Here is a 461373-nt window from a genome sequence, read left to right as displayed (position 1 = left end):
GGGGAAGACCACAGCTTGCTGTATGAAAAAAATATCGAACTTGAAACAGGCGGCGTTGATTTTTATGAAGGAAACGGGGAGACGCCAGAAATTTTAGAAGCACAATCGTGGATCCATGCGATCATCAACGATACCGAACCAGTGGTCAAACCTGAAGAAGCAATGGTCGTGACGGAGATTCTAGAAGCGATCTACAAATCATCGCAAACCGGTGAGCCAGTCTACCTATAAGAACTGCTGGAAGAAAAGGAGCGAGCACAAATGACAAAACCGAAAATCGCTTTACAGCTTTGGAGTATTCAAGAGGACTGCAAGACAAATCTTTTTGATGCGTTGAAAACAGTAAAACAAAACGGCTATGACGGTGTTGAATTTGCCGGTTATCATGGACACAGCGCTGTTCAGATCAAAGAAATGCTGGAGCAGTTGGATTTGGCGGTCGCGGCTTCCCATATCCCGTTTGAAGCATTGCAAGATCGTTTTGAAGAAACCGTCGCTTTTGAAAAAACGATTGGCAATCAACGGATCGTGATTCCGTATGCCAGGTTTGATTCTTTGGAAAAATGGCAAGCCTTTGCTGCGGAGCTGACCCAGATCACCCAAAAATTGCAGGCAGAAGGGCTGACTTGCTACTACCACAACCATGCCCATGAATTTACTGAAGTTGCTGGAAAATCCATGATCGATGAACTGATCAAAGACAATCCGCAACTGCGTTTGGAAGCCGACCTTTACTGGTTAGCCTTTGCAAACGTGGCTATTTTACCTTGGCTAAAGGAACGCGAAACGAAGGTCGGCTTGGTTCATATCAAAGATATGCAAGAGCAGCCGCAGGAAAGCACCGAGATCGGCAATGGGATTTTACCAATTAAGTCGTATGTAGAAGCAGCTAAAGCATTAGAACTACCATGGCTGATCGTCGAGCAGGAAGCGTTTCAAAAATTCGCTCCTTTAGAAGCCAGCGGGATTGATTATCTGCAATTAAAAGACATCGTAGAGGAGGTCTACCAATGATCCATGTTACGGTATGGAACGAGTTTCGTCATGAAAAAACGAATGAGACCGTCCAAAAAATGTATCCAGAAGGAATCCATGGTCAAATTGCCAAGTTTTTAGCAGAGGATGATTTTCAAGTACGAACGGCGACCCTTGATGAACCAGAACATGGGTTGACGGAGCAAGTATTGGCTGACACGGATGTGTTGGTTTGGTGGGGCCATATGGCGCATGAAGAAGTCGATGATGCTATCGTTGCTCGTGTGCAGCAGCGTGTATGGGAAGGAATGGGACTGATCGTCTTGCATTCTGGCCACTTTTCGAAAATCTTTAAAACGTTGATGGGAACGTCGTGCGATTTGAAATGGCGGGTAGACGATCAGCATGCGCGGATCTGGAATGTTAATCCAAGCCACCCAATCGCTGAAGGAGTCGGCGAATGGATCGAACTAGAGCAAGAGGAAATGTATGGCGAGCACTTTGATATTCCAGCGCCGGATGAATTGATCTTTGTCAGCTGGTTCCCTGGTGGTGAAGTTTTCCGCAGCGGCTGTACATTCCGCCGTGGGAATGGCAAAATCTTCTATTTCCAGCCTGGTCATGAGACATTCCCAAGCTATTACAATCCCAAAGTGCAAAAAGTGATCCAAAATGCGGCTCGCTGGTGTGCACCAACAGAAAATCGTTACCCAACATATGGGCATTTTCAAGCAATTGAGGAGGAAAGAAAATGAAATTAGGTGTTTTTACCCCGTTATTCAATCAACTTAGCTTTGAAGAAATGATCGATGAAGTAGCGAAAAAAGGGCTCCAAACCGTTGAGATCGGTACCGGTGGTTCTCCCGGCAATGCCCACTTAGACATTGACCGTTTACTAGCAAGTGAAGCAGAGCGAAAAGAATACTTAGCGAAATTAGCTGATAAAGGATTGGAAATCTCAGCTTTGAGCTGTCACAACAACCCAATCTCTCCATTAAAAGCAGAAGCGCAAGAATCTGATGAACTTTTGCGCAAAACCATCAAATTAGCCAGCTTAATGAATGTACCTGTTGTGAACGGATTTTCAGGCGTTTCAGGCGGAAATGCAACAGATACACAAGTCAACTGGCCAGTATTGCCATGGCCGACGGAATACGATGACAATTATAATTATCAATGGGAACAAAAACTGATTCCTTATTGGAAAGGCATCAACACGGAAGCGGAAGCGGCTGGTGTTAAAATTGGGATCGAACTTCATGGCGGCTTTTTGGCACATACCCCTTATACGATGTTGAAACTGCGGGATGCTGCGGGTAAAGCTATCGGCTGTAACTTGGATCCAAGTCATTTATGGTGGCAAGGGATCGACCCAGTGGCAGCGGTCAAAATCTTAGGGGAAGCCGATGCGATCCATCACTTCCATGCCAAAGATACGTATTTGGACCAAGACAATATCAACATGCATGGCTTGACGGACATGCAGCCATATAGCAATGTCAAAACCCGAGCTTGGACCTTCCGTTCAGTCGGTTGCGGCCACAGCTTACAAGTCTGGTCAGATATTATTTCTGCACTTAGAATTTATGGGTATGATTATGTCTTGAGTATTGAGCATGAAGATCCAATCATGTCCATTGATGAAGGATTGAATCGTGCCATCAGCAACTTGAAGACGATTATGATCCGTGAAGAAGCTTCATCCATGTGGTGGGCATAAGAAGAAAACCGAGGAGTGTCAGACATGAGTGCAATCAATTTTGCAGTAATCGGATATGGCGGCATGGGTGCGTACCATGTCCACAATATCTTACCAAATGAAAACGAACGAATCCACATCGTAGGAACTTACGATATCAATGAAGAACGTCAAGCGATCTCCCAAGAAAAAGGCCATAAGATCTTTAAAAGCTATGATGAAGTCTTAGCCGATGAGACGATCGAAGCAGTATTGATCGCCACACCTAATGACTTGCACAAAGAGTTATCGATCGCTGCGTTGAAAGCCGGCAAACATGTTGTTTGCGAGAAGCCAGTTGCGCTGAATACTGCGGAACTAGATGAGATCGTGGCGGTTGCCCAAGAAACCGGCAATACCTTTATGGTTCACCAAAACCGCCGTTGGGATCCTGATTTTTTACTTGTACGCGAACTGTACCGTAATGGACAGATCGGCGATTTGTTCCAATTAGAATCACGGGTCCAAGGGGCAAACGGCATCCCAGGAGACTGGCGTCATGTGAAAAAACAAGGCGGGGGAATGCTCTTAGACTGGGGCGTTCACTTGCTGGATCAAATGCTATGGCTGATCGACAGCCCAGTGAAAGACGTCAAAGCGGATCTTAGCTTTGTGTTGGGGGAAGAAGTCGATGATGGGTTCTTCGCTTTGATTACCTTTGAAAATGGGGTCAAAGCAATCGTGGAAGTTGGAACCTCCAATTACACGCAATTGCCTCGCTGGTACATCAAAGGAACGGAAGGAACAGCCACCATCACCGATTGGGATCTAAATGGTGAAATGGTTCAGGCAACAGGTCGCGAAGACGTGGCCGCACCAAAACCAGTTCAAGCAGGCGTTGGCTTGACGAAAACGATGGCACCGCCATCGGAATTGGCAGCCAAAGAGATTCCTTTCCCGAAAGCCGAAGCGGATTTTGAACCTTTCTACAAGAATTTTTACAACGTTGTACGCAACGGTGCCGAACCTATCGTTAAAAACGAAGAAGTCCGAGCAGTGATGCAGTTGATCGAACGCATTTTTGCCACAGCGTAAGAGAATAGAAAAAAGCACTAGCTGAGGGAGTGGTCTCTCTTCGCTACGTGCTTTTTTTGTGTAATGGAACGACAACAGTCATTCCGATACGTAAAAATTGAACAATAAATCTTGAGGATAATTTCCCCATCGATCGCCGAAAATGGTCAAACCACCAGCGTTTTCGGCAGTTGCAGGTGCAGCAATTTTAAAGGTGAAAAAGTCACTGTGGTCTAAGTCGATTTCATTCAGGTTGTGATCTGTTAATTTTTCTCCATCGAGGGAAGTATCATAGCGATTGATGCGTAAATGCTTAAGCAATCCATATTGACTGAACTCATCGATCCACCATTGCGGAGTCAGAGAACCTCTGACATCCGAAAAGTTTCCTGGTACGGTGTAACTACCGATGCAGTGATTGTTTAAGTAAAAGTAAAGATCACTGGGCCAATAGTTATTCGAAATTGGGAACTCTGAAGCGATCTCCATACTGATTTCCAGTAATTCGATTTTTTCACCATTTTTCAAAGGATTTGGGATTTTGTATTCTAAAAAACCGTTATTTAGCCAGATGATACTTGCATCAACACGTTCTTGATCCAGAAAAGATTTTGGATCATCTAAGGCGCCAATCAAGCGGTCTTTGGTCGCCATTCCACAAGAAGGCTCAGCTTTAAAATCGGTGAAGTGGCCGATTTTCACAGATTGGGAGGTTAGATTCATTTCTGGAAACACTTTTGCTGGGAAATTGATATTGATGAAATCAGTTTTTAGAGACAAATATTTTTTCTTCCAGTCTTGCCCCGATCCTTTTTCGGTTTTGATCAACTGAGCTTCTTCGAGTTTACGGATATGTTTGGTCATTAAAGCATTGCTGATTGCTAATTTTTGTCCAATTTCACTGATGCTTTTCTTCTTATCGCCTAATTCTCTTAAAATCGCTAAGCGAGTTTCATTTGCCAGTGCTTCGTAGATCGGTAAAGATGCGTTTGTTAAATCCAATTCCATAGCGATCACCTCGTTATACTAAAATGTTTAATGAAAAGATAGTTTAATTATAACATAACCTTGTGGATTTACAAAATAGTAAAATGATATAATTTTTGGTTATACCTTGTTAAAATAATGTTGACAGCGTTTTATATTTATAGTAACTTTACGGTGTAAACATTATTTGACGATAGTCTAACGATTATGTTTATTGATAATTGGATGTCATTTTACTTTTTAGTTAAATTAAAAGGAGTGTAAAAAATGAAAGTAAGTAAATCTATTGTTTTAGTAGGGACAAGCTTATTATGTACAGTGTTGTTAGCTGCTTGTGGCGGGAGTGGTAGCTCAAGTAATAATTCAGAAATTTTGCTTTGGTCGTCGACGACAGGACCAGACGGTGAAAAAATCAAAAAAACGATTGATCAATACAATGAAACAGACCCAGACTTTAAAGTGAAGTTAGTAAGCATGCAAGGTGACACCTTTACTTCAAAGTTGACGACTGCGGGGAAATCGGGGAAAGGTGTTCCTGATTTGGCTTTGATTGCCTCAGAAGCTTTGCCTACGTACAAACACCAAGAGATGCTTGAAACTTGGGATGACATGATCGATGGGACAGAATTGGCACGGGAAAACTACGTTGAAGCTGCTTGGGACACTGGTGTAGTGGATGATAGTCAATATGGGATTCCGGCAACCATGGGTTCGTGGGTGATGTATTACAACCAAGATTTGGTGGATAAATATGTTCCAGGAGCGTTGGATGATGGCGTAGTGACGTATGAAGAAATCAGACAAGCTGGGGAAAAAGCAAAAGCAGATGGTATCTATAGTTTTGGCTATACATGGGGCATGCAGAATTATTCGAATCTCTACCAACAAATGGGTGGGGAATGGCAAGATGCACAAGGAAACATCAATATCGATAATGAGTTTTCTTACAATGCCGTTCAAGAGTTTAAGGATCTGTACGATGCCGGCTACATGGTCCCAGATGGTGAAGATGCAAATAAACTTTTTGCAAACCAGCAACTGATTTTTCTTCCAGAAGGAACATGGATGCTAAGTAATATGGAAGAAATCAGTGACTTCACTTGGGGCCAAACATTTACTCCTCAATGGGATGCGGAACATATCATTCAAGGTTCAGGCGTCGATCAGTTTGCAATGTTCAAAACGAACGAGGAACGTTCCGATGAAAAGAAAAGTGGCATGGTCGACTTTCTGACTTGGTTACAAGCAAACCAATTAGAGTGGGTCAAATCAGGTGCAAATCCTACTTCCTTAGCTATGCTAGACAATGAAGAATATGTTGAGATGCCACAATCCTTCTTATTGAAGACAGAAAAAGGACAAGCGGCAATTTCTGTTAACGCAGTTGATGGCTTATCGTATATCTTTGGTGAATATGATAATCGCTCATGGGACATGATCACAGGAAAAGCAGATATTCAAACGACGTTTGGTGAGATCCAAAAAGTTGTAGAAGAAAAGATGAAATAATCTTCTCACATAGAGGCTGTGGCAGAAGGAAGAGCGACCATAAAAAGAATTCAGTCCATTTTTTGATAGGGGAGGAATTCTGATAGGCTTAAAGGGCTGTCACAGTTGTTTCTTGTTGAGAGCTGCACTAGAAATACAAGGAAGGATGGGTATTGATGAAAAAAAGGTTAAATGGCTGGCCAATCGTTTTTATTGGTCCGCATATGCTCCTTTTTCTTTTATTCTTTTTAGTTCCTGCAGTGATTGGGATCTATGTTTCTTTTACTGAATGGGATCTGTTCAGTACACCGATTTTTGTCGGGTTTGATAATTTTCAAACGATTTTGTTTGATCAAGACTCGTTGTATCATACGCAATTTTTTAATGGAATGAAAAATACGCTGTTTTTTGCGGCAATCTCCGTTCCGTTATGTATTGTAATTCCCTTGTTGATAGCGGTTGCATTGTCTGCTAAACCAAAAATGATGCGTTTTTTTCAATCGATTCTCTATCTGCCAACACTGTTTGCAATCTCTGCCGTCATGATTATTTGGGGGTTCCTTTTGAGCAAATCTTTTGGGCCAATCAAAGAAGTATTCGGTATCGACATCAATTTTGTAGGCACGCAACCATGGGCATGGATCGCTATTTTGATCGTGACGATTTGGTGGACATTAGGTGGGAATCTAATTATTTATGTTGCTGCATTAAATGGCGTCTCTAAAGAGCAGTTAGAAGCAGCAGAATTAGATGGTGCAAATAGTATAACGAAATTTTTCCGTATTTCTTTGCCGAGTATTCGCAACCAGCTTGTTTTTACCACGGTCATGACGACCATCGCTCAGTTTAATATTTATGGTCAGCCACTAATGTTGACGGGTGGCGGACCCAACAATTCTACTCGCGTGTTGATGATGTACATCCAAGAAAATGCTTTTGGTAGTAGTACCTCGGTTGCAGGAATTTCTTCAGCGATGGCTATTTTACTAGGTTTTGTAATCATGGCAGTTTCGATTGTGCAATTTATGGTCATCAAAAAAATGGAAAGATAGGAGGGAAGAAGATGCGAGAAAACAAACTAGGGAAAAGAATTGCCTTTATTTTGCTAGCGATCGTCTGTGTGATTTGGCTCTTTCCTTTGATATGGGCAATTTTTACCTCGTTTAAATCGGAGGCAGAGATTCAAAAGGTTGGGTTCAGTTTGATTCCACAAGATTGGACGCTGGCTAACTTTTTGGGCTTGTTACAAGGCAATGATTCTTCTCCTGTGTTCCGCTGGTTTGTGAATTCAATGATTATTTCAACTTCACATACGCTGTTGGTTATGGTGATCGTCTCGTTTGCAGCCTATGGCTATACACGACTCACCTTTAAGGGGAGAGATTTGATTTTTGCCCTATTGTTAGGAACGATGATGTTTCCCGGGGTGGTCAATTTGATCCCGAATTTTAAAATCGTTGATACGTTAGGTTGGACTAATACATTTCTGGCAGTCATCGTTCCTGGGGCTGCAGGTGTTTATAACATTTTCCTCGTTCGGCAGTTCATTTTAGGGATTCCTAAAGAATTGGATGAATCGGCTGTGATCGATGGGGCCAACGAGTTTCAAATCTTTTATCATATTATCTTACCACTGATCAAACCTGTATTGACGGTGGTTGCGTTATTTAGTTTTACTGGCTCATGGAATGACTTCTTGTGGCCATCGATCGTGATAAACGATATTGATAAATTACCGATTACACCGGGGCTGCAGTTGCTACAAGGGCAATACATGACCTATCCGGGAATTGGAACTGCCGGAGCAATCTTGGCTTTGATCCCTACCTTTTTATTGTATTTGGTGGCGCAAAAAAGCTTTATGGCGTCAATGTCGTTGCAAAGTGGCATAAAATAATTTGTTTTTGGAGGAAATATGAGTAGAGAAGAATACCCGAGACCGCAATTTGAGAGAGAGAATTGGTTAAGCTTAAATGGTGAATGGCAATTTACCTTTGATGACCAAAATCTTGGTTTAAAAGAAAAGTGGTACACAAATGAAGCAAACTATCCGTACAAGATCAATGTTCCCTTTGTCTATCAAAGTGCATTGAGCGGCATTGATCATCGAGAAGTGCACGACGTTGTATGGTATTATCGGACCTTCAATGTGCAAGTCCCTGAAAAAAGTCGTGTCCTTTTGCATTTTGGGGCGGTGGACTATGAAGCAGATGTGTTTGTCAATGGCAATCATGTGAAAAATCATTGCGGAGGGCATACCTCGTTTGCTATAGACATCACGGATGCTCTAGTATCTGGACAAGAGCAAATACTAAGTGTGCGAGCATTTGACCCGCATTTTGATGAAAGCATTCCACGGGGGAAACAATTTTGGGAAGAAGAATCAGCAGGAATCTGGTACACAAACTCAACAGGGATCTGGCAGCCAGTCTGGCTTGAAGTAGTTGCTGAAACCCATCTGCAACAGGTGAAATTTACGAGTGATTTTGATGCTGGCGCCGTGAAGATCGATGTAGAACTGAACCAGTTACAGCCGCAAGTAGTCTTAGAATATCAAATCTATTTTAAGGATGCTTTAGTTACCAGCGGAAAGGCAGACTTTATCACTTCTAAGTTGAGTTTTGCAGTTGATATTTTCCAGCAAGAAATTTTTCGGACGAATTTTCACCACGAAGGCTGGTCTTGGACACCTGAAAAGCCGCAATTATTTGATGTTGAATTGACACTTAGAGAAGCAGGGAATGCCATCGATCAGCTAAAAAGTTATTTTGGTATGCGTAAAATACATACAGAAAACGGTATGATTTACTTAAATAACAAGCCTTACTACCAGAAGCTGGTGCTCGATCAAGGATATTGGCCGAGCGGTTTGTTAACTGCACCAACAGATGAGGACTTTAAACAAGACATCTTATTGGCCAAAGAAATGGGATTTAATGGTTGCCGAAAACATCAAAAAACAGAAGACCCACGCTTTTTATACTGGGCAGATAAATTAGGATTTCTTGTTTGGGGAGAGTGTGCGGCGCCGGCAATCTATACCGATCGTTCTGTGATGCGTTTGATGCAAGAGTGGGCAGAGATCATCACTCGGGACTATAGTCACCCTTCGATCGTTACTTGGGTACCAATCAATGAGAGCTGGGGTGTACCAAAAATATCATTTGATCGTCAGCAACAGCATTTTTCTCAAGCAATGTATCACTTTATCCATTCGCTAGACCAGCAACGGTTGGTTATTTCAAATGATGGTTGGGCGATGACGGAGACCGATATTTGTGCGATTCATAATTATGCGCATGGGCAAGAATCTGAGCGGCAAAAATATCTATACTTCAAAGACAGTCTCAGCACGAGAGAAAAATTGGTGAATCGAGTATCGACCCCCTGGCCGATTTTCGCTGGAGGATTTTCTTATCAGGATCAGCCTATTTTATTGACTGAGTTTGGCGGTATTGGCTTCGATGTTTCGGGGCAACCCGGTTGGGGCTATACCTCAGTGGAAAATCAACAAGATTTCTTGAAGGATTATCAGCGAATCATGACAGCTGTTTATGATTCTGTCGGACTCTGGGGCTATTGCTACACTCAGTTGACAGATGTTGAACAAGAAATCAATGGATTACTGACCTATGACCGCCAACCAAAAGTTGATTTGGCAGCGATTAAAGAGATCAATGAGCAGTTTCATCCACCACAGATAGAATAAAATGATTGGTAAGGAAAGGAGCGATGTCCGATGGGGAAATCAGCAGCTTGGCTCAGTGGAGTAAGTATCTTGATTGCTGCGCTTATGATAACCGGTTGTAGCGCTGGAACTGATCCAGGGGAAGAAGTGTCCGATTTTACATCAATTATCGATAATGATGGGGCAGATCCTTGGATCTTGCAAACGGAAGCGTTCTTTTATTATACCAAAACGACTGGGAATAATTTAACGCTTTGGCGTGCTGAAAACCTCTCTCACGTTGCTGCTGGTGAAAAAAAGATCATCTGGGAAATGCCAGCAGAATTTGAAAGTATCTGGGCACCTGAGCTTCATTACTTAGATGATCGCTGGGTGATGTATTTCGCGGCTAATCGTCCTTCAGAAACGCATCGTATGTACGCATTAGTCAATCATCAAAAAGATCCTTACATGGGTGAGTGGCAATTGGAAGAGATCAAAGGGATGGATGATAAATTTGCGATTGATGGAACAGTCTTAGAGATCAATGACAAACGCTATTTCCTTTGGTCGGGCTGGGAAGGGTATGAAAATGTCGCGCAAAATCTTTATTTAGCGGAAATGGCCTCCCCTACGGAAGTGATTGGGGAGAAACGACTTATCTCAGAACCAGAATATGAATGGGAAATGCGGCAAACACCATTGATCAATGAAGCCCCTCAAGTGATGATCAAAGACGAAACAGTCAATTTGGTATACTCTGCCAGTGGAAGCTGGGACAATGATTACGCTCTTGGTCTTATGACCCTAGATGTGGCTGATGATCCGCTAGAAAGAGCGAACTGGCAAAAGGAACCAGCGCCGATTTTCCAACAGACAAACACTGTCTATGGACCTGGTCATAATGGATTTGCCAAATCAAAAGATGGTTCTGAAGACTGGCTGATTTATCATGCTGCTCGGTGGGATCATTCGGGCTGGAACCGTTCGATCCGCTTACAAAAGTTTGGTTGGGATCAAGAGGATAAAATTCTAATGGAAGCTCCTTTGGATGAATGGCATGTTCAAGCGTTGCCAAAAGCTGAGCCCAATCGACTGCGATTAACTGCTAGCCGTGCTTTGCTGGAGGGCGATTTAGTGCTTGTCGAAGATGAGGCAGCACTCTCTAAGAAAGTCGTCCAAGGCTTTGAATCAACGACTGACAAAATTATCTTTGCTCCGCAGATTGAAGAAGCAGACGAATTTCTGGTGATTGCCTATGTCAAAACCACTGATTATCTCTCCTTGAATGACCCAATTCAGGTCAGGATTGAAACGAAACAAGCAAACCACATGGTGGATGTCTATCCTTCCGAATATTATCAACCGCTACAAGTCCGCATGAAGTTACCGAAAGGGGCGCAGGAAATCACCCTTTCGTCTGAGATTGGGGTGGATACGCTAAGTATTGATCGTTTAGAAATCGTCAAATTCAAATAAAAAATAGTGAGGAAGTTTTCCAATCCAAGCGATGGGTAATGATCGTTTGACTCCTGCTACTTTGTCTCTAGACAATGTGGCAGGAGTTTTTTTATCCTCGCAAATTCCCAACTCCTACCGCCATAGCCTAAAATTCCATGTATAATAAAGAAAACGACCGTTTTATTTGGCGGAGGGAAAAGAAAAAGCAAAAGAGGTGCAAACTATGAGGATGAATCAAGAAAAGCTGACTTCATCAAATGGGAAGGATCAGCTTTTTGTCAAAACGTGGCTGCCAGAAGAACAGCCAAAAGCAGTCGTGCAAATCGTCCACGGAATGATTGAGCACATTGAACGTTACCATGAGTTTGCGGAATGTTTAACTGCACAAGGCTATGCGGTGGTCGGTCATGATCACTTAGGGCATGGGCAATCCGTGAAGGACACACAGGCTTATGGGCATTTTGGTGAAAAAGAGGGCGCCAACTATTTAGTGGCAGATGCGGGAGTGGTCCATAAGTACGCAGCTGCTTGCTACCCAGACCGACCATATTTTATCTTAGGGCACAGTATGGGGTCGCTGGTTTTGCGGAATTATTTGTTTAGTCAGCCACATCCATTGACAGGAGCGATCATCATGGGCACCACGATGGAAAAAGCCGTGCTGATGCAAGGAGGCAAACTCGTTACGAACTTGTTGCGGCCGTTTGCCGCTCAGCAATGGCCTTATCACGTAATGGAACAGCTAGTTTTTGGCCAGCACAACCGGCGTTTTCGTCCCAATCGGACCGCCAAAGATTGGTTGACCAGTGATCCGCAGCAAGTGGATCGCTATTTGAAGGACCCTTACACCCAATTTCATTTTTCTTTAGCAGCTTACAAGGATCTCTTTACATTGACACAAGCTGCCAGTGATCCGGATCAACTGCGCAAGATTGATTCAGAATTGCCGCTGCTGCTGATTTCAGGTGGAGACGATCCTGTTGGGCACTATGGCAAAAGCGTCCGCCAATTGGCTCAGCAACTGAAGCAAAATGCTGACGTGACGATGTATTTGCTCGAACATGGCCGTCATGAGATTTTGAATGAGCGCAACCGCGAGATCGTTTACAATGAAATTTCTCGCTGGCTATTTGAAAAAATGCCGAAATGACGAACGTTAAGAAATTGGTAGTCTTTTCTGAAAATTCAAAATTATTTTCCCTTTTAAGGCTTTTTTCATTTTCGGCTATCTGTTATAATGATTTTCACATCTAACATAAAGGAGAGATTTTTTGTATGACAGTTTATAACTTTTCAGCTGGTCCTGCCGTATTGCCCCGTCCCGTATTGGAGAAAGCACAATCCGAACTTTTGAATTACCGCGGAAGTGGGATGTCCGTTATGGAGCTGAGTCATCGGTCCTCCTTGTTTGAAGCAATCATTAAAGATGCAGAAGCACTTTTACGAAAATTAATGGGAATTCCTGAAAACTATCAGGTACTGTTTTTACAAGGCGGCGCGAGTCTCCAATTCAGTATGATCCCTTTGAATCTTGCACAAAACAAAAAAGCCTTATACGTAAATACCGGTTCTTGGTCGAAGAAAGCTATTGAAGCAGCAAAAGCGCTTGGAAACGTGACGGTGGAAGTCATTGCCTCTAGTGAGGATCAAAACTTTACTTATATTCCAGAAATTTCAGAAGATGCGATCGATCAAGAAGCGGCTTATTTGCATATCACCACGAACAATACCATTGAAGGGACGGCCTTTCAAACGATTCCGCAGGCTGGCAATGTGCCGATCGTAGCAGACATGTCCTCAAATATTTTAGCCAATGACTATCGCGTAGAAGACTTCGGTGTGATTTATGCTGGGGCCCAAAAGAATATTGGTCCTGCAGGGTTGACGGTAGTGATCATCCGAGAAGATTTACTCAATGATGATGCTGTTTTCGCTCCAATGCTGGATTATCGTCTACAGGCTAAAAATGACTCATTGTACAATACACCACCAACGTATGCTATCTATATTGCTAAATTGGTGTTTGAATGGTTGGAAGAATTAGGCGGCATTCCTGCAATTTTAGAACAAGACCGCCAAAAAGCGGCGCTTTTATACGAAACGATCGAAGCCTCTGCTCTTTACAGTAGTCCTGTGGCTGTTGATAGCCGTTCACTAACGAATATTCCTTTTGTAACAGGGGATAAAGCATTAGATCAGCGCTTCAATGAAGAAGCTGTCAAAGCTGGTTTTGAGAACTTGAAAGGGCATCGTTCCGTTGGAGGAATGCGAGCAAGCTTGTACAATGCCTTTCCATTAGCTGGCGTTCAAGCGTTAGTCGACTTTATGAAATCATTTGAAGCGGAGGTCAAATAAATGTTCCAAATCAAAACATTCAATGCGATCGCACCAGAAGGATTACAGCGTTTAGAAAAAGAAAAGTATGCCATCAACGAGAGCGACCAACCGCAAGGGATTTTGCTGCGCAGCCAGAAATTGCACGATTACGCTTTTCCTGAAAGTGTCTTAGGTATTGCTCGTGCAGGGGCTGGGACCAACAACATTCCCGTCAAAGCATGTACTGAAAAAGGGATCGTCGTCTTTAATACACCCGGTGCCAATGCCAATGCGGTCAAAGAATTAGTGATTGCTAGTCTGCTCTTAAGTGTCCGCCCGATTTTACGAGGTGCCCAATGGGTCCAAACCTTGAGTGGTGATAATGTGGAAGAACAAGCAGAAGCGCAAAAAAGTCAATTTGCTGGAACAGAGTTAGAAGGCAAAAAGTTAGGAATCATCGGCCTTGGTTCTATTGGAGCGATGGTCGCCAACGATGCTTATCGTCTAGGGATGGAAGTAGTCGGTTATGATCCTTACGTGTCAGTGGATACTGCTTGGACGATCTCTCGTCGGGTCAAGCGTGCCAATGATATTGCGGAAGTCTTTTCAACCTGTGATTTTATTACGGTTCATGTACCGCTAATGGAAAACACCCATCATCTCGTCGGGGAAGCCGAACTTGCGAAAATGAAACCAACAACGAAACTATTCAACTTTTCCCGTAAAGAAATCGTCGATACAGATGCCGTTTTACGTGCATTAAAAGCCGACCGTTTAGCGGGCTATACGACTGATTTTGCAGATGAACAATTGCTGCACAATGAAAAAGTACTCGTCTTGCCGCATTTAGGTGCATCAACAGAAGAAGCTGAAGTCAACTGTGCCAAGATGGCAGCCCGAACATTGAAAAAATTCTTGGAATTCGGGACCATCAAGCGCTCGGTGAATTTTCCAACCGTTGAGATGGCTTTTCATTCGCCTTATCGTCTGACGATCATCAATCGCAATGTACCGAATATGTTAGGTCAGATTTCGTCGATCATTGCGGAATCTGGGATCAATATCGACAATATGCTGAATCGTGGACGGGAAGACTTTGCTTACACCCTAGCCGATGTCGCTTCTGAAGATGAGGCATTGTTGAATCAATTAGCCGATAAACTGCGGGAGAACGAAAATATCGTTCGTGTACGGGTCATCAAAAATCAGGAGGTTGGGTATTAATGGTTCAAGTATTTCCGTTTAAAGCCATTCGTCCAGAAGCCTCATTGGCAGAAAAAGTGGCCGAGCTGCCTTATGACGTGGTCAATTCACAAGAAGCCGCAGCGTTTGCGCAAGGCAATCCTTACAGCTATTTCCACATCGACCGTTCGGAGATCGACTTGCCAGGAATCGATCCTTATGATCCACAGGTGTATCAAAAAGCGGCTGAAAATCTTGCATCTTTTCAAGAAGAAGGCTGGTTGATTCAAGAAACGGCGCCCGCATATTATTTGTATGAATTGACGATGGCTGGCAGAAGTCAAACTGGGCTTGTCGCCTGTACCTCGATCGATGATTATGTCGCTGGGAAAATCAAGAAACACGAGTTTACCCGTCCAGAAAAAGAAATCGATCGGATCAATCACATTCTGGCATGTGATGCCAATACAAGTCCGATTTTCTTGAGCTATCGCCAACCAGCAGCAGTCAAAGAAGCAATCGATGCGTGGCAAGCAGAGCATGCGCCGATCTATGATTTTGTCAGCTATCATGAGGTGCAGCATCGTGTTTGGCTGATCGATGATCCAGCGCTAGTCGCCTCTTTTGCCCAGCAGTTTCAGGCTGTAGATGCCCTCTATATTGCGGATGGACATCACCGTACAGAGTCAGCAGTTAAAGTTGGCTTGCAAAAGCGAGCCGATGGCCAAAGCAGCCAAGAAAGCGACCGCTTTTTAGCAATCTTATTCCCAGAAAATGAATTAGCGATTTGGGAATACAATCGGGTCTTGCGGGTACCAGTGCCAGAAACCTTTTTTGAGCAGGCAGCCCAGCATTTTACGATTCAAGAAACTACAACGAAGAAACCAGCGCAACGTGGTTCGATTCATCTGTACCTAAACCATGCGTGGTGGGAGTTGACCATCAAACCGGAATCTGTGCCGCAAGATGCGGTAGGACAGCTGGATGTGTCGCTTTTACAACAATACGTGCTGGCTGATATTTTCGCGATCCAAGATGTGCGGACAGACAAACGCATTGATTTTGTCGGCGGAATTCGTGGTCCAGAAGAATTGGAACGTTTGGTAGATAGCGGAGAATGGACATTGGCCTTTTCCATGTATCCAACGCAAATGGCCGATCTTTTGGCAGTCGCCGATGCGGGAGAAATTATGCCGCCAAAATCAACTTGGTTTGAACCAAAACTGTTGAGCGGTCTGTTTTTACATGATTTAGAAACGAATTAACCAAAAAAAGCTTACGAGGCTAGCTCGTAAGCTTTTTTCGATATTAGAAGTTGCCGAGTGTTTCGATGATCAAGCGGACATTCAAGACCGTCAGTGCAATGGCACAGATCCAGCCTAAGGTAGAGACCCATAGCGGATTCTTGAAGCGTTCCCCCATGATTTTTTTTGAGCTGGTAAAAAGAACCAACGGAATCATCGAAACGGGTAAGGCGATGCTTAAAAAGACTTGCGAATAAATCAGCAGATCGTCCAAGGCTTGTTCGTTGCCGCCAAAGTAAATCGTACAAAGCAAGACGGGGATCACCGATAAGCCACGGGTGATCAGACGTCGCGCCCAAGTAGGGATCTTCATATGGATAAATCCTTCCATCACGACTTGCCCCGTCAGTGTCCCAGTGATCGTTGAATTTTGACCAGATGCCAAGAGCGCCACGGCAAACAGAACGCTCAAGACTGGACTGGCGACAGCACCAGCAATGGAGGAATCTTGCAAAGCATCGAACAGCGCGGAGAAGGTGCCGACTTCTTCGCTATGACCAAAGAACAAGGCGCTTCCTAAGATCAAAAGCAGGCAATTGACCAAAAAGGCAGCGGATAATTGGATATTGGAATCCCAAGTAGCGAACCGCACGGCCGTTGCCACTTCTTGGGTATCGCTGCGATCGATTTTTCGTGATTGGGAGATCGAAGAATGCAGATAGAGATTATGCGGCATCACAGTCGCACCAACGATCCCCAACGCCATTGTCAGCTGTCCATGGTTCAAGACTTGCTTTTGGGGAATAAAGCCTTGCAAGACAGCAGGCAAATTTGGTTGAGCAATAATGACTTCGTAACAAAAGACCAGCATAATGACCAAAATCAGTGTCATGACGATCGCTTCGATTTTTCGGAAACCCAATTTCATTAAAAAGAGCAGAAGCAATACATCGAAAATCGTTAAGATGACCCCAACTAATAAAGGTAAGCCGAATAGTAGATTGAGAGCGATCGCTCCTCCGATCACTTCCGCGATATCCGTTGCCATGATAGCCAATTCGGTGACGATCCACAAGACAAAGCCTAAACCTTTGCTGGTGTGTTTACGAGTTGCTTGCGCAAGGTCCATCTGGGTCACGATCCCTAGCTTGGCTGCCATGTATTGCAGCAGCATAGCGATCAAACTGGAAATCAAGATCACAGAAAGTAAGAGATAGCCATATTCAGCACCGCCACCGATCGAGGTGATCCAGTTTCCTGGGTCCATATAGCCCACGGCTACCAATGCCCCAGGACCAGAGAACGCTAAGAGATTGCGCCAAAAGCTGCCGTTTTTTGGAATGGCAACTGTATTATTTATTTCTTCCAAGCTAGGACCGTTGGCCGCTTGGATCAATTTTTTTTCATCATTCATCGTTTCACGTCCTATCTTTTTAGGTATACCTAAAAACAAATCTATTGTATTCCTCATTTATGAATTTTTCAAGAGAAACCTTTTGGAAGTCAGAAGGAAGGACAAAAAAACAGCAGCCAAAGGAATGGCTGCTGTCTGCTGGGTTTTCTTATAAAATTAGTCGGCGCGTAAAGCGATCGCTGCATCTTTTTTCGCTGCCATTCGAGCTGGAATGTGGCCGCCGATCATGGTTAGGACGGTGCTGACAGCAATCAAGATCAGGCCGTGGACCGGATTTAATTGAGCAACATTTTCGAGATCAGTCATACTATATAAGATTGCGTTGATCGGGAATGTGGCTAACCAAGCAATGAGGACACCTAAAGCTCCTGAAGCGATCCCTAAAATACAGGTTTCGGCATCGAAGACGCGGGTGATGTCTTTTTTACGAGCACCTAATGCTTTTAAGACCCCAATTTCTTTCGTGCGTTCTAGTACAGAGGTATAAGTGATGATACCGATCATGATCATGCTGGTTACCAAGGAGATTCCTGCAAAAGCGATCAAGACATAGGTGATCGCATCCATCAAGCCGCCAGTCAATTGAGTCATCGTACCGGCTAAATCGGAATAAACGATTTGGTCTTCTTTGTCTTTGCCTTTGTTGAAGTCATCCAAGTAATCAAGGATTTTTTCTTTGGCACTGAAATCATTTGGATAGATCATAATGCTGTTTGGTAAATCACTGCCGCCAAGATAAGCGATCAATGAATCTTTAGCACTTTCGTCAACGGGTTCATTCGTCATCACGTTGGTGTCGCTGTCTTTTTGGGCTTGGACGATCGCTGAGTCTTGGTTTTCTTTGATGACTTCTTGCGCGAGGGCATCACTGTAGGCAATGCCGGTTGACAGCAAGTTCATCGTAGAGTTTTGCTTGATACGTAAGATTCCGCTGATCGTTAATTCTTTGTTGTTGCTGTTATCGAAAACTTCATTTAAATCTTGGTTTGGAATGAAGTTTCCAGTCGGCAATTCGGTGTAAAAGGCATCATTAGACGCCAATGTGATTTTTGTTCCCACGATATCGTCGAAGGAAACCGTGTCACCATCTTCAATATCAAAACCGAGATTGATCAATGCATTGACATTCGTTACGTTGTTTTCATCGACGATCAAAACGACATCTGTGCTGGCACTTGGGTAGCTACCTTCTAAAAGGTCATAGTTGTCTTTTAAGAAATTGCCGTTATCCTCTGATAACTGCTCAGGGAAAGTCGAAACCCCAATACCGGTTGAGGCACTCATGGCAGACATCATGGCATTGGTCTGTTCATTGTCAGGCGACGCGTTGGAGAAGCTGACTTGTTCCACATTGTCATCGATCTTGCGGAAAAGATTCAATGAAGTTGAACGAGTGTAGCCGATATTGTTACTTAACTCAGGATCAATGTCGTTGATGTAATCGAGAAACTCTTGATCGATTTTGTTGATATGAGTTGCACGATCCGTATCACTTAATTTGGCAGTGACCTCTTTATCTGAAGGGAAATCTTCAGATTTATCCCGCGTACCCATCGCTGATGGATCTTGTTCAGTGGCCACTTGTGAGATCGTGATCGGAAAACGAGCTAATGTTTCTGACTGGGTATTGTCGATTTGTTTTTGGAATCCCGTTGATAGTGACAAAACAATGGCGATTCCGATGATTCCGATACTAGAAGCAAAGGCTGTCAAGAAGGTGCGCCCTTTTTTGGTTCGGATATTGTTAAACGACAAACGTAAGGCCGTCATAAAACTCATTTTTGTGTGCTTTAATTCGAATTGGTCTTTCTTTTGGCCTTCGACATGGGGGTTCGAATCTTTAATGATTCGTCCGTCTTTGAATTCAATGATCCGTCCAGCGTATTTGTGGGCCAATTCAGGATTATGAGTAACCATGATGACCAATTTTTCTTTTGATAGTTCTTGGATCAGTTCCATGATTTGGACACTTGTCTCTGAATCTAAGGCACCTGTAGGTTCATCACAAAGGAGGATATCAGGATCATTTGCTAAGGCACGAGCGATCGCTACCCGCTGCATTTGACCACCAGAAAGCTGATTTGGTTTTTTGTGCATATGCTCAGCTAAGCCCACACGCGTCAAAGCATCGGTTGCTTTGGCGCGTTTTTCTTCTTTTGACACACCGCTCAAGGTCATTCCAAGCTCGACGTTGTCGATGATGCCTAAATGACTGATCAAATTGTAGCTTTGGAAGACAAAGCCGATCGAATTGTTCCGATAGGCATCCCAGTCGCGGTCTTTAAAGGACTTGGTTGATTTGCCATTGATGATCATATCACCAGAGTCGTAATTATCTAAGCCGCCGATCACGTTCAACATGGTTGTTTTCCCAGAGCCGCTTGGCCCTAAAATGGCAACAAACTCTTGTTTACGAAAGGCGACGGTGACGCCGTCGAGGGCTTTCGTAGTACTGGCGCCAACTGTATAATACTTCTTGATATCTTTTAATTCTAACATGGGGTCACTCTTTTCTTGCCGTTTTCACGATTATTTTCATTATGTAACCACGCTATCATAATGGTTAACAAAAATCAACGATTATCATTGTTTAAACAAATAATTTATACTAAACTAAAGACAGAAAAGAGGGAGAGTATGGAAAAAGCGTTAGGAACATTCAATATGGCGGTGTTTGCGGAGATCTTTTCGCTGATGGGAAACATATTGTTTGAAGAAATCGGTCTGGAAGATTTAAAATTGACCAAAATGGAAATCTTGGAACTCGTGGTGATCTCTAGTAATGAAGGAATTACGATGTCCGAGTTAGCCCAGCAAATCGGTACATCAAAAGTCCAAATCAGTCGTTCGATCTCGGGGTTGGAAAAGGCTGGCTTTGTGGTACGCAAAACCAACGGCGTCAATCGTCGCAACGTCAATGTTTATTTGGAAGAAGCTGGGAAGCAGTTGTTTGTCCAAAAGAAAAAACAAGTGGAAGACCGCTTGAATGCCAAAACCGCTCAAATGGCTGTGGAAGATATCCAGCAGTTGAGTCAGTCGTTGACGGAGGCAGTGGGGATCTTGCGTAAATATGACATTTTACGGACTGGCAATCAATGTGAGAAGAAGACACCGTTTGATTAAAAAAGGGTGAAGCAATCGTTTGCTTTTCAATCACTGAATTAATTTCATATTGACTTATATTATCGATTTTTTAGATAAAGCAACCGATTGCGTTTTTCTCTTGTTTTGACTTCTGATTTGTGCGACAATGGGTGTATCAAACAAGTCAAAGGAGTCTGCTATGAATACTACTGCCATCTATCATCGTCCCGAAAGTGAATTTGCGTATTTGTACGAGAAGGATAAAATGCATATCCGTTTGCGTACCGCCCGTCAAGACGTCCGCCATGTCCAGCTGCTTTGCGGTGATCCTTACACACTGTATAAAGAAGCTTGGTACCAACAAAGAATTGAAATGCAAAAAATTCTTTCCACGGACTTGCATGATTATTGGCAAGTATCGGTCGGAGCAGAATTCCGCCGTTTGTCTTACGGCTTTTCCATCGAAAGTTACGATGGGTTGCATGTCTTCTATGGGGATCACGGGGTCTACCCCTTTGAACAGCAATATTTAGAAATGAACAACAATTATTTTCGGATGCCTTACTTCCAAGAAGCCGATCGTTTCAAAATTCCCGAATGGGCGAAAGAAACGGTTTGGTATCAAATTTTCCCTGAGCGCTTTGCAAATGGGGACCCATCAAATGATCCTGAAGGTGTGTTGCCATGGAGCTCAAAAAATCCCGATCGCCAAGACTTTTTCGGTGGGGATCTACAAGGAGTCATCGATCATTTGGATTACCTTGTCGATCTAGGAATCAATGGGATCTATTTCTGTCCGATTTTTGAGGCATATTCGAATCACAAGTATGATACCATCGATTATTTGGCCATCGATCCTGCTTTTGGTGATAACGATACCTTTAAACGATTAGTGGAGGAATGCCACAAACGCGGCATCAAAGTTATGCTGGATGCTGTTTTCAACCATATGGGGGATACTTCGCATCAATGGCTAGATGTCATCAAAAACGGCAAAGATTCGCCGTTTGCTGATTGGTTCCACATCAATGAGTTTCCTGTCAACTACAAAGAAGGGGAAAACTTTGAAGATGCTTATGACATCACCTATGATGTTTTTGCCTTTACGCCGCATATGCCGAAACTCAATACGGAAAATCCCGATGTGCAAGATTATTTGTTGAAGATCGCTCGTTATTGGATCGAAGAATTTGATATCGATGCTTGGCGCTTGGACGTGGCTAATGAAGTTAGTCACTTCTTCTGGAAAAAATTCCGCCAAGTGTGTGATGAGGCCAAAGATGATTTTTATATCCTTGGGGAAATTTGGCATTCTTCTCAACGCTGGTTACAAGGCGACGAGTTTCATGCAGTGATGAACTACGCCTTTACAGATGCAATCATTGAATATTTTGTCAAAGACGAGATCTCCATGACGAAAATGGTCTCGGAATTAAATAACCAGCTGATGTTGTATCGGGAGCAAACCAACCAAGTGCAGTTCAATATTTTGGATTCTCATGATACCCCGCGTTTGTTAACTTTGGCTCGGGGAGACAAAGACTTGATGCGCCAAGTGATGGCCTTTACGTATCTGCAACAAGGAGTTCCTTGCCTGTATTACGGCGATGAGATTGGTTTGACCGGTGATATGGATCCGGATTGTCGTAAATGTATGATTTGGGATGAGGAAAAGCAAGATCGTGATTTGCTGCATTTCACCCAGTCATTGATCAAACTACGCAAAGACAACCAAAAAGTCTTATCTGAAGGTTCCTTGAGTTGGAACTGGGTTTCGGAAGAAGATGGCCTGATCATTTTCGAACGAGAGTTGGGGGCACAGCGGATCATCGGTATTTTCAACACTGGCGAGGACCAACTTACACTCTCTCGTCCTGATTCAATTTTGATGGAACAGTTTGTCCAACTGGAAGATGAGACGATGATCATCGATAACAAAGGCTTTGCTATCGTGAAAGTAAATAACGAAGAATCGAATGAAGCATAAAAATGAGGCAAGAATTGCATATGCAATTCTTGCCTCATTCAATGTTTTGGGTATTTTTAATTTCCCCATGCACGTTGGAAAGAATCTTCCCCAAAATTCCTTCTGTCGGTATTATATCCTATAACACCTAAATGTGACAAATGATAACCCTTAAATATAGGTAGTTTTTTCCTGAAACGGGGAAAACGATTGAAAATTTAGATAGTTCTGCCTTCTTTTTGCGCTTCTTTCCACGAAAGGCCTTTTCTTTTTTACAAGATATGATAAACTAGTAAAAATGTATTTTTATTCGAGGAGTGATTTGATGAGTACAGGGTATCACATAGCAGTTGTCGGAGCTACCGGCGCAGTAGGAACAAAAATGATTGAGATGTTGGAGAAGACCACGTTACCGATCAAAAAAATAACGTTGTTGGCATCCAAACGTTCTGCTGGGAAGACCCTTGTGTTCAAAAATGAACCACTCGTTATTCAAGAGCTGACCGCAGATTCCTTTGCGGGAGTCGATATTGCATTGTTCAGTGCCGGTGGTGGCATTTCAAAACAATTTGCTCCAGAAGCAGTCAAACACGGTGCAGTCGTAATCGACAATACCAGTCATTTTCGGATGGATCCGAATGTTCCTCTAGTCGTTCCTGAGGTGAATCCTCATGCATTAGCGCAACATAAAGGAATCATTGCCAATCCGAATTGTTCAACGATTCAAATGATGGTGGCATTAGAACCGATTCGTCAAAAAGTCGGTTTATCGAGGGTCTTGGTTTCAACGTATCAAGCAGTTTCAGGTGCTGGCGCACAAGCCTTGGCTGAATTGACTCGTGAATCTCAAGAACTATTAGCCGGCAAAGCCGCTGATGAACTAAATCCTGAGATTTTACCAGCAGGCAGCGATAAAAAGCACTACCCAATCGCGTTTAACGCCTTGCCACAAATCGATGTCTTTGCTGAAGACGACTATACTTACGAAGAGTGGAAAATGATCAATGAAACGAAGAAGATCATGGAAGATGCGCAGATCAAAGTAGCAGCTACGTGTGTGAGAATCCCTGTGTTTAGCGGTCATTCGGAGTCGATTTATATCGAGACCAAAGACCATGCCAGTGTTGAGGAAGTTAGGCAGTGGATCAGCGAAGCCCCAGGAGCTGTCTTGCAAGATGATCCGAGTCAACAAGTGTACCCGCAAGCTTTGACCAGTGTGGACAAAACGGCAACCTTTGTTGGTCGGATTCGCAAAGATTTGGATGTCGAAAACGGCTTGCATTTATGGGTCGTTTCTGATAATTTGCTGAAAGGTGCGGCATGGAACTCTGTTCAAATCGCCGAAAGCCTGCATCAGCAAGGATTAGTTCATGTGTAAACCATAAGTTTTTCAGAAAAGTGTGGTGAATGCCACGCTTTTCTTTTTTTTGTTGTATAATAATAGGGACGGCTTATGCTTGGGAAATAATACAGTAGAAAAAAATTAAGAGGTGAATAAAAGTGGAAACGATAAAAATCATTCCTCTTGGCGGTGTACGCGAAAACGGAAAGAACATGTACATTGCTGAAGTTGGCGAGGATATATTTGTGCTGGATTGCGGTGTCCGTTATCCAGAAAATGAATTATTAGGGATCGATACAGTGATTCCAGACTTCACATATTTAGAAGAAAATGCCGACCGTGTGGCTGGTGTCTTCTTGACCCACGGGCATGCAGATGCGATTGGTGCATTGCCTTATTTCTTGGAGAATATCCAAGTACCGGTCTTTGGGACCGAGTTAACGATCGAACTAGCAAAATTGACCGTGAATAAAAATGAAGCTACCAAGCGCTTCAAAGATTTTCATGTGATCGATGAACATTCGGAGATCGACTTTGGCCATGCGACCATCAGCTTTTTCCGTACGACCCACTCTATCCCTGATTCTGTTGGAATCAGCGTAAAAACAGAAGCTGGCAATATCGTTTATACAGGAGATTTCAAGTTTGACCAAACAGCGATCCCTATGTATCAAACCGATTTTGGCCGCTTAGCGGAAATTGGAAAAGAAGGAGTCTTAGCATTGCTAAGTACGTCCTCAAATGCCGAAAATCCAACGCCGATTGCTTCTGAATTGACGATCCAAGATGAAGTTTATGACAATATCCGTTACTGGGAAGGTCGGATCATCGTCGCTAGTGTTGCTAGCAATTTGCAACGGGTGCAACAAGTACTAGATGCGGCGTTTCGTTCTGATCGCAAAGTCGTTTTGACCGGGCAAGATTTTGGTCGGATCATTAAAACGGCTATGAAGTTAGGGAAATTAAAATTACCAGCTGAAGACTTGCTGATCACCCAAAAAGAAATGAAAAAATACTCAGACGAACAGTTGTTGATTTTAGAAACAGGTCGTATGGGCGAACCAATCAAAGCGTTGCAAAAAATGGCCAACGGCTCTCACCGGACGCTGCGCATCAAAGAAGGAGATCTTGTTTACATCACAACGACGCCGACAACGGCAATGGAAACGGTGGTTGCGAAAACGGAAGATATCATCTATCGCGCTGGCGGTACCGTGAAACAGATCTCGGATAATTTCCGTGTTTCTGGTCATGCCAACCCGAATGATCTGCAGCTGATGTTGAATATGATGAAACCGAAGTACTTTATCCCTATTCAAGGCGAGTACCGCCAATTAGCCGCCCATGTGGACTTGGCGCAAGAAGTCGGGATTCCGATGAAAAATATCTTCATTACTGCGCGTGGGGATGTTTTAGAATACAAAAAAGGCGAAATGATCGCCGCAGGTGCGGTCGCAGCTGAAAACGTCATGATCGATGGGATCGGTGTCGGTGATATTGGGAATATCGTCCTGCGAGACCGCAAAGTCTTATCTGAAGACGGAATCTTCGTTGCGGTAGTGACGATCAATCGTCGTGAAAAGAAAATTATTTCTGCGCCTCAAATCACTTCTCGCGGGTTTGTATACGTGAAAGCCAGCCGTGACCTGATTCGTGAAAGTGGCGAGATCGTGGAAGAAATCGTAGAAAAACACCTTCATGATGAAGAGTTTGAATGGAGCAAATTGAAACAAGATATCCGTGATCGTTTGAGTCGTTTCTTGTTTGAACAAACCAAACGCCGTCCAGTCATCTTGCCGGTCATCATGGAATCAAGCCAAAGAAATCGCAACCGTAAATAATTCGTTTTGACCTACTGACAAAAGCAGGTGAAAGAATAGCCGTTTGACGGCCGATTTCTTTTCACCGAAGCTTTTGTCTTTTTTTGTGCAAGAAACAGGCGACGTTTTTTCAATAAATGCCCCTTATTTTGATCGTGAATGGGCAGATAAGGATTGACGGCGAATGGATTTCGATCAATAATACAAAGTTGTCCCCCTAAGACTAGAGGAACAAAATAAGCAAAGAGAGGATGGTCGATTTGTGAATAGTTATCAAGAAAACCCCGTAGTACAACAGAGAAAGTGGTGGATTCTCATTGCTGTTTCGATGTTTACCTTTATGTCAACACTGGATGGGAGTATCGTAAATATCGCATTGCCGACGATCTCGGCAGATATGGGTGTCCCTATGAATCAAGCGGAATGGGTCGTGTCCGTTTACTTGATGATCGTTTGTGCCTGCCTTTTATTATTCGGTAAGGTAGGGGACAGTTGGGGCAAAATCAAAGTTTTCCGCTTGGGAATGCTAATTTTTATTATCGGTTCGCTGTTATGCGGGTTTAATCACTCCTTAGCATTTCTTTTATTTGCCCGAGTGGTGCAAGCGATCGGTGCTAGCATGACGATGGCGACGAATACCGGAATCATTACTGAAGTTTTTCCTATGAGTGAACGAGGACGCGCCTTAGGGATGATTGGTGCCTTTGTTTCGTTAGGCTCCATCGCCGGTCCTGGATTAGGCGGAGTGATTTTGGCGCATTTTTCTTGGCCGTTTATTTTTTGGATCAATGTTCCTGTCGGTATTCTGACGATGATTGCTGGAGAAAAGGTGTTACCAAAAGATATTACCATGAGTCATGATTCCATCGATAAAACCGGGTTTGTGCTGTTTTCAATTGCAATTATCAGCTTCTTCGGCGGCATTTTTCTTGGACAAGAGCGTGGCTTTCTAACGTGGCTGCCGCTGCTGTTGGGTGGGATCGCTTTAGTGGCATTCATCGTCTTTTTGCGAGTAGAAGCGCGTGTGAGCAAACCGCTGATTACCTTTGGGATCTTTCGTAATAAAATTTTCACCATGAGCCTGATCACGGCGTTGCTGATCTTTTCTGCAAACTTTTTTGTCAATGTCGTGATTCCCTTTTATTTGCAAAGTGCCCGAGGCTTAACGCCGAGCGTGGCAGGAATGCTGATGATGGTCTTTCCTTTGATGATGGTCATTGGTTCACCACTTAGCGGGTATTTGACGGACCGTGTAGGACCGGAGATTTTGGTCTTAGCTGGCTTAGCGTTGCTGTCCATCACTCAGCTGATGTATATGTTTATGAATCAGGATACGCCGATTTGGTATTATATCGTTGCCACTGCCATCATGGGACTTGGCAATTCGTTGTTCCAATCCCCAAACAATACGATGGTAATGAGCAGTGTCACCAAAGAAAATCTTGGGGTGGCAGGTAGTCTAAATTCCTTTGCCCGCAATTTGGGCATGGTGTTAGGGATATCCTTAGCAACGACGATTCTCTATGCAGCAATGAGTCAAGCGTATGGAAAGCATGTGACGACCTATATCGCAGGTCGGGCAGATATTTTTGCCTATGGCATGAAAATCACCTTCTTTGGGGCGTTCCTTCTTTGTATCACGGCGTTATTCTTAACCATCTGGCGCATCTATAAACAAGGCGGACGTAAGAAAACGCTATGATCGCTTGAAGTCATCAGGTCGAACTGTTCTATTCCTTATTCAGAAAGGGTAGAACAGTTTCTTTATTTTTCTTGACAAGAACCAGAAAAAGGACGGATGTAATAAAGCTGCCAGAATTTGTGCTTTTGGATTTCTGGCGTTATCTGTTATAATGAAAAATATTAGACTGTATTACTTAAATGGAAAGGGGAATGTTGTATGAAACTCACGTATCACGGACACTCAGTGCTTGCTATCCAATTAGCGGATGGCCAAAAATTGTTGTTTGACCCTTTTATTACTGGAAATGCTCTGACTGATTTAGATGCAGAGACAGTGGAAACCGATTGGCTTTTGATCACGCATGGTCATAGTGATCATATTGGGGATATGGTGCCGATCGCCAAAAGAAATGAAGCGCCAGTGATCAGTGTCGTTGAAATTTGCCGCTATGCAGCCCGCAAAGGCGTTGCTGAGACGCATGGCATGAATATGGGAGGTTCTTTTGAGTTTCCGTTTGGCAAAATCTCAATGGTGGAAGCGAAACACAGCTCTGGCCTTGAAGAAGACGGAACGATGATCTATATGGGCAATCCTGTTGGAATCATTTTAGAAGCAGAAGGCAAAACCATCTACCACGCTGGAGATACTGCACTCTTTAGCGATATGGCGATGATCGGTGAACGTTTCGACATCGATGTGGCATTTTTACCGATCGGGGATAATTTTACGATGGGCGTTCAAGATGCCGCAACAGCAGCGGCCCTTTTAAACGCGAGCAAAGTAGTACCGATCCATTACAATACGTTTCCAATGATCAAGCAAGATCCGCAAACCTTCGTGAATTTATTGCCGGCATGTGTGGGCCAGATCCTTGCAGTCGGTGAGACATTAGAAGTTTAAGCAACAGGAAGATTCGTAGTAGGAATAGGGGATAATTATGGCGACAAAACACGACTTGATTTTAGCGCATATCGAGAATCTGCCTGTAGGCGATCGCATCTCGGTGCGGGGAATCGCAAAAGACTTGAATGTCAGTGAAGGAACAGCCTATCGGGCGATCAAAGATGCGGAAAATATCGGCTTGGTTTCAACGATCCAACGTGTCGGAACCATCCGTATCGAACGAAAACTAAAAAAACACATTGAAAAACTAACTTTCGGCGAAGTCGTCCAAATCATTGAAGGTGATGTTTTGGGCGGCGCTGCCGGTTTGGACAAAGACTTGAACAAATTTGTTATCGGCGCCATGAAAGAATCAGCAATGGAACGCTACATCACGCCTGGCTCCTTAGTGATCGTCGGAAACCGCAACGAAGTCCACAAGTTGGCACTGGAGGATGGCGCAGCCGTCTTGATCACGGGAGGCTTTGAAACAACAGAGGAAATCTGTCGTTTAGCAGACGAATTGGAGTTGCCGATTTTACAAACGACCTATGACACCTTTACCGTGGCAACGATGATCAACCGTGCCTTAAGCGACCAGCTGATCAAAAAGGACATTATGCTGGTGAGTGACATTTATATGCCATTGGAAAAAACCAAGTATCTGCACACCTTTGATACGGTCAAGGATTACAAACTGCTTTCGGAGTCTACCAATCACTCCCGCTATCCAGTCGTCAACAAGAATATGCGGGTCGTTGGGATCATCACAGCCAAAGATGTCTTAGAAAAGCCTGATACGCAGATCATCGAACGAATCATGACCCGGGAACCACGGGTCGTAAAAAAAGAGATGAGTGTGGCCTCTGCCAGCCATCAGATGATTTGGGATGGCTTAGAAGTGATGCCCGTCGTAGCTGATGACCTTTCTTTGATTGGGATTGTCACACGCCAAGACATTATGAAAGCGATGCAGATGGTCCAACGACAAACGCAAATTTCAGATACGATTTCTGACCAAATCTCGGGACAGATGCAAGTTATCGAACAAGATTTTGAAGGGAACAAATTGCCGCAGCCGTATTTCAGCTTTGCGGTGACGCCCCAAATGGTTAATGAAGTCGGAACGATCTCTTTTGGTGTCTTGAGTGAAGTAATCGCTAATACGGCGAAACGTACGATGCAGTTGAATCAACGACGCAATAGCTGGATCGAGCAAGTCAATCTGCATTACTTCCGTTTGATCCAATTAGAAAGCGAGATCATCATTCAACCGAAGATTCTAGAACTGGGGCGACGTTCGGCGAAAATCGATATCGAAGTATCGATCGAAAATTCCTTAGTGGCAAAAGCGATCGTGGTATGCCAAGTAATGGAACGCCCATAAATCATCGAAAACGGCACTTATGGAAAAATTTTAGAGAGAAAGTTGAGACCATTCATGAAGGTACAAGAAGAAATACTTGCAACAATCAAAGCATTCGATCGGATCATTATCCATCGGCACCAGCGCCCTGATCCAGATGCATTAGGATCACAAGTGGGGTTGGCAGAAATTTTACGAGCTAGTTTTCCCAAAAAAGAAATCTATCAAGTTGGCGGACCCGTTGAAGGATTGGATTACTTGGCGCTGATGCAGACGATCCCTGATGATTTGTATAAAGGGGCGCTGGTGATCGTTACAGATACGGCCAATGCACCACGGATCAGTGACCAACGCTATGATCAAGGGGCGAAATTGATCAAAATCGATCATCACCCTAATGATGAACCTTACGGAGAGCTGGTTTGGGTCAATACGAAAGCCAGCAGCTGTAGTGAGATGATCGTTTCGTTTTGGCAAATGTTTCAAAACGAGCTGACGATGACGCAAGAAGCGGCTCGTCTGTTATATGCGGGCATTGTTGGTGATACTGGACGGTTTTTATATCCGGCAACGACAGCGACAACCCTGCGCTTAGCGGCTGAACTATTGGATTACGGCTTTGATGCTCCGAAGATCAATCGTCAATTGGATCAAGTCTCTCGCAGTGTTGCTCGCCTTTCAGGGTATGTCTACGAAAACATCGAGATTGATGAGATTGGTGCTGGCAAAGTGATCCTATCACAAGAATTGCAGCAGCGTTTTGGCGTAGTAGATTCGGAAACCTCAGCAGTCGTTTCCTTACCAGGGAAAATCGACGAAGTGATGGCTTGGGCGATCTTTGTCGAACAACCAGAAGGCTATTACCGGGTGCGGATGCGTTCGAAAGGTCCAGTGATCAATGAGATCGCCAAACGCCATCATGGTGGTGGACATCCGCTTGCCAGTGGAGCAAATGCAAAAGACCTTGAAGAAGTTGCAGTGATCTATCAAGAGATCCAAGCAGCGATCAAAGAATTTCAAGCAGAATAAACACTTTTACAAGCACATTTGCCAATAGAAAAAGGGCGTGCCAAAAGCTTTCGGCACGCCCTTTTTTAGACAAAACGCAGCGCAGGCTCATCACTGAACCGGCACTGCGTTTTTTTGTTGCGTATTTACGAGAAAATAAGAAGTTTACCCCCGTAGATCGTCTAAAAATTCGGTTTTGCTTTTCGTTTTCTCGTCTTTCATTTTGATGACTTTAGCTGGTGAGCCAGCAACGACTGCTCCAGCAGGGACATCTTCCGTCACCACAGAACCGGCAGCAACGACTGCACCTTCGCCGACACGGACGCCTTCAAGGACGACGGCATTTGCGCCGATCAAAACATTGTCTTCAATGATGACTGGGCTTGCTGAAGGTGGCTCAAGAACGCCAGCCAAGACAGCACCAGCGCCAATATGGGCTTTTTTCCCAACGGTTGCCCGGGCACCTAAAATCGCCCCCATATCGATCATGGTTTCTTCACCAACCACAGCACCAATGTTGATCACTGCCCCCATCATGATAACGGCATTTTTTTCAATGATGGCTTGGTCCCGGATAAAGGCACCTGGTTCGATACGGGCATCGACTTTCGTCAAGTCCAACAAAGGAATCGCTGAGTTGCGGCGATCATTTTCCAGATAGTGATCGGTGATTTTGTCTTGGTGCGCGGTTAAAAACTCAGCTACTTTTTGACTGTCACCAACCACGAAATAGAAGGTGCCGTTCCCAAACAATTGGATGCCATCTGCTTGGACGTCGCCAAGATCTCCATTGATATAGACTTTTACAGGTGTTTGTTTATTTGCTTCTTTGATATATTTTGCTAATTGATAAGGATCGGAAAATTGTAATTCTGTCATGAGAGACCACCTTTACTTGTCGATTAGATTTTGCATGGAATAAAAACCGGCTGGTTGATCGGCTAAAAATTCCGCTGCTTTTAGTGCACCATTGGCGAAGATTTCGCGGGAGAGCGCAGTGTGTTTTAATTCAATGATTTCATCCTGCCCAGCATAGATGACAATGTGTTCCCCAGGGATCGTTCCGCCGCGAACGGCATGGATGCCCATCTGCTTGCGGTCATTTACTAGATCACTGCCTTCACGCCCGTAGAGATACTCTTTTTTTGTTTCGCAGCTGTCATTGATACTATCTGCCAACAGCAAAGCTGTACCGCTTGGTGCATCAAGTTTTTGATTATGATGCTTTTCGATGATCTCAATGTCAAAGTCAGCTTCTAATGCGGGGGTGATACTTTGTAGTGCTTTGATCAGTACATTGATCCCCAACGACATATTGGCAGAATAGAAAACCGGAATCACTTTAGCAGCCAACGGCAGCATCATCTGCGTGTCTTCCGTCAAACCAGTTGTAGCAACCACGATTGGCAGCTGCTGTTCGACACAATAGTTCAACAAGGCAGGCACATTGCTATAATGAGAAAAATCAATCACCAAATCGATCGGCTGCGTGATTTTTTCTGGACGATCATAGATTGGAAAAGGACCATCTAATTGCTCGGTACGATCCAAGCCGGCGGCCACTTCTAACTGAGGGTGCTTTGCGATCAGGCTTTGCAACACTTTGCCCATGCGACCGTTTGCACCGCTTAATAAAATTTGTTTCACCAAAAACTCCTCCTTACAGCAATCCGTAATTGGTCATTTCTTCTTCTAAATGAACGAGGGTCGCATCTTCCGGGACACCCAAAGGCAAACGATAATGCAATTCGCATTTGCCCAGTAAGGAGACCGCTGCTTTGATCGGCACAGGATTTACTTCACTGAAAATCGCATCGATCAACGGTTTTTGTCGCAACTGCTCTTTGATGGCTGCTTTTACATCACCATTTAAGAAATCAGCAACGAGTTGTGCCGTTTGTTTCGGAGCGATATTGCCGATCGTTGAAATCACGCCAGAGCCACCTAAAGCTAAAATTGGGGTTACTTGATCGTCATTTCCTGAATAGATCGCAAAGTCATCATCCGCAAGACGAGCGATTTCTGCGATTTGCGAAATATCACCGCTGGCCTCTTTGATGCCTTTGATATTAGGGATTTTTTTTAGTTCTGCCACGGCTTCAGGTGTTAAATTTAAGCCGGTTCTTGAGCTGACGGAGTATAAGATCACTGGCAGCTCAACGCTTTGACAGATTGCTTCATAGTGAGCGACTAAACTTTTCTTGGTCGCTTTGTTGTAGTAAGGTGTTACAACCAATAATGCGTCAGCACCAACGCGCTGTGCTTCTTTTGAAAGATGGATCCCATGTTGGGTATTGTTGGAGCCTGTTCCTCCGATAACGGGGATTCGACCAGCAACTTGTTTTACCACCGCTTCGATCACCGCGATATGTTCTTCATCGTCTAACGTGGATGCTTCACCGGTCGTACCGCATGCAATGATTGCATTCGTTCCTTGCTGCACATGCCACTCCGCTAACTCCTTCAGCTTATCGAAATCCACCGAACCATCTTGAAGCATAGGGGTGATCAACGCAACGCCAGAACCTTTGAATATTGTCAAACTACGACACATCCTTTCAACCAATTTATTTTTCGTTACTCTACGTATAAGTGTACCAAAACGAGGGGTAAAATTTTCAATAAAAATCGAAACATTTCGACAATTTATACTATAGATTATTCGAATTATATACTATAATATTAAACAATATCAATGAAAAACTGAATATTCGCTGGTTTTTATGGATATTTTTAAAAGGAATGTATAGAAAGGTGTTTTAACATGCAAGTATCGCAAACAGTCACAGAATTAACCGAAGACGTGGTTCGTTTTCGTCGTGAATTACATACAATCCCTGAATTAGGGTTAACTGAGTTCAAAACAAAGGAATACTTGCTGCGTCAGTTGCAATCCTTTGGGATCAAAGAAATCTATCCAGTGATTGAAACCGGCTTGATTGCTGTCTTTCGCAGTGAGCGCCCAGGAAAGACGCTGGCCTTTCGAACGGATATTGATGCACTACCGATCAAAGAAGAGACCGGTGTTTCTTTTGCTTCCAAACATGAAGGAAAAATGCACGCCTGCGGGCATGATGGCCATATGGCAACGATGCTAGGGTTTGCCAAATACTTAGCGACGCATCCTGAAGTGATTCGTGGAACGATCGTTTTGATTTTCCAACCAGCCGAGGAAAGCCCCGGTGGTGCTCAATTGATGATCGATGAAGGCATCTTACGAGATTTTGGCGTGGAAAAAATCGTGGGGCTGCATGTCTTCCCAGATTTTCCCGAAGGAGTCATTGCGAGTCGGAAAGGTCCGATGATGGCCCGTAACGGCGAGATCAATCTAACGATCAACGGCACGAGTGCCCATGGTGCCCAGCCTCATCAAGGGCATGATGCCATTTTAGCTGCGGCTGCGATCATTCAAGGATTGCATTCGATCATTTCACGCAATATCAGCCCGCTTTCTGCTGGGGTCATCACTTTTGGGAAGATCCATGGGGGAGATGCGGAAAATATCATTCCCGGCAAGGTCGTTTTAAAAGGAACGATGCGGGCGTTTGAAGATGAAGTCTATGAAACGATGACGCGCAGAATCACCACTGTCGCACAAGAAATCGCCAAAGGATATGATTGCACGGCGGATGTTGAATTCGAACATCTTTATCGTGTCGTGGACAATGATCCTGAGATGGTGGAAGTATTGGAAAAAGTGGTCGGGGAGAGCTACCGAGAAACACCGCCATATATGTTGGCAGAGGATTTTTCGATGTACCAAAAGGAAATCCCCGGCGTCTTTTTCTTTGTCGGTACCCGAAATGAAGAAAAAGGTTATGTCCACCCTTTACACAGCAGCAAAATGAATTTTGACGAAAAAAATCTATTGCAAGGCATCGAATGCTACGTTCGTTTGATCGAGGCGTTGAACGAGCCGACAGACAAGGAGTAAAGCGATGGCAAAAGAAATCAAGAACAATCACTTATACATTGACGGTTGCGATACCGTTGAGCTGGCAAAAACCTTTGGAACCCCCCTTTACGTGTATTCCGTTTCGGAGATTCGCGAAGAATGCCAAAAGATTCAGGCGCAGTTTTTGACGCGCTACAGCAAGACACGAGCAGCCTATGCCGCTAAAGCTTTCTGTACTACAGCGATGCTGCAAGTGATCAAGTCAGAAGGACTTTCATTAGACGTGGTTAGCGGTGGGGAGCTGTATACAGCGATCCAAGCTGATTTTCCAGCAGAACACATCGAGTTTAACGGCAATAACAAATCCATTGAAGAATTAGCAGACGCCCTTGATTATGGCGTGGGACGGATCATCGTTGATGGCATTCAAGAAGTCGGCTTGATCCGCGCGTTATGTCAAGAAAAGCAAGTCGTTGCTAAAATCTTGTTGCGCATCACACCCGAGGTTTCGGTCAGCACCCATCAATTTATCTCGACCGGACAAAAAGATTCAAAATTCGGGATTCCTTTAGATGAAGAAATCTTATTTCCGTTAGTGGAAGAAGTGATTCAAGCACCTGAATTGGATTTCTATGGCCTGCATTTTCATGTCGGCAGTCAATTGTCGGACAATCGCTCACATCTAGCGGCAGTTGATGCGGCTTTGGCCCTTGTCCAAACCATTCATGAACGTTTTGATTATTGGATCAAAGAACTAAATGTTGGCGGCGGCTTTGGCGTTCGATACACAGATGCAGATATTCGCCAACCCTACAGCTATTTTTTAGATCCTGTGATGGAAAAAATCGACGCCTTTTATGCGCAGCACCAGAGCGAACGTCCGACCATCGTTATTGAACCCGGTCGCAGTATCGTCGCAGAAGCAGGTATCAGTTTGCACACCATCGGCAGTATCAAGACATTGCCGGGAATCAGAACATACGCCAGCATTGACGGTGGCATGACAGACAATATTCGTCCTGGTCTTTATCAGGCAACTTACACTGGGATCTTAGCCAACCGCGCTTCCGAAGCAGCGACACAGAAGATCACCATTTCTGGTAAAGCTTGTGAGAGCACAGACATCTTAGTAAAAGATCTTGCATTACCGCCCGTTGAAACTGGGGATCTGTTTGCTACGTTCGCAACAGGAGCTTACGGCTATTCGATGGCCAGCAGCTACAATAATTTACAGATACCCGCAGTCGTCTTTGTGGAAAATGGCCAAGCGGAATTAGCCGTTAAACGCCAGTCCTACGAGCAAATGCTGCAAAATGAAGTGGTTCCTTCGTTTCTAAAAGAAGAAGCTTCCAGCAAGTAAAATTTTGAAAAGCAGGTGACAACATGACGATTCCTTATACAAAAATGCAAGGTGCGGGGAATGATTTTATCGTAATCGATAACCGCACATTGAAATTCTCCCATGAACAACTGTCGCAATTTGCTGCTCAAGTTTGCCATCGGAAATTTTCTGTCGGCGCGGATGCAGTCATGGCAGTGGATTTTCCCACAGGAACCGCTGATTTTCGGATGCGGTTTTACAATGCTGATGGGACCGAAGCAGAAATGTGCGGCAACGGCGCTCGCTGTATTGCCCGTTATGCCTTTGAGAAGGGAATTGCTGGCGAGCAGATGACCATCGAAACAGTTGCTGGCGATGTCCCCGCATGGCGCTTGTCGGCAAAACACTACAAAGTAACCTTGAATCCACCGACCGTGACTACATTTGATCAAGCGTACCCGAATCCAATGGTTTCTTTCGTGGACTATGTGGAATTGGGTGATCCAGGAATCCCTCATGCGGTGGTTCACTATCCTGGTCTGGCAGAAACTGAGTTGGAACAGCTGGCTGAACTTGCCAAAGAGATACGCTATTGGGAGGTTTTCCCCAAAGGGGCGAATGTCAATTTCTATGAAGAAGATGACAAGGGTGAGCTGATCGTTCGCACGTATGAACGAGGGGTGGAAGGTTTTACCTATGCGTGCGGCACAGGTTCTGGTGCCACTGCGTATGTCGTGACCAAACGTCACCAGCAAGCGGCAGCGAATGTCTTGCTGCACGTGTTAGGTGGCGAGTTAACGGTAGAAGTTGATGTTGATCAGGGCGCATTAGAATTGATCGGTGATGCGGTTATGGTATCTGAAGGCTTGATTTTAGATGAGAATTTGACTGTGTAAACGCTGTGAAAATCATTGTAAAAAGATGGTTTTTTCGTGAAAAAAAGAATTGACATTCATTTGAGGCTATCGTATAGTTAAACACAAATTAAAAAACACGCGATGATAAGAAGAGTAAGTCAGTTTCGATTGGATCAGAGAGCTCGGATTGGTGAGAAAGAGCACAGCCGTTTGACTGAAGATGGCCTTGGAGCGTTTGGACGTGAGCAAAAGCAAGCGTGCAGCGGGATTGCCCGTTATAGCAAAGCAGTTGATAAACTGATAAGGTTGGCTGATTGTGCCAATGAATTAAAGGTGGTACCACGAACATGGTTGTTTCGTCCTTTCTCTATGATGGAGAAAGGACGTTTTTTTATTATAAAAAGGGGGAACTAAAAAATGAAACAGTTGAAAAAGGGAGTCGTTGGGTTAGTTGCTGCTGCTGTCTTAATTACATTGGCAGCTTGTGGCAATACTAGCAGCACAGAGGATACACAGTCTGGTGAAAACAGTGTAGATGCAGTGGAAGAAAAAGTCGTTGGAGTGGCGCCGGGACCATACGGGGACATGGTGACAGAGGTGATTTCTCCATTACTGGAAGAAAAAGGGTATCAACTTACGACTAAAGTGTTTAATGATTATATTCAGCCGAACAATGCCTTGGCGAATGACCAAATCGATGCCAATTTGTTTCAACATACGGCCTATCTAGAAAAATTTTCGGCAGATAACCAGTTATCCCTTACGGCATTACAAAAAGTGCCCACACTGGGAATGGGCATCTATTCGAAGCAACTGTCCAGCTTGGATGAGTTAGCAGACGGGGCGACTGTTTCGATTGCCAATGATGCCTCAAATTTAGCTCGGACCTTGCAACTGTTAGCTGCCAATGAGTTGATCACCATCGCAGACAATATCGACGAAACGAAAGCAACAGTGAATGACATCGAAGGAAATCCGAAGAATCTGACATTTAAAGAATTAGACGCAGCTCAATTGGCTCGTTCGTTAGATACAGTCGATTTAGCTTTAGTACCAGGAAACTTCGCTTGGGCGGCTTCTCTTGATCCTGCAGATGCTTTGGCGTTGGAGTCGTTGAAAGAAGAATATAAAAATGTCTTTGTGGTGTCCTCCGAAGAAGAAGACAGTGATTTTGCTAAGGCAGTTACGGAAGTATTAGAAAGTGATGCATTTAAAGAAGCGATTGCCGAATCACCGTTCAGCAACTTTGATCAACCGAAATTTTGGACTGAGTAAGAAGGGCATATCTTATGGCAAAAATAGAAGTAAAACAAGTATCAGTGACATTCACTCATAAAAAACAAATCAAAAAAGCAGTGGATTCCGTTGATTTTTCCGTTCAAGCTGGAGAAGTATACGGGATCGTCGGATTGAGCGGGGCTGGGAAAAGTACCTTGGTTCGTACGTTGAATCTACTGCAGGTGCCCTCTAGCGGTCAAATTCTGATTGATGGTCAAGACATCACGCAAGCCAAAGGCAAACACTTGCGTGAAGTACGACAAAAAATCGGGATGATCTTTCAGCATTTCAATCTGATCCATAATCGAACCATCAAGGAAAATTTAGCCTTTGCTTTGCGCGCTGGGCATTATCCGAAAGATCAGCAAGAAGCGAGGATCAAGGAACTGTTGGAAATGGTGGATCTGCCTCACAAAATTCACGAGTATCCGAATAATTTGTCTGGGGGAGAAAAGCAACGGATCGGCATTGCACGAGCGATTGCCAACGAACCTGAGATTTTGTTATGTGACGAAGCTACCAGTGCGTTAGATGTTGAAACGACTGAAGAAATTTTGAAATTATTGATCCGAATCAAGGAACAGACAGGCATCACCATCGTCTTTATCACCCATGAATTGGATGTTGCTCGCAAGTTTTTTGATCGGGTAGCAGTGATGGAAAAGGGTCGCATCGTTGAAGAACAAACGACCTACGGCTTGTTCAGTCAGCCTAAACAGCCTATTACAAAAAAACTGGTAGGTCGCTACTTGGATCTGACGCTTCCCGAGGAGATTCTAGCATCCTTCACTGAAGGCGACTTGCTGGAATTGCGCTATCAAGGTGAGTATACGTTAGAACCGCTGATTTCGACTGTAGCTAAAGCCTACGATGTGTCGGTCAATATTATCCACGGAAAAATTGAGTATATCAAAAAAGATGTGATCGGTATTTTATATATCTATTTGACCGGACCCGCCGAAGAAGCAGCAAAAGCCCGAGCACACTTGGCTGCGAACGTCTTTTCTTTAAGAAAGATAGGTGAAGAAAATGGCTGATACGCTTGAGATTTTAAAAACAAACCTGCCCCAAGCACTATGGGAAACATTCTTCATGGTGGGAACTTCAGCAATTATAGGAGTAGTTTTCGGCTTATTGATTGGATTAGTCCTGTTTTTAGTCGGCAGTAACCTTTTTCATAAAAATGTTTTCTTGCATCATCTGGCCGATTTTGTCGTCAATGCAATCCGTTCGCTACCATTTTTGATCTTATTGATTACGTTGATTCCGTTATCAGCGGTGCTGATCGGTGATCCTTATACCCCGGCGGGCGGAGCGATTGCTTTATCGATTGCCGCGATTCCTTTTTACGCCCGAATCGCTGAATCCGCATTTGCCGAAATCGACTATGGCGTCCTTGAAGCTAGTGTCGCTTCCGGAGCATCGACGGGGCAAGTTATTCGCGAAGTGATTTTACCAGAAAGTCTGCCAGCTTTGATTCGCGGATTTGTGTTAACTTTGATCAGTCTTTTAGGCTACTCGGCGATGGTGGGAACGATTGGCGCAGGCGGCATTGGCGATTTAGCGATTCAGTATGGTTATTATCGCTATGAAACGGCGATTTTGATTGTGGTGATTCTCTTGTTGATCCTTTTGGTACAACTCATCCAATGGATCGGCGATGCTTGTGCAAATTATTTCTCGAAATAAAAATGAATTCTGTGTAGTTCCTTTTCGGATACACTTGAATTATCGCTTCTGTTATTACTCTACAGAAGCGATTTTTTTGCTTATCGGTCACTGATTTTTGGTTGCGCCACTAGTGGTTTTTCGGTATGCTGATGGTGAGTTGTTTTTTACAGCGAAAATTATATTTTAAAGGAGCAACACTATGACTCAAATTCCTAATTGTCCAAATTGCCAATCTGAATACGCTTATGAAGATCGCGGGCTGTTTGTTTGTCCTGAATGCGGAAACGAATGGCAAGAGCAACAAGCGGCGGAAGAAGCACCCGTATACAAAGATGCCAATGGCAATATTTTAGTAGATGGTGATACAGTAACGGTCATCAAAGACTTGAAAGTCAAAGGCGCATCTGGCGCCATCAAACAAGGAACGAAAGTGAAAAACATCAAATTAGTCGAAGGCGACCATAACATTGATTGCAAGATCGATGGCTTCGGCCCAATGAAACTAAAATCAGAATTTGTAAAAAAAGGTTAAAAACAAAATCTTCCAGTCATCTTCATAATTTTTTCACCACTTTAATGGTAAAATAAGGTCAAAGATTAAAAGGGGGAATTTTATCGTGTATGGTATGGGCGGATACGGGTTCGGCTTTTTTTATGACCCGACTTTCATTCTCGTAATTATCGGTATGGTGATTTCGCTAGCAGCGTCAGCGTATGTCAAAAGTACCTTTAACAAATATGACAAAGTCAGAAGTAAAAATAATATTACCGGCACAAAAGCGGCGCAGTACATCTTGCAGAGCCAAGGAATCAATAATGTTGGTGTGCAAGCGATCGCTGGTGATTTGACGGATAATTACAATTCTGGCAACAAAATGTTGAGTTTATCGCAATCCACCGCACAATCAACTTCGGTAGCAGCAATCGGTGTTGCGGCCCATGAGTGTGGTCACGCAGTCCAAGATGCCAAAGGCTATTTTCCTTTGCGCTTGCGTCATGCGATCGTACCGATCGCCAATATCGGAACCAGCATCTCGATCCCGTTGATTTTGATCGGGGTACTATTACGAGGCTCGTTTCTGATCAACTTAGGTTTGTTGGCTTTCTCATTGGCGTTTATTTTCCAATTAGTGACCTTGCCAGTCGAGTTCGATGCCTCAAAACGGGCGATCCGTATTTTGGCAGATGGTGGCTTGTTAACAGAAGAGGAAGTACCACAAGCGAGAAGAGTGCTCTTTGCCGCAGCGTTGACCTATGTCGCAGCTGCCGTAGCAACCTTATTGCAACTCTTACGTTTGATTATTTTATTTGGTAATAACAACCGTCGGAATTAATCGACAGTGTGACAGAAAAAAGACCAGCTCAGCATCCTGAACTGGTCTTTTTTCGTTATTCTACTATTAAGTAAACGTAATAGACATTTTCAACGCTTTTTAAATTTTCTTCAGATAGATTGTTTTCCATTTCAGCATATAGTTTGACGTCACCGCCCTTGGCAATATAAAGCAATGGAATTTCTTGTTTTTTCTCAATGTTAAGCTCGTTATTGGGAATACTAGTGCTAGCTCCAGTGGGAGATAAACTATCTTCTCCAAGGGACGTATAGTGGAATTTAGATAAGTCGGTCATTGTATTTGATGAGGAACCATTTGAAAATAAATCAACGAAGAGGAGAGAATCGCTCTTAGTAATTCCTATGTTCAAATAGCCATTATAGTCACTTCTTGGCTCTGTTATCAGGGAAGCGACTATTTTGTGTTCTTTTATCTCCCCTTTTTGATAATAATCAAAGTAAACCGTCATGGACTCAGCCACTGTGTTAAATTTCAGTTGTGAGCCAAAATCCAACAATAAACTAGAAAGGTCCATAGGGTTCTCTAGCTGAACAAGGTGATTATTGGGGACGCCAGCTACTTTTTTACTAGGGAAAGGACTGTAATTATAGTAATAACAATAAAGCATGGTAGGTAGCCCTATCACGAGCAAGAATGCGAAAAAAATCTGTAAAGGATTTCGAGACCGGATTAGTGTCTTGACAGTATCTGGTGCTTTTTGGTTTTTAGCAGTCATTGTCTTCTTCCTCCAAAATTGTGGCTTCTATAGAATCTCTTTTGGGAGACAATAGAATCTGATTGTTTCCTTATCGGAAAATGATTACCGGAAGGTGTCATAAAAAAATAATTTAAATATATATCTATAATCTCAAAGATAACCAAAAAGCGCAATCAAATTTTGATATTTATTGAGGGCACTCCTTATTGGGGAATAATCATTCAGAGCACATTACTTGGCAGACAAAAATAGCAGAATAGTTAGCTCTATCCTGCAAAAGAAAAATTATCTTAGCGTAGAAGGCAGGAATCGAACCTGCACCTCGTCTTTGCCAAAAATAACCAGAAATACGTTCCGATCATTTTTACCAAAACGAGTAAAGCGCCAGACTTCATCTACACTTTGTATTATGCCAAAGAGAGTTCAACGATTTCGTAAGAAGCAATGAAAAAATTGCAAAAAGTTGTGCAGAAAACATGAAGGTTGTTTAAGAAAGAGTAACCTTAGAATGCCAGCGTGAAAAAGGAGGAATCAGCTGCATCGAAGCGTAAAGCGCTTCGTTTGGAAACCTCCGTTTTTTCTGAAAAAATCAGATAAAGTTTTCTTGACATTTGTGAGGTGAGAATGTATCATTCTGTTTGGGCACTCTTTACAAGAGTCAGAAAGTGATTTAGAATTTTCGCTCCCTATTCATTTATGGATAGGGAGCTTTTATTATTTTCTAAATGCTTTTCCTGTAAAATAGATTAAAGGAGTTTTTCAGTTTATGACAAAATATATTTTTGTAACCGGCGGTGTGGTTTCTTCTATTGGTAAAGGGATCGTAGCAGCATCATTAGGACGTTTGTTGAAAAATCGCGGCTTGAAAGTAACCATTCAAAAATTCGATCCGTACATCAACGTCGATCCAGGAACGATGAGCCCATATCAACATGGTGAAGTATTCGTAACCGATGATGGAGCAGAGACCGACTTAGACTTAGGTCACTATGAACGCTTTATCGATATCAATTTGAACAAATACTCAAATGTAACAACTGGAAAAATCTATTCAGAAGTTTTGCGGAAAGAGCGTAAAGGAGAATACTTAGGCGCGACTGTTCAAGTGATCCCGCACATCACCAACGAGATCAAAGAAAAAATCATGCGGGCAGCCAAAATGACTGATTCAGATGTGATCATCACAGAAGTCGGCGGAACAGTAGGGGATATTGAATCATTGCCGTTTCTAGAAGCTTTGCGTCAAATGAAGGCAGACGTAGGTGCGGACAACGTGATGTACATCCATACGACGCTGATTCCTTATTTGAAAGCAGCAGGCGAAATGAAAACAAAGCCGACACAACATAGTGTGAAGGAACTGCGCGGCTTAGGGATTCAACCAAATATCTTGGTCGTTCGGACAGAACAACCTGTAGGACAATCAACAAAAAACAAATTGGCACAATTCTGTGACGTGGCACCAGAAGCCGTGATCGAATCTCGTGACGTTGAGACCCTGTATTCGATCCCATTGGCACTGCAAGCGCAAGGCATGGATCAAATCGTGTGTGATCATTTGAAACTGACTGCACCAGTTGCTGACATGACTGAATGGCAAGCATTGGAAGAAAAGGTACTGAATTTGAAGAAAAAAGTACGCATCGCATTAGTCGGAAAATACGTGGAATTGCCAGATGCTTATCTATCAGTTGTCGAAGCCTTGAAACATTCTGGTTTTGCCTTTGATGCAGACATCGAGATCGATTGGATCAAAGCCCAAGAAATCACACGAGAAAACGTGGATTCTTACTTAGGTGAAGTAGACGGTATTCTTGTTCCTGGTGGATTCGGTGATCGCGGGATTGAAGGAAAAATCGAAGCGATCCGATATGCTCGGGAAAACGATGTGCCATTCTTAGGGATTTGTCTAGGGATGCAAATGGCTTGTGTGGAATATGCCCGCAATGTCGTTGGCTTGGAAAATGCCAATTCCGCAGAAACAGATCCTGAAACAGCCAACAACATCATTGATTTGATGGCTGACCAAGAAAACATCGAAAACTTAGGTGGGACATTGCGCTTAGGCTTGTACCCATGTAAAGTGAAGAAAGGCACCAAAACAGCTGCAGCTTATGACGGAGAAGAAGTTGTTCAGGAACGTCACCGTCACCGTTATGAATTCAACAACAAATACCGTGAAATCTTTGAAGCAAACGGGATGGTTTTCTCAGGTGTGTCACCAGACAATCGTTTGGTTGAGATCGTTGAGATCCCAGAAAACAAATTCTTCGTGGGTTGCCAATTCCACCCAGAATTGATTTCTCGTCCAACTCGCCCACAACGCTTGATCAAAGCATTTGTTGGAGCTTCATTAGACAACCGCCAAGCATAATAATCGCTAGCGGCAAACCAAGGAATGAATGTGCGAAACTCCTCATCTCAAGATGGGGAGTTTTTTTGAGTTACGCCATCCCAGTAATCCGTAAAAGGTTGAAACTTGTTTGAGCATTGGTAGAAGGTATCTGTTTCTGCACACAAAAAACTTCCGTCAAAACGACCGGAAGTTTCTGGCTGATGCATTATTTTTTTCGCTAGCAGTTTGAATGAAATCCGCCAGCGGTAACGCATGTTGATTTGCTGGTGCCTAGAGAGGATTATTCTTTTAGCTTATACCCTTGATCCAAGAGCATTTCCTCTGTACGTTCCATGCTGATCCCATTTTCGGTGTTTCCTTCGAAACTAACCCCAGGCAATTGTTTCGCTGAATCATAATCCAACTCATCATAATTGATGGTCAAGGATTCAGTCGCTTCACTATCTGTATAGTCGAGGGAATAGTCCAATCCTTTGACTTGCTGATACTGCTCTGCGATCGGATCAAGTACCGTCTGTGCTTCTTCTTTGGTCGTTACCCCAATCGCTGAATACGGCATGACATTGTTCGCAGTCTGGGTTTTTACTTTATCGCCTTCATAAGTGAAGACCAGTTCCATCGAAACCCCATTTTGATCCATTGTGAATGTTTTGGTTTCTTCTTTGGCCCCCGAGCTGCAACTTGCCAAGAAAAGAACCCCGATGACTGCCAAAAATCCAATAAGCGCTTTTTTCATTTTATCCCTCCTTTTTTACATGATAATATAGCCGCTTTCACAAGGCTATTCTTATGCTCAGAGGAGAAGAAGGAAGGATTTACTGGAAGATTATGATAAAATGACGAAAAAATATGTGAAATTTTTCTCGAATTTTCACATGCCGATTTGTTATCTAACGACCGCAGACAGAAGAGAAAAACCTTACAGAATCGTAGACTTTCAGAAAAGATGATGAAAATGCTGGATTTTTATATTTGTGCAATCTTTTTTTGAAAAGAGAAATTCCTCTTTTTAGTAGCAAATACCGCAAATCTTTGCTAAAATAGCATTGTCGGTTAAGCATTGCTTAACAAATAAAGTTTTTCAAAACTTAGGAGGAATTTTTTATGCCAGTAGTATCAGGAGCTGAATTCTTAAAAGCTGCTCGTCAAGGCGGATATGCAGTCGGCGGATTCAACACAAACAACTTAGAATGGACACAAGCGATTTTAAAAGCTGCTGAAGCGAAAAAAGCGCCAGTTCTAATCCAAACTTCAATGGGTGCTGCCAAATATATGGGCGGATACAAAGTTGCTAAAGACATCGTTACAAACTTGGTTGATTCAATGAACATCACTGTTCCAGTTGCAATCCACTTAGACCATGGTGATTACGATGCAGCAATGGAATGTATCGAAGTTGGTTACACTTCTGTTATGTTTGATGGCTCTCACTTACCATTTGAAGAAAACTTGAAATTGGCTAAAGAAGTTGTCGAAAAAGCACACGCAAAAGGCGTTTCTGTTGAGTGTGAAGTTGGTTCAATCGGCGGAGAAGAAGATGGAATCATCGGTTCTGGCGAATTAGCTGACATCGAAGAATGTAAACAAATGGTTGCAACTGGTATTGATTACCTAGCTTGCGGAATTGGTAACATTCACGGTCAATACCCTGAAAACTGGAAAGGCCTTGCTTTTGACCACTTACAAGCAATCGCTGATGCAGTAGGTTCTGATGTACCATTAGTATTACACGGTGGTTCTGGTATTCCTCAAGACCAAATCGAAAAAGCAATCTCAATGGGTGTTTCTAAAGTAAACGTAAATACTGAATTCCAATTATCATTTGCTAAAGCAACTCGTGAATACATCGAAGCTGGCAAAGATAAAGAAGGCAAAGGATTCGACCCTCGTAAATTATTAGCACCAGGTGTTGCTGCAATCGTTAAAGATGCAGAAGAACACATCGACTGGTTCGGTTCAGCTGGTAAAGCTTAATCTTAATCAAAGATCAAAACTCTTAGAATCAGTGATTCTAAGAGTTTTTTTGTTTTCTAAGAAAATATTCTTGATGCGGGGATCAAAAATATACTGCATCTTTTTTCTTTGTGTAATTTGTGCTAAAATTGGAATGATACACATAAATTAAAAAAGAGTATAGGTGGAATTCAATGAAAAAAATTGTCATCAACGGCAATCGTCCCTTAAAAGGTGAAGTCACCATTAGCGGCGCAAAAAACAGTGCAGTCGCATTGATCCCGGCAGCGATCTTAGCTGATTCACCGGTCATTTTAGAAGGAGTGCCCGACATCCAAGATGTGCACTCATTAATTGAGATTATCGAAATTATGGGCGTGAAGACCCATTTTGAAAACAATACGCTAGAGATCGATCCAACCAATATCGTTTCGATCCCGATGCCTAACGGAAAAATCAATAGTCTACGGGCTTCGTATTATTTCATGGGGGCATTATTGGCGAAGTTTGGTGAAGGCGTCGTTGGGTTGCCTGGCGGCTGTTTCTTAGGCCCGCGACCAATCGATTTGCATATCAAAGGCTTCGAAGCACTTGGCGCAAAAGTCACCAACGAGCATGGCGCCATGTATTTGCGTACCGAAGAAGAAGGCTTGACTGGCGAACGGATTTTCTTAGATATGGTCTCCATCGGAGCAACAATCAATGTAATGCTGGCAGCAGTAAGAGCCAAAGGTAAAACGATCATTGAAAATGCTGCACGGGAACCTGAGATCATTGATGTCGCGACCCTTTTAAATAATATGGGAGCGAAAATCAGAGGTGCAGGTACCAATGAAATTCGTATCGAAGGTGTGGAAGAACTGCACGGTTGTCGTCATTCTATTATTCCAGACCGAATCGAAGCAGGAACCTATCTTTCTTTAGCCGCAGCAGCGGGTGAAGGCATTACAGTCAAAAATGTGATTTATGAGCATCTAGAAAGCTACATTGCGAAATTGGAAGAAATCGGTGTGCGAATGGATATCAGCGAAGATGAAATCTATGTGCATCCCTCAAAAGAGTTGAAACCAGCGACTGTGAAAACTTATCCTTATCCGGGATTTGCCACAGACCTGCAACAGCCGATCACACCATTATTGCTAAAAGCAAAGGGAACATCGGAGATTATGGACACGATTTACGCCAAACGGGTCAACCATATTCCTGAATTAGCACGGATGGGCGCACAAGCAACGACAGAAGGCAACATGATTTTTGTCAGCGGACCGAGCCAATTGCACGGAGCAGAAGTTGTCGCTTCTGATTTGCGAGCAGGGGCTTGTCTAGTTATTGCCGGATTGATGGCGACTGGCACGACTAGCGTCTTTAATGTCGAGTACATTTTGCGCGGCTATGATCATATCATCGAAAAACTAACGGCTCTTGGAGCTGATATTCAAATGATAGAGGAGTAATTATGAGCGATTATCTTACGATGGCAGAGTTGGAAAACAAAACCTTAAAAGAGATCTACACCTTTGCCAAAGAGTTTCGAATTCCTTATTACAGCCAAATGAATAAAAAAGAATTGTCATTGGCTGTGATACGGGCGCAGGCGGAAAAACAAGGCTTCTTTTATATGGAAGGAATCTTGGATATCGTAGGCCAAGAAGGCTATGGTTTTTTACGTCCAATCAACTATGGACCGAGTGCAGAAGATATCTATATTTCTTCTTCACAGATTCGTCGGTTTAGTTTGCGTAATGGCGATAAAGTCGCCGGTAAGGCGCGCCCGCCTAAGGAATCTGAACGCTATTATGGATTGATGCACGTTGAGTCTGTTAACGGCAAAGATCCAGAAGATGCCAAAGAGCGTCCGCATTTTCCAGCGCTGACGCCCCTTTATCCGAACCGTCATTTAAAATTAGAAACAACGTCAGGACGTCTTTCGACTCGGATGATCGATATGCTGGCGCCAGTGGGTTTTGGTCAACGGGGACTGATCGTTGCCCCGCCTAAAGCTGGGAAAACCAGTATATTGAAAGAAATTGCCAATGGGATTACGGACAACTATCCTGAGGTGGAATTGATCGTACTTTTGATCGACGAGCGTCCAGAAGAAGTAACTGATCTAGAACGTAGTGTCAAGGGTGACGTGGTTTCTTCAACCTTTGACCTACAGCCTAGCAATCATACCCGTGTTTCAGAATTGGTACTAGAACGGGCGATGCGCTTGGTGGAAGACAAGCGTGATGTCGTGATTTTGATGGATAGTATCACTCGTTTGGCGAGAGCTTATAACTTAGTCGTTCCTCCAAGCGGACGTACACTAAGCGGCGGGATCGATCCAGCTGCTTTGTACAAACCGAAGAAATTCTTTGGCGCTGCCCGCAATATTGAAGAAGGCGGTAGTTTGACGATCCTTGCCACAGCTTTGGTAGATACCGGCAGCCGCATGGATGATGTCATCTATGAAGAGTTTAAAGGAACCGGCAATATGGAGCTGCAGCTTTCTCGCAGCCTCGCAGAACGCCGGGTCTTCCCAGCGATCGACATCAAGAAATCTGGTACCCGTAAAGAAGAATTGCTGATGAGCAGTGAACAATTGGAAGAAACTTGGCGCTTACGCAACAACATGTTGGGGGATTCCTTGGAGTTCACAGAACAATTCATTCAATTCTTGCGCAAAACGAAAAAGAATGAAGAGTTTTTAGCGGCTTTTCATGATGTCCATTTCGGAGACAAGCGGCCAAAAAGAAATATAAAAAGATAATTGCATCTAAAATCCAAACATGGTAAGATAGTCATGTTGTAAAATCGACAAATCAACTCTGGTGAAGCAAATGAGCCAGGGCAAAGGAGAGAAGAAGAAATGAAACAAGATATCCATCCAGATTATCATCCAGTTGTATTCATGGACTCAACTACTGGTTTCAAATTCTTATCAGGTTCTACAAAGAATTCTCAAGAAACTGTTGAGTGGGAAGACGGCAACACGTATCCATTGATCCGTGTCGAAGTAACTTCTGATTCACATCCATTCTACACTGGACGTCAAAAATTCACACAAGCAGACGGACGTGTGGACCGTTTCAACAAAAAATACGGTCTCAAAGACAACAACGCTGCAGAATAAGACAAATAAATGTAAATGTTGTTTCGATAACATTTCTGAGGTTTCCCTTTTACGAGGGAAACCTTTTTTTGTTTTTATAGGTAATAGACACTCAACTGCTAAACCGAAAGAAACCATTCAGAATCTGTTACAAACAAAGTAAAAGGAATCAATAAATCTGTAGGCAAGAATGTGGAAATTAGCACTGTAACGAATCCTATCTAGTAATTTTCGAAATGGAGCAATGATCAAGAGTGGTTTGATTTAATCATCGATTATTATTGAATATTCAAACTTCAATTGACATTTATCTTGAATAAAATTATCATTAAATTAATAATACTCCGTTATAAGTTTCTTATTTTTGACTTATTTTATCGAGTTCACACGATTTTTATTGAGAAAAGTAGATAGTTCTCTCTTTAAGAACCAGTTTCTATTCTACATAATTAAAGACCACTCACTAGCTATGCTTTAACGAATCACATCCAAAACAATCAAGAAAGGAAGAGACATGTTTTCATTTAAGAAAAAGAAGGAAGTCATTAATTTCCCAGAACTAAGCAACCATAATGAACGTACATACCCGAAAAAATTGAAAAAGATTGTGGCTCAATTAGAAACCTGTAAATCAGAGGATTTGAATTATATTGCTGAATGTATTTTACAAAAGATGGGATATACCGTCCAAAACATCGATGGTTACAAAGATGGTGGTATTGATGTGTATGCTTTTTCTAATAATAAAAAGGCAATAGCGGTCCAATGTAAAGCCTGGAATCCGCAAAAGACAACGGAGCGGATCAGTAAGCCACTCGTTGCCGCATTTAAAGGGATTTTTCCAGACAAAGGGTTTCCCAATGGGCTTTTCATCACTACACATTTTTTTACAGATCAAGCATTAGAAATAGCCGGTGATAATCTACTGTTGGTTGATAGAAAAAAACTGATTGAGCTGCTTGCGCATTTTTATCCAGAGATGATCAGTGAGTTGTTTTATTATAAAACCTTGACGGAATTAGAAGAATGCAAGAGTTGTAAAAATGGGAAGAAGTTGAAACTCTACAATAAGAAGAAGCGCAATTATTACTATATCTGCGAAACGTGCGGTGAGTATAGCTCTTTTAATTATTCGTCATGAGAAAAAAGAACAAGAGAATAAGCAATAAAAAACAGACATTCTATTAATGAATGTCTGTTTTTTATTAAGTGAAAACGCCAAAAAAGGCGGGAACATAGTTTTATTCCTATTTTCTAAAGCTTTGTTTTTCACCCACCCAGTCACTCAATAAACGATCTGTTTCGGATTTGCATGGGCCAAAATAAATTCTTTGAAATTGCTGACTACAGGTGGTAAGTAAGTCTCTTTATTGTAGGCTAAATAAAAGTATCGCTCCCAACTGATGCCATTAAGTTTGATTCGCTTAAGGGGCAAAGAGTCAAGCATCGTCATATTGGGAATGATAGCAATCCCCAATCCTTGACTGACTAGTCCAGCGATCACTTGATCGATCTTGACTTCGTAGGCTACTTGATAGCTGACGTTGTTACGCTGATAAAGGTCATCGATGATTTCACGTAAGGCACTTTTTTTGCTGAAAATAATCTGGGGATATTCTGCTAAGTCGTCCAAAGAGACTTCATCAAATTGTGCGAGAGGATGATCCAACGCGGTGATCACGACAAGTTCTTGACTTGCAATCGGGACGAATTCAATGGTTGGTTCATTGGTGATGTAGGAACAAATACCGAGATCATAGCGCAAGGTTTTTAGTCCTTGGACTGTTTCGGTACTGACGCTATCTGAGTGAAATTCAAATTGAATCTTTTTTTCAGGATTTGCTTCAAGAAATTGTTTAGTGATTTTTGGTACGTAAGATGTACCGAGGACTTGCAAAAAAGCAAAGCTGATATGCCCAAAGCCTTTGCTGATTTTTGTTACTGTATCGATACCCGAATCTAAGTTTTCTAACGTTCGTATAACATGTTCATGGAAAATTTTTCCAGGCTTGGTTAGGATCACATTTCGTCCGTTTTTTTCAAAGAGTTGTACACCTAGCTCATCTTCTAAAAGTGAAATGGCATTACTGAGACTTGGTTGTGTGATGTTGAGCAATTTACTCGAACGTGTATAGTGTTCTTCTCTAGCAAGGATATCAAAATATTTTAAATGCTGAAGATTCATTGAAACCTCCTCTAAAATCCTTCTTTTTTTATCAGTATATCACAAGACTTATATCTTTTATCTATAGATCCATAAAGAAAAAACAATTAGAAGTACGGAGAGGGAAAAGCTATAATAACGGTAATAAACATTGTGAATAAAAACACAATTACTGCGGCCGCTTTTTAGTTCGTGTTTTTATTTCCAGCTGTAAACCAAGTAGTAGTTGTTTACAGACTTTTAAAGGGGGAAATAACATGAGAAACATTCCATTGACGATTAGCTCTTACACATTAGGGACAGAGATTAATTTTGAAGACAGAGTGAAGATCGCGAAAGAGGCAGGATACGACGGGATCGGTTTACGTGCGGAGACCTATATGCTTGCTGTGAAGCAAGGCTATTCTGATGAGCGGATGCTTGAAATTCTTGCAGAACATGACATGAAAGTAACCGAGGTCGAATATATCACCTTGTGGGCTGATCCAAATAAAACGATGGAAACACCGGAAACACTGCTGCAACAATTTAAAGAGCAAACGATCTATCATATGGCACGTTTGTTTGGTGTTGGGCACATCAATTGTGGCTTAATGGAAAAATACCCAGCAGAGGTTCATATCCAAGCCTTTAAAGAACTATGTACACGAGCAAAAGAATTAGTCATTGGGTTAGAATTCATGCCTTATAGCGGTGTTCCTGATCTAGCTAGTGCATGGAATATTGTCAAAGAGGCAGATTGTGAAAATGGGATGCTGATCCTAGATACATGGCACTGGGCGAGAGCCAACATGACAGCAGCTGACTTGGAAGGGGTCCCAGCGGAGAAAGTTGTTTCGATCCAAATTTGTGATGTTTTAGAAAGACGATATCCTGATACGATCTTACGGGATGAGTCGATGCACGATCGCTTATGTCCAGGAACAGGATGGGGTGATACCGAAGGCTTCTTACGGGCACTAAAAGCACACGGCATCAAGCCTCGTGTTGTAGGCACGGAAGTGATTTCTGATCCGATTTTAAGTCAAGGCTATCAAAAAGCAGCAGAGCAAAATTACAAAACGAGTATTGAAGTGATCCAAAACGCATGGCCAGAATTGCTTGCGTAAAAAAAATCAAATAGAAAAGAGGAAATACGATGAGCGAAAAAATTTCGGGAAAAACGAAGCTCTTAGGATTGATCGGTACACCTGTTGGGCATTCTGGTTCGCCAGCCATGTATAATTATGGCTTTGACCAGCTTGATATCGATGCAGTTTATTTAGCTTTTGACATTAAAGAAGACCAAGTCGCCCAGGCGATCGAGGCATTTCGAACCTTCAAAATGAGTGGAAATGTCACGATGCCTTGCAAGACGGCAGCGGCAGAATACATGGATGAATTGACCCCCGCTGCAAAAATGGTTGGTGCCATCAATACTATCGTCAATGATGAAGGCAAGCTCGTCGGCCATATTACCGATGGTGTCGGCTTTGTTGATAATCTGCAAGCACACGATGTAAAAATGAAAGATCAAAAATTTGTTGTGATCGGAGCTGGTGGAGCTGCCACCGCGATCCAAGTCCAATTGGCGATCGAAGGCGCAGCCTCCATTGCAATTTTCAACATCAAAGATGCATTTTATGAAAAAGGCAAAGAGACCGTTGCTCGCATTAAAGAATATTACCCTGATCTAGTAATTGATATTTATGATCTGACGGATCAAGCGTTACTTGCTGAAAAAATAAAAGGAGCCGATTGTTTAGTGAATGCAACGACTGTTGGAATGGGTGAAGGAAATACAGCGACACCAATTGCAGACACAGAGGTACTGCATGCAGATTTGACGGTGGCTGATGCGATCTATAACCCACCAATGACCCAGTTATTGAAAGATGCCAGCGCAAAAGGTTGTAAGACCGTGGGTGGAAAAGGAATGCTGGTGGGACAAGGAAAAGCCGCCTTTAAACTGTTTACTGGCAAGGAACTGCCTGTCAGAGCAAACTAACTAGGGACCGAGTATCCCTTTCCTACGAAATACCAACAGGGAAATTTTCGTAGGAAAGCTGGATGTTCTTTTATAAGGAGCGTACAAATGAGAGCAAAAAAGTATATTTTGTCACTGGCAACTGTCTATATGTGTTATTTCACTCATGGGATCCAAGCTATTATTTTAAGCCAAAATGCGACTTATTTTTCGGATAAATGGGGCTATACCGATGCTTCTGCAGGAGCCGCTGCGGTATCGTTGGCCATCACTGCGACCGGATTAGGGAAATTCTTGACCGTCTGGATTGGTGGAGAAATTTCGGATAAAGTGGGACGCAAAAAAATGGCGGTCATGGGGGCTGTTTTGTATACGCTATGCTTTTTAGGTCTGTTACTGACGACGAATATGGTGATCGCGTCTGTCTGTGCCTTTATCGCAGGGGTGGCGACTTCTGGTTTCTGGGATGCTGCATTGTATCCCGCTTCTCAAGAAGCAGCACCGAAATATGCGGCTTCAGCAATGATTGGGATCAAGTTTTTTGTTTCTTTGTCAGGGGTTATCTATCCCTTACTTGTGGTAAATTTCATCCGGTCTGGGAATCAGTCGATGGGGATTATTATTCCATTAGTCCTATCGATCGTCTGCACGATTTTAGCAGCTATCGCGCCATTCGCCTATGATGACATGATGAAAGAAAAAGCGGCAACCGTTGATGGAAAAGAAACGAATGCGGTTCAAGAAGAAATTGCGGCGATGAAGGCCAAAATGCTTGTTAAGCCGAATATAATCGTTAACTTCTTCACAATGTTCTTTGGTTTTATCTGTATGTTCATCATGTACGGCGCCCAACAGTATACCAAAGCGTTTGGTTTGACGAATGCTGGTTTGACTGAGATGCAGTCAGCGGGGCTAACATCGATCTATACTTTTGGCTCAATGGTGGCTGTTTTGTTTTGGGCAGTAATGATGGGGAAATTGCGTTGGAATCCCTTAAAAGTCTTATTTATTGATACGGTATTCATCGCTCTTGCGTTAGGGATGGTATTAGTGATCCAACATGTCGTAGTGATTTATATCAGTATCGCCTTCTTGGGTTTCTTTGCTGCCGGAGGGGCGTTGCAAACTGGGCTAGGGGTACGACAAATGTTTTGCCCTGGACCAAAAGGTCGAAATACCGGGATCTACTATACTTGGATGGGCTTAGCAAGTACCTTTTTACCTTACATCGTTGCTTCCATGACTCGGTCAGTAGGAGAAACGCAAGCGATTTTTATTATGATGGGCTTATTACTCGCAGCTGCGGTTTTAGCGATCGTCATGATGGTTTATTTGTTACTGCAACACAAAAGAGTATTTGGCTACAGCGCATTTGATAAATTAAAGGACTAAACGTCCTGGAGGATAGTGGCCAACCACTTCCTCCTTTTTCGCTTTTGTTAAACGGCGGCATTCGCGTATCTGGCTGCAGGTTCAAACGGCGTAATTTGTATGGAGGAGAAGAAGAATGGATAGCTTGATTGGCTTATTACTAGTAGTGTCATTTGGTGGCATGGTTTTTTATTGTATCAAAGGATATAACCTGATGATTGGTTTTATCGTTATGGCAACATTATGGGTGTTGTTGCCGCTTATAGGGAATGTCATTTCACCCAATCCGGCATTTGAAAACCTCCCTTTTACCGAGATGCTGGCACAGGTCTATCAACAGGCGCCAGAACGCTGGGGGGCTTCACAAATGAATATTTTTGTAGGAGCATTCTTTGGTAGGATCTTGTTGGAAACGGGCATTGCGGCAACTATCATTCGTAAGAGTGTGGAACTAGGTGGGGATAGCCCAGCGATTATTCTAGTAATTGTCAATTTGATTACCGGCTTTATCTTTTCATCCATGTCAGGTGCCGGATCTGTCATCGCGATCGCCGTGATCGTATTGCCAATTTTATTTTCGATTGGTATTCCTAAAGTCGTGGCATTCTTTAGTTTTTCGGCTTCCGTTGCAGCAGGTGTTTTCTTAAATCCAATCAATTTCACACAGTATCAAGCCTTTTTTGGCAATGTGAATGGTGGGGTTGATTACACCTATAATGATTATTTTTCGTTTGGATTATTGGCTTTCTTTGTGATGATTCTGGTTTCTTCGATTTTTGCTATTGGGTATTTGAGAGTAGAAAGTTTGACCTATGCTTGGGCGGTTGGAGAAGAACCGAAAGTTCAAGACGTTCCTAGTTTGGCGTTACTTACCCCTTTTATACCGGTCGTAGGAGTCATCATCTTTCAATTTCCAGTGATCTTTTGTTTTATTGGTGCGAGTCTTTATGCCTTGTGGATTTGTGGTGTTTTAAAGGATGGGTTTAGAAAAGATTCTCAGATTTTGACACGTATTTTTGCAGATGGGGTCAAAGATACTGCGACCTTAGTTGCCTTTTGGATGACCCTTGCGATGTTCAATGCAGCTGCAACCTTCGCTGCACCTTATTTTGAATCATTGCTAGGAGGAATCATTCCGACGCATCCCTTAGCGCTTTGTTTGCTTTTTGGTTTTTTAGCTCCCTTGACCTGGTTTCGCGGGCCACTTTCTTTGATTGGTTGTGGGGCAGCGTTATTAGCAGTAATCAGCAATCAAACCAATTATCCTGTGACGTTTTTATATCCGTTGTTCATTTCTAATATGATCGGTATGGGTCATTTTGATTTGACCATTTCTTGGAATGCTTGGGGATTAGGCTTCAATAATATCAATACGAAAGATTACATGAAGGTTGCTTTTTTACCAGGAGTCGTCATTTCGCTGGTTCTTGAAATTGCGACGTTCCTGTTATATAGCCCGATTTAAAAAAGTAGGTGAAAAAAATGAGAAGAAGTGTCCGAATTGGCATTGATGTGGGTGGAACCCATACAAAAGCTGTCGCAATCAACAATGACACGCAAGAGGTGATTGGAAAGTCATCTGTAAAAACGACCCACAAAAGTGAGCAAGGGGTTGCAGAAGGTGTAGTGGCCTCTTTTATTAAGTGTTTAGCCGAAAATCAGATCCAGCCAGATGAAGTGGTCTTTGTCGCTCACAGCACAACCCAAGCCACCAATGCACTCTTAGAAGGAGATGTAGCGAAGGTCGGCATTATCAGTACAGCAAAGGGCGGCGTCGAAGGTTGGCTGGCAAAGTGGCAAACGGCATTAAAAGACATTGATTTAGGTACGGGAAGAAGTATTGAAGTCGTTGCTCGCTTTATTCCTAAAAAAGAGCTTTCAGAAGCAACAATCGAAGCGGCATTAGCAGAACTACAACAGGCACAAGCTCAGGTCATCGTGACTTCAGCAGCTTTTGGTGTAGATGATTTACAAACAGAAGAAAGAATCGCTGAAGTAGCCAAACGAAAGGGCATCGAGGTAACCTTGGCGTCGGAGATGACCAAACTATATGGGTTATCCCGGAGAACCCGTACCGCAGCAATCAATGCATCGATTTTGCCAACGATGCTGGAAACGGCAAATTCAACAGAAAATAGTGTTCGCCAAGCAGGTGTGGATGTACCACTGATGATCATGCGGGGCGATGGCGGGTTGATGGACATTGTTGAAATGAAAAAACGACCGGTGCTAACGATGCTTTCTGGTCCAGCAGCCAGCGTGATGGGAGCATTGATGTATCTGCGAACGTCGAACGGTATTTATTTTGAAGTAGGGGGAACTTCGACGAATCTTGGCGTTATCAAAAATGGTCGGCCAGTCATCGATTACTCAGAGATTGCAGGCCATAAGACGTATGTCAATTCATTAGATGTTCGCGTCCTAGGTGTGGCTGGCGGCAGTATGGTTCGAGTGAACAAAAAAGGCGTGATAGACGTCGGCCCAAGAAGTGCCCATATCGCTGGGTTAGAATATAGTACGTATCTGCCAGAAGAAGAGATCGTTGCACCAGAACTGGAGCTTTATGCGCCAAAAGAAGGTGACCCAGCAGATTATGTTGCAATCAAACTTGCTAACGGGAAACGAATTACGATCACGAATTCTTGTGCAGCGAATGTCTTAGGATATGTCACAAAGGATGATTTTTCCTATGGCAATGCCCATTCGGCCAGAAAAGCCATGCAGCCTTTAGCGAAGTACTTAGAAACGACGGTGGAGGATGTCGCACAGCAAATATTGGATCAAGCAGTCCAAAAAATAGCACCTGTGATTCAATCTTTTGCCCGCAAGTATCAATTAGAGCCTAACCAAATGACTTTAGTAGGTGTAGGAGGAGGCGTCTCTTCACTGATCAAACATGCAGCGAAACAATTGTCGTTGAATTATAAAATACCTGAAAATGCTGAAGTGATTTCATCGATCGGTGTGGCGTTATCCGTCGTTCAAGACGTGGTGGAACGAATTGTCCCGAATCCAACAAAAGCGGATATTGCAGCAATCAAGCAAGAAGCAGCTACTTTGGCGATCGAGAGTGGGGCAACGCCTGATAGTATTGAAGTCTATATTGAAATCGATCCTCAGACGCAAAAAATTACTGCGCGAGCCTCCGGTGCCACAGCTGCTCAAGCCGCTGAGCGTCAAAACCAAATTAACCGTGAAGAAGCGCAAGACATTGCCTATGCTGAGCTGCAAGTTGCTAAAGAAAACGTGGTTTCTTGTGCTACGAGTGAACATTTTTATATTTATGGCGCAGCGACAAAAAAAGGCGATCGTGTTTGTGTCATTGATCATCGAGGCTTTATTCGCGTGCAAAGAGACCATGCAGATGTCGTGAAAACGACGATCCAAAGTTATAGTGAACAAATCGCTCGTCTTTGGGAAAGTATGGCGAACTACCAAAGTGATCTAGTCATCCGGCCAGATTTTTATATTTGTGCTGGACCGCGTCTCTTTGATTTTAGTTCGACAGATTATACCCAATTGATGATGTTGATCGATATTGAATTAAGTCAGTTGATTGGTACAGAAGAGATTATTATTATTGCTGCGAACAGCTTGCAGTAGGCCAAGGAAGGAATGAGATCCGTGAAAGTAGAAGAATTTTGCCAACAATTTTTACACCTATGGTCTCGAGCAACCAATCCTCACCTGCAGCTGTTCAAACAAGACCCCCTTCACGCCAAAGTTGATCCTGCGCAGGCAGAGTCCTTTATTGAAACTGCTGAAAGCATAGGTAAGCAAGAAGCCCGCTGGTATCGAGAGCATCCTCAAGAATTGCAAGGAATCATTGATTCATTAAAGATCAATGAACTGCCTGAAGCGCAAGCGCAACAGGAGCGCTATACCTTTGCTGTCTATAAAAAAACAGATCATATTATGATTGATCGCAATTTCTTGGCGCAAGCGCAGCATTTTATCGAAGCACAGCAATTAAGCCGATTACTTCCTGCGACGACACTTACGGAATTGGTTTTCATGCATGAAGTGTTTCATGTATTGGAATATCGTAAAAATCTCTGGACCATTCAAAGACAACTGCACTATCAGATAGGTTTTTTGAAAAAACAGGCACGTCTCTATTCCTTGAGTGAGATCGCTGCTGCATCTTTTGTACAGACGTTTTATCAGCTGGAAAATTCCCCTACATTGCTTGCTAGCTGCATAATCTATTGTAAAAATCCTGAGCTCGCTCAAGCGCTCGTTACGACTGCGTTAAAGGAACAAACCATTCACAGAAGCTATTGATCAATGGAAAAAAAGAATTAGTTTCTCTGCTCATATCAAGGTATATTGTTAGTGAAGAATATAACAATATTAGAGGTGGTATAAATGATGGAGCAATCTTGGTTGAATCTTAAGAATGAGGTCGTAGTCATTACCGGCGCTTTAGGCGGTATGGGGAAAAAAATTGCACAGGACTTTGCTGATCAAGGCGCACAACTTGCATTAGTTGATTTGCATGAGGAAAACCTTGCCAACTATGCAGTACAGCTAGCAGATCAATTTGGTGTGAAAGTAAACAGCTATGTTTGCAATTCGACGATCGAAGCGCAGGTAGATGCATTGGCAGAAAAGGTCAAAGAAGATTTTGGCCGCATTGATGTTTTGGTAAACACAGCGGCTATTTTGAAATTTTCATTGCTTGAAGATCTACCATTTGAAGAATGGAAACAAGTGATCGACGTCAACTTAAACGGCTACTTCTTGGTTTCTCAAAGAATCGGGCGAGTGATGATCGCACAAAAATCAGGGCGGATGGTGCATGTCTCAACGATCGCCTCAATCAGCCCTGAAACATATTCTGGTGCGTATAGCCCAAGTAAGGCTGGAGTTAATATGATGTCGAAACAAATGGCTGCAGAGTGGGGGCAGTACGGCCTTCGCAGCAATTGTGTCTTGCCATGCTTTGTGAAGACACCTTTATCCGCAAGCTTTTATGCAGACCCAGAAGTTGAAGAGGGGCGGAAACGTTTAACTGCCAATAAGCGAATCGGCGATGTGCAAGACATTGCTAATGCAGTCCTTTACTTAGCCAGCGAACGTTCCGATTATACGAACGGGCACGAATTACGTGTTGAAGGTGGTTTTGGGATCATGATGGGGGATCAAGTACCAAAACCTGGCGGGCGTAAACAGTATGCCATCAATTCTCGGCCGGAAAATCAAAAATAAATGGGGAAATGAAGTAAGTAATAACTGAACAGGGGAGACACTCATCTTTTCGACTTGTCCGAAAAAGATGGGTGTATTTCGTGATGCCTTAATACATGCGGTCTGACGAAGCAAGCTATTTGAAAGGAACTGATTTTTATGAAAAAAGAATTATTTGAACCGATCAAACTATCTTCTAGCGTTGAACTTAAAAATCGACTCGTTATGGCACCTATGACAACTCAATCTGCTTTTTACGATGGTGAAATAACGGAAGAGATCATTGAATACTATCGCTGTCGTGCCGGTGCAGCTGCGGCAGTGATCGTAGAAAGCTGCTTTATCGAAGAACATGGGCGTGGGTTTCCGGGAGCACTCGGGGTAGATACAGACAAGAAAATTGCTGGGCTCACTAGATTAGCAAAAGCCATCAAAGAAAAAGGCTCGAAAGCGATCCTGCAAATTTATCATGCTGGACGAATGGCATGGCCTGAGTACAATGGTGGAGTACAACCGATTTGCGCAAGTCCCGTCGCAGCGTTACGACCAAACGCACCTGTTCCGAAAGAAATGAGTAATGATGAGATCCTAACGATGATTCAACGATTTGGAGACGCGACTAGGCGTGCGATCAAAGCTGGTTACGATGGTGTGGAGATACATGGTGCGAATACCTTTTTGATCCAACAATTTTTCTCGCCCCATTCAAATCACAGAAACGACCATTGGGGAGGCAGTCTGGAAAAAAGAGCGCACTTTCCATTAGCCGTATTAAAAGAAGTACAGCGGGTCCGTCAAGAAGAATCGGTTGAAGACTTTGTTATCGGTTATCGTTTTTCGCCAGAAGAAATGGAAAAGCCTGGGATTTGTTTTGAAGAAACGATGTACTTGTTGAATCAACTAGCGAAAAGCAAGCCAGAGTACCTTCATTTTTCAATGGGAACCTATCATCGCAGTTCTATTATTGATAACGAGAGCAGCGAGCCATTGATTGTGAAGTTTTTAACAATTCGTTCGCCTGAACTTTCGACTATTCCGATTATAGGAGTGGGCTCTATCTTGCAACGAGAAGACGCAGAAGCAGCACTGAAAATTGGCTACGATTTGCTTGCCATCGGGAAAGGATTTTTAGTCGAACCTAATTGGGTTCAGATGATCGCCGAGAAGAAAGTTGTTCGTCATTTTGCTCTTAGTCATGCGCAAAGTGAGTTGAAAATCCCAACACCATTGTGGCAGTTTATGGAAGATATGGTCATTGATCCAGAAGAGGAGAAACAAAAGCATGAACGCTTGAAAGAACTCCAAAAGCGGAAAGTCGCTTACCAACCAGGGACATATCTTGTACAAGCCCAAGGACACAATAGTCCGATTGAAATGCAAGTGACTTTTTCAAAGGAAACGATTGAAAAGATTACGATTGATAAAGGCAATGAATCTGAAGGTTTATCTGATTTAGTCTTTACGAGAATTCCGGCACAGATCATTGAAGGACAAACGCTGAATGTCGATGCTGTTTCTGGTGCTTCTGCTTCCAGTCAAGGGGTGATCGCAGGGGTGGAAGAAGCGGTAAAACTTGCAGGCGCCGATGTAGAGGTCCTCAAAGCACGGCCAAAGCCAGTCGTGGCTTGGTCAGAAGAAGTGGTTGAAGAAGCAGTTGATGTAGTGATCATTGGCTCAGGCGCCGCTGGGCTTGCTGCTGCATTGCGAGCGGATCAGTTAGAACGAAAGGTCATCTTACTGGAAAAATTAAGTTTTGTGGGTGGAGCGATCTCTATTAGTGGTGGAAACCAAATCGTGACTGGTTCGAAACTACAACAGATTGCTGGTGTAAAAGATGATACACCGACAGCAAAGGTGGCTGATTTTCTGGAAAACGGGAATGGGCTGAACGATCGAAACCTTTTGACCCTTTTCGCTGAGAACGTAGGAGAAACCACAGATTGGGTCCATGAATACTTAGGTGTAGCCTACGATATGAAGCAAGGGCTGCACGTCCTACCAGAATATCAAAAAAATCGCGAACTTGCTTATCAAGGGGGCGGCGCTGGATTTGCCCAGACCGTCCGTAAAACACTACAGAATAGTGCGGTTCGGGTCTTGCTCCAAACGAAAGCCCAACAGCTACTAGTAGATGATCAAAATAATGTCATAGGCGTCAAAGCCCTTGAAGAATCAGGGAAAACACATATGATCTATGCCTCAACAGTCATTATGACAACCGGTGGCTATGGGAATAATGCCTCTTTACTCAAGGAAAGATTCAAGCAAATTTTGTATTATGGACTAAAATCTGCCACCGGCGATGGTCTGTTGATGGCAACCATCCCTGCTTTAAAGGCACAAATACGAGCGATGGATCAAGGAAAAATCTATCCCAATGGATTGGAAGTTTCTCAAGGTGTGGCGAAATCAACGATTGGCGGCAATCTGATCGTGCTGAAAGAAAACGGTATTCTAGTGAATCAACTTGGAAAGCGGGTAGTCAACGAACGAGCTAGCAATAAGTTAGTATTAGAAGCATTATTAAGACAACGCTCGCCAATGCTTTATTTATTGCTAGACGGCAAACATTTTGAGCATTTCAGCCAAGGCGTAGCAGAAGGGGGAATCACCAGTGAAGAGCTGGCTTGTTGGATTGCGCAAGAAGGAAAGGCCACGCCTCGCATCCTTAAAGCAGCCACATTAGAACAGTTAGCCATCAAAGCGCAGATGCCTGTAGAACAATTGATCGAAACAGTGGATAATTTTAACTACTGGGTAGCGCAAGGAAGCGACGAAGAGTTTCACCGTGCACCTGAATACTTGCAAGAACCGATTGGTGTAGGTCCCTATTATCTTATCGAACAAAAGCCTCGATTTGCGACTACGCTAGGTGGGTTAGCGGTCAATCGTTCGTTACAAGTTTTGAATCAGCAAAACCAGCCCATTAAAGGGCTCTATGCTGCAGGTGAAGTAGTTGGAGGCGTCATGGGATCAGACTCTCCATCTGGTGCCAATAATGCCTGGGCATTGACTTCTGGGAAATTAGCAGCAGAAGCTGTTTGGGAAGTGACGAAAGGACCGAAAAAAGCGTAGAATCCGCTTTTTCGCTTTATTGTTAAATTGAGAAAACAGCGTCGATGACGGATCAGCTAGGAGAATCCTTCTATAATTATCTTTCAGAAATTTGGCTAGAATCAGAGTGATTTAGGTCGTTTCTCTAGATAATCAAATCAGCAAAAAAACCAGAACGATCCTTTCGGAGGTCCTGGTTTTTTCGTGTGATTTTAACAAACTTGTCGGTTACGACTGATTGGTCGCCTGTAGCCACTGTCAATCTACTTTGCAAAAAAACATAAGTGGTACATCGTTCTACATCGGACTTGGAAGAGTGATCGGCGAACGCACGGCATCCACAAAGGTTGCTGCGAAGATGGGGACGATATCACCGACATCAAAGGTGCATATGTTGCTTTCGCTAGACTTGATAAAGAGCAAAAGAACAGCGATTTGTTTGAAGGTGGACACAAATTGTGTGTGTCCAATAGCTTCTAAATCGGGTGTAATGACTAAAACAGCCTCGTTTGTTTCGGTAGGTTCGTAGCCATCTCCCCGTGTTTTTGACAACTTAAAGTGTATTTGAATAGAAGAAAACGTAAGAAATGGCAATCAAGCAAACCAACAATAAACCAGAGAGTGACAGAAAAAGCAGCATGATTCGTTTCTTCTTCAATCCAAGTACAAGTATCACTACATTCAATAGAAAGAAAACAAGTAAAATCGCTAAATATTCCATAACTGGTCCTCTTTTACGTTTTTATTTATCTTACCAGAGATTGCTTGCTTTTCCTAGCCAGTTTTTGTCTTTAAGGGGATAAATATTTACAGTATATCGGTGACGTGATTGCTCGAATAAAAAAGCGACTGAGCAATTTTACAATTATCGAAAAGAAAAAGAGCACCAATCATTAGAGGATGCGTCTTCAATGATTGATGTCTATAAGGGATTCTTGCTTGTTCTACGAACCCGTTGAAATATAATTCTTCAAACCTACTCGCCAAAAGAAGAAGGCGGGAAAGGCAAAGAGCAGACAAACCAACGGTGATAAGATCCACCAAGGATTAGTTACCCGACCAATGACATACAAGAATGGATAATACTGAAACCAAGCCATCGGCACGACGTAGGTCAACAAACGCAAGACGTGTTTTCCGTAGATACTAAATGGGTAGCGACCAAATTCTCGGGCACCATCGGTAAAAATATTCATAAATTCAAGTCCTTGGATCGTAAAGAAGGAAATGGCGGCATACACTAAGAACAATAGGGCGAAAAAGAGGGCGCCGCAGACGATCATTAGAAAAAGAGTCAGGACATTTCCAAAATGCCAAGCAATTCCACTATTGGGAATCGCATACGCAAACAACAGCAAGGCTTGAATAAAACGACCGAGACGAGAGAACTCCATTTTGGAAGCTAAGACTTGAAAGATCAAGGATCGAGGACGCACGAGTGCCCGATCGAACTCGCCATTACTGATCATTTGTGGAAAAAGATCGAACCCGCGAAAGAAGCATTCCGCAATCGAAAAGGCAAACAAAACCGTCGCAAAGGAAAGCAGGACTTCCTCAAAGGTAAAGCCATCCACTTGATGAAACCGGGTAAACATAAACCAAATGCCTAAAAAAGCGGTAAAGGAACCTAGAAATTGTCCCAAAGCAGTTAACACAAAGGAAACCTTATACTGCATCTGACTTTTGAGATGAATACAAAAATAATGCCAATAAACCATATTCCTTAACCTCCTTGCACAACGACACGTTTGAGTGCCTGCTGCAGCCAAATTTTTCCGATCGCGATCAAAAGTACGAGCCAAAACGCTTGTAAGAGCAATGCTGAAACAAGCGCAAAGCCAGTCAGATCCCCGTTGTAAATTCGCAGCGGGACGTTTTGCATGGAAGCAAAAGGCAATAGTTCCACGAATTGGCGAAAAGGCTGTGGAAAGAAAGGCAGAGGAATGACCCCGCCAGCTAAAAATTCACCGATGGAGCTGATGACGATCCGCACCCCGATGGAGGATAATGTATAAAAAGTCGAGATATAGACCAGCTGCGACATAGCGATCACTACACCTAAACTCAGCGCCATAGACAAAAGAAACAAGAACAGGGCAACGATGTTTGCTGGCAGAATCAAGCGATAAGGTGCTGGCAGTAAAAAGGCAATCACAAAAATCGGTCCGCAACGCAAGACGGCTTTTGCTAAGCGATTGGCAGCCGATTGGCAAAACCAGCGATTGTATAGATCCATCGGCCGCACAAGTTCGTAGGCGATCGTCCCTGTGGTGATGGTATTGAAAATTTCTGCCTCAAAGAACCACAACATAAATAAAGACAAGAAGGCTTGCTGGAGCCAAACATAGGAGACGGTTTGTTGAAAGGTCATGGGAAAGGCACTAGGATCTGCTTGGTAAAAGGCGTGGAATGCCAGAATTTCCATCAAGCCCCAAGCTAGTTGCGTAGCCATCCCGGCAATTGCCGCCGAGCGGTATTGCAAGGTATTGATAAAGCGAATGCGGAAAAATGCCTGATACTTCCTCATATTTGATACTCCTGATACAGCTTAGCGACCATTTCTTCGGCGGTGATACTGGCAACGGCCAAATCGGTGATCTCGACTTGATTGCTGAGCAGACTGAGCAGCTGAGCGACCGACACTTCTTTGGGATCAAGTTTCAGAACAAGGCGACCAACGTCTTTTTGAAGCAGCTGGACGTTTTCTGGCAGATGAGGTTCATTCCCTTGATAGTCGATCTCCAGCGTTTTGACATCAGAAAAACGATGCTTTAGTTCATCGAGGCGACCATCCAGCAAAATTTGCCCTTTGCCGATCAACAGAATTCGCTGTGTCAGCGCCTCGATATCTTGCATATCGTGGGTCGTCAGGATGACTGTGGTGCCTTTTTCTTGGTTTCTTTTTTTAATAAACTGACGCACGGCAATCTTTGATACAGCATCTAAACCGATGGTGGGTTCATCAAGAAATAAGATTTTGGGGTCATGGAGTAAGGAGGCGGCGATCTCACAGCGCATACGCTGACCGAGACTCAAGGACCGAGCAGGGGTTTTTAAGATCTCACCTAAATCTAGTAAGGTGACTAATTCTTCTAGGTTGCGCTGATAACTAGCAGCGTCGACTTTGTAGATATCACGGATCAAATCAAAGCTGTCATTGACGGGGACATCCCACCAGAGTTGACTGCGCTGTCCGAAGACGACGCCGATGTCTTTGACATGTTGAATACGTTCTTGCCAAGGCGTACGACCATTGATGTGACAAATGCCTTGATCAGGGGTCAAAATCCCGCACATGATTTTTATGGTGGTACTTTTTCCAGCACCATTAGGCCCGATGTAGCCAACCATTTCGCCTTCATTGATGGTAAAGCTGATGTCTTGCAACGCATGGACGGTGGTGGTTTCACGAGAAAGAAATGCTTTGGCTGCTTGGCGAAAGCCGCTTTTTCGCTTGGACACTTGGAAGGTCTTGCTGAGGTGTTCTACTTGGATCATTTGGATTCACTCACTTTCTTTTGACAAACGCGACAAAAAGAGCATTCGAAATCGAATACTCGCAACGAGTTGGTCCAAACGAACATGGTTGGGGCAGCGGTTCGTCAGCCAAACAAAAGTAGGAACAGTGTAGCATAAGAGAGCGCTTTTTTCAAACACTACTTATATTTTTTTGAGGGCAGCGAAAGAAAAAACGTGGTTTGTTGGATAAAATACGCAAAATAACTGTTTTTATTTTTTATTTGTTGTAAATACTGAGGAAACTCAGTATCATTAGAAACAAGCCGATAGTGGCTAAGTAGTTTCTGGATATATGGGGAACCAAGTGATGGACTGTGTCATGATTTGTCGTAACCCAATCCTGCAAAATGCAATGAGCAAACGATGGAGGAGAGCATGAAAGCAGTAAAGAACTTATTTATTTTGATTGGCTTATTCTTACTAAGTCAAGTAGGGATGACCGTATTCAGTGTGGTAAAAATCTATTATTTGGAAGCAGGAGAGCCGAGGATTCCTGCGATGATGAGCTACGGGTTGATTGCCTTGCTTTTGGCAAACATTGGCCTACTGATGTATTTGGCTCGGAAGCTAGGACTTGCCACCTTTGACTTTGGCTGGTCAACGAAGCGCAACTGGCTATGGATCATCGGTGGTTTTGTTTTAGGTCGAGTCGTTGCTGTTGGTGGTACCATGTATCTGCAGCATATATCCGATCAAGAGGCGACCGCGAATGATGCATTGTTAGGGGAACTGTTTACAGGCGAAAATCCGCTTTTGATCTTCCTATTGATCGCTGTGGCGGCGCCAATCATGGAAGAAATCGTTTTCCGTGGTGGGTTTATCGGCCTTTTATTCAAGAAATACCCGATAGTCGGGATCATTTCAAGTGTAGCCGTTTTTAGTATCATCCATTCCGTCACCAACCTGATCGAGTTTTTGATCTACGGTGCTATGGGTCTGATCATGGCGTTGATTTATGTAAAAACTAAGCGTCTAGAAACAGCCATCGCCATGCATTTTCTCAATAACGCCTTGGCGGCGATCGCAATGATCTTGCTAGGATAAGAAGTCAGCAAAAAACCACCGATCAAAACGATTCGGTGGTTTTTGTTTACTCTGGCAGTTGTCCTTGTTCAAAGGGTAATTGTTCCAGTTCTTCTGCAGTAAAGAGGAGATCGCCTTCGTCTTCGATAGAAAATGCGTCACCTGCTGCAGATTTTTGATAGGCGCGCGCTTTATTCATATTACGAAGATAAAGATCCTTGTTTGCATTTAATTCTGGTGCAGCTAAATTGTCTTCGCGATTGCTGCGAATGACGATTTTGCTTGTTTGCGTGCCAAAATGAAAACCGTGATAACCCGAAACCATTAATTGGCTGGCATTTTCGCTGCTGTATTCTTTATAACCCGATAGACGGCCCGTTTTTACCATTGGCCGATCGATCGTATAAGTGATCAAGTATTCCGTATCTTCAGGCAGCTGAATCACTTGTCCGGTTTCCTGATTCGTTATCTCAGTGGCAGGCAAGTGGTACTTTTTAATAGAAGTGATCGTTAGGTCTTCTTTTGTGAAAAAGACTGGATCGATCCAAAATCCTGCCAGCAAAATCGTACTTAAGCTAATACTGAGAACAGTCAAAAGGGCGATCAATACGAGGCCAATTCGTTTTCGGTGGGTGGTCAGATTGAGTTCTTGGACCATCTGTTTGTCTTCTTTTAATAAATAGTCCAAGGTCAATTCAAAATAGTTGCTCAGTTTGACTACTTGGTCTAGATCAGGATAGCTCTTGCCGTTTTCCCATTTTGAAATCAGTTGCCGAGTGACAAAAAATTCCTGCGCCAATTGTTCTTGCGTGAGATTTCGTTTGGTGCGTTCTTCTTTAATAATTTTCCCAATATCCATGTGTCTGTTTTGCCTCCATCATTCTTCTTATATATTATAGCAAACTCTTTTCTATGCGAACGAGGATCTATGAAATTAACGATGCAACAAAGGGTAACATCCTTTATTTATCAATGTTTCTACTTGTTGCACTGTCTTTCTATTCTGGAAGCTTTCAGTGCTGGTCAGAAAAAGAAAGGTCCAGTAGAGTGAAGTATGTTTGATCAAATTTGACGGAGAAAGGAGAAACGATCGAATGAAGACAAAACACCTTATGGTTCCAATTGGCTATACCCAATTCTTCGCTTCCTTACTGGTGATTCTCGTTCACTGTGGTCGACTGGCAGAAAACAACGGGCTTCATTTTTTGTTAAAGAGTCTCTTATGTCGTTTGGCGGTTCCTTTTTTTCTGCTGCTGAATGGCTATTTTTTTCAAAAGAGCACCTGTTCATGGCAGCAATGGTGCAAACGACAACTCAAGCTTTATTTGCGTTGGTCGATCGTGTATCTTCCCTTAGGTTGGTTTTATTTAGGACAGCAAAATCTTGCCGATCCATTACGGGTCATCGGTTTGGCTGCTGGCTTTTTAACAGTAGGGGTCTGGTACCATCTTTGGTATTTTCCAGCGTTGCTCTTTGGCATGTGGTTAGTAAGGAAAACCCGTTTTCTTGGCTATCGGTGGCAGTTTTTACTGGCGATCAGTTTGTATTTGATTGGCTGTCTTGAAACGTACAGCAGTTATTTAAGTGGACCTTTATTGGTATTTTATCAAAATTATCGGACCCTATTTTTTACAACGAGAAACGGTCTTTTTTATGGGTTTCTTTTTTTGCTGTGCGGGTTTTGTTTAGGTGAACACCAGAAACGTCCTTTTTTCACGAAGCATCTTGGCAGAAAATTCGCGGTCTCTCTTTGCTTATTAGGCATTGAAGGTCGACTGGTGTATCTCAATCAGGGGGACGATAAGAATTTCATGCTGTTCTTTGTGCCGACGACTCTTTTTTTCCTTGCTTGGCTGATCAAGCAGCAACCACAAAAGCGGACTTGGCAAGCAAAACAAGCAGCTGAGGCTAGTCGATTGATCTTTCTGAGTCACCCGCTGTTTCTGGAATCCGGGAAAGTCTTTTTTTCACTAGGAGGGTTTCCGTTGTTCTTTTATACGATAGTTTTAACGGGAGCCTTTCTCGGCTTGAGGAAAGTGGGCAGCCGTTTAAAATCCTATGCTGTTGGGTTTGCTAAAAAAACAGTTGATGAAAAGAAAAGCGCCTAAAGTATTACTGTACCAAGGATAATACCAAATTGCGCCTTTTTTAAATAGCAGCAGAGTTCTAAGTTTTTCTTCATTTCAGACCCTAGACGTAGGCTTTGCAAGAAAACCTATAGTACAATAACAGCAGTAAGAGGGGAAAATCCCTGAAAAAGAGATCAACACTTGGAGGATATAGTGATGAAAAAACAGACTCGAAAACCAGCGATGATTTTAGCGACTCTCTTGGTATCTAGCCAAGTTTTATTAGCAGCACCACAAGTTTTTGCTGACGAAACCAATTCAACGACGAGCAGTTCCACTGCAACAAGCAGTTCTACCGCAACGACAGCCACTACCGACAGTCAAACAAGTACCTCTGACAGCAGTTCAGATCGTTTGCAAGTCAATGCTGTGGCGATCGGAAATGCCTTGACGAAAGCACAAGAAGACTACACACTTGAGCGCTTAGGCATCCAAGGCGAAACACCGATTTATACGACAAACGGTAATGACTTGATGAAATACATTCCCGATGGCGGCTTTACTGCAGATTGGGCGGTCTATAGCTCGGTCAGAATGCAGACTTTAGAAAGCGGGGCAGGAATCACTGTCGATATCGCGACACCAGATAACATTACCCGCATCACTGCAGCCCAGTACCAAAATGCAGCGCTGACGGCAGGAATCACTGATGCGAAGCTAACGGTCGCTTCTGCCGTACCGATCGACGGTTCCGGAGCTTTAGCTGGGGTATACAAAATCGTTGAAGAATCAGGCGGCGTCATCAATCAGAATCGAGTAGCTGTAGCTCAAGATGAGATGGATGTGCTTTCTACGATCACCGAAGAGAACAAAGACAAAGAAGGCTATTCCGATGAAGCTTTGAATGCTGCGCAAGAACAAGCGAAAACCGATTTGGCTGCTCAAACCGCAGATGGTACGGAATTGACTCAAGCAGATATTCAAGAGACAGTAGAAAAAGCCTTGAAGGACAACGGACTGGAAGGAATCGTTACGGAAAATCAAATTTCTGAATTGACCTCTTTAATGAGCGACATGCGAGACAACAATATCTTCGATGACTTCATCAAAGAATTGGATCTGTCAGAAGCTCGCAAGCAAATCGAAGAAACCTCTAAGGGCCTTTGGGAAAATATCAAGAGCTTCTTTAGCGGCATCTGGTCTTCGATCACCGGTGTCTTCGGCAATGACTCAAATGAATCAAATAACAGCAGCGAATCAACGGTTGATTCTGGACAATAAGCATTTTACAAAATAACGTATTTCGCTTGTATTAAGAAAAAAGAGAAGAGCGCAGGGGAAGGAGCAGGGACGCTAGTGCACATCTGAGTGCTAACGATGTCCTCTGCTTTCTTTGCTAAAACAGGAGCAGTCTTTATTAAAAAAGAAGGAGGGCAATCAGATGAATTTTTTAGGCAACGTGATTTGGTTTGTCTTTGGCGGCTTGATCGGTGCGATCTCATGGTTTTTGGCTGGGTGTTTATGGTGTATTACCATCATCGGCATTCCCATTGGTCTGCAATGTTTTAAGTTTGCGACTTTGTCATTAGCACCATTTGGGAAAGACATCGTTTACCGTGGCGGTGGCGTGTCCGTGATTCTCAATATTTTATGGTTGATTTTTTCTGGTATACCACTGGCTTTAGGACATTTAGCTAGCGCAGTCCTTCTAGCCATCACGATCATCGGCATTCCATTTGCGGCGCAATCATTGAAAATGGCGCGCTTAGCGTTGATGCCCTTTGGAGCAGAGATTGTGTCTAGTCGTTATTGATTTACCCCAAAAAATAGTCTTAAAAAACCACATTACAGAGCGGATAGCTTTGTGATGTGGTTTTTTTGCGAATATCAGCAAGAGTAAGGAACAAGATTTTTGGCAGGCTCACCGCAGTTGAATTTCAGAACTGAAAAAGTTGTTAAGAAACCAAAGAAGAGGACAGGAAAAAACACACAAGTTTTTTTGCATATCAACCGTGATTCACAAAAGATTTAGCGAAACACAGAAAAATGTTAAGTTTTTTTCTTCCCTTCTCAGGGTTCTTTGATTTTTGAAATGGAGCGCCGAATTTTGGCAATCGATTGTTGTGCTTTGTCTCGATTAATAAACATTAAGATGACATAGAGGGAATCCATGATGCTCAGTTGAGCGATTCTGGATGCCAATGCCTCTGAGCGAAACTCAGTTTCTTCGGAAATAGAGATGAAAACCACGTCGCCGAGTTTGGCTAAAGGAGAAGCAGCATGGCTAGTAATGACGATAATTTTGGCACCATTGTTTTTGGCAACTTGAGCTAGTTCAATGGTTTCTCTTGATTTTCCAGTATGAGAGATAAAAATGCCGCAATCATCTGGCGTCAACAATGAAGCCTCCATCAGTTGGATGTGATAATCACTGCTGTGGAAAACAGTGATCGGCGAGCGCAAAAATTTGTGATAGGCATCGGTTGCCACGATTTCTGAACCACCAACGCCGAAGAAAAAAAGTCGTTTAGATTTATTGATCATTGCAGCAGCAATCTTTAAATCTTCTTCTTTTAAAAGATTTTTGGTATCAGTCAGTGTGGTCATATTGGAATCAAATACTTTTTGAGCCATAGTCAATTCATTATCAGACTTCTGGATATTTTCATGGATCGAAATGGCAGAAAAATCATTTTCCTGCATCAGCATTGCCATTTTGAAGTCTTTAAATCCGTTGTAACCGAGTTTTTTTGTGAATTGAAAAAAGGTCGAATCAGCGATGCCTAATTCATTGGATAAATCACTGATTGAACTGTGGCTGACTTTACTAGGATTTTCCAAAATGTAGTCGGCAATCGCTTGTTCTTTGAGACTTAAGTCTTTATAAAGCGTTTTTATTTGCAGTCGAATCGAAACAGTCAAAGACGGTTACCTCCTTTATATGAACATTATCATCTTTGTATTGTTACGTTACCTCTTTTAAAGAAAAAAAGCAAATAAAAATTATTTTTATTTTTATTGTTTACAAAAAAATATTTTTTTGTATAATGGAAGTATGAAATGGAGGCGCTATCATGGAGGTAGGAATTATCGGACTTGGAAAAATGGGATTGAACTTAGCCCTCAATTTAAAAGATCAAGGTTATCAAGTAAAAGGGCTGGATCTTTCGGTACATGCGCAGAAAACAGCGCAAGAAGCTGGAATCACACTCTATCAAACGCTAGCTGATTTGACGAATTCCTTTAGCGGCCGACGGATTTTATGGTTGATGCTTCCTGCGGGAACGGTGACTGAGGGGGTTCTTGAAGAACTATGGACCCTTGTATCAGCGAAAGATATCGTGATTGAAGGCGGAAATTCTAATTACAAAGATTCGATTCGCCGAGCAGCCTGGTTTAAAGAAAAAGAGGTGCATTACTTTGATTGTGGGACTTCTGGTGGGGTTTCCGGAGCTAGAAAAGATGCATGTTTGATGATTGGCGGGAATGAGATCGCTTTTTTAGAGGTGGAATCTTTGTTTGCAGATGTGGCTGTTTTAGGAGGCTACCTTTACGCAGGGGAATCAGGAAGCGGTCATTTTCTAAAGATGGTCCATAACGGTATCGAATATGGAATGATGCAAGCGATCGGTGAAGGCTTTCAATTGATTGAACAAAGTGCCTATAACTTTGATTTGGCTTCCGTCGCGGAGGTATGGAATCATGGATCGGTTATTCGCAGCTGGCTGATGGAAATCGCAGCGGCCCAATTTAATGAGAGCCCTAAGTTGGAGGAATATCGCGGGGTTGTTGCAGCTTCTGGTGAAGCTAGGTGGACAGTGGAAACGGCTTTGGAGATGAATGTTGCTGTACCGACGATCGCTATGAGTTTGTTTATGAGAAATTTGTCCCAAGAAGAAGACAGTTTCTCAGCAAAAGTCGTCTCTGCGCTAAGGAATGGTTTTGGTGGTCATGAGATTGTTGCAAAAGAGTAAGGAGGAAGAATATGGAACAGTTTAAGATCGCTATAGTGAATTCCAGCAGCTTTGGAAAAATCTTTCCGCAACATATCGAGCGGTTGAAAGCAATCGGAACTGTCAGTCCTTTCACGTTCGATAGCGAAATCAACGGGAAAGAATTGGCAGAAAAGCTTAAGGGATACAACATCATTATAGCAAGTGTTACCCCATTTTTTACCAAAGAATTTTTTGAGTACAAAGATGAATTGCTACTGATCACACGCCACGGGATCGGCTATAACAATATTGATTTAGAAGCAGCGAAGGACCACCAAACGATTGTTTCGATCATTCCAGCTTTGGTCGAGCGTGATGCAGTAGCAGAAAATAATGTGACCAATCTATTGGCGCTTCTGCGCTGTACAGTTGAATCGAATACAAAAGTCCGCGAAGATCAATGGGAAAAACGAGCGAACTTTGTCGGACGCGCACTATTTAACAAGACAGTAGGCGTGATTGGTGTCGGCAATACTGGAAGTTGTGTAGTAGAAATATTGAGAAATGGTTTCCGCTGCGAGATTTTGGCATACGATCCATATAAGTCCGCTTTGCATATTCAAAGCTATGGCGGAAAAAAAGTCGAGCTAGACGAGCTGCTAGCAAAATCAGATATTATTTGTCTATGTGCTAACTTGACGGAGGAAAATTATCATATGATTTCCTTTGAAGAAATTTCAAAAATGAAAGATCAAGTGTATCTCTCCAATAGTGCCCGTGGCGCACTTTTGAATGAAGAGGCAATTGTAAGCGGATTAAAAAGTGGGAAAATCGCTGGTCTTGCCACCGATGTCTTAGAGGAAGAGCCTGGTCATAAAGATCATCCGTATTTAGCTTTTGAAAATATAGTTATGACACCGCATACATCAGCTTATACTATGGAATGCTTAGAAGAGATGGGAAACAAATGTGTAACGGATATTGAACGAATCGTTAAGGGACTGCTGCCAGACCGTGCTGTTCAAGCGGAAAGTCGGTTTTTGGCTGTATAAAGGAGAGTGAAGCTCGTGCTAACGGATTTAAAAGTAAAGGTTGGACCGCAAGTTTATCGTTACCATGAAGGCGCGATCGACTATGTGCCGGAAGTATTAAAAGAGTACAAAGTAAAACGACTGCTGCTCGTACATGGAACGGTTTCATGGGAAAAAGCGAAACCAAAATTACCCTTTTTAGAAGATGGGCATTTGGAAATTTTTTATCATCGCTACACAGGAGAATGTAGCTATTATGGCGCTGGACTGATTGCTGATCTTGTTGAAGAACTGGCGATCGATTTTATTCTGGGGGTTGGTGGCGGGAAGTTAGCCGACTTAGTGGGATATGCAGCACATGTAGTCAATCGACCCTTTGGACTGATCCCAACATTGGCCAGTAATTGTGCACCATGGACACCCTTGTCTGTCATGTATAAAGAGTCGGGAGAATCTGAAGGGAAGTCGGAACACTATTTAAGACAGGCTGCTTTTTTGATTACCGATCCGACGTTAGTGATCGATGCACCAGTCTCCTACTTTATCGCCGGTTTAGCAGATACGTTGGCAAAGTGGATTGAATCGGAAGCAATCTTAGCCCAACCACATTTGAAAAATGAGCCTTTCTTGCAACTGGCAGGCTATACAGCAAAATTATGCGAAACAGCTATTTTGACACAATCGAAACAAGCGATTGAAGATATGAAGCGGCAGGAAGTGACAGACGCCTTTTGTCATTTGTCGGAGATCGTTATTGCAGTTGCTGGAATGGTAGGCGGGCTAGGCGATAAATATGCCCGCAATGCAGCGGCGCATGCGATGCATGATGCCATCAGTAAATATCTGCCTGAGAGTCATCGTTTTCTTCACGGGGAAAAGGTTGCCTATGGGATGTTTTATCAATTAGCGCTTGAAGAAAAATGGACGGTCATCGATCAGTTGATCCCCTTTTATCAAGAATTGCACTTACCAATGAGTTTACATCAAATGGGTATTTTTCCTGAAGATGCACAAGTCATTGATCAGTTGGTGCAGTTCATAGATTCAAAAGAAAAAGTACACTTGATTCCAGTCTTAATCACCAAAGAACGCTTGAAAGAAGCTGTTCTTGATTTAGAAAACTATTTGAAAGAAGTTTAGGAGGAGGAAAAATGGATACATTAAGTGTTACACAAAGTTTACTGATTGCGCTATGGGTTGCAGCAGTCATGTCTCGTTGGCTCGGCGGAGGCGCCACACTGACTTTACGTTTTTCACCGTTGATGACGGGATTAGTTGTCGGACTGGTGATGGGAAATGTGCCTCAAGCCATGATCGTCACTGCCGCTTTACAAATGATTTACATGGGGGTATTTTCTCCCGGCGGATCCATGCCGGCGGAACCTTCGATTGCAGCGGCGATTGCCGTACCGGTAGCTTTGCTAGGAAATCTGCAACCAGAAGCAGCGATTGCTGTTGCCGTACCTGTTGGTTTGCTAGGGAGTTATTTGTATCAGTTCCGTTTCTTTATCAATACCTTCTTAGGAAAATATACGGATAAAGCAGTGGAAGATCTTAATGACAAAGCAATGACTCGTTCAATTATTTTATACCCAACGCTGGCTTCATTTATTTTATTTGTTCCGCTGGTATTTATTGCACTTTATTTAGGCGCTCCACTGATTGCTGATGTCATCAATGCTCTTGAGGGGACAGTCGTTATCCATATTTTAGAAGTAGTCGGCGGCGGATTGGCAGCGATCGGGATTGCAACTACCGTCTATGTGATCGGTCGAAAAGATTATATGGTCTTTTTCTTCTTGGCCTATTTCATGAGTGTAGTTTTCAGTTCGCTAGAAATTACCATGGTCACCTATGCGATTTTTGGTATTTTGATCGCGTTGATTTTTGTTCAGTCACAAAAAGGAAAATTGGCCCCAGCCCCAGAAACGAATACAGCATCACCATCCTTTGATGATGACGATGACTATGATGACGGGTTCTAATCGATAAGGAGGAGCAGTAATGACCGAAATAATTCAAAAAGCGCAAGGCGCACCGGAAGAAATCACGAAGAAAGATGTCACAAAAGCATACCTAAGATGGCATTTCGCCAATGAGATCCCGCATTCGTTTGAACGGTATTTATCACCATCGCTTTTATACGCCATGATGCCGATTTTGCGCAAACTTTACAAAGACGATGAGGCACTGAAAGCTGCCTACAAACGCCAACTGTTGTTTTTCAATACCCAGCTAAGTTGGGGTGGCGGTGTTATTACTGGGCTGATGTCATCAATGGAACAACAGCGGGCCGAGGAAGAGCATGAGAAAAAAGAGATCTTGATGCAGGATGATCTAATGTACAACACGAAAGCTGGTTTGATGGGTGCTTTAGCAGGAATCGGGGATGCCATCGACTCAGGAACCGTTCAATATATCTTTATTGCGATTGCCGTCCCTTGGGCACAGCAAGGAAGTCCGCTAGGTGCGTTGTTTCCGTTCATTTGCTTTGCACTGTATCAAGTTTCTCTAGGAATGTTTTTTGCCCGCCAAGCGTTCTCAATGGGACGCAACGCAACTGGCTTGATGCAGAGTACAGGTGTTCAAACTGCCATTGAAACACTGTCGGTTCTCGGTTTGTTTATGATGGGGGTTCTGGCTGGAAACTATGTCAAAGTCAGTTCTTCGCTGCAGTTTGATATTTCTGGACGAGAATTTATTATCCAAGATATCCTTGATCAGATTGTACCAGGGATCTTGCCGTTAGCAGTTGTAATGGGCGTCTACTGGTTCTATACAAAGAAAGGATTAAAAGTCACGCAAGCATTGCTATGGCTGACTTTGATTCTGATTATTTTAGCCGGTGTCGGTATTTTATAAGAAAAGGAGTGTCAAAAATGGGTGTAGTAAATTTAGCACGAGTAGACGAGCGATTGATCCATGGGCAGGTCATGATGACCTTGTCGCAAAAAAGCGGAGTCAATTCGATCTTTGTAGTGGATGAAGTAGTAGCTAAGGATAAGTTCATGCGGGAACTATACAAAAATGCCGGTAGCCGAACAGGGCAAAAAACGATCGTCGTTACACCAGAAAAAGCCAAATTTTACTGGGATGAATACAACTTCAAAGATTACAACTGTATCTTGATCGCCAAAACCGTCAGCGTGATGTACGACTTAGTCAAACACGGCGTGCCGATGAAAGAATTGAACATAGGCGGTATTGCCCAAAAAGATCCCGAGAAGGATCTCTTGGTAACAAAATCTGTTTATTTAAATCAAGCTGATGCGCAAAAACTCAAAGAAATGAATGAAGAATATGGTGTGGAATCAATCTATTTTCAGGCAACGCCTTCTGCACCGAAATCAACACTGAAGGATGTTTTGAAACAGTTCAAGTTATAAGTAGCATACTAATTCATTTATATCTAAGGAATATTGTGAGGGAAGCTGGGGGATCTCGCAAGGAAAAGAGGTCCTCCAGTGTCAGTAATTTGTGAATAGGAGAATCTGCCATGAATCAAACAGAAGCATTTCGTGATTGGCTTTTTCGTTATCGGTATGTCTATCGGTCGCGATCAACGGATAAAAGCAAACAAAGATTTTTGAAGGCACTCATCGCGGATATCATTCCATTTCGCAAAGACCTTCAGGTGATCGAGTATGATCACACGAAAAAAAACGCCTCACGCAATTTGTATGTTGGTGATCTGACCAAAGCAAAACGGATCATCTGCACATATTATGATACACCGCCAGAGCATTTCGGCGATTACCATTTTTTTGATCGGCAGGAGCAAGGCCGTAAAACAAATCAATTTATTCTGACTGCTTCAGCAGTGATGATTCTTTTAGGGTTGTTGGGGACTTGGCTTTATATCCACTTTGCCTCAGGGAGATTTCCCTTATTGTCTTGGCAAACAGCGCTTTTTGCTTCAGGGGTTGGTATTTATTTTCTGCTATTAAATCGCGTAAGCCGCGGGGCAGGATTTCAGCAAAATCTAACCCGCAATACCTCCTCTATCTTAGCGCTGCTGTCCTTGATCAGTCAAAACAGTCAAACAGCGACGGCCTTCGCATTTCTTGATGACGGAAGTTACGGAGAACGCGGGTTGGAAGTGTTACGTGATTCAGTAAGGCCGAATGCGAAGATTTATTATTTAGATTCTATTGGTGCCGATGCTCCGATTCGAGCTATCGGCAAGCAATTCAATGAAGGGCAACTGCAGCAGTTGGCGATCGAACACAGTAGTGAAGCAATGGGCAGCATCAACTATCTGTTTTGTGCAGAAAAGCAGCAGGATCAGACGTATGTGCTGCCTAGAAAACAATTAAAGCAAAAAGAGCTGAATCTGAGGAATATGCAAAAAGTTCTTGCGTTATTTGGTTAGGAAGCGAAAAAGGAGGAATAACATTTGTTAGGAATCGTATTGGCAACTCACGGACAGCTGAGTACTGGTTTTAAAGATGCTGCAGAGGTGATCATGGGCAGTGTCGAAAATATTGCGGTCGTTAATTTGAACCACGGAGAGGATATTCAACTTCTGGGAAACAAAATCCATGAAGCGATTCATGAAACAGATCAAGGGGACGGTGTCTTGGTGTTTGCTGATCTATTGAGTGCCAGTCCCTACAATCAGTCGGTTGTTACGATCAATCAATTAGATGAACCACTTCAGGAAAAGACGTATGTGATCGGCGGAGTGAATCTACCGATGGTATTAGAAGCAATCAATCACCAATTTTTGGCGACACCGATTGAACAGGCGGTGGCAGCAGTGATCCAGCAAGGAGAAAACAGTGTAGCGCTTTGGCACAATTCTTCAGCAGGTGATAGTAGCGAAGAAACTGATGAGGACGATGATTTTTAAAAACGAAAGGATGACAGCAAATGCAATGGGGGTTTCGATGGTACGGGGAAGGGGATACGATCCCGTTAACGAATATTCGACAAATTCCAGGAATGCACGGCATTGTAGGAACACTTCTAAATAAAATGCCTGGAGATGTCTGGGAGATTTCCGAAATCAACGCACTAAAAGCATCAATTGAAAAAGAGCATCTTTCACTATTAGGGATTGAGAGTGTGGCGATCCACGATGCGATCAAAGCCGGAACAGAGGAACGGGATCACTACATCGATCAATATATTCAAACAATTCGGAATTTAGCAGCTTGTGATGTACATATGATCTGCTATAGCTTCAAACCGATCTTCGGCTGGGCAAAAACAAATCTATTTTATCAAAACGAGGATGGCAGCTTCTCTTTGCTCTATGATCAAGCCGTTGTGGATGATATGGAACCTAGTGAGATGTATACGCTGATCCATAGCCAATCAAAAGGCTTTAAATTGCCAGGCTGGGAAGAAGAACGACTGAAAAAGTTCCAGCGTTTGATGGCAACTTATGAAGGGGTCACTCAAGAGATCCTCTTTGATAACTTAAGCTATTTCTTAAAGCGGATCATTCCTGTGTGTGAAGAAGTAGATGTGAAAATGGCGATCCATCCGGACGATCCACCTTGGGAAATTTTTGGTTTGCCACGGATCACCAAAAATTTAGAGGACTTGAAAAAAATCATGGCCATCGTGGATACGCCTTATAATGGGGTAACGTTGTGCACCGGTTCGTTAGGTGCCGATCCAGAAAACGACATGGTGGAGATCGTTCATGGCTTAAAAGGCCGCATCAACTTTGTTCATTTTCGCAATGTGTTGTTTATGGGGGAACGCAAATTTAAAGAATCTGCCCATCTTTCCACTGAAGGATCGTTAGATATGTATGCCATTATGAAAGCCTTGGTTGAGGTCGGTTTTGATGGTGTCATCCGTCCTGATCACGGGCGGACGATCTGGGGGGAAGTGGCGATGCCAGGCTATGGTCTGTATGATCGCGCGATTGGTATCAGTTATCTTCAAGGGCTTCATGAAGCCGTCTTGAAAGAGCAAATGCAATCGAGGGGAACGAAGGGAGGAGAGAGCGTATGACACTCTATGAACAATTGGCAAAAACAAGGGTGTTGCCTCTTTACACTGCAACAGACCTTACCTATTTGCCAGTAGTAGAATCACTGCTGATTGAGCATGAACTGTATTTTATTGAAGTGACCTTCCGCAGTGACCTTGCTTTAGAAGCGATTGAAAAACTCTCTCAATCGGGCAAATTGATCGTAGGCGCAGGCACGGTCCGCACCTTAGAACAAGCGAAAGCAGCGGTTGAGAAAGGGGCGCGCTTTATTGTTTCCCCTGCTCTTGTACCTGATGTGGTGGAATTTTGTCTTGTCGAAAACATTCCAGTGTTTCCAGGGACAGCTACCCCCAATGACATTCAACGGGCAACGGATTATGGCTTATCAGTTGTGAAATTTTTCCCTGCGGATATCTACGGGGGCTTGTCGGCAATCAAAGCCCTCAGTGGTCCGTTTTACGATATTCGATTTGTCCCAACTGGCGGAATCACTCTCGAAAATGTTCAAGACTATTTATCTGATCCGCAAGTATTAGCGGTTGGCGGCTCCTTCATTCTGTCAGAAGCGCTAGTAAAAGAAGGGCGGGAAAAGGCTGACAGCCATTTGGCGCATGTAAAATCATTGCTAAGTTGAGCAGTCAGCTGTATATAAACAAGATGAAGCAATGGGTGCCAAAGGATTTTGGTACCATTGCTTTTTTATTCGCAGAAAAGCAAAGGAGGCCATAGGATGGAGAAGATAAAACTGGTGATTTTTGATATGGACGGTTTGATGTTTGAAACTGGTCGGTTAGCTTACCGCGCCTATTTAAGAGCCGCGGAGGAGTATGATTTTGAAGTTTGCCAAGATGTTTATTATTACCTGACTGGCAGAACGGAAGCAGATATTCGTAAAGGGATGCAGGAACTCTATGGCAGTACGGTACCAACGGATCGGTGGCGAGAAGCGATGAATCGTCAGAAAGAAGTGATTTTAGCTGAAGAAAAACGGGTGTTCAAAAAGCCCGGCCTTCTTGAACTATTGGAAGCATTAAAAAAACAAGATTGCTTGATAGCCGTGGCGTCCTCTTCGTCGAAAGAAAAAATCAAGGCGTATTTTGAAATGGAACAGATGCCAGATTGGTTTGATACGGTGGTTTCTGGGGATCAAGTGCGAAAGGGCAAACCTGATCCAGAAATCTTTCTGACAGCATGCCAACAATTAGGCGTAAAGCCTGAAGCAGCCTTGGTATTAGAAGATTCTCTAGCCGGCATAAGAGCCGCAAAACAAGCCAAGATCCCAGCTTTTCTGATTGCGGATGATTTGAGTATTTTGCCAGTCAAGAAAAATGGGAAGTATCCTTTGCTTAAACAGCCAAAACTTGAGCAAGAAGTAGCTGCACAGGTGAAAAATTTTTCTGATCTGACGGAAGTCAGAGACTGGCTAGTCGTGAATCATTTTTCTTGGGCTTGATCGTTATTCCAAGAAGCTTCGATAAAGCAAACGGCATTAAGCAAGAACATACGGTGCTATAAATCAGGCATAGCGTTGCGGAATCGGTAAAACAACAAAGGTTGATTTTGGCAATTGGTTTTTTCCTGCTCATGTCTCTATGAAGAAGGGGAGAGTTAGAACGTTTTTCACTACTTTCTGGGAACGTGGCAAAAGGCTGACTAGAAAAACGAGTAAGATTGTAGCAGCTCACTTTATAAGTAAGTGAAGCTGCTTTTTTGCGCTATTCCTTCAGCAACGAAAAATGAGCATTGTGTGTTAAGCGGTATTCTTTCGGAGTCAGTGAGGTCAAAGCTTTGAAATTTCGATTGAAGGTTCGCACATTTTGAAAGCCAGCCTGTTCTGCTACTTCCGTAATCGGCAAGAGACTATGAGTCAGCAAAAAAGAGGCATGGCGAATTCTTGCTTGATTCAAAAGCCGAGGAAAGGTGCTTTTCAATTTCTCAGTGATCATTCTGGAAACGTAGACGCTACTATAACCGATACTGCTGCTTAGTTTTTCGAGCGTCAGCTCTTCTTTGAAGTGTGACTCGATATAGGCAAGCAGCTGGATCAGGATATCCTCTTGGTTTTTGGCTGGTAGTAAAGTCGTTTGGTGCTCAAAAAGGTAAAGGACTTGATACAGTGCCGATTTTCGTAAATAGAGGGAATCCGTTTCAAATAAAGGATAATACAGCTGATTTGCGACAGACGGATCAATGGTGATAACGGGATCTGACAAAGCGAAATCTTTGGTTTTGGCATAAAAATCTGGAATAAACTCCGGCGAAAAAACCAGAATATGCAGTTGTGATTCCTTAGGGGTTTCGATGGCATGGGTCTGGTAAGGCATGACTAATAACACTTGGCCAGTTGTAAGGACATAGGGACTTTCTTCGATTTTGACAACCGCTTCGCCGTCACTACAAAAAAGCAATTCAAAGGAACGATGAAAATGTTCCATGTAATTAAGCGAGTAGGGATGGTAACTGGAAACGCCTAGGTATTCGCCAAAATGATATTCTTCTAAAATGGTCACGCAATCTTTCCTCCATTTTTTGTCTATCGATGTGTGGAAATCGTCCTGTGAATGATAGCGATTTCATTTTATAATTATGACAGTTCAGCTGAAGAAAGTAAATAGAACAATGATTAGTGAATATTTTTAAAATGGACTGCAGTAACAAGTTTCTTTTTTTAGTTAGGTATATTAGTAAAGAAAACTTACTAACTGAAAGAAGTTCATTCCTACTGACTCTCAGTTGAATCACAAAATGCCAAAAAGGGAAAGAGGAGGAAATTTTTTTGATTACCAATCCGATACTAACAGGCTTTCATCCAGACCCGAGTATTTGTCGTGCAGGAGAAGATTATTACATTGCTACGTCGACCTTTGAATGGTTTCCAGGTGTGCGCATCTTCCATTCAAAGGATTTGAAGAACTGGCGCTTGATCAGTACACCAGTCAATCGTGTCAGTCAGTTGAATATGCTGGGAAATCTTGATTCTGGGGGCGTTTGGGCGCCAAACTTAAGTTACAGTGATGGTCGTTTTTGGTTGATTTATTCAGATGTCAAAACACAATCCAATAGCTGGAAAGATGTGAACAATTATTTGATCACCTGTGAAACCATTGATGGGGATTGGTCAGAACCAATCTATATGAACTCTTCTGGTTTCGATCCCTCGTTATTTCATGACGACGACGGCAAAAAATATTTTCTGAACATGGTCTGGGATTATCGCCCGACAAACCATTCCTTTTATGGGATCGCTCTCCAAGAGTTTGATTGGCAAGCCAAGAAATTGGTGGGGCAGCCCAAAATTATCTTCAAAGGAACAGAGCGCAAATTGACTGAAGCACCCGTTATGTATAAAGTAAACGGCTATTATTATTTATTGACGGCAGAAGGTGGCACCCAGTTTGAACATGCAAGTACCATCGCTCGTGGGACACACATTGAAGGCCCCTATGAAGTTCATCCTCAAAACCCTCTGATTAGTTCATGGGGACAGCCAGAGATCCCGCTACAAAAAGCCGGTCATGGTTCATTTGTGAAAACGCAGACCGATGAATGGTATTTTGTTCACTTAACAGGACGAGCGCTGAAGTATCCAGAAACGCCCCTCTTAGAAAATCGCGGCTATTGCCCGCTCGGACGAGAAACAGCGATCCAGTCTGTTTACTGGGAAAATGATTGGCCGTATATCACAGGCGGAAACTTTCCAAAAGCGGAGGTCCCACAGCCACAGCTGCCCGAACATCCGTGGGAAACAGAATCAGGCTTTGATGATTTTGAAGAGGTGTCGTTGGCACCAGTGTTTCAAACCTTGCGGATTCCTTTTTCTGAGGAGATCGGTAGTTTGACCGCACGACCAGGGTACTTGCGCTTGTATGGGCGAGAGTCGTTAAATTCCTTGTTCCATCAAGCACTGGTGGCAAGAAGATGGAGCGATTTTCGTTTCGAAGCAACGACTGCCGTCGAATTTTCACCGACCTCGTTTCTACAGTTAGCAGGCATGACGAATTACTACAATACACAAAACTGGTCGGCGATCTACATCACTCATGATGAGATGAAAGGCAGAATCATCACTGTATTGACAAGCGAAAAGGGCCAACTGAAGAGCCAAAAAGTATCAAAAGTTGTGATACCAGCCGATGTACAAACGGTCTACTTCAAAACGATCGTTAATTATGCCCACTATCAATACGCGTACTCCTTTGATCAAAAAGAGTGGCAGGTCATCGATCAGCTATTTGACAGCTTGCAATTGTCTGACGACTATGTGGCAGAACATTACGGTGGGTTCTTTACGGGGGCTTTTGTGGGGATGTTTGCGATCGATACGACTGGCAATCGTTTGGCGGCTGATTTTGATTCATTTGACTATCAAAAAATCGAGGAGGAAGAAAGATGAAAAATTGGAAACGGGTCTTACAAGCAGCGTCAGTGGCGGGCTTAGCGGCTTTTATGCTTAGTGGCTGCGGGAATGGTTCAGGAAACAGTGGCTCGGATAACAGCGCAACGGGAAGCAGTGGCAAGGATGAACTCGTGGTTTGGACCTTTACTTCAGAATTATCAACGATGATCAATGATTACTATTTGCCGGCGCATGACGATTTGGCCTATGACATTCGGATCGTGGAGATTCCTTCTGACCAATTCGAGACCAAGCTCGATCCGATTCTCGGTTCCAAAGATGCACCAGATGTGATTGCTTTAGAATCTGCCTTTGTCAAAAAATATGTGGAATCAGGGATGATGGCAGACCTTGGTTCACTGGGACTTGATGAAGCCGCGGCAGATACGTATCAATATGTCAAAGACGTAGGAACTTCAAAAGACGGGGTTCTTCATGCCTTGGCTTGGCAAGCTGCTCCTGGCGGGTTTTATTACCGGGCGTCGATGGCAGAAGAGCTGCTAGGGATCGATGATCCAGCGGCTGCGCAAGCGGCCTTGTCAGACTACGACAAGTTCTATGAGGAAGCCAAAGCAGTCAAAGAAAAAAGTGGTGGAACCACCTATATGATCTCTAGTGTCCAAGATTTGGCGAAGCCTTTTTATGGTCAACGCGAACATGGCTGGGTTGAAGACGGTAAATTAGTGATCGACGACAGTTTGTATGATTTGTTGGATATATCACGAAAATTTGTAGAAGAAGGCCTGACACAAGATACAGAAGGACAATCAGAAGCTTGGTTTGCTGGAATGAATAGCGACAATGTATTCGGTTATAGTTTGCCGACATGGGGGCTGCACTATTGGTTAAAACCAAATGCGACAGCTGCCGATAACTCCAGCTCAACAGAAGGGGACTGGCGCATGATCCAAGGACCGTCGTCGTGGTTCTGGGGCGGCACATGGATCGGTGCTACGGCAAATTCTGAGATGCAAGAAGAAGCGGCGCAATTGGTGGCTTACTTGACCACAGATCAAGCATTTTTAAAACAATGGGCCGAAGATACCGGTGATTTTGTATCGAATGAGCGAGTCGTTGAAGAAATTAAAAGCGAATACCAAGAGGAATTTTTAGGCGGTCAAAACCACTATGCAGAATTTGCCGATATGGTTCAAGACATCAACGCGAAAATTCTGACCGAGTATGACCAGACGATTGAAACCCTCTTTACGGATAGTTGTTTGACACCATATTCAAAAGGTGAAGTGGATCAGGAAACGGCGATCCAAAACTTTAAAGATGCGGTCGTCAATGCTTATCCAGATGTTCAAGTAGATTAGGTGTTGTTGAAACCGGCACCGAAGACGGGGTCGGTTTCAACCTTTTCTAGGTACTACGCGCTGCTTAAAGGGCTTGTCTTTACAGGCAGAAGTTGACAGTGGAAGAAAAAAATATCAGGGGGATTACGATGCAGAATAAGAGAAGATTTGAACAGTATCATCGCTATGGGCTATTATTTATCGCACCATTTTTTCTAGCATTCTTGGTTTTTCAGCTTTATCCAATTCTCTATACGATTTACCTGAGCTTTACAGATCTAAAAGGGTGGAATCCAGCTGCCAATCTTGTCGGACTGGATAACTATTTTGCGATTTTTCGCAACCCGTTATTTTTAAAATCGATCAGCAATACCTTTATTTTGTGGGGCGTAAACTTTGTCCCTCAAATTGGCTTGGCTTTGTTGTTGGCGGCATGGTTTACCAATATCAAGCTGCGCTTGCGAGGGAAAGGCTTCTTCAAAGTCGCTTTTTACTTACCCAACATCATTACTGCGGCTTCAGTAGCAATCTTATTTTTTGTTTTGTTCAGTTTTCCGTTAGGTCCGATCAACCTAGTCTTGCAGCATTTCGGTGTTTTGGACCAGCCCTATGACTTTTTCCGTAGTGAAACGGGCACTCGGCTGATCGTTTCCTTTATCCAATTTTGGATGTGGTATGGTCAGACAACGATCGTTTTGGTTTCGGGCATTTTGAGCATTGATGATGCTCTTTTTGAATCAGCAATGGTCGATGGAGCCAATGATGGTCAAATTTTCCGCAAGATCACGCTGCCTTTGTTAAAACCAATCTTGCTTTATACATTGGTGACGTCCTTGATAGGCGGCTTGCAAATGTTCGACATTCCTTTTTTGCTGACAAACGGTAATCCCAACAATAGTGTCTTAACAATCACGATGTTCATCTACAACCAGGCCTTTACCGGGAGTCGGAATTTCAACGTTGCCGCAACCGCGTCGGTACTATTATTGGTACTTTCAATCGTATTAAGCACGTTATTGTTTCAATTTTTCAAAGAAAACAGCAAAGTGGGGCGAAAATAAATGGAAAATAGCTATCGAGCAAAACGATTGTTGATCTATGTCTTTTTGGTGTTGCTGACCATCCTAAGTATTCTGCCCTTTTGGGTCGTCTTAGTCAATGCAACCCGTTCAGCGGAACAGATCCAGCAAGGGCTGTCCTTGTGGCCCGGCGGTAATCTCCAATACAACTGGTCCGTCTTAATGGGCAGAGGCTTCAATGTTTTCAATGGGTTTAAAAATAGTTTCCTGATTGCTGCTGGTGCTACCGTTCTCAATGTGTATTTTTCGGCGCTGACGGCTTATGGCGTGATCGCCTATGAATTTCGTGGCAAGAAAGTCCTGTTTGCTGTCATTCTTGGGCTGATCATGATTCCTCAGCAAATCAGCATGATCGGTTTTTATCAATTTATGAATCGCTTAGGGCTCTTAAATAATTTTCTGCCATTGATTTTACCAGCGATCGCATCACCCGCGACCGTTTTTTTCTTAAAGCAATACTTAGAAACGATCTATCATCCTGATTTGGCAGATTCTGCTCGTCTAGACGGAGCCGGCGAAATCAAAATTTTCCATCTCATCATGTTGCCTTTGATGAAACCGGGCTTAGCTACCATGGCGATTTTCTCGTTCGTGACCTCGTGGAATAATTTCTTGATGCCCTTGATCTTGATCAACGATACGGAAAAGTATACGTTGCCGATGCTGGTCCAATTGTTGAAAACTGATGTTTACCGTACTGAATTTGGCAGTATGTATCTAGGGATCTCATTAAGTATTATTCCTTTACTGCTGATTTACCTGTTTCTATCGAAATACATCGTGGGCGGTGTGACGGCTGGCGGAATCAAAGGATAGCGAGACCCTTTTACCAAAAGAAAACACTGGACTGAGTTTTCAGTCCAGCATTCATTTACATTTAACGGATCGCACGGGAGAGATCAAGTGCCGCAAAGCGCAAATCGTTGATATTCAAGAAATGTTTTGCCACTAGAACGTTGCCGCCAAACAGCGGGGCTTGATCGCCTAATCGGCTGTTTTTGATCTTCGTGTTTTTGGTGAACTGGCTGGTCAATTTTTGTTGCAGCGCCAGTAATAAATCAGGAATTTTGCGATAGACCGAGCTGTTGATATAGACTTCTTCGGGATCAGAAAAAGTGATGACATTGTTTAGCCCAATACTAAGAAACTCAACATTTTGTTGCGCCAATTCGACTGCTGATTTTTCTCCGGCATGATAGGCTTGTGCAAAGGTATCCGAATTAACGAACGCAGTTTTTGTATAGTGACTGTAGGTGTCAAACAAAACTTTGTTCGACGCGTATTGCTCTAAGCAGCCTCGATTGCCGCAAGGGCACAAGTTGCCGTGAGGAAAGAGCGTAGAATGGCCAACTTCCCCCGCCATGCCGTGAGTACCGGTTTGCAGCTGCCCATCAACGATGATTCCGACACCGATCCCACTATGGACGCTGACGCTCAGTAAATTCGTGGAATCAGAAGAAAAACAGTACTCGCCTAAAGCCGTCAGATTGGCTTCGTTTTCTATATAGACCGCCGTATTGTATTTTTGGCTCAAAGGGGCGATCAAATCAAAGTGTTCCAAGTCGTAGTAGGGGGCAAAGGTGACCGTCTGATTGTGAACGATGCCGTGGATCGCCAAACAGATTCCTACTAATCCATGAGTGGTTTGCGGCATTTGCGGCCAAAATTCTTTCATCATGGAATCGATCGTCGCTAGTACATTTTCTTTGGTGATCAATTCATGGGAATGGTCGGCGGAGGCGATCATCTCGCCATTGATATAAGAAAGCATTCCACGAACATAGTTATAGCCGATGTCAAAGGTAACAGCTAAGCTGCTGCGGTGATTGAATTGCAATTGAATCGGTTTGCGACCACCGATCGAAGTGGAATCCCCAATGCCGACTTCGCGAACGAAGTCCGTGTCAATCAGTTTTTTGGTTATTTGAGAAACAGACGCTTTATTGAGATGGGTCAAATTTGATACTTCCGCTCGTGACACATTTTCATTGTCAATGATCGTCTTCAATACAGCCGCTTCATTTTGTTCGCGTATGCCCATTTTATTGATAATCATGTGTTCTCCTCTTCATAGATGTGATTAGTGTTAGTTTACCGTGCAAATTAATATTGTGCAAGCTGAAGAATAAAGAAAAGAGGAAGAATGTAGGAGCAGCAGTTTGAGAACGAAAATCAAAGAAAGAATCGTTGAAAGCGCTTGACAGAAATACGAGAATCGTTTACTATCCAATTAGTTAGTTTTGAATGCTAATTAACCGATTGAGAGGCAATGGTTAACTGCTTCAAACAGAGGAAGGAGAGAAGAGATGGCTTATTTTTTAGGGTTGGATCTAGGAACAAGTGCGTTAAAAGGCTTAGTTTTTGATCAAACCGGGGAACTCCAAGGAACAGCAAGTGTTGACTATCCATTGTCATCCCCTAGACCGGGGTTCAGTGAGCAAGAGCCTGTGCATTGGCAAGAGGCGGCAGATAAGGTAATCAAAACCTTGATCCAGCAGCTTCCAACGTTGCAGAAAGAATTGATCGGCATCAGCTTTTCCGGGCAAATGCATAGTCTTGTTTTATTGGATGAAGAAAACCGAGTCATTCGTCCGGCAATATTATGGAATGACGTTCGAACCACCAAACAATGTCAAGCGATCATGGCATCCTTTGGAGAGGAAATAAAAGCAATCACCAAGAATATTGCTTTGGAAGGGTTCACCTTACCAAAAATTTTATGGGTCCAAGAATATGAGCCTGAACATTGGCAACAAGTTCGTCACATGATGTTGCCAAAAGACTACTTGGCTTTTTGGCTGACTGGTAACTATTCGATGGATTATTCTGATGCGGCGGGTACGTTACTGCTGGATATCGAAAAGAAGTGCTGGTCTGAAGCCATTCTAGAAAAATTCGCAATCGCATCGGATTTACTGCCGCCGCTTTTTGAATCAGCAGCGCCTGTAGGGAAAATGCGAAAAGAACTGCAAGAAGCCTTTGGCTTTGAACAAGAGGTGACGATCTATGCAGGTGGTGCAGACAATGCCTGTGCTGCATTAGGTTCAGGGATCATCGCCGAAGGTGTCGGCATGGTGTCGATTGGCACTAGCGGTGTGTTCTTATCCTTTGAAGAAGCGCAAGAGGTTGATTATCAAGGCGATCTACACCTTTTCCGTCATGCGATCAAAGACAAGTTGTATTCAATGGGGGTCACGTTAGCCGCTGGAAATTCCTTAAGCTGGTATCGTGATACGTTTGCCCCAAACCAATCGTTTCAGGAATTGCTTTCAGCGATCAGTGAGGTAAAACCGGGGGCAGAAGGCCTGCTGTTTACGCCTTATATCGTGGGCGAACGCACACCACATACCGACAGCCAAATCAGGGGAAGTTTTATTGGCATTGACACACGGCATCGCGAAAAGCATTTCAGTCGTGCCGTCTTAGAAGGGATCACCTTCTCTCTGAAAGATTCCCAAATGATCATGGAAGAACGAGCACAGCGGAAATTCACCCAGATCGTTTCTGTGGGGGGCGGTGCGAAAAATGCCGAATGGCTGCAAATGCAAGCCGATATTTTTAATGCAGAAATGCTGACTTTATCTACTGAACAAGGTCCAGGTATGGGCGCAGCAATGCTGGCAGCAATCGGCAGCGGCATTTATCCAGATGCGGCCGCTTGTGTTAACGCCTTTGTCAAATACAGCAAGGCCATTGCACCGATTCCTGAAAATGTCGCCAAATACCAAGAAATCTATGCGATCTACCGGACCGTCTACCAGCAAACCGCGCCTATCTGCCATGCGTTGGCGCAAATCGAATAGCATAATGGCAGCAGAAAATCTGCTTGATTAAAGCGAGGAATCGTTTTTGGTTCTAAATGATTGGAACCAAGTAAGTTAGTTTATTACACTAAAAAACATAAAATGGAGGCAACAACAATGACTTATTTCCCAGAAATCGAAAAAATCCGCTACGAAGGTCCTATAACAGACAATATGTTTGCATTTCGCCACTACGATGCCGAAGAAGTTGTTTTAGGCAAGAAAATGAAAGATCATCTACGTTTTGCAATCGCCTATTGGCATACGATGACGCAAGACGGCTCTGATCCTTTCGGCGCACCCGTCAACAAACGGACGTGGATCGGTGACACCGAAATGGAAACAGCGAAAAATCGAGTAGAAGCTTTCTTTGAGATTTGCGAAAAATTAGGAGCAGAGTTCTTCTGTTTCCATGATGTTGACGTGGCACCTGCGGGAGAAACGTTAGAAGAATTTTTCCAAAACTTAGACGAAATCACCGATTTGATCAAAGAAAAAATGGAACAAACGGGAATCAAACTATTATGGAATACAGCAAATATGTTCTCACACCCTCGTTTCAACAACGGCGCTGCTTCCACCAATAATGCGGAAGTTTACGCGTATGCAGCAGCCCAAGTTAAAAAAGGCTTAGATATCTCGAAAAAATTAGGCGGTGAGAACTATGTCTTCTGGGGCGGCCGTGAAGGCTATGAAACCTTGTTGAATACAGACATGAAATTTGAACAAGACAACATCGCCCGTCTATTCAAAATGGCGATCGCTTATGGAGAAAAAATCGGTCATAAACCGCAGTTCTTATTAGAGCCGAAACCAAAAGAACCATCAAAACACCAATATGATTTTGATGCAGCGACAACGATGGCCTTCATTCAGCACTACGGCTTAGAAGGAGATTTCAAATTAAATCTAGAAGCCAATCATGCAACATTAGCTGGGCATACCTTTGAACATGAAATCGCCGTCGCTCGCAGCTATAACGCATTAGGCTCACTGGATGCCAACCAAGGAGATATGCTGTTAGGATGGGATACGGATGAATTTCCAACCAACGTTTTTGACTCGACACTCGCTTTATACGAAGTCTTAGAAAACGGCGGCATCGCACCGGGAGGAATCAACTTCGATTCTAAAGTCCGTCGTTCGTCATTTGAAATGGAAGATCTGTTGTTAGCCCACATCGCTGGTATGGATACGTATGCCCGAGCGTTAAAAGCAGCAGCGAAACTGAAAGAAGACCGCTTCTTAGACGAGTTGAAGGAAAAACGGTACGCCTCGTTCCAAGAAGGCATCGGAGCGAAGATCGTTGCTGATGAGGAAAACTTAGAAACACTGACAGATTACGCATTGGCGCATGATCAAATCGAATTAGAATCCAGCCACATTGAATATGTGAAATCTCGTTTGAATGATTACCTGTTTTAATAAGAAACGACTGTCGTTCTGAGGAGCGACAGTTTTTTCACCTAAAAAATATCTTTTGGCAATTGTTACGAATCAACCAAATTATGATACGATAAAATGTAACCGATTTAACTCGGTTTAGGAATTGAAGGAGGCAACTTGATGTTTCACACAAACTTAGATCCTTTCCCAGAAAACTTCTTATGGGGGGCGGCTTCGGCGGCCTATCAAATTGAAGGTGCATGGGCAGAAGACGGCAAAGGTCCGTCGATTTGGGATACCTATGCCCAAATTCCCGGCAATACCTTTGAGGAAACCAACGGCAAAGTGGCGATCGATCACTACCATCGATACAAAGAAGATGTTGCCTTGATGAAGCAAATGGGCTTGAAAGCCTATCGCTTCAGCGTGGCGTGGTCGCGAATCGTGCCTGATGGCGAAGGTGCGGTCAATGAAGCTGGTGTGGCGTTTTACGAAAAGCTGGTGGACGAATTGCTTCGGCAAGGAGTAGAACCGATTTTGACGCTGTATCATTGGGATCTTCCTCAGGCTTTGCAAGACAAATACCAAGGATGGGAGGGACGAGAAACAGCAGCGGCATTTGAACGGTATTGCCGAATCCTTTTTGAACGCTTAGGAAAGAAAGTCACCTATTGGGTCACCATGAATGAACAAAATGTCTTCACTTCTCTTGGGTACCGTTGGGCGGCACATCCACCGGGCTTGAAGGACTTAAAACGGATGTATGCAGCCAATCATATCATCAACCTTGCCAATGCAAAGGCAATTAATTTGTTCCATGAGCTGGTTCCACAGGGCAAGATTGGTCCAAGTTTTGGCTATGGTCCGATGTATCCGTTTAGCTGTGACCCAGAAGATGTGCTGGCTGCAGAAAATGGCGAAGCCTTCAACAACGCGTGGTTTTTAGATGTCTATTGCAAAGGCGAATACCCGAAATTTGTCTACAAGCAATTAGCCAAAGTCGGTCTGGCTCCTGAAGTCACTCCAGAAGATCAAGCACTATTAAAACAGGCAAAACCTGATTTCTTAGGGATCAATTACTATCACGGTGGGACGGCCCAACAAAACAATTTGCAAAAGCAGTCAGCTGAAAAGAAAGAATTTTCTAAAGTCGATCCGTATTTGATGCAAGCGGCAGCTGGCGAGTTCTCACCAGAAGAAACCATGTTTGCGACGGCGGAAAATCCCCACTTGAAAAAAACAGATTGGGGCTGGGAGATCGATCCCGTTGGTTTCCGTGTAGCCTTGCGACGTATCCAAGCCAATTATGACTTGCCGATTTTTATTACTGAAAATGGGTTAGGCGCCATCGATCAATTGACAGAAGACAAACAGATCCATGATCCATACCGCATTACCTATTTGCAAGAACATCTGGTGGAACTGCAAAAGGCCATCACGGATGGGGTTGAGCTGATCGGCTATTGTGCTTGGTCCTTTACAGATCTACTAAGTTGGTTGAATGGATACCAAAAACGCTATGGGTTTGTTTATGTCGATCGCGACAATCAAAACGAACGTCAGTTGGCGCGCATCCCGAAAGATAGTTTTTATTGGTATCAAGAGGTGATTCGCACCAACGGGGCAAGTTTGACAAGGGAAACATGATGTAACGAAGGAGTAGCTGAAAATGGAGGTTGGAAAATGCGTAAAGTGTTGATCGTTGATGATGAAGCATCGATCCGAAATGGACTGCCTCTGATCATCGATTGGGAACGTCTGGGGTATCAAATCGTCGGGTCGGCGGAAAACGGCGAAGCTGGCTTGGCAATGATCCGCGAATTGAAGCCAGACGTTGTGATCGCTGATATCCGTATGCCGGGAAAAAATGGTCTTGAGATGGTGCAAGCAGCATCGGAGGAAGGTCTTTTGTTTTTTGCCATTATTTTGTCCGGCTACTCAGATTTTGACTATGCCAAGCAAGCGTTGCAACTGGGCGCTGTGACCTATTTGCTGAAACCAGTTGATGAAGAAGAGCTGATCGGTATTTTGACGAAAATCGATCAAAAAGCCAAGACCGATCAGCAGAAAAATCAGAAGAGTCAGTTGATGGAGAAATTGTTTGGCGGGGATCAAACGGGGATCAAAGACGCACAAGCCATCAAGCTATTGCGACTTCCCGAGGAGGCAGATGCCCAAAAGCTGGTTGAGAAATTGCAGGAGCAAGTGGCGCAAGTCATCACCTTGATCCATCGGCATCATCGGTATTTGGTTTTGTTAAACGAGGAACGCTTTCCCGACGAGGCGATCGATACGTGGTGCCGCAAAAAAATGGCTCATCAAGAAATCTTGATCTCCCGCTGGTTTGCGGCGCAAGAGAACTTGAAGCCATTGATGATCGACATCCAGACATTGAGTAAATTGATTTTCTTATTTCCCAATCAAGTCATTTCTCACCATGTTTTGGATACGACCCAAGAAGCAGAAGAACGAAGCGATTTGCGTGAAGAATTAGTAAAAGCGATTTTGGCAAACGATCCATTGGAACAGCCGTTATCCCGCTATTATCAAACCTTTTATCATTCATTGGCATTGGAAGAAGAGATCAAATGGCAAATCAATGGCGACATCGAATGGCTGCAGCATCAAATCAGTGAAAAAGTAGCATTAGCGATCGAATGGTCGACAGACGAAGTGCATCAGCAGATTTTTCTCGCCCAAACGTTTCCGATGCTACAAGAGGTGATCACCGCAAAACTAGCAGACTTGCAAGCAACAGTCGCCAGCAGTTTGAACCAAATCGATATCATTGCGGAATTGATCCAATACACGAAAAAGCATTATCAAGAAGATTTGACCTTGAAAAAAATCGGGGAACGTTTCAATTACAATAGTGCCTATCTAGGCAAGAAGTTTCGCAAAGAAACCGGTAAAAATTATTTGGCGTTCTTGGATGAAGTGCGAATGGAAAAGGCGGTGGAAATCTTACGTCATTCCAATCTAATGGTCTACGAAGTCGCTGAATTGGTAGGCTACAGCAATGTTGATTATTTCTACAAAAAGTTCAAACAATACCATCAGGTTTCGCCGAATGAGTTTCGGAAAAATGAATAACCACAAAGATGTCCGTGATTTTCTACGGACATCTATTTTTTAGGGTAACGATGACTAAATTGCTTGGTAGGCTTTCTTTTTTTTCTTTTATATAATTTAGATGAAACTGTAAGCGCTTTTTGAACGGAGGAGGAGAAATGACAGATGTACGCCTGTGCTTTGATGTAGGCGGGACCTATATCAAATTCGGGGTTTTTACCGAGAAGAATCAATGGCTGGACCGAGGCAAAATCAAAACCCCGAGTAATACGCGGGATGAATTTTTTGCTGCCTTAGCTGCCAAAATACAAGAAGTCGAGCAAGCGCATGTTATCGAAGGGATCGGGCTGAGTTTTCCTGGTTTCATTGATTCAGTCAATGGCCGAGCGATCATGGCGGGGGCGTTGGCTCCTTTACACGGCTGTGCTGTCGTACAAGAGCTACAGCAGCGTTTAACCAAGTCCTATCCGATCTGGATCGAAAATGATGCGAAATGTGCTGCTTTAGCAGAACTTTCTACCGGCAATGCTGCTGACGTACAAGATTTTGTCATAATCACATTAGGCACCGGTATTGGTGGCGCGCTTGTTCATCAGCGCCAGTTGATTCACGGAAATGGGTTTCGGGCAGGAGAATTCGGAATGATGATCACTGATTTTCAAGCATCTTCTTTTGCGACCCTCCATGATCTAGCTTCAACGAGAGGGCTGATTGCTGCCTATCGACGAGCAAAAGCGATTCCTGAATCAGAGGAGATTTTAGGAGAAACCATCATGCAGCAGCGGTCGAGTGATCCTGAAACGCAGGAGATTCTGAAACAGTGGGCACGTTATGTCGCACTTGCGATTTACAACCTAGCTGTCACGATGAATCCCGAAAAAATACTGATCGGCGGCGGCATCAGCCAACACCCTGATCTATTAGCTATAATCAAACAAGCAATCAATGAGAACCCCCATTGGCCAGATTTCCAAGTGCCGATCGAGACTTGTCGTTACTATAATGATTCTGGTCTGTTAGGGGCGTTGACATTGATCCAACAAGGAGGAAAAAAATGAAATTTTCAGATGGCGGTTGGTTATTTCGTGAAGGATTTGATGTGAAATTTGCGGTGCATGTCTACGATGCCCGTAAAGAAGAAAACAAATTGGTTTTATATCTGCCTTATGGCTATGTCGGACATAAAGGGGCAACGCTGGATGGCGGATTGTTAACGATGGAAGTCACTACCCCTAGAACCAATATCATTGGGATCACCCTTTACAATTATAAAGGGGTCCAAGCCAAAGCACCCAACTTTGAATTGATGACAGAAGAGATCACTCCTGATATTTCAGAAGATGAGCAATCGTATGTTTTTCGCTCGGGAGACTTGCAAGTCGTGATCAGCAAAGAGGAAAATGTGACAGCTTCGTTTTATTACAAAGAACAGCTGATTACCCAAAGCAACCCTCGCAGCAAAGCCTTAGTGATTGATCCGCAAGCAAATACCCATATCAGCGAACAGTTGACCCTGGATGTGGGAGAAACGATCTATGGTTTAGGGGAACGCTTTACTAATTTCGTGAAAAATGGCCAAAGTGTTGATATTTGGAATGCCGACGGGGGCACTGGTACGGAGCAAGCTTACAAAAATATTCCGTTTTATGTAAGTAATAAAGGGTATGGCGTCTTCGTCAATTCACCCGACCGGGTGCAATTTGAAGTGGGGAGTGAAAAAGTTTCTCGTGTTCAATTCAGCAATCCAGGACAAACGCTGCAGTACTTTGTGATCGCCGGTGATGAGTTAAAGCAAGTGATCCAGCGCTACACTGATTTGACGGGGAAACCGTCGCTGCCACCTGCGTGGTCCTTTGGGTTGTGGCTAAGTACCTCGTTCTTGACGGATTATGATGAACAAACCGTAACATCTTTTGTAGACGGTATGGCAGAACGTGAGATTCCCCTTGAGGTCTTTCATTTTGACTGCTTATGGATGAAGGAATACGAGTGGTGCAACTTCACGTGGGACGAACGAACTTTCCCAGAACCGGAAAAAATGCTGCAGCGCTTGAAAGCCAAAGGATTGAAAATCTGTGTCTGGATCAATCCGTACATTGGGCAAAAATCACCCTTGTTTGACGAAGGGATGGCCAATGGCTACTTTTTGAAACGCGCCAATGGAGATGTCTGGCAATGGGACAAATGGCAAGCAGGTTTGGCGATCGTCGACTTCACCAACCCTGAAGCGGTCGCTTGGTACAATAGCAAGCTGCGTGCCTTATTAGATATGGGTGTGGATTGCTTCAAAACGGATTTTGGTGAACGGATTCCCACCGATGCGGTATACTATGACGGCTCTGATCCAGAAAAAATGCACAATTATTACGCCTACCTATACAATAAAGTCGTCTTTGACTTGCTGAAAGAAGTCAAGGGAGCAGAAGAAGCCATCGTTTTTGCGCGGGCAGCTTCGGTTGGTTCGCAACGCTTGCCTGTACACTGGGGTGGCGACAGTACGTCAGATTATCCATCAATGGCAGAGTCACTGCGGGCAGGTCTGTCCTTTGGGTTAGGCGGCTTTGGATATTGGAGCCACGATATCTCAGGGTTTGAAGCTGGCTCAACCCCAGACCTTTACAAGCGCTGGACACAATTTGGTCTGCTGTCTTCCCATAGCCGTTACCATGGCAGCTGGGAATACAAAGTGCCTTGGGTTTATGACGACGAAGCCGTGGCGGTAGCCAAAGCCTTTACCAAGTTAAAATTGTCCTTGATGCCTTACTTGCAAGCTCAATCGGTGCTAACCGCCCAAACGGGGATTCCGATGATGCGGGCGATGGTCTTAGAGTTTCCTGAAGACGAGATGACCCATCATTTGGATCGCCAATACATGCTGGGGGAACACCTTTTAGTTGCGCCCATTTTTAATGATCAAGGAACGGTCTCCTTTTACGTACCGAAGACGAAGGGGCATTGGATCGACTATTTATCTGGCAAAGCTTACGAGGGCGGACGTTGGTACCAAGAAACCTATGATTATTTCCACTTGCCACTGTTAGTCCGACCAAATCAACTGATTATCGAAGGCCATGAACAAACCAAAGCAGTCTATGACTATGCCGAACATCCAACGATCCATCTCTTTGATCCGCAAGACAAGACCGCTGCGGCTATCTATGATCACCACGGTGAGTGGATTGGCGAGGTGGCTGTTGAAAGAGTCGATCAAGAACTGATCGTCAAGCTGACAGGGATCCAGCAAGCATCCTTGCAGATTCACACGACTGCTGGAAAAACGATCCATAAGCTGACGGCTGACCAAACCACGATAAAGGAGTTCTAGATGCCGATGCGAACCATCACGAATCCAATTTTACCTGGATTTCATCCAGATCCCAGTATTTGCCGTGTCGGTGAAGACTTTTATCTGGTGACGAGTACTTTTGAATATTTTCCTGGATTACCAATTTATCACAGTAAAAACTTGGCAGACTGGCAGCTGATTGGTCATGGACTTTCGCGACCTGAGCAGCTGCAGTTATCGACGAAAAATCCCAATGCTTTTGGTCTGTATGCCCCAACCTTGCGTTTTATCAAGGACCGCTTTTACCTCGTTTGTACCAACGTTGGGGCAAACGAAGGAAGAGAAGGCAACTTTCTGATCTGGACAGATGACATCGCCGGTGAATGGTCTGACCCGATTTGGCTGGACACCCCTGGGATCGACCCGACGATTTTCGCAGATGACGATGGGCAGACCTATTACTTAGGCACCCATAAGGAGATCTATCTGCGGACGATCAATTTGGCTTCTGGAGAATTAGGTCCGCGCCAAAACATTTGGACAGGCAGCGGATCGGCTGATCCAGAAGGCCCCCACTTGTATAAAAAAGACGGCTATTACTACCTGTTGATCTCCGAAGGTGGAACGTCCTATGGTCATATGCTGACCATGGCCCGCAGTCGTTCCTTGACGGGCCCCTATGAAGCATGCCCCAACAATCCAGTGATGACCAATCGCAGCACGAATCTGCCGCTGCAAGCTACAGGGCATGCGGACCTCGTGCAAGATACCCAAGGCAACTGGTGGGCAGTTTGTCTGGCAGTACGCCCCATCAGCTATCCTTTGAGGCATTTGCTAGGTCGGGAAACATGCCTGCTACCGGTGGACTGGTCAAACCCATGGCCGGTGTTTGGCGAGGAAGGTCACTTGCCAGAAATCATTCAGGTAGACACAGCGGCGGCACCAAAGGAAACACAAAAGAAGAGCAGCAAGCCTGATTACGTGACTTTATTCGAATGGGACCCGACGTTGATTGAAGAAGAGCCATATGGTTTCTTGCTGCATCCTAATCAGACGGGTCTGTCCGATCAAGGCAAACTCGCCGCAGTGTTCCAACGGCAAACCGCCTTTGAGCAACAATTTCAGGCAACCTTTGATTGTCGGCAACTAACGGATGGGCAAGCAGGATTGACGGTTTTCTTAAATGCCACCCATCACTATGAGGGATACCTAGAAAAAACGGCGTCCAGTCAGCAGCTAGTTTTCCGCCGACAAATCGGTTCCTTATGGAAAGTGGAAAAGAAACTGCCTTATGCAGCAGATATGGTCACCTTGCAGCTGAGCGCCGATAAAGAAACCTATCGTTTTTCTGTTTTTGATGAACAAGGACAAGCACAGCTTTTAGGCAGTGGAGAAACAAAATATCTGACCACTGAAGTCGGTGGTGTCTTTACTGGGATCATGGTGGGCTGTTACGCCAGTGCTTCTTCACCACAACAAACCGTTCGTGTGCGGGATTTCTAATCAATCAAAAGCCCCCTTTCGATTTCTGAAACAGGAATCGAAGGGGGGCTTTACTGTTTTAGTGAAGAGAAAATGAATCTTGGCTTAGATCATGGATGCGCAAGATGACTTGTGTGCCGCTGCCCAGCACACTCTCGATCGTCAAGCCGTATTCAGGTCCATAAAACATTTTGACCCGATGATTGACGTTGGCTAGCCCAATGTTCTTTTTGGCATGGGTGGAGGGCGTCTTGATTTTTTGCTGCAAGCCTTCGAGTTTTTCTGGCGGTATCCCGCTGCCGTTGTCTTGTACCACGATCACCAGATCATGGCCGTCTTTGGTGATCGTCAAACGGACAAACCCTGGATAGGTGATGCCTTCCAAGCCATGGGAGATGGCGTTTTCCACCAATGGTTGAATCAGGAGGGGCAATATTTGGACTTCTTTTTGGTCGATCTCATTGGAGACTGAATAGGAAAAGTTGACTCGATCGCCAAAGCGCATCCGCTGGATCTTGACATATACGTGAACGGCATCTAAGGACTCTTCTAAACTCGTTCGCTTGGTTCCGTGGGCTTCTAGCGTATAGCGCATCGATTTTGCCAGTAATTTGATGGCGTAAACGACGTCAGAATTGCCGGAAGTCAGCGCCATCATGCGAATCGTTTCTAACGTGTTGAACAAAAAGTGGGGATTGATCTGCCCCGCTAAGATATTAAATTCCATTTGCTGTTGTTGAGTCAACAGCTCTTGCTGCGCCAGACGCGAGCGGTAGATCTCTTCTTCTTTTTTCTTGATTCGTTGAATGATCTTATGGAAATCAAGAGAGATCTGAGAAATTTCGTCTTCGCCGCTAATATTTTGAAAGAAATCATAATCCTCGATCGAGGCAAAGTAGACCGCCTGCTGCAGTTGAGAAATTCGTTTGGTAAAGAATCGAGCAAACAGAAAGACGATGATGAAAGTAGTGATCAAAATCACCAAAACGATCGTGCTCCAACGGATCAGATTGGCGCGTAGATTGCTATAGGCATTTGTATCCGCACTATAAATTGTGATGATGTCTTCTTTGTTACTCATGGGTAAGGTGCTTTTGGTGAGCATCACCTTGGTACCATCATCTTTTAAAAAGGCAGCACTCGTTTGCGGCTCAGAAAGAGTCGTAAGCTGTCCCGGTTCACCGACTTGATTGATTTTGTCGCTATAAAAGATGACATCATCATTTAACTGTAATTCCAATTCATAGGATGAATTACGAAGTCGGTTGCTGAGATAATTATAATCGACTTGGATCTCCAAAACGGCAGTTTCTTTTGATAAAGGCAAAGGCAACGTTTTATAAAGACTCAAACGATTTGCTTTGTAATCCTCTGGCATCGTCATCAAAAAAGCATCAGGCTGTTTGAGGGCTCGTTGATACCAGGCGGTCGCTTGAATTGTGTCATCTGCCTGTTGAAAATATTTATAGTTCGGAATGGTTTGATTCGTCGTATAGATAGTTAATTTCGCAATCGAGGTTTGAAGATTTCTGATCTCATCTAGCTGATCATAGCTATTGATGTCCACGATCGCTTCTTGGTCGTCAAGGTAATTGGCAGTTAAAAGCTGACGTAGATGAGTATCGTTTGATAAGGAACTCGCCGTGTTGGTCAGCGTGTTTGTTGTATCAAAAAGAACAGATTTGACACGCTGAGCATTTAACTCAGCCAAATGTTGGTAATTGCCTGTCAGCTGCTTGGTTGAATCGTAGACCAATAAGAGACCAATAGTCACTGTCGATAAAAAAACAACAGGCAGATAAAGAATGAATAATTGTCGCCGAATGGAAAACTGACTCAGACGACGAAAAAGTGAGAGATGACTGATTCTTTTCATGCTTGCTGATTACGAAAGATGGAAAGCAACAGGAACGAACTACAATAAATAACGAAAGAAAAGCCAAAAATCAACAAGAGGAATTTAAACAACGGAAATAAAACAACAAAACAAAACGCAGCGATAGGAATAAGCGCGAGGGCTAACGAACGGATAGGGTCCGCGATCGGTAACAGAAACGCGTTTTTTAATGTTTGCCTAAAGCTGTTTTCATAACGTCCAATTAACGCAAGGCAATAGACTAATACAATAAACAGATAAATAGCTGTAACAATTAGAACGAAAGCAAAAATACTGGCAAGAATGGTTTTTGAGGAAAACCAAAACAAGCTACTATACAGTAGTGCTACCATGGGGAGCCCAAGAAGGAGAAAACTACCGGTGGCTTTCATAAAGTTTGCTCGTAGCGCTCGCACATAGCCTACAATCAATTCACCACGCTCCTCATCCGCATAACGAATCGTCACTTCATAAAGGGCAGCTGTCGCAGCTCCAATCGTAATAATTGGCAAACAGCTAATGATATATAGTAAATTTAACAATGTGAATTGTGAAAAAACGGTGGTTATTTTGTACAGTTGACCATCAGGATTGTACTTCATTTTTATCCCTCCAAAATTGATATATTCCTATAGTACTCGCAAAAAACAAATTTTGAAAGCCTTACCATTTAGGTGTCTTTTATCTGAAACCTTGATATATCAGCATTCTTTATAAATAAAAGAAAAATAAAGTCTAAAATGTACGGATTGACCTCTATTTTTAACAGGTGGCAAATGAGATTTCAGGTGCTAGTATTAAAAATGTAAAAGCGGTTACAAAAAAGGGGGAGGAAAATGGAAAGTAAATTAAGCAGTGTCCCAAGAAAAAATAAGCGGGTGACACGAGAAGGGAAGATTTTGTTTTTATGTATCGTTCCCTTCCTGATTCTCGTGTTTTTGTTCTCTTATTTTCCTTTGCACGGATGGATTTATTCACTTTATGATTACAAACCAGCATTAGGTTTAGCGCGCAGCGAGTTTGTAGGCTTCAAATGGTTTCGACTTCTTGTCTCTAGTCCAACACAAGTGGATCAGATCGTACAAGTAATGAAAAACACCTTTGCCATGAGTTTTTTAGGGATCGCCACTTCGATCCTACCAGTAGGCTTCGCCATTTTATTGAACGAAATCAAGTGCAAATGGTTTAAAAACTTGGTCCAAACGCTGACCACGCTGCCGAATTTTATCAGTTGGGTTTTGGTGTATACGATCGCCTTTAGCTTGTTTTCTTCAACAGGGCTGGTAAACACGTTGCTGCAAGAATGGGGCTTCGTTACAGATCCAGTCAAATTTTTGGATAGCGGCAATCATACGTGGCTAATGATGTGTCTTTGGAATATTTGGAAAGGCTTGGGCTGGGGTGCCATCATGTATCTTGCAGGCATTTCAGGAATTGACCCCGAATTGTATGAATCGGCGCGAATCGATGGGGCGAATCGTTTCCACCTGATGCGTCATATCACACTACCTGCCTTGATGCCGACGTTTCTTGTGATGCTGATGCTGTCTATCGCCAACTTGTTGAACAACGGGATGGATCAGTACTTTGTTTTCCAAAATGCATTCAATCGAAATACGATCCAAGTCCTCGATTTGTATGTCTACAATTTAGGGATGGGTGGAAATAGTCTATCTCTGGCTACCGCGATCAGTATGCTAAAAAGTGTCATTTCTGTTGCCTTGTTAGCCATCGTCAATATTGCTTCGAAAAAAATTCGGGGGACATCCATTATTTAGGAGAGGAGGATATCTATGGAACTATCGATTAGTGAAAAGAAAAAGGCGAAAAAAGTACCCAAACGTGAAAACCTGACGTTTAGTATCCTCAATTATACCTTTTTCTTTCTGATTACGTTGATTTGTGCGTATCCTTTTTATTACTTGATTATTAATTCAATCAGTAATAATGAGTTGAGTGCGTTAGGACAAATTCGCTTTTTTCCACAAGAGATCCATTTTGAAAACTACAGTCAAGTGTTACAACTAAAAGGGTTGCCATTAGCCGCAACCGTTTCGGTGGCTAGAACGGTGATCGGAACAGCAGCAACCGTCTTAGCTTCAGCCTTCTTAGGCTTTATGTTTACCCAAGAAAAAATGTGGAAACGAAAATTTTGGTATCGCTTTGTCGTGATTACAATGTATTTCAATGCAGGGCTGATTCCATTATTCATCACGATGAAGACATTAGGTTTAACGAATAATTTTTGGGTCTATATTTTGCCGGCTGTCGTTCAGCCTTTTAACATCATCTTAGTGAAAACCTATATTGAGTCAATCCCCAAATCGTTGCAAGAAGCAGCTGAAATGGATGGAGCTGGCATCATTCAAGTATTCTTTCGGGTAATTTTACCCAACTGTACGCCGATTTTAGCAACAGTCGCGATCTTCTCGGCAGTTGGTCAATGGAATTCTTTCCAAGATACACTGATTTACATTACGGATCAAAGTCTCTACTCCTTGCAATACCTTCTTTATACGTATATCAATCAAGCCAATTCGTTGGCACAAATGGTCAAAAATACATCGGGATCACTTTCCAGTATCGCTTCAGCTGCAACAACGCAGACACCGACTTCGATTCGCATGACCGTTTCAGTCATTGTTGTTTTACCAATCATGTTTATTTATCCGCTTTTCCAGAAATATTTTGTCAAAGGAATTATGTTGGGTGCGGTGAAAGGTTAATAAAAAGAAAGAGGGAAGAAAATGAAAAAAATGTCGAAATATGTAACAACAGGTTTGTTAGGCATGACATTGCTAGGTAGTTTAGCCGGCTGTGGAGGAGCGGCTGACTCTGACACAGACGCTGCTTCCAGCGAAAGTGGCTACGATGAAACGATCACGATCGATGTCTATAATGGGCTAGCCAACTATATGGGGATGCAAGAAGGTTGGTTTGCCAAAATCGTGCGGGATAAATTCAATATGGAATTGAACATCATCGCACCAAACGTTGCTGGCAACGGAGACACTCTTTATCAAACGAGGACGGCAGCAGGTGATTTGGGCGATTTGATCATTGTTGATAATGGCCAACAATACAACGAATTGGTTGAAGCTGGTTTGTTGACCGATGCGAGCGAGTATTATGAAACTATGGAAAATGTTCAGCGCTTCGATGCGGCTGTTCAAAATCTAAACAAAGATGCCGATGGTCTATATGGCTTTCCAACTTCCGTTTCTACATTAAAAGCCACCGATCCTTCAGAAGGATTAGATCCTACATTTGGTGCTTATGTGCGTTGGGATCTTTATGGGGAGCAAGGATATCCAGAAATCGGTACATTGGAAGACCTGCTTCCTGTGATTCAAAAAATGCAAGAAGACAATCCAACAACAGATTCTGGGAAAAAAGTTTATGGGTTTTCTCTATTCAGCGATTGGGACGGCAACATGATGAATGCAGGCAAACAGCTGGTCACCTACTATGGGTACGATGAATCAGGTTTTGTCTTGGCAAAAGCGGATGGTTCTGATTATCAAAGCATTCTCGATAGTGATTCTGAATATATTCGCGCACTTAAGTTTTATTTCCAAGCCAATCAAATGGGCTTAGTGGATCCAGAATCAACGACGCAAAATTACGATACACTTTTTGCCAAATTCCAAGAAGGACAAGTCTTATTCTCATGGTGGCCTTGGTTAGGTCAAGCGGCTTTTAATACGACTACGAACTTGAATGAAGGAAAAGGCTTTATGTTGGCACCGATTCAAGACCAAAAAATCTTCTCTTATGGTGCGGAAGTTTACGGTGGCAAACAATTTATCGGGATCGGTTCAAATGCCGAAGACCCAGAGCGAATCGCAGCCTTTATTGACTGGCTCTACTCTTCAGAAGGCGTGTTAGCAAATTCTTCTCAAACAAGCGGTAGTAGTGGCCCTGAAGGCTTAACTTGGGAAATGAAAGATGGCGAGCCTGTCTTAACTGAGTTTGGGAAACAAGCTTTGCTAGATGGCGATGGGGATGTGCCAGAAGAATATGGTGGCGGAAGTTACAAAGATGGTGTATCCGCGCTAAACGTCAATACGGTATTACCGATCGATATCAATCCTGATACCGGCTTCCCATATGCTTATACGATGTGGGAAAGCTATCAAAATGAAACAACCGATCCTGTAAAAGAAGATTGGTCAAAAAATATGGGTGGTGCAGAATCGACCATTGGCTATTTAGAGGAGAACGACCAATTGTTAGTTGCCCCTGGTGCCAGCTATGTAGCGCCAGAAGATAGTTCAGAGATCTCTACGTTGCGGAACCAAGCCAAAGCGACAATCATCGAGTACTCTTGGCGAATGGTTTTTGCCAAAGATGAAGCAGAATTTGACCAATTGCTAAAAGAAATGCAAGAAACAGCAGACGGATTAGGCTATCAAACAGTGCTAGAATTTGACATGAATAATGCGAAAGATCAAAACGAAAAACGGGTAGAAGTAGCGAAAGAATTTGGGGACTAATCAAAAACAAAGAATAATAAAAATGGTTGGTCAACGGTTCCTTGACAAAAGTGAGCAAACAGCGTTTGGTTAAGCAATCACTTAAGAAGATTGATCCAGCACCAGCGGATCAGTCTTCTTTCTTTAAGGAGGAAAACAATGATAGTGGATAAAAAAGATCGTCTGCTTTTTATGGGGGATTCGATCACAGATAGTAATCGAAATTATCAAGCGATACCTGCGGGATGGTCGTCATGGGGGGACGGCTATGTTCATCTGATCAACGCCTATACCACAGCATTACTCCCACAAATGGAATTAATGATCGTTAACCGAGGCATCAGTGGAGATACAGTCGTCGATTTGAAGAAGCGTTGGAAGGATGATGTATTGGCATTTCAACCAGATTGGGTAACGATCATGATCGGTGTAAATGATGTGTGGCGGCATTTTGATGGCACATTTGCTCAAACGGAACTGGTGGGGATTGAAAGATTTGAATCAGAGTTGCGTGATTTGATCGCTCAGACATTACCGAGTGTCAAAGGAATGATTCTCTTGACCCCGTTTATGGTTGAAGCCAACAAAGAAGATCCACTAAGAGAAATGCTTACCAACTACCAACACGTGCTTGCTAAAGTAGCGCAAGAGTATGGTATCCTTTTAGGAGATACGCAGGAAAAGTTTGATGATTTTTTGCTTTATCAGTCATCCTATGTCTTAAGCAGTGATCGTGTGCATCCGTCGACTGCAGGACATGTGTTGATTGCAAAAACATGGCTGGAAACAGTCGGTATTTTGGAGGAAAGACCATGATCACAGTAGAAACGATCCACCAAGTCGCGCATCAAGGCCCCTTTTTCCCAAATTGGCAGTCATTGGGCGCTTTTGTTCTACCAGAATGGTTCCCCAAAGCAAAATTCGGGGTCTTCATTCATTGGGGATTGTATAGTGTTCCTGCATTTAATAACGAGTGGTACTCCAGAAATATGTACATCAAAGACCATCCGGAATACGATCACCATATCAACACCTACGGTCCGCAAAAAAACTTCGGCTACAAAGACTTTATTCCCATATTTACTGCAGAAAAATTCGATGCAAATGAGTGGATTCGACTGATCAAACAAGCCGGTGCCAATTATCTTTTTCCCGTTGCAGAACATCACGATGGGTTTCAGATGTACAAAAGCGAGCTTTCTGAATGGAATGCGGCAGTTATGGGACCGAAAAAAGATATTCTTGCGGAATTAAAAGAAGCAGCTGAGGAACAAGGCCTGCATTTTTGCACCTCATCTCATCGTGCCGAACATTGGTTTTTCATGGGACATGGTAAGGAATTGGACAGCGACATCAAGGAACCGTTAGCAAAAGGCGACTTTTATTGGCCTGCTATGCCAGAACCTGATAATCAAGATTTGTATAGCGAGCCATATCCCTCAAAAGAGTTTTTAGATGATTGGCTACTGCGAACCTGTGAACTCGTCGACAACTATCAACCAGAGCTGCTGTATTTTGATTGGTGGATCCAACACGAAGCCTTCAAGGAGCACCTGCAAGTTTTCGCTGCTTACTATTACAATCGTGGGGCTGAATGGGGCAAAAAAGTTGGTATCTGCTACAAACACGATGCCATGATGTTTGGTAGTGGTATTGTGGAGATCGAACGGGGAAAATTTGCCGAACCACAACCTTTTTACTGGCAAACAGATACAGCGATCGCTCGCAATTCATGGTGTTATACCACAACGTTGGATTACAAAACAACGCGTGAGATTTTACAGGATTTGATCGAAGTCGTCAGTAAAAATGGCAATCTTCTTTTGAATATCGGGCCGAAAGGGAATGGTTCGATCCCAGAAAAAGATCAAACGATCTTAAAAGAAATCGGTGCGTGGCTGGATGTAAACGGTGAAGCCATTTATGAAGCGAAACCATGGCGCAAAGCCGGGGAAGGTCCCACGACCGTTGTCTCAGGCCAATTTCAAGAGGCACAGGCGACGACATACACGAGCCAGGATTTCCGCTTTACGGTTCAGGGGGATTCGTTGTATGCTATTGGCATGGCAAGTCCTGAGAATGGACACGCAAGGATCCAAGCACTGGCCCAGTCTAAAGATCAAAATTTGCCAGAATTTCACGGCATCATCCAAACCGTGACGATTCTAGGACACGAAGAACAGCCTATTGATTGGCAAGTGACCGATGAAGGCTTGCAACTAACTTTTGAACCAATTGAAACCGACCAACCAATCGTCTATAAAATTACAATGAAATGAGGCGCAATCCGTGATACATGAAAAAAGAACCGCACTTTTTCCAGAAAGCCAAGCCAGTTTAACCACGTATGTCATGGAAAATTCTCCTGAAATGGAACCAGATCGTGTTCGACCAGCGGTCATCATCTGTCCTGGCGGCGGCTATGAAATGTTGTCTGATCGCGAAGCGGAACCCATCGCCATCAAAATGATGAGCTTTGGTTTCCAAGCCTTTGTGTTGCATTATAGTATCAAACCGGCTGTCTATCCGTTAGCCTTAAAGGAATTGGCGGCTGCCGTTCGTCTTGTGCGCACCAATCATGAGGTCTGGCACGTCGATCCTGAAAAAATCATTGTTGCCGGTTTTTCAGCTGGTGGTCACTTAGCTGCTAATCTGGGTGTGTCTTGGCAGCAACCTTTTCTAGCAGAGGCTTTACAAGGAGCCAATGAAGAATGGCGACCTAACGGGTTACTGTTGAGTTATCCGGTCTTATCTAGTGGTGAACTTGGGCACCAAGATTCCTTCCGTTCATTATTAGCAGATCGCTATGAAACAGAAAAAGCGGCTTTGTCTTTAGAGACTTTAGTCAATGAACAGACACCGCCGACGTTTCTTTGGCATACGTTAGAAGATGGATTAGTCTTGGCGGAAAACAGCCTCCTTTTTGCCGAACAGCTGCGCAAATTTAATATACCTTATGAGCTGCACATTTTCCCTCGCGGTGGTCATGGACTAAGTTTAGGAACACCGGAAACCGCCAACGGCAATCAACACGGGATCGAAGCATCGGTTGTCCGTTGGCCAGAATTGTTTGCTGATTGGGTGAGGTGGAACATCTAAGAGGAATTCAAAAAAACAGTATAATCTTTAATCAATCATCTTTGTCTAATTCTCAAATCCGTTTTTTCAGCAGTATAAAAAGGATTTACTGAAAACATAAGATTGAGTGCTTGGTTCATTTACAAAATTAGGAAAGCGAAAGGGGTATTCAGTGAAAGTCAGATTAAAAGACATTGCAAAAGAAGTAGGTGTATCGATCGCAGCCGTTTCTCAAGTGTTAAATGACAAACCGATTCGGATCACGGAAGAAAAAAAACAGCAAATCAAGCGCTTGGCGGCAGAAAACAATTATACGCCGAATGCTGCGGCTAAAAGCCTGGTTTTGAAAAAAACCAATACGATCGGACTGATCATCCCAGATATCAACAATCCTTTTTTTGCCAACTTGGCCAAGGTCTTAGAAGATTTGCTGCGAAAACAGGGGTATCTGCTGATTTTGGTCAACTCAGATGATAAAGTTGACGTTGAGAAGGAATTGATTCAGCTCCTGATTGACCGCAACGTTGATGCGTTGATCATCGCCCTTTCAACCGAATCCTACGCGGATGAGGTACAAACCAAAGAACGATTGAAGAATCTTTCGGTTCCAATCGTTTTGGTTGATAGAGGAATAGATAACTTTGAGGTCGATCAAGTCTTTTATAATAATCGGCATGGGGGATATATTGCTACCAGTGAGCTAATAAAAAAAGGACACAAAAAGATCGGCACGATGATGAACCCTGATAAAAATATCAATTGTGTGTATCGATACCAAGGCTATTTAGATGCGCTGAAGGAATTCAATCTCCAACGAAAAGACAGTTGGCATGTGGTAACAAAGTTCCAATTTGAAGACGCCTATGAAAAAGCAGACATTCTCCTAAAAAACCGAGATGTAACCGGCATTGTTGCTGGCAACGACTTGATTGCATTGGGAATTATGAAGCGTGCCAAAGAACTAGGAATCAAGGTTCCAGAGGATGTTTCGATCGTAGGATACGACAATCTTGTTTTGAATGATCTTTTAGAAGTATCTCTAACGTCTGTGGAACAAGATGTAAATGATTTAGGTGAAAAAACGGTTCTTGCCTTGATGAATGCAATCAGCGGACAGAAGCCACGTTACGTCCAATTGACACCTAGATTGATAAAAAAGAACAGTGTGACTGAAAGAGTTTCCTAGCGAAACTCTTTTTTACTATTGACAGCGCTTTAAAACGATGCTATTCTTTGTGTGAACATTAGATAAAACGCTTTATCAGATGTTCGCTTTTTTTTTTAGAAAAATGATAAAACGTTTTATCAAAGGTGAGAGGAGAATACGTATGTCAAAAAAAGAAGTCATTATTGATACGGATCCGGGGATCGATGATGCAGTTGCGTTGGGAATTGCTCTATTTAGTGAAGTCTTGGAGGTCAAGTTGATCACGACAGTGGCCGGAAATGTCGGTATTGAACATGTCACCAATAATTTACTGAAACTGCTTTCCTTTTGGGATTTGTCGATTCCAGCAGCACAAGGTGCATCTCAGCCACTAACGCGAGCAGTCAAAGATGCCAGCGATGTTCATGGGGTCACAGGAATGGCCGGCTATTCATTTCCAGAACCAGATCGTTCATTGCTGCTGGAAACTTCAGCTGTGGAAGCGATGTATCAAACGATCAAAAAGAATAAAGAAAAAATCACAATTGTCGCATTAGGTCCTCTAACGAATATTGCTCTTTTACTTAAGATTTATCCAGAAGTCAAAGAAAAAATCGATGAGATCGTTTTAATGGGCGGAGCCTTAGGCAGAGGAAACTTTGGTGTATTGTCAGAGTTCAATATTGCGATTGACCCCGAGGCTGCAACGATTGTTTTTGAGAGCGGCTTACCACTTTCTGTAGCACCATTAGATGTGGGCGCCAAAGCGCTTGTTTACCCAGAAGACAGTGCAAAAATCAAAGAAATGAGTCAAACCGGAGATATGATGGTTCAATTATTCAAAAAATACCGTGGTGGCAGTTTTGGCACGGGGCTGAAAATGTATGACAGTTGCGCGATCGCTTATCTTTTGTGTCCAGAGATGTTCACTGTTCAAGAGACTTTTGTTGCGATCGAAACACAAGGAGCCTACACAGCAGGTGCGACAATTGTCGATCTCAACAATCGTCTGAAGCAGAAAAACAATTGCCGTGTTTGTGTCGATATCGATGAAGCGCTCTTTAAAGAATGGTTTTTACAGGCAATCAGCAAGTGTAAATAGGAGGGGAAAGAAATGATAGAAGCGATTTTAGTACTCGTTGTTTTGGGGATCGTCGGATATTTTATTATTAAGAGTTATAATCCAGCATTGATTTTGATTATTGGGGCACTTGTCTTGCTTTGTGCATCCGTTGCTTTAGGAAATCCACTTTACCCAGAAGGCGAAGGGACTGGCTTGGCCTTATTCGATATTTTTTTAAAGCTTAAAGATACGATCATCTCTCAAGTAAGTTCTGCTGGTCTAGTGATCATGATCTTATTCGGATATTCAGGTTATATGAATCTCATTGGTGCCAATCAAAAAGCTGTCAATATCCTGGTTCAGCCAATGACCAAAATCAAGTCTAAGGCATTATTTATTCCGATCGTTTTCTTATTAGGGAATTTGATGTCGTTAGTCGTCCCAAGTGCATCTAGTTTGGCAATAATTTTGATGGCAATCCTTTATCCACTGCTTCAAGGGATTGGTATCTCTTCCTTAACAGCAGCCGGAGTTATCGCAATGACTGCCACGATCATGCCGACGCCATTAGGTGCGGATAATGTGATTGCGGCTCAGACATTGAATTACAACATCTTAACTTATGTTCTGTACCATGCGAAAATTTCCATCCCAACATTGCTGATCATGGCCATTGTTCATTACTTTTGGCAAACGTATTGTGATAAAAAAGAAGGCAAAGATGCCTTTGTAGAACTAAAAGAAATTGAAAGTAAGTCAGAAGAAACGGCTGTTCCTGGATTTTATGCAATTTTACCACTACTTCCTTTGGTGTTGATCATTATCGTTGGTATAATCGGTATATTCAAAGAAGGTGTAACAATGGATATTTTCGTCCTAACGATGATTTCCTTTTTTGTCGCATTACTAATTGAATGTTTGAGAAAGAAATCTTTCAAAATCGCGCAAGAAAGTGCAGTGGAACTATTCAAAGGAATGGGACAAGGGTTTAGTCAAGTAGTCATGTTGGTTGTGGGTGGATCATTATTTACCACAGCTATCCAAAGCTTAGGAGTGATTGATTCACTAATGAGTGCGGTAGAAAATTCTCAATCTGCTGGCGTGTTAACGGCATTGATATTCAGCGGCGCAACCGCATTGTTCGGTATTTTGAGTGGCGGAGGATTGGCGATGTTTTACGCTGTGATTGAACTGATTCCCGATATTGCCGCTAAAGCGGGAATTGACGGGATTTTGATCGCCTTGCCAATGCAGATGATCGCCAATCTTGGCAGAACGATCTCACCAGTTGCCGCTGTAATTATGATTGTGTCTTCTTCAATCGACGTCAGCCCTGTTCGGTTACTGAAACGAACCAGCGTTCCAACGATCGTTGGGATTATAGCAGTGGTCATTTTGTCGTTGGTATTGCTCCCTTACTAGAGTCATGAATGAACTTCAAAGGGCGTCACGACAAGAATTAGCAGAGATTTTTCAACTGTTCATCGAAGCAAAGCAGCAGATGAATAGAAGGAAAATCTACCAGTGGACTGATACTTATCCCTCCCTAGAAATCTTAGCGAAGGATATCGAGAAAAAGGAACTGTTTGTGTTGAAGGATGAAAATAAAAACATTGTAAGTGCCGGTGTTTTGTCAGTTGACTCATTGTCAAATTGTAGCAAAGAATATCATGGGATAAGAACGATTCAGCGACTCGTTGCGAGACCATCTCAAGCGGGGCAAGGCTTTGGCCGCCAGTGGATCAGAAGCTGTTTGGAACAACAGTGTGATGAAGGGGAAACACTTCTTTCAATCACAAATCATACCAATCTGCCCATGCAGCGATTATTTGTAAAAACAGGGTTTTTAAAGGTTGGTGAAACGACCATTGAGGGTCGGGAAGCCTTTGGCCCTTTTTATATATTCAAGAGAAATAGGTGATTTTTTGAGTAAGATAACGATTTTAGGTAGTGTGAACATGGATATCGTGATCACGACAACACGAATGCCGAGGATCGGCGAAACGATCATTGGGGAGCAAATTGATTATTTTGTCGGGGGCAAAGGAGCAAATCAAGCAGTGGCAGCTTCTCGTTACGGTGCATCAACAAAATTTTTAGGGAAAATCGGGGAAGATACTTTTGGGGAAAAGGTTCTTCAGCACCTCAGCAGAGAAGCTCTCGATTTATCGGCTGTTTCCCGTGAAAAAAATATGTTCACAGGAATTGCGAGTATTTTTAAATTAGCAGAGGATAATTGTATCACTGTCGTCCCCGGTGCGAATGGACTGATCGATGAAGCCTACGTTCAGCAAACAATCAGTGAACTTTCACAAGGGGATATCTTACTTACTCAACTGGAAATTCCTGTGGAAACAATCAAACAAGCATTGATTCTTGCCAAGAAAAAAGGAGTTCTAACGATTTTGAATCCTGCTCCTTACAATGAAATCGTACCGGAACTCCTGCCGTATATTGATATTTTGACACCAAATGAAACGGAATTTGCCGCTTTGATCGGTAAAGAGGCCATTTTGGAAGACGAAATTGAGCAGGTCATTGCTGATTGGCAAAAAAAATATGCCACGCGAATCGTTGTCACACGAGGAAGCAAAGGGGTAACATTTGTAGAAAAGTCACAAGTTGTGACGATTCCATCGAACAAAGTTTCAGTTGTAGACACTACCGGTGCAGGGGATACCTTTAATGGCATCTTGGCAGCAGCTTTAGGGGAAGGAGCCGATTTTTATGAAGCCGTTTCTATGGCGAATAATGGAGCCAGTCTGTCCGTTCAAAAGCTGGGGGCTCAAACAGGAATGCCACTAAGAAGTGAAATAGAAGAGTTTATGAAGCAGCAGGTTGATTCATTTACCTGAAAGGCTATGTACAATTAGCAAACGACTATTCCTGAAAAAAGGCATCTGCGCCTCTAAAAAGAAGCGCAGATGCCTTTTATATAGGTAAGATTTATGCGGTGAAAACAACTGTTCCTTGATAAAAGCTTTTGCTGACGAAGCCTTTACGGGCAACGAATTCTGCCGTACAAGTAGCTGGTGTCAGTAAGAAATCAGCCGAATCACCAACCTTAGGCCATTGCTGCGCACCGTTTTTATCCAATGGGACTTTGCCATCCGTGACTAAACCTAATGCTTGCGTCAAGTCTTCCTGACTTTTGACGGCAAAAATCTCTAAATAGCGGGCCAGTTTTTCTTGTAAAGAACCATCTCCTAGAGAAGACCAAGAATCATAGACGTTGTCGCAACCAATATGAACAGCAACGCCATAGCTTTGCAATTCCTTAAGCGGTGGAATCGTGCCAGGGCTGATGGGAATACTTGAAATGATGTGGATCTCTAAATCTGCTAAGGCTTGAAAGACTTCTTTGCGTTCTGTGCCTTCAAAGTCATTTAGACCAAAGGCGTGACTGATCGCCACATTTCCTTGCATATTGAATTCCTTCGTCAAACGAATCATTTCTTTGACGGTCGCTCTGCCAGCTTCTTGCCGATCGTGAAGATGGAGGTCAATCCCGACATGTCCTTTTTGAGCAAGTTCAAAAGTTGTCCGTAAGGAAGCCTGGTAATCTTGATCGAGTGTATAAGGATCAACACCGCCAATAAAAGATGCTTTGCCCGTTGCTAAGGCTTCTTCAATCAAAGAAGCAGCATTTGAGCGCAATAAGCCATGTTGTGGGAATAAGACCAACTCCGAGCCAAAAGGTTGTTCGGCAACTAATTCGGTAATCGCATCAAAATAACGCAGCTGAGTCATTGGTTCAATATCAATATGTGAGCGGAACATCACCGCACCATGAGGCAGTTCTAAATCGATCAGCGCTTGTCCGCGTTCTTTGATCGATAACGGCAAGGCATCTAATTGGGGAATCTCAGTTTCAAATCGTTCCACCAAGCTAGCTGCCGGCGTTACTGGACGCCAAGGAGTACCTAATTTACTTTTGTCCAAATGACAATGTTTTTCGATCAATCCTGGCAACAATAACTGATTTCCCCCATCAATGATCGTCGCTTCGCTTGATGCCTGCCATTCGGTCATCGGCACGATCTTCGCTATTTTTCCATCATTGATCCCGATTGCTGTATTTTCTGTTTTGGTTCCATAAGACCAATCGCCTTCTTTTAAATAACTCGTCTCAAGTTGTACATTTGTAAGCCATAAATCCAAGAAATCGCCTTCTTTCGTATTTGCTTCATGGTATCACAAGTAAAGCTGGTTCCCAACCAAATCGCTTGCAAAAAAACAGACAATCTAAAACGTTTTAGTATTTACGCGATTTTCCATTAGGAAATCGGAAAAAATAAAAATTATTTTTTATGAAAACGCTTGAATAGAGAAAAGATGTCTGGTAATATGTGGATGTAACGAAAAGGTTTTCGAAAAAAGGGGGACAAATATGCTGTTACTAAGATTGCTAGCATTTTTGATTGATTGCATGATCATTTTTTTACCAAGTACCATGCTTAGCTATCTCCTAATGGTACCTGCTGGAGTAACGATTGTCTTGCCACAACTTCTCTTTGTGGTCTACAACATGATTTGTTTGAGTAGTTTTGAGGGGAAAACGATTGGCAAACATTTTGCGAAACTCGTTGTTTTTACGAATCAACGTAATTTATTAACTGTAGGAATGAGGGAAGTAGCAAAATTGCTCTACTTTTTACCAATGATCGGTTGGTTGTTTTTCACTGGTTCTTTCTTCCTCTATCTAGGTACGAAAAAAACGTTACACGACATTTTAGGACAAAGTGTAGTGGGGTTCAATAAGAAACAGGGGAATGATCAGTATGAACGAAACCTCCTTCGATGAGTTGTTAACAGGGAATCCTTTATTGGAGATCAATACACAAGCGCTACTTTTGTTAGTTATTTTTGCTTGGGCTAGTGCGAGTCTTATTGCTTGGAAGTGGCGAAACGAATACCAAGCCGCAAAAATAATTAGAGATTATGCTTACTATGCGCCACTCCACTTGATCGTAGGATGGGTGTTTCTTAACGCAGCAATTGTCCTAGTAATTGGTAGTTATTTCATGGGCTTGATTGTACTTTTGTTTCGGTCCAATAACTATTTTTATAAATAAAAAATTTTTGAAAGAAACTAAAACGTTTTCTGAAGAAGTAGGAGGAAAAAATGGAGACAGCGATGCAGTATTTAAAAGAAGACCCTTGGAAAATTACGGAAAAGACCTTTGATACAAAATGGTTAGGCAAAGCAGAAGCCATCATGTGTTTGGGCAACGGGTATCTGGGGATGCGCTCTGTGACAGAAGAGAAATATGTTGGCGAAACGCGTAATCTTTTTGTTGCAGGAACCTTTAATAAATTCGACGAAAATGAAGTGACTGAGCTTCCTAATGTGCCGGATATGATTGGAATGGAGCTCCTTTTTGATGGCGAACGATTAGATTTATCAAAAGGCAAATATTCAAACTATTCACGTGTCTTAAATTTGAGAACTGGGGAACTCACGCGCTCCTTTCAATGGAAACATGGTCAGATTAATGTCGAACTGACTTTTAAGCGATGTGTTTCCTTTGCCCAAAAGCATGTGTTTGCGCAACAAGTGCTGGTTGAAAATTTAGGAAAAGAAGTCACGTTGGAAATTATTTCTGGTATTGACGGACAAAAGACAAATAGCGGCTCGCAGCATTTTACTGAAGGTGACAAATCATTAACAGAAAATCGTTTCTTACAAATGATGCCAAAGACCACTCAATCTAAGATCGACTTTGTTCTTTCGACAGCACATAATCTAGAAAAAACAGAAGATTGCTATGATGGAACCAAGAAGCGGATCGAGATGGGAAGACGGAAAATCTACAATCGTTACTGGCAAACCTTGGCACCTAATGAGACGTTGAAGCTTGAGAAGTTTTCTTCTGTTTATACCACGATCGATAAAGAGCATTTAGGAAAGACACCACAAGATTTGAAGAAGATTGCCCTTGAAGAGCTGAAAGAGATTCGCAAAAACGGCTATCAGGAATTAGCAAAAGCTTCAGCAACGGCATGGGACAAAGAAGTCTGGTCCGTCTTTCCAATCAAAATCAAGACAGAGAACACACTAGATCAATTAGCGATTCATTTTGCAAAATATCATCTACATGTGATGACACCAGCCCATGACGAACGCATGAACATAGGTGCCAAAGGCTTATCTGGGGAAGGGTACAAAGGACATACCTTTTGGGATACAGAGATTTTTATGCTGCCATATTTTACCTTCACACACCCAGAAATCGCCAAAAAATTAGTGACTTATCGCTATTTAGGTTTGGCTGGTGCCCATAAAAAAGCTACTGATAACGGCTATCAAGGCGCCCAATTTCCGTGGGAAGCTGCTTGGCCTGAAGATGGTGAGACTACGCCAGTTTGGGGCGCTGCGGATATCCTTACGGGCTTACCAACGAAAATTTGGTCAGGATTTATTGAACAGCATATTACCAGCGATGTCACCTACGGCATCAAACAATTTATTGATGTAACGAATGATCAACAATTTGCATGGGAAAAAGGCTATGAAGTGATTTTTGATACGGCGATCTTCTGGGCGAGTCGTTTAGAGTGGTCCGAAGAAAACCAGCGCTTTGAAATTTTAGACGTAGTCGGACCAGATGAATATAAGGAGCATGTCGATAATAATGCTTTCACGAATCATACTGCGCACTGGAACATTCAATTAGCTATTTCATTGTATGAAGAGTTGAAAAAGAACCAGCCAGAACAATTTACGAAACTAGCTGAAAAATTACCATTAAATGAAGCTTATCAAGAATGGCAAGCAAAAGTAGCTGCTATTTATTTACCGCAACCGAATGAAGCGGGAATCATCCCGCAAGATGATACCTATTTGACGAAAAAAGAGATCGATCTCACGAAATATAAAAATGATTCGCAAGTAGGCACACTGTTCCATGAGTATAACTTAGAACAGGTCAACGAGATGCAAGTTTCGAAACAAGCGGATGTTCTTTTGCTCTTGTTCTTATTTGAGAACCTTTTTCCAAAAGAAGAGAAACGGTTGAATTGGGATTACTATGAGCCGAAAACGTTGCATGATTCTTCCTTATCCTTATCGACACATGCCATCCTCGCTGCTGATATAGGGGAAGTAGCACTTTCTTATGATTTGTTTCAACAAGCAATCAACATTGATATGGGAGAAAATATGCTGTCTTCCAATGAAGGGATTCATGCAGCATCACTCGGCGGTATTTGGCAAATGACGGTCTTCGGCTATGGTGGTGTCCGTTGTTTAGACGGCCAGTTAAGAATCGAACCACATTTACCAAAGGCTTGGGAAGCACTTGAATTTGGTATTATGTGGCACCAACAGCCATTAAAGATTGAGGTCACACAGGAAGGTTTTACGGTCACCAACCATGGGGAGCAAGCGATTGAGTTTATCGCTTTTGATAAGGTTTATCTGCTTGAAGAACAAATCAAAATCACTTTTTAGGGGGAAATAAAATGACTGGATGGAAAAAAGTAGTAGGAACAGGGCTTCTATTGTCTGGAGCAGTGGTGCTGGCAGCTTGTGGTGGAAACGAAGACACCAGTAGTTCGACAGATCAGACGGATTTCACGGGGGATTCGTTAACGATCGGTGTTTGGGGTGGCAACGAGGCAGAAGAAAAATCGTTGGATGAAATGATCCAATCTTTTGAAGAAGCAACGGGTGCTACAGTTGAAAAGAAAGTATATACCGATTATAATACCCAAATTCAAGCTGACATGGCTGGTAGAACGGCACCAGATGTCTTTTACGTGGATGCCTATATGTTCCCATGGTTCTCAGAGAATGGCACACTTGCAGAGCTGGATCCGGCTAATTTTGAAAGTGAGCAGTTTTATGATAGCTTGATCGATGCTTTTACGACTTCGGATGGACAACTGCAGGCTGTTCCCAAAGATATGTCAACTTTAGCACTCTATTTCAATACAGCGATTTTTGAAGAAGCGGGTGTGTCGATCGATGAAGTGCCAGACACACTTGAAGCGTATGTTGAGTGGCTGCCGTCGTTCCAAGAAAAAATCAATGAGGCGTATGGTGACGGAAATGTTTTTGCCATGAGCTATAACCAAGATATGGCTCGCAACTATCATCTTGCAACGCGTGAAAATGCTCAACCAATCAATGAAGATGGGACGGCTAATTTGGCTGATCCAGCAGTAGTTGATAATCTTTCTATTTTAAAAGAGTTGGTCGATACGAAAGCAGCTGTTACACCGCAAGATATCGGAACAGGTTGGAACGGCGAAGCTTTTGGTTCTGGAAAAATTGCGATCATGGATGAAGGAAACTGGGTGTATGAGACACTTAAGACAGAATTTCCTGATATTCCTTTTGTTGTAAAAGAAATGCCAACGTATAAAGGAACGGAAGGGTCAATGATGTTTTCTGTCGGTTGGGGAAAATATGTTGGGACTGAAAAAAGTGCCTTGGCAGATAAATGGATTCAACACGCTACTGGTCAAAGCGGTATGCAAGCATGGGTTGAAGGAACCGGGACATTACCTAGTCGTCAAGATGTAGCAGATGCGGCCAAAATCACAGAAAACAGTGACTTGAATGTTCACCTAGAGGCTTGGGATTATGCAACGATTTGGCAAAAGGGCACCACTTTAGATACGATCAACAAAGCCTATCAAAACTTTTTACCGAATGCTTTAAATGGAAACATGACCTTTGAAGAAGCAATGGAAGCTGCTGATGAACAAGCGAACGCAGATATTACAGCAAACTAGTCTGAATTTGAACGAGGGAGAGGAACTCCTCTCTCTTTTCTTTTGGGAAAGGTGACAACATGATGGAACGAAAAAAAACTAACTATACAAAAAGCCAATGGCAAGAAATCCGACAAGCGTGGCTCTTTCTGGCTCCAGCAATCATTGTCGTAGGAATCTTTTTCGTCTTAGCTGTTCTCTTTGCTTTTTATCTATCTTTCAACGACGTCAATTTGTTTACCAATACATTTTCTTTTAAAGGGATAGAAAACTATTTACGTATCTTCACCGATCAAAAAGCGCGAATCGCTCTTAGAAATACGGCCACGTTTGCCTTGGTCGTCGTTCCGTTACAAACGATTTTTGCTTTGATTATCGCGTATATTTTAAGCAGCAAAGGAATCAAGGGGAAGAAACTGTTTCGGATGGTTTATTTTTTGCCAACTTTAACTTCTAGTTCAGCATTGACGATCATCTTTATGTTTATTTTTAATATTTACGGTCCAGTCAATGACTTATTTATGAATTTAGGATTTTACTCAGAACCAATCAATTTTTTACAAGAACCGGCCTATGCGTTGAAAGTGATTATGGTAATGAATATCTGGTCGACCGTGCCTTATTATATGACGATCTATTTGGCTTCTTTAGTTGATCTGCCTCATTCTTTGTACGAAGCAGCAGAGATCGATGGTGCGACAACCGTGGATAAATTACGGTATATCACGATTCCTTATCTACGCCCAATCACTACCTATGTACTGCTGACGGGGATCATTGGTACCTTTCAGATGTTTGACCAGGCGTATATCTTCTCGAACGGATCAGGGGGACCCAACAATTCGACTCTGACCTTGTCACTAATGATTTACCAATACGCCTTTGGACAAATGAACACGATGGGGTATGCGGCAGCATTAGCGATCGTTTTAGCAATTATTATCTTTATCACGTCACTTTTAGCAGAAAAATTGAACAAAGAAAGAGGGTAACGTCCGTGAGAGGAAAAGAGAAAACAAAAATTTTAAAGATCTTGCTCTATACGATCTTGATTCTTTATGCAGTACTGACCTTTTATCCTTTTGTCTGGGCAATTGCTGCATCTTTCAAACCCTATAGAGAAATTGTTTCTGGGGATATGAGTTTGATCCCCAATGAGTTTACTTTAGACAATTTTCGATATGTCTTGGGGCGCTCTTCTTTGTTTATGCGCTGGTTTCTAAACTCCGTGATTATATCCGTTATTGGAACGACCATCAATATTTTATTAAATACGATGGCAGGTTATGCCTTAGCAAGATTAAATTTTCCGGGGCGTGAACGAATTTACTATGGGTTTTTGGCATTGATGATGGTGCCAGCTCAGGTTTTGTTGATTCCAAATTACTTAATCTTGATGAATCTAGGAATGTTAGATAGTTTTTCAGCGTTGATTTTACCAGCTGCGATCAACATCGGGAATATCTTTATGATGCGTCAATTCTTTTTATCTTTTCCAAAAGATGTGGAAGAAGCTGCGGCAATCGATGGTCTCGGCAGATTTCAAACATTCTTTCGTATCGTGATGCCATTAGCAAAACCATCCATCGCAACACAAGCTGTCTTTATTTTTATGGGCTTTTGGAACGAATTCATGAAACCAATGCTCTATTTGACCACGCCAAGTAAATATACTTTGACTCTAGGGTTGCAGACTTTCCAAAGTCGAAATGGTGGTGTACGATGGGATCAGACGATGGCGGCAAGTGTGATCACGATCATTCCCATTGTGATCATTTACTTGCTGTTCAACAAATATTTCTTACAAGGAGTGCGAATGGATGGCGAAAAATGATTCATTTAAAGTAAGAGCACAGGAACTTTCTCATCAAACCCCTGAATACTTAGAAACATTGTTTGCAGTTGGCAATGGTCAAATTGGCGTGCGTGCAGGTCACCCCTTAAAAGTCAATGAGCTTTACGAGGGAAACCCAGGCTCCTTTGTTAATGGTTTTTTTGATAGTGAGACGATCCAATATGGTGAATGGGCATACGGCTATGCCAAAGAGCATCAGACGATCATCAAGCTGCCGAATCTAAGAGGCGTACGTTTACAGATTGGTGACGAGGACTCTAGTGCTTCAGAATGGCAAGTAAAGCCTATACAAATGACTTTGGATTTGGAAAAAGGCGTGTTGGATGAATCCTATAAAGTAGTAACGCCACTAGGTAAAACTTTTGAATTGGTGATGCAGTCGTTTGCCTCTGTGACACGAAGTGAACTTTACGTCTGTCAGTATCAAATTAAGAACACCAATTTCTCAGAGCCAATTTCCATAACACATCCGTTAGAACAAAAAGCAGCAATTGTTCAAACAGATGATCCTCGGGTTGCCAGTAAAGCACATCACTTACGAAAAGCTGATTATCAGGATTATGCGATTTGGACTGCTGAAAATAGTCAACGAAGTATAGCAATTCGAGTGATCAATGGCGAAAAGCAAGTACAAGCAGAGGAAACGCTTACGACGGTTTTCCAAATGAAACTACTTGAAGATAATCAAAATCACGAAACACCTTTTAACCAAGAGTTAGCCGATTTTGAAGTTCTCTTGCAAGAGCAGCAACAAAGTTATCAGCAATTTTGGGCGGCAAGTGATATCCAAATCGAAGGAGATCCAGTTCTTCAAAAAGGCATTCGGTTCAATTTGTTTCATTTGAATCAAGGTGCGGGGCGAGACGGCAGAACAAATTTCGCAGCCAAAGGATTGACTGGCGAGGGATATGAAGGGCATTACTTCTGGGATACGGAAATGTATCTGTTGCCATTTTTTATTTTCACGAACCCTGAAATAGCCAAGGCATTGCTTTCCTATCGCGGGAAGATCTTGCCGCAAGCCAAACAACGGGCGCAGGAGCTAAGCCAAGAGGGTGCTTTGTTTGCTTGGCGAACAATTGATGGAAATGAGACGAGTGCTTATTATCCAGCGGGAACTGCCCAAGTCCATATCAATGCGGATATCGTTTATGCATTCCAATTGTATGAACGAGTGACTGGCGACCAGGCATTCATCGAAACGGTTGGCAGTGAAGTTGTTTTTGAAACGGCGAAATTCTGGTTGAGCTATGGCGATCTAGTAGAAAAAGAGGGCAAACTTGCCTTTTGCATCAATGGAGTGACTGGACCTGATGAGTACAGTGCCCTTGTTAATAATAATTTTTATACGAATAAAATGGTTCAAAATAATCTATATTATGCCATTGAGTTAGCACAGCGGTATGGTAAATACCAAGAAACAATTAGTGCTTGGCAGCAAGCAGCCGACTTAATGTACTTTGGTTACGATGAACAGCGAGGGATTACGAAGCAAGACGATGGATTCTTAGAACAAGCAGTCTGGCCATTTGAAACTACACCTGCTGAAAAGTATCCTCTCCTGCTGCATTATCATCCAATGGTCATCTACAAATATCAAGTCTGTAAGCAAGCCGATACGGTTTTGGCCCAAATGCTCTATACAGGAGACTTCAGTCTTGAGCAATTAAAAAAAGATTATGACTATTACGAACAAGTGACGACGCATGATTCCTCCTTGTCTCGTTCTATTTTTAGCGTGATGGCGAGTCGAATTGGGGATTCTGAAAAAGCCTATCGTTATTTTATGGATACGGCTTTGATGGATTTAACGGATCTCCAAAAAAATGTTGTCGATGGCATTCACGCAGCAAATATGGGGGGAAGTTGGCTGAGCTTGATTTACGGTTTTGCAGGGTTGTATTACGATCAAGGCCTGCGATTAGCGAATCATTTGCCACAGAAAATAAAAGAACTAAAATTTACGCTCTTTTATCAAGGAGAACCTGTTAAAATCAGTTTAAAGGATCGCGATATTGACTGTCAGTTAGCGGAGACAACCCAATTGTTCGCTACGAAGACTGATGGTTGTATTTGGATAAAGGAGAGATAGCAAATGCGAACAACGATTCGCGATGTGGCAAAGGCAGCCGGTGTATCAATAGCGACTGTATCCAAAGTTTTTAACGGGTATAGTGATATCAACCAACAAACCAAGCAAGAAATTTTAAAAATAGCGAAAGAATTAGACTATTCCCCAAACATGGCAGCAAGGACACTGTCTTCGAAGAAACAACAAACCATCGCCTTGATTTTAAATGAGTTGAATTTCAACCGAAAATCAACGATGCCTTTGGAAGTGTTGAATGGGGTCTATCGTTATACGGATCAGTCAGATTTTGAGTTTGTCTTTTATGGGACAAGTACTGAGAAACAAAAGCAAAAGACGTTTAGTCAGTTCTGCAATGAGCACAATATCACTGGTGTAGTGATCCAAGGGTTAAAAACCACCGATCCTTACTACCAGGAAGTACAGCAAACCTCTTTGCCGACAGTTCTGATTGATATGGAAATCGACAATCCTAAGATCGGCTTGGTTTCGATTGACAATGAAAAAGCGGCGCAAGAAGCTGTGGATTTTTTGATTGCCAATAATCATCGACAAATTGGCATGATCAACGGGAGTCGTGATGCCAATGTCAGTGAACTTAGAGAAAAAGGCTACCGCGCTTCTTTGGCAGCGCATGGCTTGTTAGTGAATGAGTCGTATATCCAGTACGCCAACTATGAAGAAGAAATTGCCTATTTGATTTGTAAAAATCTGTTAGAAAATAATCAAGAAATCACTGCACTGTTCTGTGCTAGTGATATTATGGCAATCGGAGCGATACGAGGAATCAAAGACATGGGCTTGCGGGTTCCTGAAGATATTTCGGTCATCGGGTTCGATGATATTATTTTGGCTAGCTACGTAACGCCTGAATTAACAACCGTTGCCCAAGATATGGAACGAATCGGTTATGAAGCAGCTGAATTACTAGCAGACATCATCACCAATCAAGCAGAAACGAGCCATCGAAAAATTAGTCCCCATCAATTAAAAGTGCGACAGTCGGTAGAGAAAATCAGCGAGGTTCGCTAAATAAAAAAGACATGACCTTCATTGAGTGAAGATCATGTCTTTTTTTGTGGAGAAGAAAACTCAAACAAATTGGTCGGTCATATGTGGCAACAACAAAGTGAAAGTCACGACCATTCGTTTTTTTCATAAGAAGCAAAGCACAAGGCAAGCAACTTCTTGTAGAAATTTCCCTTAATGAAAGGGAAGATATACCTATGGAGGTTGCTTGGGTTTGACTCTAAACTAGTAAGCGAGGGAGAGAGAGATGGAAAAATTAAGCCTATTGTTGTTAAGAACACTTTCGGAGCATGACGGTTTTATGACGAGTAAAGCGGCTGCTGCCGAGTTGGGTGTTAGCAGAAAAACCGTTCGCCGTTATGCAGAAGAAATCAACCAGCATCAAGAACGATACGGTTGTATGATTCAAGCGAAAAAAGGGAGTGGGTTGTATTTACAAATAACGAACGAAGAAGCTTTTCAGCGAAGGAAAGAACAAGCGTCCCACAATGACGACTTTGTTTCTAGAATTATTGAATTCTTTATTCAAGAAGAAACGTATATTAAATCCGAAATGCTTTGCGAACGCTTATTCATTTCTCAGAGTAAGCTATCTCAAGAATTGAAAAAGCTGCGACGGATACTAAGCCATTACCAGCTATCCATTCAAACGAAGCCGTATTACGGAATGAAACTTAGCGGTAGCGAATTTGACTTGAGACGGTTTATGGCTAGTAATTATTTGCAAAGAACCCATATCAAGCAGTTAGAAGAGGGCACAATCAGCGAAGATACACCGTCGCTTCTTCACCAGCAGATAAAAGCGATCGTTTCGTCGGAGTTTTCGCAAAAAGCCTACCCCATGTCGGAGGCTATTTTGAACAATCTGGTGAATCATTTAGCGATCGCTGTCTTACGCATGCAAAGCGGCCGCTACTTAGATCGAAACCTACCGATCAGCGGCAGGACCAATGATGAGCAGACATTACTAGGAGAGCGAATCATCGCCAGAATTGAAAAAGAGTGTGCTGTACATTTTACCGAATACGAGCGAAATTATGTTTTAGGGCAAATCGTTGGCAAACGAGTAGTCCCTAGAAATGAAAAGATGACTGTTTCAGATGAAGCAGCAGAATTGGTCAGCAAAATTTTAAAAGCGATCAAGGAAAGCCGCCAAATCGATTTCAGTAAGGACTTGGATCTGCAAACGATGTTGATGTTGCACTTTGCTCCGCTGATCGATCGGATCGAATTGGGGATCGAGCTGAAAAATCCTTTGTTGAATGAGGTGAAGGTACACTGTAATGTCGCTTATGATTTAGCCATTATTGCCGGTCAAGTCATTGCAAAGCAATTTGAAAAGACCGTCAGTGATCATGAACTCAGCTATTTGGCGATGCACTTTGATGTGGCTTTAAATAAGAAAGATTCGCAAACACAGCGCAAGTATATTTTAGTGGTCAATGACCTCGGCCGAGCGGCCAATACCTTCCTTAAAGAGAAATTTGAGTTTTATTTTCGCAATTATATCAAGAAAGTCACGGTATGCAATCCTTATGAATTTTTGCAAATGATCGAAGAGCAGGAGTTCGATTTTATCTTTTCTTCGATTCCACTTCCTTACGAAGGAACGATTCCTGTTATGAATGTTGATTATTTTATGCAACCGGATATGATCAAAAAGATCGAAGCCGCATTGGCCGCTATCTTCACAGAAGAAGTGCTTTTGAACTACTTTAAGGAATCGTTATTCATCTGTGAACAAGAATTTGAAACAAAAGAAGCGGTGTTGCATTTTTTATGCCAACAAATCAAAGAACAGTATTCAATGCCTGAGAATTTTGAAACGTTGGTTTTTGAACGAGAAGCCTTTTTTGGAACCGATTTCTTGCCGTCAGTCGCTTTCCCTCATCCCAATGCGCTGATTGGTGCAGAAACGGTGATTGCCGTTGCAAACTTGAAAAAGCCAGTGTTCTGGTACAAACAGACGGTTCGTCTCGTTTTCTTATTAGTGATTGCTGAACAAGATCACTTAAAAGTGAAACCGCTGAATGATCATTTGATCAAACAATGTTCTTCGTTGGATAAAGTAAACAAACTAGCTGCGACAACGGACTTTATGACGTTCATTAATTATTTAAAGGAGTAGTGTATGACAAATGAAAAAGTAACCTTAGAAGGTGCGTATAATTTTCGCGATTTTGGCGGCTATCGGACCAAAGAGGGCAAATACGTAGTGACTGGAAAACTATATCGCTCAGACGAATTGAGCAAATTGACAGAAGCCGATCAGAAAAAATTAGCAGCTCTGGGAATTGAGAAAATTATTGACTACCGCAATGCCCAAGAAAGAGCAGACAATGAAGACAAACCCATTGGGAATGCTCAGATACTTTATTTGACGCCAATTGCTGATATTGCTGCTTTAGCTTCTTCAGAAGAAGGGGAGCCAATGGCGCTTTCTGCAGAAAAAATCACCGCCGAAGTTGCAAAAGAATTGATGATTCGGCAAAATTATGAATTTGTTGAAAACAGTCAATGCAAGACCGTTTTCAAAGAAGTATTGGCCATTCATTTGGAAGCTGAAGGTGCAGTGGTTCAGCACTGCCGTGGTGGCAAAGACCGCACCGGGTATGGCGTTGCCCTGATTCAGTTACTGTTGGGTGTCAGTTATGAAGAGGTCATGGAAGATTACCTGCTGACCAACGAGTACAAAAGGGAGAAAAATACCAAGAGTCTCAAGCAGATACAAGAAGAAACGAACAACCCCGATTTTGTGGCAGCAATGCGATACTTCAAAGAAGCTGATCGGTGTTTTTTACAAACCGCTTTGGATTTGATTGAGGCTCATGGGGGGATTGAAACATATGTAAAAGAAGAACTGGGTTTTTCACAGCAGAAAATCCAGCTACTTAAAGATGAATACTTGCGGGATTAAGTGAAGGAGGACCTTATGAATACACTGAAAGATAAAATACTAGCTGCAGCCGTTCAAGTACAAAACAATATTTATATGAAAGCCATTGCCAATGCAATGATGGGCTTAATGCCCGTCATGATGATCAGTTCCATTGCCTCCTTGATCAATGCGATCGACATTGGGGCAACGCAACAGATAATGGAACAAATTGGTTTGAAAGCATTATTAACCCAAGTCAACGCGATGACGATCGATGTCGTTTCCGTTTATGTCGCCTTTCTAGTTGGCTATAAATTAGCCGAGCATTTAAATGCGGATCAACTAAATGCCGGTATCATGAGTTTGGTATCATTTTTGATCTTGAGTCCGATTTCGACTTTAGAAGAAACCCGTACGATGGAGTTGTCGACCCTTGGCTCCGGTGGGATGTTTGTCGCCATGTTTGGCGGATTGTTGGGTGCCAGAATTTACATTTTATGTGTACAGAAGAATTTGATGATCAAAATGCCGGATTCGGTACCGCCGATCGTCAACAAATCCTTTGCAGCGATCGTGCCAGCAATTATTGTTTCAGCCATTATGGGCATCATTTACGTGGGTATGGCGGCAACTCCTTACGGCACGCTGACAGATATGATCTATACTTGGGTACAAGCTCCATTGACCTTATTAGGAGCGAATATTTTTGCTTGTATGATCATTGTGGCGTTTATCGAATTTCTTTGGTTCTTTGGCATTCACGGAGTGTTGGCTGTTTATCCGATCTTGATGTTGGTCTTTTACCAACCAGGGCTTGATAATCTGGCGGCGTACAGTGCCGGCCAAGCATTACCACATCTGTTTACGATTGGGTTTATTTTGAACAATCGCGGGGCTCGTTCATTTGCAGTCGCTTTACTGGCTATTTTTGGCTGCAAATCAGAGCAACTAAAAGCTGTTGGTAAAATTGGATTGATCCCTTCCATGTTTGGTATTTCTGAGCCAATCAAATTTGGGATTCCTCAGGTGATGAATATCAGAATGCTGCTTCCCTTGATGTTAACACCGGCTGTTTCCGTGTTGTCAGCATATCTCTTAACAATTGTCGGCTTTTTGCCTTACCACAATGGAGTCAATATCCCAACTGGCTTTCCGATTATTTTCGGTGGCTTCTTAGTGAATGGCTGGCAAGGGATCATTGCACAATTGATCCAATTTGTCTTATGTATCATCATCTACATCCCTTTTATGCGTCTGCAAGACAAAGCAGCACTAGCTGAAGAAAAGAATCTGCAAGCCCAAGCGGCAGTCGTTGAGTAACAAATAACGAGAAAATGGAGGAAAAATGATGAAAAAAATAGTGTTAGTTTGCGCTGGCGGCATGTCTACTGGCGTCTTAGTAAATAATATGAAGAAAGCAGCGCAAGAAAAAGGAGAAGCGGTGGCGATCGATGCGTTCTCCATTGAATCTGTCACGACTGCAGCAAAAGATGCTGATTGCGTACTGTTAGGACCGCAAGTTTCTTACCGATTAAATGAAGTCCAAGGCTTAGTTGCTTGTCCAGCAGCCAGTATCGACATGCGCACCTATGGCATGATGGATGGAAAAAAAGCATTGGAACAAGCACTTGAACTAATAGGAGAGTAGAATGGAAGAAAAAGAACAAATTTGTTTTCAGATTATCTCGCAAGCGGGTATGGCAAGAAGTTGCTTTTTTGAAAGTATTCAAAAAGGAAGAGAAGCCCAGAATCTGGCTGCACTGCAAGCAATCGAAAAAGGAAAAGAACACTATCATGAAGCCCATTTGGCACATCGGAAGTTAGTTCAACAAGAAGCTCAAGGGGACAAAGTTTGGATGTCCTTACTATTAAGTCATGCGGAAGATCTTTTGATGAGCGCAGACATCATGAGTGAGCTTGCAAAAGAGTTTCAAGGGTTGTATGAAGAAATTCAGGCAATTAAGCAAACGATTCAGTCTACTGGCTCCTAGCCGAAAATCGCAATAAGAAAAAGAAACGAAGTGTCAGTCTTTTGACAATACACTTGGTTTCTTTTTGCTTAAATTTGGCACGCAAGTTGACAGGATTGCTTGAAAGTGTAGGATAGAAGAAAGATGGAACTTTAAATCAAGGCAAGGAGTCGGACGATGAAAGTTTTAAAATCCCATACCGCACTTTTGATCATCAGCAATACGATCACGATCATCCCGTATCTTTATTTCTTATCTTTGAGCAAAGAGCAGTCGCTAAGTGCAGCATTAGCCTTTGCGCTCTTTTATACCTTTCGCATGACAGGGGTCTTTTTCTTACAGACGCTTACGGCGCTTTTTGCACCATCATTGTTAGCAGCCAGTGTCTTGATCGGCGGCGCCGGCGCATTGGTAGGTATCTTGAGCACTTGGTGGAGCGTGGCACTCTTGCCAGCTGCTGGTTTGTTGGGGATCAGTGCTTCTTGGCTGCCGCCAGCTGATCTGATGGTACGACAAAAAGCCAAGCTCACTGAACAGCCGCTGAAAAATGATTGGAAGGAGGCGCTGTTCTTTCTTTTTGTTTTACTGTTTGCCTTACGGTTGCCTGATGACCTTCAAGGCGTTGGCCTATTTGGCAGTTATTTTGCACTCTTTGTGCTGGCAGCTAAGAGTAGTCAAACCTTCAACAACCTCCCAAAAAGACCGTTGATGCAGCGCAACCAGTTATTCAACAAGCAGTTTTTGTTGTATTTCTTTTTCTTTCTCTTACTGTTTGGCTTGCGAGCAGCCAGGCTGATCAAGTCGAATGCCCTGTTTGAGTGGGCGATTACTGGCTTCTTGTTTCTCTTTGCTTTGCTGCTGATCACTTTAACGAAACGCAGCCGCTCGTGGAAACAGCCGCTTCACTTGAACATCCTCACCTTTATTCGGGGAGTGATCGGTAACTTTCTTTTTCTTTTCGGCTCGGTCTATGTTACCGGTCGATTTGGGGCACAAGCGCTTAGTACTCACGTTTACTTGCCTTATGCACTGGGCCTTTTTGGCGCAATGTTTCTCGGAGGAAAACTCGCACGCTTGCTAGAAAAACAGTTAGTACCGGCGTATTTGCTTGGATTGATGGTTGGTGTTCTTCTATTTAGCAGCGATCTTTTGATCCCAATAAGTTTATTTGTCATTAGTTTCTTTAATGCGGGATTGAATCAATGGCTCACGAAACAGTATTTGGCGGCAAAACCGGAAGCAATTGAACAGCAGAGCTTGGCCAAGTATGCCACACAAAGCAAAGGGAGTCTGGTACATCAATTTCTTTTGATGACACTCCTATTTATTATTCTTCGTTTTGAACATCAGCCGCTGGCTTTCTTGTTTCAGCTATCAGGAACGACGGCAACGAATCAGACCTCAAGGATCCAAAGCTTTTTAGAGCCAGCAAAATGGGGCTCGATTGCAGGAGTACTCTGTTTGCTAGTAGGTGGACTGGTGGTATTTTATCGGCAACTAAAGAAAACAAAAGTATAAGCGTCGTTAACTGACACTGTCTTATTTCTAGACGGTGTCTTTTTTTGAAATCGCATAAAAACCGAACATTTATCGTTTTATCTTTCTTTATGATAGTGAATTTTATTGCACTATTTTCGAATAGCGTTAAAATAAGAACATCGTGTTAGTGAAAAAGGAACATTAAATGAACGGCTTTTTCCTGACAATGTCTTAGAGAACGGGGGAAATCAAACAAATGGCAACCATTCACTATTTTAAAGGAGATGTTTTCCATACGCCAACTGATGGAAAACTAGAATATATAGAAGAAGCTTTGATTCAAGTCGATGACGCAGGGATCATCGTAAAAGTGACTGCTAAAACAGATCAAGGGTATGAGTCAGAGCTGGCGAAAGCATCAGAGAATCTGCAGGCATTATCTGCAGGCCAGTGTTTTTTACCTGGGTTTGTTGATCTGCATGTCCATGCACCGCAATGGCCGCAAGCAGGGATCGCGTTAGATGAACCGTTAAATGTCTGGTTAGATGAATGCACGTTTCCGCTGGAGGCAAAATATGCCGATCCAGCATTTGCCAAAGCTGTCTATCAGGATTTGGTGGCACAGTTGTTGGCAAGAGGAACGACAACGGTTCTTTATTTTGCAACGATCCATCTAGAAGCGAGCCTTCAATTGGCGAAGATTTGTGCCGCTCTTGGTCAACGGGGATTAGTCGGAAAAGTCGTTATGGACGATCCTCAAGCCAATCCTGCTTTTTATCGGGACGCATCAACAGAAGAGGCATTAGCGGATACAGAACGTTTTATTCAAGAAGTACAAGCAATCGCAAAGACCGCACCTCAAGGCGTTTATCCTGTGGTTACTCCGCGATTTGTCCCGAGCTGTACCGATGAAGGCTTGGCAGGGTTAGGCGCATTGGCTCAAAAATATGATGTCCATGTTCAGACCCACTGCAGTGAAGGGCAATGGGAACATGACTTTGTTCAAGAGCGATTTGGCAAAACGGATACCGAAGTGCTGCAAGATTTCGGCTTGTTGCGAGAAAAAGCAGTGATGGCTCATGGCAATTTCATCAGCCCAGCTGACGGCGCCCGTTTTGTCGAAAGCGGCGCCGCAGTTGCGCACTGTCCCATCTCAAATGCCTACTTTGCCAATGGTGTGATCCCAATCAAGCGCTTGAAAGAGCAAGGGGTCACGATTGGTTTAGGAACGGATATCTCCGGCGGTTTTTCACCGAGTTTGTATGACAACATCAAACAAGCTGTGATGTCTTCGAGAATGTTAGAAGATGGCGTGGATGTCACGCTTCCTCAAAACACACGAGGAGTAGCCGATTCTCGTATATCCGTGATCGATGCGTTCTCATTGGCGACAAAAGGCGGCGGTGAGGCACTGAAATTACCAGTAGGTGTCATCAAAGAAGGGTATGCGTTTGATGTGCAAGTGATCGATACGCGACAAAAAGAAAATCCTTTGCCTGACTTCGGTGTGTTCACCTCACCCGAAGCAAGATTACAAAAAATCCTGTACTTAGCAACGATGCAAAATATTCGCCAAGTCTGGGTCCAAGGAACAAAAGTACACGAAAAACGAGGAGAATGAGACAGTGGAATCAACGAAAAATAAACATTTAACGATCGGAATGAATGAAGACATTCCCTTTGGTCAAGCAGTACTTTTAGGGTTGCAGCATGTGTTGGCAATGGACGTGTATGTGCCGCCATTTATTATCGCAACGGCGGTGGCGATGTCCTCTTCAGATGCATCAGGTTTGATCCAATCGACCTTTTTAGGAGCAGGGATCGCTTCTTTGATCCAAGTCCTCTTTTTCTTGAAATTACCCGTATGTCAAGGGCCATCCTTTGTCCCCGTTGGAGCGATCATCGGTATTTATTTTGGTGCCAACGGCATGGACACGGTGTTAGGAGCCAGCATCGTTGGTGCCGCAGCAGTCATTTTACTAGGTTTTACGGGCATTTATAAGTATATCGTTCGTCATTTTATTCCTACGATCGTCAGTGGAACGATCATTATGATCGTTGGGTTGACATTGCTGCCAACGGCCTTTACCAGCAATATCTATCCTGCCACTGAAACACTAAGTGCCAATCAAAACATGTTGTTGGCTGCGATTACTGCGGCGATTTTGATTTTGTTTTCCATGTTAGGCGATTATTTTCCGGGAATGGGAAAATACTTCCGAATCAGTTCGGTCATTATTGCTTTGGTTATCGGTACCGTGATTGCTTCCTTTATGGGGGGCGTTGATTTTCAGTCGGTGGCGGATGCTTCTTTCTTTAGTCTGCCAAAACTGGTATTTCTAAACTATGGCCTGCACTTTGATGTTTCAGCGATCTTAACGATGCTAGTGATCTATATGGTGCTCCTAGCAGAAACAACAGGTACTTGGTATGCGGTCAGTTCCGTGACAGAAGAACCTGTTACGGATGAACAGATCAATAAAGGCGTGATCGGCGAAGGATTAGGCTGCTTGGTTGCCGCCTTAGTAGGAACGACACCTGTAACTGGTTATTCTACCAATGCAGGGATCATTTCGATCACCGGGGTTGCTAGTAAAAAAGTCTTTGTGATGGCGTCCGTCTGGTTTATCCTATTGTCCTTCATGGGAAAACTTTCAGCCTTGATTCACGCAGTACCTTCTGCTGTCATCGGCGGCGTGTTCGCGGTCGTCTGTGTCATTATTTTGTTGAGCGGCTTTCGGGTCATTAAGAATGAAGAGTTTTCCGAGCGTGAGTTGTATATTATCGGGGTACCATTGATTATTGCCATCGGCTTGTTGTTTATGCCAGCAGAAATCAAAGAATCTGCGCCTCAATTCTTACAATATTTATTAGATTCACCTATTGCTTTAAGCGCTATTGCGGCGATCGTCATGAATAAATTGATCCCAGTGAAGAAAAAATAGGAAGTAAATGAGGAATGAGACCTTGTCTCGTTCCTTCTTTTGTTACAAATCTGTGTAAAAAGAGGGTTTTTTGTAATATAGGAAAGGTTTTCTAAGGTTAACTGGTTTACCTAGAAACAAAATAACTGTAATGTTAAAAATTACAGCAGAGAAAAGCTTGATATGATAGTCTTTTTCAATTCTTACGAAACGTAAGGCAACTGTCGTTTTCGTAATCATCTGTAATGATTTCTTTACCTATGAAATATTCTTCGGTGTTAGACTTGTTTATGCGCTTGAGTCATCTCAAATGACGCAAAATGAGTTTCAAAGAAGGAGATTTAATTATATGAAGTCTTTAAAAACTGTTTTACTTAGTACAGCTGTCCTTGCCGGTTTCGGCCTTTTCTTAGGTGGGAAAGACGCCTTTGCAGACGAACAATACACTGTTCAATCTGGTGATACATTATCAACAATCGCTACTAACTTTTACGGTTATAGCTCTGATGATACGATCAATGCGATCGTTGAAGCAAACGAGATTGCTGATAAAAACTTGATTTTTGTTGGGGAAGCATTGATCATCCCTACAGATGGCACTGCCACTTATACAGAATCTGCAAACACGACTGCTGCAGCAAGTGTACAACAACCAAGTGAACCAGCAGCTTCACAATCAAGCAACACACAATCTGCTGCTGCAAGCACACAAAGCAGCTCAAGCTACAGCTCTTCAGCTAGCGGCTCAGAAGCTTCAGCAAAAGAATGGATCGCAAACAAAGAATCTGGTGGTTCTTACACAGCGACAAACGGACAATACTACGGCCGTTACCAATTAACCAACTCTTACTTAAATGGTGACTATTCAGCTGCTAACCAAGAAAAGGTTGCCGATGAATATGTTGCATCACGTTATGGTTCTTGGTCTGCTGCCAAAGCATTCTGGGAAGCAAATGGTTGGTACTAAGATTCTAAAATGAATCTTGTCCATGACATCTAGTAATCAATTGCCCTTATTGGCGAGTACATCTTACTCGCTGATAAGGGTTTTTTTGTATCTTCTGAGAGAGATGAATGAATGTAACGCCGCATGCAACTCTCAAGAGTCATTTTCAGGCAACATGCCATTGATAAAAAATCCCTTTTTACACGGCAACCATGTATAATAGTAGGAAATAGAGCAGAAAGCGATTCAATCTGTCAAAATTGAGACAGAAAATGACGGTTTTGATAGTAGAAAGTGAGGGAAACACAATGAGTACATCGATTGAAGAAAAAATTGCACAAAAAATGCAGCGATTTCAAGCATTTGGGGAAGGCTTGCCGGGAGCCAAAGTCTATTACCGCGAAGATTGGGATGCAATCTACTTTGATTTAGTAGGAAAACAGTTTGGGATCATGAGTCCGCAAGCAGAAGAAACAGCATTTTTGACTTTGAAAAATCTGCCCGAGGTCAACGAAACGCTGCGAGAGCAATTTCCTGACGTCATCATTCCGGGGTATTATGCCAATAAGACCCATTGGAATACCATCAAGTTGGCATCTGATGCCTTGATGGAAGAAAACATCGAACAAATGATTTTGGTTTCCTACGATCTAGTCAAACAAAAACTGACAAAAAAACAAAAAAGTGAGCTGTAAAACAGCGAATCGTAAGTCAAAGATTTAGCGCCAGAAAATAAGGAAGACCCTCTTGAGGATCATCATAATCCCTTTATTATTCGTTATTTTCGCCAACATTTATGCAATATTTTCAAAGAGCTTTCATGAAAGCTCTTTTTGTTTTATTTGTTCGCTTGTTTCTAGTCGTGATCCATGGTAAATTGTTGTGCAACCGAAATTTTTTGGCAGTCTTTTCTGCTAAACACAAAGGAGTGGTACGTATATGGATCTGGTCTTACGCCATGTCAAAAAGTACAAAGCGGCAACCAGCATTGCCTTATTATCGGTCATTTTAATGGTCGTTGCTGCATTATGGCAGCCAAAGCTCTTGCAGCAAGTGCTAGAATCAATTATTACCGAAAACAATGATGAAATGAAAAAAATTGGTGTGCAGTTGATTGGGCTAGCATTGCTAGGCCTTGTTGCAGGGATCATCAACACGGTTTTTTCTGCGAAAGTGGCGCAAGGCGTTAGTGCCGATATTCGGGAAGAGATGTTTCGGAAAATCCAGACATTCTCATTTGGAAATATCGAAACCTTCTCAGCGGGAAATCTTGTGGTGCGCTTGACCAATGACATCACGCAAATTCAAAACTTAGTGATGATCTCGCTACAATCGTTGTTTCGGATCCCGTTCTTATTTATCGGTGCCTTCATTTTGGCGATGACAACCATGCCGCAACTGTGGTGGATCATCGTCTTACTGATTATCGCTGTCCTAGTGATTACGGCACTATCCTTTACACGGATGGGCAAACACTTTATGATCATCCAGAACTTGATCGACAAAATCAATGGGATTGCCAAAGAAAATTTGATGGGGATTCGTGTGGTGAAATCTTTTGTTCAAGAAGACAACCAACTGCAAGGCTTTTCTAAAGTCAGTGAAACGTTAACGAAGCATAATATTATTGTAGGAACCCTGTTCTCTGTAATGATCCCCTCCTTTATGCTGGCGGCCAACTTAGCAGTGGTCGGCGCGATTTTCTTTGTCAGTGATCTAGCGAAAGATGACCCAACTTTGATTGGGGGAATTGCCTCATTCATGAATTATTTGATGCAAATTATGATGGCGATCATTATCGGCGGCATGATGATGATGATGACTTCACGGGCTGCAGTTTCGCTAAAACGGATCAAAGAGATTCTAGATACCGAACCGGATCTGCAATACCAAGATGTCCCAGAACAAGAATTGTCTGGAAGTGTCGCTTTTGAAAACGTCAGCTTCCGTTACCCTGGGGATGAAAAAAATGCCCTAACGGCTATCAGTTTTACCATCAAACCTGGCGAAATGATTGGGATCGTAGGAGCGACTGGTGCCGGCAAATCAACACTGGCGCAACTGATTCCCCGTTTGTTTGACCCAACAGAAGGTGTCGTGCGGGTTGGCGGTGTTGACTTGAAAGAAGTCAATGAACAAAGCTTGCGTAAAACGGTCGCTTTTGTCTTGCAAAAAGCGATCCTCTTTTCAGGAACGATTGCCCAAAACTTGCGGCAAGGGAAAAAAGATGCCTCAGAGTCTGAGATGTCTCGCGCAACAGAAATCGCTCAAGCCAGCGAATTTATTCAAAAATTGACAGCGGGTTTTGAAGCGCCGGTCTCCGAGCGCAGCAGCAATTTTTCTGGAGGACAAAAGCAACGCTTATCGATTTCTCGAGGCGTGATCGGTGAACCGAAAATTTTGATTTTGGATGATAGTACGAGTGCATTAGATGCTCGTTCGGAAAAATTGGTTCGCGAAGCGTTTGAAAAACAATTAAAAGACACGACAACAATCATTATCGCGCAAAAGATTGCCTCTGTTGTGAAAGCCGACCGCATCTTCGTTTTAGATAATGGACGTTTGGTTGGTGAAGGAAGCCATGAATTTTTAGCCAATAACAATGCCATCTATCAAGAAATCTTCGCAACACAGAAAGGAGAGGAGTAACCATGACAGATTTGTTCAAAGCGAGTAAATTTTTCTACCATTACTTAAAACAATACAAGTGGTCGTTTCTATTCATTTTTGTGACGGTGATTCTGGCAACGTATCTGCAAGTACAAGCGCCAGTCTTTATCGGAGAAGCGTTCCAGGAATTGGCGAATTATGTTGGCGGTTTGATGCAAGGGGTCGATGATAAATCGGCTTTTCTATCGATCATTTGGAAACTGTTGATTTTTTATGTCTTAGCCAGTGCAGCTAATTTTGTCTATAGTATCTTGTTCACGCAAGTGGTGGGGAAATCAACCAACAGAATGCGGATCGGTTTATTTAATAAACTGGAAAAATTGACGATCAAATTCTTTGATTCTCATCAAGACGGTGATATTTTGAGCCGTTTCACCAGTGACTTGGATAACATCCAAAACAGTCTGAACCAAGCATTGTTGCAAGTGCTGACCAATGTAGTCTTAATGGTGGGGATCTTGATCATGATGTTCCGTCAAAACGTTGAATTGGCATGGGCAACGATTGCTTCTACCCCGATTGCGGTGTTGATCGCGGTGATCGTGATCCAAAAAGCCCGCAAATATGTCGATCTGCAGCAAGATGAAGTCGGAAAATTAAACGGCTATATCGATGAAAAAATCAGTGGTCAACGAATCATCATCACCAATGGACTGCAAGAAGAAACCATCGATGGTTTTCTGGTCCACAACCAACAAGTCCGGGAAGCTACCTACAAAGGGCAAGTCTACTCTGGGCTGCTTTTCCCCTTGATGCAAGGGATGTCCTTGTTGAACACGGCAATCGTGATTTTCTTTGGTGGCTGGTTAGCATTGAACGGTGACTTAGAACGTTCCGTTGCTTTAGGATTAGTTGTGACCTTTGTCCAGTATTCGCAGCAGTATTACCAACCATTGATGCAGATCTCTTCTGGTTACAGCATGATTCAGTTGGCGATCACCGGTGCGCGCAGAATCAATGAAATGTTTGATGAACCTGATGAGGTCAAACCAAAAGACGGGATCAAAGTGAAGGGCATCAAAGAGGCGGTTGCTTTGAATCATGTGGACTTTGGGTATGACAGTCAAAAATTGGTCCTAAAAGATGTGTCGATCACGGTCAACAAAGGCGAAATGGTCGCATTGGTCGGACCGACTGGTTCAGGAAAAACGACCATCATGAACTTGTTGAATCGCTTCTATGATGTGAATGGTGGTTCTGTGACCTTTGACGGCATCGACATCCGGGAGCTAGACTTGGATCTGCTGCGTTCTCAAGTGGGAATCGTTTTGCAAGAATCCGTGCTGTTCTCAGGGACGATTCGTGAAAACATTGCTTTTGGGAAACCAGAAGCGACTGAAGCCGAAGTCATTGCAGCAGCGAAACAAGCCAATATCCATGAGTTTGTTATGACGTTGGAAAAAGGCTATGACACGGAGATCACCGAAGAGAACAATCTTTTCAGTACTGGTCAAAAACAATTGATGAGTATTGCCCGAACGATTTTGACCAATCCAGAATTGTTGATTTTGGATGAAGCCACCAGTAATGTTGATACCGTGACCGAAGCGAAAATTCAACGAGCAATGGATGAAGCAATCAAAGGACGAACCAGTTTTGTGATCGCCCATCGCTTGAAGACGATTTTGAATGCCGATCGCATCGTTGTCTTAAAGGACGGCGAAGTCATTGAAGAAGGCAATCACCATCAATTGGTGGCGGCTGACGGCTTTTATGCGGAACTGTATCACAATCAATTCGTTTTTGAATAAGCGCAAACCAACGTAAAATCATCAAGAAGACACTAGCAGGACAGCCCGCTGATTTCGTCAACCAATCGACGAGACAGCGAGCTGTTTTTTTTAGGTTAAAGTAAGCACTTCTTATGACGACAATGTCTATGAGCAGTTAGTGGTATAAGGGGGCCGTTGTTCTGATTACCAAAAAAGACCAGCCTGAAGCATGGTCTTCTTTGGCTGTTTAGTGATACGCAGCGGTTTGAGCTAACCACTCAATAAAATGGTCAGGCTGTTGCGTATCCTGTGCCACGATATTCCACTGCTGGTTTTTGCAGCGAGTGCATTGATGCAGCAGCTGATAGCCTTTTTTGGAATGTTGGCGATAATCGATGGGTCGCATCAGGCCATGGCAAGTATTTTGACGATCACCTGGGCGAATATCCACGTGTAACGAGTAGAGACACTGGGGACAATGGTTGCGGTAAGAACCATTGGTCAAGGGTGCCACAGGCGTACTGCAGTTTTTACAAACAAAGGTCGTATTTTCACCTTTTCTCATTTTGCTTTCCTCCAAAAGAATGATTTCTTTTGAGAGAAAAGGGTTCCGTTCGTTCTTCATCAGGCTTCTTTGGCTAGGGACACATTCACCGTCCGTAACGATTACTTCTGCTTCCAGCTTCATGCGATTTCGCAATCCGTACCACGCTTAGTTTTTTCGTTTTGTGCTAAGCACTGTGTTGCGGCAGCCCACAACCCAGCAGTAAGTGTAGTCCAAAGTCACTGTCATTGGCGTCGTCCCCTAGAAAGCAATTGAGGAATGCTTTTTCATAGAGTCCCTCCTATGTGTTTATGAGGGGATTATAGCAGAAATAGAGTTGGAATTCTATGACAGAGAAAACCTGATCGTAATTTATCTCCTTTTTTATCTTTAAAAACAACAAAATGTAGATTATAATGCTATTTTATGACAAAATGTTCGTATGTAGGTTTCGCTCAATTTTATTTTGGTCACTGAAGAAGAGACACGGAATCACAAAATGGAGGAAGGATGACCTAACGAAAGGAGAACAAAAATGTTTGGTACGAACAAGAAATCTGAAAATTCGAATGGCACACAAGGCAAGAAACGAAAAAAGCGTTTGACTGTAGAAGACCTGATCAACCAGTATATTGTAGAAAAAGAGGTTCATGAATTGAGTGAGGAACTGTCTGTTCAGATCTTTAATGACTTATCTGCACACCGAATACATTTCATGGAGATCCCCAACCTTAGTTACAAAAATCTCGGAGCAGCTATCCAAATCGACCAAAACTGGATTAAAATCAAGCAACAAGATACGATCATCAAACAACAGGCACAGATCATTCAGCTTTTGAAAGAAACACGATAGAAGAAAAGTATTTTTTTCTATTGAAAAACCGAAGAACGAGCTGAGCGTTTTTCCTTGAATAGGAGGGCCGTTAGCTGGTTCTTCGGTTCTTTGTTGACGATGAAAGATTAATAATACTCCCCGTGGCGATAGTCCCATGAGTTGAAGTGATCAGAAAGGTACATTTGGATTTTTTCAACATCGAGTCCTTTACGGATCAAGACAGGTGCGGGAGTGATGGAGCGTTGGTCTCCTTGCTCTGGAATCAAGTTACCGTCTTTATCAACGAAAGAAACCATGACTCCTTGTTCGTAGCGGGTTTCCAGCGTTTTGTCTGGTTGGATCGATGCAACATAGTCGTTGCCTTCAATGATTAGATCGGCTTCTTGCGCGATTTGTTCGCCGATCCCTTCAACAAGTCCGCGGTTTCCTTTGCCTGAAGGGTTCGCTGAGCTGGCGAAAAGCAATTTCTTTTTTTGATCCCAAAGTTCTTTTGAGATCTGCTCACCAGGGACACCGAATTTGATCACGAAACAGCTGGTTCCCCGAACGTCCGTCATCAATTCTTCTGAACCATCTTTTGGGATATAGGCTTTTCCTGATTCTTTCCAAGGCAAAATCGCACCGAATAACACGTCATTGTTCCAACACGTTTCATAAACGGCGGCGGTTTCCGCATTTAATTCGGCTAATTCATGTAGCTGCTCCAATGAGCTGCAAAGAACGACACCTGGTTTGTTACGCTTGCGATTCTTTGCTGAAAACTTGCGTTCCAGCCCTTTTTTATCAGAGACGGCAATGATATAGCCGACTTTGGTTGGGCAGACGATCACTTTGCCTTCTTCATTCAAATAGTTGATCGCTCGTTGGTTTGGTTCTCCTGTCCATGGGACTTGTTTTGCTTCATTCACTCTCTTCATCCTCCCTGTCTTCCAATGAATCGCCGTTATGAAAAATATAACGGAATATTCTGAAAATTCTGATTGAATATGGTTACCCTTGATGATAAGGGAATCAATCCGCGTAGTCAAGGGGATTTACACCAGAATGTAAAAAGAGTGGAATAGAAAGATCGAATATGCATCACTTGAGAATAGAGTGAATGATTGACAGCAATACTATTTTTTTCCGCTTTGTATGAAAAAATTGACTGTTTTTTATGTTATTTATATGGGAAGATAGGCTTATAGATAGAAGAATGCAATCAAATTGATAGTTTCTTTGAAAAAAAGAAAGAGGAGTATCATGAGTGAAAAGAAAAAAATACGCAAGCTTTTGCTGGCATCGATTGTCGCTGGGAGTATCTATGGCGGCGGTGCCTTGCTTTTTGGGTTACTGGTCAGTTATAACGTCCTCTTGTTAGATGGTGTTTATACATTGATTGGTGCAGTGATGTCACTGATTGCTTTGTATGTGGCAAAATATATCCAAGCCCAAGACTTTGAACGTTTCCCATTCGGCAAAGAAGCGTTGATGCCGTTGGTTGTTTTTATTCAATATAGTATCATCTTGCTGATCTCAATTTATGGAGTCATTGAATCTGCTTTTAGTTTATTACACGTCAGTGATGGCATGATTGATCCAATCGGTTTGTATTTCTCGCTGATTGGTACGATCTACTGTTTCTCTTTTTACTTGTACTTAAAAAAGAAACCACTGACTCATCCCTTTTACTGGGTAGAACTAGAACAATGGCGTTTCGGCTTTTTCTTTAGTCTGGGTGTCGTCGGTTCATTTCTTGTGTCATGGCTGATTCAAGCCAGTCCCTATGGAAATTTCGCGATGTATGTCGACCCAATCATCTCCATCGGGATCACCTTGTTCTTTATTCAGCTTTCGATTAAAGAGTTGAAAGCGGCCATTCTGGAATTGACTTCTTCAACTCCGAAAGAAGAACTACGAGAGTCCATCATGACGATCGTTGAAAAAGAACTGCGCGCAGAAGAATTGGTGGACTTTGTGTTACGTACCGCCAAAGTCGGCAATCAAGTCATTGTGGAATTAGATGTGGTGATTTTACCTGCAACACCTCTCGATACAGTTGGGCGGCAAGATCCCTTGCGAGAACGATTGAATCAAGCAATCAGCCAACAGATTTCCGGTTATTCCCTCTGGCTAAACATAAATTTTGTCGGTGACATCAAATGGGCGTATAGTGAGGAGTAAGAATGGCTGCAAAGCGGCTTGAATAAACCGTGAATATGACAGAGAAAAGAGGAAACAAATGACAATTCTGAAAACCTATGGAAAAATCACCGCAGCACTTTTCTTGTTAGCGGCAAGCATCAATTTATTTTTAGGCCCGCATCATGTGGCAGCTGGCGGTGTCAGCGGAATCGGTATTTTATTAGAGTCAGCCCTCGGTTGGGATCGAGCGGCTGTGATCATGGTCTTGAATATTCTCATGCTTATTCTTGCCTATGCCTTTTTAGGGAAGGGGCCTTTTTTGAAAGTCCTCTATGGTAGTTTTGCTTTTCCAGTAGCAATTGCTTTAGTCCCAGAATATATGGTGGCTGAAGATCGGCTGCTTTCCGTGATATTTGGCAGTGCGATTTTTGCTTTAGGAGTAGCGATTTTGTACAAAAATCAATCTTCTAGCGGTGGTACAACGATTCCACCGCTGATTTTCAAGAAATACTTTAATTTGAATCCAGCGATTGGCTTGCTGGCGACCGATGCGATCGTGGTCTCCATGAACTTGTTCGTTTTCGGGTTTGAAGAGTTCTTGTTTGCGATATTATCGATCGTGATCACCTCTGGTGTGATGACCTACATTGAAACGGGCTTTAACCGGAAGAAATCCATCATGATCTTAAGTGAGAACCACGTGAACGAGATTCGAGAAGCAGTCTTTGATAAAACAGCTCGTGGTGCCACACTATTGGCTGCCCAAGGCGGCTACCAGCAAGCAGACAAACAAGTACTGTTGATCGTGGCCAGCGACCAAGAATTTATGCAGATCAGACAAATCACTGAGACCATTGACCCAAAAGCGTTTGTGATCGTCAATAATGTCTCAGAAGTACTGGGCCAAGGCTTTAGTTATCACCCAATCGAATGAGCGTATTCTCGCTTGTTCAGCGTATGAAACCACCCTCGTCAAGTAGGCAATCTACTCGACGAGGGTGGTTTTTAAGGTCCATGATTTTCAAATAGCTTTACTCCGTAAAGTAATCGGGAAAGGCCTTTTCCACAAAAATCAAATCGTTATCAATGACATCAATGTGTTGTCCGACCAAGGGAGCAATTTTGGCTTGGTCTTTTTCTTTTAAAGTGGCTAAGATTTCTTCGTGATCCCGCAAAATAATTTCCCAAGACAATTCCTCCACCTCTAAACGTAAGAAGCGGAAGCGATTTAAAGGCAGATTGATCGTTTGTAGCCAATTCCAGACATTTTCTTTGTCGGCGATTTTATAAATCAACTGATGGAAGGCCTCGTCGAGTTGGAAAAACTCGATTTCATCCTTCAATTGTGCATAGGTCCGCTGCAAAATAACGAGTTTTTCTAGTTCTTTCAGCTGCTCTTCTGTAATGGCTTGGCAGGCCGCTACGAATACTTCTTTTTCAAGCGTCTCTCTGACAAAACGAGCTTCTTCAATTTGTTTGATACTGATTTTAGAAATATAGGTGCCGCTTTGGGGAACGACATGGATCAGTGCTTCACGGCGCAGACGAATAATTGCTTCACGGATCGGCGTCCTGCCAATGGTTAGCCGTTGCTCCAATTCCTTTTCAGATATTTTTTGACCGGGAATCAGTTTGGCGGTTAAAATCAACTCTTTGATTGATTCATAAGCTTGTGATTGAAAATTTGTAGGGTTCAACATAAACGCTTCTTTCTGTATCAGGCATTCAATTACCTTCTAAAGAAAAACTCTGAAGGAAGGTGCCTAGGGATAGTTTTGAGTAATAAAACTAGTATATAAGTTGAATAACCTTTTGTAAAGGCTTGCAATTCAGCACAGAATGAACTAGAATACTAATATATCAGTTTTAAGAAAAAGGAGGAAGTAGGATGTTTGATTTTGCTGCCTTGAAGCAGGCAGGAGTTACGATGCCGATCGTTCCCAAAGAAGTGACGGATCAATCAGATACTCAGTTTCAATGGTTACACTTTGGTGGGGGAAATTTGTATCGGGCATTTCACGCAGAAGTAGCCCAAACGTTGATCGATCAACAAGCGCTGACAAAAGGAATCGTAGTTTGTGAAACCTTTGATGAACAGGTGATTGATCAAGTATATGCCCCTTACGAGAATGATATTTTAGAAGTGGTCATGCATGAAGGGGGACGGTTGGAGAAAAAATTGCTCCAGTCAACGGCGGCTAGTTATTATTGCCATCCTTCCCGTGCTGCGAGTTATGAGCAAATACGCAAAGTATTTCAGGAGCCGTCACTACAGTTGGTTACCGTAACGATCACAGAAAAAGGCTATGGCTTAAAAGACAGTCAGGGGAAATTTTTACCTGTCGTACAAGCGGATCTCGCTGCGGGTCCCCATCAGGTCAACCATACAATGAGCATTTTGGCTAGCTTTTTATGGGATCGTTTTCAATCAGGGGCACTTCCGATCGCTATGGTTTCCACCGATAATTTTTCGCAAAATGGGTTCCGTTTCCAAACGGCGATTGTCACCATTGCAAAAGAATGGCAAAAGCTGGGGCATGTTTCAGAAGCGTTTGTCCGATACTTAGAAAACAACGCGCAGGTGACGTTTCCGTGGTCAATGATCGATCGGATCACGCCAAATCCTTCAACAGCAGTTGCAGAAGAATTAGCAGCAGCTGGGATCGAGCAGCTGCCAGTCATCCGTACCGATAAAGGAACGAATATCGCTCCGTTTGCTAACACAGAGGCGACTCATTACTTGGTGATTGAAGATGATTTTCCAAATGGTCGCCCGAATTTGGATAAAGCGGGGGTGATCTTGACGAGTCGAGAGATCGTCGACAGAACCGACAGTATGAAAGTCACAACTTGCTTGAATCCACTGCATACAGCAATGAGTTTGTTCGGCTGTTTACTCGGTTATACATCCATTGCTGCGGAAATGACCGATCCAGATATTGTTGCTTTGATCAAAGGAATCGGCTATCGTGAAGGCTTACCGGTAGTGGAAGATCCTGAGATTATTCAGCCAGAGAAATTTATCGATGAGGTGGTCGGTCTTCGTTTACCGAATCCCCTGATTCCTGACACCCCACAGCGGATCGCCGCAGACACCTCACAGAAAATCGCCATCCGTTTTGGCGAAACCATCAAAAAGTATGTGGAGAAAGAAGGCTCGGCTTCTGAACTGACTTACATTCCCTTAGCGATTGCTGGCTGGTTGCGTTATCTATTAGCAATCAATGATGAAGGCCATCCACTTGACCCAAGTCCTGATCCCCTCTTAGCAGAATTACAAGAGATTTTATGGGAGTGTCAGTTAGGGACAGCCGCCGATGTTCCAGGGATCATTCGACCAATCTTAGCAAATCCGCAGATTTTTGGTTTGGATCTTTATCAAGCAGGAATCGCTGAAAAGGTGGGTCACTTGTTCGCTAAGATGCTGGCAGGAACCGGCGCAGTCCGTAAAACATTACATGAAACAGTAGAAGGGATCGAATAAAAAATGGAAATGACATTTCGTTGGTATGGAAAAGACTACGATAAAATCAAGTTAGCAGATATCCGTCAAATTCCTGGAATGAAAGGCATCGTCGGCACACTCTTTGATTTGCCTGCGGGGGCAGTTTGGCCGAAAGAACGGATCAAGGCGCTCGTGGAAGAAGTCGAAGCAGTTGGCCTTTCCCTGAAGGTGATCGAAAGCGTCAATATTCATGATGACATCAAGATTGGCTTGCCTTCGAGAGACCTGTATATCGAAAACTACAAAAAAACGATTCGTAATTTGGCAGCATATGGGATCGAAGTGATCTGCTATAATTTTATGCCGATTTTCGATTGGATCAAAACGGATCTCGATTATCGCTTAGCCGACGGTTCTTCTACGATGGCATTTGAAAAAGCAGGGATCGACAAAGACCCAGAAGAGATCGTCAAAGAAGTTGAGGAGTCAAGCTCTGGCTATACCTTGCCAGGCTGGGAACCAGAACGTTTGGCACATGTCAAAGAATTGTTTGCTGCGTATAAGGATGTCGATGATGACAAATTAAGAGAAAACTTTGCTTATTTCCTAAAAGCCATCATTCCCACCTGTGAAGAGGTCGGCATCAAGATGGCTGTTCATCCAGATGATCCTCCCTATTCGATTTTTGGTCTGCCGCGTATCGTTAAAAACCGCGATGATTTGGATTGGGTCTGCAACGTGGTCGACAGTCCGTCAAATGGTATCACACTTTGTACTGGCAGTATCGCCGAAGACCCAGCCAATAATGTCTATGAGATTTTGGCTGAGTTTTGTCGCCGGGATCGGATTCCTTTTGCCCATGTTCGTAACATTCAATACTTGGGCAATGACAAAGACTTTTATGAAGCACCGCATCTCTCCTCTGAAGGCTCATTAGACATGTATCAGATCCTAGAAGCGATGTACAAAAATGGCTTTGACGGCTACATTCGACCAGATCATGGGCGAATGATCTGGGGAGAAACGGGACGTCCAGGCTATGGCTTGTATGATCGGGCGATCGGCGCTTCCTACTTATTAGGGTTGTGGGAAGCCATCGACAAGAGCGTGGGGCGTTAAGAAAAGGAGCGAAGAAATGTTTTTAACTGACGATTTTATTTTGAAAAACAGCTTTGCCAAACAGTTGTACCATGAGTATGCAAAAAAGCAGCCGATCATTGATTACCATTGCCATTTAGAGCCGAAAGAGATTTTCGAAAACCAAAACTTCACCAATCTCACCCAAGCATGGCTGGCGGGGGACCATTACAAATGGCGCTTGATGCGTGCCAATGGTGTTGCAGAATCTTTGATCACTGGCGATGCTGACGACTACGAAAAATTCTGTGCTTGGGCGCAGACCTTGGAGGCTTGCATTGGCAATCCCTTATATGTCTGGACCAATTTGGAATTGAAGCGAATCTTTGGTATTGATGAGCGGTTGACACTAGCCAATGCAGCAAGCATTTGGGAAAAAGCCAATCAACAGCTGCAAACGAAGGAATTTTCACCACGAGGGCTGATCAAAAAGATGGCTGTTGAGGTGATCTGTACGACGGATGATCCCATTGATTCGTTGACGTATCATCAAAAGCTGGCAGAAGAATCCTTTGCCGTGTATCCTACCTTTCGTCCTGACAAAGCAATCAATCTGCAGAATCCAGAATTTCCAGCATACCTTAAGAAATTGGCTATAGCTGCGAGCAAAGAGATCACTAGCTATCAAACGCTAGTTGAAGCATTGACCGTACGTATTTCTTACTTCCAGCAACAGGGCTGTCGTTTAGCAGATCACAGTCTGTCACGTCTTGGAGAGAAAGCCTACAATACCGCTGCACTTGAAGCGATTTTTCAGAAGCGTTTGACCACTGGGATACTGACTAATGAAGAAATCAGACAGTTTCAAACCGGCTTGCTGATTGACTTGATGCGCCAATACGCAAAGCAAGGCTGGACCGCGCAATTGCATCTGATGGCGACTCGCAACAACAATCAAAAACTTTTCCAACAACTAGGACCTGATAGCGGCGGTGATGCGATGGGGGACGATCGTCTAGTGAGCGGCTTAAGTCGGACATTGGCGCAGCTTCAGGCGGAAAGTTTATTGCCGAAGACGATTTTGTATTCACTGAATCCCAAAGATTATCCAGTGTTGACTGCGCTGATGGGGGCGTTCCAAGAAGAGAGCAAAGGCAAGCTGCAATTAGGCTCTGCTTGGTGGTTCAATGATACGTATTCTGGTATGCGATATCAGTTGACGACCCTAGCAGAAGGCGGGATTCTTGGAAACTTCGTCGGCATGCTGACGGATTCTCGCAGCTTTTTGTCTTATCCACGCCACGAGTATTTCCGGCGGATTTTGTGTCAGGTGATCAGTGAATGGGTAGAAGACGGACAACTACCAGCAGATGAAATATATTTAGGGCAGATCGTCGCAGATATCTCTTATCACAATGCGAAAACCTACTTTGATTTTCCAAACTAATGACTACTCGATTCGTTCTTGGCTTGCTAGAGAAGGAATCGAGTTTTTGGATGGCTATTGCTAAAGTTGCGTCTGTTCATTTACTATTGGCAGGGAATCCAGTACTATGATAGAAAGAATCAAAGAAGGAGCGAACAGTATGAATCCATTCTATGAAGAAGTCTATGCACTGGCGCGGCAGATCCCTTTTGGTAAAGTCGTCTCCTATAGTCAGATTGCGTGGAAATTGGGACAAATCAACGGCGCGCGAGCAGTCGGTCGAGCGATGCGCTTGAGTCCTCAGGATGTCCCTGCTCATCGAGTCGTGCGGGCAGATGGCGTCTTAGTTGGTTCCTCCGCCAATGTGCGAAAAGCAGCACTCGTCAATGAAGGGGTGGCCTTCAAAGCCAGTGGTCGTATCGATATGAAGGCTTGCAGTTGGTCCATGAGCGAGATCGCTCCCGCTCAAATGAAGGAGCCATTATGAAAAAACGTGAATTTATCGTGCAAGATCTGTTGAGTAAAATCTATCAGGAAGAATTTTCTGCCGGCAAATTACCCAACCAAAGAACCCTTGCGCAAACCTATGGCGTTTCTCGGTTTACGATCCAGCAAGCAATCAAAAACCTTGAAGAGATCGGGATCGTCAAAGTGGTACAAGGTTCAGGGATTTTTATCCATGAAAAATGGGTCAAAAACCCAATGATCTTTAATTCCTTGACCCGCACTCCTTATGACCGCATCCATTCCAAAATGATTTCCTTGAATAAGGAGGCAGCAACGTTGGATGAACAGCAGATTTTCCAAATAGGCCCAGACGAGGAAGTCTGGACCTTTGAACGAGTGCGGATCGTCAATTACAAAATCGAACAGCTGGAAACCTCTAAATTGCCCGTCAGCCTATTTCCCGAATTGACACAGGAAATCGTGGAGCACTCGATCCAACGCTATGTCGAAAGCTGCGGGTACCGTATTTCCCACTACATCACCAGCTATACCCCCATCACCACATCGACCGCTCAATCGGGCATTTTATTGTGCAAGCGGGGGACGCCGGCAATGCAGATCAGCAATCGGGCGATTTTAGAAGACGGCCGCGTGTATGAGTTCAGCAATATCGTTGCCATTGATTATGCCGTGACCTACATCCGTCCCTTTGACCGTGAGATCCATCGCTCACGCATCGATTGATTTGGAAAAGCAAATGTGCCAGTTGCGTCTTTTTTATCCAGAAAGAACAAAAGACATCCCCTGTCGGTTGGACAGGGGATGTCTTTTGTTGTGTTTAAGGAGTGATCAATGTGCCGTCTGGTGTACGGCTCTGGGTCCATTCATGAGGACGGTAAACCACGGGAAATTCCGCAGCTGCTGCTTCATCGAACGTGATTCCGATCCCACTTTTCTCGATCGGATAAAAATAGCCGTTTTCAGGTTGCGGACTGCCACCAAAGACCGACTGGGTATTTGCTGGGATCGCAATCGTTTCTTGGATCGCGGCATTGTGCAGATGGATATTTAGATGGGTGTTGACGGCTAAGCCGACAGGGCTGATATCAGACGGCGTGTGCCAAGCGATCCGAATGCCCATCGCATCGCAGAAGTGAGCCAATTTCAATGCTGGCGTGATCCCACCGATTTGTGAGACATGGGCACGCATAAAGTCAATCTGTTGATTTTTGACTAGCTCTTGCCATTCCATCGGATTATTGAACAATTCGCCGGTCGCGATCGGGGTCGCCGACTGGCTGCGGAGTTGCTGCAACCACTTGTTTTGATCCGGCGGCAAAATATCTTCTAGGAAAAAGAGATTAAAAGGTTCAGCGGATTTTGCAAATTGAATCGCTTGGTTTGGATGCAGCCGTTCATGCACGTCATGCAGCATTTGAAATTGATTGCCGTATCGTTCTTGGATCGCAGCAAACATTTTCAGTGTTGTGTCCATGTAGTCTGTTTGATCAAAATAGGAACCAGCGATGGGCTGATCGGGTGTTTGCAGTTGGCTAGGATTTCCACCATAAAAGCCTAATTGGCAACGGATATAGCGATACCCCTCAGCCAAGAAGCGATCGATTTCTTGATAAAGGCCTTCGAGATTATCTGCCACGGCATGGGTATAGGCGGGAATCGCCGTACGCGCTTTTCCACCTAACAGTTGATACAATGGCATATCGGCTAATTGTCCCTTGATGTCCCATAAAGCCATGTCGACTCCTGAGATGGCATTGTTGGTGATCGGACCATTCCGCCAGTAAGAGTTGACATTCATCACTTGCCAAAGATCTTCGATTTGATTGGCATCGCGGCCAAGTAAGAGGGGGCGTAAATACTCGTCAACGACGGTTTTTACGGCTAGTGGGCGAAACTGGAAGGTTGCGCAGCCTAACCCAGATACGCCTTTGTTCGTTTCTACTTTAACGACAACAAGGTTATGGCGATCAGGTTTGATCGCAAAGGCTTTGACGTCGGTGATGATCGTTGGTGTCATTTCATTCACTCCAATTTTTGTCTCTAGTTGCTATAGCCATTGAAACATGCTTGGCAACCGCTGTCAATTTGGTCTAATAAAAACTAGATATACACCATAAAACCAGTCCAATTTTTTACTGTTTTACAATAAAACGTTGATATATAGCGTTTTTATTCTGTTTTTATCAAAAAAGGACTGGTTTTACAAGTATGTGTGAGCATGCTACTATGTGTGTGAAAACGGAAACACCTGAAAGGGCGCCCGTCAAAAGGATCAGGACCGTTAGCAAACAACAGGGGGAAAAAAAGATGACCAAAGAAGACATCGTAAAACAGATTATTAAAGATGTTGGCGGATCAGAAAATATCAACAATGCATGGCACTGTATGACTCGCTTGCGTTTTGATTTAAAGGATGAGAAAAAAGTCGACTATGCGGCGTTAGAAAAAACACCCAAAGTCGTAGGAACAAAATATCAAAGCAATCAGCTGCAAGTAGTGATAGGAACGGATGTTGCTGATTATTATGCACCTTTAGCCAAAGAATTAGGTCTTGATGAAGCGAACCAAGGGGAAACATCAGAGAAAAAAGGAGCCGTTTCCTTATTTATGGATACCGTTTCTGGCGTTTTTGGTCCGATCGTTCCAGCTATCGCTGGCGCAGGAATGATCAAAGGATTAATGGCTGGACTGGTGGCTTTGAATGTCATCTCTAATCAAACAGACACCTATTTAGTGATCGACATGATCGCGAGCGGCGTATTTACATTCTTGCCATTTTTTGTTGCTGCCTCAGCCGCTCGGATTTTTAAAACCAATCAATATTTAGCGATCGCAATCGCGGCAACGCTGCAATTTCCAACGATGACCAATGCGGTAGCCGAAGGAAGCATTTCCGCCTTTCGTTTGTTCGGCGTACTGCCAGTACCCGTCTTTAACTGTGCAGGGACAGTGATTCCCATTATCTTTGCCGTGCTAGCGCTTAGCTATATTTACCGTTGGGTCGATAAACTCTTACCACAAGTGCTGCGTACCGTGTTTACACCGACGATTTCGTTGTTTGTCGCTGGTATCTTGACATTAACGGTCATTGGCCCAATCAGTATCCATCTAGGAAACTTACTGGCTGCTGGCGTGGCTGGGTTATTCACTATCTCGCCTGTCTTAGCAGGAATTGTGGTAGGGGCGATTCGTCCAATCGCAATCTTCACGGGTCTGCATCATGCCATGACCCCGATCGCTTTGCAAAACTTCGCCAATCAAGGGTATGACATGTTGATGCCAATGATGTTTATGGCAAATATGGCAATCACCGGCGCAACAGCAGCTATTTATTTCAAAGTCAAAACCAAAGAAGAAAAATCGATCATTCTATCTTCGGCTGTTTCGGGCTTGTTAGGGATCACAGAACCTGCGTTATTCGGGATTTTGTCGAAGTATAAAAAAGCCTTCATCGCAGCAACAGTTGGTAGTTCTGTGGCGTCTGCCTTCATCAGTTTCTTCGGTGTTCGGATTTATGGGTACATTCTTTCAAGTATCTTTAGTTTGCCAGCCTATATTGGGGAATACTTTATCTATGCTGTTTTAGGGATCATCTTGGCAATCGGCTTATCCTTTGCAATGAGCTGGTTCTTGGTACCAAATCAAGCAGCCGAAGGCGATCGTTACACCAACGAAGTGGATCTGCATGCCGTGACCCATGGAGAATATGTCCCATTAGAAGATGTACCAGATGAAGTTTTTTCAACGAAAATGATGGGAGAAGGCTATGCCATCGAGTCACAAGATGGGCAAATCTTTGCACCGGTCAGTGGCGAAGTCACCACTGTGTTCCCTTCAAAACATGCCGTCGGGATCAAAACCCAAAACGGCGTTGAAGTTCTTGTGCATATGGGGATCGATACAGTTTCACTTGGCGGACAAGGCTTTGATGTCTTTGTCAAAGCTGGGGAGCAAGTCACTCCGCAAACCAAACTGGCACAAATGGATCTACCTTATATCAAGCAGCAAGGCAAAGAAACCATGGTGATCGTTTTGATCACCAACATGGATCGCGTGCAGCAATTTTCTGGAAGTACTGATTTAGAAGGCAGACACCAAGCCGGTGCATTGCTGGAAAAAGTCGTTTTGAATGCCTAATAAAAGAAAAAAGATGAGCTTCGTTAACGAAGTTCATCTTTTTTGTTTGTCCAGTAACTATTTATTTTTATTCATAACGCAAAGCTTGGATTGAATCTAGTTTACCTGCTCGATTAGCAGGTAATGTGCCGGCTAAAAAGGCAATTAATAAGATGATACCCATAACAGTCAGCGTGTTCGACCAAGAAAAACCAATTAATTGAAATCCGGTCAAAGCTTCAAGAAACGTACTTGAAGCATAGTTATTGATGACATTTCCTAAGCTAAAAGCGGCGATGATCCCACTGAAAGCGCCGAAGAAACCAATTAAGAGTGCTTCGAAACTAAAGGTCAGAAAAACTTTACTGCGGCTCATCCCTAAGGCTTTCATTAAACCAATTTCTCGGGTGCGGTCTTGAACAGACATATACAATGTATTGATGATGCCAAAGCTGGCGGCTAACAGCGAAATTGCCCCAAATAAAGTCAAGACGCCAGTAATTGCATCAATTACCATACGAAACATATTGATTTCATCTTCCACAGTCATTCCTTGGAAGCCATTTTCTAGTAAAGCTTCTTTGATGGTATCGATTGTTTCACTGGATAAGTTTTCTTCTAGATAAGCCTGTACAATAAAAGATTGGTTTTTTAAATTTTCTGGTAAGCCTAGTTCATAAATCTCCACCACTTTTTGGCTCAAAGCCTGATTAAAAATAGTCCTACCAGCTTGAACAAAGCTAAAGTGGCGAACCCCAACAATTGTTGCTGTTAAAGTTTCTTGTTCGCCAGTTGCTTGTGAAGAAACACCGATAGTAACTTCTTTTTCCAAAGCCTCTTGGGCATCTTTAAAACCTAAAATTTCCACATAATCTTGATCAAGAATGACTTCAAATCCATCAACTTCATTATTGACTTGTCGACCAGCTTCTAATTCTAAATCGATATCACCAGAAGCCATTGCGTTGAGTTGATATTTCGTATTGGAACTTCCCTGAATGTAATCTGCTACTAAAAAGCTGATTGGTTTAACGGTATCAATATGCTCGATACTTTCAATTACTTCCATATCTGCAGGTGTAATTACGTTAGCTTCTGCAGAAGATTTATTTGGATCATATTCTTGAATATTGGATGTTGGCATCATATTATTGCTGCCATCCATTTTGTAGACTGCTAGTAGGCTATTGTCACCGACAGCTGTAATTTGTTGGTCGAGGTAATTGTTAATACCGGTATTGATGCCCATAGTCAGATAAATGGTAAAGGCACCAATAAAAATAGCAATGATCGTCAGGATCGTTCGGCCTTTATTTCGCAACAGATTCTTCGCAGAATTTTTTAACAAATCGTTGAATTTCATTTATCGTCCTCCTCAATCACTAAACCATCTTTAATATGGATCTGCCGATCACAGCGAGCAGCTAGATCAGGATCGTGGGTGACGATGACTAGGGTGATATTTTCTTTTTCGTTAAGATCAAATAATAGCTCTTCGACTTTTTCTCCCGTCGCTGAATCAAGATTTCCGGTGGGCTCATCGGCAAAAATGATTTTTGGTTTGTTGACGAGTGCTCGGGCAATGCAGACCCGTTGTTTTTGACCGCCAGAAAGGTCAGATGCTTTATTTTTTGCTTTATCACCCAATTCTACGGCTTGTAGCGCTTCATCTACCAGTTTTTTTCGTTGATTTCGACGCATACCGCTGATTTTCAATGGCAGCATCACGTTGTCATGAACCGTATCTTTGGCGTTCATAAAAAATTGCTGAAACACGAAGCCAAAGGTTTCGTTTCGCAGTTTGTTTAATTCAGCAGCCTTTTTTCCTTTGACATTTCTTCCAAGTAAAAATAGATCTCCGCTAGTCGGCTGGTCCAACAAGGCTAATAAGTGCATCAATGTGGACTTACCTGAACCACTTTTACCGATAATTGCCACTGACTCACCCGCATAGATTTCTAAATCAATGCCCTTCAAGGCATCGAATCTAGTTTCTCCTTCTCCATAAACCCTCGTTAACTTTCTTGTTTCTAAAACGATCATTTCATTCCTCCTCTAAAAACGTTAATAAGTTAAGGTTATCACAAATAATTGCCAATAAATCAGTCTTTAGGAGTAGTTTCTAAAATTAAATGAAAAAAAGCGACCCCCACTGGGAATCGCTAAGAAGCTATAAAATAAATTTTAAGTTCAATTAACTACGCAGCCCGCGGCCTTTTTGGATCAAGTACCAGCATACGCTGTATAAGACAACAATGAACAAGACCAAAATACCGATGGATAGGAAAATTGGGACATCGATGGTGCCTAAAAAGCCGTAGCGGAAACCAGAGATCATATACACGATCGGGTTGACTTTGGAGATCGTTTGCCAAATCGGCGGCAGCATGCTGATGGAGTAAAAGACGCCTCCAAGATAGGTCAATGGTTGTAAAACAAAGGTTGGCACGATGGAAACATCGTCAAAGGATTGGGCGAAGATCCCATTTAGCAACCCTGCTAATGAAAATAAGATGGCGGTCATGACTAGGGTTAAGACAACGATGACCCAAGAATACACATGTAATGGCACGAAGAAAAGGGAAATGATGGTCACCAATGTGCCCACCAAGATACTACGGCCAAGTCCGCCAAAGACAAAGCCCCAAATGATGACGTGAGTAGGAACCGGCGCCACTAAGAGTTCCTCAATGTTTTTTTGAAACTTCTGTGAAAAGAAGGAAGAAGACACATTGGAGTAAGAGCTGGTGATCGTCGACATCATGATCAGCCCAGGAACGATAAATTCCATATAAGAAAAGCCGCCCATTTCGCCGATGCGGCTGCCGATCATTTTCCCAAAGATAATGAAGTATAAGGAAGTAGTGATGACGGGTGGGACGAGGGTCTGCACCCAAATCCTTAAATAGCGGTTGGTCTCTTTGACCGCTAAACTTTTTAAGGCTGTAAAATAAAGACTAAACATGGTTTTCCTCCGCTTCGTGTGCTTCTTCGGTGATTTTCAAAAATAGTTCTTCCAAGCGATTGGATTTGTTGCGCATGGAGAGGACATTGATCCCTTGCTGGCTGAATTGAGCAAAAAGATCGTTGACGCCTTGGTCTCGAGCGACTTCAACGGCGATGGTCTGTTCATCTTCCATTTGGATCGGATATCCAGTGATCGTTGGTGCTTGTTTGATCGGTGCGATATCAAAAAGAAAGGTTTCAAATTGCAGTTTTGCCAACAAAGATTTCATACTAGTGTTTTCGATCAGTTCACCAGATTGAATGATCCCGATGTTGCGGCAAAGCATTTCCGCCTCTTCTAAATAATGGGTCGTCAAAATGATCGTTGTGCCATTTTGGTTCAGCTCCCGCAAAAAGCTCCACATTTCCCGACGCAATTCGATATCGACACCTGCCGTCGGTTCATCCAAAATCAATAGCCGTGGTTCATGCATCAGGGCACGAGCGATCATCAAACGGCGTTTCATCCCGCCTGACAGCATCCGCGCACGAACATTGCGTTTTTCCCACAAATTCGACTGCTTCAAGTATTTTTCGCTGCGCTTGATGGCTTCGTTGCGGGGGACACCATAATACCCGGCTTGATTGACCACGATCTGCTGGACCGTTTCAAAGGGATTGAAATTGAATTCTTGGGGAACTAGACCAATCTGTTGTTTGACTTGGACCAATTCTTTGTCTAAATCGTAGCCGAAGACTTTGACGCTTCCGGAAGATTTATTGACAAGAGAGGTGATAATGCCGATGGTGGTGGACTTTCCAGCGCCGTTAGGGCCTAACAAGGCATAAAAGTCGCCTTCTTCCACCTTCAAATTTATGCCCCGCAACGCTTCAACGCCGGTGGCATAGACTTTGCGTAAATCGGTTAGTTCTAGTGCATAGGTCATGTTTGTTTGAACTCCTTCTATGTATGATGGTTTATTCTATCATTTTTTTTCAAGAAGAACCGCATGATTTGATTTTTTTCATTTGATTAGATAACAATTGTTGCTAATCGATGAAAAGTGGGAAAGAGGCAAAAGAAAAAACGACCATTTGATCGTTTTTTCGATAAAGTCGATTGTTAGCATAAATACCGTTCTGGTCGTTCTGTCTGTCCTAATAAGTAATCGACAGAAACATTATAGAGGGAAGCTGCGTGTAGCAGCGTCAATACATCGGGTAAGCGATCGCCTGCTTCGTATAAGGTGTAATCGGGGTAAGGCACATCGAGATGCTGGCATACTTCTTTTGGGCTCAATCCGCGTTCTTCTCTTAAAAATTTGAAGCGGCATCGCAAGGTGTCTAATAAAAAAGCTTCTTCTAATGTCACTTTGCGGTCCTCCTTAAAAAAATCGCGCTTCCTTTCGCACTGTTCTCTTTTTATTGTACCAACAAAAGCAAAATATGCGAAGTAATTCACATGAAAGTCGATCGGTTTTTGTTAAAAAGTGAAACAAATGACTTGCTCTGAGACGCGTTTCATACAGTATGCTTGATTCATAAAAAGGAAGGCGGGATGAAAAAATGAATACGTACATGAAGAAGAATGGTGCGGAATGTTGTTATGTAACGTTGGCTTTTGATGGACAACAATTGGTATTGACGAAACCAAAAGGGTTCTTTCAAGAACGCTTGGTAGAAATTCCGGTGGATGAGATCAGTCATTTGACATGTGATGAACACTTCGGGTCTCAGCGGATCGGTTTTATTCATCACAATGATTACTATGAATTTTATACATGTGGGTTAAGTGTGATAGACTATATGAAAGAACAATTATTCGTTTAAGGAGCAGTGAGTCATGGCAAACATTCGGGATATTGCACGCTTGACCGGCTATTCGGTCTCAACGGTTTCACGAGTCATTAATAACAATCCTTATGTCAGTGAAGAAAAGCGTCGTAAGATCCTGGCTGTCATGGAAGAGGTCAACTATATTCCGAATTACACGGCGCGGGCATTAAGTGTCGGCAAAACCAAAAACATCGGCGTGATCCTGCCGTTTGTCAATCATCCCTATTTTGATCGATTATTGAGCGGCATCACGACAGCAGCGTTTGCTCGTGGCTATAAGGTGACGCTTTTAGCCACGAACTATGATCCGCAAGTAGAGGAAGCATATTTGCAAGAATTTGCGGCGAAAAGCTTTGATGCTTTGATCATTACCTCGCGGGCGAATCCGATCGAAACATTATTGCCTTATCGTTCATACGGACGCATCGTCTTTTGTGAAAATATCTCGTATTTGACTGACGGCTGCACCTATATCGATCGAGAGGAATCGATCAAGGAGGTCTTCACGTATTTTAAGGAACAAGGCATCCAGAAAATCGGCGTGACATTGGGACGTAGCCGCAAGCTCAGCAGCAATTCAAAAATCACGGTCCGTTTGGCTCATGACTATTTTTCGACCTTTTCCGAAGACTTGATCTTTTGGGATTGTTTGACGGAAGAAGATGGCAAAGAAGCAGCTGCTTATTTTGCAGATAAAGGGGTCGAAGCGATCTTCACCAATGGGGATCATGTTGCTGCTGGGATCCAATCGCAGGCGCCGGGAGAATGGCTTGTGATTGGACGGGACAATTTATACATCAGCGAGCTGCTGCAGCTTTCAACGATCGATCATCACTTGCAAGCTTGCGGGGAGACTGCCGTCCAATTGGCGATAATGGAAAAAAGCGGCAACTATCGCATGCCCTATGAGTTCATCAAACGATAGCATAGACGAAACGATGCGCAAACAAAGCCCCTGAGTGGGCAGTGCTTGCGCATCGTTTTTTTAAAGGGATTCGGTGTAATGGTCAATGATCTCTTTCAACAGCTGGGCGCTACCGACGCCCGCTTTTTGATCGTAATAGGCGGTAAAACGCTCGTCTTGAACGTACATTTCCCCTAAAGATCGGTGATATTCTGCTGAGTAAAAGGGCGCTGCTTGTTTAAGCCATGCTTGATGCGCAGCAAAAGCCTTTTGGGCTTTGTCAGAAGGGATTCGTTTCCCTTCCTTTTCATTCAATAGCTCTTTTATCAGCTGCAATAAGCGGTTTTCGTTGTCGGTCAGTGCTTGATAATCAACTTGGGTCATCTGCTGCCACTTTTGGTTGCTTTGTTCGATGATTTCCTCACCGTAGGCTTCTCGTAATTCGGCACCGTAGTTCGCTTCGTTTTCACGAATTTTTTGTTCCTTAAAATAACTGAATTTCTCTTGATCGGTCATCGTCTTTTCTCCTTCATAATAATCAATTGTTTGCGCTAAGGTGGTCAAAAGACTGTCCAGGGCTGCTCGCTCTTGTAAAAGCTGTTGGTAATGCTGCAACAAGACCATTTGGATCGATGCTTGCGGCTCATCCAAGATCCCGCGGATCGTTTCTAATGACAGCCCAAAAGACTTAAAATACAAAATCTGCTGTAGGCGATCGACTTCCTGCCTCCCGTAGATACGGTAACCAGCTGAGTTGGTGCGTTGCGGTTGTAACAACTTGATCTGATCATAATACCGCAGGGTACGGCTGCTGACTCCTGACAGTTTGGCTAAGGCACTGATCGTATATTCCATCGGCTTTTCCCTCCTTACACCTGTATCCTAAAGGTTGACGTAACGACAAAGTCAAGAAAATTTTTTTGCGTTTTTTAAAATGTGCTATAATTATAACAAAGAAAGGAAGATAAGATGCAAATAGTTTTTTCTGATATTGATGGGACGTTTCAAGAAATGGGGCACCCGATTCATGAGATCAATAAAGAAGCCATCCGTTGTTTGCAAGCCCAAGGGGATCACTTTGTGTTTGTCACAGGGCGAGGATTTGAGCTTGTTCAAGATATGATGGCGGAAGAAGGCCTTTCCTGCGATGTGATTTTCGGAAACGGCGCCGGTCTGATGATAAAAGGAGAAGCGCCTGTTTTGACGCATACCTTACCCTATAAGACATTGGCACAAGTGATTGGTATCTTAGAGACAGAAGCGGTTTTTTATTTCTTACATACTGACCATGGCATCATTTCCCCACAAGCGCATTTGTATGAAGCGCAATTTCAAGAAAGCCGTAAGCAGTTACTCGCGGAGTTAGGGGAGCGAGGGCAAATCATCGCTGACTACAAATACGAGTTCTTCTACAACGAATGCCTTCATAAAGACGACGTGTTGCAGTTTATGAAGGAACATCCAGAGATAAAGGTCATCAAAATCGAACTGATGGAAGCGTCAGACGAAAAAAGAGAACGGCTGCGGGCGATGATCCAGTCAGAAACGGCAGCGATTTTTCAATCCTTTGTCCAAACACTGGAAATCGTTGATCCATTGGCGACCAAAGGTGCGGCGATCCGTAGCTTTTTAGAAGCTTTTCCCGCTGCCAAAAGCTACGGGATCGGTGATGGTGAAAATGACCTTGCGATGTTTGAAGCGGTGGATGTTTCTTTGGCTGTAGCAAATGCCAGCCCAGCGATCAAAGCAGTTTGTGATCGAACCATTGAGCGCGCAGAAGACGGCGGTGTTGGCCGCTTTATTTTAACAGAATTAGTTTCGAGAGAGGATGTTGTGCATGAAGTTGATTGAAACCCCAGTAAACCAAAATCTAAATATGGAAACTTTTTACCCGAACATCTCCAAGTATCTATTCGACAAAATAGCGATCAAATACTATAAATTGTATTCGCTTGATCGGACGCAGATTCTCTATGTGGATAGTTTTGATACGATTTCTTTAGTATTGATCAACAATAAAAAGAAAATCAGTCGGGAAGAAGTCGATACAGCGATTCATCGTTTGCTGAAGGTCGATCGCAAAGACGTGACCGTCAATATCAATATTCGTAAAGAAATGGAAGCAAGAGGCATCACCTTTTCTAAACCGAGAAAAGATGTCATTCTTGTTCAATTGCCTGTGAAAGAACACTAGTTGAAAGAAGTTGGGACATGCACGTTGCAAGAGCAATCAAACGTTGAACAAAGGGGCGACCTTATACGAGCGCGCAAATAATGCGCAATAAGTAGGAGGCTGACCCATGCTTTGGAGCAATTTGTTCTCAGATGGATTGCCTTGTACTGGCAAAAGCCCAACTTTTTTTTGAAAAAACAAGTTTTTCTGTCTTTTGTGTTTTTTTTGCTATAATGAGAAGAAGTAAGCTAGAGGGAGTAAGAACATGCAGAAATTATTTAAAGATGACAGCTTGACGCTGCACACCGATCTCTACCAAATCAACATGATGCAAACCTATTGGGAGTTAGGCAGAGCCGATCGTAATGCGGTGTTTGAATGCTATTTCCGTGACATGCCTTTTGAAAATGGCTATGCGATCTTTGCCGGTCTGGAACGTTTGATCGATTATTTGAACGATTTATCCTTTTCAGAAACGGATATTGCCTACTTGCGAGAAATCGGCGGCTACCCAGAAGCTTTTTTAGAGTATCTAAAGGAGTTCAAGTTTGCTTGTACCGTTCGTTCAGCGTTAGAAGGCGATTTAGTCTTCAATAATGAACCGATCATTCAAGTAGAAGGGCCGTTAGCACAAGCGCAGCTGATCGAAACAGCGCTACTGAATATGGTCAATTTCCAAACCTTGATCGCCACGAAAGCTGCCCGCATCAAATCTGTGATCGGCACGGATCCCTTGTTGGAATTTGGTTCACGTCGGGCACAAGAATTGGATGCAGCCATTTGGGGGACCCGAGCGGCTTATATTGGCGGAGCGGATGCGACGAGTAATGTGCGGGCAGGGAAGATTTTTGGCATCCCAGCCAGCGGAACCCACGCCCATTCCCTCGTGCAATCCTATGGCAATGACTATGATGCATTTATGGCGTATGCCCAAACCCACAAAGATTGCGTATTCTTAGTCGATACCTATGATACCTTGCGTTTAGGTGTGCCAAATGCGATTCGTGTGGCCAAAGAGATGGGGGATAGGATCAATTTCTTGGGTGTGCGGATCGATAGCGGCGATATGGCCTATATCTCGAAAAAAGTCCGTGAACAGTTGGATGAAGCGGGATTCACGGAAGCCAAAGTCTATGCTTCCAATGATCTAGACGAAAATACGATTCTAAGCTTGAAAATGCAAAAGGCGAAAATCGATGTATGGGGTGTCGGCACCAAGCTGATCACCGCTTACGATCAACCGGCATTAGGTGCGGTTTATAAACTGGTTGCCATCGAAAATGAGCAGGGAGAAATGATCGACACCATCAAATTATCCAGCAATGCCGAAAAGGTTTCGACCCCTGGGAAAAAACAAGTCTGGCGGATCACCCGTAAATCGGACGGCAAGTCAGAAGGCGATTATGTCACGCTATGGGAAGAAAATCCGCAAGCAGCAGACGAACTGTTCATGTTCCATCCTGTTCACACTTTTATCAACAAAACAGTGACGAACTTTGATGCGCGACCATTGTTGCAAGATATCTTTGTAGATGGCCAGCAAGTGTATCAAGTACCTGACTTAGAACACGTCAAAGCCTATGCGACGAATTGCTTGGATTCCCTTTGGGATGAGTACAAACGTGATTTGAATCCACAGAAGTACCCAGTTGATCTCTCGCAAGAATGTTGGGATCATAAAATGCGGACGATTGAAAAAGTACGTAAACAAACCAATGGCGCGATTTTGTAATCCGCAACTGCGCTGGTCCTAGGATCAGTCAGCTGCTTCAAAAAATAAGAGGAGGCGTTTCTATGACCATGCAACAAGAAATTATCAAAGAATTAGGAGTCTTACCGACCATCGACCCGAAAGAAGAAGTTCGTAAGAGTATTGATTTTTTAAAGGCGTATCTGCAAAAGAATTCGTTCTTGCATACGTTTGTCTTGGGGATCAGTGGTGGGCAAGATTCGACATTAGCTGGCCGGATCGCGCAATTGACGATGGAGGAAATGCGCAGTGAAACCGGGAATCCCAACTATCAGTTCATAGGGGTACGCTTACCTTATGGGGAACAAGCAGATGAAGAAGATGCAAAAAAAGCCATTGAATTTATCAAACCAGATATTGAGCTGCGGGTAAACATCAAAGCCGCCGTCGATGCCCAAGTGCAAGCGGTGGAAGAAGCAGGCTTAGCGGTTTCTGACTTTAATAAAGGCAATATCAAAGCCCGTCAACGGATGATTACGCAATATGCCATTGCGGGTGAAAAAGCAGGAGCTGTTCTGGGTACGGATCACGCTGCTGAAAATATCACCGGCTTCTTTACGAAATACGGCGATGGCGGTGCCGATATCTTACCACTGTTTCGTTTAAACAAACGCCAAGGCCGCCAACTCTTGCAATACTTAGGCGCACCAGAAGCATTGTATACCAAAGTCCCGACTGCGGACTTGGAAGACGGCAAACCTTTAGTTGCAGATGAAGCAGCTTTAGGAGTGACCTACAACGACATCGATGACTATTTAGAAGGCAAGGAAATTGCGGCTGAAGCCCAACAAACCATTGAAAACTGGTGGAACAAAACGCAACACAAACGCCACTTGCCAGTCACGATTTTTGATGATTTTTGGAAATAAACGAAACCAGTGATTCCGTTCCATTCAGATAGAAAGAAGAGTCTAGGGGGCAAGAAACCTTAGACTCTTTTTTATGAGGGTTGCTTTCTTTAAAAATAACAAAAGCTTCTTACCTCGGCTTTACTTTCTTGCCTCGAAAGCATAAAATACGAGGGTACCTAGAATGTGTAGAAAAGGAGGAATGTTCCTTCGTGAAAATAAATATCCATCCTTATCTGAAGATCGCATTAAAAGGCATCGCCATCGTCCTGTTGATCATTTTCAGTAATTTATATTTGCAATGGTGTCAAAACAATCTTTCCGTTGAATTAGCTCTGAAATTTGCCTTTTCGTGGCATACAGCAAAGTTTTTCTTGGCTTGTGGGGTGCTACTGCTGGTGTATGGGGTGTTTGCCAGCTTGGCAGGTTCGGTACTGATCGGGGGCATCTTTTATAGTGTCGTCATCGGAATCTTAGGGTATGCCAACCACACGAAGATGGTCTATCGCCAAGAACCAATCTATCCCGATGATTTAAAGATGGTCACTCAATTCGACCTTCTACGAACTATGATCGGCAATGGCGCCTTTTTCTTAGCCATCCTCTTCGCTCTGGTGGCGATCGGAGCGATCGGCTGGAGTATCTATCGCAGCCGCAAATTAAACCGGCGTTTGCAAGTGATGCGAGGAGCGGTGCTGGTCGTATGCTCGCTGGGCTTAGTCTATGTTTCTCACTTCAATGACAGCAACAACCTTTTACGCAAAGCCTACAATCAGACGGCGCTCTGGATTCCGTATTCACAAAAAATGAACTACTACAATACGGGATTTATCGGTGGGTTTTTGTACAACCTGCGGGTAGATGCCATGACGAAGCCTGAGGGGTATTCAAAAGAAGCGATCCAAGCGATTGCGGACACCTACAATGCACAGGCTGCGGAGAAAAATCAAGACCGTGAAAGTGAAGCACCAAATATCGTCTATGTGATGAGCGAGAGTTTTTCCGACCCGAGCCATTTAAATGGCTTATCGATCACCGGCGATCCGTTGAAAGACTATTACCACGTCGCCGATCAAACCATCAGTGGAAAAATGCTTTCGCAAAATTATGGAGGCGGTACGGCAAACATCGAGTTTGAAGCGTTGACTGGTTTTGCCATGGGCCTATTGAATCCACAGATGACAACGCCTTACACGATGCTAGTGCCGAAATTGACGCAACTGCCATCCTTGGTTTCTTTCTTGGAACAATCAGGGTATACGGCAGCGGCGATCCATCCTTACGATACATCGATGTACAAACGCAAGGATGTCTATGGGGTGATGGGGTTTGAACAGTTTATCGATCAAGATACGATGACCTATACCGACAAAATCGAAAATAATCCTTATATCTCTGATGAGGCGGCCTACAAAGAAGTGCTGGCTTTGTTGGAAAACGATCAGCAACCGCAATTTGTCCATTTAGTGACGATGCAGACCCATATGCCTTATGCTGGCAAATACGATACGTTGAATTACCAAGCGAGCGGTCCTGGCAATATGGCTTCTTTGGAAAACTACCTACAGGATATCTCTTATAGCAGTACAGCGTTGAAAAACTTTGTGGCTGAATTAGAGCAGCTGGATCGGCGAACGCTGGTCGTCTTTTGGGGAGATCATTTACCAGGCATTTATGCCGATGAGATCAAGGATCAAAATGAAACGGCTGCCCTGCATGAAACCGAATTTTTGATGGTTGATTCGCAAGGGAATTTTGCGCCAGAAGATGTACCAGTAACAAGTCCTTTTTATTTTGCGCCGAACCTATTAGAAGCCAGTGATCAACCAACCAGCGGGTTTTACCAGTTGTTGTTGGCCTTGCAAGATGAGTTGCCGGCTTTTGAACTGGGTCAATATTATCAAGAGGGACAATGGCAGACGACTCTTGCGTTGGATCAAGAAGCCCAAGAAATCTATGATGCCTACAATTTGATCCAATATGATGTGCTACAAGGAGAGCAATACAGTTTAACGACTGGTTTGTTTGACTAAATGAAACATAAAATAGCGCCTTATCCTGTGACTGACACTGGGATAAGGCGCTTTTGTTTGTGTGAAGTTATAATTCCTGCCATTTACGATTTTGATCAAAATCATTGGCGGCGGCGTAGGCGTCTTGAACGATCGTTTCAGGGTAGCCCATGACTTTTAAGAGGGCGATCGCGTTGCGGCTCAAGGCAGGACCGGATTTGACCTTATAATCAAAGGAGATGCCGTCATCTTCCGTGACTTGTTCAGAAAAATGAATGTTGCGGCAATCATTTTTCAAAATTTCAGTCAGCTCAATATCATGGGTAGCGACAAAGGCCAATGATGGGTAGGCTCGCAACCAATGGATGATGCTGGCAGAAGAAGCGATTCGTTCCACCGTATTGGTTCCTTTTAAAATCTCATCAACAAAACAGTAGCAGCGCTGTTTCGTGGCAACGGTATCTAGCAGGCGTTTGATGGATTTGATCTCCGCCACGAAATAGCTGTCGCCTTCAAATAGATCATCTTCGACAGCCATCGAGGTAATGACGTGACCAGGAACCATCGTAAAGGTTTCAGCTACTGCTGTCTGGATGGTTTGTGCCAAAATACAGTTGATGGCGACACTTTTGACATATGTCGATTTGCCTGAGGCATTGGAGCCAGTTACAAGGGTATTGTGGTTCCAAGTGACATCATTCATGACTGCTTCACTCAGAAGGGGATGATACGTACCCGTTGCTTCTACACCTCCGCTTGTTTGTAAGGTCGGTAGGCAAGTGATGGGCATATACGTGCGAAAATTTAAAATGGCGGCTGCGACTTCCAATTTCCCCAATAAATTCCAGAGGTCGATGGCTGCTTGTTGGTGTTTGGCCAGAGTAGTGGTGACCGTTTGGTAGGAAATAAACGGCAGCATAAAAATGATATTGATGTATTCAAACAACATGTCTCCTTCGCTGCCGTTTTTGGCACGAAATGAGAAAGCGAAACGAGTGATCTTCTTTAATGGTGACAAAGATTGTTTGAGCTCATCTTGGAGGGGCGTGTTGATTTTAGCGATCTGACTGCCACAGGCAATCGTTTGAACCAAATAGCGCATGCTGTTCAGTTCTGTTTCCAGCTTGGCTTTTTTGATGGAGTAATAGATCGTATTGAAAACGACACTAATCAACGTCAACAGGAGGCCTTGGACAATCCCCAGCAGGAGCAGCAAGATGCCGACTAATGGCAGCACACCTAAAAAGACAAAGAACGGCAGAGAACCGATCGATTGCGCCGCTTCATTGGCCAAGTAGGCTTTCGAAAAATTATCATCTTGTTTTCCTAAACGAGCAAATGTATATTGGGATTGTTCGCGTGCGGCACTGTCAGCAGCAAAAAAGTCGATCAATTTGGTCAGCTGTTTGTCCGGCTTAAAGTGGAAATTGCGTAATTGCTGGTACAACGCTTCTGAACCAACACTGGAAAACGTCAGATTAATGGACTCAAACAACGAAAAGCCATCCAAGTCATACCAAGTGATGTCATCGACCTCGCTATCAAAATCGTGAAACTTCTTCTCAGTCAGCCAAGCTTTTTTCAAACTCGCTTCTTTATCAAAGCGGGGCTGACGGGGAAGTTTTCCCCAAGCAAGCCGAACGTAACGACGTACTTTGTATCGATTCCAGATATCTAGTGCGGTCAAGATGAGAATGCTGGCGAGTATGATCAAAATGACCATCGTTTGTGGTTCCATATGCAAAAGTCCTCCTAATGGCTAATGAATGCTGGCTAAAGCTAAGTGTTGCTGTGGGCAGGATCGATTTCTTTTAAACAAGCATAGATCCGTTCAATATCTTGGGTCGTGCCTCGCAGCTCGAAATCCGCTAAGAACGGAATCGAAAATTGTTCCGCATATTGCTTTGCGGTCAAGCAATATTGATAATTAAAGTTTTTGTTGCCGCTGCCGATCACGCCTAAGCAAAGAGCGGCGTTGTTTTCATAGTCAATGTATTCCCGCATGGTTTCTGTGAGGATCTCCTGATCGCCGTTATCGACGCCGTTTCCACCTTCTAAATAGGTAGGGACAAAAACCACATAAGGTTCGTCTTCTTGTTCAAAGACACTATTGTCATGAATTTCTTTGGCTTCCCAAGTGCTCGGTGTGTCTTGCTGATCTGCATAGGCCAACAAGCGGTTGACGAATGCACGGGTATTTCCAGAGATTGAAATATAAAGTAGTTTCATTTTTTCATCACCTTCCGCTTTCTAGTATAACAGAAACCATTTATGAAAAGAGGAGAACTTCGGCAGTCTTTTCTAGTAAAATGCAGCCAAAGGCTTTAAACTGAGAGAGGAGTCCAATACAAAGGAGTGGCAATAATGTTTTCAAAAATGCATCATGTGGCGATCATCGCTAGTAATTACCAACAGACCAAAGAGTTTTATGTAGAAAAATTAGGCTTTGAAGTGATTCGTGAACATGCGCGCCCAGAAAAGAAAGATGTAAAAATCGACTTGCGCTTTGGGGAATCAGAAATAGAACTGTTTGTGGTGGAAAACCCACCAGCAAGACCAAGTTTTCCCGAAGCAGCCGGCTTGCGACATTTGGCCTTTGCGGTGGAAAATATTGAAGCAGTCGTAGCGGAGTTAGCCACTAAAGGGATTGTGTGCGAACCGATTCGTTTTGATACCTTCACCAATAAGAAGATGACCTTTTTCCAAGATCCAGACGGCTTGCCGTTGGAATTACATGAATAAACAAGGAAGACTTTGTGTTGATCCTTTGTCGATTCAACTTGGTTTTTCTTGAGAGAATTGTTATTCTATGTATAGAAGCAAGGAGGAAAAAACGTGATAAGATTTGCAAAAGAAGAAGATCGTTTTGTCATGGCTGAACTCGTTTTAGTCATTTTAAAGGACATGGAATTGCCGTTTGTCAAAGAGATCGGAGAAGCCAAGACCTTAGAGATCTTGGCAGATGCCATGCTAGAACCCGATTATCGTTACGGCTTTCGCCGTGCGCTAGTCAATGAGATCGACGGAGAAGTTGCTGGCGTCGCCTTTGGATATCCAGACAAAGAAGAGGCGACGATCGATCAGCCTCTAGATAAAGTGCTGGAACAGTACGGTTTGAGTAAAGACATGAAGCTGTTTATCGATGAAGAGACTTTACCAAATGAATGGTACTTAGATACCATCTGTGTGGCTGAGAAATTTCGGGGCAAAGGCGTCGGCTCAGCCTTGTTAGAAGCATTGCCGAAAATTGCTTCTAGAGATGGTTATGAGGTGATCGGCTTGAGTGTTGACCGAGCAAATCCCCATGCGAAGCGGCTCTATGAAAAGCACGGATTTGAAGTCGTGGCCCAAAGAGAGATCAGTGGCCATCTTTACGACCATATGCAAAAAAGAACCAGCTGATTTTTCAGCTGGTTCCATTTGTTAGTCGAAGCTCAAGAGGATGGTCTTTTTTGCGGTGCCGATTGTACAGCCAGTAATCCATGACGGCCGCAATACAGATGCAGACCGGCGCATCCCGGTCATCGACAACATCCAGTACATAATAATCCCCCGTCAACAAGGTCGCTTTGTCCATCTCCATAATCTTTTTATTGAAATGATGGATCCCATAGCGATGATTATAGATATCGCCGTGGACCGCCCAGTGAAGCTGCTGGATATAGTAGAAATCACCTGGCCAGTTAAAGATTTTTTGCAGTGTACCGACTTTCTCAAAGTCTTTGTAGATCTCAAAGCGTGTACCAAAAGTAAAGCTGATTTGTTTGATACTAGCGACCATTTGCCCATTTAAACGGTAAAGGGAGAGGGCATCGCCCTTGGTTCCCCAACGTCCCACCATCAAAAATAGTGATTTGCCTGTTTCATCTTTGACAATGGTTCGTGTGACTCTGCTAAGTTGCCTATCTTGGATGAAAAATTCTGACATACTTACGCCTCCTCATGTATCCCCAAAAAGCTGCGTGGTTTAAAGATTTTCATCAATTGCCCGAACGATTGCTTTGCCGACACCAGCCTCAATATTGGTGTCCGTCAAATACTTCGCGACTTCTTTTACCTCTAACTCGCCATTTCCCATTGCAAAACTAACGCCTGCCAGTTGCAGCATACTTACATCATTTAAGTTGTCACCGATCGTCATCACTTCCGCCAGTGAGATCATCCGGTCTTTGGCGACATGTGCCACTGCGATTCCTTTTTGCGCGTTTCGGTGGTTGATCTCAATATTGTTTTGTCCAGAAGAAGTCACCACTAGATCGCCGTACCCATCGATGATTTTCGTGATAGGACCCAATACCCGGGCACCGTCTTGGTGGAAGCAGATCACTTTCAAAAATTCTAATTCTTCGATCGAAAACAACTCACTGAAATCATCGACATAATTGATCGGTAAAAATTCTAAACGGGCTGCTGTCATAGCAATCGCCATCTTATGGGTTAAATGGGGCATTGCTTCTGCCGTATGGATCGCAAAATTTTCGATCCGACGTGTCTGACTTTCCGAATAGATCCCATTGCTCGTTGAGATCTCAAAATAGATGTCGTTTTCTTTTAGTAGGTCGATCAACGAACGAGTTTGTTCATGGCTGATCGGCACAGTAAATAATGAATTACCCGTTTCGTCATAGACTTGGGCCCCATTCAAGGTGATCATTGCACAGTCGATCCCGGCTTCTTGCAGCGGTGGCAATGCCTCTTTACGGTTACGGCCAGTTGCGACCATAAATTCGATTCCTTTGGATTGGGCATATTTGATTGCTTGGATATTTTCTTCTGAAATCTGCATACTGGCATTTAAAAGCGTACCATCCATATCAGAAGCAATTAATTTGATCATTGTCAGCGTCCTTTCTTAATCGTTTCTACAAATAGTGTACCATAAATCACGGATTTTTTTTCTTTCGAAGAGTAATTCTTGTTTCTAATGGGCGGGATTTGTTATCCTAGAAGAAAACAAAGGAGATTCGCCATGAAACGACTATTGGACAATGATTGGCAAGAGCAATTGCAAGAATCATTTGAGCAACCCTATTACCAACAACTACGGGCTTTCTTGAAACAAGAATATGCCCAGCAAAAGATCCATCCAGCGATGGACCATATTTATGAAGCACTTAAACTGACACCATACCATGACGTAAAAGTTGTCATCTTAGGTCAAGATCCTTATCATGGCCCTCACCAAGCCCACGGACTGTCGTTTTCCGTGCAGCCGGGGGTCAAAATACCGCCTTCCTTACGCAATATTTACAAGGAATTAGCCGATGACTTAGGGATTGCACCTGTGTCCCATGGCTATCTTGTGCCATGGGCGCAGCAAGGGGTCTTATTGTTGAATACCGTATTGACGGTACGTGAGGGACAAGCCTATTCACATCACGGGCATGGCTGGGAGCAGCTGACAGATACGATTATCGAAAAATTGAATCAACGAGAAAAACCGGTCATTTTTGTGCTTTGGGGCAAACCCGCTCAAAAGAAAGCCGCTTTACTAGATACCAGCAAACATATTATTATAACAGCGCCTCATCCAAGTCCGTTGTCGGCACATCGAGGATTCTTTGGTTCAAAGCCTTTTTCTAAGATCAATCAAGCGTTGCTGGCATTAGGGGAAGAACCGATTTCTTGGGCGTTACCGGAAAAAATAACACAGTTGTAAAACTGTGTTATTTAGAACTGATGATTTTGTGAAAAAGGTAACGATATTTAAAATAATCGACTAATACAGGATTTTTATCTGTTCTTTTTTTCGCAGTTATTGTACAATGGAAGGGTATAAAAAAACTGGAGGTCTTTACCCGTGGAATTATTCGAAAGTTTAAAATTTAAAATCGTGCGTCGTCATATCAAAATCGTTTTTCCAGAAGCAACAGATCCTCGTATCTTAGGTGCTGCTAGCCGTCTACGTTCAGAAGAATTGATTGAACCCGTTTTGATCGGTAACCCGGTTGAAATTGAAAAAGCAGCAGAAGCTCGCGGAATCAACGTATCAAACTTTGAAATTTTAGATCCTGAAAATTATGATCGTTGGGATGAAATGGTTGAAGCTTTTGTGGAACGCCGCAACGGCAAAGCAACGAAAGAACAAGCAGAAGAAATCTTAAAAGATGTCAACTATTTCGGTACAATGTTGACTTACATGGGCATTACTGAAGGAATGGTTTCCGGAGCGATCCATTCTACGGGTGATACAGTAAGACCCGCTTTACAAATCATCAAAACAAAACCAGGTGTGAGCCGTACAAGTGGTGCTTTCTTAATGGTTCGTGGTCGTGACCAAGAAAAATACTTGTTCTCAGACTGTGCCATCAATGTAAACCCAAATGCACAAGAACTAGCAGAAATCGCTGTTGACTCAGCGAAAACCGCTGAATTATTTGAAATCGATCCAAAAGTTGCTATGTTAAGCTTCTCAACGAAAGGTTCTGCGAAAGCACCGGAAGTAGATAAAGTCGTTGAAGCAACAAAAATCGCCAAAGAATTGGCACCAGAATATCAAATCGATGGAGAATTGCAATTCGATGCTGCGTATATCTCAGCAGTTGCGCAATTGAAAGCTCCTGAATCTGAAGTAGCAGGTAAAGCAACCGTCTTTGTTTTCCCCGATTTACAATCAGGAAACATTGGCTACAAGATCGCCCAACGTTTCGGTAACTTTGAAGCGATTGGACCAATCTTACAAGGGTTGAACAAACCAATCTCTGATTTGTCCCGTGGTTCAAATGAAGAAGATGTCTACAAATTATCAATCATTACTGCGGCACAAACATTAATGGAAAAATAAGCAGCCAATCGCTGCACTTATGAAAAACTGATCCCTTGAGGGTCAGTTTTTTGTTTTGCTTTTGGAAAGTTGAGGGCAACAAAGCAGGGGGCGTCCATATGAATCAACGATCCAGTGGTCGTCGGGAAATTTTCCTTAAGCTCCTTCTTTACAATTCCTTGAAAAACAAGCTATACTAGCAACTAGTAAATTAGATTGATCAAAGGATGGGGACTATGTTTACCATTAACGACTTAGAAGCAACCGCAGCATTTGCAAAAATCATTGGAGAAGTAGCCGAGCCAGGGGATAATCTGGTATTGACGGGCGACTTGGGTGCTGGCAAAACAACATTGACGAAAGGCATCGCCTTGGGGTTAGGGATCGAGCAACTGATCAAAAGTCCGACCTATACGATCATTCGTGAATATACCAATGGGCGGATGCCCCTGTACCATATGGATGTCTATCGGGTGGAATACGGTGCAGAAGATTTAGGACTGGATGATTATTTCGAAGGGGATGGCTTGTGTGTGATCGAGTGGGGCAATCTCTTAGAAGCCTCCCTGCCAGAGGATTATTTAGAACTGATTTTGGAAAAAGATGATACAGATGAACAAAAACGTCTTGTGAAATGTCATGCATATGGCACCAAAGCAACCGCCTTTTTGCAACGGATCACAACCAAATGGCAGGCAGCCCATGAGTGAGATCCAGATACAGATCAAAGAAGCCACGGGTGCTGATGCCAAAGCTGTGTTAGCAGTCAGTCAACAGCTAGGAGAAGAAACGGATTATCTCTTGATGGACGAAAGCGGCTTGGCGTTGCCAGAAGCCCTATTGGCAGAACAGCTGGACGCTATCTATGAACGGGAGGACTATTTGCTGTTGCTGGCATTTGATCAAGAACAGTTGATCGCCATGGCATCAGTCAAAGGCAACGAAGAGTGGCAATTAGCCCATGTCGGGGAGATCGGTATCTCGATTTTAAAAGACTATTGGGGCTTGGGCTTAGGTTCGCTCCTGATTGAAGAATTACTGGACTGGGTAGTAGAAGTTGGCGAATTGACCCGCATCGAGTTGACCGTCCAAGCGAGAAATCTACGAGCGATCCATCTTTATCAAAAATTTGGTTTTTTAACAGAAGGCTGCATGAAAGAAGCAGTGCAAACCCGCGAGGGGCAAAAAGTTGACGTCTTGATGATGGCACGTCTTTTTGAATCATAAAAAAGGAGTGAAGGAAATGGAGTTTCGGGAACCGACGATCGCAGACTGCGATCAAATCGAAGCGTATCGGCAAGCCTTCGAGAAGAATCAAGAAGTCATCCATGGTGGGGCAGGACTTGTAGAAAGTCCGACAGCTAAAGACTGGCTAAAGGGATTGGCGGATTTTAAAACAGCAGAAACGGTACCAGAAGGATTCGTTCCCGCCCGTACCTATCTGGCTATCCAAGATCAAAAAGTGGTCGGTCTCTTGAATCTGCGTCTGACGCTTAATGAATACTTACGCCAAATTGGCGGACACATCGGGTATTCGGTGCACCCAGATCATCGAAAGCAAGGCATCGGCTCGGCAATGCTGGCACAGTCATTGGTAAAGGCCAAACAATTTGGCTTGAAAAACGTGTTAGTAACCTGTGAAGAAGCCAATCGTGCCTCCGCCAAAGTCATTGAAAATAACGGCGGTAAACTAACCGAAAAAGCCATTGATCCTGAAGATGGCGTTGTAATCTGTCATTATTGGATCGATCTAACTTAAAATGAATCCTTCCTTAAATGAAAACGTGCGTCCTAAAGTCAGCATTGCGCTAGACTTTAGGACGCACGTTCTTATTTATTTGACTAAAACCAATTTTTTTAATGGATCGATGCCAAATTCTTCTTCTTGACGCAATAAGATTTGGGCACATGCCCGGCTATCTTCCAAGGCATCATGGTGGTTTAGTAAAGGAATCTGCAATTGCTCACAAACCGTATTTAATTTGTGGTTCGTAAATTCTGGATACAGTTTGCGGCTTGTTCGTACCGTGCACAAGGAAAGATAGTTTGGTTGTGACAACCCATAATAGTCAAGACACCCCGCCAAAACGCCGGTATCAAAACCAGCATTATGCGCAACGATCAGACTGTTTAATTGATAATATTGTTGGATTTGTTTCCATACGTCAGGAAACTTAGGCGCTTCTTGCACATCTTCTGGACGGATGCCATGAATTTGAATGTTTTTCCAAAAAAATTCCGTTTCCGGTTGGATCAATGTGTAATATTCGCCCACGATTTTGCTGTCTTGTACCATGACTAGTGCAAGGGAACAGGCACTATGCTTTTGATAATTTGCTGTTTCAAAGTCCATTGCGATAAAATTCATCAGACTCACCTCATTGCCATTCTAGCACAAAATCAAAGAATGAAAAGCGAACAAACGTTAAGAAAAACTGAAGTTTTCCTACGGTTAGTTGAGATCCAGTTCCACCGGACAATGGTCACTGCCGATGATATCTGTATGGATCTTGGCGTCTAGCAAGCGCTCATTTAAGTCATCCGAAACGACAAAGTAATCGATGCGCCAGCCGGCATTGTTTTTGCGAGCGTTGAAACGGTAGCTCCACCAAGAATAAATGCCTTCTGCATCTGGATAGAAATAACGGAACGTATCGGTAAAGCCAGCAGCCAAAAGAGTTGAAAACTTTTCCCGTTCTTCAGGTGTAAACCCAGCACTTTTTTGATTGGTTTTCCAGTTTTTGATATCGATATTTTTATGGGCAACATTCAAATCACCACAGAGAATCACTGGCTTTTGTTGTTTCAATTCAGTCAAGTAAGCCAAAAAGGCATCTTCCCAAGTCATGCGATAATCCAAGCGGCGCAATTCATTTTGGGAATTCGGTGTGTAGCAAGTAATCAAGAAAAATTCAGGATACTCCAGCGTGATGACGCGACCTTCCGTATCATGTTCTTCGATTCCTAATCCATAACGGACGGATAGCGCAGGTTCTTTTGCGAAAATCGCCGTGCCAGAATAGCCTTTCTTCTCCGCATAATTCCAGTATTGATGATAGCCTGGTAAATCCAATTCGATCTGACCTTCTTGCAGCTTTGTTTCTTGTAAACAAAAGAAATCAGCATCGAGGGCTTCAAACACTTCAGAAAAATTTTTTTTAACGATGGCCCGTAAACCATTCACATTCCAAGAAATAAATTTCATTAAGACTCCTCCTTATTTTCCACTACGCCTCCCATTTTACCTAAAAAAGCCAGAAGCGCAAAGCAAGTGAGCGGAATAAGGAAAACAAGGAGGAAGAATGAGGATTAAATTTGGATGCTAGAGAAAATTCGTTTGTGGTACGAAAAAGGATTAATAAATCCTTACTTTTCCTTACGTTTTATGTTACAATCGTTTTGAAAAGGGGGCAGTTCACATGACGATCAAAGCGCAAGTTTCAGCGAAAATGACTTCGAAAAATCAAATAACTATTCCAAAAAGTGTGCGGCAAAAGTTAGGCTTAAAAGAGAATCAGCGGGTAATTTTTGAATTTACTCCAGAAGGCGAGATCAAGGTAACAGGCGAAAAAGCAGCACCTTCCTTTGAAGATTTTTGGAAACAAGAATTAGCGATCGTAGAAGAAACGGGGAAATTTGATACAGGTGAGATGTTTTTTGGAGAAGATTTAGGTGAGGAGAATATTGAATGGTAAGACAAGGAGATATTCTTTTTATTGACTTAAATCCCACCAAAGGAAATGAAATGGCAAAAAAAAGACCGTGTGTGGTGGTTAGTAATGATTATTATAACAAGAGTTTCAATACCGTCTTAGTGATGCCAATCAGTAGCTCAAAAAAATATGTAGAAGAAAAATTCGCTCGATCGAATGCGTTTCAAACAGTTACCGAAACACAAAAGAGTAAAGTTCAAGGGACGATTCTTTGTCAGCATATTCGCAGTGTGGACCTCTTGCATCGCAGCAACTTAGAAGTAGTCGATAAAGTCACTACGGAGATGAAAGAACGATTATCTGAAATAACAAAACACTTTTTTTGAAGCTTACTCTTTATTAATCAGGTCATTCGATTATTAAGCTTTTCTTTGATTCACCAGAGGTAGCAACTTTTCCTTGAACATGCTAAAATAAGTGAGATGTTTATTGTGAAAGGAAACCTTCTCGTGAATAAAGACTTGATGATTGCGCAATTCCCTGAAATTGCCTTATTAAAAGATGAACCCTTATTGAACTATACGTATACAAAAACTGGTGGACCGGCAGACATTTTGGCTTTTCCCAAAACAGCAGAAGAGGCTAAACAGCTGCTTGATTATTGCCGAGAACAAGCGATTCCTTGGATCGTCTTAGGAAACGCCAGCAACTTGATCGTCCGTGATGGTGGTATTCGTGGCGTGGTGATCATGCTGTCGGAAATGAACCAAATCGTGGTAGACGGCACTTCTTTGATCGTCGATGCTGGAGCAAAGTTGATCGATACGACCTATGTCGCTTTGCATGAATCCTTGACTGGTTTTGAATTTGCCTGCGGGATTCCCGGCAGTGTCGGCGGTGCCGTCTTTATGAATGCAGGCGCCTATGATGGCGAGATCCAAGATGTCTTTGCGTCCTGCGACGTTTTGCTGGCTGATGGTCAAATCGTGACATATACCAAGGAAGAAATGGAATTTGCTTATCGTCATAGCAAGTTGCAAGAGCAAAAGATGATCATTTTGAGCAGTCGCTTTGATCTAACAAAAGGTGATCAAGAACAAATCAAAAAGCGAATGGATGAACTGACAGAATTGCGGCAATTGAAGCAACCGCTAGAATACCCCTCTTGTGGGAGTGTCTTCAAACGTCCAGTCGGTCATTTTACCGGCAAGCTGATCCAAGATGCAGGCTTACAAGGACTGAAATGGGGCGGTGCCCAAATTTCAGAAAAACATGCGGGCTTTATCGTGAATGTCGATCAAGCAACAGCCACGGATTACGTTGAACTGATTGCCCATATCCAACAAGTCATCAAAGAAACTTTTGATGTCACCTTAGAAACAGAAGTCCGAATCATCGGTGAAGAATAGATTAGCGAAAAGATTGTCCCCCGGGGCAATCTTTTTTTCATGAGAGCTAATAAAAAGAGCTTAGGATTGTAAGCTTTCGCAGTCTTCGGTACAATAAACGAAAAGGAGTGAGCAGGATGAAAAAGTGGGGACGCATCATTTTGTTTGTTGGGTTCGCCTTTCTTTTCGGTGGCTGTACGAAATTACCGCAAGAACAGTTTGCCGAACAGTTGACGAATCAGCAAGCAACGAATGCTGGTGAATTCCAAGCGACGATCGATACCTTTGAGATAGGCAACAGCAGCGAATACGGTCAAGAAGCCGATAGGTATGCCTCTATGTTGATGTCACAGTTAGTAGGCTCGTCATTTAAAGGGGACTTCGTCCAAGACAAGGAAACCAAAGCGATTTTACTCAATCTGGCAGTCGCTTATGGGGGGCAGGAGCTGCCGATCAAGCTGATCGTCGATCCTGAAAAACAAGAAGCGTATGTGTCAGCTGAAATCTATGAAACACTGCAAGGGTATATCAGCGCATTTGGTGATGACAGTTATGGAACAACACCAGACGCTGGGGAATATGAGGGCAAGTACCTGCGCATCGATCAAGAAACCTTAGATTCTTACTTTGGCGAAGGAACTTTTGCAGAGGACGACGAGGAGACAACCGAAGCAGAAAAAGCGCCTGAAAACTTCTTTACCATGAACAGTCTTTTTCATAATGAGACGTTTGCAGACTATTTGAAAACCTTCGAACCGGATGCTTTCAAAAGAGATGGAGATACGATCAGCCATACGTTTACCAAAGAAGAATTGGCAGATTATGCAACCTATGCCCAAGAACACGGTGCCGATCAAAAGCAAGTCGCCGAATTAGAAACGATGCTGGAAGAAGTCGAGCAGTTTGACTTAGCTATGACCGTCAATACGAAAACAAATCAGCAGAAAATGGCTTTTCACTTCGTGCAAGCGGATGAGCTGCAAACGACTATCGGAGCTACGGTGACTTTTACAGGAAAGAAAAGTGATACTGCCGTTGCGATCCCCACAGCGGAAGAATTGATTGACCCAGAAGAATTGTTTTCTCCCTATGATTATGGCTGGGATGACAGCTATGACGATGGGTATGAGAATGATTATGATGATGAGTACTGGGATAGCTATGATGAAGCCGATGATTGGTCTTCTTATATGCTGACGGATGAGGAGTTCGAGGAACTGCTACTGCAAATCAAGCAAGAGCTGCCTTATTTGACCCAAGCAGATATCGATGATTATCTGACATTTTATGAAGAGTATTTGACCCAAGAGCAGTATCAAGAGCTTGTCGAAGCACTCCAGATGACACAAAGTTTATGAGTCACTCAAAAGGGAAGCGACCGCCTAAGTTAGCCAAAAAGCTAACTTTAGCCGGTCGCTATTTTTTAGATTCGATTTTTTTTGCGGTTCATGACTAAGCGCAAAAGAACGGTTCCAACTGCCATCGTGGCGATTCCCGCTACAATGGCTTCAGGCACGCCTTGGGCGAAGATCACACCCAAAATCGCTGCGTAAACAGCATTGCCGGCTTTTCCCACAACCTCCGCATATTCTTGCTGGAACAAGAAGTAGATCAAGTTCATTACCAGAATCGTATTCGTCAAACCTCCGGCAACACCAGCAATCAGTAGCGAAAGACTTTGCTGTTTGTTTTTCCAGATTTTTTGACAGCCTTTATAAACAAAGTAAGGAACGACACCAATCAAAATACGGGGAATCAGCGCTACGAGGATCGCTTTCCAACTTCCTTGATCACTCCCATAAATCGGTACGAAAGGAGAGAAGACAAAAGAAAGCGGGGTGATGATCCATGTCGAACGCACCATACTGATGATCCCAAAGGCGCCGCCTAAAAAGCCGCCGATCCGAGGGCCCAATACAATGGAAGCGATGATCACAGGAATGTGCATCGTTGTCGCATTGATTGGTCCTATGGGAATAAACCCAAGAAAGGGTACCGATGCTAAAAGAATCAAGATTCCTAAAAAGAAAGCTGTTAAGACAAGTTCAAAAGTTGATATTTTTTTCATTATTAGACACTCCGTACTTCCAAAGCAGTCAATGCTTTTTCGAGAATCGTTTCTGTTGCTGCTAATGCGCCTCTGCCGAAATCACCGCAAGCCAGTAACGCTTCACGGGGTTCAATCTCTTGGAAGCCGACTTCTTTCAAAATCCCCAAATTTCTTTGAACAATCGGGTTTTCGTACATGACGGTATTCATGGCTGGCGCAATCAAGCGGGGCACGGATAACGGCAACGCTAAGGCAACTGTTGAGATCAAATCATCGGCTATCCCATGCGCCAGCTTGCCAATACTGTTGGCACTGGCTGGGGCGAGCAAGAAAAGATCGGCTTGTTTGGCTAGTTCAATATGATTGATCCGATCTGGTTGACGTTCTTGCATAACATCCACATGGATCGGGCGTTTGGATAATGACTGTAGAGTCAAAGGCGTAATAAATTGTGTGCTATTTTGAGTCATTAAGACATCCACTGCATAGCCCTTTTTGGTTAATTCATTGGTTAGGTCGGCTGCTTTGTATGCAGAGATACTGCCGCTGACGCCAAGCAGAACGTGTTTTTGTTTCATGTTTCTTTCTCCTTTTCTAAAAAACATCTAGCTAAGCACGCAGGTCATTGCGTAATGTGTCAACGATCAAGGTTGCGATCTCAGCTTTTGTGCGGCCAGTCCCGATTTGTCCTTCTTGTGTCAAAAGGTGTCCGACATGCTGGTTTCCAGAAATTTGCGTCAAGTCGTTGGCCAACACATAATCCGCTTGGCTAGCCAGCAGACTTTTTCGTGCGACCGCAAACAACTCGGCTTCCGCGACGGCTACTAATAATTTGAATCCGACTAATAAGGTTGTCGGCTGTAATGCTTTGATGGTTTGGATCACTTTCGGGGTTTTCTTCAACACTAAAAACAAATGATCCGTATTGGAAGAAACTTTGCCTGCCGTTGCTTCAGATTGTTCGAGCACGTGTGCCATCAATGCCGGAGTGACCTGGTTGTCATAAGTCGGTAGGGCATCGTTGATTGCTTCATAAAAGGCTGCTTCTGAAAAATGAGCAGCAGGGGTAAAATCACTAACTGCCATACTGTGGATCACGGCAGCATACGAATGGGTCGTCAATAAATCGGTCAATTGCCCCAACAAGTCCGTGGTCCCTTCAATGAAATGACAGGTAACTCGTGGATCGGTAGGCGGTTGCTTGGCAGTTTTCGTCGTAACGTAATCGATGGTCACCTCAGGGTACCGCAGCCATTCATTGGCAATCGCTTGACCAAGTGAACCCGTGGAATGATTCGTGATTGCACGGACATCATCGATTTTTTCGGAAGTACCGCCAGCCGTAATCAAAATTCTCATTGCCCTTGTGACACCTCAACGATCGTCCGTCCTTGGTGCGTGCCAGCTAATAAAGCTGCCAACGTTTCTGGTAAGTCTTCCAAAGTGATGGCTTTCGTGTAAAGCTGATCGATCACATTCCACTCACCCGCTAATTTCTCCCATAATGCCGTGCGGATCTCATGGGAAACATTGACTGAATCGATCCCAATTACGCGAATCCCACGCAAAATAAAGGGTAAGACAGTCGTTTCGATTTTGATCCCACCAGCATTGCCGCATAAGAAGGCACCGCCCCCATAAGCGATTTGCGGAAGCACTGCCGCAAGCAATGGACCACCAACCGTATCGATGACCGCTGCAAACGATTGTTTTGCTAATGGTTTGACCTTTTCGGGTACCACTTCATCCGGACGGATGATTTTTGCTGCGCCTAGGTCTAACAACCATTGCGCATCGGTTTTACGAGATAGCGCCACTATATTTGTATAGCCCAGTTTTTTCAAAAAGGCAATGCTGACACTGCCGACGCCACCGCTCGCACCTGTCACCAAAATCGCAGCGTCTTTTGCTAAGTGCAGCTGCTCTAATTCTTGCACCGCTAAAGCTGCTGTGAACCCAGCCGTGCCATAGGTCATACTGTCTTTCGCTGAAAAACCAGCAGAACGTTTCACGAGCCACTCGGCTGGGACCTGTTGAAATTGACTGTAACCGCCTGGGTGAGAAACCCCTAAGCCATAGCCAGTCACTAAAACTTGATCGCCTGGGGCAAAATCAGCAGACTGACTGTCCACGACTTCCCCTGCTAAATCGATTCCCGGCGTCATCGGATACGTGCGAATCACGCCGCCATTTTCATTTGCTGCCAAGGCATCTTTGTAATTAACATCTGAGTAATCAACACGGACAAGCACATCGCCTGCTGGCAGCTCGTCAAGGGTTGCAGTTGTGAGTGAAGCAGTAAAATTTGGTTCATTCATGACACGAAAGGTAGAGAAATTCGTCATTTCAGACACTCCTTTGATGGTTTGTACTCATAATACCATAAGTTTTATTTTTTTAACCAGTGAAGCAAGAAAAGGCAGGGCTTCTTATCAAAAAATCAGTAAAAACAGATCATTATTAAATCTACCTTTTCTTCGTTAAAATAGAAGATGTTCTTTTAAACCTGTGAAAAGCGAAAATGACGGGACCGCCAATCGTTTCCTTTATAGCACAAGCATTTAGCATCACTCCTTTTTTGATTAGGGAGAAAAGAATTCAAAGAAATGAAGAAAAAAGGCTTGTGTTTTTTGCAATTATTTGTATACTAGAAAAAGTGAAATTAAACATGAAGTTTACTTATAGCAAACTTTTTTATTTGAAGTTGTGTCAATCAAAGGGGGAATGAACATGGAGATTGGCGAGAAGCTGCGCAATTTGCGCGTTCAAAAGAATTTGACCCAAGAAGAATTAGGCGAGCGGACCGATTTGACGAAAGGCTATATCTCACAGTTGGAACGTGATTTGAGTTCGCCTTCTATGGAAACTTTTTTTACGATCTTAGAAGTTTTAGGCGTGACACCAGAGGAATTTTTCCGAGAAGAAAATGCGCAGCATCAAGTGGTTTATCGCGAAGAAGACAGCACGCTTTATTATGATGAAGAAAATGGCTATGAATTGAAGTGGCTGATTCCCGATTCCAATGAAAAAGAAATGGAGCCAGTCTTGCTGACTTTTGATAAAGCGGGCGAATACAAGACCTTTGAACCATCGTTAGCAGAAACATTTATCTATGTCTTAGAGGGCAGTGTGGCGTTGACACTAGGAGAAACGCAGTACAAGGCTCGTAAAGGCCAATCGATTTATTATCAGGCGACTGAGCCGCATCAATTAAAAAATATTGCGGGCAAAAAAAGCCGTGTGCTTGTAGTCGTGACAGATTCTTATTTATAGTACAGGAGGAAAGAGTGTGGGAAAAACAATAATTTCATTCAACAATGTGGTGAAGCGATTTGATGATGATGAAACAGTTTTGAAAAAAGTGAGTTTTGATATTGAAGAAGGTCGCTTTTATACATTGTTAGGTCCTTCAGGTTGTGGAAAAACAACTATTTTACGCATCATTGCGGGTTTTTCGGACGCAACAGAAGGCGACGTTTATTTTGATGGACAAAGAATTAATGACGTTCCTGCCAATCAACGGCAAGTGAATACTGTCTTTCAAGATTATGCCTTATTCCCACATATGAACGTTTTTGAAAATGTGGCATTTGGTCTGCGAATCAAAAAATTACCAAAAGATGAAGTGAATAAAAAAGTCTTAGAAGCGTTACGGTTAGTACAACTTCCTGGTTATGAGAATCGTGAAATCAGCGAAATGTCAGGAGGTCAACGCCAACGGGTCGCAATCGCACGAGCGATCGTCAATGAACCCAAAGTATTGCTTCTTGATGAACCATTGTCCGCATTGGACTTGAAATTGCGAACCGACATGCAATACGAGCTGCGGGAATTGCAGCAGCGACTAGGCATCACCTTTATTTTTGTCACCCATGACCAAGAAGAAGCGTTGGCCATGAGTGATGAGATTTTCGTCATGAACAAAGGGAAGATCGTCCAAAGCGGAACACCAGTGGATATCTACGATGAACCAATCAACCATTTCGTGGCGGATTTTGTCGGTGAAAGCAACATCGTCACAGGCACGATGATCGAAGACAACTTAGTGGAGTTTGTCGGCAAGCAATTTGAATGTGTCGATGGCGGGATGCGGCCGAATGAAGCCGTTGAGATCGTGATCCGTCCGGAAGATTTGAATTTGACGACGGCGGAAAAAGGCAAGCTGGTCGTTGAAGTGGATACGCAATTGTTCCGAGGCGTGCATTACGAAATCATTTGTTACGACGAACAAGGCAACGAATGGATGGTTCACTCTACAAGAAAAGCCACTGAAGGAAGCAAGATCGGTCTTTCCTTTGAACCAGAAGACATCCACGTCATGCGTTTCAATGAGTCCGAAGAAGATTTTGATGCTCGTTTAGAGAGCTACGAAGATTAGGAGGGAAAGCTAATGACGAAAATGCGTCGTTTTTATGCGATACCCTATGTCTTTTGGTTATTGCTATTTGTTATTGCACCAGTCTTATTGATCATCTACCAATCTTTTTTTGATATGAACGGCAACTTTTCGCTGGTCAATTATCAAAGCTACTTAGGTTCTGGCAAATATTTGATCATGACCTTAAACTCGGTTTGGTATGCCTTTTTGATCACCTTGATTACCTTAGTGATCAGCTACCCGACAGCGTATTTCTTAACTAAGCTGCGCCACAAAGATTTGTGGCTGCTGTTGATCATCTTACCAACGTGGGTCAACTTATTGTTAAAAGCCTATGCGTTTATTGGGATTTTCGGCATTCATGGCAGTGTCAACAACTTCCTAGAAATCATGGGGGTTGGACCAAAGCAGATTTTGTTTACTGACTTCAGCTTTTTGACGGTTGCCGTCTATATCGAACTGCCCTTTATGATCATGCCGATTTTTAATGCCTTAGAAGAAATGAATCCCTCTTTGATCAGTGCCAGTCGCGATCTAGGGGCAAACAGCTATGATACTTTCCGACGAGTGATTTTCCCTCTTTCGTTAAACGGGGTAAAAAGCGGCGTCCAAGCCGTCTTCATTCCATCGCTCTCCCTCTTCATGTTGACCCGTTTGATTGGGGGCAATCGCGTGATCACGCTTGGTACGGCGATCGAGCAGCACTTTCTCGTTACCCAAAATTGGGGCATGGGTTCGACCATCGGCGTCATTTTGATCATCGCCATGTTCCTCGTGATGTTGTTTACGGGAGAAAAGAAAAAAGGAGGGCAACGTAAATGAAAAAATTTCGCTGGTCGAATCTTTATCTGATCGTCGTCTTTATTCTTTTGTACGTGCCGATCTTTTATTTGATTTTCTATTCCTTCAATGAAGGAGGCACCATGAATGCTTTTACGGGTTTCACTTTTGAACATTACCAATCCGTCTTTCAAGATACCCGCTTGATGATCATCGTGTTGAACACCTTTATGCTGGCATTTTTATCAGCATTACTGGCAACGATCATTGGCACATTTGGTGCGATGGGCATCTACTATACCCGCAAGCGCCGAACGAGAACGGCCTTGTTGAGTTTGAATAATATTTTGCTGGTTTCACCAGATGTCATCATTGGCGCCAGTTTCTTGATTTTCTTTACGATGATCGGCAACTTGTTCCGTGGGTTTAGCTTAGGCTTTTTCAGCGTGTTGCTTTCGCATATCGCCTTTAGTATCCCGATCGTGGTATTGATGGTCTTGCCGAAATTGCAAGAGATGAACGATTCAATGATCGATGCTGCCCGTGATTTAGGCGCGAATAATTTTCAAGTCATCAAAAATATCATTTTGCCTTTCTTGACACCGGGCATCATCGCCGGCTATTTCATGGCCTTTACTTATTCACTTGATGATTTTGCCGTGACATTCTTTGTGACGGGCAATGGCTTTAGTACCTTATCAGTAGAGATCTATTCTAGAGCACGTCAAGGAATCAGTTTAGAAATCAATGCATTAAGCACACTTGTCTTCTTATTCTCCATGATTCTGGTGGTAGGCTATTACTTTATCAGTAAAGAAAACGGCGCGAAGAAATTACGTAAAAACCGCCGTGTGGAGGTGGCAAATCTGCGATGAAACGACTACAATCTCTGATTATCGGTATTGTTGCGATCGTCCTGATCTTGCTCTTTGGTGTCCGTGAATTGGAACGCACCTCTGGTATGGCAGGTGCTGAGGTCGTCAACATCTACAACTGGGGCGACTACATCGACCCTGATTTGATCAGTAAGTTTGAAGAAGAGACTGGCTACAAAGTCAATTATGAAACCTTTGACTCAAATGAAGCGATGTTCACGAAGATCCAACAAGGCGGTACGTCCTATGACATCGCCATACCGAGTGAATACATGATTGAGAAAATGATGGAACAAAATCTTTTAAAACCATTGGATCACAGCAAAATCAAAGGGCTAGACAATATCGACCCTCGCTTTTTAGACCTGAGTTTTGATCCGGGCAATCAATATTCGATCCCTTATTTCTGGGGAACACTAGGGATCGTCTATAACGATAAATTCTTTGATGAAGGTGAGATCACCCAATGGGACGATCTTTGGAAACCCGAATTAGCAAACAGCATCATGCTGATCGATGGCGCGCGTGAAGTAATGGGATTAGGTTTGGACAGCTTAGGCTATTCTCTAAACAGCAAAGACGATGATCAGTTGCAAGAGGCATTCAATAAGCTTCGGACCATGACCCCAAACATCAAAGCCATCGTCGCAGATGAAATCAAGATGTACATGGCCAATGAAGAAGCATCGGTTGCGGTCACATTTTCTGGGGAAGCAGCCGACATGATGTACGAAAATGAACACATTCATTATGTGATCCCTTCGGAAGGCTCCAACTTGTGGTTTGATAATATGGTCATTCCTAAGACCTCACAAAACGAAGCCGGCGCTTATGCCTTCTTGAACTTTATGCTGGAACCCGAGAATGCTGCACAAAACGCAGAGTACATCGGCTATTCCACACCTAACCAAGAAGCCATGGCCTTACTGCCTGACGAGATCACCGAAGACGAACAGTTCTATCCATCCGATGAATTGATGGAACACCTCGAAGTCTATGAAAACTTAGGTGCTGAGTATCTTGGCATCTATAATGATTTGTTCTTGGAATTGAAGATGTATCGGAAATAGTACCAATCTTCGATGAAAATGGGGCAATATCAACAATCTTAGGGTGCCTTCATCTACCATTTTTGTCATCAGTTTCTCAATTTTCTCTCAAAAACGGCTTTTTAGCCGTTTTTTTGTTGTTATTTTATCTTTTCTCTCCAATATTTCTCTCAAGCTTTTTGACTTAAAAAAGCTTGATATAATGGTTGCTTCTGTGTCTTGTATAGATTATGAAAGGAGAAAAATGAGCGTATTTCAGTTCACTAATGAAGTTAACAAGCGTGCTTCACCTAAGAATACTGATGGCTTGATTTTTAAATTCAGTAGAAATATGGGCTATGAATCTATTCCGCGTGCATTTGCTCAAAATGAACCTCTAACCTATGAAGCAAGAGGACTATTGATTAGTTTAGCGTCTTATCCAGATATTTTTAAAGTGTATAAAGCAGAATTGTACAAACAATCTGAAAAGAACGGTCGCAGGAAAATTGATCGTGCATGAGAGGAGTTAGTTACACAAGGGTATATTCTTCAATTTAGAAAGAGAGACAAGACGAATTTTATCTTCTCGTATATCTTTAGTATGGAGCCTTTCAATAGTGAGGATATTCTTTCGATTTTTGAAGAAGCGTTGTCGTACCAGTTTCATTTCTACCATAAAACAGTTTTAAAGAAGATTGATCAAACGAAAGAAAACTTTTATCAGATTTTACCAGTTTATCTAACTGAAGAAGAGAAAGAGGGCGTCCTCCTATGGTTAGAGAGTCAAAATGAAATGAAAAGTAAAATGTCGGATGTGCAAAATGAACATCACAAAGAATCCCATGATAGCAACGATAATTGGGATGTACGTTTTGAACAGTTCATAATGGACTGCTCAAAACGTACAGAGAATAAATTAACTACTAAAAGATTTACTACTGAAAAAAGTGATACAAAAAAAGATACAGAAAAAATGACTTTCCATTTATACATTATCTACCATCTATTTTAACTGAGACTTTTTTATCGGGCGAAACATTGGAATTAATAGCTAGTCATTCTTCTACTGTTGAAGAAGTTCAACAAACGATTTATATTTTGTATCAGTCAAAAAAATATGTCCAAGATCACTTGGATGGGGTTAACCATTGTGGCAGAATATTTTGAACCAGAGACTCATAAAATGCTCCAAAGATACTACTTAAAATTGAGAACAAAGAAAATTTCTTATCAATCTGGTTATCTGTATAATATGGCACGGAATCATTGGTTAGAGGTCGCTGAACGAATGCTCCATAAAGGTGCCTATCCAAACAAGGAGGAATATCTAATGAAGTACCATGAGCTATTTGAAAAATTAAACCAAATAAAAGAATCATATAAGTAAGAAGAGATACCCTGAAAAGGTTGTATCGCTTTTTTTATTTGCAGAAAGCGAGGAAAATAAACGTGAAAATACAGAAAAAGTTGAAATTTTTAAGGCCGTTTGTTGTGTTAATGACTATTCTTCATTTTCTTAAATGACGGGTGCAGAAAATTATACTTTTAATGTCCAGCAATCGAAGTAGCGTTATTTGTGTTGTAGAGTATCCATAAAAAATGTATCAATCAGGTGCATACTTGTTTTTATGAATAAACCCAAGCGAAAATTGATTTTAAGCAAAGGGTATGGCAAAGAAGTTTTGGTCTTTTTTAGAAGGCGTAGGCATTTTAGTCAATGAGGTTGTCATGACGGATCGAGTACTAGTTTTATTAATTCAAGGATATGGAATTATAGTAAATGAGTAAAAAAAGAAAATTCAATCCAGATGCGATGCAGAAATCGAAAGATTTAAAAGTGGGAAATTATCGTCCGTTTTTGATTTCTGCTCAAGGAAAAATTTAGTATTCTCGTAGTTTACTATTTGCACTAAGAACCGCAGCAACATTTGTGAAAAACTATTTACAATTGAAGGTACAAATGAAGGAAAAGAAGAGCGGAATATTTATCATCTTTAAGGCATATTTCGTTTTCAGTTTAAAGAATCTAGTTGGATTTCCAGCACTATGGACTTTAGTATCAATTCCGGAAATACAGTAGGATATATTGGTAATACTTGGGGGTCTAGAACTGGTGACACAAGTACATGCGGTTCAAACGGTGGTACAGGTGAAACGACAGAGCCTTCAACACCTGAAGAACCAACAATTGTTTCAGGATATGTTGGAAATAGTGGAAAAGTATTTGGCTCGGCAGTAGAAGCTAATACTTGGGCTAACGGACAAATTGATTCTGGTACAGCAGAAGATAATGGCTATTCTGGATATAAATTAATTACTATCTTCTACTCAGATGGAAGCGGAAAATTCTCAATCGATTGGTACTAAAATACACATAAACATGACGAAAGCACGATTTTAGAATCGTGCTCAGACTGTAGACAAACCTTATACAAATATGAGGTTTGTCTTTTTTCTATGTAATATTCTATGAATAATCGATAGATTAGGCAGTTTTCCTTTTGGAAAACGCCTCTTTTGCGCTCTGATCCTTTTTATTTTTGCTAGCTTTTTCATATTAAGACACGCAAAAGTAAGCCCAATTTTCATGTGCATTTTTTCAATTCCTATTTGATTGGTATAACGTAATCCGTGAAATTCTTTTGCTGTCCCAAAAATTCGTTCAATGGTTTCTTTTCTCTTTTTATAAAGTTCTTTGAACCAACTTTGATGGCGTATCTCTTCACAGGTCTCTATAGCTTCAGCCCAAATGTGTCTAGTGATTACTTTGGTATGATTTTTTGAGTTGGTACACTTAGACAAGAAAGGACAATTTTTACAATCCTTTGGATTGCTTTTGTATTCGATATATCCTTTGCGATTGGTAGTGGCATAAGAGAGTATTTTATTATTGGGACAGATATAACAATTATAGTAATCGTCATAAACATATTCATGTTTCTTGAAATAGCCTTTTTTAGTCATAGGACGTTTGTATGGGAAAATTGGGGTCAATTTATGTTCGAGTAGTAAATGTGCAATTGCTGGTGTCTTATACCCAGCATCCATAATTAATTTTTCTAGGGGAAAAGCTCCTTTGAGCTTGTTAAATAAAGAAACAAACGTACGACTGTCATGAAAGTTCCCTGGGTGTGTAGTATAACCTAATATCCATCCATGTTTATCACACGCCACTTGTGAGCTATAGGCAAAAACTTCTTTGTGTTCACCTTTATGAAACCAACCACTTTCAGGATCAGTCGTACTTCTTTTTTTCAAGGAAGTTTTACTTTCTGCGTTTGTTTCTTTTAAGGGCTTTTTTAAATGTTTTTCTCGATTCTTGGTGATTTCTTTTGTCAGCTTATCTGTATAAAAAACAGCTTGTTCCATTACTTCGACAGATTCTTTTTTGTTACGATTCGCATGTGCTTTAATATGCGTACTATCAATAAATACTTCGGAAGTATCTACGATACCTTCAGCGATACATTGTTCTAGAATTTCATAAAAAATTTTTTCAAAGAGATCTGTTCCTTTGAACCGTCGCGTATAGTTTTTACCAAATGTTGAAAAATGAGGAACAGGATCTTCTAAACTCAAACCCAAAAACCAGCGATAAGCGATATTCACTTCAATTTCTTTTATTGTTTGTCTCATACTTTTAATGCCAAATAGATATTGAATCATTGGTAATTTAATTAGAAGAATAGGATCCAAGCTAGGACGTCCTTGGATTTCATCGTATTTCTCTTTAACCAATTCATAAATAAAGAAGAAATCAATACAATGATCTATTTGCCGCAATAAATGGTCCTGTGGGACCAAGTCTTCAAGAGAAAAGAAACCGATTTGTGCGCGTTTACTCATATCTTGTTTTGAGAGCATCTGGATACACCTCCAATTGATACTCTTATTTTAACGGATAAAAAAAAACAAAGCACTAAAAACTAGTACTTTGTCTACAGTCTGAGCACGATTTTAGAATCGTGCTTTTTTTGTATGGAGGAATGAAAATGGTTAAAATACGAAGTCCGGCATAATTGAATATCCGATGTATTTAGACAGGTCAGATAACCTGTCTTTTTTTATTGCAACTAACTAAAAGGAGTGTACTTATGAGTAAAGTAAAAAAATTAATGACTACTCTCATGCTGTTTCTGACTTTGAGTGGGACGATCGTTGAACCTGTATCTGTGTTGGCAGAAACGGTGAACACGGTTGAGACACAAGAGGTACAAGAAGACACTACTGCAACTGAAGCAGTAGAATCGTCCACAGAAGAAGCTGAAACCAGCACCACTTCCTCCGATCACTCGACAAATACAAAGATTGATCAACAGGAAAAAATCGGAGAGAGTCAAAATGCAAATGATAGTCCGACGAGTGAAACAGTAGAAGAACCGACGCAACCGTCAACTGAAGAGGCAGATCAATCGGTTTATGACTACCTCCGCGAGCAAGGGTACGAAATGCTAGCAGATGGTACGATCGTTAGTACGAATGGCACCTCTTATCGAGACGACTATTTGTCCGTTATTCAAGAAGTTCAAAACATGTTAAACCCAAATCCTATCAGATCACGAATGGCAAGAGCCGCTGGTCAATCGGTTTATGTGAACCGTGACTATGGTTCGTCTACAATCGGGTGGACGTATTCGAATGGCATTTCTGAGCTAGGATGGTATGCGAAAAAAGATGCAAATGGAGGTATGCTTTGGTGTATTGAACCAGGCGTTCCCTTGAATTGGGGTCAAAACTATCCCTATACGACGTCTGAAGTTACCCAAGACAAGTATATTCGGGCTTCTTTAGCTGTTTACTACGGATGGGAAAAACAAAAATCTGTCGTCAATGCTTTTTATACAGAGCGCTTGGTACAAGAAATCACAACAGGCGTGACTACTAGCGGGATCTACGATTACAACGGTGTCGCTAGCCAATCAGGCTATAATACGTTCCGCAAGAATATTTTGGCAGAAGTAGAAACCTTCTATACGCTACCTTCATTTGCAGGTAAATCTTATACGGTAAAACTTGGAGAGACGTTAACATTAACTGATACGACAGGTAACTTACCAAAATACAAGGTGACAGGTGACACTGCTAATGTGACAGTATCTCAATCCGGCAATACATTAAAAATCACACCAAAATCAGATAGTAAGGAATCAGGAAGACTAACATTACGCTATCAAATCGCAGCTGAATATGAAGGGGCAACAATTATTTACTCAGCACCTTATTTACAAGATGTTATGAAGGCTAGAATTGGTGATCCTCGATTCTTCAGTGTAAGCTTAAACATTGAGTTACAAGGTCAAGGTGAAATCATTAAAGTTGACGAAAACGGCAATGGATTAGCCGGAGCGCAATTTGAGATCACGAATAAAACGACCAACAAAACGGAAACCAAAACAACCGATAAAGACGGAAAAATCTCTGGGAAATGGGATACAGGAACCGTCTTAGAAATCCAAGAAGTAAAAGCACCAACCGGCTTTGTCTTGAATACGGAGAAGAAAACACTCACGATTGAAGCAAATAAAACGAAGTCGGTTACTTTCACAAACAAAAGCCAGTTAGGTACGATTTCTATCGATAAGTCTGGTGTGGAGTTTGGAAAAGACATGCTGAATGGCAATTATACATTGGAAGGTAATACTTTTGAGGTTTATTCCGGATCAAAAGTAACCGGCACGCCAGTAGCTACGATCACAACGGATGAAACAGGACAGGCAAAAACCAAGTCCCTTCCTTTAGGCACCTACACGTTGAAAGAAACAGCGGCTTCTGAAGGGTATTTGTTAAATGCGAATACTTGGACCGTTGAAATCAAATATGCCGGTCAAAACGTTGAAATCACGAATGTGGATCAAAAAATTGAAAACCAAGAACAAAAAGGTTCAGTTATCTTAACAAAACAAGATAGCGAAACGGGTACTGTTTCTCAAGGGGATACAACCTTTGCCGGAGCTGAATTCGATTTGTTCAGAAAATCTGATAACAAGAAAATCGGTCATTATACCACCAATGACAAGGGACAGCTGACGGTCAATGATTTAGTGATCGACAGCTACTATTTTGTAGAAACGAAAGCGCCGATCGGCTACGTCTTAGATAAAACGCCGGTTGAGTTTTCTATTGAATACGCTGGTCAAACAGCAAGCGTCGCCAAACAAGCGACTGCAGTTAAGAAAAACAAAGTGATCACTGGCGGATTTGATTTGATCAAAACCGCAAATTACAACTGGTACACGACAGCTTGGAACTGGTTGACAGGGAAAGATCCTTCAGACCAACCAACTGTTCTTGAAGGCGTTGAATTTACCGTTACACAAGACTTCGGCAAGAAAGAAGTCGTTGGTAAAGCACTCACAGACAAGCAAGGTTATGTATCATTTGATAAATTGCCTTACGGAACCTATGTGGTATCCGAAACGAAAGTACCAAACGGATATACTGGCATTGCAGACTTTAAAGTGACGATCAGTGAAGACGGTCAACGTTTCCACTATGTCATTGAAAACAAAGTCAAAGAAGCCAAAGTGAAATTTGTCAAAGTTGATGCTGAAACAGGAAAAACGATTGTTCGTTCAAATGCTGGCTTTGAAATCTATTCAAAAACCACCGGAGAACAATTAGTTATGCAGGATCTTCAAGGAAAAGAACAATCGGTGTTCTACACAGACGAAGAGGGTGTCCTTCAGTTGCCTACGCAATTTGCTTTTGGGAAATACTATGCCAAAGAGGTAAAAGCGCCTGAAGGCTACGTGGTGGCGAAAGACACGATTGATTTTGAAGTTACTGGTGAAGAAAAAGACGGTTTGGTGGTTGTTACGATCAAAAATGACAACCAAAAAGGACAAGTGACCCTACACAAAACGGTTCAAACAGCTATGTCCGTTGAAACAAAAGAAAGCGAGTATGGCAGCTATTCTGAGATCCAATTCGATCAAGGAAATGGCGAAGGCTTCAGTTTCAAGATCCGTCCAAAGGAAGATATCGTGACAGCTGACGGAACAATTCGTTTTACAGCTGGTGAATTCTTACAAAAAGACGGAGAAGATCAAGTTTGGACCACTGATTCTGAAGGGAATTTCCAAACAGACGCCTTCTTATATATCGGCAACTATGAACTCGTGGAAGTCAAAGCACCAGCTGGTGTCAATCTTCAAGACACCAAACCGATTCCTTTTGAAATCAAATACGCAGGTCAAAACGTTGCTATTACTTCAACTACGGCAACTGCTGAAAACTATCTTCAAGAAATCAATATTTATGGTCACAAACAACAGGAAGTGATCACTGGATGGGAAGATGGAAAAGCTGTTGTTGAATTGGAAAATGCCAATAATGGCCAAGTGTTTGCATTAAGAACCGGACAAGACTTACAAATCGGTGATACAACACTGAAAGTCGGTACTACATTAGGCTATGCAGTAGTAAATGACGGTGTGCTTTCTTTTGAGAAGATGCTGCTACCGAATGTGAAAGCCGATTACTACTTGCAAGAAGTGGACGCTGGTAGCGATCATGTGTTAAACGAAGAGCAATACTTTTTCACTTACACACCTGCCACCAATGATCGTGAACATGAAATCCATGTATGGGCTGACAGCTATGCCGAAAATAAACAAGCGTTAACACGGATTGCTAGAAATCCAATTCTTAATGAATTGGCGCGTGCGACAGTCAAATTAGTGAAAACTGATGACTTAGACGGTCAAGCATTAGAAAATGTAGCGTTTGATTTAGTTCGAATTGATTCAATGATCGACGAAAACGGTGAAGAAACGACAACAGAGACAATGATTTCAAAACATGCGACGAATGCAGCTGGGGAGATCGTTGTTGAAAACCTTCCAACTGGAAATTGCAAATTCGTTGAATCTCGTCCATTGGACTGGTACGAGGACAACACTGACGACTTGAGCTTTACCGTAACACCTAAAGAAGACGGTACAGTGATTGAAGTAAAAGCAGTCAACTACCGTAAACCATTAGAGATCACAACAAAATTTGCGACAACCAAGGAAGGATTGAAGCAAGTCAATCCGGATATTGACAATGAATTAACGGACTATGTAGCAGTCGATGGCATGAAGCCAGGGCATACGTATACCGTCGATACAGCCTATGTCAATCGTGATACAAAAGAAGTCGTATCTACTTCTACGTCTGAAATCACAACAGATAAAGAAGGAACATTTGAATTCACAACGGAATTGTCCTTGCCAAAAGGCACGTTGAAAGACAGCACACGTCTGACTGCAACGCATGTCATTTATGAAGACAAAGACAAAAAGAAGGAAATCGGCCGCCATGACGAACTGGAAAATGATGAACAAACCGTTACATTCAAATCACCAAAAGTATCTATTCGCACGAAAGCACACACCGGTGACAATAAGACACAGACGTTCACTCACGGCGAACTTATCAACGCCTATGACAACGTAGACCTGAGCCATGAGAACGTCTTAGACGGCACTGAAAGAGCCTTTGAAGCGATTCTAGTTGCTCAAACACCAGATGGAAAAATGACCGATATTTGGACTTCTGGAAAAATCGATTATGTCGTGAATGACTCGACGATCGTTAAACAAGTCAAAACAAAAGTGGACACGTCCAAATACCCTGAAGGAACGACTTTCTTCTTCAAGGAAGTTGGTTACAATGAAGCAGGCGAAAAGGACTGTGAGCATAACTTCGATGGCAAAGACAAGCAACAAGCTCTTACACCAGTGAAGAAAGGGACGTTGCCAAAAACAGGAGCAACGACTTCTCTTTATTTGACGGTAGCCGGTGCTGTTTTATTGTTAACAGTGGCTTTGGGATATTTCTTCTTACGAAAAAAACAGATGAATAAATAAAGCAAAAGGGAAGAACCTTCATGGTCTTCCCTTTTTTAGGGGAGATCATGAGTATGTTTAAAGCAATAGTTATCGGAATTTTTGTAATTATAGCAGCCTTTATTGTATTAGCTGTCTATGCATGTTGTGTTGTTGCTGGTCGTGCAGATCAAATCGACGAGTTCAGATCAAAATATACAAAATAAAATTGCAGAGTTGGAGGAAATCAAATGAGTGAAATCTTGCACCATGATCCAGGGATTTTACATTTATCACTTGGACTAGACGTCCTACTAAATTATAACGATGAAGGAACAAAAATTACGACAGTTCAGTTATCGAAAAGCCGTCTTGGCGAGCTGATTCGTAACAATACGGTCACACGTACCAGTATTTTAGGCGTTCAAAAACTAGGCTTAATCGTTGGCAGTAACAGTAATATTGTGATCAACGTGGAGGACTTGATCGGTTTTAAAGACAAAACACCAGCTGTCCTTAATATCGACAGTGAACAAACAGAACAAACCTATGAGGGGAAAGATATCTTTCAAATGTCACACTTTGAATTTGTTGTTTCTGAAGAACAAGACCTCCGGACTTCTCAAGTAGAGCTTCTTTATCATATCAACAAAAAATACCAAGACTATCTACAAGAGCAAGAGGCCGCCAAAAAAGCAAAGAAGCGTAAGATCGCTATTAGAAAAAGTGCGATTGCGCATAAAAAATAAAGTATTAGGAGGAAGCTATGAGTGAAGAAAAAGAGACTCGCTCTCAAAAAACGCCGAGTAATAAGCGAAAAATAGTTATAGCTGTCGCCTTAGGAGCCGTAATTTTCAGTACAGCGCTCGGAATTAATGCTCTAAATTCGTCATCCAAAAGTGAATTCAAGGATATGGAACGTGTAACAACCAGCTCCAAAAATCAGAATACAAATGGTTCTTCGCAATCTAAAACCCAATCTGAGAGTGATCGTACTGACCAAAAACAAGACGATGAGAAAAAAAGCAGTGACAAAACGTCTGCGGATTCAGGCTTGTTTGATTCTATTTTTTCCCGTATTCAAGGATCTAGTGAAGAAACAAGCCCTGCTAAGTCATTGCTAACACTTACAGAGCTGAAGGAAGTAGCCAAAGTAACGGAAACTACGGAAAAAGAAAAAAATTCAGGAAAAGATTTGGCAGTTAATACCGATAACGAAGGGCCGGGTCCTATTTTGGTAGGAAAAGATGTTGAAGAAACAGATAAAGACGAGGGGGTAGAACCCACACCTCTACCAACACCAACACCTATTCCTGATCCTAGTCCGGAACCAGATCCAGAACCAACACCTATCTTGCCAGTTGAGTCAAAGCCTAAAATTGTTGTTAGTCAATCCTACTTCGAATTGAACGAAGGCGATTCTTTTGATGTAAGTAACTACTATTCTGTCTTTGATTCTATGGATCAATCACCAAGTGTGTGGATTGAGAATAGTACGCTTAGTGTTGGAACCAACACCATGATCATTCATGCGGTAAATAAATTTGGTTATTCAGATACAGCAACAATTACCGTACAAGTAAATGGCAGACCAAAAATTCATGCTGTTGCTACCACGATAGAAGTCTCGATTCACGAATCTATTGACATGGCTAAGTATTTTTCAGCCACAGATCCAGAAGATGGGAATTTACAAGAGAAGATTGAATTCCTATCAACTGTTAATACTGGAATCGAGGGAGAATATTTGGTGACTGCAACGGTCAAAGATAGCAAAGGTTTTGAAGCAGTGCCTGTAACTATTCGATTCTTTGTTAAAAATGAAGCGCCTGTCATTCAGGGTGAATCTTCTTATACGGTATCAATCGACGAATCATTCTCGATTCTAAATCAGCTATCTGTTACAGATAAAGAAGATGACCGAGATGGTTATCCGATTGAACTGACAAACGATAATATTTTAGAGAATGATTTAGATTTAACTAAAGAAGGTATTTATACTATCAAAATCGGGAATGTAACCGATCATGACGGCAAAAAGGCGGAAGATATGGTTATCACAGTGAACGTTGTAAATGAGGCTCCTGTCGTTACAGTAAGCAATCAAACACTAAAAATTGGTGATTCATTTGACCCTCAGGCCTTTTTAGATAGTATTTCAGTTTCTGATAAAGAAGACGATAAAAATCACCTGACACCAGCTATATCGGTTGATGAGGAAACCTTGTATTCCATTCGTACAGATATACCAGGTGTTTATGAAATCGCAGTAACCGCTACAGATAGTCACGGAAAATCAACAACCGTTCTTGCAATCATTACTGTTGTAGAAGACGATTCTGATACAAGTGAAAATCCAGAAACAGAAGAGAATGAGTCGGATACACCTAGTGGGGACGGGGAAAATGGTGAAGCAGTTCCTGAAGATCAGGTTCCTGAAGAAACAGAGAATCACACGTCACTACCTACCGAAGATCACTTAGATTCTGTTGAAGCAGCATTAGAAGAACCTTCTGAAGAAAAGCTGATCGAAGGCACTGAAAGTTCTGATCTTGAAATCAATGAACAAGTGGATGTACAGACTCCAGACGTCTGAATAGAGTTTAATAGAATAATAAATGGTGAGAGGATTTGATGGCGTGAAGGAACCGTACTATCCTTGTAGTCGTTCTCCACCGATAAGAAAGGAGAGATAATAGTCCTTGAATGAAAAAGAACTTGCTATAAAAAGGCTGCTCATTTCAATTTTAGAAGCAATATTTGAACCTTCAGATGTGTATCAGGGGTTTATTGTTAAAGTGGTCCCAAAAGAGCTAAAAAGAGAAGGACAGTATAAGAATTTTGAAAGAACGATTCAACTGAATAATCTAACACGCTCACCACTTGAACTTTACTTGACCTGCTTAAGATGTCTTGCAATGCATATCGACACAGTAAACAACGAGTTCTTTCAAGAATCAGAAGGTGCGTACCCGATTTTACAGAAGCTGCTAGAAGCTTCGTTAGAATTGGGTCTTTTATCCATTCGAGAAATCGACGAACTAGAACAAAGAGGAAAAATAGCTGATATAGTAGCAAATTGCGGAAATTCCGCAGTATGGACATTGAAGTATCCTCTCCTGCCGGTTGCGTATGATGTCTATGTTCTAAATGGCTACGCCATAAAGGGCGAGCTTAGAAGGTGGTCATATGATTACCAAAAGGACGGCAAAGTATGGCACAAATCTTTTTCAAGCCAAAAGGAAGCTATCCAGGAAAAGGAGCGACTTTGGGAAACAGCCGCTGAAATTAAAGTAGAAGTGACAACGAAGTTAGAACGAATCTTTGACTTTGATTACTATGTGGCTGTAAAACCGGATCTCGAATTAAATGATCTTTTTCAAGAGCATGGCTATGCTTATGAAGCATATGGCGTAAAGAAACACTATGTAAAAAAGGTACCTACAAAGAAATTCTTTCAAGAAAGAGAGTTTTTGATGCTCTATGAAGTGCCGTTTACTATCAAATTACCAAAATAAGAAAGGAGAAGTGGCATGGCTACTAAAAAAGAACGATCGGAAATCAAGAAAAAAACAATCAAACTCATGTCTTTAGACGGCATGGAGTATGATGAGTGGCTGCATGAACAACATGTAAAGTTCGTGGACGAACAAGGGGAAAAAATCCTGGATCGATTAATGGACGAAAAACTGCAACAAACGAAAAAAAGCGACGTAGGTCAACCAACACAAGCAATTCATGGAGGAGAAGAAGAGTGACAAAAAAGAGAACAGGTTATCAATGGTTAGGATTGGCTTTTGTCCTTTGGGCAATGGCCTTTTTATTTTTCACAATTGACTTAACTGCCTTTGCGGATGTTCAAACTACATTGAAAGATATTGAAACTGGCGCAGGCACACAATTCAAAGCAATCGCAAATATCGGAATCGGGATCATTATCATTCTTTTTGGTGGCGCCCAATTCTTAGGAGCGGAAATCAAGTCATGGGCGAAAAAATTATTGATTGGTGCGATTGTGGGTGCCATTGTAATCGTCAATTTTGACTGGATCAGAGATACCTTCTGGGGTTGGATCGGAGGATAACAAATGGTTGAAGTGGAAATTCTTGACGCTCAGATCAAGGGATTTACACTTCCTCTTTATCCTTTAGAATGGGAGGCGTTTCTGGAGGTTACTGACGCAATGAATCCTTCAGAAATGCTATCCTTTCAGCTTTTGGAAGTTGATGGAGCGCCTTTTTATCAAGGGAAATTTGAGAAACAGTCAAGTCTAGAATCTTTCGAAGATGATTTAAAGAAAAAACTAAAACTCTTAGTAAAAAAGAAGGGAATCACAAAAGAAGAGGAGCAACAAATTCTTGAATTGACTGGATTTATTGACAAGAAGCCTTCATTAGCCACAAAGAAAAAGCAAAAGGACGAATCTAGTTCTCCCTTGATCCGCCAAGAAAGTATAAAAAAGAAAGTTACGCTAAACCGACGGCCAAAGTTGATGGACAAGAAGATTCTGACTTATATACTTGTTGGAATCGTTTTGGTTTGTTTATTAGGTGCTGGTGCGTATTTTCTTAAAGATGGATTTCTGTCGGGAAAAGAGGAGCCAACAACTACTCTTTCTTCAAGTGTCGAAATAATAGAAATAACCCTTGATAACTATATGGAGATAGCAGAAAACGATTCGGATAGGCAAGAGGAAGTTGTAAATTATTTAGTTGAACAAGAAGCATTTGAACAGTTAGAAGCATTTCAAGAAGCCTATCCAACGGAGATTGGTAAGTTTGAAGTAGCCTTCAATCAAAAGGATTGGCAGACAGTGATAGAAGCGGATATTTCTACACTAAACAATGCAAGGAAAATGATGATGGCGATTGCGTTTATCCAATTAGGCCAATTGGAAGAAGCAAAGCTAATCAGTGAAAGCCTGGAAGATACACGTTTGTCTATGCAGCTGGCTGTTGGATATTTACGGCAGAAAAATGTGGAAGAAGCGAAGAAGATCCAGGACAAATTAAATGATGATCAGTTGGCAGAAATGATTGACACTACGGAGATCTATGTTCAAATGATCTCTCACTATTCCAAAGAAAAAGACGAAAAAAACCAAGAATTGTGGGAAAGAAAACTCGAACAAATTGGTAAAGAGTACCTTCCCCAATAACTATGAAAAAAGATGGAGGAGAGGTAAATATGTTAACCAAGATCCGAAACTACCGAATGCAAAGAAAAGTAAGGAAATGGAATAGACTGCTAGCTCAAGAGCAGAATACAGCCCTTGCTATGGGCAAAGGAGTACATTACCACCACCACAATCTTAATAGTATTATTTTAGGGCAGAATCGACACCCTAATAAGAAAATAAGAGAATGTAATCTATCAAGTGATGAGTTAAATAACTCAGTAGTTCTTGTCCCAAGTAGCCATGCTAATTCCTATCAATTACTCCAGGCAGATATTCACCAAGATGGCTATGTGGACCCTATTTTCCCCAAATCTGCCGTATTTTGGGTAGAGGGAATTTCTCATTATCTGCAACACCAGTATAAAGAACAGATTTCAGAAGAGCTATTGTTGCAGGAATTAATAATCTTTTTTGAAATAAGAAACCAGAAAAACTATGAGGCTACTGTTATCTGGAAAAAAATTAAAGAAATTACCGACTATTCTTCTTTTGCTTTGGAATCAATAGCCGATCATACTCTTGAAGACGTGCTTGGTTTCTTACATGCTCGAATTGTCGCTCTATTATCCGACGGAAGGCTTAAAAGAGACGAAACATTTTCCCCAAGAATAACTGATTTGTTTGATTCTCTCTGATTTCAATCGGATTGAAAGAGAGGGGGACCTATGGCGAAAAATAAACAAAAAGAAATTAGCAAAGACCACAAAAAGAATTACGAAAAAGAAAAGAAGAACAATCTACGCTTTTTAGCCAATCGAAAATTTCTTACTTATTTTTCCGTGATCGCATTTTTGGTGCTAATGACTTTAGGAAATTGGCTTTTCCATCAGTGTGTTGCCTTTTTAAGTCAGCCACTCTTTGACTTTACAGTGAAACGAGTGCATGTTTCGTATGGTCAAACGATATTCTATTACCCACTATTGCGGTATCCACTATTTTATCTACTTCTTATCCTTGGGATTGTGGCTTTGATAGGTTACTTTGATTTTAAACTATACACGTCATTTCGACCTCTAGAAGACGATTTAACACAAGGAACCATGCATTTTACCCCTGAAGAGGATATGGAAAAAGAATATGAGACGGTTCCCGTTCATATTTTTGCTGAAGATGAAGATTTTTATGACGGAAAGCCAGGGTATCCGGTAGGTCGTAAACCGCAAACACCTGAAGAGAAGGAAAAAGGGATATTTCACTATTATGTGGATACGTCTGATTCGAACTCGGCGACTCTTGCCGGTACAAGGCAAGGGAAAGGCATTTACTTTATTGATCCATTTATTGATATTTTAACCAGGGCCCGCTTAATTGCTGATCGGGCTTCTTTTGTCATGACTGCGACCAAAGGGGACGAGCCGAGAAAATGGTACAAAACACTGAAACGACGAGGGTATAACGTTCGAATCTGTAATACCGTGAATCAATATTTCTCAGACCCAATCCCAACCCTAGCTGTTTTCAATAATTATTATCGACACTACAAACGACTAAAGCAAAAGGCAGACAAAGCGAAACAACAAGAGGATAAAGCGAGTCGCATTAAGTATAACGTATTGGCCGAGCAACAATTAGCCAATGCAGAAAAAGCGATCAACCAAGCTGCATTCCTTTATTTCAAAGAAGTGAATGAAGGCAAAGATGGTGGTTTTTGGACGAAAGCCTGTCGTAACCTGTTTATTTCTACAGGTCTTGCTTTGGCAGATCAAGAGTTTGAACAAAATGAAAAAATGAAAGTAAATCCATATACCATCTACACAGTGGTCAATGACATGATGTCCAAACATATCAAAGAAGGCAGCCATGATTTCTTGAATCAGTTCGCAAAGGATAAAAAGGACCTACAGCGATTGTTAGCCGAGTATGAAGATAAATCATATTTGGATGTCTTTTTTAGCGAAATGCCAAGAAATCACCCTGCGAAACGTTATTTTGATGCGATCAAAGCATCTGCTCCCGCACAAGTGACGCTAGGAAATATCGTGACACATTTTGATGGAGATCTCCAACAATTCCTCATGAGTGCTAACGCAAAAATGACTGCTTATGATGATGGATTTGACCTTGAATCAATCGGTTTTGATCGTGAACGTCCGACTGCAGTCTTTGTCGTTTTATCTGATGCAGATTCTTCTAACAATGCAGTAGGGGTCAATTATATTGATCAAATCTATCAAGTGTTGCTCAATCGATGCAACTTAGAGGATGACTCTGCTTGTTATCGAGCAGTCCATTTTATTTATGAAGAAGGAGGAAATTTAGGCGTTGCTATTTCTGATTTAGCACGCAAGTGGACTTCAGGGGCGAGTCGAAAATTATTTCAGCACTTGGTCTTACAAGATACGGAACAACTTACGTCGTTATACGACGAGCAAACAAAGGAAATCATTTTAGGGAATACGGCCAACCTCGTGTATATTCGAACGGGTTCTAAAGCTACTAATGAATATATCTCCGGACGGTTAGGAACTCGCTCAAATTATTCTAAGACAAGGCATAAAGACCCAACGTCGATCAGTTCTTCTGAAACTGAAAGTTCGGAACGAATCGATCTATTAGCCAGTTTTGAGTTAGAAAGAACGAGAACCGGTGAGTCAGTTGTCCTTCGAATCAATAAACATACTGATTTAAAAGGAAATCCGATTTACCAATATCCAATTTTAAATTCTCAAGAAAATGATTCAAATATGATCCCTTTTTATGAATTTCGGAAGTTAGACAAAGTTTCTTGGGAAGAAATACCTGTAAACAACCAATTTGTGGAAATGGAACTAGAAGATCTGGATTGGTCACTTATGCCCCAAAAGGAAAAATCAGACAAACCAGCTGTGGTGCAAAAAGAAGTCGTACCAATTGAAACCTACAAGAAACCTGTTCCTAAGAAGGAGGGGACGCAATTGTCTTTATTGTCACTGGAAGAATTGATCCAGTTAGAAAAAAACAGTGGAAAGGAAGAAAGACGGAAAAAAGAAGAAAAAGCAAAAGTTTTAGAACGGCTATATTCGGTCGAAGAAAGGAAGCGATCGGTTAAAGAGTATTATTCAAATGAGCAAGTGGAAGAAATACAGAAAATAATGTCTCGCTTCTTTGTTGGGCAAAAAGAAGTGTTACAAGAACTGAAACAAATACTTGAAAATGGCCAAGTACAGTCTTTATGTACTTTCTTGTTATCAACCAGTGAAGACCGAATGATCAATCGTTATATTCAGCAGTTTCGAGAATGGAAGGAGATAGCTTATGAGTGATAAAGAAATTTTAGAAAAGCTACTCGAATTTGCGCCATTCTTGAGTATTCAGAACATGATCAAAGATATTGGCCGAGCGATACTCTATTGGATCTCCAGTGTGTTGATGTGGATTGTTGAGAAAGTAGGCGGGGTACTGACTGAAATGGTTAGTGTCTTAGGCTTTTACAACGCTACGGATATGACCGGCAAAGGGGGGATCCTAGAGACTTTTAGTGCTTTTCAAAAATTTGGAATCGGGATTACGCTTTTGATTATAGGCGCAGTTCTATTTCTGGGAAAAACAGAAGAAACAAGAGCTGTCCCGTTAAATGCTCTGTTGATGGTAGTTATCGTTATGTTACTTCCTTCAATCATGTCAGATGGAATTAAAATCGTAAATTCTACTGTCGACGCAGTTAGCAGCGAACAAGCCGAATTTGGCTTTGACAGCTTCAAAAAAAATGTTACCGATGTTTATGTCTTAGCCGATAATGGATGGACAACAACGGAACCCCAAAATAAGAATTACTTAGAAGACCGGAATTTTTTTGATGTAAATGAGAAAATCACGGATGCAGAAGATATTGATAATGGAGAGCCTTTACTATATGAAGTGGTGAACAGTAAGTCAGGTAGTGGGAAAGAACTCCAAAAATTTGATTCAGACGGAGGAACGATCGCTAAATGGCTTATGAAACAGCTTTTTGTTAAAGGCTACTATCGGTGGTCGATCAATTGGCTACCATTGATTGCGACTCTTGCGTGTCTAGCATTCTCCCTGATTATTTCCCTTGTTCGTTGTGGTAGGTTAGGAATCGAACTCGGATTTAACTATATTTGGGCAAATATTGTTGCTTACTTCAGTATTCGAAATATTAAGTTTCTCAAGACTGCAGTTTTGGAGCTTTTTTCAGGATTTGTTTTGATTCTCTCTATTTTTGGAATGTATGCTGTATTTATTGCTTATAATTCCTGGCTAGGAACACAACAATTATCCGTATTAGCGCAGATATTTGGGATTATCGGAGGGGCATGGTTTATCTATGATGGTCCTTCTATCATTCAAAAAACGCTTGGTATCGACGCCGGACTATCTACAGCTGGAAGTTTTGTGATGGGAATCGGTGCAATGAAAGCAGTGAAGAAAGCAGGCGAAATGACTGGTAAGACGGTGAATGGTGCCGCAAACACGGCCGGTTTTGTGAAAGGATTATCTGAAGGAATGTCTTCAAAAGAGGAACCAAAAAATGATGAAAAAGCTGGCCTAAATTCAGAAATGGCGAAGAATACCAACGAGGATCTTCCGGAAGAAGAAAACAAGAACGGCAGAAATAACCAACAACCGGATGTGCAAAATCAAGAAGATTCGAATGAAAATTCCGAAGAACTCGATCAACCTCAAGAGAATGAGCCAGGTACAAGCGAAGCAGAAACAGAGCAAGAAACGAACGAAGATCAATTAACACAAACGCCGGAAAATCAAGCAGATGTTGAACTTCAAGAAGAGCCAGAAGCTCGTATTGAAGAAAACCTTGAACTGTCTGAAAATGATGCGAGCTTGGAACAAACTGAGCCGTATGCGAATGATTACGAAAATAATATGGAGGAGGATCACAATAACAATAGTGTAGATGACTTTGAAGGGGAATCCAGCGGTTCCCAATATGTCGAAGAACAAACACCACCAACAGATGAACCAGAAAGCAAAAATGATCAATCAAATCTATCGACAAGTGACAATGAAGTGCCAATTAATGAGTCAACGGCAACAAGTTTAAATTCAGGTGATGCTGATACCGAACAGACGGTTAATGAGAAAGATTCAGCTGTGAAAAATAATTCTGCGACTAAGAATGTCAAAGGAAATCATACGGAAAATAAAAAGCCGGAAAATGATAAAAATGAAGAAATGCCGAATCCATTTTCAAAAAAAGTCAATCAAATGGTCCATACGCCAAACTATCAAAAGAATACGAAAAATAAGGTTGGAAACATGGTTGATGGGTATAATCGAAACAAAGAGTTTGGCCAGGAAGTAAATGAATGGTTAAAACAACGTAGAAACAAAAGAGAAGAGCAGCCCCCTGAATCTGTCGCTCCTTACCTGGATAGAAAAAGAACAAAAAATAAATCAGAGTAGGTGATGGAACAGTATGCACGATATTCAAAATGAGATATTTACAGAAACAAAATTTTGGGGCGCTATCTTGTTAAAAGATGGCGTGGCCGGACTTGTTGTGTTTAACCTTGCAAGAAGCGTCCAGAATGCGACTTACGGGCCATTACAAGGATTTTCCTTCTGGTTTGTAATCTTGATGGGCTTTTTTTGGTTATGTCCTAGTGTAAGTAATGCGAAACTGAGGAACTATCAACGATTATTTATTACTTTAACAAACAATCGGTCGACCTACCATGCAATTGAGCGAATTGATTTTGAGGTACAAGAACGAATTGAAATGGTCATGGGAACAACTGAAGAAATTCAAGAGGAAGACGAATTACTTTCGTTAGAAGAGTTAGAGATTGATCGTGTTGATAAATGATGGACGGGAGTGTGTTAGATTGATAAAAAGTATGAAGAGTCAAATTTTATCAAAAGGTTTTTTGAAAATCCAGTTGCTAAATGTCTTATGGGTGGGAAAATATTATTTTCTTACCTGTTGTAAAGTAGTAGGTAGTGTGGTTATTATCAGTCTTATTTTCGAGGTTTTGGCGGTGACGTCGGATCAGAAAGAGTTATTTCTTACAATGGTTATCAATCTGTTTTATATATTTTTCATATTTAGAATGATATATCTAGGTATGAAATTTGGTATGAAATCGGATGGTGATACTCTAAAGCTCATTTTACATGGAGTAAGTATTCTTGTGGCGATGGCGATTTTTCAACGCTTTGGTGGACTAAATATAGAAACCTACGATTCTATTCAACAAGGATTCAATCAAAACAACTTTGATTATTTACTGGATAACTATGGCCCCTATTTTTACTCTGCGTGTTTGTATGTAATTTCTTACAAGTCTTATTATAAAAGAATCTTTGTAGGTTCTGTGCACATACATTCTCTTAAGGACAATCAATTATCTTGGGACGCAAATGATTGGATATATAATTTCATTTTTCCTAATCGTGTGAAAGAAGAGATGTCTGTTGGAAAAAGCGGATCGGTGGAAGTGTATTTTCGCTTGAACTATTCTTGGATCATGATTGGGAAATATTTTACTTCTTCTATATGGGTAGATGACGAAAAAGAAAATGAGGAGGTCAAGAAAACACTTATGGTACAATGACAGTGGCAGTAAAGTTTAATGACGGTGGCTATCCAATTGAGAGTGAGGTGGTGCGTATGAGCGTACTTCCAAAAACTTACGAAAGGAGACGCCTTTTGTCTGCGTACGAAACAATTCAGACGATTCTCGGTTTTGGTATGTTTACCATTGCGTTGATCAGTCTGGTTGTCAAGTTGCTTAAAGACGACAAAAAGAAGAAATAACCGTCACTTTAGCAGGAGTCGGTTATCTCTTTTTAGATAATTAAATTTCTGTCACCGTTCTTTAAACGGTGCTGTCTAAGGGGAGTTGTTATCGCAACTCCTCTTTACATGATTATAGTACCATAATATAGATTTCCTTTCAATTATTGCTTATATAGTCGTATGATTTGAAGTAAGAATGGAGTATCTAGAATCAAAAGTAACAACCATAAATTTAAGAATCTAATAACCTTCCAATTTGATATAATTATTTTAAAAAATAGGAGATGGTTTAATGAAGCTTAAACTGAAGTTAACAATTGATTCCAAAATTTTCCATTTGGTTGTTATATGGTTTATTTTTTTTGCAACTTGTTTTGCGTTATATCTCGAAAGAGGTGGCTATTTAACAAAACGTGACACAGAGATAATAAGCAATGTCGTAGTCTATCTGATTGCAATTGAACTGACTATAATATTGGTACAAGCAGTACTATTTATTTCGAGCTTCGTAATAAATGTATACTTTGATATTCAAACAAAAAAGAGGGAAAAGATTGAGACAAACACCTTTTTTTGGATATCAGAAGAAAAAATTGGCGATGTCACTGAGCTTATAACAGTTTTAGGATTAAGAGGAATAGAGTTTGATAATGACTGTGATAAAAGTTTAAATCGTTATTCTTATATCAAGAATCATATTCGTAACTCTTTATCACCTGAAGATATTAAACTTTGGCATTCCCAATTAAAGGTCAAAGACAAGGACATAACATATATATCTTTTTTAATAGCGAGTATCATATCTTTCTCTGCGATAAAAGAAATATTCATGTTTATTCCAGTTGTATATGAATTTTTGGTCAATAACGCACCATACGAAATAGTTGGCCGTATCATATTCATTGAAATAATATTATTAATAATTGTCGGTGTGAGAGGGCTGCTAAAATACGTAAAACTAGATTCTAGATTGACAAACTTCTTTACTACGATTTTAAACGATTTAATTGAAGAAAATCCGAATTCATAATTCAATTAAGTATAAAGCGTTTCGTTAACCAATGTTAATGGAACGCTTTTTTATATTCATTGGAGGTGCAATTAATAAAATGATTAACTCAGAAGCGTTACTACAAGAATTAGATGAACAAGAAACGACCCCTAAAGTGGTGAAGGACCCCTTGATTGACGAAAAACCGCAGAAAGTTCGTCGACTAAAACAAGAAAAGACCGTCTTATCTTTGATTCCATATCGAAGAATCATATCTGAAGATTGTTTTGCAATGGAAAAAGAAGTCACTAATTTTTATCGAATCGAAGATGCTTCCGCACGTGATGGAAGTGAGCAGCAGCGTCAAGAGGCATTGCACGATTACCTGGTATTTTTGCGTACCGTCCACAAGAATATCAAAGAGATCTTCACCAGTTTTCCGGTAGATATGTCGGAAAACATTGACTACGCACGTCGGCGCTTTAAGATGCGAAAAGGAAATAAAAATGTACAAGCAGAACAGGCAATCACCCTTAGTCAGTTGGAGTATTTAGATAATAATAAGACAATCAATACGGTTTACTTACAAATATTCGCCACAGATAAAGAAGAGTTAGAAGACGTCGAACGAGAAATTATGAGTGTTTCTACGGCAAATTTCCGACCTGTCAAAATGTCATTAACTCAAAAAATCAAGCTACTTGTAAGATTGTATAATCCTTTATCAACAATTCCTATTGGCATTCCCTACCAGGATACGGATGAAACTGGAAGAAGACCGGATGTTCAAAAAATCGTTGATAAAAAAGGATACGATCCTCTCTTTATCGGGCAAATTCAACCACTAGGGGGATTGAAGCCACATTCGCCAACAGAATTACAAATTGGTAATGGCTTCATTCGTGTATTGAATCTACTCGTTTATCGGCCAAAAAATAATCCAAATTTTTGGGGACAACATATTTTCAATATGAAAAATGCGGTGACAACGCTAGACATGCGATCAATCGACGTGGCTAATCCTATGGTAGAAAAAAATCTGAACAATTCCTTAGAAGAGTACGAAGATCAAGTAGCTACTTCAAAATCCAGAATATCGAAGAAAAAAGCGAAGAACGAATACTACAAGTTAGATCAAACCGTTGAACAGATTCTGGAAGGACAAGAGGTGCTAAAAGAAATCCATGTCCGTTATATAATCAGTGCGGAATCGATTGAAGAGTTGAACAGTAAAGAAAAAGAAGTCCATATGCAATTGGGTAAACGACAGTTTCAGGCGTCATGCTTCTTAGATGAACAGGAGCGACAGTTTAAAGCTTCCTTTGTTTCTTATACGCAAGGACGGCAACTGATTCGAAGAAAAGGGAAAGAAATCAAAGGGTCTGCGCTTGCAGGCAGCTATCCGTTTCATTTTACGAATCATATTGATCCAGATGCTCCATACTCCGGCTATCCTTTATATGGATCAGGAATTATCTGTCTATCACCTACACACAAGGATCGCCAAAGAAAATCGTACAGCATGATAATCGTTGGTAGTCAGGGGTTTGGTAAAACGACCGTTTCCAAGAAGCTAGCGAAACAATTTGTAGAATATGGCAATAATCATTTTGGTTTCTACATGTCTGATGAAACAAAGCGTTTGACTGAATACCTGGGTGGAATCCATTTAGATGGCGCAGAAGCACGGTTAAATCCTTGTCAGATTTACGCTTCAGATGTGGACGCAAAAACAAAGAGAACGAAAGAACAACAGTCCTATTTAACAAATCTAACAAAAATGCGCTTGATTTTTGCCTTGAACAACGAAATTAAGAGTGATGATCCAGTGATGGTGGAGGCGAAAAAATTATTTCCCAAAGCCTATGCCAAGTATATGGAAGATCATAACCTCGATTTATCGAAAATTACTCAATATGATCCAGAACAATATCCAATCTATTCGGATATTTTAGACTTTGCAAAGAAAGAACAGGCAAGTGAAGTGGAAGAATTCCGGAAAAAGAGCTTGTATCAGTTGGTATCGCAATTAGAATCGTTTATTGATAATTCAGGGAATATCTTTAATCAACGATCAGAATTTGATTTTAGTCACCGGCAGTTAGTTACGTTTGATATGCAGAACTTAATCAAATCGGATAAAGCGACTTATAATGCGCAGTACTACAACCTTTATACTGCTGCTTTCAGTGAAGCGGTGCGAGTCGGGCAGAGAGAAAAATATCTCTTTGACCGGAAACAAAAGCGAGTGGATGAATTGATCTACACGAACATTACTTCAGATGAGTTCCATAATCCGATCCGAACGGAAAATTTGACCCTGTTAAATGAATTGGACCGTTATAACCGTGAAGCTCGCAAGTTGTTGATTGGACAAACGTTTATTTTACATGACATTGCGGATGCCTTTCCGGATTATACAGACGGGAAGATGGGTGAAATATCTAAAGCAGTAATGAACCTGTTTAAATTGACCACCTATCGCTTTTTGCTACAACAAGATAGTTCTTCAGAAGCACTTATGAAGAAAATCTTTGGGAAACAGTTGAGTAACTATGATTTAGCGGAGATTTTCAAATTCGAAGAACGAGATATTCTTTTAAACATTAAGGGATCTACGAATATTAAATTTCGCTACGACTTAACCGAACGTGAGAGAGAAATCTTTGATGGAGGTCTATAATGAAGGACAAAAATGAGAAGAAAGAGCTGAAGAAAGAAAAACGAGCTAGACATTGGCAGCAGACGAAAAAGCTGACAAGAAGGATCGTCATTGGCAAACCAGGCGAAAAGATTCAAACAACGAAGACAAAGACCCTTTATCTTATTGTGGTTTTTGTCTTTTTTCTTTATCTGCTATTGCAGCTGTTCGTTTAAGTAGGATTGGAGTGATCTAAGTGAGCCAATTAAAAGTGTTTACCGAAAAACAACTGAATTATGCACGTAAGACAAACATGCTCGCCTACATGCTAGAGCGAGGAGAACCATTCGAACAGGTTTCTTCAAAATTTGTTGAGCATAAGGACCATGACAGTTTACGAGCAAATATTAAAACAGGCGTCGTTAACTGGTATTCGCAAAATATTACTTCTTGGAACAACGCCATTGAGCTATCAATGGCGTTTTATAATGAACCTTTTGAAACAACTGTCGAAGACCTTTTACAGTTTCAAAGCACGAGGCGCGTAATGAATCAATCGATCAATAAGTCCTCGGCTAGACAAAATGTCTTAGAAAGCAAAATAGAGCCATTTAACCCTCAGCACATTTCGTCAATGGGGAATTATGATACAAGTGAACTCGGTCAAAAGGGGCGATCTTACTTAAAGTCTCGTTATCTATCGGATGAAACAATTGATTATTTAGAAAAGCTAAATCTCGTTTCTAGCGATAATAAAAACAATCTATTATTCAAGCATATTGATATAGGCGTCGGTAAAACTGGAAACATTGTAGGGTGTGATATACAGGGAACCTACGCACGATCTCTTGAAAAAAGAGCCTCACTCAATGACAAAGGAAAGTTGAAATTAGCTCGTAAGTATTTTAAAGGCATAGGTGAAAACTCCATGAACAAGCGTGGCTTTTTATTTGGAGTGAATGTAGCTTATAACGTTCCGTTGACTTTATTTATCACAGAAGGCCCGATTGAATCAGCTTCTTTGTTTGAGTTGCAAAAAGAATCTCTGCCTGTTAACTCTTGGTTTTTATCTCTTTCGGGGTTAAAAGAAGACACCTTTTGGGAGACAAAAGGTCTATTACAAGAATTGACTAAAGCGCCAAAAATAGAAAGTATTCTTGCCGTAAATAACGATGAAAAAGGACAAGAATTTGTTCAAGATGTACATGAAACCTACAAAGACGAAAGAGAGTACCAGTCCGCCCACACACTCAAATTACTTCTACCTGAATTGGAGAATGGTGATTGGAACGAGATGTTGGAACTTAAAAAAACCGGACTATTAAATAGTCGTGCCGAAAAGTTAAAAGAAAAACGAGAAGCAGAAAAACTTGTTCAGTCGATGCAAATGTCGTACTCAGAGAGGGTTTGACCATGAGAGGATTAAAAATAAAGTTGCTGCTTATCGTAATTATTTCTGTCTTCACATTTTCGGCAGTAGCGATGTTTATAGAGCAAACTCAAACCATGATGGCCGGTATTTTAGGTATTGAACAAACGAGCCAAGCTGTTGAAGTAAGTGGAAACAAAGACCTCTCAGCTGACGTCTTAGCATTAAAATCTATCGTTGAAAAAGAAGCACAAGCAGCAGAAATTTCCTCAGAAGTACCGTTTCTACTTGCGATTATGATGGTTGAATCGGGTGGTAGAGGGAGTGATCCTATGCAATCAAGTGAATCAGGAGGCATGCCGCCAAATAGCATTTCAAGTGTTGAATGGTCGATTCGTCAAGGAGTAAAGCATTATAAGACAACGTTAGAATTAGCCAAAAGATACGGTCTGGAAAATGATAAAAAGGCAATCGTACAAGCCTACAATTTTGGCTCTAGCTATGTCTCTTGGTTAGGGAATGGTAATAAAAAACATTCTGTTGATGAAGCCGAAATCTATTCAAGAAATGTTGTCGCACCAAGTCAACGTGCAAATGGGTATCCGAATGCAGGTCAAAAGTATTCTTACGTCAATGAAGTATCAAAAGCAGATGGGCGAACGTATCTTTATAGGGATTCAGGTAACTTCTTTTATGCCGAACTTGTGTACCAATACATTGATAATACAGAAAGCAGTCAAGCTCCTAATGGTGAATATGCTTTGCCAGTAGATAATCCTGTGATTTCGAGTGGATTTGGTTGGCGATCTGATCCATTCGGAGGAGGAACAGCCTTTCATAGAGGTCTGGATTTTGCGAATCCTTATGGTTCAAATATCAAAGCAATTGCAGATGGAAAAGTAATCACGGCCGGTTCTCATTATAGCTGGGGAAATCATGTGGTGATCCAACATGCGAATGGTCAAGTAAGCTTGTATGCTCATCAAAGTAAGCTTTTAGTAACAGTCGGTCAGACTGTTAAACAAGGTCAAACAATCGGACAGCTTGGCAGCACAGGGAATTCAACCGGTCCTCATTTACATTTAGAAATAGCTAAATCGAGTGACTTATCGCAGTCAAATTTAATCGATCCTGCAGAAGTTTTAGGATTGAAATAGACAGAAGGGAAGAGGTCGAATGAAGAAAAAAAATAGTGCCGTAATTTTTATACTTGTTAGTGTACTGAGCTTTATTTTAGGTGTTTTGATTGCCTTAAATTATCTTCAACCAGTTCTAAAGGAGAAGGAAAATAGTACGTTGTTGTCTGAACAAAAAGCAAATCAGGAGACGATAAATTCTTATGTTGAAGAAAATAAATTGTTGCAAGAAGAGCTTGATTCACAGGAAGTGAATCTTCCAAAAGACACACGATCGGAAGTAGAGTTCAAGAATATTGAGAAAGTAGCTAAGGCTTTTACAGATGGTTTCTACACAAATAATTCAGATAATATTCAAGAGAAAATGGATAGTATTCAAGAGTATCTCACGCCAAAAGCCAAGGGAAAAATCGTTCCATATTGGGTAGAAAGTAACGACAAGATGACTGTTGAGCAGAGCAAAATCAGTGAAAAATACTACGTGAATTTAGAGAACGTACTGGGCGAAGCTACAGTAACCGGCTTCTTATATGTGTCTACAAGTTATGAAGAAGATAAACCTTTTACCGTACGTTATTTGGTACAGATGGATCTTAAAAAGAATGATAATAATGTATGGCAAGTGAATGAAATCCGAGAAACAGTCACCACGAATGATGTGCCGGAAAGATTTTATGAATAGAGGAGGACGGCACAAATGAAAAAAATTAAAGAACTGATTGAACGGATTGAAACGTTCAGAGATGACTTCCAAAAAGGACAGTCAAAGAAGACAAAAGTAAAACAGAAGCGAGCAAAACTATCGCCAATAATCTATAAAGGGATGTTCCTATTTACGATAATAGGAACGCTCTTTTTCTTTACCTCAAGACTTCTATTTGAAGATGATAGTCCGATTATAGATAGCGGTTTTGGTGTAGAAAGTAGTCAGACAATCGGGAATGATACGGTTCAAATCTTCCAACGTATCTACAATCCCGAAACTAGATATATGGAGGTCATACTCCTTACAAGCCGCAATGAAACGAGCGTGAATCGAGAATACCAAGCATTTGCAGGTTCAGTCAAAGAAGGCAATAAAGGGGTCGCATTAGAGTCCAAACTAGAACCACTTTTTGATAATTACTATCTCTTAACTATTCCGAAACTTCCTAAAAAATGGACAACGATCCTGATTGATTTTGGTTACTCAGAGAAGAATATCAGCGTCAATCCCACCTACAATCAAGAGGGGGAAATGGTGTTTGAAGATAAAGAAGAAGTCAATCAAACAAGCTTCAATATAGATTATCGTAAAGTCCAAACGAGTAAAACCCTGGCCAAACGCAATGTGAATGATTATGTCATTGAATTGACCGAAAAAGATATTGAAAAAGCGATCGCTGAACGGAAAAAACTAAATGAGAGCATTCAAAAAATAGAGTCGGAAATCGAAAAAACGAAGTCAAAAATATTAGAAAATGAGGCGTCAACTGAGTACTTAACTGCACGTGAAAAAGAAGAAATCGAGAATGCCAATAAGCAGCTGAATAGTCAAATTGATAGCTACTACAAAGCAATTGAAGAAGCACAAAAACAAATTGAAGTAGTAGAAGAACGCCGTCAAAAACTGATTGATCGAAATCAGGCTGCTCAAATGGAAAATGAGAATAAATAACAAAAAATACATGGGCGACACAGGGGCGAATCAGGGCGAACCAAGGGTGCTAAATGCTAAGAAAAGGGGCGAACGGGGGGCGAATTCCTCAAAAAGAAGGAAAATCAGGGGTGTCACAGGGGCGAAAATACTTGAAATTAGGGGCGATATAGGGGCGAAAAAGTAGAAAAGTGGGCCCCAGAGAAAAGCCTTGCACTGCAAGGCGGGACACCTTGTGTGGACCCCATTTTCCCTTATGCTCTTACACTAGACAGAGGCGAATAAGCCAATGTTAAGACCCAATGAAAAAAACAGGGCCTCAGCTGGCTATAAAAAAACGAGGGGTAGTCAACGATGAGTCGAACAAAACCACTGAAGATTAGAGATGTAGATGAAGAGATCCACCAAAGATTAGTACAAGTAGCGAAGAAAAAAGGATACAAAAGTCGTGATGAGATGTTGCGAGAAGTGTTAACGCAAATTGCTTATGATGAGTTCCAATTGGACAGTGAAATCCGGTACCGGCAGTTCATAGAAAAGCAAAAACAATTCATGGAATGGTTAGCTATAACCGTCGTTGAAAAATCCTATTCTGAAATAGAAAAGGATCCATTCACTGAATAAGATAGGAGGCAAGACTTATGGAAAAAGAAGAGCTAGAACAAGCAAGTCTAGAGGAAGAAAAGTGGAGAAAAAAAAACTATTGGGTAAAAGAATCCACTATCGATCGTATCCGCTATTGGAATGATGTGAGGAATGATAAAAATGAAGGCTACACCTTAGAAGCACTGTTAGACTTTTATGAAAAGAATCATTCCCAAGAACAGCAAGCAATGGAAGAATTATTGACTCTTCAAAGGCAACAAATGACTATCATACGTGAAGCGGAAATGAACAGTAAATTGAATCAACAATTACTCAACACGATGATGTGGTTTCATGAGATTGAAGGGTTCCAAGCAATGGACTCTTTGCCACTAATTGAAGCAAAAAAACAATATCAAGAGCTGCTTGAAAGTCAAATCAAAACAGCGCACCACCGGAAGAAATATAACCAAGTTGGTGATGATTGATGGCAAGACAAACAGCTGGCGTCATTTACTCAGCAGCGTTCGTCATTTCCAGTGCCCAGGCTTTCCATGAATTCATTGACTACATGAACCGAAGTTCCGCCGTTCGGAACGAAAACTTTGATAAGTACAATGTGTTTTCGGAACAGAATCAAGCGGATAGTTACAACAGTATTGAAGGCGGAAACGAAAAAATGTTTTCTACCTACAATGATTATATGTCGAATCCAGAAAAGACAAGCTCGTCTTTTACTCGCCATTATGATCAAGCGCCACTGGAAGTAATGAATCACTTAAAGGATTACTTTACACAAGCACAAGAAAATCAATCGCCACTTTGGCAAATGGTTTTTAGTTTCAAGAATGAGTGGCTAGTTGACCATGCATTAATGAATGAAAAAACGAGTCGGGTGGATACAGTTACCCTTATCGATGCAGCAAGAAAGGCAGTCACAGATTTGGAAAAGAAAGAAGGGTTAGAAGGCGAGTGGTCGGGCGCCATTCATTACAATACAAAACATATTCATGTCCATATCGGGTATGTGGAAAAAGAACCAACGAGGGAGTGGGGATATTATGAACATCCAACTGATCCAGAGAAAACTGGTTGGCAGTATATGGCCAAATTCAAACAGTCCGCCATAAAAAGTACACGCCGGACGTTTGTAAATACGCTTCTCAAAAATGAATCGCAACTTAAAGAGTTAAGCCAGTCGATACGGCAACAAGTGACCTTAGCAAAAGAGAATCGTAGTGAGTTTTTGGCTGGTCGATACGAAACGTTAGCAACCGATTTACTGGAAGCATTGCCTGATAACAAATACTTTTGGAAATATGGATTTTCCGAAAGGCATGGCTTCAAAGAACCGCTCGATCGAATGGTCAATTTGTTCTTAAACACTGACGGAAAAGAAACGATGGAAAAAGTGATTCGACTTTTAAAACCAATTTCTGACGAATACGAATCAGCGTATGGAAATCCAAGAAACGCACCGACTTATTACGAGAATCAGTTGTATGGAAAAAATGGGTTATACGCTCAGATTGGAAACCAAATTTTGCATGAGTTAAGAACATTTGCCAAGAGTCAACAAATGCAAAAAGCAGTGGGAAATATGACTGCAGAAGAATTTGATGCCCTTCAAAAAGAACAAGCGGTTTTGCCAATCGATTTAGGATCTTCAACAGAACAAGATTTCATTTCTCCGGAAATGGAAGATGTATTTCACCTGCTAAATGAGATCCCGCCACCTGTGGAAGAAGATGAAATTGAGCAACCGTTCATTGAAAAATTGCCTGAAGTTAAGAGCGATTCGATTCCTACTGAACGGTCGAACCAACTCGTTGAAGCATTCGAATTGATGAAACAACACTTTGACAAGCGAGATGAATCTTTAGACCAGCGTCAAATGGGGATACAGTATAAGCTGAATCAGGAGAACGCCAATCAGGAGGATACGATCGAGCGAAGAGCGATGTACATTCATGCGGTGGATAGTGAGACGGATTTTGTTCACTATGAACCAACAAGTATTCAAAAACATAAAACGTTGGATGAAGAATTCGTGTCAGCAAAAGAACGAAAATCTTCGGAGAGCGAGGAAGGTAACGGGCAACACAATCTTGATCGATTTTCAAAAAAGAACCGCGCGATGATCTTGAGGCAAAACCCTGGGGCTACGTTTGTTTATGGTCCGCAACAATGGAAACTAAATGGCCGTAAGGTGCGTGAAGACGAGATCGATCAACCGCTGATACTCATTGCACCCTACAAAATAGAAGATACAGTCGTCTTTGAAGAAATTTGCGTTTACGATATTAGTCAAACAGAAGCCTATCAACCAACCGCTGCAGAACTCGAGGAGCTACTAAAAAAAGAAAACGCAAACGGGAAAAGCATGGCTCCAAGAAGTGTTTCTCGATTCCAAGATCGTCGCAAAGAAATGGAAATGCGAAAGATAGTTCAATCTTTAAGGAGATCTTGCGAAAACAGTCTGCAGCATTATCTAAATGAACGAGCATATCGTGAACTGCATTATGAGAGTCAATCAAATATTTAACAAAAATAATAAGAAAGAAAAGACGGTTTGGCAGAAGTGCCTGACCGTTTTTTAGGAGGAAAATTATGGTTCAGACAGATACTGGAGATCAAGGATTGGATGTTAGAAAAGAACGAGAAAAGATTGTCGCTTATTTTGAAAAAGATCCTACGTTAACGATTTCGGTGGTTCCTGATGAGAATCAGCAAGAGATATATGTTTTAGCAGAACGTCTTCAAGACTATACCAAGGTTTATTCATATCGAGATGTCGAAACCTTTATAGCTCAAAACCAGGGTATACGATCATTTCAGGAATTTGAAACACTCTATCGACCGATTGATGAAGAAGACGAAATTGAAGAAATTGAAACCACCAATCAACTCATACAAGAAGATGATGAGATGATTATTGAAGAAAAGGTGGCAATTAACAAAAGTAAAAAGAAGCGGAAAGAAAAAGCACAAGGATTTGAAATGACTTAAATAGGTTCAAAATCTGATTCCCTCTTGTTGATATTAAACTAACGTAGTATAATTGAGTTAGTTTAAAGTTAACAAAAGGGGGGATTTATTTTGAATCAAAAGGTTGTTGATGCTTTAGAAAAATATGGTGGAAATCTATCTTTGAAAGATGCCCGAAAAGAGGGAATCCTCCCTATGACATTAGATCGGTTAGTTAAATCTAAAAAAATCGAAAAGGTAGCACCAGGGTTTTATGTGATGAAAGATACGTTTATTGATGAACTATACTTGGCTCAAAGTGTTTACTCCAAAGGCGTTTTTTCTCACGAAACAGCACTAGATATTTATCAAGTGGGAACTTATATTCCAAAAAAGTTAAATATGACATTTCCTAAAGGTTATAATGTTCCTAAAGATCGCCTTGATAATTATGCTATTCAACCTCACTATACAACAAAAGAAACATTTGAATTAGGGTTAACAGAAACAGAAAGCTTTTATGGGAACAAAATTGTTCTTTATGATCTGGAAAGAACCCTGTGTGACATGTGGAATTCACGATATACGGCAAGTGCAGAAGTAAAGCAAGAAGCGCTAAAAGAGTATATGAATAGCCCTAGTAGAAATACTAGTAAATTAAGAAAGTACATGCAAATTTTGAAATCGCCAAAAGAAATGAGTGCTTATATGGTACCGTTATATTAGGAGGAACAACTAAATGACCCCGACACAGTTTAAGGCAAAGACTCGAAACTTTGCAATGGAAAAACACTTGAACCCACAGATCGTCCAAAGATACTTTATGATGGAAAAACTACTGGAATGTATCTCAGAATCTGACTACCGAGATGATTTCGTCTTGAAAGGTGGATTTTTGATTGGCTCTAAGTATGGACTAGAGAATCGATCAACCGTAGATATTGATACTACTTTCCGAAATTCAAAGTTGACTAAAGAAAAACTAACAGAGATTTTTACTGAGTTGATGGCCAATCCAACAAAGGACGGGATTCAATTTGAACTTCAAGGATTATCAGAAACCCGAGAAGCTGATTTTTATCCAGGTTATCAAGCAAAAATAGTTGCTTATTTAGATACAGCACGTGTCCCTTTTAAATTGGATATTACGTCAGGTGATTCTATTATTCCAGAAGCTGCAATGTACGAACATAAATTAATGTTTGAAGATAAACAAATACAAATTCCTGCCTACCCAACGGAACAAATTCTATCTGAAAAGCTACATGCAACATTCAGTTTTGGTATCGCCAATTCAAGGATGAAGGATTTTTATGATATGTATATGATTCCTAAACTGGAGAGTATCGATGCAGAAAGTCTATACAAAAGTATACGTGGTACCTTTAAACAAAGGTCTAATCCCACCTCATTCAAAAATCTATACAACAGAGAAATGCCTCAGCTGATTGAAAGTAAATCACTGGCAGATCAATGGGAAAAATATCAAGGCGAAAATAATTTTGCTAAAGATATTTCCTTCGAATCGACATTGGAATCAGTTGATTCCTTGATGAAATTGATACTGGATCAGGAGAAAATGGAGGAAAAAAAGAAATTAAAAAAAGAGAAAAAACTGAGTAATGAGATGGAACTTTAAAGAATCAGCATAGCTGGTTCTTTTTTTTATAAATAAAAACTATTGTATATCTTTGGATATACGAGTATAATAGCGCATGAGGTGAACAGCAATCATGAAAGCAGTCAAAACTAGAATCATAGGAAATTCGCTCGTCATTTCTCTGCCCAAAGAATTACAAATAAAAGAAAATCAATACTTTTATTGCCACCAAAAAGAAAATGGCATTATTGAGCTTGTTCCAAAGATTGAAAATCCATTAAAGCAGAATAGCGATGAAAAGTAACTGGAACCAACGCAACATTCTATCAGATAACCAGGGGAAAATGTATCTGGTTCTTAGTGCAGATGCCTTTTATGACACATATGAGCGAGTGATCGTCTGCAAAGTGACAGACGCTGCAACTGAAACACCATTAGAGGTCAAGATTAGCTTAGAGACTTCTAAACATTCGATGATCGTCGATTGTTCTGAGTTTTTTACGATCAATCCTTCTGCAGATCTGTACACGTTGTCCGGCACATGCGATGAAGGGGAGTTTCTTATAGTTGCTCAAACCTTCTTAGCCATTTTTGACTTTCCTTTTTTTGATTGAGTTTATCCATGCGCCACACTAACTTTCAGGAGGCGCCCATGGACGAGAAGAAACAATCTACCTTACGAATGCTATTTAAGCAATCATTTGCTGAAACTGTAGAAACGACACAATCTTTTCAACAGTACTTGGAACAAATAAAGTTCCTCCATAAATACGATGTAAATGACCAACTATTTATTCATGGTCAAAATCCCGAAGCTCGCTATTTAGCGGATTTCGCTACATGGAAAAAAATTGGTCGTCAAGTCAAATTTGGAAGCAAGGCGATCATGACGCTTGGGTTTTCCAATAATCAAATGATGGCTTCTTATTACTTTGATGTGAATCAGACCGTTGGGAAAGTGCTAGATTTTCCAGATTACAGTTTGGAAGAACACAAATGGCCAGATTTTATCACACAAGAAAGACAGGATATGATCGACTCATTTACAGCCGACTTGGAAGATCCTGTTCCTAGAAGATTGGCTTTAGAGATAGGTTTGGCAATGGTTCAAAGTAAAGCCTTGATTCAGCCAATTCCTGAATTTGAAGAACTGGCACAACTGCAAAATTTTCGGACGTTTGTGGAAGTGATGACCAAAGCAAACGAAATCAACCGATTTTTAAGTAAAGATATTTTGATTTATAAAACTGAGAGGAGCAAGGAAGATGAAATTTACGTATCAAGAGAACCAGAACGGACAGTTGATCCCGCAAATGGAGTATCCAGAAAACCAACCGCTCGGTCGTTTTGGCTCAATCGCCGTGGAAAAACTGAAGGAAGAACAGCCAACAGAGTATCAGGTGAAACTAATGCAAGGGGAGCTAATGACTTACGGCCACGCTATCGACAAGAAGGTATGGGAGCGAGTAGCAACACTAGCGGAACAGATGGAGCAACAGAATCCGTTGACCTTAGAGGAGCAGCAGAATCTGGAGACAGCCACCAAGATCCGCAACAACTATCGGGAACAAGCAATCGAGATAGCGATGAGCGAGATTCTGTAAAACAAAATGATCCGGAAAAAGGTTTGGAAGAGAATACGTCTTCTGAACCTTTTTTAATTTCTTCAAATGAGCAATCTGATAGCCAAGCTTCTCCTAAACCGGAAATATTTACTGAAGCAGTGATCAACGATCTATTGAAATCTGGAACAGGAACAGTTGACGGACGAATTCGCGTATATCTAAACTTTTCTCAAACGAAAAATCTAAAGGAACGTATTCAATTTTTGAAAGGTGAATTTGGCTGGTATGGCCGAACACTTTCAATCGAGGGATCAACCTTTTCGATGATGGATAGCATGCCAAGCAAAGGCATTCGAGTTTTAGCAACAGTCGATGGCAAAGAACACAAGAAAATCTACAAATGGAAAGAAATAGCAGAACGATTAGAGTTTCTGATTGCCAAAAATGAGTATTTAACAGCTGAAGAAAAAGACCGAATAAAGGTTTACGAAACGAAGGCAACAGATAAAATCCAATCGCAAACACCTTCAAAAGAACAAACGGAAACTGAAGTCCAAGGCGAACCGGACAAAGCAGAAGAAATCACCCTCTTTGATATGGATGATTTTGAAGCCACTGAAGAACCGCTTCAAGACAGTGGGTACGGCTCTGAGGTCGCCTTTGTTCCAATGCCAAAAGTTGAGAAGCCTTCTGTATCCGTCGAAAAACAAGAAAGCCACAACGTGATAATCAAAGGCAACAATCACTTTTCGTTTCCGTTGGAATCGCTAGATGCTTTCTATCCAAAAGGAACAAAAGACAAGATACAAGCCAACATTGATGCAATTGCTTTAGTCAGAAAGCTTGAATCTGAAAACAGAATGGCTACGGCAGAAGAACAAACGGTTCTGGCGAAATACGTTGGATGGGGCGGTTTAGCGAGTATCTTTGATACCCGTGATGATCGATTGAAGAACGAGCGTGAACAGCTGAAAAAATTATTGACTGAAAAGGAATACCGCCAAGCACGTGAAAGTGTGTTAACGGCTTACTACACAGATCCACGGCTAATAGAAGTGATCTATGAGAAGTTACAAGCAATGGGTTTCCAGGGAGGAAATGTTTTAGATCCGTCGATGGGGACTGGAAACTTCTTTTCTGCTATGCCTGAATCATTAAGAACTCAGTCCAATCTATACGGTGTTGAATTGGATCCATTGACTGGAGCGATCGCAAAACACTTACACCAAGATGCAACCATTGAGGTGACTGGTTTTGAGAATACCCCTCTAAATCAAAATAGCTTTGATCTCGTAATCAGTAACATTCCTTTTGATAGTGTACAAATCGAAGATCCTAACTACGACCATAGCTATGCCATTCATGATTACTTTATTAAAAAAGCGTTGGATAGTGTAAAAGAAGGCGGTATTGTAGCTGTTATCACGTCCACTTCAACTTTAGATAAGCAGAGTGAAAATGTTCGGCGTGAGTATGCAAAAACAGGTGAATTGCTTGGCGCCGTTCGTTTACCAAGCAATGCGTTTAAAAAAATAGCAGGTACCGATGTTGTTACTGACCTTATATTCTTTCAAAAGAATTCGGAAATCGAGCGCTCATATACACCCAGCTGGGTGTTTGTCGGCATGCATAGAGATGTACCAGGAAAACCTTTTAACAACTATTTTGTGAAAAATACGGACATGATTCTTGGCGAACTTTCACTTAAGAATTTTCGTGGGAAAACCCTCGATGTGAAAGCAAAGCCTGAAGCGAATTTGATTGATGATCTAAGGACTGCGATTGAAAAGATTCCAGGAACGTTCGAGCCTACGCCTTCCGCTAAAGAGATCTCTCTCGTAGAACAAAGAACAGACAATGAAGTTTCAGTTTCCGAGATCCCGAATTTCAATTACGGCCAAAGCCAAGGGAAAATCTATTTCAACAACAATGGCTATTTAGAAGCATTTGAAGGATCAGAAAAAGCCGAAAACCAACTTTCCCAATTGATCAAAATCAAAGAAGAGCTATTACAAGTGATTTATGTTCAGCGACAAGAAGATTATAGTGAGGAAGAATTTCAGCTTGCTCTGGCAAAACTGAATCAAACGTACGATACCTTTGTATCTGAATTTGGTCCGATTGCGCAAAAATCGAAAGTGTTCCAACGTGACGAATACCTTCCATTACTTAAATCAATTGAAATTGTGCATAAGGACGGCTCTGTTGAAAAAGGGGATGTCTTTTTTAAGGCAACTATCCGGAGAAAAGAACCAATTACAACAGTCGATTCTGCGATTGAAGCATTACAGCTGTCATTAGGACGGCGTTTAAAAGTAGATTTAAATTTTATGGCGGATGTTTATGGAAAAGACAAAGAAACCGTAGTGGAAGAACTCGAAGGTCAAATATTCATTGATCCATTGAAGTATAAAGGGGATCAATTTGATGATGTTTGGGAAGTCAGAGAAGAATATCTAAGCGGTGATGTCAAACAAAAGCTAGTAGAAGCTCGGTACTTCAATGAAACCTATCCAGGACTATTTGAAAAAAATGTGTCCTCTTTAGAGGACGTGCAGCCTGAGCCATTGAAAGCTGGTGAAATCGATTATTCGGTTGGAAGTACCTGGATACCTAAAGAAACGTATGAACAGTTTATGTTTGAAACGTTTGAAACACCGCCGTGGATGGTTCGGGAACATTATGTCCAATTGGATTATGATCCAACCGCTTCTCGCTACTTTATTTCTGGAAAAAGTACACATAAAGGACCGATCGTCAGTAACCGCTACGGAACGGCACGTGCGAATGCGTATCTCATTTTTGAAAATAGTTTAAATCTCCAAAAAATCGAAATCCGTGATCGAGTGGAAGACGGCGATGGAAAATCACACTATGTATTAAATCCTAAAGAAACGCAATATGCTCGTTCAAAACAAGAAGAACTGCAAGAGATCTTCAAGAATTGGGTTATGAATCATTCTCAAGTCCTTGAAGAGCTGCAAGGAATTTACGAAGAGCGATTTAATCGATTAGTACCGAGAACCTATGACGGTAGCTACCTAGAGTTTGAGGGGCTGAATGAACAAATTGAATTGCGACCGCACCAAAAGAATATGGTTGCCAGAATTATTCAAAACGGACGTGGGTTGATGGCTCATGTGGTAGGCGCTGGTAAGACGTTAACGATGATTTCTGCAGGAATGATGATGAAAACGCATGGTTTGATCAAAAAAGCGATGTATGTTGTGCCTAACCACCTGACAGGCGATTTTGGTACCGAACTTTTGCGGTTCTATCCGTCCAAAAAAGTGCTTGTTACAACCAAGAAAGACTTTGAAAAAGCCAATCGGCAACAGTTCGTTTCTCGAATCGCTGTCGGCGACTATGATGCCGTGATTATTGGCCATTCTCAGTTTGAAAAAATTGCCTTATCCCCAAAACGCCAACGAAGTATGTTAAAAGCAGAAATCAATCAGGTATCTGAAGCAATCGCTGCTTATCAAATGGAAAATGATGTTGATTCCTGGTCTATCAAGCAGATGGTTAGTTTTGAGAAAAGGCTCAATGAACGGTTAGCCAAACTGAACAAGCAAGACAAGAAAGATGATTTGATTTACTTCGAGGACTTGGGCGTCGATTTTCTGTTTGTGGATGAAGCTCATTTGTATAAAAACCTCTATTCCTACACCAAGTTATCTAATGTGGCAGGGGTCAATGCGTCTAACAGTCTAAGATCCAGTGATATGGAAATGAAAGTGAAGTATATGCTTGAAGAAAATCAGGGTCGTGGCGTTGTTTTTGCGACAGGAACGCCAATCTCTAACTCGATGTCGGAAATGTATACCATGCAAAAATACTTACAACCAGATGTATTAAAAGACTTTGGTGTCTACCATTTTGACGCTTGGGCTTCCACGTTTGGCGAAATCGTCTCTTCACTGGAAATCACGCCTGAAGGTAGTGGCTATCAGATGAAGAATCGTTTTTCTAAATTCCACAATCTTCCGGAACTGATGAGTATGTTTAACTTAATTGCGGACATTCAAACCAAAGACATGCTTAATCTTCCTGTACCAGCAATCAAAGGAGAGAAAGCACAAATCATTGTCACTGAGCCTATTACCTATCAAAAAGATAAGATGGATCAGTTGGCTATGCGTGCGGAAAAAATCAGGAATCGTGAAGTGTCTCCGGAAGTAGACAATATGCTGAAAATCACGAACGAAGCGAAGTTAATGGCACTAGATCCGCGCCTGTTAGATGACTACGATGAATCAAAATATGATCCACAAGAATTGAAACAGACCAAAATTGCACGTGCAGCTGAAAAGGTATTTTCTATTTGGTTAGAGACAAAAGAACAACGATCGACACAACTTATTTTCTCTGATTCCGGAACGCCAAAACCTGGAAAATTCAATGTTTACGATGAAATAAAGCGTCAGCTGATTGAAAAAAATATACCTGAAAACGAAGTGGCGTTCATTCATGATGCAAAAACCGAAGCCCAACGTGATGCTTTATTTGAGAAAGTCCGAGAAGGTGAAGTCCGTATTCTGATTGGAAGTACCGGAAAAGTTGGGACCGGTACGAATATTCAGGACAAATTGATTGCAGCACACCATGTAGACTGTCCTTGGCGTCCTTCAGATATTGAGCAAAGAGATGGCCGGATTGTTCGACAGGGGAATGAGAACAAAGAGATTCAGATTTATCGTTATGTGGCTAAAGGAACATTTGATAGTTTCTTGTGGCAGATTCAGGAACAAAAGCTAACGTATATCTCTCAAGTAATGACTGGTAAGGCAATTACTCGAACCGTAGACGAGATGTCTGAAACGGTTCTAGACGCTTCTGAGATCAAAGCCGTTGCGACAGGTAATCCGCTGCTAGCAGACAAAATGCGGTTGGATAATGAGATCACGAAATTAAGAATGTTGCAATCTTCGTATTTGAATGAGCGAGAGCTATTGAAACGTTCGATCGATCAAATCTATCCGTCAATGATAAAAAGCGGGGAGCAGCATATGGCCACGCTACAAGAAGACATTCAGCGGTATAAAGACAATGATCCTGACGAGTTTTCGATCGTGATCGATGGCAAAGAATACACAGAAAGATCAAAAGCCGGAGAAGTCTTTGAAAGTGCCACGTTCCTTTATATGCGCTCTCCAGATTTCGTGGAAATCGGTGAGTATAAAGGATTTTCATTTTCTGTTAGAAAAAGTGAATTAACCTATGGAAGTTTACAAGTACGTCTACATGGTAAAGGGCATTACGATTTACTCGTAGATCCTAGCACCCAAATTGGGAGCATTCGCCGGATAGAGAATAAAATTGGTCAACTGCCCGAAATGTTACAAGAAGCAGCTGAGGAAGTCCAAGAAACAAAAGAAAAGATGGAAAGTGCTAGAGAACAAATCAAACAGCCTTTCAGCCACACGCAAGAATTACAAGAGAAAGTCTTACTCCAACAAGAGATTCAGTCTGAAATAGAAGCCTCTTTGGCAAAGGAAAAAGAACATTCTACCGTAATGGAAAAAGAGGATGGTTTTGAAATAGAAACACCATAATTCAATAATTTGATAAAAAAATGGAAAATATCGATTGACAATTCACGCTTAACCGTGTATTATAATAGTATAAACACGGTTAAGCGTGAGGTGTTTGAAGGAGGTATTTTATCGAAATAAAACAAAGAAAAAGCACATAATCTGTTCGAGCAGATTACGTGCAAATCATAGTAACAGCGTTCCGAAAAAACAGTGCTACTACTTCAAATATATCATAAAAACGAGCGGTGGGGAATACGTTTCACCTATGCTCTTGGTGGAGGAATAGCATAATGTACGCAGAAAAAGAAAAAATTGAATGGTTACTGTTTGAAAGCGGGATGACGATTAAAGAGGTTCATAAATTAACTGAATTACCACGGCAAACAGTATCAGATTTGATGAAAAGAAAATCGTCAATTGATGAAATGCGATTCAAAAATGCTGCAAAACTGACAACCATAGCAGTAGATTTACTTAATCAAGAAAAGAAAGGAAGTACTCTTACCTGAAAATTCAACCAATTTTGAATGATATTCAGAAGTAAGAGTAACTATCCTTGTATATTTAAAGTGCTCAATTGATCAACTGCTATATTCTAATCGGCTGTTATCTTATCTATAATTGAGTTAAGCGCTGTGGACTAGTATGCTATCCACCAGATTCTACTGGAATACTGTTTTGTATAGGCTCTGGCCACAGCTCTTTGTCTAATTGGTAATAAGTTTGTTAGCGCATGACATACGTTCGTGACGCTTGATTGATCACAAGGTTACATAGGCAAAGAGTAAGTGGAACGCAGCGTAATTTTAAATAAGTAGGAGTGGTGATCTTATGCTATATGTTGGAATTGATGTCGCAAAGAATAAACACGATTTGGCGGTAATTGATACTGCAGGAACGATCTTCATTCGTCATCTTCAGATTAAAAATAATCGCGAAGGTTTTACAAAGCTTCAGATGACGCTAGCTAATCTACAAGAAACAACAGGTGAAGAGATTCAGGTTGCGCTAGAAGATACCGGTCATTATTGTTTTAATATTTTGCGTTTCCTTCGGACACAAGGCTATCCGACATTCAGCTATAATCCATTCTTAATTAAAGAGTTTGCGAAAAATCAAAGTTTACGAAAAACAAAGACGGACAAGAAGGATGCAATGACAATTGCTCGTAAACTAAGGGAAGATTTGGATAAACAAATTTTTGATACCCAATCGAACATGATTGAACTGAAATACGCGACACGTCATGTCGCTAGAATTAAAGAGGATTGCACCAAAAAGAAAATTAATTATACAAGAATTTTAGATATTTTATTCCCCGAACTAGCGGTATCTTTAGGTGCTTCTGCTGCGAAACATCAGTCGTACATGTATGAGGTTTTAAAAGAGTACCCATCTGCTAAAAAAATGGGCAGTGCGCATTTAACTAAATTAACCAACCTTGTAACGAAGTATTCAAGAGGACGGTTAGGCAAAGAACAGGCTGTGGAGCTTAAACGCTTGGCTCAAACATCAATTGGTCAGGAATCACCAGCACTAGAGTTTGAACTGATTCAAACCATTGACGCTATTCAGTACTTTACAAAAATGCGTTCAAAAGCCGAAGAAGAAGTCACGCGTTTAATGAGTGAAATTGATTCCCCTATTATAACGATACCAGGAATTGGGAACGGCTTAGGCAGTGTTATTTTAGCAGAAATACGAGACATTAAAAATTTCAGATCACCAAATCAATTGCTCGCTTATGCAGGTGCAGAACCTTCAGTATCCACTTCGGGAATGAACCAGTTAGAGTCTGGAAAAATGGTTAAACGCGGTTCTTCATATCTGCGTTGGGCATTGCATGAAGGAGCGAGGCTAATGTCAATTTGGTCACCGTCTATGCGTGTCTACCTCGCGAAAAAACTAGACGAAGGCAAGCACTACAATGTTGCGATTAGTCATGTTGTGAGGAAGCTGGTCCGAATTATTTTCCAACTATTAAAAAGAAACGAGATTTATGACGAGCAGAAGATGATTGTCAACTAACTATTTTTAAAATTATGTTTAAGCATAGCTTATTTGTCATGCTTTGAATCATATGAAATCTCTGTTATTAAAAACAGAGAACTTATGCTTGACTCAATATAGTTTGTCTATACTTAGATCTGCGTAATTAGACTTGCGCTGTCCGTTATTGAAGTTTTAGGTAGCGCTTTTTTTGGGGGATCGATAATGGAAGAAAAAATATTTGAGAAAAGCTGGCAGCTAGTATCAAGTGAACAAAGAGCAAGATATAATAATTTGATGTCCTCCTGTCCTAATATTAATAGGACCTACAAAGAAAAGAAGTATTTGATTTGTTTGTGCCAGTTAGTTATAGATACCTTTGAAACATTTGAAATGATCCTAGATAAAATTAAACAGAGTTGATCATAAACAAGCGAATCTTTCACGGCTCTTTGTCAATAAGGACTGATGAGTTGCGTAAAATCAAATCTGGGTCAGAATGAACCACATTCTGGCTCAGATTTTTTGTTATCTTACTTTGATTAATTGATTGATCAAAAAGATTCTAATTCTCATGTTCTCGAATGATTTAAATCCGTAGGATACTCGTTTCATTGTCTTTATGTGGGTATTCTTCGCTTCTATTTTTCCATTGGAATAAGGATAGATCATTGCGTTGGTGATGCCTTCTTCACAGGTCAGAAGGTTTTGAAGCTTCTCCCGAAAGTCGTCATCTAACGTTTCGGAAAGTTCTTCCAATAAGGAGAAAAATAAGTCAGGGTCTTTGTCTCGAAAGGCTTTGACTAATTCATGAAAACAGGGATACGCCTCCTTCAGGGGCGGAGAAAACTCAAGCAATCGATCAATCATCATTGCTTCAGTGAGAAATGGGTATTTTGGCGATCGGAAACTTTTCCATGTTTTGTATTCATAATGGTTGATGTTTGTACGATTTTTTAGCAGAAAGCGCCAGTTCTTTTTCAGTTTTTCTGCCTGGATTTTCTGTCCTGCTTTACGAAGTTCATTCATTTCACGGATACGCAACTCATTAAACGCTTGATTCATGTGTTTGACAATATGAAACCGATCAATCACTATTTTCGCATTTGGCAGAACACGTTTGGTGAGCTGGAAGTAGGCAGCGTTCATGTCTGTAACCATGAATTCTACTTCTTCTGGATTGGTACAACCTAAGAAATAGCTTGTTAATCGAGGTAATTTACGCGTAGGCAAAACATCTATTAATTTTCCTGTTTCGCCATCTGCGCAAATAAAGCTCATTTTATCTTCTATGGAAGCATGCGAACGAAATTCATCAACCATCAATACTCTGGGGAGAATCTTCTTAGATTGCTTTGGTAAATAGCTTTTAAACTCTTTCAATGTACGAATAACGGTGGTCAAAGATACCTGACAGCTTTTTGCAATAAAAGATAAAGATACTTTTTCAGTCAGTAAAGAAGCAATTTTATATCTAACATAATTTGCGATTGAATGTCTGGGTTGGACAAAATAACTTTGAGCCGTCCAATGGGTTCGGCAGTTTTTACAGGTATAGCGCTGCTTTTTTAGGCGCATAACCAAAGGCATATGATTGTATTGTTCAAAACGGACAATCGTTTCCTTCTGCCCATTTTTCACTATAATTGCTTTCCCGTTTCCATCTACCACAGTAGAACCACAACTTCTACAAGCACGAGGAGGAGGCGAGAGAACAGCATCGACGACCAACGTCTTTTTCTTCTGAAGGGTCTCGTAAGAGACCTCTGTAATCATCAAATCTTTCTCTATTATTCTCAGCATTTTTTTGATAGAATCATTCATATAGCATATCGTCCTCTCAGTTGTTTATTTTGTGGTGATTTAATCATACTAGAGAACGATATGTTTTTTAATACCTAAAATGAAAATGGGGCTGAAGAATCAATTCTGATTCATCAGTCCCATAAATTATAGAGCCATTAATTTTACCAAAAATACAAATAACAATAAAATCAATATTTTCATGCGATCACTGAGAAATCGATTATCAAAATTCAGAAATAGTCTGTATAATTTTAATTAGAAGTTCGGCCGATTTCTAAAAAATAATATTGGGAGAAAAGCATGAGAAAACTAATTATATTAAGCCTATTGGTTTTAGGTGGTTTTACTACGAATGCTAAAGCCGCAGAAATTCCAGCGAATTCATTTGGTTTTGCGAACTATGGCTCAGGAACAGTCGGTGGAGAAAGTGGTCAAAGAATCTTCGTCAAAACAGCAATTGAATTTCGAGACGCAATAAAGGGAGATCAGCCAGCGGAAATTTACGTTAACAATAAAATTGATTTAACAGAATTATTTGTCTCCTCTCCAGGCGTAATCGTAGATGTAGGGTCACACAAATCGATTATCGGTGTCAGCCCTGATGCGGAGATCACTGGTGGGGGGGTAAGAATCCGTGGTCAGAAGCAGGTGATTATCCAAAATTTAAAATTAACTAACTCTTTATCTTTTGATGAGGGTGAGTATCCTGATGATAATGGCGGGATTCAGACAAAAAAACAAACTCGCTTAAATCCTGGCGATTTTACAGAGATTGATGCAATTACTATCGAAAATAGCGAACACGTTTGGATTGATCATAACTATTTTTCTGATGAACCCTGGATTGCAGCAGATGTCCCTACAGGAAGTAATCGGCATGATGGATTGATTGATATCAAAAGAGGATCAAATTGGATCACGGTTTCAAATAATATTTTTACCAATCACAACAAAACGATTTTGGTTGGACATTCTGATTCAAATGAAGAGCAAGACATGGGAAAATTAAAAGTTACATTTGCCTATAATTGGTTCAAGGGAACTGAACAAAGAAATCCTCGGGTTCGTTTCGGTGAGGTCCATGTTCTAAATAATCTTTATACTGACATTTCTAGCTATGGAATCGGTGTTGGAGTCAGTGCACAAGTTATTGCTGAAGAAAACGTATTTATCAATACAAAGCGTGCTTGGGGGCACCCAGATGGCCCTCCATCACCAATGGGATACTTATTGAACCAAAACAATCTTTTGATAAATAGTGGCTATGATTCAGATCATTCTGGAAAATATCAAGAAGTTCCTTCTTATGGAATCAATTGGACCCCAACTGATTACTATCGATTGTCTTCGATTCCTGTCAATAATGTTGAAGAATATGTCCGTACCAACGCAGGTTTAAATTTTCCGTGAGCGATCACATATTCCCTCTCTTTAATTAATAAAAATATGTAAAAAGGAGGGGTGATATAAGTTAACTAGTTACGCTCTTCAAAAAATAAGAAGCACTCGAAAATCATGAGATTTTTCGAGTGCTTCTTGTTTTTTTTATTCATTTTGAGTAGTTCAAGTCCCTATTTTTGTCAATTTCATCATATTGATTGCCGTAAGGAGTAAACCGGTCTGTTTTCTGACTTTCTCTAAGCCTCGAACCGTGTATCGAGTGAAGCCCAAACAAGCCTTCATAAATCCGAAGACTGTTTCCACGTCGACTTTTCTCCGCCCATATATTTTTTGAATGTCAGGCGTTGATAACCGTTCTTTTTGTTTTTCTTTATGATACTCCCAAGGCGGATTTACAGTGATCTTTCTACGATTCCCCTTTGGGGTTAAGGCTTCAGGAATGAGCGCTTGGTTCGCATCCGTTTTTTCTGCTTGGTATTCTTTAAAAATTCGGACAAAGCCATCCGCATCTGTTCGTTGACGGTAGGCATGAAAATTGAATCGTACCCCTTTGGGGTCGATGTAAAAGTCCTCATTGGGCTCGTAAACTCAATTCATTACTTTCCGGTCATCTGTCTGCCATTTCTTACTTTGTTCTTTAAACATCGTTGCATAAGGAATCAGTGCAGTATGCTGAGGAAGTTCATCTTCTATATAGCGGTAATTGCTTTCTGAACCATAACCTGCATCGGCGACCAAATAATGAGGGGACTTTTGTGCAGTCTTCATTTTTTCCAGTAATGGTTTCAGTGTTTTAGTGTCTGTTGGGTTTTGAAAGACATCGTAGCCGAGCACAAATTGATTACATGTAGCGATCTGCAGGTTATACGCAGGTTTAAATTGGCCATTTTTCATGTGGTCTTCTTTTACGCGCATAAATGTCGCATCATGATCGGTTTTTGAATAACTGTTTCTTGTCCCATAAGTAGAAAACTGCGTTTGATGTTCCAGAAGTTTTCCTCGCTTTGTATTTAATTTGCGTAATTGGCTTTTCAACGTTCGTCGTTGTTGTTTCGCTGGATTTGGGGAAAGACGTTTCGTTGTCTCAACTTCTTTTTCTAGTTCTTCCAGACGTAGTTCCATCCGTTTTAACAGTTCATCTATCATGTCTACGGTCAAGGTCGTCCCTTCGGGAATCTGTTTCAGGTCATACGCTTCTCTTAGTTCCGTCATCATAGTAAGCAATTTTTCGCGATTCATTTGATCGAACCGGATCGTATTTTTCTTCCAGACAAAGCTGTATTTATTCGCATCCGCCAAGATTTTGGTCCCGTCAATAAACAACGCATCATCAATCAGATTCCGTGCACGCAGATACTCTATCAATTGATCTAAGCCTTTATTGGTCAATTCCTGCACATCGTTGGATACACAAAAACGGGCGATCGTTCGATAAGTTGGAACCCGTTCTTGTGTCAACCAGCGAGCATATAGGTTTTCTTCAGCTAAGCGTTCAATCTTGCGACTTGTAAAGGTTTCTCGCGTATACGCAAAAAGAACCAACTTCATCATGTCACCTAAATCATATTCTCTTGGTCGACCAAAAAGATAGGGGTCATTAATCTGAAGTGCTTCGACCAGTTCATGGATAAAAACGGCGACATGATTTTCTTTTGGAGAAAATGAAGTAGATAGATCCAAAGTGAGTTGATTCATGTTATAATTAGTATGCATTTTGTTTAGTCCTTTCAGAATTAAATGATGGGGCATTGGCGGGAACCGGTGCTCCTTTTTATTTTACCCAAAAAACCGCAAGAAATGAACGCTTTCTAGTCATTTCTTGCGGTTTTCTTCTATGGACTTATGTCACAGTCCCTTTTTATTCTATTTAGATTATATAAAACTGATGGAAGAGCTGAAAAGACCGATAACTTCAAAGAATCGATTTCTTGAAAATTTAAATGAAGCACATGATGAAGTTGTTCAAACATTGAATGCGGTGAAATGAAAAGATGAAAAGATGAAATTCTCAAAACGAACCAAGGAAATCAAATTCCTAGAAATGACCATTGATGATATCCAGTTTGTTTTACCGAAGACGGCTAAAGAGGTCGTTGAGGAAGGAAAAGCATTGAAGCATTGCGTTGGCGGTATTAAGTATATAAATTGGCAATTAAACGGTGACGTTTCGCTAGTCTTTATACGGAAGAAAAATGAACCAACAGTGACCTATTTTACATTACATTATTAGAAAAAAAATTATACAAAATCAAGGACATGAGCATAAAAATCCGAGCGATGAACTTGAAATCATTGTTGAAAAGTGGCTAAAAGTCGTTAATAGAAAAGTTAGCAGAGAGGAAGAAAAGCATGCTGCATAGCCATTTAAGAAACAAAAAAAGCTTATCTTAATTGCGAGTTAAGATAAGCGGGTAACGATTTAGCATTGTATTTGCACCTTTATTATAGCAAAAAATAAAGGTGCAAACAATGTCTATCACTATGGTAGACTAAAATAAAAAGACAAGAGAGCGATATCAATGGTCAAAACCAAAGAAGAAAACGGGCAATTCGTGGTTTATGTGAGAGGAGCGGTCGCTGCTAGCTTTCTAACAAAAAGCGAAGCAGAATCCTTTGCGGTGAAACAAACCCACTACCCTTCACAAGAAGAAACATTGATCACTTATAATTAGGAAGACGTGCGTAATGGAATCAGAGATTAACTATTTGACGGTGAATCAGGTGATAGATGTCCTGATTGACGAAGTAACGTTATCAAAGGACGTTGTAGATACGTTACGTGTCCCAATTTGGCAAAAAGAATGACCACTAGATAATCATGGTCCAACCGATGTATTTAAAGAGCTGGTACATAGTGCCGGTTACCATTTACGCAGATGACCGAGAATGCAATTTGTACTGGTTGATAGAAAGAGAGTAGGCGGTCAATGAACGAAAAAGCCAAACAGAAAATTTTAAAATTGCTTGCTCTATCGAACGATGCCAGCGATGAAGAGTCGATGTCTGTCTTAGCTAAAGCCCAAGAGTTGATGTTTCATCACAAAGATATCTGAATTTAAAAGTAATGTTAATAATATTCGCCAAGAAGTCCAATCGCAATTTCCACCTATAGAAGTTAAATCTACTTAATACGAAAAGGCTAGCATTTAATTTGTATTCAACTAACATCTAAAAAGTTATGGTTCATATTGGTTCAAGTACTATCAATAAATAGCTAAATTTATCCATTTTCATCTATATTGTAAAGTACAAAGTTTTTGATTTAAAAGGATTTCCATAGATCAGTATTCTTAATTGATAGTAAGTTTTGTTTCAATAACAATGGCTAGGGGTCTGTAAAGAGTTTTGTGTAAGTTCAGAAAACTTAGATGTAATCGATCACTCGATTTTCAAAATATATGACAAACGGCGACAGAATCTGACCCCAATTTTGGACCTTCATGGTCCATTTTTTTGTGACATCCATTGTTACAAGATAGAACTTTTTTATTAACGACTCATTTGATGGAAACACACTTTTTGATTTTGTCGATTTTCGTAGCTTCCGATGAAATCCTTCAACAAAGTTTGTTGTGCAAATAATTCGTCGTAATTCTTCTGGATACTTGAAATAGGTAGACAATTCAGTCCAATTATCCATCTAACTTTTTGTAATAATCGTATATTTTTGACACCGTTTCTTGTCAAAATCGCTTAAAGCTTCTAAAGTCTGCTCTTCAGTAGAAGCTTTATAGATCGGTTTTAAACCAGCAGTAACAGTCTTTAAATCCTTATAACCAACAAATACCACAATGTTTCTAACTTGATGGACAATACATTTTTAAACCTCTGTTTCTGGAAAAACGGCTTGAATTGCTTCATTAAATCCATTTAGATTATACGCACACTCAATCAAAATATTTTGAACACCACGATATTTTAACTCATTCAATATCAATAATCAGAACTTTGATGATTCAGATTCACCAATCTAAATACATAGAACTTCTTTTAGACCTTCAGCAGTGATTCATAAAACAACATAAGCAGCTTTGGACTGTATTCGACCTTCGTATCGGACTTTAAATTGAATTGCATCCATAAAAATGATTGGGTAAAGTGCTTCTAACGGACTATTTTGCCATTCCTTTACCAGTAGCAAAACTTTATTGGTGACATTTGAAATGAGTGTTGGTGATACTTCAGATCCATATAAATCATTAAAATGATCTTGAATATCTCTTATACTTATGCCTTTGGCATACATGGCAATGATTCGTTCTTTTAATACAGAAACAGAAGATTGATTCTTCTCAACAATGGTAGGCTCAAATTCACCTACTCGATCTCTTGGTATAGCAATCGGCAATTCACCATATTCTGCGGACCGTAAGGTTTTAGAGCTGAAACCATTTCGCCTATTAGTAGTGTACTTCGTCTTTTTATCGTGTTTTTCGTAGCCAAGGTGTGTCTTCAGTTCTACTTTCATAATCTCTTCAATCGTTTCACCAAACTTGCGTCTTTTATATCTCTGGTAGTCTTAATATCATAGTGTTGAATCATTTCTTTGAATTGTTCTTTAGAGAGCGTACTCTTGGTCTGTTCCTCCTAGATTGATTTATTTCATTTTACTATTGGAACTTACACAAAATATTTTATACTCTCATGACCAGCAATAGAAGAAGATTGTTCGAGCTGATTAATGAATCACCGCGTGTGACTTTTCTGAACTATTTAACCAAGATAAATCACTTAGAAGACCTAGAAATACAAAAGCTTTCTTTTTCATATAAATATAGTAAAAAGTTTTTTAGATAAGCCTACTAGTAATCTGGTCTACTTGAATGAATGAGCAATTTTGAAGACATTTAGAGAAAATGCACAAAACAGTTCGATCCTGTTAGTGTTTTATTGACCCGCATCTTTTTTTCTGATAAGCTCCTATCTTTTGTGTAATAAGTACAAATCGCGATTTATGTTAGTAAAAGAATTAAGAAGATATCAGTTTAAAAAATATTAGGAGCGTGAGGCTTTCAAAATACATCTAGGCAGATCATTACTCAATATTTATTGAATCCGTAGGAGACTGACTTTTAATTAATATAAAATTTTGATTTTAACTTTAAAATATATTTAAATAGTATTTTTATTGATGTTGAATATCTATTTAATAATACTTTGTGAAACATTTTTTTAATGATTTATTATAGTAGTCGTAATGTATATTTAAAACTTTAGAAAAGTATTTGTTTTAGATAAAAATAGAAAGTACTATTTTATATGCTTAAAGATATCATCTTTTTTAGAGAAATTTCCTAAGTTCTTAAATCTAATTTGGTTTTAGAAATAAAATTTATAAGCGATTGAGTAGCTAATTGATTCTAGATATCTATAAGACAATAGTATCAATTTTCAAATCGTTTAAGTGAAACGATAGAAATTGTTGAATATTAAAAGTACGTTTATTGTTCTACCGCATTGAAATCAAAAATATCATTTACCTGGAAAATAATGAATTTCGCTATCTAGCAAATATCGATATAATACAGAGTGCTTAAAGAAAGTGATTTTTATGTGAATGGAGGAAGAGCTAATGTGAAACATATAATTAGAGTTTCAGTTTTAATATTTTCTTTGATAATTCTATCTCCAATTGTATATGCTGAAAATTTAAAAATAACAGATACATCAGGAAGTATTGGATTTACAGGTAAATATGAGTCTGAAAATACACCAATGCCATTACCACCAAATTTTGCAGATGATAGCATGTTAGAGTCATCAATTACTGATAGAGGATCAGGAAAGTCTTTGCCTAAAATGAATACTATTATAGATAATAAACTATTCTTTGTTGGTAAAGTATTTTTAACTACTGTTGGAATTTTAATATTAAAAAAAAGAAAAGAGGAACATATAAATGAAAAAGATTCAATTAGTAACAACGACGTTTTTAATGACAACACTTTTAATTAGCGGAGTAACACTAGCTTCTGCAGACGAAGTGCGAGATGTAACAACCACTGGTCAGATTGAGTTCACACCAAATACTGATGAGGAATCTGTTGTTATTCCACCTGAAACAGATCCTGATGTTGAAATTGATCCTGAAGTTCCAGGAACAACAGGACCGCTCTCTCTTGTAAAAGCAGTCACTATGGACTTTGGTTCACAAGTCATTTCCAATCAAGACCAAACCTATAATATGGTCGCTGAAACAGCAAATCTAGCTGATGGATCTGGACAAGTCCCCTATGTTAGTTTTGCGCAGGTTCAAGATACTCGTGGCTCCAATGCTGGATGGGTTTTAAGTGTTAGCATCAGCGATTTCAGTTCGACCACTCAAAACAATATTTTAACGGGGGCGCAGATTTCTTTAAATGATCCAACCATTCAGTATGCAGGAAGCAATGCAACTAACGCTCCTTCATCACATACATCTGGCCTGCAGTTGATTCCAAACGCTGGTAGTGTGCCCGTAATGACTGCAGAAACAGGACAAGGAGCAGGTGTCTCATCTGTTGTTTGGGGAAACCAAGCAGATCTTAATACTCAAGCTGCTGATAACTCTATTGAAGTCATTGAAAACAGTGCAATTCAGTTATTTGTACCAGGATCTACTGCAAAAGATGCAACGACCTACACATCAACTCTTTCTTGGGAATTAACTTCAACCCCCGGAGCAGATGCTTAATTAAAAATTTTATGCCAACGACCAGAAAAGCAGTATTACTTATTATTGTGATGCTGCTTTTCTTAATAATAGAGGAGTGTTTCTTTGTCAAAACAACTTAATTGGAACAGCTACATAAAGTTTTATTTATTCGGATTTCTCATCTCGATGCTACTTATCATATTCCCTGTAATCTCAAATGCTGAAGAAAATTCTTTGAATTTCTATGTGACGCCTATTTATCCTGATAGTCAAGTCGATGAAACAAAAGGTTACTTCGATTTGAATTTAAAAAAAGGTGATCAAGAAGTGTTAGCTCTTACTTTGCAGAATGCAACAAATCAAGAGATTCAAATAGAAATCACCGCTCATACCGCTTATACAAACGTTCAAGGTGTGGTCGAATATGGTAAAGATGATGAGGTTACGGATACCACGCTTTCATACTCGCTGAACGAATTAGTCACGACCCCAGAAGTTATCACACTAAAAGGAAATGAAACACAAACGATAGAGGCAATTTTAAACATGCCAAACGAATCTTTTGAGGGGATTTTAGCTGGCGGTCTAAAAATACGTGAAATTCCAAAGGAATCCGAAACAGATACGAAAACATCGGAAGGTCTATCCATCACAAATGAATTTTCCTATGTGATTGGAGTAGTTGTAAGTAACGAGCGGTCTACTGTGATACCAAATTTAGAATTACTCGATGTTTTTGCAGATCAATTAAACTATCGAAATGTGATCAGTGCAACGATTCAAAATTTTATGCCTACGTTTGTGAACAGACTCTCAGTTGAAGCAACTGTTCATAAAAAAGGTGATGATACTTTATTATATGAGGCTAGCCAAGAGCAAATGCAGATGGCTCCGAATTCTCATTTTGATTTTCCTATTTCTTTAAATGGTGATCGTTTTAATAGTGGCACTTACATTTTAAATCTAACTGCACATTCGGGCGATGAGACATGGACATGGACAAAAGAATTTACTATTGACGGAGATGAAGCCCGCTCATTGAACCGCTCAGATGTGACAATAGACACGAGCATTAATTGGTGGATTATCGGACTGATCGGTTTAATTATCCTTTTGCTAGTTTGTTGTATCTATTTATTTTGGCAAAAGAATAGAATGTATAAAGCAAATATTAATAAACGTGAAAAATAAGTATGTCAGGAAATTTTGGGAAGATCTATTAAACGAAATTTTATAGTTTATGGATGGGGGATATGAATTGTAATTTTCGTCAATAGACATTCCTATAATTTCTTGAAAATTTGGATTAATGATAACTTTTTATTATTAATTCTAATAGTTGTATCTCAAGATGAAAACTGAGATTGCTTGTATTGAGTAATCTATTTTTGAGCATATTTAGATAAATCAGACTAAAATCAGTTGATTGTAAGGCGTATAGATTTAAATTTTCTTGCGGATAATATGAATTCGTTTTTTTGGTGAAGTCTTCGGGACTATTTAGATTTGTTAGCTCATTGTCAATAAGAACTGATCAGTTTCGCAAAATAAAATCTAGGTCAGAATGAACTACATTCTGGCTTAGATTTTTTGTTACTTCAATCTTATTGATCAAAATAATTCTAATCCTCGTGTTCTCAAATGATTCAAATCTGGAGAATACTAGTTTCATTGTCTTTATGTGGGTATTCTTCATTTCTATTTTTCCATTAGAGTAAGGATAGATTATCGCATTGAGGATACTTGCTAAGGTTTTAAAGTTTTTCTAGAAAGGCTTCAACTAATTCATGAAAAAAAGGGATACGCCTCATTCAGCGTCCTGAAAAAGTCAAGCAATCGATATATCATCATTGCTTTAGTATGAAGCGGAGATTTTGGATTTCAGAAAATTTCTCATGATGTGTATCCATAATAGGTAATATTTGTATGTTTGTTAGCAAAAAGTGCCAGGTAATTTTCGATTTTTCAGTCTGGCTTTTGTGCCCCTGCTTTACGAAGGTCATTCATTTTACGGACATGCAACTCATTTAGTACCTGATTCATATATTTAGCATTATGAGAACGATCAATCAATACTTTCGCATTTTGTAGAACACGATTGGTGAGCTCGAAGTAGGCGGCGTTCATGTCTATGACTAAGAAATTTACTTCTTCAGGATTGGTACAGCCTAAGAAATAGTTTGTAAATCAAGGTAATTTACGCATAGGCAAGATATCAATTACTTTTCCAGGCTCGTTATGTACCTCAGTAGAACAACAACTTATAAAATCACTTGGAGCAGGCGGGATGACAGCATCGACGATCAGTATCTTTTCCTTCTGAAAGGTATCATAGGAGATCTCTGTAACCATTAAATCTTAATCTCCGGATTTTTTGATGGCATCATTCATATAGCATATTGTCTTCTCAGATTTTTATTTTGTGGTGATTTAATCATGTTAGAGAAATATATGTTTTTTTATATTTAAAATGATAAAGGGACTGAAGAACCATTTCTGATTCTGTAGTGCCACCGTAATTTATAGAGCCGTTCTTTCAGGAAAAGAAGAATGATGCTTTCGACGATTTAATGCATTATCAAGAAGAAAAGCCAGGAATTAGAAGATAGTATCTCCAGAAATTATTTCAGTCAATTGAGAAAAATACACATTTAAATAGTGACAATTATAATTGAAATATAAACACTTTTGTATGCACAAGTAGACTGGAAAGAATATCTTCTCAACCATAATCGATCAGTTCGACGGTTTCAAATCAACTATATTTTAATTTGTTACTTTTACGCCGAAGTATATAGAGTTAATAATAGATAGAATTCAATGATACTTGAATTCGGTGACTAAATAATGCCTATCTCTCTTATTGTGGAATTATGTATTAGATAGCATGTTAACATCGCTTAAAAATGTAACGTCTTATCAAAGATTCTATGAACATAGTGAAGACAGATGGCTTAAATTAAATACCTATCGCCTTTATTGATCATAAATAGGAGTCATTAATTCGAACAATTGATCTATTAAAAGTAAGCAGCAATGAATCTGATGTGTTAGATGATTTTAATCAATCTTTTTTTTAGTTAAATAAGATCTGAACAAATAAATTTCACAAGCGATAAACCGGCTACCTATCTAGAAATTTACTATGCTTGGAAAAAGAAGGCCTATAGGCCTTTTTTTCTAAAGTACTAACGGCTTGTACACCCTCGTAAGTTATTCACAAAATCGTTTAACAATACCCCTAATAGCAAGACAATTCCTCTCAAATTTATACGTGGTAAGCTTACTATTCGTTTTAAAGACGAAAGTTTTCAAAGCCAATTTTTAAGTCAAAAAATTTAAGTGCAATTCAGATTATATGTAGGGAATTTTATAATCCAATATTTGTGATACAAAATCAAATACAGAAATTGCGAAATGTTATCAATGAAATTTTAATTATACGATGATTTCTATTCGGAGAATCCAGGGCACAATACCTAGGGTATTAAATAATTTAGAAAACCTAAATTTGGATCAGATCAAAGAATATCTTCAACAATTTTTTAAAATCTGATATAAATACTGCCAAAAACCAATATTCTTTACATACTAACTGAATGGAAATTAGTTTTAAGAAAGAAGTAGTTGGAAAAATATATCACAACTAATGTAAATTAAGTAGTTTGTTAAGTAAATAAATCTTAAAAATTCTGAATTTCCTTGATTGAAGAAAAAAATGAAATGGAATTTTTTTTTTTTTAACTTATAATTCATTTAGTCGTTCATATTGTTTAATTTTAGTTATTAAATATTAAATTTTTCGTTATTAAATAAGCATGCCTTGAAATTGAGAAATATTTATAAGTTAAATTTTTGAATGAAAATACACAATATATTCTGCTGAGCACGCTTATTTCTTTTTTTAGACATATTATATTAGAGGTTAGTAGTGCTTAGTTGAATAAAAGTTTAGAAAGGAAATGATAGGACTATCTTTTATATTATATGAGTTTATTGTATTTCTTTTGATGATATTGATTCATTTAAAAATACTGTAATGTTTGTATTAACAATTATTTGTCATAGTGAATTCAGGAGGATGACTTTGGGAAAAAAAACAATTTTAATTGTGCATTTTTGTTTTTTGTTTTTGTTGTTTTATGTAGGTAATAATCTTTATTTTTATTATGAATCAATTAGTGGAAATAATAAATTTCAGATAGAATTTGTATTAGAATCTATGGATAAACTATTTCATGAAATTATTTCTTTAAATTTTATTTTTAAATTTAGTGAAAGATCTTTTGTGTTAGGAATCATTTTTTCTGTAACATACCTTCTTGTTATTTTATATGGTACTTTTAATCGGAAGAATCAAAGATTAGATGGTGAATATGGAAGTGCAAAGTGGGGAGGCAAAGCAGATATAAAAAACTTTGTAGATAAGGAGAAGAAATTCAATATACTACTGACAAATTCTGAAAAGCTCTCATTAAGTGGACGAATGAAGATAACCAGTAAAGATAACTTTAATCGAAACAAAAATGTTGTTGTTGTTGGGGGAGCTGGAAGTGGAAAAACTAGGTTTTATGTAAAGCCTAATTTAATGCAAATGCATTCATCATACGTTGTTAGTGATTCTAAAGGTTTACTACTACATGAAACATTTGAAATGTTCAAAGAAGATGGATATCAAATTAAGGTGTTTGATTTGATAAATAGAAAAAATTCCGATTTTTATAATCCTTTTCATTATATAAGAAATGAAGATGATATTTTAAAATTAGTGAACAATCTGGTGAAAAACACCACCAACTCTGAAAAAACTGGTGGAGATGATTTTTTTGAAAAAGCAGAGACTTCTTTGCTTTTGGCAATTTTTAGTTACTTAATACAAGAAGTATGTGAAGAAGATCAAATTTTACAAAATGTAATTGAAATGGTTAGATTAGGCGATATTCCTGAAGATCAACCAGACTTTGTTAGCCCCTTAGATATTATGTTTGACGATTTAGAACAAAAAGATCCTACGAACTTTGCTGTATCGCAATATAAGTTATTCAAATTATCTGGAAATCTTACAGCTAAAAGTATTCTAGTTAGTTTAGGTGTCAGGCTAGCACCATTCGATATTCCTAGTATTCAGAAGTTATTATCAAAAGATACTATGGAACTTGATTGCTTAGGTGATCAGAAAACAATATTATATATATTGTTGCCAGATACAGATACCAGCTTTAACTTTTTAGCAAGTATGATGTATCAACAACTATTTGATAATTTAGTTTATAAAGCCGATCACTATTACAAAGGTCGATTACCAGTTCATGTTAGATGTATTCTTGATGAATTTGCTAACATCGGTCAAATACCAGATTTTGAAAAAGTGATTGCAGTTATAAGAAGTCGCGAAATTTCCACAAATGTTATTTTACAAAACATAAGTCAATTGAAAAACTTATATAAAGAAACATGGGAAACTATATTGGGAACAAGTGATACTTTGTTGTATTTAGGTGGAATGGAATATAGTACACATGAATATATTTCAAAGTTATTAGGGAAAGAAACAATTGAGTATAGAAATATTAGTGTAACAAAAGGTGCACAAGGATCATATAATGAGAGTTTTCAAAAAATAGGAAGAAATCTTATGGATCCTGATGAAGTATCAAGTCTGAAAGGAACTGAATGTATTCTTAAAGTTAGAGGAGTATCTCCGTTTCTATCGAAGAAATACGATATAGAAAAACACAGTAATTATAAAAAATTGGGAGATGTCAATAAAAAATATTGGCACGATAGGAATTTGGATTAACCTTTAAAAAAATTAAAGAAAGAATGGTGTTAATAAATGAATAATACAGATCTATTGAAGAATGTTTTTGAATTAATCTCAAAATTCACAATGGTTGGTGGAGGCCTTTGGTTGATTTGGGGTACTGTGATTCTTGCGGGGGCTTTAAAAGATAAGAATGGTCCACAGCTTCAGCAAGGAATTTGGCAGATAGTGGGTGGTGGATTAATTCTAGTTGCTGCTGCTTGGTTTGGAACATCATTTGATTTTTCTTCACTAGTTTAGAAAGGCAAAACATCATAACAATACCGGGTAAGCATATAGGAGAAAAAAATTGAGAACAGCAATAATGAATTTGTTTAGTCAAATTATGTGGTATCTAAACGGCGATGATTTAATGAATATATTAGGTATGAACTTAAGCGAATTTATGCACGATGCATACAGAATATCTACTGAAATTCAAAAAACAGTTGTAGCACCAGTTGCATTTGCTTTACTATCCGTATTCATTCTATTAGAGTTTCAAAAAATTTCTATGAAAGTTGAGGGAGCAGGAGGAGCACCCACCCTTGGATTTGAAATGATTATAAAGGCATTTATTAAATTTATTATATGCTACATAGTCATATTGAGAATTCAAGATATTTTAGATGGAATATTGCTAATCGCGGGAACTCTGACTCGACGTATTATTGAGAGCCAAGTAGATGGCTCATTAAGGGATTTATACTCTAGAGTTGATTCAGCAGTATCAAGCTTGTCATGGTGGGAACAGTTAGTAGCATTGCTAGTGTTTTGTATTATGTTTTTAGCAGCGTTAGTAATTAGAGTGTTAGTTCAAGTTACAATTTACATTAGATTCTTAGAATTATATATTTTTTGTGCAATGGCGCCAATTCCAATGGGAGCTTTACCTAGCAATGAGTTTTCTGCTATGTCAAAAGGTTTTTTTAAAAATTTTGCTGCTACAGGATTACAAACTTGTTTTATAGCTCTTGTTTTGGTTATATATCCTGCAATTTTTACAACAATTTTAGATAATTTTCAGAATGGCCTATGGGGGATAATTTTGGGAATTACTATTTATATGATAGCACTTCTGTTCTCTATCAACAAAACAAAAGGCTGGGCAAAAATGATTCTTTCGGCAAACTAAAATTAAAAGGAAGTGATCACATGGCAGTGGAAGTTAGAGTGCCAAAGGATATTAAAGAATATAAAGAAAAAATCATAGCGGGTATGAGCATGAAACAACTTTTTAGTGTCGGTATAGCTATAGGGGTCAATAGTTTCATAAGCATTTTGTTTATTAAACTATTGGGATATTCAATGGATATAGTTAGCTGGATAATGATTATTTGTTCAATTCCAATAGTTGCTTTTGGATGGTTTAAAAAAGATGGGCTTAATTTTAAGCAATTTCTTTACTATTTTTTCTTATATCATCTTTTACCAGGAAAAAGATATAAGAAACAAAAAAAAATGGAGATTTAAATGAAAAAGTCAAAAAAGAACGAACTAAAGAGAGATAAAACAAAAATAGTTGATAGTTTTCCTATTAAATCATTTTTGGAAAATGATTTGGTTGAGACTCATGAAGGTCTTTTTTCGATTAGTTTAGTAGTAAATGATATTGATTATCAACTGAGCTCAGAGGAAAAGAAAATGGATGTTTACATGGATTATTGTAATTTTTTGAATTCAATAGATCATAATACTACTATCCAGTTAACAATTCAAAAAAAGAAACGATCAATGGAAGACTTTAAAAATACGATTTTTTATGAATATAAAGAAGATGGATACAATCTTTATAGGAAAGAGTTAAATAATCTGATGATCGATAAAGTTTCTGAGGATAGAAATGGGTATTGTAAGTCAATAATTTTTACTTTTTCCCAGAAATATGAAGATGTTAATCAAGCGTTAAAGGAATTAGAATCACTTGCGGATAGATTTAAAATGTTTTGTAGAAGAGTAGGAACAACGGCCACTATTTTAAAGGCAGATGATAGAAAGAGAATAATTGGTAATGTTTTAATTAAAAATGATAATCAAGATATATCTGAAATTTCAGATGAGTTCTATCTTCCGAAATGTATAGATTTTAAATCAAATGCTCGCTGTATTGATGCTGATGGTCTGATGTGTCAATCGCTGTATTTTAAGGAATACCCTTCTGAGCTTTCAGATACTTTTCTTTCAGATCTGATGGAAATACCAGGAGAATTCACTTTTTCTTTATTTTTAAAGTCTATGAATCCGCCCGATGCGTTTGACCTTGTACGTACAAAACTAGCTTTTATGGAACAACAAAAAGTGGATGAACAAAAGAAAGCATTGAAAAGTGGATATGATTTCGAAATGTTACCATACGATCTTTCTCATTCATTAGTGGAAGCAAAAGAACTGCTAGATGATTTGCAAAATAAAGGACAAAAAATTTTTGAAATTACTGGCAACTTAATTTATTCTTCTACTGATAAGGATCAACTAGAAAGAATTAAAGATGAAATAAAATCAGTAGCACGGAGATATGGCTTTAAACTATCAGTAATACCATATCTCCAAGAACAGAGTCTATACAATTCTTTTCCAATTGGAAAAAATTCCATACCACTTCATCGAACACTTACGACGGCTAGTGCAGCTATTTTTATGCCTTTTTCAACACCAGAATTGATTCATAAGAACGGTAAATATTATGGAGTAAATAGTGTTACTAAAAATATTCTATCTTTAGATAGAAAGCAATTAAAAGCTCCTAATGGTTTTGTCTTAGGTACACCAGGATCAGGAAAAAGTTTTTCAGTTAAGCGTGAAATCGTAAATATTTTAGTTCAGGAAGATCTTGATGAGATCATTATTATTGATCCGGAAAGAGAATATGTTTCTTTAGGCGAAAAATTTTCTGGTGAAATTGTTAAGATTTCTTCTGAGTCAAAAACGCATATAAATCCTATGGATATTAATGAAAACTACGGCGATGATATTGATCCTACTATTTTGAAGTCTGAGTTTATCATTTCATTTTGTGATTTGATCGTTGGCGGAAGTGTTGGATTATCATCTGCGCAGAAAACTATTATAGACAGAGTCTGTAGAAGAACATATGAAATTAATCATCTGCAAAAAAGAAAAGACTATTCCCCAACTTTGCTTGACTTTTTTAAAGTCTTAAAAGAACAGCCAGAAGAAGAAGCTGCTCAACTAGTTACTGATTTGGAATTGTATATTGAAGGAAGTCTGTCTGTTTTTTCAAAGCCAACTAATGTAGATTTAACTAACAGACTAGTAGTATACGATATAAAAGATTTAGGAAGGCAGCTAAAAACAATTGGAATGTTAGTAGTTTTAGACCAAGTTTGGAATAGAATTACTAAGAACAGATCCAGCGGTATCAGAACATGGATTTATATAGATGAGATGCAACTTCTATTTTCCAATGATTACTCGTCAAATTACTTTTTTGAACTATGGAGTCGCGCGCGGAAATGGGGAGCAATACCTACAGGTATTACACAAAATGTTGAAACGCTATTGTTATCTGACATGGCAAGGAGAATGTTATCTAATAGCGATTTTGTGATGATGCTTAACCAAGCGAAAACTGATAGAAACCAATTAGTAAGGCTTTTTGATATTTCAGAAGAGCAAGAAAAATTTATGAACCTTACAGAGGAAGGGCGAGGATTGTTAGTTTTTGGAGATTCTACTGTTCCGTTCTATGATCATTTTCCTAAAGAAACATCATTATACAAAATGATGACTACAAAACCTGGTGAGGTCATTGAAAACATAGAACAGCGGAGAATCTCAGATAACAATGAATTTGAATAAAAACAATAGCAGTAAAGTAAAAGTAGTGTCAGATAAAAGTAAAAATTATCAAAGGTATCACTTAAACAAAAAAAGGGCATATAATGATTCCGAAAGAAAAATAGCCTACAGGTCATCAAGAGAATATTCTAGATTAAAAAGAGAAGGCAACGAAAAAGTTACATTCTTATCAAAGAAAAAAAATAAAAAAAACTTAATCTCTCTGAAAAAAAAGGATAGATTAAACGAATATGTAGGTTATGAAGGCTATAAGAAGAATCTTTATCATAGCCAAATAATTGATAAGAATGTAACTAATAGAGGTACATTTTCAATAAGGGAAACTAGTAACAAAAGAAATAGAATGTTATCAAATTATAAGGTTAGTAAAATCAATAGAGTAAGTGAACTATCAAACAAATCAAAAAAAATAAATACAATACTAAATAAAAAAGAAAAATTAGCATCATACACTAGGGCCAAATTAGATAAATCGTTAAAAAAACATGTGAAATCAAATCACGTTTACAGAAATATGATAAAAGATTCATTGATAGATACAATAGGTCGAAACGAGAATGGTGACCTCAATCTAGTAGGTATCATTTTAGCAATTCTTTTATTAATACCAGTTTTGTTCTTACTGATAAAAATTGTATTAATAACAAGTGTGGTTATCGCTGTAATATCTGTCTTTATTGCCGTATGGAGTTTTATTGTTGCGCTTTTCACTGTGAAAACTGAAGAAATGGCTTTAGAAGAAGCTTACAGACTAGTAACTCAGTTAGATGCACAAAAAAATAAGGAAGTATATGACATATATAATCAATTAAAGTTGAACGATGAAAACTATGAAGTATATTTTTTGCTTAATGATGTTAGAGCTAGTCCATCAAACTTTTTATTCAATTCCAATGCAGATACGTATCTTTATTTCCTAAATGCCAAGTATGAAGATTACAATATTGATAATCGATCAAGAAGTAGTAAGTATAATCGAATTAGTGATGAAATGAGGGGTATTCATAATTACACATTTAATTGGGTTGTAGAGAGTGAGCAACAAGAAATAAGTCAGGTTATACTTATAGAAGACCCAGAGACTGGGGAGTTTGAAGAGCAGATTCAGACTGAAATTGTTCAAGTTGCTGTTGTAAGAGTATATTGGGCGAGTATTGATGATTATCTAAAGGAATATCCTGATGAAATAAATGAAGAAGAATTAGATAAGTTCGAACCAATACAAGATTTAGATAGATTTGAGAACAAAGTTTTTCTAGAAAATCCATTGGGAAAAAACTCATATGCGACTGTTATTGAAAAATATGGCTACAGAGATAGAAATGTCTCTGGCATTTTTAATGAGATGATTCTATCAGCTGACGAAGGTGATGTGGTTTATGCCTCAAGCAATGAAACGGTAGTTGATGTGAGAGAGAATATGGTAATATCAAATACTCCATTAAGTAAGCAAATAAGATACGTAAATTTGAAAAACATTCAAGTTAAAGTCGGACAACAATTAACCCAAGGGCAGCAAATAGGGCAAACCATGGGGAACCTAGAAATAAGAGTTCAAGAAAGACGCAGTTGGCCACACAGTGATGCCATACTTTATCCAGCAGCATATATTGATAATTTAGTATTTAGTTATCCAGAAGATACCGGATTTCATGATTCAAGTGGTGGACTTACTGGTAATCTAATTAATCCTCCGGATTCGGTTCTAAAGTGGCGTGAATTAGTCATTAAAGCTTGCGAAAAGTATGATATAAGTGGCTATGAGAACTTGATTTTGGCAATAATATGGGAAGAATCTGGGGGGAACCCAATTGTACTTAATATTGATGAAAATGGTGAATCACAAGTATCTTGGGATATAATGCAATCGAGTGAATCTCTAGGCTTACCGCCTAACTCCATCGAAAGTGCGGAAGAATCAATTGATGCAGGAGTAAAGTATTTTGCTCAAGGATTACGAATTGTAGAAGAAAACAATTTGGATAAACAGACTGCAATTCAGGCATATAACTACGGGCATGGATTTATTAGTTGGTTAATTGATGGTGATAGTGACTACAGCTTCGATATGGCACGAATATTTTCTAGGGAAAAAAGCGGAGGCAGAACTGTAACATATAGAAATCCTATTGCTCAAAAAATGGGGTTTTCCTGGAAGTATGAATATGGAAATATGTTTTATGTGGATCTTATTACCCAGCATATTATGGCTAACTCAGGAGAGCTAGTTCGAATTGCGAAAGAAGAATTAGGGTATCCAAATGGGGATAAATATTGGCGTTGGTTCGGTTTAGCAAATAGAGTTGAATGGTGCGCAATATTTGTATCTTGGGTGGCTGATCAAGCTGGATATTTAATTCAAGATCGGATACTAAAATCAGCTAGCTGTATAGAAATGGTACGCTGGTTTACAGAGAATGGTAAGTATAAATTATCTACTGAAGCTTATGTACCAATGGAAGGAGATCTAGTATTTTTCGATTGGAATGGTAATGGTACTGGAAAAGACCATGTTGGTATTGTCGAGTATTCAGACGGAAGAATAATTCAAACTATTGAAGGAAATTCTGGGAATGCTGTTAGGAGGCAAACTTACCTATTGGATAGTCCAGTTATATCTGGTTATGGAATTACCAGGAGTAACAACTTAGATTAAAAAATTTAGATAATATAGTTTTGGGAGAAAAAATGATAAAGAATCTATTAGAAACAAAACAGGGGAAATATTTGTTTGCTGCTACTGTTTTGTTAGTAACCTTTTTAATTGTCAGTACTTCAATTATATTAAATAAGCCAGTTAAAAAAGAAACTATTGAAGACACCATTTTGTATCATGTTGATGTTGAGGAACAAAATATAATAGATAGATCAAAAATCTATTCAGGAATCTGGTATTCAGATAGAGACGATGAGATGATAATCGAATTTTTAGATAATGGAACTTATAGAGCTGACAAAACATTAAGCAAGGGTTCTTATATGTTAAATGAACATCAACAAGTTATTTTACATGATGAAGAGTGGGGAGAAATTGCTTTAGATTTAGAAACTAAATTGGGTAGAACAATCATGCTTACTAGTTTGAATGACGAATCTTTTTATCTTTATCCAGACAATGATTTTATGAAAGAAGTACTAGAAAATTATAGTCATCAAGATATAGTAACTGAAAATATAGTATATCAAAAATGGTTAGATATTTTAAATCAAGGTGAGTGGAAAATTACATCATCAGAAATAGAATATTCATTAGAGTTCTTTAATGATTATTACGTGCAAGAAAAAAAAACTAAAGATGGTGAAGAAGAAATCATTGAAGTAAAATTCAACTTGATTTCTCAAGAGATAGATGGAAATAGTTGCCTATTCATAATTAATTTATTCGAAGGATCTAGTCAAAATATTCAATTTAGAATTACAGAATCTGAGCTAGTATATGAACTAACATCAACACCAGGCTCTTTTTTGTGGCAAACAAGTTTTGAGAAATTAATCAACGATGTTGAATTAACTCAAGATGGTAATACTAAAGCGGATGCAGAAAAAATATCTTTAGAAAATGATTAACTGTTGCATATATTTTTTAGGAGGTGCGTATTTGTTGAATCATCAAGATGAGCCGGAAATAGAAGCCTTAAGCTCAATTAGCAAATCTGGAGTAAGAATTTTACCTAAAATGATTTTCCAGATTGTACAAAATTTCTATAATAAAAATTATTTGTTAAAGTCTGGCAAAGAAAAAAATCAGTTTAACCATAGAAACTTTAAGATAGGAAAAAGAAATCTAAATATCAAAAAAAAAAACCAAAATGTGATGGGAAACAATAATTTTTTTAAAAGAAAAGTAGCTGAGAGTGTGAGTTTTACTGAAAAAAAGCAAGAAGTAATTCTTAGAGCAAAAATGAAAAATGCCGATATGGAAATAAAAATAAAAAACAAGATTCAAACAAAAAAATTTAAAGTTTAATGTTTGGGTGAGATACTTCTCAACATAATTATATTAAAGGGAAGATGTGAAAAAATGAAAAAAAAATTTCAATATATTATAGATATGCCTAGTTATATAGTTTGGAGAGGTATATTAATCTTTACAATTATGTTTTGGCTTATTATCGGCATATTACTTATAAATTTATAAAGTATCTTTTATAAAAACAGAAGAGGAAAAACTATGGCAACAAGAAAACCTAATATCAGTAATACTAACGACTATTTGGATTATATGAAAACGGGGATCAATTGGTTGAGTTTTAAAAAGAAATACCCTGAAATAACTAGTTACTGGCAATATTTGGAGCTTGAATTATCTATGTTAGTCAATTCGGTGAAGAAGGAAAACTTTTTTGAAATTTTAAGTGATTTATTAAAGATAGATTCAAAATTTATAATTATGCGTTCATTAATTTTAGATAATCGGCTGATTTTTTTTACTGAAGACGTAGTGATAAAATTTGTTGAAAATAACACACTTAATAGAAAAATTACTTTCGACTCATATGATATTAATGATAATTTGAATAGATCATTGATAATAATATAGAGAAATACTAATAATGATAAAACAAGGCGAAAATTCATAAAATATAAAATGTAGATTAATAAAAAGCAAAAAGAATTAGACTAAACTCAACAAAAATATTTTTATTCAATTACGAGGTTTTTCACAAATAGCATTTTGTTTTTTTTTTAAGCTTTGTTAATTGCCTGACAGAATTGACTGTTACGTAAAAGTGTGTCGTTGAGCAAACAAATTTTCTTCCTATTAATTTTCCAATTTTAGAAATAAGCTTTTTATTGATTGGAGGCTTCAAATCAATATAAATGAAGGTAGGCACTTCTAGAAACACTTGATTTATTACTTTCAGATTGAGCGCTTTTCTATTGATTTGTCTTCCAAGCTAGACCGGCAAACTTTGCATGCTCGTTCAAATTGCTCTATTTGAACGAGCTCATCGACTAAGTAATAAATATAAAAAATTCAAAACTTTTACACTGAATAATAAGTTTGGGGTTCCTTAAACTGTTTCAATAAAAGTCGTAATTGCTTTTCAATTTTTATAATAATTTTGCTTTAGCGGGCAATGATTCCTACTATAATATTAATGTTTTCTGTTAATTAATCTAAACGATAAGAATTAAAAAAATTATTTTCATACTTTCTACATGTTGCTCTAGATTTTTAAATCGACATTTTTCTATCTGTGAAAGTAAGACTGAATCTCCTTTCACAGACTTTTAGGAGAACTCATATTATATAAGATCTACTAAATTAGGTTCATAATCGTAAATCTGAATAAGGAAATTTACTTGTCTTGATACGCAATCTTTATTAATAGAGTATTACAATTTTATATTAATTTTTCTGGAAATATTGGTTCGCTCCTACCATTTTAGTTACTAATTGATAACGAAATCTTGTCAGTCGTTGGAGTTCAATATGAGTTTATGCTTTAGAAGGAGTCAATTCATGGATATTTACTCGTAGATAATAGAATTGACCTATATACTAATTCTATCATTTTTATCATATTCCAGTATTTTTGAATACTATTTTATTCTATAAAAGATTAAATATTAGCATTGACAAGTAGACACTTCAAATGTTCATTTATAAAAAAATTGATGGGCACTTTAACCAAGAAATAATTCCATACCTATGAAAAATTTAGCAAAAATTAAAGATTTTTTAGTATTCCAAAATACTTTGCTTGATTATGCACGCTCCGATTAAAACATTACAAAGTACACTCTCATATAAGATCTCTTTTGAGCAAGTAAAAAAGGTGCCTTTCTTTGATGAATAATATCAAAACCGAAAAATACTTTCATGGAAAATTCTGTTACCATAAATTTTTTTGAATAGGTAGCTTCTGAAGTTTGGAGATAAATTTTATTTAACAATAATAATACATCTTTATAGAAAACAATTGTCGGCTAGGTAAAACATACCCTGCTTCCTACAAGAGACGTTAAGAAAGCTGGCGGAACAGCTACTGGGTTTGAGGAAAAATTACCAATCATTCGGTATACTGGATTTCTACTTTAGCTATAGTAGAAATATCAGTGTTCCGATAGACTGTCTCCATAAGTCTACTATCCAGTAAAAAAATTAAATCCGACAAGATTTCAAATGTATTCAATAAGGAATAGCCCTAAGGGGTGACTGAAACGATGGAAGTTGTTTCAAAATATATTTTACGAGAAGGAATAATATATGCCAAATAGAGGTTTACTAGCAGTATCCGAAAGGTATCATTTAAATGCAATGAAAAGCTTAGATTTTTCTAAAGCTTTAGATCATTACAAAAATATTGAAAGAGAATTGAAGAATCGACGTTTGACACCTACACAAGCTATTGAATTGAAAGAAGCTGAAACAATTATAAGAGGAGCTGCAATTTTTGGGCAAAACAAAGATTTTCAAAAATTACTTTTATCTTCGGTTAGAAATAAACATGCAATGCAATATACTAAGTCAAGTATTGAGTCATTAAACAATACATTAGAAATTAAAAAAAAGAAATATTGGGTAATGACTAATTCTAGAAAACAGAAGATAGCAAACTATGAATCCGATATAAATAAATTGCATAATTTGCAGTTTAGTTATATGAATAATTCCAAACAAACTAAGATTGATGTTTTTAAATACTTTGAAAGCTATAAAAAATATACTAATGGTTCTATTATTCCTGATGAGTTAAAATCGAGCTTAATAAGAGAGCAAAACACAATTGCAAGACCAACGGCTCCTTCACAAGAGCAATATTCCTCCAGAATACCTAGTGCACCAATCAACGAAAATAGTATATATGCTTCAGCGAATGCACCGGCTTATGAAGCAGGTTTATATGCTGAAGCAAGTGCGCCAGCATATGATAAGGGGGCACCCCCCAGCTACGAAGCAGCTATTACTGGAATGGCTTCAGAGGCATATGTCGCACCTCCAGCCTATACGCCATATGAAAGCTTAATTACGGATTTAAGCAATAGCAGCAGACAAGTACTAAATGTAAACGAACAAGATATTCAAACTTTACAAAATTTAAGCAATATAGATGGCTTGGAAAATAGAGAACGAATTGCAGGTTTGAGTGTGCAAAGTCCAACAAAAGAAGAACCAATAGCTGGAACAAGTATGCAAAGTCCAACTAGAGAAGAACCAATAGCTGGAACAAGTATGCAAAGTCCAACTAGAGAAGAACCAATAGCTGGAACAAGTATGCAAAGTCCAACTAGAGAAGAACCAATAGCTGGAACAAGTATGCAAAGTCCAACAAAAGAAGAACCAATAGCTGGAACAAGTATGCAAAGTCCAACAAAAGAAGAACCAATAGCTGGAACAAGCATGCAAAGTCCAACAAAAGAAGAACCAATAGCGGGAACAAGCATGCAAAGTCCAACAAAAGAAGAACCAATAGCTGGAACAAGTATGCAAAGTCCAACAAAAGAAGAACCAATAGCTGGAACAAGCATGCAAAGTCCAACAAAAGAAGAACCAATAGCTGGAACAAGTATGCAAAGTCAAACTAAAGAAGTATCTACAAACGAAACAATTCATAAAGATAAATTGCAAGATAAAAACAAAGATAATGGGGCAATTGAATCATCCAAAAATAATGATAGTATCAAGAATCTCGATAAAGAGAATATTTCTAAGGTAACATACCCTGATATGAGTAATTTACCTGATCTTGAGGATAATAAGTTGAGATTTAAAAGTCTTACCGAAAGAGCTAAAAATGTGACTAGCAAACAAAGCGATAAAACTAATAAGATTAGAAAAGATAGAGAAAGACAAATTCTTGCTAATTGAAAATATAAAAGTTCTTGAGAGACTTATATTTTTTAGAGTTTAAACAGGTTGATTTAACAAGAAAAATGCTTATCTTAAAAAAAGAAAACATTGATATATATATATATGCTGTGTATCTTGAAAAGTAGATTTTGAAATATTTCAGAAATCCTGTACTCTACAGACTACAGTCATTTTCATTATTAATACATGTGAAATTGAAAAAACGTTTTTCGTGTGTGTAAAGTAGATTTACTAAAAAAAGCTATTTTTGAAATACAATTGTGGCTAGGGTTGTATTTCAGTTTGAAAGAAGAGTGCTCATTATCATTAACTACGGATGAGTTGTACAAGATTAAATGAACTTTCAAAATAAATCTAGTATCGCCAGAGAAACATACAACTGAAATTTAGTCAGAACCAGTTAGGCAGAGTGCTTGACTGGTTCTTGTTTCATTTGGAAGATCAATCCTTGAATAAGGCAAATTCTTGCATGAAAGTTGTGGAAATTTCAATAGCTGTAGGCTATTTGTTATATCATTTTTATCTTGTTCCTTGAAATAAATCATTACTATCCCTTTTTCTAAAGCATATTGAATCTCTATTTGTATTTAGTTAAAAAGGCCAGCATATTATAAAATTTTTTTGGTTATGATCTATGCCTTCAATCGTATAGGAAGAGCTTTTGATGTCCTTATGTTTAGAGTTATAGAAAATTTAAATATTCACGGTAAAATAAAGTGAAAAAGTCTAAGTAGATAACAATTTGGTTTAAGATTAGTTTGGAGTAAGTCTCATGTACACTCATGAAGAGCTGAAAAGTAGTCAATTTAAATTTTAAATATAATCAAGCGTTGACTGCTTTAACAAAAAAACTCGATATCCTTTTGATGGAGTCCTTTAAAAAATTAGTTAGAGAATTTCAAGATTCATATAAAATATATAAAGTATATACGAACTTCTTGGAAATTTGGATCTTTCAAAAAATAAGCTATTTTAAACAATTATTTAGACTGTTGGTATTATTAAGCACGTACGATTCGAAAGTTTGGCTGACCAAATAAAACTATTTTATGAAAAATGGGCATAAGAATACTCTCCACTTACTCGTAAAGCTCATTGCAATTCAATAAACTATAGAAAATAAGAGAAATATTACGATAAATTAACCCTGTTTAATCGTTCACTATCTGCTAAATAAATCGCAACCGATTCCAATATAACCAGATAAACATTATACTTATGAAAAAACAGTTACTAAACCTAAGACCCCCTACATGGCATTTCTGCAATCAACTAAATGAAAGAAGAACGATATATCCTTCAACGAGAAGTTGACAAATTGCTCTTAGAGAAAAAAGTATAGGATCAGGCGTTTTATTAAACTAAAAAAATCGGCATCAATCTAATCATGTTGACAAAATAATAAAAAAGAAATGTTTGATGTCTTATACTCAAAGAACGTTCCCTAAATTACACAACTATTTCATGATAATTAAAGAAGAAACTAGTATTTTCGTATATACTATTCGTTAAGTGATTAGGAATTACTTTGTCTGAAAAGTGTTACGTCACATTATGGCAGAAGATGAATTAAAGGTGAAATACCTTCAATTAAAAAAAATTCTTATATAAGAGAAAATACTCCTACCGTCTCGAAACTTTTAAAAATGACTAGTCAAATATTAAATGGATCGCCGATATTACAAAATCCAATGCAGATATAACTATTTAAATTTCTGCAAATTTTATTACCGCCTCAAATCCAAAGTTTTTTTCCATTTGTTTATTTTTATTGTGTCTCACATTATCATTGACCATTTTGTATCAAAAAAATGAAAGATTCCTATTTAATAAGTTCATTCTCAAAAAGGATGTCAACCCCAATTTTCAAATGTAATTTTGGGTGCGGACATAATCCTGGACTAAAAATGAACTCAGGAGGAATGTCTGTATGGTTCCTCACGAAGCACGTGAAAAAGTAATTCAGCTATTTTTAAAATGTGATTATTTTTATACTGCTATGATTCGAGATTTAAGATATCCATCCGTCGGTGCATTACGCAAATGATAACTCTGCATGCGAAGGTTTCTTCGGAAGACTAAAAAATGAAGTGTTTTACCAACATGATTGGTGGAATACGACAATCAATCAGTTTAAGAGCCATTTGGATGACTACATACATTGGTATAATAATCACAGGATTAAGTTATCTTTAGGAGGAATAAGTTCTCTTTAAAATCGAATGAAGCACGGATATTGGACAGATTGGTCCATTACGCCCAACTAATACAGATTACCGGGAGATCATATCGCATGAAGGACTACATTCTTGATAAGGATTTCCTTCAGGTACCAACAGATGAGAAAAGCAAGAAAATCGGGATTGACAATTGGGAATAAACCTTTAAAGATCTAATGTTTGCGGCAGCGATGGTGTACCGCATGGCTCATCTTTTCGTGTAGAAGATACAAAGAAATGGCTAAAATAATTTTGGCCTTTTTTTGAATCATCAGGTGGCCCTTTTTCAGTTGCGTTTAACATGATAACGATTTTTTCAAAAATTACACCTAAGTGGAAATCTCTGATTTTGGATTTTTTTGATAAAGATATATTATTAAATTTAGAAAATGAAAAATGTGAGTTGTTTATTAAAGTAGTAAACTAGGAATGAAGAGATTGAAATTTTATTAATAAAAGTTTTTAAACTATACTCATAAGGAATGATAATTATGCGACTAATACTTAAAAGAATTTGGATTTTATTTAGTATCTTATTGATTTTGATCTATCCTATTTTTGAACCAGTAATCGGTTTGGCTATTACTGTTTCAAGTTCAATGCCAAAAAGTGAACATACTACAGAAGAAACAGAAGAAACAGAAGAAACAGAAGAAACAGAAGAAACAGAAGAAACAGAAGAAACAGAAGAAACAGAAGAAACAGAAGAAACAGAAGAAACAGAAGAAACAGAAGAAACAGAAGAAACAGAAGAAACAGAAGAAACAGATTTTTCAAGTGAAAATAGCACTGTGAATGGAAGTTCGCATAATGAAAAAGATACTGACCAGATAACTACAGAAGAAAAAGAAATAATCTATGAAAATAGTCAAGAATCGATCTCAACAGAAACCTGGGGGAGTGTACCTTGGTATTGGATTGAGGATACAAAAACATTAGTTCTGGGAGGTGGTGAAGCAGGAACGGCTAGCACAGCTCCTTGGAAAACTAATTATCCCAATATTGTTAATTTAATTATTGAGGAGGTTGTTGAACTACCTGCGAATTCAGCTAGTTTATTTTCTCAACTTTCTACATTGTCAAAGATTGATGGAAGTGGAAATTTTGATACAAGCAATGTAACGAATATGTCAAGTATGTTTAACGGAGTAAACAGTATAACAGAACTAGATGTTTCAAGCTGGGATACAAGCAATGTAACGAATATGTCAAGTATGTTTAACGGAGTAAACAGTATAACAGAACTAGATGTTTCAAGCTGGGATACAAGCAATGTAACGAATATGTCAAGTATGTTTAACGGAGTAAACAGTATAACAGAACTAGATGTTTCGAACTGGAATACAAGTAATGTAACAAATATGGGGAGTATGTTTGTTAATGCAACTGGATTAACAAAACTAGATGTTTCGAGATGGGATACAAGCAATGTAACAAGCATGTCTAGTATGTTCTACAATTCTTCACTGAATACTCGCAATATTACGTACTTAGACGTATCAAATTGGGATACAAGTAATGTAACTACTATGACAAACATGTTTTATGTGCTCTATTCAAATAGAAGTTCTTTGGAAAAACTTGATGTATCTAAATGGAACACATCTAATGTAACTAACATGCAATATTTATTTGCAGGAGAAAGCAATTTAACTGAATTAGATGTTTCAAATTGGAATACAGTTAGTACAACAAGTATGTTGGGTATGTTTAATAGAGTAAACAATATAACCGAATTAGACGTTTCAGGATTCGACACGAGTAATGTAACGAGTATGTCAAGTATGTTTAGTGGAGTAAACAGTATAACGGAATTAGACGTTTCAGGATTCGACACGAGTAATGTAACGAGTATGTCAAGTATGTTTAGTGGAGTAAACAGTATAACGGAATTAGACGTTTCAGGATTCGACACGAGTAATGTAACGAGTATGTCAAGTATGTTTAGTGGAGTAAACAACATAACGGAATTAGACGTTTCAGGATTCGACACGAGTAATGTAACGAGTATGTCAAGTATGTTTAGTGGAGTAAACAACATAACGGAATTAGACGTTTCAGGATTCGACACGAGTAATGTAACGAGTATGTCAAGTATGTTTAGTGGAGTAAACAACATAACGGAATTAGACGTTTCAGGATTCGACACGAGTAATGTAACGACTATGTCAAATATGTTTAACGGAGTAAACAGTATAACAGAACTAGATGTTTCGAACTGGAATACAAGTAATGTAACAAATATGGGGAGTATGTTTGTTAATGCAACTGGATTAACAAAACTAGATGTTTCGAGATGGGATACAAGCAATGTAACAAGCATGTCTAGTATGTTCTACAATTCTTCACTGAATACTCGCAATATTACGTACTTAGACGTATCAAATTGGGATACAAGTAATGTAACTACTATGACAAACATGTTTTATGTGATCTATTCAAATAGAAGTTCTTTGGAAAAACTTGATGTATCTAAATGGAACACATCTAATGTAACTAACATGCAATATTTATTTGCAGGAGAAAGCAATTTAACTGAATTAGATGTTTCAAATTGGAATACAGTTAGTACAACAAGTATGTTGGGTATGTTTAATAGAGTAAACAATATAACCGAATTAGACGTTTCAGGATTCGACACGAGTAATGTAACGACTATGTCAAATATGTTTAACGGAGTAAACAGTATAACGGAATTAGACGTTTCAGGATTCGACACGAGTAATGTAACGAGTATGTCAAGTATGTTTAGTGGAGTAAACAACATAACGGAATTAGACGTTTCAGGATTCGACACGAGTAATGTAACGAGTATGTCAAGTATGTTTAGTGGAGTAAACAACATAACGGAATTAGACGTTTCAGGATTCGACACGAGTAATGTAACGAGTATGTCAAGTATGTTTAGTGGAGTAAACAACATAACGGAATTAGACGTTTCAGGATTCGACACGAGTAATGTAACGACTATGTCAAATATGTTTAACGGAGTAAACAGTATAACAGAACTAGATGTTTCAGGATTCGACACGAGTAATGTAACGACTATGTCAAATATGTTTAACGGAGTAAACAGTATAACAGAACTAGATGTTTCAGGATTCGACACGAGTAATGTAACGACTATGTCAAATATGTTTAACGGAGTAAACAGTATAACAGAACTAGATGTTTCAGGATTCGACACGAGTAATGTAACGACTATGTCAAGTATGTTTAACGGAGCAAACAGTATAACAGAACTAGATGTTTCGAGCTGGGATACAAGTAATGTAACGACTATGACTAATATGTTTTCAGGTGCAAGAAACATTGAGAAAATATACTTAGGCAGTGAGAGTATTTTTAATCATGTGGAAATTATTCCTACATTGCCAAATATAAATCAAACTGATCTATATACAGGAGTATGGATGTATTATTTAGATCAATATGGAAATAATCCAGTTGAATACATTACGGAGTCTTCATCTACTCTTCTAAGAGATTATGATGGTAGCAAACCAGGTTTATATAAGTGGCAACAATATAGTACAATTAACATTAATTACATTGATAAATACAGTAATAATCTATTAGATACGGTTAAAGATATAGGTAAGGTTGGTGAAACATATAAAATAAATAGTCGAGACATATTAGGATGGAAATTAATTAATGTAGTAGGTGAAACTGAAGGTTTTTATTCCGATGGGGAAATAGATGTTTATTATGTATATGAATTGGAAGAACCATCTATATTAGATCCATTAGATCCCACAAAAGAGATATTTCCTCTAATAACTCCTAACGTATCAGACGAAATTGAAAGTTTAAGAATTGATTTTGTACCTGACTTGTCTTTTGGGGTTAAAAGTATCTCTGTTTTAGATCAGAAATACTTTGCTAGTTCTTTACTTGTAAAAGAAAGTGGTAGTGAAGAATTATCAGAACGACCCAATTTTGTACAAGTTAGTAATTTTAGGACTGACGGTAGTTCATGGACACTATCAGTCAGACAAAGTAATCAGTTTACAAATTCTAATGGAGAAGAACTATTAGGAGCTGCTTTATCATTTGATAATATTGATATTATTAGTGTCAATAATAGTGAAATTTCAAATGAAAATAAAAATATTACATTGTTTCCAGGAAATACGAGTAACATAGTAGAATTTGGAATCAATGAAGGTATTGGTACATGGATTATTCGTTTTGGAAACTCTGAGATATTCGAAAAAAGCATTAGTTTGGATGTCCCAGGAAACTCAAATCCTAGTTCAGTTGAATATACTTCTAAAATTGAATGGATATTAAGTGAGGTTCCTTCAAATAATTAATAAGAAAAATTAGTGATTTAAGTAATAATGGAGAGTGTAATATTAACTGTCTGAGTAATCGCTAATCCTAGTTGGGTGGTTGCTGCATAGCTTTTATTATTCTAAAATAAGCTCTTCGTCAATAAGTCTAATGGTAATAAGTTAAGTAGAAGATTAAGAAAATTTTTATTGTGTAACCTGTTTTGGAGCGCACTTAACTAGCCGCGGCCAAAATCAGTTTTTTTCAGGGAATTTCAAGGGGGGCGTCAATAACAGAATGTTATTTAGCTATCACGCTCCTTGGTGGCGTGTATAGTTGATGGTTACGTAGTAGCGTATCCACCAGACGCGTAAATTTTCTTGCGGTTAAGACGAGTGCTCGTTTGTGTTTATGTTTTGGGACCCCTTTACATTTGCTTTGATAAAAAGCTTTATATTCAGGAAGATAGTTTTTTACAGAGTTGGCAGCTTCAACTAAGTAGTATCTAAAATACCGATTCCCTTGTTTTGTCAGAGGTGTATTTGGTGACTGATAGTTACCAGATTGTTTGACTTTCCAACATAGGCCTGCGTATTTTGCCAATTTTGTTTGGTCTTCAAATCGTCCAATTTGACCGATTTCAGCGATTAATCCAGCAGCGTACGCTTTTCCAATACCTGGAACACTGGTCAAACATTGATATTCTGGAATAACGACAACTAAATTGCTCGATTGCTTAATACAAGCCTTTGATGTTTTTTTCACAAGTTTTTGAATTTCACGTACAAGAACACTTAGAACGAAATTGATGGATTCTTGTGTAAGACTACCTAAACGATAACTCATGGTAATTGCATATTGAATCGATTTGGCAATTTTTTCTGGATCTTTAAAGCGACCTTTTCCTTTTTCTTGTAGTAAGTCACAGAAGGCTTCCAAATAAGGCACAGCCAATTTATCTAGTGTAAAGTCTTCTGTCATAAGAGTAATGACAGTGGCACTGAAGAGCCTCGTCGATTCGTCGCGCATCTCTCGAGCAAGTGTATCGCATTTGTACGAGTCAATTGCTTAATGAGTTGATAGCGAGTGCATGCTAAAACGCTGTAAAGCCACGTACTTCTCTTCTTTAATAGGAGAAGCTGTGAACCGTTGAAAATGCAAGAAATCAGCAATTCTAAACGCGTCGTTTCGATCAGTCTTATCCTCATCAAACATGCGCCTGAATTGTTTCACCCGAAAAGGATTTTCAATCGTCACAAGTGTGTTGATTTTTTTTAGCTCTGTATCTTCATGGAAAAACATTGAAGGATGAAAGCTGTACATGGACGTAGATTCCATCCCAATAACGATTTGATCGAAGTGATAGTTTTCATTGAACTCAAGAATCAGTTCTCGTGTTAATGAAGCGCCCTCAATGTCATTAGCAACAGAGCTTTCAGTCAATATAGATAACTGATCGCCATCTGTTAGGAAGCAAACATCTAATTTTTCAGAACTAACGTCAATACCAACAAATAATTTCATGGAATAAGGACCTCCTTTCAATAGACATTTTGGAAAATGCTTCGATACTGTGGGATTCCCCAGAAACTCACTGTGTGGCTACGACCTAGCCTAATAGAATACGGTGATAAAAGTGCTAGACTTCCAACTATTATTTGGAAGTTTAGCACTTTATCGAGGCTCTTCGACATTTAGTGTTGGTAGTAAACTCATTTTTGGGTAACAGACTTATGAAGGTAGACAAAGCTACAGGACTGATTAGCAAATTCCCATATCGAAACAAATTTCGGAAGGAATGTGTTATTCAAAAAAATTTGTGTTTTATAAACACTTTAAAAGAAACTTACTTGGCAAATTATATTTTACGAGGACTGATGAGTTTTACAAAATCAAATCTGGGTCAGAATAAACCTCATTCTGACTCAGATTTTTTTAGTATCTTACTTTGAGCAATTGACTGATCAAAAAATTTTAATTCTCATGTTCTCAAATGATTTTAAATCCGTAGGCACCTCGTTTCATTGTCTTTATATGGGTATTCTTCGCTTCTATTTTTCCATTGGAGTAAGGATAGATCATCGAATTGATGACGCCTTCTTTATAGGTCAGAAGGTTTTTAAGCTTCTTCCGAAAGCCTCCGTTTAACGTTTCGGGAAGTTCTGCTAATAAGGAGAAAAACAAGTCAGGGTCTTTGTCTCGAAAGGCTTCAACTAATTCATGAAAAAATAAATACGCCTCCTTCAGGGGCGTAGAAAAGCCAAGCAATCGATCAATCATCATCGCTTCAGTAAGAAATGGGGATTTTGGCGCTTGGAAACTTTTCCATGTTTTGTATTCATAATGGTTAATGTTTGCACGATTTTTTAGCAAAAAGCGCCAGTTCTTTTTCAGTTTTTCTGCCTGATTTTTCTACCCTACTTTACGAAGCTCATTCATTTCATAGATACGCAACTCATTGAAAGACTGATTTATGTGTTTGACAATATGAAACCGATCAATCATTACTTTCGCATTTGGCAGAACACGTTTGGCGAGCTAGAAGTAGGTGGCGTTCATGTCTGTAACTAAGAATTCACCTTCTTCTGGATTGGTACAGCTGAAGCCTGCAAATAACTTGTCAAGAGGAAAGAAGAAGATTTTTTTCTATAGTGTTGCAAAAAAAGAAGACACAATAAAGAAGATCACCGCAAAGCGCCGATTTGAAACAATTGTTATTTTTAAGGTTTGATCAGAGGGTGGCTAAATGTTCCCTAACCCGCGCAAAGTAGATACGTAAGAATTTATTCGCATCAGCAGTCATACAAACAAAAAAAAGTTTCCCTACTTGGCGTTTCTTAGTGATAAAACAGTAAACTGGATCCTCTGCAGCTGCTCGTTTAATTAAAACACTCATAATCAAAAACAACGTTTTTCTCAGTTGTGCAGAACCTCGTTTAGAAGTTCTTACGCTACGCTGTTCATACGATCCTGATTGATTGACACCTGGATCAATACCTGCGAAAGCAGTCAGAGCTCCTCTGTGAGAAAAACGGCTTATATCACCAATTTCTGCAATTAATTGCGGACCTAATGAAACTCCGACACCTGTCATTTCAAGGACAATTTTGTATTCAGGCAGCTGGCTAGAGACTTCATTCATTTCTTTACGTAATTGTTCAATTATTTGTGCAACAAAATTTAAGTGAGAAACAGCCTGTTTTATAAAAATTTTGGTTATAGAATCTTTAGGTAATAAAGAAATGAGAGTTTTTGAAAAATCGTAGATTTGTTTAGGTTTGGCAGATTGGAACTTGTATTTATGACGACAACACCATTTGTAATATTTATCGGTGAATGCCTGTAAGGAAAGATTGGTAACACATTCTACATGCCAAAAAGTAGAGACAAAATCGTCCTATTTCTGACTGCCGTTTTTTGTCACCAAGCTAGTAAACACTGCGTCGATACCCGGAAACGTTTGATCCAGTATTCCGATTAAGTTGTTTTTAAGAGCAGTTTTCTGTTTGGTATAAAATCCATATTGTCTAGTAATTGTCTTTAGCTGGATTCTTAATTTATCTACTTCTGAATAAGGAGATAAATCAGACCAGTTATCTAAGCCATATTTAGCAATTTTAAGAGAATCTGCTTTATCTGATTTAACCTTACGTAGAGTGTTGTTTCCAAAGTCTTTAATTAGCTTGGGAGTTACAGCACTGACATAAAAGCCAGCAGATGATAGAGCGTAAGCAAGGGCTTCATGATAACGACGGGTGTGTTCCATAATAATTTTGGTCTCACCTTCAAGCTTAGAAAGCTTTTGAACTAGTAACTTAATTCCAGTATCTGTATGAATCACCTCAAAAGGACTGTAAACCACTTCACCAAAAGGACTAAGAGCGGCAACGACACTTTTTCCTTTTGAGATATCAATACCTACTGCGTTCAATAATATCAACTCCTTCAGTTCGATTGTTTTAATGGAAACCAGAGAAACTCATTGCCTATTCAATCGACTGGGTGTGACACGAATATACTGAATTATCAGCAGTTCAACCTGCATAAAACCAAAGCTGTAATGAAAAGCTGGCTGGCATTCTTCCGAAAGGACGTGAAAGTCCAAGAAATAAGCGTGCCCGACCAATACCTTTTCATTTTAACAGCCTAAGCAATTATGGGGATAAAGAACCTATAAGAGCTCTAAATCTCCATATTTATAATAGTAGTAGAAATAGCTTGTTAATCGAGGTAATTTACGCTTCGGCAAGACATCAATTAGTTTTCCTATTTTCCCATTTTCAAAAATAAATCTCGTTTTTTCTGCAGAATTCTATCGATTTGAACCTATTATGACCAAAGACTTGAGATTACGCTTATAAATGTTGGTTGAACGTTTTTTAACAGGTATGCAGTATACGCTGGAGGGGCACATCAGAGACTAAATAGAAATCGGCAATTTCTATTCTTGTCAAAATATTTGCTAGTTCAAACGTAGATTGAGTCTTTGAATTTTTTAAAGAATAGCAGTTTTCATAAAACTAGTCCTACTGATCTTTGAACGCCGATTGACATTTTTGATTGAATAAGTAATCCCGAACAATCTTCTAGTATAGTGATTTATGGAAATATCAATTTTGGTTAGATTATTCTTTAAGAAAGCAAAATTATAATTGTTATTTTAATACTCATAAATACAAGTTAGAATGCTATTCAAAAAATTCAAAAAAAAAAAAAAAATGATTTTGTTAATAAATCAAAAGACAGTATCATGTAATTGTTGTTAACAACATATTTTATTTTAAAAGGAGAATCAGTTAATGTTATACAAAAAATTAATTTCTAGTTCTATCATTTTATCAACTTTAGGTGTTATTGGATTAGGCTCTTTGGAGGCATATGCTCAAGATGCATCATCACAAGGAATCCTGTCTGTTCTTGAAGTAACTGATCCAGTAGCTCCTCCGGTTGATCCAGGTGACGGTGAAGACGGTGAAGACGGTGGGGGAATAGTTGATCCAGGAGAACCTTCAAATCCAGGAGAAATTGGAATTTCAAAAGTAACTGATTGGAATTTTGGAACTCTGGAAAACTACGATCCGAGTTTAGGGGCAACAATGGTAGCATCACGTAGTGAAAATAATACTTTTAATCATGTTATTGTGGATGATAAAAGAGAAGACTCTGGTTCTTGGTCATTATCAGTAAGCAGTGATGCTTTTAGATCAGGTGAGAAATCTTTGACCGGAACAACGATTAAAATGAACTCATTGTCTGCAAATAACTATAACACAAGTGCTTTATTTAGTGGGCCTGGATCTTTACAGCTCTTACAAGATAATGAGAGTATGGAGGTTCTAACGGCGATTAGTGGAGCCGATGGATTTACAACTATTTCATTAGGTGAAGTAGAGTTATCCATTCCAAAGCACCAAAATATCGCAGAAGGTGAAGAATACACATCTGTTATTACTTGGAACCTGACGTCAGAGCCAGCTTGATTTTTAGTATGAGGGTGTGTTTGGGTAACCAACACACCCATTTATATATATCCATACATAAAATTAAAGCAGAAAGTAGTGTGGTTTAAATGCAAATTACAAATAAATTAACTTCTCTTGGAAGGGGATTTATTTATACAATTTTGTTGTCAAGTCTGTTTTTTTTACCAATCAAAGCCTTTGGATCAGAAAATTCACATGCTAGTTTTAAAGTAGAAAATGTTGGACCTATTGAAGAGCTAAACGGAAAAATAACAGGAATTCTACCAAGTACAAATGAACTAAATAGTGGTTCCTTGGTTATTATGGGTATATTATTATTACTGTTGATTTTGTTTTTTTATTTAGTTAAGCGTAATAAAAAAGTGCTTGATAATTAATCATACAAAGAATGATTAATTTGCATTTTTTGTTTTTGCTTTTGCTTGAAATTTTTAAATCTATATTTAACAGACATCATTAATAAAGATAAATAAAACAAGTAAAGTGTAGATCCCAAAAGATTTGAGATTTATTGGTACTATATATTTAAAATAAAACTTGTTCCATATTTTTTTATAACTTAAAAAGGAGGAACCTTATTTGATTGAAATTAATGATAGGAATCATTATATCAGGAGATGGAAAAGCTTGTTCAATGATGCGGGGATGGGGTCCCATCCGAATTTGATGAAATATGTTGACAATCTTTTTATTGATTTTAAATTTTTTGAAGAAATAGTAAGTAAAGAAAATCTATGGCAAACCTTGGCTGTTTTAATTGGAATAGATTCAAAATTAAACATTATCTATTCATTGTTAAATAAAGCTGATCTATTTGGTTTAAAAGAAAATCAAATTTTGGAAATAGTAGAAAAAGATTATCTCTTTTATACAAAAGAATCTTTTGGATTTAAATTAAACGAAGAACCTAATTTCTCGTTTTTATTCAATGTTAAGTAGTTACTTATTAGATAAATAATGAAAGAAGAGGAGTTTAAAATGATCAAAAAGCCTTACTGGGTATGCTATATAAGTATGTTGTTGTTGTTGTCATCCTATGTAACTAGTCCAGTTCAAATTATTGCTCAAGAAATATCTGAGAGAGAAAGTGTTACTGAGGATGTTACACAAACATCAGAATTGATTGAGAATCAAGAAGAGGTTATTCATGAAAAAAAATTAAAAAGTGAATCTATATTTGATTTTAAAAATGATTCAGATGAGGAAACTGAGTTGATTGATCTTGAAGATTCGAATTTTGAAATTAGTAAGGCGATCGTTGAATCATCAGGCATGCGCAACAACCACGAGGAAGTATCCATTACGACGGGGAGTTCTGCTACTTTAAGTACAATGACCGATTCGCTTATAGCAATAGGCGTGGATATAACAAAGATAAAAAAGCTCACCGTAAAGGGGATGACGAGTGTTTCTGGACCTTGGCTGGGACTGGGACATACTATATTAGCAAACTATACTAGCTTGGAGTATCTTGAATTGAGTGATGTAGTAACGGTGGGTAGCTATGCGTTCTCTGGAGCTGCATCTGTTATAGAGTTATATTTGCCAAAAGCTCTGTCGATAGGAACTGGCGCTTTAAGGGGCATGAATAATATAAACAGACTAGAAGCACCCGAAGTAAGATCTATTTCAGCCGGAAATTTTGACAGGGGAAACAACACTTTGATGTATTTAATTACACCAAAATGGGGAAATATTGACGTAAATCTTTTCGACGCTTTTGCACAAGGAACTTTATATGAGCTATCTTCTGGTAGCTTTAATACGATACTGGGTGCTAGCGTCTTTAGCGCTTTAAGGAAGCAAACTATAAATAGAAACGTTGGAAATGCAGGAACAACTCTTGACTTAGGCGGCATATATACTACGTTTATTAATGTAAGAGAATTAACAGTTAATGATTTTTCTGCAATGAACGCAAATAACGTATGGGGGCAACATACTGGGCTTATAGAATCAGTATCAAGTGATTCTCTAACAGAGGTTAATTTTGGCAATAAGTTTCCTAACTTGTCAAAAATAGATTTTGAGGAGAAGCTGACAGTTGTTAGGAATAGTGCTTTTTCTGGTACCAAGATAACAACGCTTAACTTGAAGAGCGTAGGATTGCTAGAACCAAATGGATTCTTAGGAGCAGCTGCGCTTAAAGAGGTCTTTTTACCTTCGCTACCTTCACTAGTATCGGGTGCTACTACGATACCAGCTAGTCTCAAATTTGTGGGACTTAGTAGTTCAAATTTAGAAATATTTAGAGCAACAGCTATTGCCAATCCTAGTACTTTGTTTGCAGTAACTGAGAAAGTAACTTTACCCTTGAGGGATAGGATAGTTCCTGCAGGTCTGGCTGCCATGTTGGAAGCAGATTTTAGCTCTTTTATGCTTAATGACAGCTTCGAAAGTACGGAATTTTCAGCGGAGTATTTATGGTACTTTGAGGGAAACGTGATAGGCGATTCTGCTAATTACTTAATCTCAGATATGAATGAGAGCAATGTCGGTTCTTACAGCTATGGAGTAAACATAAAAGGAACCACCGGACTAAGTTTTGAAACTTCTTTGGTTTCCGAGACAGCACAGGTTGATTTACAAAAAGCACAAGTTGAGTTTATGTCTGATTTTTCAATTTCATCTGCTATTGGAAATTTGGAGGAATTATCTATAACATTTAAGAGTAACACAGCGAGCTCAAATCCCAGGTTTGAAATTTATATTCCAGAGTTTTTGACGATTGATCTTCATAATATAAAGTTAGTGCAAGTTTTATTTGGAGAAGCTCTTCAATCGGCGACATATACATTTGATAATCAAGTACTATCAATCTCGGACTTTTCATTGATTGGGGATGAGGTTGATTATCGAATAGACATCCCTATCATGCCAATAGGTTTGAATAGTGAAAATGAAAAAATTCAAGTGAAGTATAGTGGTCACGATTTTCAATCTGTTCAAGCTTCCGGAGAGATTTCAATTGAGTCTGGAGAATTTAAAGTATCAATTCCGAATATTATTAATTTTGGTGAAGTATCAATTAGCTCATCGCACATTAATTCGAGTATTGAGAAAGTTGATCAATTAGATATTGATATTATTAGCTTTACGGGTATTGAAGAATCTTGGGAAATTATGGTTAGTGCAACACCTTTTAAAAATAAAGATGGAAAAGAAATTGATGAGGGAATCATAAGATTAGTTTATCAGCAAGATGAAGATTTAAAAAGCTTGTCAGACGAACTATTGTTTTCTGAGGGATACTTATCGGGAAATCTATCATATGATTTTCAAACCAATTTATGGGAAAACAACTCTCATGTTATATCTCAAATGCAACATGAAGGGTTTAAAATATTTGTCGGGAATGAATACTATAAATTAGAAGAAAAGCAGTCCTACACTGCAGAAGTGAATTTTACCATTCTATATTCCCCTTAATTATATGCCTTAGACGGGGTTAAAAAAAATTTAGCGTTGGTGGGACATATACTGATGTTCTATCAACGTTTTTATTTGAAAAAAATCACAAAAACTTTATAACTATGTTTTAATATCGCTTGAGCTAATTTATAAAAGTTTGTTGATCAATGAGAATGACTATTATGCTCTCATTTTTTACCTAATTCCTTACTCACTTTTATACATCTAAATCCTCGTCACTAAATGAAATTGATAAAAAATTTTTACAATTTCTTTTATAATTTATCCTGCTACTTATGAGGAATTATTCTTTTGTATATAAAAGGTGCATAGTGTTAAATAGTTGTTAAATTCGATTTCTAATAGTATTATTCTTAACTAAGCAGATTACATATCCTTAATTAAATAAAGAATATTTTTTTGGAATGTAATTTTATATAAAATATGAATAATCATCTTATTAAATTAATTTATTGTTAGGAGCAGGTAGATGGTTTTAGAAAAGAACATAAAAAGATATTTAGATTTGATCACGCAAGTGTATTATCAAAAGAATCACAGCATGTATAAAAATACTCTGAGAGATTCATTAGGGATATCAGTTAAAACAATGGATTCGGACATAGAAAAAATCAATCATATATTTTATGATGATTTCATTTCTCAAAAAAATAATCAAATTGTGTTAAATTTGGATGTAAATCAAGGGTTAAAGCAAATTTATAAAAGTATTATTAAAACATCAACCGTTGTGTCCTATTTTTTTGAAGTTTCCATGTATCACTTGACTTTGTCTGAAATATACAATGACTTATATTTAAGTGAATCTATGGAGTATAGATTGAGAAAAGCATGGAACAATCACTTTGTAAATAAAAATTACAATGTAGCGTTTGTTTTTAATAATGAAACAAAAAAAATAGATTTAATCGGTGATGAGAATACCATAAGATCACTCATGAGATATATGTTGTATGAATTGTTAATAGAAGATTTATATGATAACTTACAATATCAGGAAATTAATGAAATCGTTGAATTAATATCAAATAAAAAAAAGCTAAATATAAACTATGTTGCAAAGGACTTAGTATCAGGTGCTCTTTTTATTTCTCTAATACGAATTTCTCAAGGATATGAGACAGATTTTAAAGCTGATTCCACTCTCAAGTCGCTTTTTAAATATATCTCTAAAGAACCTCAGATTGTTAAGAAAATCAATGATATATTCAATGTGAAATTTTCTCTAAAAGTTTTAAGTGATGTTTTTTGTGGAAGATTATCTGATTTGATTAAATTATTAGGTTATAATAATAAAAGAATTGGATTTGATAATAGTAGGAAACTAGTGTCATTTGTATCTGCATATTCTAGGAGTATTTACAATAAAGATATTTATCTGAAAAAAAATGAAGTAAACTTATTAAAAGGAATTTGTAATTTTTCTGATTTTCAGGTGTCGTCTTTTATTTATAGCCCGCACGAGTTATATTGGAGATGGGTTGCTTCTGAAAAAGCAAAAGATGCATTTAACAGCTTAATAATTTCATATAGGATGACAGTTGACCTGCCAACGACTGAAAAGAAGATAGAGTTTTTCTTTGCTCTTAATAACATGTTGAATTTTGGTAATTTAGAAGAAAGTATAAGCAACACAAAAATTTTGATAGTCAGCAGATACCCACCTTACTATCAGAAACGTATAGAAACTGCTATAAATGAAAGGTACCATGAATTTGTAGACTTAATGATATATGAAGATAGTTTGAGTAAATTAGATGAACAGATCATTTCTTCATATGACTTTATCATATCAGAATTTAGACTTCCATCTTTTTCAGATAAGCATATTTACTTTCCAGAAATTCTTTCTGATGAGTTCATATACAATTTAGATGATATTGTTTTTCACTTCTAGACCTAGTATAGATAGATATTTTTTTATCTTTTTTCAATAAGTACTGATGAGTTTTTCAAAATCAAATCCGGGTCAGAATCATTTTTATCTGGATCGGAATTTTTTGCTGTTTCACTTTAATCAACTTATTTGATCAGAAAGGTTCTGTGACCATATTCTCAAATTGATTTAAATCCTTAGGATAATTGTTTCATTGTCTTGATGTTTGGTTTCTTCTATTCAATTTTCCATTGGATTAATGATAAATCATCGCATTGAAAATTAATTCTTCATAGGTCATAAGGTTTCTAATTTTATCAAAAAAACAATCATTTACGGATTCAGCAATTTCTTCCAAAATTCTTCTGAAATTTAAGAGGACTCAGTCCTCTTAAAGATAACTTTATTATATGATTATTATATAAATAGATGTAGTCATCCAAATGTTTCATCAACTGATTGATTGCCGTATTTTTCCAATCATCTTGGTAGAAAAAAATTTTTTGAATCTTCCGAAGAAACCTTCGGATGCCGAGTTATCTGATGAGCAGTATTTTTTGGAAATGGAGTGGGCAAGTTCGCTTATTCATTTATTCGATCAACCCGGCTATCGATAAAGAACACTACGATCAGAATGAATGATTGGATACTCATGGTCTCAAAGGGTAGCTAATCCATTGTCCAAAATTTTATTCACTAATTGTGTATCTTGCTTTGTTCTAATAGTCCAACTATTATCGCATCACCATAGCAATAGACAAGAGGTGACAAATAGACTTTCCCTGCGGTAATTCTAAACTCAGTACTATCTGTCAACCATATTTCATTCGGGTTTTCTGCAGTGAAGTTGAGATTCAAAAAATTTGGTTGTGTGGGAGTAATCTCTCCAGAATTCGAAGAGTATTTTTGCGTTTAGAAAATTTAACAACTAGATTTTCCTCGAACATCAACTTATGTGCGACTTTTTCTGAAAGTATTTTAACCATATTTTTTTAAGCTTGGCGAATTCTGCGGTAACCGTAAGCGCAGAAGTTACTGTTGAAAATCGTGACAATTTATTTTGAAGTTCTTTGAAATACTTATCCGGTTTTTCAAGGATTTGTCTCTTATAAAAGTAGCTACTTTTAGACAACTGGAGCTGTTGAAGGAGCTCCTTCAAGTTGAACCTATTTCGTAAGACATCAATCAGTATCGTCTTTTCTTGATTTGATAGATAGAAAAGGATGATGCTTTTTTCTTTTTTTATCAGTTCAGCCGCTCCTTCGAGTAATGCTTTCACAAGCTGTAATAGGGGTACTTGTTCTTGTAATTCTTTTACTTATCTTAATAGTGATTCTTTCTGTTTTAATTGATCTTAGAAGACATACACAGTGGGGAATCCTTTCCAAGATAAGTATTCTTCCATTGATATAAAGCAACCCTACTGATGGCCTTGGCTTCAGCTAATCCTTTTCAGCTGGTTTGAGGTTTATAGAACCTTTTCAACACATCCTCTTTCTGATTTTAACTTTACAGTACTTTTAAGATTGAATTTTCAATGAGGCAGTTCTTTTAAAGTAATTATTTTTCTGTATAGGTGTAATTATTCAATATGTTGTCAGAACTAATTGATTAGAATTCTACACGTCTTCGATTGATTTGTATAGTTCTGTATCTTAATACTGTTTTCTTAAAGGTAGATGTTTTTTATTTACAGTTCGTAATTCCCTTATATTAGAGACCTCTCTAATATAATTCAAAAAATTTTTTAGTGTTCAATACTTGCCAAGATTTTGGATACCCAACTCTTTTTATGCATTTTTGGTGCATGATTTTTCTGAAGTAAAATTAAAGTTTTTAATAATTACTTGAATTTAGTTTATAGACTACTTCATTTTTTTCTTCTTTAAGAAAAAGTAGACTTTAAAAAATGATTTCTATCAGGTAAAATGTGTTTAATCGACTTTGTAAAGTTAAAATATTCAGTTTTATTAAAAACAATAATATTCAAGTAATTAATTTAAAAATTAAGAATAGAGGGATAAAATGAACAATGCAATTAATCAATCTTGGACTGATGGTAGATTGTATGAAGTAACTTTCACATCTGAAGTGAATGATAGATTATTTAGCAGAATGTGTGTGATTAACATTGATAAAAGTGAAACCGAACTTCTAAACTGGTTTGGTGATAACTTAACCCAAATAAAAAACATTGACATAAATTATTTAGGGGATGTTTGGATAGAAAACAATCGTATCCAACTTGTATAGTATCGGTGCGCGTTATTTACTAATAATAATTAACAACTATGATTTTAAATGTGTATTAATAGTTACTGCGTTTACACATGGTTTATATATATACTAAATAATAAAAATCAGTTTGTCTAAGTTCTTCATCTACAGCTATAGTCATTATAATTGCCAAATAATACAAACAAAATATTTAAAATCATTTGCGAAAAAATTATAGAGAGGACGTTCGTTTTAAATACCCATAAGAGCTCTATAATTGATGTTGTTTAATCAATCAAACTAGATTATCAGCCTTTTATATTATAGAGACTCTAATATGTGCTGTAAAAGCCTGGTTATCATGATCTATAAATTACAAGAAGTACAAATTAAAGATAATGTAGTTACCCAAAAATTATTCTTTTTTGGAGTCTTCAAGGTTTTGAGATTCCAAGGATAATTAGACAATTAGTCAAGAGAATAAGTTGAATTCTTTCAAATTCACTAGGAGCTAGATAGCCAAGGGTAGAACGTATACGTTTTTTTGTTATAGTAAGTTTTAAAATTTTTAAATATCACCATTTGAGTCTGATTGATATCTCTGAACTGAGCATTATCGATCAGCGCTCTTTTTATTTTTTTTTAAAATTTCACCAAAGCGTGCTTCTTTTTAAGTATAATATATTCTACAATGAGCGACTACTCTGAATAATAAAAGCCATTATATTTTTACTTATCACTATAATTTTACTGAAAAATGGTAGAATAATAAATTCAATAATTTCATCGGACCCGCATATAATCGATAACAAAATAAAATGATACTATTTATAATTTTAATTAGAAGTTCGGCCGGTTTCTATAAAATAATAGATAGGAGATTAGTATGAGTAAACAAATTTTATTATGTCTGTTAATTTTTTTGGGGTGGCTTCGAATGTTGAAGCAGCAGAGATTTCGGATAATAGCTTTGGGGTTGTTAGTTATTCTTCAGGAACATTAGATGGGCAAATTGGTATTCAAATTTCCGTCAAAACATCACATGATTTTCGAGAGGCCATACACGGTGATTTACCGGCGACTATTCATGTTAATAGTAAAATCGATTTAACAGATCTATTTATCTTTTCTCCTAGAGTAATTGTAAATGTTGGGTCAAACAAATCAATTATTGGTGTCAGCCCTAATGATGAAATCACCGGCGGTGGATTGAGAATTCGCGACCAAGATCAAGTGATTATCACAATTTGAAGTTAACAAATGCCCTATCTTTTGATGGGGTGAGTATCCCGATGGCAGAGGGGGAATTCAAACGGATGCGCAAAGTCGTTTGAATCCGGGTGACTTCACCGAAATCGATGCCTTTACCATTGAAGATAGTCGACATGTTTGGGTTGATCATAATTATTTTTCTGATGAGCCATGGATTGCAGCTGAGGTGCCTACTGGAAGCAATCGCCAGGATGGATTAATCGACATCAAGTGAGGGTCAAATTGGGTCACCATTTCAAATAATATTTTTACCAATCATAATAAAACGACTTTGGTAGGACATTCTGATTCAAATGCAACGCAAGATATGGATAAAGTGAAAGTTACATTTGCTTATATTTGGTTTAAGGGGACAGAACAAAGAAATCCTCGTGTTCGTTTTGGGGAAGTGCATGTTTTAAATAACCTGTATACGGATATTTCAAGCTATGGAATTGGTGTGGAGGTGAGTGCGCAAGTCATTGCTGAAGAGAACGTATTTATCAATAGTAGCTATGATCAAGATCAATCTGGAAAATATCAAGAAGTACCTTCTCATGGAATTAACTGGAGCCCAAACGATTATTACTTGTTACCATCAATTCCTGTAAATGAAGTTGAAGCCTATGTGCGAGTTACTGCCGGACCATGTGCAGTGTGAGTAACTTATAAATAAGTTATGACTTAGATTTATTTCTTAGAATGTATCTTCTTCAATTTAATTATCGAATATTTTTCTTTTTCTAATACAAAAAAGAGGGATTGAAAATCGAGGAATAAAATGATGTTTTTACTTTAAAACTTTCTTTTCCTTTCTATATGTTTTTTATTCAGAGAATAATATTATTAGCGAAATCTCTTTTAATTTTATATACGGTTTGTCTGGTAATATTATAGTTTTTAGAAATAGTTGATATTGCAGCTCCATTTTTTAGATCCTCAACGATGCTTTTATGGCTCTTTGTCAATAACTCTAATGGTAATAAGTCAAGTTGAAGATTGGGAATATTTTTATTGTGTAATTTGTTTTGAAGTGCACTTAACTAGCCCCGGCCAAAATCAGTTTTTTTCAGGGAATTTCAAGGGGGGCGTCAATAACAGAATGTTATTTAGCTATCACGTTCCTTGGTGGCGTGTATAGTTGATGGTCACGTAGTAGCGTATCCACCAGACGCGTAAATTTTCTTGCGGTTAAGACGAGTGCTCGTTTGTGTTTATGTTTTGGGACCTCTTTACATTTGATTTGATAAAAAGCTTTATATTCAGGAAAATAGTTTTTTACAGAGTTGGCAGCTTCAACTAAGTAGTATCTAAAATACCGATTCCCTTGTTTTGTCAGAGGTGTATTTTGTGACTGATAGTTACCAGATTGTTTGACTTTCCAACATAGGCCTGCGTATTTTGCCAATTTTGTTTGGTCTTCAAATCGTTCAATTTGACCGATTTCAGCGATTAATCCAGCAGCGTATACCTTTCCAATACCTGGAACACTGGTCAAACATTGATATTCTGGAATAACGATAACTAATTGCTCGATTGCTTTATCCAAGTCTTTGATGCTCTTTTCAAGTGCTTGAATTTCACGTACAAGAACACTTAGAACGACATTGATGGATTCTTGTGCAAGACTACCTAAACGATAACTCATGGTAATTGCACGTTGAATCGATTTGGCAATTTTTTCTGGATCTTTAAAGCGACCTTTTCCTTTTTCTTGTAGTAAGTCACAGAAGGCTTCCAAAGGAAGCTCAACCAATTCATCTAGTGTGAAGTCCACTGTCATAAGGGTAATGACAGTGGCACTAAAGAGACTTGTCGATTCGTCGCGCATTTCTCGAGCAAGTGTATTGCATTTGTACGTTAGATTTTCCAGAAAGTGTTGTTTTATACGAGTCAATTGCTTAATGAGTTGATAGCGAGTGCGTGTTAAGCGCTGTAAAGCCATGTACTTCTCTTCTTTGATAGGAGAAGTTGTGAACCGTTGAATACGCAAGAAATCAACAATTCTAAACGCGTCGTTTCGATCAGTCTTATCCTCATCAAACATGCGACTGAATTGTTTCACTCGAAAAGGATTTTCAATCGTCACAAGTGTGTTGAGTTTTTTTAGCTCTGTATCTTCATGGTAAAACATTGAAGGATGAAAGCTGTACATGGACGTAGATTCCATCCCAATAACGATTTGATCGAAGTGATAGTTTTCATTGAACTCAAGAATCAGTTCTCGTGTTAATGAAACGCCTTCAATGTCATTAGCAACAGAGTTTTCAGTCAATATAGATAGCTGATCGTCATCTGTTAGGAAGCAAACATCTAATTTTTCAGAATTAACGTCAATACCAACAAATAATTTCATGGAATAAGGACCTCCTTTCAATAGACATTTTGGAAAATGCTTCGATACTGTGGGATTCCCCAGAAACTCAATGTGTGGCTACGACCTAGCCTAATAGAATACGATGATAATAGGGCTAGAAGCTGCCTTCCAACTACTATTTGGAAGGCTAGCACTTTATCGAAACAGCTAATGAGTTGGTAGTAAACACAGTGCTTTGGGTAACAGACTTATGAAGGTAGGCAAAGCTACAGGACTGATTAGCAAATTCCCGTTGGATCCTTTCCATATATCCATTGTACTCTGAGAAATTACACAATAATGAAACAAATTCCGAAAGGAATGTGTTATTCAAAAAATTTGTGTTTTATAAACACTTTAAAAGAAACTTACTTGGCAAAATATATTTTACAAGGACTGATGAGTTGTTCAAAATCAAATCTGGGTCAGAATGAACCTCATTCTGGCTCAGATTTTTTGTTATCTCACATTGATTAATTGATTGATCAAAAAATTCTAATTCTCATGTTCTCAAATGATTTAAATCCGTAGGAACCTCGTTTCATTGTCTTTATATGGGTATTCTTCGCTTCTATTTTTCCACTGGAGTAAGGATAGATCATCGAATTGATGATGCCTTCTTCATAGGTCAGAAGATTTTTAAGCTTCTCCCGAAAGCCCTGTCTAACGTTTCGGGAAGCTCTGCTAATAAGGAGAAAAACAAGTCAGGGTCTTTGTCTCGAAAGGCTTCAACTAATTCATGAAAAAATAAATGCGCCTCCTTCAGGGGCGTAGGAAAGCCAAGCAATCGATCAATCATCATTGCTTCAGTAAGAAATGGGTATTTTGGTGCTCAGAAACTTTTCCATGTTTTGTATTCATAATGGTTGATGTTTGCACGATTTTTTAGCAAAAAGTGCCAGTTATTTTTCAGTTTTTCTGCCTGGCTTTTCTGTCCTGCTTTACGAAGTTCATTCATTTCACGGATACGCAGCTCATTGAACGCTTGATTTATGTGTTTGACAATATGAAACCGATGAATCACTATTTTCGCTTTTGGCAGAACACGTTTGGTGAACTGGAAGTAGGTGGCGTTCATGTCTGTAACTAAAAATTCACCTTCTTCTGGATTGGTACACCCAATGAACAAAAAAAATTAACAAACGGTCGTGAGATCGAAAATTTCTCTATTTTTGGAAAAATTGATTTTTTAAACAGCTTCAAAAAGTTTAAAATACATTATATAGTTTAGTATGAGTTTTTCTTCATTTAAACATTTGCACAAGTTATCGCTTAACAAGGAGCAATAACCATTATTGTAATGAAAAATCGTAAGAATCACCATCAGTTGAGAGCGGAGAAGATATGGTCGGTAGATTTGTGTTAGTACTGGAAGAAACTTCAATTATGGTGTAATCAGCATTAAAAAAAATGATTAGAACTATGAAACGATTAACAGTTACGATATTAGTATAGTAGTTTTTAAGGCTCCAACACGAGTTTGAAATAATACCTTCGGTCGCAGTAAAGTTGATAATCAACGAGAAGATTATTGTTCCTAGGCTCTATCAATAAGGAATGCCGCAATTCAAAAGAATATGAATCTATTAACTGGTCCAGCTATTTCACTATGTTCATTATTCGCAAACAACTATATTATCAATATCACTTTTAGTTTTCCAAGATCGCTACAACTATTACAAAACAATGATATTGTGGAAGTAGTATTGAGCATACTAGCAAATCCAAATATCTCAGGAAATGCATAATACTTTTCGGTCAGTACTTGGAACTTAATATTCTAACAACTATCATCAATCATGTTTGAAGCATGTGTTTTAGTCATTCAACATATGCCTTTTGAATAAAAAATCGTACACAAGAAAAGATGGAAAGCAGGGAGATTAAATTGAGAGCTACTATCAATAAAAGTATAAGGCGTCTAAGTTTCTTATTACTGACTAGTACTATTTTCTCTTCAAAAATAGCCTTTGGTTCAGAGAAATCTCACGCGGCGTTCAGAGTCGAAAATGTCGGGAAAAATGAACATGCAGGAAATTTAGCAAGTGCTATTTTGCCAAGTACGAATGAACTTTATACTGACTTACTACTCATTGTTGGAATCGTAATGACACTCTTAGCACTGGCTCTTATTCAACATAAGAAAGGAAGTTCATATGAATAATAAAATTAATAAATATCTATTTTTGATAATCTTGTTATTTTCATTTTCGCAAATACAAAATAAAGTTTATGCCGAAGAGAACATGGCTCCCACGTTTACAGTAAAAGCAAATTTGCCGGATAATCAAGAAGAAGATGTGAGTGGTTATTTTCATCTATCAATGATATCTGGTAAGACACAAGAAGTAACTGTCGATGTGACTAACACGACGGACGAAACGATCACTGTAAGTGCAAATATAGCAACTGCGACAACAAACTCCAATGGTGTTCTAAACTATCAAAATACTGAAGAAACTATAGATGATAGCGTTGTTTTAAATTTCGAAGATTTTTCTTTACTTTCGGAAAATGAAGTAATTTTACAAGAATTTGAAACGAAGACAGTGACTCTTTCAATCAAGATTCCAGAAACAGATTTTGAAGGTCAAATTCTAGGGGGGATTTCTTTTGAGGAAAAGAAATCAGAGGACGAGGAAGAGCAATCATCAATGGTCGTTAATCGTTTTTCATATACTATTGCGGTAATGATTGAATTAGGGGATGAAATGCCTGAGAACGAAATTCAACTAAATGAAATTTATGCAGCACAACGTTCAGGTTTCAACTTTATTGAACTGAATGTACAAAACACCACTGCGAAACTCATTTCCTCTCTATCTGTCGAGGCAGAAATCTTTCGATACGGGGAAGAAATACCGTTATATTCGGCTAATCGAACAGGATTAAAAATGGCACCAAATTCGAATTTTAATTATGGTATTGATTTACAGCAGACACCTATTCTGGCAGCAGACTATGTTGCAAAAGTGACGATTATGGCCGATGAAAAAAGGTATGAATTTGAAGAAATGTTTTCGATTACAACCGATGAGGCACAGCATTTAAATGAGTCTGCGGTTTTAATTGAAGTTAAAAGTAATAATACGTTTGTCTATGTCATGATCTCTATAGCCCTAGCAATCTTATTCGGATTAGTAGTACTTATTTTAATAAAAAAGTACAAATCAAATGAAAAGTAGATAGGAGATTTGCAGATTGATTGAAATTAAAGACCAAAACCATTATTTACAAAAATTGTCAGCTATATTTATTGAATTATAAATAGCTCAGTATGCTGTAGGAGAAAAGTACATCAACAATTCTTAAGCCGAGTTATAAAAAATGGAAGATAAGTTGATTGAAAAGGCTTTTGGCATGTCTTTCCAGTTCGAATTGGCATAAATTCGAACTGGAATACTTTACAATCAATCATTATAGTTTATGAGAAGATTTTATTGATGTGATCTAGATATTATTAATTGTCGAGAATGGTGATCAATTTTGTATAAAAAATTTGGATTTAGACTATATGAAAAACATAACATCTCAATTTTAGCTCATCTGAAATGATTTATTTTTAAGAGAAAGGAGATTAAGAATGAGAGAAAAACGAAAGGTATTTTCAATTTATGTCAGTCTTACAATGATTTTGTCGACTTATCTTATAACTCCACTGCAGATTTCAGCCCGAGAAATTGAAAATGGACAAGAACAAACTACTTATTTAATTGAACAAGAAGAGAAAAAAATTTTTGAAACGGAAGAAGCTGTACTTGATTCTCTTGAAATAGATGTATTAGATTCAGCGGAAATAGCCGAAATGATCGATAGCAAGGAAGAATCAGCAGAACTTGAAGAAGATGCAGAGATCAGTGAAGAAGAATCTGAATTGGCCAGTGATGAGCTAGAAACGGAGACTATGGTTGATCGATCGGATGGGTATTCACATGTAGAGTCTTCAGCTGGTGTAATAGTGGTCACGACGCCTGCAGATGCGACGGTTGAAACATTAGCAGAATATTTAAAAGAGTATTTTCAAGATGGTGAAGTAGATTCTTTGACTGTAAAAGGGATGAAAGATACCGGTGAAGGTTCAAACCGCGAAGGGTTTGGATTGGCTTATTTTTCAAGTATTGTGTATTTAGAATTAAGTGATGTGGAAAATGTAGGTCAAGCTGCTATCATACATGTGAATAACTTGACTGAAATTTATCTTCCAAGTGCTAAGGTAATTGGACCAGTTGCTTTTTGGGGATGTAATAGTCTTTTGAAACTTACTGCTCCAGTAGTTGAGGAGATTGGTATAAATGCTTTTTCTGACGTTGGAAAATTAGAAATATTGTATACTCCAGAATGGCACATGACTAGTGACGCGTTATCTATTTTTGGTGAATACTCTTTTGGTCCACGAGATTCTCTCGAAGAAGTAACTATTAAATCTTTATCGGAAAATGAGTTTAATGTAAATACTCTTTCTAATGTTGAAAAACTAACATTAACATCTTCTATATATGATGGATGGTCAGATTCTAATAGTTTTTTAGTTTTTTCAAATACATCAGAATTGAATCTTCCTAATATTACTAGGCTTGGAGAGTGGTGGGAAAATTCGGACAATTTAACAGTTATTAACGCTGAATCAGTTAAAGCTCTAGGAACAAGATCTTTAGCTTCCTTACCAAATGTAAAAAAAATAGAGCTGCCTGCTCTAGAGAGCTTAGAAAATCCATATGTTTTCGAAGGAAGTGGATTTATTGAATTGATCTTTCCTTCGTTAACGGCTATTTCAAACAAAGATGCTTTTTCTAATGCAGAAAGTCTTATTGAAATTTATATTCCCAAAGTCAATGAAATTGAAGACGGGTTGCGTTTTTCACAAAGTGTTGAATTAATAGGAACTAGTTCTTCTAAATTAAACATATTAGAAAGCGTAGTGAATGAATATCCAAGCATACTAATTGCTGCTACTGAAACGAATGACTTGCTTTTTCTTGAAGATAGACAGATTTTTGAATCTAACTCTGAAACATTAACTTCAGATTTGAGTGCGTACATTCTCAATGAGGATCTTTCTCAAACGAGATTTGATTTGAGCTATAATTGGTTCTTTGAAGAAACCTTGATTGGTGATTCAAGTACATACACGATTAACAATATGGCACAAAATAATGTGGGTGGGTATCAGTATTCTGTTAGTCTAACTTCCAAAGGCGCGTCCTTATATTCTGGCATTAGAGTATCCCGGAGAGCACAAATTGACATTATTAAAGAGATTGTCTTTACATCTGACTTTGCAGTATCTTCTTCTATTGGTGAACTACAAGAGACAGAAATCCATTTTACAAGCAATTCGACCAATATTAATGCGACGATACAAATTTCTATCCCTGATTCAATAGTAGTTGATGTTCGAAATATTGAGGTCTATCTTGATAATAATGGTATGGATGTCCCGTTAGGAGTAACCGCTATCATGGAAAATCAAGTGATTTCAATCGCTACATTTCCGCTAATAGCTGGGTTTAATTATCATATAGTTGTTCCATTAATGCCAATAGGATTAAGCGACAGTGATCGAATTGGTGTTAGGGTGGACTGTCTTTACGGTTCAGTGGAGACATCTGGAACAGTGGTGATCACATCCGGAGAATTTACTGTATCAATACCTAATCAAATTCGTTTCGAAGAAGTGTCTTTAGATAATTCTTCGATAAATTCAACGATAGAGAAACAGAGCCAATTAACCATTGATCTTAAAAGTTTTACTGGACTTCATGAAACATGGGAAATCATGGTACAGGCTGCACCTTTTGTAGATAGTTACAATCAGGTGGTTGACGAGAGTAGCATGCGTCTCGTATACAAAGAAGGGGATCAAATACTTGATTTGTCAGAGGCACTTTTACTGTCATCTGGAAGATTCACAGGAGATATATCGTATGATTTTCAAACAGATCTCTGGGAAAATAACACACAAGAGGTTAAACAACTGCAAGAAGAGGGGTTCCATATTCATATAGGGAACGACTATTATAAGTTACAAGAGAATCAAGTTTACACAACAGAAATGACCTTTACAATCCAATATTCACCTTGATAGATTCTACTTTCAAAAAAATGAAAGTTATATGTGAAATGAATGCTACTCATTACTTTTACTTTGTTGGCGGACAAGAGCAAGAAGTTAGTCGCAAGAGTGATTTAGAGAACAAGGATCAAACTGTTCATTTTGTTAGGCCAAAACGTGAAGAAGAACTACTGAAAATAGGCAGTACAACCAAAAAGATTAGCACAATACTATTTGGCTCTTTGACATCTAATGTTGGTAGAGAAAGATACAACTGAAAATTTAGTCATAACCAGTTAGGCAGAGTGCTTAACTGGTTTTTGTTTTACTTGGAAGATTAAGCCTTGAATGAGATAAATTCTTGCTCGAAAGTTGTGGAAATTTCGATAGCCGTAGGCTACTCGTTTTATCACTTTTATCTTGTTGTTTGTTCCTTCCAATGCCCCATTACTATACCTGGTTTTTAAAGCATATTGAATCCCTGATTTGTATTTATTTAAAAACGTCAGCTTCTTACAAAACCATTGTGGGAGGCGTTGATCTAAGCTGTTGATCGTATCGAAAAAGCTTTGGCTGTCCTTGTGTTTAAAGTGATAGAGGAGACAAACTATATTAAGTCAATGAAAAACTAAAAATTTTTGAGCTGGTTTTATGAGCCATTCCTGTGTACAACAAATAGACCTGAAGCTTCTAAAATTTTTGAAACCTCAGTTGACAACCATCTTGTCTTCTTCGTAAAATTCTCCCGTCTTTAAGGTGCGAAAGATGATTCGCACTAACTTTTTGACAACGTGGGAAATCGCAACGTTGTATTGTTTTCCTTCGTCTCGCTTCTTCTGGAAGTATGTCTTCATGGATGGAGACCAAATGGCGCATAAACGGGCAGCTTCGTGCAACGCCCACCGCAATTGGGAAGAGCCCCGTTTAACCATGTGACCGTTCTCTGTTTGATTTTCCCCAGAGGTACTGATTGAAGGCTCTGATCCTGCGAAAGCTAACAGTTGAGCGGGTGTCTTGAAGTTGTGAATGGAGCGAATTTCCGCAAGAATCACAGCGCCTAGCTTAACGCCAATACCAGGAATGGTTAACAGTGGAGAATCAATCTCTTTCATAAGCGCTGCGACCTCTTTATCAGCGGCTTCACGAAGATCCGTAAGGTGTTTGATCAAGTCGATCGTCTGAAGTAACTCAAACTCTAGTGCTGGTGAAGATTGTCCAATTGAAGAAGCTGCGAGTTGCTTAAGATCTAACGCTTCCTTTCTGCCGATTTTTCCTCGAGAAGAGCGGTGAAGGATATTTGTTAACTTCGTCAAGTGAGCGTTAGCCAGCTTTTCTGGCGAGGGAAAGGATCAGAGCATCTCGTATATGTAGCGATTATGAAGTGCGTTCGTACCTTTTAAAGTAGGTGAAAGCTCAGGAAACAGAATGTCTAATAAGCGGATATAATGAATTTTTTGTTTGGTGCAATCCTGTTTCAACCGGTTCACGTTGCGAGTGGCATACTTCAACTCGATCATAGTCGTATCCGCATCAAACAGTTTTTTATCGATATCGTCGCGTAATTTTCGGGCGATCGTCAGGGCATCTTTTTTATCAGTCTTGGTCTTTCTTAGAGAGTGTGATTTCGCAAACTCTTTGATCAAAAAAGGATTATAGCTGAAAGTCGGATAGCCATTGGTACGTAGGAATCGAAGGATGTTAAACGAGTAATGCCCAGTGTCTTCTAAAGCAATTTGGATACTCTGGCCAGTGGAAACGCTCAAGTTTTCCAGCGCCATTTGAAGCTGGGTAAAGCCTTCACGATTATTCGCAATTTGCAGGTGACGGATAAAAATTTCTCCCTCACTATCAATGACTGCTAAATCGTGTTTGTACTTGGCAACGTCAATTCCAACATAAAGCATGACAAACCACTCCTTGTGTAATAATTGTGCGCTATGATCCACGTTCTCAATGCCGATGTAACCTTGCAAAATTAAGCGTTACAGTCCTGCCATACGCTAACAAACTTATTAACAATCTGACAAAGAGTTGTGGTTAGAGCCTCCTCGAACCAGTCATCCAAATGGAGCTGTTGGAGCTAATACTAACCCACAGCGCTTATAGTCAGTATACCAATACTAATGAAAGGAAAGTATATTTAACTGACTGATTTAAATATACAAGGAGCTGACAAGTCTCGTAAGCCCTTGTTAATTGCTCGTCATAACTCAAAAGTTCATCGACGATCGCTTTTTGCGTCATTGGTCTACGAAAGGATCGATCATATTGATAATTGGAACTATCCAGATCATAGGCATGCTTAAGGAGTAATTTCCAGAATCGCTTCAATCGTCGATACTTTGTCGGTTCCGTTTTTTGAAAGCTGTTCATTGTTTAATTCGCAACTGGTTTAACGCAAGAGTGATTTGTTGGACAATGTGAAAGCGATCGGTCACGATTTTTGCGTTTGGGAAGACCGCCTTTACAAGTTCAAAATAAGGGGCATTCATATCCATCACGACGTATTTCACGTTCGCTCGTGCTTTTCGGGTGAATTTAAGGAAATATGGTTTTAAGAATGCAAGGCGACGATTCTCCAATACACCGATCAATTGTTGGGTCTGCCCATTCATAAAGACAAAACTCATTTTTCCGCTGCAGGACTTCATTGATTTGAACTCATCAAAACAAAGGACCGAAGGTAACGTATCAAAACGAGGATGATACGTTTTTAAACAGGTGTGTAGGACACGCAGAACGGTTACATCAGAGACAAAATAGCGATCGGCAATTTCTTTTCTTGTTGTAATCTTGACCAGCTCCAAGGCGATTTGAACCTTTAATTCTTTTGGAACATAGCAGTTTTCATCCACCAATTTTGTCTGAGCATTGAATGTCGACTGACATTCTTTACAGTTAAAGCGTGTACGTACCAAGCGTAATTCTGTTTTTGTTGCTCGATAAGGCAAAAGTTGGACTTTTGTTTTGTGTGAGCCATTCTTGATGATTTGTTCTTCATTTTTGATGCCGCATTTACAGCAATGGCTTTTTATATAGCTAAGTTTGGCATGAATAAGATTGGTGCGAACCCCCTCTTCTTCTATAGTCTCTAACCATTCTTCTTAGAAGAATAAATTTTCATCTGTTAAACCTAACAATTTTCTAGTACAATGATCCATGGAGATATCCTTTCTTGGTGTAGTTTTGTTTTAGTCGACTAAATTTTACTAGTTAGGCTATATTTTTTACAAAAAAAGTGTCAGTAGAAAATCCATAGATTTTCCACCAACGCTAAATATTGTGGAACCTACTATTTTTGACAACTATGAGTATTGCTGGTAAATTCAAATTATTTCGTGAAAAACAGCAAGAATATATACAGAAATTAAATTTTTAAAGTTATTGATAAAATAGGTTAGAAAGTGGTTGAGATTATCATTTTTTCATATTTTCATATTAAAGCGGAAAAGTTGACTACACATCGCCTTTTATCTTCGGTATGATAAGAGAGAAAAAAGGAGGATTATTTAGTGAAACAATCAAAAAAATGGATTGCACTTGCACTGGTCTGTAGCCAGTTTTTAACGACTATCCCAGCTTCAGCTGCACTTGTTGGTCCAGAGGACACCACAGAATCAATACCACCCGAAGAACAATCACCGGCTACTCCTGAAGACCAGGAGTCACAACCAAGTGAACCCCCTGAAGAAGCACCAACCGAGACGGTGAACCCTCCTGTTGAAGAAGGTCCTGCTGTTCCGGAAGTTCCGGAAGAAATACCAGAGGAATCTACTACCGAGCCGAAACCAGAAGATCCGGCACCGATTGACCCGCCAAAAGAAGAAACAAAACCAGCACCAACACCACAGTCGGATCAATCAACGAATCAGGAAGCAACGTCGGAGACCGTGCAACCAGCGCCTGTTGAAAATCAATGTTCGACTTTACCAGAGCTAACAGAAAGCACGCCAGCTGAATCCAATCAATCGACGGGCATTGAAATCACTCCTGTCAGGGAAACGTGGGATTTCATTAAAGAAATTGGCGAAGATGCACGAAAAATCGGTTTAGAAGAAGACCTCTACGGCTCGATTATGATCGCCCAAGCGATTCTTGAATCTGCCAGCGGTCAAAGTAAGTTAAGCCAAGCTCCGTACCATAACCTCTTTGGGATCAAAGGGAAGTACGAAGGAAAGGGCGTTACCTTCAAAACACAAGAAGATGATGGATCAGGGAATCTGTATACGATCGATGCAACGTTCCGCCAGTATGAAGATTACGAAGCGAACATCAAAGATTATGCGAAGCTTTTAAAAGAGGGCTTAGCGCATGATAATGACTTTTATAAAGGTACCTGGAAGTCAGAAACGGAATCCTATGAAGACGCAACAGAATTTCTAACAGGCCGTTATGCGACGGACATACAATATGGCGAGAAGTTAAACGCCTTAATTGAAGCCTACGCATTGACTAGCTATGATAAAGAAAAAGCTGAATTACCAGAAGGCAATGATGAGATGATCTACCCTGTGTCGAATCCAGTCGTTTCCTCGTCCTTTGGCCCACGTGGGGGAGGATTTCATCGAGGCGTCGATTTTGCGGCATCACTAGGTACACCCATTTCCGCCAGCCTTGCAGGGACCGTGATTCGCTCGGAATACCATGCGTCATGGGGAAATTACGTTGCCATTGAACATGAGAACGGGCTAACAACACTCTATGCCCACAATAACCAAAATTTAGTGACGGTTGGTCAAACCGTTGAACAAGGCGAAATCATTGCTTCCATGGGCAGCACCGGAAATAGTACCGGTCCTCACTTGCATTTTGAAGTTAGTTTGTCGCCAAGCTTGGCACAAGATCAGTTGATCGATCCTATGACTGTCTTGCCAAAATAAGCGTTACCCAAAAGAAAGTGGCTCTTTGTCAATAAGGACTGATGAGTTGCGTAAAATCAAATCTGGGTCAGAATGAACCACATTCTGGCTCAGATTTTTTGTTATCTTACTTTGATTAATTGATTGATCAAAAAGATTCTAATTCTCATGTTCTCGAATGATTTAAATCCGTAGGATACTCGTTTCATTGTCTTTATGTGGGTATTCTTCGCTTCTATTCTTCCATTGGAATAAGGATAGATCATTGCGTTGGTGATGCCTTCTTCATGGATAAGAAGGTTTTGAAGCTTTTCCCGAAAGCTGTCATCTAACGTTTCGGGAAGTTCTGCCAATAAGGAGAAAAATAAGTCAGGGTCTTTGTCTCGAAAGGCTTCAACTAATTCATGAAAAAAGGGATACGCCTCCTTTAGGGGCGCAGAAAACTCAAGCAATCGATCAATCATCATTGCTTCAGTAAGAAATGGGTATTTTGGTGCTCGGAAATTTTTCCATGTTTTGTATTCATAATGGTTGATGTTTGCACGATTTTTTAACAAAAAGTGCCAGTTCTTTTTCAGTTTTTCTGCCTGGCTTTTCTGTCCGGCTTTACGAAGTTCATTCATTTCACGGATACGCAACTCATTGAACGCTTGATTCATGTGTTTGACAATATGAAACCGATCAATCACTATTTTCGCTTTTGGCAGAACACGTTTGGTGAGCTGGAAGTAGGCGGCGTTCATGTCTGTCACCAAGAATTCTACTTCTTCTGGATTGGTACAACCTAAGAAATAGCTTGTTAATCGAGGTAATTTACGCGTAGGCAAAACATCTATTAATTTTCCTGTTTCGCCATCTGCGCAAATAAAGCTCATTTTATCTTCTATGGAAGCATGCGAACGAAATTCATCAACCATCAATACTCTGGGGAGAATCTTCTTAGATTGCTTTGGTAAATAGCTTTTAAACTCTTTCAATGTACGAATAACGGTGGTCAAAGATACCTGACAGCTTTTCGCAATAAAAGATAAAGATACTTTTTCAGTCAGTAAAGAAGCAATTTTATATCTAACATGATTTGCGATTGAATGTCTAGGTTGGACAAAATAACTTTGAGCAGTCCAATGGGTTCGACAGTTTTTACAGGTATAGCGCTGCTTTTTTAGGCGCATAACCAAAGGCATATGATTGTATTGTTCAAAACGGACAATCGTTTCCTTTTTTCCATTTTTCACTATAATTGCTTTCCCGTTTCCATCTACCACAGTAGAACCACAACTTCTACAAGCATGAGGAGCAGGCGAGAGAACAGCATCGACGACCAACTTCTTTTTCTTCTGAAGGGTCTCGTAAGAGACCTCTGTAATCATCAAATCTTTCTCTATTATTCTCAGCATTTTTTTGATAGAATCATTCATATAGCATATCGTCCTCTCAGTTGTTTATTTTGTGGTGATTTAATCATACTAGAGAACGATATGTTTTTTAATATCTAAAATGAAAATGGGACTGAAGAATCAATTCTGATTCATCAGTCCCATAAATTATAGAGCCAATTTTTTAGAGTGTTCAGAAAATGATGAAGTGCTCCCCGTCAAGTAGACAGCTAAAAAACAAAAGTAAAATTATTCAGGAATCGAGTTGCTTGATTCCTGTTTTTTATACCGCTAGCTTTCTAAACTCGTTTGGTGCTAGTTCGTTCAACACTTCCGAATAGCGATAGTTATTGTAATAGCACATATAACTACGCACAGATTTCTTTAACTCCTCAAAGTTCTGATAGCACTCTTGATAGAACTTCTCTTCTTTAAATGTGCCCCAAAAATGTTCGATCGGTTGATTATCCAGGCAGCGACCGACTCGGGACATGCTTTTAATGAACTTATATTTTGCTTCAAGTGACTTATAGTCATAAGAGGTGTATTGAAACCCGCGATCACTTTGAAGAAGCGGTCTTGCGCTAGGGTTCTTACACATGGCTTTTTTAACAGTATCCATGACAAGTGAATTATTATTGGAATGACCGAGCGCCCAAGAAACAATCGAATGATCATAAAGATCGATGATGGCACTCAAATAAGCCTTTCGACCATTACCGTATTCCAATTCAGTAATATCCGTACACCATTTTTGATTGGGCTTCTCAGCGGTAAATTTCCGATTTAATACTTTTTCAGCAACGTGTGCTTCCGTTGCTTTTATATAGGTCGGACGCTTTTTCTTGATCACTGCTTTGATTCCCAGTACTTTCATTAATCGGTAATAACGCTTCCGAGAATAGTGCTTCTTAAGTTTTATATTGAGCTGCATTCGAATTTGTCGATAACCGATCGCGCCTTTTTTACTGTCGTATTTCTTTTTTATCTCTTTGGCTAGTTTTCTGTTTTCAAGTTCCTTTTTGGAAGGTTGCCACTTTAACCATTTATAGTAAGAAGAGCGTGCAATCCCAGCTAATTGACAGAGAGGAGTGATTGAATAGTGTTTTTCTTCATGCAGTTCTGAAATCGCTTAGTAGAGTTCAACGTTTCTCACTAACGTGAGGGTCGATTTCGTCGTTGAATCTCTTGTAACTTTTTTGCGAAGTCATTCTCCATTTCTAAATGCCTGTTTCGTGCTTCTAGTTCTTTTATTCTTAATTTTAGCCGTTCCTCTTCGGTTAAGAACTCACTTGATCTGTTTCGTCCACGGTTGTCTTTTAGTGCTTCTTCTCCGTGTCGTTGGTATTTTTTTACCCAAGAATACACTTGTTGGTATGAAACATCATATTTTTCAATCGCTTGCGCGTAATTCAGTTCGTTAGCGATTGTATATTGAACAATCTCAATGCGTTCTTGATAGGTCGTTTTACGTCCGTTTATCATGGTTTTGGGTACACTGCCTTTACTCGTAGATTTTAGCATTTCCCCATTAGTATAGCTTGAAATCCATTTTCTTAAAATAGTAGTCGAAGAAAGTTGAAACACTACTGTTGCCTGCCGAAGAGATAGCTCTTCATTTATGACTGCTAGAACAGCGTTCCGTTTTAGATCACTCGTGTACCGTTTCCACGTTGTAGATTTTTTTAGTCCCTCGATTCCGTCATCATTATATTTACGAATCCAATCTTTTGTTGTCGCCCATGAAAGGGAATGCTTCTTGGCGATACTGTTCAAGCTATGGTGTCCATTCATCACTTCTGAAATAACTTGATATTTTTCTTCTGGAGAATAAAGGCTTTTCTTAGACATGCAAAAACTCCCTATAAAGTAGATTTGGAATTTTTGTTTTTTCTTTGTCTACTTTATAGGGAGCATATCATGACTTGTCTTCTGGGCACTCTTTTTTTATCAAATTTCTATGAAAATTATTCTATATCGTGTACAGAGATCTATAACAAAACCCATGTTAAGTCAAAATAGGAGATGATGAATTTTAGTATAATTAGTTTAAGAGTTCAGAAACTTAGAAGTTTTTGATTCTCTTTAATCGCCACTGTATTTTATATTTTTAGCAACACGATTAATGAGGCTAAGAAAAATATTAATTAATACTAGATTAACTAATTTTCGTTATATTTATTCGAATAGGTAAGTCGTTAATAACCAGACTTCGAATAGTGAGTAACGTTTTGTATTATATTTTGATAAATGTAAGCCTTCTTCTTTTTCTGTGGTAATTTATTAATTAACTGATTTTTTCAATTATATAGAGAAAGTACTACATCTAATTGATCTTTTAAGGTAGGAAATTTAAACTAGTTTACATTTTTATATATATACATCAATAAAGATAGATAAATATCGAGTTTCACCTTTCGTGGGTTCATTATTTGCCTAAAGCAATGCTATATATGACCTTGATAACAATACTTCATTAAAAGAAAATATAACTATAAAACTATTAAAAAGGGTGGCAAATTTATGACATTAGGAATTGCAATATATCCAGAAAAAACAACATTTGAAAGGGATAAAGAATATATTGATTTAGCGTATCGCTATGGGTATAGAAGAATATTTACTAGCTTGCTTGAATTATCTGGAGATGCAGATCAAGTAGTTACTAACTTTAAAAAGACGGTTCAATACGCAAGCGCAAAAGGTATGGAGGTAATGGTAGACATCAACCCTCAAATTTTTAATCAGCTGGGAATTAGCTATGACGATCTGTCTTTCTTTGCTGACTTAGGAGCTTTCGGAGTCCGTCTAGATGTTGGATTTACTGGTCGTGAGGAAGCTGAAATGACAAGAAATCCATATGGAATAAAAATCGAAGTGAATATGAGTTTAGGAACAAGCTATATTGACAACATACTATCTTTTTCGCCTAACAGAAAAAATTTATTAGGTTCCCATAATTTTTATCCAATGGAGTATTCTGGTTTATCAGAAGTTTTTTATAAGAACTGTTGTAAACAATTCAAAAACTATTCGCTTGAGACAGCAGCCTTTATAACAAGTAAACACGCGTTGCTAGGGCCATGGCCGTTGCAAGATGGTTTATGCACATTAGAGATGCACCGAAATCAGTCAATAAGAAGCCAAGCGCAGTATTATTCTTTAGATGATATGTTAGATACGATTATAATCGGTGATGCGTATGCTAGTGAAAATGAATTATCAGATGTTGCAGAAGTGTATTATTCCACCCATCCAACATTACAGATAATTTTTGCAGAAAATGTACTTCCTATTGAAAAGAAAATCGTACTAGATGAAATACATGGTTATCGAGGTGACATATCTGAATATTTAATGCGTTCTAGTTTACCAAGATTTAAGTACAAGAAAGCGGACATTCCAATGATGAGTTGCCCTTCTTTAAAGAAAGGCGATATTGTAATTGGAAACAATAACTTTGGACAATATAAAGGTGAAATGCATATCGTATTGGGAAATATAAACAATGAGAAACAACGTTGTAACTTAGTAGGTCATCTAACAGATGAATCAATTAAGCTTTTATCATCAGTGAAACCATGGTCCAAATTCAAGGTAATCGAAGAGAAGGGGAGGTAGAAGATGAAAAAGAATGAATTAGCTCAAGATATTTTAGAAGGTGTCGGTGGAAAAAGCAATGTGAAAGATGTTTTTCATTGTGCAACAAGATTGCGTTTTCATTTAAGAGATACCACTAAGGCCAATACATCAGATTTAAAAAAGTTATCGGGGGTTATTCAAATTGTACAAAGTGGTGGTCAATATCAAATTGTTATTGGTAACACAGTAGGCACAGTTTATGAGGATTTACTAGAAGTTATGGGAGAGGTTCCAGATAAAGGTGGAGATGAAAAATCTGAACAAGGCTTAGGGGCTCGATTGATTAGCATTGTTTCTGCCATCTTCACACCTTTTTTAGGTGTGCTAGCTGGAACAGGGGTTTTAAAAGGAATTTTAAGCTTAGGTGTTTTTCTAATGCCAGAATTTCAAAGTACTGGGACCTATGTCATTTTGAATGCTGCTGGGGATGCATTTTTTCGTTTTCTTCCCATAGCTATAGCTTTTACAGCTGCAAAAAAACTAAATACTAATCAGTATTTAGCAATGGCGATGGCAATGGCAATGGTTTATCCCATAGAAAATTCAGATGCACTGAACTTTTTAGGTATACCTGTTATTTATGGTGCCGGCTATACATCTACAGTTTTTCCTATAATAATGGCTGTTTTTATTTTAAAGTATATTGAAGGTTTTTTTAAAAAAATCATGCCGTCATTTTTAATTTTTGGTGTATCACTATGCTCATTAATCATTATGGTTCCATTAACGTATACTTTCATTGGTCCTTTAGGGACGATTATAGGTTCTCTTTTAAGTAATGGTGTTACTGGTCTCTACTCTTTTAGTCCTTTACTAACTGGATTAATTATGGGGGGATTGTGGCAGGTTTTAGTAATTTTTGGTATGCATTGGGGTATTGTTCCTATTATTTTACTCAACTTGGGAACTAATGGTTTTGACTCGTTTCTTCCAATGGCAATAGCCGGCGTTATGGCTCAATCAGGTGCTTCTTTAGGTGTGTTTTTAAGGACAAGAGATGCTAGATTAAAAGGATTATCTCTATCTAGTGCCTTAACAGCTGTTTTTGGTATAACGGAACCAGCAGTGTATGGTGTAACATTACCATTAAAAAAACCATTTATTTATGCATCTATAGGTGGCGCCATTGGTGGTGCGTATATCGCATTGATGGGAGTTAAAACATTTGCTTTTAGTACAAGTATTTTAGCTCTACCTAACATGATAGGTAGAAATGGAATTACCTCAAGTGCAGTTCAAGGGATGATTGGTTTGGGCGTTGCATTTGTTGTGGCAATGATCCTAACAGTAGTTCTTGGATTTGATGATAAGAAAGAAATTAAAGATTTTCAAGAGTTAGATGAAAAAAGCAATACTAAGCAAGTCAAAAAAGCTGAAGATACTGAAGGAATCATATCTTCACCGATATCAGGGGAAATAATCCCACTAACGGCAATTGATGATCCAGCTTTTTCCTCGGGTGCGATGGGAAAAGGCGTTGCTATCTTACCTAATGATAATTTAGTCATAGCACCAGTTAGTGGAAAAGTAACTTTACTATTTCCTACAAATCATGCAATTGGTATTTTAACTGATGATGGAATAGAGATTCTCATTCATATAGGTATGGACACAGTTGAATTGAAAGGTGAAGGATTTGTACCATTTGTTAAACAAGGGGAATATATCCATAAGGGACAGAAATTGATTCAATTTGATCCAGACGTGATTTCTAAACATGAGAAAAGTACTGTGACTGTGGTTGTTATAACAAACTCTAATCAATACTCAGGTGTAGAAGCAACAAAAACGAATGAGATAAAACAAGGAATGGATTTGTTAGAGATTACTAAATAGTTTCTCAGAATCTGGATAAATTTTAAGAAATACAACTCTAAAAACATTTCTATTTTTAGAGTTGTATTTTTACTCAGAAGCTATTTTTTGTATAAGAAAGTTTAAATTTTTCCAATTTCGATCACTAAAATAATCTGAAAAGCAAATGACGTTATGAATGTAGTCATCCACATTTGTTAACGTGGTTACTAAAATACTTGATTTTTCAATAATTAATTCCTCAGCATCCATCATTACATGGCATTTAATATTATAACGACAATATTGTTGAATTTCTTTTTTTATAAATAAGGCGTGCTCCAAATCAGTATCGACATGAATGTAAACATTCACGCATTTTTCTATTTTTGATAGCTGATCATATAATTCATACCAATGAGTAAGAAGGATGTAAAGTAATTCTTGTTGTTCATCAACAGATAGTGGAGTTTCAGATAATTTGAGTAGATAAGGGGTGAAGAAATTTCTAACAGCTGGATACTTTGCTGATAGATGTTTTAAAAAAATCTCTCTTCGATTATAAAGAATAAACGTATAATAATTTCTCAGATTTAAAACATTCATAAAATCTCGTAAAAGCATTTCTTTTGTTGATATAGGTAAGCAAATATCCAACTTTACTGCTATATCTTCGAGGACTTGTTCAATCCTTAAGTATGTATTTTGAAGTACGGGGTCACATTCCAGCCTTTTAAACATCTGATTGTTTGAATAGAAATATAAATTATTGTTTACAGGATAGAGCATATCATTGATATTTTCTAGATTTAATGGAATTCCAAATAAAAAATAGAATTGTTTACAGAATTCTTTATTTTCAATTAATGAACAGCTATTAAATTTGGTCATCTTTGGTTGGACGCGATGTCCATATTTTATCCTAATAGAATTGATATACATCCATCGCATGTATTTAGTTATCTGATTCCTGTAGATCTTAACACCTAACTCCTGGAAAAGTTTAATTACTAAAGTACGTAAAGTATAGGCTTCTTCGCCGGTCAAAAATTCCAGATCAGAATATTTTTCACCGTAAAAACAGCTAAGAAATTGTCTGATTTTTTTTTCGTTACCAGAAAGTATATTTTTACCAGATGTGATTGATAGATTATCTGGTTTTAAAATACGATTTACTCGATTAATTGATCGTTTAATAGTGGATAAACTAGTAAAGAAAACATCTGAAAGATCTTCACTACTTTGACCACCATCAAAAAAAATTTGTTGTATTATCGAAAGTTCTAAGCTTCTATTGTAAATCTCTTTGTAAACACAGCGAAAAGATTTATTGTTCGGAATTTCAAGAGTAATACCTCTATTGGTAGAAATAATTTTGGTGTCTAAATTATAGTCGTTAAATTCAATAATATAAGAAGAAATTGTGCGGATAGGTATGTTTAGCTTAATGCTTAAATTTCTGATTGAGATATTTGAACGATTTCTATTAAGTTCTTCGAGAAACGTCATCATTTTCAAATCATGATTTGATAATAAAAACTTCATTTTATTGCTCATAGTTCTCTCCTTAAATTTATATAAGCATAAATTGGAGTCTATACTTAAATTATAGAAAAAATATCATTAATATTATATCACGTAATATTATTTCATATTACCTAAGATAAATAAAAAATATGTATGATTTTATTATAAATTAGATTACTGAAATAGTTTAATTACATAATATTTTCTATATATATATATATATATAGATTTATGGCATATACAACTATAGAAAATAAGGTGTGATTCTAGTTTTTTTGAATGTAAATAATTAGGAAATACATCAAGTATTTAGGAATATATGAACTTTTTCTGACACATTATTTCGGAAATTATATTGTACAATGTATAGAATGTTTAGGAAAAAAATCTACATACAATTAATATTTGAGTTAATGAAATTCAGAGTAACTCTTTCAAAATTTAAGAAGTTAAAATGTTTTGAGCCTTTATTAATTGCTCAACCTATAGCTCCTTCCGCATTTTTCTTAATATAAAATATAAAGTCAGTTAGACATAAAATAAGAGGACGACAGGGGATGTTACAATATCCATCATCGAGGTTTCCCAATAACGTGAGAGATAGATAATTAATGACGTAAAGTATTATTGTAAATTTCCTCCATTTGAAGACACACTGTGACCACTGTCATAAAGGTGTATAGGGAAGACATTAATTTTTCTTTGGTAAAATTTTTTTACAAAAATTAATTCGCTAAAATCGTTGACAACGCTTACACAGAATGATACAGTTTACCCAACAAATATAAACCGGTTTAGTTGATGGTGAGGATCTTCCTAAATTTTTTTATTAATTGATAAACCGGTTTAGTAAATAGGAGGTACAGTAGTGTACAAAAAAGAATTTAGCGTTGTTCCAAATGAGTTTTTCACAGAATTCATGCGCTCGGAAATTCAATTTGAAGAGTACAGCAGTGATAAAAAAACTTTTTCTAACAAGCTAAGAGCAAGTCCCTACGAGCATGAATATCATATTTCTTATCCATGTCGGGAAAAATTTATTCAGGAGCAGCCGATTCGAGAGGCTGATTATCCAGATGTAACCACAGATCAATTAGTGGAGACTTTTGAAGATACAAGAGTGACATTTTCCTCATTTATGACGAATCCCACGTATATGAAAGTTGTTATGAGGGTATTTGTAACTGTAGGATCAGCAGTTACACTTCCGTTTTTATTAGAGACGTATGGGGGCTTGAAGATTTGGGTAAACGGCAATGAACAAGTTTCATTTCTTTCATATCTTCGTAATACGCCTATTAAGCAAGAGGTAGAGCTAACGTTTGGTGAAGGAGAAAATGAGATCGTTGTTTTGTTGGATGATTTAGGTGAACGAGATGTTAATTTCGGTTTTTCAATGAAAAATACGAGCGAGCAAATGATCAATGGCTTTTGTCTTTTGCCTTTCCCGAGCGATGAAGCACAAAAAGCCAAACAATTGTTGAACTCCATATACTTTGCCAAAGATTATTACACAGAGGGTGAGATTGCGTTTTATGCAAAAGCTCAGAGAGATAGTCAATTACGGGTCCGCTTCAATCCTTTAGTAAATCGGCCCAAAACAAAGATGCAAGATGGCAATATCACAGAATTTACTAACCAAGACAGATACATCGAGATTCAAGCAACAAACGAACAATACAGTATAGGAAATGTATCTGATTATCAATTTGCTAGTACTACAAAAGTAGAATTTGGGGTTAGGTTATCTGACGGTCAATATTTAACAAGAATCATTCCAATCGCTATCTATCATCAAGAAAAATATGAAAATACGATTACCTCAAATACATTGGATGGTCGAAAAAAGGAAGCGCTCACTTATTATGCAGGATTGTCGTTAGATGATATCAATGTTGGATTGTGCCGCTTGCTTCTAGACGAGATTTCGCCAGCAGATGAATTGTTTGATCAACCAGGATTTACTAGTGGACTTAGTTTGATTGAACATAAAGGGGATTGTGCAGACTTCGTTTTTGTCCCGCTACTGATGTTTTATCAACGGTTTCCAGAGAAGGTTCCTGACTTGTTAGCACAAAAAATCAAGGAACTCAGCTTAAATTTTCGTTATTGGATCGATGAGCCAGGTAATGACGTAATGTGGTATTTCAGTGAAAATCATGCCTTACTTTTCCATATCGCTCAATATCTCGCTGGAAATTTGTTTCCAAATGACATTTTTGTCGTGAGCGGTAGGACAGGAGAAGAGCAAGCCGAATTAGGAAAAAAACGGATCGAACAATGGTTTGAGCACTTCTTGCGTTATGGATTAGCGGAATGGAATTCTGTAACGTATATCCCCATTGATTTCATTGGCTTTTTCGCATTATATATTGGGGCGCCTGATGAAGAAATCAAAGCTTTAGCGAAACAAGCATTAGATTCAACCTTTGAATTGGTTTCAATCAATAGTTTCCAACAAATTTATGCTTCAACGTACGGGCGCGTTTATGAACACAATCTAAAATCCATTGCGATGAATGAGATCGGTGCTTTAACAAAAATTGCTTATGGAATCGGACACTTTAGTGATGCATTACGAGCAGCAGCATTATTTTCCTTATCTGACTATGTGCCACCTGCCAATTTACAAGAAAACTTCGCACCCCAAAATCATTTGATCGCAAGATATAGACAAGGCATTAACGAAGCTGAAACCTATTTATACAAAACCCCCCAGTATTCGATGGTGAGTTGCCAAGATTATCATTTTCAAAAGCAGGGGTATCAGCAACATATGATGAACATCACATTAGATACCTGTCAATCCGCTATCTGGATCAATCATCCTGGAGAATACAAGTATAGTGGTGAAAATCGCCCGAGCTATTGGGCAGGAAATGGGTCCCTCCCTAGAATTTATCAAGAAAAGAATAGAATGGTCATGCGCTATTCTATTCCAGAAGAAGAGATCCCCTTCATCCACTTGTACTATCCTTATTGGGAGTTTACTTTTTCTATCCAAAAGGACCATTGGCTGTACTTCGGGAACCAAACAAGTGCTTGTCTGATCTATTTTTCAGAGGTACCGAAGTTAACCAAAGAAGGAGCAAATGCTTATCGGGAGTATATCGTTTCTGGAACAGATCATTTTGTTTTTGTAAAATGCATGGCACGTAAACCCAATGACCCGATTGATATCGATCAACAACTAAAGGAGCTCAAGATAACCAAAGAGAATGGTTTTCAGGTGCAGGATGCAGAAGTAGCATTCTCTTTGATCAATGAAAAACTTTTAATCAAACAATAACATTAAAGAGGTGAAAGAAGTGCAAGAAAAGCAAGTTAACATAAAGAAGCGCAAGCAAAGTAAAAAATTTCATTACTCGTTTTGGTTATTCATTCTCCCCTGTGCCTTGTTGTTTCTATTGTTTTTTATTGTTCCATTGGCTTTAAACTTCTTCTATTCATTTACGGACTATGATGGGTTTCGGCAAATGAATCAGATTGGCTTTGCAAATTATCAAGAACTGTTTCAAGACCGAGAGTTTTATCAAACACTTAGACGCACCTTCATCTATACCTTCATTTCATTGCCCTTTAAGGTTATTTTACCACTTGGTTTAGCGGTACTGATGGTATCTAAGGTAGTCCGCTTCAAGACATTGACGCGTGGATTGATTTATCTTCCTGTACTTCTATCTTCTCTCGTTGTTGGTTTAACAATGAATTGGATGTTTGGCGAGCAATATGGACTCGTAAACTTTTTATTGGAGCAATTGGGGTTTGCTCGTGTACAGTGGGCGACCAATCCTTTTTTTACAAAAATGCTGATCATTATCGCCAGTACTTGGGCGTCTACCGGTTTTTATATGCTGATTTACATTGGTGCTTTATCGGGGATCGATGAAGAAATCGATGAGGCAGCTTTGTTGGATGGAGCGACTGGCTGGAAGAAATTTTTCCATATCACCGTTCCATTGATTAAGCCTACTACATTTTTGGTTTCACTCTTAAGTATCATTAGTTTATTGAAGGAATATGCGCTGATTCAAGGGATCACCCAGGGGGGACCAGGGACTTCCACTACGTATATCGTTCAGTACATTTTGTCTGAAGGATTCGATAAGGCAAGATATGGGTATGCGAGTGCTGCCTCTGTGATCGTCATGATTATTTTCGCAGCTATCGCCTTTGTTCAATTTCGATTTAGTCGAGGAGGAGAAGTGAATGGATAAACAAGTGAAGCATCAAAAATGGTCTTTCCTTCAGACCACTGTCAGTTTAGCTGCAGGGATCTTGATCTTTTTCCCAGTACTATGGTTAATCATGAGCTCATTTAAGTCTTCCGGTGAATTGTTTTCCTATCCGTTAAGCTTTTTCCCAGAACAATTCTCGTTAGAAAATTACCAAAATGTGATTGAAAATGGTTTTTTTCAATATATCTACAATAGTTTCTTCATAGCGGTAGTTGGCACCTTGATCACTGTTGTGATTAATTCAATGTGCGGGTATGCTTTAGCGATCTATCGTAAGCAGTTGGGATATACCGGAATCGTATTTGGTGTTTTTTTACTAGGAACCTTAATTCCAAGCGAAGCTTTGATTATTTCTCAATTTACCGTTATTTCCTTTTTGGGCCTATACAATAGCTTGTTAGGGGTTATTTTACCTGTCGTCACCACAACAACTGGTATTTTTATGTATCGTCAATTCTTCATTGGTATCCCAGATTCCTTTTTAGAGGCAGCACGAATGGACGGGGCATCTGAGTTTCGCATTTTCATGAGTATCATGATTCCACTTGCTAAGCCTACGACGATCACCTTGATTATTTTTAGCTTTATGTGGCGTTGGAATGACTATATCTTGCCATTGCTCGTTTTGTCACGGCAAAATCGCTACACGATCCAGATTGCTATCAGAAATTATATTGGTGCTTGGAATACGGATTGGCAATCCATTTTAGCCGCTTCAGTGATTTCGATTATTCCTGTAGCGATCTTATACATTTTTTTACAAAAATATATTGTTGGAACGAATGTTTCATCAGGTAATAAATAGAAAAGGAAGAGATTATGACAGACAAAGATTATGAAAAAATTGATGAACACACAGCAAGAAAGGTTCTTGCCTACGGCGAACAGTTGATGGTCGTTGCTATTGCATTTAACGGTTCACCTGAAACACTGGAACTACATGATCATCCTCATGAGCAGATCACCTATGTACAGGAGGGGAGCTTTGAGTATGTGATTGAAGAAACGACCCAGATACTTCATGCAGGTGAAAGTATTTATGTGCGCCCTCATGCGAGACATGGTGCGCGGTGTATCTCAGGAAAAGGACATTTGATCGATGCGTTTAGCCCAATCAGGGAAGATTATTTGACAAAAGGAGAATGAAGATGAAGAAAATTGTTTCAATGTTGATGTTGACTAGTGCTTTATTAGGACTCGCCGCTTGTGGGAGCCAATCAGATGATTCGGCAAATGAGGGAACGATTACGGTCATGTTAGATTCAGAACCTGGTCAAGACGATCCTGTCGTTCATACAATGGAGAAGTGGAAACAAGAAACAGGAAATGATTATGAAATTTTAGTCGTGGGATATGATGATCAATTAACGAAATTTCCGCTAATGATCAAAAATGATGATCTGCCAGATTTACTAATTACGACGCGGCTGCATAAAGAGTATCCTGAAGACTTTGTTGATTTATCACAAGAAGTCGATATGGATTATTTTGACCCAGATCTCTTGAGAGTCGCATTAGGAAATTACAACGAAGGTATCCAAATTTTACCTACGCAAATTACGGTCACTAATTATTTTTACAATAAGGATGCTTTTGAAGAAGCAGGGATCACACCTCCGACACCAGACAATCTATGGACGCTTGAGGAACTATATGAAAACGCAGAAAAACTTGTTGAGTCTGGCGCGGTAAACTTTGGATTAGCAGTTGATTATTCTCGTGCAAGATACGATAACTTAATGTATTCTAATGGTGGAAGTATTACTGAAACGATTGATGGTCAACCCGTAGTTGCTGTCAATTCACCTGAAAATATCGCCACGCTTCAAAAGTTTATCGAAGCAAACGATGAGGGGATTGCTCCTAAAAATATTTGGGCTGGGGGCTCGCCGGATAATCCAATGAATTATTTCGAAAATGGGGATGTAGGGATCTATTTATCAGGTAGCTTTAATTATGCGAATATTGCTAGAGATGCCAAAATCGAATTTGGTGTTATGCCTTCTCCAATTGGAACCAAACAACAATCGGCATTAAATGGTGGACGTGGCTGGGGCGTTCCGAAGAATAGTCCAAATGCAGCATTAGCAACCGAATTTGTTAAGTGGTTTTATAACTCTGAGTCCACGTATAAGGAGTTCTTAGACTTAGATTTTGGCTTGCCGTTTATGGAAAATTATACGTATGAGCCAACTTCAACTTTCCAAGCGGATGATTATCAATTGTACGTACAAGAGTTAGCGAATATTCCAGAAGAGTTCTTAGTTGATGAAGCCAATCAATGGGGCTTGTATTTGGAAGATGACTATCGTCAAGCGATGTCACAGGCTGTTAGTGGAGAACTTTCGGCAGAAGAAGCATTGAATCGAGTTGCGGAAAGAATTGCACAAAATGCGGGTTGGGCTATGAAATATCAAAATGAATAAAGAAAACGGTAGGTGATCATAAGATGGGAAAAGTGACCATTATGGACGTGGCGAAATCTGCTGGGGTGTCTAAAAGTACTGTTTCTCAATATCTAAATGGACGTTACTCTTTTATGAGTAAGGCGACACAAAAGAAAATCCAGGCGGCAATAGAGGAGCTTAATTACATTCCAAATGAGATTGCTAGAAGTCTTACGTTTAAAAAGAGTAATACAGTAGGGGTTATTGTTTCGAATATTGCGTCTCAATTTACGATTGATCTTGTAAGAGCAATTGAAAGGAAGTTTGCACAGGAGAATATTCAATTGCTTCTGTGCAATACGGATAATAACCCTGAGCGAGAGCAGCAATATCTGTCTTCACTAAGCGCTCGCCAAGTGGACGGGGTCATTTTATTTCCCAATTCCGAAAATAGGAGTTACTACCAAGCACTCAACGAATCGGATTTTCCTTTAGTTTTTGTCGATCGAACGATTCCAGACCTAGAGGTTTTATCTGTAACTTTAGATAATGAATGTGCAACTCGACTTGCCACGCAACATCTCATAGATAATGGTCATCAAGCAATCGCTTTAGTCACTTATCCCTATAGCAAAAGTGGTGTATCAAACCGAAAAGGTCGGGTGATCGGCTATCTCGAGACGCTTAAAGAAAATGGGATCGATGAATCGCAAGTGAATGTATTTGAGATTGAGGAGTATCAAAGTGAGTCAGCATTTAAACAAATACTGATGGAGCCATCAATTACCGGGTTAGTTTTAACGAGTGACGTCCTCTTGGAAGCGTTTTTGATTTTCGCTAAAAAAGAAGGGACCAGGATTCCAGAAGAGCTCTCCATCGTTTCAATCGACGATGCAACATTTGCGATTTTTCACAACCCAATGATTACCACCATCAAACAACCAGCTAGTCAAATTGGTGAGTTAAGCGCTGAGTTATTATTGGATTTGATGAATGGAACCGACAAAGAAATGCTTTTAAAAGAATCACCTTATCAATTTCAACCAGAGATTTGCTTACGCGAATCCGTGTATCGGCTAAGGGAGCAATAGAATGTAAAGGAGAAAATCATGTTTAACGCAGAATTCTTAAGGAATCCTCAAGCGCTTTCTGAAGGGAAGGCCTCAGCCAGAGCTTATTATGTCCCTTATGGACTAGACGATCAATTGAACGCCTCATCACGGAAAATCTCCTTGAATGGTTCTTGGGGCTTTCGTTATAACGAAAAATTACATGTGTTTACGAAGGAAGAAGTGGCGGCGCTTTCCTCAAAGGATTTTCAGCAAACGTTAACTGTACCAAGCAACTGGCAGATGGAGGGGTATGGAAGACCTTGGTACACGAATATCCAATATCCGTTTATTTGTGATCCTCCGTATACGTTCTCTGAGATCCCGTCTGCGGTTTACCAAAAGACGTTTGAGGTAGATGCCATAAACATGCGTAAGTTTTTGCGCTTTGAGGGTGTAGACAATTGTTTTGTCGTCTATCTTAATGGGGAATACATCGGTTTTAGTAAAGGGAGTCGGAATGCTTCTGAATTTGATATTACAAAACAGGTACTTGTTGGAAAAAATACAGTAGTCGTGCAAGTATTTCAATGGTCGGATAGCTCTTATATTGAAGACCAGGATATGTGGTGGTTGAGTGGTATTTTTCGCGAGGTGAGCTTGCTTTATAGACCGCACAAAGCTATCTGGGATTTTAAAGTTGAAACACACTTTGACTCTCATTATCAAGATGCACAACTAAAACTTTCTTTTCTTGCTATTCAAGGGGAAGATGTACCATGTGAGATTCATTTAGAACGCAATGGAATGAAAATTTTTGAAGAGCATGGCTGTTTTACATCAGGGGATGTATTTAAGAAAACGATCGTTCACCCGGATCATTGGACTGCTGAGACGCCGAATCTTTATCGGTTAACGATCAAAACTGCTGAAGAAGTGATTTATCAATCAGTCGGCTTTCGTGAAATTGAAGTGATCAACGGCGAGATTTGTGTGAATGGTACGCAGATCCTTCTTAAAGGAATCAACCATCATGAGTTTCATACCGAAAAAGGACGTGCGGTGACACCAGAATTCCTTGAAACAGAAATACGTATGATTAAGGACGCGCACTTTAATGCGATACGAGCTGCCCACTATCCGCATATCCCAGAGTTCTATCAATTGTGTGATACGTATGGCTTGTATGTTATGGATGAAGCTGATTTGGAATGCCATGGTATGCTACAGGCAAAAAATAAAAATCATATAAGTGATTCAAAAGAATGGCAGCAAGCCTATCTAGATCGTATGGAGCAAATGGTCAGCCGCAATAAAAACCATTGTTCAATCTTATTTTGGTCTGTCGGCAACGAGTCAGGGAACGGCTTGAATCATCAAGCGATGATCCGATGGTGTCGCCAAGCAGATCAAACCCGTCTGATCCACCATGAAGGGGAGTCCAGAGATTGCTTATCCGCCGATGCAAGTTCTTATGAAAAAGATGTTGTCTATGCTGATTTTAATTCACGTATGTATGCACCATTAGATGAATTGATCGACGTCGCAACAAATAGGGAAATAAAAAAACCATATATTCTTTGCGAGTATGGGCATGCTATGGGGAATGGTCCAGGTTCTTTAAAAGAATATTGGGAACTTTTTGAGAAATACCCTAAGCTGCAAGGGGGATTTTTGTGGGAATGGAAGGACCAAGGGATCAAAGCAGAGCGTGATGGACGAGAGACGTATTTATACGGAGGGGACTTTGGCGATCAACCGAATGACTATAATTTCGTTTTAGATGGGTTAGTCCAAGCCGATTTAACCCCATCCCCGAGTTATTTTGATATTCAACGATGGCAAGCACCGTTGCAGTTGGCGTTGGACTTTACTACTGGAGAAATAAAAGTCACGAATACGAATCGTTTTCTCTCATATCAAAAGGTTTCAATCGAATGGGCGTATAAGGTGATGGAGACTGTTTTAGAAAAAGGAACACTTGTGCTTTCCGTTCCCGCTAATGAAACAGTGGTGAGCCGTGTACCCTTTGACCGCACAGCTTGCCAAAAAGCCAATTTATTTAAAGCAACGATCACGGAGGATGCTTTAAATGAAGGGGATTCATTGCCCTTGTTCGTGGAATCGGTAGAAAGACCTTTAGCAGTCGTGAGCAAAGCTGATCATTCGTTGCCATTTGATCACTTTGAAGAAAACGACGAAAGGATCCTGGTAAACTTCGGTGCCTATACGTTGCGAGTGAATAGAATAAATGGTCAATGGACACTAAACCATGCAGGAAAATTACTCGTGAAAAGTCCTAAAAGTGTGTTTTGGCGTCCGGTGACAGACAACGATTTTGTATCCGCAAAAAACTGGCGCAAATTCGGTGTCGATCGGATACAAACAAACCTAGTCGCTATAGAATGGTTCTTAGAAAGTTCGAATCATTTTAAGCTTTTGATCGAGGAGAAGCATGGTTCTGCTGGGAATTACTGGCACATTCACGAGAAAAAAGAATTGGTGTTTTATTCTGACGGTCGGATCGAGTATCGAGTTAGTGGTTTACCGAAGCACCAATATCCAGAAACATTGCCGAGGATTGGGTTAGAATGGGCGCTATCAAAGGAGTTTGTAAGAACCCGATGGTTAGGAAGAGGACCGATCGAGTCATATCCAGATGCTGAGAATGGCACCTATGTTGATGTGTTTGAACAAGCAAGTGATAAAATGAGTTTCCTCTATCATTTTCCTCAAGAGAGCGGCAATCATATGCAGACAAGTTGGGTAGAAGTGAGTGCCGAGAATCAGTTAAAGCTTCGATGGGCAAGTCACCTACCGTTTCATTTTAGTCAACATCAACAAGCGTTAGCAACGATCGATACGGCACAGCATATTCATGAACTGAATGATTCAGAGTGTATCTGGTTTTATACGGATCATAAACAACATGGTGTAGGCTCAAGAAGCTGTGGTCCTGATGTATTGGACCACTATCAGTTAAAGCTTGAAGAATACAAATATGAAATAACTTTTTTCTTTGAATGAAAGAAGATTTGTTTTTAACAAATTATTACTTTGAATGAATTTTATTTTTCCGTACGAATTAGCTTCAAATTGTTAAAACGAATATATGACTGACCCAAGATTCTCTAATATAGCTATCTTTTTCGAAAATACAATTCTTATAGTTTACAATGTTAGTTTTTTAATTTTTTTTGATAGTACAGGTACCCATTTTTTATTTCAGCATGCTGATTGCTTTAGTGAGGATGCTCGACTGGTTTCTGACCTTGTCTTCCCCCTCAAATAATGTATTAAGTGGAATCGAAAAAAGCCTTCACCATTCTGAAGGCTTTTTTCATGTCAATCTTTTCCCGTCCATAATTCTCTTGTATTTATAAAGGTATAGATGTTTTTTTTTAACTTCTCTATATTATATTCGCAAGCAGAATTTATAGGACTTTTCTAAGGTAATCCCTCCAGGGATCTCAATGATGAGAATTCTTAAACTAATTTAAAATAATAAAAATAAATATTATTACTTTGAGAAAAGTATAATGAAAAATATTTGAAAGTATCTTAATATATCCGATTATTATGGACAAATATATTTTACTAAAACGTTAATGAGAATTGTTCTCAATTAAAAAGATTATATGTTATAATTAATCAAAAAATATTAGGAGATAACAATGAGAAAAATAAGTTTTATCGTTATTGGATTGTTTACATTTGGCTTGGGGACATTAGGGATTATATTACCATTTTTACCTACTACAGTTTTCTATTTACTTACAGCTTTTTTTTGGATAAGAAGCTCAGATCGTTTGTATCAAAAATTTATTCATTCCAATGTCTATACTCAATATGTTGATCGTCCAATTATTAAAAAGCAAATTACTAATAAGGGAATTTTTAAAATGTTTATTACAATGTTTATTGTTTTTTTAGTTCCTTGTATATTGGTCGATAATCTTGTGATGAGAGTCACAATGGGAATTGTTTATCTATTTCACCTTATAGGTATTACATGGTATTTAAAAAGAAAGAGTAAGACTAAAATAATTGATGGAGCAAGTGAATGATTGATAAACGTTTATTCCAACTGACCAACAAAAATAATTTAATAGAGATTGTGTTTTTTCGAATTCTTAACTTAGCCTGTTCAATTATACTTTGGTTTCTTTTTGCAAATTATTTAACACAATTGATAGAGGAAAAGGCAACTTTGAATGGCTTATTTTTTGTTGCAATTTTAATTATTTTATCAATAAAACTAATGTTACTAAAATATCTAGAAATTCAAATCTATCGTTCATCTGCAGAATTACGAATGAATATTAGGGATCAAGTAATCAAAAAATCTTTTCGTTTAGGTAAAGTACAGTCTTTATCGACTGCTGAATTAATGCAGTATGCGGTAGAAGGAGTTGAACAGTTAGAGATTTATTATTCAAGATTTCTACCTCAATTATTTTATTGTATATTTTCTTCAATGCTTATCTTTATGATCTTATATCATTATGGTGCATTTCCGGCAACCATCTTACTTCTTTGTATGCCGCTAATTCCATTGATTATCATGGGTGTTATGAAGGTTGCCAAAAGAATCCTTGGTAAATATTGGAAAAATTACACTGATCTTGGAGTATTATTTAAAGAAAATTTAAGTGGGCTAAGCACACTTAAAGCTTTCAATCAAGATGAAGCACAACAGAAGAGAGTGAATGATCACGCTGAGACATTTCGTAAATCTACAATGTCTTTATTGTCTATGCAGTTAAATTCTATAACTATCATGGATATTATTTCCTATTCTGGAGCAGGATTAGTCATAGGAATAGCATTTAATGGATTTACTGAAGGTAGTGTTAGCTTAAATGGCATACTTTTATTCATATTGCTAAGTGCAGAATTTTTTATCCCTATGCGCCAGCTGGGATCCTTGTTTCATGTAGCAATGAATGGAATTAGTGCGATGGGGAAACTATTTGATTACTTAGAGACAGAGGAAGTTGCCTATGGGGTTGAACCATTTGAAGAACAATTAGAGAAACTGGCGGGATCGTTTTCTTTTAGCTATGGAGAGGAACAAGGTAAAAGTATTCTTCAGGTTTCCTCATTCTCATTAAAAAAAGGGGAGTTAACCGCATTTGTAGGAAGATCTGGTTCTGGTAAGAGTACATTTGCCAAATTAGTTAGTCACCGGCTATCTGGTTACAAGGGATTCATTAATTGGAATGAGACAGAAATACAAAGCATAACTAAACAAGCTATTCAACAAAAATCACTTTACGTTGATTCCCATGGCTATTTATATCAAGGAACGGTAAGAGAAAATTTTAAGATTGTAGATGATTCAATAAATGATGAAAAAATCTGGAAAGTACTAGAAAAAGTAAATATGGCGGATTTTTTCAAAAGTAAGCCAGAGAAATTGAATTTTCAGTTATCTGAGAACGGGCGCAATCTTTCTGGTGGTCAAAGGCAGCGGCTTTTACTAGCACGTTCTTTACTAAAAGACGTTGATTTTTATGTATTTGATGAAATTACTTCTGGAGTTGATCAAGAAAGTGAAGAAGTGATTTTGAAAGTAATTCATCAAATCTCGAAACATAAAATCGTTATTTTTATTTCTCATCGTTTGTATAATGCATTGAAGGCAGATAAAGTTTATGTTTTCCAAGATAGTGGTTTGAAAGTAGGAAGCCCAGAAGAATTGTTTGAGTACTCCTCTTATTTTCAAACATATTTTAAAGAAGAGGAAGAAATTCTTGAAGGAGATTATAAAAATGAAATTTAAAGAATTACGTTGGCTTCTGGGGTTCGCAAGACCTCTTTCCGGGAAAATGATTTTAGCTGTTATTCTTGGAACTATAAGTAATCTATCGGTTGTAGCAATCCCTTTACTAGCAACATTTGAAGCTCTCTCGTTCATTAACGACAGAGATATAAATTTCCCCCAATTACTATTTTTTTTGATAATACTTGGAGTGATTCGAGGAGTAAGTCGCTACTTTGAACAATACTTAAACCATGATATTGCTTTTCGATTATTGGCAAAAATACGTGAAAAAATATTTAATACAATTCGAAATTTAGGACCTGCTAAAGTGACGGGAAAACACAGTGCTGAACTAATTACGTCAATTACGAGCGATGTTGAATCTTTGGAAGTATTCTTTGCCCATACAGTTTCGCCCGTAATGATTGCTTGTTTTACTACGTTAGGTACAGTTGGATTTTTAAGCTTTTTTAATTTGTGGTTAGCTTCTCTATTATTTGTAGGACAATTGATTGTTGGTGTATTCATTCCTACTTTTAGTTACCTTTATTATCAAACGATTGGAACAAAAATGCATAAGGCCAATTTGAAATTAAATCAGGGTGTAATTGAGAACATTGAGAGTATATCAGAAATTATTCAATTTCAGTTAGAAGAAAAAAAGTCAAATGAGTTACGCAGAGCTGGTTGTGAATTAAACCGTGAGTATCGAAAGAAATTAACACAAGGAACGTGGTTGCAGTTTTTAAGTGAAAGTGTATTAATTCTTACTTCTTTTTTTATACTTATTATTAGTATTCATATGAATTTATCTAAGGATACGTCGGTAATTGCTACTGTCTTAAGTTTAAGTTCATTTGGATCAGTTCTTGCTTTGAATGGTTTAGGAAATTCCCTGTTAACAACAATGGCCAGCAGTAGAAGATTGTTCGAGCTAATTAATGAATCACCGAATGTGATTTTCCAGAACCATTCTACTAAGATAAATCAAGTAGAGAGTCTAGAAATAAAAGATCTTTCTTTTTCACATGAACAACAATCGATTTTTAAGAATCTATCATTTAATTTTGAAAAAAATGGGATTATTGGTGTTGGAGGTGAAAGTGGTAGCGGTAAAAGTACATTAGTAAAACTTATTCAAAGATACTGGGACCCAGATGTTGGGACAATTCAGGTAAACCATCAATCAATTCAACAACTATCTGAAGAGGCATTGCATGAATCGCAAGGAATTATGGAGCAGCAAACATTTCTCTTTGAAGCTACGATTGAAGAAAACATTCGAATCGGCCGAAACTATTCCCTTGATGAAATTGATGCTGCGTGTAAAAAAGCCCAAATTTATGATTGGATTATATCGCTACCAAGTGGTTACCAAACAAGAATCGGAAAAAATAGCCTGACACCTTCAGACGGAGAACGACAAAGAATCGGGTTGGCACGTTTATTTTTAAAAAGGGCTCCCGTACTTCTACTGGATGAGCCTACCAGTAATCTGGACTATTTGAACGAAAAAGCTATTTTAAAAACAATTAAAGAACTCGCACAAAATCGTTCTGTCCTGTTAGTATCTCATCGACCAACGACTCTAGCTATTAGCAATCGAATAATAATTTTACATGAAACTAAGGGAAACAATTGAAAATGTAAATTTTTAATAACAATTGAGGATTATGTTAGATATTTCTTTGAAAATATTATTTACAAATATCTAAATAGTTCAGCTATTACCTGTTGAATAAAGAAAAAAGACAAGCCTTATAATTATATGGCTTGTCTTCTGTCTACGACGAGTATAAGGAGGATATTCGTTTCTTTGTGCGCTTATTTTCTTGGAATAAAAAAACGAATTCATATAATATTATACTATTTTTTGACTGGAATCATGTTATTCACTCTTCAATTGACCAATTTTCCTTATACTCTCAAGAGACTTATGTTATTACTCTAAATTAACTTTTGAATCAAATTTATCTATTATCTACTCGTATTTCTTTAATTTTAAATATAATTTTCTTCTTAATATTACTTTATTTCTTCTCTTTGTAAGTTAGACAAATCAAAATTTTTTTCATCATCCTTTATAATAGAATAAATGTATTCTAAACAACTCATTTTAAATATAAAATTTGAAAAATAGGTTTTACTAAGTATCATATATTTGTCACCCTTTTTATCTCAGAAAAAAACTGTATTGAAATTGTACAAAAAAATCTAAAGCTCAATATCTGATATAGAAATGGGTTTGGATAAATAGTATCCTTGTTGCAAAAAAATTTTCCTTAACAACAAGTCTCGATGAAGCATAGGAGTATCAACTCCTTCAACAATAATCTTAACTTTTCGAGTTTCAGAAAATTTTTCCCAAAAGTCGATCAAAAGTAAAATTTCTTCTAAATATAATTGTTTAAAAGACAAAGTAGAGAATTTGATTACATCAACACTCTCCATAAGTCTAACTATGTTTTCAAGTGTGTGGATACCTGTACCAACGTCGTCTAAGGCAGTGCTAAACCTCATTTTTCGTATTTCTATAATTGATTTCGCTAATAGTGCATCCGAGTGTCTATAAATGGAGGGATGTGTATCATGTTCAGTTATTTCGATTAATAATTGTTCATGATGCATTTTTAATTTATCAAGCATAGAGAACGTTTCAGAATAATATAGTTGCTGAGGATGGATATTTATACTGATTATTTTTTTCGTGTGATCAAGTATACCTTTGATTTCTGTGTAGTACCATTTTAGTAATTCGGCATTCAATGTTTTAGATAAAATGACTCTATCAAAAAATTCAGTAGGAAAAACTTGTGTTTCTTGAGTTCTCAACAATAATTCATAACCAAATATTGGATTAGCTGAATTCGAGAAATCAAATAGTGGTTGTGCTGATAAATATAAATTCGAGAAAATAGATAAAGAGTCAGTCATTTCCATTCATTGAGCTCCATTCTTGTTTTGTAACCTGATCATAAATCTTCGTTTGATAGGTAGTAATGTAAAAAAGTAGATATGACTTTAGATATAATTAAAGGGCATTGAAAGCATAAAACTAGATTAATTCTTCCAATGCCTATATTAGAGGATTAGCCTTACCTAATTGTTTTCTGGAACAGAACGCAATTGCCAAGAAAGAGTACTAGTATATTTATCAGCATTTGGAGAGGCACTTGCTGGCACAAACAGTGAAATACTTTCTTCAGCTGTGGTCCCATCACCGAAACGATAAATCCAGGTTCCAACTCCTTCTGTTAAAGACGCATTTAATAATATTTTCTGTACGCCTGGTATCAATTCTACGGAGTCTGGTTGTGCAATTTCTGGAGGATCATCTTGATTTGTTGATGTTAATTGTTGATTAAATAGACTAATAGCTGCGCCTTCTAAAGCATCGTTGGCTGTATTCATGAATTGTTGATTTTGAGTAACTGCTAACTGCCAGCTTCCACGATCTTCTTTAGAACGTTGATCAGTAATTTGTACATAGTTAGGCCGTGTTTCTGAGACATTACTAGTTTCATCACTAATTAATTGTTGGGCTTTGGCATAATAGGTTTTATCAGAAACAGCAATTGATTGACTGCCAAAATCAAATGAGGATACAAAATCAATGCTAAATGCTCCTTGATCTTCCGGTAGTTGAGGCTGGTTTTCAGGCGTTACCTCTGTTTCTGGGTCAAGTGGATCAACTGGCAATGGAGGCTCTTTGATGGCAGACACAATGGTAGACGCTTCTGCAGATTTTCCGTTCAAGAAGGCAAACACTGTAACCTCGTTTCCTTCAGCAAAATAACTATTATCAGGAAGTTCATATCGGTATTCACCATTCTCATCTGCCATGGTATGATACATTGTACTTGAAGAGACATCCGGAGATATGATAGTTCCTTCAGGAATAGCAGAATCCCCGGAAAAATATAAGACACTATTGGGTGTTGCTGTTCCAGTAATTACGTGAGAACTCGACTGTGTTTTATCTGCAGTCAATTCATTGATAGAAACTTCTACATCTGCTATTTTTTCAAATAGAACGCGTTGCACATTTTTAGTCGTAAAATTTTGTTGAAAAGTATCAACCGTAGTTTGTTCTATTGATGAAACAGAAGAGATCGTAGGCGCATTTCCTGCATAAGAAAGAGAAAGGTTGAAAATAGGTAACCAAGTAAAGTCGGGTTCTGATGTAAAATTATCTCGGTTCCAAAGTTGCACATTTTGCACATCAATTTGTAGCTTCCCACCACTCCCAGCAATATAAATCAGACCATTGGTGGTAGCAGTACCTGAAATAGTTGAAGTTCTTTCCAAATTTACGTGATCTGCATCAGAAAATTCAAATGTAGAACCAGCTGAAGCAAAGTATAGTAAGTATTGCGATTGCGAGGTACTATCACTTTTTACGTCAAGAATTCCATCTTTTGCAACAGAAAAAGTAGCATTTCCGTTTACATAAATAATGCTGGAAGTAGAAGTTCCCATACCTACTGCTGTAATATCCAACTTTCCTCCGTTAGCTATTTCTAAAATACTTCCGGCAGCCATCCAAATTATATTATAGTAATACCCATTGGCATTGCTTTTTGTACCAGAAGAATTAATAATTACTGAAGCTTCTTCATCGATTGTCAGTGAAGCGCCGGTAACTCTTAATGAAACAGCCGAGCGAAGTGATTGAGGAGTTAGAATCATCTCTGCACCGTCTTCTACTATTACGTCGCCTTGCCTAACTAAGAGTGAAACACCATCTGCTTCTCCGCCGGAACCGTTTGAAGTAGCCTCTAGTTTTGAGTTTTTTTCCATTGTAAAATTATTATTCGGATGAGTAACTGCCCCAAGATCAAGATTTCCTGCACCAATTGTTTCCAAAATAATATTTGCATCTTCAAGAATAGTAAGATTAGAAGCGTATATATTTGTTTGGTCCGTCGCAATTGTTTTCCAAGTACCAAAAGAAGATGTGTACTCACTTACTTGTCTACTACTTGTGCTTCCAGAAAGGTAGACACTGCTATACGGGGAGTGGATCAATTGGTTACCAATATTTGTTATATTATGATAAGTTATACTACTAGCAGTCTGGTTAGCAGTATTCAAATCGTTAAATGTAATAGGACCATAGTAATTCCCGTGGTATATTTCTATATTACTTAAGGTTACATTCCAGGGATTACTGCTGTTTGCGGTAGTATTGTTAAAACAAAGTGCTACAGAACGAAAATCTAGCTGGTGATTGTTACCTTCGATAACTAAAGTTCTAGAAATACTACTGGGGCTTAAATAAACATAGGTTGCACCACCACTGGTATTTGAAGTGGTTCCTGTTGTAATATCAGTAAGGTTAAGTCTTGGGTTTGTAGGAGTTACAAAATCAGAAGTAATATTGATTGTTGTTATCGACACATCAGCAAAAGCACGAACAAATTCTTCCCATGTAGCTACATCTTGAACAGTACTCTCATCAAAAGTACTTATTTCCAGATCTGAAGATTGCTCAACATCTGTAGAACTTGTAGTACTTAACTCTTCAGAATTTCCCACTATCGAAGACTCTACTTCTTCCGTAGATTGGACAGTTTCTCCTGCGACATTATTGAGAATATCATTACTGATATTAACCGAAATATCGTATTCTTCTTCAAAAATCACAGTGAAAGTACCGGCTTTATTAGAAATGAAGGGGATACGATATGAAGTTTGTTCTTTTTCAAAATAGACTGTCCAACCTTTGTCGTTCTTTTCTGATGTTTCACCACTAGAGAGTTGTTCTGAAACGATAGAGATATTATCTGGAACGTAAATATTTATTTCTGTCATACTTACATTGCTTGTAAAAGTTATCCAAAAAAGTTCATTGATTTTTTCTGATAAAGCATCGTAATCAAAGATAAGTTCAGTATCATCGTTTTCGGTGATTATGGGAGACAAGTCGTCATCCAACTCCTCTTCAGAATTAAGAGAGGAGTCGGGAGTTAGGGTGTCATCCGTTAATTCATCAGTTAATGTTGTTGTTTCTTGAGTAAACTGAGAGGTTGTAGTAGAGAAAACAGTGATTGGTTGAAGCATTTGACAGGACAAGAGAAGAATACTTAATAAAGAAAAAATTTTTTTAAGTCGTAAGAACAAGTACCTCACTCCTTTTCTTTGTTTATTTTTTTCTTTTGCCAAAATAAATAGATACAACAAGCTAACAAAAGGATAATTAAACCGATCAGTCCGATAATCCACCAATTAATGCTCGTGTCTATTGTCACATCTGAGCGGTTCAATGAGCGGGCTTCATCTCCGTCAATAGTAAATTCTTTTGTCCATGTCCATGTCTCATCGCCCGAATGTGCAGTTAGATTTAAAATGTAAGTGCCACTATTAAAACGATCACCATTTAAAGAAATAGGAAAATCAAAATGAGAATTCGGAGCCATCTGCATTTGCTCTTGGCTAGCCTCATATAATAAAGTATCATCACCTTTTTTATGAACAGTTGCTTCAACTGAGAGTCTATTCACAAACGTAGGCATAAAATTTTGAATCGTTGCACTGATCACATTTCGATAGTTTAATTGATCTGCAAAAACATCGAGTAATTCTAAATTTGGTATCACAGTAGACCGCTCGTTACTTACAACTACTCCAATCACATAGGAAAATTCATTTGTGATGGATAGACCTTCCGATGTTTTCGTATCTGTTTCGGATTCCTTTGGAATTTCACGTATTTTTAGACCACCAGCTAAAATCCCCTCAAAAGATTCGTTTGGCATGTTTAAAATTGCCTCTATCGTTTGTGTTTCATTTCCTTTTAGTGTGATAACTTCTGGGGTCGCGATTAACTCGTTCAGTGAGTATGAAAGCGTGGTATCCGTAACCTCATCATCTTTACCATATTCGACCACACCTTGAACGTTTGTATAGGCGGTATGAGCGGTGATTTCTATTTGAATCTCTTGATTTGTTGCATTCTGCAAAGTAAGAGCTAACACTTCTTGATCACCTTTTTTTAAATTCAAATCGAAGTAACCTTTTGTTTCATCGACTTGACTATCAGGATAAATAGGCGTCACATAGAAATTCAAAGAATTTTCTTCAGCATTTGAGATTACAGGGAATATGATAAGTAGCATCGAGATGAGAAATCCGAATAAATAAAACTTTATGTAGCTGTTCCAATTAAGTTGTTTTGACAAAGAAACACTCCTCTATTATTAAGAAAAGCAGCATCACAATAATAAGTAATACTGCTTTTCTGGTCGTTGGCATAAAATTTTTAATTAAGCATCTGCTCCGGGGGTTGAAGTTAATTCCCAAGAAAGAGTTGATGTGTAGGTCGTTGCATCTTTTGCAGTAGATCCTGGTACAAATAACTGAATTGCACTGTTTTCAATGACTTCAATAGAGTTATCAGCAGCTTGAGTATTAAGATCTGCTTGGTTTCCCCAAACAACAGATGAGACACCTGCTCCTTGTCCTGTTTCTGCAGTCATTACGGGCACACTACCAGCGTTTGGAATCAACTGCAGGCCAGATGTATGTGATGAAGGAGCGTTAGTTGTATTACTTCCTGCATACTGAATGGTTGGATCATTTAAAGAAATCTGCGCCCCTGTTAAAATATTGTTTTGAGTGGTCGAACTGAAATCGCTGATGCTAACACTTAAAACCCATCCAGCATTGGAGCCACGAGTATCTTGAACCTGCGCAAAACTAACATAGGGGACTTGTCCAGATCCATCAGCTAGATTTGCTGTTTCAGCGACCATATTATAGGTTTGGTCTTGATTGGAAATGACTTGTGAACCAAAGTCCATAGTGACTGCTTTTACAAGAGAGAGCGGTCCTGTTGTTCCTGGAACTTCAGGATCAATTTCAACATCAGGATCTGTTTCAGGTGGAATAACAACAGATTCCTCATCAGTATTTGGTGTGAACTCAATCTGACCAGTGGTTGTCACATCTCGCACTTCGTCTGCAGAAGCTAATGTTACTCCGCTAATTAAAAGTGTTGCCATTAAAAACGTCGTTGTTACTAATTGAATCTTTTTCATTTTTAAGTTCCTCTTTTCTTTTTGTTAGTAATAAAAACAGTAAAACTAATAATATGATAATCCCCAAAAGTTTAGATTTGACATCTGTTGAATCTGATAATTTTGGTAAAGCTTTTTTTGAACTATACAACTTTTCAATAGAATCTTTTTCTGATTGAACACCGTTAGGTGGTTGTGGTATTGGAGAAAGCGGTGAATCGTAAACGCCGGTAAACCCTAGTTTGGCAACGGTATTAGTAGACTCTAAATTTTGACCGTGACCAACCATGGGATCTAAGAAAAATAAACTAAGTAAGAAAAATACGAAAATAGTTTTTTTTTGAGTCTTTCTCACATCATTTTTCACCTCCTTACATATAGAATATTTTTATTTATTGTCTATAAAATTATTGAAAAATAGCAATGAATAGGGAAAAGGGTCATTTTTTGCTTTACCAAAATTCTCTAAGTAGTAATATTTGCTATCGTTTTTGACAATGGTAACTATTTCACTATCATTTAAGGACATAGCTTCTAAACATTGGCATAATTCATAAAGAATTTGAAGCTTAGCATCTATACTCAATAAATCGGTTATATATTCTAAGGGTTCTTTTTTTATGTCATATTCTGCAAGATCTATGAATTCATTCCTTATAGACTGGTATTCAAAAGCTAGTGTTGGATGTCTCTGTAAAAAAATAGACTCTTCAAAGTAATCATCAAAGTATGTTAAATACTGTTCTATCTGATTCATAATAAAATTCACCCCTAGTATTTATATAAAAATTATATCTTATTTGTGATGTTTACAACTATTCAACATTTTTGCTTTTTTTGAAATTTTGACCTACTATATGATAAACCAATCATCTAATATTTATTTTATTAACAGTGGAAATCCTTATCGTTCTATCTAGTCTACAGGAGGAATCAACGACAAATGATCAATTTGCTATCTACCCGACATAATCAATATTTCACAATAGGAAAAATTACTTTTGAAAATAAACAAAAAAAAACCTTTCTTTGTGAAAGGTTAGGAATAACAATGAATACGTTAGAAGTTATAATTGAAGATTTTAACAGACTTTTCTCTCCTATAGAATTAGAGAGCAAAAATCAAATTGTTACTTTAAAAATTCCAGATTACTTGTCTTATGATTATTTCATATCAAGAGTATTTTCAACAAGTTTAGAGTATCAAATTTTAGAAAGTATTTTCTTTAATAATACTTTTACTTACGATCAGTTAGCGGAAAAACTATTTGTTAGCAGATCATCATTAATACGATCCATTAAATTCATTAATGAAGAAATATTAAAATTTGATTTCTTTATTGATACAAAACCGTTGAAAATTGTTGGGAACGAGAGAAATGTGAGATTCTTCTTTATTACCTATTTTAAAGACAAATATGGATTATCTAGTTTGCCATTTGATATTGATGAAATGGAAGCTATCAAGAAATTTTATCAAATAGGAAGTAATTTAAAAGGATTGCAACAATCAGTCCAAGATCAAAATAATTTTATGTTATTTTGTATGGTTGCCTTATACAGAGAACGGTTAGGATATAAAAGAAAAACTAATGGTGCAGATAAAAATAATACTTTTTTAAGTAATGTACTTGATGTTATTGAAAATACTCCGAATTTTATAAAAAAGAAAAATAATAATTTTTTTGATAGAAATTTTCTTAGTCAAATATTCGGAATATTTTTACAAGAAGGTTTTTTAAAACCAAATTTTTTTTCAAAAAACCGTCAATTAAATTTATTTAAAGAGGTTAGGGTAACGAAATTTATAGAACTAATAAGTGTAGAGTTGGGATTAAATATAGGGACTGACGACAAATTTTTACTTAGTCAAAATATTTATGAGATTTTATTTGGTTACTTAAGCTTTCCTAGTGAGTTTGATTTTTTAGATGATACTTATTCCAATTTTTATGAGTATCATTCATTTCCTCTTCCTGAATTGAAAAGCAAAATAAAAAGTATCTATTTTCAATGTTTTGGACAAGAAAAAGGTATCTATTTTCCCTTTGTATTTTTTACAACCTATACTCATTGGCCTTTCTTTTTAGAGCAATTACAAGTGAACAAAGCGACAATTAAAATAAATGTTTTTATTGATTTTGATCCAAGTTTTGGGGAATATATCAAAAGTAAAATAATGACACTTTTTAATGGAAATTATGAGGTTACAGTAAAAAATGACCCAGACAACCTTCCTATTGTTGAAGAAACTGATTTGTTGATAACAAATGTATATTCACCAATAAACTTTCCTAAAGAGAAAATTATAGGTGTTTCTCACTTTATAACAGATCATGATATTGAATTAATCATAAAGAAAATAGATTCGATAGCAAAATCAAAATGAGTATTCAAAATTATATCTATACAGATAATGAAGGCTTTTGAGAGTAGAAAAACAGAGATTATTAAAAATATACGGTTACTAAGAAATTGTATTATCAAATTTTATAATTACGAGATTTTAAATAAGCAAATGTAAGTAGATTCCCAAAGAAACACAATTTGATTCTGTCACATTCGTCAAAATCGCTCCATCCTTAGCGCCTTTTTTCTATAGCTTGTTTAAATGTGACTTATTATCTGTTGTAATCATATTAAGTAACATTTGAGAGGGGACTAAAAATGAAGTGCGTGGAGCCGATTCGCGACAAAAAAAAGATTGATGCCATGAAGGCTATTTTGGCTTCCGGAAAATATGGGCAACGAAATTTGGTGCTTTTTTCAATCGGGATCAATACAGCCTATCGAATCTCCGATTTAAGGCAGTTGAAATTAAGTGATGTGTTAGAAATTTCCCGTGGTCGGGTGATTGTCAAAGAACGTCTGGCCATGAAGGAACAAAAAACGGCCAAACACAATTCGGTCTTCATTTCGAATAAATTACGAAAAGTGATTCTCGACTATATTCAACCCGAATTTCCTGAGCAGCTGCAAGTACAGGACTTCAGCAATTATTTGTTTCCAAGTCGAAAAGGAGCAGACACGCCTTTGACCCGACAAAGCCTTTGGTGGATCATTCATGAAGCCGGCACGGCGGTTGGGTTGAAAGAAAGTGGTCCCCATTCGATGCGCAAGACCTTCGGCTATTTTTTGTACAAACAAGGGACCAAAACAGAGATCATTCAGTCGCTGCTCAACCATTCTTCGCAACGGGAGACTTTACGCTATATTGGGATCACACAGGAAGACAAGGATACCGCTGTAAAGAGTTTGGATCTGTGACAGAATAACGCCCTATATAATAGAAAGAAAAATTCAAGAGGTGAGAATATGAACGAAGAAAATCGTCCTAAATTTCCTGATAAATACCAATTATCTCGCAAAGAATCTGTGTATTTACTGCAGAAAAATATTTAAAACTGATTTATAATGGTGATAATTTTATGAGTTGAGTTTCTCGTTTTTAAAGACAGAAGAGATTGATTATCAGTACGTTTAGATTCATCATATAAATTGTATAGTTTTAATGGTGATAAAGTTTAAACAGTTGTTATGCTTGCTTGATAGATTCAGAATTAATTAAAAAATAGGTGAGTAAAGCTAAATTTTTATTTTAATTTATATTAGATGTGGTATGATTACTATTAATAAGATTGAAATGAGGAAACAGCTTAATGATTTTAGTTCATGGAACAAGCAAAGAAGCTAGTTCTCAAATTGTAGAATCAAATACAGTCAATCCTAGCAAGTTTAATTTTAATGAATATATGGAGGCACTATTTACTCATAAATCAGGTCATACTCCTATCCCAAAAAATTTAGATGGCCAACATGTTATGTGGCTAGGTGAAGGAGTATATGCTTTTGAATCTACAGATTATAAGCTAGCTAAAACTTGGCGAACGAGATATGGTAATCCCAAAATTCCGATTGAAGATTGTGCAGTAATAAAAATTAACATAGATTTTGAAGCTGTCAAAAATAGTATTATTAATTTCTCAACAAATGAAGGGAAGTCAATACTGTTAAAATTTTTGGATACTGATTTTGATGAACTGATAAGACAGACACATGATATAAATCCTAATGCAGCCTTGAAACTATCTCATTTGAAGAATTTGGGATATAATATAATAAAGGAAAAGTTTGTCGATGCACCTTATGCACTGGGTCTTTTTGTTGAGTTTATGGTTAATAGTGATATTGAAGAGATAAGTTCATCCAAAGTAGTTAAGGCTACTTTTTCTAAAGCAAATAAGACAAGTAACTATTTAGAGACATATGTCTGTATTAAAGATTATTCAATAGTAAAAAGTGTTCAAGTATGTTAAAGGAGGATTTACTATGAAAAATAAAAAACTTTTACAATACTTTACAGATCAAATATTGCCAATTTTAAATGAAATTGAATTTTCAGATGAAAAACAAAAGGAATTTATTCAGGCTCAAGAAACTTTGGATCAAGTGTTAAACAAGTTTAAACTACAGTTTAATAGTAATAATTTGAGGTTTTTAGAGCTAAATAATGATCCCAAGAACGTAAGTAATATTGCACTTGAAGTTCCTTTAAATAATAATTCTAATGATTCACTACCTCTAGCTGTTGCTGCTTAATTTTTAATTAGAAGGAGAGTTTAATGGAATCACCTATCACATTTAAAGGCTATAAAATAAATAGTATTAGTTATGAAACATCTAAAGATGATCAAATCGATTTGACTGAAGAATATAAACCAGATATATCATTTGGAGTAGATAGTAACTTTGAAATGGGTACTGTACAAATTATTTCAGTTTTAAATACGATTGAACGCCAATTGACTATAAATATCTCTGGATTTTTCGAATTAAATAAAAACTACACTGAAGATGAAGAAGAAATTATGAGCTATTTAGGTATAAATGGCTCAGCAATTTTATTACCCTATGTTAGAGCAATTGTTTCGGTTTTAACGACATTGGATTCTAATCAAGCAATAGTACTACCTACAATAAATGTGGTAGAATTATTGAACAATCGGTAGACAAGGATATATATAGAATAATGGCTCTTTGTCAATAAGGACTGATGAGTTGTGCAAAATCAAATCTGGGTCAGAATGAACCATATTCTGGCTTAGATTTTTTGGGCTCTTTGTCAATAAGGACTGATGAGTTGTGCAAAATCAAATCTGGGTCAGAATGAACCTCATTCTGGCTCAGATTTTTTGTTATCTTACTTTGATTAATTGATTGATCAAAAAGATTCTAATTCTCATGTTCTCGAATGATTTAAATCCGTAGGATACTCGTTTCATTGTCTTTATGTGGGTATTCTTCGCTTCTATTTTTCCATTGGAATAAGGATAGATCATTGCGTTGGTGATGCCTTCTTCATAGGTCAGAAGGTTTTAAAGCTTCTCCCGAAAGCTGTCATCTAACGTTTTGGGAAGTTCTGTCAATAAGGAGAAAAATAAGTCAGGGTCTTTGTCTCGAAAGGCTTCAACTAATTCATGAAAAAAGGGATACGCCTCCTTCAGGGGCGTAGAAAACTCAAGCAATCGATCAATCATCATTGCTTCAGTAAGAAATGGGTATTTTGGTGCTCGGAAACTTTTCCATGTTTTGTATTCATAATGGTTGATGTTCGCACGATTTTTTAGCAAAAAGCGCCAGTTCTTTTTCAGTTTTTCTGCCTGGCTTTTCTGTCCTACTTTACGAAGTTCATTCATTTCACGGATACGCAACTCATTGAAAGACTGATTCATGTGTTTGACAATATGAAACCGATCAATCATTACTTTCGCATTTGTCAGAACACGTTTGGCGAGCTGGAAGTAGATGGCATTCATGTCTGTAACTAAGAATTCACCTTCTTCTGGATTGGTACACCCTAAGAAATAGCTTGTTAATCGAGGTAATTTACGCGTAGGCAAAACATCTATTAATTTTCCTGTTTCGCCATCTGCGCAAATAAAGCTCATTTTATCTTCTATGGAAGCATGCGAACGAAATTCATCAACCATCAATACTCTTGGGAGAATCTTTTTAGATTGCTTTGGTAAATAGCTTTTAAACTCTTTCAATGTACGAATAACGGTGGTCAAAGATACCTGACAGCTTTTCGCAATAAAAGAGTAAGATACTTTTTCAGTCCGTAAAGAAGCAATTTTATATCTAACATGATTTGCGATTGAATGTCTAGGTTGGACAAAATAACTTTGAGCAGTCCAATGGGTTCGACAGTTTTTACAGGTATAGCGCTGCTTTTTTAGGCGCATAACCAAAGGCATATGATTATATTGTTCAAAACGGACAATCGTTTCCTTTTTTCCATTTTTCACTATAATTGCTTTCCCGTTTCCATCTACCACAGTAGAACCACAACTTCTACAAGCATGAGGAGCAGGCGAGAGAACAGCATCGACGACCAACGTCTTTTTCTTCTGAAGGGTCTCGTAAGAGACCCCTGTAATCATCAAATCTTTCTCTGTTAATCTCAGCATTTTTTTGATAGAATCATTCATATAGCATATCGTCCTCTCAGTTGTTTATTTTGTCGTGATTTAATCATACTAGAGAACGATATGTTTTTTAATATCTAAAATGAAAATGGGGCTGAAGAATCAATTCTGATTCATCAGTCCCATAAATTATAGAGCCTAAATTATAGATCCTGAAAAAGAAAGCCAGTGAATACAAAATCACTGGCTTTCTTTTTCACTACTAGTGGTTCTAATTGCTGCAATAGGTAGCTCTCAACTTCGCGCAGATTGCTCAAATTGTGCGAAATACTCAAAATTTTTGTATTTTGTCATAGTTTTACTTAAATTACTCTTCTTAACGTGTCTTTTTGAAGTTTAATTTTGTTTGTTTCATTAAAAGTAGAAGTTGAAAAATGGACACTGATGAAAAAAAAGACTGATCTAAAAACAGTTAAAACTGATTTTAGAAGAAAGGAGACGACTCCATGAATTTTATTATGAGTGAAAATGAAAACTAGAATAATTAAATAATCCTATAAATGAAAGGCCCTATTCTAGTAAGAAGAGCAAAATTGATTTAAGGATAGAAGGTGACTATCAGAGTTATATGAACCAGAAGAAAATTAATCACTTTAATTCTTATCAGTATTCAAGTCTAATGATTGCCCCTATCTTAGAAGAAGCAGGAACACCACTAAGAGCAAATAACTGTTACAAATACTTTTAGAAAGAAAGGAACGATTATTATTAGGTGAAATTTATTTTGTAATATTTTACCTCGAATGAATAAAGATACAAACATACCCATTGAGCGGGCATATAGAGAGGATATTGGCAATTTAGACTTCATTAGTGACCAATTCAACTTTTTCTTTCATAAAAAAATAAAAGAAAGAGAAGTGATTCTAGTGAAGATAAAAGAAGAACGTTATAACGCCCAGTTAACCAGATACTTTGAAAAAGTGATTGTAAATCGTTCAAACAATTTTTATGCTAAGAAATTTCGCCAAAAGTGCCATGAAGATTTTATTGAGAATCCCTCAATTTTGTTAATTGATTCCGAAAAAAGCGATGAAAATATCACGGTGCCTAATGTTATTATTTTTAATGTAAAACTATATATAGAGGACGACGAATTAGAAAAGGCTATTTATGATATAAATGAGAGAGAAAAATTTTATATAGTTAGCAAATTTATTTTTGGTTTAACAGATAAAGAAATTGGCCAATTGCTAGGAATCAGTAGACAAGCTGTTAATAATTTTAAGCAAAGACTCTTTGAAAGAATAAGAATCCGTCAATCTATGAATAAGAGATACTAACTCTGTTTGATATATAAAGACTCGGAGGTAGGAAAATGGAAAGTCTATATCATTTATTTATTTCAGCCAAAAAAGGTGACACTCATGCTGTTAGCAAAATTGCCCAACGATTTGAGCCTCTAGTGATTAAAAAAGCTACACAAAACGGTTATTTTGATGAGGATTGTTATCAGGAATGCATGGAGGCATTGATTGTTTCCATTAAGCGATTTGAACTTCGAGATTAAAATTTTTTAGAAAAGTGTGTCTTCTTCAAGTTGTATTTTGTTTGTATTAGTAGAAAAGTTAAATGCCCTTTGAAAATTAAATATAATCTATTAGTTACGTTATGCTAGTACGAGCTTGGTTGAGGTAACGCCACGATATGATACTTTCAATGAGCGAACATACTTACTGTCAACCAATTTAGTTACAGTTAATTCTAAATTGCGAAGACTTACTAGATATAATAATGATACTTCTGCAAGGCCGCCCGTGGATTTGGGGGGAGGTTTTATAACCTATGGTGTTTGACGAACACGACTGATAGATTTTAATTATAGAATTATAAGACTCATGAAAAACTAGCTATTAATTAGTCAAGAAAAATCTTTGGAAACCATGGAAAGCTAGCTTTAGAAAAAGAGCACACGAAATAAGCTAAAATGAATCTATTAAAAAAATCATTCATGATTCAATTTAGCTTGTTATGGAAGATGAACTTCATAAGGTTTATCTTGTGTCCAAACGGCAAAAATAAGGTTAACCAGTTTTCGAGCCGCTGCACCAATCGCAGTTCTATGGGACTTGCCTCGGGTTCGGAGGATTGACAAGGCTGGGTCTTTGTAGGAGGCAATAAAAGCAAAGCAGCTTGCCAAATGGCACGTATTAGATAAGGTGAGCCTCGCTTAGACAATTTATTTTTTGTTCCAGTAAACTCACCTGATTGATGAACAGACGCATAAAGACCTGTAAAAGCCAGTAATTGATTTGGATGTTCAAATCGGTGGATATCCCTTACTTCACCGATAATAACGGAAGCGGTGACTTCCCCGATGCCAGTAATCGTTGTAAGGTTGGTGTTTTGTTTAGTAACGATCTCACTCATCTGGCTTTCGACTTTGCTTAGTTGGTTTTCTAATTAAAGCAATTTGTTCTAACATTAATTGAATTTCCAATTTGAACACATCGGTTGCGATAGAAATACTAAAAGAGGTAGAAGCCAGTTCTTTTAATTGCGGTTCTTTTGTTTCAGCCCGAGGGCTACCTAAACTCTTTCCACTAGCTGAGTTGATAAGTGCGATCAGTTTAGTTGTATCGATCTGAACTAAATCCTCAGGTAGAGGAGATTGGAGTAATACTTGGGTGGATGAACAGTCGAAGGTATCAAAAAAGCTTGTCGTATTCAGGAAACACTTGATCTAAACAAGAAATAATCTTATTTTTTTATTCGGAAGTTCGGTCAACTACACTATGGCGAAACCGTTCAAGCTGCTTCGATTTAAAAATATCTTAATTGGATAAATTTATTGTATCAGGCAAGTCTAAGCGAATCACTTGCGCAATCAATACAGTATCAATGGTATCAGTTTTAGTCTTTCGAATATAGAAATCCCGTAACACATCAGATTGGATAGAGTTAAAAGTTGTCACTTGGAAATCGAGTCCATGCAAAGGGACAACCAATAATGTCCAGTCGCTTCCATACCGATCAAAGAGTTTTCTTGAAGTGACTGACGTTGGTGGATAAACTGTAAAAGTTTGTCACTGCCTTTCCTGGAATTCGTGAGACGAAGAGTTCTACCAATCAATTTCACCTGATCATCTAGCAGTGCGATCTCGTGGTTTCATTTGCCAATATCAATAACCCTAAAAAACTTACGCAACCAAACCTTTCAATTAAGAATTTCAGATAGTGGTTATCCTGTCTAGTCTTAGACGATATAGCCTCGTTCGTTATTCAGAAACAACGTTCTATCTAGCTCATTCATACACTGTCGCAAGAGAAGAGGCGTCAATCTTTACAGGGAAGACGAGGCTTCAAGGAGTGATCTACGACCTCTATCTGCTTACTACAAGTTTAAACCAAAAAACTGGTTTAAAGAATATCCTATCAGTGATTACTGACAAATTTATTATACGAGGAGTGATAAGATTGGAGGATAATTTCGATTTAATGGTTGGTAAGGCTGATTTGATTAATATGGGATTTAAGCCCAATCAAGCCGCGAAAATGTTAAAAGAAGCGAAAGAATTTCTAGTGAGAATTGAAGGAATAGAGTTTTATAGTAATAGACAAATTAGTGTAGTGCCAGCAAGAATAATAGAAAAACTTTTTTATTTGAAGATTAGTAAATGAAAGGTATAATTATAATAGATGTTGGTACGCCTATAATTAGAGGTAATCATTATGGTTAAAATAAAAAATATTTATCGAGATAATAGGAATGGAACTTGGTATTTTAAAGTATATCTAGGCACTGATAGTGATGGAAAAAGAGTTCAAAAAACAAAGAGGGGGTTTTCAAGTCAGAAAGAGGCTAAATTAGCGTACGACAAATATATGTTTACACTTGGATTTAATGAGTCATTTGCTAAACAACTAGGTTCTTCAAGTAAACAAGCGACTTTTGAAGAGTTTTACAAAAGTCGCTTTCTGAAATGGTATGAAAAACAAGTTAAACGTCAAACTTTTGAAAATGCACTATTTATTTTTGAGAACAAAATGAAACCATTTTATCACCTAAGAATTAGAGATATAACTAGCGAGGATGTTGAAGATTGGATGTTTGAGTTGAGCCAAACAGTTTCAAAAAACATGAGGTTTCAACCAGAAAAAACTACTTTATCAAAGAGTTATATCAATCGCCTACGAGGACATTTGAAGATTATTTTAGACAGAGCAGAGAAGGAAGGATTAATTGATAGAAATCCCGTAAATGATGTTTCCTACTTACCAATTGAAAATAAAAAAGTTGATTTTTGGGAGTTTGAAGAATTCCAAAAAGTTATGCTTCAATTTGAAGATGTTAGTATTACAAGTAAACACAGGAAATTAGTGTTTGAACTGTTATTTTATACGGGACTTCGAATCGGTGAACTTTCTGCCCTTCCGTGGAAACATGTGAATTTAGAAAAAAATCAAATCACAGTTGAAAAGACTCTAATATATTCAAAAAAAGATGAATGGTATTTCTCTACTCCTAAAACCCAAAATGCCTACCGAACGATAGGTATAGGTAAAATTTTATCAAATAAATTATTGGAATGGAGAAAATTACAGAATTTACTAGGAAGTTTTGAATATGTGATTCAATTAGACGGAACATTTACCCCACCGTATTCTTTTGCCAGTTGGTTGAAAGATGCTGCGATAAAGGCTGAAGTGAATCCGATAAAACTCCACTCTTTAAGACATTCTCATGTCGCATTTTTGATAGATCAGAATGTTCAACCATTAGTAATCAAGGAAAGACTTGGACATTCTAGTATTCAAATAACTTTGGGAACATACGGACATCTATATGCCAAATCTGATGAACAGGTTATAGATGCAATTGACAATATTCAGAAGAGTGAGGTTATTTCAGAGGGAAATGAACAGCTAGAGTTGGCTTGATTCTCTCCTGTTTTTCTCAATAACAGTAAAAAGGTTATGAAATCAACGGTAAAGTACTGATTTTTCCAGTTGAAGATGTATCGGAAATAAGCAAACTGCCATTAAGCAGGGAATGAATCCTGTTTAATGGCAGTTTTTTAGTAATGAATAGTCTATTTCAGCACTATACGAATATAATCATCAAAAAATTAAGTGTCTATTGATCCAAATCATTGGTAAAATATCTTCATTCAAGTTCTATTCCGCAATACTGCTTCCTCCTCCCAAGTTGCCGGATTCAATGGATCGTTAGAAGCTGTTTTCTGGTTGATGAGCTCTTGATAGGTATTGCTTTTCTTTTCTAAATAAGCGACTCGTTTTTGCGCTTCTGTAAGTTTAACGAGCGCTTTTTCTTTTTGCGATTGAATGATGTCGGCTCTTTCTTTGATCGTCGAATCGCCAAGGAGGCAAAGCGAAATATAATGCTTAATGGCTTCTAAAGACATGCCTGTTTCGCGCAAATTCTTGATACCAGTTAACCAATTGATGGAAGTCTGATTAAAAACCCGTCTGTTGTTTTTGTCCCTGATCAAACTAGGAACCAAACCCATATCGGTATAATAGCGAATCGTGTGTTCAGACAATTCAGTGATCGTGGCTGCTTCTTTGATAGAGTAAATGTTGGTCACGCCTTTCATAATTTGCTGAAGTCAAGCAAGTCGTTTGAACGTATTAGTAAAAACTGTTGTAGATCATTTTCTTTTTATATCGCGTATTATAGCACAGATAATTTTGTGGAGAAAAGTAGCTTCCTATTTGAGAGCCTCAAAAAGAAAAAAGGTGGAAGAAAAATGATTGTTAGAAACTCCTTGACTTCGAGTGACTCGAAGATGCTAAAGTTTAGCTAGCTTAGCGAGCACACAAAGTATCGATGGAGGAGGGAATTATAATATGAAGAATAGAAAAATCAGAAGTTTAGCAGTTTCGCCAATCGGAATGGGGTGTATGGGGTTTTCTCACGGATATGGAAAGGTGCCAGAAGAAAAAGAGAGTATTGCATCTATTCGCAAAGCTTACGAATTTGGCTGTACATTTTTTGATACAGCAGAAGCTTATGGAAAAGAAATGTTTTATTCTGGACATAATGAGGAGTTGGTGGGTAAAGCACTGTCGCCTTTTCGAAACAAAGTTGTTCTTGCCACCAAGTATCATCTCGACGAAAAAGAAGTGAATGAAAGCACAACTCTTTACACAGCCATCCGTAACCATTTGGTTGCTTCAATGGAAAAACTGCGCACCGATTATATTGATCTCTATTATCTTCATCGAATCAATGAACAGATTTCTATAGAAGAAATAGCTGAGGTGATGGGACGATTGATCAAAGAAGGTATGATCAGAGAATGGGGACTCTCACAAGTTTCCGTGGAGACACTTGCTAAAGCACATGGGATTACCCCCGTTGGTGCTGTGCAAAATCTCTATTCAATGGTTGAGCGTGATTGTGAGCGAGAGATTTTCCCCTATTGTCTTGAGAACGAGATCGCCGTCGTTCCTTTTTCACCAATCGCTAGTGGGTTTTTATCTGGAAAAGTCACACCAGATACATCCTTTGAAGGGGATGATGTTCGCAAATTCGTCCCTCAGCTGGCTAAAGAAAACCTCGTAGCCAATCAACCGATTTTAAATATGCTAGCAGAAGTCGCTCAAGCAAAGCAGGCGACAAATGCCCAAATTTCATTGGCGTGGATGCTTCACAAGTACCCGAATGCAGTGCCGATTCCTGGATCAAAAAATCGAGGCAGGATTTTGGAAAATCTAGCTGCTTGGGATGTACAGCTTACAGATACCGAGTTTCAAGTAATTGAAAACCAATTGAATCAAATACCTGTATATGGCCATCGAGGACATGTCGAATCACAACAACAATCTTTCGGAAAACAGTGGGACAAACACTAAATTAAGAAAAAGTTGGAAAAGCAGACTGCATGACAAATGTAGTCTGTTTTTTTGCGTATAGTTCATTAACAGAAATTTTTGCCATCTTACTTCTCGCAATAAATGATTCTTGTTTCACCCACTAAAAAAGCTGATCAAAATATTGCGCGATGCTTAAAAAAGAATTATGATGTGCTTATCTATTATATCTATCAAGATCCTTTTATTGCTTGGAATTATACGAAGCAACGTGAAAAAATAGAAGGACGCTTTGTTCCTAAAGAACATTTTATAAATGCTTTTTTTCAATCAAGATATAACTTGATTAAAATGAAGGAATTGTATAAAGAAAATGTGACCGTTAATATTTTTATAAAAGATTTTCAAAATCGCCATTCTCATACGTTGATGGCAGTTGACAATGTATCGTTCGCTTTGCCATTAACATACACAAAGGAAGAATTGGAGGAGAAGCTCAATGACTGAGAAAGAAAAAGTAGAAACAATCATGATAAAATATCATCGAAACTTCTCGATCTTACAGAAAAAGGCAACGCCTAGCGAATTGAAAACAGTTTTAAACTTTGTTGCAGAAGAATCGAACCGTAAACAGCGAGTGCTTGTTGGCTTAGAGAAAGAAGAATAAGTGGTCAATGAAAAAATTTAGGTTTCTTAAGAATGACCATTGAACAAGTAAAATCCGAGATAAGAAGCAAGCGCTTCTTATCTTTTTTTGTATCATTATGGCGGGCATGCAGTAAAGATAGGATCAAAATAGAATAAATTCACAAAAAGTGCTTGACCTAAAGTGAACTCTAGGTGGTATCTTTTTAGATAGAAGAAATGAGCAGCGATTGTTGAAACTCAAAAAATCACGATTTCCCTTTAGGATAACTTGCTATTTCTAGGTTTGACAGGAATTCTAAAAAGAGCGTCTAGCTCCGATGGCCACGTTTTTCATTCTAGAGAACGATCCACTCATTTCGATTTCGTGTCTTTTTCCTTGTGAGTAAACGCACGAATCATTCGAATATTTTTACAGGAGGTACGTACATGTTATTAGAAAAAATCAAAAGCCCCAAAGCGTTAAAAGAATTGACCAGTGGGCAACTTCAAGAACTGGTAGTAGAAGCACGAACTGCTTTATTGGAAAAAATCAGTCACCATGGGGGGCACAATGGCCCCAATCTGGGGATGGTTGAGATGACGATTGCGTTGCATAAAGTCTTTGATTCCCCCACAGATAAGCTGATTTTTGATGTGTCCCATCAGACCTATATCCATAAAATGTTGACGGGACGCGCCCATGCCTTTCTTGATGCTTCGCAGTATGATGCGGTTTCTGGTTACACAAATCCGAAAGAAAGCGAGCACGATCTCTTTACGGTCGGTCATACCTCCACCTCAGTTTCGTTGGCAAATGGTGTGGCGAAAGCCCGTGACCTAAAAAATGAAACGTATAACGTCGTTGCTGTGATTGGCGATGGTTCTCTATCAGGCGGTTTAGCGTTTGAAGGCTTGAACAATATCGTGGAATTAGGCACCAATACCATCGTGATCCTCAACGACAATGACCAATCGATTGCAGAAAATCATGGGGGGATGTATCAGAATTTGCGGACATTGCGGGAAACCAAGGGGCAAGCAGCAGACAATCTGTTCAAAGCGATTGGTTTTGAGTACCACTATTTGGATGAAGGAAATGATCTCGCTGCCTTGATCGCTTTATTTGAAAAAGTGAAAGACATTGATCATCCTGTTTTATTACACATTCATACGATCAAAGGCAAAGGCTTCAAGTTTGCGGAAGAAAATCGTGAAAAGTTTCATGCAGGCGGTCCCTTTAGTTTAGAAACAGGCGAATATATTTCTGCTGGGGGCAATCAAGTAACATACAACAGCTTAACGACGGATTATTTATTAGAAAAAATGGCGACAGATCCTAAAGTCGTGGCAGTAAACGCTGGTACACCGATGCTGCTTTTTTCTCCGGAACAAAGAGAAAAAGCAGGCAAACAATTTGTAGATGTAGGTATTGCAGAAGAACATGCGGTATCGATGGTTGCTGGGTTAGCAAAAAATGGAGCAAAACCTGTCTGGGCCGTTTTTTCTACCTTTATGCAACGTAGTTTTGATCAAATTTCCCATGATTTGGCCTTAAATCATCTGCCTGGAACGATTCTGGTATATGGTGCATCGATTCACGGCATGAATGACGAGAGCCATTTGGGAATTTTTGATATTCCATTTTTGGCACATATTCCCAACCTTATTTATCTTGCGCCAACCTCTAAAGAAGAATATCTGGCAATGTTGGATTGGTCGCTGGAACAAACCAACGCACCAGTTGCGATCCGGGTACCGGTTGGACCTGTCAACGAAATGGCAGTGACAGTCTCTACTGACTACAGTGATCAAAAAAATGAAGTGACTCAAGCTGGCACGCAGGTAGCCATCGTCGGTGTTGGGAACTTTTATGCGCTAGCGGAAGAGATCGCAGAACAATTGAAAATGCAACATGGAATTACGCCAACGGTGATCAATCCTAAGTTTATTTCAGGGGTCGACAAAGAGTTGTTGGATGCTGTGGCACGATCGCACAAACTCGTTGTCACGTTGGAAGATGGCATACGAGAGGGTGGCTATGGACAAATGATTGCCAGCTACCTGGGTGATCGTGAGATTGTCGTCAAAAACTATGGCTTAGAAAAGAAATTTTATGATAATTACCGGGCAGCGGACGTTTTATCTGAACTTGGTATCACCGTTGAGACAATTACGAAAGACGTTATGGAACAGTTACAGCAATCAATTCACTAAAGCATTCTGAGTAGTTACAGTCGATTTATGAAAAGAAGGAAACCTTGCAGAAAACATACTGCAAGGTTTCTTTTTTTTAGACAAACATAAATGAGTTCCAGCAATCGCCATAGAAACCTAGTAAAATACAGAAGACCAATGCTTTTCAAGCATAAAGCCCAAGCGCGTTAAGCATTGGTCAACGAGGACAATCTAGCGAATAATAAGGTAGTGAAAGGATCACTTTGTCATCTTGGACTATTGGGTTCAGAGACAAGGAAGAAAAGGTGTTTTTAAGGAAAGGGGTATTTATGAAATTTTTTTCTATGAAGTTGCTGGCACTGCTGTCGGTGGCAATGGTTGTCTATTCGGCACCGGCGATTTCTGCCAATGTCCCAGCGATTGCGGCAAGCTTTCCAGAAGTTGATGCGGTCTACATTGGGTTACTGACCACGATTCCATCATTGTTTCTTTTACTGGGGATTTTTACTACCAGCATGATCGAAAAAAGGATCGGCAAAAAATACACGATGGTCACCGGCTTGGTCATTGTGGCGGTTTTTGGCACGCTGCCGGCATGGTATCAGGGGAGCTTTCCCGTCTTGTTTCTTTCTCGAGGGATTCTTGGCTTCGGGATCGGCTTATTCAATCGTTTGGCGATTCAAATGATTAGTTTGCTGTTTCAAAATGAGCCGCAAAAGAAAGCCAAAGCTCTTGGATTAGAAAGTGCCGTCGGTGGTTTAGGTGGTATCTTTATGACTTTGCTGGTTGGGCAGCTAGTGAAAATCAGTTGGGAAATGTCCTTCTTGGTTTATGGCTTTGCCCTGATCAGTCTCTTCTTTGTCCAGCTGTTTATTCCAAACGAAACACAGGCTGTGACTAATGAGACGTTATTGGCGAACGTCACGGTTTCAAAAGAACGGAAACAGCGATCATTCGTTCTGGGTGTGCTCTTGTTTCTAATCGTTGTCTTATTTATTAATTACAATTTACAGATCACACCATTGTTATTGGAAAAAGGAATCGGGGACGCCACTGAAGGCAGTAACATGATCGCCGCCATTGCGACGGGAGCATTTATCGCCGGCAATGCCTTTGGCTTGATATACAGTCGCCTACATCGCTGGTTGCTGCCCATTGCGGCATTGCTTGCAGGAAGCAGCATCTATTTGACTTATCCATTGCAGACAGTGGGGCTACTCTTGGGTTGTTCTTTATTATTAGGCTTTGCCTTTCGCAGCATCATGCCTTTTTTCACCCACTTGCTGACGACTGGTGGTGAAGCAGAAGCTAAGTTTGGCACGATCGTCTCGATCGTTGCTTACAATTTAGGGGTCACGCTCGCACCCTATGCATCACGCTTGCTGATACTAGTCAGCGGCAATGAAACAGCAGGGATGCAGATGATCTTATCAGGGGGCATGCTATGTCTGATTGGTATGATCGCCCTTTTGGGAAATAAATTCTTTTTGTATTTTGAACGAGGGTAGGCATACGCTGGCGTGCTCCACGCTTTTCTGTCTTCAATTCATCACTTTCAGTGCTTTTAGATAGAAAGAAACGTGAATGAATGGGACGTGTAAAACTAACAGCAGCAATCAGAAGGGAGAACCAGATGTATCTTTTTCAAAAAATTGAAGAAGCAGCGTTTAAACAAAATGATGCAAGAAGGACGATCGGTGATTTTTTACTAGGCAATCGGGAAAAAGTCAGTGAGTATACTATGGAAGAAATCGCAAAACTGACCCATTCCTCAAAGCCGACGTTAGTCCGTTTTGCAAAATATTTTGGCTTTTCCGGTTGGAAAGAATTTGTGTATGCCTTCGTGCATGAACTGGCACACTTTGATGATGGCTCAGCAACGATCGATGTGAATATCCCTTTTGGTGAGGCGGCAGACACATTAGAAATCATTGAAAACTTGGCGAACTTGCGCATGCAGACGATTAAAGAAACAGCGGCACTTATGACGGTAAAAGACCTGAATCAAGCCGCTCGACTCATCAATGGCGCTCAAAACGTTGTCATCTATGGGCGTAGTCCAAATTCGTATTTCGGGCAGCTGTTTAAACGCAACTTAAACACGATTCATAAAAAAGCCTTTGTTGCGGATACGGACGAAGCGGGCTTGATTTCCCAAACGCTGACCCCGCAGGATTGTGCCATTCTTATCTCTTATTCTGGCAATAATTCAGAGACCTATCCTATGAAAAATGTGAAAACATTGCTGAAAAATGGTGTGCCAATTATCAGTCTTACGAGTGGTGGGGACAACTATTTGCGGGACTATTCGACGATCGTCTTGACGATTGCTAGCCGAGAAAAACTATATTCTAAAATCGGAAATTTTTCCACAGAAGAATCGATTCAATTCCTTTTGACGGTTTTGTTTGCTCAGATTTTTTCCCTCGATTATCAGGAGAATATCCAAATGAAAATCAGCAACGCTCGTTATTTAGAAACGAGTCGAAGAACGACGTTTAAAGAGATGGCAGAAGAATAAAAGGACCACACCAAAAACGGTGTGGTCCTTTTTCCCTATTCTAAATTGTTGGAAGTGGTTGATTTCAATTCGATCGGCTCACCGGCAGCAACTAGACGAATCCGTTTCGGATTGACGATCCGATCGTACAAAGCTTCAGGGTCCCCATTAAAAGCATCGATATGCGGAGCATCCACTGTTCCCCAATGGGAGAGGATCAATTCAGCATGAGGATAGGTATTTGCCAGTTTCACGGCGTTCTCAAAGCCGATATGCCAAGCGTTGTCGTTAAAGTCAAATAAGATCGCATCTGGTTGAGGCATCTCTAATTGTTCTGGTAAAAGACGAGAATCGCCAGGAATCCACAAGGAACCATCCGGAGTATCGATCCAAAAGCCGCAATAGTCCTCAATTTGGAAGACACGGTCAAATTTTGTCGTCTCATTTTGCCAAAGGTGATACGCCTTTGTTAAAGAAATCTCCAAATTTTTAACGGTGAATGAATCATAGATTTCGTGACCTTGGGCAGCAACTTGAAAGTGCTCTTGCATAAGTTCGGCAACATATTTGGGTCCATGGAAGCTATCGGTAACCGGGACTAATTTTTCAATCGTCGGAATGCCGTAGTGATCATTATCTGAATGGGTGATCAATACCGCATCTAAGTGAGGGACTGCCGCCGGTTTGATTGGCAGATCGATCAGTAACGGCAGGTCAAATCCTTCTAAGACCGGATCGACCATGATACATGTACCACGGCTGTTTAGAAGAATACCGGAGTTTCCTAACCAGCGAATGATCGTTTGATCTGTTTTTTGAAAAGCTTCTTCATGAAAGAAAATCGTTTTTGGGGGTATTGCTTGTTTCGCGTTTGTCATGTTTCTTCGTTCCCTTCGCCTGTTTTTTATAAATCCAACCTAGAATAGCCGTTCATAACAGGCTAGACCAAATCGTTGATTCAGTAAGGATTGCTTCAATGGTTGGGGGAAGAAGCAGTGGTTTGATCCGTTGTTGCGGGATCATCGGGGCGCTCTTTTTCGGTTGGTGGGTCCATTACGTTGAAAAAGCCTATTATGATCGCGATAAATCAAAAGTAACACAATCATCTAGTAAATTATATCATTGTTTCTAGTGGCTTCGTCAAGGCGATGTTTGGTCTTTTAATGGAATGGATTTCGAAAAAAGAGCGGTTTTTAATGAAAAGATGAAATCCATTTCGTCTTTAGGAAAATATATTGGAAACGCTCTCTATAAATGGTACATTGCTGGCAGAAAGAACAGTATGTTATACCGGTAAGCACATACAACATAGATTTTCTTTGAAATTTATTTAGGGGTGGAATGTATGAGTGAAAATTATCAATCATTAGCAAAAAAAATCGTCCAGTATCTGGGGGGACAAGAAAATATCACGGATGCCTATCACTGTCAAACCCGATTGCGCTTTAAAGTCAATGAAGAAAAGCGTATAGATCAAGGAGAACTAGAGGCACTCGATGGGGTTGCCAAATACATCAATAACGCAGGGGTACATCAAGTCGTGATCGGAACACATGTCAAAGATGTCTATGAAGAAGTCACAAAATTGGTTTCGCTTCAATCATCAGGGGCGTCGGAACCTGGGGAGAAAAAAGGACCAGCAGCTGCAGTGATCGATTTTGTGGCAGGAACGTTTCAACCAATTATTCCCGCACTGTCCGGTGCCGGAATGGTTAAGGCAGTTTTGGCTTTATTGATCGTTTTTGATGTGATCACGGCTGATTCGCAAACCTATTACATGCTGAATCTTTTTGCAGATGGTGTTTTCTTCTTCTTACCAATGATCCTGGCCTTCACTGTGGCACAAAAATTGCGATGCAATCCGATTTTAGCGGCTTCAGTGGCTGCTATGATGATGCATCCTAATTGGGGTGCCTTGGTCACAGCAGGCGAACCCGTTCACTTTTTTGGGGTTATTCCTTTTACATTAGCAAATTATACGGGATCAGTCATTCCGATCCTGATCGTGATTTTTTTCCAATCGTATGTCGAAAAGTTTTTGAACAAAGTGATTCCAAAATCAGTGGAGCTGGTTTTTGTTCCAATGCTAACATTCTTGATAATGGGTACATTAGCCTTCTCGCTATTTGGACCGATCGGTAGTATCTTGGGTGGTTATTTGGCAACTTTCTTTACCTTCTTAAGTGTCCATGCTAGCTGGGTTCCAGCGGTTTTGATGGGGGGCTTTTTACCAATCATGGTGATGTTTGGATTGCACAATGGGATTGCTCCTTTAGGGGTGATGCAAATGGCAGAACTTGGGTATGACAGTATTTTTGGTCCAGGGGCATTGGTCTCAAACATTGCTCAAGCAACCGCAGTAGCAGTTGTCGCATTGCGTACGAAAGAGAAAAAAACTAAGCAGTTGGCGGTATCAGGGGCAATCACTGCCTACATGGGGATTACCGAACCCGCTTTATATGGCATCAATTTGCCCAAAAAATATCCGTTGGTTGCGGCAATGATTGGTGGGGCTTCTGGTGGTTTGTATGCTGGCTTGACCAATACGCATCGCTTTGCGACCGGTTCGTCTGGTCTCCCAGCAATCTTACTATATATCGGTGATGATACGATGCGCTATTTTTGGAACATCATTATCGCATTGGTGATTGCAGCTGTGGTGAGTGGGGCCGTTACCTATGTCTTAAGTTTCAAATATGAAACAAAAGTGACAATTGATGTTCCGGAGATGAAAGCAGTAGTACTAGAATATACCGGCTTGATCAATCCTGTACCGGGAATCGTGATTCCGTTGAATCAAGTCAAAGATGACGCATTTGCTTCTGAAGCACTCGGAAAAGGATTTGCCGTCGATGAACCCATCGGTGAAGTCATTGCGCCTTTTGATGGAAAAGTCGCTGCTGTTTTTCCTACCAAACACGCGATTGGCTTGGTTTCAGACACCGGAATCGAATTGTTGATCCATGTCGGTTTAGACACAGTGGAACTAAATGGTCAGTATTTTGATGCTTTAGTAGAAGCAGAGCAAAAAGTTACAAAAGGGCAGCGATTGCTGACGTTTGATGTACAGCAGATAAAAGCTGCAGGATATGTCACACAAGTACCGATCATCGTTACCAATACACCACAATATACCGCAGTCGAACGTGTGAAAGAAGGATTGGTAGCTAAAGAAGAGGAAGTACTTGTAGTCAAAGTTTAGGAGGAAATAACATGGGATTATCAGATGATTTTTTATGGGGCGGTGCAACGGCTGCCAATCAAGCAGAAGGAGGCGTATTAGCAGGAGGACGTGGCTTATCAAATGTCGACCTCTTACCAACTGGTCCTGATCGCGCAAAGGTCGCTGTGGGTGAACTGGAAATGTTAGAATGGCAGGAAGATTCTTTTTATCCAGCCCAAACGGCCATTGATATGTACCACCATTATATGGAAGATATTGCCCTTTTTGCCGAAATGGGTTTTAAAGTGTATCGGATGTCACTTTCTTGGTCAAGGATTTTTCCAAATGGCAATGACGAAGAGCCCAACGAAGAAGGACTGCTTTTTTATGAGAAAATCTTCAAAGAATTGAGAAAACATCAAATCGAGCCATTGGTCACGATTGCCCACTTCGATGTTCCGCTGCATTTGATCAAGGAATTTGGGGGCTGGAAAAATCGTCGGCTCATTGATTTCTATGTGACCTATGCGGAAACCGTCTTCCAGCGCTATCGCGGGTTGGTCAAATATTGGCTGACGATCAATGAAATCAATATTTTGCTGCATCAGCCTTTTGTAGGTGGCGGGATCGTCTTTAAAGAAGGGGACAATCGTCAAGAAATCAAATACCAAGCAGCGCATCATCAGTTAGTCGCCAGTGCCTTAGCAACCAAAAAAGCTCATGAGATCGATCCGACCAATCAAGTCGGCTGTATGCTGGCTGGCGGCAGTCATTATCCTTATACTTGCCGACCTGAAGATTACCAAGAAGCAATCAATCGTGATCGCGAAGGCTATTTCTTTATCGATGTGCAAGCCCGAGGCAAATACCCCAATTATGCCTTGAAAAAATTTGAGCGAGAAGGCTTAACGATCAAAATGACACCTGAAGACGAGGCGATTTTAGCGGCTTCTCCTGTTGATTTTGTCAGTTTTTCTTATTACTGTTCGCGAACGGTCAGTGCCCATCCAGAAGACTATGCGCAAGCGACCGGGAATCTCTTTCCATCAATTAAAAATGAACATCTACCATCGACTGAGTGGGGGTGGCAGATTGATCCGTTAGGACTGAGAAATTCATTGAATCAATTGTATGATCGCTATCAAAAACCGTTGTTTATCGTAGAAAATGGGTTAGGGGCGATCGATACCCCTGATGAGAACGGGTTTGTCGCAGACGATTATCGGATCAACTATTTAAAAAAACATATTCAAGCCTTCAAAGATGCGGTGATGATCGATGGCGTGGAACTACTTGGTTATACTACTTGGGGTTGTATTGATCTTGTAGCAGCCAGTACCGGTCAAATGAGTAAACGCTATGGCTTTATCTATGTGGATCGAGATGATCAAGGCAACGGCACCTTGAAACGAACCAAGAAAAAATCCTTTGAGTGGTATAAAAAAGTGATCGCTTCAAATGGGGAAGTTTTATAGCATACAAAAAGAATGACACATTTCCTCGTGTCATTCTTTTTGTATTGTGTCATCTAACATCAGGAAAGGGAAGCAGCAACTCTTTTTTCACGAGCCAATGATTGGCGCTTTGCAACGGCTTGCTATTTTTTCCCTGCAAAATGCGTAAAACGGACAAACTGATTTTGGGCTTCTTCTTGTAAAAATTCTTTTGGTGTCAGCTGAAATTCTTGTTTAAAGCAGCGTAAAAAATGGGTATAGGAGTTGAAGCCGCAAGCTTCGAACGTGGCGGTGGCGCTTCTGGTTTTACGTAAAATTTCTTTGCTCTTTAAGAGTCGTTTCTTTACCACATAGGCATGAAAGGCGACGCCAGTTTCTTTTTTGAAGGTCCTTGAAAGCGAGTATGGGCTCATGAAAAGGGCTTTGGCGACGGTCTCTAAGGAGAGATCAGCGGTCAAATGCTGATTGATATAGGTAATAGCAGCCAAAATGTCTTTATTTTTATAGAGTGAGTCGGATAAAAATAGCGGTTCTTTTTCCTGATAGGCAATCGTATTGATGGAAATCAAAAACGCAATCAAATGATTTTGATAAAGTAAGTCGGTGCCATAATTGCTATCCGTTTTTTTGCGTAAAGGACGCAATAGCTGGTCTAGTTGGTCGGCATCGATCGATAAAATACGACTGTTGATGCCGCCGTTGCTACGAAAACAGGCAGTGAGATCTGTTTGGGTAGTGGAGAGGGCAGCGAGATAACTAGGATTGATATACAGGTAGGTTCGCTCGAAAAAATCAGAAGTTTGATGAACGATTCGATGCAAGACGTTTGGAGGAATCAAGATGATCGTACCAGGTTCTAGAGGGAATTCTCCGCCATCGATAAAGAAGACCGCTGATCCTTTTAAGGTACAGTGAATCTCATAAAAACTATGGTAATGATAAAGGGTATTGTTTTCTTCTACGATGTCTTTGATATGAAAGGCCTCAAAACGATCGTTGATCATCGTATCCGCACTTTGCTTCTCCATGATTGGCTCCTTTCGTACTCGTTTGTTTTTATCATACAAGAATAGATAGTAAAGTGTCAATAACTGCTATTTTTGTGTAAATGTAAGCGTGTTACGATCAATCTATCAAAGAGAAATGAGAGGATGAACCCAATGGTGATTTTAGAACAGTTATTTGTGGAAAAACGTGTTGTAGAAGAAAAAATTGATCGCATGATCGAAAATTTAACGACGATCAAGGATGATAATGGCGAATTTCTATTAGACTTTGACGGCTTGATCGTTGATGATAAAAGCTGGGGGATTTGGAACTGGCCGCAAGGGGTGGGACTATACGGCATTTATAAAAACTACCAAATCACCAAAAATCCCAAAGCGCTCCAAGTTGTGGAAGAATGGTTTGAGCAGCGGATGTTAGAAGGCGCGCCGCCTAAAAATGTCAACACGATGGCGCCGCTTTTGGCAATGGCGTATCTTTATGAAGACACCAAAGATTCTCGTTACTTGCCGTACCTTGAACAATGGGCGGAATGGGTCATGCATGATATGCCGCGAACCGATGAAAATGGTCTGCAGCATGCGACCTATGGACCAGAAAATCGCAACCAGCTTTGGGACGATACCTTGATGATGACCGCTTTGCCTTTGGCGAAAATTGGCATGTTGCTGAATCGTCCGGCCTATATCGAAGAAGCAAAACAACAATTTATGATCCATATCAAATACTTAGTTGATAAAAAAACTGGTCTTTGGTTCCACGGCTGGACCTTTGAAGAACGCCACAATTATGCGCAAGCGCTTTGGGCAAGAGGCAACTGCTGGATCACCATTGCGATTCCTGAGATCATTGACATTCTCGACTTGCAAGAAGGAGATGCGTTACGAGGCTTCTTGATCAATACCCTCTTAGACCAACTAGCTGCCTTGCAAGAAATGCAAGATGAAAGTGGTTTGTGGCACACCTTGTTAGATGATCCTAGCTCGTATGTGGAGGCTTCTGCGACGGCTGGTTTTGCCTATGGGATTTTAAAAGCCGTTCATAAGCGTTACATTGACAAAGCTTGGGAAGATGTTGCCTATAAAGCGTTAGCCGGTTTGATCGAACAAGTCGCAGAAGATGGAGAAGTCCAAAATGTTTCCATCGGTACTGGAATGGGAGAAGACTTGGAGTACTACAAAAACATCGCGATTACAGCAATGCCTTACGGGCAATCACTGACAGTTTTAGCATTTACTGAACTATTGGTTTCATTTTGTTAAGTTAAACACCTTACGTAATAAAGAGAGGAGCAGACAAAGATGATCAAAAAAGCGATTCGGATGAAGCTACATCCTGGTTATGAAGCAGAATATGAAAAACGGCATCGCGAACTATGGCCAGAACTAAAAGAGCAGCTCATAGCACACGGGGCGAAAAGCTACCAGATTTTCTTAGATCCAGAAAGCCTTGCGTTGTTTGGCTACCTTGAGATTGAAGATGAAACCCGCTGGCAGCAGTTAGCGGCAACCGAGATCAACCAAAAATGGTGGCAGTACATGGCAGAACTTATGGAAACAAATCCGGATGATTCGCCAGTGACACAGGAGTTAAAGGAAGTCTTTACGCTGTAAGCTAGACAAAAATGTTTATTTCTTAAAACGAACACGGTCGCATCAATTGTTTGACATCAATTACTGGTTAGTCAAAGAGGTAGTTCGCTCACGAATGTGAGCGGACTACCTCTTTTGTTGAAATAGCAACACAGTCATTTCGGATAGAAGAAACGTTAAGAGAGAAGTGCTTTTTCTTGCTGCTTCAAAAATTTCTTTGGTGTCATACCGGTAATCTTTTTAAACGTTTGAACAAAATATTCGGGGGCATTACTAAAGCCCGTCATCGCTGCCACTTCGTAGACTTTGTAGTTTTTCTTCAGCAGTTCTTGTGCTTTTTGGATGCGGTATTCGGCTAATTTTTGATTGAAGCGAATCCCGGTTTCTTTGTAATAGGTTTTTCCTAAGTATTCAGGATTTAAGTACAAAAGATGGGCGGCGATCCATTTCAATGACAATGCTTCATGGTCATAATATTCTTCGATGATCAGGTTGACTTTTTGGGACAGCTGCATGTTCTCGCTATCGTCTAAGCTGCCCCGCATCAAATCGATACAGTGAAGCAGCATAAACTGGAGTTCGTGCCAATTATTCAAGAGCATGATCTTTGGGGAATAGTCATCAAAGTAGATGTCTTTTTTGATGCGATGGTTTTCAAAAATTGCCGATAACAAATCGTTGACCTGCAGCCGCAATAGTTGGACAGGGTAAAGCTCCATGCGACAGGTAGAAAAAAAGTTTTCCGTAAGAACTTGGGCTAAAGTCAGTTCGCCTTTGTCGATCAATGCCAAAAGTTTTTCACGGTATTCCATATAGAGACTATTTTCATAGACATTTTCTTGTGAGATTTGGGCTTCTTGGATGACTTCAAAGGTATCAAAATAAAACTCCTTATCCAAGTTCCGCTTGCCTAAATGATAACTGAGTAAAAATTTTTCGGGGGTTTCGACCCAGCAATTGATGGCGATCCCTTTTCCTAGATGCGCAGCCTGTACCTTCGTTTTAAAAAAGAGATTAAAGGTATTTTCCGTACTGAAGTTCAGGATATAGCCAACTTTGTTTTGATGACCGATCACCAACTCGTGATGGTTCTCATAGCTTTCGATCCGCTTGGCGATGGCGTGATAGAATTTCGAATCAAATAAGTACATACAAAATGGAAAAACGAACGATTCAGGCAGCGGTTCTTCTCCGCAGCTATTGATGTATTGTTCAATTTGTTGTTTTAAATAGAGGGTAGATTCCATTTGACGACGTTCAGAACGTTCGATCGTCTCAGCCAACGCTTCTGAAAGCTTGCTCGGAAAAACAGGTTTTTCAAGGAAAAATTTGACCCCTAAAGCCATCGCTTCTTTGGCAAAGGAGAAGCTGCCAAAGCCTGTCAAAATAATGATTTGAATCGCAGGATTGATGGCTTTTAATTTTTTGATCAAGGCAAGTCCATTGACTTTAGGCATATTGATGTCGGTAATCACGATGTCGATGGTGTTTTGCTGACAAAATGCCAAGGCTTCTTCACTGTCTGTGTAAATTCCTTTGACCACTAATGGGAAATCAAAAGAAGCAACGAGGTTAGCCACACCATTTGCTATCAAGGGTTCATCGTCAACAACGAGGATATTTTTCATGTTTCACTCACTCCTTTTAAGGGGATCACAAAGCGCACCGTCGTCTTTTTGAAGGGAATCGAGGAGACGATGGCTAAGGACGCTTGATCACCATAATGCAGTTGCAATCGTTTTTGAATATTGGTCAATCCGATGCCGCCTTCTTTTTCAATCGAGAAGTTGGCTTTAAAACCAGGGCCATTGTCAGAGACACTGACTTGGAGAAAGGTTGCTTGTTGTTCAATCGTAAGGACGAGGCGACACGTCTCCTTCATATCATTGACGGCGTATTTAAAGACATTTTCAATCAATGGTTGAATCAGTAACTTAGGAATTTTAAAGGACAAGTCATTCACCAAAATTACTTCGATATACTCGATCCGTTTCCCGAAGCGAACGTTTTGAATATTGATATAGGCGTGCACGATATCTAATTCATCTTGTAGCGTTGTGAAGTCAGACTTGGTATCGATTTTTTTTCGAAACAAATAGGCAAGGGAGGTGACCATCTCTGAGATCTGCCACTGCTGATTTTCAATGGCGATCCAGTTGATCGAGTCTAACGTATTGTATAGAAAATGTGGATCTAATTGCGCTTGCAATCCTTTAAATTCGATTTCTTGGGACAATATACGCATTTCATAATTGTCCTTGATCAAGGCATTTAATTCATCGATCATCGTATTGTAGCTTTCATAAAGGACCATGATCTCTTCTTGACTATTTTCTGGGACAGCGAGGGTCTTTAAAGAGGCCAGTTTTTTCGTTTTCCGCAGAACGGCCATTTGCGAAGCCAAGTCAGCTAAAGGGCGGGTCAGCTGATTGCTTATTTTCCGAATCACAACAATAATCAAACATAAAAAAGGCAAACTCACAGCGATGGAAAGGCCTTGTAGTTTATAAAGATCAGCTAAGACTTGATTTTCAGGCAGTAAATAAATGAAGGTCATATTCGGCATCGTCTTCCGATCCATTGCGTAGTAGTACTGGCGATTATCAAACGTCATGGAGCCGATCGATCGCTGGAAGGTTTCCATTTTTTGCTGCAAGGTATTTTGATCCGCAGCGAGGGTTTGCTCGTCATTTGCGGTACTATAAAATTGGTTCTGATACGCCATGAAAAATTGGTTTTGTTCGGAGACAATGGGAAGACTTTCGATCTCGTTACGAAAGAAGGACGTATTCACTAGAAATATCACCGTACCAATATAGGTTAAAGAAAGATCGGCTGTTGAATAGATTTTTCGCAGGTAGACACCTTGAGAAAGGTCCTTTGCAAAAAACCAACTCCCTTTGGCAGGCTTATCGGGCAAAGTCTCGATCATATCTTTGATGGTTTGGCCATTAAAGATATGGTCGGTCTCGGCTAGAAAGTTGATCATGTTTTCGTTCGTTGGGGTAAAGAGATAGACGTTTTGAATCGTTGATTCATTGCGTACGAGGGCGTTGATTTCTGCACTTAAGGCATTCTTTTGGTCGATCGCCTCTAAGGATTGCAAGGAATCTTGTGCCAAGATCCTTTGTAGGCCATTTTGGATCGGTGCACTATCGATAATGCGAAAAGAGAGGGTTTCGACGGCAGTTAAACGCTTGGCGATATTTGTTGAAATGATCGAGACATCTTTATACGCGGCTTCTTTCAGCTGCGCCATGTAGACTTGTCGCCAAACTAAGGTCAGGAGAACAGCCAATGAGACGATAATTGCCACCGTCGCAAAAAAGACAAAATGTAACTGTCGCTCAAAAGGCTGCTTTTTAAAGTGATTGATCAGCTTCTGGGACTTCATGGACACTGCCTCGCTTTGCTTGCAATTGTTTGGTTTTTTCAATCATCTGACCATGAAAAAATTCAGCGAAGAACAAGAAAATCACCAGTCCAAAGACGAGTAACAAAGAGGTTTTGGCAGTCAATAAGAGAAACAATAAATACCAGGTAAACAACAAGGCAAGGCCTTGCAGTGGGTAGCGAAAGACTAGAAAGATACTGACGTACAAGGTCTGTTTCCAAGCGTGTTGTTCGGCTTTGGCATAGGTCATAAAGCTGATGAATGCAGTGTAAAGGAGGAGAATCGTTAAAAGTAAATAGACAGGACGCAGCCAAGCCATTTCAGTCGGGAAAAAATGAGTAATCCGTAAGTTAAACAACAACAGGAGTACTGTACTTAATAGTCCAATGCCAAAAAGGGAAAAGGTGCGAAAGGCTTGCTTGTAGGCTTGCCAGAAGGCAACAGCTGAATAGTCATGACCAGTTTTACGAAAATCATGTAAACATTTGATCGTGACAGCGGTGGCAGGACCGAAGCCAAAAATCCCCAACCCTAAAAGGGTAAAGAAAAGCCATAAAAGGTTTAATTTAGCAAAATAAGCTGTTACCGTAAAAAGACGAAACAGTCCGGTTTGTATTTTTTTCATTGTTTCCACCTACCTTGTTTTTTGAAAAGTAAGCCTTTTCAACGCTAGTATAGCATAGTATATTGGAAAAAATAGAGCATGTCTGTTTTTTTACATTTTTCATCTGTTTTTCTATTTTTTTCTAGCTATTGCCCGTGAAGGCTTAGCCTTCAGCAAAAACGACAGTCTAGTTTTTCACATATTTGCTCTTGTTTTTTCATTTTTATTAACGAGGATTTCCATTACAATCACCTTGTAAGCGCAAACAAAAAGGAGTGTAGAAGAATGAAGAAAACTTTTTTAAAAGCAGCGAGCTTGTTGTTTCTTGGTGCGACCTTAGCAGCTTGTGGCAATAACGGCAATAGTAGCGGAAGCTCAGAAGCTGATGCAGATGGGAAAACGACGATTTCCTTTACCTGGTGGGGCTCAGAAGTCAGACACGAGAAGTATATCGAATCGATCAAAGAATTTGAGAAACAAAATCCTGACATCAAAGTTGAATATGAATATGGTTCTTGGGATGACCATTGGAAAAAACTAGCGACAAAAGCGGCTTCTGGAGAATTACCTGATGTGATCCAGATGGATGTGCAGTACATTGCGCAATATGGAACGAAAAATCAATTAGCAGATATGTCGGAATTTATCGGCAATGAGATTCAAACCGATGATATCAAAGAATCGATTTTAGCAACAGGCGAGTTAGATGGAAACGTTTTCGGCATACCAACTTCTGTCAATACTATGGCGATGCTCTACAATCCATCATTGGTAGAACAAGGGGGCACTGGGATTGACTTTAGCAATTATACCTTCGATGACCTTGTAGAAAGTACGGCAGCGATCGCTGAAGCAACAGGTGATTACGGTTGGAACGATAACAATGACAACAGTACGATTTTGCAATACTTTTTACGTACTAAAGGCGAAGATCTATACCAATACGATGCAGACGGCAAACCAGAGATCGGTTTTACCAAAGAAAACTGGGTTGAATTTATGGGGGCTATCGCAGATCTTACGGAAGCCAAAGCAATGCCAACCGCAGAAGTGACTAGCAATGCCAACAGTATGGATCAATATCCGTTTTCACAAGGAAAAGCAGCTTATATGATGACTTGGTCCAATCAATACTTGACCTATAAAGCCTCCGCCGCAGAAGATGTCGAAATCAATTTGGCTCGTCCTTTTGACTCAGAAAACGGGGCGATGGCGTATCGACCAGGGTTCTTTTATTCGATCGCGAATGCTTCTGAATCAAAAGAAGCAGCTGCGAAGTTTGTTGACTTTTTAGTGAATAGTGAAGAAGCCAATAAGATCATCGGTACTGAGCGGGGGATTCCTTCCAATGATGCCATCAAAGAATTGCTTTATGCCGACATGACACCAGAAGAACAAGAGTCCTCTGATTTCTTAGATGATATTGCAGACATCGTCGGTGATCCATCCCCAATCCCACCAATTGGGTTTGCTGAAATCAACACGTACTTTAAAGAGCTGTACGCAGAGATCACTTATGGCACGATGACACCAGAAGAAACTTATGATGCCTTTACGCAACGCTGCGAAGAAATTTTTGCAGAAAACTATCAATAAGCATAGCTGTGGCGCCTTTACTGACTTTTTCAGTAAAGGCGTTTTTTTAGGAGAAGCACTGGAGGAAAAAAATATAGGTCCTCTAGTTTTTCACATTTCTGTGCTTTTTTTTCTATTCATTCTTAAGAAGTACTTCGTTAAAATCAACTTGTAAGCGTAATCAACTATAGGAGGTAGGAAGTGAAAATTATGGAACTACAATCAAAATCACCCACGGCCAAAGAACCTGGGAAACTCAAAAGCTGGTTTAATCGATTACCAGAATCAAAACAGAATATGGTTACAGGCTACTTATTTATCTCACCCTTCATCATTGGCTTTTTTGCTTTTATAATCGTCCCGATGGGGATTTCTCTTTTTATGTCTTTTCATGACTATGATCTATTGACAGAGGCGCAATTTGTTGGCTGGAATAACTTTATAACGATTTTTACGAATGATCCCAAGTTTGTTCAGTCACTGACTGTTACGCTGAAATATGTTGTGTTGGCAGTCCCTTTACGGCTGATCGTCGCATTAGCAGTGGCGATGCTGATCAACCGCCCATCGAAATTAAGCGGCGCTTATCGGGTATTATTTTATATCCCTTCGATTTTAGGTGGGAGCGTGGCGGTATCGATCATGTGGCGGAATCTTTTTGGCGATTCAGGGTTGATCAATGGCGTGCTAGCGGCGATCGGCTTAGACCCGATCTACTTCTTTAAAAGTCCTGGCTTAGCGTTGATGACCTTGATTTTATTAGCAGCGTGGCAATTTGGCTCGTCGATGTTGATTTTCTTATCCGGTTTGAAAAATATTCCGAAAGATTATTACGAAGCGGCGGAAATTGATGGGGCAGGAAAAATCAGACAGTTTTTCAATATCACGGTCCCAGTCCTGACGCCAATCATCTTTTTCAATCTGATCTATCAAACGATCATGGCCTTTTTGACGTTTACACCTGCGTTTATCATTTCGAATGGGACGGGTTCACCCCGTAACGGCACGTTAGTCTATTCCTTGTACATGTATCAACGAGCCTTTACCGATTTCAAAATGGGCTATGCTTCAGCCTTAGCGTGGATTTTACTGGTCATCGTTGGGTTGATTACGATTCTGTTGTTCGCAACATCGAAATTTTGGGTGTTTAAAGAAAACGAGGAGGTTTGATTGATGCGTGAACAAAAACAAAATTATTTCTTTGATGCCGTGATCTTAGTTGCTGCATTACTGATGCTTTATCCGATTTTCTGGCTGCTGTTTAGTGCCTTTAAACCTAGTAGTGACATTTTTCGAACGGCAACGGAGTTGATCCCCCGCAGCTGGACGTTAGAAAACTTTACCAAGGGGTTTGAAGGGATCGCAGGGATTCCCTTCATTCGCTATATTTTCAACTCATTGCAAATCGCGTTGATTTCAATGGTAGGGGCGGTCTGTTCTTCGGCTGTCATTTCTTATGGATTTGGTCGGATTCCTTTCAAAGGAAAAGGCTTTTGGTTTGCTTGTATCTTGGTCACGATGATGCTACCGCAAGAGATCATCATGGTGCCTCAGTATCTTTGGTTTAATCAATTAGGCTGGCTTAACTCGATTCGTCCAGTGACCGTTCCTTCATACTTCGGACAAGCCTTCTTTATTTTCATGATGGTCCAATTCGTCTCTGCGATCCCGACAGATTTAGATGAAGCAGCAAAAATGGACGGCTGTGGACGGGTCGGTATTTTCTTCCGCGTGATTCTACCGTTGATGAAGCCTTCCTTGGCAAACGCTGCGATCTTCTCTTTCTATTGGAAATGGGAAGAACTGATCGGACCGATGCTGTACCTCACACGTCCGCAAAACTACACGGTATCGATTGCCTTGAAGCAGTTCCTGGATGCTAGCAGCACCTCCAATTGGGGAGCCATGTTCGCGATGTCTGTGGTCTCCTTGCTGCCTGTGTTGATCATCTTCTTTATTTTCCAAAAATACATTGTTGAAGGCATCAGCACGACTGGTCTTAAATAAGTATGGAAAAAGATATTCGCTGTTTTGGAATATCTTTTTTCTATTGAATGAATTCGTTGAAGAAAGGACAAACCGATGGAACCATTTCAAGTAATTGATTTTCATGTCGTACCAAGCACGATCGGCGCTCATCAAGCGACCCTTATTTGGGAGAAGCCGCTGCACGCTCAAGCTATTTTTGGTTATCAATTGTTTTTAGACAACGATTTGATCCAAACCAGACCAACAAACAAGACGCATTGGACGTTGACAAACTTATCTGCCGATCAAACGTATCAAGTAACGATCATCTGCCTCGATCTTCAGGGATGTCTGCTTACAAATACCGCAGTCACGACGACCTTTCGTACAAAGAAAAAAAGTGTTGTGTTAGATGTTACGCAAGCACCATACCATGCTGATAGCGAAGGCAAAGAAGATAGTACCGCCATTCTCCAGCAAGCGATCAACGATTGTCCTAGCAACGGCACAGTCTGGATCCCAACAGGGGCGGTGATCCTTTCCGGTGCGTTGGAGCTAAAAAGCAATATGATTTTTCAGGTAGATGGCACATTGCAAGCAAGCCTCGACATAGAAACGTATCGGGTTGCCCCTCACGATTATTTAGGAAGCGTGAATCAAGAGGGGTTGCCATTAAGCCGTTATGAAGGCTGGGAATTGTTTTGTTTTCGTTCATTGATCAACATTGGGTATATCGATCGGGGCGATCGAGGGCGTATCGTTTGTGAAAATGTCCGTCTTTGTGGCAAAGGAACGATCATTGGTGGCGGGAATCCATTAGGACTAGCGATGCGAAACCCTTATGCAGACCGTGAACAGTATCCAGAATATGTTTCTGATGGAAAACCTGGAAGACGAGTAAGGGGACGTTTGATCTGTATGATGCAGGCCAAAAACATCCATTTGACAGAGCTGACGTTGATTGATCCACCATGCTGGACTGTTCATATGATTTACTGTGACACCGTTGTGACCCATGGGGTGACTATTCAGTCCAAAGGCATCGACAATGGCGATGGTTGGGACCCAGATTCTTCGCAAAATTTGCTGATTTTTGACACCGTTTTTGATACGGGCGATGATTGTATCGCAATCAAATCTGGCAAAAATCCAGAAGGAAATCAGATCAATAGACCAGCGAAAAATATTCGGCTGTTTGATTTGACTATTCGAGGGGGACATGGCATCGCGATTGGTAGTGAGCAATCTGGTGGTGTTGAAAATATCGCTTTTCGAGATTGTCAACTGACCAATACGCTTTATGGACTAGAATTGAAAGCGCAGAATGATCGTGGTGGCTATATTCGTCAAGTGACGATCACCGATTGCCTGTTGGATCGTTTCATGGCTCATCCTGTTGCTTACAATGCCGATGGTCAGGCAGCACAACAGTTACCGATCATTTCGGATATTTTGGTCAAGAATACCCGTATCGTAGGGCAGAACCCTTTGGTCGAGCTAAAAGGGTTTGTCGATGAACAAACACAGCAGGTTTCACCGATCCAACGCGTTACTTTTGAGTCAGTTGCCTTTGAATCAGCTAAAGGGCAAAAGAAAATGATTTTTGAACAGTGTCAGGAGGTCAGCTTTAAAGAGGCAGCGATCATTGATCGAGCGGCCATAAGTGACGCAATAAGTTGCCAAGAAACAGTCGAACTATCCATGGTGGGGCAAAAGAAACGCACGTAGAACAAGCTTTTGGAAATGATCTGCGTTGGTTTTCCCAATGAGAAACAGTTAGTTAAGCACCTTATTTCCTTCCTTGACAGGTTGCGCCTTTTTGCTTTTGTAGACAAAAAGGCGCATTTTTCTAACAAGAAAGGACGTTACAAAAAAAGACGATCCTCAGAAATCAAAAAGGACTTTCTTTTGCCGCTAAGGGGACTATAGTAAAGAATGTAGGAAAAAAGGACGCCAGAAAGCACATGGGAAAAGACAACGAGATGTGCCAAGAGGAACGCTTTACTTGATGGACAGCGCCAGTAAGAAGCACTTAGTTCTATCCAAATAAATGATAGATGAAAAAAGGTTGGCGATGCGCAAATTTTTAAAAGTCATGGATATCGATAAACCTATTTGTAGCGTAAAACAAAAGCGTAGGAGGTAAGCAAGAATGGAAGACATCACGCAATTATTGCAACGAGAAATTGACCAAGCATCAACTGTGCAGGGAACAGTGATTACACCACCCGGCGCCTATCAAATCGGCGCGTTGTTTTTAAAAAGCAATGTGCACTTGATTGTCTCAGAGGATACGATTCTGTATGGTAGTCAAGAACTGGCCGATTATCCCGAAGTAGATAATCGGGTCGCAGGGATCAATATGAAGTGGCCTGCAGCGATGATCAATGTTTTTCACGCAGAAAATGTCATGATCTCGGGAAAAGGGAAACTTGATGGTCGTGGAGAAACATGGTGGCAAACGTTTTGGGGAACAGATGAAGCCAGCGGGATGATGGCGGATTATGCAAAGAAAGGCTTACGCTGGGCAGCAGATTATGATTGCAAGCGTCCACGAAATATCCTTGTTTATGAAAGTCAGCAAGTAACCATCAAAGATATTTCGTCGGTACAGTCGGGTTTTTGGAATACACAAATCACGTATTCTCACCACATATTGATCGACGGCATCACGATAGACAATGGAAAAGGGCCTAGTACTGATGGCATCGATATTGATTCCTGTGAAGAAGTCACCATTCAAAATGCCTACATTTCCTGCAACGATGACAATATCTCGATCAAGGCGGGACGTGGGGCAGAAGCCTTAGCCCAGCAAAGAAGCTGTCGGAAAATCACGATCAAAGACTGTCAGTTAGGGTACGGTTCAGGAATTGCCATTGGCAGTGAAACTTCAGGTGGGATCGAAGAGATCAAAATCCAAAAAGTCGTCTTTGAGCAAACTGGTGCAGGGTTTCGGATCAAATCCGCCAACAATCGAGGTGGATTTATACGCAAGGTCACTGCTTCGGATTTAACGATGAAGGATGTTGGCTTTCCTTTTCTCTTACAAACAAATTGGTACCCAGATTATAGTTATCCAGAACTGCCAGCTGATTATGCGGAAGAGATTCCCGACTATTGGCACAAATTGATGGCACAACCTGCTATTCCAGTAGGTCCAGCAAAGGTCTGCGACATTACTATTGAAAACGTGCAAGCTACCAAAATAGGACAACAAAGCGTGCGTGCTTTCTTCATCGAGGCCAGCCAAGCAGAACCGATCCGCAATCTAACAATGAAAAATCTTTCCATCCATGCCGACGAGTTCGGCAAGATTGCAGGGGTCGAAAACTTAAAGATGGTGGAAACGATCGTCACTGCGTTAGCGCCAACCTTGGATCAAAATGATGTGTATGAGCGGTAGTAGAGAAACTCAAATATTTTTGAACGTAGAATATCTTTATTCTGTGTACTAGTAGAGGAACTTATAGAGGGTCGCATTCGGATAGTAAGAAATATAAAGCAGATTTTTGTTTATATAGCGTTGGATTTTAGATAGAAAACTGTGTATTTGAGTAAAAAAACAAACTTTATCCAAAGTTTTCTGGATAAAAACCTGGTAAAGTTTGTTCACTAAATGAATGGTTTGCTTGATCAAATTAGGATAGAGTTTATGTGTGATTTGTTTTACGGAAATAAAGACAGGTCTTTGTATGTTGTTCGGAAAATCTAACTTCCACATACGAACCTTCATGAAATAGATGCTTCATCCTTTGTTGAATTGAGTGTAATGCAAACCCAAAGTTAGATGGGTCAAGAATGTCAGTATGAGGATGGAACGAAGATTGATTAACAACTTCGATAACTAAAGGAAAGTCATCTTCACTCCAAATATTGATAGAAATTGTTGCAAAATCAACTTCAAGCTCATCAATTCCATATTTAATACTATTTTCTAAAATTGGCTGCAAAATAAAAGTGGGAACAGTTTCATCTAGCAATGGTTCTGAAAGGGAGACGTCAAGATCAATTTGTCGATCAGATAATATCTCAATAAGATGAATATAAGCTGAGGCATTTTTTAACTCATTTTCTAAGCTAGTCAATTGTTCTCCATTATTCAGAGCAGTTCGGTAAAATAGAGTCAAATCAGAAATAATTTTGACGATTTTTTCTTGTTTTGCCTCAATAGCAATCCAATTTATAGTAGAGAGAATGTTGTAAAGAAAGTGAGGATCCATTTTTTCCTGTAAAAGTCTAATTTTCAGGTAACTTTTTTCCTTTTCTTTCTTTTTTATATCAGATAATAATTGACTGATTTCATCTTGCATATCCACGAAACGATGACTTAACTTGGACAGTTCATCATCACCATCTAACGCAGGTGGGATCAGTTTACTTTCGGATGATAAATAACTTGTTTGTTCGTAAAGATAATCAAATCTATCAGTATAATGCTTGGAAAATTTAACTATCATTAATCTTATAATTATAAATAATAGTAGAAAAAAAAGAGCAGATATCAAAACTATCGCAATAATAATTGTCTGTAAGCTTGTAAGACCATTTGCTTCAAATATTGCTAAGGACCAATTATTCTCAAGCTTAACTTGAGATACAGGGCTTTTTTTTGCATTTGCAATGTTTTGAAAAGTTACTATTTGGTTATTATCGTCAAATAAGTAGTAAGCAAATTGATCATTGAAAACACCAGAATCATTGAAAAGAACGTCACTTTTAATCTCCATTTGCAACTCCCCTAAAACGTCGTAAAGATTGGGACTTACTATGGCTTTTACTAAAATGATTTTATCCTCCGTAAAAATCCACTGGGGGGTACTTTTATTTTCAATAGTTGTGTAGTATCCAAGGAGAGTGGAGCGTTCTTTTAAGTAGGAGGTATAGTAGTCGTCAATGGGCTGTAAAATATTAATATCTATCTTACTAATGATGTTATTTGATAAAAGAGAGTTGTAGACATAAAAGCCAACATTTTGTGTATCAATAATTACTTCCGACGGATCTTCCTGTGCGTTTGAAAGCTCAGTCAGTAACGAAATTACGTCTGGATTAGTGGCTAGAAAGTTAATAGCATTTTCGGCATCTTTGATATGAGCATTAATACTTGATGCAGTCTGTTGAGTAGAGCGTTCAAAGCTACTTTTAAGCTCTCGTTGTGATATGAAAAAAATAGTGAAGATCATGATCAAATAGAAAAGTAATGTAGGAATCAAAATAGCTAAAGTAACGATTTGTTTTAACTTCTGTGAGTAACTTTGGTTATTCATTGTTTACACCGTTCTTCCTATATTGAAGTGGAGTAACCCCATTCTTTTTTTTGAAAAACTGTATGAAATACGAAGAATCTTCGAAACCACAGCGTTTAGATGTTTCACTAATTTTAATGCTTGAATTTTTTAGCAAGGACTGAGCTAATGAATTTCGTATGTCACCAATGACATTATTAATATTTCCTCCAGTTTCCTTTTTAAACACTGCACTTAAATAATTGGGAGTTTTTTCAAGGATGAGTGCTAGCCATCCGACGGATAAGTCACTATTTGAGATATTTGACTGGATAAGCTCATAGATTCGATTTACCAAGAAATTATTTGAAGTGTTGTTTTTTTTTGTTTCATTCGCTGTATAGACTAAAACTTCAAAGTCTTCAAATGTTGATAAGGTGTCTTCTCCATTTAAAAATGGTTGAGCCAGGGTATTAATCGTATATTCAAAGTGCTTCTTTAAATAGTCAGTTAATATTTGTTTTAGATCTTTCACAGTTACTTGTCGCTGAGAAAGTGCTGATTTCTTGAGTTGTTTCAGGTAATAGGTAATTTTGTCTTCATCATAATCTAATACAGCAAGGTAGAGTAAATTTAAAATCTCAATGATTGGAAATTCTTCGTGTTCAGAGCGATTTGATAGATTACGAGATTTTATATTAAAAAAGAGGTTTTTTTCTAATTCAATCTTTAATGATAAATAGTTTTCCATAAAGGAATGAGAGATTAATTGACCGTAAACTTCACAGTAGGTATCGGTAATAGGTGATTGAATGCTAGTTGGTTTTGAAAAAAGGAGCTCTAAATAATTTTCTAAGTAAATCGTAGTGGCCTCTCTGTCTATAATGATTGAGTCTTTTACTAGATTCACTTCGTCAGGGTTATGGGTAAGTTTCATTTGTTTAAAGCCAGAAAGATTTAATAGGCTACTTACATTGTGATCTTCCTCAGTATTCACTTGTTTTTTTTCAATAGTAAGTAACAGTCGATTTATTTCACGAGATAAACCAATTTTAAGTACTTCATCAAATACAGTTTTAAATTGTTCTAAGCTCATAGGTTTTAAAAGGTACTGTACGACCCCTAAACGCAAAGCATTTTGAGCATAAGAAAAATCACTATGTGCACTGTAAATTATTGAAAGTAGTTGTGGTTGAATTTGCAGAGCTCGTGTAATTAACTCTATACCATCCATTTTAGGCATTTTTAGGTCAGTAAACAAAATATCAATTTTTTCTTTCTTAAATAGATCGAGAGCTACTTGGCCATTTTTCGCTTCGAAAATTTGGAACGGATACTTTTCTTTTCTGAGAATTTGAATGATACCCGTTCGTTCTATTTTGTTATCATCAACGACTAAGATGGTAAACATATTACTTCCTCCTCACTACGTCTAATTTGATATATAGCGTTTTCATTTATTATACTTGATGAAAAGCTTCAATCGTAGATTTTTCATGTTTTTCGCTTCTTTTTAATGTTGTTACCGTTTTCAAAGTTCGTTATTCTGGTAATACAAATAGCAAGGAGGGAATCATATGAGTAAAAAGAAAGTATTTCTAAGCATTTTTGCATTACTTGTTGGCATTATATTGGCAGCTTGCGGAGCTAGTAATGGGAATCAAACGAATGATAGTGATTCAAAGACTATTTCCATGATGGGATGGTATAGCGAGAATGAAATGGAACCGGTAATTGAAGCTGTGAATAAAGAGTTAGGAGATGAATTGACTGTTGAATACTCTTTTGTTCCGTTGCAACAGTACAATAACGTGTTGAGTACACAGTTATCTTCTGGAGAAGGACCAGATATTATTACAGATGGTGCATCTTTTCCATCACGAATCAAATCAGAAAATTTACTAGATATTTCCAATGAAGCATTTATTCAAGACTTCAATGAGAATGGTTTTGCACTAGCAACATCTGAAGATGGGAAAATTTATGGGATTCCTTCTTATGGTTGGTTTTCTGGAATTTGGTACAATAAGGAAATTTTTGAGACGAATGGCATTGAGGTACCAAAAACATATGATGAATTTTTACAAGTATGCGAGAAATTATCTACTCTTGGAATAGCGCCTATCGGATTTGGATTATCTGATTCAGATTCTGGGAATCATTCGCTTATTGGTTACTTAGAAAATTCGTTTTATCGAGATGAAGCAAATAAAGACTTCGATGAACAATTTGCTTACGGTAAAACTAAGATGGCAGGAGTTATGAATGATGCAGTTGATAAGTGGAGGCGAATTATAGACGACGGGTATATGAATGAAAAAATGCTTGGTATATCTGGTGATCAAAATATGAATATGTTTATCAATGGTGAAATTGCAATGATGAACGGTGGACCATGGAATTATGCAAATTTGGAAGAAGCGGGAATGGATGTAGGAATGTTTTCTCATTTAGGTGATACAGAGGGCGATAATTATTTGATTGGGGGGCCAGCAGTTTCATTGGGAGTGAATAAAAACACGAAAAATGAGACTGAGGCTAAAAAAGTGCTTGCCGCATTTGCAAGCTTAGAGGTTCAACAAACATGGGTTGATGCAAATCCAGGAGGTTTTAGTTATAGAAAAGAAGTAAATGTTGATACTCCCGAGGCATATGCTTTAGTACAAAATGAGTTAGATAACGGTCGTGTTGCTTGTGCTTGGGATCGCTGGGGCGTGAATATGCCGGCTGAGACATTTTTGACAGAGTGGAAAAAACAGATTCAAAATCTAGTATCTAATCAAGTGACAACTGAGGAATTTCTTGAAAATTTGGATAAAAAAGCAGATGAAATTCGTTATAAGGAATGATTTGACTGATACGTACGTTTCTTTTACTGGTGTCTATCCTTCATTGGATGATACCAGTAATTATTTTAGAAAGGGAGAACATTTATGACTAGAAAAGATCAAATTGCTAGCACATTTATGCTATTGCCGGTGATAATCATTTTTACAACCTTCTTTATCGCCCCTTTATTATATACGGCTTACTTTTCTTTTTCAGATTGGAATAACTATTCGCCAAGTGTGAACTTAGTAGGATTGAAAAATTATTTAGCTGTTTTTTCAGATAAACAAATATTAATTGGTATTCAGAATTCACTTGTTTACGCAATTTGTACCGTAATCTTACAGAACGTTATTTCCTTGCCGATAGCCGTATTACTATGTTCAAAAATTCCAGGAAGGAATATTTTTCGAACGATTTTTTTTACGCCAGCTGTATTGAGTACTTTAGTTGTAGGGTATCTTTTTAGTTTTATTTTGTCTAGCCAAGATTTTGGATTATTGAATGAGTTTCTCAATTTGCTCGGTCTTAATTCAGTGAACTTTTTAGGGGATCCAAGATTTGCATTGGCGTCAATCATAGGTACACAAGTATGGCAATGGTTTGGATGGTCGATGGTCATTTATATTGCTAACATCCAAAATATTCCAACTGAATTGTATGAGGCTGCAGATCTTGATGGAGCAAATTCAATGCAAAAGTTCTTCAAAATCACGCTACCCAATTTAGCACCTAGTCTTAAAATTAATTTGATCACTGGGATGATTTCAGGATTGAAGGTTTTTGATATTGTTTTCTCTTTAACAAAGGGCGGACCTGGCTATTCTACTGAAACGATTTTATCTCTGATGTTCTCAAAATTCTCGGAAGGAAACTATGCTTATGCTGCAGCTTTTGGGATGGTCTTTTTGGTAGTAACGATGATTTTGACTTCAATTGTGATGACAATATTTAGAAGATGGGAGAGAACGTTAGCATGAAACAAAATGATTGGATCGTTTGTATCAAGTTTTTAGTATTGAGTTTAGTTTCATTTATTGTTTTAGTACCAATTTATTACTTAATCGTAACAACATTTAAATCAGCTCCTGAAGCAGCGGCAAATCCCATGTCTTTACCTCAAAGCTGGTCATTGTCGCCTTATATAGAGGCTTTCCAAAAAATGAACTACTTAAATGCTTTTAAAAATACATTGATTATTACTTCGTTATCAGTAATAGGATTAGTTGTAGTATCATCAATGGCCGGATACGTTCTAAATCGAATGTCTCAAAAAAAAATTTATAGCCGAATTTTTTTGATTATTTTAGCTGGAATGATGTTTCCTTATCAAATGTCTATAATGGGACTATACAAAATAGTACAAAACTTGAATTTAATGAACACATTATTAGCGGTCATTTTAATCAATATCGCTGTGAATATTCCTTTTGCTACTTTGATGTTTCATAGTTTTGCTGATACGATTCCAACCGAATTGGAGGAATCTGCAAGGATGGATGGCGCCACATTTTTCCAGATTTTTCGTAAGGTCATTTTTCCTTTACTAAAACCAACGACAATGACTATTGCCATCCTAAATACATTAACTATTTGGAATGATTTTATGGGGCCTCTTTATTTCTTACAATCTAGAGAACAAAACGTTATTTTACAAGAAGTGAATCGGAATATTGGACAGTTCTCTACCGATTGGTCAAGTATGTTCCCTATGATGGTACTTGGTATATTACCATTGCTAATTTTTTACTTGATAATGCAAAGGTATATTATAGGCGGTGTAATGAGCGGAGCCGTCAAGGGCTAAAGATATAACTGAAAGAAAGATTTAGAAGAGAAAAAATAAAGGTGGTTCTATATGAGGGATATAGTTGAAATGTATGTAGAAAAATTTAATAAAAACGACGAGGAGTTATTTGTACAAGACATTCCCAACAATGAGGTCTTATTATGGATGAAAGACAATGTCCCTGAATTTCATTGTAGTGATAAACTAATTGAAGAAGCTTATTATTTTAGATGGTGGGTCTTTAGAAAACACATCAAAACTACGCAAGAAGGGCGTATTATTACTGAATTCCTGCCAGAAGTTTCATGGTCTGGTCCGTTTAATTCCATCAACTGTGCTGCGGGGCATCATATTGCTGAAGCACGATGGCTAAAACAGGGAAGGGGTTTAATTCGTGAGTATATAAATTTTTGGTTTAGAGGAAGTGGAGATATCTACTCATACTCGACCTGGATTTTAGATAGTATCAATGATTATGCGATTCAATGGCAGGATCACGACTTTATCCAATCCTTACTGAAAGAATTTGTGAAGTTTTATGAGCACATAGAATCAACGAATATGACAAAGTATGGATTATTCTGGTCAGATGATGATCGAGATGCTATGGAAATGTCGATAAGTGGTAAAGGACTCCGTCCAACTTTGAATAGTTATATGTATGGAAATTGTTTAGTCATTGGCTCACTTGCAAAAAAGGCAGGAGAATATCTTCTTGCAGAAAAATATTTCAGGAAAGCTGAGGCGTTGAAAGAAAAAATAGTAAGTTTATTATGGGATGAAGATGCTCACTTCTTTAAAGTCATTCCACAAAGTCATAAAGATGAGGAAATACATTCTTTTGACTTTAAAGATATTAATAAAGACAGAAATGTAAGAGAACAAATTGGCTATATCCCTTGGCATTTTGGATTAACAGATGAGAGACATCAAAAAGCATGGCAATTCCTAAATGATCCAAATGGTTTCAAAGGTGATTATGGTCCAACAACTGCTGAACGCTCTCATCATTTGTTTAATAAAAAATCTACTCATCATGAATGCTTATGGAATGGTCCATCATGGCCTTTTGCAACAACTCAAACATTAAATTCGATGATTTATGAGATGGAGAATAATAGTGTAAGCATTCAACCAAAAGATTTTTTGAGAGAACTTAGGAATTATGCCAATAGCTTTTATCGTGTAACAGGTGAAGGTGAAAAGATTAATTGGTTAGATGAAAATATAGAACCCAATACTGGTGAGTGGCTATCAAGGAGTATTTTAGAAGCATGGGGATGGCCTAAAAACAAAGGAGGAAGAGAACGAGGAAAAGATTACAACCATTCCGCCTTTAACGATTTGGTGGTACGTGGAATTTGTGGAATTAAAATCGCAGAAGAAAATACCATTCATATTTGTCCGCATGTGGATAATACTGTGGAGTCGTTTACGATTAAAGACTTAATTATATTCAATAAAAAGCTAACAATAGAATATAAAAAGTGCAATGAAAAAAATCAGAAAAACAATATGTTTGTCATTTACGATGGAGAGAATTACGAAGGTTACAAAAGCTTAATACTTAAGAAGTAAAAAAAGATAAGCTTGCCATCTAATATTCTATAAAAGACTGTTTTAGATTGATGATTTGAATAAATAGCTGTTGAAGGATTTGAAAATTGTTACTGTACGAAGCTATAAAGAAGAAAATTAAAATGAATCCGGAGCAGGATGAAACATTTTTGTTCCGGATTTCTTTCGTCTTCTTGATAGATGCTTTAGGTTATGGTTTTTTGATAAAAAGATTCACTTATAGAGAACTATCAGAGTTACATAATATAAAAGTACCATAGATGCCCATAACTATAAGTGATTTACTTTTAATAAAATGATTAAAGGTATTTTATGAAAGAGAATAGAAGTTGATTGAAGACGAACAATTCTCACCCAGCCATATATCAACGATTAACAAAAAATGTCAATTGCTGGAAATCCTGCTTTTCGTTATGCTTTTGGTATTGAAAGCGGTTTATTTAATCGAGCTCAACAACAAAATCTAAGGAGGAAAAGTAGTGAAAAAATTAAGTACGATTCTTGGTTTGGGGTTACTATCGGTCGCCTTTTTGTCGGCATGTGGGAAGGAGGAAGCAGGTTCCACAACAGATTATGATACGATTTCGATGTTATCGCCGTACATTGAAACTGAACCACCTGCAAGTGACAATGAGATTTTGAAGCAATTAGAAGCTTACACTGGCAAAAACATTGATATTACCTGGGCACCCAATACATCCTACGAGGATAAAATGAATATTACGTTAGCTTCAGATGATATTCCAGAAGTGATGGTCATTCAAGGAAAATCAGGAGGATTTATCAAGTCAGCAGAAAATGGGGCTTTTTGGGATTTGACCGACTATTTAGCTGATTATCCTAATCTCTCTCAGTCTAACGAGGATGTTTTGCGTAATTCTTCTGTGAATGGCAAAGTGTACGGAATTTATCGGAAACGTGATGCGATGCGGACGGCGGTGATCATCCGAAAAGATTGGTTAGAAAACTTAAACTTAGAGGTACCAGAAACGATCGATGATCTCTATGAGGTTGCCAAAGCATTTACTGAGAACGATCCCGATGGGAATGGTGAAAATGATACGTTTGGTTTGATTATTCCCCAATGGCCTGGCTCGATCAATTCAAATAGTCCTTACGATGTGTTAGCTACTTGGTTTGGGGCAGGAAATGCTTGGAAAGAAATAGACGGCACTTTAGAGCCATCCTTTATGCAACCAGAATACCTAGAATCAATGCAATTTGTTAAAGATATGGTGGAACAAGGCTATGTCAATCGTGATTTTGCAACTATGGCAGCAGATAAATGGGATGAGCCGTTTATCAATGGACGTGGTGGGATCATTATTGATACGTATTCACGAGCAGCACAAATCAGTAATAAATTATTGCAAGCTGGAGAAGAAGACCTCGTCGTCTTTACAGGGAATTTAAAAGATAATAACGGTACGATGAATGCGTTACCGACAGATGGCTATTCTGGTTTCTTGGCGATTCCTAAGTCGAGTGTCCAGACAGAGGAACATCTAAAAGAGGTGTTGACGTTCCTTGATAAATTAAATGATAAAGAAGCACAGGTATTGCTGAACAACGGAATTGAAGGAATCAATTTCGAAGTAGTGGATGGAATGTCCGTCGCACTAGAAGGATCAGAAGCTGAAGCGCTAGCCAATGCGGTCAAAGGGTACTCACAAATTGGGATGAATGTAACGGAAGATACCCTGTACTATATTGCTAAACCTGATACAGAAGCGGCTACTGAAAGCTATGAAAAACGATTGTCACTGATGGAAGCTGATTTAGAGCACGCTGTCTTTAACCCAGCAGCCTCCTATAATACAGATACGTATGTAACAAAAGGGGCACAGCTTGATCAGATCATTAGTGATGCACGGGTTCAATTTATTGCAGGACAAATCGATGAAGCGGGATGGGAAGCTGCGATCGAACTTTGGAAGAATCAAGGAGGCACGCAGCTGATGGAAGAAACGAATGCCCTTCATCAAGCACAATAACGACAGTCGAAGAAGGTTGAGTGGATCTTGCTCTCAACCTTTTTCTTTTTCAATGATTTTTTTCAGCTAATAAAATGGAGTAATAGTCAAGTGAGACGAGACAGGTAGTAAGAAATCAGAAAAGAAAAAATGGAAACAAGCAAATGAAAACCCTAATCTAACGCTTGATATCAAAGAATTCAAAAAAAGTCAATTGTTAGAAATGTAGGTCAAGTTTACTATGAAAAGAGAAAAGCAGCTCATATACGCATAAAAGGAGAAGAAATGTTAGCGAAATTGATCTATGAAAATCCGCTGAATCAAGCAGCAGATATTCAACACTTTATTGCTGAAGGAGAGCCCAAAATTACTTTCCAAGACGGGATGATTCTGGCAAATACGTATTCTGAAGAATCAAACAAACAACCACATTTTGTTTTATGGCTGCCTCAACAATTTCCAGCGGACCTACGAATCACCTGGCAGTTTCAACCACTGGCTGAACCAGGCTTATGTATGCTCTTTTTTGCAGCAGGCAATCGCAAGGGTGGCTCGATCTTCGATTCTGGAGTACCCAAACGAACCGGGGCATATCCCGAGTATCATTCTGGAGGGATCAATGCTTACCACCTTTCTTATTTTCGAAGAAAGTATGAGGAGGAACGGGCGTTTGAAACGTGTAATTTGCGCAAAAGCCATGGGTTTCATCTGGTCGCCCAAGGCGCAGATCCACTTCCGAGTGTAGCAGATGCCCGAGGGTTTTATCACCTAAGAATCGATAAGGTAGGTGCAACGATCTCCTTTTGGATCAACGACTTATTGGTGTTAAGGTACCTTGATGAGGAACAGTTTGGTCCCGTATTAACCAAAGGAGCGATCGGATTTCGGCAAATGGCGCCAATGAAGGCCCGCTATAAAGACTTAAAGGTATATTCCTTAGAGGAGGAACGGTGATGAATTGGCAGAAAGCATATCAAGCAGCAGATTTTGTCTTTTATTGTTTACTGATAAATGTAACCGTTATTATAGGTGCGCTAGTAGGTGGGATCATCTTTGGACTGGCGCCTAGCGTACAAGCAGGATTCCACGTAGCAAAGAAAACCCTTAAACAGGAATCGCCGCCTTTTTTTCAAACGTTCTTTGGGTATTACCGCAGGAACTTTTGGCGATCGAATCGCTTGGGCTTACCGATCATTCTCTTTTATTTGTGCCCCATGGTAGTGATCCAGCAAGGATTTTTAGCGGCATTGACTCAAACAGGCTTGATCCTATTGATCGTTAGCCAATGCGTCGCGATCGCTGTGATCAATACATTGCTTAGCATGTACGAATATTATGTGTTCCCAACGAAGAAGTACCTAGGCGCTTCACTACGCTTTCTTTTCTTTCAACCTATTGGCACCTTTTTAGGCGTCCTTTGGTTTGGGATTTGTAGTACGATCAGCTTTTTTCTCCCCGGTCTCCTGCCATTTTTAAGTATTGGGATGTGGATTATTGGCACAATGGGGATTTACTTGAAATTATTTGATGAAAATGAACAAAAGCTAAAGCAACAAAACGATGCAGTTCAACCTGCAGAGAGGGAAGAGGAGGAAATCGAACATGGCATTGAAATGGCTCAAAAATAAACCTAAGGGAAAACGTGGGCTGAGTTTTGGGTATCCATGGGAAAAAGGGGCTTTACAACCTGAGGTTCTAAGTGAGGAACTGTTTTTACTAGGTGAGGAGCCGCTGCAAACGAAAGTACTGGCTTACTGGCCAGATGGCAGTGTGAAATGGACAGGACACAGTGGTTTGGTGGCAGAAACGACGCAGTTACTTTTTCAAAGAAAACAGCGTGTCCAGAAGAAACAGGCGATTGCTAGGGAAGCTTACAACGGTATTTATTTTGACAACGGTACGATCAAAGGCTTCTTCCCGAAACATGGGGAAGGGAAAAATGTATTGGACTGGGTAGCGGTCAATGGGCAGAAAAAATTGCAAGATCTTCACGCAATCCTGCAATACCAAAACAAAAAGGTGCAGTCCAAAGTAACGGACTTGATGTTGGAAGAAAATGGTTCCGAGAAAGCCGTTATCAAAGTATCAGGCATCATTGAGATCGATCAAGAAGTGGTGCAAGAGTTTATTTTACGGTTCCGCATCTTTCGCGAAATCAGCAAATTGGAAATCATTCATACGGTCATTATCATCAAACCACTTGCTTATGAAGGCATGGGGGTAGCATTTGATTATGCGTTGACAGGTGAAAATTGGAATCGACAAGTCAAATTTATTGCAGATGCTGTGTATCATGAAGCGGCACAATTGTTACTTTCACGGCGACACTATCAGCAAAACATTCCCTATCAACAACAAGCCAGTGGACAGCTCGTTTCATTGACCCCAGCGGACGAGCCGATGCTGTCTCATGCGGTGGAAAATGCTATTTGGGACAATTTTCGGGTCAATCAAATCAATCATCGGTCATTTGAATTAGAAAAACAGACCGAAGCTGGGTACTGTTGGTTGCCCATTGGGGATGGCGAGCATTATTCAGGTACCTTTTACGCTGGGGGAGAAACCGGCGGCGTTGCTTGCAGCATGGAGAAATTTTGGGAAAAAGCACCATCTGCGATCGAGGTGACAGGCATCACCCAAAAAGAAACCCAAATCACGATGTGGCAGTGGTCACCGAATGCCAAGCCAATGGATTTTCAGCACTATTCCAAACGGGATCATATGCTTAGCGGATACGAAGGAATGGAAGAGATTCGTTCGACGGCAGTTGGTGTAGCAAATACGACGCGTTGTTGGTTGGATCTATATGAAGAAGCCCCGTCAGAAGAAGTGTTGCTGGGCTTAGCTCAAGAAAACCAAGAACCTGCCCAGATCGTTTCATTGCCTGAGCGTTATCAAGAGACAAAGGTTTTTGGCAGGATCAGTTTACCAGACGAATCAACGAAAACGAAACAGTTGCTGGAGCAACAATTGGCTGAGATGCGTCAATTCTATTTAGCAGAAGTCCAACAAAGAAGTTGGTATGGCTATTGGAACTATGGTGATGTCATGCATACCTATGATCAGTTTCGACACCAATGGCGCTACGATCTTGGTGGGTACGCTTGGCAAAACACTGAATTGGTCCCTAACATGTGGCTTTGGCTAGATTTCTTACGGACTGGTGATCCAAGCGTCTACTATCTGGCTGAAAGCATGACGAGACATACTTCAGAAGTCGATCAGTATCATGCTGGGGAATACAAAGGATTAGGGTCACGGCATAATGTCGTTCATTGGGGTTGCCAAGCCAAAGAAGTTCGAATTTCAATGGCGGGTCTCCATCGCTACTACTACTATTTGACAGCGGATGAACGCATTGGAGAGATTATGGAACAAGTCAAAGACAATGAAACCTATGCTTTTGATGCGTTACCACCGATGCGCGAGTTTTATGAACGAGAAACGAAGCGGATACCGATTCGCATCGGACCAGATTGGGCTGCGCTAGTCTCGAACTGGTTTACCCAGTGGGAACGGACGAATGATCCTGTGTACCTTGAAAGAATTCGCACCGGCATCACCTGCATCAAAGCCATGCCCCAGCGCCTATTGTCTGGTCCCACAGTGTTATTTGATCCACAAGACAAAACCTTATCTTATATGGGAACAGGGAATTTTGGCGGCTATCACATGGTCATCTCCTTTGGGGCGCCGCAAGTTTGGTTAGAACTTGCTCAAGTGCTGGAAGACCCAGAGTGGACAGAGATGTTAGGGGAGTTTGGCTGGTTTTATAGCTTGAGTCCTGAAATAAAAGCAGAAGAGTCAAACGAGGTACTGACGGAACCTCATTTTGCCTGGCCAATGTTTGCGTCGACGATGATGGCCTTTGCTGGGCGAGTGCGTAACGATCGAGCAATCAGTCAAAGGGCTTGGCAGTTATTGCTTGATAATGACAAATCGGGTGTTCCATTGCCGATCGAAGCGACCATTGAAGCAGCGACAACGTGGAAAAAAATAAAAGAAATGCCGTGGGTATCGACCAATGTGTTGTCACAGTGGGGGCTAAATACGATTTGTTGTTTAGCACTGATTGGAGCGGAATTAGAGGAGGAGAATGAATGGAAACAACAATAAAAAAAGTGCCGAAAACGAAAGAGCAATGGGGGAGTTTTCTCAACCATTTTAAACAAAATAAATGGCTCTATATTTTGACGATTCCCGGGATCATCTATTTTGCAGTATTTCGTTATGCGCCGATGTATGGGTTGATCATTGCTTTCAAAGATTATGTGCCCTTTTTAGGAATCGCAGATAGCCCATGGGTAGGAACACAAAATTTTATGGATTTCTTCAATAATCCTGATTTCTTTCGAATCTTGTGGAACACGTTGATGATTGCCTTTTTAAACATTTTCTTTTCGTTTCCAGCACCAATCTTTTTGGCACTGTTACTGAATGAATTACGCAACAAGCTGTTTCAGCGGACCATTCAAACCTTCGTCTATGTACCGCATTTTCTTTCATGGACGATCGTCGTTAGTCTTTGGCATATTTTATTCAACATCGATCATGGAGCGATCACTCAATTTATCGCTTCGTTGACAGGCGTGGAAATCGATTTTCTCTCAGACCCGCAATGGTTCCGCCCCATGATCGTGATGCAATCGATTTGGAAAGAGATCGGTTGGGGGACCATTATTTATTTAGCTGCCTTATCAGGTGTGGATCAGGAACAATACGAAGCCGCGATCATGGATGGTGCAGGACGTTTTCGTCGTGTGTGGCATATCACTTTGCCTGCGATTCGTTCGACGATCATCATTATGCTGATCATGCGGATCGGGTCGATTTTGTCTACTGGGTTTGATCAGATTTTCTTGATGACCAATCAGTTGAACCGAACAGTAGCAGATGTTTTTGATACGTATGTGTATATGATGGGGATCACCAATGGCGCTTACAGTTACTCAACAGCCGTCGGATTATTTAAATCGATCGTTGGGATCATCCTCGTACTTTGTACCAATAAATTAGCGAAACGTTTTGGCGAAAGCGGCTTATACTAAGGAGGAAAAAGATGGATACTTTACACAATACGAAGGCAGGGAAAATATTTGACATTTTTAATGCACTATTTTTGGCATTGATTGGGTTATTCATGGTGATTCCTTTTATTTATGTGATCGCAGGTTCATTTGCTACGGAGTTAGAATTGACCACACGTTCGTTTTTCTTATGGCCAAATGAGATCAGTCTCGACTCCTATCGCTTTATTTTTTCAACCAACACCTTTATCCGTAGTTTGCTTGTAACGGTCGGCGTTACCATCGTTGGCACGCTGGTGCAGCTTTTCTGTACCTTCACCTTTGCCTATCCTTTATCACGCAAGCACCTAAAAGGACGGAACACCTTGTTGAATCTCGTGATTTTTGCAATGCTCTTTTCAGGTGGGATGATCCCAACGTTTATCGTGGTGAAAAATTTAGGACTGATCAATTCTTATTGGGCATTGATTTTGCCAATCGCGATCAATCCCTTCAACTTAATGATCATCAAAAACTTTTTCCAAGAAATGCCGATCGAGTTGGAAGAATCCGCCAAGATGGACGGCTGTACGGAACTAGGGATCTTATGGAAAATCATTTTGCCTTTATCAAAACCAGTGATCGCGACCTTCACCCTTTTTTACGCCGTTGGTATCTGGAACGACTTCATGAGTGGATTGCTCTATATCAACGATTCAGCAAAATGGCCGATTCAGTTATTGTTAAGACAGATCACGATGGCCTCCAGTGGTGCCAATGCGTTAGCAAGTATGGACCCAAACTATGTGCCGCCTGAACAAGGAATCAAATTTGCAGTCATCATTGTGGCGACTTTACCAATTTTGATCTTCTATCCGTTTTTGCAAAAACATTTTGCCAAAGGAATGCTGATTGGATCCGTCAAAGGATGATACACTTCAATAGTTGTGGATAGGTTGTCATGCGTTTTTTCGCATGACAATTTGTTACATAAAATCTATTACAAGGGTGTTTGGGAATGAAGTACTTTAAAACAGGCGGTTTTCATCGAAAACTGCAGCTAGCCAGTCTATGGATCGTCGTGCCGCTATTAGCCGTTGCAATCTTTTTGCATGCCTATTTGATCGGACCATTACAACGATCGTATCAAGAACTAAACAATCGCCAAGTCGAAGGAATCGTTAGTAACATCAACCAACAGTTCTCGCAGCTGGAAGTGACTTTAAGCGTTTGGGGGCAATCGTTTCAAAGGCGCTACCAAGAAGATTTATTGGAAACGACGAATTATCAGACGTTGATCCAGCTGTCGGAAGAATTGTTTTACTTAACCAATAGCTCCAATTATGTCAATCGAATCGGTATTTATTCGCTCGGAGAGGCGCCCTTTGGGATTGAAAGTGGCGGCACGTATGAATTAACGCTCGAGCAAACCAAAACAGCATTTGAACGCTATCGGATCGATAATGGTAGGCAGTATCAGTGGAAGATCATTGAAGAAGAGGATGAATTGATTTTTGTACAAAACATTGATAGCCAAGGCGAAGATCAGCCTAAAATTTTTTTAGTTGCAACGATCGACGAGCAATCATTGTTAAAGTATTTTTATGATACTCAAATTGAAAATGGACTCGCAGCGATTTCCTTTAATCATGAGAGTTTTCGTTTTATTGGCGATCAGAACTTAGCGAATGTTATCCAACCGCTGAGTGAGGAGCATCAAGGAACCTGGGTCGAATCGATCAATGGCAATGATTATAGCATGATCGCCGTAAACAGTACGCGACTCAACCAAATATGGACGTTTTATACCGTCGTTCCCTTAGCATTGATTACCGAGCCAGTCACTCATTTGGCTAGAGTGCTGATCGTCGTAAGCATTCTTTTTATTGCTTGTGTGGCAGTCATGAGTCTCTTTTTGGCAAAAAAACAATACCAACCTTTTGAAAAAACGATGGATCAGCTCTTTGGTAATACCCAATGGAAAAAAGAAAACGATCTGGAGTTTTTGGTGGACCGTTGGCAACAATTAAGTCGGGAAAAAGGATTGTTGCAAAATCAGGCGGAACGCTTTCAAGATTCGCTGAAGCGACAAGTGATCCAACATTTGATGGAAGGGTATTATGGCTATTTATCGGAGGAAGAATCGCAACAATTACTGCAGCAAAAAAACTGGTGCTTAAGTGACCAAGGGTATCGCCTGTTTTATTTCCAACTCAATGATCTATTAAGCAATCAAGCAAATTCACAAGATGAAACCCACATTTTGTTTGCCTTAGAAAACATTATAGCGGATGTCACAGCCATGTTTTTCCCTGAATCAACCATTGTTTCTTCAAATGAAGGACGGATTTTGGTTTTTGTGGTCAATCAAGAGCAGCTACTGACAGATTACTTCACGATGATCACCAAGCAAATCAATTTGATCGTCTGCCGTTATGTCACCATCGTTAGTTCGCAACAAGAAACAGAGATTCGCAAGTTGCCTGAAGTTGCCCAACGTCTCAAAAAGCAAATCCATCTGCAACGGTTGATTCCCGAAAATCAAGTGCTTCAAGGAGAGAAAATGCGCCCGCTGCCGAAGTATTCTCTTTCGCAAGAAAATTTGATTTTAACAGCGCTGAAAAGTGGCTATCATGAAGAATTGCAACGAAGTGTCCAGCGGTTTTTAGAACAGGTCGTGGCAGAAAACAATCAACAGGCTGCGGTGATCTATGTGGTCAATCGACTGTACGATCAAGTCGATTACCTTTTAAATGAAAATGGGGTCTCACGAACGGATTATGTATCGAAAACGGTTGTGTTAGAGCGAATCGAACGACTTTTGGACATCAATCAGATCCAAGCCTTTTTGTACCATCATTTCTTAAAACCCGTCTCCATCCTCTGGCAAGAAAATGTCGCTAATTCTTATAGTGAAATGATCCAAAAAGTAGCGGAGTACATCCAATCTGATTTTCGCAATGAACAAATTTCGTTAGAATACGTTGCGGATCGTTTCGAAGTAGACCCAATCTTTTTGAGTAAGGAGTTCAAGCGTGCCAAGCAGGTCAACTTTATTGATTATTTAACCAATGTTCGCATCGTAGAAGCAAAACGGCAGTTGCTCGAAACTGATCACCAAATCAATGAAATTGCAGAAAACCTTGGGTATAATCCCAGTTACTTCAATCGTTTATTTAAAAAGTGCACGGGAATGACCCCAGGACAATATCGAAAAGGTCAGAGCTGATCACTGTTGGTTGCTGCGGAAAAGCTCGTATTTTCGCAGCTTTTGCTCTGATTTTTCCATGTTTTCGTCAGCAAATGTTTTGTATAATAGAAAAGAAAGCGATTTCTAATGCAGCTTATGTTCAGCAAGAAAACCAGTGGACTTGTCGAAGTTGTTGGAAATCTGATAGTAAATAGATGGAGGAAGAAAAGAAATGAAAATCGTTCTAGGCGGAGATTCAACCGTGGCGGATTATCCCCTTGATCAACAGCCAATGATGGGCTGGGGACAAGCTTTACCAAGCTATCTGTCCCCAGAAGTAGACGTACACAATTTTGCGAAAAACGGCAGTACGACTCGTTCGTTTATCGAAGAAGGGTTGTTTAAGCAACTCCTGCAAGAAGTCGAACCGAATACAGTCGTCCTACTGCAATTTGGACATAATGACCAAAAAGAGAAAAATCATGTCACGATGGAGGCGTACATTGCTCATTTGACAGACATGATCCGTCAAATCAAAGAAAAAGCAGGAATTCCTATCCTGTGTACACCTGTTGAACGACGTGTAGGGGAAGAGGGACGACTGGCGCATACGTTGTCAGCATTTTTACCTGTCTTAAGAGAACTTAGTCGAACGGAAGAAGTGGATTTGTTTGATTTAAATCGCTATACCTATCATTATTATGACACATTAGGACTAGAAGCTTCCAAAGCGCTCTTTGTTTGGTTAGCACCGGATGAGCACCCCAATTATCCTGCAGGTCTCGCAGATGATACCCACTTTTCAAAGGTCGGGGCGCATATGATCGCTCGCTATGTAGCGATTCGTTTACAGGCGTTTTTCCATGAGCAACCACTGTTTCCTGATATTTATTACGGCGCCTGCATGTATCCAGAAGTCTGGTCGGAAGAAATCATGCAAAGTGATAGTCAAACGATGAAAACGTTGGGCATGAATTTTGCTAGAATTGGGGAATTCATGTGGCGTGACTTGGAGCCTCAACCTGGAGAATATGATTTTGCGTTGTTGGAACGTGCGCTAGAACAGTACCAAGCAAATGGCATCGATGTTTGCTTATGTATTCCAACGCCAACTCCGCCCCGCTGGTTTACAAAACAGTACCCAGAAGCTTTAATCACTAATCAAGATGGGACGAAGATGCATCATGGCTCAAGACAGCATGTCTGTACCAACAACGAGGACTTTCGCCGCTATGCCTATCGTTTGACGAGAAAAATCGCTGAGATTGCCGAAAAACATGAAAATGTCGTTATGTTGCAATTGGACAATGAGTTTAAATGTCATGTCGATCTATGTTACTGTACGACGTGCCAAACGCGTTGGCATACGTATTTAAAAGACAACTATCAATCCGTGACCAACCTCAACGAGTGTTGGGGCACGAAGGTGTGGAGTGAGTGGTATGACGCATTTGAGGATGTCGTCTTGCCACTAACGACCCCGTTTTTGCATAATTCTTCCCTGATGAATGCCTTTCGCCGCTTTACCACCGATACGTTGAATGAGTTTGCGCATGATCTTTGTCATTTTATCCGAATGGAGACCGCGTTACCCATTACCCATAACTCCGCTTTTGGGTTTAACTTGCAAAATGATGAGCTATTTGCTGATTTAGATATTGCCGGTTTTGATACGTATGCACCGGCAGACAACTATCCAGCGTATACCATGAACTTGGATCGTTGGCGGAATGTCAAACCGCGCAACAAGGAAATGTTATTGTTAGAAACTTGTACCGCCAATGCCGGTCATATTGAAAACTATGCGGCACCTCGTCCTCATGGGTTTGTCACAAGTGAAGCGTTCATTGGCTATGCTGGTCATTTGAAATCCTTCTGTTTTTGGCATTTTCGTGGACATCGCTATGGTGTGGAGCAACCCCATAGCGCCGTGTTAACTGCTTGGGGAGAGCCAGATCGTGGGTATGAAGAGGTAGTTCGGATTGGCGAACTAAGACAACAGATCGCACCACTTTTAGCGGAAACGAAGTATGTATCTGCAAAAATAGCCATCATCTACTCGGACTACTCGAAACGCTTTTACACGATCGATCATGGGGGTATTTATGATTATCGCAGCCTGTTTACCGAATTTTACGGCAGTCTGATTCGCCAAGGGATTCGTGTAGAAATCATTCAAGAAAATAGTCCGTTAGAAGAGTATGATGTTGTTCTTGCCCCATTTGTTCGTTGGATCAGTCCTACCTTGCTGAAAAAATTTGCCGCCTTTACTGAAGCAGGAGGCAAGCTGATTTTAGGCCCGATGACGGGGGATCGGACAAAAGAGCTAGCGTGGCCAGCGACGAATGGCTTAGATCGTTTAGGAGAATGGCTCGGGTTTGACCAAATCCAGCAGTTTACGGTGAAAGGACTGACTTATCAGCTAACCTATGACGGCCTAAAAGAACCTTTGGATCATTTGGTCACAGTTTTTCATTGCCCAGAAGATTGGGAAACGATCGGACGAGGGAATGACCAAACGCTACTAGCTAAGAAACAACTGGCTCAAGGAGAGATCATCTATTTAGGTGCGCTACCTAGCAATTTACCAGACAGTTTGATATGGCAGTCGTTTTGTCACAAAGAACTTTTCCCTTATGAATCAGAGCGCCTGTTGATCAAATGTTCGGAAGGTGTGATGAAGTATCGCCGAGAGTCAGCGACCCATGTCCAACTCTGGATCAGTAACTTAGGGATGACGACAGCTGACTTTACCTTACATCTCCCCGGTTTCGAACGCTTATCAGGTGAAGCGCTGGCGCGGGGTAACCATAGGCTAGAACCTTATGAAAATTTGATTATTGAATGGGAAAAAACAGTAGAAAGCGAGGAGTCAGATGATTCATTTAGCCATCCGAGGGCATGACCTCTCAGGAGAATATACACCCAAGCAGCTAGCACAAGCGGTAGGAGCAAAGAAAATAAGAAACGTTCAGTTTGCCTTGAATGCGTCTTTTCCAGACCTAAGTGCTCCTGAAAAAATGAGTCCAGGTATGGGGACCTTCTTCAAGAATGAATTCCAAGAACAAGGCGTTCAAATCGCTTTGTTAAGTTGTTATAGTAACTTGATTCATCCCGAACCAGAGGAACGAGAGAAAATCTTACAGAAATTTGAGCGCTACTTATTCCATGCCCGTTATTTTGGTGCCAGCATGGTGGCTTCAGAAACAGGCTCAGTCATTGCCGCGCTGGGATATAGCGAAGAGAATTTTTCGGATGAGGTTTTTGAAGACTTGATCCATGTGATCCAGCGACTCGTTCGAGTAGGAGAAAAACATAAAACCATGGTAGGGATCGAAGCAGGAATGAATCATCCGTTGTATTCGAATCAGCGCATCGCCGAGCTGATTGAACGTGTTCCTTCTGATTATCTAGGGATCATTTACGATCCAACGAATTTGATCACCGCAAAAACGGCTGCTGATCAAGTTGCATTGGTAGAAGAAGCGTTTACTCTTTTTGGCGAGAAAATCGTCTGCTTGCACCTAAAGGATTTTCAACTCTCGAGAGAAGAAGTGATCCCTGTCCCGTTAGGTGAAGGACAAATACGGTATCCAGAAATTTTACAGCTTCTGATCAAACACAAGCCATACTGTTACGTGGTGTTAGAAGAAACAAAAGACGCTGGGATCGATCGTGCGGTGGCGTTGATTGAAGGCTTAGATTTAAAAAATTAGCTGGGTGCTTGTGTAAATGATTGTTTAAGAGAACACGGGAGTGATTTTCTTGTTTTCTTCAAAGACGCTGACATTAATGCAAACTTTTATCTAGCATAGAAAAGTTGTTTATGGTGAGATTTCATCTAAACAGCTTTTTTATTTTCATAAAAATAGAAAATGTAAGGTAAGGTTTGCTATTATAGAATAAAAAGAAAGCGTTTTGGAATGTTGCATTCGGATAATAGATCAAATGGAAAAGGATTTAATATTTACGAGACATGTAAAAGAGAGAAAGGAGGGACCAATGGCAAACATGCAAGACGTGGCAAAACTTGCCAATGTATCTGTGACCACCGTCTCACGAGTGATCAATAACAGAAAATATGTCAATGAAGAAACAAAGCAGATTGTGCTAGAAGCAATTCAAACACTTGATTATGTACCAAATGAATTAGCACGGTCCTTTTATTACAATTCCTCAAAGATGATCGGCTTGCTGATCTATGATTTGAAAAATGATTTTTATAATCAATTTATTACCCGAATCGAGTCGCAACTGATTGAGAAAGGCTATAGTTTGATGATTGGTACCACACAAGGAAATCCTGAAAGAGAAGCCTATTTTTTGAACTTGTTTCTCGCAAATAATATTGATGGGTTGATCTTATGTACCAATCTTTGTACGCAAGGTCCATTGTTGCAAAAGGTTCTCAAATTACCTCTAGTGAGTGTGGGTAGAGTCCTTAGCGATGAAGTATCCTCCGTTTCTGCGGATAATACCTCAGGTGGACAGTTGGCAGCACAGATCTTAATCCAAAATCGTTGTCGCGAGATCCTCTTCGTTAATGGACCAAAGACATTACATTCCGTTCAAGAAAAATCAGCTGGTTTTTATCAAGTGATGGACCAATACCCAGAGATCCATGTTCACGAGGTCATACTCGATTTTGTAAATGTCACGCAAACTTCCTTTGATCAACTTTTTCGTCAATGGCCTTCTATCGATGGCATTTTTGCGGCAAGTGATTTTTTGGCAGCCTGCGCTTTACGTTCCCTTCATTCACTGGATAAAAAGGTTGGTGAAGCGATTCAAGTGATTGGTTATGAAAACACCAATGTTTGTCTTTGTACTAACCCTTTGCTTTCGTCCATCGCACGACCTTTAGAGGAGATGGTGGATTGGACGACCCAGCTACTTTTTCAAGAGGTACAAGGAGACAAAACCGCACCAAGACACGTCCTCTTGAAAAATTCATTTGTCCCAAGAGAAACGACTCAATGGAAGTGATGGGAAAAGAAGCAACCGCTTGCAGCTTTCTTTTGATTGTCTTGGGATAGCCGCAATTCTATAATGAAATGGACTGGAATAAATCCAGACTGATGAAGTTGCTAAGTGATAGGTGTTGATAGCTAGTACTATTTTTTCGAAAAAATGGTTCCGTTTACAAAAGATTCTGTAAAATAGCGAACGGTTTGAAGGATAACGCCTCAAGAAGAGTGTACCTAAAATGCGATCACAAAAACAAATTAACCTAAATGTAATAAGAAGGAGTGAATAACCATGTGGAAAGCAAACTATCATACCCACACAACTCGATGCAAACATGCACGGGATTCTGATGAAGACTATGTGATCAAAGCCATCCAAGCTGGCTTTAAGGAAATCGGCTTCGCTGATCATTGTCCCTGGCCCTTTGAGGATGGGTATGTCTCGCCCATGCGGATGGATGTTGCGCAATTGGAAGATTACGTTTCATCGGTGAAAAGCTTACGGGAAAAATATCAAGGACAAATCGATGTGAAATTAGGATTAGAGTGTGAATATTTTGAAACAATGATTCCTTGGCTAGTTGCAGAGAAAGAAAGGCTGTCGATCGACTATTTGATTTTTGGCAATCACTTTCCTGAAATCGAAAGCAATCACTATTACGACCATACACCCGGGGATTCGGTAAAAGCGATCAAAGATTATCTCCGTGTTTCTTTACAAGGGATCGAATCAGAAATTTTTGCTTATATGGCACACCCAGATGTGTTTATGCGGGGCTATAAAACCTTCGATTCCCATTGCGAAGAAGTTGCTTACCGTTTATGCGAAAAAGCCAAAGAGTATCAGCTGCCATTGGAGTATAATTTGGCGGGCTATACGAATGGTGGCTATCCGCATCCTGAATTTTGGAAGATCGCTAAGGAAGTCGGCTGCTCTTGTATTATTGGGATCGATGCCCACGAGAGTGCGGCTTTCACAAATACAGAAATTTACGAAAGAGCTCTTTTAGAAATCGATGCCTTAGGATTAACAAGGATCGATCGGCTCTTCTTTGCGTGAAGGAAAGAAAGTTGATTGTTTTGGAAATAAACATGGACGCCAGTGGGGATCACTAGCGTCCATGTTTATTAGAATTGCCATTCTTGAATTTTTTTCAAGAGTACCGCTTTGTCGGCAGCTTCCGCAAAGGAATGCTGAGCGGCAGTTTCGTTTATGAAGCGCATCTCTGATTCGGACATGTCGCAATGATGAGCCATTTGCAGGTATTCATTGGTCAATGTCGTATTTGAGACCGTTCGGTTATCGGTGTTCAAACAAAAAGGGACCTTGGCTTCCAGCCATTCTCTTAATGGGTATGCCGAGTATGTGGGAATCGCACGAGTATGAACATTGCTGGTAGGACAGCCTTCGATACAGCGCTTTTGTTCTCGAACAAACGCTTGAGCAGTGTGATCTCCTTTTAAGGCGATGCCGTGGCCAATCCGCTGCGCACCGCTTTCGATGGCTTGATAAATGTTTTGCACACAGCCGCATTCGCCTGCATGTAAGGTCAGCTGGACACTTTGGTTCTTGAGGAACACTTGATAGCTGGCAGCTAAATCAGGGACGTACCCGTCTTCTTCTGGACCTGCTAGATCAATACCGACTACTTTTTCATCGGTAAGAGCGATCGCTTCATCAAAAATCGCCGTAATAGCTGGTAGGTCTTCTTGACGCATCCCAATGACCAAAACATTGCCTTTGATTGGGTAGCGTTTTTCTGCTCGTGCGATGCCTTCGATCACGGCTTGGATGGTCTGGCTGCAAGTGAGTCCTTTGTCCATCGATAAGCTGGGGGCAAAGCGGATCTCAATATAAGCGACCCCATCTTGAGCGGCTTGTTCCATCACGTCATAGGCAGCAGCTGCTAAAGCTTCTTGTGTTTGCAAATACGGCCGAACGAAATCAAAGCAGCGAAGATAATCCCTCAGGTCATGACAATCTTTGGGGGCTTGCATCTGTGCTTTCACAGCTTCGATGTCTTGAGCGATGGGAAGCTCTTGCTGATTGGCGATGGCGATCAATGTTTCTGGACGAATGGAACCGTCGAGATGGCAATGAAGTTCTACTTTGGGAAATGCTTGGATTTGTTGTTGAGTAAGCACAGTGTTCCTCCTGTCTAGGTCGAATTTTTTTTAAGTATGAATATAGCATACTTCCAAAGCCCATGCTACCCAAAAAAGGAAATTCTCATAGAAAGCAAACCAGCAGCCGCGAATTACTTGTGCGGCTGCTGGTTTTATTGTGGGAGAGTGGCTCAAATCAACTCCGATAGATCGGTAAAAGGCAATGACAGATCATGAGCGGCTTCTTTTGAAGTAAATGCGCCCTCATAGGCGATGACCCCTTTGGCAAGGGCCTCGTTTTCTCGCAACGCTGCTAAAGGGTCTTTCGCTAGCTGCTGGGCATACGGTAATGTGGCAATGCTCAATGCGATGGTTGCCGTTTGCGGCACAGCACCCGGCATATTCGCCACTGCATAGTGAATGACTTCTTCCCGGATATAGGTTGGCTCGTCGTGGGTGGTGACTTTGTCTTCGGTCTCGAAAATTCCGCCTTGGTCAATGGCAATATCGACGATCACGGATTTTTCAGGCATCTGTTTCACCATGTCGCGGGTCACTAAGCACGGGGCTTTTTGTCCTGGCAATAAAACGGCTCCTACCACCAAGTCTGCGGATTGGATCGTTCGCTCGATATTCAAACGATTGGAATACAAAGTTTGGACTTGACCAGAAAATTGTCGATCCAGCTCTTGTAAGCGTGGGATTGAAACGTCTAAAATTGTCACTTGTGCGCCTAGACCTACGGCGACTCTCGCGGCATTCTCGCCGGCAACGCCACCACCAATGATCGTTACCCGACCTTGACGGACGCCGGGAACACCCGAAAGCAGGATCCCTTTTCCGCCATAAATTTTTTCGAGAAATTGCGCGCCAATTTGAACAGACATTCTTCCAGCGATCTCACTCATGGGAGACAGTAAAGGCAGGGTGCCGTTCGCCAGTTGGACGTTCTCATAAGCAACAGCGATCACTTTGCTGTCGATCAACGCTTGAGCAAGCTGTTGATTGGCGGCTACGTGGAAATAGGTGAATAAAACCAGTCCCTCATGCAAAAAGGGGTATTCTTCTGGTAAAGGTTCTTTGACTTTCATAACCAATTCAGAGGCCCAAACCTCTTCAACGGTAGCAATCGTAGCGCCGACTTCCTGATACGCTTGATCAGAAAAGGTTGATCCTGCACCAGCGCCTTGTTCAACGAAGACTTCGTGTCCGTCTTGGACTAACTCATAGACTCCGGAGGGCGGCAATGCCACACGATTTTCATTGTTCTTGATTTCTTTGGGGATACCGATTTTCATAGACTTCACACCTTTCTTTCTTCCATTATAATAGAAAGCGGATTCCCAAGGGGAGAAAAAAGGGTTTTTTTATTAAAAAAGTAAGATCCAGTTGCTGCTTTCGGGACGACAAAGAAAAAAGCCCCACAATGGGACTTTTTTCGAACAATCAGCTGAAGGTCCAAAAGCGTAAGCTTTGATCAGCGATTTCATCTAGTGTGTAGTAAGTAGCGTAGTGGGATTTTTCCGGATCATCATTGGGATCTAAGACAAACACTTGATCGCCCATCATTCCACCTAAGACCATGATATGGCCGCCATCTGTAAATTCCCCTGGGGTCATAGAAACGATGACGGGATGATTTTGTTGCAAGTAGGCTTCAACGCTAGCTAGGTCAGTACTAAGATCATAATAGTTGTAGCCGTTTGCATCGGCAAAGTCAGAAAAAATCCGCCAGTCCGTTCCTTGGCCGTCAACGTAATAATGATCTCCTGCCCAATCAAGGACTTCCGGTGGCGTAATGTAATAGCCTTCAAGATAGGATTGAACCATCGCAAGAGAAGCGATCGCACAGCCGTTTTCTGCTAAGGTTTGGCTGCCGTCATTGCCATAGGATCTATCGGCCCATTCTTCGTTCGTCTGCAGGAAAATCGGTGTTGTGATGTCCATTTCCCCTAAGTAAGCATTGATATCTTCACTAAAAATAGCTTGAGAGTAAATATATTCGTCGTCATAACTCTCATCATAGGCAACGACGGTGTGCACGTGTTCGGACAACTCTCCGTACAACACGTGATGAGAGATTCGATTGAACCCTATCCAAATCAACACCAATCCTGCTAAAACAATCATTGGCCGACGCTTTCGATAAACATCTGTCTGTTTTTGCATTTTTCCCTCCTTGTTTTACGAATCGTACGTATTCATCCTGTTCTTTTAAGTAAAACAAAGGAGGGGGAGCTTGTCATCGGCCTACAGACCGATTCCACGATCAACTTTCAAATGCCTCTAGTTCTAAGCTAGTATGTTCCCATGCTTCTAATAGGGCTTCTTGTTCAGTGCGGGCTTGTTCTAACGCTTGATTCAACGCGGTCAATTTTACATGATCATTCAACGCTTCTGGTGCGGTCATGTCTTGTTCCAGTTGCTGGATCATTTCTTCTATCGTGGCAAGCTCTTCTTCGATTTGGGCGACTTTTCGCTGTAAGGTTCTAACGGCTTTTTGCTGTTCTTTGCTTTGGACAAAGTTTTGCTTGCCCGCTGAGATGGTGGTTTCGGTTGTTTTTGCTTCCAACATTGCTGCGATCTCAGCTTCTTCTTGTTTCTTTTCTAAATAATAATCGTAATCGCCTAGATAGAGCTTGCTGCCGTTTTCAGACAGTTCCACGACCTTGGTGGCGATTCGATTGATAAAGTAGCGGTCATGAGATACGAAGAACAACGTGCCTTCATAATCGATCAGGGCATTTTCTAAGACTTCTTTGCTGTCGATGTCTAAATGGTTGGTTGGCTCATCCAAAATCAAGAAATTGTCATGGTCCATGGCTAATTTTGCCAAAGCGACACGGGCTTTTTCGCCACCGCTTAACAGCGTGATCGGCTTTTCAACATCTTCTCCCGAAAATAAGAAGCTGCCTAATATATTGCGAATCTCGACTTCAGGTGTGGTACTGTGGTCATCCCAAAGCTCATGGAGGATCGTTTTTGTTGAGTGCAGATCGGATTGAGTTTGGTCATAGTACCCGATTGAAACATTGGCGCCAAAATGCACCTTTCCTTGAATAAAGTGGATTTTATGAATCAGCGATTTCAGTAAGGTTGACTTGCCGATCCCATTCGGCCCCACTAAAGCGATCGCATCTTTGCGACGAACATCTAAGTCGATGGGCGCCGATAAAACTTCTTCTTCAGAATAACCGATAGCGGCATTTTCTACTTGCATCACAACATTTCCTGAAGGTTTTTCAATGGAAAAAAGGAAGTGGGCGGATTTTTCATCTCCTTGCGGGCGATCCAACCGGTCCATTTTCTCTAATTGCTTACGGCGACTTTGCGCGCGTTTGGTGGTAGAGGCACGGACAAGGTTGCGGGCAACAAAGTCTTCCAGTTTATTGATTTCTTCTTGCTGCTTTTCAAAGGCTTTCCATTCGCTTTGCAGCTGTTCAGCTTTCAAGGTCAAATAGCGGCTGTAATTGCCTTTGTAGTGGCGCATTTTTTGCCGACTCAGTTCGTAGACTTCGTTGACAACTTTGTCTAAGAAGTAACGGTCATGGGAAACGATCAGCAACGCACCGGCATATCCTTGTAGATAGTTTTCCAACCAAGATAACGTTTCGATGTCTAAATGGTTGGTCGGCTCATCGAGGATCAAGATATCAGGTTTTTGCAGCAGCATTTTTGCTAATGCCAAGCGGGTTTTTTGACCACCGGAAAGGGTATCGATCGGCTGTGTGTAAAAAGAAGGATCAAACTGAAAACCGTGCAAGACGGAGCGAATTTCATTTTCATAGCCATAGCCGTTTTTTTCTGCAAATTCATGTTGCAATTGATCGTATTCTTTCAGAAGATTGCCAGAGTCAGCAGCAGGATCTGCTTCGGAGATGGCGATCTCTAAGGTACGCATGCGCTGCTCCATCTGTCGAACCGTTGCAAAAGCTCCTAGCATTTCTTCCCAAACGGTGGCCTGACTAGCAAGTCCGGTATCTTGAGCTAAGTAGCCCATCGTAGCGGTCTTGTTTTTAGCGATCGTTCCTTTATCAGGACTTTCGAGTCCAGCAATAATTTTCAGCAGCGTTGATTTACCAGCACCGTTGCGCCCAACAAGCGCGATTCGGGAATTGCTGGCAATCTCTAATTGGATATTTTCAAATAAAACCTCGGCTCCGAAAAGACGGGCGATTTGGTTGGCTTGTAATAAAATCATGTGTATGTCATTCCTATCTTTAAGAAACTTGTCTGTATCAAGGTTACAATACTACAAGTCTATCATATTTTAGGGGAAACGGCGATTGGGAAAAAGTTTGATTTTACCATTATAAAATTTATATTTCAAATTATGAGCATTCAAATTGATTTTTGAACAATGTATTTGTTATGATAGCTTCATCACAAGTGAATTTTTCACAATGGGGGAGTATTCTTTGAAAGATCATCAAATTCCAAAGGCAACAGCGAAGCGATTGCCTTTATATTATCGTTACTTGCGTATTTTGCACCAAGCTGGCAAATTAAAAGTTTCTTCGACCGAACTAAGTGAAGCTGTTCAAGTTGATAGTGCGACGATCCGCCGCGACTTTTCCTACTTTGGTGAATTAGGAAAACGCGGCTATGGCTATGACGTTGAAAGCTTGATGCAGTTCTTTGCGAAGACATTGAACGAAGACCACATGACGAATGTAGCTTTAGTCGGTGTCGGAAACTTGGGGAGCGCCTTGTTGAAATACAAATTTCACCAAAGCAACAGCATTCGGATCAGTGCTGCATTTGATGTCAATGAAGATCTAGTTGGTCGAATCGTAGATGGTGTGCCGGTCTATCCAATGGATGACATGAAGGAACAAGTGAAGATCCAGCAGATCGATGTGGCTATTTTGACGGTTCCCGCACAACATTCACAAGATTTAGTGAACGAGCTTGTGAAAGCTGGCATTAAAGGAATCTTGAACTTTACACCTGCACGGATCACTGCACCAAAAGGCGTGCTGATTCAAAACGTTGACTTAACCAATGAATTGCAAACATTGATTTATTTCTTGCATTCAGGCAACGTCTTGTCCCATGAAGAACCAGTAGAAGAACCATCACTAAGCGAATAATCGCATCACATAAATAGGAACCAGCAAAACAGCTGCCAGATCGTAGTATATACAAGGATCTGACAGCTGTTTTTTGCTTTCATTCACTGAACTTACTCGTCTAACTGGTCAAAAAGTGATTCGTAAGAATCTTGCTCTTCAACGCTTGTGAGTGCTTCTTGATACCGCAAGATTTGTTGAGTCAAACGTGTGAAATCGATGATGCGGGCTTCGCGATGCACTTCTTTCCCATTTGCGAACAAGAGGACGACGGGAACCGTCAAGACCGAAAATAAACTGGCTGCTTCTGGCTCTGTCAGCGTGTTGATGGTAAATAGTGGGAGTTGTTGGGTTTGTGCCAGTGTTTGGATGCGTGGTTTGTCCGCAACACAAATACTGCAATTTGGTTGAGAGAGATAGAGTAGTGCCAACGGATGTTGGGCGAGCCTCTCTTGGATCGGTTGATTTTTTTGCATAAGTCATTCCTCCATGGAAAATGTACGCTGTTCTTGAGGAAAAGTCAAAATATCTGATAGTTGCTGATCATTTAGGTGAACAAGAAGGATTTAAAGATAAGGAAAATCTAAAGCAACGATTAAAAAAACAGACTGCTTTAAAAAAAACGTTGTATAAAAAAAGGAAAAAACGTATAGTAATTCCAGCGTTTCGAATTTATTGATAAAGAAGGTTAAAGTTATGTTTCAGGCATTACCGAATTCTGTCCTGCAAATGAGTGTTATTTTTTTATCTATCGTCATTGAAGCCTTGCCCTTTGTCCTATTGGGCTGCTTGATATCAGGTGCTTTACAAGTCTTCTTGACGCCAGAAAGAGTCACGAGACTCTTACCAAAAAACAAATTGGCATCGATCACTGTTGGTTGTGGCCTGGGGGTCTTTTTTCCTTCCTGCGAGTGTGGGATCGTACCGATCGTTAATCAGTTCGTAAAAAAAGAAGTGCCAGTGTATACGGCGTTTGCCTTTATGCTGACTGCACCGATCATCAATCCTATCGTGATTTTTTCGACATTCATTGCCTTTGGAAATTCCGCGAAGTTCGCCTTTTTGCGTGTACTGGGCAGCTTATTGGTCGCAATGGTCGTGGGGATCTGGCTGGCGTATTTTAACAAACAAGAGGTCTTAAAAACACGGCTTGCCAATCAATTAAGTGGCGGGAATGAGCAAGTAGCTCACCCACACCATCATGGGCATGATCACGCCCACCATCAAACAGAAAAGACCAGTCATCCGCTTCTTCGGCAGATTCGTCATTTGCTACAGCATAGTTTGGATGAGTTTTTCGATACTGGGCGTTATTTGATCATTGGTGCGTTGATCGCCTCAGCGATGCAGACCTATCTGCCAACTGGCTTGATGCTGACATTAGGCTCCACGAAGCTGTTAGCGGTTTTCGTCATGCTGCTGTTGGCACTGACATTATCCCTATGTTCCGAAGCAGATGCCTTTATCGGCTCTTCGTTGTTGAGTTTATTCGGCACTGGACCAGTCGTCGGTTTCCTGGTTTTTGGTCCAATGGTAGATATTAAAAACCTGTTGATGATGAAGCGGTACTTTTCGGGGCGTTTTATCGCTTCTCTGGTTGGTTTAGTCGCAATCGTCGTTTCAATTTATGCATGGGTGGTGTAAAGAATGATTCGTTTTTTGATCTTATCAGGCTATTTTGAATTAATGATGTATTTGCAAGTGACGGGCAAACTCAATCAGTTTATCAACATTCATTATCGCTATCTCGCTATTTTATCTATGATCATTTCTTTATTGTTGGCTTTGGTCCAGCTGTACTTTTGGGTCAAACAAGAGCCCGAGCATCATCATGACGACGAGCACCAGCATGGATTAGAGAAAAAATACCAACGAGTGATTGCGTATTTTCTATTAGCCTTACCGATCATCGTGGGTCTCTTTTTTCCCACCGTTAGCTTGGATACGACGATCGTTGAAGCAAAAGGGTTTAATTTCCCCCTAAGTGAAGAATCTGTGGGGGATCCAGAAATGACGACCCAATATCTGAAACCCGATACAAGTCTTTATTTTAACAAAGAAGATTATGACACTCAGATGGATGCAGCCTTGGCACGTTACGCCAAAGATGAGACGATTGCGGTAACGGAAGAAAATTACTTGGAAGTCATGGAGTTGATCTATACGTACCCGAGTGAATTCATTGGTAAGAAAATCACCTATGATGGATTTGTGTACCATGCAGATCAAGATGATGCCAATGAAATCTTTTTGTTTCGTTTTGGCATTATCCATTGTGTGGCTGATTCAGGCGTTTTCGGTTTACGGGTGGAATTGCCGCAGCAAGCGACTGCAGAAAATAACCAGTGGCTCCACGTGGAAGGGACGATCCAATCGAAGTACTATCAACCCTTCAAACGAGACTTGCCGATGGTGGTAGCAGACCAAGAGAAGACGATTGAAGCACCAGAAAACCAGTATGTCTATCGCGCTTTCTAGCTTTTTTTAAGAAAGTTCATAGAAACATCATAAACCTTTGTTATAATGAAGAAAATCTAAGCATATGTTTGTAGTTTTATCAAACGTTTAGTACAATATAGTAGGAACATATGCTAAAATCTATACAAAAGAGAGGTGTCGTGAAATGGGTTTTACAGATGAAACAGTTCGCTTTGATTTTGATGATAGCCGTAAAAAAGAAGTCAGCGAAACATTAGCTATCGTCTACCGAGCATTAGAGGAAAAAGGATACAATCCGATCAATCAAATCGTCGGTTATCTCCTTTCTGGCGACCCGGCTTACATTCCTCGTTATCGGGATGCCCGGAATTTGATTCGTCGTCACGAACGGGATGAGATCATGGAAGTTCTGATCCGTTATTATTTAGGCAATCACGGGATCAACCTATAATGAGAATCATGGGATTGGATGTTGGTTCGCGGACAGTCGGCGTGGCGGTCAGTGACCCAATGGGCTGGACAGCACAAGGGATCGAGATCATTCGCATCAATGAAGATGAAGGCAATTTCGGTTATGATCGACTTGCTGAATTGGTGAAAGAATATGAAGTCTCACGTTTTGTGGTAGGACTACCTAAAAATATGAATAATACGATCGGACCTAGAGCGGAAGCTTCTATGGCTTACGGCGCAGCGATCGAACAGCAATTCGGTTTGCCGGTCGTTTACCAAGACGAACGTCTGACGACCGTTCAAGCAGAACGAATGCTGGTAGAACAGGCGAATACATCGCGTGCCAAACGAAAAAAAGTGATTGATAAATTAGCAGCAGTCATGATTTTGCAGAATTATTTAGATGGTGCTGGGAAACAGCTGTTTTAATTTACAGAAAAGAGGAAAATAAATGTCAGAACATACACACGATCATAACCACGATCACGATCATGAAGGACATGAACACATTACTTTGATCGATGACCAAGGAAATGAAACCTTATACGAAATTCTATTAACGGTTGACGGTACGGAAGAATTCGGCCGCAACTACGTCTTGCTTTATCCAGCAGGCGTACCGGAAGAAGAAGACGTTGAATTACAAGCGTACGCTTATATTGAAAACGAAGACGGTTCTGAAGGTGAATTAGAACAGATCGAAACAGAAGCAGAATGGGATATGATTGAAGAAGTCTTCAACACATTCATGGCGGAAGAAGAAGAATAACAAGCTGCAAGTGCTGATCCTTTCCATAAGGGATCAGCACTTTTTTTGATTTTTAACGACTGTTTATTATAGAAGCAAGCCTGCTTTTTTGAAAGGAATGAGTAAAATGAATCACGTAACGATTTTTGAGCTTGAAAAGATCGCAGAAGAGCAGCTAGTTTTTGCGGTGATCATCAGCAAGTATCAAGAAAAGCTCGTCTATGTCAAACACAAAGAACGAGACACATTAGAAATACCCGGAGGTAAGCGAGAATCAGGAGAAAGCATCACAGCGTGTGCCGCCCGTGAACTAAAGGAAGAACCAGGAGCCAAGCACTTTACTCTAGAGCCGTTATTTATCTATGGGGTAGAAAAAGACGGGGAGACCGATTACGGCTTGGTGTTCGAAGCCCAGATCACGGACTTGGAGGATGAGTTGACCTCAGAGATCGAAGCAATCTATGTAAGGGCAAAGCCGCCTGTCAGTTGGACATATCCAACGATTCAGCCGTTGTTATTGGCAGAATATCTTAAACGAACAAAACAATAATTCAGCTAGTTCAAATGGAGGGCTGTCTTGAGTGGAAAAGTAAAGTAAGCCTATTTGACAGGAGTGAGCGAATGAGTTGCGTGATCCTACAATCAGGCGTAGGATAAAAATGTAAACGTTATCTTATCGGAGAGTAGGGAAAGGCATGGAAAAAATCTATCAAGCAAGTACAGCAGAAGGAGCAATTGATTTTATCAATATGCGCGATTTGGAGATCGCCGCAGAGGAAGTGATTCCTAAAGGTGGGTATGGCTATATCAGCAGTGGTGCGGGGGATATTTTTACCTATCAAGAAAATGAACGCGCCTTCAATCACAAATTGATCATTCCTCATGTCTTAAAGGACATTGAATTACCGGACACAACGTTGTCCTTTGGCGGTGACACGTTGTCAGCGCCAATCATTATGGCGCCTGTGGCTGCCCACGGCTTAGCAAATGTTGCGGCAGAGCAAGCGTCAGCCAAAGGTGTGTCACGTTTTGGCACGATCTATACGGCGAGTTCGTATGCCTCTTGTACGTTGGAAGAAATCCGAGCGGCTGGAGGTCAAGAAGCGCCGCAGTGGTTCCAGTTTTATATGAGTAAAGACGATGGTATTAACAAAGACATCTTGGCGATGGCAAAACGCAATGGCGCCAAAGCGATCGTTTTGACCGCAGATGCAACCGTGGGGGGCAATCGAGAAACGGATCGCCGCAATGGCTTCACCTTTCCGTTGGCAATGCCGATCGTTCAGGCTTATCAATCAGGGATCGGACAAACGATGGATGCCGTTTACGGCTCCTCAAAACAAAAATTAAGTCCTCAGGATGTCGCTTTTATCGCCAAAGAATCTGATTTGCCGGTTTATGTCAAAGGGGTGCAATCAGAAGAAGATGTGGAACGAGCATTAGGGGCAGGTGCACAAGGGATTTGGGTCTCAAATCACGGGGGACGCCAATTGGATGGTGGTCCAGCTTCCTTTGATTCCTTGCAGATCGTGGCTGAAGCAGTAGCAGGTCGGGCGCCGATCGTCTTTGATAGCGGGGTACGGCGAGGACAACATGTCTTTAAAGCGATTGCTTGCGGAGCAGATCTGGTGGCAATCGGTCGACCAGTGATTTATGGGTTGGCTCTAGGTGGTGCCACCGGTGTTCAACAAGTCTTTGATTTCTTCAAAAAAGAATTGGAGATGGTCATGCAGCTTGCGGGGACGCAAACGGTGGCAGATATCAAAAAAGCCGTCTTACGGGACAATCATTATTTATAAGCAATCCCTCAAAAAGCACTCGAGTCGTTGACTCAGGTGCTTTTTTCAATGATCCTTTCTGATCCTGAAGAGCAGAGCCAACAGTTCTTTTTGCCGTAAAAAGTGTATATGATTTTGAAACAATTGCAAAATCCGCTACACTTAAAAGAGACCAATAAACTAAAGGAGAGAGATTGATGATTCCAAAAATTATTCATTATTGCTGGTTTGGCGGCAATCCATTAGGTGAACAAGAAAAGAAATACATGGATACCTGGAAAAAATATTGTCCGGATTATGAGATCAAACGTTGGGATGAATCAACGATCGACCTTTCAAAATTCGGTCCTTATCTAAAAGAGGCCTATGACCAAGAAGAATGGGCATTTGTGTCAGATGTGGTTCGTTTGTATGCGTTAGTGACAGAAGGCGGTATTTATATGGATACTGATATCGAGGTGGTCAAACCTTTAGATGAGCTCTTGACACTGGAGGCATTTATGGGCTTTGAGATCGAAACCAAGATTTCTACTGGGATCATTGGAGCGGTGCCGCACCATCCCTTTATGGAAGAATGGTACCACGATTACGATGACCGAAAATTTGTCCGGGCAGAAAAAACGGAAGATGTCGTCACCAATGTGATCCGAGTGACGGAACTGCTGCAAAACCACGGATTAGAATTGAATAATCAACGACAAACCGTTAAGGGCGTAGAGATCTTCCCGCAAATGACGTTTTCACCAAAAAGCTATATCACGGGTGAGGTCGAGGAAGATCCGAGTACGATGGTGATCCATCAGTTTTCTGGCTCTTGGTTATAAAAGAGTAAGTCTATGAAAGGACGGACAGTGGGGAAAGCTGTCCGCCCTTTTTGCTTTTGCAAGGGATAATGGAGATGTGATAGAATAGCTTGATAAAAAAGGAGGCGTTTTGATGGCTATCAAACGATGTACTTTGGCAGATTTAGAAGAATTGGGAGAAATCAGCGTATCCACCTATTACGATACATTTGCTCCTTTCAATACGGAGGAAAATACTCGTATCTATCTAGAAGAAGCCTACAATCTGCCGAAACTGACCCGAGAGTTAGAAAATCCGCAATCGGCGTTTTATTTTTTACAAGAAAATGATCAAACCGTAGGATATATCAAACTTAACTGGGGTGAGGCGCAAACGGAAGCGATTGCCCCAGAGGGGTTGGAAATTGAACGAATCTATATCAAAAAAGAACATAAGCGCAGAGGCTATGGCAAAACACTGCTGCTGTTTGCTCAAGAGACCGCCAAAGCGCTGCAGAAAAAGTCGATCTGGTTAGGTGTTTGGGAATTTAACGACAATGCGTTGGCTTTTTATCATACGATGGGCTTTGTAAGAGTTGGCAGTCATTCCTTTTTTATGGGGGATGATGAGCAGACGGATTTCTTGATGCTGAAAGAACTTTGAAATCTGCCTTTGTATGAGGAATTAGAAATTACTTTCCATTTTTTTGGCAATCAAGTATAGTTAAAGGGATTGATGAAAAAAGAACGATTGGTGAAAACCATCGCTAAGGAGAGCAATTGTAAATGGAAAAACAGAGAAACGAAAGTATTTTGTCACGTTTTCTTAAAGGCGTGGTGATTGCCTTGGGCTTTATCTTGCCTGGTGTTTCAGGTGGCGTATTGGCAGCCATCTTAGGCATTTATGAGCGGATGCTGCGCTTTATGGCACATCTGACGAAGAATTTTAAAGAGAATCTCCTCTTTTTCCTGCCAGTAGGGATCGGGGGAATCGTAGGGATCGGGCTTTTATCAAAGCCATTAGAGTGGCTGCTGCAAAACTATCAAATCATCGTTTTGTGGGGCTTTGCGGGGGCAATTATTGGGACGTTACCAGCACTTGCTAAAGAATCGACCTTGAAAAGCAAACGGACAACCGGCGACCTGCTTTGGTTCTTCGGCAGTATGGTCATCGGCTTCTTGTTCCTCTATTTTATGGGCGATATCTTAGGAACGATCCCTGCCAATTTCATTGGTTTTGTGATCGCCGGCGGTCTGATCGCGTTAGGTGTTTTGGTTCCCGGCTTGAGTCCTTCAAACCTTTTGCTCGTTTTGGGCCTTTATGATCCGATGTTGAAAGGCTTTAAGAGCTTTGACATCATGGGGGTCTTTCTACCGATCGCCATTGGCGGCTTGGCAGTGATGCTGCTGTTTTCGAAATTGATGGAGTGGCTATTGAGCCATTATCATTCAAAAGTCTATCACTTCATTTTAGGGATCGTTATTGCCTCAACGATATTGATCGTGATTCCTCCGGTGGCAAACTATAGCGGCTTTACTTGGGTAACAGCCGTCATCGGAATTATCTTGTTTGTCTTGGGGGCTTGGTTAGGTCTTTGGATGAGCAAGCTGGAAGAAAAATACAAGTAAATCAAAACGGCACATCGTTTGGCGATGTGCCGTTTTTGTTAGGTAATGATGGGGACAGCTAAGAAGAAGCATTGGTCGACAACTGGTAGTAAAAAGATGGGAACGTTTGATAACAATATGATACAGGTTTAAAAACTGTTCTATTTTTGTTGAAAGATTTCCTAGTGTTTGGTATATTGTAGTCTATATAAAGAAGAATTTTTCATGTGTTACAGTTTAGATAATTGTTTGAGGTTTTGAGGAAAAGGAGGGGCAAGCATGCAAGATGCGACCTATTGGGCGAAACAATTGCGGCAAGGACAAATCAGCTTTGCAGAGCGGGTGGCGATGATCGAAGAAAAAGTCAATCAACAAAATTCGCTTTTGAATGCGCTTGTAACATTTGATCCGCAAGCAGCGATCCAGCATTACGAGCAGCATCTTCAAAAAACGGTCTTTGGGGGACAACCCATGCCGTTAAAAATACTCGGCCAAAACAAAGCAGGGTGGCCAGCAACGTCAGGAGCCAAACTGTTTGCTAAAGCACGAGCCAGCCGCACGGCTCATTTTGTCTCTCGTTTAGAAGAGACGGGCTTTGTGCCGTTAGGGCAAACCAATGCACCAGAATTTGGATTCAAAAACATCACTGATCCAATATTGTATGGGCCTACGCGTAATCCGTGGAATCCTGCCTATTCAGCTGGTGGTTCCAGTGGTGGTGCGGCAGCGGCAGTGGCTTCGGGGATGTTTCCGATTGCGGGTGCCAGTGATGGCGGCGGATCGATCCGCATTCCAGCATCCTTTAGCGGATTGATCGGTTTGAAGCCAACTCGTGGCACGATGCCAGTGGGTCCTAGTGAATGGCGCAGCTGGCAAGGCGCTTCCATCAACTTTGCGTTGACGCTTTCCATGCGTGATACGGAACAGTTGTTTTATGCGTTGCGGACGTCACAGCCGGCAGCCCCTTATCAGGCACCGCAAGTAGAATGGTATCATCAGCAAGCGAGTCAAAAACCGCGGTTGAAGGTTGCTTTTACTACCGCATCGCCGACCGGTGGCCAAGTGTCTGAAACTGCCATCCAAGCAGTCCGAAGTGCAGCCGCATTTTTAGAAAAGCAGGGGCACGAAGTCGTTGAAGTGGGCTATCCAGTGGATGGTCAGCAAATGATGACCACTTATTACGCCATGAATGGTGGCGAAACAGCTGCGATGTTTGCTGAGATCGATGCTGCTCGTCAAGAACCGGTCAGACGGGAAGAGATGGAATTGATGACCTGGGCACTTTACCAATATGGCAAAAAACTGCCGGCCGCCGATTACGTTCTTGCCTTGCAGTGGTGGGATCAGCTGGCAGAAAAAATGGAAGAAGTCTTTTCGACCTATGATCTCTTTTTAACACCGACGACGGCTTTTCCAGCCCCTTTGATCGAGGAAGACTTACAAAGCGATAGCATTCGCCAAAGACTGCATGAGATCGAATCGCTTGGAAAAAGTGCTGCGGGTGAGTTGATCGAAGAAATGTTTGCCAAGAGCTATACTCTGACACCTTACACTCAATTAGCCAATTTAACGGGGCAGCCAGCCATCAGCTTGCCAACTGCTCTTAGCGAGGAAGGGTTGCCGCTAGGGATCCAATTTATGGCGTCTAAAGGCAGAGAAGATCTGCTTTTCCAAGTCGGCTATTTATTTGAAACACAGCAACGATTTCTGTTGCCAAAACAAGGAAACTAAGAGGAGGATATTATGAAACAAGTTAGAAAAGGGAAAATCGTTGCAATGGTTGGCTTTTTAGGTTTATTTACGGGGGTCCTGTTAAGTGCCTGCAGCAAACCAACGGAAGAAGACTCAAGTCTAAGCAAGGTGGAAGAAGCCAAAACATTGGTTGTTGCTACTTCGGGAACCTTGTATCCATCGTCTTACTATAACGATGAAAATGAATTAGTGGGCTATGATGTCGATGTGGCAAAAGAAGTCGCCAAACGATTAGGCGTAGAGATCACATTTAAAGAGTACAATGTCGATGGACAAGTTTCTTCTTTAACACGTGGAGAAGCCGATTTTGCTGCCAACGATTTTGGTTTGACGGATGAACGGGCGGAAAAATTCAGTCTCTCAACGCCTATCAAATACTCGTTCGATAGTATGATCGTGCGTAAAAGTGATGACTCAGGGATTGCTTCTTTAGAAGATTTGGATGGCAAAAAAGCTGCTGGTGAACCGAATACCAGCTACATGCGCTTAGCCGAATCTTATGGGGCAGAATTAGTGACTTACGACAACGCAACGAATGATCAGTATTTGACAGATGTTGCGAATGGTCGAACGGATGTGATCTTGAATGATTACTATTTGCAAAAAATGGCGGTTGCTGCTTTGCAAGATATCCCTGTAAAAATTTTAGAAGATGTCTACTTTAATCCGAATGAAACGGGCTTCTTATTTGTGAAGGATCATAAAGCATTGCAGGAAAAAGTGGATGCTGTTTTAGCAGAAATGAAAGAAGACGGCCGTTTAAAAGAACTTGCAGAAACGTATTTTCAAACCGATATTTCAGTAAAATCTGATCAAGCGATCCAAACGGTTGAAACAGACTAATGTATATTCCAACCCTTGATTTGCCGTTGATGTGGGACTCATTGCCCTATTTGCTGTCGGGCTTGTCCTATACGGTCGGCATTGCTGTCGTTTCTTTTCTAGGTGGCAACCTCTTAGGGATCATGCTCACCTTCTTAGGGATGCTGGAAAACCCCATCATTAGAGGGTTCGTGCGGGGCTATCTCTCATTTCTAAGAGGCGTCCCAGCGTTGGTCTTGTTGTTCCTCCTTTATTTTGGTTTGCCCTATCAATTGTCGGCGCTTAGTGCTGCGATCATCTGTTTTACATTGACCAGCAGCGCATTTATCGGGGAAATCTACCGAGGATCAATTGCTGGAGTGGATCGTGGGCAATTTGATGCTGCCTATGCGTTAGGGTTATCATTTACGAAAACGATGCGTCTGATTATTTTGCCGCAAGCTTTTCGTATATCTGTACCGGCATTGAGTAATGTGGCAATGGATTTGTTGAAAGGAACCTCCTTGGCAGCAATGATCACGATTCCTGATATTTTTCAAAAAGCCAAGATCGTTGGCGGACGAACTTTTGATTACATGTCCATGTACGTGCTAGTTGCCATCATCTATTGGCTGTTGTGCATTTTGATTGAAGCCGGTCAAAAGCGATTAGAACAACATTTTTCAAAACGCTTTGCTGCTAATGAGGCTGTAAGACAATAAAAAAAGAGCCGAGGCTCGATCACTGCAGAAATCACTCTCTTCTTGAATTGATTTCTGCAGTTTTTGTATTTGAAAAGATAGAAGAAAGGAGATTGCCATAGTAAAACAATGAGCGAAGGCAAGGAAGATAGAGAAATTTCTGTAATGTCAAACTAGTTTCAGTATGAAAATGGTGCTGACCAAGTTATTTTCCTTCACTTAAACAGTCTATATTTCATTCGTTCGGCTCAAGTGATTCATGGTAAAATAAAGAAAAGCAAATCGAGGAGGGTCTTTTATGAAGTATGAATGGCGCAAACTAGAAAAAGAGCTTTATCTTCCCAAAAAACCAACAGTGATCGAGGTGCCAACGTATCAATTTATCAGTTTGAGCGGCAGCGGCGATCCGAATCGTCCTGAATTCAGCGAAGAAATCGCCGCTTTATATACGATTTCTTATTCACTCAGGATGGGGTTAAAAAAAGGGGCTTTTGGCAATGAACCCTTTGAATACACGGTCTTTCCTTTGGAAGGCGTGTGGACCTCTCTGACAAAGCCAGAGGGTGCCATCAACAAAGAAGAATTGATCTATAAAATCATGATTCGCCAACCAGATCCAGTCACGGAAACACTGTTTCAAGAACAGCTCTTGGCAGTCAAAGAGAAGAAAGACAATCCAAATCTAGAGAAGCTCATCTTTGAACGTTATGAAGAAGGACTGTGTCTGCAAGCAATGCATACAGGCTCTTTTGATACTGAAGCGGAAACATTTGCGCAAATGAAGGAGCTGTTAAAACAAGAGCAGTTAGTGATCCGTCCAACGATGGACACGTTCCAGCATCGAGAAATCTATTTGTCTGATCCGCGAAAAGTCTCACCAGATAAAGCCAAAACCGTCCTGCGATGGGCAGTAGAAGTAGAAGGTGGGATTCAGTGAATAAAAACTATTTAAGCATCGACATCGGTGGCACGAAAATCAAATCGGCTGTCATTGATCGTTCGGGGAATATTCTGACACGAGGACGGATGGATACGCCGAAAAGTCTTGCGGAATTTTTGACGGGGATTGAAACGATCGTTGAGGACGTTCATGGAAGCATTCGGGGCATTGCGGTTAGTACCCCGGGAAAAGTCAACCCAGAGACAGGGACAATCTCGTTTGGCGGGGCATTGCCTTTTTTAGATGGAGTCTCCTTAAAACAGCTGCTGGCAAAGTATCAAATGCCGCTTGCTGTGACCAACGATGGCAAAGCAGCCGCATTAGCTGAATGGTGGCTAGGAAACCTTAAAGGGATTCAAAACGGAGCTGCCATAACATTAGGTACTGGTTTGGGCGGTGGCGTAATCGTTGAGGGAAAACTGATCCAAGGTGCACATTTTCAAGCCGGGGAATTAAGTTTTCTACTAAATGCCACTAAGAGAAGTGACACTCAAGAAAACGCTGAGCAACCAGTCAATCAGGGATTGACCCTGCAGCAATTGGCAGGTTTTAGCGGTTCAGCGGTCGCCATGATTCGTCGCAGCGCCCAACTGCTAGGCTTAGCTGATCTTGCGGATGGTGAAGCAGTTTTTGACGCCATCAATCAGAAACAACCACAGGTCTGGGCGCTGTTTACAGCGTATTGCCGAGAAATCGCGTGTGTCATGCTCAATGTTCAAGCCGTGATCGACTTAGAGCGCTTCGTGATTGGCGGGGGCATCAGTGCCCAAGCGATCGTGGTGGAAGAAATCGACCGTCAGTATCAGCAACTGCTAGCTAGTTTACCGATTTTGCAGCAGACTTTGACGAAGCCGGAGATCCAAGCGTGCAAATTTCAAAACGATGCCAACTTATTAGGGGCGCTCTATCATTTCTTTTTGGAACATGAGATGAAATAAAATAGACCAAAAAACTGTCGCGAACCAACGATTCGCGACAGTTTTTTTAGGCTTTTTTCTTGGGGTCTTTGTCTTCGTCACCTAGGTAATCTTTGCTAGTGAAGGCACTGTGGAAGTATTTGCCTTCTTGACCGTAATAGCGGTTATAGCGCTGCTTGAATTTGCGGAACACGTAAACGACAAGAACTTTTAGCAGACAATAAATTGGGATCCCGAAAATCACCCCAACGATCCCCATCAAATCACCCATCACTAATAAAACAACCAGAATCGTAATAGGATGAATTTTCAATCGGTCACCCATCACACGGGGCACGACTAAATCCCCATGAAGCAACTGTACAGCAAACCAAGCAATCAAAAATTTAACCAACATCCCGGTGGAGTCTTGTGCGGCAATGAAAAGTCCCGGGAAAAAGACGATAAAAGGACCAATATAGGGGATGATGCAAAGCAGACCAGCGGCGATCGCCAGAATACTGGCATACTCTAAGCCAATCAATAGGAAAACGACCCAATAGATCGCCCCTAAAATCAAGGAAGAAATGATTTGTCCTTTCAAAAAGGCACCGACTTGTATGTCAGAGATCTTGACGATTTCATTAAAGTCTTTGCGAAAACGTGGTGGCACTAACGAGAGAACTGAAAAATAAAACTTGTTGGGGTTGCGCAATAAGAAAAAGGCAATGATCGGTCCCGTAAACAAAGCGATGAACAAGGTCGAAATGGTTGAAAACAAACTGCTGAGCCCAGCGGCACCAGTTTGCCAATAGTCTCCAATAAAACTCATGATATTACTGGTGATATTTTGTAGTGTGTCTGTAATTTGTGCCATCTCATCTTGAAATGGGGTATTTTCTAAAAAGGCGGTCGCGTTTTTCTCAAAGTCACTGACCAAACTCGGTAAGCTGTTGATCAGATCGGTGGTTTGCTGCTCCAAAATCGGGTAAAGCTGGAAACCAGCAAAGACGATCAACAAAAGAATCAACAGATAGATCCCAGCAATCGAAACACTGCGGGGAATTTTTTTCGATTCCAATTTATCGACTACCGGGTTAAACAGATAGTAAAGGATCAGCCCAAATAAAAAGGGTGGGATAATAGCTGTAAGTATGGCTGAAAAGGGTGTAAATAAAAAAGAAATCTGATTTAGCAAAAAGACAGCAACTGCCGACAAGATAATCAGTCCTAAGACATAATAGCTTGTTTTGCCGCCTAAAAAGTGGATCAATCGGTTATTTTTCATAATAAGCCTCGCTTTCTTAGCTACATTATAACGAAAGACCCCTATTCTGTAAAAAAACAACGTACCTTTTGAAAAAACTACGCTCATATTCTCAATATCTTTATAATGAAAGAATATCTTTGATAAGGGGTTAACTGATGGCATCTTTCTTCAAAGCAGGCCAAAAATGCTCCCGTGTTTACAACACAGGAGCGAAAAGAATTATTTGCGCACTGTCGTCAAGGTACAGCGACCAACGGCAGTTTTTAACCCGCTAGCTAACCAAATAGTGGCTTGCCAAGTTTGGATACGAGCGCCGATACGATCAGGACTAGCTTCTACGATCAGGGTTCCTTCTTGAGCGGCGGCTAGATGGTTGACTTGTAGGTCAACGCCGGCGGCGAAGGCTTCTTCTTGAGCCAAAGCTTGATTGGCACCGATGCTGCAGGCAGTCTCGATCAAAACGCCGTTAATGCCACCGTGAACGAGACCAAAAGGCTGTTTGTGCTGTTCTTTGATGGGCATCCGTAAACGAACAAAATCGGCTGTTGCTGCTTCTACTTCGATTTCTAAAGCTTCTAGTAAGTTCATTTTTTGCTCCTTTTTCTAAGAAAGTTACCATGATTATAGCACGAGTTTTGGTAGAAATAGCCGAAGTTCTAAGAAAGACAGCAACAGGGGGAGAAGTCTTAAGAAATTCCCTTAACCAAAGCAATTTCTAACGAAAAGCGACTAGATATGTGTATAATAGAGCTATGTGAATTGAGGAGGAACAAGTAATGAGAGAATGGAAAACCTTAAAAGAATATGATGAAATTTTATTTGAACAACATGGAAAAGTGGCGAAGATCACGATCAACCGCCCAGAAGTCCACAATGCGTTTACACCAAAAACGGTGTTTGAAATGATTGATGCGTTTTCAATCAGTCGCGATGAACCAGGCATCGGCGTGATTATTTTGACAGGCGCCGGCGACAAAGCCTTTTGTTCAGGCGGAGATCAAAAAGTCCGTGGTCACGGTGGCTATGTTGGGGAAGATCAGGTTCCTCGCTTAAACGTATTGGATCTGCAACGCTTGATCCGAACGTTGCCAAAACCGGTGATCGCCATGGTCAAAGGCTGGTCGATCGGCGGCGGAAATGTTTTACAATTGGTTTGTGATTTAACGATTGCCGCTGACAACGCTAAATTTGGTCAAACAGGACCAAATGTCGGTAGTTTTGATGGTGGCTATGGTTCGGGCTATCTTGCACGGACGATCGGACATAAAAAAGCCAAGGAAGTTTGGTTCATGACAAAACAATATACTGCCGAAGAAGCATTGGCGATGAACTGGATCAATACAGTCGTTCCTCTTGATCGAGTAGAAGATGAAACGATGGAATGGGCCGAAACGATGCTGCAAAAGAGCCCGTTGGCGTTACGTATGATCAAAGCATCAATGAATGCCGATACGGATGGATTAGCTGGCATTCAGCAATTGGCCGGCGATGCGACCTTATTGTATTACACGATGGATGAAGCCAAAGAAGGTCGTGACGCGTTTAAAGAAAAACGTCAACCAGACTTCGACCAATTCCCTAAATTCCCATAATGACTGGGAGTTGGCTGCAAAGGCAAGCACAACTTCATCCAGAACGACCAGCTTTTTATTGGCATGAAAAAAGCTGGTCGTTTGCTGCCTTGCAAAAAGAGGTTTATGCTTATGCTGCTTATTATCAAGCCCAATTCGTTGTTCTGCCAAACCGGGTAGCCCTTTTTAGCAATAACTCCCCTGAAATGGTCTTTACGATCCTTGCTTTGTGGGAGTTGGGGATCGAAGTCCAGCTGTTGAATACGCGATTGACAGCCGCTGAAATCACCTTCCAATTGCAAGATGCCCACTGCGACTGGGTGATCACGGCGGATCAGGCAGCGGTCCCGGGTGTTCGCAGCCTGACCTTTGGACAAGCGATGGAACAGGCGAAGGCTCTTGCCAGTTCTTTTGATCCTTCGTTTGTTCCTAATAAAGCAATCTATCAAGCAGAACAAGTAGCTTCGATTATGTATACATCCGGTACGACGGGCAATCCCAAGGGTGTGCCGCAAACCTTTAGGAATCATCTAGCAAGTGCCGAAGCGACTCAAAAGAACTTAACGATCACTAGTGAGGATTGTTGGCTTTGTGCAGTTCCGCTGTATCATATCAGTGGATTATCAATTCTCTTGCGTTCCTTGCGACTTGGAATGAGTGTTCGTTTGTATGAGCGCTTTGATGCTGGAGAAATGGCGAAAGATCTTGAGGCAGGAAAAGGGACGATCGTTTCTTTGGTGGCGAAAATGTTGACAGATTTGCTGCCATTGGTGCCCCAACAAGGCTTTGATTCGTTGCGTTATGTACTGCTAGGCGGCGGGCCCATTGCCAAAAGTATATTGGAAAAATGCCAGCAAAAACAGCTTTCTGTGATCCAATCCTATGGGATGACAGAAACCTGTTCACAAGTGGTGGCATTGCCGCCAGAAAAAGCTTCAGAAAAAATCGGCTCCTCAGGGGTTCCCCTGCAAGGTGTCCATCTACGAATTGCGGTTGATGCGAAAATGGCAGATCATCGGACTGCTGAAAGTACCCAGTCGATCGGAGAGATCCAACTGCAAGGACCGGCGATCACGACCCGTTACTTAAACGATCGCAGTCCACAGCAGTGGGACCAAGAGGGCTGGTTTGCCACAGGAGATCTAGGGTATCTTGATCAAGAGGGCTTTTTGTATGTAGTCAGTCGTGCAAGCGAACTGATCATATCTGGTGGAGAAAACATCTATCCTGCAGAAGTGGAGCAAGCCTTGTTGCAGCATCCAGCGGTCAAAGAGGCAGCTGTGGTGGGGGAACCAGACGAGGAGTGGGGACAATCTGTCGCGGCTTATTTAACGTTAAATGAGTCTGTCCGACTCCAAGCCTTGTTGGATACATTAGAAGGGCAGATCGCCCATTATAAATTTCCGCGCCGTTTTTATCACGTGCGAGAAATGCCGCGCACAGCAAGCGGCAAACTTTTAAAACGGCTATTGCTGAGTGAAGAAAGAGTGAACTACATTGAACAGCAAATCATCAAGTAATTATAAAGCAGCGATCGCTGCCGGGAAAACCTATTTGAGTGAGTATCAGCCTTTAAAAAGGTGTGACTTACTGGCTCTTTATGCAGCGGCACAAGAATATCAAGGGGAACGCTATTTCTGGCGTACTCCTGATGAAACGACTAGTCTGGTAGGGTTGGGTTGGTTAGTCACTTTTTCGCAACCCAAACTTGCAGACTTTTCAGAAGTCCGCTCTCTCTTAAAGCAAGCCCATTATCAACCAGAGGCACCTTTTCAGGCGCAGCTGGTTGGGGGCTTTGCTTTTGATGAACAGGCAGAAGTCAGTCAGGATTGGGCTGAGCTAGGTGCCGGTCTCTTTGCGTTGCCAGAAATACTGGTCCGCAAAACTGGCGATCAGTGTGGCGTCGTTTATACAGTAGCCGCTTCTTCCGAGGAACAACGACAACAAAAAGTCGCTGTCTTACAGGAAAAAGTCGCAAGCTGGTTGAATGCCAACCCGGACAAGAGTCTTGTAGCAGAAACGCCTGCTTTTCAGGCACAAGAGGAACTAGAGGTGCCCCAATGGCTGCAAGCGGTCGAAGAGACAGTGGCAGCCATTCGCTCGACTGAAACACCGTTGAAAAAAGTGGTTCTGGCAAGGAGAATGAAGATAGAAACGAAGCAGTCGATCATTAGTGCTGCGGTGTTGCAACGGTTGGCGCAACAGCAGCCGAATACCTATCTTTTTGCCATCGAACATGGGGGCCATGTTTTTGCTGGTGCGACGCCAGAACGCTTGCTAAAAGCGACTGTCGATCAATTTGAAACGGTAAGTATCGCAGGTTCCGCGCCAAGAGGCAAAACCAAAGAAGAAGATGAGGCACTGGCACAAGCCCTCTTAGCGGACGCAAAAAATACCCATGAACATCAAGTAGTTGTCGATCGCTTGGAAACGGCATTGGCTACTTTGTTAGCTGACGGTTTTCAATCAGAAGCCCGCTCCGTCATCAAGAATCGTGACATTCAGCATTTGTTTGTTCCTTTAGCAGGGCAAAGAAAAGCAGGAGTCAACTTTCTGAGCGCCGTGCAAAAACTACACCCGACCCCAGCATTGGGGGGAGAACCGAAAGAAGCAGCCGTCTCATGGATTCGTACCCATGAACCAGCCAGCAGAGGGATGTACGGTGGACCGATCGGTTGGTTGGGTATTCAAGAAGATATTGGCGAGTTTGCAGTGGCCATCCGCTCAGGATTCTTTAGCGGCAATCAAGCAACGCTGTATGCAGGCTGTGGGATCGTTGCCGATTCAGATGCGGAATCCGAACGTCAAGAAACACGGTTAAAATTTCAACCGATGAGGAGAGGGATCTTAGGAGATGAATAACCAGACAGTCATGACAGACTATTTATTAGCGGCAATCCAAGGACTAAAAGCAGCGGGTGCGAAGCGAGCGGTTATTAGTCCCGGTTCACGCTCAACGCCATTGGCGCTACTATTGCATCGTGATCCTGAGATCACCTGTACGGTGGCTGTCGATGAACGTTCGGCTGCTTTTTTTGCTTTAGGGATGTCCAAAGTTGATCTCCAGCCAACAATCTTACTGTGTACTTCTGGAACTGCAGCAGCCAATTATTATCCAGCCGTTTGTGAAGCAGAAGCCACCAACTTGCCACTGATCGTCTTAACGGCTGATCGTCCACCAGAACTGCGGGGCGTTGGGGCGCCACAAGCGATGGACCAACAGAATTTGTATGCCTCTCACGTCAAAAAGATGGTAGAGATGACCGTGCCAGAAAACGATCCTTCTTTGTTGCGTTATAGTTTTTGGCAAGCTGCAACTTGCACGATCGAAGCGCAAAAACAGCCGAAAGGCCCGGTCCAAATCAACTTTCCATTACGGGAGCCGCTGTTGCCTGACTTTAGTCGCCAATGCAGTATTCAGCAAGACGTGAGCTATCTGGCACCACAACAAGAGCTGTCAGCAGAGATGATCACCCAGCTAGCCCCTTACTTTGATAAAAAAGGTATTCTGATTGCTGGAGAAAGCCTTACGATCGAAGAAGCGCAGCAGTTGCTGGCTTTTTCAGAGAAATTAGGCTGGCCGATTGTCGGCGATCCATTGACCAATTTGGCGACAGCCGGTACCAAAGTAGGAACATTTATCAGTCAAGCCGATCTTATTTTCCCGCAATTGACTTCTGCCTTCCAACCAGAGGTGGTCGTGCGTTTTGGTCGCTTACCAGTCACTAAAAATGTCCTGTTATGGTTGAACAAAGCAGCGGATACGACGACGTGGCTCTTTGTTGATCCATCGGGGCAGTGGCAAGACCAGTTGCATCGGGCAAACTATTTGATCGAAGCAGCGATCAGCACTTTCGTGGTGGCCATCACCCAGTTGCCGATCGTCAAACATACGGCGTGGCAACAACAATGGCAAGCACTTCAAGCGCGGGCAGATCAGGTGATTGCTGCAAGTCCGCAGTTGAAACAATGGGATGAGAGCAGCGCTGTGCGCATGCTCCAACAATGTCTACCTGAAGAAGCGCAAATTCTTTTGGCAAACAGCAATGCGATCCGTTTCTTTGATCGCTACGGCAGCAAAACTTCCTCCACTTATCGAGTGTATGGAAATCGGGGCGTCAATGGGATCGACGGCCTTGTCTCGACCGTAGCTGGGATTGCTTCAGCCAGTCAAAAGCCTACCTACTTGTTGATTGGTGATTTAGCGTTGTACCATGATATGAACGGCCTACAACTACTGCGTCAGTATCAATTGCCAGTAACGATCATTTTACTGAATAATAACGGTGGTGGGATCTTTTCCTTTTTGTCACAAAACACCTTAGAACCAAACGACTTTGTCCCGCTCTTTGGCACGCCGTTAGACCTTGAGTTTCAAAAAGTGGCGGCCTTATATGAGGCAGATTGGCACACACCGACCTCTTTGCTAGAGTTTCAAACGATTTTAACGGAAACAAGCCAACAGCCGCGTTTTCAAATAATCGAAGTGAAGGGTGAGCAAAAAGATCCGGTCAACACTTGGCAAGCACTGCAACAGCAGTTTAGCGAGGCGGGAGCGCAGCAATGAGGGACACGATAAATGGCGTCAGTTATTTTTATCAGTGGTTGCAACCTTACCGACCAGCCTTACCAACCCTTGTGGCATTGCATGGCTTCACGGGTTCTTCGGAAAGTTTTCGACCGGTTTTTGTAGAGGAAGGTTCTTATAATGTATTGGCTGTCGACTTGATTGGACATGGACGGTCATCGATTTATGTCCATCCCATGCGTTATGAACTTCCTTTACTGGTGGAGGATCTCGCACAGCTTTTAGCGAAGTTAGGGATTGAACGCTATGGTCTTTATGGCTACTCGATGGGGGCACGAATCGCACTTGTCTGGGCAGTCAAGGAACCAGCTGCAGTGACCCATCTTTTGCTTGAGAGTGGTTCCCCCGGGTTGGCTGATCCAGGAGAACGACTCGCTCGTCAGCGGCACGATCGCTGCTTAGGATTGCGCTTACTAAGGGAGCCTATGGTCGATTTTGTCGATTACTGGCAAGAACTGCCGTTGTTTGCTAGTCAAAAGGAGCTGCCCTTAGTGCAGCAGGCTGCTGTACGGCAAGGACGCTTGCAGCAAAATAAATTTGGCTTGGCAGTAAGCTTGGTTTACGGTGGTACTGGCAAACAGCCAAGCTGTTGGTCGGCATTTCCGCAGCTAGCTTGTGAAATTCTTTATTTAGCCGGGGAAAAAGATTTAAAGTTTCGGAAAATCGCCCACCAAATGAAGCAGCTGCAACCAGAGATGACCATCAAAGTCGTTGCTAATGCTGGACATTGTATCCATTTAGAACAGCCGACACAGGTTCGTCATGAAATCGATCAATGGTTTGTAAAAGGATCGAGGCCACAGTCAGCTGATTGACAAGGAGAGAACGCAATGAAGATTGAGAAAATTGAACGCATCGCCTGTCGCTTGCCCCTCAAACAATCCTTTGTGACAAGTTACGGACAATTAACAGAAAAAGCCTTTGATCTTTATTTGGTGACGGCAGAGGAGGGAACGGTGGGCATCGGTGAATTGGTCGCTTTTGAGCAGCCAGATTACATTGAAGAAACCCTCTTTTCTGCTCGACAAGTGATTGAAACAGCACTGATCCCATTATTGATTGACCAGGAGATCGAGCATCCGCAAGAAGTTTGGCAATTGTTTCAAACGGTCCAAGGAAACTACATGGCAAAATCGGCTTTGGAAACAGCAATTTGGGATCTATATGGCAAGCAAACGCATCAAAGTGTGAAAGAGCTGTATACCGCGACCCGACCGAGTGTCGCTGTTGGCGTTAGTATCGGCATACACGACTCTGTCGAAAAACTAATGGCTCTTGTTGCCGCTTATGTCGCCCAAGGGTATCAACGAATCAAGTTAAAAATCAAGCCGGGGCAAGATGTGGCACCCTTGCGAGCGATTCGACAAGCCTTTCCAGAATTGCTTTTGATGGCAGATGCAAACGGAGCCTATCAGAGTGAGCCAGAACGCATTTTGGCACTGGATGACTTAGGCTTGGTGATGATCGAGCAACCCCTTAAGGTACGAGATCTGTTGGGGCACAGTCAGCTGCAGCGGCAGATGAAGACGCCTCTATGTTTAGATGAAGATATTCGAACGGCAGAAGACGTCGATACAGTCGCAGCACTGGACAGCTGCCGTGCGATCAACCTGAAAATCCCCCGTGTCGGTGGGATCACCGAAGCTTTGCGAATCCTTGATCGATGTCAAACCCATGGACTGCTTGTTTGGTTAGGCGGCATGTTTGAGTCTGGTGTAGGACGAGCCATGAATTTGCAATTTGCGAGTCAAGATATTTTCCATTTTCCCGGGGACCTTTCCGCTTCTGACCGTTACTTTTATGATGATGTCATTACACAGCCTGCAACTTTGCATAAAGGAAAGCTGCTGGTACCTGATGGAGAGGGCTTTGGTATCACGTTAGCTGAAACAAAGCTAAGTCAATATGGGCAACCTAAAGAACGTATCTACTCAAGAAAAGGATCAGCGAAAGAATAACATCAGCCAAAGAAAAACAGCGAAAGCAAAAGAAACGGCCAGCAGGGAAATCTGCTGGCCGTTTCTTTTGTTTTATTCTGCGTTTTTGAATTCTTTTTCAATTTGTAGTCGTTGGACTTTCATGGTTGCTGTTCGTGGGATATCATCGTAGTCGCGTAAAATTGGCTGATTGAGGTGAGGGAGATCTTCCACCATTTTCCACCAAGCATCCCAATCCATTTCACGATTTGGCGCTAAAGCAATGATAGGTTGTGGTGAGTTCTCTTTGTCGCGAACGATCACAACTTCGGCAAGGAAGTCTAAATGATCCAGCAAAAGGTCTTCCAAAGCAAGATTGCTTTCAATATTTTTGATCAAGTCCACTTGACGGTCTTTTAAGTAAAGATGTCCCTGATCATCCATCATGCCGTAGTCACCACTGTCCCACCAAGCGCCATAGACATTGTCAGCAAAACGCTGATCTTCTTTATAATAGGTCAACGCGCGTCCTTTTGAAAGGAAATGGATGTGCCCATCGGTATTGGCTGGCAGCTCGTTGCCCTCTGCATCGGCGATCCGTGCTCTCGTTAAGTCCTCTAGACCAACACCCATATCACGGGCATCGTTGGTAGCGATGCTTTCTAAGGTATGTGCTTTTAGGATCATTGGCCCGCATTCACTTTGACCATAGACTTGCAAAAAGATTGCTTCTTTTGTTGCTGAAGTATTTAAAAAAGTGGCCATTGTTTGATTGTTGATGGCATCAAAGGTTGAGTGATAGTAACGAATATTGGCGAAAGCATCTGGTTGTTCTTTTGCCACGAAGCTCCATTGGACAAAATTGTTTGGATGAGTTTCCAAAGCGATTGGTGGGTATTCTTTTAGCATGCTTACGACATGAGCGCCGTTGGCATTGGCTAATGGCATCATCGGAAAGCCCATCGCCATCAAGGATGAGATGCCGATATTGAAGCGGGAGTGCACCGGTGAGATATGGAACGCAATTAAATCAGAGTCTGCTTTATCAGAGTCTGCCTTGGTGCGATCAATCTTGGTGAAGATCGTTTTTTGCCATTTTGTCCGCCAGCCCATGGAGTTTGCCGAATGACAAATCAATTTTGGAATACCCGTTGTTCCAGAAGTGTGGGTCATATAAGAAATTTGATCCACTGGTAACTCAGTTTGGGCCACTGGTTCCGCTGGTTGTTGCAGCAGATGACGAACAGCAATCTGTTTGTCAGTACTGCTATTTTTCACTTGTGCGACGCGGCCTTCGGTTTCTTCATCAAATAAGATGAATGGATCTTCTAAGCGATCCACAAACACTTCGATGGTTTCAGCAGGGAAATGGTAAGAGATCATAGCAGGCACTGCGCCAAGGTAAGAAGCAGCCGTTGCTAATAAATAGGTATCGAATTTTGAAGATTTATAAAGAATGATTTTATCGCCGGCTTGCACGCCTAGTGCAGCAAGTTGGTAAGCACGTTTTAAAATCATTTCATGGCTCGAACGGTAAGTACTACGATAGCCAAGTTCAGGAAATGCTGGCAGCACTTCATCGTGGATGATGGTTGTGTCAGGAAATGCCTCGGCAGCTTCGCGGTAATTGGTGTAAAGATTTAATGGACGATAGTCTAAAATGGTCAAATAGAACACTCCTTTAAAAGTTCGTGAAAAACTTCATTTGATTTCTCCATTTTAGCACAGGAATTTCTCGATACAATAGATTTTCAGTGTTTTTTATTTATTTCTAAAAAATCCTTCCCTCAAAGACTTTCGAAGAATGAATGACTGTGATGTGTTATCATTCATTCCTCGTACTAAGCGGAAAAAGCGCATAATCAACGGGTGTATTTTACTATAAAATCTTCGATTGGGAGCCGGAAATCCAGATAGCGTGCTTCTAATTCTGCACGACTCCAATTCCACCAAGCGATTTCTTGTAAAGCAGTGATCGTTTCTGGATCAAAGCGGTATTTGATCACTTTTGCTGGAACCCCGCCGACGATCGCATAAGGCGGCACATCTTTGGTTACGACTGCGTTTGAGGCGATCACGGCACCATCACCGACGGTCAAACCAGATTGGATCACGGCACCGTGGCCGATCCAGACATCATTGCCAATGACGGTCGTTTTTGCTTTGCGTTTTTCTAAGAAGGACTCGTCCTTTGGCGCAAATCCATAGCCTTCGCCATTATAGGCAAAAAGATGCTGACTAGGGCGTTCATAGGGATGATTGGTGGGGCCGATGCGGACCATCGCTGCGATACTGATAAAACGTCCTAATTGACTGTTCTGAATAAAGCAATATTGCCCCGTATAGGTATAATTGCCGATGGAAGAATGATCAATGTGATTGGCTTCGCCAATTTCGACATAGTCTCCTAAAGTTGTGTCTTGAAGCTGCGAGTCTTTGCCAACGATCGGCTGTTCATCTGGAAAATTTGTGATCGATAGGTGCATAGTAATCATCCTCTCTTGCGTATTGCTATCATTTTACCGCACTTTTTTGTACTATTTGACTAATACGCACTAAAGACAAAAGGAGGTCTGCTTTATGGAGACGATTTATCAGTTAGATAAGATGACCGAAACGATAGGTAAGCGAGCAATCAAAAAAGGATACTCGTTAAAAAATCAAGCGGCCCCAGAGGCGCTGTTTGTACGCAGTTCAACGGTTCCTAACGAATTGATCACACCAGAATTAGCTGTGATCGCTCGCTCAGGAACAGGCACCAATACGATCGATTTGGCACGGTGTACTCAAAATGGCACAGTAGTCTTCAATAGTCCCGGTGTCAATGCCAATGCAGTCAAAGAATTGGTGCTCTCCAATTTGTTTCTCAGCGTTCGCCCCTTATTCAAAGCCATCCAGACGGTAGCCGATTTGCAAGAAGAGGTAACGTCAGGTCAAATTGAAGCAGAAGATGTGTTGAAGGTAGCTGAAGAACGGCGAAAAGAAGTGATCGGCGAAGAATTAGCTGGAAAAACCATCGGTATTTTAGGCTTAGGAGAGATCGGTGAACGGGTGGCAAAAGCCTGTCATCAGCTAGGGATGGAAGTCCTCGGCTATGCCCGTACGAAAAAAGCGGCACACGATTACGAACAAGTCAGTGACTTGCACGTACTGTTGGCCGAATCAGATTTTGTAGTGGTTTTGCTCCCTTTAAGTCAGGAAACCAAAGGCATGCTGAATCGACAAACGATTCAGCAGATGAAAAAAAATGCAGTGTTGATGAATTTTGGGCGCGGGGAGATCGTGGAAGAAGCAGCCGTCTTAGAAGCACTAGCCAAAAATCAGCTCAAACAATACATCACCGACTTTCCTAGTGCCGGCTTGATCGGACAACCAAAAGTGTTGTGTTATCCGCATATCGGCGGCAGTACTACCAATGCCTTGGAAAAGGGGGATCACGTAGTTTTTGATCGCATGCATGCCTATTTGCGCGCTGGGACGATTCAAGAATCGGTCAACTTTCCTCATGCAGAGTTGCCTTTTTTGGCACCGTATCGCCTGGCGCTGTTTTATCACGACAAGCCTGGTGCTTTTGCCCCATTATTGCGGATCATTTCTGAAGCAGGCGTAGATATCGATAATTTGGCGAGTGAGAGAAAAGCCGGAGTCGCCTATACCTTGATTGATCTTGATGAGACAAATGAAATACTGCTGCAAGATCTACAAAAGCAGATACGGCAAGAAACAGCGATCATCCGTGCCCGCTTGATCAAAAATCCGCGAACCAGTGAATAGTTGCCACCAACAATGTTTCTTGTTATGATGAAAAAAAAGTAAAGGAAGTTCATCATGACGAATAAGTTTCAAGATAAAAAGAAGGTCGCTTTGCCTCGTTATCAGCAGATTGCCGTGGCGATCGCGGAACGAATCGTTGAAAATCGCTACCAAGTTGGGCAAAAGATCCATGCGCGCTCAACGTTAGCCAGCAATTTCAATGTCTCTCCTGAAACAGCCCGCAAAGCGATCAATGTATTAGTTGATTTAGAAATCATGGATGTCCGTCATGGCAGCGGCGCCTATATCGCTTCAAAGGAAAAAGCACAGGCCTTTGTTGAACAATACCAAGATGTGCAGTCGATCCAAGAAATCAGACAAGACATTTTAGACAGTGTGGAGCGGCAGCAGCAAGAGCTGGATAATTTTTCTGACTTGTTGAACACGTTAGTGCAGCAGACCAAAAAGGTACACCATATGAGTCCGTTTGTACCCTTTGAACTTCAGTTGACGGAACAAGCGCAGCATTTGGAAAAAAGTATCAATGAATTGAATATTTGGCAAGCCACAGGGGCGACGATCATCGCAATCCAAACAACCGAAGAATTGTTGTTGTCACCAGGACCTTATGCGAAATTCAGTGCAGGCAATACGATTTATTTTGTCGGAAATGAACTGGCGTTGCAGCGCATGACCAATTTCTTCTATCCAACGGACCATTCAGCGTAATTCTTTTTCCTGATTCCCATGCTTTTTTTGCAAAAGAAAAAGCATTGGGAAATTTTTTTTGACAAAGTGACCACATCTTGTTAAGATAGTATGGTCACTTTCGTGAAATTTTTCAGAAAAAGGAGTATTAATCATTTGAGTAAAGTTAAAGTGGAACACTTAACCAAAATCTTCGGTAAGAAAAAGCAGCAAGCTCTTGCCATGGTCAAAGAACAACGCAGCAAAAACGAGATTTTAGAAAAAACGGGTGCCACCGTCGGGGTCTATGATGTGAACTTTGAAGTCAACGAAGGCGAGATTTTCGTCATCATGGGCCTTTCTGGAAGCGGGAAGTCAACATTGATTCGACTATTGAATCGATTGATCGAGCCGTCTGGCGGAGATATTTACATAGATGGCGTGGATGTTGCCAAAATGAGTAAAGAGGAACTACGAGAAGTTCGCCGTCACAAAATCAACATGGTTTTCCAAAGCTTTGGCCTTTTCCCTCATCGGACAATTTTAGAGAACACAGAATACGGACTAGAAGTCCGTGGGGTCTCGAAAGAAGAACGAACAGCGAAAGCGGAAAAAGCGTTAGAAAACTCAGGATTGCTTTCTTTTAAAGACCAATACCCTGATCAGCTGTCTGGAGGGATGCAACAGCGTGTGGGACTTGCCCGTGCGTTAGCCAATGATCCAGAGATCCTCTTGATGGATGAGGCCTTTTCAGCATTAGATCCGCTGATTCGCCGTGAAATGCAAGATGAACTTTTAGAATTGCAAGCCAATGTTCAAAAAACGATTATCTTTATCACCCATGATTTGAACGAGGCCTTGCGGATCGGTGACCGGATCGCTTTAATGAAAGATGGTCAGATCATGCAGATCGGTACAGGAGAAGATATTTTGACGAATCCTGCCAACCAATACGTGCGTGATTTCGTGGAAGATGTCGATCGTTCCAAAGTCTTGACTGCGCAAAACATCATGGTCCCAGCATTGACGACGAACATCGAGATCGATGGACCAAGCGTAGCATTGAACCGGATGCGGAAAGAAGAAGTCAGCATGCTGTTAGCCGTCGACAAACGTCGTCACCTAAAAGGAAGCCTGACAGCCGAGTCTGCTCGTGAGGCACGGAAAAACAATCTGACCTTGAAGGAAGTTATTGATAAAAATGTTAAAAAGATCGATAAAGATATGCTGGTAACGGATATCTTCAATTTGATCTATGATTCGCCTACACCTTTAGCCGTGGTAGAAAACGATCGTTTGATCGGAGTCGTGATCCGCGGAAGTGTGATTGAAGCATTGGCTGAGACTGATTCAGCCGCTCAAGCAGAGGAAGGGGTAGTGACAAATGGATAATTTCTTACAACATACGATTCCGGTGGCTGATTGGGTCGAAAACTTTACTGATTGGCTAACAGGAACTTTCAGTGGATTGTTTTCAGCCTTACAGTCTTTCGGACAATTTATCATGGACGCTATTACAAATGTATTACTGTTTGTACCACCGTTATTAATGATCGTCTTATTGACGGCTGCTGCCTTTTTCGTTTCACGTAAAAAATTCGGCTTGCCAGCTTTTACTTTTGTCGGGTTGCTGTTCATCTATAACCAAGGGTTATGGACAGACTTGATGAACACCGTGACGTTGGTCTTATTGTCGAGTTTGGTTTCGATCATCATTGGGATTCCACTAGGAATCTTAATGGCGAAAAGCGAAAAAGCGCAAAGTATCGTGACGCCGATCTTAGACTTTATGCAAACGATGCCTGGTTTCGTTTATTTGATTCCTGCGGTTGCTTTCTTTGGGATCGGGATGGTTCCTGGGGTCTTCGCCTCAGTGATCTTTGCTCTACCACCAACCGTTCGGATGACGAACTTAGGGATTCGCCAAATTTCTCGTGAATTGGTGGAAGCCTCTGATTCCTTCGGTGGGACTGGCTGGCAAAAACTGATCAAATTAGAATTGCCACTAGCCAAAAGTACTATTTTGGCTGGGGTCAACCAAACCACGATGCTGGCATTATCAATGGTCGTGATCGCGTCAATGATCGGTGCTCCTGGGTTAGGGCGCGGCGTCTTGTCCGCCTTGCAACGAGCACAAGTCGGTAACGGATTTGTCAGTGGGGTATCCTTAGTTATTTTGGCGATCATCATGGATCGCTTTACCCAGAATTTGAATCGTTCGGCACATCAAAAAGCAGCCAGCAAGACAAGTCGCAAACAAAAACGTCTTTTTGGCGGGATTGCTGCAGCGGCAGTCATTGCTTTGATTGGCGCATCGTTTGCCTTTGGAAATGTTTCTGACAGCAAAGGCACGGTGAACTTGGCGTATGTCGAATGGGATACGGAAGTCGCATCTACCCATGTGGTGGCAGAAGTCTTGTCGCAAATGGGCTACGAAGTCAACACGACGCCTTTGGATAATGCCATCATGTGGGAATCGGTGGCAAAAGGGGAAGTTGACGGGATGGTCGCTGCTTGGCTGCCATCTACGCATCAATCCCAGTATGAACAGTACCAAGATCAAGTCGAGAACTTAGGTCCTAACTTAGAAGGGGCAAAACTGGGGATCGTTGTCCCAAGCTATATGGATGTAGATTCCATCGCTGACCTTTCTGACGAAGCTGGAAAAACCATCACTGGTATCGAACCAGGCGCTGGTGTCGTGAATGCAGCGGAGAATACGGTTGCGACGTATGACAATCTTTCAGATTGGAATGTCGCTACCTCTTCTTCTGGAGCGATGACAGTGGCATTGGGCCAAGCGATCAAGAACCAAGATGAGATCGTTATTACTGGTTGGTCTCCACATTGGATGTTTGCGAAATATGATCTGAAATATCTGGATGATCCAGAAGGAACAATGGGTGAAGCAGAAAGCATCAATACTGTTGTACGTCAAGGATTAGCAGATGACATGCCAGAAGTTTACGAAGTACTTGATCGTTTCAACTGGACACAAGAAGATATGGAAGAAGTCATGTTAGCAATCAATGACGGAACATCAGCCGAAGATGCAGCCAAAGATTGGGTAGCCAATCACCCAGAAGAAGTTGCTGCATGGACGAACTAACTTCTTTCAAATAAGTGTATTAAATCTTCAATCGATTTTAATGTTGAGTTAGCACACATCCGAAAGTGGATGTGTGCTTTTTTTGATCGTTTATTTGCTGCACAAACTTCAGGTATAAAGAAAATGAAAGAATAATGGCCGACGATTTTTGACAAGAGATAGCAAAAAATGGCAAGTCAATGGAATCGCTCGTGTAAGAAAATAGGAAAGCAAGTGTTTCAAAATCTTATAAAAGTTCGTTCATCAACTTATACAAATTCACGGGGACTTCTATAAAATGAGAGAGAAGGAAGTCGAGTGCATAGAGAAGGAATTAGGAGGGATTGAATGACAGCTTATTTATTTTGTCATTTCACTGGCGAGCAAAAAAATGGTGAGCAAGTATACTTTAGTGTGAGCAAGGATGGATTGACTTTTACAGATTTAAATCAAGGCCATCCCGTTTTGAAAAGTGATCTTGGGGAAAAAGGAGTCAGAGATCCTTTTCTGGTTAAGGGGAAGGACACGTATTATCTCATTGCGACAGATTTGCGTATTGAAAAGGGACTTGGCTGGGCACATGCTCAAACCAATGGTAGCCGCCAGATGGTTATCTGGTCATCAACGGATCTTGTGTATTGGACAAACCCATGGACCGCAACGATTGCTCCAGAAGGTGCAGGGAATTTGTGGGCGCCAGAGGCAATTTATGACGCAGAAAAAGAGACATTTTTTGTCTATTTTGCTGCAAAGGTTAATGGAAAACATAAGATTTATTCTGTTTCTACTATGGATTTTCAGACGTTTACTGAGCCTGTGCTATTTATTGAAAAAACGATGGATGTGATCGATACAACGATTGTTTTTAGTCAGGGGTATTATTATCGTTTTACAAAAAACGAAGAAAATAGTCGCATTTTTTTAGATCGCAGTCAACAGCTGACAGGAGACTATCAGGAAGTAACTTCTGAATACCTCGCTCAATTAGAAGGGGTTGAAGGACCGCAAGTGTACCAATTACCTGATGGCAAATGGGCGCTGATCGTAGATCACTTTAAAAAAGGCACAGGATATGGGATCGCAGTAAGTGATGATCTCACAACAGGCGTTTTCGAACCTGTTTCTGCCTTCGACTTCGGTCAATCTATCAAGCGCCATGGTGGGGTGATCACGATCACAGATGAGGAGTATCAACGACTACTGACCTATTATCAACAAAAAAAACCGGTTTTAGAGGGACTTTATGCTGACCCTGATTTGGTTTCATTTAATGGGAAATTTTACTTATATCCAACATCAGATGGTTTTACGGATTGGTCTGGGACAAGCTTTTCGGTATTTGAATCAGAAGATCTCACTCAGTGGACAAATAAAGGGACGATCCTTGATCTAGCATCCGCTCAGGTGAAGTGGACGATCGGTGGTGCGTGGGCACCCTGTATAGCAGAAAAAGAAGGAACGTTTTATTTTTACTTTACTGGAAAAATGGCGGATGGACGCTCAGGAATCGGTGTCGCTTATGCGGATCATCCAACAGGTCCCTTTATTGCAGATGAGAAACCGCTATTGAGTCCTGATCTTATCGATGACTATGGGTTAAACATGAGTCAAGTCATTGATCCATCTGTTTACGTAGAAGCTGGAAAGTATTATCTATTGTTTGGCAATTCTGCGGGAGGGACTGCTGCCATCGTAGCGTTGGGAGATGACATGCGGACTGTCAAACTTGATACGCTAACAGAATATCAAGGGCTGGAAGATTTTCGAGAAGCCATTACTGTTTTGAAAAAAGATGATTTGTATCACTTTACCTGGTCGGGAGAAGATACCCGCAGTGAAGACTATCATGTGAATTATGGTACCTCATCTTCATTGTATGGACCGATTCAGTATCATTATCCTATCTTACAAAAAAATGTTGAGAAAGGCATTTTAGGAACCGGTCATCACAGCATTTTGGAACATTTTGATCGATATTATATTGCTTATCACAGCTTTGCTGTTCCACTTAGTAAGTATCCAGAAGAAGCCCGCGGATTTCATCGACAGGTTCGCATTTCCCCATTAGATTTTGACAAAACAGGCTATATGAAGCAAGTAGTCGTATAAGAAAAAGGGTGCAGCGATGCATCCTTTTTTGTCTGCAAATTCAGTTAGTTTCTTTTACGAACATTAGAAGGAGCAAGATCATAATGCTTTTTAAATAGTTTACTAAAATAAAAAGGATCATGATAGCCTACTTTTTCTGCGATTTCTTTGACGGTCAAATTGGTATGAAGCAACAGCTCATAGGCATGTTTGAGACGAATCTCGATCAAATATTTAATCGGACTACGACCAGTGATTTTCCGAAAAACTTTTGAAAGTTGGGCAGGACTAATATAAAGCATGTCCGCTAGCATTTCCAAAGTGATGTCTTCTTGATGATGATTCTCCAAATAATAAATCGTATGGTTTACTAGCGTTTGTTTTTGTTTATCTTTTTCAGAAATTACTGACAGGCTATTGTTTGGATCGGAGGGCGTCAAACTTCTTAAAATCAAAGCTAGCATTTCGAGAATGATTCCTTTGCCCATCAAATCGTGATGAATATTATGGCTGTTAAACTCATGGGTCAGCTGCCATGCTTTTTTGAAGAACGCTTCTTGATAAATCCCCAAATTGAGCAGGGGATCTTCATTAGGGAAGGTATTAAAAGGAAGTCCTTCGATCAGAATATTAGAAAGGCCGATATGAAGTTCATGGGATTCCATCCCTGCTGGATGGATTTCGGTATGGGGAAGGCCAGGGTTAAAAAGGAGCGTGTCACCAGTATATAGCCTTGTGCGGGTTTCATTGAATTCGTAATCAACGGTTCCTTCTAATACGATGCTGATCTCAATGAAATCATGATGGTGGTAGCCCCGAAGATTTTTCTTTTTATTCCAAAAGTCAACGACATAAATAATTTCAGGATTAAATATATTCGAATGGATGTGGTACATAGTTCCCTCCTATTACCTACGAAAAAGTAGGCGCTTTTTTTTCTTCATATCATATAATACATGAAAATGAATCGGATAGACTATGTTCTTCATTAAATGTTTTAGTAAAATTAAGTGAAAGAAAGCGATTTCTTTATGTGAGTATTGGTAAAAGGGAGGTTAGGGGTTAAATGGAAAAACGTTTTTTGAATGAATGGCGATTCTCAAAACAAGAAGAAAAAGAAGCATGGAAAAAAGATTTTGATGATTCTATTTGGGAAAAGGTAACGATTCCTCATGATTGGGGTGTCTCTTATCCCTTTGAAAAACATTTTTCAAGCGGAACAGGGTATCTATCCGGAGGAATAGGTTGGTATCGAACCAAACAGCCGCTGCAAGAGTTGGGTGACCTTACGAATAAAGTCGTAAAAATTCATTTTGAAGGTGTTTATAAAAATGCACGGGTTTGGATCAATGGCTATCATATGGGGATTAGACCTTCAGGATATGCTTCATTTTATTATGATTTGACAGAGATTTTAACTTACAATTCGGATGATAGCTTGCTTATTAGTGTCCGTGTCGAGCACACAGATTTGGCAGATTCAAGATGGTATAACGGAAATGGACTCACACGTCCTGTTTCTCTTGAAATTCATGATTCTATTTATATCGACGAATACGGAACGAGTTTTTCAACGCCAAGTGTTACAGAGGGGCAAGCGGAGATCATGATCGAACATCGGCTAGTAAATACCTTAAAACAAGACCGTGTTGTTAGGATCGAACAAGTGCTGGAAAGTTTACAAACGGAAAAAGTGATGAACATAAGTGAGGAAATCCAACTTAACGCAGGGGAACGCCGCACGGTCACATTGAAAGCAAAAATTGAAAAGCCAGAGCTATGGTCACCTGAAGCGCCGAATCTTTATCAGCTACGAACAAAGGTGAGTTTTCAAGATGCGTCCTTAAATAGAATTGAGAGCGTATACAACGAGTATATCGGGATCAGATCCTTTCATTTTGATGCCAATGAGGGCTTTTCTTTAAATGGGCAAAAGCTGAAAATCAAAGGTGTTTGCTTGCACGAAGATGCGGGCTCTTTCGGTACAGCTGTTCCGAGCGAGGTATGGGTACGGCGTTTAATAAAGTTAAAAGAGATGGGGGCAAATGCTATACGAATGGCACACAATCCTCATTCGTTTGCTTTGTATCGTTTGTGCGACACCATGGGATTTTTAGTCTTTGATGAAGCATTTGATGAATGGGAAAATCCTAAAAATAAATGGTGGCAAGGTCATAATGTGTATCCACCCAAGTTAGAAGGAGCAGCAGAACATTTTCCAACTTGGTATGAAAAAGATTTGGAAAATATGATTTTACGCAATCGAAACCATCCATCGATCATTGCTTGGAGCATTGGCAATGAGATTGATTATCCCAATGATCCATATGCTAGTCCATTGTTTGCTGAAATGACAGGGAATAATGACAATAGCAAACCAGAAGCTGAGCGCATCTATAATCCACATCGACCTGATATGAGAAGGTTACGCACGATAGCCGAAAAGCTGGTCCATTTGAGCAAAACACTCGATCCGACTCGACCAGTTACCTTGGCAGCAGCTTTTCCAGAATTATCTACGAAAATTGGCTTGATCGATCACTTGGATGTCGTTGGCTATAACTACAAAGAACATCTATACGAAGAAGATCATCGCAAATTCCCAGATAAACCTTTTATTGGGAGTGAGAACAGTCACGGGTTTAAAGAATGGCAAACGGCAAACACTCTTCCGTATATCGCTGGACAATTTTTATGGACGGGCATTGATTATTTAGGGGAAGCCCATGGCTGGCCTATTCACGGATCTGGGGCAGGCTTATTGACATTGGCTGGTATTGAAAAGCCTAGTTATTACAAGAGAAAGAGCTGGTGGAGTCAAGAACCGACTGTTTATTTGACAACGATTCCTTACGAGAAAAACAAACGAAGAGCAGAATGGGAACCCACCTATCGAAAATGGTCTTACCCAGCTGAGCAAGAAATTGAAGTAAGGTGTTATACAAATGCAAAAGAGATTCGATTGAAGATTGGCGACTTGGAAGTACCCGATGTTCGTTATGATGATACCTTTGGTTATTATGTTGCACGGATCAACTATCAGCCAAAAAACTTGTCGGTCGAAGCAGTATTTGAAGAAACGATTCTGCATGATGAAATAAAACCCGAAGCAGCGCCAACTGCTTTGGCAGCTATGAATTACGAAATTCCTCAAAGATGGCGGGAGAAATTAGCTGCTACCGATTTAACGCTAGATAAGACCCTTCATCAAATCGAATGCCAAGTCTTGGATTATGCTGAAAATCCGATAGCAGCAGAAGTGATGGTCTATCTAGAAGTCGAAAATGGGACATTATTAGGTTTGGAGAATGGTGATCTAGCAGATACTACCGCTTATACAGAGTCATTCCGTAGAACGATGCAAGGAAAGTTGCTTTGCTTTGTAGCAGGAGAGCGCAAGAAAGAGACAGTTGTGACGCTGCGCTCACCTGGACTACCAGATACACGATTGATTCTAGAGAATAGAGAGGGAAGTACATGATAAAAAAGCGGACACTCCTTATTCCTTTGGTCTTATTGAGTATACTGACAGCGTGTGGAACGGTCGAGGAAAATACACAGAAAGAAAAAGAGCCAGAGACAGATGAAGTCATTGATACGGCGATGATCACCTTAAATACGGCAGAAACCTACCAGACAATTGAAAGCTTTGGCGCAAGTGGTGCTTGGTGGAGTCAAGATATTGGTGGCTGGATCGAAGAAGAAACAGCAGAACTTTCGAAGCGAGAATATATCGCAGAATTATTATTTGATCCGCTTGAAGGGATTGGCTTGACGTCTTATCGCTACAACTTAGGCGCCGGAAGTACGTTACAAAATAGTCCTCGCATTGAAGATCCCTGGCGACGAGCAGAAAACTTTGAAGAAGGACCCGAAGTCTATGATTGGTCGAAGGATGAAAATGCACGATGGATGCTGAAAACAGCGGTTGATTATGGAATTGATGATATCTATTTATTCGTCAATAGTCCATTGACGAGGCTAACGAAAAATGGTTCTGCGTATGGTGATAAGCTGGAAGAAAAACGCAGTAATCTAGCTCCTGAGAATTATCAAGCATTTGCCAACTACGTCTATGATGTAACGGAACACTTCTTAAAAGAAGACATTCCCGTCACGCATGTGTCGCCAATCAATGAACCACAATGGGATTGGACTGGTGGTCAGGAGGGAACCTACTACGATCCAGCTGAAGTAGTCGCACTCTTAGAGGTATTTATTGAAGAAAAACAAAAAAGACCAGAGCTGAAACAAATAGCGCTATCGATGCCTGAATTAGGAGAATGGGCAAACACCAGCAAGGAATATTTCGAAGCAATCATCGAAAATGATACATTGATGAATTACTTTGACACGTGGGAAGTCCATTCATATTGGACAACTTACGTCGAGAAAATGAATTTTAAAGAGTGGTTAGAAGAAAAGGAAATCGATGTTACCTTAAAAATGTCTGAGTGGACAGAAATGATCAATGGTCGCGACTACACTATGGATTCTGCCCTAAATTTAGCCAACGAGATACACGATGATTTAACGATCCTTGATGTGGTTGCTTGGCAATATTGGATCGCAGTCAGTAGTTACGATTATCGGGATGGTCTGATCTATGTAAACTTAGGTTCAAAAGAAATTATTCCGACAAAAAGACTTTGGGGAATGGGGAATTTCAGCAAGTTTATTCGACCAGGGTACACGAGAGTTTCCGCAATCAGCGACGACAAAGAGGTGAATGTCGTAAGCTTTTTGGGAAAAAATGAAGCAAACGAAGAAGAACTTATTACAGTGCTCATCAATAACAGTTTTCAGGAAAAAGAGATTGATCTTCAAGGAGTCGGATTTGGTGAAATCATCAGCTATACGACAGATGGTGAATCTGATTTAGAAGAGCAGAGCATCACTTCTCAGGAACTGACAATCCCTCGGCAATCGATCGTTACCTTGAAGAGCGTTACAACGAATGAATAAGAAAAGGGGAAATGGCTATGAACTTTGGGAAAATTGCTAAAACATCTTTATTGGCGTCTTCAGTAGTCTTATTTGTTGCTTGTGGGCAAGAAAACAACAATAATGATTCGGATGGAGAAATCACAACGATCCAGTTTTATACGTGGGGAGGTGAAGGTGACCTTCCCATCTATGAGCCACGCATCAAAGCCTTTGAGGAAGCGAATCCTGACATAAAAGTAGACTTCGTTCAAGTGCCAAGTGATTATGACACCAAACTGCAAACAATGTATGCCGGAAATGAAGCACCTGACGTTGTCCAAGTGGCAGAAAATGGGCAAAACTTTGCTTCTAAGGGATTGTTTATTGATCTTTCAGAATATATTGAGGAATCATCGATTGACGTAGAAAGCAATTGGGGGGAGGCAATAACCCAATATACCTATGATGGCCAACCATTTGGTTTGCCGGATAGAGGGGGCCCGGAAATTCTTTACTACAATAAAGACTTATTTGATGAAGCAGGGATCGAATACCCGACAAATGATTGGACGATTGAAGAATACACAGCTGCTGCCGAAAAATTAACAAAAATAGAAAACGGCGAAACGGTTCAGTATGGTGCTAGTGGAATGGATTGGGTGCCAAACTGGGGAGTATTTATCAAGTCCAATGGTGGTTCCCTTGTGGAAAATAATGAGGTTGTGATCAATTCTCCCGAAAACTTAGAAGTTCTTACTTGGTTTAATAATCTATACCAAGACGGTTATGTTGGCACATATGAATTTTATGAATCTGTTGCGCAGTCTGGTGCGGATTCAATGTTCTCACAAGGTAGAATTGGTATGTTGACGACAGGATTTTGGAATATTGGCAACTTCACACAACTGGATGATTTAAATTTTGATATTGCACCGATGCCTTTCTTCAATGAAAAAGTTACATGGCCTTTCGGAAGTGCCTTAGCGATTTCTAAGCAATCGACCAAACAAGATGCCGCCTTTCGATTCATTGAATATATGACGAGCGAAGAAGCACAAAAAATTCTTGGTGAAAGTTTAGTGGATTCTCCTGCCAATATCAAAGTATTGAACTCTGAAGAATTTACCAATAGACAAGTAAATGGGAAAGATCTTCGCTTGGACGTCGTAGGAATCTCGACAGAACGTGTTGTGATCGATGGTATTTTCGAAGGTCCTTACTATGGAGAACTGACCGGTGAGTTCAGTAATCAAGTAAAAGAAATGCTCCTTGGCCGTTTAACACCAGAAGAAGCGCTTGAGAAAATGCAAGAATCTGGCGAAAAAATCATGGAACAATATTAATTCAGAGAAAGGATAGCTTAGGGAAGAAAAAATTTTCTTCCTTAAGCACCTTAGTTAAGGAGGGTTTCCTATTGGACATTTCAGCGACACAACTTCAACTAAATCAAAAAAAGCGTAAGCGGACTCAGTCCCGCTGGTTTTTTGCCTTTGTTTCACCTTGGATCATTGGGTTTGTTTGTTTTACCATTGGACCAATGATTTTTTCGATCATCATGAGTTTTACTGATTGGGATATGTTTTCGGAATTTAATTTTATCGGATTTGATAACTATCTGCGTCTTTTTAAGGATGATATTTTTTTAAAAGCTTTAGCAAATACTTTTCAATATACCTTGATCAGTGTTCCAATCAATTTGTTACTTTCATTAGGTATGGCTTATTTATTGAGCTTTCATTTGAAAGGGATGCGTGTTTTTCGTACCATCTATTACTTACCTTCCATTGTACCAATCGTTGCGAGCACGATGCTGTTTACCCGTTTGCTTTCTTCCAAAGGACTAGTCAACCAGGCACTAGCCTTATTTGGTATCGACGGACCAGTTTGGCTGTTGAGTAAGGACCATGTGCTTTGGAGCTTCGTATTCCTTTCTCTATGGGGTGTCGGTGGAACAATGATTTTGATGTTGTCTGCTATCAATAGTGTGGGGGAAGAAATGTATGAATCGGCACTTCTTGATGGTGCATCCAGATTCAGGATGTTTATTAGTATAACCATTCCCCAAATTTCGCCGATTTTATTTTTCAACCTGATTACCGGAGTCATTGGCTCCCTTCAAACCTTTACTCAAGTATATATGATGACCGGTGGTGGGCCTGATTATGCCAGCGAAATGATTGTTCCGTACCTTTATCGAAATGCCTTTTCATTTTATCGGATGGGCTATGCTTCGGCAATGGCTTGGGTGTTGTTTATGATCGTGATGGTCTTATCCTTGATCGTGCTGAAGAGCTCAAGCTTATGGGTATTTTATGAAGAGGAGGTGAAGTAAGTGTTAGATAAAAATCTATCCAAAGTATCTAAATTATTGATCTATCTGACCTTGATTTTGTTTGCGGGAATTTTGATCATTCCATTCGTTTATATGATTTCGATTGCACTAGCTTCGCCGGAGTCAAATATCAAAGAACAGTTCACTTTACTGCCGATGGAATTCTATTTGTCCAATTTCACCAATTTGTTTAGAGATTCCTTTTCAGGAGAGCGACCAATCTTGTTGTGGTTTTTCAACACGATGCTGATCGTCGTTCTTAGCATTGTTGGACAAATTATTTCTTCGACACTGGTTGCTTTTGGCTTTGCCCGAATGAAGTATAAACATAAAAATAAATTGTTTCTATTGGTATTAGGAACAATGATGTTACCAGGTCAAATCACCTTGATTCCTGTGTTTTTGATTTTTAGAAACTTAGGTCTTTATAACACTCTTTGGCCACTGATCATCCCGCAATTCTTTGGCTCTGCCTATAATATCTTTTTTACTCGCCAATTTATTACGGCGATTCCGGGAAACTTATTTGAAGCGGCAGAAATGGATGGTTTAGGACCATTTAGATCCTTTACCAAAATAGTCTTACCTTTGATCAAACCAGCGATGGCTGCCATTGCTATTTTTACCTTTAACTTTGCTTGGAGCGACATCATGGGTCCTTTGATCTATGTATCAGATACGAGCAAAATGACCTTAGCTTTAGGCGCACAATCTATGTCCGCCACCTCCAATCCAGCGGGTACCGTCAATATGTCGATGTTAATGGTAATGTCATTGCTGCTGACACTTCCACAGATCGTTATCTATTTCTTAGGACAAAAATATTTGTTCCAAATCAATTTGGGGATTGGCAATAGCGGGACAAAATAAGTTGAAGAGCTTATGAAAAAACTGACGATCGCATATAGAAAAATAGAGTTACAAGGAGCGACAGATGGAAAAAAATATTCGACAACCGGAGATCAATCAAAAAGATAGCTACAAACTGTTTCATCATCTATCTTATTTAAATTATATTATCTATACTTTTCTAGGGACGCTGCTGTTTTGGTTGTTCAATTTACCCCTTCTTTTTTTATTGCTAACAATGGAAATCAAACTTAGCACCTTACCATTGTTTCTCCTGTCCTTCTTGCCAGTAGCCCCAGCTTTTACAGCGTTACTCATCTATTTGAAAGAAGCAAAGGAGAAAGATGGTACCCCAAAAGTATTTTTATTGGCCTATCGCAGGAAATTTAAGCATAGTCTTCTAGGGTGGCTTCCTGTTTTAGTCGTTATTGGGTTATGTAGTGCAAATTTATTGTTACTGAGGGTCACGATCCAAATCACTGAATTGAAATGGCTAAATCTGTTTCTGCTGATCGTCGCCTTGACGTTTGCGATCAATTATTTTTTAGTGGTCGCAACGGCACCGTCTCTTTCAATCAAGGAAGCTCTTTTGCTTAATCTCCAATTATTTATTTTGAAATCCAGCCGATATATGTTAAGTTTTATGATCATCATTAGTAGTTGGCTGCTGTTAGCCTTGGTTCCAATTTATCTGGCATTATTTGGCGTAGGGCTGATTGCCATCTTATTATTACTGAACTTTGCGCCAGTCATGGAGTTTGCGCGAAAGCATTCGGTTCGTTGAGCAACAAAAAATCACCTGATCATGGAGCAACCTCGAACAGTTAGACCAAAACTCTAACGAGTCGAGGTAGCTTCAGTATGCGTTTTATCAGGTGATTTTTAGGTTAAGCAAAACGATGAAAAATCGGCTGCATCTGTTCAAACGTACAGAGTTCAGTAAATCCTAATGATCGTAAAAGATCTTGTCCCTCTTTGATTTGAAACCTGAGCTGCTCTGGTTTATGACTGTCGCTGCCGATGGTTAGCACGCTTCCCCCCAAGTCACGATAAAGCTTGAGGATCTCGATCGATGGCGTATACCCATTGATTCCGTAACGGTGGGAAGAGGTATTCAGTTCAATGCCTTTGCCATCTTTGATCACGACTTTCAAGATCTCTGCGATTTGTTCTTTCGTTTGTTCAAAAGCATCCTTCTCTTTATCTAAATAACGACGAATCAAATCCATATGAGCTAAGACGGAATACTCTTTATATGTCGTGACCAGCTGATACATTTCATCATAATAGCGCTCGTAGCATTCCTGTTGGCTGCGTCCTTTTTGAAATTCTCCAGTCCAAAATTCTTGATCGTCTACCTGATGAACGGAAAGTAAAATGAAGTCAAAGGGATGCGAATGATAAAGACGGGTAAATTGTGGGATCGTGTGCATTTGCATCCCAAATTCCAGCCCAGTTTTTAGCTTGATTTGGTCACTGTATGTTTCCTTTAAGCGTGCCAGTTCGGTAAAATACAAGTCGTAGTAGACATTTTTTACGACTTTATTGGCTCCGACGAGGTACGCATCCGTCGCTTGCCAGTCTTCTTTGACCCCATAATCCACATGATCGGTAAAGCAGATTTCTGCTAAGCCTAGGTTAATGGCGTCTTTGACTACATCTTCCATCAAATACCAAGAATCATCGCTGTAATCACTATGAACGTGATAGTCTGTAAAAATCATGGCGTCTCCTTTTGTTTCGTTATTTTTGCTGCTTCTGCCAGTCTGCTCGTTTTTGATAATAAAGCTGGGCGGCCGTTTCCCAATGCTCTTTGTCAGTCGGCTGAATCTCACGGATCAGACGGGCTGGATTGCCGCCGACGATCGTATTCGGCGGCACATCTTTTGTGACGACGGAACCAGCAGCGACGATGGCATGTTTGCCGATCGTGACACCTGGTAAAATCGTACTATTGCCTCCGATCCAAACGTAATCTTCGACGGTGATCGGTAGGCCAAATTCCAAATCTTGACTGCGGATCACAGAATCGATCGGATGGCCGGCTGTATAGAAGCTGACCCGTGGTCCCACCATCACATGATCACCAATCAGAATCTTATTGACATCTAAAAAAATGCAATCCATATTGGCATAAAAGTGATCACCAATCTCAACATGGCGACCATAGTCGACAAAAAGGGGTGGTTGGATAAAGCAATGCTGCCCAAATTTGCCAAAGAGTGCTTTTTCTTTGGCGATGATTCCTTCTCGGTCATCGACTGGTAAAAGGTTGATTTCCTGGGCACGTTTTTTCCCCTCCACTGAGCCATTCTCAGGGAGAATACCGGCAGCTTGATACAGTTGACCAGCCAACATCGCTTGATAATCAAAATCTTCTTTCATTGCAAAATCCTTTCTAAGACGGTAAATCGTCGGTGGTTAATTCAATCAAATTGCCTTCGGGGTCTTGGACAACTGCTTCATAATAGCCATCGCCTGTCGTACGAGGACCATTTAAAAGAGGGTAGCCATCTTCAACAAACCGTTGAGCGTATCGATCAACGTCAGCTTGATCACCTACTGCAATCGCAAGGTGAGTGTAGCCTAAGCTCTCACTGACACGAGGGCTTAAAAATTTCTTGGTCGTTAATTCTAACCGACTTCCAGAATCAAAGGTCAAAAAATAGGACTGAAAGCCTGTTTTCGGATTATGGTATTTTGGGTTGCTGACCGCCTGAAAGTAGGTTTCATAAAATGTTCTCATTTTTTCTAAATCATTGACATATAGTGCGATGTGTTCAATTTTCATTATTGACAACTCCTTTAATAAGCAACATGCGTCGTTCTTTCTTCGTTCCTTTTTGAACTTAGTAAACTTTGTTTAATAAGTTGCTTCTATTATACCTTTGTTAACAAAATTAATAAAGGTATATTCCCAGCTTTTTATCTGTTAAAATAGGAGCGTTGAGGGGGAGAAAAATGAAAGCTTATCAGCCAACGACCATTAAATTACATAATCAGGCAGTATTGCTGGATTTGCTAAAACAGCAGCAAGCGCCTATGACCAAGCGCCAACTGGCAGATGCCTCTCAATTAAGCGTGGTAACGATCAACAAGCTGCTTCCTGAATTGATAGAAAAGCAGTTGCTTTTGACGACGGATCAACCGCAACGAACGGGAGGACGTCAAGCTGCGGCTTACCAGTACAATGCGCAACGGACACTGTTGTTGATCATTCAGTTTATCGAAGAAGACCAGCAGATCGTGATTCGTTTTTCAGTCGTCGATCTCGTCGGGAACATTTTGCATCATGAGCAGTCAGCAGAGGGCCGATTGCCGCAGTTCTTGCAAGTGATTCGTCAGATAAAACAGGAATACCCGAAAATCAGCTTGGCAGTCGTGGGAATTCCTGGTGTGGAAATTGCTGGAAGACTGAAGATCATGGATGCTCCAGCATTTAAGGACATGGCGCTAGGGGAATTGATTGAAAAGGAGATCGCGGTAAAAACGCTTATTGAGAATGACGTGAATGCAGCGGTATTCCATTTCAAAGAAGAGAAAAAAATCGTGGCTGGCATTTATTTTCCGAAAAATTATCCGCCAGGTGCGGGACTGGTCATCGACCAACAGCTCTTTAAAGGAGCCAACCATTTAAGTGGCGAAATCAAGCATTTGCCGCATCTTTACAAAGTTTCTTACCCTTTGGCAACAGAGGCGATCCAAGAGCAAGTGACTGCCACTCTTCAAGCGATCGTGGCAGTCACGGACCCGCATCAAGTCATTTTGTTTTTGCCCTCTGAGTGGCAGGCGCTTGTGCCGCGCTCTTTTTTGGAAAAGCAGCTGGCAGCAGTGTTTCATTATGGCGTCTTACCAAAGTTACACTTTTCAGATCGGTTTTCAGAAAACTATTTGGCTGGGTTGATCACGATGGGAATCGAAGCAGCGGGCTTAGGGATTTGATTCGCAGCATTCAACTGGTACTGAGGACAAAAACTGCCACTGCTTCCTTTATCAGAAGCAGTGGCAGTTTTTTTGAAAATACGAGAACTCACAGTTTAGCGAGTTTCTGTGCTTTTTCGGTATTCGCAAAATGCAGTTTGGCATATTTGCCCAATAGTGCTATGCCACCTTGCTGCAGTAATTTTGCGGCAACTTGGTCAGCAGCTGCGTGGGCGCCAGAAGGCAAGCGCAAACCGACTTCTTTAGAGGCTGCATCTAATTCATCCAAAAAGACTGTACGACATAAAATAGAGGCTGCCGCTACTGCTAGATGATATTGTTCACCTTTCGTCGCAAAATAGAGCTTTTCGGTAACCGCTGCTTGTTCCGACTTTAAATAAGTGCGATAATTTTTTTCGCTTGTGAACTGATCGATCAAAATGGCATCTGGTGTCTCAGGAGCAATCTTTTGCAAAAGCAAACGAATGGCTTGATTATGCAAAGCAACTTTCATTCGGACCGTGTTGTATTTTGGTTGGATCTCGTTGTATTTGCTGGGTGTAACAGTGAGCAATTGGTAAGGAACCAATTCTTTGATTTTCGGCGCCATCTTACGGATCTCTGGATCTGTCAGCATTTTTGAGTCCTTGACACCTAAGGCTTTCAGCTGTGGCAATTGCTCTTTTTTGGCATAGACGGCACAGACCACCAAAGGACCGAAATAACTGCCGTTGCCGACCTCGTCACTGCCGACGACGCTTTTTTCGCTAAATCCTGCTGGCAACGCAGTGGTTGAAACAGTCGCTTTTTTCTTATCCGGTACAGCACTTGCCGTATCGCCCCATAAGGAAGCTTCTTTTTCAGCAGTCGCTCCTTGAAACATGACTTTTCCAGACGTATAAGCAGTGATCGTCGTTGGCCCTTTTTTGGCGACAAACACTGTATAAGGAACTTTCTTAGCCAGCAGTTCTCGTTGGTAAAATTGCTGCATCTTTTGGATAGTTGAAGTTGGTACTTTGATAACGATCGTACTCATTTGATTCCTCCTGTTTTTTTGTCTTTTCTTAGGTAGACAAAAGGATACTTTAAGATTTTACCATACTTCTTATTCTTTTTTACTAAGACGATCAGCAAACAAACGATTGGCATGGAAATTCATAAGAAAATCACGTATAATAGTTAAGAGTTTGCGACACATGTTCAATAAGTGATAGAATAGAGCAGAATGTAAGCAATGGGAGGAAATATTCCTATGACGGAGCAAAAGAAACGTTATAAAGCAGTTATCGCGAATCAAAGTTACACGATTATTGGACGCGAAAGCAAAGAACACATGGATATGGTGACAAGATTGGTCAATGACCAACTGCTTGAGATCATGCAATTATCGCCACAAACCGATCAAGAACAAGCGTCGATCTTATTAGCGATCAACGCTGTTTCCGACCAGCTGAAAAAACAAGAACAGCTTTTGGTCCTACAAAAAAAGGTGGACGAGCTGCGAGGACAAGCCATTAAAGCAACGGAGCTTGAGAATCGCATTAAGCGGATCGAAGCGATTGAATCCGAAGCACGGAAAGTTCTCGATGAGACAGGTCGCAGTGATGTGGAGATCCATAATCATGTGGAAGCACAACAGATCTTAAATGAACAAAGGAAACGAAAAATTCAAGAAAAGACAGCCCATGGGTAGTGCGGCGTAGAAAGGATACCTAAATGATTGGATTATTTGTCTTGGTTTTGTTGTTGGCAGCCTTTTACGGCGGCGCACGGCGCGGAACCAGTTTACAATTGGTCTCAGTTTTGGGCTATTTGATCTCTTTTTTCTTTGCAGTTGCAAATTACCAAGAAATTGCGAAGAAAATTGAGCTCTATGTTCCTTATATGTCAGTAACGGCGGACTCAAAGTTAAAATACTACGATATGGAACTGGCTTTAGATTTAGACAAAGCCTATTATGCAGCCATTGCTTTTGTGATGGTGCTCTTTGCTGGATGGCTGATCACAAAACTAGTGGTGATTTTTGCAGACAGTTTGCGTTACAAACGCCTACGTTTTTTAGGTGGTTATGACTGGGCAGTTGCGGGTGTTTTGAATGTTATCTTGATGTATATCAATTTGTACATGTTTTTCATGATTCTCTCAATGATCCCGTTTGCCACGATTCAAAATCTGTTTGAAACGAGCGGAACTGCGAATTTCATCGTTGATCGGTCGCCGATTCTCTCAGATTACTTCTATCGATTGTGGATCACAGATGTGATTGGGTAAAAAGCAGGCAGATGGTTGCAGAGCCATTCTGCCTTTTTCTTAGGAACAAAAAGTTAAAACAAAGCAGGTGAGAAAAGAATGAATACTAAGATCCTTGATGTTTTAGGATTTGAACAAGTAAAGAGTCAAATCGGTCAGTATATTGTAACAGCCCAAGGAAAAGAAGCCTTAGCAAAGCTTGCGCCATCAAGTGATGCGCAAGTCATTTCCTCTTGGCTAGCAGAAACAGAAGACGCGATCAAGATCCAACGTTTAAGAGGCGGAATCCCTGTACCAAAGATTGAGAATATTCGTCCCCAAATGAAACGGATCGAAATTGGCGCCGATTTAAACGGCATTGAGTTGGCACAAGTTGCCCGTGTCTTATCAACTACGCAGGAATTGAAACGCTTTTTTGCTGATTTGTCTGAAAGCGAGATTGAATTTTCCCGCTTGTATCACTGGGAAGAACAGTTGGTGTCTTTGCCAACCTTGAATCGACGCTTGAAAGAAGCTATCGATGAGGATGGCCGAGTCACAGATGATGCCTCTCCAGCACTACGTGGAATTCGCCAATCGATCCGACGAGCAGAACGGACGATTCGCGAGACATTGGATGGCATCGTCCGAGGTGGCAATGCAAAGTATCTAAGTGATACGATCGTAACCATGCGAAATGAGCGTTATGTGATTCCAGTCAAACAAGAGTACCGAGGTGTTTTCGGCGGGGTAGTCCACGACCAAAGTTCCTCTGGTCAAACCTTGTTTATCGAACCGAAACAAGTAGTGGAACAAAATAACCGTTTGCGCCAGCATCAAATTGCGGAACGGGATGAAATTACACGTATTCTAGCAGAATTGTCAGCAGAGTTAGCCCCATATCAGAGAGAGATTCTCCATAATGCGTATGTGATCGGGATCATGGATTTCATGAATGCCAAGGCTCGTTTTGGAAAAGAGATGAAGGCAATCGTACCAGCGATCAATCAAGACAACCATGTCTTTTTTAAGCAAGCACGTCATCCATTGATCGATCAAGAAAAAGTCGTTCCTAACGATATTACGATTGGAAAAGACTATCAAGCCGTTGTCATTACTGGGCCGAATACCGGTGGGAAAACCATCACCTTAAAAACATTAGGGCTATTGCAGATCATGGGCCAAGCTGGTTTACCAATTCTGGCAGAAGAAGAAAGCCAAATGGGTGTCTTCAATGAGATTTTTGCGGACATTGGGGATGAACAATCCATTGAGCAAAGTCTATCGACCTTTTCTTCTCATATGACAACGATCGTTGAAGTGTTGAAAAAAGTCGACGAGACAAGCTTAGTTCTCTTTGATGAATTAGGCGCAGGAACCGATCCTCAAGAAGGGGCGGCACTAGCGATTGCGATTTTGGACGAACTTGGGGCTAAGTCGGCTTATGTCATGGCGACGACCCATTATCCTGAATTGAAGGTTTATGGCTATAACCGATCCAATACGATCAATGCCTCTATGGAATTTGATGTTGATACCTTAAGTCCGACCTATCGCTTGTTGATCGGGGTTCCAGGACGAAGCAATGCGTTTGAGATTTCGAAAAGACTTGGCTTGCCAGATACGATCATTGATCAAGCCAAAGAGATCATGGATGGAGAAAGCCAAGACCTGAATGAAATGATCGCTGATTTAGAAAATCGAAGAAAAATGACGGAAACCGAGTATCTTGAAGTCCGTCATCATGTAAAAGAAGCGGCCCGCTTGCACCAAGAGCTAGAAGCAGCCTATAGTTATTTCTTTGAAGAACGTGAAAAAGAATTGGCGAAAGCTCGGCAAAAAGCCAATCAGATCGTTGAAGAAGCCAAAGAAGAATCTGAAAAAATCATTGCCGATATTCGTAAAATGCAGTTAGCCGGCGGTCAAACGAAGGTCAAAGAACACGAGCTGATCGACGCGCGCACCAAGTTATCAGGACTGCAACAAGAAGAACATCTGCAAAAAAACAAGGTTCTGCAAAAAGCCAAAGCAGCCAAGACGCTGAAAGAAGGAGACGAAGTGCTTGTAACATCTTATGGGCAGCGCGGGGTCTTATTGAAAAAAGCAGGCAAAAATCAATGGCAAGTCCAAATCGGTATTTTGAAAATGAATTTGCCAGAAACAGATCTCCAACAAGCAGCGCCAGTGAAGGAGCCTACACAGCGTATCGTCAATACGATTCGTTCTGCTGACAGCAGTCCAGTGGTCAATCAGTTGGATTTACGCGGTAAGCGGTACGAAGAAGCCCTCAATGAAGTGGATCAGTATTTAGATGCAGCGATTTTGGCAGGCTATCCGCAAGTGACGATCGTCCACGGAAAAGGAACCGGCGCATTGCGTCAAGGGATCACTGACTACCTAAAAAATCATCGCTCGGTGAAAAGTTTTGAATTTGCGCCAGCAAATCAAGGGGGCAATGGGGCGACCATTGTGAAGTTTAACTAACCTTTAAGAACCCTTACCTTTTGTAAGCAGACGATTTTAAAAAACTTCCGATACGTGGTATACTTTTTTTAGTTTTAAAAATGGAGGGGAAGTACGATGGCAAAAGAAATTACTGATAAAACTTTTTCAGAAGAAACCGATAAAGGCTTAGTCCTTATTGATTTTTGGGCAACTTGGTGTGGTCCATGTCGGATGCAAGCGCCGATCTTGGAACAATTAGCGAATGAATATGAGGAAGACGAATTGAAGATCGTGAAAATGGATGTGGATGAAAATCCTGAAACACCAGCTTCATTCGGGATCATGTCTATTCCAACTTTGTTGTTGAAAAAAGACGGCCAAGTCGTTGATAAAGCAATTGGGGTGCATACAAAAGATCAATTGAAAGCTTTAGTTGCGGAACATATGTAATAGAAGAAACGTTTTTGAAGCAATAGCCGAAAGTGGCTATTGCTTTTTTTATTTTGGGGACGTTTTTTTCAAATTTTCTATTAGGCAGTGGTATACTTAAAGTGGGGAGTGGCACTAAAAAATATCTTGTTAATATAGTAAGAAAGTGATACCAAAATAGGATTAAAGGGGGAATAAAAATGAAAAAGTTGAAACGTGGGTTGCTTCAAGGCGTTGCGATTGTTGGGGTACTGGTCGCACCCATCGTAGGAACGATCACACAAGTTTATGCAGCAAATGAAGGGGATCCGACAGCAGCGTCTGTCGCTGCGCAAGAGACGACGTCAGAAAGTTTTTCAGAAGCGAGCGCAGCATCATCTCAAGAGGCAAGTACAGAGAGTACAGAGTCAAGCACGGCAACTGAGTCTTCATCAACGTCTACCTCTTCATCAGAAACAACGTCAAGTACTAGCACGGCTGCGACTGAGACCAGTCAGACCGAGACCACACAAGATTCATCTACTCAATCGACGGAAGAATCTTCTGAAGAACCAGACCTAGGGATCATTGATGTTGAATCAATTGCAGATAAAAATCAATATGTAAAAATCAATCCGGTTGCAGCAGCCAATCCTGAAACGCAAAACATCCTTTACCGTTTTGAGAAGGATCAATTGATCGAGCAAGGAACGATCAATGAATTAGCTGGCAAGGTATACCGTAGTGTCAAACGGTATCAAGGTGCCGATAAGCGGACCTATCTTGAAATTCGTGACGATCAAAAGGTTGTCGGTGTCGTAGCAGAAGCAGCAGTGAAAGTTGCCAGCGGAACCTTCAAAACCGAGAAAAAATATGCAACCGTTACAAGTGCGAAAGAACCGCTTTGGCAAGATGTGTTTTTAGATAAAAAAACGAGCACCTCTTCAAGCATTAATGGTCAAACCTTTGAAATCAAAGAAGTATTCACGACGAATAATAACGTAGTCTATTACGCATTGTATTCAAATAAAAATGTTCTCATCGGTTGGATAAAAGCCGCCGGTGTTAAGTTAGCGACAACTCCTGGTGGTGCATGGCAGTCTGAATCAAAATATGCCACGATCATCAGCGGGAATTATACGCTATGGCAAAATTTTAATTGGACAGCGAAGAAAGGAACGACAGCCGCTTTAAATGGCAAAACAGTCAAAGTTACTGGTAAATATCGTCACTTGAATGGGTCGACGTACTATTCCCTTTATACAAATAACAATAAATGGCTAGGCTATATCAATGCCTCGGGTGTTAAGTTAACGACGGATGCACAAGGTGCCTATCAATCCTACGGAAAATATGTGACATTGACCAAGAAAAATTACACGATTTGGGGCAATTTTCGCTGGTCGAGTAAGAAAAATACTACAACGAAATTAGCGGGAAAAACCTATCTTGCAAAAGGAAGATATAACCATGTCAATGGCGGTGTCTACTTGTCCCTTTATGATGCTAACGGAAAATGGATCGGCTACTTAAATGCCGATGCAGCAACGGTTGCCAACAATCAAGGCGGTACTTGGCAAAGTGAAAAACGCACAGTCCGCCTAAAAAGTAAGAATTATACCTTATGGCAAGATTTAGCTTTTGCGAAGAAAAAAGGCAGCAGCGCTGATTATATGAACAAGAATATTCAAGTTACTGGGAAATATCAACATTTCAACGGCTCCCCCTACTATTCACTTTATCTCAATAACAAGTGGCTGGGTTACATCAATGCAAGTGGGGTGACTAATGCCCATACGATCACCTCTCAAAGCAACATTAGCCGCTACGTGGTCGTCAAGAATGGGGATGGCAATTTCTTTGAAAAAGCTGATCCTAATAGTACGAAACTTGGGAAAAAGAGTGCCTACAAAGGGTATATGGCACAAGCGACCAAACTAGCAAAAACGAGTGATGGCAACTACCTGTATCTCGTTTCGCCAGCCGGTCGAATCGGTTGGGTCAAGGAAAATCAAACCACAAATGTAAATAGTAACTTTTGGATGTATACTACTGGAGGAAAATATCCTTCATTAAACGTTCAAAACTTAAATATTGAAGTATCCATCAGCAAACAGCGGGTTTATATCAAATCAGGGAATAAAGTGATTTATACGATGCTTTGCTCGACCGGTGCCTTCAATACACCAACACCTTTAGGGAATTTTCGCATCCAAGCAGAAAAAGGCTTAGCTTTTTCAGGAGCCGCCTACTACCGTTCCTTTAAAGACCATGGGGTCTATTTATTCCATACGATCCCAACGAGTATCGCTTGGTCCACCAATGCTTTTAGTTCCGTTGAAGGACGAAAATTAGGCACTCGGGCTTCTCATGGCTGTATTCGATTAGCAGTGCCGGATGCCAAATGGTTTTACTATAACATGCCTTATAATACGCCTGTCAAAATTGCTAATTAATGATCAAAAGTCGTTTCCGTCAACGGAGACGGCTTTTATTTTCCCCAAAAAAAAGATTGACGCTGGCTATATCATTCGATAATATATCATTAAGTGATATAGTTAGTGGGATGGAGGAATCAAATGGATGAGGCATTGACAGATTCAACCTATTTGATTTTATTAGCGCTTTTAAAGCCAAAACATGGGTATGTCATTATGAAACAAATCCATGAGCTAAGCCAAGGAACATTTGAGATTGGCCCCGCGACGATGTATACGATTTTGAAAAAGCTGACGAAAAAGGGGTGGATCGATTTAGAAGAAAGCGTCGATCGAAAAAAAATCTATCAGATTACACCAGAAGGAAGACAGGTTCTGGAGAAAGATATTCAGCGACGCAAACTATTTTATCAAATCGGAGAACAGGTCTTCGAAGCGTTAGGAGGGGAACAAGATGGGCATCAATAAGAAATATCTTCTTTCTCTTGGAGTCGCCTATTATCCGGAAAAGGAAATGGTTCGTTTACAAAAACAAGCGTCAATGGGCTGGCATTTTGTGAAGATGAATCGGTTAGGGTTTTTGAAGTTTATCAAAGGAAAATCGGAAACGACCAAATATGCAGTGGACTTTTTCGAAGGAGATCCTTCTGAGATCGTTGATTACCTAGCGATGTATCAAGCTGGGGGCTGGACCTATATCAGCAATTATAAAGATCGGTATTTTTATTTTAAAGCATCTCCGGATACACCAGCGATTTTCAGCGATCAAGAAAGCTATCAAGAACGAATCGATAATGAGACGCGCTATTTGATGAAAAAATCGATTCTGTTTTCAGTGGTCAGTTTAGCAATTTTAGCAGTGATTTATTTTTCCATTCGTTATTTCAATATTCGTACAAATCCCTTTTGGTCCTTTGGGCTAGGATTGATTACTGGGCTAGTATTTATTCCGATAGGGGTAGGATTGACCACGATTTTGATGAAATTTTTATACAAAAATCGAGCAAGTTATTACAATGAACCAGAGAAACTGGCGAAACGCCAACGGGTGATCCGCGACTCTATCATCTTGATGGTTGCAGGAGCAATCGTTGGTGCCATTATCGGTTTTTTCTTTAGTGACATATTTTATTAGACAGGGAAGGTGAGCATGTGTTAGAAGCAAAACAGCTAGTAAAAACATTTGGGGATTATACAGCAGTCGATCAATTGTCTTTTACCATCAATGATGGTCAGATTATGGGATTAATTGGTCAAAACGGAGCAGGAAAAACGACGACATTCCGATTGATCTTGGATTTTTTGAAAGCCGATCAAGGAGAAGTATTATGGGATGGTCACAAAATTAGTGAAAAAGAATACAATCTTATTGGCTATCTGCCAGAAGAACGCGGCTTGTATCCAAAAGTCACGATTGAAGATCAATTGATCTACTTCGCGCGTTTACGTGGCAAAAAGAAAGAAGACATCGTACCCAAAATCGACTATTGGATGGACAAGTTTAAAGTCAAAGGCAAGAAAACTGATAAAGTCAAATCTTTATCAAAAGGAAATCAGCAAAAAGTTCAGCTAATTTCAACGTTGATCCATGAACCAAAATTAGTGATTCTAGATGAACCGTTTAGTGGCTTAGACCCAGTCAACGCGGAACTGTTGAAAAACGGGATCATTGAACTGAAAAAAAATGGCTCTTGTGTCATCTTCTCCAGTCATAATATGGATAACGTAGAAAAAATCTGTGACCACTTGATTATGCTAAGGGATGGTCAAACTGTCTTAAACGGAAAGGTCCATGAAATTCGTGAATCCTTTGGACGAACGAAAGTTTATTTGGAGTCTAATTTGACGAAAGAACAGCTTTTGGCAGTGGCAGGTGTTGAGGAAGTCATTGCCAGAGAAGACGGCAGCTATGATATTACGATCGCTGATCCTGCAGTAGGAAAAACCTTATTTGATTTAGCGACGGCGGATGGTTATATCCCTATGTTCAATCAACAACCACCAACGTTAGAAGAAATCTTTAAGCGGAAGGCAGGAAAAACAAATGAATAAGTTTTGGGTAATCGCATTAGATGTTTATAAGAAAAATATCAAATCAATTTCGTTTTTGATTATGATATTGGTTCCATTCATTGCAATGGGCGGATTTTATCTGATTAGTTACTTTGCCGATGGTATGAGCAGTGTGGATAAAATTGTCGTTTATGCGAATGAACCAGCCATTGCGCAGACCTTTGTGGAGCAAAGTAGCGATGATTATGAATTTGAAGTTGTGGAAAGCGAAGAACAAGGACAACAACAGTTGGCTGACAAAGATGCTGATGCCTTGTTAGTTATTACTGCTTCAGGGGATACGCTGCAAGGGGAATTATTAAGCGAGTCCTCAATGGGGCAAGCTTTAGAGCTGACGATCCAACAATTATTGACGGGCTTGCAGTCATCCTTTCGAGCTAGCGAGCTTGGTTTGACTGCTGAGCAAGTGGCAGTTCTTAGTGAAGTTGCACCGCTTGACCGGCAAAAAGTTTCCTTCAGTGAAGGTGGCGAAATGACCTATGGAGAAGATAATACCGCGATGCAAGCAGCAGTTAGTACCATCGCAACAATCGTTCTCTTTTTCTTTATCATCACTTACGCACAAATCATTGCGCAAGAAATTGCTTCTGAAAAAGGAACGCGCATTATGGAAGTCATTTTGTCTAGTACCCGGGCGCAAACCCATTACTACGCCAAATTAACTGGGGTGATCATGGTTGCAGCGACCCAGCTAGTTGCGTATGTTGCGATTTTTGGCGGGAGTTATTTCTGGATCAAGGACAACTCCATGGTAAAAGACTTATTGGCAAGTTTTTCATCAGATGGCATTTTTGGTCCTTTCCTCGTGTTTGCGATCGTTTTCGTCTTCTTAGGAATCTTGATCTATTCTGTCTTGTCAGCCCTTTGCGGGTCGTTAGTGAACAAAGCAGAAGATACGGCGAAAGCCATTATTCCAGTGACGTATCTTTCGTTGGGCGGGTATATGCTAGGAATCGTACTAGGCGGTATGGATCCGCATAACGTTGTTTTACGAGTAACTTCTTATATCCCATTCTTGTCCTCTTATATTATGCCAGTACGGCTTGCTAATGATACAGTGGGGATTGGCGGAGCGTTGATTTCAGTAGGGATCCTTGCTGTTACCACGATCGTCCTGATGCTGGTTTCTGCAAAAATGTACAAATCAAATGTCTTGATCTATAACGACAATGGCATCTTGGCAACGTTGAAACAATCACTGGTGTTAATGAAAAATGAGAAATAAACAAAACGCCCGATCCTTTTTGTGATCGGGCGTTTTTTACTGGCTAGCATCTAGAAAAAAAGGTGCAGGCCTTTAGAATTCCTGCACAAAAAAGTCGAAGATCGATTGCTCAGAAGGCAGCTTGTGAGCGGCTAGCTCAGGATGCCACTGAATGCCTAAGATCGGTGCGCCATAGGCGGTGGATTCAATGGCTTCAACAACACCATCAGGAGCGGTGGCGGTCACATTGAAATCATCTGCAACTGTTTTGACTGCTTGGTGATGAAAAGAATTGACTTGATAGGTTGTGCCTAAAAGAGCAGCCAAACGACTGTCTGCCTTGATTTCCACCCGATGTGTAGGGAATTGAAAGAACGTTGGTAATTGCACGTGTTTGATCGTTGGGTGATCGATCAAAGAGAGATCTTGGTACAAACTCCCACCAAATGCGACATTTAGTAACTGCATGCCGCGGCAGATTCCAAAGATGGGTTTGTTTTGAGCCACTGCTTCTTTGATCAATGCCAATTCAAAGACATCACGATCAGGATGAATGCCTTGAATCAAAGGATGAGGATCTTCGCCATAATGATCAGGGGAGACATCATGACCACCGGCTAACAAGAGTTTATCGATTTTGCTGATGTAAGTCGCAGCATCTTCCACGACACCCATTGGTAATATTAGGGGAATGCCTTGGGCTTGTTGGATATGGGTGACAAAATTTTTGGGTGTATAGGACAACCAATGTTCTGCTTCTTCAATCATTGGCCGTTCATTAGCAGCGATGCCGATAATGGGTTTCATTTGATCAAACCTTTCTATAAGTAAATGGAACGAAAAGAAAAAAGGACACGAGGTCCTTTTTTCGAGCATCTTCGCTTTATTTTTCGCGAATAACTTCGATTTTATAACCATCAGGATCTTTCACAAAATAGTAAGATGGAGAAGTCCCTGGTAGTCCTTTCAAGTCAGTGACGTCAAATCCGGCAGCTTGGTGCTTCTCATGAAGCGCTTCTAGATCATCGGTACTGATGGCGATGTGGCCATAGCCGTCGCCTAACTCATAGCCAGGATGGTCATAGTTATATGTCAACTCTAGCTCGTAGTCATCTCCAGGCAATGTTAAGTAAACCAAAGTAAATTGATGTTCAGGAAAATCACGACGGCGAGATTCTTCAAAACCAAAGGCAGTTTGATAAAAATCTAGAGAAGCCGTTAAGTCTTTGACGCGGACACAAGTGTGAGCCATTTTCATGGGTAAATCATCCTTTCGATCTTGATAGTTGTATGATAACATATTTTCTCATTTTATAACGAATAAAAGACAACAGAGCGTTATTTCCAGCTTGTCCAGACTATTGGCATAGGGTAAAATGGAAAGAAAGTGTTGGTGGAGGGAATCATGCCAGAAAAGGAAATTGTGTTCGGGGAAAAAGAAGCGGGGAAACCATACAAATCAAGATATGGCGCGTATGTCGTTCTTCCAAATGAAAAAAATGAAGTGATCTTGGTACAAGCACCCAATGGCGCCTATTTTTTACCAGGCGGTGAAATTGAACCAAATGAGACCAAAGAAGAAGCGATCCAGCGAGAATTAATAGAAGAACTTGGATTTGAAGGGGAGATCGCTGCCTATTTAGGGGAGGCAGTTGAATACTTCTATTCACGCCATCGCGATACATTTTACCATCATCCCGGCTATTTCTATTTAATGACCAAATGGAAAAAAGTCTGTGAACCGACAGAAGAAAACAATCAGTTGTCATGGCATACGCCAGAAGAAGCGATTCAGCGATTGAAACGCGGCAGCCATAAATGGGCAGTTGAACAATGGTTGGCAAAATAAAAAAGGCAGGCTTCCGATAAAAAGGAAACCTGCCTTTTACACTTAGTTATTTGCTAAAACATACTTGTTGATTACTTCTGCCACACCATCTTCTTCGTTTGATGCAGTTAGGACATCTGCGGCATTTTTCACGTTTTCAGTGGCATTGGCCATCGCCACACCGATACCAGCGTATTCCACCATGGTTAAATCATTTTCGTTATCGCCGATCGCCATGACTTCTTCTTGTTTGATGCCTAAGTGCTCCGCCAATTTTTTGACAGCAGCCCCTTTATGGGCTTGTTTATTTAGAACTTCCAAGAAGTAAGGAGCACTTTTGACCACATTGTAATTGTGCGTCAAACTGCTCGGCAATTGTGGGATGATCTGATTAAGTATTTCGGGATCATCGATCATCATCATTTTGATGATATTCAAGTCAGCAGTCATTTCTTCTGGTGTCCGATATTTCAATGGCATGTTGACTAAGAAGGCTTCATAAATCGTATAAGGACTGATATCGCGGTTAGCGGTATACATGGTATCTTCGGTTTCTACATGAAGATGAACCCCTAATTTTCTCGCAGTCATCTCAACAAAGAGATAGTCATCTTGGGACAAGCCGAATTCAGAGATGATCTCTTGGTTTTTGGTTTTTTGAACCAAAGAGCCATTATAAGTAATAACGAAATCATTGTCCGTAAATAAGTCTAGTTCCTTTAATAAATCTTGGACACCAGTTAAAGGGCGTCCCGTACACAAAACGATGCGTACACCTTGCTTTTCAGCGTCTTTCAATGCCTTGTAAACGGCTGGGGTGATCTTGCGGTCGTTGTTCAACAGGGTACCATCGATATCGATGGCGATCAATTTGATACTCATAAGTTCCTCCTAGTGGCTTGGTTTGATCAAAGCACCATTGCGAATGTGCTTGGCAAACTCTTGATACGTCTCTCCAAATAAATCATAGTGATTTTGGATGTTGGGGTCAATCATTTCTTTTGGAAAATAAAAGCGTTGGTCACCTTGGGTTTGTCCCGCTAAAGCTGCAACTAGCTGACTGGCTTGGGATAATTCCACAAGGGAACCATCTTTTTCCTGTAATTCGATTTGTGTCCGATGTTTGCCTGAAGTCGGCCGATAAAAATCATAAGGCAGATCGAAGCTTGAATTGATGGCAGTATAATAGCGGGGATTGAAGCCGACTTTTTCCACCAGTCCCTGCATTTCTTCAATCATCGGCAACTGCATCTCATCGTCAAAGCGGGCGGATTTCAACGGTTTACGATTTAAGAACCGCTTGGCCAAATCGCTGAGGATCGGATCATTTTCTTCCGTCCATTGGGTAAAGTAGGTATTCAGAACGCCATCGTCGAGTTTCAAGTATTCATCTAAGGTGAATTCTTGTTTTAAAAATGGGAGAAGCAGCTGCGAATGGCCTTGAAACAATTCTGAATCCACTTGATACAGTTCTGCAGCTCGATCCAGCAAATGGGCTAAGATCACTTCCATCCCTCGAGAACTCGCATGGAAATAAACTTGCACATACATCTGGTAACGACTGACGATGTAGTCCTCCACAGCGTGCATGCCATTCATAGAAAAAGCAATACCGCCTTCGTACGGACGAATCACTCGTAAAATTCGGGTCAGATCAAACGTGCCGTATTCAGTGCCGGTAAAATAAGCATCGCGCAGCAAGTAGTCCATCCGATCAGCATCGATTTGACTAGAAATCATTTGAACGACTTGAGGATTTGGATAAGTTTTAGTGATAACACTTGCGACTTTCTCAGGAAATCCAGCTTCCACTCGGTTCAATATCTGATGAACTTCCGTTTCAGGAGAAGTAATGATCGCCACTGTGATGGCTTCATGGTCTGTATGGAAAATGTGCTCAAAGGTGTGGGAGTATGGTCCGTGGCCCACATCATGAAGCAATGCTGCACACAAGGTCACTAAACGCTCTTTATCATCCCAGCCGTTTGGTCCGACTTTTTCAAGGGAATAATTGCGTTGGAAAATATCGCAAATGCGACGGCTGATTTCATAAACGCCCAAGGAGTGAGAAAAGCGGCTATGTTCTGCTCCGTGAAAGGTAAAGGAAGCAGTTCCCAGCTGTTTGATGCGCCGCAAACGCTGCACTTCTTTGGAATTGATCAAATCTAAAATCACTTGGTGCTGTACATGGACATAGTTATGAACAGGATCACGAAATACTTTTTCTATCGCTAAGGTTTGATATTTATATGGTAGGCTCATCGCTAAACTCCTTTATTGGTTGGTTTCGCTTTTCCATGCCAGCTAAGCGTTGCTGCATTTGTTCGCTAAGGTTATTTTCTGTCAGCCATTGATCCAGTGATTCAAGCGGATATAGGGATTGGTCTGTGATCAAGGAAAGCAGGGCTTTTTGCAAGCGGTCAGTCACCTCGTGTGTGGTAAACTTACGGCCGAGGGCCGCTTCTAAAGTGGTCATGCTCGCAGGATTGACGGCTGGATAGCCATCTGTACCAAAGCGCTCTTTCAAACCTGCTTGGTAAAAACGACGAACGAGAGAGCCGCGGGCTGGTTGGTCGCCGTTGACACTCAGATACATCATGACAGCCACGCCGTCTTTGATTCGTCGTTGTGCTGTACCAGCAATTTTTTTCCCATCAATACTCAGGTCATAGGTGCCTGGGCAATACGAGTCAGCAATTTCATAAGCCAAAATTGTCCGCTCAGGAAAGGCGGTTTGCAGCAATGTCGCCATCATTTCATAGGCTGCATCTGTGGTGGCAGCCAAATGTTTAGGGAAGATGAGGGAGACGTTCAAAATACCGGCATCATTAATTACGCCAAGCCCCCCTGAGTTGCGGATGATCGAGGCATAGCCAGCTTCTTTCAAAACCTGCAGACCATCTGTCAAAAAAGGCAGCCGGGTATCTTTCATGCCTAAAATCATCGTATCGGACAACTGCCAAAAATGACAATAAACTTGTTCCTGTTTGCCAGCAACTTCGGTGGCAACATCGGTGAAGGCAAACGGCTCATAAGGATTGTGGATACGTGGTAAGGTTTGATCCATTACATAGATAGTCAAATCGGTTAAACTCCTTTAAAATACCTGTTATCCTTATTATATACGATTCTTGGAAAATTACTTGGAGAAAAGAATGAAAACTTGCTATTGTTTTCGTTTTTTATTTTCAATGAAGAAATAGACTAAGGAGAATCAACTGAAATGATTGACAAACGAATGAAAAAAAGCAAGAATGAAACTGAAATCTTCAAAGGAGGCACACGTACATGCAAGAATTATCAAAAGGAATCCCAATCTCGATTCATTTAACAACCAATGTACGTCAAGCAGGGGAAACAGAGAACTTTCTGTTTGATCTGCAAGGACAAGCGGTCAAGATCGGTGATACCTTATATCTCCGTTACAAAGAGATCCAGCCAGACGGCACCGACATTCCCGTTACGATGAAAATTATGCCAGACGGATTGATTCAATTGATTCGCTCAGGGGAAATGCGCATGCGCTTGAAATTTTCTTATAAGGAACGTTTAGAGACGAGTTATCAAACCCCGTATGGCTTGATGATGTTCCACACCTTCACCAATCACTTGCACGTTAGCTTGAAAGACCGTCCATACTCGGGAAAGATCGATATCGATTATGACTTGTTCATGGCTGCTGACAAAGTCGGCGAATACAAACTGTCTTTAGAATTTACCGCTTAATCAAAGGGAAATTGAAAGAAAAAATTGCAATTTGAGACGTAATTTTGTATGATTAGGAGTAGACTGTGAAAGGACGTGTCCCGTTTGGAAATTAATGTATTTGAAGGTGTAAATAAAAACGAATTGTCGATGATTGAAGTTGCCCATGCGATTTTAGAGCAGCGCGGTGACGTGATGGATTTTTCTGATTTGGTCAACCAAATTCAAAACTATCTTGAAACTTCAGACAGCGAGATTCGTGATTCATTGGCGCAGTTTTATACAGACTTGAATATCGACGGTAGTTTTATTTCTTTAGGCGACAATCGTTGGGGCTTACGTTCATGGTACGCCATTGATTCGATCGATGAAGAAGTCAACCATGGCATCGAAGACGAGGATGAAGATACACCACGTCGTCGCAAACGTAAAAAAGTCAATGCCTTTATCAACGATGATGAAGATGCAATCGATTATAACGATGATGATCCTGAGGATACTGATTTGTCAGATGACGAAGAAGATGATCTCTTTGATGATGATGATGACGAGGATGAAGAAATCTCGGCATACAATTCAGACTTGCAAGAAATCGGCGCCGACAATAGCACCGATGATGAAGAAGAATTACCTGACAGCATTGAGGAAGATCTCACCATTATCGATGACGATGATGAAGATGATTTTGCGGATGAAGAGGAAGAAGAGGAGTAATCCTCTTCTTTTTTTCGCCTTATGGCTGCAAGCAGCTTTTAATCGTTGAAGGACGAGTTCGCCTTCTTACATAGATACAAATAAAAAAGGAACCGCATCAGCGGTCCCTAAGTGCTTTTGAATTATTGATTTGAATCGAGTATACTTGTAACGAAAAGAAAAAACGCGCCTTGAGGGAATCGAACCCCCGTCTCAAGAACCGGAATCTTACGTGATATCCACTACACTAAAGGCGCGAAGCACAAATATTAGTTTAACCAATTTCAGTGAAAAAAACAAGAGGTAGAATGATGAAATTTCAACAGCAATTTTCACAACAACAAAAACAGACGCAAAAGCTTGCTATGACGCAGAAATTACAGCAATCGATCCAAGTGCTGCAATTTTCTGCAGATGAATTATTGTCCTTCATAGATAACCAGGCATTAGAAAATCCGTTGATTGATCTGGGGGAATATGATTCGCCCATCACACCAAGCAAGAGCAGCGGCTCGTCAGAACAAATAATGGATTACTTAAGCCAGATCCCTGATCAGCACACGTCTTTATTCGAACACCTCATTGATCAAGTTCATTTAAATTACCGCGACACCTTTTTGCGGACGATCGTTTTATTTTTAGTCGAGTACATTGATTTAAACGGCTTTTTGACGATTGATTTGGAAGAAGCTGGGAAGCTTGTCGGGGGGACGCCGATCCAAATGCTTGATGCTTTAACCTTGATCCAGCAACTGGATCCGGCAGGAGTCGGTGCTCGTGATCTAAGAGAGTGTTTGATGCTGCAAACGGAAAGAGATGACTATGCGCCGCCAATGGCTTATCTCATTTTAGAAGAATTCTTCACGGAAATGGCAGAGCGCAAGTGGGACAAAATCAGCAAAGCGCTGCAGATTCCATTAACTGAGATTCAAAAGGTCTTTGATTATGTTCAAACATTGACCCCCACACCAGGGGCGGCGTTTGGGTCGACCGATGGGCTTTACATCGTTCCTGACCTGCGAGTGACGGTTGAAAAAGGACAACCGATCGTGAAATCAAACAAACGCGCCTTACCAGAGGTTCGCTTTCAGCAGCAGTACTTTGACCAATTGAAGCAAAGCGGTGATCCAGAAGTCTTAAGTTATTTAGACAATAAAGCCCAAGAGTTCGAGTGGTTAAAGAAGACCTTGCTGCAACGAGGGGATACCATCTATCGTGTCGGGGTGCAGATCGTTGCGCGGCAAAAGGAGTTTTTCACTCAACCAGATCGACCATTAAAGCCATTGGTTTTAAGAGAAGTTGCCGAAGAATTAGGAATTCATGAATCAACGGTCAGCCGGGCAGTCAATGGGAAATACTTGGAGACCTCCTTTGGGGTGTTTGAATTAAAACTATTCTTTGGACAGAAAGTTTCGACGCAAGAAAGCGGTGATGACCTGACGACGGCATCGATCAAACAGCAGCTAAAAGCACTGATCAATGAAGAAAATAAAAACAAACCATTGTCAGACCAAAAGTTGACAGATGCCCTCAAAGCCCAAGGCATCGATATTTCTAGACGAACGGTGGCAAAGTATCGTGAAGCCATGAATATCCCTGGTTCTTCCAAGCGGAAACGATTCGAGTAAAGCAAAACTTACTATTAACGATGAGTAGGGAAGGCAGCAAAGCCTTTCCTTTTTTTATCGATCCTTTCCTCTTTTTCAAATTATGACGATTTTATGAAAAGCAAGATTTTGTGACTGAAATAGTTGCGTATCAAGGCGATAAGTGCTACTATTATTGGTGTAGGAAACAGATTTAAATTTTTTTTGCAATCGATGGGTCATTTTAAGTCATTGTAGGACGAAAATTGTCCAACGGGAGGATATAAAATGCTCGATGAATTAAAATTGATTGAGGCAATCACCCCGGATATTCTCGCTGTACTCCAGGAACGTTACCGTATCTTAAGAAATATTTATTGGATGCAGCCCGTTGGCCGCCGGACACTTTCGGAAAGTTTATCAATGACGGAACGCGTGTTGAGGACGGAAACAGATATCCTTAAAAAGCTGAAACTGATCGACTCTTCAAAAAGCGGCATGCAATTGACCGCCTACGGAGAAGAAGTGTACACGAAGATTGGTGCACTGATGGATCAGCTGTTCGGAATGCACCAAATCGAGAAACGATTATCAGAGACCTTTGGCATCGAACGTTGTTTGATTGCGAGCGGCGATGGTGATCGACAACCGAAAGTTATTGCTGAATTTGGCCAGTTGCTGAATGAATCGTTGGATCTCTTATTGCCAGAAGGCAAAAACACCATCGCAGTAATGGGAGGGACGACAATGGCGAAAGTTGCCGAGGAATTGGGTAATTTGGAAACCGCCAAACGTCATAACTTGTTTGTTCCAGCCCGTGGTGGTATCGGAGAATCAGTCAACGTGCAAGCAAACTCTGTCAGCTCGGTGATGGCAATGCAGACAAATGGCGATTATCGCTCCTTGTTTGTACCAGAACAATTAAGCATGAACACCTACGAGTTTCTCTTGAAAGAACCCGCCATCGTTGATGTCTTAAACTTGATAAGTCAAGCAAATTGTGTTATTCATAGTATTGGACGGGCGTTGCATATGGCGGCTCGAAGAAAAATGTCAGAACAAGAAATTCTGATGTTGAAACAAAAAAATGCAGTTGCAGAATCCTTTGGGTATTTCTTTAACGAAGCAGGCGAGGTCGTTTACAAAGTTCCTCGAATCGGACTTCAATTAAAAGATTTACAAAAAGTCCCAATCATTTTTGCGGTCGCTGGCGGACAATCAAAAGCCAAAGCGGTCAATGCATACATGAAAAATGCACCAAAACAAACCTGGCTCATCACCGATGAAGCTTGCGCAAATGAGATTTTAAAAGGGGCAACCCTTTAAAATAAATATTTTTATGATTTTCATAAGGAGGAAATCTTAAATGACAGTTAAAGTAGGTATTAATGGATTTGGACGTATCGGACGCTTAGCATTTCGTCGTATCCAAGAAGTAGAAGGAATCGAAGTTGTGGCTATCAATGACTTAACAGACGCTAAAATGTTAGCTCACTTGTTAAAATATGATACAACACAAGGACGTTTCAACGGTACAGTTGAAGTTCACGAAGGTTCATTCAATGTGAACGGAAACGAAATCAAAGTTTTAGCTAACCGCAACCCTGAAGAATTGCCTTGGGGCGAACTAGGTGTTGAAATCGTGTTAGAATGTACTGGATTCTTCACTTCTAAAGCAGCTGCTGAAAAACATTTAACAGCTGGTGCAAAACGTGTAGTTATCTCAGCTCCTGGTGGAAACGATGTTCCAACAATCGTTTACAACACAAACCATGAAACTTTAACAGGTGAAGAAACAGTTATCTCTGGTGCTTCATGTACAACAAACTGTTTAGCTCCTATGGCGAAAACATTGAACGACAAATTTGGTGTGATTGAAGGATTAATGACTACAATCCATGCTTACACAGGTGACCAAATGACTCTAGACGGACCACACCCTAAAGGTGACTTCCGCCGTGCCCGTGCTGCTGCTGCAAACATCGTGCCTAACTCAACTGGTGCTGCTAAAGCGATCGGCTTAGTAATCCCAGAATTGAACGGCAAATTAGATGGTGCTGCTCAACGTGTTCCTGTTGCAACTGGTTCATTAACTGAATTAGTTACTGTTCTTGACAAAGAAGTAACTGTTGATGAAATCAATGCAGCAATGAAAGAAGCTTCAAACGAATCTTACGGTTACAACACAGACGAAATCGTTTCTTCTGATATCGTTGGTATGACTTACGGTTCATTATTTGATGCAACTCAAACAAAAGTTATGACTGTTGGCGACAAACAATTAGTTAAAACTGTTGCTTGGTACGACAATGAAATGTCATACACTGCACAATTAGTACGTACTTTAGAATACTTCGCTAACCTATAAGAGTTGCGAACGACTTTAATTTAAACCATCGCAAGAGAAAGCGGGGAAGCATCGCGCTTCTCCGCTTTTTTTAACAATTATGCTAGGAGGAATCTGTTCATGGCTAAAATGACAGTTCAAGATATCGATTTAAAAGATAAAAAAGTTCTTGTACGTGTGGACTTCAACGTTCCATTGAAAGATGGAGTGATCGGAGATGATACACGGATCAAAGCAGCATTACCAACAATCAATTATGTGATCGAAAACGGCGGAAAAGCAATTCTTTTCTCACACTTAGGTCGTGTGAAAGAAGAAGCAGATAAAGCTGGAAAATCTTTAGCGCCAGTTGCGAAACGTCTTGGCGAATTGTTAGGCAAAGAAGTAACATTCGTTGATGAAACCCGCGGCGAAAAATTAGAAGCAGCGATCAACAACATGCAAGATGGCGATGTCGTTGTTTTTGAAAACACTCGTTTTGAAGACATCGATGGCAAAAAAGAAAGCAAAAACGATCCTGAACTAGGCAAATACTGGGCTTCTTTAGGCGATGTTTTTGTAAATGATGCCTTTGGTACCGCACACCGCGCACACGCTTCAAACGTAGGGATCGCTTCAACAGGTATCCCAACAGTTGCTGGTTTCTTAATGGAAAAAGAAATCAAATTCATCGGGGAAGCAGTCGAAGAACCAAAACGTCCAATGATCGCGATTCTTGGTGGAGCAAAAGTATCTGATAAAATCGGCGTAATCGAAAACTTGATTCCTAAAGCAGACAAAATCTTGATCGGCGGCGGAATGACGTATACGTTCTACAAAGCAAAAGGCATGGAAATCGGTAATTCTCTTGTGGAAGCAGATAAAGTAGAATTAGCAAAAGAATTGATCGAAAAAGCTGGCGATAAATTAGTATTACCAGTTGATTCAATCACTGCTGCTGAATTTTCAAATGATGTCCCAACAGAAGAACATACTGGTGATGTTCCTGAAGGACAAATGGGCTTAGATATCGGACCTGAAACCATCGCTTTGTTTGCTGAAACATTAAAAGGCGCAAAAACAGTCGTTTGGAACGGACCTATGGGTGTGTTTGAAATGTCTAACTTCGCAAACGGTACGATTGGTGTTTGTGAAGCAATTGCCAACCTTGAAGATGCAACAACGATCATCGGTGGCGGTGACTCTGCAGCTGCAGCAGAACAATTAGGGTTTGCTGACAAATTTACCCACATCTCAACAGGTGGCGGTGCCAGCCTTGAATTGCTAGAAGGAAAAACACTTCCTGGCCTAGCTGCGATCAACGATAAATAATCAATGACAAGCCGTGCAAAGAACTTTCTTTGCACGCTTGATAACGAAAAGGAGTGCCAGAACATGCGCAAACCAATTATTGCCGGAAACTGGAAAATGAACAAAACTGCGAAAGAAGCAAAAGAATTTGCTGAAGCAGTCAAAACAAAAATTCCTAGCAACGAGACAGTTGACTCTGTGATCGGTTCGCCAGCTTTATTCTTAGAAACATTAGTGAATGCTGCTGAAGGAACAGAATTAAAAATTGCTGCTCAAAACAGCTACTGGGAAAATGAAGGTGCCTTTACTGGCGAAACTTCACCAGCAGCTTTAGCAGATCTAGGTGTTGACTATGTCATCATTGGTCATTCAGAACGTCGTGAATACTTCCATGAGACAGATGAAGACATCAACAAAAAAGCCAAAGCAATCTTTGCAAACGGCATGATTCCAATCCTATGCTGTGGTGAATCTTTAGAAACCTATGAAGCTGGCAAAACAGCGGAGTGGATCGAAGGACAAATCACTGCTGGCTTAGACGGTTTAACAGACGGTCAAGTAAGTAATCTTGTGATTGCTTACGAACCAATCTGGGCAATCGGTACTGGTAAATCAGCGGATGCAAACATCGCAGACGAAATTTGTGGCGTTGTCCGCAAAACCGTTGAAAAATTATACGGCAAAGAAGTTTCAGATAGCGTGCGTATCCAATACGGCGGTTCTGTAAAACCTGAAAACATTGCTGAATACATGGCAAAAGAAAATGTTGACGGAGCATTAGTTGGCGGCGCAAGCTTGCAAGCTGATTCATTCCTAGCATTATTAGATGCTGTAAAATAATTTCATTTTCATGAAAATAACATTTGCAGAATCGTGATTTTTTCACTACAATTAAGTTGTTCGCAAGGGGTATTCCCCTTAAGATAAAACAAACTCAAAGGAGAGACAAAACATGTCAATTATTACTGATGTTTACGCACGCGAAGTCTTAGACTCACGTGGTAACCCAACTATCGAAGTAGAAGTCTACACAGAATCAGGTGCTTTCGGCCGCGGAATGGTTCCTTCAGGAGCTTCAACAGGTGAACACGAAGCAGTTGAATTACGTGATGGCGACAAAGCTCGTTATGGCGGTAAAGGTGTAACGAAAGCAGTTGACAATGTAAATAACATCATTGCAGAAGCTATCATCGGCTACGATGTACGTGACCAAATGGCTATCGATAAAGCAATGATCGCTTTAGACGGAACTCCTAACAAAGGCAAATTAGGCGCAAACGCGATTCTTGGTGTTTCTATCGCTGTTGCTCGTGCAGCTGCTGATTACCTAGAAGTACCTTTATACCACTACTTAGGCGGATTCAATACAAAAGTATTGCCAACTCCTATGATGAACATCATCAACGGTGGTTCTCACTCTGACGCACCAATCGCTTTCCAAGAATTCATGATCTTGCCTGTAGGCGCACCTACATTCAAAGAAGGCTTACGTTGGGGTACTGAAGTATTCCACGCTTTGAAATCAATCTTGTCTAAACGTGGTTTAGAAACTTCAGTAGGTGACGAAGGTGGTTTCGCTCCTCGTTTTGAAGGAACTGAAGACGGTGTTGAAACAATCTTAGAAGCAATCAAAGCTGCTGGTTTAGAACCAGGTAAAGATGTATATCTAGGATTTGACTGTGCATCATCAGAATTCTACGAAAACGGTGTTTACGACTACTCTAAATTTGAAGGCGAAAACGGCGTAAAACGTACTGCTGCTGAACAAGTTGACTACTTAGAAGAATTAGTTAACAAATACCCAATCATCACTATCGAAGACGGTATGGATGAAAACGATTGGGATGGTTGGAAACTATTAACTGAACGCTTAGGCGACAAAGTTCAATTAGTAGGGGATGACTTGTTTGTTACAAATACTGAAATCCTTGAAAAAGGAATCAAAAACGGTATCGGTAACTCAATCCTTATCAAAGTTAACCAAATCGGTACATTGACTGAAACATTCAATGCAATCGAAATGGCGAAAGAAGCTGGATACACTGCAGTAGTTTCTCACCGTTCAGGTGAAACAGAAGATTCAACAATCTCTGATATCGCTGTTGCAACAAACGCTGGCCAAATCAAAACTGGTTCTCTTTCACGTACTGACCGTATTGCAAAATACAACCAATTACTACGTATCGAAGACCAACTTGGTGAAGTTGCTGAATACAAAGGCTTGCAAGCTTTCTACAACTTAAAAAATAAATAATCTTTCGATTATTGCTTTGCTCTGAAAGAGCAGCGGTTGATTTAACAGTCAGCTGCTGCGATTTCAGAGCTTTTTTGTTGCCTCGATTCATTCAGTGCAGACAATGACCAATCATTTAAGATAACAGAAGGTAGTCATTTCTTCTATATTTTCTTTTTCAAAAAAAAGAAATTATAGTTCTGACTTATCAAAATCCTATAATAAAAGAAAATAGTTTTTAGGAGAAAAAAATGGCTTATGATTATTTGATCGTTGGTACAGGTCTTTTTGGCTCAGTTTTTGCTCATGAAGCAGCGAAACGGGGACATACAGTGAAAATGTTGGAAAAACGGACACATATTGGCGGTAATTGTTATACAGAAAAACAAGCAGGAATCGACGTACATAAGTATGGTGCGCATATTTTTCATACATCGAGTAAAAAAATTTGGGACTATATCAATCAGTTTACTGAATTCTATCCCTACATTCATGCTCCTATTGCAAACTATCAAGGCGAGCTATATAATCTTCCTTTTAATATGAACACATTTTACCAACTGTGGGGAACCAAAAATCCTGCTGAAGCTCGTACCAAAATAATGACTCAAATTGAAAAGACAAGAATAAAAAGACCACGAAATTTAGAAGAACAGGCTCTTTCTTTAGTCGGACCAGACATCTATCATAAGCTGATCAAAGGCTACACTGAAAAACAGTGGGGACGAGAATGCGATCTTCTTCCTTCTTTTATTATCAAAAGGCTGCCGATCCGGTATACCTTTAACAACAATTATTTTACGGATATTTTTCAAGGAATACCTAAATTGGGTTATACACAAATGATTCAAAAAATGCTTACACATCCACTGATTGATGTTTCTTTAGAGACTGATTTTTTTGCAGATCGCACACGACATGAATCCTCTTCTAAGAACATTGTTTATACTGGAATGATTGATCAATATTTCGATTATTGTTATGGCGAGTTGGCCTATCGGTCTTTACATTTTGAAACTGAAGTCTATAACACGGATAATTACCAAGGAACAGCCGTCATGAACTTTACAGACAGTCAAACGCCCTATACGCGAATCATTGAGCATAAACATTTTTGTCCAGTGGTGTCAAAAAGAACAGTTATCACTAAAGAATACCCGAAAGAGTGGAAGAAAGGAGATATTCCTTACTACCCAATTAACGATCAAAGCAATAATGCATTGTATCGCAAGTATGAAAAATTAGCGCAACAGCAAAAAAATTGTTTGTTTGGTGGGCGCCTAGCCAGCTATCGCTATTATGATATGGACGATACGATCGCAGCTGCTTTAAAGCTTGTCCAACAGGAATTTCAAGTGGAGTAACCTCTTCTATTGGAGAGGTTGCTTTTTTTTGTCCCGATTCTGGGACAAAACGTAACTTTTTTACTAGCTATGAAATAATTAGTTATCCTATCTTCTAAATAAATAGGACTTGGGGAAGTTTATAAAACATTTTTACGAAAGGGGAGAAAAATAAACGTAATGAGTAAAAAGAATAATTATCGAAAGTTGTTACGCTCCAATAAAAGTGAACGCTACAAGATGTATAAAAGCGGAAAACATTGGGTCTATGCAACGATCACTTCTTTTACTGGCATTGCTGGATTGAGTATCGCGCCAATCGTGGCACATGCTTCAGAAATCACACCGCCATTAGATGCAAGTAAAGAAGCAAATGCCGAGAATGTCTTGGCAAATAAAACGACGACCAAAATACCGGCTTCATCGACACAAGAAAGTGAAGCTACTTCTCAATCTGAAAGCACACAGCCATCGGATAGTTTTTCTGAATCCGAAAGTATTACCCAGTCACAAAGTGCAACAGAGTCAACTAGTTTAACCGAATCACAGAGTGTGAGTGATTCAGAAATTGAAAACAATGTTACCACTATTGAAGAATCCCAAAGCACTTCTGAATCAATGAGCCTTTCCGAGGAGGAGAGTGTGTCTGAATCAGAGAGTTTGAGTATCTCAGAAAGTACCTCGATTTCAGAAAGTGGTTCGTTGTCGTCAAGTGCATCAGAATCGACTAGTCTATCGATGTCACGATCTACCAGCGTCTCTCATTCAACGTCAGTAAGTCAAAAGAACCCACCAAAACAAACAGTCTCCGAAAAAAATAAAGTAGAATCACAAAAAGCACAAGAGCTCTTTGATCAATTAGTGCCGAAGAAAGTACAAGCGTCGGTTGACACTACAACGAATTCATTAGAGATAGTAGTCAAAGATGGCAATTCGCCAAGTACATCTTTGATACGGGCAGCGCAACAATATGCTAGTGCCAATAATTTGATTGCAAGTTTTGCAATTACCACCCAATCGGGGCAGATCATTAAAATCAATGTTTCTGCAGATCCGGATATGGGTCGAGAAGAATTTGAGCAGGCAATCAATGATGGAAATAAAACCAATTCACCTTCTGGGGTAACAGTTGATGTGCCAGACCAAGTGAAGAATAAAGATTTATATAAGCAAACCGCTATTGCTAATGGCACTTATGCCGCAGTTACTGACTGGGCTACCTTAAAAGCAGCATATGGAAATTCTTCGATTACCTATATCGAGGTAACCGCCAATATTACAGCAGCTACCAATGTGGCAACTCGTGATTTGGGTTGGCGCGAAACGAGTGTGATTATTGACGGGAATGGTTTTACAGTCAATATGGCAGGAGCAGCGTTTAATGTAGGGGCAAGTTCTACGGTTCGCGGTTCAATTTTTACGATCACAAATATTAACTTGATTCATTGGCAGTCAGGCACCAACTCAGGAGACAGTGGGACAGGTACAGCGGACGCTGTGATCGATTCAAGGTCGGCAACAGGTGGTTATGGATACTGGTACTTCAATATCGATAATGTCACTCTCGAAGGACGAGATGGTGTTAGCGGAACAGATACTGCTTATCAACCACGACGACTACTGGATGCTGAGGATAGTCAAGTGACTTTATCAGGCAAAATCGTTGCCAATGTAAAACAAGAATTGATGCAAATTGGGGAAGTAGCTATCGCTAACGGATCCCATGTAGAGTTGAATCGAACAGCTGGTACCACTGGTTATTCCATGTTTTACTATATGGCCATCCGAGGGAACAATGCGAGTGATACAGGATTCAACCATACCTTTAAAGTAGGTGATGGAGCGACAATTATTGGGAACGAACTTAGTACCTATAATAGTAACAACTATCCCCTTGTCTATTATGGATTTAACTCAATCACTGTTGGAGATGACGTAACCTGGAAACAAGACGGCTTCCAAATGCTCCTTGATTTTTCTCGTTATTCAGGAAGTCAATCAAATGACCGAACTGCAACTTTTGGACAAAATTTACAAATGACGGCTACGCGTACAGTAGGTTCTAACTCGCTGAATGTCACAAATAGAGCGGTTGTTACATTTAATGCAGGAACGGTACTTGATTTGCAACAATGGAATGCCAATACTGTTGTAAACGTTGATTCTGGCGCAACCATTCGCTTTATTTCACCGCGAGCATTGCACTTAGCACGTTTAACTTCTTCAGGAGCTGTTTCGGCTGGCCGATTGATTACAGGTTCGGGAACATTTGTCATGAATAATTCTCAGATTAGTACATGGCAGGGCAGCAGTAGCCAAACCGCTGCTCCAGAAGGAAACCGTAACTTAAAATTCGTAGAGATGACTATTTCAGGTACGACAACCACCATTAAAGATACGGCTGGAAATGTTACTACATCTAATATTGTAGATACTTCTACCCGTGAATTAGCGACTGTTGCTATTGCACCAGGAACTGTAACTGTAAACTATGTTGATCAGTATGGCAATATTATCAAAACTGTTGATATGCCAATTGATCCAGACGTTAATTACATTGGTGAGTATCTTGATTTGCAAACGTTGGAGTATGCCAATGATCTAATGCCTGATAATTATATGTGGGCAATTGGTACTCAAGTCGCTAGTTCTGCGAAAAACGATGGCCAAAGTGGCGGAGATAGTACGACTAATGCCGATAATGGGGATAGTTATGGACAAGCGACAGTTGCGATCGTTCCGATGGAAAACACCAATTATACCTATAATATTTATGTATACGGTGTTGCTAATAATTCGGTTCAGTACCAATATGTTGACGTTAAGACAGGTCAAGTGATCTCTTCTGAGTACATGAATGCTGGTACCGAAGCTTCAGGAACAGATAGAGTTCCTGCAAACTACGGGAATGTTATTGATTGGACCAATAGTTACTATACTTCGACGAATTTACCTCCTGGTTACTATTATGCAACAGGTGCAGTATTAAATGGTAATGTACAGCCTGGATCTACTACAGTCGGTACTGGAGCGAGTCTAACCACTATTTATGTTGTAGCAGACACACAAACAGTCAACGTAACATTTGTTAATTCAGATGGTCGTCCATTACAAAACCAAACTGGCACAGTTGCCATCAATGGGACGACCGGCCAAGAAATAAGTTATGAGGATTTAATTGCGGATTACCTCACTCAAACCGGTTATTATGCAGATCAAACAGGGACATTTGTTTTTGATAATACTAGCAATAATGGTAGTACGACAGATAGT

Annotated in this window: 386 protein-coding genes, 1 tRNA gene, 16 pseudogenes and 1 other annotated feature (2 of these 404 running past the window's edge); of the genes and pseudogenes, 305 read left to right on the top strand and 98 right to left on the bottom strand. The window is 40.4% G+C overall.

Going from position 1 to position 461373, the window contains the following annotated elements; genetic code table 11:
• The 5 genes in view from IGI86_RS14465 to IGI86_RS14445 are tightly spaced (at most 30 nt apart) and all read left to right on the top strand, a layout consistent with a single transcriptional unit that may run on beyond the window.
• Window positions 1-231, top strand: partial view of a Gfo/Idh/MocA family protein gene (locus tag IGI86_RS14465; RefSeq protein ID WP_005228203.1) — the final stretch only. It extends 843 nt beyond the left edge of the window; the window shows 231 of its 1074 coding nt (coding positions 844-1074); its start codon lies beyond the left edge, outside the window; the stop codon is at window positions 229-231.
• Window positions 232-261: 30 nt separating this feature from the next.
• Window positions 262-1014 carry a sugar phosphate isomerase/epimerase family protein gene (locus IGI86_RS14460; protein WP_430617487.1) on the top strand — a complete coding sequence of 251 codons (753 nt, stop codon included), beginning with the start codon at window positions 262-264 and terminating at the stop codon, window positions 1012-1014.
• The gene (locus tag IGI86_RS14455) at window positions 1011-1730 is read left to right on the top strand and encodes a ThuA domain-containing protein (protein WP_074536784.1); all 720 of its coding nucleotides are present in this window, start codon (window positions 1011-1013) and stop codon (window positions 1728-1730) included. The genes IGI86_RS14460 and IGI86_RS14455 overlap by 4 nt, the downstream gene beginning before the upstream one ends.
• Window positions 1727-2695 carry a sugar phosphate isomerase/epimerase family protein gene (locus IGI86_RS14450; protein ID WP_420657141.1) on the top strand — a complete coding sequence of 323 codons (969 nt, stop codon included), beginning with the start codon at window positions 1727-1729 and terminating at the stop codon, window positions 2693-2695. The genes IGI86_RS14455 and IGI86_RS14450 overlap by 4 nt, the downstream gene beginning before the upstream one ends.
• 24 nt (window positions 2696-2719) lie before the next feature.
• Window positions 2720-3748: a Gfo/Idh/MocA family protein gene (locus IGI86_RS14445; RefSeq protein ID WP_010749991.1), complete on the top strand. Its 1029-nt coding sequence runs from the start codon at window positions 2720-2722 to the stop codon at window positions 3746-3748.
• A gap of 78 nt (window positions 3749-3826) precedes the next feature.
• Here IGI86_RS14445 and IGI86_RS14440 read toward each other — a convergent pair whose 3' ends face one another.
• A complete protein-coding gene (locus IGI86_RS14440; RefSeq protein ID WP_086316568.1) occupies window positions 3827-4735 on the bottom strand; it encodes an ArsR/SmtB family transcription factor in 909 nt (302 codons plus the stop codon).
• A gap of 246 nt (window positions 4736-4981) precedes the next feature.
• On the opposite strand from IGI86_RS14440, the gene IGI86_RS14435 reads away from it, so the two are divergent.
• The 9 genes from IGI86_RS14435 to IGI86_RS14395 all read left to right on the top strand — a co-directional run bounded on the left by IGI86_RS14435 (window position 4982) and on the right by IGI86_RS14395 (window position 16093).
• Window positions 4982-6223: an extracellular solute-binding protein gene (locus tag IGI86_RS14435; protein ID WP_422705550.1), complete on the top strand. Its 1242-nt coding sequence runs from the start codon at window positions 4982-4984 to the stop codon at window positions 6221-6223.
• Window positions 6224-6378: 155 nt separating this feature from the next.
• Window positions 6379-7254: a carbohydrate ABC transporter permease gene (locus IGI86_RS14430; RefSeq protein WP_430617486.1), complete on the top strand. Its 876-nt coding sequence runs from the start codon at window positions 6379-6381 to the stop codon at window positions 7252-7254.
• An 11-nt stretch (window positions 7255-7265) separates the two neighbouring features.
• Complete coding sequence (locus tag IGI86_RS14425) at window positions 7266-8099, top strand: carbohydrate ABC transporter permease (RefSeq protein WP_042890647.1); 834 nt, start codon at window positions 7266-7268, stop codon at window positions 8097-8099.
• An 18-nt stretch (window positions 8100-8117) separates the two neighbouring features.
• The gene (locus IGI86_RS14420; protein WP_087664606.1) at window positions 8118-9911 is read left to right on the top strand and encodes a glycoside hydrolase family 2 protein; all 1794 of its coding nucleotides are present in this window, start codon (window positions 8118-8120) and stop codon (window positions 9909-9911) included.
• Between the two features lie 30 nt (window positions 9912-9941).
• A complete protein-coding gene (locus IGI86_RS14415) occupies window positions 9942-11348 on the top strand; it encodes a glycoside hydrolase family 43 protein (protein ID WP_430617485.1) in 1407 nt (468 codons plus the stop codon).
• A gap of 205 nt (window positions 11349-11553) precedes the next feature.
• The gene (locus tag IGI86_RS14410; protein WP_086332683.1) at window positions 11554-12480 is read left to right on the top strand and encodes an alpha/beta fold hydrolase; all 927 of its coding nucleotides are present in this window, start codon (window positions 11554-11556) and stop codon (window positions 12478-12480) included.
• A gap of 125 nt (window positions 12481-12605) precedes the next feature.
• Entirely contained in the window at window positions 12606-13685 is a 1080-nt protein-coding gene (gene serC, locus IGI86_RS14405) for a 3-phosphoserine/phosphohydroxythreonine transaminase (RefSeq protein ID WP_005233933.1), read from the top strand.
• Window positions 13686-14870 carry a phosphoglycerate dehydrogenase gene (locus IGI86_RS14400; protein WP_016609459.1) on the top strand — a complete coding sequence of 395 codons (1185 nt, stop codon included), beginning with the start codon at window positions 13686-13688 and terminating at the stop codon, window positions 14868-14870.
• A complete protein-coding gene (locus IGI86_RS14395; protein WP_101699343.1) occupies window positions 14870-16093 on the top strand; it encodes a DUF1015 domain-containing protein in 1224 nt (407 codons plus the stop codon). The genes IGI86_RS14400 and IGI86_RS14395 overlap by 1 nt, the downstream gene beginning before the upstream one ends.
• Window positions 16094-16136: 43 nt before the next feature.
• On the opposite strand, the gene IGI86_RS14390 is transcribed toward IGI86_RS14395, so the two are convergent.
• Entirely contained in the window at window positions 16137-17486 is a 1350-nt protein-coding gene (locus tag IGI86_RS14390) for an Nramp family divalent metal transporter (RefSeq protein WP_005231816.1), read from the bottom strand.
• Window positions 17487-17642: 156 nt separating this feature from the next.
• On the bottom strand, window positions 17643-19985 hold the full coding sequence (locus IGI86_RS14385) for an ABC transporter ATP-binding protein/permease (RefSeq protein ID WP_008380388.1): 2343 nt from the start codon (window positions 19983-19985) through the stop codon (window positions 17643-17645).
• A gap of 138 nt (window positions 19986-20123) precedes the next feature.
• On the opposite strand from IGI86_RS14385, the gene IGI86_RS14380 reads away from it, so the two are divergent.
• The 8 genes from IGI86_RS14380 (at window position 20124) to IGI86_RS14345 (ending at window position 30659) form a co-directional block, all read left to right on the top strand.
• On the top strand, window positions 20124-20609 hold the full coding sequence (locus tag IGI86_RS14380; RefSeq protein ID WP_008380390.1) for a MarR family winged helix-turn-helix transcriptional regulator: 486 nt from the start codon (window positions 20124-20126) through the stop codon (window positions 20607-20609).
• Window positions 20610-20769: 160 nt separating this feature from the next.
• Window positions 20770-22557 carry a glycoside hydrolase family 13 protein gene (locus IGI86_RS14375; RefSeq protein WP_008380392.1) on the top strand — a complete coding sequence of 596 codons (1788 nt, stop codon included), beginning with the start codon at window positions 20770-20772 and terminating at the stop codon, window positions 22555-22557.
• Window positions 22558-22861: 304 nt separating this feature from the next.
• Window positions 22862-23914, top strand: coding sequence for an aspartate-semialdehyde dehydrogenase (locus tag IGI86_RS14370; protein ID WP_008380394.1), 1053 nt, complete (start codon window positions 22862-22864; stop codon window positions 23912-23914).
• Between the two features lie 122 nt (window positions 23915-24036).
• Window positions 24037-25719 carry a ribonuclease J gene (locus IGI86_RS14365; RefSeq protein WP_430617484.1) on the top strand — a complete coding sequence of 561 codons (1683 nt, stop codon included), beginning with the start codon at window positions 24037-24039 and terminating at the stop codon, window positions 25717-25719.
• Between the two features lie 241 nt (window positions 25720-25960).
• Window positions 25961-27400, top strand: a complete 1440-nt coding sequence (locus IGI86_RS14360; protein WP_430617483.1) for an MFS transporter — start codon at window positions 25961-25963, stop codon at window positions 27398-27400.
• Between the two features lie 198 nt (window positions 27401-27598).
• Window positions 27599-28282 carry a metal-dependent hydrolase gene (locus IGI86_RS14355; RefSeq protein ID WP_430617482.1) on the top strand — a complete coding sequence of 228 codons (684 nt, stop codon included), beginning with the start codon at window positions 27599-27601 and terminating at the stop codon, window positions 28280-28282.
• Window positions 28283-28319: 37 nt separating this feature from the next.
• The gene (locus IGI86_RS14350) at window positions 28320-29651 is read left to right on the top strand and encodes a DRTGG domain-containing protein (protein ID WP_005233948.1); all 1332 of its coding nucleotides are present in this window, start codon (window positions 28320-28322) and stop codon (window positions 29649-29651) included.
• Between the two features lie 54 nt (window positions 29652-29705).
• Complete coding sequence (locus IGI86_RS14345; RefSeq protein WP_008380500.1) at window positions 29706-30659, top strand: DHH family phosphoesterase; 954 nt, start codon at window positions 29706-29708, stop codon at window positions 30657-30659.
• A 144-nt stretch (window positions 30660-30803) separates the two neighbouring features.
• Here IGI86_RS14345 and dapD read toward each other — a convergent pair whose 3' ends face one another.
• Genes dapD through dapA form a run of 3 tightly spaced genes read right to left on the bottom strand, consistent with a single transcriptional unit; the run spans window position 30804 to window position 33180 of the window.
• Complete coding sequence (gene dapD, locus IGI86_RS14340; RefSeq protein ID WP_005233952.1) at window positions 30804-31517, bottom strand: 2,3,4,5-tetrahydropyridine-2,6-dicarboxylate N-acetyltransferase; 714 nt, start codon at window positions 31515-31517, stop codon at window positions 30804-30806.
• Between the two features lie 12 nt (window positions 31518-31529).
• Entirely contained in the window at window positions 31530-32285 is a 756-nt protein-coding gene (gene dapB, locus IGI86_RS14335) for a 4-hydroxy-tetrahydrodipicolinate reductase (RefSeq protein WP_005233953.1), read from the bottom strand.
• Between the two features lie 13 nt (window positions 32286-32298).
• The gene (gene dapA, locus IGI86_RS14330; protein ID WP_008380503.1) at window positions 32299-33180 is read right to left on the bottom strand and encodes a 4-hydroxy-tetrahydrodipicolinate synthase; all 882 of its coding nucleotides are present in this window, start codon (window positions 33178-33180) and stop codon (window positions 32299-32301) included.
• A 222-nt stretch (window positions 33181-33402) separates the two neighbouring features.
• Here dapA and IGI86_RS14325 point away from each other — a divergent pair, with 222 nt between their 5' ends.
• The 8 genes from IGI86_RS14325 to IGI86_RS14290 all read left to right on the top strand — a co-directional run bounded on the left by IGI86_RS14325 (window position 33403) and on the right by IGI86_RS14290 (window position 40994).
• Complete coding sequence (locus IGI86_RS14325) at window positions 33403-34572, top strand: M20 metallopeptidase family protein (RefSeq protein WP_008380505.1); 1170 nt, start codon at window positions 33403-33405, stop codon at window positions 34570-34572.
• A gap of 4 nt (window positions 34573-34576) precedes the next feature.
• Complete coding sequence (gene lysA / locus IGI86_RS14320) at window positions 34577-35893, top strand: diaminopimelate decarboxylase (RefSeq protein ID WP_008380507.1); 1317 nt, start codon at window positions 34577-34579, stop codon at window positions 35891-35893.
• 23 nt (window positions 35894-35916) lie between these two features.
• The gene (gene dapF / locus IGI86_RS14315; protein ID WP_008380508.1) at window positions 35917-36750 is read left to right on the top strand and encodes a diaminopimelate epimerase; all 834 of its coding nucleotides are present in this window, start codon (window positions 35917-35919) and stop codon (window positions 36748-36750) included.
• Between the two features lie 93 nt (window positions 36751-36843).
• Window positions 36844-37078, top strand: a binding site (T-box leader).
• A gap of 50 nt (window positions 37079-37128) precedes the next feature.
• Window positions 37129-37986, top strand: a complete 858-nt coding sequence (locus IGI86_RS14310; RefSeq protein ID WP_430617481.1) for a MetQ/NlpA family ABC transporter substrate-binding protein — start codon at window positions 37129-37131, stop codon at window positions 37984-37986.
• 14 nt (window positions 37987-38000) lie between these two features.
• Window positions 38001-39026: a methionine ABC transporter ATP-binding protein gene (locus IGI86_RS14305; protein ID WP_016612797.1), complete on the top strand. Its 1026-nt coding sequence runs from the start codon at window positions 38001-38003 to the stop codon at window positions 39024-39026.
• Window positions 39019-39678: a methionine ABC transporter permease gene (locus tag IGI86_RS14300; RefSeq protein ID WP_005233963.1), complete on the top strand. Its 660-nt coding sequence runs from the start codon at window positions 39019-39021 to the stop codon at window positions 39676-39678. Before IGI86_RS14305 ends, IGI86_RS14300 begins: the two co-directional genes overlap by 8 nt.
• Before the next feature lie 181 nt (window positions 39679-39859).
• A complete protein-coding gene (locus IGI86_RS14295; protein WP_005233964.1) occupies window positions 39860-40192 on the top strand; it encodes a zinc ribbon domain-containing protein YjdM in 333 nt (110 codons plus the stop codon).
• Between the two features lie 94 nt (window positions 40193-40286).
• The gene (locus tag IGI86_RS14290) at window positions 40287-40994 is read left to right on the top strand and encodes a zinc metallopeptidase (RefSeq protein ID WP_016612795.1); all 708 of its coding nucleotides are present in this window, start codon (window positions 40287-40289) and stop codon (window positions 40992-40994) included.
• A gap of 55 nt (window positions 40995-41049) precedes the next feature.
• Here IGI86_RS14290 and IGI86_RS14285 read toward each other — a convergent pair whose 3' ends face one another.
• On the bottom strand, window positions 41050-41730 hold the full coding sequence (locus IGI86_RS14285) for a hypothetical protein (RefSeq protein ID WP_008380519.1): 681 nt from the start codon (window positions 41728-41730) through the stop codon (window positions 41050-41052).
• Window positions 41731-42478: 748 nt separating this feature from the next.
• On the opposite strand from IGI86_RS14285, the gene IGI86_RS14280 reads away from it, so the two are divergent.
• Window positions 42479-44086, top strand: a complete 1608-nt coding sequence (locus IGI86_RS14280) for a CTP synthase (protein WP_008380521.1) — start codon at window positions 42479-42481, stop codon at window positions 44084-44086.
• A 262-nt stretch (window positions 44087-44348) separates the two neighbouring features.
• Here IGI86_RS14280 and IGI86_RS14275 read toward each other — a convergent pair whose 3' ends face one another.
• A complete protein-coding gene (locus IGI86_RS14275; RefSeq protein WP_005233973.1) occupies window positions 44349-44804 on the bottom strand; it encodes a YehR family lipoprotein in 456 nt (151 codons plus the stop codon).
• 368 nt (window positions 44805-45172) lie between these two features.
• Between IGI86_RS14275 and IGI86_RS14270 the strand changes: the two genes are divergently transcribed.
• The 5 genes from IGI86_RS14270 to IGI86_RS14250 all read left to right on the top strand — a co-directional run bounded on the left by IGI86_RS14270 (window position 45173) and on the right by IGI86_RS14250 (window position 50256).
• Complete coding sequence (locus IGI86_RS14270; RefSeq protein WP_005228297.1) at window positions 45173-46042, top strand: class II fructose-bisphosphate aldolase; 870 nt, start codon at window positions 45173-45175, stop codon at window positions 46040-46042.
• A gap of 173 nt (window positions 46043-46215) precedes the next feature.
• On the top strand, window positions 46216-47475 hold the full coding sequence (locus tag IGI86_RS14265; RefSeq protein WP_005233977.1) for a UDP-N-acetylglucosamine 1-carboxyvinyltransferase: 1260 nt from the start codon (window positions 46216-46218) through the stop codon (window positions 47473-47475).
• A gap of 2 nt (window positions 47476-47477) precedes the next feature.
• Window positions 47478-48773, top strand: coding sequence for a transcription termination factor Rho (rho, locus tag IGI86_RS14260; protein ID WP_005233978.1), 1296 nt, complete (start codon window positions 47478-47480; stop codon window positions 48771-48773).
• Between the two features lie 99 nt (window positions 48774-48872).
• Window positions 48873-49136, top strand: a complete 264-nt coding sequence (locus IGI86_RS14255) for a type B 50S ribosomal protein L31 (RefSeq protein ID WP_008380527.1) — start codon at window positions 48873-48875, stop codon at window positions 49134-49136.
• A gap of 493 nt (window positions 49137-49629) precedes the next feature.
• Window positions 49630-50256 (top strand): restriction endonuclease, encoded by a 627-nt coding sequence (locus IGI86_RS14250; protein ID WP_016621684.1) that lies wholly within the window; start codon window positions 49630-49632, stop codon window positions 50254-50256.
• A 144-nt stretch (window positions 50257-50400) separates the two neighbouring features.
• On the opposite strand, the gene IGI86_RS14245 is transcribed toward IGI86_RS14250, so the two are convergent.
• Window positions 50401-51300: a LysR family transcriptional regulator gene (locus tag IGI86_RS14245; RefSeq protein ID WP_005234023.1), complete on the bottom strand. Its 900-nt coding sequence runs from the start codon at window positions 51298-51300 to the stop codon at window positions 50401-50403.
• 236 nt (window positions 51301-51536) lie between these two features.
• Between IGI86_RS14245 and IGI86_RS14240 the strand changes: the two genes are divergently transcribed.
• The 8 genes from IGI86_RS14240 to IGI86_RS14205 all read left to right on the top strand — a co-directional run bounded on the left by IGI86_RS14240 (window position 51537) and on the right by IGI86_RS14205 (window position 62881).
• Window positions 51537-52388 (top strand): sugar phosphate isomerase/epimerase family protein, encoded by an 852-nt coding sequence (locus IGI86_RS14240; protein ID WP_005234024.1) that lies wholly within the window; start codon window positions 51537-51539, stop codon window positions 52386-52388.
• A gap of 29 nt (window positions 52389-52417) precedes the next feature.
• Complete coding sequence (gene aroE / locus IGI86_RS14235) at window positions 52418-53266, top strand: shikimate dehydrogenase (RefSeq protein ID WP_008380533.1); 849 nt, start codon at window positions 52418-52420, stop codon at window positions 53264-53266.
• A gap of 87 nt (window positions 53267-53353) precedes the next feature.
• Window positions 53354-54637, top strand: a complete 1284-nt coding sequence (locus IGI86_RS14230; protein ID WP_008380536.1) for an MFS transporter — start codon at window positions 53354-53356, stop codon at window positions 54635-54637.
• 115 nt (window positions 54638-54752) lie between these two features.
• Window positions 54753-56081, top strand: coding sequence for a hypothetical protein (locus IGI86_RS14225; protein WP_005234027.1), 1329 nt, complete (start codon window positions 54753-54755; stop codon window positions 56079-56081).
• A 17-nt stretch (window positions 56082-56098) separates the two neighbouring features.
• Window positions 56099-58219 (top strand): hydantoinase/oxoprolinase family protein, encoded by a 2121-nt coding sequence (locus IGI86_RS14220; protein WP_429967382.1) that lies wholly within the window; start codon window positions 56099-56101, stop codon window positions 58217-58219.
• 12 nt (window positions 58220-58231) lie between these two features.
• On the top strand, window positions 58232-58900 hold the full coding sequence (locus tag IGI86_RS14215) for a hypothetical protein (RefSeq protein WP_086332675.1): 669 nt from the start codon (window positions 58232-58234) through the stop codon (window positions 58898-58900).
• 87 nt (window positions 58901-58987) lie between these two features.
• Window positions 58988-59827: an SDR family NAD(P)-dependent oxidoreductase gene (locus IGI86_RS14210; RefSeq protein ID WP_034878349.1), complete on the top strand. Its 840-nt coding sequence runs from the start codon at window positions 58988-58990 to the stop codon at window positions 59825-59827.
• 138 nt (window positions 59828-59965) lie between these two features.
• Window positions 59966-62881 (top strand): FAD-binding protein, encoded by a 2916-nt coding sequence (locus IGI86_RS14205; protein WP_430617480.1) that lies wholly within the window; start codon window positions 59966-59968, stop codon window positions 62879-62881.
• 276 nt (window positions 62882-63157) lie between these two features.
• On the opposite strand, the gene IGI86_RS14200 is transcribed toward IGI86_RS14205, so the two are convergent.
• The 5 genes from IGI86_RS14200 to IGI86_RS14180 form a co-directional block, all read right to left on the bottom strand.
• Complete coding sequence (locus IGI86_RS14200) at window positions 63158-63412, bottom strand: hypothetical protein (protein WP_430617479.1); 255 nt, start codon at window positions 63410-63412, stop codon at window positions 63158-63160.
• Between the two features lies 1 nt (window position 63413).
• Window positions 63414-63581, bottom strand: a complete 168-nt coding sequence (locus IGI86_RS14195; RefSeq protein ID WP_005234033.1) for a hypothetical protein — start codon at window positions 63579-63581, stop codon at window positions 63414-63416.
• Window positions 63582-63804: 223 nt separating this feature from the next.
• Window positions 63805-64578 carry an ABC transporter permease gene (locus IGI86_RS14190; protein ID WP_005228413.1) on the bottom strand — a complete coding sequence of 258 codons (774 nt, stop codon included), beginning with the start codon at window positions 64576-64578 and terminating at the stop codon, window positions 63805-63807.
• 5 nt (window positions 64579-64583) lie between these two features.
• The gene (locus tag IGI86_RS14185; protein ID WP_008380552.1) at window positions 64584-65387 is read right to left on the bottom strand and encodes an ABC transporter permease; all 804 of its coding nucleotides are present in this window, start codon (window positions 65385-65387) and stop codon (window positions 64584-64586) included.
• Complete coding sequence (locus IGI86_RS14180; protein WP_005234036.1) at window positions 65384-66358, bottom strand: ABC transporter ATP-binding protein; 975 nt, start codon at window positions 66356-66358, stop codon at window positions 65384-65386. The genes IGI86_RS14185 and IGI86_RS14180 overlap by 4 nt, the downstream gene beginning before the upstream one ends.
• A gap of 396 nt (window positions 66359-66754) precedes the next feature.
• Here IGI86_RS14180 and IGI86_RS14175 point away from each other — a divergent pair, with 396 nt between their 5' ends.
• A complete protein-coding gene (locus tag IGI86_RS14175; protein ID WP_008380555.1) occupies window positions 66755-67423 on the top strand; it encodes a CPBP family intramembrane glutamic endopeptidase in 669 nt (222 codons plus the stop codon).
• A 46-nt stretch (window positions 67424-67469) separates the two neighbouring features.
• Here IGI86_RS14175 and IGI86_RS14170 read toward each other — a convergent pair whose 3' ends face one another.
• Window positions 67470-68261, bottom strand: coding sequence for a helix-turn-helix domain-containing protein (locus IGI86_RS14170; RefSeq protein ID WP_008380558.1), 792 nt, complete (start codon window positions 68259-68261; stop codon window positions 67470-67472).
• 235 nt (window positions 68262-68496) lie between these two features.
• Between IGI86_RS14170 and IGI86_RS14165 the strand changes: the two genes are divergently transcribed.
• From IGI86_RS14165 to IGI86_RS14155, 3 genes are all read left to right on the top strand, one after another.
• On the top strand, window positions 68497-69510 hold the full coding sequence (locus IGI86_RS14165; protein ID WP_144330909.1) for an acyltransferase family protein: 1014 nt from the start codon (window positions 68497-68499) through the stop codon (window positions 69508-69510).
• A gap of 177 nt (window positions 69511-69687) precedes the next feature.
• Window positions 69688-70752 carry a DUF1002 domain-containing protein gene (locus IGI86_RS14160; RefSeq protein ID WP_008380562.1) on the top strand — a complete coding sequence of 355 codons (1065 nt, stop codon included), beginning with the start codon at window positions 69688-69690 and terminating at the stop codon, window positions 70750-70752.
• A 160-nt stretch (window positions 70753-70912) separates the two neighbouring features.
• Window positions 70913-71284, top strand: coding sequence for a YccF domain-containing protein (locus IGI86_RS14155; protein WP_008380564.1), 372 nt, complete (start codon window positions 70913-70915; stop codon window positions 71282-71284).
• 257 nt (window positions 71285-71541) lie between these two features.
• On the opposite strand, the gene IGI86_RS14150 is transcribed toward IGI86_RS14155, so the two are convergent.
• Window positions 71542-72393: a MurR/RpiR family transcriptional regulator gene (locus tag IGI86_RS14150; protein WP_008380566.1), complete on the bottom strand. Its 852-nt coding sequence runs from the start codon at window positions 72391-72393 to the stop codon at window positions 71542-71544.
• Window positions 72394-72545: 152 nt separating this feature from the next.
• Here IGI86_RS14150 and gnd point away from each other — a divergent pair, with 152 nt between their 5' ends.
• The 11 genes from gnd (at window position 72546) to IGI86_RS14095 (ending at window position 81840) form a co-directional block, all read left to right on the top strand.
• Window positions 72546-73445 carry a phosphogluconate dehydrogenase (NAD(+)-dependent, decarboxylating) gene (gene gnd, locus IGI86_RS14145; protein ID WP_008380568.1) on the top strand — a complete coding sequence of 300 codons (900 nt, stop codon included), beginning with the start codon at window positions 72546-72548 and terminating at the stop codon, window positions 73443-73445.
• A gap of 11 nt (window positions 73446-73456) precedes the next feature.
• The gene (locus tag IGI86_RS14140) at window positions 73457-74458 is read left to right on the top strand and encodes a D-isomer specific 2-hydroxyacid dehydrogenase family protein (protein ID WP_008380570.1); all 1002 of its coding nucleotides are present in this window, start codon (window positions 73457-73459) and stop codon (window positions 74456-74458) included.
• 15 nt (window positions 74459-74473) lie between these two features.
• Window positions 74474-75577 carry an iron-containing alcohol dehydrogenase family protein gene (locus IGI86_RS14135; protein WP_008380572.1) on the top strand — a complete coding sequence of 368 codons (1104 nt, stop codon included), beginning with the start codon at window positions 74474-74476 and terminating at the stop codon, window positions 75575-75577.
• 11 nt (window positions 75578-75588) lie between these two features.
• Entirely contained in the window at window positions 75589-76422 is an 834-nt protein-coding gene (locus IGI86_RS14130) for a PTS mannose/fructose/sorbose/N-acetylgalactosamine transporter subunit IIC (protein WP_008380575.1), read from the top strand.
• A 19-nt stretch (window positions 76423-76441) separates the two neighbouring features.
• Window positions 76442-77299, top strand: a complete 858-nt coding sequence (locus IGI86_RS14125) for a PTS system mannose/fructose/sorbose family transporter subunit IID (RefSeq protein WP_008380577.1) — start codon at window positions 76442-76444, stop codon at window positions 77297-77299.
• A 17-nt stretch (window positions 77300-77316) separates the two neighbouring features.
• Complete coding sequence (locus IGI86_RS14120) at window positions 77317-77823, top strand: PTS system mannose/fructose/N-acetylgalactosamine-transporter subunit IIB (RefSeq protein ID WP_005234049.1); 507 nt, start codon at window positions 77317-77319, stop codon at window positions 77821-77823.
• A 110-nt stretch (window positions 77824-77933) separates the two neighbouring features.
• Window positions 77934-78809 (top strand): hypothetical protein, encoded by an 876-nt coding sequence (locus tag IGI86_RS14115; RefSeq protein ID WP_016621659.1) that lies wholly within the window; start codon window positions 77934-77936, stop codon window positions 78807-78809.
• Between the two features lie 24 nt (window positions 78810-78833).
• Entirely contained in the window at window positions 78834-79289 is a 456-nt protein-coding gene (locus IGI86_RS14110) for a PTS sugar transporter subunit IIA (RefSeq protein WP_016621658.1), read from the top strand.
• A 20-nt stretch (window positions 79290-79309) separates the two neighbouring features.
• A complete protein-coding gene (gene uxuA, locus IGI86_RS14105) occupies window positions 79310-80407 on the top strand; it encodes a mannonate dehydratase (RefSeq protein WP_430617478.1) in 1098 nt (365 codons plus the stop codon).
• Window positions 80404-81021, top strand: coding sequence for a bifunctional 4-hydroxy-2-oxoglutarate aldolase/2-dehydro-3-deoxy-phosphogluconate aldolase (locus IGI86_RS14100; protein WP_430617477.1), 618 nt, complete (start codon window positions 80404-80406; stop codon window positions 81019-81021). Before uxuA (IGI86_RS14105) ends, IGI86_RS14100 begins: the two co-directional genes overlap by 4 nt.
• A gap of 96 nt (window positions 81022-81117) precedes the next feature.
• On the top strand, window positions 81118-81840 hold the full coding sequence (locus IGI86_RS14095) for an HAD family hydrolase (protein WP_430617476.1): 723 nt from the start codon (window positions 81118-81120) through the stop codon (window positions 81838-81840).
• A 262-nt stretch (window positions 81841-82102) separates the two neighbouring features.
• On the opposite strand, the gene IGI86_RS14090 is transcribed toward IGI86_RS14095, so the two are convergent.
• A complete protein-coding gene (locus IGI86_RS14090) occupies window positions 82103-82897 on the bottom strand; it encodes an AraC family transcriptional regulator (RefSeq protein WP_172634710.1) in 795 nt (264 codons plus the stop codon).
• Between the two features lie 266 nt (window positions 82898-83163).
• On the opposite strand from IGI86_RS14090, the gene IGI86_RS14085 reads away from it, so the two are divergent.
• The 4 genes from IGI86_RS14085 (at window position 83164) to IGI86_RS14070 (ending at window position 87976) form a co-directional block, all read left to right on the top strand.
• Window positions 83164-84780, top strand: coding sequence for a glycoside hydrolase family 43 protein (locus IGI86_RS14085; RefSeq protein ID WP_430617475.1), 1617 nt, complete (start codon window positions 83164-83166; stop codon window positions 84778-84780).
• Entirely contained in the window at window positions 84777-86102 is a 1326-nt protein-coding gene (locus tag IGI86_RS14080) for an ABC transporter substrate-binding protein (protein ID WP_430617474.1), read from the top strand. Before IGI86_RS14085 ends, IGI86_RS14080 begins: the two co-directional genes overlap by 4 nt.
• A gap of 128 nt (window positions 86103-86230) precedes the next feature.
• On the top strand, window positions 86231-87142 hold the full coding sequence (locus tag IGI86_RS14075; protein ID WP_015510298.1) for a carbohydrate ABC transporter permease: 912 nt from the start codon (window positions 86231-86233) through the stop codon (window positions 87140-87142).
• Complete coding sequence (locus IGI86_RS14070) at window positions 87143-87976, top strand: carbohydrate ABC transporter permease (protein WP_430617473.1); 834 nt, start codon at window positions 87143-87145, stop codon at window positions 87974-87976. It begins immediately after the preceding gene.
• A 61-nt stretch (window positions 87977-88037) separates the two neighbouring features.
• On the opposite strand, the gene IGI86_RS14065 is transcribed toward IGI86_RS14070, so the two are convergent.
• Complete coding sequence (locus IGI86_RS14065; protein ID WP_429968073.1) at window positions 88038-89216, bottom strand: ROK family protein; 1179 nt, start codon at window positions 89214-89216, stop codon at window positions 88038-88040.
• A 250-nt stretch (window positions 89217-89466) separates the two neighbouring features.
• Between IGI86_RS14065 and xylB the strand changes: the two genes are divergently transcribed.
• The 7 genes from xylB (at window position 89467) to IGI86_RS14030 (ending at window position 100210) form a co-directional block, all read left to right on the top strand.
• On the top strand, window positions 89467-90963 hold the full coding sequence (gene xylB, locus IGI86_RS14060) for a xylulokinase (protein WP_430617472.1): 1497 nt from the start codon (window positions 89467-89469) through the stop codon (window positions 90961-90963).
• Between the two features lie 117 nt (window positions 90964-91080).
• Window positions 91081-92388 carry a xylose isomerase gene (gene xylA / locus IGI86_RS14055; RefSeq protein WP_086298022.1) on the top strand — a complete coding sequence of 436 codons (1308 nt, stop codon included), beginning with the start codon at window positions 91081-91083 and terminating at the stop codon, window positions 92386-92388.
• A gap of 141 nt (window positions 92389-92529) precedes the next feature.
• Window positions 92530-93996, top strand: a complete 1467-nt coding sequence (locus IGI86_RS14050; RefSeq protein WP_430617471.1) for a glycoside hydrolase family 1 protein — start codon at window positions 92530-92532, stop codon at window positions 93994-93996.
• A gap of 36 nt (window positions 93997-94032) precedes the next feature.
• Entirely contained in the window at window positions 94033-95442 is a 1410-nt protein-coding gene (locus IGI86_RS14045) for a response regulator (protein WP_301388201.1), read from the top strand.
• Window positions 95443-95579: 137 nt separating this feature from the next.
• The gene (locus IGI86_RS14040) at window positions 95580-96479 is read left to right on the top strand and encodes an ROK family protein (protein ID WP_301388203.1); all 900 of its coding nucleotides are present in this window, start codon (window positions 95580-95582) and stop codon (window positions 96477-96479) included.
• Complete coding sequence (gene yicI, locus IGI86_RS14035) at window positions 96476-98746, top strand: alpha-xylosidase (protein ID WP_430617470.1); 2271 nt, start codon at window positions 96476-96478, stop codon at window positions 98744-98746. The genes IGI86_RS14040 and yicI overlap by 4 nt, the downstream gene beginning before the upstream one ends.
• Window positions 98747-100210, top strand: coding sequence for a family 43 glycosylhydrolase (locus IGI86_RS14030; protein WP_430617469.1), 1464 nt, complete (start codon window positions 98747-98749; stop codon window positions 100208-100210). It begins immediately after the preceding gene.
• 58 nt (window positions 100211-100268) lie between these two features.
• On the opposite strand, the gene IGI86_RS14025 is transcribed toward IGI86_RS14030, so the two are convergent.
• Window positions 100269-102065, bottom strand: a complete 1797-nt coding sequence (locus IGI86_RS14025; protein WP_430617468.1) for a sensor histidine kinase — start codon at window positions 102063-102065, stop codon at window positions 100269-100271.
• Window positions 102062-102667, bottom strand: a complete 606-nt coding sequence (locus tag IGI86_RS14020; protein ID WP_005234068.1) for a YesL family protein — start codon at window positions 102665-102667, stop codon at window positions 102062-102064. The genes IGI86_RS14025 and IGI86_RS14020 overlap by 4 nt, the downstream gene beginning before the upstream one ends.
• 234 nt (window positions 102668-102901) lie before the next feature.
• Between IGI86_RS14020 and IGI86_RS14015 the strand changes: the two genes are divergently transcribed.
• The 11 genes from IGI86_RS14015 to rbsK all read left to right on the top strand — a co-directional run bounded on the left by IGI86_RS14015 (window position 102902) and on the right by rbsK (window position 114683).
• Window positions 102902-103843, top strand: a complete 942-nt coding sequence (locus IGI86_RS14015) for an ABC transporter permease (protein WP_005228459.1) — start codon at window positions 102902-102904, stop codon at window positions 103841-103843.
• Between the two features lie 15 nt (window positions 103844-103858).
• A complete protein-coding gene (locus IGI86_RS14010) occupies window positions 103859-104791 on the top strand; it encodes a carbohydrate ABC transporter permease (RefSeq protein ID WP_005234069.1) in 933 nt (310 codons plus the stop codon).
• Window positions 104792-104812: 21 nt separating this feature from the next.
• The gene (locus IGI86_RS14005) at window positions 104813-106561 is read left to right on the top strand and encodes an ABC transporter solute-binding protein (RefSeq protein WP_016612762.1); all 1749 of its coding nucleotides are present in this window, start codon (window positions 104813-104815) and stop codon (window positions 106559-106561) included.
• A gap of 138 nt (window positions 106562-106699) precedes the next feature.
• The gene (locus IGI86_RS14000; RefSeq protein WP_005234072.1) at window positions 106700-107356 is read left to right on the top strand and encodes an SGNH/GDSL hydrolase family protein; all 657 of its coding nucleotides are present in this window, start codon (window positions 106700-106702) and stop codon (window positions 107354-107356) included.
• Window positions 107353-108819, top strand: a complete 1467-nt coding sequence (locus tag IGI86_RS13995; protein WP_430617467.1) for an alpha-L-fucosidase — start codon at window positions 107353-107355, stop codon at window positions 108817-108819. Before IGI86_RS14000 ends, IGI86_RS13995 begins: the two co-directional genes overlap by 4 nt.
• Window positions 108820-108829: 10 nt before the next feature.
• The gene (locus tag IGI86_RS13990; protein WP_430617466.1) at window positions 108830-109639 is read left to right on the top strand and encodes an alpha/beta hydrolase; all 810 of its coding nucleotides are present in this window, start codon (window positions 108830-108832) and stop codon (window positions 109637-109639) included.
• Window positions 109640-109790: 151 nt separating this feature from the next.
• Window positions 109791-110804, top strand: a complete 1014-nt coding sequence (locus IGI86_RS13985) for a LacI family DNA-binding transcriptional regulator (protein ID WP_008380606.1) — start codon at window positions 109791-109793, stop codon at window positions 110802-110804.
• A gap of 142 nt (window positions 110805-110946) precedes the next feature.
• Complete coding sequence (gene rihC, locus IGI86_RS13980; RefSeq protein WP_430617465.1) at window positions 110947-111867, top strand: ribonucleoside hydrolase RihC; 921 nt, start codon at window positions 110947-110949, stop codon at window positions 111865-111867.
• Between the two features lie 12 nt (window positions 111868-111879).
• Window positions 111880-113250: a C4-dicarboxylate transporter DcuC gene (gene dcuC / locus IGI86_RS13975; protein ID WP_005234077.1), complete on the top strand. Its 1371-nt coding sequence runs from the start codon at window positions 111880-111882 to the stop codon at window positions 113248-113250.
• 4 nt (window positions 113251-113254) lie between these two features.
• Complete coding sequence (locus tag IGI86_RS13970; RefSeq protein WP_005234078.1) at window positions 113255-113749, top strand: GNAT family N-acetyltransferase; 495 nt, start codon at window positions 113255-113257, stop codon at window positions 113747-113749.
• A gap of 4 nt (window positions 113750-113753) precedes the next feature.
• On the top strand, window positions 113754-114683 hold the full coding sequence (gene rbsK / locus IGI86_RS13965) for a ribokinase (RefSeq protein WP_081487936.1): 930 nt from the start codon (window positions 113754-113756) through the stop codon (window positions 114681-114683).
• 91 nt (window positions 114684-114774) lie between these two features.
• Here rbsK and IGI86_RS13960 read toward each other — a convergent pair whose 3' ends face one another.
• Complete coding sequence (locus IGI86_RS13960) at window positions 114775-115989, bottom strand: amidohydrolase family protein (RefSeq protein ID WP_313151028.1); 1215 nt, start codon at window positions 115987-115989, stop codon at window positions 114775-114777.
• A gap of 229 nt (window positions 115990-116218) precedes the next feature.
• Between IGI86_RS13960 and IGI86_RS13955 the strand changes: the two genes are divergently transcribed.
• The 20 genes from IGI86_RS13955 (at window position 116219) to IGI86_RS13860 (ending at window position 140140) form a co-directional block, all read left to right on the top strand.
• A complete protein-coding gene (locus IGI86_RS13955; protein ID WP_005234081.1) occupies window positions 116219-116632 on the top strand; it encodes an RDD family protein in 414 nt (137 codons plus the stop codon).
• Window positions 116610-116903: a hypothetical protein gene (locus tag IGI86_RS13950; RefSeq protein WP_005234082.1), complete on the top strand. Its 294-nt coding sequence runs from the start codon at window positions 116610-116612 to the stop codon at window positions 116901-116903. Before IGI86_RS13955 ends, IGI86_RS13950 begins: the two co-directional genes overlap by 23 nt.
• 50 nt (window positions 116904-116953) lie before the next feature.
• Window positions 116954-119281 carry a glycoside hydrolase family 65 protein gene (locus IGI86_RS13945; RefSeq protein ID WP_430617463.1) on the top strand — a complete coding sequence of 776 codons (2328 nt, stop codon included), beginning with the start codon at window positions 116954-116956 and terminating at the stop codon, window positions 119279-119281.
• Window positions 119282-119292: 11 nt separating this feature from the next.
• Window positions 119293-120570 carry a sugar ABC transporter substrate-binding protein gene (locus tag IGI86_RS13940; RefSeq protein ID WP_005234084.1) on the top strand — a complete coding sequence of 426 codons (1278 nt, stop codon included), beginning with the start codon at window positions 119293-119295 and terminating at the stop codon, window positions 120568-120570.
• A 62-nt stretch (window positions 120571-120632) separates the two neighbouring features.
• A complete protein-coding gene (locus IGI86_RS13935; protein WP_008380619.1) occupies window positions 120633-121541 on the top strand; it encodes a carbohydrate ABC transporter permease in 909 nt (302 codons plus the stop codon).
• Window positions 121542-121546: 5 nt separating this feature from the next.
• Window positions 121547-122383 carry a carbohydrate ABC transporter permease gene (locus IGI86_RS13930; RefSeq protein ID WP_016612747.1) on the top strand — a complete coding sequence of 279 codons (837 nt, stop codon included), beginning with the start codon at window positions 121547-121549 and terminating at the stop codon, window positions 122381-122383.
• Window positions 122370-124496, top strand: a complete 2127-nt coding sequence (locus IGI86_RS13925; protein ID WP_430617462.1) for a glycoside hydrolase family 65 protein — start codon at window positions 122370-122372, stop codon at window positions 124494-124496. The genes IGI86_RS13930 and IGI86_RS13925 overlap by 14 nt, the downstream gene beginning before the upstream one ends.
• A gap of 3 nt (window positions 124497-124499) precedes the next feature.
• Entirely contained in the window at window positions 124500-125525 is a 1026-nt protein-coding gene (locus IGI86_RS13920; RefSeq protein ID WP_005234088.1) for a LacI family DNA-binding transcriptional regulator, read from the top strand.
• A gap of 244 nt (window positions 125526-125769) precedes the next feature.
• Window positions 125770-127650, top strand: a complete 1881-nt coding sequence (locus IGI86_RS13915; RefSeq protein WP_430617461.1) for a BglG family transcription antiterminator — start codon at window positions 125770-125772, stop codon at window positions 127648-127650.
• A 3-nt stretch (window positions 127651-127653) separates the two neighbouring features.
• Complete coding sequence (locus IGI86_RS13910) at window positions 127654-128439, top strand: tyrosine-protein phosphatase (RefSeq protein WP_430617460.1); 786 nt, start codon at window positions 127654-127656, stop codon at window positions 128437-128439.
• Window positions 128440-128454: 15 nt separating this feature from the next.
• Window positions 128455-129720, top strand: a complete 1266-nt coding sequence (locus IGI86_RS13905) for a PTS sugar transporter subunit IIC (protein WP_430617459.1) — start codon at window positions 128455-128457, stop codon at window positions 129718-129720.
• Window positions 129721-129748: 28 nt separating this feature from the next.
• On the top strand, window positions 129749-130048 hold the full coding sequence (locus IGI86_RS13900; RefSeq protein WP_034872120.1) for a PTS sugar transporter subunit IIB: 300 nt from the start codon (window positions 129749-129751) through the stop codon (window positions 130046-130048).
• A 1-nt stretch (window position 130049) separates the two neighbouring features.
• A complete protein-coding gene (locus IGI86_RS13895; RefSeq protein WP_061053195.1) occupies window positions 130050-130391 on the top strand; it encodes a PTS lactose/cellobiose transporter subunit IIA in 342 nt (113 codons plus the stop codon).
• 156 nt (window positions 130392-130547) lie between these two features.
• A complete protein-coding gene (locus tag IGI86_RS13890; protein ID WP_430617458.1) occupies window positions 130548-131888 on the top strand; it encodes a hypothetical protein in 1341 nt (446 codons plus the stop codon).
• A gap of 217 nt (window positions 131889-132105) precedes the next feature.
• The gene (gene guaD, locus IGI86_RS13885) at window positions 132106-133470 is read left to right on the top strand and encodes a guanine deaminase (protein ID WP_430617457.1); all 1365 of its coding nucleotides are present in this window, start codon (window positions 132106-132108) and stop codon (window positions 133468-133470) included.
• 40 nt (window positions 133471-133510) lie between these two features.
• Window positions 133511-134794 (top strand): uracil-xanthine permease family protein, encoded by a 1284-nt coding sequence (locus tag IGI86_RS13880; RefSeq protein ID WP_016612741.1) that lies wholly within the window; start codon window positions 133511-133513, stop codon window positions 134792-134794.
• A 328-nt stretch (window positions 134795-135122) separates the two neighbouring features.
• Window positions 135123-135740, top strand: a complete 618-nt coding sequence (locus IGI86_RS13875; protein WP_008380639.1) for a LysM peptidoglycan-binding domain-containing protein — start codon at window positions 135123-135125, stop codon at window positions 135738-135740.
• Window positions 135741-136027: 287 nt separating this feature from the next.
• A complete protein-coding gene (locus IGI86_RS13870; protein WP_034872119.1) occupies window positions 136028-136414 on the top strand; it encodes an MmcQ/YjbR family DNA-binding protein in 387 nt (128 codons plus the stop codon).
• Between the two features lie 244 nt (window positions 136415-136658).
• Window positions 136659-138368, top strand: a complete 1710-nt coding sequence (locus IGI86_RS13865) for an ABC transporter ATP-binding protein (RefSeq protein WP_005234099.1) — start codon at window positions 136659-136661, stop codon at window positions 138366-138368.
• 2 nt (window positions 138369-138370) lie between these two features.
• The gene (locus tag IGI86_RS13860; RefSeq protein ID WP_005234100.1) at window positions 138371-140140 is read left to right on the top strand and encodes an ABC transporter ATP-binding protein; all 1770 of its coding nucleotides are present in this window, start codon (window positions 138371-138373) and stop codon (window positions 140138-140140) included.
• 208 nt (window positions 140141-140348) lie between these two features.
• Here IGI86_RS13860 and IGI86_RS13855 read toward each other — a convergent pair whose 3' ends face one another.
• Window positions 140349-140666 carry an RNHCP domain-containing protein gene (locus tag IGI86_RS13855; RefSeq protein WP_008380645.1) on the bottom strand — a complete coding sequence of 106 codons (318 nt, stop codon included), beginning with the start codon at window positions 140664-140666 and terminating at the stop codon, window positions 140349-140351.
• Between the two features lie 514 nt (window positions 140667-141180).
• Here IGI86_RS13855 and IGI86_RS13850 point away from each other — a divergent pair.
• Window positions 141181-141498, top strand: coding sequence for a hypothetical protein (locus tag IGI86_RS13850; protein WP_008380648.1), 318 nt, complete (start codon window positions 141181-141183; stop codon window positions 141496-141498).
• A 107-nt stretch (window positions 141499-141605) separates the two neighbouring features.
• Here IGI86_RS13850 and IGI86_RS13845 read toward each other — a convergent pair whose 3' ends face one another.
• On the bottom strand, window positions 141606-142397 hold the full coding sequence (locus tag IGI86_RS13845; RefSeq protein ID WP_005234103.1) for an L-threonylcarbamoyladenylate synthase: 792 nt from the start codon (window positions 142395-142397) through the stop codon (window positions 141606-141608).
• 325 nt (window positions 142398-142722) lie between these two features.
• Between IGI86_RS13845 and IGI86_RS13840 the strand changes: the two genes are divergently transcribed.
• Window positions 142723-143643: a cation transporter gene (locus tag IGI86_RS13840; RefSeq protein ID WP_061053192.1), complete on the top strand. Its 921-nt coding sequence runs from the start codon at window positions 142723-142725 to the stop codon at window positions 143641-143643.
• 58 nt (window positions 143644-143701) lie between these two features.
• On the top strand, window positions 143702-144538 hold the full coding sequence (locus tag IGI86_RS13835) for a YitT family protein (RefSeq protein WP_061053191.1): 837 nt from the start codon (window positions 143702-143704) through the stop codon (window positions 144536-144538).
• A gap of 97 nt (window positions 144539-144635) precedes the next feature.
• On the opposite strand, the gene IGI86_RS13830 is transcribed toward IGI86_RS13835, so the two are convergent.
• A complete protein-coding gene (locus tag IGI86_RS13830; protein WP_005234106.1) occupies window positions 144636-145304 on the bottom strand; it encodes a GntR family transcriptional regulator in 669 nt (222 codons plus the stop codon).
• A 188-nt stretch (window positions 145305-145492) separates the two neighbouring features.
• On the opposite strand from IGI86_RS13830, the gene IGI86_RS13825 reads away from it, so the two are divergent.
• The 5 genes from IGI86_RS13825 to IGI86_RS13805 all read left to right on the top strand — a co-directional run bounded on the left by IGI86_RS13825 (window position 145493) and on the right by IGI86_RS13805 (window position 150743).
• Entirely contained in the window at window positions 145493-147088 is a 1596-nt protein-coding gene (locus IGI86_RS13825) for a mannitol dehydrogenase family protein (RefSeq protein ID WP_430617456.1), read from the top strand.
• Between the two features lie 3 nt (window positions 147089-147091).
• A complete protein-coding gene (uxuA, locus tag IGI86_RS13820) occupies window positions 147092-148168 on the top strand; it encodes a mannonate dehydratase (protein ID WP_061053189.1) in 1077 nt (358 codons plus the stop codon).
• A gap of 16 nt (window positions 148169-148184) precedes the next feature.
• The gene (uxaC, locus tag IGI86_RS13815) at window positions 148185-149573 is read left to right on the top strand and encodes a glucuronate isomerase (RefSeq protein ID WP_430617455.1); all 1389 of its coding nucleotides are present in this window, start codon (window positions 148185-148187) and stop codon (window positions 149571-149573) included.
• A gap of 139 nt (window positions 149574-149712) precedes the next feature.
• Window positions 149713-150039 (top strand): MGMT family protein, encoded by a 327-nt coding sequence (locus tag IGI86_RS13810; protein ID WP_430617454.1) that lies wholly within the window; start codon window positions 149713-149715, stop codon window positions 150037-150039.
• Window positions 150036-150743 (top strand): GntR family transcriptional regulator, encoded by a 708-nt coding sequence (locus IGI86_RS13805; RefSeq protein WP_101699311.1) that lies wholly within the window; start codon window positions 150036-150038, stop codon window positions 150741-150743. Before IGI86_RS13810 ends, IGI86_RS13805 begins: the two co-directional genes overlap by 4 nt.
• A 94-nt stretch (window positions 150744-150837) precedes the next feature.
• On the opposite strand, the gene IGI86_RS13800 is transcribed toward IGI86_RS13805, so the two are convergent.
• Window positions 150838-152037, bottom strand: coding sequence for an enolase C-terminal domain-like protein (locus tag IGI86_RS13800; protein ID WP_086297948.1), 1200 nt, complete (start codon window positions 152035-152037; stop codon window positions 150838-150840).
• A 290-nt stretch (window positions 152038-152327) separates the two neighbouring features.
• Between IGI86_RS13800 and IGI86_RS13795 the strand changes: the two genes are divergently transcribed.
• A complete protein-coding gene (locus IGI86_RS13795) occupies window positions 152328-154157 on the top strand; it encodes a glucose PTS transporter subunit IIA (RefSeq protein ID WP_430617453.1) in 1830 nt (609 codons plus the stop codon).
• 67 nt (window positions 154158-154224) lie between these two features.
• Here the strand turns inward: IGI86_RS13795 and IGI86_RS13790 are convergent, their stop codons facing one another.
• The 5 genes from IGI86_RS13790 to IGI86_RS13770 all read right to left on the bottom strand — a co-directional run bounded on the left by IGI86_RS13790 (window position 154225) and on the right by IGI86_RS13770 (window position 158454).
• Window positions 154225-155499 (bottom strand): ABC transporter permease, encoded by a 1275-nt coding sequence (locus IGI86_RS13790; protein WP_061053185.1) that lies wholly within the window; start codon window positions 155497-155499, stop codon window positions 154225-154227.
• The gene (locus IGI86_RS13785; RefSeq protein ID WP_430617452.1) at window positions 155496-156179 is read right to left on the bottom strand and encodes an ABC transporter ATP-binding protein; all 684 of its coding nucleotides are present in this window, start codon (window positions 156177-156179) and stop codon (window positions 155496-155498) included. Before IGI86_RS13785 ends, IGI86_RS13790 begins: the two co-directional genes overlap by 4 nt.
• A gap of 151 nt (window positions 156180-156330) precedes the next feature.
• Window positions 156331-157101 (bottom strand): ABC transporter permease, encoded by a 771-nt coding sequence (locus IGI86_RS13780; RefSeq protein WP_005228499.1) that lies wholly within the window; start codon window positions 157099-157101, stop codon window positions 156331-156333.
• The gene (locus IGI86_RS13775) at window positions 157094-158029 is read right to left on the bottom strand and encodes an ABC transporter ATP-binding protein (RefSeq protein WP_016621620.1); all 936 of its coding nucleotides are present in this window, start codon (window positions 158027-158029) and stop codon (window positions 157094-157096) included. The genes IGI86_RS13780 and IGI86_RS13775 overlap by 8 nt, the downstream gene beginning before the upstream one ends.
• A gap of 176 nt (window positions 158030-158205) precedes the next feature.
• A complete protein-coding gene (locus IGI86_RS13770; RefSeq protein WP_077451962.1) occupies window positions 158206-158454 on the bottom strand; it encodes a helix-turn-helix domain-containing protein in 249 nt (82 codons plus the stop codon).
• A gap of 194 nt (window positions 158455-158648) precedes the next feature.
• On the opposite strand from IGI86_RS13770, the gene IGI86_RS13765 reads away from it, so the two are divergent.
• Both IGI86_RS13765 and IGI86_RS13760 read left to right on the top strand, forming a co-directional pair.
• Complete coding sequence (locus tag IGI86_RS13765; RefSeq protein ID WP_005228502.1) at window positions 158649-158912, top strand: hypothetical protein; 264 nt, start codon at window positions 158649-158651, stop codon at window positions 158910-158912.
• A gap of 13 nt (window positions 158913-158925) precedes the next feature.
• Complete coding sequence (locus IGI86_RS13760; RefSeq protein WP_430617451.1) at window positions 158926-159843, top strand: LacI family DNA-binding transcriptional regulator; 918 nt, start codon at window positions 158926-158928, stop codon at window positions 159841-159843.
• Window positions 159844-159903: 60 nt separating this feature from the next.
• On the opposite strand, the gene IGI86_RS13755 is transcribed toward IGI86_RS13760, so the two are convergent.
• Entirely contained in the window at window positions 159904-160677 is a 774-nt protein-coding gene (locus tag IGI86_RS13755) for a MerR family transcriptional regulator (protein WP_430617450.1), read from the bottom strand.
• A gap of 114 nt (window positions 160678-160791) precedes the next feature.
• On the opposite strand from IGI86_RS13755, the gene IGI86_RS13750 reads away from it, so the two are divergent.
• From IGI86_RS13750 to IGI86_RS13730, 5 genes are all read left to right on the top strand, one after another.
• The gene (locus IGI86_RS13750; protein ID WP_005234118.1) at window positions 160792-161673 is read left to right on the top strand and encodes an HAD-IIB family hydrolase; all 882 of its coding nucleotides are present in this window, start codon (window positions 160792-160794) and stop codon (window positions 161671-161673) included.
• Entirely contained in the window at window positions 161660-162016 is a 357-nt protein-coding gene (locus tag IGI86_RS13745; RefSeq protein WP_008380681.1) for a DUF1827 family protein, read from the top strand. The genes IGI86_RS13750 and IGI86_RS13745 overlap by 14 nt, the downstream gene beginning before the upstream one ends.
• Before the next feature lie 244 nt (window positions 162017-162260).
• Window positions 162261-163727 carry a nicotinate phosphoribosyltransferase gene (locus IGI86_RS13740; RefSeq protein WP_008380683.1) on the top strand — a complete coding sequence of 489 codons (1467 nt, stop codon included), beginning with the start codon at window positions 162261-162263 and terminating at the stop codon, window positions 163725-163727.
• Window positions 163728-163789: 62 nt separating this feature from the next.
• On the top strand, window positions 163790-164614 hold the full coding sequence (gene nadE, locus IGI86_RS13735) for an ammonia-dependent NAD(+) synthetase (protein ID WP_016612726.1): 825 nt from the start codon (window positions 163790-163792) through the stop codon (window positions 164612-164614).
• Between the two features lie 191 nt (window positions 164615-164805).
• Window positions 164806-166626: an LTA synthase family protein gene (locus IGI86_RS13730; RefSeq protein ID WP_430617449.1), complete on the top strand. Its 1821-nt coding sequence runs from the start codon at window positions 164806-164808 to the stop codon at window positions 166624-166626.
• A 67-nt stretch (window positions 166627-166693) separates the two neighbouring features.
• Here IGI86_RS13730 and IGI86_RS13725 read toward each other — a convergent pair whose 3' ends face one another.
• Window positions 166694-168343: a MutS-related protein gene (locus IGI86_RS13725; RefSeq protein ID WP_430617448.1), complete on the bottom strand. Its 1650-nt coding sequence runs from the start codon at window positions 168341-168343 to the stop codon at window positions 166694-166696.
• A 41-nt stretch (window positions 168344-168384) separates the two neighbouring features.
• Complete coding sequence (nrdI, locus tag IGI86_RS13720) at window positions 168385-168834, bottom strand: class Ib ribonucleoside-diphosphate reductase assembly flavoprotein NrdI (protein WP_005228511.1); 450 nt, start codon at window positions 168832-168834, stop codon at window positions 168385-168387.
• 135 nt (window positions 168835-168969) lie between these two features.
• Here nrdI and gloA2 point away from each other — a divergent pair, with 135 nt between their 5' ends.
• A complete protein-coding gene (gloA2, locus tag IGI86_RS13715) occupies window positions 168970-169347 on the top strand; it encodes an SMU1112c/YaeR family gloxylase I-like metalloprotein (protein WP_005234127.1) in 378 nt (125 codons plus the stop codon).
• Between the two features lie 93 nt (window positions 169348-169440).
• The gene (locus tag IGI86_RS13710) at window positions 169441-170007 is read left to right on the top strand and encodes a GNAT family N-acetyltransferase (RefSeq protein ID WP_005234129.1); all 567 of its coding nucleotides are present in this window, start codon (window positions 169441-169443) and stop codon (window positions 170005-170007) included.
• Between the two features lie 4 nt (window positions 170008-170011).
• Here the strand turns inward: IGI86_RS13710 and IGI86_RS13705 are convergent, their stop codons facing one another.
• Window positions 170012-170533, bottom strand: coding sequence for an LURP-one-related/scramblase family protein (locus tag IGI86_RS13705; protein ID WP_005228514.1), 522 nt, complete (start codon window positions 170531-170533; stop codon window positions 170012-170014).
• A 39-nt stretch (window positions 170534-170572) separates the two neighbouring features.
• On the bottom strand, window positions 170573-171442 hold the full coding sequence (locus tag IGI86_RS13700; protein WP_005234136.1) for a Cof-type HAD-IIB family hydrolase: 870 nt from the start codon (window positions 171440-171442) through the stop codon (window positions 170573-170575).
• A 132-nt stretch (window positions 171443-171574) separates the two neighbouring features.
• On the opposite strand from IGI86_RS13700, the gene IGI86_RS13695 reads away from it, so the two are divergent.
• The 5 genes from IGI86_RS13695 to IGI86_RS13675 all read left to right on the top strand — a co-directional run bounded on the left by IGI86_RS13695 (window position 171575) and on the right by IGI86_RS13675 (window position 175127).
• Window positions 171575-172264 (top strand): uracil-DNA glycosylase, encoded by a 690-nt coding sequence (locus tag IGI86_RS13695; protein WP_005234138.1) that lies wholly within the window; start codon window positions 171575-171577, stop codon window positions 172262-172264.
• 141 nt (window positions 172265-172405) lie between these two features.
• Complete coding sequence (gene pta / locus IGI86_RS13690; RefSeq protein WP_008380699.1) at window positions 172406-173389, top strand: phosphate acetyltransferase; 984 nt, start codon at window positions 172406-172408, stop codon at window positions 173387-173389.
• Window positions 173390-173604: 215 nt separating this feature from the next.
• Complete coding sequence (tsaE, locus tag IGI86_RS13685) at window positions 173605-174078, top strand: tRNA (adenosine(37)-N6)-threonylcarbamoyltransferase complex ATPase subunit type 1 TsaE (RefSeq protein ID WP_034878371.1); 474 nt, start codon at window positions 173605-173607, stop codon at window positions 174076-174078.
• Window positions 174071-174595: a GNAT family N-acetyltransferase gene (locus IGI86_RS13680; RefSeq protein WP_005234141.1), complete on the top strand. Its 525-nt coding sequence runs from the start codon at window positions 174071-174073 to the stop codon at window positions 174593-174595. The genes tsaE and IGI86_RS13680 overlap by 8 nt, the downstream gene beginning before the upstream one ends.
• Before the next feature lie 16 nt (window positions 174596-174611).
• A complete protein-coding gene (locus IGI86_RS13675; protein WP_430617447.1) occupies window positions 174612-175127 on the top strand; it encodes a GNAT family N-acetyltransferase in 516 nt (171 codons plus the stop codon).
• Between the two features lie 75 nt (window positions 175128-175202).
• Here IGI86_RS13675 and IGI86_RS13670 read toward each other — a convergent pair whose 3' ends face one another.
• Together IGI86_RS13670 and IGI86_RS13665 are read right to left on the bottom strand one after the other, a co-directional pair.
• Window positions 175203-175736 carry a 3'-5' exonuclease gene (locus IGI86_RS13670; RefSeq protein WP_010749886.1) on the bottom strand — a complete coding sequence of 178 codons (534 nt, stop codon included), beginning with the start codon at window positions 175734-175736 and terminating at the stop codon, window positions 175203-175205.
• Between the two features lie 84 nt (window positions 175737-175820).
• Complete coding sequence (locus IGI86_RS13665) at window positions 175821-176573, bottom strand: exodeoxyribonuclease III (RefSeq protein WP_005234144.1); 753 nt, start codon at window positions 176571-176573, stop codon at window positions 175821-175823.
• Between the two features lie 214 nt (window positions 176574-176787).
• Between IGI86_RS13665 and IGI86_RS13660 the strand changes: the two genes are divergently transcribed.
• The 4 genes from IGI86_RS13660 to IGI86_RS13645 all read left to right on the top strand — a co-directional run bounded on the left by IGI86_RS13660 (window position 176788) and on the right by IGI86_RS13645 (window position 179767).
• Window positions 176788-177063 carry an AbrB/MazE/SpoVT family DNA-binding domain-containing protein gene (locus IGI86_RS13660; RefSeq protein WP_005234145.1) on the top strand — a complete coding sequence of 92 codons (276 nt, stop codon included), beginning with the start codon at window positions 176788-176790 and terminating at the stop codon, window positions 177061-177063.
• Entirely contained in the window at window positions 177057-177407 is a 351-nt protein-coding gene (locus IGI86_RS13655) for a type II toxin-antitoxin system PemK/MazF family toxin (protein ID WP_016621609.1), read from the top strand. Before IGI86_RS13660 ends, IGI86_RS13655 begins: the two co-directional genes overlap by 7 nt.
• A 138-nt stretch (window positions 177408-177545) precedes the next feature.
• Entirely contained in the window at window positions 177546-178430 is an 885-nt protein-coding gene (gene murB / locus IGI86_RS13650; protein ID WP_196043984.1) for a UDP-N-acetylmuramate dehydrogenase, read from the top strand.
• A 116-nt stretch (window positions 178431-178546) separates the two neighbouring features.
• On the top strand, window positions 178547-179767 hold the full coding sequence (locus IGI86_RS13645) for a hypothetical protein (protein ID WP_061053178.1): 1221 nt from the start codon (window positions 178547-178549) through the stop codon (window positions 179765-179767).
• Between the two features lie 65 nt (window positions 179768-179832).
• On the opposite strand, the gene IGI86_RS13640 is transcribed toward IGI86_RS13645, so the two are convergent.
• The 4 genes from IGI86_RS13640 to IGI86_RS13625 are packed head-to-tail and all read right to left on the bottom strand — an operon-like array spanning window position 179833 to window position 182804.
• On the bottom strand, window positions 179833-180477 hold the full coding sequence (locus IGI86_RS13640; RefSeq protein WP_061053177.1) for an ECF transporter S component: 645 nt from the start codon (window positions 180475-180477) through the stop codon (window positions 179833-179835).
• 2 nt (window positions 180478-180479) lie between these two features.
• Window positions 180480-181037, bottom strand: a complete 558-nt coding sequence (gene coaC, locus IGI86_RS13635) for a phosphopantothenoylcysteine decarboxylase (RefSeq protein ID WP_005228528.1) — start codon at window positions 181035-181037, stop codon at window positions 180480-180482.
• Between the two features lie 31 nt (window positions 181038-181068).
• Complete coding sequence (gene coaB, locus IGI86_RS13630) at window positions 181069-181818, bottom strand: phosphopantothenate--cysteine ligase (protein WP_061053176.1); 750 nt, start codon at window positions 181816-181818, stop codon at window positions 181069-181071.
• Complete coding sequence (locus IGI86_RS13625; RefSeq protein ID WP_061053175.1) at window positions 181815-182804, bottom strand: acryloyl-CoA reductase; 990 nt, start codon at window positions 182802-182804, stop codon at window positions 181815-181817. The genes coaB and IGI86_RS13625 overlap by 4 nt, the downstream gene beginning before the upstream one ends.
• 385 nt (window positions 182805-183189) lie before the next feature.
• Here IGI86_RS13625 and IGI86_RS13620 point away from each other — a divergent pair, with 385 nt between their 5' ends.
• From IGI86_RS13620 to IGI86_RS13590, 7 genes are all read left to right on the top strand, one after another.
• Window positions 183190-183732: a helix-turn-helix domain-containing protein gene (locus IGI86_RS13620; RefSeq protein ID WP_015510239.1), complete on the top strand. Its 543-nt coding sequence runs from the start codon at window positions 183190-183192 to the stop codon at window positions 183730-183732.
• A 16-nt stretch (window positions 183733-183748) separates the two neighbouring features.
• Window positions 183749-184837, top strand: coding sequence for an ABC transporter ATP-binding protein (locus IGI86_RS13615; protein WP_005228533.1), 1089 nt, complete (start codon window positions 183749-183751; stop codon window positions 184835-184837).
• Between the two features lie 12 nt (window positions 184838-184849).
• Window positions 184850-185659, top strand: a complete 810-nt coding sequence (locus IGI86_RS13610; RefSeq protein WP_005234157.1) for an ABC transporter permease — start codon at window positions 184850-184852, stop codon at window positions 185657-185659.
• The gene (locus tag IGI86_RS13605) at window positions 185656-186492 is read left to right on the top strand and encodes an ABC transporter permease (RefSeq protein WP_005228535.1); all 837 of its coding nucleotides are present in this window, start codon (window positions 185656-185658) and stop codon (window positions 186490-186492) included. Before IGI86_RS13610 ends, IGI86_RS13605 begins: the two co-directional genes overlap by 4 nt.
• Entirely contained in the window at window positions 186489-187562 is a 1074-nt protein-coding gene (locus tag IGI86_RS13600) for an ABC transporter substrate-binding protein (RefSeq protein ID WP_005234158.1), read from the top strand. The genes IGI86_RS13605 and IGI86_RS13600 overlap by 4 nt, the downstream gene beginning before the upstream one ends.
• Before the next feature lie 43 nt (window positions 187563-187605).
• Window positions 187606-188043, top strand: a complete 438-nt coding sequence (locus IGI86_RS13595; protein ID WP_430617446.1) for a hypothetical protein — start codon at window positions 187606-187608, stop codon at window positions 188041-188043.
• A gap of 1526 nt (window positions 188044-189569) precedes the next feature.
• A complete protein-coding gene (locus IGI86_RS13590) occupies window positions 189570-189890 on the top strand; it encodes a hypothetical protein (protein ID WP_430617445.1) in 321 nt (106 codons plus the stop codon).
• A 60-nt stretch (window positions 189891-189950) separates the two neighbouring features.
• On the opposite strand, the gene IGI86_RS13585 is transcribed toward IGI86_RS13590, so the two are convergent.
• Window positions 189951-191387, bottom strand: coding sequence for an IS1182 family transposase (locus IGI86_RS13585; protein WP_016621163.1), 1437 nt, complete (start codon window positions 191385-191387; stop codon window positions 189951-189953).
• A 230-nt stretch (window positions 191388-191617) separates the two neighbouring features.
• Here IGI86_RS13585 and IGI86_RS13580 point away from each other — a divergent pair, with 230 nt between their 5' ends.
• The 33 genes from IGI86_RS13580 to IGI86_RS13420 all read left to right on the top strand — a co-directional run bounded on the left by IGI86_RS13580 (window position 191618) and on the right by IGI86_RS13420 (window position 230651).
• The gene (locus IGI86_RS13580) at window positions 191618-196375 is read left to right on the top strand and encodes a SpaA isopeptide-forming pilin-related protein (protein WP_430617444.1); all 4758 of its coding nucleotides are present in this window, start codon (window positions 191618-191620) and stop codon (window positions 196373-196375) included.
• Window positions 196376-196428: 53 nt separating this feature from the next.
• Complete coding sequence (locus IGI86_RS13575; RefSeq protein ID WP_430617443.1) at window positions 196429-196560, top strand: hypothetical protein; 132 nt, start codon at window positions 196429-196431, stop codon at window positions 196558-196560.
• Window positions 196561-196584: 24 nt separating this feature from the next.
• Window positions 196585-197082: a hypothetical protein gene (locus IGI86_RS13570; protein WP_430617442.1), complete on the top strand. Its 498-nt coding sequence runs from the start codon at window positions 196585-196587 to the stop codon at window positions 197080-197082.
• A 17-nt stretch (window positions 197083-197099) separates the two neighbouring features.
• Window positions 197100-198929 carry a hypothetical protein gene (locus tag IGI86_RS13565; protein ID WP_430617441.1) on the top strand — a complete coding sequence of 610 codons (1830 nt, stop codon included), beginning with the start codon at window positions 197100-197102 and terminating at the stop codon, window positions 198927-198929.
• Window positions 198930-199035: 106 nt separating this feature from the next.
• Window positions 199036-199851: a hypothetical protein gene (locus IGI86_RS13560; protein ID WP_430617439.1), complete on the top strand. Its 816-nt coding sequence runs from the start codon at window positions 199036-199038 to the stop codon at window positions 199849-199851.
• Between the two features lie 15 nt (window positions 199852-199866).
• Window positions 199867-200091, top strand: coding sequence for a hypothetical protein (locus IGI86_RS13555; protein ID WP_430617438.1), 225 nt, complete (start codon window positions 199867-199869; stop codon window positions 200089-200091).
• The gene (locus IGI86_RS13550) at window positions 200088-200417 is read left to right on the top strand and encodes a hypothetical protein (RefSeq protein ID WP_218193493.1); all 330 of its coding nucleotides are present in this window, start codon (window positions 200088-200090) and stop codon (window positions 200415-200417) included. The genes IGI86_RS13555 and IGI86_RS13550 overlap by 4 nt, the downstream gene beginning before the upstream one ends.
• Before the next feature lie 3 nt (window positions 200418-200420).
• Complete coding sequence (locus IGI86_RS13545; RefSeq protein ID WP_430617437.1) at window positions 200421-201491, top strand: hypothetical protein; 1071 nt, start codon at window positions 200421-200423, stop codon at window positions 201489-201491.
• Between the two features lie 29 nt (window positions 201492-201520).
• A complete protein-coding gene (locus IGI86_RS13540) occupies window positions 201521-202147 on the top strand; it encodes a hypothetical protein (protein WP_430617436.1) in 627 nt (208 codons plus the stop codon).
• Window positions 202148-202177: 30 nt separating this feature from the next.
• Entirely contained in the window at window positions 202178-204754 is a 2577-nt protein-coding gene (locus IGI86_RS13535; RefSeq protein ID WP_430617435.1) for a type IV secretory system conjugative DNA transfer family protein, read from the top strand.
• Entirely contained in the window at window positions 204747-206876 is a 2130-nt protein-coding gene (locus IGI86_RS13530) for a pLS20_p028 family conjugation system transmembrane protein (RefSeq protein ID WP_430617433.1), read from the top strand. The genes IGI86_RS13535 and IGI86_RS13530 overlap by 8 nt, the downstream gene beginning before the upstream one ends.
• Before the next feature lie 13 nt (window positions 206877-206889).
• Window positions 206890-207279, top strand: a complete 390-nt coding sequence (locus IGI86_RS13525; RefSeq protein WP_171918167.1) for a DUF5592 family protein — start codon at window positions 206890-206892, stop codon at window positions 207277-207279.
• 19 nt (window positions 207280-207298) lie between these two features.
• Window positions 207299-208027: a hypothetical protein gene (locus tag IGI86_RS13520; protein WP_430617432.1), complete on the top strand. Its 729-nt coding sequence runs from the start codon at window positions 207299-207301 to the stop codon at window positions 208025-208027.
• A 56-nt stretch (window positions 208028-208083) separates the two neighbouring features.
• Entirely contained in the window at window positions 208084-208230 is a 147-nt protein-coding gene (pepG1, locus tag IGI86_RS13515) for a type I toxin-antitoxin system toxin PepG1 (RefSeq protein WP_430617954.1), read from the top strand.
• A 274-nt stretch (window positions 208231-208504) separates the two neighbouring features.
• Window positions 208505-209242 (top strand): hypothetical protein, encoded by a 738-nt coding sequence (locus IGI86_RS13510; protein WP_430617431.1) that lies wholly within the window; start codon window positions 208505-208507, stop codon window positions 209240-209242.
• A gap of 79 nt (window positions 209243-209321) precedes the next feature.
• The gene (locus IGI86_RS13505; RefSeq protein WP_430617430.1) at window positions 209322-211886 is read left to right on the top strand and encodes a trse protein; all 2565 of its coding nucleotides are present in this window, start codon (window positions 209322-209324) and stop codon (window positions 211884-211886) included.
• A complete protein-coding gene (locus IGI86_RS13500) occupies window positions 211886-212080 on the top strand; it encodes a hypothetical protein (RefSeq protein WP_008381260.1) in 195 nt (64 codons plus the stop codon). The genes IGI86_RS13505 and IGI86_RS13500 overlap by 1 nt, the downstream gene beginning before the upstream one ends.
• A gap of 20 nt (window positions 212081-212100) precedes the next feature.
• A complete protein-coding gene (locus IGI86_RS13495) occupies window positions 212101-213255 on the top strand; it encodes a toprim domain-containing protein (RefSeq protein WP_430617429.1) in 1155 nt (384 codons plus the stop codon).
• Window positions 213256-213257: 2 nt separating this feature from the next.
• Window positions 213258-214370: a lysozyme family protein gene (locus IGI86_RS13490; RefSeq protein WP_430617427.1), complete on the top strand. Its 1113-nt coding sequence runs from the start codon at window positions 213258-213260 to the stop codon at window positions 214368-214370.
• 19 nt (window positions 214371-214389) lie between these two features.
• Window positions 214390-215031, top strand: a complete 642-nt coding sequence (locus tag IGI86_RS13485) for a hypothetical protein (RefSeq protein WP_430617426.1) — start codon at window positions 214390-214392, stop codon at window positions 215029-215031.
• Between the two features lie 15 nt (window positions 215032-215046).
• Complete coding sequence (locus IGI86_RS13480) at window positions 215047-216006, top strand: hypothetical protein (RefSeq protein WP_430617424.1); 960 nt, start codon at window positions 215047-215049, stop codon at window positions 216004-216006.
• A gap of 333 nt (window positions 216007-216339) precedes the next feature.
• On the top strand, window positions 216340-216609 hold the full coding sequence (locus IGI86_RS13475; protein WP_208775099.1) for a hypothetical protein: 270 nt from the start codon (window positions 216340-216342) through the stop codon (window positions 216607-216609).
• A gap of 17 nt (window positions 216610-216626) precedes the next feature.
• The gene (locus IGI86_RS13470) at window positions 216627-217058 is read left to right on the top strand and encodes a hypothetical protein (RefSeq protein WP_138314771.1); all 432 of its coding nucleotides are present in this window, start codon (window positions 216627-216629) and stop codon (window positions 217056-217058) included.
• Window positions 217058-219115, top strand: coding sequence for a MobP2 family relaxase (gene mobP2 / locus IGI86_RS13465; protein ID WP_430617423.1), 2058 nt, complete (start codon window positions 217058-217060; stop codon window positions 219113-219115). The genes IGI86_RS13470 and mobP2 overlap by 1 nt, the downstream gene beginning before the upstream one ends.
• A 65-nt stretch (window positions 219116-219180) precedes the next feature.
• Window positions 219181-219579 (top strand): hypothetical protein, encoded by a 399-nt coding sequence (locus IGI86_RS13460; RefSeq protein WP_430617422.1) that lies wholly within the window; start codon window positions 219181-219183, stop codon window positions 219577-219579.
• 90 nt (window positions 219580-219669) lie between these two features.
• Window positions 219670-220263, top strand: coding sequence for a type IV toxin-antitoxin system AbiEi family antitoxin domain-containing protein (locus IGI86_RS13455; protein ID WP_430617421.1), 594 nt, complete (start codon window positions 219670-219672; stop codon window positions 220261-220263).
• A 13-nt stretch (window positions 220264-220276) separates the two neighbouring features.
• Window positions 220277-221176, top strand: a complete 900-nt coding sequence (locus IGI86_RS13450; RefSeq protein ID WP_430617420.1) for a nucleotidyl transferase AbiEii/AbiGii toxin family protein — start codon at window positions 220277-220279, stop codon at window positions 221174-221176.
• 94 nt (window positions 221177-221270) lie between these two features.
• On the top strand, window positions 221271-221441 hold the full coding sequence (gene mazE, locus IGI86_RS13445) for a type II toxin-antitoxin system PemI/MazE family antitoxin (protein WP_218193474.1): 171 nt from the start codon (window positions 221271-221273) through the stop codon (window positions 221439-221441).
• Window positions 221431-221751, top strand: coding sequence for a hypothetical protein (locus IGI86_RS13440; RefSeq protein WP_430617419.1), 321 nt, complete (start codon window positions 221431-221433; stop codon window positions 221749-221751). Before mazE ends, IGI86_RS13440 begins: the two co-directional genes overlap by 11 nt.
• Window positions 221752-221789: 38 nt before the next feature.
• Window positions 221790-228257 carry an SNF2-related protein gene (locus IGI86_RS13435; protein WP_430617418.1) on the top strand — a complete coding sequence of 2156 codons (6468 nt, stop codon included), beginning with the start codon at window positions 221790-221792 and terminating at the stop codon, window positions 228255-228257.
• A 272-nt stretch (window positions 228258-228529) separates the two neighbouring features.
• A complete protein-coding gene (locus IGI86_RS13430) occupies window positions 228530-228748 on the top strand; it encodes a hypothetical protein (protein WP_430617417.1) in 219 nt (72 codons plus the stop codon).
• Between the two features lie 322 nt (window positions 228749-229070).
• On the top strand, window positions 229071-230267 hold the full coding sequence (locus IGI86_RS13425) for an IS110 family transposase (RefSeq protein WP_430617416.1): 1197 nt from the start codon (window positions 229071-229073) through the stop codon (window positions 230265-230267).
• Window positions 230268-230450: 183 nt separating this feature from the next.
• Window positions 230451-230651, top strand: a complete 201-nt coding sequence (locus IGI86_RS13420; protein WP_430617953.1) for a hypothetical protein — start codon at window positions 230451-230453, stop codon at window positions 230649-230651.
• 105 nt (window positions 230652-230756) lie between these two features.
• Here IGI86_RS13420 and IGI86_RS13415 read toward each other — a convergent pair whose 3' ends face one another.
• On the bottom strand, window positions 230757-232052 hold the full coding sequence (locus IGI86_RS13415) for an ISL3 family transposase (protein ID WP_430617415.1): 1296 nt from the start codon (window positions 232050-232052) through the stop codon (window positions 230757-230759).
• 282 nt (window positions 232053-232334) lie between these two features.
• Between IGI86_RS13415 and IGI86_RS13410 the strand changes: the two genes are divergently transcribed.
• Entirely contained in the window at window positions 232335-233444 is a 1110-nt protein-coding gene (locus IGI86_RS13410; protein WP_430617414.1) for a pectate lyase family protein, read from the top strand.
• Window positions 233445-233597: 153 nt separating this feature from the next.
• On the opposite strand, the pseudogene IGI86_RS13405 reads toward IGI86_RS13410, so the two are convergent.
• Window positions 233598-235148 (bottom strand): annotated as a pseudogene (locus IGI86_RS13405) (IS1182 family transposase).
• A gap of 286 nt (window positions 235149-235434) precedes the next feature.
• Between IGI86_RS13405 and IGI86_RS13400 the strand changes: the two are divergent.
• From IGI86_RS13400 to IGI86_RS13390, 3 genes and pseudogenes are all read left to right on the top strand, one after another.
• Window positions 235435-235665, top strand: coding sequence for a PcfJ domain-containing protein (locus IGI86_RS13400; protein WP_430617413.1), 231 nt, complete (start codon window positions 235435-235437; stop codon window positions 235663-235665).
• Between the two features lie 289 nt (window positions 235666-235954).
• Window positions 235955-236107 carry a hypothetical protein gene (locus tag IGI86_RS13395; protein ID WP_430617412.1) on the top strand — a complete coding sequence of 51 codons (153 nt, stop codon included), beginning with the start codon at window positions 235955-235957 and terminating at the stop codon, window positions 236105-236107.
• Between the two features lie 255 nt (window positions 236108-236362).
• Window positions 236363-236467: pseudogene (locus tag IGI86_RS13390) on the top strand (DUF2786 domain-containing protein); the annotation flags it as partial.
• A 332-nt stretch (window positions 236468-236799) separates the two neighbouring features.
• Here the strand turns inward: IGI86_RS13390 and IGI86_RS13385 are convergent.
• A pseudogene (locus IGI86_RS13385) lies at window positions 236800-237977 on the bottom strand (IS256 family transposase).
• Between the two features lie 1032 nt (window positions 237978-239009).
• On the opposite strand from IGI86_RS13385, the gene IGI86_RS13380 reads away from it, so the two are divergent.
• The 3 genes from IGI86_RS13380 to IGI86_RS13370 all read left to right on the top strand — a co-directional run bounded on the left by IGI86_RS13380 (window position 239010) and on the right by IGI86_RS13370 (window position 241260).
• On the top strand, window positions 239010-239390 hold the full coding sequence (locus IGI86_RS13380; RefSeq protein WP_430617411.1) for a hypothetical protein: 381 nt from the start codon (window positions 239010-239012) through the stop codon (window positions 239388-239390).
• Window positions 239335-240108: a WxL domain-containing protein gene (locus IGI86_RS13375; RefSeq protein WP_430617410.1), complete on the top strand. Its 774-nt coding sequence runs from the start codon at window positions 239335-239337 to the stop codon at window positions 240106-240108. The genes IGI86_RS13380 and IGI86_RS13375 overlap by 56 nt, the downstream gene beginning before the upstream one ends.
• Window positions 240109-240192: 84 nt before the next feature.
• Entirely contained in the window at window positions 240193-241260 is a 1068-nt protein-coding gene (locus IGI86_RS13370) for a DUF916 and DUF3324 domain-containing protein (RefSeq protein WP_430617409.1), read from the top strand.
• Window positions 241261-241603: 343 nt separating this feature from the next.
• Here the strand turns inward: IGI86_RS13370 and IGI86_RS13365 are convergent.
• Window positions 241604-242304 (bottom strand): annotated as a pseudogene (locus IGI86_RS13365) (transposase); the annotation flags it as partial.
• Window positions 242305-244156: 1852 nt separating this feature from the next.
• Between IGI86_RS13365 and IGI86_RS13360 the strand changes: the two are divergent.
• From IGI86_RS13360 to IGI86_RS13305, 12 genes and pseudogenes are all read left to right on the top strand, one after another.
• A complete protein-coding gene (locus IGI86_RS13360; protein ID WP_430617408.1) occupies window positions 244157-245869 on the top strand; it encodes a VirD4-like conjugal transfer protein, CD1115 family in 1713 nt (570 codons plus the stop codon).
• 36 nt (window positions 245870-245905) lie between these two features.
• Window positions 245906-246133, top strand: a complete 228-nt coding sequence (locus IGI86_RS13355) for a hypothetical protein (RefSeq protein WP_429960182.1) — start codon at window positions 245906-245908, stop codon at window positions 246131-246133.
• Window positions 246134-246182: 49 nt separating this feature from the next.
• Window positions 246183-247007 carry a hypothetical protein gene (locus IGI86_RS13350; RefSeq protein WP_430617407.1) on the top strand — a complete coding sequence of 275 codons (825 nt, stop codon included), beginning with the start codon at window positions 246183-246185 and terminating at the stop codon, window positions 247005-247007.
• 20 nt (window positions 247008-247027) lie between these two features.
• The gene (locus IGI86_RS13345; RefSeq protein WP_430617406.1) at window positions 247028-247345 is read left to right on the top strand and encodes a PrgI family protein; all 318 of its coding nucleotides are present in this window, start codon (window positions 247028-247030) and stop codon (window positions 247343-247345) included.
• Complete coding sequence (locus IGI86_RS13340) at window positions 247346-249691, top strand: VirB4-like conjugal transfer ATPase, CD1110 family (protein ID WP_430617405.1); 2346 nt, start codon at window positions 247346-247348, stop codon at window positions 249689-249691.
• Entirely contained in the window at window positions 249678-252347 is a 2670-nt protein-coding gene (locus tag IGI86_RS13335; protein ID WP_430617403.1) for a lysozyme family protein, read from the top strand. The genes IGI86_RS13340 and IGI86_RS13335 overlap by 14 nt, the downstream gene beginning before the upstream one ends.
• Before the next feature lie 32 nt (window positions 252348-252379).
• Window positions 252380-253258, top strand: a complete 879-nt coding sequence (locus tag IGI86_RS13330) for a hypothetical protein (protein ID WP_430617401.1) — start codon at window positions 252380-252382, stop codon at window positions 253256-253258.
• A gap of 31 nt (window positions 253259-253289) precedes the next feature.
• Complete coding sequence (locus IGI86_RS13325) at window positions 253290-253658, top strand: hypothetical protein (protein ID WP_430617400.1); 369 nt, start codon at window positions 253290-253292, stop codon at window positions 253656-253658.
• A gap of 204 nt (window positions 253659-253862) precedes the next feature.
• Complete coding sequence (locus IGI86_RS13320; RefSeq protein WP_430617398.1) at window positions 253863-254231, top strand: DUF7006 family protein; 369 nt, start codon at window positions 253863-253865, stop codon at window positions 254229-254231.
• 1674 nt (window positions 254232-255905) lie between these two features.
• A complete protein-coding gene (locus tag IGI86_RS13315) occupies window positions 255906-257507 on the top strand; it encodes a hypothetical protein (protein ID WP_430617397.1) in 1602 nt (533 codons plus the stop codon).
• Between the two features lie 2048 nt (window positions 257508-259555).
• A pseudogene (locus tag IGI86_RS13310) lies at window positions 259556-259726 on the top strand (IS3 family transposase); the annotation flags it as partial.
• A 494-nt stretch (window positions 259727-260220) separates the two neighbouring features.
• A complete protein-coding gene (locus IGI86_RS13305) occupies window positions 260221-264048 on the top strand; it encodes a BspA family leucine-rich repeat surface protein (protein ID WP_430617395.1) in 3828 nt (1275 codons plus the stop codon).
• A 259-nt stretch (window positions 264049-264307) separates the two neighbouring features.
• Here IGI86_RS13305 and IGI86_RS13300 read toward each other — a convergent pair.
• The 4 genes and pseudogenes from IGI86_RS13300 to IGI86_RS13285 form a co-directional block, all read right to left on the bottom strand.
• Window positions 264308-265531, bottom strand: a pseudogene (locus IGI86_RS13300) (IS110 family transposase).
• Between the two features lie 411 nt (window positions 265532-265942).
• Window positions 265943-266605, bottom strand: a pseudogene (locus IGI86_RS13295) (transposase); the annotation flags it as partial.
• A 133-nt stretch (window positions 266606-266738) separates the two neighbouring features.
• Window positions 266739-267149 carry a transposase gene (locus IGI86_RS13290; protein ID WP_430617394.1) on the bottom strand — a complete coding sequence of 137 codons (411 nt, stop codon included), beginning with the start codon at window positions 267147-267149 and terminating at the stop codon, window positions 266739-266741.
• A gap of 255 nt (window positions 267150-267404) precedes the next feature.
• Entirely contained in the window at window positions 267405-267938 is a 534-nt protein-coding gene (locus IGI86_RS13285; RefSeq protein ID WP_430617393.1) for an IS110 family transposase, read from the bottom strand.
• Between the two features lie 868 nt (window positions 267939-268806).
• On the opposite strand from IGI86_RS13285, the gene IGI86_RS13280 reads away from it, so the two are divergent.
• The 5 genes from IGI86_RS13280 to IGI86_RS13260 all read left to right on the top strand — a co-directional run bounded on the left by IGI86_RS13280 (window position 268807) and on the right by IGI86_RS13260 (window position 274819).
• Complete coding sequence (locus IGI86_RS13280) at window positions 268807-269487, top strand: WxL domain-containing protein (protein WP_430617392.1); 681 nt, start codon at window positions 268807-268809, stop codon at window positions 269485-269487.
• Between the two features lie 89 nt (window positions 269488-269576).
• The gene (locus tag IGI86_RS13275) at window positions 269577-269867 is read left to right on the top strand and encodes an LPXTG cell wall anchor domain-containing protein (protein WP_430617391.1); all 291 of its coding nucleotides are present in this window, start codon (window positions 269577-269579) and stop codon (window positions 269865-269867) included.
• Window positions 269868-270069: 202 nt separating this feature from the next.
• Entirely contained in the window at window positions 270070-270429 is a 360-nt protein-coding gene (locus IGI86_RS13270) for a DUF7006 family protein (protein ID WP_430617390.1), read from the top strand.
• 39 nt (window positions 270430-270468) lie between these two features.
• On the top strand, window positions 270469-272919 hold the full coding sequence (locus IGI86_RS13265; RefSeq protein WP_430617389.1) for a leucine-rich repeat protein: 2451 nt from the start codon (window positions 270469-270471) through the stop codon (window positions 272917-272919).
• Window positions 272920-273391: 472 nt separating this feature from the next.
• Window positions 273392-274819 (top strand): hypothetical protein, encoded by a 1428-nt coding sequence (locus tag IGI86_RS13260; protein WP_430617387.1) that lies wholly within the window; start codon window positions 273392-273394, stop codon window positions 274817-274819.
• 320 nt (window positions 274820-275139) lie between these two features.
• Here IGI86_RS13260 and IGI86_RS13255 read toward each other — a convergent pair.
• Window positions 275140-276301, bottom strand: a pseudogene (locus IGI86_RS13255) (IS3 family transposase); the annotation flags it as partial.
• Window positions 276302-276823: 522 nt separating this feature from the next.
• On the opposite strand from IGI86_RS13255, the gene IGI86_RS13250 reads away from it, so the two are divergent.
• The 3 genes and pseudogenes from IGI86_RS13250 to IGI86_RS13240 all read left to right on the top strand — a co-directional run bounded on the left by IGI86_RS13250 (window position 276824) and on the right by IGI86_RS13240 (window position 278927).
• Window positions 276824-277051 (top strand): hypothetical protein, encoded by a 228-nt coding sequence (locus tag IGI86_RS13250; protein ID WP_430617386.1) that lies wholly within the window; start codon window positions 276824-276826, stop codon window positions 277049-277051.
• An 870-nt stretch (window positions 277052-277921) separates the two neighbouring features.
• The gene (locus tag IGI86_RS13245; RefSeq protein WP_430617385.1) at window positions 277922-278266 is read left to right on the top strand and encodes a hypothetical protein; all 345 of its coding nucleotides are present in this window, start codon (window positions 277922-277924) and stop codon (window positions 278264-278266) included.
• A gap of 79 nt (window positions 278267-278345) precedes the next feature.
• Window positions 278346-278927, top strand: a pseudogene (locus IGI86_RS13240) (polysaccharide lyase family 1 protein).
• Between the two features lie 169 nt (window positions 278928-279096).
• Here IGI86_RS13240 and IGI86_RS13235 read toward each other — a convergent pair.
• The 3 genes and pseudogenes from IGI86_RS13235 to IGI86_RS13225 all read right to left on the bottom strand — a co-directional run.
• Window positions 279097-279222, bottom strand: a pseudogene (locus tag IGI86_RS13235) (helix-turn-helix domain-containing protein); the annotation flags it as partial.
• Between the two features lie 149 nt (window positions 279223-279371).
• Window positions 279372-280622, bottom strand: coding sequence for an IS110 family transposase (locus IGI86_RS13230; protein WP_430617384.1), 1251 nt, complete (start codon window positions 280620-280622; stop codon window positions 279372-279374).
• A 459-nt stretch (window positions 280623-281081) separates the two neighbouring features.
• Window positions 281082-281748, bottom strand: a pseudogene (locus tag IGI86_RS13225) (transposase); the annotation flags it as partial.
• A gap of 762 nt (window positions 281749-282510) precedes the next feature.
• On the opposite strand from IGI86_RS13225, the gene IGI86_RS13220 reads away from it, so the two are divergent.
• From IGI86_RS13220 to IGI86_RS13210, 3 genes are all read left to right on the top strand, one after another.
• A complete protein-coding gene (locus IGI86_RS13220; RefSeq protein ID WP_430617383.1) occupies window positions 282511-282786 on the top strand; it encodes a hypothetical protein in 276 nt (91 codons plus the stop codon).
• Window positions 282779-283807 carry a DUF916 and DUF3324 domain-containing protein gene (locus tag IGI86_RS13215; RefSeq protein ID WP_430617380.1) on the top strand — a complete coding sequence of 343 codons (1029 nt, stop codon included), beginning with the start codon at window positions 282779-282781 and terminating at the stop codon, window positions 283805-283807. Before IGI86_RS13220 ends, IGI86_RS13215 begins: the two co-directional genes overlap by 8 nt.
• Before the next feature lie 398 nt (window positions 283808-284205).
• Complete coding sequence (locus tag IGI86_RS13210; RefSeq protein ID WP_430617379.1) at window positions 284206-286704, top strand: leucine-rich repeat protein; 2499 nt, start codon at window positions 284206-284208, stop codon at window positions 286702-286704.
• 266 nt (window positions 286705-286970) lie between these two features.
• Here the strand turns inward: IGI86_RS13210 and IGI86_RS13205 are convergent.
• The 3 pseudogenes from IGI86_RS13205 to IGI86_RS13195 form a co-directional block, all read right to left on the bottom strand.
• A pseudogene (locus IGI86_RS13205) lies at window positions 286971-287276 on the bottom strand (transposase); the annotation flags it as partial.
• 105 nt (window positions 287277-287381) lie between these two features.
• Window positions 287382-288578, bottom strand: a pseudogene (locus IGI86_RS13200) (IS110 family transposase).
• A 253-nt stretch (window positions 288579-288831) separates the two neighbouring features.
• A pseudogene (locus IGI86_RS13195) lies at window positions 288832-289835 on the bottom strand (ISL3 family transposase); the annotation flags it as partial.
• A 351-nt stretch (window positions 289836-290186) separates the two neighbouring features.
• Between IGI86_RS13195 and IGI86_RS13190 the strand changes: the two are divergent.
• Entirely contained in the window at window positions 290187-291554 is a 1368-nt protein-coding gene (locus tag IGI86_RS13190) for a peptidoglycan DD-metalloendopeptidase family protein (protein ID WP_430617378.1), read from the top strand.
• Between the two features lie 101 nt (window positions 291555-291655).
• Here the strand turns inward: IGI86_RS13190 and IGI86_RS13185 are convergent, their stop codons facing one another.
• From IGI86_RS13185 to IGI86_RS13175, 3 genes are all read right to left on the bottom strand, one after another.
• On the bottom strand, window positions 291656-292951 hold the full coding sequence (locus tag IGI86_RS13185) for an ISL3 family transposase (protein ID WP_430617376.1): 1296 nt from the start codon (window positions 292949-292951) through the stop codon (window positions 291656-291658).
• Window positions 292952-293192: 241 nt separating this feature from the next.
• A complete protein-coding gene (locus tag IGI86_RS13180) occupies window positions 293193-294029 on the bottom strand; it encodes an IS3 family transposase (RefSeq protein WP_430617952.1) in 837 nt (278 codons plus the stop codon).
• Window positions 294030-294064: 35 nt separating this feature from the next.
• Window positions 294065-294760, bottom strand: a complete 696-nt coding sequence (locus tag IGI86_RS13175) for a transposase (protein WP_430617375.1) — start codon at window positions 294758-294760, stop codon at window positions 294065-294067.
• 672 nt (window positions 294761-295432) lie between these two features.
• On the opposite strand from IGI86_RS13175, the gene IGI86_RS13170 reads away from it, so the two are divergent.
• Together IGI86_RS13170 and IGI86_RS13165 are read left to right on the top strand one after the other, a co-directional pair.
• On the top strand, window positions 295433-296530 hold the full coding sequence (locus IGI86_RS13170; protein WP_430617374.1) for a DUF871 domain-containing protein: 1098 nt from the start codon (window positions 295433-295435) through the stop codon (window positions 296528-296530).
• A gap of 3 nt (window positions 296531-296533) precedes the next feature.
• On the top strand, window positions 296534-298387 hold the full coding sequence (locus tag IGI86_RS13165) for a beta-glucoside-specific PTS transporter subunit IIABC (RefSeq protein WP_430617373.1): 1854 nt from the start codon (window positions 296534-296536) through the stop codon (window positions 298385-298387).
• A 69-nt stretch (window positions 298388-298456) separates the two neighbouring features.
• Here the strand turns inward: IGI86_RS13165 and IGI86_RS13160 are convergent, their stop codons facing one another.
• Window positions 298457-299902 carry a helix-turn-helix domain-containing protein gene (locus tag IGI86_RS13160; protein ID WP_430617372.1) on the bottom strand — a complete coding sequence of 482 codons (1446 nt, stop codon included), beginning with the start codon at window positions 299900-299902 and terminating at the stop codon, window positions 298457-298459.
• A gap of 838 nt (window positions 299903-300740) precedes the next feature.
• Between IGI86_RS13160 and IGI86_RS13155 the strand changes: the two genes are divergently transcribed.
• The 10 genes from IGI86_RS13155 (at window position 300741) to IGI86_RS13110 (ending at window position 314955) form a co-directional block, all read left to right on the top strand.
• Window positions 300741-303161 carry a hypothetical protein gene (locus IGI86_RS13155; RefSeq protein ID WP_430617371.1) on the top strand — a complete coding sequence of 807 codons (2421 nt, stop codon included), beginning with the start codon at window positions 300741-300743 and terminating at the stop codon, window positions 303159-303161.
• Window positions 303162-303180: 19 nt separating this feature from the next.
• The gene (locus IGI86_RS13150; protein ID WP_430617370.1) at window positions 303181-304089 is read left to right on the top strand and encodes a carbohydrate ABC transporter permease; all 909 of its coding nucleotides are present in this window, start codon (window positions 303181-303183) and stop codon (window positions 304087-304089) included.
• Window positions 304082-304915, top strand: a complete 834-nt coding sequence (locus tag IGI86_RS13145; protein WP_087628042.1) for a carbohydrate ABC transporter permease — start codon at window positions 304082-304084, stop codon at window positions 304913-304915. The genes IGI86_RS13150 and IGI86_RS13145 overlap by 8 nt, the downstream gene beginning before the upstream one ends.
• 14 nt (window positions 304916-304929) lie before the next feature.
• Window positions 304930-305256, top strand: a complete 327-nt coding sequence (locus tag IGI86_RS13140; RefSeq protein ID WP_087628041.1) for a cupin domain-containing protein — start codon at window positions 304930-304932, stop codon at window positions 305254-305256.
• Between the two features lie 2 nt (window positions 305257-305258).
• Window positions 305259-306536, top strand: coding sequence for an ABC transporter substrate-binding protein (locus tag IGI86_RS13135; protein WP_430617369.1), 1278 nt, complete (start codon window positions 305259-305261; stop codon window positions 306534-306536).
• Window positions 306537-306559: 23 nt separating this feature from the next.
• On the top strand, window positions 306560-307588 hold the full coding sequence (locus IGI86_RS13130; protein WP_087628039.1) for a LacI family DNA-binding transcriptional regulator: 1029 nt from the start codon (window positions 306560-306562) through the stop codon (window positions 307586-307588).
• 18 nt (window positions 307589-307606) lie between these two features.
• Entirely contained in the window at window positions 307607-310573 is a 2967-nt protein-coding gene (locus tag IGI86_RS13125; RefSeq protein ID WP_430617368.1) for a glycoside hydrolase family 2 TIM barrel-domain containing protein, read from the top strand.
• A 647-nt stretch (window positions 310574-311220) separates the two neighbouring features.
• The gene (locus IGI86_RS13120; protein ID WP_430617366.1) at window positions 311221-311613 is read left to right on the top strand and encodes a YbaN family protein; all 393 of its coding nucleotides are present in this window, start codon (window positions 311221-311223) and stop codon (window positions 311611-311613) included.
• Window positions 311610-313331, top strand: coding sequence for an ABC transporter ATP-binding protein/permease (locus tag IGI86_RS13115; protein ID WP_430617365.1), 1722 nt, complete (start codon window positions 311610-311612; stop codon window positions 313329-313331). The genes IGI86_RS13120 and IGI86_RS13115 overlap by 4 nt, the downstream gene beginning before the upstream one ends.
• The gene (locus IGI86_RS13110) at window positions 313321-314955 is read left to right on the top strand and encodes an amino acid ABC transporter ATP-binding/permease protein (protein ID WP_430617364.1); all 1635 of its coding nucleotides are present in this window, start codon (window positions 313321-313323) and stop codon (window positions 314953-314955) included. The genes IGI86_RS13115 and IGI86_RS13110 overlap by 11 nt, the downstream gene beginning before the upstream one ends.
• A gap of 572 nt (window positions 314956-315527) precedes the next feature.
• Here IGI86_RS13110 and IGI86_RS13105 read toward each other — a convergent pair.
• The 6 genes from IGI86_RS13105 to IGI86_RS13080 all read right to left on the bottom strand — a co-directional run bounded on the left by IGI86_RS13105 (window position 315528) and on the right by IGI86_RS13080 (window position 322088).
• Window positions 315528-316253 (bottom strand): EAL domain-containing protein, encoded by a 726-nt coding sequence (locus IGI86_RS13105; protein WP_430617362.1) that lies wholly within the window; start codon window positions 316251-316253, stop codon window positions 315528-315530.
• A gap of 159 nt (window positions 316254-316412) precedes the next feature.
• Window positions 316413-319436 carry a WxL domain-containing protein gene (locus IGI86_RS13100; RefSeq protein ID WP_430617361.1) on the bottom strand — a complete coding sequence of 1008 codons (3024 nt, stop codon included), beginning with the start codon at window positions 319434-319436 and terminating at the stop codon, window positions 316413-316415.
• 5 nt (window positions 319437-319441) lie between these two features.
• Window positions 319442-320494 (bottom strand): DUF916 and DUF3324 domain-containing protein, encoded by a 1053-nt coding sequence (locus tag IGI86_RS13095; RefSeq protein ID WP_430617360.1) that lies wholly within the window; start codon window positions 320492-320494, stop codon window positions 319442-319444.
• 84 nt (window positions 320495-320578) lie between these two features.
• A complete protein-coding gene (locus IGI86_RS13090) occupies window positions 320579-321352 on the bottom strand; it encodes a WxL domain-containing protein (protein WP_430617359.1) in 774 nt (257 codons plus the stop codon).
• Complete coding sequence (locus tag IGI86_RS13085; RefSeq protein WP_430617358.1) at window positions 321297-321686, bottom strand: hypothetical protein; 390 nt, start codon at window positions 321684-321686, stop codon at window positions 321297-321299. The genes IGI86_RS13090 and IGI86_RS13085 overlap by 56 nt, the downstream gene beginning before the upstream one ends.
• Window positions 321687-321719: 33 nt before the next feature.
• Window positions 321720-322088, bottom strand: a complete 369-nt coding sequence (locus IGI86_RS13080; RefSeq protein WP_430617357.1) for a DUF7006 family protein — start codon at window positions 322086-322088, stop codon at window positions 321720-321722.
• 186 nt (window positions 322089-322274) lie between these two features.
• On the opposite strand from IGI86_RS13080, the gene IGI86_RS13075 reads away from it, so the two are divergent.
• The 5 genes from IGI86_RS13075 to IGI86_RS13055 all read left to right on the top strand — a co-directional run bounded on the left by IGI86_RS13075 (window position 322275) and on the right by IGI86_RS13055 (window position 326340).
• Window positions 322275-323720, top strand: a complete 1446-nt coding sequence (locus IGI86_RS13075; protein ID WP_430617356.1) for a helix-turn-helix domain-containing protein — start codon at window positions 322275-322277, stop codon at window positions 323718-323720.
• Window positions 323721-323998: 278 nt separating this feature from the next.
• Complete coding sequence (locus tag IGI86_RS13070) at window positions 323999-324598, top strand: tyrosine-type recombinase/integrase (protein WP_430617355.1); 600 nt, start codon at window positions 323999-324001, stop codon at window positions 324596-324598.
• Between the two features lie 392 nt (window positions 324599-324990).
• Window positions 324991-325647 (top strand): hypothetical protein, encoded by a 657-nt coding sequence (locus IGI86_RS13065; protein WP_430617354.1) that lies wholly within the window; start codon window positions 324991-324993, stop codon window positions 325645-325647.
• A 13-nt stretch (window positions 325648-325660) separates the two neighbouring features.
• Window positions 325661-325930, top strand: a complete 270-nt coding sequence (locus tag IGI86_RS13060) for a hypothetical protein (protein WP_430617353.1) — start codon at window positions 325661-325663, stop codon at window positions 325928-325930.
• A gap of 23 nt (window positions 325931-325953) precedes the next feature.
• Entirely contained in the window at window positions 325954-326340 is a 387-nt protein-coding gene (locus IGI86_RS13055; protein WP_430617352.1) for a hypothetical protein, read from the top strand.
• 186 nt (window positions 326341-326526) lie between these two features.
• Here IGI86_RS13055 and IGI86_RS13050 read toward each other — a convergent pair.
• Window positions 326527-327822: pseudogene (locus IGI86_RS13050) on the bottom strand (ISL3 family transposase).
• 740 nt (window positions 327823-328562) lie between these two features.
• Here IGI86_RS13050 and IGI86_RS13045 point away from each other — a divergent pair.
• Window positions 328563-329102: an RNA polymerase sigma factor gene (locus IGI86_RS13045; RefSeq protein ID WP_430617351.1), complete on the top strand. Its 540-nt coding sequence runs from the start codon at window positions 328563-328565 to the stop codon at window positions 329100-329102.
• Window positions 329103-329137: 35 nt separating this feature from the next.
• On the top strand, window positions 329138-329329 hold the full coding sequence (locus tag IGI86_RS13040) for a helix-turn-helix domain-containing protein (RefSeq protein ID WP_430617350.1): 192 nt from the start codon (window positions 329138-329140) through the stop codon (window positions 329327-329329).
• Between the two features lie 446 nt (window positions 329330-329775).
• Here IGI86_RS13040 and IGI86_RS13035 read toward each other — a convergent pair whose 3' ends face one another.
• Window positions 329776-330189, bottom strand: coding sequence for an IS110 family transposase (locus IGI86_RS13035; protein ID WP_430617348.1), 414 nt, complete (start codon window positions 330187-330189; stop codon window positions 329776-329778).
• A 404-nt stretch (window positions 330190-330593) separates the two neighbouring features.
• A pseudogene (locus IGI86_RS13030) lies at window positions 330594-330898 on the bottom strand (IS110 family transposase).
• Between the two features lie 338 nt (window positions 330899-331236).
• Between IGI86_RS13030 and IGI86_RS13025 the strand changes: the two are divergent.
• Entirely contained in the window at window positions 331237-331440 is a 204-nt protein-coding gene (locus IGI86_RS13025; RefSeq protein ID WP_430617346.1) for a DUF3173 family protein, read from the top strand.
• 51 nt (window positions 331441-331491) lie between these two features.
• A complete protein-coding gene (locus IGI86_RS13020) occupies window positions 331492-332700 on the top strand; it encodes a tyrosine-type recombinase/integrase (RefSeq protein WP_430617345.1) in 1209 nt (402 codons plus the stop codon).
• A gap of 230 nt (window positions 332701-332930) precedes the next feature.
• Here the strand turns inward: IGI86_RS13020 and IGI86_RS13015 are convergent, their stop codons facing one another.
• Window positions 332931-333377 (bottom strand): MerR family transcriptional regulator, encoded by a 447-nt coding sequence (locus IGI86_RS13015; protein WP_016612709.1) that lies wholly within the window; start codon window positions 333375-333377, stop codon window positions 332931-332933.
• 253 nt (window positions 333378-333630) lie between these two features.
• Between IGI86_RS13015 and IGI86_RS13010 the strand changes: the two genes are divergently transcribed.
• From IGI86_RS13010 to IGI86_RS12985, 6 genes are all read left to right on the top strand, one after another.
• A complete protein-coding gene (locus IGI86_RS13010) occupies window positions 333631-334638 on the top strand; it encodes an aldo/keto reductase (RefSeq protein WP_008380731.1) in 1008 nt (335 codons plus the stop codon).
• Between the two features lie 171 nt (window positions 334639-334809).
• On the top strand, window positions 334810-335103 hold the full coding sequence (locus IGI86_RS13005; RefSeq protein ID WP_231472762.1) for a zeta toxin family protein: 294 nt from the start codon (window positions 334810-334812) through the stop codon (window positions 335101-335103).
• Window positions 335096-335263, top strand: coding sequence for a hypothetical protein (locus IGI86_RS13000; protein WP_005234163.1), 168 nt, complete (start codon window positions 335096-335098; stop codon window positions 335261-335263). Before IGI86_RS13005 ends, IGI86_RS13000 begins: the two co-directional genes overlap by 8 nt.
• A gap of 407 nt (window positions 335264-335670) precedes the next feature.
• Entirely contained in the window at window positions 335671-337437 is a 1767-nt protein-coding gene (locus IGI86_RS12995) for a 1-deoxy-D-xylulose-5-phosphate synthase (protein WP_144330917.1), read from the top strand.
• A 290-nt stretch (window positions 337438-337727) separates the two neighbouring features.
• Window positions 337728-338906 carry an MFS transporter gene (locus IGI86_RS12990; RefSeq protein ID WP_034872112.1) on the top strand — a complete coding sequence of 393 codons (1179 nt, stop codon included), beginning with the start codon at window positions 337728-337730 and terminating at the stop codon, window positions 338904-338906.
• 125 nt (window positions 338907-339031) lie between these two features.
• On the top strand, window positions 339032-339919 hold the full coding sequence (locus tag IGI86_RS12985; protein ID WP_244732357.1) for a MurR/RpiR family transcriptional regulator: 888 nt from the start codon (window positions 339032-339034) through the stop codon (window positions 339917-339919).
• Window positions 339920-339954: 35 nt separating this feature from the next.
• On the opposite strand, the gene IGI86_RS12980 is transcribed toward IGI86_RS12985, so the two are convergent.
• On the bottom strand, window positions 339955-340776 hold the full coding sequence (locus IGI86_RS12980) for an MBL fold metallo-hydrolase (protein ID WP_008380735.1): 822 nt from the start codon (window positions 340774-340776) through the stop codon (window positions 339955-339957).
• A 98-nt stretch (window positions 340777-340874) separates the two neighbouring features.
• Here IGI86_RS12980 and IGI86_RS12975 point away from each other — a divergent pair, with 98 nt between their 5' ends.
• The 3 genes from IGI86_RS12975 (at window position 340875) to IGI86_RS12965 (ending at window position 344536) form a co-directional block, all read left to right on the top strand.
• On the top strand, window positions 340875-341030 hold the full coding sequence (locus IGI86_RS12975) for a hypothetical protein (protein ID WP_008380736.1): 156 nt from the start codon (window positions 340875-340877) through the stop codon (window positions 341028-341030).
• Between the two features lie 213 nt (window positions 341031-341243).
• On the top strand, window positions 341244-343100 hold the full coding sequence (locus tag IGI86_RS12970; protein WP_244732354.1) for a beta-glucoside-specific PTS transporter subunit IIABC: 1857 nt from the start codon (window positions 341244-341246) through the stop codon (window positions 343098-343100).
• A gap of 11 nt (window positions 343101-343111) precedes the next feature.
• Window positions 343112-344536 (top strand): 6-phospho-beta-glucosidase, encoded by a 1425-nt coding sequence (locus IGI86_RS12965; RefSeq protein WP_244732352.1) that lies wholly within the window; start codon window positions 343112-343114, stop codon window positions 344534-344536.
• 122 nt (window positions 344537-344658) lie between these two features.
• On the opposite strand, the gene IGI86_RS12960 is transcribed toward IGI86_RS12965, so the two are convergent.
• Window positions 344659-345543 (bottom strand): AraC family transcriptional regulator, encoded by an 885-nt coding sequence (locus IGI86_RS12960; RefSeq protein WP_008380738.1) that lies wholly within the window; start codon window positions 345541-345543, stop codon window positions 344659-344661.
• Between the two features lie 132 nt (window positions 345544-345675).
• On the opposite strand from IGI86_RS12960, the gene IGI86_RS12955 reads away from it, so the two are divergent.
• Complete coding sequence (locus IGI86_RS12955; protein ID WP_008380741.1) at window positions 345676-346782, top strand: glycoside hydrolase family 88/105 protein; 1107 nt, start codon at window positions 345676-345678, stop codon at window positions 346780-346782.
• A gap of 39 nt (window positions 346783-346821) precedes the next feature.
• Window positions 346822-347133: an L-rhamnose mutarotase gene (gene rhaM, locus IGI86_RS12950; protein WP_061053170.1), complete on the top strand. Its 312-nt coding sequence runs from the start codon at window positions 346822-346824 to the stop codon at window positions 347131-347133.
• Window positions 347134-347288: 155 nt separating this feature from the next.
• Here the strand turns inward: rhaM and IGI86_RS12945 are convergent, their stop codons facing one another.
• From IGI86_RS12945 to IGI86_RS12935, 3 genes are read right to left on the bottom strand one after another with little or no spacing between them, the layout of a single operon-like run.
• Window positions 347289-348740, bottom strand: coding sequence for a response regulator (locus tag IGI86_RS12945; RefSeq protein ID WP_005234181.1), 1452 nt, complete (start codon window positions 348738-348740; stop codon window positions 347289-347291).
• Complete coding sequence (locus tag IGI86_RS12940) at window positions 348737-350506, bottom strand: sensor histidine kinase (RefSeq protein ID WP_008380747.1); 1770 nt, start codon at window positions 350504-350506, stop codon at window positions 348737-348739. The genes IGI86_RS12945 and IGI86_RS12940 overlap by 4 nt, the downstream gene beginning before the upstream one ends.
• On the bottom strand, window positions 350475-351131 hold the full coding sequence (locus IGI86_RS12935) for a DUF624 domain-containing protein (RefSeq protein WP_010749870.1): 657 nt from the start codon (window positions 351129-351131) through the stop codon (window positions 350475-350477). Before IGI86_RS12935 ends, IGI86_RS12940 begins: the two co-directional genes overlap by 32 nt.
• Window positions 351132-351395: 264 nt before the next feature.
• On the opposite strand from IGI86_RS12935, the gene IGI86_RS12930 reads away from it, so the two are divergent.
• From IGI86_RS12930 to IGI86_RS12910, 5 genes are all read left to right on the top strand, one after another.
• A complete protein-coding gene (locus tag IGI86_RS12930; protein WP_016612696.1) occupies window positions 351396-352706 on the top strand; it encodes an ABC transporter substrate-binding protein in 1311 nt (436 codons plus the stop codon).
• Window positions 352707-352895: 189 nt separating this feature from the next.
• Window positions 352896-353855, top strand: coding sequence for a carbohydrate ABC transporter permease (locus IGI86_RS12925; protein WP_016621592.1), 960 nt, complete (start codon window positions 352896-352898; stop codon window positions 353853-353855).
• Window positions 353856-353858: 3 nt separating this feature from the next.
• Entirely contained in the window at window positions 353859-354692 is an 834-nt protein-coding gene (locus IGI86_RS12920) for a carbohydrate ABC transporter permease (protein ID WP_005234188.1), read from the top strand.
• 75 nt (window positions 354693-354767) lie between these two features.
• Window positions 354768-356381, top strand: a complete 1614-nt coding sequence (locus IGI86_RS12915) for a glycosyl hydrolase family 28 protein (protein WP_086316501.1) — start codon at window positions 354768-354770, stop codon at window positions 356379-356381.
• 424 nt (window positions 356382-356805) lie between these two features.
• A complete protein-coding gene (locus tag IGI86_RS12910; protein ID WP_086316500.1) occupies window positions 356806-358059 on the top strand; it encodes a glycoside hydrolase family 28 protein in 1254 nt (417 codons plus the stop codon).
• A 247-nt stretch (window positions 358060-358306) separates the two neighbouring features.
• On the opposite strand, the gene IGI86_RS12905 is transcribed toward IGI86_RS12910, so the two are convergent.
• The gene (locus tag IGI86_RS12905) at window positions 358307-359923 is read right to left on the bottom strand and encodes a sensor histidine kinase (protein ID WP_430599685.1); all 1617 of its coding nucleotides are present in this window, start codon (window positions 359921-359923) and stop codon (window positions 358307-358309) included.
• The gene (locus tag IGI86_RS12900; RefSeq protein WP_430599684.1) at window positions 359916-361292 is read right to left on the bottom strand and encodes a response regulator transcription factor; all 1377 of its coding nucleotides are present in this window, start codon (window positions 361290-361292) and stop codon (window positions 359916-359918) included. Before IGI86_RS12900 ends, IGI86_RS12905 begins: the two co-directional genes overlap by 8 nt.
• A gap of 166 nt (window positions 361293-361458) precedes the next feature.
• Between IGI86_RS12900 and IGI86_RS12895 the strand changes: the two genes are divergently transcribed.
• The 15 genes from IGI86_RS12895 (at window position 361459) to IGI86_RS12825 (ending at window position 382273) form a co-directional block, all read left to right on the top strand.
• Window positions 361459-362730, top strand: coding sequence for an ABC transporter substrate-binding protein (locus IGI86_RS12895; RefSeq protein WP_430599683.1), 1272 nt, complete (start codon window positions 361459-361461; stop codon window positions 362728-362730).
• An 84-nt stretch (window positions 362731-362814) separates the two neighbouring features.
• The gene (locus IGI86_RS12890) at window positions 362815-363690 is read left to right on the top strand and encodes a carbohydrate ABC transporter permease (protein ID WP_373192551.1); all 876 of its coding nucleotides are present in this window, start codon (window positions 362815-362817) and stop codon (window positions 363688-363690) included.
• Window positions 363687-364517 carry a carbohydrate ABC transporter permease gene (locus IGI86_RS12885; RefSeq protein ID WP_430599682.1) on the top strand — a complete coding sequence of 277 codons (831 nt, stop codon included), beginning with the start codon at window positions 363687-363689 and terminating at the stop codon, window positions 364515-364517. The genes IGI86_RS12890 and IGI86_RS12885 overlap by 4 nt, the downstream gene beginning before the upstream one ends.
• Window positions 364518-364568: 51 nt before the next feature.
• Window positions 364569-366077 carry an MGH1-like glycoside hydrolase domain-containing protein gene (locus IGI86_RS12880; RefSeq protein WP_430599681.1) on the top strand — a complete coding sequence of 503 codons (1509 nt, stop codon included), beginning with the start codon at window positions 364569-364571 and terminating at the stop codon, window positions 366075-366077.
• A 479-nt stretch (window positions 366078-366556) separates the two neighbouring features.
• Window positions 366557-368071, top strand: coding sequence for an extracellular solute-binding protein (locus IGI86_RS12875; RefSeq protein WP_429961487.1), 1515 nt, complete (start codon window positions 366557-366559; stop codon window positions 368069-368071).
• A gap of 264 nt (window positions 368072-368335) precedes the next feature.
• Window positions 368336-369004, top strand: coding sequence for a DUF1961 family protein (locus IGI86_RS12870; protein WP_430617344.1), 669 nt, complete (start codon window positions 368336-368338; stop codon window positions 369002-369004).
• On the top strand, window positions 369004-369678 hold the full coding sequence (locus tag IGI86_RS12865) for a YesL family protein (RefSeq protein WP_430617343.1): 675 nt from the start codon (window positions 369004-369006) through the stop codon (window positions 369676-369678). Before IGI86_RS12870 ends, IGI86_RS12865 begins: the two co-directional genes overlap by 1 nt.
• On the top strand, window positions 369653-372166 hold the full coding sequence (locus tag IGI86_RS12860; RefSeq protein ID WP_430599679.1) for a hypothetical protein: 2514 nt from the start codon (window positions 369653-369655) through the stop codon (window positions 372164-372166). Before IGI86_RS12865 ends, IGI86_RS12860 begins: the two co-directional genes overlap by 26 nt.
• Complete coding sequence (locus tag IGI86_RS12855; RefSeq protein WP_005234199.1) at window positions 372151-373098, top strand: ABC transporter permease; 948 nt, start codon at window positions 372151-372153, stop codon at window positions 373096-373098. The genes IGI86_RS12860 and IGI86_RS12855 overlap by 16 nt, the downstream gene beginning before the upstream one ends.
• Before the next feature lie 11 nt (window positions 373099-373109).
• Window positions 373110-373988, top strand: coding sequence for a carbohydrate ABC transporter permease (locus IGI86_RS12850; RefSeq protein WP_005234200.1), 879 nt, complete (start codon window positions 373110-373112; stop codon window positions 373986-373988).
• An 86-nt stretch (window positions 373989-374074) separates the two neighbouring features.
• Window positions 374075-376285 (top strand): helix-turn-helix transcriptional regulator, encoded by a 2211-nt coding sequence (locus IGI86_RS12845; RefSeq protein WP_008380767.1) that lies wholly within the window; start codon window positions 374075-374077, stop codon window positions 376283-376285.
• Between the two features lie 193 nt (window positions 376286-376478).
• A complete protein-coding gene (locus tag IGI86_RS12840) occupies window positions 376479-379151 on the top strand; it encodes a beta-galactosidase (protein WP_086316498.1) in 2673 nt (890 codons plus the stop codon).
• The gene (locus IGI86_RS12835; protein ID WP_008380772.1) at window positions 379123-379962 is read left to right on the top strand and encodes a sugar phosphate isomerase/epimerase family protein; all 840 of its coding nucleotides are present in this window, start codon (window positions 379123-379125) and stop codon (window positions 379960-379962) included. Before IGI86_RS12840 ends, IGI86_RS12835 begins: the two co-directional genes overlap by 29 nt.
• Window positions 379963-380248: 286 nt before the next feature.
• Complete coding sequence (locus IGI86_RS12830) at window positions 380249-381232, top strand: LacI family DNA-binding transcriptional regulator (protein ID WP_223347119.1); 984 nt, start codon at window positions 380249-380251, stop codon at window positions 381230-381232.
• A 273-nt stretch (window positions 381233-381505) separates the two neighbouring features.
• Window positions 381506-382273, top strand: coding sequence for a histidinol-phosphatase (locus IGI86_RS12825; protein ID WP_086316497.1), 768 nt, complete (start codon window positions 381506-381508; stop codon window positions 382271-382273).
• A 68-nt stretch (window positions 382274-382341) separates the two neighbouring features.
• Here the strand turns inward: IGI86_RS12825 and add are convergent, their stop codons facing one another.
• The 4 genes from add to IGI86_RS12805 form a co-directional block, all read right to left on the bottom strand.
• Window positions 382342-383358: an adenosine deaminase gene (gene add / locus IGI86_RS12820; protein WP_086316496.1), complete on the bottom strand. Its 1017-nt coding sequence runs from the start codon at window positions 383356-383358 to the stop codon at window positions 382342-382344.
• Window positions 383359-383510: 152 nt separating this feature from the next.
• The gene (gene ald / locus IGI86_RS12815; protein ID WP_016612688.1) at window positions 383511-384617 is read right to left on the bottom strand and encodes an alanine dehydrogenase; all 1107 of its coding nucleotides are present in this window, start codon (window positions 384615-384617) and stop codon (window positions 383511-383513) included.
• A gap of 148 nt (window positions 384618-384765) precedes the next feature.
• Window positions 384766-385488 (bottom strand): C39 family peptidase, encoded by a 723-nt coding sequence (locus tag IGI86_RS12810; RefSeq protein ID WP_008380783.1) that lies wholly within the window; start codon window positions 385486-385488, stop codon window positions 384766-384768.
• A 100-nt stretch (window positions 385489-385588) separates the two neighbouring features.
• Window positions 385589-387520: an ABC-F family ATP-binding cassette domain-containing protein gene (locus tag IGI86_RS12805; protein WP_430617342.1), complete on the bottom strand. Its 1932-nt coding sequence runs from the start codon at window positions 387518-387520 to the stop codon at window positions 385589-385591.
• 217 nt (window positions 387521-387737) lie between these two features.
• Between IGI86_RS12805 and IGI86_RS12800 the strand changes: the two genes are divergently transcribed.
• Complete coding sequence (locus tag IGI86_RS12800) at window positions 387738-388412, top strand: redox-sensing transcriptional repressor Rex (RefSeq protein WP_005228549.1); 675 nt, start codon at window positions 387738-387740, stop codon at window positions 388410-388412.
• Between the two features lie 92 nt (window positions 388413-388504).
• On the opposite strand, the gene IGI86_RS12795 is transcribed toward IGI86_RS12800, so the two are convergent.
• On the bottom strand, window positions 388505-388867 hold the full coding sequence (locus IGI86_RS12795) for a thioredoxin family protein (RefSeq protein WP_008380790.1): 363 nt from the start codon (window positions 388865-388867) through the stop codon (window positions 388505-388507).
• Between the two features lie 220 nt (window positions 388868-389087).
• On the opposite strand from IGI86_RS12795, the gene IGI86_RS12790 reads away from it, so the two are divergent.
• The 15 genes from IGI86_RS12790 to IGI86_RS12720 all read left to right on the top strand — a co-directional run bounded on the left by IGI86_RS12790 (window position 389088) and on the right by IGI86_RS12720 (window position 401331).
• Window positions 389088-390035: a permease gene (locus IGI86_RS12790; protein WP_008380792.1), complete on the top strand. Its 948-nt coding sequence runs from the start codon at window positions 389088-389090 to the stop codon at window positions 390033-390035.
• A 3-nt stretch (window positions 390036-390038) separates the two neighbouring features.
• Entirely contained in the window at window positions 390039-390869 is an 831-nt protein-coding gene (locus IGI86_RS12785; RefSeq protein WP_008380795.1) for a TIGR03943 family putative permease subunit, read from the top strand.
• Window positions 390870-391014: 145 nt separating this feature from the next.
• Window positions 391015-391281: an IreB family regulatory phosphoprotein gene (locus IGI86_RS12780; RefSeq protein ID WP_005228556.1), complete on the top strand. Its 267-nt coding sequence runs from the start codon at window positions 391015-391017 to the stop codon at window positions 391279-391281.
• Window positions 391281-391712, top strand: a complete 432-nt coding sequence (gene ruvX, locus IGI86_RS12775; protein ID WP_005234242.1) for a Holliday junction resolvase RuvX — start codon at window positions 391281-391283, stop codon at window positions 391710-391712. Before IGI86_RS12780 ends, ruvX begins: the two co-directional genes overlap by 1 nt.
• Before the next feature lie 22 nt (window positions 391713-391734).
• Entirely contained in the window at window positions 391735-392052 is a 318-nt protein-coding gene (locus IGI86_RS12770) for a DUF1292 domain-containing protein (protein WP_005228559.1), read from the top strand.
• 106 nt (window positions 392053-392158) lie between these two features.
• A complete protein-coding gene (locus IGI86_RS12765) occupies window positions 392159-392581 on the top strand; it encodes an NUDIX hydrolase (RefSeq protein ID WP_008380800.1) in 423 nt (140 codons plus the stop codon).
• Between the two features lie 145 nt (window positions 392582-392726).
• On the top strand, window positions 392727-393830 hold the full coding sequence (locus IGI86_RS12760; protein WP_008380802.1) for an alpha-hydroxy-acid oxidizing protein: 1104 nt from the start codon (window positions 392727-392729) through the stop codon (window positions 393828-393830).
• A 176-nt stretch (window positions 393831-394006) separates the two neighbouring features.
• A complete protein-coding gene (locus tag IGI86_RS12755) occupies window positions 394007-394633 on the top strand; it encodes a glycosyltransferase family 32 protein (RefSeq protein ID WP_010749841.1) in 627 nt (208 codons plus the stop codon).
• Window positions 394634-394745: 112 nt separating this feature from the next.
• Entirely contained in the window at window positions 394746-395255 is a 510-nt protein-coding gene (locus tag IGI86_RS12750) for a GNAT family N-acetyltransferase (protein ID WP_016612680.1), read from the top strand.
• Window positions 395256-395377: 122 nt separating this feature from the next.
• Window positions 395378-396220, top strand: a complete 843-nt coding sequence (locus tag IGI86_RS12745; protein WP_010749839.1) for a DUF368 domain-containing protein — start codon at window positions 395378-395380, stop codon at window positions 396218-396220.
• Between the two features lie 258 nt (window positions 396221-396478).
• Complete coding sequence (locus IGI86_RS12740) at window positions 396479-397930, top strand: amidase (protein WP_430617341.1); 1452 nt, start codon at window positions 396479-396481, stop codon at window positions 397928-397930.
• A 12-nt stretch (window positions 397931-397942) separates the two neighbouring features.
• The gene (locus IGI86_RS12735) at window positions 397943-398794 is read left to right on the top strand and encodes a transporter substrate-binding domain-containing protein (RefSeq protein WP_430617340.1); all 852 of its coding nucleotides are present in this window, start codon (window positions 397943-397945) and stop codon (window positions 398792-398794) included.
• On the top strand, window positions 398794-399474 hold the full coding sequence (locus IGI86_RS12730) for an amino acid ABC transporter permease (RefSeq protein ID WP_005234278.1): 681 nt from the start codon (window positions 398794-398796) through the stop codon (window positions 399472-399474). The genes IGI86_RS12735 and IGI86_RS12730 overlap by 1 nt, the downstream gene beginning before the upstream one ends.
• Window positions 399475-399751: 277 nt before the next feature.
• Window positions 399752-400390 carry a GyrI-like domain-containing protein gene (locus IGI86_RS12725; protein ID WP_430617339.1) on the top strand — a complete coding sequence of 213 codons (639 nt, stop codon included), beginning with the start codon at window positions 399752-399754 and terminating at the stop codon, window positions 400388-400390.
• Entirely contained in the window at window positions 400387-401331 is a 945-nt protein-coding gene (locus tag IGI86_RS12720) for an ROK family protein (RefSeq protein WP_005234281.1), read from the top strand. Before IGI86_RS12725 ends, IGI86_RS12720 begins: the two co-directional genes overlap by 4 nt.
• Window positions 401332-401377: 46 nt before the next feature.
• Here the strand turns inward: IGI86_RS12720 and IGI86_RS12715 are convergent, their stop codons facing one another.
• Together IGI86_RS12715 and IGI86_RS12710 are read right to left on the bottom strand one after the other, a co-directional pair.
• Window positions 401378-402577 (bottom strand): AI-2E family transporter, encoded by a 1200-nt coding sequence (locus IGI86_RS12715; RefSeq protein ID WP_034878389.1) that lies wholly within the window; start codon window positions 402575-402577, stop codon window positions 401378-401380.
• A 201-nt stretch (window positions 402578-402778) separates the two neighbouring features.
• Window positions 402779-403147 carry a PaaI family thioesterase gene (locus tag IGI86_RS12710; RefSeq protein WP_005234285.1) on the bottom strand — a complete coding sequence of 123 codons (369 nt, stop codon included), beginning with the start codon at window positions 403145-403147 and terminating at the stop codon, window positions 402779-402781.
• 188 nt (window positions 403148-403335) lie between these two features.
• Between IGI86_RS12710 and menB the strand changes: the two genes are divergently transcribed.
• From menB to menC, 6 genes are read left to right on the top strand one after another with little or no spacing between them, the layout of a single operon-like run.
• Entirely contained in the window at window positions 403336-404151 is an 816-nt protein-coding gene (menB, locus tag IGI86_RS12705) for a 1,4-dihydroxy-2-naphthoyl-CoA synthase (protein WP_005228595.1), read from the top strand.
• Window positions 404151-405650, top strand: a complete 1500-nt coding sequence (gene menE, locus IGI86_RS12700; RefSeq protein WP_086297834.1) for an o-succinylbenzoate--CoA ligase — start codon at window positions 404151-404153, stop codon at window positions 405648-405650. The genes menB and menE overlap by 1 nt, the downstream gene beginning before the upstream one ends.
• Window positions 405628-406992: an isochorismate synthase gene (locus tag IGI86_RS12695; protein WP_086332646.1), complete on the top strand. Its 1365-nt coding sequence runs from the start codon at window positions 405628-405630 to the stop codon at window positions 406990-406992. The genes menE and IGI86_RS12695 overlap by 23 nt, the downstream gene beginning before the upstream one ends.
• Window positions 406985-408697, top strand: a complete 1713-nt coding sequence (gene menD / locus IGI86_RS12690) for a 2-succinyl-5-enolpyruvyl-6-hydroxy-3-cyclohexene-1-carboxylic-acid synthase (RefSeq protein WP_086332645.1) — start codon at window positions 406985-406987, stop codon at window positions 408695-408697. Before IGI86_RS12695 ends, menD begins: the two co-directional genes overlap by 8 nt.
• Window positions 408694-409533, top strand: a complete 840-nt coding sequence (gene menH / locus IGI86_RS12685) for a 2-succinyl-6-hydroxy-2,4-cyclohexadiene-1-carboxylate synthase (RefSeq protein WP_086332644.1) — start codon at window positions 408694-408696, stop codon at window positions 409531-409533. The genes menD and menH overlap by 4 nt, the downstream gene beginning before the upstream one ends.
• 15 nt (window positions 409534-409548) lie before the next feature.
• Window positions 409549-410676 carry an o-succinylbenzoate synthase gene (gene menC / locus IGI86_RS12680; protein WP_086332643.1) on the top strand — a complete coding sequence of 376 codons (1128 nt, stop codon included), beginning with the start codon at window positions 409549-409551 and terminating at the stop codon, window positions 410674-410676.
• Window positions 410677-410748: 72 nt separating this feature from the next.
• On the opposite strand, the gene IGI86_RS12675 is transcribed toward menC, so the two are convergent.
• The gene (locus IGI86_RS12675; protein ID WP_139960526.1) at window positions 410749-412302 is read right to left on the bottom strand and encodes an AMP-binding protein; all 1554 of its coding nucleotides are present in this window, start codon (window positions 412300-412302) and stop codon (window positions 410749-410751) included.
• Between the two features lie 194 nt (window positions 412303-412496).
• Complete coding sequence (locus tag IGI86_RS12670) at window positions 412497-413120, bottom strand: DapH/DapD/GlmU-related protein (RefSeq protein WP_008380829.1); 624 nt, start codon at window positions 413118-413120, stop codon at window positions 412497-412499.
• Between the two features lie 94 nt (window positions 413121-413214).
• Between IGI86_RS12670 and IGI86_RS12665 the strand changes: the two genes are divergently transcribed.
• The 5 genes from IGI86_RS12665 (at window position 413215) to IGI86_RS12645 (ending at window position 420271) form a co-directional block, all read left to right on the top strand.
• Window positions 413215-414408, top strand: coding sequence for an NAD(P)-dependent oxidoreductase (locus tag IGI86_RS12665; protein ID WP_087665040.1), 1194 nt, complete (start codon window positions 413215-413217; stop codon window positions 414406-414408).
• A gap of 54 nt (window positions 414409-414462) precedes the next feature.
• Window positions 414463-415116: a GntR family transcriptional regulator gene (locus IGI86_RS12660; protein WP_005234303.1), complete on the top strand. Its 654-nt coding sequence runs from the start codon at window positions 414463-414465 to the stop codon at window positions 415114-415116.
• Between the two features lie 135 nt (window positions 415117-415251).
• The gene (locus IGI86_RS12655) at window positions 415252-416466 is read left to right on the top strand and encodes a quaternary amine ABC transporter ATP-binding protein (RefSeq protein WP_005228609.1); all 1215 of its coding nucleotides are present in this window, start codon (window positions 415252-415254) and stop codon (window positions 416464-416466) included.
• Window positions 416459-418183 carry an ABC transporter permease/substrate binding protein gene (locus IGI86_RS12650; RefSeq protein WP_087665039.1) on the top strand — a complete coding sequence of 575 codons (1725 nt, stop codon included), beginning with the start codon at window positions 416459-416461 and terminating at the stop codon, window positions 418181-418183. The genes IGI86_RS12655 and IGI86_RS12650 overlap by 8 nt, the downstream gene beginning before the upstream one ends.
• Before the next feature lie 327 nt (window positions 418184-418510).
• Window positions 418511-420271 (top strand): family 43 glycosylhydrolase, encoded by a 1761-nt coding sequence (locus tag IGI86_RS12645; protein ID WP_430617336.1) that lies wholly within the window; start codon window positions 418511-418513, stop codon window positions 420269-420271.
• A 44-nt stretch (window positions 420272-420315) separates the two neighbouring features.
• On the opposite strand, the gene IGI86_RS12640 is transcribed toward IGI86_RS12645, so the two are convergent.
• Entirely contained in the window at window positions 420316-421146 is an 831-nt protein-coding gene (locus IGI86_RS12640) for a helix-turn-helix transcriptional regulator (RefSeq protein ID WP_016612664.1), read from the bottom strand.
• A gap of 170 nt (window positions 421147-421316) precedes the next feature.
• Between IGI86_RS12640 and IGI86_RS12635 the strand changes: the two genes are divergently transcribed.
• The 6 genes from IGI86_RS12635 (at window position 421317) to IGI86_RS12610 (ending at window position 429141) form a co-directional block, all read left to right on the top strand.
• Window positions 421317-423731, top strand: a complete 2415-nt coding sequence (locus tag IGI86_RS12635; protein WP_016612663.1) for a glycoside hydrolase family 2 — start codon at window positions 421317-421319, stop codon at window positions 423729-423731.
• Entirely contained in the window at window positions 423728-425215 is a 1488-nt protein-coding gene (locus IGI86_RS12630) for a glycoside hydrolase family 30 protein (RefSeq protein ID WP_430617334.1), read from the top strand. The genes IGI86_RS12635 and IGI86_RS12630 overlap by 4 nt, the downstream gene beginning before the upstream one ends.
• 17 nt (window positions 425216-425232) lie before the next feature.
• Window positions 425233-426519, top strand: coding sequence for an ABC transporter substrate-binding protein (locus tag IGI86_RS12625; protein WP_233499057.1), 1287 nt, complete (start codon window positions 425233-425235; stop codon window positions 426517-426519).
• A 71-nt stretch (window positions 426520-426590) separates the two neighbouring features.
• Window positions 426591-427508: a carbohydrate ABC transporter permease gene (locus IGI86_RS12620; RefSeq protein ID WP_223347117.1), complete on the top strand. Its 918-nt coding sequence runs from the start codon at window positions 426591-426593 to the stop codon at window positions 427506-427508.
• Window positions 427509-428378 carry a carbohydrate ABC transporter permease gene (locus tag IGI86_RS12615; RefSeq protein ID WP_016619769.1) on the top strand — a complete coding sequence of 290 codons (870 nt, stop codon included), beginning with the start codon at window positions 427509-427511 and terminating at the stop codon, window positions 428376-428378. It abuts the gene before it with no gap.
• 64 nt (window positions 428379-428442) lie between these two features.
• Complete coding sequence (locus IGI86_RS12610; protein ID WP_016612657.1) at window positions 428443-429141, top strand: DUF624 domain-containing protein; 699 nt, start codon at window positions 428443-428445, stop codon at window positions 429139-429141.
• 103 nt (window positions 429142-429244) lie between these two features.
• Here IGI86_RS12610 and IGI86_RS12605 read toward each other — a convergent pair whose 3' ends face one another.
• The 3 genes from IGI86_RS12605 to IGI86_RS12595 are packed head-to-tail and all read right to left on the bottom strand — an operon-like array spanning window position 429245 to window position 431148.
• On the bottom strand, window positions 429245-430081 hold the full coding sequence (locus IGI86_RS12605) for a histidinol-phosphatase HisJ family protein (RefSeq protein WP_016612656.1): 837 nt from the start codon (window positions 430079-430081) through the stop codon (window positions 429245-429247).
• Between the two features lie 19 nt (window positions 430082-430100).
• Window positions 430101-430742, bottom strand: a complete 642-nt coding sequence (locus tag IGI86_RS12600; protein ID WP_086372304.1) for a sugar O-acetyltransferase — start codon at window positions 430740-430742, stop codon at window positions 430101-430103.
• A gap of 13 nt (window positions 430743-430755) precedes the next feature.
• On the bottom strand, window positions 430756-431148 hold the full coding sequence (locus IGI86_RS12595; protein WP_016619764.1) for a VOC family protein: 393 nt from the start codon (window positions 431146-431148) through the stop codon (window positions 430756-430758).
• Between the two features lie 170 nt (window positions 431149-431318).
• Between IGI86_RS12595 and IGI86_RS12590 the strand changes: the two genes are divergently transcribed.
• Window positions 431319-432299 carry an ROK family protein gene (locus IGI86_RS12590; RefSeq protein ID WP_430617333.1) on the top strand — a complete coding sequence of 327 codons (981 nt, stop codon included), beginning with the start codon at window positions 431319-431321 and terminating at the stop codon, window positions 432297-432299.
• A gap of 88 nt (window positions 432300-432387) precedes the next feature.
• Here the strand turns inward: IGI86_RS12590 and rnhC are convergent, their stop codons facing one another.
• A complete protein-coding gene (gene rnhC, locus IGI86_RS12585; protein ID WP_087665034.1) occupies window positions 432388-433314 on the bottom strand; it encodes a ribonuclease HIII in 927 nt (308 codons plus the stop codon).
• A 216-nt stretch (window positions 433315-433530) separates the two neighbouring features.
• On the opposite strand from rnhC, the gene zapA reads away from it, so the two are divergent.
• The 9 genes from zapA to IGI86_RS12540 all read left to right on the top strand — a co-directional run bounded on the left by zapA (window position 433531) and on the right by IGI86_RS12540 (window position 443096).
• Complete coding sequence (gene zapA / locus IGI86_RS12580) at window positions 433531-433971, top strand: cell division protein ZapA (RefSeq protein ID WP_005228634.1); 441 nt, start codon at window positions 433531-433533, stop codon at window positions 433969-433971.
• Between the two features lie 23 nt (window positions 433972-433994).
• Window positions 433995-434549: a CvpA family protein gene (locus tag IGI86_RS12575; protein WP_005228642.1), complete on the top strand. Its 555-nt coding sequence runs from the start codon at window positions 433995-433997 to the stop codon at window positions 434547-434549.
• Between the two features lie 78 nt (window positions 434550-434627).
• Window positions 434628-436991, top strand: coding sequence for an endonuclease MutS2 (locus IGI86_RS12570; RefSeq protein ID WP_087665033.1), 2364 nt, complete (start codon window positions 434628-434630; stop codon window positions 436989-436991).
• A 96-nt stretch (window positions 436992-437087) separates the two neighbouring features.
• The gene (gene trxA, locus IGI86_RS12565; RefSeq protein WP_005228645.1) at window positions 437088-437402 is read left to right on the top strand and encodes a thioredoxin; all 315 of its coding nucleotides are present in this window, start codon (window positions 437088-437090) and stop codon (window positions 437400-437402) included.
• A gap of 179 nt (window positions 437403-437581) precedes the next feature.
• On the top strand, window positions 437582-439816 hold the full coding sequence (locus tag IGI86_RS12560) for a L,D-transpeptidase (protein WP_430617332.1): 2235 nt from the start codon (window positions 437582-437584) through the stop codon (window positions 439814-439816).
• Between the two features lie 123 nt (window positions 439817-439939).
• Complete coding sequence (locus IGI86_RS12555; RefSeq protein WP_005234324.1) at window positions 439940-440266, top strand: PadR family transcriptional regulator; 327 nt, start codon at window positions 439940-439942, stop codon at window positions 440264-440266.
• Complete coding sequence (locus IGI86_RS12550) at window positions 440253-440933, top strand: DUF2812 domain-containing protein (protein WP_005234326.1); 681 nt, start codon at window positions 440253-440255, stop codon at window positions 440931-440933. Before IGI86_RS12555 ends, IGI86_RS12550 begins: the two co-directional genes overlap by 14 nt.
• Before the next feature lie 17 nt (window positions 440934-440950).
• Window positions 440951-441850, top strand: a complete 900-nt coding sequence (locus tag IGI86_RS12545) for an ABC transporter ATP-binding protein (RefSeq protein WP_005234329.1) — start codon at window positions 440951-440953, stop codon at window positions 441848-441850.
• Window positions 441843-443096 carry an ABC transporter permease gene (locus tag IGI86_RS12540; RefSeq protein ID WP_008380850.1) on the top strand — a complete coding sequence of 418 codons (1254 nt, stop codon included), beginning with the start codon at window positions 441843-441845 and terminating at the stop codon, window positions 443094-443096. Before IGI86_RS12545 ends, IGI86_RS12540 begins: the two co-directional genes overlap by 8 nt.
• Window positions 443097-443168: 72 nt before the next feature.
• Here the strand turns inward: IGI86_RS12540 and IGI86_RS12535 are convergent, their stop codons facing one another.
• Both IGI86_RS12535 and gloA read right to left on the bottom strand, forming a co-directional pair.
• Window positions 443169-443882 (bottom strand): gamma-glutamyl-gamma-aminobutyrate hydrolase family protein, encoded by a 714-nt coding sequence (locus IGI86_RS12535; protein WP_008380852.1) that lies wholly within the window; start codon window positions 443880-443882, stop codon window positions 443169-443171.
• Between the two features lie 76 nt (window positions 443883-443958).
• Window positions 443959-444333, bottom strand: a complete 375-nt coding sequence (gloA, locus tag IGI86_RS12530) for a lactoylglutathione lyase (RefSeq protein WP_005234340.1) — start codon at window positions 444331-444333, stop codon at window positions 443959-443961.
• 147 nt (window positions 444334-444480) lie between these two features.
• Between gloA and IGI86_RS12525 the strand changes: the two genes are divergently transcribed.
• Window positions 444481-444924 (top strand): NUDIX hydrolase, encoded by a 444-nt coding sequence (locus IGI86_RS12525; protein ID WP_008380853.1) that lies wholly within the window; start codon window positions 444481-444483, stop codon window positions 444922-444924.
• 42 nt (window positions 444925-444966) lie between these two features.
• Here the strand turns inward: IGI86_RS12525 and yidA are convergent, their stop codons facing one another.
• Genes yidA through IGI86_RS12510 form a run of 3 tightly spaced genes read right to left on the bottom strand, consistent with a single transcriptional unit; the run spans window position 444967 to window position 447970 of the window.
• Complete coding sequence (gene yidA / locus IGI86_RS12520) at window positions 444967-445785, bottom strand: sugar-phosphatase (RefSeq protein ID WP_086332631.1); 819 nt, start codon at window positions 445783-445785, stop codon at window positions 444967-444969.
• Window positions 445786-445794: 9 nt separating this feature from the next.
• Window positions 445795-447165 (bottom strand): HD domain-containing protein, encoded by a 1371-nt coding sequence (locus IGI86_RS12515; protein WP_061053146.1) that lies wholly within the window; start codon window positions 447163-447165, stop codon window positions 445795-445797.
• On the bottom strand, window positions 447149-447970 hold the full coding sequence (locus IGI86_RS12510; protein WP_016619756.1) for a lipoate--protein ligase family protein: 822 nt from the start codon (window positions 447968-447970) through the stop codon (window positions 447149-447151). The genes IGI86_RS12515 and IGI86_RS12510 overlap by 17 nt, the downstream gene beginning before the upstream one ends.
• A gap of 221 nt (window positions 447971-448191) precedes the next feature.
• Between IGI86_RS12510 and IGI86_RS12505 the strand changes: the two genes are divergently transcribed.
• Window positions 448192-448629 (top strand): DUF1934 domain-containing protein, encoded by a 438-nt coding sequence (locus IGI86_RS12505; protein WP_005234346.1) that lies wholly within the window; start codon window positions 448192-448194, stop codon window positions 448627-448629.
• Between the two features lie 84 nt (window positions 448630-448713).
• Window positions 448714-449322: a DNA-directed RNA polymerase subunit delta gene (rpoE, locus tag IGI86_RS12500; RefSeq protein WP_005234347.1), complete on the top strand. Its 609-nt coding sequence runs from the start codon at window positions 448714-448716 to the stop codon at window positions 449320-449322.
• Window positions 449323-449486: 164 nt separating this feature from the next.
• On the opposite strand, the gene IGI86_RS12495 is transcribed toward rpoE, so the two are convergent.
• Window positions 449487-449558 (bottom strand) — tRNA-Arg (locus IGI86_RS12495).
• A 51-nt stretch (window positions 449559-449609) separates the two neighbouring features.
• Between IGI86_RS12495 and rpoN the strand changes: the two genes are divergently transcribed.
• The 8 genes from rpoN to IGI86_RS12455 form a co-directional block, all read left to right on the top strand.
• Window positions 449610-450929: an RNA polymerase factor sigma-54 gene (gene rpoN, locus IGI86_RS12490; protein ID WP_176257008.1), complete on the top strand. Its 1320-nt coding sequence runs from the start codon at window positions 449610-449612 to the stop codon at window positions 450927-450929.
• Window positions 450930-451175: 246 nt separating this feature from the next.
• A complete protein-coding gene (locus IGI86_RS12485) occupies window positions 451176-452213 on the top strand; it encodes a sugar-binding transcriptional regulator (RefSeq protein ID WP_005228675.1) in 1038 nt (345 codons plus the stop codon).
• Window positions 452214-452253: 40 nt separating this feature from the next.
• Window positions 452254-453255 carry a type I glyceraldehyde-3-phosphate dehydrogenase gene (gene gap, locus IGI86_RS12480; RefSeq protein WP_008380858.1) on the top strand — a complete coding sequence of 334 codons (1002 nt, stop codon included), beginning with the start codon at window positions 452254-452256 and terminating at the stop codon, window positions 453253-453255.
• Window positions 453256-453354: 99 nt separating this feature from the next.
• A complete protein-coding gene (locus IGI86_RS12475) occupies window positions 453355-454545 on the top strand; it encodes a phosphoglycerate kinase (RefSeq protein ID WP_005234355.1) in 1191 nt (396 codons plus the stop codon).
• 63 nt (window positions 454546-454608) lie between these two features.
• Window positions 454609-455364 (top strand): triose-phosphate isomerase, encoded by a 756-nt coding sequence (tpiA, locus tag IGI86_RS12470; RefSeq protein ID WP_008380860.1) that lies wholly within the window; start codon window positions 454609-454611, stop codon window positions 455362-455364.
• Window positions 455365-455476: 112 nt separating this feature from the next.
• Entirely contained in the window at window positions 455477-456778 is a 1302-nt protein-coding gene (gene eno / locus IGI86_RS12465) for a surface-displayed alpha-enolase (RefSeq protein ID WP_005234360.1), read from the top strand.
• A gap of 230 nt (window positions 456779-457008) precedes the next feature.
• Window positions 457009-458121 (top strand): UDP-galactopyranose mutase, encoded by a 1113-nt coding sequence (gene glf, locus IGI86_RS12460; RefSeq protein ID WP_086316476.1) that lies wholly within the window; start codon window positions 457009-457011, stop codon window positions 458119-458121.
• A gap of 159 nt (window positions 458122-458280) precedes the next feature.
• Window positions 458281-461373 carry the start of a KxYKxGKxW signal peptide domain-containing protein gene (locus IGI86_RS12455; protein ID WP_430617331.1) on the top strand. The gene runs 9849 nt beyond the window's last position, so the window shows 3093 of its 12942 coding nt (coding positions 1-3093); the start codon lies at window positions 458281-458283; its stop codon lies beyond the right edge, outside the window.

The organism is Enterococcus sp. AZ188, assembly GCF_050544075.1.
Classification (GTDB): Bacteria; Bacillota; Bacilli; order Lactobacillales; family Enterococcaceae; genus Enterococcus_D; species Enterococcus_D entomosocium.
The sequence above is the reverse complement of the archived record's forward strand: the minus strand, read 5'-3'. Positions and strand labels throughout refer to the sequence as shown.

Bases quoted from the DNA above. Each gene is read 5' to 3' on its own strand.
- IGI86_RS14255 (WP_008380527.1), top strand. From the start codon at position 48,873: ATGAAACAAGATATCCATCCAGATTATCATCCAGTTGTATTCATGGAC.
- IGI86_RS13065 (WP_430617354.1), top strand. From the start codon at position 324,991: ATGATTTTAGTTCATGGAACAAGCAAAGAAGCTAGTTCTCAAATTGTA.
- IGI86_RS12900 (WP_430599684.1), bottom strand. From the start codon at position 361,292: ATGTTTACCATCTTAGTCGTTGATGATAACAAAATAGAACGAACGGGT.
- IGI86_RS12590 (WP_430617333.1), top strand. From the start codon at position 431,319: ATGAAAGCTTATCAGCCAACGACCATTAAATTACATAATCAGGCAGTA.
- IGI86_RS12840 (WP_086316498.1), top strand. From the start codon at position 376,479: ATGAAAATCGTTCTAGGCGGAGATTCAACCGTGGCGGATTATCCCCTT.
- IGI86_RS14220 (WP_429967382.1), top strand. From the start codon at position 56,099: ATGAGAAGAAGTGTCCGAATTGGCATTGATGTGGGTGGAACCCATACA.
- IGI86_RS13505 (WP_430617430.1), top strand. From the start codon at position 209,322: ATGATTAACTCAGAAGCGTTACTACAAGAATTAGATGAACAAGAAACG.
- IGI86_RS13800 (WP_086297948.1), bottom strand. From the start codon at position 152,037: ATGACACCAACGATCATCACCGACGTCAAAGCCTTTGCGATCAAACCT.
- IGI86_RS13775 (WP_016621620.1), bottom strand. From the start codon at position 158,029: ATGACCTATGCACTAGAACTAACCGATTTACGCAAAGTCTATGCCACC.
- IGI86_RS13135 (WP_430617369.1), top strand. From the start codon at position 305,259: ATGAAGAAAATTGTTTCAATGTTGATGTTGACTAGTGCTTTATTAGGA.
- IGI86_RS13140 (WP_087628041.1), top strand. From the start codon at position 304,930: ATGACAGACAAAGATTATGAAAAAATTGATGAACACACAGCAAGAAAG.
- IGI86_RS12505 (WP_005234346.1), top strand. From the start codon at position 448,192: ATGCAAGAATTATCAAAAGGAATCCCAATCTCGATTCATTTAACAACC.
- IGI86_RS14295 (WP_005233964.1), top strand. From the start codon at position 39,860: ATGACTCAAATTCCTAATTGTCCAAATTGCCAATCTGAATACGCTTAT.
- uxuA (WP_061053189.1), top strand. From the start codon at position 147,092: ATGGAAATGACATTTCGTTGGTATGGAAAAGACTACGATAAAATCAAG.
- IGI86_RS12850 (WP_005234200.1), top strand. From the start codon at position 373,110: ATGGATACTTTACACAATACGAAGGCAGGGAAAATATTTGACATTTTT.
- IGI86_RS14030 (WP_430617469.1), top strand. From the start codon at position 98,747: ATGCCGATGCGAACCATCACGAATCCAATTTTACCTGGATTTCATCCA.
- IGI86_RS12515 (WP_061053146.1), bottom strand. From the start codon at position 447,165: ATGAGCCTACCATATAAATATCAAACCTTAGCGATAGAAAAAGTATTT.
- IGI86_RS13415 (WP_430617415.1), bottom strand. From the start codon at position 232,052: ATGAATGATTCTATCAAAAAAATGCTGAGAATAATAGAGAAAGATTTG.
- IGI86_RS13060 (WP_430617353.1), top strand. From the start codon at position 325,661: ATGAAAAATAAAAAACTTTTACAATACTTTACAGATCAAATATTGCCA.
- uxuA (WP_430617478.1), top strand. From the start codon at position 79,310: ATGCAATGGGGGTTTCGATGGTACGGGGAAGGGGATACGATCCCGTTA.
- IGI86_RS14445 (WP_010749991.1), top strand. From the start codon at position 2,720: ATGAGTGCAATCAATTTTGCAGTAATCGGATATGGCGGCATGGGTGCG.
- IGI86_RS13855 (WP_008380645.1), bottom strand. From the start codon at position 140,666: ATGAGAAAAGGTGAAAATACGACCTTTGTTTGTAAAAACTGCAGTACG.
- IGI86_RS13130 (WP_087628039.1), top strand. From the start codon at position 306,560: ATGGGAAAAGTGACCATTATGGACGTGGCGAAATCTGCTGGGGTGTCT.
- IGI86_RS12765 (WP_008380800.1), top strand. From the start codon at position 392,159: ATGAATCACGTAACGATTTTTGAGCTTGAAAAGATCGCAGAAGAGCAG.
- IGI86_RS12880 (WP_430599681.1), top strand. From the start codon at position 364,569: ATGAGGGATATAGTTGAAATGTATGTAGAAAAATTTAATAAAAACGAC.
- IGI86_RS13470 (WP_138314771.1), top strand. From the start codon at position 216,627: ATGGAAAAAGAAGAGCTAGAACAAGCAAGTCTAGAGGAAGAAAAGTGG.
- IGI86_RS13695 (WP_005234138.1), top strand. From the start codon at position 171,575: ATGAAACGACTATTGGACAATGATTGGCAAGAGCAATTGCAAGAATCA.
- IGI86_RS13315 (WP_430617397.1), top strand. From the start codon at position 255,906: ATGCCAAATAGAGGTTTACTAGCAGTATCCGAAAGGTATCATTTAAAT.
- IGI86_RS14075 (WP_015510298.1), top strand. From the start codon at position 86,231: ATGCAGAATAAGAGAAGATTTGAACAGTATCATCGCTATGGGCTATTA.
- IGI86_RS14080 (WP_430617474.1), top strand. From the start codon at position 84,777: ATGAAAAATTGGAAACGGGTCTTACAAGCAGCGTCAGTGGCGGGCTTA.
- IGI86_RS14190 (WP_005228413.1), bottom strand. From the start codon at position 64,578: ATGGTTTATTGGCATTATTTTTGTATTCATCTCAAAAGTCAGATGCAG.
- IGI86_RS13115 (WP_430617365.1), top strand. From the start codon at position 311,610: ATGATTGATAAACGTTTATTCCAACTGACCAACAAAAATAATTTAATA.
- mobP2 (WP_430617423.1), top strand. From the start codon at position 217,058: ATGGCAAGACAAACAGCTGGCGTCATTTACTCAGCAGCGTTCGTCATT.
- IGI86_RS12600 (WP_086372304.1), bottom strand. From the start codon at position 430,742: ATGAAAGAAGATTTTGATTATCAAGCGATGTTGGCTGGTCAACTGTAT.
- IGI86_RS13705 (WP_005228514.1), bottom strand. From the start codon at position 170,533: ATGTCAGAATTTTTCATCCAAGATAGGCAACTTAGCAGAGTCACACGA.
- IGI86_RS12610 (WP_016612657.1), top strand. From the start codon at position 428,443: ATGGAAAAAAATATTCGACAACCGGAGATCAATCAAAAAGATAGCTAC.
- IGI86_RS13700 (WP_005234136.1), bottom strand. From the start codon at position 171,442: ATGATCAAATTAATTGCTTCTGATATGGATGGTACGCTTTTAAATGCC.
- menB (WP_005228595.1), top strand. From the start codon at position 403,336: ATGAGAGAATGGAAAACCTTAAAAGAATATGATGAAATTTTATTTGAA.
- IGI86_RS12920 (WP_005234188.1), top strand. From the start codon at position 353,859: ATGCGTGAACAAAAACAAAATTATTTCTTTGATGCCGTGATCTTAGTT.
- IGI86_RS13925 (WP_430617462.1), top strand. From the start codon at position 122,370: ATGGCGAAAAATGATTCATTTAAAGTAAGAGCACAGGAACTTTCTCAT.
- IGI86_RS14275 (WP_005233973.1), bottom strand. From the start codon at position 44,804: ATGAAAAAAGCGCTTATTGGATTTTTGGCAGTCATCGGGGTTCTTTTC.
- IGI86_RS13680 (WP_005234141.1), top strand. From the start codon at position 174,071: ATGAGTGAGATCCAGATACAGATCAAAGAAGCCACGGGTGCTGATGCC.
- IGI86_RS12740 (WP_430617341.1), top strand. From the start codon at position 396,479: ATGCAAGATGCGACCTATTGGGCGAAACAATTGCGGCAAGGACAAATC.
- IGI86_RS13620 (WP_015510239.1), top strand. From the start codon at position 183,190: ATGGAGATTGGCGAGAAGCTGCGCAATTTGCGCGTTCAAAAGAATTTG.
- IGI86_RS14240 (WP_005234024.1), top strand. From the start codon at position 51,537: ATGAGAAACATTCCATTGACGATTAGCTCTTACACATTAGGGACAGAG.
- IGI86_RS13655 (WP_016621609.1), top strand. From the start codon at position 177,057: ATGGTAAGACAAGGAGATATTCTTTTTATTGACTTAAATCCCACCAAA.
- IGI86_RS13585 (WP_016621163.1), bottom strand. From the start codon at position 191,387: ATGCTCTCAAAACAAGATATGAGTAAACGCGCACAAATCGGTTTCTTT.
- IGI86_RS13265 (WP_430617389.1), top strand. From the start codon at position 270,469: ATGATCAAAAAGCCTTACTGGGTATGCTATATAAGTATGTTGTTGTTG.
- IGI86_RS12640 (WP_016612664.1), bottom strand. From the start codon at position 421,146: ATGTACCACATCCATTCGAATATATTTAATCCTGAAATTATTTATGTC.
- rho (WP_005233978.1), top strand. From the start codon at position 47,478: ATGAGCGATTATCTTACGATGGCAGAGTTGGAAAACAAAACCTTAAAA.
- IGI86_RS14455 (WP_074536784.1), top strand. From the start codon at position 1,011: ATGATCCATGTTACGGTATGGAACGAGTTTCGTCATGAAAAAACGAAT.
- IGI86_RS12735 (WP_430617340.1), top strand. From the start codon at position 397,943: ATGAAACAAGTTAGAAAAGGGAAAATCGTTGCAATGGTTGGCTTTTTA.
- IGI86_RS12555 (WP_005234324.1), top strand. From the start codon at position 439,940: ATGGATGAGGCATTGACAGATTCAACCTATTTGATTTTATTAGCGCTT.
- IGI86_RS13535 (WP_430617435.1), top strand. From the start codon at position 202,178: ATGGCGAAAAATAAACAAAAAGAAATTAGCAAAGACCACAAAAAGAAT.
- IGI86_RS12845 (WP_008380767.1), top strand. From the start codon at position 374,075: ATGAAGTACTTTAAAACAGGCGGTTTTCATCGAAAACTGCAGCTAGCC.
- IGI86_RS13640 (WP_061053177.1), bottom strand. From the start codon at position 180,477: ATGAAAAAAATATCAACTTTTGAACTTGTCTTAACAGCTTTCTTTTTA.
- IGI86_RS13840 (WP_061053192.1), top strand. From the start codon at position 142,723: ATGAGTGAAAAGAAAAAAATACGCAAGCTTTTGCTGGCATCGATTGTC.
- IGI86_RS12665 (WP_087665040.1), top strand. From the start codon at position 413,215: ATGGAGACGATTTATCAGTTAGATAAGATGACCGAAACGATAGGTAAG.
- IGI86_RS13160 (WP_430617372.1), bottom strand. From the start codon at position 299,902: ATGAGCAATAAAATGAAGTTTTTATTATCAAATCATGATTTGAAAATG.
- IGI86_RS12605 (WP_016612656.1), bottom strand. From the start codon at position 430,081: ATGATTTTTACAGACTATCACGTTCATAGTGATTACAGCGATGATTCT.
- tpiA (WP_008380860.1), top strand. From the start codon at position 454,609: ATGCGCAAACCAATTATTGCCGGAAACTGGAAAATGAACAAAACTGCG.
- IGI86_RS12630 (WP_430617334.1), top strand. From the start codon at position 423,728: ATGATAAAAAAGCGGACACTCCTTATTCCTTTGGTCTTATTGAGTATA.
- IGI86_RS13945 (WP_430617463.1), top strand. From the start codon at position 116,954: ATGGAGACAGCGATGCAGTATTTAAAAGAAGACCCTTGGAAAATTACG.
- IGI86_RS13865 (WP_005234099.1), top strand. From the start codon at position 136,659: ATGGATCTGGTCTTACGCCATGTCAAAAAGTACAAAGCGGCAACCAGC.
- IGI86_RS14210 (WP_034878349.1), top strand. From the start codon at position 58,988: ATGGAGCAATCTTGGTTGAATCTTAAGAATGAGGTCGTAGTCATTACC.
- IGI86_RS12860 (WP_430599679.1), top strand. From the start codon at position 369,653: ATGGCATTGAAATGGCTCAAAAATAAACCTAAGGGAAAACGTGGGCTG.
- IGI86_RS12890 (WP_373192551.1), top strand. From the start codon at position 362,815: ATGACTAGAAAAGATCAAATTGCTAGCACATTTATGCTATTGCCGGTG.
- rihC (WP_430617465.1), top strand. From the start codon at position 110,947: ATGTCAAAAAAAGAAGTCATTATTGATACGGATCCGGGGATCGATGAT.
- trxA (WP_005228645.1), top strand. From the start codon at position 437,088: ATGGCAAAAGAAATTACTGATAAAACTTTTTCAGAAGAAACCGATAAA.
- IGI86_RS13440 (WP_430617419.1), top strand. From the start codon at position 221,431: ATGAAAAGTAACTGGAACCAACGCAACATTCTATCAGATAACCAGGGG.
- IGI86_RS14400 (WP_016609459.1), top strand. From the start codon at position 13,686: ATGTTCCAAATCAAAACATTCAATGCGATCGCACCAGAAGGATTACAG.
- IGI86_RS13675 (WP_430617447.1), top strand. From the start codon at position 174,612: ATGGAGTTTCGGGAACCGACGATCGCAGACTGCGATCAAATCGAAGCG.
- IGI86_RS14385 (WP_008380388.1), bottom strand. From the start codon at position 19,985: ATGTTAGAATTAAAAGATATCAAGAAGTATTATACAGTTGGCGCCAGT.
- IGI86_RS13250 (WP_430617386.1), top strand. From the start codon at position 276,824: ATGAACAATGCAATTAATCAATCTTGGACTGATGGTAGATTGTATGAA.
- IGI86_RS12915 (WP_086316501.1), top strand. From the start codon at position 354,768: ATGGAACCATTTCAAGTAATTGATTTTCATGTCGTACCAAGCACGATC.
- IGI86_RS13480 (WP_430617424.1), top strand. From the start codon at position 215,047: ATGAAAAAAATTAAAGAACTGATTGAACGGATTGAAACGTTCAGAGAT.
- IGI86_RS14420 (WP_087664606.1), top strand. From the start codon at position 8,118: ATGAGTAGAGAAGAATACCCGAGACCGCAATTTGAGAGAGAGAATTGG.
- IGI86_RS12970 (WP_244732354.1), top strand. From the start codon at position 341,244: ATGAGTGAAAATTATCAATCATTAGCAAAAAAAATCGTCCAGTATCTG.
- zapA (WP_005228634.1), top strand. From the start codon at position 433,531: ATGACGGAGCAAAAGAAACGTTATAAAGCAGTTATCGCGAATCAAAGT.
- IGI86_RS13080 (WP_430617357.1), bottom strand. From the start codon at position 322,088: ATGAATCAGATAGAACAGTATTTAACATACTTTGATGATTACTTTGAA.
- IGI86_RS13035 (WP_430617348.1), bottom strand. From the start codon at position 330,189: ATGAGTGAGATCGTTACTAAACAAAACACCAACCTTACAACGATTACT.
- IGI86_RS13230 (WP_430617384.1), bottom strand. From the start codon at position 280,622: ATGAAATTATTTGTTGGTATTGACGTTAATTCTGAAAAATTAGATGTT.
- IGI86_RS14140 (WP_008380570.1), top strand. From the start codon at position 73,457: ATGGAACAGTTTAAGATCGCTATAGTGAATTCCAGCAGCTTTGGAAAA.
- IGI86_RS13430 (WP_430617417.1), top strand. From the start codon at position 228,530: ATGTACGCAGAAAAAGAAAAAATTGAATGGTTACTGTTTGAAAGCGGG.
- IGI86_RS14130 (WP_008380575.1), top strand. From the start codon at position 75,589: ATGGATACATTAAGTGTTACACAAAGTTTACTGATTGCGCTATGGGTT.
- IGI86_RS14115 (WP_016621659.1), top strand. From the start codon at position 77,934: ATGAATCAAACAGAAGCATTTCGTGATTGGCTTTTTCGTTATCGGTAT.
- dapF (WP_008380508.1), top strand. From the start codon at position 35,917: ATGACGATTCCTTATACAAAAATGCAAGGTGCGGGGAATGATTTTATC.
- IGI86_RS14020 (WP_005234068.1), bottom strand. From the start codon at position 102,667: ATGAAGTACAATCCTGATGGTCAACTGTACAAAATAACCACCGTTTTT.
- IGI86_RS14005 (WP_016612762.1), top strand. From the start codon at position 104,813: ATGAAAAAAATGTCGAAATATGTAACAACAGGTTTGTTAGGCATGACA.
- IGI86_RS12595 (WP_016619764.1), bottom strand. From the start codon at position 431,148: ATGAAAATTGAACACATCGCACTATATGTCAATGATTTAGAAAAAATG.
- IGI86_RS13625 (WP_061053175.1), bottom strand. From the start codon at position 182,804: ATGACGAATTTCTCTACCTTTCGTGTCATGAATGAACCAAATTTTACT.
- IGI86_RS12955 (WP_008380741.1), top strand. From the start codon at position 345,676: ATGGTGATTTTAGAACAGTTATTTGTGGAAAAACGTGTTGTAGAAGAA.
- IGI86_RS13145 (WP_087628042.1), top strand. From the start codon at position 304,082: ATGGATAAACAAGTGAAGCATCAAAAATGGTCTTTCCTTCAGACCACT.
- IGI86_RS12745 (WP_010749839.1), top strand. From the start codon at position 395,378: ATGGAAAAACAGAGAAACGAAAGTATTTTGTCACGTTTTCTTAAAGGC.
- eno (WP_005234360.1), top strand. From the start codon at position 455,477: ATGTCAATTATTACTGATGTTTACGCACGCGAAGTCTTAGACTCACGT.
- IGI86_RS14345 (WP_008380500.1), top strand. From the start codon at position 29,706: ATGAAGGTACAAGAAGAAATACTTGCAACAATCAAAGCATTCGATCGG.
- IGI86_RS13660 (WP_005234145.1), top strand. From the start codon at position 176,788: ATGACGATCAAAGCGCAAGTTTCAGCGAAAATGACTTCGAAAAATCAA.
- IGI86_RS12750 (WP_016612680.1), top strand. From the start codon at position 394,746: ATGGCTATCAAACGATGTACTTTGGCAGATTTAGAAGAATTGGGAGAA.
- IGI86_RS13530 (WP_430617433.1), top strand. From the start codon at position 204,747: ATGAGTGATAAAGAAATTTTAGAAAAGCTACTCGAATTTGCGCCATTC.
- IGI86_RS12985 (WP_244732357.1), top strand. From the start codon at position 339,032: ATGTATCTTTTTCAAAAAATTGAAGAAGCAGCGTTTAAACAAAATGAT.
- IGI86_RS13110 (WP_430617364.1), top strand. From the start codon at position 313,321: ATGAAATTTAAAGAATTACGTTGGCTTCTGGGGTTCGCAAGACCTCTT.
- IGI86_RS13490 (WP_430617427.1), top strand. From the start codon at position 213,258: ATGAGAGGATTAAAAATAAAGTTGCTGCTTATCGTAATTATTTCTGTC.
- IGI86_RS13670 (WP_010749886.1), bottom strand. From the start codon at position 175,736: ATGAATTTTATCGCAATGGACTTTGAAACAGCAAATTATCAAAAGCAT.
- IGI86_RS14430 (WP_430617486.1), top strand. From the start codon at position 6,379: ATGAAAAAAAGGTTAAATGGCTGGCCAATCGTTTTTATTGGTCCGCAT.
- IGI86_RS12885 (WP_430599682.1), top strand. From the start codon at position 363,687: ATGAAACAAAATGATTGGATCGTTTGTATCAAGTTTTTAGTATTGAGT.
- IGI86_RS14010 (WP_005234069.1), top strand. From the start codon at position 103,859: ATGGAACTATCGATTAGTGAAAAGAAAAAGGCGAAAAAAGTACCCAAA.
- coaC (WP_005228528.1), bottom strand. From the start codon at position 181,037: ATGAAACAAAAACACGTTCTGCTTGGCGTCAGCGGCAGTATCTCTGCA.
- IGI86_RS14450 (WP_420657141.1), top strand. From the start codon at position 1,727: ATGAAATTAGGTGTTTTTACCCCGTTATTCAATCAACTTAGCTTTGAA.
- IGI86_RS14300 (WP_005233963.1), top strand. From the start codon at position 39,019: ATGGCTGATACGCTTGAGATTTTAAAAACAAACCTGCCCCAAGCACTA.
- IGI86_RS14100 (WP_430617477.1), top strand. From the start codon at position 80,404: ATGACACTCTATGAACAATTGGCAAAAACAAGGGTGTTGCCTCTTTAC.
- IGI86_RS13870 (WP_034872119.1), top strand. From the start codon at position 136,028: ATGAGTACATCGATTGAAGAAAAAATTGCACAAAAAATGCAGCGATTT.
- IGI86_RS12660 (WP_005234303.1), top strand. From the start codon at position 414,463: ATGACGAATAAGTTTCAAGATAAAAAGAAGGTCGCTTTGCCTCGTTAT.
- IGI86_RS14000 (WP_005234072.1), top strand. From the start codon at position 106,700: ATGATAGTGGATAAAAAAGATCGTCTGCTTTTTATGGGGGATTCGATC.
- IGI86_RS13760 (WP_430617451.1), top strand. From the start codon at position 158,926: ATGGCAAACATTCGGGATATTGCACGCTTGACCGGCTATTCGGTCTCA.
- IGI86_RS12730 (WP_005234278.1), top strand. From the start codon at position 398,794: ATGTATATTCCAACCCTTGATTTGCCGTTGATGTGGGACTCATTGCCC.
- IGI86_RS12670 (WP_008380829.1), bottom strand. From the start codon at position 413,120: ATGCACCTATCGATCACAAATTTTCCAGATGAACAGCCGATCGTTGGC.
- serC (WP_005233933.1), top strand. From the start codon at position 12,606: ATGACAGTTTATAACTTTTCAGCTGGTCCTGCCGTATTGCCCCGTCCC.
- IGI86_RS13215 (WP_430617380.1), top strand. From the start codon at position 282,779: ATGAATAATAAAATTAATAAATATCTATTTTTGATAATCTTGTTATTT.
- IGI86_RS13525 (WP_171918167.1), top strand. From the start codon at position 206,890: ATGCACGATATTCAAAATGAGATATTTACAGAAACAAAATTTTGGGGC.
- IGI86_RS13600 (WP_005234158.1), top strand. From the start codon at position 186,489: ATGAAACGACTACAATCTCTGATTATCGGTATTGTTGCGATCGTCCTG.
- IGI86_RS12910 (WP_086316500.1), top strand. From the start codon at position 356,806: ATGGAAGACATCACGCAATTATTGCAACGAGAAATTGACCAAGCATCA.
- IGI86_RS12995 (WP_144330917.1), top strand. From the start codon at position 335,671: ATGTTATTAGAAAAAATCAAAAGCCCCAAAGCGTTAAAAGAATTGACC.
- IGI86_RS12560 (WP_430617332.1), top strand. From the start codon at position 437,582: ATGAAAAAGTTGAAACGTGGGTTGCTTCAAGGCGTTGCGATTGTTGGG.
- IGI86_RS13500 (WP_008381260.1), top strand. From the start codon at position 211,886: ATGAAGGACAAAAATGAGAAGAAAGAGCTGAAGAAAGAAAAACGAGCT.
- IGI86_RS13450 (WP_430617420.1), top strand. From the start codon at position 220,277: ATGACCCCGACACAGTTTAAGGCAAAGACTCGAAACTTTGCAATGGAA.
- IGI86_RS13335 (WP_430617403.1), top strand. From the start codon at position 249,678: ATGAATTTGAATAAAAACAATAGCAGTAAAGTAAAAGTAGTGTCAGAT.
- IGI86_RS13890 (WP_430617458.1), top strand. From the start codon at position 130,548: ATGAAAGTTTTAAAATCCCATACCGCACTTTTGATCATCAGCAATACG.
- IGI86_RS14160 (WP_008380562.1), top strand. From the start codon at position 69,688: ATGAAAAAACAGACTCGAAAACCAGCGATGATTTTAGCGACTCTCTTG.
- IGI86_RS13355 (WP_429960182.1), top strand. From the start codon at position 245,906: ATGAATAATACAGATCTATTGAAGAATGTTTTTGAATTAATCTCAAAA.
- IGI86_RS12635 (WP_016612663.1), top strand. From the start codon at position 421,317: ATGGAAAAACGTTTTTTGAATGAATGGCGATTCTCAAAACAAGAAGAA.
- IGI86_RS14375 (WP_008380392.1), top strand. From the start codon at position 20,770: ATGAATACTACTGCCATCTATCATCGTCCCGAAAGTGAATTTGCGTAT.
- IGI86_RS12790 (WP_008380792.1), top strand. From the start codon at position 389,088: ATGTTTCAGGCATTACCGAATTCTGTCCTGCAAATGAGTGTTATTTTT.
- gloA (WP_005234340.1), bottom strand. From the start codon at position 444,333: ATGAAAATGGCTCACACTTGTGTCCGCGTCAAAGACTTAACGGCTTCT.
- IGI86_RS14155 (WP_008380564.1), top strand. From the start codon at position 70,913: ATGAATTTTTTAGGCAACGTGATTTGGTTTGTCTTTGGCGGCTTGATC.
- IGI86_RS13830 (WP_005234106.1), bottom strand. From the start codon at position 145,304: ATGTTGAACCCTACAAATTTTCAATCACAAGCTTATGAATCAATCAAA.
- IGI86_RS12965 (WP_244732352.1), top strand. From the start codon at position 343,112: ATGGGATTATCAGATGATTTTTTATGGGGCGGTGCAACGGCTGCCAAT.
- IGI86_RS13340 (WP_430617405.1), top strand. From the start codon at position 247,346: ATGAAAAAGTCAAAAAAGAACGAACTAAAGAGAGATAAAACAAAAATA.
- IGI86_RS13825 (WP_430617456.1), top strand. From the start codon at position 145,493: ATGTTTGATTTTGCTGCCTTGAAGCAGGCAGGAGTTACGATGCCGATC.
- IGI86_RS12865 (WP_430617343.1), top strand. From the start codon at position 369,004: ATGAATTGGCAGAAAGCATATCAAGCAGCAGATTTTGTCTTTTATTGT.
- rpoN (WP_176257008.1), top strand. From the start codon at position 449,610: ATGATGAAATTTCAACAGCAATTTTCACAACAACAAAAACAGACGCAA.
- IGI86_RS13795 (WP_430617453.1), top strand. From the start codon at position 152,328: ATGACCAAAGAAGACATCGTAAAACAGATTATTAAAGATGTTGGCGGA.
- mazE (WP_218193474.1), top strand. From the start codon at position 221,271: ATGAAAGCAGTCAAAACTAGAATCATAGGAAATTCGCTCGTCATTTCT.
- IGI86_RS13485 (WP_430617426.1), top strand. From the start codon at position 214,390: ATGAAGAAAAAAAATAGTGCCGTAATTTTTATACTTGTTAGTGTACTG.
- IGI86_RS12760 (WP_008380802.1), top strand. From the start codon at position 392,727: ATGGAAAAAATCTATCAAGCAAGTACAGCAGAAGGAGCAATTGATTTT.
- rnhC (WP_087665034.1), bottom strand. From the start codon at position 433,314: ATGAGTACGATCGTTATCAAAGTACCAACTTCAACTATCCAAAAGATG.
- IGI86_RS13875 (WP_008380639.1), top strand. From the start codon at position 135,123: ATGAAGTCTTTAAAAACTGTTTTACTTAGTACAGCTGTCCTTGCCGGT.
- guaD (WP_430617457.1), top strand. From the start codon at position 132,106: ATGGCAACCATTCACTATTTTAAAGGAGATGTTTTCCATACGCCAACT.
- IGI86_RS13260 (WP_430617387.1), top strand. From the start codon at position 273,392: ATGGTTTTAGAAAAGAACATAAAAAGATATTTAGATTTGATCACGCAA.
- IGI86_RS14440 (WP_086316568.1), bottom strand. From the start codon at position 4,735: ATGGAATTGGATTTAACAAACGCATCTTTACCGATCTACGAAGCACTG.
- IGI86_RS13935 (WP_008380619.1), top strand. From the start codon at position 120,633: ATGGAACGAAAAAAAACTAACTATACAAAAAGCCAATGGCAAGAAATC.
- yidA (WP_086332631.1), bottom strand. From the start codon at position 445,785: ATGAGTATCAAATTGATCGCCATCGATATCGATGGTACCCTGTTGAAC.
- IGI86_RS13275 (WP_430617391.1), top strand. From the start codon at position 269,577: ATGCAAATTACAAATAAATTAACTTCTCTTGGAAGGGGATTTATTTAT.
- IGI86_RS13510 (WP_430617431.1), top strand. From the start codon at position 208,505: ATGAAGCTTAAACTGAAGTTAACAATTGATTCCAAAATTTTCCATTTG.
- IGI86_RS13045 (WP_430617351.1), top strand. From the start codon at position 328,563: ATGAATAAAGATACAAACATACCCATTGAGCGGGCATATAGAGAGGAT.
- IGI86_RS13545 (WP_430617437.1), top strand. From the start codon at position 200,421: ATGGTTGAAGTGGAAATTCTTGACGCTCAGATCAAGGGATTTACACTT.
- IGI86_RS13395 (WP_430617412.1), top strand. From the start codon at position 235,955: ATGGTCAAAACCAAAGAAGAAAACGGGCAATTCGTGGTTTATGTGAGA.
- IGI86_RS12825 (WP_086316497.1), top strand. From the start codon at position 381,506: ATGTGGAAAGCAAACTATCATACCCACACAACTCGATGCAAACATGCA.
- IGI86_RS12710 (WP_005234285.1), bottom strand. From the start codon at position 403,147: ATGAACTTACTAGAAGCTTTAGAAATCGAAGTAGAAGCAGCAACAGCC.
- IGI86_RS13175 (WP_430617375.1), bottom strand. From the start codon at position 294,760: ATGTCTAAGAAAAGCCTTTATTCTCCAGAAGAAAAATATCAAGTTATT.
- IGI86_RS14195 (WP_005234033.1), bottom strand. From the start codon at position 63,581: ATGGAATATTTAGCGATTTTACTTGTTTTCTTTCTATTGAATGTAGTG.
- gap (WP_008380858.1), top strand. From the start codon at position 452,254: ATGACAGTTAAAGTAGGTATTAATGGATTTGGACGTATCGGACGCTTA.
- tsaE (WP_034878371.1), top strand. From the start codon at position 173,605: ATGTTTACCATTAACGACTTAGAAGCAACCGCAGCATTTGCAAAAATC.
- IGI86_RS14395 (WP_101699343.1), top strand. From the start codon at position 14,870: ATGGTTCAAGTATTTCCGTTTAAAGCCATTCGTCCAGAAGCCTCATTG.
- dapD (WP_005233952.1), bottom strand. From the start codon at position 31,517: ATGACAGAATTACAATTTTCCGATCCTTATCAATTAGCAAAATATATC.
- IGI86_RS14185 (WP_008380552.1), bottom strand. From the start codon at position 65,387: ATGAGGAAGTATCAGGCATTTTTCCGCATTCGCTTTATCAATACCTTG.
- IGI86_RS13400 (WP_430617413.1), top strand. From the start codon at position 235,435: ATGAAATTCTCAAAACGAACCAAGGAAATCAAATTCCTAGAAATGACC.
- IGI86_RS14435 (WP_422705550.1), top strand. From the start codon at position 4,982: ATGAAAGTAAGTAAATCTATTGTTTTAGTAGGGACAAGCTTATTATGT.
- IGI86_RS13955 (WP_005234081.1), top strand. From the start codon at position 116,219: ATGCTGTTACTAAGATTGCTAGCATTTTTGATTGATTGCATGATCATT.
- IGI86_RS12925 (WP_016621592.1), top strand. From the start codon at position 352,896: ATGGAACTACAATCAAAATCACCCACGGCCAAAGAACCTGGGAAACTC.
- IGI86_RS14425 (WP_042890647.1), top strand. From the start codon at position 7,266: ATGCGAGAAAACAAACTAGGGAAAAGAATTGCCTTTATTTTGCTAGCG.
- IGI86_RS13860 (WP_005234100.1), top strand. From the start codon at position 138,371: ATGACAGATTTGTTCAAAGCGAGTAAATTTTTCTACCATTACTTAAAA.
- IGI86_RS12785 (WP_008380795.1), top strand. From the start codon at position 390,039: ATGATTCGTTTTTTGATCTTATCAGGCTATTTTGAATTAATGATGTAT.
- IGI86_RS13010 (WP_008380731.1), top strand. From the start codon at position 333,631: ATGAAGAATAGAAAAATCAGAAGTTTAGCAGTTTCGCCAATCGGAATG.
- IGI86_RS13245 (WP_430617385.1), top strand. From the start codon at position 277,922: ATGTCTGTTAATTTTTTTGGGGTGGCTTCGAATGTTGAAGCAGCAGAG.
- IGI86_RS12945 (WP_005234181.1), bottom strand. From the start codon at position 348,740: ATGAAAAATATCCTCGTTGTTGACGATGAACCCTTGATAGCAAATGGT.
- IGI86_RS14415 (WP_430617485.1), top strand. From the start codon at position 9,942: ATGGGGAAATCAGCAGCTTGGCTCAGTGGAGTAAGTATCTTGATTGCT.
- IGI86_RS12990 (WP_034872112.1), top strand. From the start codon at position 337,728: ATGAAATTTTTTTCTATGAAGTTGCTGGCACTGCTGTCGGTGGCAATG.
- IGI86_RS12835 (WP_008380772.1), top strand. From the start codon at position 379,123: ATGATTCATTTAGCCATCCGAGGGCATGACCTCTCAGGAGAATATACA.
- xylA (WP_086298022.1), top strand. From the start codon at position 91,081: ATGACTTATTTCCCAGAAATCGAAAAAATCCGCTACGAAGGTCCTATA.
- IGI86_RS12975 (WP_008380736.1), top strand. From the start codon at position 340,875: ATGGTTGGGGGAAGAAGCAGTGGTTTGATCCGTTGTTGCGGGATCATC.
- IGI86_RS12485 (WP_005228675.1), top strand. From the start codon at position 451,176: ATGCTCGATGAATTAAAATTGATTGAGGCAATCACCCCGGATATTCTC.
- IGI86_RS14325 (WP_008380505.1), top strand. From the start codon at position 33,403: ATGCAAGTATCGCAAACAGTCACAGAATTAACCGAAGACGTGGTTCGT.
- IGI86_RS12770 (WP_005228559.1), top strand. From the start codon at position 391,735: ATGTCAGAACATACACACGATCATAACCACGATCACGATCATGAAGGA.
- IGI86_RS14170 (WP_008380558.1), bottom strand. From the start codon at position 68,261: ATGGATATTGGGAAAATTATTAAAGAAGAACGCACCAAACGAAATCTC.
- IGI86_RS14380 (WP_008380390.1), top strand. From the start codon at position 20,124: ATGGAAAAAGCGTTAGGAACATTCAATATGGCGGTGTTTGCGGAGATC.
- IGI86_RS13000 (WP_005234163.1), top strand. From the start codon at position 335,096: ATGACTGAGAAAGAAAAAGTAGAAACAATCATGATAAAATATCATCGA.
- murB (WP_196043984.1), top strand. From the start codon at position 177,546: ATGATTGCGCAATTCCCTGAAATTGCCTTATTAAAAGATGAACCCTTA.
- IGI86_RS13610 (WP_005234157.1), top strand. From the start codon at position 184,850: ATGACGAAAATGCGTCGTTTTTATGCGATACCCTATGTCTTTTGGTTA.
- IGI86_RS13320 (WP_430617398.1), top strand. From the start codon at position 253,863: ATGGCAACAAGAAAACCTAATATCAGTAATACTAACGACTATTTGGAT.
- IGI86_RS13020 (WP_430617345.1), top strand. From the start codon at position 331,492: ATGGTTAAAATAAAAAATATTTATCGAGATAATAGGAATGGAACTTGG.
- IGI86_RS13995 (WP_430617467.1), top strand. From the start codon at position 107,353: ATGATCACAGTAGAAACGATCCACCAAGTCGCGCATCAAGGCCCCTTT.
- IGI86_RS13120 (WP_430617366.1), top strand. From the start codon at position 311,221: ATGAGAAAAATAAGTTTTATCGTTATTGGATTGTTTACATTTGGCTTG.
- IGI86_RS14205 (WP_430617480.1), top strand. From the start codon at position 59,966: ATGAAAAAAGAATTATTTGAACCGATCAAACTATCTTCTAGCGTTGAA.
- IGI86_RS12540 (WP_008380850.1), top strand. From the start codon at position 441,843: ATGAATAAGTTTTGGGTAATCGCATTAGATGTTTATAAGAAAAATATC.
- IGI86_RS13125 (WP_430617368.1), top strand. From the start codon at position 307,607: ATGTTTAACGCAGAATTCTTAAGGAATCCTCAAGCGCTTTCTGAAGGG.
- IGI86_RS13740 (WP_008380683.1), top strand. From the start codon at position 162,261: ATGCAGAAATTATTTAAAGATGACAGCTTGACGCTGCACACCGATCTC.
- IGI86_RS14350 (WP_005233948.1), top strand. From the start codon at position 28,320: ATGGCGACAAAACACGACTTGATTTTAGCGCATATCGAGAATCTGCCT.
- IGI86_RS13970 (WP_005234078.1), top strand. From the start codon at position 113,255: ATGAATGAACTTCAAAGGGCGTCACGACAAGAATTAGCAGAGATTTTT.
- IGI86_RS13425 (WP_430617416.1), top strand. From the start codon at position 229,071: ATGCTATATGTTGGAATTGATGTCGCAAAGAATAAACACGATTTGGCG.
- IGI86_RS13540 (WP_430617436.1), top strand. From the start codon at position 201,521: ATGTTAACCAAGATCCGAAACTACCGAATGCAAAGAAAAGTAAGGAAA.
- IGI86_RS13790 (WP_061053185.1), bottom strand. From the start codon at position 155,499: ATGAAATTCAACGATTTGTTAAAAAATTCTGCGAAGAATCTGTTGCGA.
- IGI86_RS13090 (WP_430617359.1), bottom strand. From the start codon at position 321,352: ATGAAAAAGATTCAATTAGTAACAACGACGTTTTTAATGGCAACACTT.
- IGI86_RS12510 (WP_016619756.1), bottom strand. From the start codon at position 447,970: ATGGATCAAACCTTACCACGTATCCACAATCCTTATGAGCCGTTTGCC.
- IGI86_RS13805 (WP_101699311.1), top strand. From the start codon at position 150,036: ATGAAAAAACGTGAATTTATCGTGCAAGATCTGTTGAGTAAAATCTAT.
- IGI86_RS13725 (WP_430617448.1), bottom strand. From the start codon at position 168,343: ATGGAACCACAAACGATGGTCATTTTGATCATACTCGCCAGCATTCTC.
- IGI86_RS13850 (WP_008380648.1), top strand. From the start codon at position 141,181: ATGTTTGGTACGAACAAGAAATCTGAAAATTCGAATGGCACACAAGGC.
- IGI86_RS12525 (WP_008380853.1), top strand. From the start codon at position 444,481: ATGCCAGAAAAGGAAATTGTGTTCGGGGAAAAAGAAGCGGGGAAACCA.
- IGI86_RS12780 (WP_005228556.1), top strand. From the start codon at position 391,015: ATGGGTTTTACAGATGAAACAGTTCGCTTTGATTTTGATGATAGCCGT.
- IGI86_RS12715 (WP_034878389.1), bottom strand. From the start codon at position 402,577: ATGAAAAATAACCGATTGATCCACTTTTTAGGCGGCAAAACAAGCTAT.
- pepG1 (WP_430617954.1), top strand. From the start codon at position 208,084: ATGAGCGTACTTCCAAAAACTTACGAAAGGAGACGCCTTTTGTCTGCG.
- IGI86_RS13920 (WP_005234088.1), top strand. From the start codon at position 124,500: ATGCGAACAACGATTCGCGATGTGGCAAAGGCAGCCGGTGTATCAATA.
- IGI86_RS14180 (WP_005234036.1), bottom strand. From the start codon at position 66,358: ATGATCCAAGTAGAACACCTCAGCAAGACCTTCCAAGTGTCCAAGCGA.
- IGI86_RS14270 (WP_005228297.1), top strand. From the start codon at position 45,173: ATGCCAGTAGTATCAGGAGCTGAATTCTTAAAAGCTGCTCGTCAAGGC.
- nadE (WP_016612726.1), top strand. From the start codon at position 163,790: ATGACCATGCAACAAGAAATTATCAAAGAATTAGGAGTCTTACCGACC.
- IGI86_RS12570 (WP_087665033.1), top strand. From the start codon at position 434,628: ATGAATACTAAGATCCTTGATGTTTTAGGATTTGAACAAGTAAAGAGT.
- IGI86_RS12930 (WP_016612696.1), top strand. From the start codon at position 351,396: ATGAAGAAAACTTTTTTAAAAGCAGCGAGCTTGTTGTTTCTTGGTGCG.
- IGI86_RS13105 (WP_430617362.1), bottom strand. From the start codon at position 316,253: ATGGAAATGACTGACTCTTTATCTATTTTCTCGAATTTATATTTATCA.
- IGI86_RS12805 (WP_430617342.1), bottom strand. From the start codon at position 387,520: ATGATTTTATTACAAGCCAACCAAATCGCCCGTCTTTTCGGAGCCGAG.
- uxaC (WP_430617455.1), top strand. From the start codon at position 148,185: ATGTTTTTAACTGACGATTTTATTTTGAAAAACAGCTTTGCCAAACAG.
- IGI86_RS14460 (WP_430617487.1), top strand. From the start codon at position 262: ATGACAAAACCGAAAATCGCTTTACAGCTTTGGAGTATTCAAGAGGAC.
- IGI86_RS13880 (WP_016612741.1), top strand. From the start codon at position 133,511: ATGAATGAAGACATTCCCTTTGGTCAAGCAGTACTTTTAGGGTTGCAG.
- gnd (WP_008380568.1), top strand. From the start codon at position 72,546: ATGGAGGTAGGAATTATCGGACTTGGAAAAATGGGATTGAACTTAGCC.
- IGI86_RS13940 (WP_005234084.1), top strand. From the start codon at position 119,293: ATGACTGGATGGAAAAAAGTAGTAGGAACAGGGCTTCTATTGTCTGGA.
- IGI86_RS13605 (WP_005228535.1), top strand. From the start codon at position 185,656: ATGAAAAAATTTCGCTGGTCGAATCTTTATCTGATCGTCGTCTTTATT.
- aroE (WP_008380533.1), top strand. From the start codon at position 52,418: ATGAGCGAAAAAATTTCGGGAAAAACGAAGCTCTTAGGATTGATCGGT.
- menE (WP_086297834.1), top strand. From the start codon at position 404,151: ATGACTGGGAGTTGGCTGCAAAGGCAAGCACAACTTCATCCAGAACGA.
- IGI86_RS12810 (WP_008380783.1), bottom strand. From the start codon at position 385,488: ATGCAAAAACAGACAGATGTTTATCGAAAGCGTCGGCCAATGATTGTT.
- dcuC (WP_005234077.1), top strand. From the start codon at position 111,880: ATGATAGAAGCGATTTTAGTACTCGTTGTTTTGGGGATCGTCGGATAT.
- IGI86_RS13375 (WP_430617410.1), top strand. From the start codon at position 239,335: ATGAAAAAGATTCAATTAGTAACAACGACGTTTTTAATGACAACACTT.
- IGI86_RS13305 (WP_430617395.1), top strand. From the start codon at position 260,221: ATGCGACTAATACTTAAAAGAATTTGGATTTTATTTAGTATCTTATTG.
- IGI86_RS13950 (WP_005234082.1), top strand. From the start codon at position 116,610: ATGAACGAAACCTCCTTCGATGAGTTGTTAACAGGGAATCCTTTATTG.
- IGI86_RS12575 (WP_005228642.1), top strand. From the start codon at position 433,995: ATGATTGGATTATTTGTCTTGGTTTTGTTGTTGGCAGCCTTTTACGGC.
- IGI86_RS13910 (WP_430617460.1), top strand. From the start codon at position 127,654: ATGACAAATGAAAAAGTAACCTTAGAAGGTGCGTATAATTTTCGCGAT.
- glf (WP_086316476.1), top strand. From the start codon at position 457,009: ATGGCTTATGATTATTTGATCGTTGGTACAGGTCTTTTTGGCTCAGTT.
- IGI86_RS12535 (WP_008380852.1), bottom strand. From the start codon at position 443,882: ATGAAACCCATTATCGGCATCGCTGCTAATGAACGGCCAATGATTGAA.
- IGI86_RS13895 (WP_061053195.1), top strand. From the start codon at position 130,050: ATGGAAGAAAAAGAACAAATTTGTTTTCAGATTATCTCGCAAGCGGGT.
- IGI86_RS12870 (WP_430617344.1), top strand. From the start codon at position 368,336: ATGTTAGCGAAATTGATCTATGAAAATCCGCTGAATCAAGCAGCAGAT.
- IGI86_RS14120 (WP_005234049.1), top strand. From the start codon at position 77,317: ATGGGTGTAGTAAATTTAGCACGAGTAGACGAGCGATTGATCCATGGG.
- lysA (WP_008380507.1), top strand. From the start codon at position 34,577: ATGGCAAAAGAAATCAAGAACAATCACTTATACATTGACGGTTGCGAT.
- IGI86_RS14125 (WP_008380577.1), top strand. From the start codon at position 76,442: ATGACCGAAATAATTCAAAAAGCGCAAGGCGCACCGGAAGAAATCACG.
- yicI (WP_430617470.1), top strand. From the start codon at position 96,476: ATGAAATTTTCAGATGGCGGTTGGTTATTTCGTGAAGGATTTGATGTG.
- IGI86_RS13665 (WP_005234144.1), bottom strand. From the start codon at position 176,573: ATGAAATTTATTTCTTGGAATGTGAATGGTTTACGGGCCATCGTTAAA.
- IGI86_RS13575 (WP_430617443.1), top strand. From the start codon at position 196,429: ATGTTTAAAGCAATAGTTATCGGAATTTTTGTAATTATAGCAGCCTTT.
- IGI86_RS14265 (WP_005233977.1), top strand. From the start codon at position 46,216: ATGAAAAAAATTGTCATCAACGGCAATCGTCCCTTAAAAGGTGAAGTC.
- IGI86_RS13410 (WP_430617414.1), top strand. From the start codon at position 232,335: ATGAGAAAACTAATTATATTAAGCCTATTGGTTTTAGGTGGTTTTACT.
- IGI86_RS13900 (WP_034872120.1), top strand. From the start codon at position 129,749: ATGAAAAAAATAGTGTTAGTTTGCGCTGGCGGCATGTCTACTGGCGTC.
- IGI86_RS13755 (WP_430617450.1), bottom strand. From the start codon at position 160,677: ATGGAATATACGATCAGTGCCTTAGCCAAACTGTCAGGAGTCAGCAGC.
- IGI86_RS14285 (WP_008380519.1), bottom strand. From the start codon at position 41,730: ATGACTGCTAAAAACCAAAAAGCACCAGATACTGTCAAGACACTAATC.
- IGI86_RS13460 (WP_430617422.1), top strand. From the start codon at position 219,181: ATGGTTCAGACAGATACTGGAGATCAAGGATTGGATGTTAGAAAAGAA.
- IGI86_RS12475 (WP_005234355.1), top strand. From the start codon at position 453,355: ATGGCTAAAATGACAGTTCAAGATATCGATTTAAAAGATAAAAAAGTT.
- IGI86_RS14310 (WP_430617481.1), top strand. From the start codon at position 37,129: ATGAAACAGTTGAAAAAGGGAGTCGTTGGGTTAGTTGCTGCTGCTGTC.
- nrdI (WP_005228511.1), bottom strand. From the start codon at position 168,834: ATGAAACTACTTTATATTTCAATCTCTGGAAATACCCGTGCATTCGTC.
- IGI86_RS13040 (WP_430617350.1), top strand. From the start codon at position 329,138: ATGGAAAGTCTATATCATTTATTTATTTCAGCCAAAAAAGGTGACACT.
- ruvX (WP_005234242.1), top strand. From the start codon at position 391,281: ATGAGAATCATGGGATTGGATGTTGGTTCGCGGACAGTCGGCGTGGCG.
- IGI86_RS14250 (WP_016621684.1), top strand. From the start codon at position 49,630: ATGTTTTCATTTAAGAAAAAGAAGGAAGTCATTAATTTCCCAGAACTA.
- IGI86_RS14025 (WP_430617468.1), bottom strand. From the start codon at position 102,065: ATGAAAAGAATCAGTCATCTCTCACTTTTTCGTCGTCTGAGTCAGTTT.
- IGI86_RS13780 (WP_005228499.1), bottom strand. From the start codon at position 157,101: ATGTTTAGTCTTTATTTTACAGCCTTAAAAAGTTTAGCGGTCAAAGAG.
- IGI86_RS14245 (WP_005234023.1), bottom strand. From the start codon at position 51,300: ATGAATCTTCAGCATTTAAAATATTTTGATATCCTTGCTAGAGAAGAA.
- IGI86_RS12855 (WP_005234199.1), top strand. From the start codon at position 372,151: ATGGAAACAACAATAAAAAAAGTGCCGAAAACGAAAGAGCAATGGGGG.
- IGI86_RS13590 (WP_430617445.1), top strand. From the start codon at position 189,570: ATGGACTTTAGTATCAATTCCGGAAATACAGTAGGATATATTGGTAAT.
- IGI86_RS12755 (WP_010749841.1), top strand. From the start codon at position 394,007: ATGATTCCAAAAATTATTCATTATTGCTGGTTTGGCGGCAATCCATTA.
- IGI86_RS13765 (WP_005228502.1), top strand. From the start codon at position 158,649: ATGAATACGTACATGAAGAAGAATGGTGCGGAATGTTGTTATGTAACG.
- IGI86_RS12550 (WP_005234326.1), top strand. From the start codon at position 440,253: ATGGGCATCAATAAGAAATATCTTCTTTCTCTTGGAGTCGCCTATTAT.
- IGI86_RS12905 (WP_430599685.1), bottom strand. From the start codon at position 359,923: ATGAATAACCAAAGTTACTCACAGAAGTTAAAACAAATCGTTACTTTA.
- xylB (WP_430617472.1), top strand. From the start codon at position 89,467: ATGGCTTATTTTTTAGGGTTGGATCTAGGAACAAGTGCGTTAAAAGGC.
- IGI86_RS14050 (WP_430617471.1), top strand. From the start codon at position 92,530: ATGTTTCACACAAACTTAGATCCTTTCCCAGAAAACTTCTTATGGGGG.
- menH (WP_086332644.1), top strand. From the start codon at position 408,694: ATGAGGGACACGATAAATGGCGTCAGTTATTTTTATCAGTGGTTGCAA.
- IGI86_RS13915 (WP_430617461.1), top strand. From the start codon at position 125,770: ATGGAAAAATTAAGCCTATTGTTGTTAAGAACACTTTCGGAGCATGAC.
- IGI86_RS14175 (WP_008380555.1), top strand. From the start codon at position 66,755: ATGAAAGCAGTAAAGAACTTATTTATTTTGATTGGCTTATTCTTACTA.
- IGI86_RS13290 (WP_430617394.1), bottom strand. From the start codon at position 267,149: ATGAATGAAGTCTCTAGCCAGCTGCCTGAATACAAAATTGTCCTTGAA.
- IGI86_RS12895 (WP_430599683.1), top strand. From the start codon at position 361,459: ATGAGTAAAAAGAAAGTATTTCTAAGCATTTTTGCATTACTTGTTGGC.
- IGI86_RS13015 (WP_016612709.1), bottom strand. From the start codon at position 333,377: ATGAAAGGCGTGACCAACATTTACTCTATCAAAGAAGCAGCCACGATC.
- IGI86_RS14165 (WP_144330909.1), top strand. From the start codon at position 68,497: ATGAAGACAAAACACCTTATGGTTCCAATTGGCTATACCCAATTCTTC.
- IGI86_RS13165 (WP_430617373.1), top strand. From the start codon at position 296,534: ATGAAAAAGAATGAATTAGCTCAAGATATTTTAGAAGGTGTCGGTGGA.
- IGI86_RS12980 (WP_008380735.1), bottom strand. From the start codon at position 340,776: ATGACAAACGCGAAACAAGCAATACCCCCAAAAACGATTTTCTTTCAT.
- IGI86_RS12725 (WP_430617339.1), top strand. From the start codon at position 399,752: ATGAAGTATGAATGGCGCAAACTAGAAAAAGAGCTTTATCTTCCCAAA.
- IGI86_RS13185 (WP_430617376.1), bottom strand. From the start codon at position 292,951: ATGAATGATTCTATCAAAAAAATGCTGAGAATAATAGAGAAAGATTTG.
- IGI86_RS13750 (WP_005234118.1), top strand. From the start codon at position 160,792: ATGCAAATAGTTTTTTCTGATATTGATGGGACGTTTCAAGAAATGGGG.
- IGI86_RS14040 (WP_301388203.1), top strand. From the start codon at position 95,580: ATGACAGATGTACGCCTGTGCTTTGATGTAGGCGGGACCTATATCAAA.
- IGI86_RS13280 (WP_430617392.1), top strand. From the start codon at position 268,807: ATGTTATACAAAAAATTAATTTCTAGTTCTATCATTTTATCAACTTTA.
- rhaM (WP_061053170.1), top strand. From the start codon at position 346,822: ATGATCAAAAAAGCGATTCGGATGAAGCTACATCCTGGTTATGAAGCA.
- IGI86_RS14305 (WP_016612797.1), top strand. From the start codon at position 38,001: ATGGCAAAAATAGAAGTAAAACAAGTATCAGTGACATTCACTCATAAA.
- IGI86_RS13345 (WP_430617406.1), top strand. From the start codon at position 247,028: ATGGCAGTGGAAGTTAGAGTGCCAAAGGATATTAAAGAATATAAAGAA.
- IGI86_RS13210 (WP_430617379.1), top strand. From the start codon at position 284,206: ATGAGAGAAAAACGAAAGGTATTTTCAATTTATGTCAGTCTTACAATG.
- IGI86_RS14230 (WP_008380536.1), top strand. From the start codon at position 53,354: ATGAGAGCAAAAAAGTATATTTTGTCACTGGCAACTGTCTATATGTGT.
- IGI86_RS12795 (WP_008380790.1), bottom strand. From the start codon at position 388,867: ATGCAAAAAAATCAACCGATCCAAGAGAGGCTCGCCCAACATCCGTTG.
- IGI86_RS14070 (WP_430617473.1), top strand. From the start codon at position 87,143: ATGGAAAATAGCTATCGAGCAAAACGATTGTTGATCTATGTCTTTTTG.
- IGI86_RS14410 (WP_086332683.1), top strand. From the start codon at position 11,554: ATGAGGATGAATCAAGAAAAGCTGACTTCATCAAATGGGAAGGATCAG.
- IGI86_RS12650 (WP_087665039.1), top strand. From the start codon at position 416,459: ATGGATAATTTCTTACAACATACGATTCCGGTGGCTGATTGGGTCGAA.
- IGI86_RS12645 (WP_430617336.1), top strand. From the start codon at position 418,511: ATGACAGCTTATTTATTTTGTCATTTCACTGGCGAGCAAAAAAATGGT.
- IGI86_RS13570 (WP_430617442.1), top strand. From the start codon at position 196,585: ATGAGTGAAATCTTGCACCATGATCCAGGGATTTTACATTTATCACTT.
- IGI86_RS14095 (WP_430617476.1), top strand. From the start codon at position 81,118: ATGGAGAAGATAAAACTGGTGATTTTTGATATGGACGGTTTGATGTTT.
- IGI86_RS12625 (WP_233499057.1), top strand. From the start codon at position 425,233: ATGAACTTTGGGAAAATTGCTAAAACATCTTTATTGGCGTCTTCAGTA.
- IGI86_RS13645 (WP_061053178.1), top strand. From the start codon at position 178,547: ATGAAAAAGTGGGGACGCATCATTTTGTTTGTTGGGTTCGCCTTTCTT.
- IGI86_RS13565 (WP_430617441.1), top strand. From the start codon at position 197,100: ATGAGTGAAGAAAAAGAGACTCGCTCTCAAAAAACGCCGAGTAATAAG.
- IGI86_RS13475 (WP_208775099.1), top strand. From the start codon at position 216,340: ATGAGTCGAACAAAACCACTGAAGATTAGAGATGTAGATGAAGAGATC.
- IGI86_RS13785 (WP_430617452.1), bottom strand. From the start codon at position 156,179: ATGATCGTTTTAGAAACAAGAAAGTTAACGAGGGTTTATGGAGAAGGA.
- IGI86_RS14280 (WP_008380521.1), top strand. From the start codon at position 42,479: ATGACAAAATATATTTTTGTAACCGGCGGTGTGGTTTCTTCTATTGGT.
- IGI86_RS13745 (WP_008380681.1), top strand. From the start codon at position 161,660: ATGAAGTTGATTGAAACCCCAGTAAACCAAAATCTAAATATGGAAACT.
- ald (WP_016612688.1), bottom strand. From the start codon at position 384,617: ATGAAAATCGGTATCCCCAAAGAAATCAAGAACAATGAAAATCGTGTG.
- IGI86_RS13580 (WP_430617444.1), top strand. From the start codon at position 191,618: ATGAGTAAAGTAAAAAAATTAATGACTACTCTCATGCTGTTTCTGACT.
- IGI86_RS14390 (WP_005231816.1), bottom strand. From the start codon at position 17,486: ATGAATGATGAAAAAAAATTGATCCAAGCGGCCAACGGTCCTAGCTTG.
- IGI86_RS14045 (WP_301388201.1), top strand. From the start codon at position 94,033: ATGCGTAAAGTGTTGATCGTTGATGATGAAGCATCGATCCGAAATGGA.
- IGI86_RS12960 (WP_008380738.1), bottom strand. From the start codon at position 345,543: ATGGAGAAGCAAAGTGCGGATACGATGATCAACGATCGTTTTGAGGCC.
- coaB (WP_061053176.1), bottom strand. From the start codon at position 181,818: ATGAGAATTTTGATTACGGCTGGCGGTACTTCCGAAAAAATCGATGAT.
- IGI86_RS12830 (WP_223347119.1), top strand. From the start codon at position 380,249: ATGGCAAACATGCAAGACGTGGCAAAACTTGCCAATGTATCTGTGACC.
- IGI86_RS13330 (WP_430617401.1), top strand. From the start codon at position 252,380: ATGATAAAGAATCTATTAGAAACAAAACAGGGGAAATATTTGTTTGCT.
- IGI86_RS14370 (WP_008380394.1), top strand. From the start codon at position 22,862: ATGAGTACAGGGTATCACATAGCAGTTGTCGGAGCTACCGGCGCAGTA.
- IGI86_RS13435 (WP_430617418.1), top strand. From the start codon at position 221,790: ATGGACGAGAAGAAACAATCTACCTTACGAATGCTATTTAAGCAATCA.
- IGI86_RS14225 (WP_005234027.1), top strand. From the start codon at position 54,753: ATGGATAGCTTGATTGGCTTATTACTAGTAGTGTCATTTGGTGGCATG.
- IGI86_RS13810 (WP_430617454.1), top strand. From the start codon at position 149,713: ATGAATCCATTCTATGAAGAAGTCTATGCACTGGCGCGGCAGATCCCT.
- IGI86_RS13905 (WP_430617459.1), top strand. From the start codon at position 128,455: ATGAATACACTGAAAGATAAAATACTAGCTGCAGCCGTTCAAGTACAA.
- IGI86_RS12940 (WP_008380747.1), bottom strand. From the start codon at position 350,506: ATGAAGTCCCAGAAGCTGATCAATCACTTTAAAAAGCAGCCTTTTGAG.
- IGI86_RS14290 (WP_016612795.1), top strand. From the start codon at position 40,287: ATGGGCGGATACGGGTTCGGCTTTTTTTATGACCCGACTTTCATTCTC.
- IGI86_RS13835 (WP_061053191.1), top strand. From the start codon at position 143,702: ATGACAATTCTGAAAACCTATGGAAAAATCACCGCAGCACTTTTCTTG.
- IGI86_RS14355 (WP_430617482.1), top strand. From the start codon at position 27,599: ATGAAACTCACGTATCACGGACACTCAGTGCTTGCTATCCAATTAGCG.
- IGI86_RS13070 (WP_430617355.1), top strand. From the start codon at position 323,999: ATGAAGTGCGTGGAGCCGATTCGCGACAAAAAAAAGATTGATGCCATG.
- IGI86_RS13845 (WP_005234103.1), bottom strand. From the start codon at position 142,397: ATGAAGAGAGTGAATGAAGCAAAACAAGTCCCATGGACAGGAGAACCA.
- IGI86_RS13075 (WP_430617356.1), top strand. From the start codon at position 322,275: ATGATCAATTTGCTATCTACCCGACATAATCAATATTTCACAATAGGA.
- IGI86_RS13055 (WP_430617352.1), top strand. From the start codon at position 325,954: ATGGAATCACCTATCACATTTAAAGGCTATAAAATAAATAGTATTAGT.
- menD (WP_086332645.1), top strand. From the start codon at position 406,985: ATGAATAACCAGACAGTCATGACAGACTATTTATTAGCGGCAATCCAA.
- IGI86_RS13555 (WP_430617438.1), top strand. From the start codon at position 199,867: ATGGCTACTAAAAAAGAACGATCGGAAATCAAGAAAAAAACAATCAAA.
- IGI86_RS14015 (WP_005228459.1), top strand. From the start codon at position 102,902: ATGGAAAGTAAATTAAGCAGTGTCCCAAGAAAAAATAAGCGGGTGACA.
- IGI86_RS12935 (WP_010749870.1), bottom strand. From the start codon at position 351,131: ATGAAAAAAATACAAACCGGACTGTTTCGTCTTTTTACGGTAACAGCT.
- menC (WP_086332643.1), top strand. From the start codon at position 409,549: ATGAAGATTGAGAAAATTGAACGCATCGCCTGTCGCTTGCCCCTCAAA.
- gloA2 (WP_005234127.1), top strand. From the start codon at position 168,970: ATGTTTTCAAAAATGCATCATGTGGCGATCATCGCTAGTAATTACCAA.
- IGI86_RS14215 (WP_086332675.1), top strand. From the start codon at position 58,232: ATGAGATCCGTGAAAGTAGAAGAATTTTGCCAACAATTTTTACACCTA.
- IGI86_RS14065 (WP_429968073.1), bottom strand. From the start codon at position 89,216: ATGATTATCAATAAAATGGGCATACGCGAACAAAATGAAGCGGCTGTA.
- IGI86_RS13170 (WP_430617374.1), top strand. From the start codon at position 295,433: ATGACATTAGGAATTGCAATATATCCAGAAAAAACAACATTTGAAAGG.